General features: G+C 62.8%; 404 protein-coding genes and 5 pseudogenes (2 of these 409 cut by a window edge). 209 read left to right on the top strand and 200 right to left on the bottom strand.

Annotation, left to right across the window (positions count from 1 at the left end; genetic code table 11):
• The 3 genes in view from P0D68_RS02305 to P0D68_RS02295 are tightly spaced (at most 11 nt apart) and all read left to right on the top strand, a layout consistent with a single transcriptional unit that may run on beyond the window.
• Positions 1–1,974 carry the 3' portion of an efflux RND transporter permease subunit gene (locus P0D68_RS02305; protein ID WP_408300099.1) on the top strand. It extends 1,278 nt beyond the left edge of the window, so the window shows 1,974 of its 3,252 coding nt (coding positions 1,279–3,252); its start codon lies beyond the left edge, outside the window; it ends in the stop codon at positions 1,972–1,974.
• A gap of 11 nt (positions 1,975–1,985) precedes the next feature.
• A complete protein-coding gene (irlR, locus tag P0D68_RS02300; RefSeq protein WP_091806989.1) occupies positions 1,986–2,666 on the top strand; it encodes a heavy metal response regulator transcription factor IrlR in 681 nt (226 codons plus the stop codon).
• Positions 2,666–4,096: a heavy metal sensor histidine kinase gene (locus tag P0D68_RS02295; protein ID WP_408300097.1), complete on the top strand. Its 1,431-nt coding sequence runs from the start codon at positions 2,666–2,668 to the stop codon at positions 4,094–4,096. The genes irlR and P0D68_RS02295 overlap by 1 nt, the downstream gene beginning before the upstream one ends.
• A 70-nt stretch (positions 4,097–4,166) precedes the next feature.
• Here the strand turns inward: P0D68_RS02295 and P0D68_RS02290 are convergent, their stop codons facing one another.
• Positions 4,167–4,436 carry a DUF4148 domain-containing protein gene (locus P0D68_RS02290; protein ID WP_408185538.1) on the bottom strand — a complete coding sequence of 90 codons (270 nt, stop codon included), beginning with the start codon at positions 4,434–4,436 and terminating at the stop codon, positions 4,167–4,169.
• Between the two features lie 234 nt (positions 4,437–4,670).
• On the opposite strand from P0D68_RS02290, the gene P0D68_RS02285 reads away from it, so the two are divergent.
• Together P0D68_RS02285 and P0D68_RS02280 are read left to right on the top strand one after the other, a co-directional pair.
• Positions 4,671–4,901 (top strand): hypothetical protein, encoded by a 231-nt coding sequence (locus P0D68_RS02285; protein WP_408300095.1) that lies wholly within the window; start codon positions 4,671–4,673, stop codon positions 4,899–4,901.
• 287 nt (positions 4,902–5,188) lie between these two features.
• Positions 5,189–5,497, top strand: a complete 309-nt coding sequence (locus tag P0D68_RS02280) for a DUF4148 domain-containing protein (protein WP_091806996.1) — start codon at positions 5,189–5,191, stop codon at positions 5,495–5,497.
• 75 nt (positions 5,498–5,572) lie between these two features.
• Here the strand turns inward: P0D68_RS02280 and P0D68_RS02275 are convergent, their stop codons facing one another.
• The 4 genes from P0D68_RS02275 to P0D68_RS02260 all read right to left on the bottom strand — a co-directional run bounded on the left by P0D68_RS02275 (position 5,573) and on the right by P0D68_RS02260 (position 10,012).
• Positions 5,573–6,157, bottom strand: coding sequence for a hypothetical protein (locus P0D68_RS02275; RefSeq protein WP_408300093.1), 585 nt, complete (start codon positions 6,155–6,157; stop codon positions 5,573–5,575).
• 33 nt (positions 6,158–6,190) lie between these two features.
• A complete protein-coding gene (locus P0D68_RS02270) occupies positions 6,191–6,955 on the bottom strand; it encodes a hypothetical protein (RefSeq protein ID WP_408300091.1) in 765 nt (254 codons plus the stop codon).
• Between the two features lie 157 nt (positions 6,956–7,112).
• Positions 7,113–8,480, bottom strand: a complete 1,368-nt coding sequence (locus P0D68_RS02265; RefSeq protein ID WP_408300089.1) for a sigma-54-dependent transcriptional regulator — start codon at positions 8,478–8,480, stop codon at positions 7,113–7,115.
• Positions 8,465–10,012, bottom strand: coding sequence for a sensor histidine kinase (locus P0D68_RS02260; protein WP_408300087.1), 1,548 nt, complete (start codon positions 10,010–10,012; stop codon positions 8,465–8,467). The genes P0D68_RS02265 and P0D68_RS02260 overlap by 16 nt, the downstream gene beginning before the upstream one ends.
• Before the next feature lie 336 nt (positions 10,013–10,348).
• On the opposite strand from P0D68_RS02260, the gene P0D68_RS02255 reads away from it, so the two are divergent.
• Positions 10,349–11,608 (top strand): MFS transporter, encoded by a 1,260-nt coding sequence (locus tag P0D68_RS02255; protein ID WP_408300085.1) that lies wholly within the window; start codon positions 10,349–10,351, stop codon positions 11,606–11,608.
• An 82-nt stretch (positions 11,609–11,690) separates the two neighbouring features.
• Positions 11,691–12,122, top strand: coding sequence for a response regulator (locus tag P0D68_RS02250; protein ID WP_408185546.1), 432 nt, complete (start codon positions 11,691–11,693; stop codon positions 12,120–12,122).
• Positions 12,123–12,279: 157 nt separating this feature from the next.
• Here P0D68_RS02250 and P0D68_RS02245 read toward each other — a convergent pair whose 3' ends face one another.
• Complete coding sequence (locus tag P0D68_RS02245) at positions 12,280–12,609, bottom strand: ArsR/SmtB family transcription factor (RefSeq protein ID WP_091807006.1); 330 nt, start codon at positions 12,607–12,609, stop codon at positions 12,280–12,282.
• An 87-nt stretch (positions 12,610–12,696) separates the two neighbouring features.
• On the opposite strand from P0D68_RS02245, the gene P0D68_RS02240 reads away from it, so the two are divergent.
• The 4 genes from P0D68_RS02240 (at position 12,697) to P0D68_RS02225 (ending at position 16,595) form a co-directional block, all read left to right on the top strand.
• Positions 12,697–13,794: an NADH:flavin oxidoreductase/NADH oxidase gene (locus tag P0D68_RS02240; RefSeq protein ID WP_408300083.1), complete on the top strand. Its 1,098-nt coding sequence runs from the start codon at positions 12,697–12,699 to the stop codon at positions 13,792–13,794.
• A 373-nt stretch (positions 13,795–14,167) separates the two neighbouring features.
• Positions 14,168–15,193, top strand: a complete 1,026-nt coding sequence (locus P0D68_RS02235) for a MerR family transcriptional regulator (RefSeq protein ID WP_408300081.1) — start codon at positions 14,168–14,170, stop codon at positions 15,191–15,193.
• Between the two features lie 29 nt (positions 15,194–15,222).
• Entirely contained in the window at positions 15,223–15,846 is a 624-nt protein-coding gene (locus P0D68_RS02230; RefSeq protein WP_091807013.1) for an RNA polymerase sigma factor, read from the top strand.
• Between the two features lie 71 nt (positions 15,847–15,917).
• A complete protein-coding gene (locus tag P0D68_RS02225) occupies positions 15,918–16,595 on the top strand; it encodes a dihydrofolate reductase family protein (protein WP_408300079.1) in 678 nt (225 codons plus the stop codon).
• 80 nt (positions 16,596–16,675) lie between these two features.
• On the opposite strand, the gene P0D68_RS02220 is transcribed toward P0D68_RS02225, so the two are convergent.
• Positions 16,676–17,443, bottom strand: coding sequence for a DUF4410 domain-containing protein (locus P0D68_RS02220; RefSeq protein WP_408300077.1), 768 nt, complete (start codon positions 17,441–17,443; stop codon positions 16,676–16,678).
• A gap of 911 nt (positions 17,444–18,354) precedes the next feature.
• Between P0D68_RS02220 and P0D68_RS02215 the strand changes: the two genes are divergently transcribed.
• Entirely contained in the window at positions 18,355–18,780 is a 426-nt protein-coding gene (locus tag P0D68_RS02215) for a phasin family protein (RefSeq protein WP_091807016.1), read from the top strand.
• Between the two features lie 222 nt (positions 18,781–19,002).
• Here the strand turns inward: P0D68_RS02215 and P0D68_RS02210 are convergent, their stop codons facing one another.
• Positions 19,003–19,260: a hypothetical protein gene (locus P0D68_RS02210; protein ID WP_408300073.1), complete on the bottom strand. Its 258-nt coding sequence runs from the start codon at positions 19,258–19,260 to the stop codon at positions 19,003–19,005.
• A gap of 134 nt (positions 19,261–19,394) precedes the next feature.
• On the opposite strand from P0D68_RS02210, the gene P0D68_RS02205 reads away from it, so the two are divergent.
• Both P0D68_RS02205 and P0D68_RS02200 read left to right on the top strand, forming a co-directional pair.
• Positions 19,395–19,844, top strand: coding sequence for a DUF2844 domain-containing protein (locus P0D68_RS02205; RefSeq protein WP_408300210.1), 450 nt, complete (start codon positions 19,395–19,397; stop codon positions 19,842–19,844).
• An 11-nt stretch (positions 19,845–19,855) separates the two neighbouring features.
• Positions 19,856–21,118, top strand: a complete 1,263-nt coding sequence (locus P0D68_RS02200) for a DUF3443 domain-containing protein (protein ID WP_408300071.1) — start codon at positions 19,856–19,858, stop codon at positions 21,116–21,118.
• 126 nt (positions 21,119–21,244) lie between these two features.
• On the opposite strand, the gene P0D68_RS02195 is transcribed toward P0D68_RS02200, so the two are convergent.
• Both P0D68_RS02195 and P0D68_RS02190 read right to left on the bottom strand, forming a co-directional pair.
• Positions 21,245–23,107 (bottom strand): adhesin, encoded by a 1,863-nt coding sequence (locus tag P0D68_RS02195; protein ID WP_408300069.1) that lies wholly within the window; start codon positions 23,105–23,107, stop codon positions 21,245–21,247.
• 270 nt (positions 23,108–23,377) lie between these two features.
• Entirely contained in the window at positions 23,378–24,616 is a 1,239-nt protein-coding gene (locus P0D68_RS02190) for a zinc-binding metallopeptidase family protein (RefSeq protein WP_408300067.1), read from the bottom strand.
• 323 nt (positions 24,617–24,939) lie between these two features.
• On the opposite strand from P0D68_RS02190, the gene P0D68_RS02185 reads away from it, so the two are divergent.
• The 19 genes from P0D68_RS02185 to P0D68_RS02095 all read left to right on the top strand — a co-directional run bounded on the left by P0D68_RS02185 (position 24,940) and on the right by P0D68_RS02095 (position 51,484).
• Positions 24,940–28,413 carry a transglutaminase family protein gene (locus P0D68_RS02185; protein ID WP_408300065.1) on the top strand — a complete coding sequence of 1,158 codons (3,474 nt, stop codon included), beginning with the start codon at positions 24,940–24,942 and terminating at the stop codon, positions 28,411–28,413.
• A 29-nt stretch (positions 28,414–28,442) separates the two neighbouring features.
• The gene (locus tag P0D68_RS02180; RefSeq protein WP_408300063.1) at positions 28,443–31,091 is read left to right on the top strand and encodes a circularly permuted type 2 ATP-grasp protein; all 2,649 of its coding nucleotides are present in this window, start codon (positions 28,443–28,445) and stop codon (positions 31,089–31,091) included.
• Entirely contained in the window at positions 31,088–31,978 is an 891-nt protein-coding gene (locus tag P0D68_RS02175) for a transglutaminase family protein (protein ID WP_408300061.1), read from the top strand. Before P0D68_RS02180 ends, P0D68_RS02175 begins: the two co-directional genes overlap by 4 nt.
• 371 nt (positions 31,979–32,349) lie before the next feature.
• A complete protein-coding gene (locus P0D68_RS02170) occupies positions 32,350–34,449 on the top strand; it encodes a fimbria/pilus outer membrane usher protein (RefSeq protein ID WP_408467982.1) in 2,100 nt (699 codons plus the stop codon).
• A 465-nt stretch (positions 34,450–34,914) separates the two neighbouring features.
• Positions 34,915–35,868 carry a lysophospholipid acyltransferase family protein gene (locus tag P0D68_RS02165; protein WP_408300057.1) on the top strand — a complete coding sequence of 318 codons (954 nt, stop codon included), beginning with the start codon at positions 34,915–34,917 and terminating at the stop codon, positions 35,866–35,868.
• 60 nt (positions 35,869–35,928) lie between these two features.
• Positions 35,929–37,134 (top strand): HlyD family secretion protein, encoded by a 1,206-nt coding sequence (locus P0D68_RS02160; RefSeq protein WP_408300055.1) that lies wholly within the window; start codon positions 35,929–35,931, stop codon positions 37,132–37,134.
• Between the two features lie 12 nt (positions 37,135–37,146).
• Positions 37,147–39,264 (top strand): peptidase domain-containing ABC transporter, encoded by a 2,118-nt coding sequence (locus tag P0D68_RS02155; protein ID WP_408300053.1) that lies wholly within the window; start codon positions 37,147–37,149, stop codon positions 39,262–39,264.
• A complete protein-coding gene (locus tag P0D68_RS02150; RefSeq protein ID WP_408300051.1) occupies positions 39,257–40,561 on the top strand; it encodes a TolC family outer membrane protein in 1,305 nt (434 codons plus the stop codon). The genes P0D68_RS02155 and P0D68_RS02150 overlap by 8 nt, the downstream gene beginning before the upstream one ends.
• Positions 40,562–40,746: 185 nt before the next feature.
• Positions 40,747–41,169 (top strand): MarR family winged helix-turn-helix transcriptional regulator, encoded by a 423-nt coding sequence (locus P0D68_RS02145; RefSeq protein ID WP_091807027.1) that lies wholly within the window; start codon positions 40,747–40,749, stop codon positions 41,167–41,169.
• Positions 41,170–41,250: 81 nt separating this feature from the next.
• Positions 41,251–41,667, top strand: coding sequence for a MarR family winged helix-turn-helix transcriptional regulator (locus tag P0D68_RS02140; protein WP_091807029.1), 417 nt, complete (start codon positions 41,251–41,253; stop codon positions 41,665–41,667).
• Between the two features lie 91 nt (positions 41,668–41,758).
• On the top strand, positions 41,759–42,868 hold the full coding sequence (locus P0D68_RS02135) for an HlyD family secretion protein (protein WP_177205157.1): 1,110 nt from the start codon (positions 41,759–41,761) through the stop codon (positions 42,866–42,868).
• 7 nt (positions 42,869–42,875) lie between these two features.
• Entirely contained in the window at positions 42,876–44,447 is a 1,572-nt protein-coding gene (locus tag P0D68_RS02130; RefSeq protein ID WP_091809163.1) for a DHA2 family efflux MFS transporter permease subunit, read from the top strand.
• 10 nt (positions 44,448–44,457) lie between these two features.
• Positions 44,458–45,891 (top strand): efflux transporter outer membrane subunit, encoded by a 1,434-nt coding sequence (locus P0D68_RS02125; protein ID WP_408300048.1) that lies wholly within the window; start codon positions 44,458–44,460, stop codon positions 45,889–45,891.
• 46 nt (positions 45,892–45,937) lie between these two features.
• A complete protein-coding gene (locus P0D68_RS02120) occupies positions 45,938–47,125 on the top strand; it encodes a thiolase family protein (RefSeq protein ID WP_408300046.1) in 1,188 nt (395 codons plus the stop codon).
• Positions 47,126–47,317: 192 nt separating this feature from the next.
• Positions 47,318–48,595 (top strand): NupC/NupG family nucleoside CNT transporter, encoded by a 1,278-nt coding sequence (locus tag P0D68_RS02115; protein WP_408300044.1) that lies wholly within the window; start codon positions 47,318–47,320, stop codon positions 48,593–48,595.
• A gap of 15 nt (positions 48,596–48,610) precedes the next feature.
• On the top strand, positions 48,611–49,000 hold the full coding sequence (locus tag P0D68_RS02110; RefSeq protein ID WP_091807039.1) for a cytidine deaminase: 390 nt from the start codon (positions 48,611–48,613) through the stop codon (positions 48,998–49,000).
• Entirely contained in the window at positions 48,997–49,962 is a 966-nt protein-coding gene (locus tag P0D68_RS02105) for a nucleoside hydrolase (protein WP_408300042.1), read from the top strand. The genes P0D68_RS02110 and P0D68_RS02105 overlap by 4 nt, the downstream gene beginning before the upstream one ends.
• A gap of 223 nt (positions 49,963–50,185) precedes the next feature.
• Positions 50,186–51,121 (top strand): 2-dehydropantoate 2-reductase, encoded by a 936-nt coding sequence (gene panE, locus P0D68_RS02100; protein WP_408300040.1) that lies wholly within the window; start codon positions 50,186–50,188, stop codon positions 51,119–51,121.
• A 63-nt stretch (positions 51,122–51,184) separates the two neighbouring features.
• Entirely contained in the window at positions 51,185–51,484 is a 300-nt protein-coding gene (locus P0D68_RS02095) for a hypothetical protein (protein WP_091807045.1), read from the top strand.
• Positions 51,485–51,569: 85 nt separating this feature from the next.
• On the opposite strand, the gene P0D68_RS02090 is transcribed toward P0D68_RS02095, so the two are convergent.
• From P0D68_RS02090 to P0D68_RS02060, 7 genes are read right to left on the bottom strand one after another with little or no spacing between them, the layout of a single operon-like run.
• Positions 51,570–52,616, bottom strand: a complete 1,047-nt coding sequence (locus tag P0D68_RS02090; protein WP_091807047.1) for an ABC transporter substrate-binding protein — start codon at positions 52,614–52,616, stop codon at positions 51,570–51,572.
• Between the two features lie 20 nt (positions 52,617–52,636).
• The gene (locus tag P0D68_RS02085) at positions 52,637–53,776 is read right to left on the bottom strand and encodes an NAD(P)/FAD-dependent oxidoreductase (RefSeq protein ID WP_408300038.1); all 1,140 of its coding nucleotides are present in this window, start codon (positions 53,774–53,776) and stop codon (positions 52,637–52,639) included.
• Positions 53,769–55,202 (bottom strand): FAD-dependent oxidoreductase, encoded by a 1,434-nt coding sequence (locus P0D68_RS02080; RefSeq protein ID WP_408300036.1) that lies wholly within the window; start codon positions 55,200–55,202, stop codon positions 53,769–53,771. The genes P0D68_RS02085 and P0D68_RS02080 overlap by 8 nt, the downstream gene beginning before the upstream one ends.
• On the bottom strand, positions 55,199–55,591 hold the full coding sequence (locus tag P0D68_RS02075) for a (2Fe-2S)-binding protein (protein WP_408300034.1): 393 nt from the start codon (positions 55,589–55,591) through the stop codon (positions 55,199–55,201). The genes P0D68_RS02080 and P0D68_RS02075 overlap by 4 nt, the downstream gene beginning before the upstream one ends.
• Positions 55,591–56,385 (bottom strand): ABC transporter permease, encoded by a 795-nt coding sequence (locus tag P0D68_RS02070; RefSeq protein WP_091807057.1) that lies wholly within the window; start codon positions 56,383–56,385, stop codon positions 55,591–55,593. Before P0D68_RS02070 ends, P0D68_RS02075 begins: the two co-directional genes overlap by 1 nt.
• Before the next feature lie 39 nt (positions 56,386–56,424).
• Positions 56,425–57,339 carry an ABC transporter permease gene (locus tag P0D68_RS02065; RefSeq protein ID WP_408300031.1) on the bottom strand — a complete coding sequence of 305 codons (915 nt, stop codon included), beginning with the start codon at positions 57,337–57,339 and terminating at the stop codon, positions 56,425–56,427.
• Complete coding sequence (locus tag P0D68_RS02060; RefSeq protein ID WP_091807062.1) at positions 57,332–58,423, bottom strand: ABC transporter ATP-binding protein; 1,092 nt, start codon at positions 58,421–58,423, stop codon at positions 57,332–57,334. The genes P0D68_RS02065 and P0D68_RS02060 overlap by 8 nt, the downstream gene beginning before the upstream one ends.
• Positions 58,424–58,726: 303 nt before the next feature.
• On the opposite strand from P0D68_RS02060, the gene P0D68_RS02055 reads away from it, so the two are divergent.
• On the top strand, positions 58,727–59,602 hold the full coding sequence (locus P0D68_RS02055; protein ID WP_091809165.1) for an IclR family transcriptional regulator: 876 nt from the start codon (positions 58,727–58,729) through the stop codon (positions 59,600–59,602).
• 97 nt (positions 59,603–59,699) lie between these two features.
• Here P0D68_RS02055 and P0D68_RS02050 read toward each other — a convergent pair whose 3' ends face one another.
• The 7 genes from P0D68_RS02050 to P0D68_RS02020 form a co-directional block, all read right to left on the bottom strand.
• Positions 59,700–61,280, bottom strand: coding sequence for an OprD family outer membrane porin (locus P0D68_RS02050; RefSeq protein ID WP_408300029.1), 1,581 nt, complete (start codon positions 61,278–61,280; stop codon positions 59,700–59,702).
• Positions 61,281–61,435: 155 nt separating this feature from the next.
• The gene (locus P0D68_RS02045; protein WP_408300027.1) at positions 61,436–62,482 is read right to left on the bottom strand and encodes an ABC transporter ATP-binding protein; all 1,047 of its coding nucleotides are present in this window, start codon (positions 62,480–62,482) and stop codon (positions 61,436–61,438) included.
• Entirely contained in the window at positions 62,479–63,477 is a 999-nt protein-coding gene (locus P0D68_RS02040) for an ABC transporter ATP-binding protein (protein WP_091807068.1), read from the bottom strand. The genes P0D68_RS02045 and P0D68_RS02040 overlap by 4 nt, the downstream gene beginning before the upstream one ends.
• A gap of 1 nt (position 63,478) precedes the next feature.
• Complete coding sequence (locus P0D68_RS02035) at positions 63,479–64,393, bottom strand: ABC transporter permease (RefSeq protein WP_408185123.1); 915 nt, start codon at positions 64,391–64,393, stop codon at positions 63,479–63,481.
• Between the two features lie 3 nt (positions 64,394–64,396).
• Positions 64,397–65,335 carry an ABC transporter permease subunit gene (locus tag P0D68_RS02030; protein WP_091807070.1) on the bottom strand — a complete coding sequence of 313 codons (939 nt, stop codon included), beginning with the start codon at positions 65,333–65,335 and terminating at the stop codon, positions 64,397–64,399.
• A 16-nt stretch (positions 65,336–65,351) separates the two neighbouring features.
• Entirely contained in the window at positions 65,352–66,968 is a 1,617-nt protein-coding gene (locus tag P0D68_RS02025; protein ID WP_091807072.1) for a peptide ABC transporter substrate-binding protein, read from the bottom strand.
• A gap of 181 nt (positions 66,969–67,149) precedes the next feature.
• On the bottom strand, positions 67,150–67,722 hold the full coding sequence (locus tag P0D68_RS02020; RefSeq protein WP_007177972.1) for a cupin domain-containing protein: 573 nt from the start codon (positions 67,720–67,722) through the stop codon (positions 67,150–67,152).
• 899 nt (positions 67,723–68,621) lie between these two features.
• On the opposite strand from P0D68_RS02020, the gene P0D68_RS02015 reads away from it, so the two are divergent.
• From P0D68_RS02015 to P0D68_RS01975, 9 genes are all read left to right on the top strand, one after another.
• The gene (locus P0D68_RS02015) at positions 68,622–70,163 is read left to right on the top strand and encodes a peptide MFS transporter (protein ID WP_408300024.1); all 1,542 of its coding nucleotides are present in this window, start codon (positions 68,622–68,624) and stop codon (positions 70,161–70,163) included.
• A gap of 213 nt (positions 70,164–70,376) precedes the next feature.
• On the top strand, positions 70,377–71,849 hold the full coding sequence (gene pdxR, locus P0D68_RS02010) for a MocR-like pyridoxine biosynthesis transcription factor PdxR (RefSeq protein WP_408300022.1): 1,473 nt from the start codon (positions 70,377–70,379) through the stop codon (positions 71,847–71,849).
• Between the two features lie 240 nt (positions 71,850–72,089).
• Positions 72,090–74,087 carry a bifunctional 2',3'-cyclic-nucleotide 2'-phosphodiesterase/3'-nucleotidase gene (locus P0D68_RS02005; RefSeq protein ID WP_408300208.1) on the top strand — a complete coding sequence of 666 codons (1,998 nt, stop codon included), beginning with the start codon at positions 72,090–72,092 and terminating at the stop codon, positions 74,085–74,087.
• Positions 74,084–74,839, top strand: coding sequence for a tetratricopeptide repeat protein (locus tag P0D68_RS02000; RefSeq protein WP_408300020.1), 756 nt, complete (start codon positions 74,084–74,086; stop codon positions 74,837–74,839). Before P0D68_RS02005 ends, P0D68_RS02000 begins: the two co-directional genes overlap by 4 nt.
• 430 nt (positions 74,840–75,269) lie before the next feature.
• Entirely contained in the window at positions 75,270–75,722 is a 453-nt protein-coding gene (locus P0D68_RS01995) for an HU family DNA-binding protein (RefSeq protein WP_007177969.1), read from the top strand.
• A gap of 404 nt (positions 75,723–76,126) precedes the next feature.
• Complete coding sequence (locus tag P0D68_RS01990; protein ID WP_091807082.1) at positions 76,127–77,536, top strand: circularly permuted type 2 ATP-grasp protein; 1,410 nt, start codon at positions 76,127–76,129, stop codon at positions 77,534–77,536.
• A gap of 167 nt (positions 77,537–77,703) precedes the next feature.
• Positions 77,704–78,654: an alpha-E domain-containing protein gene (locus P0D68_RS01985; protein ID WP_091807083.1), complete on the top strand. Its 951-nt coding sequence runs from the start codon at positions 77,704–77,706 to the stop codon at positions 78,652–78,654.
• Between the two features lie 13 nt (positions 78,655–78,667).
• Positions 78,668–79,480 carry a transglutaminase family protein gene (locus tag P0D68_RS01980; RefSeq protein WP_408185128.1) on the top strand — a complete coding sequence of 271 codons (813 nt, stop codon included), beginning with the start codon at positions 78,668–78,670 and terminating at the stop codon, positions 79,478–79,480.
• A 167-nt stretch (positions 79,481–79,647) separates the two neighbouring features.
• A complete protein-coding gene (locus tag P0D68_RS01975) occupies positions 79,648–80,520 on the top strand; it encodes a proteasome-type protease (RefSeq protein WP_091807085.1) in 873 nt (290 codons plus the stop codon).
• Positions 80,521–80,797: 277 nt separating this feature from the next.
• Here P0D68_RS01975 and P0D68_RS01970 read toward each other — a convergent pair whose 3' ends face one another.
• Together P0D68_RS01970 and P0D68_RS01965 are read right to left on the bottom strand one after the other, a co-directional pair.
• Positions 80,798–81,979 (bottom strand): porin, encoded by a 1,182-nt coding sequence (locus tag P0D68_RS01970; protein WP_408185129.1) that lies wholly within the window; start codon positions 81,977–81,979, stop codon positions 80,798–80,800.
• Positions 81,980–82,395: 416 nt separating this feature from the next.
• A complete protein-coding gene (locus P0D68_RS01965) occupies positions 82,396–83,724 on the bottom strand; it encodes a YihY/virulence factor BrkB family protein (protein ID WP_091807087.1) in 1,329 nt (442 codons plus the stop codon).
• Between the two features lie 217 nt (positions 83,725–83,941).
• Here P0D68_RS01965 and P0D68_RS01960 point away from each other — a divergent pair, with 217 nt between their 5' ends.
• Entirely contained in the window at positions 83,942–84,481 is a 540-nt protein-coding gene (locus P0D68_RS01960) for a YbaK/EbsC family protein (protein ID WP_408185169.1), read from the top strand.
• Between the two features lie 226 nt (positions 84,482–84,707).
• The gene (locus P0D68_RS01955; RefSeq protein WP_408300016.1) at positions 84,708–86,267 is read left to right on the top strand and encodes a methyl-accepting chemotaxis protein; all 1,560 of its coding nucleotides are present in this window, start codon (positions 84,708–84,710) and stop codon (positions 86,265–86,267) included.
• Positions 86,268–86,302: 35 nt separating this feature from the next.
• Here P0D68_RS01955 and P0D68_RS01950 read toward each other — a convergent pair whose 3' ends face one another.
• The 3 genes from P0D68_RS01950 to P0D68_RS01940 form a co-directional block, all read right to left on the bottom strand.
• Positions 86,303–87,790: a SulP family inorganic anion transporter gene (locus P0D68_RS01950; protein WP_408300014.1), complete on the bottom strand. Its 1,488-nt coding sequence runs from the start codon at positions 87,788–87,790 to the stop codon at positions 86,303–86,305.
• 260 nt (positions 87,791–88,050) lie between these two features.
• Positions 88,051–88,641: a BPSL1445 family SYLF domain-containing lipoprotein gene (locus P0D68_RS01945; RefSeq protein ID WP_091807092.1), complete on the bottom strand. Its 591-nt coding sequence runs from the start codon at positions 88,639–88,641 to the stop codon at positions 88,051–88,053.
• Positions 88,642–88,852: 211 nt separating this feature from the next.
• Complete coding sequence (locus P0D68_RS01940; RefSeq protein WP_408300012.1) at positions 88,853–90,241, bottom strand: FAD-binding oxidoreductase; 1,389 nt, start codon at positions 90,239–90,241, stop codon at positions 88,853–88,855.
• 196 nt (positions 90,242–90,437) lie between these two features.
• On the opposite strand from P0D68_RS01940, the gene P0D68_RS01935 reads away from it, so the two are divergent.
• Positions 90,438–90,620 (top strand): hypothetical protein, encoded by a 183-nt coding sequence (locus tag P0D68_RS01935; protein WP_408300010.1) that lies wholly within the window; start codon positions 90,438–90,440, stop codon positions 90,618–90,620.
• A gap of 889 nt (positions 90,621–91,509) precedes the next feature.
• Here the strand turns inward: P0D68_RS01935 and P0D68_RS01930 are convergent.
• The 3 genes from P0D68_RS01930 to P0D68_RS01920 form a co-directional block, all read right to left on the bottom strand.
• The gene (locus tag P0D68_RS01930; protein WP_408467981.1) at positions 91,510–93,192 is read right to left on the bottom strand and encodes a hypothetical protein; all 1,683 of its coding nucleotides are present in this window, start codon (positions 93,190–93,192) and stop codon (positions 91,510–91,512) included.
• Positions 93,193–93,423: 231 nt separating this feature from the next.
• Positions 93,424–94,086 (bottom strand): ligase-associated DNA damage response endonuclease PdeM, encoded by a 663-nt coding sequence (gene pdeM, locus P0D68_RS01925; RefSeq protein WP_408300006.1) that lies wholly within the window; start codon positions 94,084–94,086, stop codon positions 93,424–93,426.
• A complete protein-coding gene (locus tag P0D68_RS01920) occupies positions 94,083–96,725 on the bottom strand; it encodes a ligase-associated DNA damage response DEXH box helicase (RefSeq protein WP_408300004.1) in 2,643 nt (880 codons plus the stop codon). Before P0D68_RS01920 ends, pdeM begins: the two co-directional genes overlap by 4 nt.
• A gap of 252 nt (positions 96,726–96,977) precedes the next feature.
• Between P0D68_RS01920 and P0D68_RS01915 the strand changes: the two genes are divergently transcribed.
• Together P0D68_RS01915 and P0D68_RS01910 are read left to right on the top strand one after the other, a co-directional pair.
• Entirely contained in the window at positions 96,978–97,379 is a 402-nt protein-coding gene (locus P0D68_RS01915; RefSeq protein WP_091807104.1) for an FKBP-type peptidyl-prolyl cis-trans isomerase, read from the top strand.
• A gap of 112 nt (positions 97,380–97,491) precedes the next feature.
• Positions 97,492–97,953 carry a DUF488 domain-containing protein gene (locus P0D68_RS01910; RefSeq protein ID WP_408300002.1) on the top strand — a complete coding sequence of 154 codons (462 nt, stop codon included), beginning with the start codon at positions 97,492–97,494 and terminating at the stop codon, positions 97,951–97,953.
• A gap of 48 nt (positions 97,954–98,001) precedes the next feature.
• Here P0D68_RS01910 and P0D68_RS01905 read toward each other — a convergent pair whose 3' ends face one another.
• A complete protein-coding gene (locus P0D68_RS01905; protein ID WP_091807109.1) occupies positions 98,002–98,232 on the bottom strand; it encodes a hypothetical protein in 231 nt (76 codons plus the stop codon).
• A gap of 341 nt (positions 98,233–98,573) precedes the next feature.
• Between P0D68_RS01905 and P0D68_RS01900 the strand changes: the two genes are divergently transcribed.
• Positions 98,574–99,647, top strand: coding sequence for a DUF6765 family protein (locus P0D68_RS01900; RefSeq protein ID WP_408467980.1), 1,074 nt, complete (start codon positions 98,574–98,576; stop codon positions 99,645–99,647).
• A gap of 30 nt (positions 99,648–99,677) precedes the next feature.
• Here the strand turns inward: P0D68_RS01900 and P0D68_RS01895 are convergent, their stop codons facing one another.
• Positions 99,678–99,914, bottom strand: a complete 237-nt coding sequence (locus tag P0D68_RS01895) for a hypothetical protein (protein WP_408299998.1) — start codon at positions 99,912–99,914, stop codon at positions 99,678–99,680.
• Positions 99,915–99,969: 55 nt separating this feature from the next.
• Positions 99,970–100,260 (bottom strand): hypothetical protein, encoded by a 291-nt coding sequence (locus tag P0D68_RS01890; protein ID WP_408299996.1) that lies wholly within the window; start codon positions 100,258–100,260, stop codon positions 99,970–99,972.
• Between the two features lie 507 nt (positions 100,261–100,767).
• Here P0D68_RS01890 and P0D68_RS01885 point away from each other — a divergent pair.
• From P0D68_RS01885 to cls, 3 genes are all read left to right on the top strand, one after another.
• A complete protein-coding gene (locus P0D68_RS01885; protein WP_091807117.1) occupies positions 100,768–101,655 on the top strand; it encodes an H-NS family nucleoid-associated regulatory protein in 888 nt (295 codons plus the stop codon).
• Between the two features lie 22 nt (positions 101,656–101,677).
• The gene (locus P0D68_RS01880) at positions 101,678–102,175 is read left to right on the top strand and encodes a hypothetical protein (RefSeq protein WP_091807119.1); all 498 of its coding nucleotides are present in this window, start codon (positions 101,678–101,680) and stop codon (positions 102,173–102,175) included.
• A 148-nt stretch (positions 102,176–102,323) separates the two neighbouring features.
• Entirely contained in the window at positions 102,324–103,586 is a 1,263-nt protein-coding gene (cls, locus tag P0D68_RS01875) for a cardiolipin synthase (protein WP_408299994.1), read from the top strand.
• 12 nt (positions 103,587–103,598) lie between these two features.
• On the opposite strand, the gene P0D68_RS01870 is transcribed toward cls, so the two are convergent.
• From P0D68_RS01870 to P0D68_RS01840, 7 genes are all read right to left on the bottom strand, one after another.
• Positions 103,599–104,516: a hypothetical protein gene (locus tag P0D68_RS01870; RefSeq protein ID WP_408299992.1), complete on the bottom strand. Its 918-nt coding sequence runs from the start codon at positions 104,514–104,516 to the stop codon at positions 103,599–103,601.
• Between the two features lie 56 nt (positions 104,517–104,572).
• Entirely contained in the window at positions 104,573–105,367 is a 795-nt protein-coding gene (locus P0D68_RS01865) for a MetQ/NlpA family lipoprotein (RefSeq protein ID WP_408299990.1), read from the bottom strand.
• Positions 105,364–106,446: a formylglycine-generating enzyme family protein gene (locus tag P0D68_RS01860; RefSeq protein ID WP_408299988.1), complete on the bottom strand. Its 1,083-nt coding sequence runs from the start codon at positions 106,444–106,446 to the stop codon at positions 105,364–105,366. The genes P0D68_RS01865 and P0D68_RS01860 overlap by 4 nt, the downstream gene beginning before the upstream one ends.
• Before the next feature lie 7 nt (positions 106,447–106,453).
• Positions 106,454–108,400 carry an arylsulfatase gene (locus P0D68_RS01855; RefSeq protein ID WP_091807130.1) on the bottom strand — a complete coding sequence of 649 codons (1,947 nt, stop codon included), beginning with the start codon at positions 108,398–108,400 and terminating at the stop codon, positions 106,454–106,456.
• Positions 108,401–108,559: 159 nt separating this feature from the next.
• Entirely contained in the window at positions 108,560–109,102 is a 543-nt protein-coding gene (locus tag P0D68_RS01850) for a hypothetical protein (RefSeq protein WP_408299986.1), read from the bottom strand.
• 114 nt (positions 109,103–109,216) lie between these two features.
• Positions 109,217–109,864: a response regulator gene (locus P0D68_RS01845; RefSeq protein WP_408299984.1), complete on the bottom strand. Its 648-nt coding sequence runs from the start codon at positions 109,862–109,864 to the stop codon at positions 109,217–109,219.
• Between the two features lie 2 nt (positions 109,865–109,866).
• Complete coding sequence (locus P0D68_RS01840; RefSeq protein WP_408299982.1) at positions 109,867–111,276, bottom strand: cache domain-containing protein; 1,410 nt, start codon at positions 111,274–111,276, stop codon at positions 109,867–109,869.
• 259 nt (positions 111,277–111,535) lie between these two features.
• Between P0D68_RS01840 and P0D68_RS01835 the strand changes: the two genes are divergently transcribed.
• Together P0D68_RS01835 and mctP are read left to right on the top strand one after the other, a co-directional pair.
• On the top strand, positions 111,536–111,733 hold the full coding sequence (locus P0D68_RS01835; RefSeq protein ID WP_091807142.1) for a DUF3311 domain-containing protein: 198 nt from the start codon (positions 111,536–111,538) through the stop codon (positions 111,731–111,733).
• Positions 111,730–113,211, top strand: a complete 1,482-nt coding sequence (gene mctP / locus P0D68_RS01830) for a monocarboxylate uptake permease MctP (protein ID WP_408299980.1) — start codon at positions 111,730–111,732, stop codon at positions 113,209–113,211. The genes P0D68_RS01835 and mctP overlap by 4 nt, the downstream gene beginning before the upstream one ends.
• 159 nt (positions 113,212–113,370) lie before the next feature.
• Here mctP and P0D68_RS01825 read toward each other — a convergent pair whose 3' ends face one another.
• Entirely contained in the window at positions 113,371–114,321 is a 951-nt protein-coding gene (locus P0D68_RS01825; RefSeq protein ID WP_408299978.1) for a LysR family transcriptional regulator, read from the bottom strand.
• Between the two features lie 310 nt (positions 114,322–114,631).
• Here P0D68_RS01825 and P0D68_RS01820 point away from each other — a divergent pair, with 310 nt between their 5' ends.
• Positions 114,632–116,077, top strand: coding sequence for a putative bifunctional diguanylate cyclase/phosphodiesterase (locus tag P0D68_RS01820; RefSeq protein ID WP_408299976.1), 1,446 nt, complete (start codon positions 114,632–114,634; stop codon positions 116,075–116,077).
• Positions 116,078–116,132: 55 nt separating this feature from the next.
• Here the strand turns inward: P0D68_RS01820 and P0D68_RS01815 are convergent, their stop codons facing one another.
• Positions 116,133–117,365 (bottom strand): NAD(P)/FAD-dependent oxidoreductase, encoded by a 1,233-nt coding sequence (locus P0D68_RS01815; protein WP_408185153.1) that lies wholly within the window; start codon positions 117,363–117,365, stop codon positions 116,133–116,135.
• A gap of 358 nt (positions 117,366–117,723) precedes the next feature.
• Here P0D68_RS01815 and P0D68_RS01810 point away from each other — a divergent pair, with 358 nt between their 5' ends.
• The 4 genes from P0D68_RS01810 to P0D68_RS01795 are packed head-to-tail and all read left to right on the top strand — an operon-like array spanning position 117,724 to position 122,467.
• Positions 117,724–118,533: a DUF3348 domain-containing protein gene (locus P0D68_RS01810; protein ID WP_408299974.1), complete on the top strand. Its 810-nt coding sequence runs from the start codon at positions 117,724–117,726 to the stop codon at positions 118,531–118,533.
• A gap of 10 nt (positions 118,534–118,543) precedes the next feature.
• The gene (locus P0D68_RS01805) at positions 118,544–121,162 is read left to right on the top strand and encodes a DUF802 domain-containing protein (protein ID WP_408467979.1); all 2,619 of its coding nucleotides are present in this window, start codon (positions 118,544–118,546) and stop codon (positions 121,160–121,162) included.
• Positions 121,159–121,806 carry an OmpA family protein gene (locus tag P0D68_RS01800; protein ID WP_408185156.1) on the top strand — a complete coding sequence of 216 codons (648 nt, stop codon included), beginning with the start codon at positions 121,159–121,161 and terminating at the stop codon, positions 121,804–121,806. Before P0D68_RS01805 ends, P0D68_RS01800 begins: the two co-directional genes overlap by 4 nt.
• The gene (locus P0D68_RS01795) at positions 121,799–122,467 is read left to right on the top strand and encodes a DUF2894 domain-containing protein (protein ID WP_408299970.1); all 669 of its coding nucleotides are present in this window, start codon (positions 121,799–121,801) and stop codon (positions 122,465–122,467) included. Before P0D68_RS01800 ends, P0D68_RS01795 begins: the two co-directional genes overlap by 8 nt.
• A 53-nt stretch (positions 122,468–122,520) precedes the next feature.
• Here P0D68_RS01795 and P0D68_RS01790 read toward each other — a convergent pair whose 3' ends face one another.
• Both P0D68_RS01790 and P0D68_RS01785 read right to left on the bottom strand, forming a co-directional pair.
• Positions 122,521–122,814 (bottom strand): TFIIB-type zinc ribbon-containing protein, encoded by a 294-nt coding sequence (locus tag P0D68_RS01790; RefSeq protein WP_091807162.1) that lies wholly within the window; start codon positions 122,812–122,814, stop codon positions 122,521–122,523.
• Between the two features lie 84 nt (positions 122,815–122,898).
• On the bottom strand, positions 122,899–123,651 hold the full coding sequence (locus P0D68_RS01785; RefSeq protein WP_408185159.1) for a TerC family protein: 753 nt from the start codon (positions 123,649–123,651) through the stop codon (positions 122,899–122,901).
• A gap of 120 nt (positions 123,652–123,771) precedes the next feature.
• Between P0D68_RS01785 and P0D68_RS01780 the strand changes: the two genes are divergently transcribed.
• Positions 123,772–124,653 (top strand): LysR family transcriptional regulator, encoded by an 882-nt coding sequence (locus tag P0D68_RS01780; RefSeq protein ID WP_091807166.1) that lies wholly within the window; start codon positions 123,772–123,774, stop codon positions 124,651–124,653.
• Here P0D68_RS01780 and P0D68_RS01775 read toward each other — a convergent pair.
• From P0D68_RS01775 to P0D68_RS01765, 3 genes are all read right to left on the bottom strand, one after another.
• Positions 124,626–125,087, bottom strand: coding sequence for a TerB family tellurite resistance protein (locus P0D68_RS01775; protein ID WP_091807168.1), 462 nt, complete (start codon positions 125,085–125,087; stop codon positions 124,626–124,628). The genes P0D68_RS01780 and P0D68_RS01775 overlap by 28 nt on opposite strands.
• A 210-nt stretch (positions 125,088–125,297) precedes the next feature.
• The gene (locus tag P0D68_RS01770; protein ID WP_408299967.1) at positions 125,298–125,753 is read right to left on the bottom strand and encodes a hypothetical protein; all 456 of its coding nucleotides are present in this window, start codon (positions 125,751–125,753) and stop codon (positions 125,298–125,300) included.
• 122 nt (positions 125,754–125,875) lie between these two features.
• Positions 125,876–126,196, bottom strand: a complete 321-nt coding sequence (locus P0D68_RS01765) for a DUF4148 domain-containing protein (protein ID WP_408299965.1) — start codon at positions 126,194–126,196, stop codon at positions 125,876–125,878.
• Positions 126,197–126,382: 186 nt separating this feature from the next.
• Between P0D68_RS01765 and P0D68_RS01760 the strand changes: the two genes are divergently transcribed.
• Together P0D68_RS01760 and P0D68_RS01755 are read left to right on the top strand one after the other, a co-directional pair.
• Positions 126,383–126,574, top strand: coding sequence for a hypothetical protein (locus P0D68_RS01760; protein ID WP_408299963.1), 192 nt, complete (start codon positions 126,383–126,385; stop codon positions 126,572–126,574).
• A gap of 133 nt (positions 126,575–126,707) precedes the next feature.
• Complete coding sequence (locus tag P0D68_RS01755) at positions 126,708–127,457, top strand: hypothetical protein (RefSeq protein ID WP_408300206.1); 750 nt, start codon at positions 126,708–126,710, stop codon at positions 127,455–127,457.
• Between the two features lie 93 nt (positions 127,458–127,550).
• Here P0D68_RS01755 and P0D68_RS01750 read toward each other — a convergent pair whose 3' ends face one another.
• Both P0D68_RS01750 and P0D68_RS01745 read right to left on the bottom strand, forming a co-directional pair.
• Entirely contained in the window at positions 127,551–129,047 is a 1,497-nt protein-coding gene (locus tag P0D68_RS01750) for a HAMP domain-containing sensor histidine kinase (RefSeq protein ID WP_408299961.1), read from the bottom strand.
• Positions 129,044–129,790 (bottom strand): response regulator transcription factor, encoded by a 747-nt coding sequence (locus P0D68_RS01745; protein ID WP_408299959.1) that lies wholly within the window; start codon positions 129,788–129,790, stop codon positions 129,044–129,046. Before P0D68_RS01745 ends, P0D68_RS01750 begins: the two co-directional genes overlap by 4 nt.
• A gap of 265 nt (positions 129,791–130,055) precedes the next feature.
• Here P0D68_RS01745 and P0D68_RS01740 point away from each other — a divergent pair, with 265 nt between their 5' ends.
• From P0D68_RS01740 to P0D68_RS01730, 3 genes are all read left to right on the top strand, one after another.
• On the top strand, positions 130,056–131,924 hold the full coding sequence (locus tag P0D68_RS01740) for a cytochrome c biogenesis protein DipZ (RefSeq protein WP_408299957.1): 1,869 nt from the start codon (positions 130,056–130,058) through the stop codon (positions 131,922–131,924).
• A gap of 53 nt (positions 131,925–131,977) precedes the next feature.
• A complete protein-coding gene (gene msrA / locus P0D68_RS01735; RefSeq protein WP_408299955.1) occupies positions 131,978–132,718 on the top strand; it encodes a peptide-methionine (S)-S-oxide reductase MsrA in 741 nt (246 codons plus the stop codon).
• A 1,211-nt stretch (positions 132,719–133,929) separates the two neighbouring features.
• Positions 133,930–136,212 (top strand): hypothetical protein, encoded by a 2,283-nt coding sequence (locus tag P0D68_RS01730; protein WP_408467978.1) that lies wholly within the window; start codon positions 133,930–133,932, stop codon positions 136,210–136,212.
• 196 nt (positions 136,213–136,408) lie between these two features.
• Here P0D68_RS01730 and P0D68_RS01725 read toward each other — a convergent pair whose 3' ends face one another.
• A complete protein-coding gene (locus tag P0D68_RS01725) occupies positions 136,409–137,200 on the bottom strand; it encodes a hypothetical protein (RefSeq protein ID WP_408295880.1) in 792 nt (263 codons plus the stop codon).
• A gap of 127 nt (positions 137,201–137,327) precedes the next feature.
• Positions 137,328–137,597 (bottom strand): annotated as a pseudogene (locus P0D68_RS01720) (MerR family transcriptional regulator); the annotation flags it as partial.
• A gap of 79 nt (positions 137,598–137,676) precedes the next feature.
• Between P0D68_RS01720 and P0D68_RS01715 the strand changes: the two are divergent.
• From P0D68_RS01715 to P0D68_RS01705, 3 genes are all read left to right on the top strand, one after another.
• Positions 137,677–138,351: an HAD family hydrolase gene (locus P0D68_RS01715; protein WP_091807190.1), complete on the top strand. Its 675-nt coding sequence runs from the start codon at positions 137,677–137,679 to the stop codon at positions 138,349–138,351.
• Positions 138,352–138,682: 331 nt separating this feature from the next.
• Positions 138,683–139,645: a response regulator gene (locus P0D68_RS01710; RefSeq protein ID WP_408182924.1), complete on the top strand. Its 963-nt coding sequence runs from the start codon at positions 138,683–138,685 to the stop codon at positions 139,643–139,645.
• Between the two features lie 23 nt (positions 139,646–139,668).
• Positions 139,669–141,105 carry a sensor histidine kinase gene (locus tag P0D68_RS01705; protein WP_408182922.1) on the top strand — a complete coding sequence of 479 codons (1,437 nt, stop codon included), beginning with the start codon at positions 139,669–139,671 and terminating at the stop codon, positions 141,103–141,105.
• On the opposite strand, the gene P0D68_RS01700 is transcribed toward P0D68_RS01705, so the two are convergent.
• The 5 genes from P0D68_RS01700 to P0D68_RS01680 all read right to left on the bottom strand — a co-directional run bounded on the left by P0D68_RS01700 (position 141,096) and on the right by P0D68_RS01680 (position 145,628).
• Positions 141,096–142,061 (bottom strand): alpha/beta hydrolase, encoded by a 966-nt coding sequence (locus P0D68_RS01700; protein ID WP_408295875.1) that lies wholly within the window; start codon positions 142,059–142,061, stop codon positions 141,096–141,098. The genes P0D68_RS01705 and P0D68_RS01700 overlap by 10 nt on opposite strands.
• Positions 142,054–142,563, bottom strand: coding sequence for a thioesterase family protein (locus P0D68_RS01695; protein WP_408295872.1), 510 nt, complete (start codon positions 142,561–142,563; stop codon positions 142,054–142,056). Before P0D68_RS01695 ends, P0D68_RS01700 begins: the two co-directional genes overlap by 8 nt.
• A gap of 95 nt (positions 142,564–142,658) precedes the next feature.
• Positions 142,659–143,624: an L-carnitine dehydrogenase gene (locus P0D68_RS01690; protein ID WP_408182916.1), complete on the bottom strand. Its 966-nt coding sequence runs from the start codon at positions 143,622–143,624 to the stop codon at positions 142,659–142,661.
• A gap of 76 nt (positions 143,625–143,700) precedes the next feature.
• Positions 143,701–144,630: a 3-dehydrocarnitine:acetyl-CoA trimethylamine transferase CdhC gene (gene cdhC, locus P0D68_RS01685; protein WP_408295869.1), complete on the bottom strand. Its 930-nt coding sequence runs from the start codon at positions 144,628–144,630 to the stop codon at positions 143,701–143,703.
• A gap of 41 nt (positions 144,631–144,671) precedes the next feature.
• Positions 144,672–145,628 carry a choline ABC transporter substrate-binding protein gene (locus tag P0D68_RS01680; protein WP_091807205.1) on the bottom strand — a complete coding sequence of 319 codons (957 nt, stop codon included), beginning with the start codon at positions 145,626–145,628 and terminating at the stop codon, positions 144,672–144,674.
• A 358-nt stretch (positions 145,629–145,986) separates the two neighbouring features.
• Here P0D68_RS01680 and P0D68_RS01675 point away from each other — a divergent pair, with 358 nt between their 5' ends.
• A complete protein-coding gene (locus P0D68_RS01675) occupies positions 145,987–146,940 on the top strand; it encodes a GlxA family transcriptional regulator (protein WP_091807207.1) in 954 nt (317 codons plus the stop codon).
• A gap of 240 nt (positions 146,941–147,180) precedes the next feature.
• Positions 147,181–147,510 (top strand): DUF4148 domain-containing protein, encoded by a 330-nt coding sequence (locus P0D68_RS01670; RefSeq protein ID WP_091807209.1) that lies wholly within the window; start codon positions 147,181–147,183, stop codon positions 147,508–147,510.
• Between the two features lie 320 nt (positions 147,511–147,830).
• Here P0D68_RS01670 and P0D68_RS01665 read toward each other — a convergent pair whose 3' ends face one another.
• Positions 147,831–149,069, bottom strand: a complete 1,239-nt coding sequence (locus tag P0D68_RS01665; RefSeq protein ID WP_408295912.1) for a LysR family transcriptional regulator — start codon at positions 149,067–149,069, stop codon at positions 147,831–147,833.
• A 502-nt stretch (positions 149,070–149,571) separates the two neighbouring features.
• On the opposite strand from P0D68_RS01665, the gene P0D68_RS01660 reads away from it, so the two are divergent.
• From P0D68_RS01660 to P0D68_RS01640, 5 genes are all read left to right on the top strand, one after another.
• Complete coding sequence (locus tag P0D68_RS01660; RefSeq protein WP_408295864.1) at positions 149,572–150,867, top strand: gallate dioxygenase; 1,296 nt, start codon at positions 149,572–149,574, stop codon at positions 150,865–150,867.
• 226 nt (positions 150,868–151,093) lie between these two features.
• Positions 151,094–152,443 (top strand): MFS transporter, encoded by a 1,350-nt coding sequence (locus P0D68_RS01655; RefSeq protein WP_408467977.1) that lies wholly within the window; start codon positions 151,094–151,096, stop codon positions 152,441–152,443.
• Between the two features lie 65 nt (positions 152,444–152,508).
• Positions 152,509–153,534, top strand: coding sequence for an amidohydrolase family protein (locus P0D68_RS01650; protein ID WP_091807216.1), 1,026 nt, complete (start codon positions 152,509–152,511; stop codon positions 153,532–153,534).
• A gap of 2 nt (positions 153,535–153,536) precedes the next feature.
• On the top strand, positions 153,537–154,220 hold the full coding sequence (gene ligK / locus P0D68_RS01645) for a 4-carboxy-4-hydroxy-2-oxoadipate aldolase/oxaloacetate decarboxylase (protein ID WP_408295858.1): 684 nt from the start codon (positions 153,537–153,539) through the stop codon (positions 154,218–154,220).
• 31 nt (positions 154,221–154,251) lie between these two features.
• The gene (locus P0D68_RS01640) at positions 154,252–154,941 is read left to right on the top strand and encodes a substrate-binding domain-containing protein (RefSeq protein WP_408295909.1); all 690 of its coding nucleotides are present in this window, start codon (positions 154,252–154,254) and stop codon (positions 154,939–154,941) included.
• Between the two features lie 31 nt (positions 154,942–154,972).
• Here P0D68_RS01640 and P0D68_RS01635 read toward each other — a convergent pair whose 3' ends face one another.
• Positions 154,973–155,593, bottom strand: coding sequence for a transporter substrate-binding domain-containing protein (locus tag P0D68_RS01635; protein ID WP_408467976.1), 621 nt, complete (start codon positions 155,591–155,593; stop codon positions 154,973–154,975).
• 126 nt (positions 155,594–155,719) lie between these two features.
• On the opposite strand from P0D68_RS01635, the gene P0D68_RS01630 reads away from it, so the two are divergent.
• From P0D68_RS01630 to P0D68_RS01610, 5 genes are all read left to right on the top strand, one after another.
• Entirely contained in the window at positions 155,720–156,463 is a 744-nt protein-coding gene (locus P0D68_RS01630) for a hypothetical protein (RefSeq protein WP_408467975.1), read from the top strand.
• A gap of 198 nt (positions 156,464–156,661) precedes the next feature.
• Complete coding sequence (locus tag P0D68_RS01625; RefSeq protein ID WP_408295852.1) at positions 156,662–158,821, top strand: ATP-binding protein; 2,160 nt, start codon at positions 156,662–156,664, stop codon at positions 158,819–158,821.
• Positions 158,818–160,470 (top strand): response regulator, encoded by a 1,653-nt coding sequence (locus P0D68_RS01620; RefSeq protein ID WP_408295849.1) that lies wholly within the window; start codon positions 158,818–158,820, stop codon positions 160,468–160,470. The genes P0D68_RS01625 and P0D68_RS01620 overlap by 4 nt, the downstream gene beginning before the upstream one ends.
• Positions 160,445–161,077, top strand: a complete 633-nt coding sequence (locus P0D68_RS01615) for a response regulator (RefSeq protein ID WP_091807231.1) — start codon at positions 160,445–160,447, stop codon at positions 161,075–161,077. The genes P0D68_RS01620 and P0D68_RS01615 overlap by 26 nt, the downstream gene beginning before the upstream one ends.
• A gap of 416 nt (positions 161,078–161,493) precedes the next feature.
• Positions 161,494–161,703 (top strand): hypothetical protein, encoded by a 210-nt coding sequence (locus tag P0D68_RS01610; RefSeq protein ID WP_408182888.1) that lies wholly within the window; start codon positions 161,494–161,496, stop codon positions 161,701–161,703.
• Positions 161,704–161,745: 42 nt separating this feature from the next.
• On the opposite strand, the gene P0D68_RS01605 is transcribed toward P0D68_RS01610, so the two are convergent.
• The 7 genes from P0D68_RS01605 to P0D68_RS01575 form a co-directional block, all read right to left on the bottom strand.
• Positions 161,746–162,735, bottom strand: coding sequence for a DUF6566 family protein (locus P0D68_RS01605; protein ID WP_408467985.1), 990 nt, complete (start codon positions 162,733–162,735; stop codon positions 161,746–161,748).
• Positions 162,736–163,426: 691 nt separating this feature from the next.
• Positions 163,427–163,726 carry a hypothetical protein gene (locus P0D68_RS01600; protein WP_408467974.1) on the bottom strand — a complete coding sequence of 100 codons (300 nt, stop codon included), beginning with the start codon at positions 163,724–163,726 and terminating at the stop codon, positions 163,427–163,429.
• A 170-nt stretch (positions 163,727–163,896) separates the two neighbouring features.
• Positions 163,897–165,435 carry a methyl-accepting chemotaxis protein gene (locus P0D68_RS01595; RefSeq protein ID WP_408295839.1) on the bottom strand — a complete coding sequence of 513 codons (1,539 nt, stop codon included), beginning with the start codon at positions 165,433–165,435 and terminating at the stop codon, positions 163,897–163,899.
• Positions 165,436–165,634: 199 nt separating this feature from the next.
• The gene (locus tag P0D68_RS01590; protein ID WP_408295836.1) at positions 165,635–166,567 is read right to left on the bottom strand and encodes a hypothetical protein; all 933 of its coding nucleotides are present in this window, start codon (positions 166,565–166,567) and stop codon (positions 165,635–165,637) included.
• Between the two features lie 139 nt (positions 166,568–166,706).
• A complete protein-coding gene (locus P0D68_RS01585) occupies positions 166,707–168,302 on the bottom strand; it encodes a methyl-accepting chemotaxis protein (RefSeq protein ID WP_408295833.1) in 1,596 nt (531 codons plus the stop codon).
• Between the two features lie 419 nt (positions 168,303–168,721).
• Positions 168,722–170,182 carry an NADP-dependent succinate-semialdehyde dehydrogenase gene (gabD, locus tag P0D68_RS01580; protein WP_408295830.1) on the bottom strand — a complete coding sequence of 487 codons (1,461 nt, stop codon included), beginning with the start codon at positions 170,180–170,182 and terminating at the stop codon, positions 168,722–168,724.
• Positions 170,183–170,192: 10 nt separating this feature from the next.
• Positions 170,193–171,476: a 4-aminobutyrate--2-oxoglutarate transaminase gene (locus tag P0D68_RS01575; RefSeq protein WP_408295827.1), complete on the bottom strand. Its 1,284-nt coding sequence runs from the start codon at positions 171,474–171,476 to the stop codon at positions 170,193–170,195.
• A gap of 123 nt (positions 171,477–171,599) precedes the next feature.
• Here P0D68_RS01575 and pdxR (P0D68_RS01570) point away from each other — a divergent pair, with 123 nt between their 5' ends.
• Positions 171,600–173,105, top strand: coding sequence for a MocR-like pyridoxine biosynthesis transcription factor PdxR (gene pdxR, locus P0D68_RS01570; RefSeq protein ID WP_408295824.1), 1,506 nt, complete (start codon positions 171,600–171,602; stop codon positions 173,103–173,105).
• A gap of 15 nt (positions 173,106–173,120) precedes the next feature.
• Here pdxR (P0D68_RS01570) and P0D68_RS01565 read toward each other — a convergent pair whose 3' ends face one another.
• The 4 genes from P0D68_RS01565 to phnC form a co-directional block, all read right to left on the bottom strand.
• The gene (locus tag P0D68_RS01565; protein ID WP_408295821.1) at positions 173,121–173,957 is read right to left on the bottom strand and encodes an EamA family transporter; all 837 of its coding nucleotides are present in this window, start codon (positions 173,955–173,957) and stop codon (positions 173,121–173,123) included.
• 299 nt (positions 173,958–174,256) lie between these two features.
• Positions 174,257–175,099, bottom strand: a complete 843-nt coding sequence (gene phnE / locus P0D68_RS01560) for a phosphonate ABC transporter, permease protein PhnE (RefSeq protein ID WP_408295818.1) — start codon at positions 175,097–175,099, stop codon at positions 174,257–174,259.
• Positions 175,096–176,073: a phosphonate ABC transporter substrate-binding protein gene (gene phnD / locus P0D68_RS01555; RefSeq protein WP_408467973.1), complete on the bottom strand. Its 978-nt coding sequence runs from the start codon at positions 176,071–176,073 to the stop codon at positions 175,096–175,098. The genes phnE and phnD overlap by 4 nt, the downstream gene beginning before the upstream one ends.
• A 41-nt stretch (positions 176,074–176,114) precedes the next feature.
• The gene (phnC, locus tag P0D68_RS01550; RefSeq protein ID WP_408295812.1) at positions 176,115–177,020 is read right to left on the bottom strand and encodes a phosphonate ABC transporter ATP-binding protein; all 906 of its coding nucleotides are present in this window, start codon (positions 177,018–177,020) and stop codon (positions 176,115–176,117) included.
• Positions 177,021–177,311: 291 nt separating this feature from the next.
• On the opposite strand from phnC, the gene P0D68_RS01545 reads away from it, so the two are divergent.
• The 4 genes from P0D68_RS01545 (at position 177,312) to P0D68_RS01530 (ending at position 185,203) form a co-directional block, all read left to right on the top strand.
• Positions 177,312–178,346, top strand: a complete 1,035-nt coding sequence (locus P0D68_RS01545; protein ID WP_408295809.1) for a M14 family zinc carboxypeptidase — start codon at positions 177,312–177,314, stop codon at positions 178,344–178,346.
• Complete coding sequence (locus P0D68_RS01540; RefSeq protein WP_408182863.1) at positions 178,343–179,143, top strand: alpha/beta fold hydrolase; 801 nt, start codon at positions 178,343–178,345, stop codon at positions 179,141–179,143. The genes P0D68_RS01545 and P0D68_RS01540 overlap by 4 nt, the downstream gene beginning before the upstream one ends.
• 156 nt (positions 179,144–179,299) lie before the next feature.
• Positions 179,300–184,141, top strand: a complete 4,842-nt coding sequence (locus P0D68_RS01535; RefSeq protein WP_408295806.1) for an NAD-glutamate dehydrogenase — start codon at positions 179,300–179,302, stop codon at positions 184,139–184,141.
• Between the two features lie 156 nt (positions 184,142–184,297).
• Positions 184,298–185,203 carry a cation diffusion facilitator family transporter gene (locus P0D68_RS01530; protein ID WP_408295803.1) on the top strand — a complete coding sequence of 302 codons (906 nt, stop codon included), beginning with the start codon at positions 184,298–184,300 and terminating at the stop codon, positions 185,201–185,203.
• Positions 185,204–185,219: 16 nt separating this feature from the next.
• Here P0D68_RS01530 and P0D68_RS01525 read toward each other — a convergent pair whose 3' ends face one another.
• Complete coding sequence (locus P0D68_RS01525; RefSeq protein ID WP_408295800.1) at positions 185,220–186,200, bottom strand: aldo/keto reductase; 981 nt, start codon at positions 186,198–186,200, stop codon at positions 185,220–185,222.
• Positions 186,201–186,461: 261 nt separating this feature from the next.
• On the opposite strand from P0D68_RS01525, the gene P0D68_RS01520 reads away from it, so the two are divergent.
• Positions 186,462–187,535 carry a purine-nucleoside phosphorylase gene (locus tag P0D68_RS01520; RefSeq protein ID WP_091807276.1) on the top strand — a complete coding sequence of 358 codons (1,074 nt, stop codon included), beginning with the start codon at positions 186,462–186,464 and terminating at the stop codon, positions 187,533–187,535.
• Positions 187,536–187,756: 221 nt separating this feature from the next.
• Here the strand turns inward: P0D68_RS01520 and P0D68_RS01515 are convergent, their stop codons facing one another.
• Complete coding sequence (locus P0D68_RS01515) at positions 187,757–188,065, bottom strand: DUF4148 domain-containing protein (RefSeq protein WP_408182851.1); 309 nt, start codon at positions 188,063–188,065, stop codon at positions 187,757–187,759.
• A 235-nt stretch (positions 188,066–188,300) separates the two neighbouring features.
• Positions 188,301–189,305, bottom strand: a complete 1,005-nt coding sequence (locus P0D68_RS01510) for a LysR family transcriptional regulator (protein WP_091807280.1) — start codon at positions 189,303–189,305, stop codon at positions 188,301–188,303.
• 183 nt (positions 189,306–189,488) lie between these two features.
• On the opposite strand from P0D68_RS01510, the gene P0D68_RS01505 reads away from it, so the two are divergent.
• The 11 genes from P0D68_RS01505 (at position 189,489) to P0D68_RS01455 (ending at position 203,710) form a co-directional block, all read left to right on the top strand.
• Entirely contained in the window at positions 189,489–190,343 is an 855-nt protein-coding gene (locus P0D68_RS01505) for an alpha/beta hydrolase (protein ID WP_091809182.1), read from the top strand.
• 55 nt (positions 190,344–190,398) lie between these two features.
• A complete protein-coding gene (locus P0D68_RS01500; RefSeq protein WP_091807283.1) occupies positions 190,399–191,649 on the top strand; it encodes an efflux RND transporter periplasmic adaptor subunit in 1,251 nt (416 codons plus the stop codon).
• A 56-nt stretch (positions 191,650–191,705) separates the two neighbouring features.
• The gene (locus tag P0D68_RS01495) at positions 191,706–194,891 is read left to right on the top strand and encodes an efflux RND transporter permease subunit (RefSeq protein WP_408295794.1); all 3,186 of its coding nucleotides are present in this window, start codon (positions 191,706–191,708) and stop codon (positions 194,889–194,891) included.
• 13 nt (positions 194,892–194,904) lie between these two features.
• Positions 194,905–196,503, top strand: a complete 1,599-nt coding sequence (locus P0D68_RS01490) for an efflux transporter outer membrane subunit (RefSeq protein ID WP_408295792.1) — start codon at positions 194,905–194,907, stop codon at positions 196,501–196,503.
• 118 nt (positions 196,504–196,621) lie between these two features.
• Entirely contained in the window at positions 196,622–197,161 is a 540-nt protein-coding gene (locus P0D68_RS01485; protein ID WP_408295789.1) for an excisionase family DNA-binding protein, read from the top strand.
• Complete coding sequence (locus P0D68_RS01480; RefSeq protein ID WP_091807289.1) at positions 197,161–197,763, top strand: PIN domain-containing protein; 603 nt, start codon at positions 197,161–197,163, stop codon at positions 197,761–197,763. The genes P0D68_RS01485 and P0D68_RS01480 overlap by 1 nt, the downstream gene beginning before the upstream one ends.
• 348 nt (positions 197,764–198,111) lie before the next feature.
• A complete protein-coding gene (locus tag P0D68_RS01475; RefSeq protein ID WP_408295785.1) occupies positions 198,112–198,951 on the top strand; it encodes a MetQ/NlpA family ABC transporter substrate-binding protein in 840 nt (279 codons plus the stop codon).
• Between the two features lie 174 nt (positions 198,952–199,125).
• Entirely contained in the window at positions 199,126–200,286 is a 1,161-nt protein-coding gene (locus P0D68_RS01470) for a methionine ABC transporter ATP-binding protein (RefSeq protein ID WP_408295782.1), read from the top strand.
• Positions 200,279–200,935, top strand: a complete 657-nt coding sequence (locus tag P0D68_RS01465; RefSeq protein ID WP_091807296.1) for a methionine ABC transporter permease — start codon at positions 200,279–200,281, stop codon at positions 200,933–200,935. The genes P0D68_RS01470 and P0D68_RS01465 overlap by 8 nt, the downstream gene beginning before the upstream one ends.
• 183 nt (positions 200,936–201,118) lie before the next feature.
• On the top strand, positions 201,119–202,321 hold the full coding sequence (locus P0D68_RS01460; protein WP_408295779.1) for an acyl-CoA dehydrogenase family protein: 1,203 nt from the start codon (positions 201,119–201,121) through the stop codon (positions 202,319–202,321).
• A 60-nt stretch (positions 202,322–202,381) separates the two neighbouring features.
• Positions 202,382–203,710: an Nramp family divalent metal transporter gene (locus P0D68_RS01455; protein WP_408182828.1), complete on the top strand. Its 1,329-nt coding sequence runs from the start codon at positions 202,382–202,384 to the stop codon at positions 203,708–203,710.
• A 126-nt stretch (positions 203,711–203,836) separates the two neighbouring features.
• Here the strand turns inward: P0D68_RS01455 and flhC are convergent, their stop codons facing one another.
• The 6 genes from flhC to P0D68_RS01425 all read right to left on the bottom strand — a co-directional run bounded on the left by flhC (position 203,837) and on the right by P0D68_RS01425 (position 207,713).
• Positions 203,837–204,412 carry a flagellar transcriptional regulator FlhC gene (gene flhC / locus P0D68_RS01450; RefSeq protein WP_091807302.1) on the bottom strand — a complete coding sequence of 192 codons (576 nt, stop codon included), beginning with the start codon at positions 204,410–204,412 and terminating at the stop codon, positions 203,837–203,839.
• Positions 204,413–204,426: 14 nt separating this feature from the next.
• Entirely contained in the window at positions 204,427–204,747 is a 321-nt protein-coding gene (gene flhD / locus P0D68_RS01445) for a flagellar transcriptional regulator FlhD (protein ID WP_028194930.1), read from the bottom strand.
• 641 nt (positions 204,748–205,388) lie between these two features.
• Complete coding sequence (locus P0D68_RS01440; protein WP_408295774.1) at positions 205,389–205,919, bottom strand: GNAT family N-acetyltransferase; 531 nt, start codon at positions 205,917–205,919, stop codon at positions 205,389–205,391.
• A 79-nt stretch (positions 205,920–205,998) separates the two neighbouring features.
• A complete protein-coding gene (locus tag P0D68_RS01435; RefSeq protein WP_408295771.1) occupies positions 205,999–206,865 on the bottom strand; it encodes a helix-turn-helix domain-containing protein in 867 nt (288 codons plus the stop codon).
• 177 nt (positions 206,866–207,042) lie between these two features.
• Complete coding sequence (locus P0D68_RS01430) at positions 207,043–207,345, bottom strand: addiction module antidote protein (protein WP_408295768.1); 303 nt, start codon at positions 207,343–207,345, stop codon at positions 207,043–207,045.
• Complete coding sequence (locus P0D68_RS01425; RefSeq protein ID WP_408295765.1) at positions 207,342–207,713, bottom strand: type II toxin-antitoxin system RelE/ParE family toxin; 372 nt, start codon at positions 207,711–207,713, stop codon at positions 207,342–207,344. Before P0D68_RS01425 ends, P0D68_RS01430 begins: the two co-directional genes overlap by 4 nt.
• Positions 207,714–208,004: 291 nt before the next feature.
• Here P0D68_RS01425 and P0D68_RS01420 point away from each other — a divergent pair, with 291 nt between their 5' ends.
• From P0D68_RS01420 to P0D68_RS01395, 6 genes and pseudogenes are all read left to right on the top strand, one after another.
• Positions 208,005–208,373, top strand: coding sequence for a nuclear transport factor 2 family protein (locus tag P0D68_RS01420; RefSeq protein ID WP_408295762.1), 369 nt, complete (start codon positions 208,005–208,007; stop codon positions 208,371–208,373).
• A gap of 25 nt (positions 208,374–208,398) precedes the next feature.
• Positions 208,399–208,617 (top strand): annotated as a pseudogene (locus P0D68_RS01415) (hypothetical protein); the annotation flags it as partial.
• Positions 208,618–208,921: 304 nt separating this feature from the next.
• Positions 208,922–209,386, top strand: a complete 465-nt coding sequence (locus tag P0D68_RS01410; protein ID WP_091807314.1) for an RbsD/FucU family protein — start codon at positions 208,922–208,924, stop codon at positions 209,384–209,386.
• Between the two features lie 176 nt (positions 209,387–209,562).
• Positions 209,563–209,970, top strand: a complete 408-nt coding sequence (locus tag P0D68_RS01405) for a VOC family protein (RefSeq protein WP_091807316.1) — start codon at positions 209,563–209,565, stop codon at positions 209,968–209,970.
• Positions 209,971–210,192: 222 nt separating this feature from the next.
• Entirely contained in the window at positions 210,193–210,651 is a 459-nt protein-coding gene (locus tag P0D68_RS01400; protein WP_408295758.1) for a DoxX family protein, read from the top strand.
• Between the two features lie 63 nt (positions 210,652–210,714).
• Positions 210,715–210,987: a hypothetical protein gene (locus P0D68_RS01395; protein WP_408182811.1), complete on the top strand. Its 273-nt coding sequence runs from the start codon at positions 210,715–210,717 to the stop codon at positions 210,985–210,987.
• A gap of 149 nt (positions 210,988–211,136) precedes the next feature.
• On the opposite strand, the gene P0D68_RS01390 is transcribed toward P0D68_RS01395, so the two are convergent.
• Both P0D68_RS01390 and P0D68_RS01385 read right to left on the bottom strand, forming a co-directional pair.
• The gene (locus P0D68_RS01390; protein WP_408467972.1) at positions 211,137–212,624 is read right to left on the bottom strand and encodes an MFS transporter; all 1,488 of its coding nucleotides are present in this window, start codon (positions 212,622–212,624) and stop codon (positions 211,137–211,139) included.
• Positions 212,625–212,794: 170 nt separating this feature from the next.
• Positions 212,795–214,096, bottom strand: a complete 1,302-nt coding sequence (locus P0D68_RS01385) for an MFS transporter (protein ID WP_408182806.1) — start codon at positions 214,094–214,096, stop codon at positions 212,795–212,797.
• A gap of 396 nt (positions 214,097–214,492) precedes the next feature.
• Between P0D68_RS01385 and P0D68_RS01380 the strand changes: the two genes are divergently transcribed.
• Positions 214,493–215,263 (top strand): response regulator transcription factor, encoded by a 771-nt coding sequence (locus P0D68_RS01380; RefSeq protein WP_408295752.1) that lies wholly within the window; start codon positions 214,493–214,495, stop codon positions 215,261–215,263.
• 16 nt (positions 215,264–215,279) lie between these two features.
• Here P0D68_RS01380 and P0D68_RS01375 read toward each other — a convergent pair whose 3' ends face one another.
• A complete protein-coding gene (locus tag P0D68_RS01375) occupies positions 215,280–216,185 on the bottom strand; it encodes a dihydrodipicolinate synthase family protein (RefSeq protein WP_408295749.1) in 906 nt (301 codons plus the stop codon).
• A gap of 347 nt (positions 216,186–216,532) precedes the next feature.
• Here P0D68_RS01375 and P0D68_RS01370 point away from each other — a divergent pair, with 347 nt between their 5' ends.
• The 6 genes from P0D68_RS01370 (at position 216,533) to P0D68_RS01345 (ending at position 221,512) form a co-directional block, all read left to right on the top strand.
• Positions 216,533–217,489 (top strand): 4-hydroxyproline epimerase, encoded by a 957-nt coding sequence (locus tag P0D68_RS01370; protein WP_408295746.1) that lies wholly within the window; start codon positions 216,533–216,535, stop codon positions 217,487–217,489.
• Entirely contained in the window at positions 217,486–218,616 is a 1,131-nt protein-coding gene (locus tag P0D68_RS01365; RefSeq protein WP_408295744.1) for an NAD(P)/FAD-dependent oxidoreductase, read from the top strand. Before P0D68_RS01370 ends, P0D68_RS01365 begins: the two co-directional genes overlap by 4 nt.
• Positions 218,606–218,884, top strand: a complete 279-nt coding sequence (locus P0D68_RS01360; protein ID WP_408295741.1) for a (2Fe-2S)-binding protein — start codon at positions 218,606–218,608, stop codon at positions 218,882–218,884. The genes P0D68_RS01365 and P0D68_RS01360 overlap by 11 nt, the downstream gene beginning before the upstream one ends.
• Positions 218,885–218,966: 82 nt before the next feature.
• On the top strand, positions 218,967–220,250 hold the full coding sequence (locus tag P0D68_RS01355) for an FAD-dependent oxidoreductase (RefSeq protein WP_408295738.1): 1,284 nt from the start codon (positions 218,967–218,969) through the stop codon (positions 220,248–220,250).
• Positions 220,251–220,404: 154 nt separating this feature from the next.
• On the top strand, positions 220,405–221,172 hold the full coding sequence (locus P0D68_RS01350; protein ID WP_408295906.1) for an AraC family transcriptional regulator: 768 nt from the start codon (positions 220,405–220,407) through the stop codon (positions 221,170–221,172).
• Between the two features lie 10 nt (positions 221,173–221,182).
• A complete protein-coding gene (locus tag P0D68_RS01345; protein ID WP_007177862.1) occupies positions 221,183–221,512 on the top strand; it encodes a hypothetical protein in 330 nt (109 codons plus the stop codon).
• A gap of 107 nt (positions 221,513–221,619) precedes the next feature.
• Here P0D68_RS01345 and P0D68_RS01340 read toward each other — a convergent pair whose 3' ends face one another.
• From P0D68_RS01340 to P0D68_RS01330, 3 genes are all read right to left on the bottom strand, one after another.
• Positions 221,620–221,880, bottom strand: coding sequence for a hypothetical protein (locus P0D68_RS01340; protein ID WP_091807340.1), 261 nt, complete (start codon positions 221,878–221,880; stop codon positions 221,620–221,622).
• Between the two features lie 156 nt (positions 221,881–222,036).
• Positions 222,037–222,369, bottom strand: coding sequence for a YdgH/BhsA/McbA family protein (locus P0D68_RS01335; protein ID WP_091807342.1), 333 nt, complete (start codon positions 222,367–222,369; stop codon positions 222,037–222,039).
• A gap of 191 nt (positions 222,370–222,560) precedes the next feature.
• Positions 222,561–224,444 (bottom strand): bifunctional sugar phosphate isomerase/epimerase/4-hydroxyphenylpyruvate dioxygenase family protein, encoded by a 1,884-nt coding sequence (locus P0D68_RS01330; protein ID WP_408182779.1) that lies wholly within the window; start codon positions 224,442–224,444, stop codon positions 222,561–222,563.
• Between the two features lie 320 nt (positions 224,445–224,764).
• Here P0D68_RS01330 and aroQ point away from each other — a divergent pair, with 320 nt between their 5' ends.
• Genes aroQ through P0D68_RS01315 form a run of 3 tightly spaced genes read left to right on the top strand, consistent with a single transcriptional unit; the run spans position 224,765 to position 227,517 of the window.
• Complete coding sequence (gene aroQ, locus P0D68_RS01325) at positions 224,765–225,220, top strand: type II 3-dehydroquinate dehydratase (RefSeq protein ID WP_408295734.1); 456 nt, start codon at positions 224,765–224,767, stop codon at positions 225,218–225,220.
• Positions 225,217–226,095 (top strand): shikimate dehydrogenase, encoded by an 879-nt coding sequence (locus P0D68_RS01320; RefSeq protein ID WP_408182773.1) that lies wholly within the window; start codon positions 225,217–225,219, stop codon positions 226,093–226,095. Before aroQ ends, P0D68_RS01320 begins: the two co-directional genes overlap by 4 nt.
• A gap of 45 nt (positions 226,096–226,140) precedes the next feature.
• Positions 226,141–227,517: an MFS transporter gene (locus P0D68_RS01315; protein ID WP_408295731.1), complete on the top strand. Its 1,377-nt coding sequence runs from the start codon at positions 226,141–226,143 to the stop codon at positions 227,515–227,517.
• A 73-nt stretch (positions 227,518–227,590) separates the two neighbouring features.
• Here the strand turns inward: P0D68_RS01315 and P0D68_RS01310 are convergent, their stop codons facing one another.
• The 5 genes from P0D68_RS01310 to P0D68_RS01290 form a co-directional block, all read right to left on the bottom strand.
• On the bottom strand, positions 227,591–228,286 hold the full coding sequence (locus P0D68_RS01310; RefSeq protein ID WP_408295728.1) for a TetR/AcrR family transcriptional regulator: 696 nt from the start codon (positions 228,284–228,286) through the stop codon (positions 227,591–227,593).
• A gap of 94 nt (positions 228,287–228,380) precedes the next feature.
• Entirely contained in the window at positions 228,381–229,661 is a 1,281-nt protein-coding gene (locus tag P0D68_RS01305; protein WP_408295725.1) for an NAD(P)/FAD-dependent oxidoreductase, read from the bottom strand.
• Between the two features lie 142 nt (positions 229,662–229,803).
• On the bottom strand, positions 229,804–230,586 hold the full coding sequence (locus P0D68_RS01300; protein WP_091807356.1) for an anti-sigma factor: 783 nt from the start codon (positions 230,584–230,586) through the stop codon (positions 229,804–229,806).
• Positions 230,586–231,155, bottom strand: coding sequence for an RNA polymerase sigma factor (locus P0D68_RS01295; RefSeq protein ID WP_091807359.1), 570 nt, complete (start codon positions 231,153–231,155; stop codon positions 230,586–230,588). The genes P0D68_RS01300 and P0D68_RS01295 overlap by 1 nt, the downstream gene beginning before the upstream one ends.
• Before the next feature lie 436 nt (positions 231,156–231,591).
• Positions 231,592–232,524, bottom strand: coding sequence for a dihydrodipicolinate synthase family protein (locus P0D68_RS01290; protein WP_408295722.1), 933 nt, complete (start codon positions 232,522–232,524; stop codon positions 231,592–231,594).
• A 159-nt stretch (positions 232,525–232,683) separates the two neighbouring features.
• On the opposite strand from P0D68_RS01290, the gene P0D68_RS01285 reads away from it, so the two are divergent.
• Both P0D68_RS01285 and P0D68_RS01280 read left to right on the top strand, forming a co-directional pair.
• On the top strand, positions 232,684–233,667 hold the full coding sequence (locus P0D68_RS01285) for a LysR family transcriptional regulator (protein ID WP_408295719.1): 984 nt from the start codon (positions 232,684–232,686) through the stop codon (positions 233,665–233,667).
• Between the two features lie 195 nt (positions 233,668–233,862).
• The gene (locus P0D68_RS01280) at positions 233,863–236,943 is read left to right on the top strand and encodes a transglycosylase domain-containing protein (RefSeq protein WP_408295716.1); all 3,081 of its coding nucleotides are present in this window, start codon (positions 233,863–233,865) and stop codon (positions 236,941–236,943) included.
• Between the two features lie 30 nt (positions 236,944–236,973).
• On the opposite strand, the gene P0D68_RS01275 is transcribed toward P0D68_RS01280, so the two are convergent.
• The 6 genes from P0D68_RS01275 to P0D68_RS01250 form a co-directional block, all read right to left on the bottom strand.
• Complete coding sequence (locus P0D68_RS01275) at positions 236,974–238,212, bottom strand: ROK family transcriptional regulator (protein WP_091807367.1); 1,239 nt, start codon at positions 238,210–238,212, stop codon at positions 236,974–236,976.
• Positions 238,213–238,242: 30 nt separating this feature from the next.
• Positions 238,243–239,040, bottom strand: coding sequence for an ATP-binding cassette domain-containing protein (locus P0D68_RS01270; RefSeq protein WP_408295713.1), 798 nt, complete (start codon positions 239,038–239,040; stop codon positions 238,243–238,245).
• An 84-nt stretch (positions 239,041–239,124) separates the two neighbouring features.
• On the bottom strand, positions 239,125–240,111 hold the full coding sequence (locus P0D68_RS01265) for an ABC transporter permease (protein WP_091807372.1): 987 nt from the start codon (positions 240,109–240,111) through the stop codon (positions 239,125–239,127).
• A gap of 97 nt (positions 240,112–240,208) precedes the next feature.
• The gene (locus tag P0D68_RS01260) at positions 240,209–241,213 is read right to left on the bottom strand and encodes a sugar ABC transporter substrate-binding protein (RefSeq protein WP_408295710.1); all 1,005 of its coding nucleotides are present in this window, start codon (positions 241,211–241,213) and stop codon (positions 240,209–240,211) included.
• A 468-nt stretch (positions 241,214–241,681) separates the two neighbouring features.
• Positions 241,682–242,446, bottom strand: coding sequence for a flagellar brake protein (locus P0D68_RS01255; RefSeq protein WP_408295707.1), 765 nt, complete (start codon positions 242,444–242,446; stop codon positions 241,682–241,684).
• Between the two features lie 264 nt (positions 242,447–242,710).
• Complete coding sequence (locus P0D68_RS01250) at positions 242,711–243,742, bottom strand: LacI family DNA-binding transcriptional regulator (protein WP_408295704.1); 1,032 nt, start codon at positions 243,740–243,742, stop codon at positions 242,711–242,713.
• Positions 243,743–243,934: 192 nt separating this feature from the next.
• Between P0D68_RS01250 and P0D68_RS01245 the strand changes: the two genes are divergently transcribed.
• From P0D68_RS01245 to P0D68_RS01225, 5 genes are all read left to right on the top strand, one after another.
• Positions 243,935–245,089, top strand: a complete 1,155-nt coding sequence (locus tag P0D68_RS01245) for an ABC transporter ATP-binding protein (protein WP_408295702.1) — start codon at positions 243,935–243,937, stop codon at positions 245,087–245,089.
• Positions 245,090–245,100: 11 nt separating this feature from the next.
• Positions 245,101–247,086, top strand: a complete 1,986-nt coding sequence (locus tag P0D68_RS01240) for a beta-galactosidase (protein ID WP_091807383.1) — start codon at positions 245,101–245,103, stop codon at positions 247,084–247,086.
• Between the two features lie 88 nt (positions 247,087–247,174).
• Positions 247,175–248,428 (top strand): ABC transporter substrate-binding protein, encoded by a 1,254-nt coding sequence (locus tag P0D68_RS01235; RefSeq protein ID WP_408182746.1) that lies wholly within the window; start codon positions 247,175–247,177, stop codon positions 248,426–248,428.
• 110 nt (positions 248,429–248,538) lie between these two features.
• Positions 248,539–249,519 (top strand): carbohydrate ABC transporter permease, encoded by a 981-nt coding sequence (locus P0D68_RS01230; protein ID WP_408295698.1) that lies wholly within the window; start codon positions 248,539–248,541, stop codon positions 249,517–249,519.
• 10 nt (positions 249,520–249,529) lie between these two features.
• Positions 249,530–250,381, top strand: coding sequence for a carbohydrate ABC transporter permease (locus P0D68_RS01225; RefSeq protein WP_091807391.1), 852 nt, complete (start codon positions 249,530–249,532; stop codon positions 250,379–250,381).
• A gap of 181 nt (positions 250,382–250,562) precedes the next feature.
• Here P0D68_RS01225 and P0D68_RS01220 read toward each other — a convergent pair whose 3' ends face one another.
• Together P0D68_RS01220 and P0D68_RS01215 are read right to left on the bottom strand one after the other, a co-directional pair.
• Positions 250,563–250,913 (bottom strand): DUF4148 domain-containing protein, encoded by a 351-nt coding sequence (locus P0D68_RS01220; protein ID WP_408182743.1) that lies wholly within the window; start codon positions 250,911–250,913, stop codon positions 250,563–250,565.
• A 63-nt stretch (positions 250,914–250,976) separates the two neighbouring features.
• A complete protein-coding gene (locus tag P0D68_RS01215) occupies positions 250,977–251,126 on the bottom strand; it encodes a hypothetical protein (protein WP_177205159.1) in 150 nt (49 codons plus the stop codon).
• A 506-nt stretch (positions 251,127–251,632) separates the two neighbouring features.
• Here P0D68_RS01215 and P0D68_RS01210 point away from each other — a divergent pair.
• The 3 genes from P0D68_RS01210 to P0D68_RS01200 all read left to right on the top strand — a co-directional run bounded on the left by P0D68_RS01210 (position 251,633) and on the right by P0D68_RS01200 (position 254,507).
• Positions 251,633–252,877: a Crp/Fnr family transcriptional regulator gene (locus P0D68_RS01210; RefSeq protein WP_408295693.1), complete on the top strand. Its 1,245-nt coding sequence runs from the start codon at positions 251,633–251,635 to the stop codon at positions 252,875–252,877.
• A 72-nt stretch (positions 252,878–252,949) separates the two neighbouring features.
• Positions 252,950–253,714: a flagellar motor protein gene (locus P0D68_RS01205; RefSeq protein ID WP_091807398.1), complete on the top strand. Its 765-nt coding sequence runs from the start codon at positions 252,950–252,952 to the stop codon at positions 253,712–253,714.
• A 91-nt stretch (positions 253,715–253,805) separates the two neighbouring features.
• On the top strand, positions 253,806–254,507 hold the full coding sequence (locus P0D68_RS01200) for an OmpA family protein (protein WP_408295690.1): 702 nt from the start codon (positions 253,806–253,808) through the stop codon (positions 254,505–254,507).
• 22 nt (positions 254,508–254,529) lie between these two features.
• On the opposite strand, the gene P0D68_RS01195 is transcribed toward P0D68_RS01200, so the two are convergent.
• The 3 genes from P0D68_RS01195 to P0D68_RS01185 form a co-directional block, all read right to left on the bottom strand.
• The gene (locus P0D68_RS01195; protein ID WP_408295688.1) at positions 254,530–255,633 is read right to left on the bottom strand and encodes a linear amide C-N hydrolase; all 1,104 of its coding nucleotides are present in this window, start codon (positions 255,631–255,633) and stop codon (positions 254,530–254,532) included.
• Positions 255,634–255,827: 194 nt separating this feature from the next.
• Positions 255,828–256,079 carry a DUF4148 domain-containing protein gene (locus P0D68_RS01190; RefSeq protein ID WP_408295685.1) on the bottom strand — a complete coding sequence of 84 codons (252 nt, stop codon included), beginning with the start codon at positions 256,077–256,079 and terminating at the stop codon, positions 255,828–255,830.
• Between the two features lie 207 nt (positions 256,080–256,286).
• Positions 256,287–256,826 carry a thioredoxin family protein gene (locus P0D68_RS01185; RefSeq protein ID WP_408295682.1) on the bottom strand — a complete coding sequence of 180 codons (540 nt, stop codon included), beginning with the start codon at positions 256,824–256,826 and terminating at the stop codon, positions 256,287–256,289.
• Positions 256,827–257,035: 209 nt separating this feature from the next.
• On the opposite strand from P0D68_RS01185, the gene P0D68_RS01180 reads away from it, so the two are divergent.
• From P0D68_RS01180 to P0D68_RS01165, 4 genes are read left to right on the top strand one after another with little or no spacing between them, the layout of a single operon-like run.
• Positions 257,036–257,407, top strand: coding sequence for a GFA family protein (locus P0D68_RS01180; RefSeq protein ID WP_091807408.1), 372 nt, complete (start codon positions 257,036–257,038; stop codon positions 257,405–257,407).
• Positions 257,404–257,526 carry a hypothetical protein gene (locus P0D68_RS01175; RefSeq protein ID WP_286162180.1) on the top strand — a complete coding sequence of 41 codons (123 nt, stop codon included), beginning with the start codon at positions 257,404–257,406 and terminating at the stop codon, positions 257,524–257,526. Before P0D68_RS01180 ends, P0D68_RS01175 begins: the two co-directional genes overlap by 4 nt.
• A 7-nt stretch (positions 257,527–257,533) precedes the next feature.
• Positions 257,534–258,274 carry a response regulator gene (locus P0D68_RS01170; RefSeq protein WP_091807411.1) on the top strand — a complete coding sequence of 247 codons (741 nt, stop codon included), beginning with the start codon at positions 257,534–257,536 and terminating at the stop codon, positions 258,272–258,274.
• Entirely contained in the window at positions 258,271–259,590 is a 1,320-nt protein-coding gene (locus P0D68_RS01165; protein ID WP_408295678.1) for a sensor histidine kinase, read from the top strand. The genes P0D68_RS01170 and P0D68_RS01165 overlap by 4 nt, the downstream gene beginning before the upstream one ends.
• A gap of 112 nt (positions 259,591–259,702) precedes the next feature.
• Here the strand turns inward: P0D68_RS01165 and P0D68_RS01160 are convergent, their stop codons facing one another.
• Complete coding sequence (locus P0D68_RS01160) at positions 259,703–261,376, bottom strand: FAD-dependent oxidoreductase (protein WP_408182727.1); 1,674 nt, start codon at positions 261,374–261,376, stop codon at positions 259,703–259,705.
• Between the two features lie 403 nt (positions 261,377–261,779).
• On the opposite strand from P0D68_RS01160, the gene P0D68_RS01155 reads away from it, so the two are divergent.
• The 3 genes from P0D68_RS01155 (at position 261,780) to P0D68_RS01145 (ending at position 264,928) form a co-directional block, all read left to right on the top strand.
• Complete coding sequence (locus P0D68_RS01155; RefSeq protein ID WP_408295675.1) at positions 261,780–263,696, top strand: SMP-30/gluconolactonase/LRE family protein; 1,917 nt, start codon at positions 261,780–261,782, stop codon at positions 263,694–263,696.
• A 101-nt stretch (positions 263,697–263,797) separates the two neighbouring features.
• Positions 263,798–264,130, top strand: a complete 333-nt coding sequence (locus P0D68_RS01150) for a DUF2322 family protein (RefSeq protein ID WP_408295672.1) — start codon at positions 263,798–263,800, stop codon at positions 264,128–264,130.
• Positions 264,131–264,172: 42 nt separating this feature from the next.
• Positions 264,173–264,928, top strand: coding sequence for an IclR family transcriptional regulator (locus P0D68_RS01145; RefSeq protein WP_408295669.1), 756 nt, complete (start codon positions 264,173–264,175; stop codon positions 264,926–264,928).
• Between the two features lie 147 nt (positions 264,929–265,075).
• On the opposite strand, the gene P0D68_RS01140 is transcribed toward P0D68_RS01145, so the two are convergent.
• Complete coding sequence (locus P0D68_RS01140) at positions 265,076–265,642, bottom strand: VOC family protein (protein ID WP_091807425.1); 567 nt, start codon at positions 265,640–265,642, stop codon at positions 265,076–265,078.
• Between the two features lie 145 nt (positions 265,643–265,787).
• Here P0D68_RS01140 and P0D68_RS01135 point away from each other — a divergent pair, with 145 nt between their 5' ends.
• The 3 genes from P0D68_RS01135 to P0D68_RS01125 all read left to right on the top strand — a co-directional run bounded on the left by P0D68_RS01135 (position 265,788) and on the right by P0D68_RS01125 (position 269,643).
• Complete coding sequence (locus tag P0D68_RS01135) at positions 265,788–266,639, top strand: fumarylacetoacetate hydrolase family protein (protein WP_408295903.1); 852 nt, start codon at positions 265,788–265,790, stop codon at positions 266,637–266,639.
• Positions 266,640–266,701: 62 nt separating this feature from the next.
• Positions 266,702–268,231: a bifunctional 3-(3-hydroxy-phenyl)propionate/3-hydroxycinnamic acid hydroxylase MhpA gene (gene mhpA, locus P0D68_RS01130; RefSeq protein WP_408295666.1), complete on the top strand. Its 1,530-nt coding sequence runs from the start codon at positions 266,702–266,704 to the stop codon at positions 268,229–268,231.
• Positions 268,232–268,296: 65 nt separating this feature from the next.
• Entirely contained in the window at positions 268,297–269,643 is a 1,347-nt protein-coding gene (locus P0D68_RS01125; protein ID WP_408182714.1) for an MFS transporter, read from the top strand.
• Positions 269,644–269,722: 79 nt separating this feature from the next.
• Here P0D68_RS01125 and P0D68_RS01120 read toward each other — a convergent pair whose 3' ends face one another.
• The 3 genes from P0D68_RS01120 to P0D68_RS01110 form a co-directional block, all read right to left on the bottom strand.
• Positions 269,723–271,279, bottom strand: coding sequence for a PepSY-associated TM helix domain-containing protein (locus P0D68_RS01120; protein WP_408295663.1), 1,557 nt, complete (start codon positions 271,277–271,279; stop codon positions 269,723–269,725).
• Between the two features lie 74 nt (positions 271,280–271,353).
• Positions 271,354–273,756 carry a TonB-dependent receptor gene (locus P0D68_RS01115; protein ID WP_408295660.1) on the bottom strand — a complete coding sequence of 801 codons (2,403 nt, stop codon included), beginning with the start codon at positions 273,754–273,756 and terminating at the stop codon, positions 271,354–271,356.
• Positions 273,757–273,838: 82 nt separating this feature from the next.
• Entirely contained in the window at positions 273,839–274,240 is a 402-nt protein-coding gene (locus P0D68_RS01110; RefSeq protein WP_091807462.1) for a DUF2946 domain-containing protein, read from the bottom strand.
• A 207-nt stretch (positions 274,241–274,447) separates the two neighbouring features.
• Here P0D68_RS01110 and P0D68_RS01105 point away from each other — a divergent pair, with 207 nt between their 5' ends.
• Positions 274,448–276,592: a tetratricopeptide repeat protein gene (locus tag P0D68_RS01105; RefSeq protein ID WP_408295657.1), complete on the top strand. Its 2,145-nt coding sequence runs from the start codon at positions 274,448–274,450 to the stop codon at positions 276,590–276,592.
• Here the strand turns inward: P0D68_RS01105 and P0D68_RS01100 are convergent.
• Positions 276,585–277,541: a LysR family transcriptional regulator gene (locus P0D68_RS01100; protein WP_408295654.1), complete on the bottom strand. Its 957-nt coding sequence runs from the start codon at positions 277,539–277,541 to the stop codon at positions 276,585–276,587. The genes P0D68_RS01105 and P0D68_RS01100 overlap by 8 nt on opposite strands.
• A gap of 104 nt (positions 277,542–277,645) precedes the next feature.
• Here P0D68_RS01100 and P0D68_RS01095 point away from each other — a divergent pair, with 104 nt between their 5' ends.
• Genes P0D68_RS01095 through P0D68_RS01085 form a run of 3 tightly spaced genes read left to right on the top strand, consistent with a single transcriptional unit; the run spans position 277,646 to position 281,288 of the window.
• Positions 277,646–278,761, top strand: a complete 1,116-nt coding sequence (locus tag P0D68_RS01095; protein ID WP_408295651.1) for an aryl-sulfate sulfotransferase — start codon at positions 277,646–277,648, stop codon at positions 278,759–278,761.
• A gap of 38 nt (positions 278,762–278,799) precedes the next feature.
• Positions 278,800–280,128, top strand: coding sequence for a uracil-xanthine permease family protein (locus tag P0D68_RS01090; protein ID WP_408295648.1), 1,329 nt, complete (start codon positions 278,800–278,802; stop codon positions 280,126–280,128).
• 53 nt (positions 280,129–280,181) lie between these two features.
• Positions 280,182–281,288 carry a porin gene (locus P0D68_RS01085; RefSeq protein WP_408295645.1) on the top strand — a complete coding sequence of 369 codons (1,107 nt, stop codon included), beginning with the start codon at positions 280,182–280,184 and terminating at the stop codon, positions 281,286–281,288.
• An 11-nt stretch (positions 281,289–281,299) separates the two neighbouring features.
• Here P0D68_RS01085 and P0D68_RS01080 read toward each other — a convergent pair whose 3' ends face one another.
• From P0D68_RS01080 to benA, 4 genes are read right to left on the bottom strand one after another with little or no spacing between them, the layout of a single operon-like run.
• Entirely contained in the window at positions 281,300–282,088 is a 789-nt protein-coding gene (locus P0D68_RS01080; protein ID WP_408295642.1) for a 1,6-dihydroxycyclohexa-2,4-diene-1-carboxylate dehydrogenase, read from the bottom strand.
• A 5-nt stretch (positions 282,089–282,093) separates the two neighbouring features.
• On the bottom strand, positions 282,094–283,113 hold the full coding sequence (benC, locus tag P0D68_RS01075) for a benzoate 1,2-dioxygenase electron transfer component BenC (protein ID WP_408182692.1): 1,020 nt from the start codon (positions 283,111–283,113) through the stop codon (positions 282,094–282,096).
• 24 nt (positions 283,114–283,137) lie between these two features.
• Entirely contained in the window at positions 283,138–283,629 is a 492-nt protein-coding gene (gene benB, locus P0D68_RS01070) for a benzoate 1,2-dioxygenase small subunit (RefSeq protein WP_408295639.1), read from the bottom strand.
• Entirely contained in the window at positions 283,626–285,017 is a 1,392-nt protein-coding gene (benA, locus tag P0D68_RS01065) for a benzoate 1,2-dioxygenase large subunit (RefSeq protein WP_408182687.1), read from the bottom strand. The genes benB and benA overlap by 4 nt, the downstream gene beginning before the upstream one ends.
• A 185-nt stretch (positions 285,018–285,202) precedes the next feature.
• On the opposite strand from benA, the gene P0D68_RS01060 reads away from it, so the two are divergent.
• A complete protein-coding gene (locus tag P0D68_RS01060) occupies positions 285,203–286,120 on the top strand; it encodes a LysR family transcriptional regulator (protein ID WP_091809210.1) in 918 nt (305 codons plus the stop codon).
• Between the two features lie 21 nt (positions 286,121–286,141).
• On the opposite strand, the gene P0D68_RS01055 is transcribed toward P0D68_RS01060, so the two are convergent.
• The 5 genes from P0D68_RS01055 to P0D68_RS01035 all read right to left on the bottom strand — a co-directional run bounded on the left by P0D68_RS01055 (position 286,142) and on the right by P0D68_RS01035 (position 290,474).
• Positions 286,142–286,738 (bottom strand): putative pterin-binding protein, encoded by a 597-nt coding sequence (locus tag P0D68_RS01055; protein ID WP_408295635.1) that lies wholly within the window; start codon positions 286,736–286,738, stop codon positions 286,142–286,144.
• Positions 286,739–286,916: 178 nt separating this feature from the next.
• Positions 286,917–287,849: a PLP-dependent cysteine synthase family protein gene (locus tag P0D68_RS01050; RefSeq protein WP_408295632.1), complete on the bottom strand. Its 933-nt coding sequence runs from the start codon at positions 287,847–287,849 to the stop codon at positions 286,917–286,919.
• Positions 287,846–289,072, bottom strand: a complete 1,227-nt coding sequence (locus P0D68_RS01045) for an MFS transporter (protein WP_408295629.1) — start codon at positions 289,070–289,072, stop codon at positions 287,846–287,848. The genes P0D68_RS01050 and P0D68_RS01045 overlap by 4 nt, the downstream gene beginning before the upstream one ends.
• The gene (locus P0D68_RS01040; RefSeq protein WP_408295626.1) at positions 289,069–289,875 is read right to left on the bottom strand and encodes an alanyl-tRNA editing protein; all 807 of its coding nucleotides are present in this window, start codon (positions 289,873–289,875) and stop codon (positions 289,069–289,071) included. Before P0D68_RS01040 ends, P0D68_RS01045 begins: the two co-directional genes overlap by 4 nt.
• Complete coding sequence (locus P0D68_RS01035; RefSeq protein ID WP_408295623.1) at positions 289,872–290,474, bottom strand: serine O-acetyltransferase; 603 nt, start codon at positions 290,472–290,474, stop codon at positions 289,872–289,874. Before P0D68_RS01035 ends, P0D68_RS01040 begins: the two co-directional genes overlap by 4 nt.
• Positions 290,475–290,918: 444 nt before the next feature.
• On the opposite strand from P0D68_RS01035, the gene P0D68_RS01030 reads away from it, so the two are divergent.
• Both P0D68_RS01030 and P0D68_RS01025 read left to right on the top strand, forming a co-directional pair.
• Positions 290,919–291,467 carry a carboxymuconolactone decarboxylase family protein gene (locus P0D68_RS01030; protein WP_408295620.1) on the top strand — a complete coding sequence of 183 codons (549 nt, stop codon included), beginning with the start codon at positions 290,919–290,921 and terminating at the stop codon, positions 291,465–291,467.
• A 136-nt stretch (positions 291,468–291,603) separates the two neighbouring features.
• A complete protein-coding gene (locus tag P0D68_RS01025; RefSeq protein ID WP_408182668.1) occupies positions 291,604–292,464 on the top strand; it encodes a helix-turn-helix domain-containing protein in 861 nt (286 codons plus the stop codon).
• A 70-nt stretch (positions 292,465–292,534) separates the two neighbouring features.
• Here the strand turns inward: P0D68_RS01025 and P0D68_RS01020 are convergent, their stop codons facing one another.
• From P0D68_RS01020 to P0D68_RS01005, 4 genes are all read right to left on the bottom strand, one after another.
• Positions 292,535–293,728 (bottom strand): porin, encoded by a 1,194-nt coding sequence (locus tag P0D68_RS01020; RefSeq protein WP_408295617.1) that lies wholly within the window; start codon positions 293,726–293,728, stop codon positions 292,535–292,537.
• A 205-nt stretch (positions 293,729–293,933) separates the two neighbouring features.
• Positions 293,934–295,304: a c-type cytochrome gene (locus P0D68_RS01015; RefSeq protein WP_408295614.1), complete on the bottom strand. Its 1,371-nt coding sequence runs from the start codon at positions 295,302–295,304 to the stop codon at positions 293,934–293,936.
• Entirely contained in the window at positions 295,301–297,079 is a 1,779-nt protein-coding gene (locus P0D68_RS01010; protein ID WP_408295611.1) for a GMC family oxidoreductase, read from the bottom strand. Before P0D68_RS01010 ends, P0D68_RS01015 begins: the two co-directional genes overlap by 4 nt.
• Complete coding sequence (locus tag P0D68_RS01005) at positions 297,079–297,813, bottom strand: gluconate 2-dehydrogenase subunit 3 family protein (protein ID WP_408295609.1); 735 nt, start codon at positions 297,811–297,813, stop codon at positions 297,079–297,081. Before P0D68_RS01005 ends, P0D68_RS01010 begins: the two co-directional genes overlap by 1 nt.
• Positions 297,814–298,245: 432 nt before the next feature.
• On the opposite strand from P0D68_RS01005, the gene P0D68_RS01000 reads away from it, so the two are divergent.
• From P0D68_RS01000 to P0D68_RS00990, 3 genes are all read left to right on the top strand, one after another.
• The gene (locus P0D68_RS01000; RefSeq protein WP_408295606.1) at positions 298,246–299,148 is read left to right on the top strand and encodes a LysR family transcriptional regulator; all 903 of its coding nucleotides are present in this window, start codon (positions 298,246–298,248) and stop codon (positions 299,146–299,148) included.
• 198 nt (positions 299,149–299,346) lie between these two features.
• Positions 299,347–301,296 carry an aconitase family protein gene (locus tag P0D68_RS00995; protein ID WP_408295604.1) on the top strand — a complete coding sequence of 650 codons (1,950 nt, stop codon included), beginning with the start codon at positions 299,347–299,349 and terminating at the stop codon, positions 301,294–301,296.
• A 125-nt stretch (positions 301,297–301,421) separates the two neighbouring features.
• Positions 301,422–302,891, top strand: coding sequence for an MFS transporter (locus P0D68_RS00990; RefSeq protein WP_408295601.1), 1,470 nt, complete (start codon positions 301,422–301,424; stop codon positions 302,889–302,891).
• A 49-nt stretch (positions 302,892–302,940) separates the two neighbouring features.
• Here P0D68_RS00990 and P0D68_RS00985 read toward each other — a convergent pair whose 3' ends face one another.
• The gene (locus P0D68_RS00985; RefSeq protein WP_091809213.1) at positions 302,941–304,521 is read right to left on the bottom strand and encodes an aldehyde dehydrogenase (NADP(+)); all 1,581 of its coding nucleotides are present in this window, start codon (positions 304,519–304,521) and stop codon (positions 302,941–302,943) included.
• A 612-nt stretch (positions 304,522–305,133) separates the two neighbouring features.
• On the opposite strand from P0D68_RS00985, the gene P0D68_RS00980 reads away from it, so the two are divergent.
• The gene (locus P0D68_RS00980) at positions 305,134–305,493 is read left to right on the top strand and encodes a BON domain-containing protein (RefSeq protein WP_408295599.1); all 360 of its coding nucleotides are present in this window, start codon (positions 305,134–305,136) and stop codon (positions 305,491–305,493) included.
• 157 nt (positions 305,494–305,650) lie between these two features.
• Here P0D68_RS00980 and P0D68_RS00975 read toward each other — a convergent pair whose 3' ends face one another.
• Together P0D68_RS00975 and P0D68_RS00970 are read right to left on the bottom strand one after the other, a co-directional pair.
• A complete protein-coding gene (locus P0D68_RS00975) occupies positions 305,651–306,472 on the bottom strand; it encodes an alpha/beta fold hydrolase (protein ID WP_091807507.1) in 822 nt (273 codons plus the stop codon).
• Between the two features lie 376 nt (positions 306,473–306,848).
• Positions 306,849–307,985, bottom strand: coding sequence for an FAD binding domain-containing protein (locus tag P0D68_RS00970; RefSeq protein ID WP_408295596.1), 1,137 nt, complete (start codon positions 307,983–307,985; stop codon positions 306,849–306,851).
• A 221-nt stretch (positions 307,986–308,206) separates the two neighbouring features.
• Here P0D68_RS00970 and P0D68_RS00965 point away from each other — a divergent pair, with 221 nt between their 5' ends.
• From P0D68_RS00965 to P0D68_RS00945, 5 genes are all read left to right on the top strand, one after another.
• On the top strand, positions 308,207–308,473 hold the full coding sequence (locus tag P0D68_RS00965; RefSeq protein ID WP_091807509.1) for a hypothetical protein: 267 nt from the start codon (positions 308,207–308,209) through the stop codon (positions 308,471–308,473).
• 152 nt (positions 308,474–308,625) lie between these two features.
• A complete protein-coding gene (locus P0D68_RS00960; RefSeq protein WP_408295593.1) occupies positions 308,626–309,315 on the top strand; it encodes a hydrolase in 690 nt (229 codons plus the stop codon).
• A gap of 131 nt (positions 309,316–309,446) precedes the next feature.
• On the top strand, positions 309,447–310,133 hold the full coding sequence (locus P0D68_RS00955; RefSeq protein ID WP_408295591.1) for a YoaK family protein: 687 nt from the start codon (positions 309,447–309,449) through the stop codon (positions 310,131–310,133).
• Position 310,134: 1 nt separating this feature from the next.
• Positions 310,135–310,359, top strand: coding sequence for a hypothetical protein (locus P0D68_RS00950; RefSeq protein ID WP_408295589.1), 225 nt, complete (start codon positions 310,135–310,137; stop codon positions 310,357–310,359).
• Positions 310,349–311,227 carry an alpha/beta fold hydrolase gene (locus P0D68_RS00945; RefSeq protein WP_408295586.1) on the top strand — a complete coding sequence of 293 codons (879 nt, stop codon included), beginning with the start codon at positions 310,349–310,351 and terminating at the stop codon, positions 311,225–311,227. The genes P0D68_RS00950 and P0D68_RS00945 overlap by 11 nt, the downstream gene beginning before the upstream one ends.
• A 142-nt stretch (positions 311,228–311,369) precedes the next feature.
• On the opposite strand, the gene P0D68_RS00940 is transcribed toward P0D68_RS00945, so the two are convergent.
• A complete protein-coding gene (locus P0D68_RS00940) occupies positions 311,370–312,311 on the bottom strand; it encodes an AEC family transporter (protein WP_408295583.1) in 942 nt (313 codons plus the stop codon).
• Between the two features lie 642 nt (positions 312,312–312,953).
• Here P0D68_RS00940 and P0D68_RS00935 point away from each other — a divergent pair.
• The 3 genes from P0D68_RS00935 (at position 312,954) to P0D68_RS00925 (ending at position 316,831) form a co-directional block, all read left to right on the top strand.
• Complete coding sequence (locus P0D68_RS00935; RefSeq protein ID WP_408295580.1) at positions 312,954–313,649, top strand: gluconate 2-dehydrogenase subunit 3 family protein; 696 nt, start codon at positions 312,954–312,956, stop codon at positions 313,647–313,649.
• A gap of 81 nt (positions 313,650–313,730) precedes the next feature.
• Positions 313,731–315,509 carry a GMC family oxidoreductase gene (locus P0D68_RS00930; protein WP_408182632.1) on the top strand — a complete coding sequence of 593 codons (1,779 nt, stop codon included), beginning with the start codon at positions 313,731–313,733 and terminating at the stop codon, positions 315,507–315,509.
• A complete protein-coding gene (locus P0D68_RS00925) occupies positions 315,509–316,831 on the top strand; it encodes a c-type cytochrome (protein ID WP_408295577.1) in 1,323 nt (440 codons plus the stop codon). Before P0D68_RS00930 ends, P0D68_RS00925 begins: the two co-directional genes overlap by 1 nt.
• Before the next feature lie 175 nt (positions 316,832–317,006).
• Here the strand turns inward: P0D68_RS00925 and P0D68_RS00920 are convergent.
• Positions 317,007–317,436, bottom strand: a pseudogene (locus tag P0D68_RS00920) (oxidoreductase); the annotation flags it as partial.
• Between the two features lie 60 nt (positions 317,437–317,496).
• A pseudogene (gene dkgB, locus P0D68_RS35620) lies at positions 317,497–317,616 on the bottom strand (2,5-didehydrogluconate reductase DkgB); the annotation flags it as partial.
• A 26-nt stretch (positions 317,617–317,642) separates the two neighbouring features.
• Between dkgB and P0D68_RS00915 the strand changes: the two are divergent.
• Positions 317,643–317,939, top strand: a pseudogene (locus P0D68_RS00915) (LysR substrate-binding domain-containing protein); the annotation flags it as partial.
• A 50-nt stretch (positions 317,940–317,989) separates the two neighbouring features.
• Here P0D68_RS00915 and P0D68_RS00910 read toward each other — a convergent pair.
• Positions 317,990–320,365: a DNA polymerase II gene (locus tag P0D68_RS00910; RefSeq protein WP_408295574.1), complete on the bottom strand. Its 2,376-nt coding sequence runs from the start codon at positions 320,363–320,365 to the stop codon at positions 317,990–317,992.
• A 239-nt stretch (positions 320,366–320,604) separates the two neighbouring features.
• Between P0D68_RS00910 and P0D68_RS00905 the strand changes: the two genes are divergently transcribed.
• On the top strand, positions 320,605–321,030 hold the full coding sequence (locus P0D68_RS00905; protein WP_091807525.1) for a PRC-barrel domain-containing protein: 426 nt from the start codon (positions 320,605–320,607) through the stop codon (positions 321,028–321,030).
• Between the two features lie 194 nt (positions 321,031–321,224).
• Here P0D68_RS00905 and P0D68_RS00900 read toward each other — a convergent pair whose 3' ends face one another.
• From P0D68_RS00900 to P0D68_RS00835, 14 genes are all read right to left on the bottom strand, one after another.
• Positions 321,225–322,235: a DUF2891 domain-containing protein gene (locus tag P0D68_RS00900; protein WP_408295571.1), complete on the bottom strand. Its 1,011-nt coding sequence runs from the start codon at positions 322,233–322,235 to the stop codon at positions 321,225–321,227.
• Positions 322,236–322,245: 10 nt separating this feature from the next.
• The gene (locus P0D68_RS00895; protein WP_408182942.1) at positions 322,246–323,196 is read right to left on the bottom strand and encodes a DUF979 domain-containing protein; all 951 of its coding nucleotides are present in this window, start codon (positions 323,194–323,196) and stop codon (positions 322,246–322,248) included.
• Positions 323,196–323,885 (bottom strand): DUF969 domain-containing protein, encoded by a 690-nt coding sequence (locus tag P0D68_RS00890; protein ID WP_408295568.1) that lies wholly within the window; start codon positions 323,883–323,885, stop codon positions 323,196–323,198. Before P0D68_RS00890 ends, P0D68_RS00895 begins: the two co-directional genes overlap by 1 nt.
• Positions 323,886–324,238: 353 nt before the next feature.
• Positions 324,239–325,561, bottom strand: coding sequence for an NAD(P)/FAD-dependent oxidoreductase (locus P0D68_RS00885; RefSeq protein ID WP_408467971.1), 1,323 nt, complete (start codon positions 325,559–325,561; stop codon positions 324,239–324,241).
• Positions 325,561–326,853, bottom strand: a complete 1,293-nt coding sequence (locus tag P0D68_RS00880) for an NAD(P)/FAD-dependent oxidoreductase (protein ID WP_408182612.1) — start codon at positions 326,851–326,853, stop codon at positions 325,561–325,563. Before P0D68_RS00880 ends, P0D68_RS00885 begins: the two co-directional genes overlap by 1 nt.
• A 71-nt stretch (positions 326,854–326,924) precedes the next feature.
• On the bottom strand, positions 326,925–328,493 hold the full coding sequence (locus tag P0D68_RS00875) for a DUF3138 family protein (protein WP_091807537.1): 1,569 nt from the start codon (positions 328,491–328,493) through the stop codon (positions 326,925–326,927).
• Between the two features lie 38 nt (positions 328,494–328,531).
• On the bottom strand, positions 328,532–329,443 hold the full coding sequence (locus P0D68_RS00870) for an ABC transporter permease subunit (protein WP_408295561.1): 912 nt from the start codon (positions 329,441–329,443) through the stop codon (positions 328,532–328,534).
• Entirely contained in the window at positions 329,440–330,411 is a 972-nt protein-coding gene (locus P0D68_RS00865) for an ABC transporter permease subunit (RefSeq protein WP_408182607.1), read from the bottom strand. The genes P0D68_RS00870 and P0D68_RS00865 overlap by 4 nt, the downstream gene beginning before the upstream one ends.
• Positions 330,408–331,571 (bottom strand): ABC transporter ATP-binding protein, encoded by a 1,164-nt coding sequence (locus tag P0D68_RS00860; RefSeq protein WP_091807543.1) that lies wholly within the window; start codon positions 331,569–331,571, stop codon positions 330,408–330,410. Before P0D68_RS00860 ends, P0D68_RS00865 begins: the two co-directional genes overlap by 4 nt.
• Before the next feature lie 210 nt (positions 331,572–331,781).
• The gene (locus P0D68_RS00855) at positions 331,782–332,903 is read right to left on the bottom strand and encodes a polyamine ABC transporter substrate-binding protein (RefSeq protein ID WP_408295557.1); all 1,122 of its coding nucleotides are present in this window, start codon (positions 332,901–332,903) and stop codon (positions 331,782–331,784) included.
• Between the two features lie 73 nt (positions 332,904–332,976).
• The gene (locus P0D68_RS00850; protein WP_408295554.1) at positions 332,977–334,416 is read right to left on the bottom strand and encodes an aspartate aminotransferase family protein; all 1,440 of its coding nucleotides are present in this window, start codon (positions 334,414–334,416) and stop codon (positions 332,977–332,979) included.
• Between the two features lie 26 nt (positions 334,417–334,442).
• Positions 334,443–335,777, bottom strand: a complete 1,335-nt coding sequence (locus P0D68_RS00845) for a glutamine synthetase family protein (RefSeq protein WP_408295551.1) — start codon at positions 335,775–335,777, stop codon at positions 334,443–334,445.
• Between the two features lie 32 nt (positions 335,778–335,809).
• Positions 335,810–336,604, bottom strand: coding sequence for a gamma-glutamyl-gamma-aminobutyrate hydrolase family protein (locus P0D68_RS00840; protein WP_408295548.1), 795 nt, complete (start codon positions 336,602–336,604; stop codon positions 335,810–335,812).
• A gap of 304 nt (positions 336,605–336,908) precedes the next feature.
• Positions 336,909–337,130, bottom strand: coding sequence for a hypothetical protein (locus P0D68_RS00835; protein WP_171983793.1), 222 nt, complete (start codon positions 337,128–337,130; stop codon positions 336,909–336,911).
• A 433-nt stretch (positions 337,131–337,563) separates the two neighbouring features.
• Between P0D68_RS00835 and P0D68_RS00830 the strand changes: the two genes are divergently transcribed.
• From P0D68_RS00830 to speB, 3 genes are all read left to right on the top strand, one after another.
• A complete protein-coding gene (locus P0D68_RS00830; RefSeq protein WP_091807554.1) occupies positions 337,564–338,115 on the top strand; it encodes a cupin domain-containing protein in 552 nt (183 codons plus the stop codon).
• 102 nt (positions 338,116–338,217) lie between these two features.
• Positions 338,218–339,711, top strand: coding sequence for an aldehyde dehydrogenase (locus P0D68_RS00825; protein WP_408295545.1), 1,494 nt, complete (start codon positions 338,218–338,220; stop codon positions 339,709–339,711).
• 135 nt (positions 339,712–339,846) lie between these two features.
• On the top strand, positions 339,847–340,815 hold the full coding sequence (speB, locus tag P0D68_RS00820) for an agmatinase (protein ID WP_408295542.1): 969 nt from the start codon (positions 339,847–339,849) through the stop codon (positions 340,813–340,815).
• A gap of 37 nt (positions 340,816–340,852) precedes the next feature.
• Here the strand turns inward: speB and P0D68_RS00815 are convergent, their stop codons facing one another.
• The 4 genes from P0D68_RS00815 to P0D68_RS00800 form a co-directional block, all read right to left on the bottom strand.
• Positions 340,853–342,049 carry an MFS transporter gene (locus tag P0D68_RS00815; protein WP_408295539.1) on the bottom strand — a complete coding sequence of 399 codons (1,197 nt, stop codon included), beginning with the start codon at positions 342,047–342,049 and terminating at the stop codon, positions 340,853–340,855.
• Positions 342,046–342,579 carry a MarR family winged helix-turn-helix transcriptional regulator gene (locus P0D68_RS00810; protein WP_091807562.1) on the bottom strand — a complete coding sequence of 178 codons (534 nt, stop codon included), beginning with the start codon at positions 342,577–342,579 and terminating at the stop codon, positions 342,046–342,048. Before P0D68_RS00810 ends, P0D68_RS00815 begins: the two co-directional genes overlap by 4 nt.
• Positions 342,580–342,689: 110 nt before the next feature.
• Positions 342,690–343,709 carry a VTT domain-containing protein gene (locus P0D68_RS00805; protein ID WP_408295536.1) on the bottom strand — a complete coding sequence of 340 codons (1,020 nt, stop codon included), beginning with the start codon at positions 343,707–343,709 and terminating at the stop codon, positions 342,690–342,692.
• Between the two features lie 289 nt (positions 343,710–343,998).
• Entirely contained in the window at positions 343,999–344,415 is a 417-nt protein-coding gene (locus tag P0D68_RS00800) for a cupin domain-containing protein (protein WP_091807566.1), read from the bottom strand.
• A 180-nt stretch (positions 344,416–344,595) separates the two neighbouring features.
• Between P0D68_RS00800 and P0D68_RS00795 the strand changes: the two genes are divergently transcribed.
• Positions 344,596–345,201, top strand: coding sequence for a peroxidase-related enzyme (locus P0D68_RS00795; protein WP_408295533.1), 606 nt, complete (start codon positions 344,596–344,598; stop codon positions 345,199–345,201).
• Between the two features lie 144 nt (positions 345,202–345,345).
• Here P0D68_RS00795 and P0D68_RS00790 read toward each other — a convergent pair whose 3' ends face one another.
• Together P0D68_RS00790 and P0D68_RS00785 are read right to left on the bottom strand one after the other, a co-directional pair.
• On the bottom strand, positions 345,346–346,599 hold the full coding sequence (locus tag P0D68_RS00790) for an MFS transporter (RefSeq protein WP_408295530.1): 1,254 nt from the start codon (positions 346,597–346,599) through the stop codon (positions 345,346–345,348).
• A gap of 109 nt (positions 346,600–346,708) precedes the next feature.
• The gene (locus P0D68_RS00785; protein WP_408295527.1) at positions 346,709–347,647 is read right to left on the bottom strand and encodes a LysR substrate-binding domain-containing protein; all 939 of its coding nucleotides are present in this window, start codon (positions 347,645–347,647) and stop codon (positions 346,709–346,711) included.
• 228 nt (positions 347,648–347,875) lie between these two features.
• Here P0D68_RS00785 and P0D68_RS00780 point away from each other — a divergent pair, with 228 nt between their 5' ends.
• The gene (locus P0D68_RS00780) at positions 347,876–348,604 is read left to right on the top strand and encodes a DUF899 family protein (RefSeq protein ID WP_408295524.1); all 729 of its coding nucleotides are present in this window, start codon (positions 347,876–347,878) and stop codon (positions 348,602–348,604) included.
• Positions 348,605–348,608: 4 nt separating this feature from the next.
• Here P0D68_RS00780 and P0D68_RS00775 read toward each other — a convergent pair whose 3' ends face one another.
• On the bottom strand, positions 348,609–349,559 hold the full coding sequence (locus P0D68_RS00775) for a LysR family transcriptional regulator (RefSeq protein ID WP_408295521.1): 951 nt from the start codon (positions 349,557–349,559) through the stop codon (positions 348,609–348,611).
• Between the two features lie 66 nt (positions 349,560–349,625).
• Here P0D68_RS00775 and P0D68_RS00770 point away from each other — a divergent pair, with 66 nt between their 5' ends.
• From P0D68_RS00770 to P0D68_RS00750, 5 genes are all read left to right on the top strand, one after another.
• Positions 349,626–350,936 carry a CaiB/BaiF CoA transferase family protein gene (locus tag P0D68_RS00770; RefSeq protein WP_408295518.1) on the top strand — a complete coding sequence of 437 codons (1,311 nt, stop codon included), beginning with the start codon at positions 349,626–349,628 and terminating at the stop codon, positions 350,934–350,936.
• The gene (locus P0D68_RS00765; protein WP_177205162.1) at positions 350,929–352,068 is read left to right on the top strand and encodes an acyl-CoA dehydrogenase family protein; all 1,140 of its coding nucleotides are present in this window, start codon (positions 350,929–350,931) and stop codon (positions 352,066–352,068) included. The genes P0D68_RS00770 and P0D68_RS00765 overlap by 8 nt, the downstream gene beginning before the upstream one ends.
• A 30-nt stretch (positions 352,069–352,098) precedes the next feature.
• The gene (locus P0D68_RS00760) at positions 352,099–352,848 is read left to right on the top strand and encodes an electron transfer flavoprotein subunit beta/FixA family protein (RefSeq protein ID WP_408295515.1); all 750 of its coding nucleotides are present in this window, start codon (positions 352,099–352,101) and stop codon (positions 352,846–352,848) included.
• A 23-nt stretch (positions 352,849–352,871) separates the two neighbouring features.
• Positions 352,872–353,804 (top strand): electron transfer flavoprotein subunit alpha/FixB family protein, encoded by a 933-nt coding sequence (locus P0D68_RS00755; protein ID WP_408295899.1) that lies wholly within the window; start codon positions 352,872–352,874, stop codon positions 353,802–353,804.
• A gap of 124 nt (positions 353,805–353,928) precedes the next feature.
• Positions 353,929–355,371, top strand: coding sequence for a purine-cytosine permease family protein (locus tag P0D68_RS00750; protein WP_408295512.1), 1,443 nt, complete (start codon positions 353,929–353,931; stop codon positions 355,369–355,371).
• Positions 355,372–355,392: 21 nt separating this feature from the next.
• Here the strand turns inward: P0D68_RS00750 and P0D68_RS00745 are convergent, their stop codons facing one another.
• Both P0D68_RS00745 and P0D68_RS00740 read right to left on the bottom strand, forming a co-directional pair.
• Positions 355,393–357,369, bottom strand: coding sequence for a putative bifunctional diguanylate cyclase/phosphodiesterase (locus P0D68_RS00745; RefSeq protein ID WP_408295509.1), 1,977 nt, complete (start codon positions 357,367–357,369; stop codon positions 355,393–355,395).
• A 188-nt stretch (positions 357,370–357,557) separates the two neighbouring features.
• Positions 357,558–357,941: a hypothetical protein gene (locus tag P0D68_RS00740; RefSeq protein WP_408295506.1), complete on the bottom strand. Its 384-nt coding sequence runs from the start codon at positions 357,939–357,941 to the stop codon at positions 357,558–357,560.
• Positions 357,942–358,291: 350 nt separating this feature from the next.
• On the opposite strand from P0D68_RS00740, the gene P0D68_RS00735 reads away from it, so the two are divergent.
• Positions 358,292–358,570: an HU family DNA-binding protein gene (locus P0D68_RS00735; protein WP_006049832.1), complete on the top strand. Its 279-nt coding sequence runs from the start codon at positions 358,292–358,294 to the stop codon at positions 358,568–358,570.
• Between the two features lie 217 nt (positions 358,571–358,787).
• Here the strand turns inward: P0D68_RS00735 and P0D68_RS00730 are convergent, their stop codons facing one another.
• The 3 genes from P0D68_RS00730 to P0D68_RS00720 all read right to left on the bottom strand — a co-directional run bounded on the left by P0D68_RS00730 (position 358,788) and on the right by P0D68_RS00720 (position 361,714).
• Entirely contained in the window at positions 358,788–359,906 is a 1,119-nt protein-coding gene (locus P0D68_RS00730) for a 3-deoxy-7-phosphoheptulonate synthase (protein ID WP_408295503.1), read from the bottom strand.
• A 128-nt stretch (positions 359,907–360,034) separates the two neighbouring features.
• Positions 360,035–360,874 (bottom strand): DUF72 domain-containing protein, encoded by an 840-nt coding sequence (locus tag P0D68_RS00725; RefSeq protein WP_408295500.1) that lies wholly within the window; start codon positions 360,872–360,874, stop codon positions 360,035–360,037.
• 93 nt (positions 360,875–360,967) lie between these two features.
• Complete coding sequence (locus P0D68_RS00720) at positions 360,968–361,714, bottom strand: TetR/AcrR family transcriptional regulator (protein WP_408295497.1); 747 nt, start codon at positions 361,712–361,714, stop codon at positions 360,968–360,970.
• Between the two features lie 294 nt (positions 361,715–362,008).
• On the opposite strand from P0D68_RS00720, the gene P0D68_RS00715 reads away from it, so the two are divergent.
• From P0D68_RS00715 to P0D68_RS00700, 4 genes are all read left to right on the top strand, one after another.
• Positions 362,009–363,190: an isovaleryl-CoA dehydrogenase gene (locus P0D68_RS00715; RefSeq protein WP_408295494.1), complete on the top strand. Its 1,182-nt coding sequence runs from the start codon at positions 362,009–362,011 to the stop codon at positions 363,188–363,190.
• 14 nt (positions 363,191–363,204) lie between these two features.
• Positions 363,205–364,812 (top strand): carboxyl transferase domain-containing protein, encoded by a 1,608-nt coding sequence (locus tag P0D68_RS00710; protein ID WP_091807600.1) that lies wholly within the window; start codon positions 363,205–363,207, stop codon positions 364,810–364,812.
• A 31-nt stretch (positions 364,813–364,843) separates the two neighbouring features.
• A complete protein-coding gene (locus P0D68_RS00705) occupies positions 364,844–365,629 on the top strand; it encodes an enoyl-CoA hydratase/isomerase family protein (RefSeq protein ID WP_408182556.1) in 786 nt (261 codons plus the stop codon).
• An 80-nt stretch (positions 365,630–365,709) separates the two neighbouring features.
• Positions 365,710–367,752 (top strand): acetyl/propionyl/methylcrotonyl-CoA carboxylase subunit alpha, encoded by a 2,043-nt coding sequence (locus P0D68_RS00700; RefSeq protein WP_408467970.1) that lies wholly within the window; start codon positions 365,710–365,712, stop codon positions 367,750–367,752.
• A gap of 9 nt (positions 367,753–367,761) precedes the next feature.
• Here the strand turns inward: P0D68_RS00700 and P0D68_RS00695 are convergent, their stop codons facing one another.
• From P0D68_RS00695 to adh, 4 genes are all read right to left on the bottom strand, one after another.
• Positions 367,762–368,553: a phosphate/phosphite/phosphonate ABC transporter substrate-binding protein gene (locus P0D68_RS00695; protein ID WP_408295486.1), complete on the bottom strand. Its 792-nt coding sequence runs from the start codon at positions 368,551–368,553 to the stop codon at positions 367,762–367,764.
• Positions 368,554–368,578: 25 nt separating this feature from the next.
• Positions 368,579–368,857, bottom strand: a complete 279-nt coding sequence (locus P0D68_RS00690) for a DUF1488 family protein (RefSeq protein WP_091809223.1) — start codon at positions 368,855–368,857, stop codon at positions 368,579–368,581.
• A gap of 189 nt (positions 368,858–369,046) precedes the next feature.
• The gene (locus tag P0D68_RS00685; RefSeq protein WP_408295483.1) at positions 369,047–372,226 is read right to left on the bottom strand and encodes an EAL domain-containing protein; all 3,180 of its coding nucleotides are present in this window, start codon (positions 372,224–372,226) and stop codon (positions 369,047–369,049) included.
• 332 nt (positions 372,227–372,558) lie between these two features.
• Positions 372,559–374,079, bottom strand: coding sequence for an aldehyde dehydrogenase (gene adh / locus P0D68_RS00680; RefSeq protein ID WP_091807645.1), 1,521 nt, complete (start codon positions 374,077–374,079; stop codon positions 372,559–372,561).
• 426 nt (positions 374,080–374,505) lie between these two features.
• On the opposite strand from adh, the gene P0D68_RS00675 reads away from it, so the two are divergent.
• A complete protein-coding gene (locus P0D68_RS00675; protein ID WP_408295480.1) occupies positions 374,506–376,233 on the top strand; it encodes a methanol/ethanol family PQQ-dependent dehydrogenase in 1,728 nt (575 codons plus the stop codon).
• A gap of 90 nt (positions 376,234–376,323) precedes the next feature.
• The gene (locus tag P0D68_RS00670) at positions 376,324–377,556 is read left to right on the top strand and encodes a c-type cytochrome (protein WP_408295477.1); all 1,233 of its coding nucleotides are present in this window, start codon (positions 376,324–376,326) and stop codon (positions 377,554–377,556) included.
• 193 nt (positions 377,557–377,749) lie between these two features.
• On the opposite strand, the gene pqqD is transcribed toward P0D68_RS00670, so the two are convergent.
• The 9 genes from pqqD to P0D68_RS00625 form a co-directional block, all read right to left on the bottom strand.
• The gene (gene pqqD, locus P0D68_RS00665) at positions 377,750–378,031 is read right to left on the bottom strand and encodes a pyrroloquinoline quinone biosynthesis peptide chaperone PqqD (RefSeq protein ID WP_091807652.1); all 282 of its coding nucleotides are present in this window, start codon (positions 378,029–378,031) and stop codon (positions 377,750–377,752) included.
• Positions 378,032–378,161: 130 nt separating this feature from the next.
• The gene (gene pqqA, locus P0D68_RS00660) at positions 378,162–378,236 is read right to left on the bottom strand and encodes a pyrroloquinoline quinone precursor peptide PqqA (RefSeq protein ID WP_007178434.1); all 75 of its coding nucleotides are present in this window, start codon (positions 378,234–378,236) and stop codon (positions 378,162–378,164) included.
• 263 nt (positions 378,237–378,499) lie between these two features.
• On the bottom strand, positions 378,500–380,473 hold the full coding sequence (locus P0D68_RS00655) for a sigma-54-dependent Fis family transcriptional regulator (protein WP_408295474.1): 1,974 nt from the start codon (positions 380,471–380,473) through the stop codon (positions 378,500–378,502).
• A 281-nt stretch (positions 380,474–380,754) separates the two neighbouring features.
• Positions 380,755–381,843, bottom strand: coding sequence for a fatty acid desaturase (locus tag P0D68_RS00650; protein ID WP_408295471.1), 1,089 nt, complete (start codon positions 381,841–381,843; stop codon positions 380,755–380,757).
• Between the two features lie 150 nt (positions 381,844–381,993).
• Positions 381,994–382,782, bottom strand: coding sequence for a CDP-diacylglycerol diphosphatase (locus tag P0D68_RS00645; protein ID WP_408295468.1), 789 nt, complete (start codon positions 382,780–382,782; stop codon positions 381,994–381,996).
• 49 nt (positions 382,783–382,831) lie between these two features.
• Positions 382,832–384,286 (bottom strand): indoleacetamide hydrolase, encoded by a 1,455-nt coding sequence (gene iaaH, locus P0D68_RS00640; RefSeq protein WP_408182533.1) that lies wholly within the window; start codon positions 384,284–384,286, stop codon positions 382,832–382,834.
• Positions 384,287–384,305: 19 nt separating this feature from the next.
• Positions 384,306–385,220, bottom strand: a complete 915-nt coding sequence (locus P0D68_RS00635) for an aminomethyltransferase (RefSeq protein WP_091807662.1) — start codon at positions 385,218–385,220, stop codon at positions 384,306–384,308.
• A gap of 128 nt (positions 385,221–385,348) precedes the next feature.
• Positions 385,349–385,564, bottom strand: coding sequence for a DUF6566 family protein (locus P0D68_RS00630; protein ID WP_091807664.1), 216 nt, complete (start codon positions 385,562–385,564; stop codon positions 385,349–385,351).
• Positions 385,565–385,919: 355 nt separating this feature from the next.
• Positions 385,920–386,579, bottom strand: coding sequence for an NADPH-dependent FMN reductase (locus P0D68_RS00625; RefSeq protein WP_091807666.1), 660 nt, complete (start codon positions 386,577–386,579; stop codon positions 385,920–385,922).
• A 459-nt stretch (positions 386,580–387,038) separates the two neighbouring features.
• On the opposite strand from P0D68_RS00625, the gene P0D68_RS00620 reads away from it, so the two are divergent.
• From P0D68_RS00620 to P0D68_RS00610, 3 genes are all read left to right on the top strand, one after another.
• Positions 387,039–387,731: a J domain-containing protein gene (locus tag P0D68_RS00620; RefSeq protein ID WP_408295463.1), complete on the top strand. Its 693-nt coding sequence runs from the start codon at positions 387,039–387,041 to the stop codon at positions 387,729–387,731.
• 339 nt (positions 387,732–388,070) lie between these two features.
• Entirely contained in the window at positions 388,071–388,271 is a 201-nt protein-coding gene (locus P0D68_RS00615; RefSeq protein ID WP_408295460.1) for a hypothetical protein, read from the top strand.
• Between the two features lie 222 nt (positions 388,272–388,493).
• Entirely contained in the window at positions 388,494–389,018 is a 525-nt protein-coding gene (locus P0D68_RS00610; RefSeq protein WP_408295457.1) for an arsenate reductase/protein-tyrosine-phosphatase family protein, read from the top strand.
• 182 nt (positions 389,019–389,200) lie between these two features.
• On the opposite strand, the gene P0D68_RS00605 is transcribed toward P0D68_RS00610, so the two are convergent.
• Positions 389,201–389,533 (bottom strand): H-NS histone family protein, encoded by a 333-nt coding sequence (locus tag P0D68_RS00605; RefSeq protein ID WP_091807673.1) that lies wholly within the window; start codon positions 389,531–389,533, stop codon positions 389,201–389,203.
• A gap of 174 nt (positions 389,534–389,707) precedes the next feature.
• On the opposite strand from P0D68_RS00605, the gene P0D68_RS00600 reads away from it, so the two are divergent.
• Together P0D68_RS00600 and P0D68_RS00595 are read left to right on the top strand one after the other, a co-directional pair.
• Complete coding sequence (locus P0D68_RS00600) at positions 389,708–389,986, top strand: hypothetical protein (protein ID WP_408295454.1); 279 nt, start codon at positions 389,708–389,710, stop codon at positions 389,984–389,986.
• Positions 389,987–390,295: 309 nt separating this feature from the next.
• Positions 390,296–390,616, top strand: a complete 321-nt coding sequence (locus P0D68_RS00595; protein ID WP_408295451.1) for a hypothetical protein — start codon at positions 390,296–390,298, stop codon at positions 390,614–390,616.
• A gap of 113 nt (positions 390,617–390,729) precedes the next feature.
• Here P0D68_RS00595 and P0D68_RS00590 read toward each other — a convergent pair whose 3' ends face one another.
• Positions 390,730–391,002, bottom strand: coding sequence for a hypothetical protein (locus P0D68_RS00590; protein ID WP_408295448.1), 273 nt, complete (start codon positions 391,000–391,002; stop codon positions 390,730–390,732).
• A gap of 384 nt (positions 391,003–391,386) precedes the next feature.
• Between P0D68_RS00590 and P0D68_RS00585 the strand changes: the two genes are divergently transcribed.
• On the top strand, positions 391,387–392,634 hold the full coding sequence (locus P0D68_RS00585; protein WP_408295445.1) for an MFS transporter: 1,248 nt from the start codon (positions 391,387–391,389) through the stop codon (positions 392,632–392,634).
• 76 nt (positions 392,635–392,710) lie between these two features.
• On the top strand, positions 392,711–393,421 hold the full coding sequence (locus P0D68_RS00580) for a lysophospholipid acyltransferase family protein (RefSeq protein ID WP_408182939.1): 711 nt from the start codon (positions 392,711–392,713) through the stop codon (positions 393,419–393,421).
• Positions 393,422–393,605: 184 nt separating this feature from the next.
• On the opposite strand, the gene P0D68_RS00575 is transcribed toward P0D68_RS00580, so the two are convergent.
• Positions 393,606–393,890: a hypothetical protein gene (locus P0D68_RS00575; protein WP_091807682.1), complete on the bottom strand. Its 285-nt coding sequence runs from the start codon at positions 393,888–393,890 to the stop codon at positions 393,606–393,608.
• 356 nt (positions 393,891–394,246) lie between these two features.
• Between P0D68_RS00575 and P0D68_RS00570 the strand changes: the two genes are divergently transcribed.
• The gene (locus P0D68_RS00570) at positions 394,247–395,368 is read left to right on the top strand and encodes a branched-chain amino acid ABC transporter substrate-binding protein (RefSeq protein ID WP_091807684.1); all 1,122 of its coding nucleotides are present in this window, start codon (positions 394,247–394,249) and stop codon (positions 395,366–395,368) included.
• A gap of 33 nt (positions 395,369–395,401) precedes the next feature.
• Positions 395,402–396,409, top strand: a complete 1,008-nt coding sequence (gene lhpH, locus P0D68_RS00565) for a trans-3-hydroxy-L-proline dehydratase (RefSeq protein ID WP_091807687.1) — start codon at positions 395,402–395,404, stop codon at positions 396,407–396,409.
• A 36-nt stretch (positions 396,410–396,445) separates the two neighbouring features.
• Here the strand turns inward: lhpH and P0D68_RS00560 are convergent, their stop codons facing one another.
• The gene (locus tag P0D68_RS00560; RefSeq protein WP_408295440.1) at positions 396,446–396,655 is read right to left on the bottom strand and encodes a hypothetical protein; all 210 of its coding nucleotides are present in this window, start codon (positions 396,653–396,655) and stop codon (positions 396,446–396,448) included.
• 459 nt (positions 396,656–397,114) lie between these two features.
• Here P0D68_RS00560 and P0D68_RS00555 point away from each other — a divergent pair, with 459 nt between their 5' ends.
• From P0D68_RS00555 to lra1, 4 genes are all read left to right on the top strand, one after another.
• Positions 397,115–397,867 carry an SDR family NAD(P)-dependent oxidoreductase gene (locus P0D68_RS00555; RefSeq protein ID WP_408295437.1) on the top strand — a complete coding sequence of 251 codons (753 nt, stop codon included), beginning with the start codon at positions 397,115–397,117 and terminating at the stop codon, positions 397,865–397,867.
• A 96-nt stretch (positions 397,868–397,963) separates the two neighbouring features.
• On the top strand, positions 397,964–399,292 hold the full coding sequence (locus P0D68_RS00550; RefSeq protein ID WP_408295434.1) for an MFS transporter: 1,329 nt from the start codon (positions 397,964–397,966) through the stop codon (positions 399,290–399,292).
• A 37-nt stretch (positions 399,293–399,329) separates the two neighbouring features.
• The gene (gene rhmD, locus P0D68_RS00545) at positions 399,330–400,508 is read left to right on the top strand and encodes an L-rhamnonate dehydratase (protein WP_091807696.1); all 1,179 of its coding nucleotides are present in this window, start codon (positions 399,330–399,332) and stop codon (positions 400,506–400,508) included.
• A 105-nt stretch (positions 400,509–400,613) separates the two neighbouring features.
• Complete coding sequence (gene lra1, locus P0D68_RS00540; RefSeq protein ID WP_007177649.1) at positions 400,614–401,396, top strand: L-rhamnose 1-dehydrogenase Lra1; 783 nt, start codon at positions 400,614–400,616, stop codon at positions 401,394–401,396.
• A gap of 15 nt (positions 401,397–401,411) precedes the next feature.
• Here lra1 and P0D68_RS00535 read toward each other — a convergent pair whose 3' ends face one another.
• Positions 401,412–402,413, bottom strand: a complete 1,002-nt coding sequence (locus tag P0D68_RS00535) for a LysR family transcriptional regulator (RefSeq protein ID WP_408295430.1) — start codon at positions 402,411–402,413, stop codon at positions 401,412–401,414.
• A 131-nt stretch (positions 402,414–402,544) separates the two neighbouring features.
• On the opposite strand from P0D68_RS00535, the gene rhaM reads away from it, so the two are divergent.
• The 6 genes from rhaM (at position 402,545) to rhaS (ending at position 408,589) form a co-directional block, all read left to right on the top strand.
• The gene (gene rhaM, locus P0D68_RS00530) at positions 402,545–402,868 is read left to right on the top strand and encodes an L-rhamnose mutarotase (protein ID WP_091807700.1); all 324 of its coding nucleotides are present in this window, start codon (positions 402,545–402,547) and stop codon (positions 402,866–402,868) included.
• Positions 402,869–402,946: 78 nt separating this feature from the next.
• Complete coding sequence (locus tag P0D68_RS00525; protein ID WP_408295427.1) at positions 402,947–403,840, top strand: amidohydrolase family protein; 894 nt, start codon at positions 402,947–402,949, stop codon at positions 403,838–403,840.
• A gap of 35 nt (positions 403,841–403,875) precedes the next feature.
• On the top strand, positions 403,876–405,426 hold the full coding sequence (locus tag P0D68_RS00520) for a sugar ABC transporter ATP-binding protein (protein WP_408295424.1): 1,551 nt from the start codon (positions 403,876–403,878) through the stop codon (positions 405,424–405,426).
• Positions 405,423–406,481: an ABC transporter permease gene (locus P0D68_RS00515; RefSeq protein ID WP_408295421.1), complete on the top strand. Its 1,059-nt coding sequence runs from the start codon at positions 405,423–405,425 to the stop codon at positions 406,479–406,481. The genes P0D68_RS00520 and P0D68_RS00515 overlap by 4 nt, the downstream gene beginning before the upstream one ends.
• Positions 406,474–407,490, top strand: coding sequence for an ABC transporter permease (locus P0D68_RS00510; RefSeq protein ID WP_408295418.1), 1,017 nt, complete (start codon positions 406,474–406,476; stop codon positions 407,488–407,490). Before P0D68_RS00515 ends, P0D68_RS00510 begins: the two co-directional genes overlap by 8 nt.
• Before the next feature lie 91 nt (positions 407,491–407,581).
• A complete protein-coding gene (rhaS, locus tag P0D68_RS00505; RefSeq protein ID WP_091807711.1) occupies positions 407,582–408,589 on the top strand; it encodes a rhamnose ABC transporter substrate-binding protein in 1,008 nt (335 codons plus the stop codon).
• A gap of 131 nt (positions 408,590–408,720) precedes the next feature.
• Here rhaS and P0D68_RS00500 read toward each other — a convergent pair whose 3' ends face one another.
• The 4 genes from P0D68_RS00500 to P0D68_RS00485 form a co-directional block, all read right to left on the bottom strand.
• Positions 408,721–409,797, bottom strand: a complete 1,077-nt coding sequence (locus tag P0D68_RS00500; protein ID WP_408295415.1) for a porin — start codon at positions 409,795–409,797, stop codon at positions 408,721–408,723.
• Positions 409,798–409,877: 80 nt separating this feature from the next.
• The gene (locus P0D68_RS00495; RefSeq protein WP_091807716.1) at positions 409,878–410,945 is read right to left on the bottom strand and encodes an ABC transporter ATP-binding protein; all 1,068 of its coding nucleotides are present in this window, start codon (positions 410,943–410,945) and stop codon (positions 409,878–409,880) included.
• Positions 410,938–412,707, bottom strand: coding sequence for an ABC transporter permease (locus P0D68_RS00490; RefSeq protein WP_408295412.1), 1,770 nt, complete (start codon positions 412,705–412,707; stop codon positions 410,938–410,940). The genes P0D68_RS00495 and P0D68_RS00490 overlap by 8 nt, the downstream gene beginning before the upstream one ends.
• A 98-nt stretch (positions 412,708–412,805) precedes the next feature.
• A complete protein-coding gene (locus P0D68_RS00485; protein WP_408295409.1) occupies positions 412,806–413,894 on the bottom strand; it encodes an ABC transporter substrate-binding protein in 1,089 nt (362 codons plus the stop codon).
• Positions 413,895–414,033: 139 nt separating this feature from the next.
• Here P0D68_RS00485 and P0D68_RS00480 point away from each other — a divergent pair, with 139 nt between their 5' ends.
• The gene (locus P0D68_RS00480; protein WP_408295895.1) at positions 414,034–414,705 is read left to right on the top strand and encodes a response regulator; all 672 of its coding nucleotides are present in this window, start codon (positions 414,034–414,036) and stop codon (positions 414,703–414,705) included.
• Positions 414,702–416,120, top strand: coding sequence for a sensor histidine kinase (locus P0D68_RS00475; RefSeq protein ID WP_091807726.1), 1,419 nt, complete (start codon positions 414,702–414,704; stop codon positions 416,118–416,120). Before P0D68_RS00480 ends, P0D68_RS00475 begins: the two co-directional genes overlap by 4 nt.
• 14 nt (positions 416,121–416,134) lie before the next feature.
• Here P0D68_RS00475 and P0D68_RS00470 read toward each other — a convergent pair whose 3' ends face one another.
• The 3 genes from P0D68_RS00470 to P0D68_RS00460 all read right to left on the bottom strand — a co-directional run bounded on the left by P0D68_RS00470 (position 416,135) and on the right by P0D68_RS00460 (position 419,283).
• A complete protein-coding gene (locus P0D68_RS00470; RefSeq protein ID WP_408295406.1) occupies positions 416,135–417,283 on the bottom strand; it encodes a CmpA/NrtA family ABC transporter substrate-binding protein in 1,149 nt (382 codons plus the stop codon).
• 10 nt (positions 417,284–417,293) lie between these two features.
• A complete protein-coding gene (locus P0D68_RS00465; protein ID WP_408184132.1) occupies positions 417,294–417,869 on the bottom strand; it encodes an ANTAR domain-containing response regulator in 576 nt (191 codons plus the stop codon).
• 175 nt (positions 417,870–418,044) lie between these two features.
• A complete protein-coding gene (locus tag P0D68_RS00460) occupies positions 418,045–419,283 on the bottom strand; it encodes a cyanate transporter (protein WP_408295403.1) in 1,239 nt (412 codons plus the stop codon).
• Positions 419,284–419,549: 266 nt separating this feature from the next.
• On the opposite strand from P0D68_RS00460, the gene P0D68_RS00455 reads away from it, so the two are divergent.
• The gene (locus tag P0D68_RS00455; protein ID WP_408184131.1) at positions 419,550–420,293 is read left to right on the top strand and encodes a GntR family transcriptional regulator; all 744 of its coding nucleotides are present in this window, start codon (positions 419,550–419,552) and stop codon (positions 420,291–420,293) included.
• Positions 420,294–420,517: 224 nt separating this feature from the next.
• Here P0D68_RS00455 and infA read toward each other — a convergent pair whose 3' ends face one another.
• From infA to P0D68_RS00440, 3 genes are all read right to left on the bottom strand, one after another.
• Positions 420,518–420,790 carry a translation initiation factor IF-1 gene (infA, locus tag P0D68_RS00450; RefSeq protein ID WP_012427521.1) on the bottom strand — a complete coding sequence of 91 codons (273 nt, stop codon included), beginning with the start codon at positions 420,788–420,790 and terminating at the stop codon, positions 420,518–420,520.
• Between the two features lie 131 nt (positions 420,791–420,921).
• Entirely contained in the window at positions 420,922–421,203 is a 282-nt protein-coding gene (locus P0D68_RS00445; protein ID WP_091807736.1) for a hypothetical protein, read from the bottom strand.
• Between the two features lie 598 nt (positions 421,204–421,801).
• Positions 421,802–422,020, bottom strand: a complete 219-nt coding sequence (locus tag P0D68_RS00440; protein ID WP_091807738.1) for a hypothetical protein — start codon at positions 422,018–422,020, stop codon at positions 421,802–421,804.
• A gap of 210 nt (positions 422,021–422,230) precedes the next feature.
• Here P0D68_RS00440 and P0D68_RS00435 point away from each other — a divergent pair, with 210 nt between their 5' ends.
• The 4 genes from P0D68_RS00435 (at position 422,231) to P0D68_RS00420 (ending at position 424,810) form a co-directional block, all read left to right on the top strand.
• Positions 422,231–422,875, top strand: a complete 645-nt coding sequence (locus P0D68_RS00435; RefSeq protein WP_091807740.1) for a helix-turn-helix transcriptional regulator — start codon at positions 422,231–422,233, stop codon at positions 422,873–422,875.
• Positions 422,876–422,931: 56 nt separating this feature from the next.
• The gene (locus P0D68_RS00430) at positions 422,932–423,132 is read left to right on the top strand and encodes a DUF1653 domain-containing protein (RefSeq protein WP_408295398.1); all 201 of its coding nucleotides are present in this window, start codon (positions 422,932–422,934) and stop codon (positions 423,130–423,132) included.
• Between the two features lie 18 nt (positions 423,133–423,150).
• Positions 423,151–423,345, top strand: a complete 195-nt coding sequence (locus P0D68_RS00425; protein WP_012427516.1) for a YqaE/Pmp3 family membrane protein — start codon at positions 423,151–423,153, stop codon at positions 423,343–423,345.
• Positions 423,346–423,670: 325 nt separating this feature from the next.
• The gene (locus P0D68_RS00420) at positions 423,671–424,810 is read left to right on the top strand and encodes an acyltransferase family protein (RefSeq protein ID WP_408295395.1); all 1,140 of its coding nucleotides are present in this window, start codon (positions 423,671–423,673) and stop codon (positions 424,808–424,810) included.
• A gap of 44 nt (positions 424,811–424,854) precedes the next feature.
• Here P0D68_RS00420 and P0D68_RS00415 read toward each other — a convergent pair whose 3' ends face one another.
• Together P0D68_RS00415 and P0D68_RS00410 are read right to left on the bottom strand one after the other, a co-directional pair.
• Positions 424,855–425,154, bottom strand: a complete 300-nt coding sequence (locus P0D68_RS00415; RefSeq protein WP_408184129.1) for a 2Fe-2S iron-sulfur cluster-binding protein — start codon at positions 425,152–425,154, stop codon at positions 424,855–424,857.
• A 46-nt stretch (positions 425,155–425,200) separates the two neighbouring features.
• Positions 425,201–427,189 (bottom strand): sigma-54-dependent Fis family transcriptional regulator, encoded by a 1,989-nt coding sequence (locus P0D68_RS00410; RefSeq protein ID WP_408295392.1) that lies wholly within the window; start codon positions 427,187–427,189, stop codon positions 425,201–425,203.
• A gap of 401 nt (positions 427,190–427,590) precedes the next feature.
• Between P0D68_RS00410 and P0D68_RS00405 the strand changes: the two genes are divergently transcribed.
• Positions 427,591–427,881 (top strand): DUF1488 family protein, encoded by a 291-nt coding sequence (locus tag P0D68_RS00405; RefSeq protein WP_091807746.1) that lies wholly within the window; start codon positions 427,591–427,593, stop codon positions 427,879–427,881.
• A gap of 215 nt (positions 427,882–428,096) precedes the next feature.
• Here P0D68_RS00405 and P0D68_RS00400 read toward each other — a convergent pair whose 3' ends face one another.
• The 7 genes from P0D68_RS00400 to P0D68_RS00370 form a co-directional block, all read right to left on the bottom strand.
• Positions 428,097–428,627: a cytochrome b gene (locus tag P0D68_RS00400; protein ID WP_408295388.1), complete on the bottom strand. Its 531-nt coding sequence runs from the start codon at positions 428,625–428,627 to the stop codon at positions 428,097–428,099.
• Between the two features lie 124 nt (positions 428,628–428,751).
• On the bottom strand, positions 428,752–430,053 hold the full coding sequence (locus P0D68_RS00395) for an NCS2 family permease (RefSeq protein ID WP_091807750.1): 1,302 nt from the start codon (positions 430,051–430,053) through the stop codon (positions 428,752–428,754).
• A 141-nt stretch (positions 430,054–430,194) separates the two neighbouring features.
• The gene (locus P0D68_RS00390; protein ID WP_091807752.1) at positions 430,195–430,692 is read right to left on the bottom strand and encodes a YaiI/YqxD family protein; all 498 of its coding nucleotides are present in this window, start codon (positions 430,690–430,692) and stop codon (positions 430,195–430,197) included.
• A 325-nt stretch (positions 430,693–431,017) separates the two neighbouring features.
• A complete protein-coding gene (locus P0D68_RS00385) occupies positions 431,018–431,278 on the bottom strand; it encodes a DUF4148 domain-containing protein (protein WP_408184126.1) in 261 nt (86 codons plus the stop codon).
• A 129-nt stretch (positions 431,279–431,407) separates the two neighbouring features.
• Positions 431,408–432,181: a slipin family protein gene (locus P0D68_RS00380; RefSeq protein ID WP_408184125.1), complete on the bottom strand. Its 774-nt coding sequence runs from the start codon at positions 432,179–432,181 to the stop codon at positions 431,408–431,410.
• On the bottom strand, positions 432,178–433,746 hold the full coding sequence (locus P0D68_RS00375; RefSeq protein WP_408295383.1) for an NfeD family protein: 1,569 nt from the start codon (positions 433,744–433,746) through the stop codon (positions 432,178–432,180). Before P0D68_RS00375 ends, P0D68_RS00380 begins: the two co-directional genes overlap by 4 nt.
• Positions 433,747–433,830: 84 nt before the next feature.
• Complete coding sequence (locus tag P0D68_RS00370) at positions 433,831–434,868, bottom strand: AraC family transcriptional regulator (protein ID WP_408467969.1); 1,038 nt, start codon at positions 434,866–434,868, stop codon at positions 433,831–433,833.
• A gap of 250 nt (positions 434,869–435,118) precedes the next feature.
• On the opposite strand from P0D68_RS00370, the gene P0D68_RS00365 reads away from it, so the two are divergent.
• The 6 genes from P0D68_RS00365 (at position 435,119) to P0D68_RS00340 (ending at position 442,538) form a co-directional block, all read left to right on the top strand.
• Complete coding sequence (locus P0D68_RS00365) at positions 435,119–436,252, top strand: acyl-CoA dehydrogenase (RefSeq protein ID WP_408295377.1); 1,134 nt, start codon at positions 435,119–435,121, stop codon at positions 436,250–436,252.
• A 119-nt stretch (positions 436,253–436,371) separates the two neighbouring features.
• The gene (locus P0D68_RS00360) at positions 436,372–438,063 is read left to right on the top strand and encodes an AMP-binding protein (RefSeq protein ID WP_408295374.1); all 1,692 of its coding nucleotides are present in this window, start codon (positions 436,372–436,374) and stop codon (positions 438,061–438,063) included.
• A gap of 59 nt (positions 438,064–438,122) precedes the next feature.
• The gene (locus P0D68_RS00355) at positions 438,123–439,634 is read left to right on the top strand and encodes a CoA-acylating methylmalonate-semialdehyde dehydrogenase (RefSeq protein ID WP_408184121.1); all 1,512 of its coding nucleotides are present in this window, start codon (positions 438,123–438,125) and stop codon (positions 439,632–439,634) included.
• A 38-nt stretch (positions 439,635–439,672) separates the two neighbouring features.
• Positions 439,673–440,578 carry a 3-hydroxyisobutyrate dehydrogenase gene (gene mmsB, locus P0D68_RS00350; protein WP_408295370.1) on the top strand — a complete coding sequence of 302 codons (906 nt, stop codon included), beginning with the start codon at positions 439,673–439,675 and terminating at the stop codon, positions 440,576–440,578.
• Positions 440,575–441,390 carry an enoyl-CoA hydratase gene (locus P0D68_RS00345; protein WP_408295367.1) on the top strand — a complete coding sequence of 272 codons (816 nt, stop codon included), beginning with the start codon at positions 440,575–440,577 and terminating at the stop codon, positions 441,388–441,390. The genes mmsB and P0D68_RS00345 overlap by 4 nt, the downstream gene beginning before the upstream one ends.
• A complete protein-coding gene (locus P0D68_RS00340) occupies positions 441,390–442,538 on the top strand; it encodes an enoyl-CoA hydratase/isomerase family protein (RefSeq protein WP_408295364.1) in 1,149 nt (382 codons plus the stop codon). The genes P0D68_RS00345 and P0D68_RS00340 overlap by 1 nt, the downstream gene beginning before the upstream one ends.
• 52 nt (positions 442,539–442,590) lie before the next feature.
• Here P0D68_RS00340 and P0D68_RS00335 read toward each other — a convergent pair whose 3' ends face one another.
• On the bottom strand, positions 442,591–443,031 hold the full coding sequence (locus P0D68_RS00335) for a DUF3429 domain-containing protein (RefSeq protein WP_091807774.1): 441 nt from the start codon (positions 443,029–443,031) through the stop codon (positions 442,591–442,593).
• Positions 443,032–443,398: 367 nt separating this feature from the next.
• Here P0D68_RS00335 and P0D68_RS00330 point away from each other — a divergent pair, with 367 nt between their 5' ends.
• The 4 genes from P0D68_RS00330 (at position 443,399) to P0D68_RS00315 (ending at position 447,015) form a co-directional block, all read left to right on the top strand.
• Positions 443,399–444,976, top strand: coding sequence for a PAS domain S-box protein (locus P0D68_RS00330; protein WP_408295361.1), 1,578 nt, complete (start codon positions 443,399–443,401; stop codon positions 444,974–444,976).
• Between the two features lie 301 nt (positions 444,977–445,277).
• The gene (locus P0D68_RS00325) at positions 445,278–445,460 is read left to right on the top strand and encodes a CsbD family protein (RefSeq protein WP_091807777.1); all 183 of its coding nucleotides are present in this window, start codon (positions 445,278–445,280) and stop codon (positions 445,458–445,460) included.
• Between the two features lie 76 nt (positions 445,461–445,536).
• Positions 445,537–445,779, top strand: coding sequence for a CsbD family protein (locus tag P0D68_RS00320; protein ID WP_091807780.1), 243 nt, complete (start codon positions 445,537–445,539; stop codon positions 445,777–445,779).
• Between the two features lie 150 nt (positions 445,780–445,929).
• Positions 445,930–447,015 (top strand): AI-2E family transporter, encoded by a 1,086-nt coding sequence (locus P0D68_RS00315; protein WP_408184116.1) that lies wholly within the window; start codon positions 445,930–445,932, stop codon positions 447,013–447,015.
• On the opposite strand, the gene P0D68_RS00310 is transcribed toward P0D68_RS00315, so the two are convergent.
• From P0D68_RS00310 to sapR, 7 genes are all read right to left on the bottom strand, one after another.
• Positions 446,952–447,776: an ABC transporter ATP-binding protein gene (locus P0D68_RS00310; protein ID WP_408295356.1), complete on the bottom strand. Its 825-nt coding sequence runs from the start codon at positions 447,774–447,776 to the stop codon at positions 446,952–446,954. The genes P0D68_RS00315 and P0D68_RS00310 overlap by 64 nt on opposite strands.
• Positions 447,773–448,651, bottom strand: coding sequence for an ABC transporter ATP-binding protein (locus tag P0D68_RS00305; protein ID WP_408295353.1), 879 nt, complete (start codon positions 448,649–448,651; stop codon positions 447,773–447,775). Before P0D68_RS00305 ends, P0D68_RS00310 begins: the two co-directional genes overlap by 4 nt.
• 1 nt (position 448,652) lies before the next feature.
• Positions 448,653–449,567, bottom strand: coding sequence for a nickel transporter permease (gene nikC / locus P0D68_RS00300; protein ID WP_408295350.1), 915 nt, complete (start codon positions 449,565–449,567; stop codon positions 448,653–448,655).
• 64 nt (positions 449,568–449,631) lie between these two features.
• Positions 449,632–450,702 carry an ABC transporter permease gene (locus tag P0D68_RS00295; RefSeq protein ID WP_408295347.1) on the bottom strand — a complete coding sequence of 357 codons (1,071 nt, stop codon included), beginning with the start codon at positions 450,700–450,702 and terminating at the stop codon, positions 449,632–449,634.
• Positions 450,703–450,757: 55 nt separating this feature from the next.
• Entirely contained in the window at positions 450,758–452,365 is a 1,608-nt protein-coding gene (locus P0D68_RS00290) for an ABC transporter substrate-binding protein (protein WP_408184111.1), read from the bottom strand.
• A 62-nt stretch (positions 452,366–452,427) separates the two neighbouring features.
• Positions 452,428–452,991: a D-alanyl-D-alanine dipeptidase gene (gene ddpX, locus P0D68_RS00285; protein ID WP_091807841.1), complete on the bottom strand. Its 564-nt coding sequence runs from the start codon at positions 452,989–452,991 to the stop codon at positions 452,428–452,430.
• A 34-nt stretch (positions 452,992–453,025) separates the two neighbouring features.
• Complete coding sequence (gene sapR, locus P0D68_RS00280) at positions 453,026–453,913, bottom strand: sap1 transcriptional regulator SapR (RefSeq protein WP_408184109.1); 888 nt, start codon at positions 453,911–453,913, stop codon at positions 453,026–453,028.
• Between the two features lie 601 nt (positions 453,914–454,514).
• Here sapR and P0D68_RS00275 point away from each other — a divergent pair.
• Positions 454,515–455,690, top strand: coding sequence for a GGDEF domain-containing protein (locus P0D68_RS00275; RefSeq protein WP_408295342.1), 1,176 nt, complete (start codon positions 454,515–454,517; stop codon positions 455,688–455,690).
• 150 nt (positions 455,691–455,840) lie between these two features.
• On the opposite strand, the gene P0D68_RS00270 is transcribed toward P0D68_RS00275, so the two are convergent.
• Positions 455,841–456,298, bottom strand: partial view of a LysR substrate-binding domain-containing protein gene (locus P0D68_RS00270; RefSeq protein ID WP_091807848.1) — the 3' portion only. It continues 445 nt past the right edge of the window; 458 of the gene's 903 nt are visible here — the last part of the coding sequence; its start codon lies off the right edge, out of view; it ends in the stop codon at positions 455,841–455,843.

Genomic DNA, 456,298 nt, shown 5'->3' with positions numbered 1-456,298 from the left:
CTCGCCGGCCGGCCGCTGACCCGCGAGGAGCGTTTCGCCGAAGTGTTCGGCGCGTCGCAGGAAGCGAGGCGCGCGTTGATATTCGGTCAACTGATCATCATGGTGGTCTACTTGCCGATCTTCGCGCTCACAGGCGTCGAGGCGAAGATGTTTCACCCCATGGCGATCACTGTCGTGATGGCGCTGGCCGCTGCGATGGTGTTGACAGTCACCTTCATTCCTGCTGCTATTGCACTGTTTATCGGCAAACGCGTCGAAGAAAAGGAAAACCGCTTGATGGGCTGGGCGAGGCGGCTCTACGAACCGCTGCTCGCCGCCTTCATGACGCGTCCGAAACGGGTGTTTGTCGGCGCGGTGGTGATCGTCACGTTGAGTACCGGGCTGGCGGTGCGCCTTGGCAGCGAGTTCGTCCCGAGTCTGAACGAGGGCGACCTCGCCGTCGCCGCGCTGCGCATTCCGGGCACGAGTCTCTCCCAGTCGGTCAGCATGCAAAAGGCCATTGAGAAGACGTTGAAGCAACGGTTTGCGGAAATCGAACGCGTGTTTGCCCGCACGGGCACCGCCGAAATCGCAGCGGACCCGATGCCGCCCAACCTGTCGGACGGCTACATCATGCTCAAGCCGACGGACCAGTGGCCGGATCCGAACAAGCCGCGCGAGAAGCTGGTGGAGGAGATCGAAGCGGTGCTCGCAGAGCTGCCAGGGAATGCATATGAATTCTCTCAACCCATTCAGCTTCGCTTTAACGAATTGATCTCGGGGGTGCGTAGCGACGTGGCGGTGAAGCTCTTTGGCGACGACATGGCGGTGCTCAACGGCACGGGCGAGCAGATCGCGGCGGCATTGCAAAAAGTGCCGGGCGCCGCCGAAGTCAGGGTGGAGCAAACCACAGGCTTGCCGGTTCTGACCATCAACGTCGAGCGCGACAAATTGGCGCGCTATGGCGTCACGGTCGGCGACATTCAGGACACGGTCGCGGCGGCGGTGGGCGGCAAGAAGGCCGGCACGCTGTTCCAGGGCGACCGGCGCTTCGATATCGTGGTGCGGTTGCCGGACGAACTGCGTTCGGACATCGAGGCGATCAAGCGGCTGCCGATTGCGTTGCCGTCTGCGTTGCCGTCTGCGTTCCCGTTTGCGCCGTCGTCCGCGTCGGCGGCAGGCGGTGGCGTGCCCGTCGTTCAGGCGCCGTACGTGCCGCTCGCCGAACTGGCCACGGTCGAGCTCGCGCCGGGTCCGAACCAGATCAGCCGGGAAGACGGCAAGCGGCGCGTCGTGGTGAGCGCGAATGTCCGGGGCCGCGATGTCGGCTCGTTCGTGGCGGATGCGCGCGAGCAGATACGGCGGGACGTGCAGGCGCCGGCGGGCTACTGGCTGTCGTGGGGCGGACAGTTCGAGCAGTTGCAAAGCGCGAGCGAGCGCCTGAAGCTGGTCGTGCCGCTGTCGCTCTTCATGGTGTTTGTCCTGCTCTTCATCATGTTTAATAATGTTAAGGATGGCTTGCTGGTCTTCACCGGTATTCCATTTGCATTGAGTGGCGGCGTGCTGTCGCTCTGGTTGAGGGATATTCCGCTTTCCATTACCGCAGCGGTCGGGTTCATTGCGCTATCGGGCGTCGCGGTGCTGAACGGGCTCGTCATGATTGCCTTCATCAGAAATCTGCGGGAGCAGGGCGTGGAACTGGACGCGGCGGTTCGTGAGGGCGCCGTGACGCGTCTGCGGCCCGTCTTGATGACCGCGCTCGTCGCCTCGCTCGGGTTCTTGCCCATGGCCTTCGCAACCGGCACGGGTTCGGAAGTGCAGCGCCCTCTGGCAACGGTGGTGATTGGCGGCATCCTGTCGTCCACGGCGCTGACACTGCTGGTTTTACCCATGCTGTACCGAACCGCTCACGCGTCGTCGTGGCGCGCCGTTGCCGTGAGCCGGCTGGCGCAAGCCGCGCCGGGGCGGATACTGCGCCGGCTTGGCTTTTTCTAGAGGTGGTTCGCATGCGGATTCTGTTAGTGGAAGACGAGCCGAAGACCGGCGCCTATCTTCGCAAAGGCTTGTCGGAGGCGGGATACGTCGTCGATTGGGCCGAAGACGGCGTCACGGGTCAGCACCAGGCGGAGTCGGAAGACTACGACCTGCTGATCCTCGACGTGATGCTGCCGGGACAGGACGGCTGGACGCTACTGAAGAATCTTCGCCGCACACGGTCCACGCCGGTGCTGTTTCTCACCGCACGCGACGACGTGGGAGACCGCGTCAAGGGGCTGGAACTCGGTGCCGACGACTATCTCGCGAAGCCGTTCGACTTCGTCGAACTGGTGGCGCGCGTCAGATCGATCCTCAGGCGCGGAAAGCCACGCGAATCCATGTCGCTGCAGGTCGCCGATCTTGAACTGGACCTGACGCGACGCAAGGCGACCCGTCAGGGCGACGTGATCCTGCTGACCGCGAAGGAGTTCACGCTGCTGTGGCTGCTCATGCGCAAGGAAGGGGAGATCCTGCCCCGCGCGACGATCGCCTCGCAGGTGTGGGACATGAACTTCAACAGCGATACGAACGTGGTGGATTCGGCAATCAGGAGGCTGCGCTCCAAGGTCGACGACGCCTATGAACCCAAGCTCATTCATACGGTGAGAGGGATGGGATACGTGCTGGAAGTCAGAGGCGGTAGCAATTAATGAGAGGCGCGGTGTCAAGAACGCTCCAGTCGCGGCTGACTGTCCTGATCATTCTGTCGACATCGGTCATTCTCGCGTTGAGCGGCCTCGCGCTGTATGGCGCGCTGCGCAGCCGCCTGGAGTCCACCTCGACCGAGCTGATGTCCGGCACGTTGGCGGCGCTGGAGTCGCATCTGGCCGGCAGTCAGAACATCGAGGATATCGTCCGCGACGCACAGACGTGGATCGACTTGCTGCACGGCCACCAGAACATGGCGCTCGCTGTCTACGATACGGCGGGCCAACGCCTCGTCAGCACGCCTGGGTTTCAGTCGTACGCGCCGATTCTCGCAACCCGCGCGAGCGAGGCCAGCACCGAACTGACACGCGCCGACTTGAATCTTCGCTACCTCGTCGCCATGGTGCCGCTCGACGCCGCGACGGGGCGGTGGGTGCGCATCGCCGTTCAGTACGATAGAACCAATGACCGGGCGCTGTTGCGGGCGCACGCCTACACGGCGGTCATCATCGAAGTGTTCGGTGTGATTCTCGCCGCCGCGTTCGCCTACGGGATCGCCACGCTGGGCTTGCTCCCGCTGCGCAGGCTGGCAGCCCAGGCTGAGGCGATGTCGACCAGCCGCCTCGCGCAACCTTTGCCGGAACTCGATGCGTCGGGGGAATTGAAGGAGCTGGAGCAGGCCTTCAACGGCATGCTGGCGCGGCTCGACGAGTCGTTCACCCGGCTCAGTCAGTTCTCCTCCAATCTGGCGCACGATATGCGCACGCCGCTAACCAATCTGCTCGCCGCCGCTCAGGTGGCGCTGTCGCAACCTCGGACCGCGGAGGACTACCGCGACGTGATCGAATCGAGCGTGGATGAGTATCAACGACTGTCGCGCATGATCGAGGACATGCTGTTCCTCGCGCGCTCGGAGCAGGCTGATGCGGCCTTGTCCCTGCGCGCGCTCGACGCAGCCGCGGAAGCCGAACGCGTCGCCGGCTATTACGAGCCGATGGCCGAAGACGCGCAGGTGAGGATCGAGGTGACGGGGCAGGGTACGGTGCATGCCGATCTGCTTCTCTTCCAACGGGCGCTCAGCAATCTGCTGTCGAACGCGCTCGTGCAGGCGCCGAAGGGCAGCACCATTACTATCGACTGCAAGGAAGAGGCGAATTCAACCACGCTGACCGTGTCGGACTCGGGACCTGGTATCGAGGCGCATCATCTCAAGCGCATCTTCGAGCGGTTTTATCGTGTCGACCCTTCGCGGCAAGGCTCGGCCTCGGGTACGGGGCTTGGCCTCGCGATCGTGAAATCGATCATGAACAGTCACGCGGGACACTGCGGGTGCGAGAGCCAGCCCTACGTTCGAACCCGCTTCTGGTTGCGTTTTCCCCGGCGTCACGACCTGAGCATGCCGGTGACCCGCGGCGCCGTGCGCAAGGATTGAGAGAACGCGTTCGGCGGCACACTCGCAATCAGACGCGCCGCCGGGTCACTGCTCCCGGCGGCGCGCGCGGCTATCGGGCCGCGATGCTGTCGTGATGATCCACCGGCGGTGTCGTTTCGCCCGCATGCCAGGTGATGGCGTGCAACTCCTTGTTGCGGGCAATCCTGTCGGCACTGGGCGGATACTGTGTCTTGCTGTTTGGAATCACACCGTCATGCTGAGCCTGAACCAGTTCCTGATTCACCTGAGCGCGGGACTTGCCTTGTGCCTGCGCAACCTGAGAGGCCGCGCCGATCATCGTCATGGCGACAACGCATAGGGTGCAGAGCTTGGCGTTCATATTGAAAACCTCCTTAGTGATGACCGCCGGTCGGCGATCCATGAGCGCAGTATGGATCGCAGGCGGTGTGCCATCGTGACCGCGACATGAGAAAACTGTCACGTCCCGGCGTATCGAAGAAGTGATAACTGGTGCGGCCTGCATGAGATTTTTGTCATGTCGGCGTGAGACTGGCGGCGACCTTCGTGGAGCAGGATGACACGTCTTCTGTCACGAGCGTCCGGGCGGCGAAACATGCGTGCATTCACGTTGAAGTATTCTTTCGCGGCCTTCCTTGCCGCGAGTCTCGCCGGATGTGCGAGTAACAGTGGCAAGTCGCCGGCATCCGCGAGCATATCGACCTCGACACAAACGGCGGAGCCGCCGAATCTCGCGCCGGGCGAGCAGATCGACTATGCGGGCCATCGCTGCGGCAATCCGAATCTGTATGTGAAGACGCATCTGTGTATCTTCCCGCGTCGATAGTGCTCTCGGCGTGACTGGCCTCGTATGGCAGCCGTCGCGTTCACGCACGCCGCCGTTTTCACGCATGCCGCGCGGATCTCGTTGGAGCCCTGCCGATACGGGTCTTCGGCAAATTCGCGGTTCTCGCTGCTAGACACTCGACCCACCGCCGTTTCTCCAGATTCGGAAACAATCCTCCCCACCGGCGGCCCTTACTCTCGATGGCTCACCTTTCTAGACTGTCATCACCGAGTTGCGAACAGGGTTGTTCGTAGCAGGACAAAGCAAAGTCTGGAGGTAGAGTCATCATGAAGTCGCTTATTCAAGCCGTTGTAGTTGCCGCTGCTCTTGCCGCGCCGGTTGCCGTGTTCGCTCAATCGAACCAGCCGCTCACACGTGCGCAAGTGCGCGCCGAACTGATCGAACTGGAGCAGGCGGGTTACAACCCGGCGCGCGGTGAAGATCCGACCTATCCGGCCGATATTCAGGCCGCTGAAGCCAAGGTGGCGGCACGTCATGCCGCGACAGGTTTCGGCGGTGGCACGAGCGGCTCGTCGGACGCGGGACGTCCGGCCGTTTCCAAAGCGGACTGGAATGCGATGTACGACCATCCGTGATCTGCGTGATGCGTGAGACTGCGAGCCCGCGCTGCTAACGGCGGGATCGCAGTCATGCCGAAACGCATGCTGTTTCTAGAGGCCTGCGTGCCCGGCAACCTCGTCGACCAGTTCGGCGATGTCGTGAACGTCCACCGTGCACCCATCCTTGTTTTTCACGCCACGCCCCCACGCCTGTACATGCACGCCCGGCGTCAGATACTCGATGAGTTCGCTGGCGGCATGCGGCGGCATACGCAGCGAGGTGCCGTCTTCCAGCAGCGCGCCGCGCAGTTCGCCCTTCGGCCCATAGAGCGGCATGATGACTTCGCCTTGCACGTCCATCGGTTCGCCGTGGAGTTCGTGGCCGTGTTCATGCTTCGGGCCATGATCGTGCGGCGCGGGGCCTTCGTCGACGATCTCGGCGCCTTGCCGCGTTGTCAGTGAGACCGCGGCGATCAGATCGGCGCCACGCGGTTTCACGCCGCGTACGCGCACCGTTTCGCCCGGCGTTACCTGGCGTGTGATCTGTTTGCCGAGATGCGGCGGGAAATGCACCTGTTGTTGCGCACCGTCCGCAAGTTGAAGAATGAAGCCGTCGGCATCGCCGTGCGGGTTGAGCAGAAACAGCACGACTTTGCCGCGCGTTTCGGGCAGGCAGGCGGGGTCGATCCAATGCATGGTGAAGCTCCTAATTCGAATGATGGATTGGGATTACCTGGGCAGGTCGCCGTAAAGCACCGTGAGATTGCCGGGCGTACCGAACGCGGTCGCCTGCAGCGATTCACCGTAGCGATTACGTGTGCCATAGCCTTGCGCCGCGACCATTGCGCCCGGTTGCATCAGGTTCGTGAATCGCGCGGCCGCGGCCGGCGTGAGCTTGATGACCGTACCGTCGATGAGAAGCACGCCGTCGGGCTCGCCGCGCGGCGCGCTGGTGACGCGCAGCACGCGGCCCGCGGCGTCGAGCTTGACGAGTCCGACACCGGCGAGCGATTTCGGCAGCCGTTGCGCATCGGGCGGCGGCGGTTGATCGACAATGCTGCGGCCGCTTTTCGTGTCGGCGATCTGGCCGGCGCGCAGCGTTCCGCTCGCCTGCGCGAAGCCGTTCACATTGACGCTCGCACCCGGCGCGATCGTGGCGGCCACCTGAGTGCCGAGATGCGGCGGGAACCGGACGAGCGTGTTGTCAGCGAGCAGCATGCCGTCGACATCGCCCTCCGGATTGATCACGAAACGCCGCACTACGCCGCTTACTGTTGTGGGAACGCCATCACGCGGGCCAGCGAGCGGTGGCGGTGGCATGGGTGCGTCGGCGGCAGGCGCGGGTGGCGGCATCGGTGCGGCGGATCTCGGCGCGGGTGGTGCCATCGGCGCACTGTCCAAAGCTCGCGGCACGGGTTGGGCAGCGCAGGCTGCCGTCGCCGCAATGACAGTGAGCGCGGCCGCTGCGCGCGCGATCGGGTTGAGATGGTTCATCGTTGACTCCTTCGACTGCAATGTCGTACAGGAGTATTCGCAACCACTGTGCCATGCCGCTAAGGCTTGTTGCATAAGGCTTTGCGCTGTGCCATGCCAGCGTGGCCGTCGTCTCGCTGGACAGCCGGTGTCAGCCGGCTGGACACCGGCGAGCGCTTCAGCCGAGCTTGTAGGCGGCGATCTTCGTATAGAGCGACTGACGGCTGATACCGAGGCGGCGCGCCGCCTCAGCGCGATTGCCCACGGTCTGCTGCAATGCGCGTTCGATCGCGGCGCGCTCCAGCCATTCGATCGCCTGCGGCAGCGGCAAATCGAGCAGCGCGCTCGGAATCTCGCTCACGCCGGCGCGCGGCGCATTGAGAAAAGCCAGATCGTCCGCGGTGACGAGCGGACCGCGCGCGAGTGCGGCGACTCGCTCCATCGCGTTCTTCAACTCGCGGACGTTGCCGGGCCATGCATAGGCGAGAAGCCGCCGCTCGGCATCGCCGCTCAAGGTCCGCGCCGGACCGGCAAGATGCGCGGCGGCTACGAGAAAATGCGCGGCGAGCGGGAGAATGTCGTCGGGACGATCTCGCAACGGCGGCAGGTGAATTGGAATCACGTTGAGCCGGTAGAACAGGTCCTCGCGAAAGGTGCGCGCCGCCACTTCCGCTGCGAGGTCGCGGTGCGTCGCGGCTACGATCCGCACGTCGATAGCGACGCTTGCGTTGCTGCCGACCGGCGTGAGCGTGCGTTCCTGAATCACGCGCAACAGCTTGGCCTGCATCGGCAACGGCAGGTCGCCGATTTCGTCGAGAAACAGCGTGCCGCCGTTCGCCTCGGCGATGCGGCCGGCTCGCTGCGCCACCGCGCCCGTAAACGCGCCTTTGGCGTGGCCGAATAGTTCGCTCTCCAGAAGTTCGGCGGGAATGGCCGCGCAGTTGATCGCAACGAACGGCGCATGCCGGCGCCGCGACGCATCGTGCAGCACGCGTGCCGCGACCTCCTTGCCGGTGCCGGTTTCGCCCGTGATCAGAACGGTCGACTCCGTGGCGGCCGCGCGGCCGATCTGCTTTTGCGCGTCGCGCAACGCTTCGCTGTTGCCCAGCAGGCGAGGTGTGCCGGCGTCGCCGGTTTCCTCGTGCGACAGCGGCAATGCCGGGCCCGGCGAGCCGCGATTCGACGCTTCGATCTTGCCGAGGAGGGACGCGATGGCGTCGCGCCCCACCGGCTTGGTCAGGTGCTCGAAGGCGCCGAGCCGCATCGCGTGAATGGTGTTGTCGCTGGTGGCGAAGGCGGTCAGCACGACCACCGGCAGTGTCTCGCGCGCCGGCATCGCGCGCAGACGTTCGAGTACTTCGATGCCGCTCAGGTCCGCCATTCTGATGTCGAGAAACATGCAGTCCACGCGCGCGCTGCCGGCTAATACGGCAAGCGCGTCGTGGCCGCTGCCGGCTTGCGCGACGACATGGCCAAGGTCGCCCAGCGTTTCAGCGAGGCTTTCGCGGAAGGCGTCGTCGTCGTCGACGATCAGGATGTGCGCCATGGGATCTCGATCACAAAACAGGCTCCGCGCTCGCGCGCTTCGTAAAAGGCGCTGCCGCCATGCGCGGCAGCGATCTCGCGTACCACCGCGAGGCCGAGCCCCGAGCCGGCGGCGTGGCCGGTCACGAACGGCTCGAAGATGCGCTCGCGCTCGGCGGGAGGCACACCGGGACCGTCGTCGGCGACTTCGATTCGCAGCGTGTCGGCGGCGCGCGCCGCGCTCAGCGTTACATGGCCGCCGGATGGCGTGTGGCGCAGAGCGTTGAGGATCAGATTATCGATCGCGCGCGCCAGTTGATCGGCATCGAAAGTAGCTTGCGCGGGAAGGCCGTCCGCGTAAGCCAGCGCCAGTGCGATGCCGGCCCGCGCCGCCGCGTCATGATGCCATTCCACGCGTTCGGCGAGCCATAGGCGCAAGTCGACACTATGGGCTTCGATCCGCACGGGCTGGGTCAACGCCAGCAGTCCGGAAAGCTGGCGCTCCACGCGCTGAATCTGTTCGAGGATCGTGCCGAGGGCGCGCTGTTTGCGTTCGACGTCGCCGTTCAGCGCGTTTTCCGCCTTGAGCCGCATCGCGCCGATCGGATTGCGGATCTCGTGCGCCATTTGCGCGGAGAAGCGGCCGATCGCCGCGAAGCGTTCCGCGGCCGCGAGCTGCGTATGCAGTTCGCCGGCTTGCTGCTGCAACGACGTGGCACGCGCGCCATAGGCGTTGAACGCCTGGACGATCTTGTCGAGGTCCGGCTCGCCCGTCGGCGCGATCGGCGTGAACAAGTCGGCGGGCCGGCTCAGGCTGGCTTCGATGCGCGCGAGATTGGCGCGCCAGCGACGCAGCAGAACGCCGAGCGCGATCGCAATCCCGACGATCACCGCCAGCAGCACCGCGAGCGTCGTGACAAGCGTTTTGCCGGAGGACCCAAGCGGCGGATGCACGCGCGACAGCGTCCAGGCGAAGAGGCCGTCGCGATGCGGCACCGGACAGGCGGTGACGATCACGGCGTCCTGCTGGCCTTCGACGAAATCGGATGCCGCCGCGCGGCTGGTGGACGCCGCGCGCAGCGTGCGCAGGATCAGCGGCGTCTCGGCATCGGGGATGTCGCGTTTGATGCCGCTGCCCTGGTAGGTCGGAAACGCGTAAGCATCGAAGCTGCCGCGTGCCGCGCCGTCCGGCCGCCAGAAGCCGCCTTCCACGCCCTCCATCTGCGCGAGCACGATGTCGAGGATCGCGTGCATCAGGTCCGTGTTCGGCGTGGCGAGTGGGACGGGCGGCGTGGCGGCGGGCGGAGTCCCGGTTTGAGCGGCGCGCGGCGCGGCGGGAGGCTGGGGTGTGCGGTCGATCGACAGGTCGTAGCGCGACCCGATCGTCTCGCAGCCGGCCAGTCCCTGCTGCCGCGCAAGGCCGATCTGGCGGCCGAGATTGGCCTGTGCCATGAACCAGACGAGCCCGATCAGGACCGCGCACATTATCGCGACCAGCAACCAGAAAACCACCAACTGACTGGCGAACGATAAACGTCGGGGAACTGCGGTCATGAGTGCGCCGGGAAGGATGGGAGCTAAACAGTAGCAAGAATTCAGCCTGTGTTGCGCCTTTCGCGACCGGCGAGTCGAGATTCGCTTGAATGGGGCGGCGGCAGGTCGTCTGTTGCGCTGCTGGACAGCGTTTGTCCACGAAACGGACAGCGCCCGGGCAGCGTCGAGCGGCATGGCCCATTCGCGGCGGCGCACGCACCAATGGCATGTGAGTTGCGTAAGGCTGGCCGCCATCCCGGCATTTCTCGCCAGTGGAGTCGTCCCCATGATCAAGCCGATACGGTCGAGCCGTTCGCCGTGCGCCTCACGCCATGCGTCCACCGCACGAGGTGCGTTGTGAAAGGCCGTCGCGCGCTCGAAGCGCTGAATTTTTTCGTGGCCGACGTGCAGGCCGGTATCGGGCCGTTTCTCGGCGTGTTCCTGCAGGCGCGCGGCTGGGGCGCCGATCAGATCGGCACGGTCATGACCATCGGCGGCATCGCCGGCATGCTCGCCACTTCGCCGGCCGGCGCGCTGGTGGATGCGACGCGCCATAAGCGCAGTCTCGTCGTGATCGCGGGGCTGATGACCATGCTCGCTTCCGGCTTGCTGTGGATCTCACATGGCTACTGGATGGTGGCGGCGTCGCAAGTGGCGACCGCGATCACCGGCGCGGCGATCGGCCCGGCGCTGGCCGGCATGACGCTCGGCATGGTCCGGCAGCACGGTTTCGACCGTCAATTCGGCCGCAACCAGGTGGCCAATCATGGCGGCAATGTCGTCGCGGCAGCGCTGTCCGGCTGGCTGGGCTGGCGTTACGGCTTCGGCGCGGTGTTCGTGCTGAGCGCGCTGTTCGGCCTCCTGTCGATCGTGGCCGTGTCGTCGATTCCGGCGGACGCGATCGATCACGATGTCGCGCGGGGCGCCGGTGCAAAGGCGACTGCCGGCGAGCCTGCCGCTGCCGGCGCTCCGGCGAGCGGCCTGCGGGTTCTGCTGCAATCGCGGCCGTTGTTGCTGCTGGCCGCCGCGCTCGGCCTCTTCCACCTAGGCAACGCGGCCATGTTGCCGCTCTACGGCCTCGCGATCGTCGCCGCCCATCAGGGCGAGCCGAGCGCGTTCACTGCGCAGACCATCGTGATCGCGCAACTCGTGATGGTCGCGGCCGCGATGCTGGCGACCCGGCTGATCCGGTGGCGCGGCTACTGGTGGGTGATCCTGCTGACCTTCCTCGCACTGCCGGTGCGCGGGCTGATCGCCGCGTCGGTGATTCATGCGTGGGGCGTGTGGCCGGTGCAAGCGCTCGACGGCATCGGCGCGGGATTGCAGAGCGTCGCGGTGCCGGCGTTGGTGGTCCGCTTGCTGGAAGGCAGCGGGCGCGTGAACGTCGGGCAGGGCGTCGTGATGACCGTGCAGGCCGCCGGCGCTGCGTTGAGTCCGGCTTTGGGCGGGATTCTCGCGCACCGCTTCGGCTATCCCGCTGCGTTCATCGCGCTCGGCGCGGTGTCGACCGGCTCGCTGGTGTTGTGGCTGAGTTTCGGGGCGACGCTCAGGCACGCCTGCGCGGCCGATGGCGGAGCGGCGCGCAATGTGGTCAAGGCAGCCTCGCCGGCGTCGTGACGCTTACATCCGCGAGTGACTCGCTTCGTCTGATGGTACGGAGCTTGCTGGGCCAGGGTGTTCTTTTCGCAAGCTGCCGCCTATGCCTCGAACCCCCTCTACTTGCCAACGGTGGAGCGCCCGCGAGATCCGGATACTGCACGAAGTGCCGCGCGTCCTGGTCGTGGACGACAACGTCGGCGCCGCCGAAGCGCTCGCCACCTATCTCTCCTACGAAGGCGTCGAAGCCCGCGCCGCCAACGGCTGCGAGCAGGCGTTGCGCTGTGTGCGCGACTGGGTGCCCGACGTCGTGGTGCTCGACATCATGATGCCGGAGCGCGATGGTTATGAAACCGCGAGCGCTCTGCGCAGTTATTTGCCGACGCACAGTCTGGGCATTGTCGCGTTCACTTCCCTCGATGAGGATCACGTCAAGGAAACTGGTAAGGCACGTCACAATTTCGACGGCTATTGTCAAAAAGGCACGCCCCCGAGTGCGCTGCTCGCGCTGATGCGCAAGTTCTGGCGCGAATAGCGGCGGCGGATCGAGACGCGTTAGTTGAGCGATTTCGGGTGGGGCGATGCTGGGCGGGCGCGGTGCGTCGCTTTGGAAACCCGCGGTCAATCTTTGAGGCGGTAACGGCGCGATATGAAGCCCGCCGGCCTCAGCGGCAGGCGTCGACCCGAACCAGTCAAGCCGGCTCGCTCAACGCCGGCTCCGCGACGATTTGCCGGAGAATCGCCTCCATCAAGCCGGGAAACCGGCTGTCCAGTTCCGCGCGCCGCAGCGAATTCTGATGCACGGTGCCGGCCACGCGCGTGCGCACCAGGCCGGCCTCACGCAGGATCCGGAAGTGATGGGACACGCTCGATTTGGGGCGGCCCCCGTCGAGATCGCCGCAGGTAGCTTCTTCGACCGACGACAACCGGCGGACGATCTCCAGGCGAACCGGATCGCTCAAGGCATGAAACAGCCGTCCGAGCGTGAAGTCCTCAGCGGCGGGATGGTTATAAGTGCGCATCCTGCAAATGATAAAGGTTTCTGAGATACTTGGTTATTCGATGTTTATCGAACTACCGTACAAGCAAGTCCAAAGGAGTTTTGCACGATGTCCGCATTGTTTCAGCCGTACAAGCTCAAAGACGTTTCCCTGCGCAACCGGATTGCCATTCCGCCAATGTGCCAGTACACGGCCGAGGACGGCCTGATCAACGACTGGCACCGCGTCCACCTGGCCGGTCTTGCGCGCGGCGGTGCCGGGCTGGTAATCGTCGAGGCGACGGCCGTGTCGCCTGAAGGCCGCATCACGCCGGGCTGCGCCGGTATCTGGACTGACGAGCAGGCGCAGGCTTTCGCGCCGGTGGTCGCGTCGATCAAGGCGGCGGGTTCGGTGCCGGGCATCCAGATCGGCCATGCGGGCCGCAAAGCCAGCGCCAATCGTCCGTGGGAAGGCGACGATCACATCGCCGACGGCGACAGCCGCGGCTGGCAAACCATCGCACCTTCGGCGATCGCGTTCGGCGGCAATTTGCCCAAGGTGCCGAAGGCCATGACGCTCGACGACATTGCGCGCGTTCGCGAGGATTTCGTCGCCGCCGCGAGGCGGGCGCGTGACGCGGGCTTCGAGTGGCTCGAACTGCATTTTGCGCACGGCTATCTCGGCCAGAGCTTCTTCTCGACCCACTCGAATCAGCGTGACGACGCCTACGGCGGCAGTCTCGAAAACCGCAGCCGCTTCCTGCTGGAAACGCTGGCGGCGGTGCGCAAGGTGTGGCCGGAGCATCTGCCGTTGACGGCGCGTTTCGGCGTGATCGAGTACGACGGCCGCGACGAGCAGACTCTCGCCGAGTCAATTGAACTCGCGAAGAATTTCAAGCGCGAAGGGCTGGACATGCTGAGCGTCAGTGTGGGCTTCTCCACGCCGAAAGCGGCGATTCCGTGGGCGCCGGCGTTTCTCGCGCCGATTGCGGAACGCGTGCGCCGCGAGGCCGGCATCCCGGTTTCGTCGGCATGGGGCATCGATACGCCGGAACTGGCGGACCGTTCGGTGAAGAACGGGCAACTGGATCTGGTGATGGTCGGCCGCGCGCATCTGGCCGATCCGCACTGGCCGTACCATGCGGCGAAGAAGCTGGGTATCGAGCGAGCGTCGTGGACGCTGCCGGCGCCTTACGCGCATTGGCTCGAACGCTACGCTGTCGCCTGAGTTTCCGTCTCGCGTCGCGTTGTATCGATGTGCTGTTTGCCCCGGCGGTTCATGTGCCGGGGCAGGCGGGATAACCTATATTCCGCCTTTCCGCCTTTCCGCCTTTCCGCCTTTCCGCCTTTCCGCCTTTCCGCCAGTCCTCCGGTCCTCCGGCCCGCCCGCGCCCCAACTCGGCCGTGCGCCGCACAGACCACCCCCGTCTACTTCACGACCCGCACGGGCCGCCGCACCCGTCTCGCGGCTAATCGAACGACGCCGAAATGACAGTAAGCGCATCAAAAATCCGTTTCAATTACTCATCATGAGTCGATAAATCGTTTCAAGCTGGCTCAAATGCGCGTATGCTTGTTTCAATTTGACCATCAAGGGTGTCATGGTGACTTCATCCGACGAGCAAACCACGGGTCAGCATGGTTACAGAAGCGGCGAAGCGGCGCGTTTGGCAAAAATGCCGGTCACGACGTTGCGGATCTGGGAGCGTCGTTACGGCGTGGTTGGACCGGCCAAAACCGCGTCAGGCCAGCGTCTGTACACGGAAGACGACGTCAGGCGACTCAGCCTGATCAAACTGCTGGTGAGTCGCGGCCACGCGATCGGCGCGATCGCGCGGCTCGATCGCGAGCAACTGCAGTTTCTGGCCGCGCGCAGCGGGCGTGAAAGCGGCGGCGCGACCGACATGCCGTTCGCCGAGTCCGCCGATCTCCGGCTGGCTCTCGTGGGCGGCAACCTCGCGCAGCGACTGGAAGCATCGGGTGTCGATTTGCGGCCTTACGGCGTGAACGATCTCGTCACTTTCGCCGACCTCGATCTCGCCAGCGCCGGTACGACCAGTGAGCGCCGCGAGCCGATCGACGCACTGCTCGTCAGCGTCGATTCATTGCAGGAGGAAGTCGCGTCGCAGATCATCGCGCTCGGCGACGCGGTCCGCGCGAAAGCGATCGCGGTCGTCTACGGCTTCGGCACCGGCCCGGCGGCGGAGATTTTGCGCGTGGCGGGCGTGCGTCTCTATCGCGAGCCCGACAGCCGGACGGAATTCCGTCAGATGCTGGGCGACCTCTGCGAACGAACCCGCATTCAGGAGCGCACCGGCGACGACGCCGTATGGGCGCGCGTGCGCCGTCGCTACGACGACCGCGAACTGGAAGCCATTGCCAGCCGTTCTTCGACGATTTCGTGCGAATGTCCGCGCCACCTTGCAGAACTGGTCATGAAACTGTCGGCGTTCGAGCGCTACAGCGACGCGTGTACGTCGCGCTCGGCGCAGGACGCCGCGTTGCACCGCTATCTGGGCGACGTCAGCAACCGGGCTTGCGCGATGGTTGAAGCGGCGCTCGAGCGAGTGGCGCGGGAAGAAGGCTGGTTTGCCGGCGCGCAGCCGCCGCAAGCCGTTCAGGACTAGCACGCGCACACCGTTTCGGAGGATGTGCCATGTCACATGATGCTTCGACGGACGCGACCTTCAGCGCGCCCGCACTGGACGAAAAGAGCGCGCATCTCGCGGCGCTCCTCGAGCGTGTTTCACGGCGCGACGCGAGAGCGTTCGAGACGCTTTACCGGACGTCCGCGCCGTCGCTTTTCGGCCTCGCCGTGCGCGTGACCCGCACCAGCGAATCCGCGGAAGAAGTGCTGCAGGACGGCTTCATCAAGATCTGGCGCTTCGCAGGCTCATACGATCCCGGCAAGGCCTCGCCGTCTACCTGGATGTCGAGCATCGTGAAGAACCAGGCGCTCGATTACTTGCGGCGCAATCCCTACGGGGGCGTATACGTCGAAGAACTGGACGAACGCATTGCCGCGGGCGAGGCCGAGCCGGACCTCTCGCACGAGTTTTCGCTCGACGCCGAGCGCCTGTCGTCCTACCTGGGCCGATTGACGCCGGTTCAGCGCCAGGCGATTGCGCTCGCCTATTTTCGCGGGCAGTCGCAATCGGAAATCGCGCACACGCTGGACGCGCCGATCGGTACGGTCAAAACCTGGATCAGCCGCGGGCTGGAGTCGCTGCGCAGCATGGCCGAGGCTCGCCACGCGCCGCATCGCGGCGGCATCTACTGATACAGGGCAGGATTTGCGGAACGCCTCTTGCTGCAAGGTCTTCTCATTGACCTGACACGGAGGCTTCACGCATGAAACCCTATATCGTCGCGCACATGATGTCCTCGCTCGACGGCCGCAGTTTGACCGACGGCTGGCACCTCGACTATGCGTCCGACCTGTACGAAAACACCGCCGCCACTTTCGAAGCCGATGGCTGGATCTGCGGGCGAGTGACCATGCAGGAAATTTCGCACGGCGAGGACTATCCAAAGGGGCTCGCCAGGGGCCCGGTGCCGCGTACCGATCACTTCGTCGAGCGTAAAGCGGATCAATACGCGATTTCAATCGATCCGCAGGGGCGCGTGGCGTGGAAGAGCAACACCGCGCTCAAGTCGCACGTGATCGAAGTACTGACCGAGCAGGTCTCCGACGACTACCTCGCTTACCTGCAATCGATCGGCGTCTCATACGTGTTCGGTGGCAAGTCCGAGCTCGATCTCGACGCGGTGGTGCAGACACTGGCGCGCGAACTCGGGGTCAAAAAGCTGATCGTGGAGGGCGGCTCGCACGTGAGCGGGGCGTTCGTGAACGCGGGTCTGGTCGACGAAGTGAGCGTGTTGATTCTGCCGCTGGTGGACGGCCGCAGCGAACATCCTTCTTCGTTCGAAGTGGCGATGCAGAAGTGGCAAGCGCCCGCCTATCTGAAACTCACGTCCGTTGAAAAGACGGAACACGACGCTGTCTGGTTGCGCTATACGAAAGCCTGAAAGCGCGCGGCAGAGTGAAATCGAAGTCACTCTGCCGCCGGCCGCTCGCATTATTTTCAGTGCACAGGGATAAGCGGTTATCAGCCTTGCGCGTGTGCGGTCGAGAGCCAGCCGCCGCTCACGCCAATCTCACCGATCTGTTTGGCGACGGCGTCCGCGAGGCGCTTCGCGTCCGCTGACACACCGGCGCGTTGGGTTTCGGTTACGGCATGCAAGCCGCCACCCGCCGCCGCCGAAGTCGCTACACTGCCGGCCGCCGCACCCACACCCGCCGTCTCCACCATGCCCGGCGCCTTGCCGCTGTCCGCGCTGGCATTGAAGGTTTGCACCAGTCGCGGCGCACCGCCCGCGGGCTTATACAGAATCTGCACCGAACTCGTCACTTCGCTCTTGCCCGCACCGAGGCCGATCAGCATGCGGCGGCGACGGTTGCCCGAGTCGATCGTATCGAAGCTGCCTTGAACGAGCAGCACGTTCTGATCGGCTGGCGCGGGAACGTCGGAGCGGATCGCACGCAGACCCATCGATTGCAATTGATGCACGATTTCGTTGGCGACCTGCTCGCGGACTGCGGCGGCGTCCGCGGCCTGCTTTTGCGCAGCGGACGAACCTTCGAGTTGCGTCTTCACTTTCTGCATCATGCCGCCATCCAGTTTGACCTGGTCGGGGCTGGCGTCGAAAGTGTAGACATAAATGTTGTCCGGCCGCACATGGACCGGCGTGTTCGTCTCGCTTGCATGGTCGATGCTGCCGCTCGCGCAGCCGGTCAGCAGAGCGCCGCAGCAGACCATCGCCATGCAGGCAAAACGGGTGGCATTTCTTTTGAGGAATTTCACTGAAGTCAACATGTTCATCCTGTCGTCGGCACGCGGTGCCGGTATGGTCGAGCCGTTCTTCCGATGATCGGGCAACCGTAGGATCGTTGATCATCGGCGAGTCGTCTCGCACGTGAAGCACCCTTGATCTCATGCGTTCTGTTTCATCCGCACCGGCAGCGAAACGAAGTATGGGTGAGTCACTTCCCGAACTCCATCCAACAATTATTTCGTCCTGTGTCACGGCGGCAAGAGGCGCCGCGCGGGGCTTTCGCGCGTCGCAAGCGTCATTGGACGCGGCAGGAAAAGAGGGGGTGGGGTGAGGATCGACCGCGCCGGTCAGCGCCGTGAAGTCATGCAATGGCGCGTGCGGCGCCGCGAGTATCGGGCGTCAGCTCAAGGCGAGTTTGATGATGCAGCCAAGGACAAAAATCAGCAGGAAGGCGGCGACTGCCATGTTCAGCGGATAGCGCATTCTTCACCAGGACACCAGCGTTTGCAGTGCTCATATCCTAATCACCTGACGGAAGATGAACAGTGGCCAAAGAAGCGGCAATGTGGGAAAGCCAACGCAACATGCTGAATGACTGAGCAGCTTGCTGGCGGGAACGCTTCCAGTCGCGGGCCGGATGCAGGAGTTGCCGCACCGCCGCTGACTGACGGAAAAAATGCCCGCGTGCAAAGCGCCGCTCGGCCGGTTATCGGGCTGGCCGTGCAGCGTGGCCGATGCCCTTCAACTCCCGCCGACGGCGCGCGTCCAGGGTGCGCCCGCTGGCGCATTGTTTCCGGATGGCGCATGATTGAAGCGATGTGCCGTCCGACCCCAGAAGCCGAGTGCCTCTATGGGACGCGCGGCGCACGCGAAGCCGCCGGTGCATGCGTCACGGAAACACAACGCGGCAATGCACCGCCGGCGGGTACTCAACCGTTAAGGAGGATTTCGCATGGACCGACCTGACGCCGCCAATCCGTTTGGCGATTTCACCAAAATGCTGGAGCAGTTCAAGCTCCCCGGCTTCGACGTACCCGCCATCATGGAAGCGCGACGCAAGGACATGGAAGCACTGGTTCAGGCGAATCAGACGGCTTTCCAGGGGATGCAGTCGCTCGCGCAGAAGCAGGCTGATATGTTGCGCACGACCCTGAGCGAATTGCAGTCGCTGACGGGCCAGTTATCGGCCGGCGGCGCCGCGCCTTCGGGCAAGGCGGCCGAGTTGATCCAGCAGAGCCTGCACAAGTCGCTTGCCGATATGCAACAACTGGCGCAAGCGGCCTATCAGACGCAAGCCGAGTCGTATGCGGTGATCGCAAAACGCGTAGAAGAGAATGTCGAGGAGCTTAAGTCGCTCCTGCAGCAGCACAAAAAGTAGCGGGCGCTGCGCGTCGAATCGATCGACTCTGCGGAATCGATCGAGCCAGACGCGTCACGTTCGAACGACCGATGCCGTGGTTGACTTTCGAGTCATCCGCGGCATTTTTTTTGTTCTGCGAAGCGCGATGGCGTTGCCGCTTCGTCCTCACGCGACCGGTGTTTTGACGCGTCCTATCGTCAGAGGAAAACGGGCCTTCCAGGCGATTTTTTCAGCGTTCACTTACATCGATCGCATAATGCTGCGCGCATGAATTTTTTTCTGCGCGCGATGCGGGCAATGTGCACTGTCGTTTGCTTTAAACGAGCCGTGCAACGAAAACATGCGCTCGAGCGCCGCCACTTGGTGATCTGGTCCCGAAATATCAAACAGACTCGAACGTTGCCGCGCGGGAGAAAAGTTTAAATCGTTGCGCAAACGATTGCCGCGCCTCACCTCGATGCCTAAAGTTTCGCGCCACCACTCCGTAGACGCATTCACGCAGCACGCAGCTCAACCAGTGTGAATGCAACACCAGCACCACCGGCGAAGCGTGCGCCCCCTAGTTTCCCGTTCGTGACCGGCTCGACGCGTGGTCGTGAGCGTTTCACCTCGAAGGAATTCTCTTGAAACCGATGCTCTATTCCCGCATTGCTCGCGCAATGCTCGGGGCAAGCTGCGCGCTGTCGTTTGCCGCGCACGCGACGCTCGGCCAGAACGTGAGCACTGTCGACAGCGATCAATCCCGCTTGCGCGCAGTGGCTCACACGGCGACTACGCAAAGCGCGTATTCGGTCCATCTGATGACGCTGCCGTCCGGCACGCTGGTGCGCGAGTACGTCGCGCCCAACGGCATCGTGTTCGGTGTCGCATGGGAAGGCCCCACGTTGCCGGATCTGAAATCCATGCTGGGGACGTCGTTCGACGCCTACGTCTCCGCCGCCGCGACGCGTCGCGGCACGCCGCTCGCGGTCTCCAGCGGCGATCTGGTGGTCTACTCCGGCGGCCATCTTCGCGCGTTCGCCGGCCACGCGTATTTGCCGCCAGCGGTGCCTGCGGGCGTCGATGTCGGCGTCATTCAATAACGGTGCGGATCATGCGTCATATGTCTTCCTTCAGGATCCTGCTGTGCGCGGCGCTGCTTGCACTGCTCGTCAGTGCTTGCGGCGGCGGGGGCGGCGGGTCCAGCAGCACGGCCAGTTCGAGCAGTTCGAACTCGGCCGGTCCCACCGTGATCAACACCGCGCCGTCGTCGCAAGTGCTGGCCGCGAACGCAGTGCGCGTGACGGTCGACTCCGGCGTGAGCGACGTGCCGAACATGCCGTTCGTCAGCATCACGATTTGTGCGCCGGGTACGGCTCAATGCCAAACCATCGACCACATACTGGTCGATACCGGGTCGTGGGGCGTGCGCATCTTTGCTTCCCAGTTGCCCGCGACAATGACCCTGCCGCAACAGAAGGACGCCGCGGGCAATCAGGTCGCCGAATGCATGCAGTTCTTCGACGGTTACACGTGGGGCGCGGTGAAGCTCGCTGATTTGCAGATTGCCGGTGAAAAAGCCGCCTCGCTGCCGATCCAGGTGATCGACCCGAACTACGCTTCACTGCCGGCCGATTGCGCGAGCGTCGGCGCATCGCGCAACACGCCGGCCGCGTTGCAGGCCAACGGCATTCTCGGCATCGGCGTGTTCAAGCACGACTGCGGCGCGAACTGCGTGCAGCAGGCGCTGGCCGGCACGTATTACGGCTGCAACGGCACGACATGCACGTCGATTCCGCTTGCCGAAGAACTCCAGGTCGCCAATCCGATTCCGTACTTCGCCGCCGACAACAACGGTTCGATGCTGAGCCTGCCGACGGTCTCGGGTGCCGCGCAGTCGGTCACGGGGCAACTGGTGTTCGGCATCGGCACGCAGACCAACAATACGCTGGGCGGCGCGCAAGTGATCGGCGTGAGTCCGTCGAACGGCACCTTTACCACCGTGCAGAACGGCACGACCTATTCGCGCAGCATTCTGGACAGCGGTTCGACCGGGCTGTTCTTTCAGACCAGCTCTTTGCCGGTATGCGCGAGCCCGAATAATTCGTACTACTGCCCGGTGTCGACCGCGCAAATGAGCGCGATGATCCAGGGGGTGAACGGGACCACGAGCGCGGTGAATTTCAGCGTCGGCAATGCTACGACGATTGCACAGACCTATAGCGGCGATTCGGCGCTGCCGCTGCTGGCGGGACCGGCGTTCGTTCAGTCCACGATCTTCGATTGGGGTTTGCCGTTCTTCTACGGTCGCAATGTGTATGCCGCCGTCGAGCAGCAGGCGACACCTGGCGGTACGGGGCCTTACGTCGCGTATTGAGTTCGGAAGACAGCTTGTCTGGTCGGCGCTTTTTGGCGAGCGCTTTGGCGAGACTCGCCAGATATGAAAACGGGCCGCGACGGGACATGTTCCGTCGCGGCCCGTCAGTTGATAAGGGATTCGTCGTTACGTCTTGTCGAGACTGTTGAGCACCGCCAACACGGCCTCGCCGAACGCCTCGGGACGCCCCGCGAAGATACGTTCGACGGCTTTCCCGTCGATCAGGCGCCGGCGCAGCGCCTCGCGCTCATCGTGCTGCTCGGCGAGCCGTGCGGCGGCGCGCACGTACTCGTCGGTCGAGTGAGCGGTCAGCCACGACGGCAAGCCGGCGCGCCCGAACAGGCCGCTGTCGATATGCTCGAATACTTCGCGCCCGCACAGATTGACACCGGGCAGGCCCATGGTGAACGAATCGACGATGCCGTTGGTGTTGCCGAACGGGAACGGGCTCACGAACATGTCCATCGTGTTGAGGACTTTCAGATACGTCGGGTAGTCGAGCGAACCGTACACGTCCACGCTCGATTGCGGCAGCGTCGCGTGAATCGATTTTCTGACGTACGCCAGATCGATGCCTTCGCTCCAGCATGTCATGAAATGGAATTTGACCGGCACACGAGCGGTGTGAACGATCGCCTTGCAGGTTTCGAGAAAGTGCGGATTGATCTTCATCGCACTGGCCGTCACCCCGATGTTGACGATGTCGCCTCGCGCCGGAATTGACGGCACGATTTCGGTGAGCAGTTTCGACGGCACGTACGGTTGGCCATCCTTCGGCAAACGCATCATTTTTTCGCTGAAGCACGCCGGGTCGCCGACGAAATCTTCTTCGACGCTCACGTAGTCCATATGCGCCGCGTGCATCGTTGCCGGATGACCGAGACCCGCGATCTGCAGTGGCGCGACGCGCAGGTTTGACAGAAAGATCGTGTGCGAGAACATGCCGACACTCGGCATATAAAGCACATCCGGTTGCTCGCGCGTGGCGAATGCCTGGATCTGGCGGATGCAATCGCCGATGTATTCCGGATGCTCGAATTCGACGAAACGATCGAAAATCGCGCGCCCTGTTTCGTCCACATGCTGCGCCTCGCCGAACGCGACGACTTCGAAATGCTCGCGCGCGGCGAGCATTGTGCGTGAATGGGTGCGGTAGATCGAGTGGCCGCCCGTGAACCATTCGAGAACCACCAGCATCACCGGCTTGCGGTTCTTATCGTGTCGTTTGGCCGGCGTGCGTGGGACGTTGGCTTCATGGTCGAGCAGGCCGAGTGTCTCCAGTTTTTTGCGAACCAGCTTGTTGATGCTGCGCTTGATTGCGTGCCGATCGGGCGAGGTGGAATAGCTGCAATGCATGTAAGCGCCGCACACGGCGGCGGTCGGCAAGTCGTCGAGGTCTTCGATACTCTCCAGCGCGCCCGGCAACCAGCCGAGCAGCCGCTCGCGTTTTTCGTGCGCGGCGGGCGAGATGTGCACGGCCGCGCTGACGATAGAAACGCCGAGGCTGGTCGCGAGCACCGGGTCGCATCGATGAAGATCCGCGAAATCGATATCGTATTGCGAACCCGACGTGTAGAGCACCAGTTGCTTGCGGGTCAATACGTCGCGCGTGGCGTTGTTGTCGTTGTTGTCGTGCGCGGCGTCGAGCAGCGTGCGGACGATGTGATCGGTCGATCCATACGACGACACGGCGAAGATCATGTTGATCCATGGCCGCCCCCAAAACAGGATGTTCATTTTCTCCGCGGCGAGCGTGTACTCGGGCGCCGAAAACAGCGCGGTGAATCCGTCGGCGATGCGCTGCAAGGTGCGCTGCGACGCTTCGTCGCCGGGCGAATTCGGACTGCTGCGGGCAAAGCGTTCGCCGCCGAGCGTGCCGCGCTTTTCGCAGAGCGTTTTGAGCAGCGCGCAGAACTCCTCGTGCGCGGCATCGTAGTCACGGGACTGGATCTGGGATTCGAATCGATCGAGGGAGAATTCTGTGCTCATGGTGACGGTCGAGAGTGAACGGCATGCGGTGTTCCGCATGCGCGTCGTGTTCAATGACAGGAAGGCGGGCGACGGGGCGTGAGACCCACTGCGGATTGCGACGCGTGATGGGACGCGCGCCGCGCCGAGTTCGGGCGATGTCCACTGACTGCGTGTGTCGCCAACGGAATCCGATTGTCAAAGAATTCGACCGGGATGCATCTAGGAAGAGTCTTATTTTGAGAAAGGCTTTTGAAGAGGCCTTTGAGCCGATGCGGTGCGAGAGCGCGCCTAGCGCCGCCGCGTGGCCCGCTTTGCCGGGGTTGTTTGGACGGCGGCGGGCTCCGGCTGCAACGGTGACTCGGATGCCACGGGTTCCAACTGCGGCGGCGGGGCCTCCACCGGTTGTGCCGGCGCTTGCGAAGCTACGGCCTGCCCCGGCGGCGTCGCCGCTTCGCGCGGCACGGATTTGTCGCCGGCCGCCTCGATCACGCGATGCACGAAACGCAGCTTCTCCACCACCGGCGCGGCGAGCGTGAACGGATAACCGTCCGGCATGCCAAGACTCCGGTTCAGGCTGTTCAGCGCATAGGTGAGTGGAAACCAGCGCTTCATCAGATTCTCGAAGCTGGCGTCTTCCACCGGCGTGCGATCGGTCAGCGTCGGCTCGCTCGGATCGTCGGGCAGCAGCGCAACGCCGTACGAGGTCGACGTATCCAGCACGTCGACGATAAGCATGTAGTGCGCCCACGTCTCGGCCCAATCTTCCCAGGGATGCATCGTGGCATACGCGCTGATATACGACGCCTGCCAGTCGGCCGGCGCGCCGTCGCGATAGTAGGCGTTCAACGCCTCGCCATAGTCGATGCTTTCGTCGCCGAACAGTTTGCGGAACGGTTCGAGCCAGCGCGGGTTGTTCTCGACGAGCTGGCTGAAGTAGTAGTGCCCGGTCTCGTGCCGGAAGTGGCCGAGCAAGGTCCGGTACGGCTCGCCCATCGCGGTGCGGACTTTCTCGCGGTACGCGTCGTCGGCTTCGGCGATGTTCAGCGTGATCAGGCCGTTATCATGGCCGGTCATGACGCGCGAACCGTCGCCGCCGTCTTCGAGGAATTCGAAGGCGAGGCCATGTTCCGGGTCGGCCTGGCGCGACTTCACGTCGAGACCGAGTTCGGCCAGTGTGTACAGCAGGCGACGTTTGGCCATTTCAAGCCGATACCAGTAGAGCCGATTGTCCGGCGCGCTCAGATTCGGAATCGTCAAGGTCAACTGGCAGGCGCGGCATAGCACGTCCGGCGAGTCGGCGGGGATCATCCAGTTACAGACGTTTTCGACGGCGTAGTTGTGGCATTGGCGGAACAGCGCACCGTCGGCGCCCGGATGCAGGCTGCGCCAGCGTCCATCGCCGGCGTCTTCGAACGCGCTGATTTCCGCCAGTTCAGGTACATAGCCGAGCAATGACTCGCAACGTTCGCAACGCACGTTTTCATAGAACACGAGGTGCGAGCAGTGATTGCAGTGGAAGGTTTTCATCGGTCGAGCCTGGGAGGTGGAGGGCGGGCATGAGCGAACAGCTGCCGCAATCTTCATGCCGCATTTGCCAGACGTCACTGGTTTAACGCACATTACGTGCATGATCGTGCATGAGCGTTGCGCCGCTTTGGTGCGTGAGCTTGGAAATGGCAGGAGAAGGGTGCTCGGTTCGATCGACCGGACGGTCGGCCAGGCGCGGCAAAGTTCATCGCAGGCGGTGATCCGGGCAGTACGGGCAGTTCAGGCGGTTTTTCGCACTTGTTCAATAAACGGCATGAAGCTTGCTTTTTGGCGGGCTGCCATCCTTCGTCCAGGAGTCCGGTGTGTCCATACGCGTCGCGTTGCATCATGTCACACATTACCGCTACGACAGGCTGGTTTCACTGTCGCCCCAGGTCGTGCGTCTCAGGCCTGCGCCGCATTGCCGGACCCCGATCCTGTCGTATTCGATGCGGGTCGAGCCGGCTGAACATTTCATCAACTGGCAGCAGGACGCGTTCGCCAACTATCAGGCGCGGCTGGTGTTCCCCGAGAAGACGCGCGAATTCAAGGTGACGGTCGATCTGATCGCCGAAATGGCGGTCTACAACCCGTTCGACTTCTTTCTCGAGCCCTCGGCCGAGCGATTCCCGTTCGAATACTCACCCGGCCTCGCGCTGGAACTCGCGCCGTACCTCGTCAAGCGGCCGATGACGCCGCGCTTCGCCGAATTCGTCAAGAGTATCGACCGCACGCCGGCTGCCACCGCCGACTTTCTCGTCGGCCTGAATCAGCGGCTGCAACGCGAGATTCGCTACCTGATCCGGATGGAGCCGGGCGTGCAGACGCCCGAGGAAACGCTCGTGAGCGCGGCGGGCTCGTGCCGCGATTCCGGCTGGCTGCTGGTCGAGACCTTGCGGCAACTGGGGCTGGCGGCGCGCTTCGTGTCCGGCTACCTGCTGCAACTCGCGCCCGACGTCAAATCCATCGACGGCCCCAGCGGCACCGAGGTCGATTTCACCGACCTGCACGCGTGGTGCGAAGTGTATCTGCCGGGTGCGGGCTGGATCGGCCTCGATCCGACCTCCGGGCTGCTGGCGGGCGAAGGGCATATCCCCGTCGCCTGCACGCCCGAGCCGGGCAGCGCGGCGCCGATCTCCGGCGCCGTGGACGAATCCGAGGTGGAGTTCGAACACACCATGTCGATCGAACGGGTGCTGGAGACGCCGCGCGTCACCAAGCCGTTCAGCGAAACCGTGTGGGCCGACGTGCTGAAAATGGGCGCCCACGTGGACCAGCAACTCGCCGGCATGGACGTGCGTCTGACCATGGGCGGCGAGCCGACCTTCGTCTCGGTACGCGATCGCGACGCCGCCGAATGGAACACGGACGCGCTCGGCCCGACCAAGCGCGGCTACGCGGTCGCGCTGATGGAAAAGCTGCGCGCGCGCTACGGCGCGAACGGCTTCCTGCATATCGGCCAGGGCAAGTGGTATCCGGGCGAGCAATTGCCGCGCTGGGCCATGTCGCTGTACTGGCGCGCCGACGGCGAACCCTGCTGGCACAACCCCGCGCTGTTCGCGGACGAGCGCGAGCCCGGCACCTACACGGCTGCCGACGCGCAACGCTTCCTCGCGCATCTGGCGACGAAACTCGCGCTCGACGCGGACTGCATCCAGCCCGGCTTCGAGGACGTCTGGTACTACTTGTGGCGCGAGCGCCGTCTGCCGGTCAACGTCGATCCACTCGACGCGCGCCTCGACGACGAACTGGAGCGCGTGCGTCTGCGCCGCGTATTCGACGCGGGACTGGGCGGCGCGACCGGTTACGTGCTGCCGCTCGCGCGCGAACGCGAGGTGCCGCACGAGGCGCCGAAGTGGGTCAGCGGCCGCTGGTTCTTCCGCGACGAGCGCATGTTCCTGATTCCGGGCGATTCGCCAATGGGCTATCGGCTGCCGCTCGATTCGCTGCCGTGGGTGTCGAAGACCGACTACCCGTATCAGCACGCGCACGACCCGTTCGCGCCGCCGGTGCCGTTGCGTTCGGCCGCGCAATTGCGCATGCAATACGACGGCGAGCAACGCGGCATGAGCCCCGCCGATGCGCGGCGCGCGGCGGCATTGTCGACGTCGGCGGCGGAGCTGCTGAGCGGCATGCCGGGCGGCGGTGTGCTGGCCTATGCGCGTCAGCCCGGCGATGGGCCGATGCCGGCGCGCGGGCAGTCGTCGAAGGAAACGATCCGGACGGCGATTTGCGTCGAAGCGCGCGACCCGAAGCGGGCAGCCGGTCCGAAATCCGAAACGGAAGCGTTCGGCAGCGGGCGGACGCTGCTGCATGTGTTCATGCCGCCGCTCACCGAACTCGACGACTATCTCGACCTGCTCGCCGCCGTCGAAGCGACGGCCGCCGAGTTGCGCATGCAGGTGGTGCTCGAAGGTTATCCGCCGCCGCGTGACGCGCGCCTGAAAGTGCTGCAGGTCACGCCGGACCCCGGCGTGATCGAGGTGAACATTCATCCCGCGGCGAACTGGGATCAACTGGTCGACCACACGGAGTATCTGTATCAGTCCGCGGCGGAGAGCTATCTCAGCAGCGAGAAGTTCATGACCGACGGCCGCCACACCGGAACCGGCGGCGGCAATCACTTCGTGCTCGGCGGCGCGACGCCCGCGGATAGTCCGTTCCTGCGCCGCCCCGACCTGCTGGCGAGCCTGATCGCTTACTGGCACAACCATCCATCGCTGTCGTATCTGTTTTCCGGGCTGTTCATCGGACCGACCAGCCAGGCGCCGCGGGTCGACGAAGCGCGCAACGACCAGGTCTACGAGCTCGAAGTGGCGTTTCGCGAATTGCAGCGGCAGATCGACATGCTCGGCGGCCGCGAAAGCGCGAGCCTGCCGCCGTGGATGATCGACCGGTCGCTGCGCAACATCCTGATCGACGTGACGGGCAACACGCACCGCGCCGAGTTCTGCATCGACAAGCTCTATTCGCCGGACGGCCCGACCGGCCGTCTCGGCCTGCTCGAATTGCGCGGCTTCGAAATGCCGCCGCACGCGCGCATGAGTCTGGTGCAGCAACTGCTGCTGCGCGCGCTGGTGGCGCGCTTCTGGCACACGCCGTACACGCAGCGGCTCACCCGTTGGGGCACGGAGTTGCACGACCGCTTCCTGCTCGGCACCTTTGTGAAGATGGATTTCGACGACGTGCTCGGCGAACTGAACCGCGCGGGCTACGCCTTCGACAGCAGCTGGTTCGCGCCGCACTTCGAATTCCGCTTCCCGCTGGTCGGCGAAACGACGGTGAACGGCGTCTCGCTGACGATTCGCAACGCGCTCGAACCGTGGCATGTGATGGGCGAGGAGGGCTCGGCGGGCGGCACGGTGCGTTACGTGGATTCGTCGGTGGAGCGGCTCGAAGTGCGTGCGCTCGGCCTGAACGACAACCGCCATGTGCTGACCGTCAACGGCGTGCCGGTGCCGTTGCAGCCGACTGGCCGCGTCAGCGAATATGTGGCCGGCGTGCGCTTTCGCGCGTGGTCGCAGCCGTCGGCGCTGCATCCGACCATCGGCGTGGACGCGCCGCTCACTTTCGATCTGGTCGATACATGGAGTGGCCGCTCGGTGGGCGGATGCCAGTATCATGTCGCTCATCCGGGCGGGCGCAATTACCAGACCTTCCCGATCAACGCCTATGAGGCGGAAAGCCGGCGGCGCGCGCGCTTCTTCGCGACGGGACACACGCCGGGGCCGCTCACGGTCGATGCACCTCAGCGCAGTCTGGAGTTTCCTTTCACACTGGATCTGCGCTACTGGTAAAACCAGCACACACTTAAAACGACACGACCTTGGCCTTTCAATCGACTTTTCCCTTCGAAACGTCCGCGGCGCGCGCGGACGCTTCGTCCCTGCTGCGCCTGCTGCCGGCCCACGAGGGACACTGGGACGAGTTGCGCGACGCCTCGGGCGCGTTGCGCGAACCGTGGCGGCAGTTCTTCGAGCGGCTGGGCGAAGTCGGCATCGCGCGGCTCGACGACGATCTCGCCTCGGTCGCGCAGCAGATCCGCGACAACGACATCAGCTACAACGTCTACGCGGATAACGGCGAGCCGCGGCCGTGGGCGCTCGACCTGCTGCCGTTCCTGATCAGCGAAGACGAGTGGGCGCATATCGAGCGCGGCGTGACGCAGCGCGCGCATCTGCTCAACGCGATCGTCGCCGATATTTATGGGCCGCAAACCCTGCTCGAGCGCGGGCAATTGCCGCCCGCGCTGGTGTTCGGTCATCCCGGCTATCTGCGCTCGGTGAAGGGCTTCACGCCGCCGGGCGGCCAGTATCTGCAGGTGGTCGCGGTGGATCTGGCGCGCACGCCCAACGGCGACTGGACCGTGATGGCGCATCGCACCGAGGCGCCGTCCGGGCTCGGTTACGCGCTGGAAAACCGCCTGATCATGTCGACGCTGTTCGCCGATCCGTTTCGCGCCTTGCGTGTAAGCCGGCTCGCGCCGACCTATTCGCAACTGATCGCGACCCTCGTGCAGGCGGCGCAGGCCACCATGCGGGACGACGGCGAAGGCGTCGACCGTTCGCCGCATATCGCCTTCCTCACGCCGGGGCCGTTTAGCGAAACCTACTTCGAGCACGTGTTTCTGGCGCGCTATCTCGGCGTGACGCTGGTCGAAGGCAAAGACCTGACGGTGCGCGATGACAAGCTCTACCTGAAGACGCTCGCCGGTCTCGAACGCGTGCACGTGGTGCTGCGGCGTCTGGACGACGCGTTCTGCGACCCGGTCGAGCTGCGCGCCGATTCGAGCATCGGCGTGCCCGGTTTGCTGCAGGTGATGCGCGCGGGCAACGTGATCGTCTCGAACGTGCCGGGCTCGGGCTTTGTCGAATCGCCGGCCTTGCATGGTTTTCTGCCCGGCATTGCCGAAGTGCTGCTCGGCGAAGACCTCGTGCTGCCGAGTGTGCCGACATGGTGGTGCGGCGAAAAGGCGGCGCGCAATCATGCCTTCGCGCGCCTCGACGAAGCGTTCATCGTGCCGACGTGGCCGGTCGCCGGGCGCGATGCGCCGCCGGGCGTGGAGCAGGGCAGGCAGCGCCTGTCGGCATGGCGCGAGCGTATCGAGGCCATGCCGGACACCTACACGATCCAGCAGGCGCAGCGCTTTTCCTGCACACCGCGTTACGAAGACGGCACCATTGGCCGCCGTCCGTCGGTGCTGCGCGTCTATGCGATCGCGGACGTCAACGGCGGCTGGCATGTAATGCCGGGTGGTTTCACCCGCCTCGCCGCTGAACGCCAGACCACGGTGTCCATGCAGTACGGCGGCAGCAGTGTCGATACGTGGGTGCTATCGAGCCAGCCGACTTCGACCTTCACGCTGCTGCCTTCGCCGATGCAGCCCGCCGACCTCGCGCGCAAACACCGCACCGTGTCGAGCCGCGCGGCGGAAAACCTGTTCTGGGCCGGACGGTACGGCGAGCGCGCCGAAAACAACGTGCGGCTGCTGCGCCTGATTCTCGGCTCGCTGGAAGGCAACGACGCCGACGCAATGTTTCCGACCCTGGTCGAACTCGCCATGCATTGCGGGCTCGTGCAATCCGGCGACATGTTCTCGCCGCATTCGCCGCAAGCTTTCGAGCGCGCTCTCGTTGCCAATCTGAGCGAGAGCACCGGCGCCGCGAGCATCGGCCAGAACCTGAACTGCCAGGCGCGCTCGAACGGGGAAGTGCGCGGGCGTCTGTCGAACGATCACTGGCGCACGATTCTCGCGGCGCGCAACGACTTCCGCGACGCGTTGCAGACACTGATGCCCGCTCCTGGGTACAGCGGTGGGGGATCGCAAGGCAACGGCAATAGCAACGGCAACGGCAACGGCCGTGGCGAGCGCTACGAACGTTACGATCGCGTCACGCTGATGAACGCGCTCGAACGCCTGTCGGTGCAGTTGTCGGCGATCAGCGGCGCACAGGGCGACCGCATGACACGCGACGAAGCGTGGCGTCTCCTGTTCGTGGGCCGTCACATCGAGCGCGTGTCGGCGATGACCTCGTTCCTGCGCGTAGTCGCCGACAAAGGCCAACTCTCCACGCCCGCCGGCTTCGACCTGCTGCTGCAGTTGTTCGACAGCACGCTCACGTATCGCTCGCTCTATCCTGGCCGCTTCGAGGTGCCGGCGCTGCTCGACCTGCTGGTCATCGAGCCGACCAATCCGCGCGGCATCTACGGCGTGTACGAGCGTCTGCGCAAGAAGCTCGACGAGATCGCGGTGGCGGCGGGCAGCACGCGGCATCGTCCGTTCGCGGAATTGATGGCGCCCGCCGCTTCGTTGCCTTCGCTCGAATCGCTGTGTACCGTCGACGAAGACGGCGCCTATGCCAATCTGATTGCGGTATGCGATCAGATCGGCGCTTATGCCGGCGCGGCCGCCCACGAAATCAGCGCGCGCTATTTCAGTCACGCCAGCACCGTCGCTTCGCAGGTGTGGTCATGAAGAACGCGCCGACCGTGCTGTCCGTTTCGCATCGCACGACTTATCGCTATTCCACGTATGTGGAGACCGCGCAGCATCTCGCGACAATCCGGCCGATCGCCTGCGCGTGGCAGCGCGTGGTGTCGCACAGCGAAACGATCGAACCCGAGCCGTCGTATCTGAATAGCCGGATCGACGCATTCGGCAACGACGTCCTGTATTTCGCGCTGGATGCGCCGCACGAGCGCTTGCAACTCGTCAGCGAAACCACGGTGGCGCTCACGCCGCGCTGGACCGACCTCGATCCCGAGGCGACACCCGAATGGGACGACGTGTCCGACGCGCTGCGGTTTCGCGTCGGCGGGCAGTTCCGGCCCGAGGTGGAGTTCTGTTTCGCGTCGCCGAACATCGTGCCGCGGCCGTCGCTGCGCGCCTATGCATTGCCGAGCTTTCCGCCCGGCATGCCGATTGCCGCGGGCGCGATCGATCTGATGCACCGCATTCACGAAGACTTCGCCTACAAACCTTCCGCGACGATGTTCGATACCCCCGCTGAACGCGCCTTCGAACTGAAGAGCGGCGTGTGCCAGGACTTCGCGCAGGTGATGATCGGCTGCTTGCGCTCGCTGGGATTGCCGGCGCGCTACGTGAGCGGTTATCTGCGCAACGATCCGCCGCCTGGGCAGCCGCGTTTGATCGGCGCGGACGCGTCCCATGCGTGGGTGTCGGTGCATTGCCCCGGCAGCGGCTGGATCGATCTCGATCCGACCAACGACGTGCTCGCCGATGTGGATCACGTGACGCTTGCGATCGGCCGCGATTACAGCGACGTGTCCTTGCTGCGCGGGATGATTCTCGGCGGCGGCGCGCACCGGGTGGAAGTGGGTGTGACGGTTCTCGCGCTTTAGCCGCGGGCCGCATGCGGAGGGCCATTTCCAGCGGCTATTCCAGATAGCTTTTTTCTAGCGATCGACAACGTTCCCCAACTTGCGTCGCGACGCATTCGTGTCGCGACTTCGCCGCTCACTTCTGAGCCGCGCTGATCCCACCTCGACAGACGCCTTCGCTCGGTGGATGGCCATTCCTTCCGTCGCCGGTATCGCCCGTAATTCCTACGACATCTTTGGGAAAGTTCCGACTTTTTCTCAGTGAAATCGTATAGCTGACGAGATCGTCAACGCGGATACTTTCACACGTTGCCGCGTGCCTACCGCCGCGCGCAGAACAAACGTTGATAGTTGAAATGGCGGCAAAAAGACATTCCGAATTCACCCGAGGATTGAGCAGACGAGCGCGGCGGCGCACGCATGCGCTGATGTTCGGTGCGCTCGGCGCCTGTGTGTCGGCGCCGGGGCATGCGCAGACCATCACCGGCGCCGGTGCGCAGTTCAACGATCAGCGTGACGATGGCGCGAATGCTTCCGCTATGGAGTCGGGACAGGCGGCGCCCGGGAGTGAATCGCTAGTAACCGCGCATGCGGAAAGTCCGTCGGCGGCGCTTGGTTACGCGCTCAATACGTTTCGCACCTCGGGGCAAGGGGCGGCGGATACACAGCGTTACTTTGGCTTTAACGCAGGCGTCAATATCGGCGGTTGGCAAGTGCACGAGCGCGGTGCGGTCCAGTCCATGACGGGGCGAGGCACGTCATATCAGAACATCGCGACTTATCTGCAGCGAGACATTCCGTCGTTGAAAACCCGGCTTGCTCTTGGCGACCAGTTCACGGACGGCGCTGTGTTCGACAGCATCGGCGTGCGTGGCGTAAAGGTGGAGAGCGTCGATAGCGCGGTGCCCGAGGTCGTGTCCGGCTATGCGCCGATGGTGCGCGGCGTGGCAATGTCGAATGCGCTGGTCACTGTGACGCAGAACGGCAACCGCTTATACGAAACCACGGTTGCGCCGGGGCCGTTTGAAATCAACGACGTCGCGGCAACCGGTTATGGCGGCAATCTGCTTGTCACCGTGACGGAAGCCGACGGCAGTCAGCACAGTTTCACCGTGCCATACCCTTCGGCCGTGCCGCTTTTGCGTCAGGACTCGACGCGATTCAGCGTCGCCGGTGGTGTGGCGCGTGACCCGCAGATCAAGCGCCACGACGCGATGCTGCAGGGCACGATCCAGCACGGCTTCAGCGGTTCGGTAACGGGCTACGGCGGGGCGGTTGCTGCGGACGGTTATCTGTCCGGCTTGATCGGTGCGGCGATCCGCACGCCGATCGGCGCGCTGTCGGCCGACATCTCGGCGGCTCAGGCCGACGCGCCGCAATCGCAAAGCACGCGTGGTGCAAGCCTGCGCATCGGCTATAGCAAGTTCATCGAGCCGACGAATACGAACGTTTCGATCGCCGCGTATGGCTACTCATCAGGCGGCTTCCTCTCGCTGCGCGACGCGCTGCTTACACGTGAGGTGGCGTCGGCGGGTTCCGGCGTAAACGGCGTCGGACATCGGCGCAGCCAGATGCAGATTGCGCTGAACCAGCGCCTCGGCGGCGCTGCCGGTACGCTTTATGTGGTCGGCTCGACGTCGGACTACTGGAACCATTCGGGATCCGAAACGGAGTTTCAGATTGGCTACTCCGGCGCGGTACGCGTGGCCAATGCGAATCTGAATTACACCGTATCGGCTTCGCGGCAGCGCACCGGCTTGACCGGACCCATGAGCAACCAGTTGTTCGCCACCGTCTCCGTGCCGCTTGGCAAGGCGGAGCATGCTCCGCTGCTGTCGGCGGGCTTGATGCATGACAGTCACGCCAACTGGTCCGAGCAGGCAATCCTTGCTGGTTCCGCGGGTGCTGCGGATGAACTGAAGTACGGCATGTACGGGACGCACTCGGAGCGCTCGAGCATCGGTGGCGGCAATGTCCAGTACCACAGTCCCTACGCGACTTTCGGAGCAAGCGCGAGTGGCGGTTCCGGCTATTCGCAGGTGGCGGCGAACATTCGGGGCTCGGTGTTTGCTCGCAGAGAAGGCATCACGATTACCGAAGCACCAGAAGACAAAGCCGACACCCTCCAACCGAAGGGCGGCCTGGACGCCGGCGCGTCGGCGAACCCGGACCTGAGCGCGGGCAGTCCCGGCCATGCGGCCGTGCCGCACCTGCTGCCCGGCAGCGCGGATCCGATTGAAGTCGGTCCTCAGAGCGCTCGGCCCGACAGCAAGGTTGAGCCAACCAGCCTGGAGCCAGCGCCGCCGTTGAATGCGGTAGTCGTGACGCGCCAGTCTGCGAGCGACAACATTGCTTCGAATGTCGCAACGGTTGACCAGACAGAAGGGGCGGAACGGCTGATGTTGTTCATGAATGCGGTGCCCATGAAGGTGTATGCACGCAATGCGGTTGTCTCATGGTCGGATGTCGAGCGTGGGAACGGGCATCACTAGTTTCACCCGGGGCGCGCCTACAGGATTGACCGGGTGGCTGAAGAATTCAAGGATTGGCCGAGCTTCGCAAGAGGCAAAGCCATGTTTTGAAGGGCGTAGTTAGAAGTAGACGTAGAAGTTGTAGTTATCCTAATTTTAAATTTTTTATCTCAAGGCAAGAAAATGCAAAAGATCGATCGTAACGCACTGGCTCAATCGGAAATCGCCGGCGGCTGCTGCAAGTGCTGCTGTGCTCCGGCAAGCTCGGCGTCGAAGTCCGCAGCACCGACCGCGGCGCCGGCAGCAGCTCCGGCAGCCAAGCCGGTCGCGCGCAGCTAAGCAGCGTCGCAATGACGGTGTAAGGACGGGCTGATTGCCCGCTCACCGTCTCGCGAAGCCCGGTCGTTCAAGATCGGGCTTCGCGTCCGGACAACGAATCATGGCGTTCCCGTGGAACGGCTGTATCACCGTGACGAAGGAACGAGCATGCGGTTATTCATAGCGTTGCGTGGGTTGCCTGCCGCTTTCAGGCGCGGCGCGAGACAGAGCCGCGACCGCCTACAAGGCGCTTGCCTTTCGCGCATTCCTTTGCGCGCGATCGAGCCGCTTGCAATGACCGCATGGTATGTGCGGAGTCGCTTCAACGCGAGGCTCCGCTGGAGCGGTATCGAGCGGCGGGAAGTCGGGCGCGACGTATTGAAGCTCGACCATCTCGACAATCGCCGGGTGCTGCCGGGCAGGATGCTCGAGAAACTGATCGATAAACGGCTTCATTTCGGCCGCCAGCGCAATCGCGCGGAAGCGTGGCCGGATTTGCAGCGTGCCGCGACCGTGCTGGCGCAGATCATCAGGAAGGTGAAGGCCGCGACGCCTGATCGGCCAGTCATCGTTTCGCCATTTCACTACGTCTCGCAATACGCCAACATCTACTTGGTCGACGAACTGCGCAAACAGCTCGGACTTGCGTCGATCGGCGTCGTATCGGGTGTGCCGCAGAATATCTACGGAAGCGATGAGGCGATGATTCCGCACATCGACATCCTCCACACCTATAGCGAAACGAATCGCAGCGGATTGGGTTTGCGCGCGGCGCGCTCGCTCAAACGCAACGGTGTCGTCGTGCTGTTTTCGGATGCGCCGCCGTTCACGCTGAGCGGGTATCCCATGGAGACCGTCGGCGTTTCCATTTTCGGCCGTCCGGCGCGGATTCATAACGGCGTATTTCGCATGGGCGCGCCGCTCGACGCGCTGCTGCTGCCGTTCTATCTGCGCTTCGAACATGGGCGTTTTGGCGCTTTCGTATTCGATCCGCTCGAACTGGCGCAACGCGACGCGCCTCAACGTCTCGCCGATTGCATCGAGCAGGCGTTAAGAGACAACTATGCACGTGCGTTGGCCGCCGGACATCCTTCAATGTACGCATTCGCGCCAGTCAGATAACACACGCAGTCACCGCTAGAAAAGACAGCTCGTCTCCAGCAGAGAGGCGGCAGGACAGTCATGGACCCAACCAGTATCCCGCAGTACAAAGACATTTCCTGGCGATGGATCGCCTATGCCGCGTCGGCGATCGTGGTGGTTGCCGTCGGCTTCGGCTTCCTGCATGAAGTGGAACTCAAGCAGGACGTGCAGTGCGAAATCGTGTCGCCATCGGAAGTGAAGGTACGCGGTTTGAGCGGACTCGTGACCTCGGTATACGTGCGCCCGTCGGAGCGCGTGGCAGCCGGTGCGCCCTTGTTCACGCTGCAGCGTGACCTGTCGCTGTCGAGCGACGGCCGTCAGCGCACCGTGTTCGACTCGCAAATGCGCGACGAACAGATTCGCGTCGCAGACGAACAATACGCCCAACGCAAGGCGCAATTGACCGCACAGCGGGATGCTTCGCTGCTGACGGGTTCGAGCCGTAAAGCGGAACTCATTGCGCTGGATGAACAGATTTCCCAGAACCGCCAGCTTTCCGACGAATCGCAGCAGAAACTCTTGCGGCTCAAGTCGGTGTCGGACTACGTCACCGCGGATCGTATCGAGCAGGCGAGTGCCGATGAACACCAGGTCAAGGTTTCCATCGCCCAGGGTCTGGCGCGCCGCGAACAGTTGCGCGGCGAGATGTCGACGCTCAACGGCGCGCTGATCGACCTCAACGCGCAGCTGAAAGAGAACGACGCGCGGCACGAACAAGGCATTCAGGAAATCCGGATGCGCTTCGAACAGTCGCGCCAGGACGCGACGATCTCGGCGCCACAAGCGGGCGTCGTCACGTTTTCGAAACTCGTGACGGGCCACACGCTGGAGGCGTCCGACGTCGCGCTCGTGATTGCGACCGACGACAAGGGCGCATTGCGGGCGGCGCTGCGCATTCCGTCGCGCCGTCGCGGGTTTGTCGAAAAAGGCCAGATCGTGCGGCTCAAATTCGACGCGTTTCCTTACGCGAAATTCGGCAGCTACGAAGCACGCATCGACGCCATATCGGACACGACGATGCAGTCGTCCCCCTTGCTTCCGGGCATGCCCGGCTCGCTCGCCGCTCAAGGCGGCGGAGACGGCGACTACCTGGCGTGGGCGACGCTACGGGGCAAGACCTTCGACTACGGCAAGCAGCATTTCGACATCTTGCCCGGTATGCGGGCTACGGCGAGCATCGTCGTCGAGCGTAGAACGATTGCCGAATGGGTGTTGGCGCCGCTTTTCCGCATGATCAGAGGCTAATCAGGGGGCCCAGTGCGAACGATTTATCAGAACGAAGTCGCGGAATGCGGCTATGCCTGCCTGGCAATGGTGCTCTCGCATCTTGGCCGCGCAACCGAGGTGCGCGAATTGTCCGCCTTCAGGCCGATCTCGGCGAACGGTCTGTCCTTGATGGACCTGTACGACGTGGCGACCGAATTCGGCCTCGCCGTGCAGGCTTACCGGTTCGACGTGGCGGATCTGCCCTCGGTCAAGCGAGGGTCGATTCTTCACTTTGGCGGTGCGCATTTCGTGGTGTTCGAGAAATGCGGGCATGGCTATGTTCAGGTTGTCGATCCAGCCAGCGGCCGGCGGCGCGTCTCCATGGATACTTTCGTGGCGAGTGTGTCGGGCTATCTGCTCGAATGTTCCGCTACGCCTTCCATGCCGCGCATTCGCGCGAAGTCGCAGGTGCCCGGCGCGCTTGCCCGCGTACGGGCGTTGAACCCCGCACTGCGCAAGCAACTGGCGAAAGTGCTGTTCGTCGCACTGGGCAGCCAGTTCGCGATCCTCGCCATGCCCTATCTCGGCAACCTCGTGCTCGATTATGTGGTCTCGGCGGACAACATCAATCTGCTGAGCGTGCTTGTTCTGACGTTTGCCGGCATCTTCGCGGTCGGTGCGCTCAGCCAGTACGTGGAGACTCGTCTCGTCGAATTGCTGCATCAGCTTACGCAAATCAACATGACCGAAGGCTTGCTCGGTCATCTGTTGCGCAATCCGATGTCGTGGTTCGAGAAGCGCCACGTCGGCGACATTTTTGCGCGCATCAAGGCGCAGGACGAGATCAGCGTGCATGCGACCCGAACCGTGACGGCAATGTGCATCGATATCGCTGTGGGGACGCTCGCACTCGCGCTGATGCTCGTGCAAAGCCGGATGCTGACGGCCGTCGCTCTCGGCATGTTCATCGTCTATCTTGCGGTCGCACTGGGCATGTTCGCCCGCATGCGGGACAACCATGCGCTCGTGCTCGAGACGTCGGCACGCTGCGACGATGCGTTGATCGAGACGATCCGGGCAGCGAGCCTGATCAAGCTTGCTCAGGGCGAAACGCGCCGCACGGCGCTCTTCATGATCAAGTACAAGGAATATGTCGCGGCGCTGCTGACGAGTAACCGGCTGACCAGCGCTCGCGACGCCATCCTCAAGTTGGTCCAGTATGCGGACACGATTGCGATCACCTGGTTTGCCGCGCGGCTGATGCTGGCCGGCACGGTATCCGTGGGCGTGTTCTATTCGTTTCTGATCTACAAGTCGCTGATGTCCGAGCGTCTTGCCCACGCCGTCAATGGTGCGTTTGCGTATTTCATGCTGAGTGTGCCGACCGCGCGGGTGGCGGACATCGTCGAGTGTGAAGAAGAGCGCTACACGCCGCTTGCCGACTGCAATCGTGTGACCGAGATACGCATGTTCGAGCGTATTGAAGTGCGCCATGTCACGTTTCGCTACGGCGTGTCCGACCAGCCGGTGCTACGCGATGTGAGTATCGATATCCGGCACGGCGACAAGATTGCCATTACGGGGCCTTCGGGCGCCGGAAAATCGACGTTGTTCAAACTGTTGGCGGCCGCCGAGCCGCTCCAGGAAGGCCAGATCGCGCTCAACGGCATTGCGTGGCCCAATCTGACGGTCGACGAGATTCGGCGGCATGCCGCGCACATGCGTCAGGGGGACCTGATTCTGCACGGCTCGATCGCCGAAAACATCACGTTGTTTGCTGCGAGTATTGACGAAGATCGCGTGCATGCGCTCCTCGAAGACGTCGGCTTGTTGCAGGACGTCATGCGCCTGCCGATGCGCACACGCACGGTGATTAGCGACACGATTGCGAACATTTCGGCGGGCCAGCGGCAACGATTGCTGTTGGCGCGCGCGCTCTATCAGGGCCGCAGTCTGCTGCTGCTCGACGAGCCGACGTCCAATCTCGATCCGGCTTCGGTGCAGCACGTGGCCGCCTTGCTGCGCAGGCTGACCTGCACGGTTGTAGTGATTACACACGACCGGTCCCTCGCCGCCGCGTTCGATGTTCGATATCGGCTGATGGACGGCGCGCTGGTGCCCGAGACACCTGATCACGCGCATCGTTTGCCGGAGCCGACCTATGTTTGAGTTCCGCCTCGCGCGCCTGGCCGTCAGCCTGTCGTGCGCCATTGCGAGCCCCGCGTTCGCAACGGACCTTCTCACGGTCACGCAACAGACGCTAGGCCGCGACTCCACCCTTGCGCAGGCACGCGCCGGCTACGCGGCGGCACAGCAGGCCGTTCCCCAGGCGCGCGCCGGCCTGCTGCCGCAGATTTCGGCGGGTTGGGGACGCACTTATAACAGCATAGCGGCCGATGGTTTTCCGAAGACCACATACTGGCAGTCGGGATGGACCATCAATATTGCGCAGCCATTATTCGACTGGACGAAGTGGAGCACCTACAAGCAGGCGGATTATGTCGAAGCGCGCGGCACGGTCGAATTGAACGCTGCGCAACAGGCCGCGATTCTGCGGGCCGTGCGCGTGTATTTTGAAGCGCTGGTTGCCGAGGACGAACTGCGGCGCGTCAGCGAATACGCAAGCGCGGTCGATCAGCAACTTCAATTGATCAACCGGAGTAAAGCCGGTGGGGAAGCGACGCTGATCGATCTGCGCGACGCCCAGACCGCGCGCGAGAAGGTGGCGCTCGAACAGATGGATGCTGAAAATACGCTGGCAGCCAGGCGCCGGGCGTTCGAGCAAGCCACGGGCGTGCCGTTCGAGACGCTCGCGCGATTGCCTGACTCGTTGCCCATGCCGCGCCTGCAGCCTGAGGACATCGACGCGTGGGCCGGCCAGGCGAAAGATCACGCGTTTGAGGTCCAATTGAAGCAACTGGATTGGCAGATTGCCAGAATGGAGGTGAGCAAGGCCACCTCGGCGCATCTGCCGTCTGTTTACCTGACCGGAAGCTATACCCCGGCGGGCGCGGCATCCGGCTACTCGCGTCCCACGACGACAACCACAGGCATGCTCGCCATCTCGATACCGGTTTTTTCCGGCGGTGAGACGCAGGCAAAGGTAAAGGCGTCATCTGCTCTGGAAGACAAGGCGCAAGAGGGTCTTGCAGGCGCCTCGCGTGACGCCGAGGCGGCGGCGCGTGACGATTACAGCCGCTATCAATATGGGCGCACGCGAATCGATCTGCTCACGCATCTCGTGGCGTCATCGCGAGAGGTGCTGGCGGCGACTCGGGTCGGCTTCCGGGTGGGTAGTCGAACAGCCAGCGACGTCCTCAGAGCGATCGATGCGCAGTATTCCTCGCAACGCGATTTGCTGGCCGCCCGCTATAGCGCCATCGTCGCGTTGATGCAACTCAAGGGCGACACGGCCGCGCTGAGTATCACCGACGTGGTCCAGATCAACGACATGCTGGTGCGCTGAACCCGAACGGCCTCGACACGAGACAAGCCTCACTGCACGAGCGCATGCCATGAGGCTTGCATCGACAATTCAACCCACGCCGGGCAGGCACACGCCTAGGAAGCCGTGGTTGACCGGATTGTGCAACACAGTGTTCAATCCAGCTAAACTTGACTCTGTGCGTATGCACATATAGACTGCCCTTCATGAACCGTCCTCTCTCTTACGACGAATGCAACTGTTTCGCGCTGCGCCAGGCGGCGCGCCACGTCACGCAAATCTATGAGCGGCATCTCGGTGCCGTTGGCCTGACGGCTGCGCAGTTCACGATTCTCGCCAAACTCGCGCGTACGCCGAATCTGCCCATGGTGGATCTGGCGGATGCCATGGTGATGGAACGCACCACGTTGGTCCGCGCCATGAAGCCTTTGCAGCGCGAGGGGCTGGTAGTAGCCGAATCGGCGGAGCATGACGGCCGCACGTTGCTGTTCAGCCTGACGGACAAGGGCGAAGCGACGTTCGACCAGGCCGCCATTGCGTGGCGTGCGGCGCAGGAAGAGTTTGAAACGAAGTTCGGCCATGCGCGTGCCAAAACGTTGCGCGCCGAGTTGTTCAGCATCACAGGATAGTTGAGGCGCACGCGCTCGTTGATACGAGCTTTAGCGCGCCTGCTTATGTGCATACGCACTCACAAACGAGGAAGTGCCGCAATGGAAGGCCTAATCGACGACGACTGCTTTGCCATCCGCCAGGCTGCACGATATGTCTCACAGATCTACGACCGGCACCTGGCGAATGTTGGACTAACCATTACGCAGTTTTCGCTGCTGGGACGGCTCAAACGCACCGGCCCCATGACGATGAGGCAAATGGCCGAGGCCATGCGCATGGAACGTACGACGCTGGTTCGCACGATTCAGCCGCTGCGCCGCAACGGTCTGGTGTCGAGCGAGGCACTCGGCGCCGACGCGCGGGCGCTGACGATCACGCTGACAGCCGCAGGGGAAGAGCGGTTGAAGGCAGGCCGTGAACATTGGTATGCCGCGCAGGCGGAATTCGAGCATCGTTTTGGCGAGCGGCGCGCGGCCGCTCTGCGTAGCGAGCTGTTCGCCATGACTCGGGATTGAATCCAAGGCCGCGAGTGCGGCACCGGCCCACCGGCGCAATCCAAGCGCCGTTTTTTTCACCTTAACGAGTGCATACGCACATATCGACATCATGTCCACTACTCCAGCGACTATCGCCCCGCCGAGCGCGGCGCAGACCGCCAAACCGGCACGGCGTATTCCGTGGATGTTGCTCGCGATTATCACGGTCCTCGTGGTGCTGGCGCTTGCTGCGTCGTATTGGTTCTTCGCCGGCCGCTTCGTCGAAACGACGGACGATGCATACGTGGGCGGAGATGTCACGGTAATGGCGCCGAAGGTGAACGGTTTCGTCACGGACGTGCTCGTGCATGACAACCAGTTCGTCCACGCGAACGACGTGCTGATCCGGCTCGACTCACGCGATTACGACGCGCGGCTCGCGCAGGCCACGGCGGAAGTGCAGAGCGCGCAAGCCGCGGTGACCGAACTGCAGGCGAAGAAATCCTTGCAGCTCGCCACCATCAACGAGCAGGCCGCGGAAGTCCGCGCGTCCGGCGCCGAATTGACCCGCAGCGCCGCGGACCAGACGCGTTACCGCGAACTGGTGAAGGACGAGGCGGTATCGAATCAGGTCGTCGAACGCGCGGATGCCGATCTGACCAAAGCACGCGCCGCGGTCGATCGCAGCGGCGCCGCGCTGATCGCGGCGCAACGCCAGATTGCCGTGCTCGACGCGCAGATCGGCGACGCCGAGGCGCGCATCGCCACGGCGCAGGCGGCCCAGCGTGTGGCGGCCCTGAACGTGGAGTACACGACGATTCGCTCGCCGATCGACGGTTATGTCGGCAATCGCACCGCGCGAGTCGGCCTGCTGGCGAACACCGGCGTGTCGCTGCTGACCGTGGTGCCTTCGAGCGGACTCTGGATCGACGCCAATTTCAAGGAGGACCAGTTGAAGAAAATGCGCGTCGGCGACAGCGTCGACGTCGATCTCGATGCGTCGAGCAAGCGCATTCACGGCGTCGTGGAAAGTCTGGCGCCGGCCACCGGTGCGACCTTCAGCGTACTGCCCGCCGAAAACGCCACGGGCAACTTCACGAAGATCGTGCAGCGTGTGCCGGTGCGCGTGCGGCTCGAAGCGCCGAAGGACATGCAAGGCGTGCTGCGCCCGGGCCTCTCGGCAACCGTGAAAGTGCATGTCGATGCCGCTCCGGTCGGCAATACGCCGGCGCGCGGATGAGCCGATCATGACTCAAGTTCTCGCCAACCCCGCCGACCTGCCGACACGCACCAAAGTGGCGGCGTTCACGTTGATGTGTCTCGGGTTCTTCATGGCGACGCTCGATATTCAGATCGTGGCGTCGTCGCTCAAGGATATCGGCGGCGGTTTGTCCGCGAGCCAGGACGAACTCTCGTGGGTGCAGACGTCGTATCTGATTGCTGAAATTCTCGTTATTCCGATGTCCGGCTGGCTGACCCGCGTGTTCTCGACGCGTTGGGTGTTCGCGTTTTCCGCGCTCGGCTTCACGATCACCAGCATGTTGTGCGGTCTCGCGTGGGACATCAATTCGATGATCCTGTTCCGCGGTTTGCAGGGCGCGCTCGGTGCAGCGATGATCCCGACCGTGTTCACTACGGCGTTCGTGCTGTTTCCCGGCAAGCAGCGACTGATTGCATCCACCACCATTAGCGCGCTCGCCACGCTCGCGCCGACCATCGGCCCGGTGATCGGCGGCTGGATCACGTCGCAATGGTCGTGGCACTGGCTGTTCTATCTGAACCTCGTGCCCGGCGCCGTCGTCACGGTGATGGTGCCGAAATACGTGCACTTCGACGAGGTCGATCTGTCGTTGCTGAAAAAAGGCGACTACCTCGGCATTCTTCTGATGTCCGGGTTTCTCGGTTGCCTTGAATACGTGCTGGAGGAAGGACCGCGCAAAAACTGGTTCGGCGACGACCTGATCCTCACGTGTACATGGGTGGCGGCGATCTGTGGATTCCTGTTCATCGTGCATGCGTTCACCGCGAAAGAGCCGATCGTCGATTTGCGCGCATTGGCGATCCGCAACTTCGGCATAGGCAGTCTGCTGTCGTTCATCACCGGGATCGGGATTTTCTGCGCGGTGTTCCTGACGCCGGTGTTTTTATCGCGTGTACGCGGGTTTGATTCGTTGCAGATCGGCGTGGCGTTGCTGTCGGTAGGCTGTTTCCAATTGGTCGCGATGGTGGCGTACTCGGTGGTCGCGCGCTTTGTCGATATGCGCGTGCTGCTGGTGTTCGGGCTGGTGCTGTTCGGTGTCGGCTGTTATCTGTATGTGCCGCTGACCAATCAGTGGGGCTGGCAGGAGTTGCTGATCCCGCAGGCGTTGCGAGGCATCGGCCAGCAGTTCTGCATTCCGCCCATCGTGACGATGGCGCTGGGTTCATTGCCGATGTCGCGGCTTCGTTCCGCCAGCGGCCTGTTCAATCTGATGCGCAACCTCGGCGGCGCGATCGGCATTGCGGTGAGCAGCACGATGCTCAACGACCGCCTGAACCTGCACTACGAGCGGCTCGACGAGCATCTGAACGTAGGCCGTCCGGTGGTCGAGTCAATCTTGCAGCAGCAGAGCGCGCACTTCGCGGCAGTGGGGGGCAACGTGCTGAATGCGGCAAACGCCGGGCTCGGCGAACTGCACGCGCTGCTGTTGCGCGAAGCACTCGTGCTCACGTTCTCCGACACCTTTTTCGCCCTGTCGCTGTGCTTCCTGGTCGGCCTGCTGAGCGTGCTGTTTTCGCGCCCGTTCGGCAACTCCGCGCCGCCGCCCGACGCTCACTGAGGAATTCACCATGAAACCGATCCTTCTCAAAGTACTGGCGAGCGCCGCAATGCTGACGATTGCAGCGTGCGCGGTGCAACCGGAAACGCACGCGGATTTGCCGCAGACCGTGAAGACCGTTGCGCCCGCTGCGTGGAATGTCGAAGCGCCGCAAGACAGCGTGAGCGCAAACGCGTGGTGGGCGCAATTCGGCGACCCTGTCATGCATCAACTGGTCGAAACCGTGTTGACCGGCAACCTCGACGTGCAGGCGGCAGTGGAGCGCGTCAAGCAGGCGCAGGATCTGGCGACGCAAGACCGCGCGGCCTTGCTGCCCGAGTTGAATGCGAGCGCGACTGCCTCCGACTCGCGTCAGAACACGCCGCCGCCGCTCGGGTACGTGCGTCAGGCCGGTGTCGGCCTGACGGCCAGTTGGACGCCCGACGTATTCGGTGGCGAACGTCTCGCCGTGCTCGCGGCGCAGGCGCAGGTGTCCGGACGCCAGGCGGCTCTGAACGAGGTGCGCCTCGCGCTCGCGGCGAATACCGCCGCAGCGTATATCGACCTGCGCTGGGCACAATCGCAATTGCAGATTCTGAGCGACAACGAGCAGATTCGCGCGCGCGCATTGAAGCTCACACAGCAGCGTCTGCATTACGGGCTGTCGACACAATTGGATGTCGCACGCGCGCAGAACCAGTTGCAAGATTTGCAGGCGCAGATTCCGCGCGTGCAATCGGCGGTGCAGCACGAGTTGAGTCTGATCGCGGTGTATTCGGGGCGCACGCCGGAAAGCGTGGACGGGTTGCTGCTCGCCAATGCACGCGATATTCCGGTGCCCGCGCAAAGCGTGCCGCAGATGCTGCCCTCGCAAGCGCTGTTGCAGCGTCCCGACGTGCGCACCGCTTACGCGACGGTCGAGCAGCGCGCGGCGGAGGTGGGTGTATCGAAAGCGCAGCGCTATCCGCAGTTCAGGATCAATCTCGCCGACGGCCTGCTGGCCTCGTCCTATCTCGGCTTGCCCACGCTGACCGACAACCTTTTTAGCGCCGCCCTGAACGCGACGAGTCCGATCTTCAACGCAGGCCGCATTACCGCGAATATCGACGCGAGCGAAAGCCGCATGCGCGAATCGCAACTCGGTTTGCAGCAAACCATGTTGCAAGCCCTCAAGGAAATCGAGGACAACCGCAGCGATCTGGTGAGCGGCGCAGTGCAGGTTCAACGGCTTGGCGGCGCGCTGGACGCGTCGGACCATGCGCTGCGTCTATCCACCGAACTGTACAAGGGCGGCGCGTCGAGCTTTCTAGATGTGCTCGCGGCGCAGGAAGCCTTTCTGCGCGACGCCGAATCGTTGAACCAGGCCAAGCGCGAGCATGCGCTCTCGGCGGTCGCGTTGTACCGCTCGCTCGGCGGCGGCTGGGATGTGCCTGACGCGGTCACCGCGGTATCGGCGAATAACTGATGCGCGCGTGTGACCAATGAGGTGTTGAACCAACAGGAGAGAAGCAATGGCGAATCAGCGCGAAGTAGTGATCTGCAATCCGGTGAGAACGCCGATCGGCGCATTCGGCGGATCGTTGAAAGAGGTGCCTGCAACCGAACTCGGCGCAATCGCCGTGCGAGAGACCTTGCGGCGCAGTGGGCTCGATGCGGCGACGCTGGCATCGGTCGTGATGGGTAACGTGATTCAGGCGGGCAACAAGATGAATCCGGCGCGCCAGGCGTCGATTGGCGGCGGCGTGCCGGTAAGCGTGCCCGCGTTGACGGTCAATCGTGTGTGCGGCTCGGGTGCTCAGGCGATCGCGTCCGCAGCGCAGGAGATCCTGCTGGGTCTCGGCGATGCCGCCGTGGCCGGTGGCATGGAGAACATGGACCGCGCGCCGTATCTGCTCGACGGCGGCCGCTGGGGCTACCGCATGGGCAACGCGCAAATCCACGACAGCCTGTTGCGCGACGGCCTGAACGACGCGTTCTCGGGCGAGCACTCCGGCTGGCACACCGAAGATCTCGTCGCGCAATTCGATATCACGCGCGAAACCCAGGATCGTTGGGCCGCGCGTTCGCAGCAGCAATTTGCGCAAGGCCAGGCGCGCGGCGATTTCGAGGCCGAACTGGTCGCGGTGGAAATAGCCGGGCGCAAAGGCCCACAACATTTCACGCGCGATGAGCAGCCGCGCCCCGACACCACCGTGGAAACACTGGCGAAGCTGCGTCCGGCATTTCGCCCGGATGGCACGATTACGGCAGGCAACGCGCCCGGCTTGAACAGCGGGGCGGCCGCGATGCTGGTGGCCGAACGCGGCTTCGCGGAAGCACGCGGCATCGAGCCATTCGCGCGACTTGCGGCCTACGGCGTCGCCGCGGTGGAACCCGGCATGTTCGGCCTAGGTCCCGTGCCGGCGGTAGAGATGGCGTTGGCGCGAGCCGGGTGGCAACTGCACGATGTCGAGCGCTTCGAAATCAATGAGGCGTTCGCCGCCGTGCCGATCGCGGTCGCGCGCAGACTCGGCATTGCGGACGAACTGATCAACGTGCAAGGCGGCGCAATTGCGCATGGCCATCCGATCGGCGCGACCGGCGCCGTGCTGACCACGCGCCTGCTCCATTCAATGCGGCGCGACGGCCTCAAACGCGGCATCGTGACGCTGTGTATAGGCGGCGGACAGGGGATCGCGCTGGCATTGGAAATGCTGTGATGCCGAGTCGATAACAGCGGGGTGCATCGGCGTGCGAACGAGTTCGATGCACCTTGCTGACATCGCGCAGATGCGCGGCGCATCAATCTTGACTGATTCTTCGGCAAAGGATGCGGGCCTCTATTTAAAGTTTTTTCTCCGGGTTCAGTTTCGTTTAGCATCGTTGCCACTTTCACAAGAACACGATGAGACATGGCACTGATTGTCCGAAACATCCTTGGTATTGCCGTACTGCTGCTCATTGCCTTTATCTTTTCCACCAACCGGCGTGCTATCCGCTTACGGACCGTAAGCAGCGCACTGCTTGCGCAGATCGGAATCGGCGCGTTCATTCTTTTCGTCCCGGTCGGCAAGTCGATCCTCTCGGGCGCGGCGTCCGCTGTGAATCATGTGCTGGGCTACGGCAACGCGGGAATCGAGTTCCTGTTCGGCGGCCTCGTGCAGTCGAAAATGTTCCAGGTGTTCGGCGACGGCGGCTTCGTGTTCGCCGTGCGCGTGCTGCCGGCCATCATCTTCGTTACCGCGCTGATTTCGGTGCTGTACTACATCGGCGTGATGCGCTGGATCGTGATCGTGCTCGGCACGCTGTTTCAGAAACTGCTCGGCGTGTCGAAGCTCGAATCGTTTTCAGCCGTCACCACCATCTTTCTCGGTCAAAGCGAAATGCCCGCCGTGGTCAAACCGTTTACGCGCGCCATGACCGGCGCCGAATTGTTCGCGGTGATGTCGAGCGGCATGGCGGCCGTGGCCGGGTCGGTGCTGGCGGGGTATGCGGGCCTCGGCGTGCGTATCGAGTATCTGCTGGCCGCCTCATTCATGGCGGTGCCGGGCGGCTTGCTGTTCGCGAAGATCATCCACCCCTCGACCGAAGCGAGCCGGGTTCATCTCGACAACCTCAACTTCGACGAGAAGCGTCCCGCCAATGTGATCGAAGCAGCGAGTTCCGGTGCGACCGTGGGCCTGAAGATCGCGGTAATGGTCGGCGCGATGCTGATCGCGTTCGTCGGGCTGATTGCGTTGCTCAACGGGATCGTGGGCGGCATTGGCGGCTGGTTCGGCCATCCGCAGTTGTCCATGCAATCGGTGCTTGGCATCGTATTCGCGCCGCTCGCCTATCTGATCGGCGTGCCGTGGAACGAGGCCACGATTGCCGGCAATTTCCTCGGGCAGAAGGTCATTCTGAATGAGTTCGTCGCCTATGCTTCGCTGTCGCCGTATCTGAAAGACGCCGCGAGCGTGACCGCGGCCGGTCTGCAGGCGCTCGATCCGCGTACCATTGCTATCCTGTCGTTTGCGTTGTGCGGCTTTGCGAACTTTTCGTCGATCGCGGTGCTGACGGGCGGCTTTAGCGCCGTCGCGCCCGAACGCCGTACCGAAGTCGCGCGTTACGGCCTGCGTGTCGTGCTCGCCGCGACGCTCTCGAACCTGATGAGCGCCACGATAGCGGGCATGTTCATTACGCTGAATTGAATCGAGGATTGCTGGATGAATATGGAACAACTGCTGGAGCGCGCGGGTGCCGCGCGAGAAAAGGCCTATGCGCCTTATTCGAAGTTCAAGGTCGGCGCGGCGCTGCTGACCCAGGACGGCCAGGTGTTCGACGGCTGCAACGTCGAAAACGCCTCGTACGGTTTGTGCAATTGCGCCGAACGTACCGCGTTTTTTAGCGCCATTGCGGCGGGCTATCAGCGCGACCAGTTTGCGGCACTCGCCGTGATCGGCGACACGGACGGCCCGATCGCGCCGTGCGGCGCATGCCGCCAGGTGATTATCGAACTGGGCGGCCCTGAATTGCCGATTCGCCTCGGCAATTTGCATGGCGCGACGCGCGACACGACCGCGCGTGAACAATTGCCGGACGCGTTCTATCTATGAGCCGGCATAAAGTTATCTACGACACCGACCCAGGTGTGGACGACGCCATGGCGCTCGTGTTTCAGGCGCTGCATCCGGATATCGAACTGCTTGGCCTGACGAGTGTATTCGGCAACGCGACGATCGAAACGACCACGCGCAACGCGCGCTTTCTCGCCGGGCGATTCGCCAAGGGCGTGCCGGTCGCGCAGGGCGCGGCAGCGCCGCTCAAGCGCGCCGCGCCCGAACCGCTCGCATGGATTCACGGCGACAACGGGCTCGGCAATATCGCGTTGAATACAGCGGAGCAGGCCGCACTCGACACGCGCCCAGCGCACCGCTTCATCATCGACACGGTGCGCGCGCATCCTGGGGAGGTGACGCTGCTTGCGGTGGGGCCGCTCACCAACCTCGCTCTCGCGCTCGCTGACGATCCGCAGATCGCCTCGCTCGTCAAACAGGTGGTGATCATGGGCGGCGCGTTCGGCACGGACGGCGTGCTCGGCAACGTAACGCCCGCAGCGGAGGCCAACATTCTGGGCGACCCGGATGCCGCCGACATCGTGCTCGGCGCGGCGTGGCCGGTGGCGATCGTCGGTCTCGACGTTACGCAGCGCACCATCATGAGCCACGATTATCTGGCGTCGTTGCGCGTTCGCGGCGGCGCGGCGGGTCAGTTCGTGTGGGACGTGTCGCGGCATTACGAGGCGTTTCACGAGCAGAGCGCCCAGCTTGCGGGCATCTATGTGCACGATTCGTCGGCCGTGGCCTATGTATTGGCGCCGCATCTCTATACGACGCGCAGCGGTCCGGTGCGTGTGCTGACGGACGGTATCGCGGTAGGTCAGTCCATTCAGAAACCGTCGACAACGCCCGTGCCCGCGCCGGCCTGGGATAGCCGGCCCGACTGCAAGGTGTGCATGGATGTGGATGTGCCGGGCATGCTGGCGCTATACGAGCGCACCATTTGCGGCACGTTTTAAGCGGGCGGCTGTCGTACAGTCGACACATCCAGCGCCTGCGCGGCATCGCGTGGATTGATCCGACATAAGCCGCTGTGCAATGCAACACGCTGCGCACCGGCAATCGTGGCCGATGTCGATCTTCAATCTTTGCTACATTTCTGCACACGCGCTGCATAAGCGTCCCTGAAGCCCTCGCTCATCGGCGCGGCGCGCGTGACCGAAATCTATCAAGAGGCCAAAGATGCGAATTCTAGTAGTAGGGGCGGGCGCCGTGGGCGGCTATTTCGGCGGTCGTCTCGCCGCGGCGGGCCAGGACGTGACCTTCCTCGTGCGCCCCGGCCGGGCGGAAAAACTCAAGCGCGATGGACTCGTCATCAGGAGCGTGCGGGGCGATCTCACGCTGCGCGACCCGCAAACCATTCTCGCCGGCGTGAGCGCCGAGCCGTTCGATCTGGTGCTGCTGAGCTGCAAAGCCTACAGTCTGGACGACGCCATCGATTCCTTCGCGCCGCTCGTCGGCGAATCGACGCTGATTCTGCCGATGCTCAACGGCATGCGCCATATCGAAGTGCTCAACGAAAAATTCGGCGCCGCGCGCGTGCTGGGCGGTCAATGCGTGATCGCCGCGACGCTCAATGCCGAGCAGCACATCGTGCATCTGAACGATAGTCATGCGGTCACTTTCGGCGAACAGGGCGGCGGCACGTCGGAACGTGTCGCGGCGATCGCCGAGGCAATGGGCGGCGCGAATTTCGACGCGCTGGTCAGCGACAATATTTTGCTGCGCATGTGGGAGAAGTGGGTGTTCCTCGCCACATTGGCGGCCAGCACGTGCTTGCTGCGCGGATCGGTCGGCGATATTCTGGCTGCGCCGGACGGCAAACGCGTCATCGAAAATCTGCTGGGCGAGGCCCGCGCCGTGGCCGAACACAACGGTTTCACGATGGGCCCCGACTTCGACGCACGCGCCACGCAGACGCTCTTCACGCCTTCGCCGCTCACCGCTTCGATGCTGCGGGATGTGGAAAACCACTCGCACACCGAGGCGGATCACATTCTCGGCGATCTGATTTCGCGCGGCGGCGACGCGCAAAAGGGCGAGCACGGCTTATCGCTGCTGCGCATCGCCTATAGTCATCTGAAGACGTATGAAGCGAGGCAGACCCGCACGTCCTGAATGAAGCCGCAGCGCGGGACCTGGCAGGCACGGCCATAACAGCCTAAATATCTGAGGTGAAGCATGCCGAGTCCAACAGGATCAGTCCCTGCGCTGAGTGCCGCGTCGGCCACGATCTTCTCGATCGGGATCGTGTTTCTCGGTTACTGGGGTATGTACGAGCCGACCGGCTGGCGAGTCGCCGACATCTTCGTGTTCGCGTCCGCGCTAATCGGCTTTGCTTGTCTCGGGCTCGTGCCGTGGGTCGCGACGAGTCCGGTCGAACCCGAAACCAGCGACAGACGGGTGCGCATTGCGCGGCATCTGTTTCTCGCCGGTGTGGTGGCGATCTGGCTGGCGGTGGCGACATCGGTGATTTTCTAACGCCGCACTTGTACGAATCCATAAAGAACGCGCGCCTTGCAGGTCTGCAAGGCGCGCGTTTTCGTTGCAGTTTCAACAGACCGGCTTAGCGCTCGATCTGCCGGTTCCAGCGCGTATCCCACTGTGCGCGGTGCGCGTTGATCGTGTCCCAATCCACCACTGTCACCTTGCGCACCAGATCTTCGACGTTGCCGAGGCTTTGCTGCATGGGCGGCGTCATCTTCGCAAGACGGTTGGTGGGAATCTGACGGCCGGCCTCGGCGGCTTTGGTTTGGGCCGGCGCGGACAGCAGGAATTGCGCGAGCTTCTGCGCCAGTTGCGGGTCCGGGTTGTTGTTGACCACGCACAGGTCGACTAGCAGCAACACCGGACCTTCCTTCGGATTCACATAGCCGACCGGAATGCCCTTGTCGGCCAGATCGCCCACGGCAGTCGGCGTCAGCGGGAACAAGCCCGCTTCACCGGTCTGGACCATTTCGGAGATCTTCGCCGAATTCGGCACGTACTCGACCACGTTCGGTCCCACCGTGCTCGCCCATTTGGTGAAGCCCGGCTCCACGTTCTGCTCGCTGCCGCCCATCAGGCGGTTGATGGCGAGAAAGCCGTGCAGGCCGAAAGTGCTGCTCGACGCCGACTGGAACACGACCTTGCCCTTGTATTTCGGATCGGCGAAATCCATCCACGAGGTCGGCGGCGCCCAGCCTTTTTCCGCAAACAGCTTCTTGTTGTAGGCAATCCCAGTCATGCCGAGCTGCACGCCTGCGCCCATGTCGTCCTTCATGCGCGCGAACGGATAAAGTTCCTTGAGCACTGGCGAGTCATCGAGCTTCTTGCACACGCCCATGCTGACCGCGCGCGCCATCACGCCGTCGTCGAGAAACACCACGTGGATCTGCGGGCTGGCCTTGTTGGCAAGCAGCTTGGCGAGAATGTCCGACGACGTGCCCGGCACCACGACCACCTTCACGTTGTTGGCTTTCTCGAAGTCGGGCAGCACCTGACTCGTATAGGCCTTTTCCATCGGCCCACCGTTCATGCCGATATAGATCGTTTTCGTTTGCGACCACGCCGGCGCGGCCGCGCCGAATGCACACAATGCGGCCAGCGCCGCGAGCGTCTTGAACAGTTTCATTGAGGGGCTCCAGGGGTTCACTAAACGTTGACTTGGGCGACCGCAGAGGTCGCAACAGCAGAAAAGCGGCCAATCGAAAAAGCGTCGAGCGGCGTGGCGGTGGCACCGTCGATGACGAGATCGGCGAGCACTTCGCCGACGCCCGGCGCGAGCAGAAAGCCGCCGCCTGAAAAACCGAACGCATGCAACAGGCGCGGCACGGTGCGGCTCGCACCGATGATCGGATTGCTGTCGGGCGTTTCGCCTTCCACACCGCTCCACGTGCGGATCAGCAACGCCTCGCGCAATGCCGGGAGCAGCGCGCACGCATCACGCATCACGGCGCGCGTGGTTTCCGTCGACGGCTGGCCATACTCGCCGTCGCCATGTCCGCGTCCGCCGCCGATCACGCAATTGCCGCGCGCCACCTGCCGCGCGTAGATGCCGCCGCCATACACGCCCAGGTTGTGCGTGATGAAGAGCGGTAAAGGCTCGGTGACCCACATGTTCGGGTAGATCGGTTTCATCGGCACGGTCTCGCCGAAAAAGCCCGCAACCGTATTCGCCCATGCGCCAGCCGAGTTGATGAGCCAGTCGGCGCTGATGCGCATCTCACCGGCGCGCAATTGAAAGCGCGTGCCGTCGTAATGAATGTCGGTGAGTTCGGTGTGTTCGCGCACGTCCGCGCCCGCGGCCCGCGCGGCCCGCGCGAATGCGGGCGAGACCAGGCGCGGATTCGCGTGACCGTCCGTCGCGCACAGCGAACCGCCAATGGCCGATGCGCCGAGCCATGGATAGCGCTGGCGGAACGCCGCACCGCTGATCAACTGCGCGTGCAGTCCGTAGTCGCGCGCCATCTCGGCCCACGTTTGCAGCGCATCGAGCGCGCTTTCGCTACGGGCGAGCCGCAAATGGCCCGACACCGTGAATTCGCCGTCGATGCCGATCAACTCCGGCAAGCGGTCCCAGATACGCCGCGCGCGGATCGCGAGCGGCATCTGTTCAACCGGGCGGCCCTGGCAGCGTACGCCGCCGTAGTTCACGCCGCTCGCCTGCGCGCCGCAATAGCGCCGCTCGAACAGGCCCACGCGCAGGCCGCGCTGCGCCAGCGCCAAAGCCGCCGATGAACCGACCAGGCCGCCGCCCGCGATCGCGACGTCGTAGTGCAAGGTGTCACTCATCGCGCGCCTCCACGGGAATGTCAGCAACGTCGTCGGCATACATGGCCGGCGAGAGCGGAATGGGTTTGACGGGTGGCTGGCTGCGCAAGCGGCCTACCGCTTCGAGGGGTTTGCCGGTTTCCTCGGAGAGCAGGGTGAGCGCGGCTTCGCCGCACATGCGCCCCTGACAGCGACCCATGCCGACGCGCGTGAGTGCCTTCAGCCGGTTGATCTCATTCGCTTCGCCGCCGCGGATGCAGCGCCGTAAAGTGCCCGCATCGATTTCTTCGCAGCGGCACACGGTCATGTCGTCAGGCCATTGCGACGCGCATTTCGCCGGTGGCGCGAAAGCCGTTTCGATGCCCTCGCGGAATACCGCGATACGTTTCAGACTGCGTTCGATCGATGCGGCGTCGGGCATGCCCGGTCCCCGTGGATGCGCGACGCCGAGATCGTCGAGCAGCGCCAGCGCTGCGCGGCGGCCGGCAAGTTCGGCGGCGTCCGCACCGGCGATGCCCGCGCCGTCGCCGGCGAGATAGAGGCCGCGCACGGAACTGCGTCCCGCCGCGTCCACTTCAGGGAGCCAGCAACGGTTGGTCGCGTCGAAACGGAAGCGGCAGCCCGCGAGATCCGCGAGTTGCGTTTCGGGCTTCAGGCCGAAGCTGACGCCGACCGCATCGCATGCGATTGTCTCGGTTGGCGAACCGTTACGTGCTGCGCGCCATTCGAGCGACTCCACACCGTCCACACCGCGAATGCCGAGCAGTCTCACATCGCGCACGATGCGCACGCCGCGCGTTTTCAGCCAGCCGACGTAGTACAGGCCTTTGGCGAAAGTGGACGGCAGGCGCGCGAGTTTCGGCGCCGCGGCGATCTGCTGCGAAAGCGGACTCGTGTCGAGCACCGCCACGACTTGCGCGCCTGCCTTCACGTACTGGTACGCGACGAGATACAGCAGCGGCCCGGTGCCGGCCAGCACGACGCGTCGGCCGATCGCGCAGCCTTGGGCCTTCAATGCGACCTGGGCCGCGCCGAGCGTATAGACGCCGGGCAGCGTCCAGCCCGGCACCGGCAGCACGCGGTCCGCCGCACCGCTCGCGATGATCAGATGAGAGAACGGCACGCGAAGCTCGCGTCCCGCATGCAGGGTATCGAGGTGGCCCGCTTCGCATGCCCATGCGAGCGTGTCGGGACGATAGTCGAGATGGGGCAGCAGCGCGGCCATGGTCGAATGCAAGGCGTCGGCCTTGTGCGCTTCGAAACCGTAGAGCGTTTTTTTCGAGCGCTCGAATCCGCCGTTGGCGGGCGGCTGCCGGTAGATCTGGCCACCCCAGCGCGCGTTTTCATCGATCACGATCGGCTTCACGCCGGCCGCGACCAGCGTCTCGGCGGCGCGCACGCCCGCCGGCCCGGCGCCGACGATCACGATGCGGCGTTCGTCGTTCATCGGGCGTCTCCGTTCGCGTCCGCAGCGCCGGCCTCGATGACGGCGCTGCGCGTGAGCACCCGCATGCCCTCCGTGACGAGCGTCGAGCACGCGCGCACGCGCTTGCCGTCTTCGGTACGCATCCAGCAGTCCTGACATGCGCCGATCAGACAGAAACCCGCGCGCGGCGCGCCGCTGAATTCGCTTTCGCGCACGCGGCGTTGCTGCATCAGCACGGCCGTCAACAGCGTATCGCCTTGCAGCGCGGTGACTTCGCAGCCGTCGATAAAGAAGTGCAGCGGTTCACGCCGCGTTTCCGCAACGCGGATGAATTGCGGCTCGCCGCGCTCTGCGGCGGCATGAGTGGAGGGCAAGGTGGACGGCATGAGAGCGTGGGCGGAAGAAGACATCAGTGCTGGCCGATCAGAATGCGGTTCAGGCCATACACGCGGTCGAGCAGCAGCATCGCGCCGCCGGTAATGAAGATCACCAGCGCGGAGACGGAGGCCATCATCGGGTCGATGGATTCGGTGGCGTACATGTACATGCGCACCGGCAGCGTGACGGTTTGCGGCGAGGTGACGAAGATCGACATCGTCAATTCGTCGAAGCTGTTGATGAAGGCCAGCAGCCAGCCGCCGGTAATGCCCGGCAGAATCATCGGGAAAGTGATGCGGCGAAACGTGGTCCATGCATCGGCGCCGAGCGAGTGCGCGGCGTGTTCGACGCTGCGGTCCAGTCCGCTCACCGAAGCCAGCACGAGCCGCATGACGAACGGCGTGATGATGATCATGTGCGCGAGCACGAGCCAGGCGAACGAGCCGGTCGCGCCGATCAGCGCGAAAAAGCGCAGCAGGGCGATGCCGAGCACGAGACCGGGAATCACGAGCGGCGACAGCAACAGGCCGTTGAGAAATCCGCGGCCCGGAAAGCGCGCGCGGCCGATGGCGAGCGCGGCGGGCAGCGCCACGATCAGCGACAACGTGGCCGAAGCGAACGCCAGTTTCAGGCTGTTAAAAAAAGCGCCGATGAAATCCGGGTAATTGAGGATCGCGCGAAACCAGCGCAGCGAGACGCCGTGCGTGGGCAGCGTGAGCGTTTCGTCGGGCGTGAAGGCGACCAGCACGACGATCACGAGCGGCGCGAGCACGAACGCAATCACGAGCGTGTGGAAAATCAGCGCAATAGGGCCGTTCTTTCTCATGATGTTTTCACTGAGTGAGCTGATAGGTGCGCTGATGAATTAGCCGAGGCTTCTGGTGTACTTACGTTCGAGAACGCGGTAGTACGTGAGCATCACGATCAGATTCGCGACCAGCAGGAGCAGCGCGATGGTCGCGCCGAGCGGCCAGTTCAGCGAGCCGAGGAATTCGTCGTAGACGGCGGTGGCGGCAACTTTCAGGCGCCGTCCGCCGAGCAGGCCGGGAATCGCGAAGGCGCTCGCCGACAAACCGAACACCATCAGGCTGCCCGACAGAATGCCCGGCGTGAGTTGCGGCAGCACGATACGGCGCAACGTGGTGGCGGGCGACGCCATCAGCGAAAGCGCGGCGTTTTCCGTTTGCGGATCGAGCTTCTGCAACGCTGTCCATACCGGAATCACCATGAAAGGCAGCATGACGTGCACGAGTGCAATGACAATCGCGAAGGTGGTGTATTCGAGCTTGTAGGGCCCGAGTCCGATGAGGCCGAACGCCTGATTCACGAGTCCGTTGGTGTTGAGCAGCATGCTCCAGCCGAAGGCCCGCACCACCACCGATACCAGCAGCGGCGCAAGAATCACCAGCAGGAACATCGAGCGATAAGGATCGCGCATGCGCGACAGAACGTAGGCCTCAGGCGTGCCGATCACGACGCACAGCAGCGTGACCAGAAACGCAATGCCGAGCGTGCGCAGAAAGATGGTGTGGTAATACGACGAGCTCAGTACTTCCGCGTAATTGCCGAACTGAAATGCGGCTATGGGCCCGCTGGCCGGATCGAAGCGATAGAAGGTCAGCACCAGCGTCATCAGCAGCGGCACCAGCACGAGCGCCACGAACAGCAGAAAGGCCGGCGCGCACATCAGCCACAATGGCAAAAAAGCATGCCATGACGCACGGCGTGGTTTAGCGGATTTCACGTCGCGGTTGTCGGTTGCGGGCAGCGTACTAGCCATGATGCGCGTCCCGTTGAACGAAGCGAATCGCGTCGCTGTTCCAATCCACGCCGACCGTCGCACCTTCCGCCAGCGGCTCCGTGCCTTCGTTCTGGCAGCACACCAGCACTTCGCCGAGCCGGCTGTCCAGCCGGTACAACCACTGGCTGCCGAGGAAAAATCGACTCGTCACGGTTGCCGGCACACGTCCCGCGTCCGGCGCGCACAGCCGCAGTTTTTCCGGACGGATGCACAAGGTCACCGCGTCGCCGACACCCACCACGCGCTCGCGCGCCGGCAACTGCGCCATGTGCCCCGTTTCCGCCAGGTCGTGGCCGAGGTCGATGCGGATCGCGTCGCCCTCGCGCGCCACGACCGTGCCCGGCAGCATGTTGGCCTTGCCGATGAACTGCGAGACAAAGCGATTCTCGGGGCGCTCGTACGCTTCGTACGGCGTGTCGATCTGCGTGATGCGGCCGGCTTCCATCACCACGACGCGATCGCTGATCGACAACGCCTCGGATTGGTCGTGCGTCACCATGATGGTGGTCGTGCCGATCTTGCGTTGAATGCCGCGCAATTCGAACTGCATGTCTTCGCGCAACTTGGCGTCGAGATTCGACATCGGTTCGTCGAGCAGCAGCACGGGCGGCGCGATTACGATGGCACGCGCAATCGCCACACGCTGCCGTTGACCGCCGGAGAGTTCGCGCGGAAAGCGATGCGCGAGCGCGTCGAGGCGCACCAGCGCCAGCGCTTCACGGATGCGCTCCTTGCGCTCGGCCTTGTCGATGTTGCGCATTTCCAGCCCAAAGCCGACGTTCTCGGCGACGCTCATGTGCGGAAACAGCGCATAGCTCTGGAACACGATGCCGAGGCCGCGCTTGTTCGGTTTCATGTGCGTGATGTCGCGGCCGTCGAGCGTGATGCGGCCGCGCGTCGTTTCGACGAAGCCCGCGATCATCTGCAACGTGGTGGTCTTGCCGCAGCCGGACGGCCCGAGCAGCGAAACGAACTCGCCTTTTTCCACCGACAGGTTCACGTCCGCGACGGCGTGCAGATCGCCGAACGATTTCGTGACGTCGGTAAGTGTGAGGAACGACATGATCTGACCTTTGGATGGTTCGACACCGGTTCAATCGACTACTGCCTCGATGACGCCGACTCTAGCCAGCCAAATTACGGTCAGTCAATTTCAAATTCCGTTTGGCGGTATAAGATTCATAAAAATTCCATTAGACGGAATGTATTTGTGGGAAGCGGATGGAACTGTTCCGCTCCATGGCGTCCGGAAAATCCCTATGAATCATGTGTGGGCTCGCGTGCGACGGGAAAGCGTGCGGGATTCCACATGCGGGTAAAACGCTTTATAGTGTTCCGGTCAATGAAATAATCGAGAGCCATGAAGATGAATGCTGCCGCCAAACGTGATACCGATACCGCAGCAGAGGCGGGCGCAGCGCCCGGCCCCGGCATGCTGGAACGCGCGTTCGCGGTGATCCGCGCCTTGTCCGAAGCTCAACCCGATGGCGGTCGCGTCACGCGACTGGCGAAAGCGGTCGGTCTGACGCAGGGCACCGTGCACCGCATCCTGCATGCGTTGATCGCGGAGGGCATCGTCGAACAGGACGAAAGCTCCAAGCTGTACCGGCTGAGCGTGGATTTTTTCGCGCTCGCGGCGCAGGCTGGCAATCCGAGCGGCATGCGCACGCTGTGCCGTCCCGCGTTGTTGCGGTTGTGCGCCAGTCTCGGCGACACGATCTTTCTGCTCGTCAAGAGCAGCTTCGACGCGGTGTGTCTCGACATTTGCGAAGGGCCGTTTCCGATCCGTTCGTTCACCGGCGATATTGGCGGGCGTGTGGCGCTAGGTGTCGGGCAGGGCAGTCTGGCGATTCTCGCGTTTTTGCCGGAGGCGGAGCGTGAGGAGATCATCCGCTTCAACGTGCCGCGAATTCGCGGCTACGGTGTGCTCGACGAAGTCTATTTGCGCACCGAGATCGAACGCGTGCGTCAGTTGGGCTACGCGGGGCGCAATAGCGGCGTGCTCGACGGCATGGCGGGCGTGGCGGTGCCGATTCTGGATCGCACCGGCGTGGCGGTGGCGGCGTTGAGCGTCGGCACGCTGGCCGCGCGCCTGGGCGACGACCGCTTGCCGATGGTGGTCGAACTGCTGCGGCGGCAGGCCGATGCGATCGGCCCGCAAACCAATCCGTTCGATGTCGCGTTGCGCAGGCCGATGCATGGCTTGTCGCGCGCCATGACCACCGAACGGATCACGGGATAAGCGCAGGCGAAGCAGCAGGCGTCACGCTCGAGCCACGAGCGTGACGCCCTTTGCGGCAGCGCGAAAACCCGCGCCGCCAGTTGCTGCTGAAAACCGCTTAGAACACCTTCACCGGCACATTCACGACCAGCCGGTATTCCATGTTGTTGCCATCCGAGTAGTGGTGCTGACTGTTGTGCCACATCGCGATGAACGTGACCTTCGTATCCTTGAAGCGCCCGCTTTGCAGCGTATAGCTCGGAATGAAACCGAACTCGTGATGGTGGCCGTGCACCGGCTCGCCGTTCTTCCAGTAGAGATCATGCAGCGGCGCCGACGGCGAAGCATTCTCCGTCGCACCCGCGGATGCGTCCGCGCCCCAGCCGTATTGCCCCCAGAACATCGCCTTGAGTCCCGGCACACCGGCGTACTTGCCGTCGAACGTATAGCGCAATTGCAGCGACTGCTCGTGCGGCGCGTTGTAGTCCACGTCCATCGAGTTGGTCAGGTAAATGCCGTTGGTCTCGTTGACGTAGTCGAAGAACTGGTCGCCGAGCACCTGCTGGTAACCGAGCAGCAGCGCATGCGGGCCGTGCTGTGCGGAAACCGACACGCTGTAGGCGTTGCTGTTGATGTGCCCCTGACGTGACGCGCCGGTGTCGTGCGTCGAGTAGATGTTCGCGAGCCCGCTCCACTTGATGGTGGTCGGATCGCCGAACGACTGCGCGACCGAGCCGTAGTACTGGCGCCAGACGTCGTCGGCCTGATCGACATACAGGGCCATTTCGCCGTTCTTCGCGTAGTGCCAGGTGCCGCCCACATACGTGAGGCGATCGATCCGCGTGCCGCCATACGAGGTGGTGAGATTGGTCAGGTTCGTGTGGCCGCGCGCGTCGACTTTCGTGAAACTGCCGGCCTCGAGCGTGGTGTGCACGAGATCGTTGCTGACCATGGAAACGCCGAGGAAGGTCGGCGGCAGCGCGCGATTGTCGTGTGGTTCGAGGAACGGGTTGGTGACGATCTGCAGACCATACTTCACGACCGTTTCCGAAATGCGCCCCTTGATGTCGTACATGCCGGGGTAGGCCCACGCGAGTTGTTCCGAACCGCCACCGTCCTTTCCCACGTGCACCATGTTGCCCGCGCCGTTGCCGCCGTCGAGCTTGAGCGCGCCGAACAGCGAGGCATCCACACCGAAGCCGACCAGTCCTTGCGTGTAGCCGGATTCATAATTGGCCTGCACGCCCTGAACCCACGCGTGACGGTAGATGGCGTCAGGCGCCTGGAAGTAATCGGCGTAGTTGCGAAACAGCAGATTCAGATGGCTGTCGGCGATAAACCCTTTGCTCGCCGCCTGGCTCGACAGCGGTGCGGGCGGCGTGACCGACTGATTGGCTTCGGCGTTGACGATGGCGTTGGTGGTGTCCGGCTGGTCGTTACGCACCTGGCCGCCCTGGTCCGCGCGGCGCTTGCCGGATGGACTGCTTTGCGCGACCGAAGGTTCCGGTGCATGTTGCGTAGGGGACGACAACGTTTGCGCTAGCGCTTGAGCTTTAGACGTTTCGGAGGTGGGCTCCGAAACACCGTCGTCGGCATACGCGTTCGCGGCGAGGGTCAACGCGGGAAGCGTGAATGCGCAGTAGAAGAAAGTTGCAGCTCCGGTTTTTTTTGACCGGTTTTTTGATCGGGTATCTTTCATGGAATACGTCTCTGATTATTGTGGTGAACCTTTGGCCGGCGCGTAGCCAGTCCAAGCGAATCGCTCAGTCCTGCTGATGACAGGACGAGCGAATCCAACGGCGCGACGGCCCGCCGCGCCGGAGAATACGGTTTTAACTTCTTGGGTTTGCTGCTCTAGCGGTGTTCCAGCGGCGCTTCCTTCGGGACGTCCCCCACGCGAATGCATGCGACGCGTGTCGCTTTGGCGCCGTGCGTGACAGGCTGCGGAATCTCCCGCGCGCAGGCTTCGATCGCATCCGGGCAGCGCGTGCGAAACGCGCAACCGGACGGCGGACTGAGCGGCGAGGCAATCTCGCCGCGTAACAGCAGATGACGGCGCGCGCGCTCCACCACTGGATCGGGGACCGGCACGGCAGAGAGCAATGCCCGCGTGTACGGATGACGTGGCGTGCCGTACACCTCGCGCTTGTCGCCAAACTCCATCACTCGTCCCAGATACATCACCAGCACGCGGTGGCTGATCGCTTTGACGACGGCCAGATCGTGCGCGACGAACAGCAGGGAGAGCGACAGTTCGCGTTGCAGATCACGCAGCAGATTGACGATCTGCGCCTGGATCGACACGTCGAGTGCGGATACGGGCTCGTCGCAGATCACCAGTTGCGGCTCGCCGATCAGCGCGCGCGCAATGCCTACGCGCTGGCACTGGCCGCCGGAGAACTCGTGCGGATAACGGCGCAGATGCTGGGCGTTGAGGCCGACGCGTTCGAGCATGGTCAGCACGCGGCGTTGCACGTCGGCGCGCGCAATGTCCTGGCCGTGCGTCGTCAATGGTTCGGCGACGATCTGTTCGATCGTCATGCGCGGATCGAGCGAAGCGAGCGGGTCCTGGAAAATCATCTGCACGTCGCGGCGCAAACGCGACGTATCGCGTTGCGCGCCGGCCACAACGGTTTCGTCGCCGAGCCAGCGCACGCTGCCGCTCGCCACGGGAGCGAGCCCGATGATCGCGCGCGCAAGCGTGGATTTGCCGCAACCCGATTCGCCGACGAGCCCCACGGTTTCGCCGCGCCGCACGGTAAATGACACGCCATCCACCGCCCGCAGCGTCGCTTTGCCGGACCACGGAAAGCCGCCGCGCGGCACGCCGAATTGCACCTTGAGATTGTCGACGCGCAAGAGCGTTGCCGCGTCCTGGTTTGCAGGAGGAGTGGTGTTCATACGTGTTGGGCCTCGAGAATTTCCGCTACCGGCCGATGGCACGCGCGCAGGGCGTCGGCGTGACCTTCCGCGGAAGTGAGACGCGGGCGCGACTCACGGCAGCGATCGGTGCAATATCCGCAGCGCGGCGCGAATGCGCAGCCCGCGCCGACTTCGCCGGGCAGCGGCGGATTGCCGGGGATGGTTTGCAGGGGGCGCTCGTCATCATCGTCGGTCAGGCGCGGCAGCGCGTTCAGCAGCCCGAGCGTGTACGGATGCGTCGGCGCGGCGAACAGCGCGGCGGCGCTCGCCTGCTCGACGGTCTGGCCGGCGTACATCACCATCACGTCGTCGCACAAACCGGCCACCACGCCCATGTCGTGCGTGATCAGAATGATAGCCGTGCCGCGTTCCTGATTCAGTTCGCGCAACAGTTCGATGATCTGCGCCTGCACGGTCACGTCGAGCGCGGTGGTCGGCTCGTCGGCGATCAGGATTTCGGGCTCGGAGAGCAGCGCCATCGCGATCATCACGCGCTGGCGCATGCCGCCGGAAAACTCGTGCGGATACATGTTGATGCGCCGCGCGGCGTCGGGAATGCGCACCGATTCCAGCGTTTCAATCGCGCGGCGGCGCGCTTCGCGGCGCGACATCTTGCGGTGCAGTTGCAAGGTCTCGGTCATTTGCCGTTCGATCGTCAGGAACGGATTGAGCGAGGTCATCGGGTCCTGAAAGATCATGCCGATGCGGTCGCCGCGAATCCGGTTCAAGGCCGCTTCGTTCATGGTCAGCAGGTTTTCGCCGCGATAGGTCGCGGCGCCCGACACCTTGCCGTTGCCAGCCAGCAGGCCCAGCAGCGCCATCACGGTCTGGCTCTTGCCGGAGCCGGATTCGCCGACGATACCGAGCGTGCGGCCCGCCTCCAGCGAAAACGACACGCCTTGCACCGCGTCGACGGGTGCGCCTTCGCGGCGCGTAAAGCGCACGCTGAGGTCTTTGACTTCGAGTAGCGGCATGTCAACGGTCCTTCGGATCGAATGCGTCGCGCAAACCATCGCCGACGAAATTCACGCAATACAGCGTCACGCACAACATCACGGCGGGGCACAGCAGCAGCCAGGGCATCGATTCGAGCTTCTGCGCGCCGTCCTGAATCAGCACGCCCCAACTCGTCATCGGCTCCTGCACGCCGAGGCCGAGAAACGACAGCACCGATTCCGTCAGCACGATGTTCGGCACCGTCACGCTCGCATACACCACGACCACGCCGAACAGATTCGGCACGATATGGCGCGCGATGATCGAACGCGAACTCACGCCGATCGCCTTCGCGGCGTCGATGAATTCGCGCGAGCGCAGCGACAGCGTCTGGCCGCGCACCACGCGAGCCATGTCGAGCCACGAAAACGCGCTGATGGTGAGCACGACCAGATAGAACGCGCGGCCGAACATGGTCATCATCAGAATCGCGATCAGCATGTAGGGGATCGCGTACATCATGTCGACGATCCGCATCATCACCGCGTCGACGCGTCCGCCCAGATAACCCGCGGTCGCGCCGTACGCGACGCCGATCAGCCCGGACACCAGCGTGCCGAGCAGGCCGACTTCGAGCGACACGCGCCCGCCTTGCAGCGTGCGCGCGAGCAGATCGCGGCCGAGTTCGTCGGTGCCGAACCAGTGCATGTTCTGCAACGTGGGCGCGAGGCTGATCGCGCTCCAGTCGCTATCGATCGGGTTATTCGGCAACAGCCACGGACCGGCCACGCAGGCGATCACGATCAGCATCAGCAGGACGAAACTGGCGAAGGCGGCGCGATTGCGCACGAAGCGCCACGTGGCGGTGGCGAGCGGGCCGCGCGAACGCGGCGCCCTTGCTATGGCCGCGAGCGGATCGAGCGCCGCGGCAGTCGATTGAAGAGAGCGGGGCATGGATCAGTACCGGATGCGCGGATCGAGCCACGCATAGGCGAGGTCGACCAGCAGATTGAACAGCACGGCGATAGCGGTCGTCAGCACGACGAGGCCGAGCACGAGGGTGTAGTCGCGATTGATCGCACCGTTGACGACCAGCTGGCCGAGGCCCGGCAGCGCGAACACCGATTCGGTGACCACGGCCGCGGTGATCGACGAGATGCAGATCGAACCGAGCAGCGAGACGACCGGCATCAGTGCCGGCTTCATCGCGTGGCGCAACACGATCGTGCGGCCCGGCAAACCTTTGGCGCGCGCCGTGCGGATGAAGTTGCCCGACAGCACTTCGATCATGCTGCCGCGCATCACGCGGGCAATCGCGGCGACGTTGATGATGGTGAGCAGCACGATCGGCAGCACGCGATAGCGCCATTCGCCTTCGCCCCAACCGCCGGCCGGCAGCCAGCCGTGCCCTTCGGAGGTCTTCAGCAGGATTGCGAAGATCCACACGAGCACCGGGCCGAGCACGAAAGGCGGCACCACGTTGCCGATATTGCCGAGCACCATCACGAAGTGATCGACGAAGCGGTCGCGCCGCACCGCGGCCACCGTGCCGAGCGCGACGCCGATCACGAGCGCGATCGGCACCGAGACGCCGCCCACGCCGAGGCTCACCGGCAACGCTTTCCACACCAGATCGTTGACGGTCCAGTCGGCATAGCGGAACGACGGCCCGAGATCGCCGTGCAGCAGCGAGCCGAGATAGTGGAGGTACTGCAACCACAACGGTTCGTCGAGGTGGTACTTGGCGTTGAGGTTCGCGAGGACGGCCGCCGAGAGTTGCTTCTCGGTGTCGAACGGTCCGCCCGGGGTGAGATGCAGCAGCAGATAGCACGCGGTGATCACGGCGAGAATCGTCGGGATCGCCCAGAGCGTGCGGCGCAGCGTATAGGCCAGCATGACGGTGCTCCCGCGCTTAGTGCTTGATCAGATACATGTCTTGCGTGGCGCGCTGGTCGACGTAGTTGGTCGACGTGTAGCCGCCCACATACGGTTTCACCAGCCGGTCCGCCGAGTACTGGAAGAGCGGCACCAGCGGATAGTCGTTCATCGCCAGATCGTGCGCCTGCGTGAGCAGAGCGGTGCGCTTCGCGTCGTCGAGCTGCTGGTTGGCCTGATCGACCAGTTTGTCGACTTGCGGGTTGCAGTAGCGCTGATCGTTCTGCACGCTGTTGCAGCGGATCAGATCGAAATACGACATGGCGTCGTTGTAGTCGACGAACCAGCCGTCGCGCGAGGCCTGCACCTTGCCGTCGTGGCGCTGCTTGAGCAGCACCTTGTATTCGACGTTTTCGAGCTTGGCGTTCACGCCGAGCTTGGTGCGCCATTCGGAAGTCGCGAACAGCGCGACTTTCTTGTGCAGGTCGTTGGTGTTGTAGGTGAGCGTGAACGTGAGCGGCTTGGCGTCCGAATAGCCCGCCTGCTTCAGCAGATTGCGGGCATAGTCCACGCGCTTGGGCATCGGCCAGGTGGACCACTCAGGCTTGAAAACGGCCGCGCCTTGCGTGCCCTTGGAAATCAGGCCGTACATGGGCAGTTCGCCGTCCGCGGTGAGGCGCTGGGTCAGCAGGTCGCGATCGAGCACCATCGAGAGGGCCTGGCGTACGCGCTTGTCCTTGAACAGCGGGTCGTCGTTGTTGAGGCTGTAGTAATAGGTGGCGATCTGCAGGCCGGTTTTCAGTTCGGAGCCGAACTGCTTGCTCACCTGCGCATAGATGCCCGAGGGGACTGAATACGTATAGTCGAACTGGCCGGCCTGATACATGCGCATGGCCGTTTCGTCGTTTTCAATCGGCAGGTAGGTCACTTTCGTGATCACGACCTTGCTGGCGTTCCAGTACGTCTTGCTCTTCGTGCCCACCAGGCGGTTGCTCGGCTGCCAGTCGGTCAGCGCATAAGGTCCGTTGCCGACGAAGTTGCCCGGCCGGGTCCAGTCGCCGCCGAACTTCGTCACGACATCACGGTTGACCGGCGCCATGGTCGGCATGGCGGCCAGTTGCGGGAAGAAGGCGGCGGGAACTTCGGTGGTGACTTCGAGCGTGTACGGATCGACGGCGCGCGCGGCGAGGCTCGTGAGCGGCGCCTTGCCGGCGAGAATCGCCTTGGCGTTCTTCACGAATTCGACCAGCACGGTGTACTTCGAGCCGGTTTTCGGATCGAGCACGCGCTGCCATGCGTAGATGAAGTCCGCCGCCGTGACCGGCTGACCGTTGCTCCAGCGCGCATCGTGGCGCAGCTTGAACACCCACGTGTCCGGCCCGGTGCGCGTCCACGATTGCGCGACGCCCGGCACCACCGCGCCGGCTGCGTCGATGCGCGTCAGGCCTTCGAACAGGTCGAGCGCGATCGTATTGCCGGTCCACGATTCGATATGCGCGGGGTCGAGCGATTCGGTTTCAGCCGGCACCTGGCGGGTGATTTCCTGGCTCGCGGCGAGCGTGACGCCGGCAGGTACGTTGACAGCAAAAGCGGACGGGGCAAACGAGAGGACGAGCGCGGTCAGCGCCGTCGCGTAGACGAACGGGGTTTTCATCGATTGAGATCGCAGGAAAGGTCGGGAGAGAAACGCGCTGGCGCCAGGGCGCCCGTTTAGCTGCGTTGCTCGGGCCAGGGCGGCCCTTGTTGCTCGTATTGATAGCGCGACATGCAGGATTCCTTACATTGCGTAATGCAGGCAATCCCTGGCCGGTCCGACCGGATGAGGTGCCTGCTCTTTAGAACAGTCTTGGTGTGCCCACCCAGACGACCACCGACTCGATGCGCGCGGTGTTCACCCAACTGTGCGGCACCGTCGATTCGTAATGCGCGCTGTCTCCCGCGTGCAACACGAACGTCTTGCCTTCCAGTGTCAACGACACTTCGCCGTCGATCACATACATAAACTCTTCTCCGGCATGCGTGGTGACTTCGGAGCGCTTCTGCCCGGGTGGCATTCTCACCAGGATCGCCTCGAGCTGACGGCCGCCCGTCACATTGGTCAGCCGCGCAAACAGATTGGCCGAGTCCGCAAAACCGAAAAACCTCAACTGATCGCCGCGGCTCACGCAGCGTTCTTCGCTGGGTGTGTCGACGAAATACTGCACCGTGACCCCGAGTGCGTTTGCGATCCCCGCCAACGACGTGATGGACGGTGACGCGAGGCCACGTTCCACCTGCGACAAAAACGGCTTGGAAATGCCCGCCGCGGTTGCCGTGTCATCCAGCGTGCGCTTGAGCCGTTGCCGCAGCGCGCGGATCTTGCTGCCGATTTCTAGTGCCGGATTGCTCTTTTGAATTGTCGTGACCATAGCAGGAGGAAATTAGCCCGTCAAAATTTGTTTGATATATGTAAATATGGTTTGATTGCGGTCCGGGCGCGGCATCGGGCCTTGGCGACGCCGGGTGAGGCAAGCGACCACAATCTGAGATAACACTCTATGTTGCCAGAATCGAAACTAAACCCCGCCAAAATGACCGTTTATTTCGGAAAACAGCAAACAAAGGCGGTAATGCCTGGAGTATGCACGCTCGCCGGCGCGTTTATGCAGTTCGAGTATCAGCAGGATTAACGGCATGACATTACAGATTATTTTTGGCCGCGGGTGCGGATGCGGCAAAGACGCAAGGCGCAATCGACCCATGTCATCAACGCGGGATCGGTGAAATCCCTGAGTGACTCAGCATGTTTCTATTTGCAGAATCGGCCCCGCTGTTTCTCATTCCGCGCGCAGCGATCCTGTGCGGCGGAGCACTGTCCGGCCCGTTCCAACCGAACGCCCGCCGGCGTAAGGATATGACCATCACTGCCGATCTTTCCCGCCGCGGGCTCGCCGCCCGTCGCCGACTGGCACCGACGCCATCGGCCGGCCTCAGAATTTCCATTCGCCGCGATGCTTTATCATTCAGCCCGCTCCGCATGCCGGAGCGCGGCCCCGATATGACGTCGCGTGCCCCGGCAACGCGTTGCGCAGGGCGCTCGCCAACGGGACTTGCTTCGGGGCCTATCGCGAGACGGGCCTTCGCCACCCTTCCTGGTTTATCTGCTGGTTTGGCGCATTGGCGCGCGAATGCGCGCGTTCGCGCCAGGGCCCATGCGTCCGCGTGTGCGTGACGGCACAGGCTGCGCCGACTGTCTTTCCAGATTCCGTTTCATGCGCCGCGCGGCCAGTTCGCGCGACGCCGTAACCGTTTGAACAAGAGGTACACGATGAATTCATCCAATCCGCCGGGCGCGCGCGTGTCGCAGACCCGTTCGTTTTCGACGGTCTTTCTGATCGAGATGTGGGAGCGCTTCGGCTACTACGGCATGGCCGCGCTGCTGGTCCTGTTCATGATCGACAAGCTGCAGTTCACCGACAGCCACGCCACCCTCACGTGGGGCGCGTTCACGGCGCTGGTGTATGCGTCGCCCTCGATCGGCGGCTGGATCGGCGACAAGATTCTCGGCGCGCGCCGCACGATGATCTTCGGCGCCGGCGTGCTGTCGGTCGGCTATTTCATGCTGGCGCTGCCCAATGACCAGCTTGCCTATATGTACGCGTCGCTCGGCGTGATCGTGGTGGGCAATGGTCTCTTCAAGGCCAATGCCGCGAATCTCGTGCGCCGTATTTATGAAGGCGACGACGCGCGCATCGACAGTGCGTTCACGATCTATTACATGGCGGTCAACATCGGCTCGACCGTATCGATGCTCGCCACGCCGTGGATCAAGGACCATTGGGGCTGGCGCACGGCGTTCGCCGTCTGCTGCGCGGGGATGCTGTTGTCGGTGCTGAACTATTTCGTCATGTTCCGCACGCTCGCGCATATCGGCTCCGCGCCGGATGCCGAACCGGTGCGCTGGAAGCGTGTCGGCGCGGTCGCGCTGGGCGGCCTCGCGCTCGGCGCGGCGACCATGTTCGTGCTGCAGCACAAGGCGATCGCGGTGGCCTGCGTGTACACGGCGGGCGTCGCGATTCTGGCGATCTTCGGCTACATGCTGATGAAGTGCGAACGCTCGGAGCGCTCGGGTCTGGTGGCCGCGCTGATTCTGACCGCGCAGGTGATCCTGTTCTTCGTGTTTTACGTGCAGATGTCGACCTCGCTCACGCTGTTCGCGCTGCGCAACGTCGATCCGCGTTTCATTCTGTTCGGCCAGACGTGGTTCACGTGGAGCGCCGCGCAGTTCCAGGCGCTCAATCCTATCTGGATCATGTTGCTGAGCCCTGTGCTTGCGCTGCTTTACACCAAGCTCGCGAAAAGCGGCAAGGACGTTCCTGTGGCGGTGAAGTACGCGTTCGGTTTCGCTGTGGTGGCGGCCGGCTTTTTCGTCTATGCGGCGAGTGGCAATTACGCGGTGAACGGACGCGTGTCGTCGTGGTTCATGGTGGGCGGCTACGGGCTGTATTCGCTCGGCGAACTGCTGGTGAGCGGTCTCGGGCTCGCCATGATCGCGCGTTACGTACCGGCACGCATGAGCGGCTTCATGATGGGCGCCTACTTCGTCGCGACCGGTGTGTCGCAATATCTGGGCAGCGTGGTGGCGAATTTCGCGCAGATGCCGGCCGGCGACATGGATCCGCTCGAATCACTGCCGCTCTACACCAAGCTGTTCACCGGCCTCGGCTGGCTCGCGGCGGTGGGCGCGCTGGTGGCGGTTCTGCTGTTGCCGCTGATGCGCAAGCTGTCGCGCGAACATCAGCGCTGCAGCGACGAAGCGCGCGAGAGCGCGCGGCAAAGCGCGGCACTGAACGGCGTGGTGGCGGAGTAATCCGGTGCAACATCGGCAGCGGTGCGAACGCGCCGTTTGCAGGCCGCCTTCACCTTGAGCGCCGCATTGAGTCCAGCACTCAATCCGGCACTTCCCGCATCAGGCCTTCCTGATCGTCAATGTCCGCTCAAATGCCGGCCACGGGGGTAAGCTTAGGACCGACATCGGTCTTTCGACTTAACCCTCTTCCGGATAGTTGAGGTAGCCACCCGGATGGAAATCCATATCGCGGTCCAAGGGCATCACGATCTGTCTGGACAGATCTATCGCCAGTTGCGCGCCGGCATCCTCGAAGGGCGCCTTGCCGGCGGCACGCGCCTGCCGTCCACGCGAGAACTCGCCACGCAACTGGGGGTGTCGCGCAAGACGACGCTCGACGTATTCGAGCGGCTACTTTCCGAGGGTTATCTCAGCGCCCGAGCCGGCTCGGGCACTTTCGTCGCCGACGGCCTGGAGCGTCTGCCGGTGGAGCGTTCCTCGCATGCTAAGGCGGCGGATGTGTCGCGCGAGCGGGCCAAGGCGAAGGCCGCCGCGCGCGCCCAGCCGCTGTGGGAGGAGATGCCCGAGCGCCTCGCGTTGCCGCGTCCTTCGGTAATGTCGCCGCAGGACTTCATAGGCGGCGCGACCGACAAGACGCTGTTCCCCTTCGACGTGTGGCGCCGCTGCGTGAATCGTGCGTTGCGTGCGCAAGCGCGCGGCCCCGGCACGTATCGCGACGCGGCCGGCGAGCAGGAGTTGCGTCTCGCGATCTCGCGCTATCTGGCCTTTAACCGCGCCGTGGCGAGCAACTGGGAAGACGTGATCGTGACGCAAGGCGCACAGCACGCGCTCGATCTGCTGGCTCGCGTCACGTTGCGTGCCGGCGACGTCGCGGCTATCGAAGACCCCGCTTATTCGCCCGCCCATGCCTGTCTGAAGGCCACCGGCGCGCGTGTGGTGCCCGTGCCGGTGGATGCGCAAGGGCTGATCGTGAGCAAGCTGCCGGACAAGGCGCGGCTCGTCTATCTGACGCCTTCGCACCAGTTTCCGCTCGGCATGCCGATGAGTCTCGAGCGCCGCGTCGAGTTGCTCGAATGGGCGCAGAAGCGCGGCGCGGTGATCATCGAGGACGACTACGATTGCGAGTACCGTTTCGAAGGCCGGCCGATGGAGCCGCTCAAAAGCCTCGATCGCGCCGGACTCGTGGCCTACGTGGGCACGTTTTCGAAGACGATCTTTCCGGAGCTGCGGGTCGGCTATGTGGTGCCGCCGGCCTCGCTCTACAGTCCGCTCCTCAAGGCGCGCCAGATCGCCGACTGGCACGGCTGCACGCTCACGCAAACCGCGCTCGCGGCCTTCATGCTCAACGGCGATTTCGCCAAGCACCTGCGGCGCATGCACAAGACCTATGCGGCGCGCCGTGCGGTGCTGCTCGATCATCTGCACGGCGGCCTCGCGCCCTGGTTCGAACCGATCGTGCCCACGGCCGGCATCCACATGGCGGCGCACCTGAAAGCGCCGCTGACGGAGGAGGCCGTGGTTGGCGCGGCGCGTGAAGCCTCGATCGGATTGTATGGACTCGCACCGTTTTATCTGCGTGTGAAGGCGCGGCCCGGTCTGATTTTCGGCTACGGCAATATCGCGGTCGAGCATATCGACGCGGCGCTCACCAAGCTCGCCGACATCCTGCCGCGGCTCGCGCAATAGGCACGCGAACCGCGCATACGGTTTACTCAAACCTATCTAATGCCCTACAAATCAGTGTCATAAACCCACCGTACGCTTGCGCCTCTGTAATTGTTTGTAATGCAAAGCCGGCCAGATGTGCCGGCATGACACGACGACAAACGGAGGGCGGTAAGGATGCGAGTGACGTTCATGGCAGGCAAGCGGCTGCGCGCGCGAGGCGCGTTTGGCGCATGGGGAACCTCGGGGGCGCTGGGCGCAATGGGAATCGCCGCGGGTATCACGGCGTGCAGCAGCAGTGTCGACACGCCCGCGCCGCAAGTGGCGAATGGCACGACCGCGACGCTTGCGTTGCTGGAAACCACCGACATCCATACCAATCTGCTGAGTTACGACTACTACAAGCTGGCGGAAGACAAGTCGCTCGGTCTGGAGCGCACGGCGACGCTGATCGCGGCGGCGCGCAAGGAATTTCCCAATACCATGTTGCTCGACGACGGCGACACGATCCAGGGCACCGCGCTCGCCGACTATCAGGCGCAAGTCGCGCCGATCGATTGCAAGACCACGCTCGGTGTCTACAAGGTCATGAATCTGCTGAAGTACGACGCGGGCACGATCGGTAATCACGAATTCAACTACGGCCTGCCATTTCTCGCGCAAGTGACGGGCAGCGCGTTCGACGTGCCGAACATGAGTCCGGTCGCCGCGCAGCCGGCGTGCGCGGGGCCGAACTTTCCGCTGGTGCTCTCCAACGTGCTCGGCGCGAAATCGCAGCAGCCGATCTTCAAGCCGTACACGATCCTCGAACGCACGATCACGGCCACGACGCCCGACGGCAAGACCGTCAGCGCGCCGGTGAAGATCGGCGTGATCGGCTTCACGCCGCCCGCCATCATGGCGTGGGACAAGCGCTGGCTCGACGGCAACGTCTACACGCAAGGTCTTGTCGAAAGCGCGTCGAAGTACGTGCCGGAAATGAAGGCGAAGGGCGCGCAGATCATCGTGGCGATGTCGCACGGCGGGCTCGACAACTCGACCTATTCGCCTTCGATGGAAAACGGCAGCTACTACCTGTCCAAAGTGCCTGGCATCGACGCCATGTTGATTGGCCATTCGCATCAGGTTTTCCCCGATAAAAACAGCACGGTCACGCAATTCAACCTGCCGGGCGTGGACAAGGTGAAAGGCACCGTCAACGGCGTGCCGACCGTGATGGCGAATTTCTGGGGCAAACATCTCGGCGTGATCAAGCTCGCGCTGAACTTCACGAACGGCACGTGGGCGGTGGACCGAAACGCGAGCACCGCGGAAGCCCGCTCGATCCAGAACGCGGATAAAAGCTACGTCGCCGTCGATCCGGCGGTCTCGCAGGCGATTGCCGCCGAGCACGCCGCGACCATCAACTACGTGAAAACACCGATCGGCACGACCGACTTTCGCATGACCACGTACTTTGCCGATGTGGGCGACGTGTCGGCTATCGAAATCGTCAACCAGGCGCAGGCGGCCTACACGCAGGACTACATCAACGCGAATCTGCCGCAATATGCGGGCATTCCGGTGTTGTCGGTGAGCGCGCCGTTCAAGAGCGGCTTCGGCGGCGGCAACGATTTCACCGACGTCGCGCAAGGCAACGTGGCGATCAACAATGCCGCCGACCTTTATCTGTATCCGAACACGATCTACGCGGTGAAGGTGACGGGCGCCGACCTGAAGGCCTGGCTCGAAACCGCGGCCCAACGCTTCAACAAGATCGATCCGGCCAACACCGCGCCGCAGGCACTCGTCAGCACGTATCCCGGTTATAACTTCGACATGATCACGTCGAAGGATTTCAGCTACGAAATCGACGTGACGCAGGCTGTCGGCAGCCGCATTCGCAACCTGAAATATCAGGGCGCGGCGATCTCGGACACGCAGTCGTTCATCGTCGCGACCAACAACTATCGCGCGAGCGGCGGCGGAAATTTCCCTGGGCTCGACGGCAGCAAGACGATTTATGCGTCGCCGGATGCGAGCCGCGACGTGCTGATCGCCTATATCAAGAAAGTGCAGGCCATCAAGGCGGCCAGCAACGGCAGCGATCGCAGCTGGCGGTTTACGAAGGTGGCAACGGCCGGCCCGGTGACCTTCCTGTCTGCGCCGAACCTGGCGGCGCTCGCGCAGGCCAACGGCATTGCCAACGTCGCCCAGATTCAGGCCGACGACGGCACGGGCAAGGGACTCGCGGTCTACACCGTGAACCTCAACCAATGAACGCGCGGCTTTCTTTGGTGCTGGCGGTGGCCGTCGCCATCACAGGCGGCACGTTCTTCACGGTGGCCACGGTGGCCGCCACGCGCGTGTCCAACGTGCAGATCGACGACTGGCAGATGCAGGGCACGGCGACGCACGCGGCCTGGCCGCTGTGGCAGTTGCGCGTGACCTCGGCATTCGGCAACGCGGCGGCGCGCGAAGCGCTCGCGGACGTGCTCGTGAATTCCACGCGGCCCGACGAGCGCCGCGAAGGCGTCGAGCTTTACCGGCAACTTGCGCTCGACGGCGCGCCGCGCGCACAGGCGACGCTCGGGCATCTGCTATTGCGCGGGCTGCCCGGCATCGCGCCGGACTATGTGGAAAGCCGCCATTGGCTGACGCTGGCGGCATCGCATGATTCGCGCGACGCCCAGGCGGCCTACGATCTTGCAACGCTTTATCGCAATGGTTACGGCATGGTGCGTGACGCAAGCCTGGCGATTCGCTGGCTCGAACGGGCGGCGCAAGCGGGCCTGCCGCTCGCGCAGTTCCAGCTTGCCAACGAGTATCGCTTCGGCACGAGCTTGCCGCACGACGACGCGTTGGCGCTGCAATGGCTCACGCGCGCGGCCAATGCGGAGTTACCCGAAGCCAACCTCGCGCTGGCAATGGCCTATCGCAATGGCGAGCTTGGCCTCGCGCGCGACGAAAGCGAGTACTGGGCTCACGTGAAGGAAAGCGAACACGATCTGAAACACGTCAGCCGGCAGTAACCGTGCGCTGAAACCGGCCCGCGATTTTCTGTCGCAGGGCGAGATTGGTCGCCCCCTGCAATGTTTTTCGCTGCAGGGGGCGCGTTTTTTCCGCCGCGTGAAGGAGCATGGCGTGCGAGCCGCGACGTCTTTTTTGCGATGACCGGACGAGCCACCTTCTACTCTCCGATGCAGAAAGTGCCGTTATTCATGCATCGAAATGACTTGTAACGTACGTTACGTGTTCGTGTTGCTGAGCCCGCCTACGCACGTTTACCCGCTAAAACAAGCATCAAAATGTGTTGCGCAGTCTGCGCCGCGCAACAAACCTTCGCTGTTATACATAAAAGAGTCGCGCAAATCGTATTAGCGCTTGTAGAATCCGGCGTTGAAGCGTGCACATGTCGTGTGCGCTTCGTGCAATTCACTGACCACAACAGGTAGGAGAAACATGCCGACTTCCGCAAAAAAGGTGGCCAAGAAGGCTGCTGCCCCGGTACCGACCAAGAAGGTTGCTGCAAAGAAAGTTCCTGCGAAGAAGGCCGTCGCAGCTAAGAAGGTCGCCGTGAAGGCGTCCAGCGCTCCGTCGCCGATCAAGGACACCTTCACGAAGGCCTCGCTGGCTGCACACGTCGCTGAACGCGCTGCTGTGGAACCGAAGACCGCCAAGGCTGTTCTGGCCGCGCTCGAAGACACGATCCTCGGCGCCGTGCATAAGAAGGGTGCTGGCGAATTCACGCTGTCGGGTCTTCTGAAGATCGTCGTGCAAGCTGTGCCGGCGAAGAAGAAGCGCTTCGGCAAAGACCCGTTCTCGGGCGAAGAGCGTTGGTTCCCGGCCAAGCCGGCTAGCGTGCGCATCAAGGCACGTCCGCTGAAGAAGCTGAAGGACGCTGCTGCAGGCTGATCGCGTTTCACGCGTTGGCGTTGTATTTAACAATGGCTGACGCTTGAGACACCCGGCGGAAATTTCCGTCGGGACGATCCGCAGTGCATGTAGTCTGAAAATCCCCGTGGGTGCGAATCCACGGGGATTTTTTATGCGCGTTCATGGCGTAGGCGAAGCCGGGCGAGAGCCCGAGGACTGTCCAGGGCGCGCACCGCGGTGCTGCGTATGCACCGTACTAGCGCATCATGGGCCGCCGCAGTACGATGACAGCGGAGCCTTGCCGGCCGGGATGCGCTGTTCGCGTGCATGCACCGTGTTTAGTACGCGAAAAGCTCAATGGCATAGCGCTTGCTTGATCGATTGTCGAACACCGAATGCGCAGCGCATTCGCCTTCTATCCGACAACAAGAGCGGGGCGTGACATGCGATGCTATGACGAGATGCGTCATCATGACGATGCCGTGCGACCACACTACGCGCGCTTTGAGCGATGGCTGGTGGAGCAGGGCAACGAGGCGATCGCACGCAAGCGTGCGGAAGCCGATCTGCTATTTCGCCGGGTCGGTATCACCTTCGCGGTGAACGGGGACTTGTCCGGCACCGAGCGGCTGATTCCCTTCGACCTGATTCCGCGCATCATTCCGCGCGGCGAATGGCAGACGTTGGAGGCTGGTTTGCGCCAGCGGGTGCAGGCGCTCAATCTGTTCATCCACGACGTCTATCACGATCGCAACATTGTGCGCGCCGGTATCGTGCCGGCCGAGCAGGTCTATACCAACGCGCAATATCGGCCTGAAATGCAGGGCGTGAATGTGCCGCTCGGTGTTTACGCGCATATCGCCGGTGTCGACGTGGTGCGCGCGGGCGACGAAGGCGAGTTCTACGTACTCGAAGACAACCTGCGAGTCCCGTCGGGCGTGTCCTATATGCTCGAAAACCGCAAGATGATGATGCGGCTTTTCCCTGAGCTCTTCGTGCAGAACCGCATTGCGCCGGTCGCGCATTATCCTGATCTGCTGCTCGATACGCTGCGCTCGGTCGCGCCCGAAGGCGTCGACGATCCGGTCGTGGTGGTGCTCACGCCGGGCATGTACAACTCCGCGTATTTCGAGCACACCTTCCTCGCGCAGCAGATGGGCGTGGAACTGGTGGAAGGCAAGGATCTCTTCGTCGACGATAACTATGTGTTCATGCGAACCACGCAAGGGCCGAAGCGCGTCGATGTGATCTACCGCCGCGTCGACGACGATTTTCTCGACCCGCTCGCTTTCCGCAACGACTCGGCGCTCGGTGTGCCGGGTCTGCTGACCGCGTATCGCGCCGGGCGCGTGGCGCTCGCGAACGCCATGGGCACCGGTATCGCCGACGACAAATCGATCTACCCGTACGTGCCGGAAATGATCGAGTTTTACCTCGGCGAGAAGCCGATCCTCAATAACGTACCCACGTTCCAGTGCCGCAAGCCCGACGATCTGGCCTATACGCTCGCGCATCTGCCGGAACTGGTGGTCAAGGAAGTGCATGGCGCGGGCGGATACGGCATGCTCGTCGGACCGGCTTCGACGAAAGCCGAAATCGAGGCGTTCCGTGAGCGTCTGATTGCGCGTCCGGCCGGCTATATCGCGCAGCCCACGTTGGCGCTTTCCGCGTGTCCGACGTTCGTCGAAAGCGGTATCGCGCCGCGCCATATCGACTTGCGCCCGTTCGTGCTGTCCGGCAAGACCGTCACGATGGTGGCCGGCGGACTCACGCGCGTGGCGTTGCAGGAGGGTTCGCTCGTCGTCAATTCGTCGCAGGGAGGCGGGACCAAAGATACATGGATGGTCGACTGACGCGGTTGCCGCTCGCGGTTGCAGATGTTTTCACGCAACCGCGCCTGCAACCCAGCGCGCCGGGGCGGCACGCAATACGTAATACGCACGCCGCCGGCGCATACGGATAACCAGCGCGAGCCTTTTACTTCGACAAGGTCTCGCGTCATCAGATACGGAACGCCGTCATGCTAAGCCGAACCGCCGATCACCTTTTCTGGATGGCCCGCTACATGGAGCGCGCGGAGAACACCGCCCGCATGCTCGACATCAACCTGAAGGCGCTGCTGTTGCCGCAGACGCCCGAACAGGAGGCGCGCGCGCAACGCTCGGTGCTGCGCATTTCCGAACTCGAAACCGCGTTCGCGCAGCGCTACGACGAACCGACCCGAGAACACGTGCTCGATTTCATGGTGGCGGATTCGACTAATCCGTCGAGCATTCACTCGTGTTTGCAGGCCGCGCGCGAAAACGCCCGCGCGGTGCGCGGCACGTTGACGACCGAGTGGTGGGAAACCATCAACGACACGTGGCTCGAATTCAACGAGCGCATTTCGTCCGGTCAGGCGGCCAACAATCCCGGCGCTTTGTTCGAATGGGTGAAGTTCCGCTCGCACCTCTCGCGTGGCGTGACGATCGGCACCGCGCTACAGGACGACGCGTTCTTCTTCACGCAACTCGGCACTTATCTGGAGCGCGCCGACAACACCGCGCGGATTCTCGACGTGCGCTTTGCCGACGTCGAACCGAATTCACGCGACGCCGCGCGCCAGCTCGAAGATTTCTACTACTGGACGTCGATTCTGAGTTCGGTGTCGGCGCTGGAGATCTATCGCAAGGTGTATCGCGACGTCGTCACGCCGGCACGCGTGGTCGAACTGATGATCCTGAATCAGCAGATGCCGCGTTCGCTGCTGGCGTCGCTCGAAGGCGTCTGTGCGAACCTCGCGATGCTGCGCACCTCGGGTTCGAACCAGTGCGAACGGTTCGCCGGCAAGCTGCGCGCCGAACTCGTGTACTCCGACATCCGGCAGATTTTCGAAGCCGGCCTGCACGCCTATCTGACGCAGTTCCTCGCTCGCGTGTTCGAGCTTGGCAATCTGGTTGCGCGTACCTACCTGATGCTGCCAGTCGCCTGACGGAGTTTTTTTTATGTACCTGACGATCCGCCACGACACGTCCTATCGCTACGAAGCGACTGTCCATTATTCGATCCAGCAACTGCGGCTGACGCCGTCGAGCGGCGCCTCGCAGGTCGTGCGGCGCTGGAGCATCGACGCGCCGGGCAAGCTCGACGCGACCTTCGACGCTTACGGCAACGTGCTGCATACGCTGGTCATCAACAAGCCGCATAGCGAGATCCGTCTGCACGTGGCCGGCGAAGTGGACACGATTCCGCTGGTCGACGGCTATTTGCCCGACGCCGTCGGCCCGATTCCGCTCGAACATTTCACCTGCTCGACGCGGCTGACCGAGGTCGATGCCGCGGTGCGCGAACTGGCCGAGTCGGTGCCGAACCTGGCGAACTCGGCGAACCTGATCGCGCTGTCCGAACAGATCGTGCAGCGCGTGAAGTACAACCCGGGTGTCACCGAAGTCACCAGCACGGCCGCCCAGGCGCTCGCGCTCGGCAATGGCGTGTGCCAGGACCACGCGCATCTGATGCTGGCATGCTGCCGCGCGCGTGGCATTCCCGCGCGCTACGTGAGCGGCTATATCGAGCCGGGTGATGTGGAGCATGCCGCGAGCCACGCGTGGGTCGACGTCTGGCTCGAAGGCAAGGGCTGGATTTCCATCGACGTCACGCATGCCGCGTTCGCCAGCGAAATCTACTGCCGCCTCGCCGTGGCGCGAGACTATGAGTCGGCTGCGCCGGTGCGCGGCCGGCGTATCGGCGGGCTGGAGGAACAGCTCAAAGTGTCCGTCATGGTCAGTGCGCAACAGCCGCAGCAACAGCCGCAATAGCGGGAAGAACAGGGCGACGACCAGAGAGGCCGCTAGAGGCTCTGGTGAGCGCCAGGCCTCATAACCATTCAGATTGGGCCCGCCAGGGCCGTTATACGGAATGGAGGCGCATGCGAGCCGCATTACAATAGCGCCGTTCAGTCGTTTTTTTGCGGGTACCTTTTCTTATGACCTATTGTGTCGCGATGTCCGTCGACGAAGGTCTCGTGTTCCTTTCGGACACGCGCACCAATGCGGGCGTCGATCACATCAGCACCGCGCGCAAGATGTCGGTGTTCGAGCAGCCCGGCGAGCGCATGCTCGTGCTGCTGGGCGCCGGCAATCTGTCGCTCACCCAGGCCGTGTTGCACGAGCTGTCGGAGCCCGCGGATCCGTCGCTGCCCACGCTCTGGAACGCGCCAACCATGGCCGACGCGGCCCGCGTGATCGGCCGCGCGGTGCGGTGCGTGCACCAGCGCGAGGCCGAGGCGCTGCAGGAATTCGGCGTCGACTTCAATTGCAGCTTCATTCTCGGCGGGCAGATCGCGGGCAACCGGCCGCGCCTGTTCATGATCTACGCCGCGGGCAATTTCATCGAAGCGTCGGCGGTGAACCCGTATTTCCAGATTGGCGAGGCCAAGTACGGCAAGCCGATCATCGACCGCGTGCTCACGCCCTCCACGCCGCTCGACGAAGCCGCCAAGTGCGCGCTCGTCTCCATGGACTCGACGCTGCGCTCGAACCTGTCGGTGGGATTGCCGCTAGATCTGCTGGTCTACCAGAAGGACGCGCTGCGCGTCACGCGCTTCGTCTCGATCGATCAGGACAACGCGTACTTCGAGATGATTCACCGCACCTGGGGCGAGCGATTGCGCCAGGTGTTCGGCGAGATTCCCGACCCGGACTGGCAGGATTCGCCGAACGTGCCGCTGCTGCAACGCGAGCGGGCACTGGTGCTGTATCGCGCGCCGGTCGGCGCGGATGGCATAGAGCATGAACTCGACGCGAGGCCCGCGCAGACGTTGGCGCAGGCCGAGAAGGGCAAGTCGCAGCGCAAATAGGCTGCTGGCGTATGACCCGCTTCCGCTGGCTTGGGCGGGGGACGCAACATGGCGAGGCCGCCAGCAGCCCCAACCGGCTGCTGGCGGCCTTTTTTGCTTCAACCTGCGTAATGGCCGCGCATCTGACGAGCGGGGCATCCACGAGTATGTGATCGATCGCGCTGACGCGGCACGCGTGCCGGCGTCACCGGGGCCAGGGCGAAAAAAAACCAGCCACAGGCTTTCGCCTGTGGCTGGTCTTCAACTGCGTGCTGCTTCAGCAGTCCGTCAAGTTCGATTAGAACTTGTGGCGGATGCCCAGGCTGACCAGCTCTTGCGAGCTGGAAGCCGAGTTGTAGCCGTACGAACCGATTGCAGCGCCTGCGTCGACCAGCGTGCCGGCCGAGGTGCGTTGCTGGCCGCTTGCGTGCTGATATGCGCCAACCAGGTAGATGTCCGTGCGCTTCGACAGGTTGTAGTCGCCGCCCAGGGAAACCTGGTGATACGTTGCGCTCGAATCGCCGCTAGCCTTCGTGTAGGTGTAGCCCACGCCAACCAGCATGGCCGGCGTTGCCTGGTAACCCAGGTATGCGCCACCGACGTTGTACTTCTCGGTCGAACCGAAGCCCGAGTTTGCGTCCGGCTTGTACTGTGCGTTGCTGTAACGCAGGTTAGCCGTGAACGGGCCTGCGACGTATTGCACAGCGACCGAAGCGATGCCGATCGACTTGGCTGCCGCGTACGCGCCGTTGACCTGGTTGTCGAACGTGCCGTCCGACGTGCTGCCATTCCAGCCCACCGAGCCTGCCGACGTGCGGCTAGCCAGCGTGTTGCCGTTGTCCATGCGGAAGTAGCCAGCAGCAACGCTGAACGGGCCCGTTGCGTACGTTGCAGCGCCCGACCACGATTGACCCGAACCCGTTGCACCAGCCACGCCGCCCAGAGCGTACATGCCTTCGAACTGGAAGCCGCCCCACACCGGCGAGGTGTACTTGATGGCGCTGCTCGTGCGCGAGGAGTTGTCGTTGTTGTCGACGTCGCCCGGCGTGGTGAAGGTCGAACCGAAGTAGTTGTCAGCCGTCAGCGGCTGAACCAGGTCGACGAGCGGGTCGTATTGACGACCCAGCGTGAACGTACCCCATTGGTCGCCCGTCAGGCCGACGTAGGCTTGACGACCGAACATCTTGCCACCTTGACCCAGCTTGCCGTTGTTGATGTCAAAGCCGTTTTCCAATTGGAAAATCGCCTTCAGACCGCCGCCGAGATCTTCGGTGCCTTTCAAGCCGAAGCGATTGCCTTGCAGGTTGCCGCCAACCAGGCCGACCTGGTTCGAGTTCTTGCCCGAAGCGTCAACCGTGTTGTGTGCGTACTGGATCGATTCATCGATCAAACCGTACAGGGTCACGCTGCTTTGAGCATGAGCGACGCCAGTGACGCTCAGGAGCGCCAGCGAGAGGGTAGACAGCGCGATTCGTTTCATCCATTTCTCCACGCAGATGATTAGTTTGTTGTTGCGGGAAGGAGAATAGCGCAGGAGGTCTACCGGCTAGAACTGGAAAAAAAAGACTGTCTCCAAAAACTGACAACTCGCGCAAAGCCTTGTATTTAAAGCGCGTTAACGATTATTTCCGTTTCAGCAACATTTAATCGTTGACCAAGCATTATTGTTGTTTTGTTGACAGTGACGGCTCTGGCACCTTCACTTTCGACACTTATTTGAAGGTCTGTCGTAAGAAACTCGTCTACTTTTTTGGGGCGCTTTGTAGGAAACACGTAAAAATTTCGATGCATTTCGCTTGACGCACGCGCTGGACAGGTCTCTCCCGCTGTGGTCAGGCGCACCACGCTGGCGCATAGGCGGAGCACGCGGCGCGGGGCGGATTGCAACCGCGTGGCCTAGGGATTCGGGTCGCGTTCGCCGTTGCTGCGCCGCGCGACCGTTGCCGCAGTCAGCCCGGCAGCGGCGGCGAACAGCACCGAAGTCCACGGGTGCCGCCTCACGTAGCGATCCGCCGCAACGGCTTTGCGACCGGCCTCGATCAGCGCGACGGCGGCGATGCGAGTGGCTTGCGCCTCGGCCGATACGACAGTCCTGCCGAGTTTGACCGCCGTCGCGCGTGCCGACTTCTTGTTGCTCGCTCGAGCTCGAAGCGCCGCTGCCGGCGTCGCGCCGGTCAGCGTGCCGGATGTCGCGTCAGACTGGACGCACGCGAGCGCGGCGTCGCTCGAAGCGGTGCGCTCACGCGCGACTTGCGGCGCGGCTTCCGCGGCGACCGTCGATGCCGCCAGCACCGACGCCAGCTTGGCGCGGCTGCCGGGCGGCGTGTCGTCCTGCATGCCCCAGCCTCCGCGCGGATCGAGCATACGCCCGCGCGCCGCAGAAAACTCCGCGCCGAGCAGCAGCACGGCGGCGGAGAAATACAGCCACATCAGCAACACGGCGAGGGAGCCGGCCGCGCCGAACGAACTGGCCATCCCGGCGTGCGCGATATAAAGCGCGAACAGCTTTTTGCCCGCCGAAAACAGCACCGCGGCAACGATCCCGCCCACGAACGCATCGCGCCAGCGCACGCGAGCGTCCGGCAGGAACTTGAGCAGGCCGGCGAACGCAAAGGCCAGCACCAGCAGGCCGACGCCGAGTTGCAGCAGGTTGCCGATCACCACATACGGCGAGTCGCCCCACAGCCACTTGCCGATGAAGGTAATGACCGTGTCGAGCACCAGCGAAACGATCAACAGGAACGCGACGCCGAGCACCAGCCCGAACGAGATCAGGCGCACACGCACCAGCGCGATCACGCTTGATGACCGTGGCCCCGTATACGGCCACACTATATTGAGCGCGCTATTGAGCGACGAAAAGGTGGCCGAAGCGCCGATCGCCAGCATCGTGAACGAAATGATGGCCGCAATGCCGCCGGCGCTGCCGCTGTGATGGGCATTTTCGACGATGGTTTGCACGCCCGCGGCGGCCTGGTCGCCGAGCAATCCGTGAATGTGGTCGAACAATTCGCCGCGCGCGGCTTCCGCGCCGAAGAACCAGCCGGCCACGGCGATCACCATCACAAGCGTCGGCGCAAGCGAAAATGCGGCATAGAAGGCGATGCTTGCCGCCATGGCCGCGCAGCGGTCTTCGGCAAACTGTTTGAAGGCGCCGATGGCCCAGTTGGCCTGCTTGCGGGCCACCAGCTGCAGGTTTTCGGCGGAAAGCGTGTCGATGTCCATGGTCGTGTTTCTCAAAAGGTACAGGCGCCGCGCGCGTCAGGCGATTGGGCGGGGGGCGAACCGTTGAGGCAGCCTTGACGCAGTCTTCGCGTGAAAGCCTTCCGCAAACCTTGTGCCTGTCACTATAACAAGCGGCAGCGGCATGCGCGGACCCCGCGCACCTCGAGCGGGGCGTGCCGTTAGAATGCCGAGGGATCCCCATACACTTTTGCTCGCTATGCACTCGCACGAACTCGTACAGCAGTTGGACATCATTCCCGCCGAACAATTGGGCGCGCATCTACCTGCGCATGTCGTAGAGCAATTGCCGGCCCAAGGCGTGACGGTTTTCTCCGTCACCGACGACGCTTCGGATACCGCCGAATTCAGCGCGCGTTACGGCTTCGGCCTGGAAGACTGCGCGAACACGATCGTGATCCGATACAAGAAAGAGGGCGCCGAGCATTACGCGGCGCTGGTCTCGCTGGGTTCGCTGCGTCTGGACATCAACGGCGCGGTGAAGGCGGCGTTGGGCGCGCAGCGGCTTTCGTTCGCCAAGCGGGAAGCGGCCGTCGAGCATAGCGGCATGGAGTTTGGCGGTATCACGGCCTTCGGCTTGCCGGCCGACTGGCGCGTTCTCGTCGACGCCGCCGTCATGGAGCGAACCCAAGTCGTCATGGGCGCTGGCGTGCGGGCCGCCAAGCTGTTGCTGGCGCCCGATGTATTGCGTCAGTGGCCGCGCTGCGAAGTCGCCGCGCTGACGCTGCCGGCGGAGTAACGCCTCACCCGGCCCGCGTGCACGAAATCGGATCGGCAGACGGCGCCGCCGCGTCGAGCATATCGTGAGCAGCGCCGGCAAAGTGCATGCATTGGCCCGGCGGCTGCCGCCGATTGGCCAAGCCTGAAGTTTTCCCTCGCTCCGCCGTTAATCCTGAAGATGGACATGAATCGCCGGGGCGTCCGCCCTGGCGGCGCGTCGACAAACAAGTACAAGGGATACGGAGATGGAACGGTTTCGCCTGAAGGTGCGGCTTTGGCTCGCACTAGCGGTAATGTGCATGGGTATTCTGGCAATCGGCCTGTGGGGCGCGTTCAAGACACGCGACACGATGATCGCCGACCGCCAGGCCGAACTGAAGAGCGTGGTCAGCGTCGCGTACAGCGTGCTGGACCGCTATAACGGCTTGGTCGCCTCGGGCGCCATGCCGCTCGCCGACGCGCAACGCTCGGCGATGGCCGATCTGCGCGCGATGCGCTACGACGGCGCCGGTGGCTATCTCGTGATCGAGGACGCGCAGGCCCGTGTTCTCATGCACGGCGTGCGTGCCGACCTCGAAGGCAAGGACATGAGCGGCTTCACCGACCCGCAAGGGCGCCACGTGTTCAAGGACGGCTCCGATCTCGCCCAGCGCGAAGGTGAAGGCTTCATCCACCTGCAGTTCCTGAAGCCCGGCTCCAACCAGATGGCGCCGAAGGTCAACTACGTGCGCCTCTACAAACCATGGGCCTGGACGATCGTAACCGGCGTATTCACCGACGATATCGACGCTGCGTTCTACACGACGCTGATCCAGTACGTGGGCGCCGCGCTGATGCTGTGTCTGGTGGTGTCGCTCGTGATCGGCGTGATCCTGCGCAGCATCTTGCGGCAACTCGGCGGCGAACCGGCGTATGCGGCGCAGATCGCCGCGCGCATCGCCGACGGCGAGCTCGACCTGGTCGTCGAAACGAAGGCGGGCGACGAAGCCAGCCTGCTCGCCGCCATGCGGCGCATGCAGCAGCGCCTCGCGCAAGCGATCGCGCAGATTCGCGGCGGCGCGACGCTGATCTCGACGGTGTCCAACGAAATTGCCGCCGGCAACGCGGATCTGTCGCGCCGGACCGAACAGCAGGCCACGGCGCTCGGCGAAACCGCGTCGAGCATGGAGCAGATCACCGCGACCGTGAAGCAGAACGCCGACAACGCGAAGCAAGCGAGCCAGCTCGCGCATAACGCATCGGAGACAGCAGCGCGCGGCGGCGAAGTGGTCGGTCAGGTGGTCGAGACGATGCGCGGCATTTCGCAGTCGTCGCATCGGATTGGCGACATCATCGGCGTGATCGAAGGCATTGCGTTTCAGACCAACATTCTCGCCTTGAACGCGGCCGTCGAGGCGGCGCGCGCCGGTGAGGAAGGCCGCGGCTTCGCGGTGGTGGCGGGCGAAGTGCGCAGCCTCGCGCAACGCAGCGCGGCGGCGGCCAAGGAGATCAAGGCGCTGATCGAAGAGTCGGCCGCGCAGATCGAAGGCGGCTCGCAGTACGTGAGCCGCGCCGGCGAGACCATGCAGGAAGTCGTGCAGGCGGTGCGTCGCGTGACGGACATCATGGGCGAGATCAGCGCGGCTTCGGTGGAGCAAAGCTCGGGCATCGAGCAGGTCAACATCGCGGTGGCGAGCATGGATCAGACGACCCAGCAAAACGCGGCGCTGGTGGAGGAGGCGAGTGCGTCCGCGGATGTGCTCAAAACGCAGACCGGCCAGCTTAGCGCGGCAATCGCCGTATTCACGCTACCGGAAGGCCGCTGACCGGAAGCCCGCCGTTGGGCGAGTCGGGCACGTCGTCACGCCAATGCAATACCGGCGCGGCTCAGCAGACGCTGGTTGCGCTCGGACAGATTCTTCATGCGCAATTGTTTGCCGGCTTTTCGATAGCGCTCGACGAGGCCTTGCAGCGCCGCGAGCGCGGAATGGTCGGCCAGCAGCAGATCGCGGCAGTCCACTGTGACGCGCTCGGGATCTTGTAGCGGGTCGAACAGCTCATGAAAACGGGCGGTCGACGCGAAAAACAGCGTGCCGCGCGGCGCGTAGATCTTGTCGCCGGTGCGATCTTCGACATGCGCATGAATTTCGCGAGCGTGCTGCCACGCGAAATTGAGCGCGGCGATCACGATGCCGCACAGCACGGCGATCGCCAGATCGGAAAACACGGTGATGACGGTGACCGCCACGATCACTAGCGCGTCGTTGCGCGGCACCTTGCCCAGCACCCGCAGCGAGCCCCACGCGAAAGTCTGCTGCGCCACCACGAACATCACGCCGACCAGCGCCGCCAGCGGAATGCGCTCGATCAGCGGCGACAGGAACAGGATGTACATCAGGATCATCACGCCGCTGACGATCCCCGACAGACGCGAACGGCCGCCCGAATTGAGATTGATCATCGTCTGGCCGATCATCGCGCAGCCGCCCATGCCGCCGAACAGACCCGAGGCGATATTCGCCGCGCCGAGCGCCAGGCATTCACGGTTCGGCTGGCCGCGCGTTTCGGTGATCTCGTCGGTCAGATTGAACGTGAGCAGCGTTTCCAGCAGACCGACGATCGCCATCAGCACCGCGTAGGGCAGCACCACATGCAGTGTCTCCAGATTCAGCGGGACCTCCGGCATGCGCAAAAGCGGCAGGCCGCCCGCAATATGCGCCATGTCGCCGAGCGTGCGCGTGGGCAGGTGCAGCAGCTGCGTGAACAGGCCGACGCCGACGATCGCCACCAAAGCAGGCGGCGCCGCACGCGTGAGCCGTGGCAGGAAATAGACGATCGCCATGGTCAGCGCGACGAGTCCGCTCATCATCAGCAACGCGCTGCCGTGCAGCCATTGTTCGCCTTCTGGCGTGCTTTGCCTGAAATGCGCGAGCTGCGCGGTCGCGATGACGATCGCGAGCCCGTTCACGAAACCGAGCATGACCGGATGCGGCACCATACGGATCAGTTTGCCGAGCCGCAGCGCGCCGAACAGCACCATCAGGATGCCGCTGAGGATCACGGTGGCGAGCAGATATTGCGCACCGTGTTGCACGACGAGCGCCACGATCACTACCGCCATCGAACCGGCGGCACCGGAAATCATGCCGGGCCGGCCGCCGAACAGCGCCGTGATGGTGCAGATGAAGAACGCGCCGTACAGACCCATCAAGGGATTGAGGTGGGCGACCAGCGCGAAGGCGATGCATTCCGGCACCAGCGCGAAAGACGAGGTCAGTCCTGCGAGGACATTGCTTTTGATATCGGGCAGCGCGGCCAGCCGGCCGTGAGTGGGACGAGCGGTGTTCATCTTCAGCGGGGAGGGAGTCCGGGCAAACGGCGTGCGTGGACGCGAAACGCGCGAATTCGGACAGGTGAATGTCTCGGCCTGAAGCGCAGCAATGGCCGGGCAAGATGGCGAAAAGGCTGGATTTTACAGCAGGGCAGTCAAACTCACCGGTGAGGGGCGCCGTGAGGTGAGCGGCGGCGCGCAGGGGTGGTCGCGCGTCGAGCCCAAAGAAAAACGCCACGCAGCCGGCGAGATGGCTGTGTGGCGTTTTGGCCGCGCGCTTAAATCATCAGGCGCGAGACTTTAGTGCCTTCGAGCGATACGCCGGCCATCAGACCGCCGTTCGTCAGTACAAAGGCTTCGACCGGGCTGGTGGCGGTCGACGTGTCGACCGCGCCGTTCGCGCCAACCTTCAGCACGGCAACCGTTGCGTCCGCGCCGGCGGCCCAGCCCTGGCTGCCGAGGAATTTGTCGAGCGCCTCTTGCGTCATGAACAGGAACACGAGCGCCTTGGACTGCGCGCCGATCTGCAAACCGAACGAGCCCGCAGCGGTGCTGTAATAGCCGGCCGTGCGGCCTGCCACGCGCAGCGCGCCTTCGCCGTATTGGCCGCCAACCCAGAAGCCCGCCGAGATCACGGACGGGAACACCAGTACGCCGCGCGCTTTCGCGACCAGTTCGCGCGAACCGGTGACGTTCGCGTACAGACGCGAAAGCGTCGAGTCGATCCCCGCGTTGATGGTGTCGCGCTTGCCGGCGTTGGCGGCAGGCGATGCGCTCGAGGACGGCGACGTCGTCGTGCAGCCGGCGAGGCCAAGGCCCGCCGAGGCAAGAGCGGCGCTGGTCGTCATGATGAATTGTCGTCTGCGCATGATTGTTTTCCTTATGCGTTATTTACGTTATGGAGGCTGCGTTCTCGTTTCCAGTCGAGTGGTCGTATCGTGACGCAGGGCGTGCCATACGTCAGTTGCTAACCAGCATTTAGCGTGCCTGCCCCCGTGTTTCAGCAGGCGCGGCGTGCCGGACCCGCACGCACGGGGAAACGGCACGCGATTCGCGCGCCGTTTCCCCGTGCTGCTATGACTACGCCGATGGCCGGATGTTCTGATTGCAGCGGAACAGGTTGCGCGGATCGTAGCGGTTTTTTACAGTCACCAGCCGTTCGTAGTTCGCTCCGTACGCCTCGGCGACGCGGCCGCCTTCTTCCTGCGTCATGAAATTGACGTAGACGCTGCCCAGCGCAAATGGCGCCGCCGCGTCGAAGAACGCGCGAGCCCAGGCGATGCAGCGCTCGTCGTCGCTCGCATCGTCCCAGCGGCCGTGCACGTTCATCGCGTACAGCGTGTCGCGGCTCGAATAGGCGGTGGCTTCGACAGGCACGCGCTGGGTCTGCGCGCCGATCTGTCCGAAGAAAATCTCGCATTGCGGCGACGGCAGGTTGTCGATCGCGCCGAGCAGCGCGTCGATGAGCCCATCCTGGATCTCGCCGAGGTTGTGCGATTTCCAGTAGTTGCGCGCGCCCGGCGTGAGCAGCGGGTCGAACGCCTGTTGCCACGCGACATACGGCATCGGGCCGAGATGTTCGCCGAGCGGCGTTCCGAATGCGCGGACAGATTCCACCGCGGATGGCCCGTTTTCGACAGGGCCGTTGTAGCACATCGCGAACACGATCACCGGCTTGCCGTGAACTTCGGGCGGCAGAAACGGCAGCGGCGGCGCGAGTCGCAGCACTGCCCACACGCTCAGTTCCTCCGGCATGCCGGCATTCGCCGCGCGGTACTTGAGCAGGGCGTCCCGCGCCTGGGCGAGCGGCAGGACGACAAGGCCGCCGTAGACCAGCGGTCCGACCGGATGCAACGCGAACTCGAACCGCGTGACGACGCCGAAATTGCCGCCGCCGCCGCGAATGGCCCAGAACAGATCTTCATGCGAAGCGGCGCTCGCAGTGAGGAATTCGCCCTCCGCGGTCACGACGTCAGCCGAAACCAGATTGTCCACCGTCATGCCATATCTGCGGCTCAGCCAGCCGAAACCGCCGCCGAGCGTCAGGCCCGCGACGCCGGTGGTCGAGTTGATGCCGAGCGGAGTGGCGAGCCCGAACGCCTGCGCTTCATGGTCGAAATCGTGCAGCGTCGCGCCCGGTTCAACAGACGCGCGCCGTGCCGCGGGATCGATGCGCACCGATTTCATCTGCGTCAGGTCGAGCACTACACCGTCGTCGCACAATGCGCTGCCGCCAATGTTGTGGCCGCCGCCGCGAATCGCGAGCGGCAGACCGTTGTCGCGCGCGAAGGCCACGCCCTGGCGAACGTCGGCTACGCCTGCGCAACGCAAGATGATTGCCGGATGCCGGTCGATCATCGCATTCCAGATGCTGCGCGCCTGATCGAAGTTCGGGTCGCCGGGCAGCAGCACCTGGCCCCGGATGGCGGTTTTCAATTCGTCGACGGCGCTGCTGGACACATTAACCATGGCTCATCTCCTGAGATAGTGGAAGACGCTCGCAGAACACTATTCAGCTGCCGAGAGCAAATCGGAAGTGTCCTGAAAGGTTGTTTTGCGTCCAGTAAACGAGCCTGCCCCCTGAAGTCAAACAAAGGTAAACCCGCGTTTCTTACCGATTGTCCGCGAGGGCTCGCGCGACAGGCATCCGCGGGAGCCGCTGGAGATGATGCTCGGTTCGATACCGTGGATGGTGGAAATGCTTCGGAAAAAGATGCTGCCAGGAAGTGTTGGTTATGCGGTGGCGTGGTGGTTGCGCAGCGACACTTTCTGGATTGGCACTCGTCGCGATGAGCTGGCATTTCGTTCTCTTGGCGGTTTGCGACCAGGGGCACGGTTTTTAATCTGATGTTTTTAGTGCCTCGCTGAATCACCAGGGAGCCGTGCCGCCGATTAAAAAACACGAGGTGTGTTGTCTGTGTGATTGCCCTCACACCCACCTCGACAGTCGCTCTTTTATGTTCGGGGAAGTTCGGGGACTCACATAGCATTTCTTCTCGGCGTTCTGAGGGCAACGATCATGTCGGTTTAATTCGTCCTGTGAGTATGTCAACGCTGGTGATAATAATAGTTGGGAGTGCGTATCGGATGGCATGATTTCCCGGGCCTTAATAAATAGCGGTAATTGACGATCTTTGACAATCCGGACACGCAATTAATCGCAAATGCGCCGTGGATGTCGCATTGCGTGGTCTAGCGCACGGTGACTGAACAGTGCTCCGCATAACTTCAACGTCCATCAGACCCAGCTGTGTCATTTGAAAATCAGTGCGTACACAGCCAATCGTTTTTCTCGAAACACGTTGAATCGGACCGGGGTTTTCCGCGAGAGAAATGCCGGACGTCATGCGGTTTCAGCGTGACGCGAGGTAATGGCGAGTGGGTTTTGAAGTTTCATTTTTAACAGTGAACAGAGATTCACTCGTTATCCAGGCCGGTCTTTCAAGAGATATAGTTAGGAGAATGAAATGAAAAAGCAAAACGGGGACGTGCTGGCGTTGGGGACGCGCCGGGCTGTATTTGCAGTTGCCGTGAGTTTGTATGCGGCGATGGCGGGTGCGCAGACGAATCAGGCGGTGACTGCGGCACCGTCGGCCGGGCCGGGGAAGATCATGATTGCGCAAGCGTTGCCGATTGATTGTTCGTCGTTCGACACACTTGGTTGCAAGGAGGAAAGCGCTGACCTCGTAACCTCTGGCGGAATTGGAATCGCCGCAGCTGCGGAAGGGTTCGGATCGCTATCGGCTGCGGGCTTGCAAGGCGGCGGAAATGGGAACTCGTCGGGAGGGGCTGCGGCTGCGGGCAATGGCGGCGGGAATGGTGGCAATGCGGCGAGCGGCGGGAATGGCGGGACTAACTCCGGCGCGGCGGGGCTTGGTGCTGGGAGTACGGGTAGCGGCAGCGGTGGGAAGGGCGGCGCGGGATCGGGAGGCGGGACTAATAGTGGTGGGACGGGTAGCGGTGGCACCGGGAGCGGTGGGACTGGTAGCGGCGGGACGGGTAGCGGCGGAACCGGGAGTGGTGGAACCGGGAGTGGTGGAACCGGGAGTGGTGGAACTGGGAGCGGTGGGACTGGTAGCGGCGGAACCGGGAGTGGTGGAACTGGTAGCGGCGGAACTGGCGGTGGTGGGACCGGTAGTGGCGGAACTGGCAGTGGTGGGACCGGTAGCGGCGGAACTGGCAGTGGTGGGACGGGAAGCGGCGGAACTGGCAGTGGTGGGACCGGTAGTGGCGGAACTGGCAGTGGTGGAACTGGTGGCGGAGGAGCCGGTAGCGGTGGAACGGGAAGCGGCGGAACCGGCACAGGCGGTGACGGCGGAAATGGTGGCGGCACCGGTGGCCATGGTGACGGTGGCCACGGCGATGGCGGCCATGGTGACGCTGGTCATGGCGATGGCGGCCATGGTGACGGTGGTCATGGCGATGGCGGCCATGGTGACGGTGGTCATGGCGATGGCGGCCATGGTGACGGTGGTCATGGCGATGGCGGTCATGGCGATGGCGGCCATGGTGACGGTGGTCATGGCAATGGCGGCCATGGTGATGGTGGCCATGGTGATGGTGGTCACGGCGATAGCGGCCATGGTGACGGTGGTCATGGCGATGGCGGCCATGGAGACGGCGGCCATGGTGACGGCGGCCATGGCGATGGCGGCCATGGAGTCGGCGGCCACGGCGATGGTGGCAAAGGCGGAAGCGGCCCCGGCGCGGGCGGTTCCGGCAACGGTGGCCATGGAGACGGCGGCCACGGCGATGGTGGCAAAGGCGGAAACGGCCCCGGCGCAGGCGGCTCCGGCAATGGTGGTCACGGAGACGGCGGCCACGGTGATGGTGGCAAAGGCGGAAGCGGTCCTGGCGCAGGCGGCTCCGGCAACGGTGGCCACGGAGATGGCGGCCATGGAGACGGCGGCCACGGCGGAAACGGCCCCGGCGCAGGCGGCTCCGGCAACGGCGGCCACGGAGACGGCGGCCACGGAGACGGGGGCAAAGGCGGAAACGGCCCTGGCGCAGGCGGCTCCGGCAACGGTGGTCACGGAGACGGCGGCCACGGCGACGGTGGCAAAGGCGGCAGCGGCCCCGGCGCAGGCGGCTCCGGCAACGGTGGTCACGGAGACGGCGGCCACGGCGACGGTGGCCACGGCGACGGTGGCAAAGGCGGAAGCGGCCCTGGCGCGGGCGGCCCCGGCAACGGTGGTCACGGAGACGGCGGCCACGGCGACGGTGGCAAAGGCGGAAGCGGCCCTGGCGCGGGCGGCCCCGGCAACGGTGGTCACGGAGACGGCGGCCACGGCGACGGTGGCCACGGCGGAAGCGGCCCTGGCGCAGGCGGCTCCGGCAACGGCGGTCACGGAGACGGCGGCCACGGCGACGGTGGCAAAGGCGGAAACGGCCCGGGCTCCGGCAACGGAGGCCAAGGCCACGGCGGCGGCTTCGGCTCAGGCCATGGCGGTGGCTACGGCGGAGGAGGAGGAGGCCACGGCGGCGGCAACGGCGGCAGCCACTAACGGCGCTGCATTCGCTCATCGGATGGGGGCCGGGAGCCCGGCCTCCACCCGACACCACGCGGAGCGAGCGAACGAACAACCCCCGTCCGCTCGCTCCAACCCACACTTTCCACGAGCCACCCGCTCAAGAAAACCGAACCCAAAACCTCATCGCACCACTTCGATCAGCCTCTCCTGCACCACCAGAAAAACCTTCTCCCCGGCCACTCGCCCATCTTCACGCGTTCCGCCCGTAAAGCTCCCGAACGCAGGCAACACACCACACTCCACCCCGAACCGGAAACACGGAACCCGCACTGAATCGCTGCGAGTCGCAATCCTGTACACCGGATGCACATGCCCCGCGAGCGCATACGCACCTTCGACTTTCTGCGGGTGATGACACAACGCCCACGGCCCGATTCGCCAAGGCTCCTGAACATACTCGACGCCGAGCGTCGCCGGCAGCGCACCGGCGTGCCGGTCGTGATTCCCCTCGACCAGCACCACCCTCAGCCCGGCATGCCGCGCGCGCCAGCCGTGCAATGCTTCGAGCGTTTCCCGGGCATGCGCCTCGCGCGCATGCAGCAGATCGCCGAGAAACACGAGCGTGGCCGGCTCGAACTCGGCAATCAGAATATCCAGGCGCATCAGATTGTCGGCGGTCGAACCAATCGGCACAGGAATGCCGCGTGCGCGAAACACGGCGTCCTTGCCGAAATGCGCATCGGCGACGAAGAGACACCGCAGCGCCGGATCAAAAGCCGCGCGCAAGCTCGACAGCACGAGAGAATGCCCGGCGATTTCCACCGCCATTGAAGCCGGCTTCATGTGCGGGCCGCCTTCTCGAGTTCGGCCAGCATCCGCTCCACGCGGTCCGCGAGCTTCTCCGTGCTGACCTTTTCCCGCAAGCGTCCGACAATCAACGGAAATGCAAACGGCGTTGGCTTTTTCGGCCGCGTGATGACCACGCGGCTCGCGTTCATGCGTTCGAGCGCGGTTCGAATGCGCCGGGCGTCGAGTTCCTGCAGGAGCACTTCGTCGTCGGCCTGGTTGAGCAGCAGATTGCCGCGATCGTGACTGCGAAAGATTTCATAGAAGAGCCCACTCGACGCCTGCAACTGCCGCGCGCTTTTCTGCTGCCCGGGGTGGCCCTGAAACACGAGTCCCGACACGCGCGCAATCTCGCGAAAGCGGCGCATGGAGAGTTCCGACGAATTGAGACTCGCAAGAATGTCGTGATCCAGATCATCAGGCGAGAGCAGACCGTTTTCGAGTTTCTCCGCCCAATCGAATGGTTGCGCGGACAACAGCTCGAAGCCGTAGTCGTTCATCGAAATGGAAAACGTACCCGGATTTTCACGAGCAATGCGCCATGCGAGCAATGCGCCCAATCCGATGTGCGCCGTTCGCCCCGCAAACGGATAGCAAAAGAAATGATGTCCTTCGCGCGATTTCACCAACTCCACCACCAGCACACCCGGCTCGGGCAATGCCGACCACTTTTGCTGCAATTCGAGCAGCGGCCGCACGGCGCGCATTTCGGGTTCGTCGTAGATGCCGCCGGCGGCGCGGGCGAGCATCGTGAGCGTGGCGTCGGCGAGTTCGGAGGAAAGCGGCATGCGACTGCCCGCCCATTGCGGCATGGCTCCGCGCGATGACGCGGCGCGCCGCACCCACGCGGTCATATCCTGTACGCGAATCAATTCGAGTGCGCGTCCGCCAAAGGTAAAAATATCGCCGGGCTTAAGCCGTGAAATAAACGATTCCTCGATCGCGCCGATCCGGCCACCCGAGAGATAGGCGACATTCAAGGTGCCATTCGCGACGATCGTGCCGATGTTGTTGCGATGCCTTCGCACCAGATCCTCGCGCGGCACGCGGTACAGCCCATCGCGTTCGCGCACCACGCGATGGTAGTCGGGATAGGCGCGCAACGCCGTGCCACCGCCTTCCACGAAGCCGATAGCCCAGTCGAACTCAGCTTGCGTCAATTGCCGGTAGGCGTAGGTGCTGCGAATTTCGCCGTACAGTTCGCGTGCGTCGAATCCACCGCCGATCGCCACGGTGACCAGGTGCTGCACGAGTACGTCGAACGGTTTCTCAGGCGTCTCGCGACCTTCTATCTGACGCTTCTCGACCGCCTCGCGCGCGGCGGCGGCTTCGACCAGTTCGAGCGCATGCGTCGGCACGATCGTCACCCGCGAAGGACGGCCCGGCGCGTGACCCGACCGGCCCGCACGCTGCATCAAACGCGCGACACCCTTGGGCGAGCCGATCTGGAACACGCGCTCCACCGGCAGAAAATCGACGCCCAGATCGAGGCTCGATGTACACACAACCACTTTTAGCTGACCGCTCTTGAGGCCATGTTCGACCCATTCACGCACTTCCTGATCGAGCGAGCCGTGATGCAGCGCGATCAGGCCTGCCCACTCCGGCCGTGCTTCGAGCAGCGCCTGATACCACACCTCGCATTGCGAGCGTGTGTTGGTGAACACGAGCGAGGTCCGGGCTTCGCCGATCGCCTCGGCAACGGCGCCGACCTGGCGCATGCCCACGTGGCCGCCCCACGGAAAGCGCTCGATGGTCTCGGGAATGACGGTATCGACGATCAGCGCTTTAGGCAGCGCGCCATGCACACTGGCGCGGGGTGTTTTCACGGGCGCGAGCAAGACATCGGCGGCGAAGGGCAGATTGCCGAGCGTCGCCGACAAGCCCCATACCTGCAATTCAGGCCGCCAATGGGCGAGACGCGCAAGCGCAAGTTGCGTCTGCGTGCCGCGCTTGTTGCCGAGCAACTCATGCCATTCGTCGACGATTACCAGCCGCACGTGCGCCAGCACGTCGCGTGCATCGGGGCGCGTGAGAATGAGCGAAAGGCTTTCCGGCGTCGTGACCAGTGCGGACGGCATGCGCCGATTCTGTCGCGCGCGTTCGGCAGACGACGTATCGCCGGTGCGCAGCCCGACGCTCCACGGCACGGCCAGTTCCGCCGCCGAACTTTGCAAGGCGCGCGCGGTGTCCGCGGCGAGCGCGCGCATTGGCGTAATCCATAACACGGTGAGCGGTTCTGGCTGCGTGCGGGGTGCGCGGCTGCGAGTGCTTGGGGACGCGGCGAAGGCGGCCAGCGCGCCGAACCAGACAGCCCAGGTTTTACCTGCACCGGTGGTGGCGTGCAGCAAACCGCTCGCACCGCGGCCGATTTCCTGCCAGACCTCGCGTTGAAACTCGAATGGCTGCCAGCGGCGCGCCTCGAACCAGGCGGTGAGTTTGTCGGCGAAGGGACGGCGCGCGGCGGTTTCGTCGATGACAAAAGGTAACGGCTCGAACACCGGCTCGCGCGCGTCGAGCCGCGCCTGCTGTTCGCGGCTGCGCGGAATCCGGCGCGGCCGGGGAGCGCGGCGCCGCTCAGGTGGAGCGGAAGGCGGCGGGATCGCGCTTTCGTCGGAATCAGCCGGCTCGGTCATCGGAAGCGCTCTTTAGCATTGAATCGCGTGTTGGCAAACGGCTCGAATGGGATTTAGTGTGTGGACCGCCGAACCGGGCTGGTGGTTCACAACAGAATCTTCTCAGTTACGCGCCGTTCCGCCCTTGTGCAAATGGCGAGGCTTTGGCTGATCGATGAAGACGCCTTTCGCCGATCATCCGCGCGGTGGTCGTGCTGGTGCGGCAGATGCGATCCGTTACAATGAGGCGCACTACCCATCTGGAGACTCGCTTTGAAATCTATCGTTGCATTGGTCGCAGCAGCTCTTCTGTCTTCAACGGCGATGGCCGCCGCGCCCACCACCGAAAAATTGCCTTCCGGCGTCGTGGTTGAACATCTGACCCAAGGCACCGGCGCCCAGCCTGCCGCTGAAGATGTCGTCAAGGTCAACTACCGCGGCACGCTGGCCAACGGTACCGAGTTCGATAGCTCGGCGAAACACGGCGGTCCTGCCACGTTCCCGCTGAACCGTGTAATTCCGTGCTGGACGCAGGGCGTGCAGAAAATGAAAGTGGGCGAAAAGGCCAAACTGACCTGCCCGGCAGCGACCGCATACGGCGATCGTGGCGTTGGGGTGATTCCGCCGAACAGCGACCTGACGTTCGAGGTCGAACTGGTCGGTATCGTCAAATAAGCACACGACGTGAACCGAGACTGAGCCCCGCTCCGGATGCCGCAGCGGGGCTTTTTCTTGCTCCGGGCACTGCGTTTGCCAACTGCGTATGCCCACTGCCAGGTGCCTTTTGATGAAACGCGAAAACAATGCGGTGCCCGTGACCACGATCGGTTTCACCGGCAAAACCGCGCAGGAATTTTTCGATTTGCTGAAAAACGCAGACGTGCGCACGGTGCTCGACATCCGCCTGAGCAATACGTCGCAATTGGCCGGCTTCGCAAAGAAACAGGACCTGCCTTTCTTTCTCGACAGACTGTGCGGCGCCGCTTACCGGGAAATGCCAGAGCTGGCTCCAGAGCCCGACTTGTTCAAGCGCTACAAGGCCAAAGAGCTGACGTGGGACGATTTCGCGGCCGCTTACGTGGAGTTGATTGCAAAGCGCCGGGTGGAAAGCAATCTGGATGTCGATCTATTCCGCTCGGCTTGCCTGCTTTGCAGTGAACATTTACCCCACCACTGCCACCGGCGACTGGCGCTTGAGTACTTGAACTCGCGGTGGAATAGCTGCCTGAAAGTCACCCACTTGTCATAACCGGCGAGCAGACGGCCGCACCTGTGCGCGGCAGGAGACGCCTGGATTTCACTCGGACGGCGCGAAAAGCATCGAGATATATACGATCGTGGACACGACGGTAATACCGACTCCGATGAAAACTTTGGTGCGATTGAATTCCAATCCGCCGTTAATGGCCACGCAGATCCCAACCACGGATGCCAATGTGCCGATCGTGGCCAGTAAGACGTGAATCTTGCTGCGTATCAGCTTGCGGCGCTCCGGACTTGCGCCTTCTTTCCAATTCTCGAGTTTCACAGGACTTGTCCTTTGAGTTAACGTGTAGTGGCCCGAAGCTTTGGACCCGAGCGTGATACGGCCCGGCGTGCCTTTCGCATTACGAATGTTCCCAATGGCACAGAGCATAACCGAGCCGCCAGACCCTGCAAATAACAAATACGAGAAAATGCAGCGCCTGATTGTCACAAGTCTATTTAGTGGCACGGCGCTGTCCGGCCATGAGACAGGATTGCGCGAGTTTTTTTAAAGTTTCATTGAGCCCGGTCGTCTACTATCTACTCATGCGCCGCCGCAATGCCCACCTCGCGCGCAGTCAGGAAGATCCCGTTGTCATTCGCCGCGCGTCAGGAGCGCCAGCCATGAATATCGACTTCCACTACGGTGTGGTCTATATCGCCGCCCGCGTGGCCGGAATGCCGCCCGGCGACGCGCTCACCGTAGCGCATGCCTGCCAATACGTCGACGATGCGACCACAGCGGGCATACTGCGTTTCACAGGCGGCGAGACATTTGAACGCTTTGCCACCGCGCACAAGTTATTCGACTATGCGACCACGGAGGACGACAAGAACCGCCTGGTGTGGACGCCTTTTCATTTTCTGCCTGCGGCCGAAGGCTCGACCCTCCACGAAAAGGCCGTGTGCCGGCCGGATAGCCCCGTGGCGCGCGAGGTGGTGCGGCGGGCGATTCTGCGGCGGGACACCGAGACCGGATTGCATCGGCTGGGCGTGACACTTCACACTTACGTCGATACATGGGCGCATCAAGGGTTCGCCGGTATCGAAAGTCCGTGGAATCGCGTTCACCTGCTGGAGGCGCAAGACTGCACGCGCAAAGGCTGGCTCGCCCAGCTCAGACTTGCCAGCGAGCATCTGCTCGAGCACCTGGAGGAGGATATTCTGACTGTCGCGCTACCGGTCGGTCATGGCGCCGCGTTGCACTATCCTGACCAGCCGTGGGCGAAATGGCATTACATCGACGGTAGAAACGAGTTTGTCCAGCGGCACAACTTGCCGGAGTTCGTGCAGGCGGCCGAGATGGCGTGCCGCGCGGTGCGCGCCTATCTGACGGGTCGGCAAGATTTCGAGAACGAGGCCGGGTTGCCGGACAATATCAGGGAAGTGCTCACGAATCTGCTCGATACCAATCGCCACGAGGACGACGACGAGCGCTTGCGGCACATTTGCCGGGTCGTGAAGGCCGGCGGTATTCCGGGTTTGAAAGAGTCGATCCCGGAATATGTGGCCAAAGGACCAGGCTCCTGGAAGTACCTGGCCACCGGTCTAATGTTCGACGACGACACCGGAGACAAACCCGTATGGTCGGATGCCTTCGAGAAAAGTGATTACCAGTTATTTCACGACGCGGTCAAGCAGCACCGCTTCGTGACTACCCAGGAAGTTCTGCCGACGCACGGACTGCGGATCGCCTGACCTGAAAGAGAGCCGTGCGTCGGCCCCGGGTTATTCCGCTCTGGCTTGCTGACGCTGCGCGGCCTGTTCTTCCGCATGTTTTTTGGCCATGTGCCGACCGACCAGACAGCCGCCGACCGCGCCGGCCACCGGATGGTGGCCGGCATAATGTCCCGCAACCCTGCCTACGAGCGCTCCCTTCATGCAGCCGGCCGCATTTGCCGTGCCGACCGCTGCCGAAGTGAGTGCCACCGCCACGAGGGCGAATTTGATGTAACCCGCTTTCATCTGAAAAGTACCGTCCTATTAGAGTGGATATAACCTGGCGCTATTCGGCGTCATTTCAATAGCCGTCCCAGTGGCGTTCACGCCACTCGTGTTCGCGCCAATGCTCACGCCGCCATTCGTGTTCCCGCCATTCACGGCGCTCGCGCCACTCGCGTGCGCGCCAGTCGCCATAACCGCCATAGGCAACCGGAACCGGAGCCGGATCCCGCGCGACATAGACGGGCTGCGCTGCAACCACGCCGACTGGAATGCCGACCCCGACGGCCACATCCACATGTGCCGAGGCCGCCGACGATGCCGCCAGCACTGCCAGACCCAATACCGCGCCCATGATCTTCTTGTTCATCTGCTTTCTCCTTGCGTATCGAAGTGCGATGCATCCGATTGCCTCAGGTCTTGCCCTTACGAATTACCGAGAGCTTTGCTGCTGAGTACGGTTTGGAGTGTAGAAGGGCGGTCCGGACACAGGTGAAACAGCGCTGCGAGATTGGTAACGCGGGATTACGGACGGCAGGTGAGCAAACGGGCTTGAATGACAAAAAAAGTACTGCCGCTCTTTGAATCTTCAAATGCTTGCCTATAGTAGAAGCGCCCAGTGGCGAGATGCACGGCGGGAAATCAACCAGACAGGACGCTTTTGCCGGCCCGGCCGCGATGCAATCGCAATAGAAGAGAAGGGGGGCGGTATACGAAAAGTCAGGAAAAGTATGGCGATGGCGTAATGAACCGAAAAAGTTCGTACTCCACCGCATGCCTGATCGACTCAGGCTCGTGTATATATAGCCACGCCGATCTGCCTTTCTCACGTCATTCGTGGCATAGTTCGATCGATTACCACATAAGGAGCAATCAAATGCCCACGTTAGAGCAAATCCAGGCAAAGCTTAAAAAGCTTCAGGCACAAGCTGACGCCCTTATTGCCAGAAAAGCGCAAGTTGCGGTCGACCAGATTCGCGACCTGATGCTCAAGCATGGCCTGACTACCGAGGATATCGAAGCCCGCGCGAAGGCAAGACGTGCTGCCGGAGGTTTGAACGGTCATGCTGGTAGTGGCAAAGCGAAAGGCGCCAGCGCCGGTAAGGCAATCGCCAAGTATCGGGATCATAAAACCGGTGCGACGTGGACGGGCCATGGCCGCGCGCCGGGCTGGATTGCCAGCGTGAAAGACCGCACTCAGTTCCTGATCGAAGGCGCAAGCGAACTGAAGTCGGCGGCAAAGGCGGCTGTCACCCATGCGAAAGGCAGCAAAGGTCAGCCGAAAGGCGCGCAGCCGCCCAAGTACATCAATCCGAAAACGGGTGCTACCTGGAGCGGCCGTGGCCCGGCTCCGGCATGGCTCGCCACAGTCAAGGACCGTACGAAGTTCCTGATCGATAGCGCCTCGGCGGCAGCGGCTGATGTTGGCCACCAGGCTGCAAAGAAAGCGGGCAAGGTGAAGTCGGCGGCGGCTGGCGGCGTAGTGAGCAAGAAAGCCGCAGCCCGAAAGGTGGTGGCAAAGAAAGCGGCAACGGCCAAAAAGACGGTTGCGAAGAAAGCTACTTCGGCAGCCGGGAAAGTAGCGGCAAAGAAAGTAGCGGCCAAGAAAGGCGCGGCAAAGCCGGCCGCAAAGAAGAGCGCCGCCACCAAGGCCGCAAGGAAAGCACCGGTCCGCAAGGTCGCGGCTAAAAGCAAAGCTGTCGCGACGAGTGCGACGAGTGCCGCTGCGGCACCGCAAGCCTCACCCGCACCAGCCAGCGCATAAGCGCAACGGAGTTGTGAAGTAGATGACCAGTACGCTCGAATCACCCCAGCAGGAAGACCAGGTCGTCCTGCTGGACGGCGTTCCTCATCCGGCGGAAGATGCCGCCGAACCGTTCATTGTCGCCAGTGCCCGCCGGGTTATTCTCTCTTATCCGATTGCGGAATCCGACTTTGAGCGGTTCGGACCATTCGATGCCGACGACGATCCTTTCTGCACGGTGCTCTTTCCTGACACGATATTTCACCGTCTCGGGCCGCCCGGCGACGTCGATCTCGAGATTCATCCGCTCGCCCCGCAAGGTCTGATCGGTTACTCGGTTCACGAAGTCACCAATTCGTCGCTTGTCGCGGAACTTGTCGCCGAGCTTGCTGCGGTGGCATCGACGGGAGCCGCAAAGCGCCATTTCGTCATTACTTTCAATGAGTCCACGTTTGAATGCGTGGCGTCGGACTATACCGTGGTCGGTGTTTATGGCGCAGGCGAAATCGCCAGCCGGGAAGCGTTCTCGCTCGTCAGGTAGCCAGGTCGAGTAGCAAGGCGCGGGCCTGCAACGGGCACGCGCAATGCGTCCTGCGTGTGGCGTAAAGGCCGGGCCGAGGTCCGGTTTTCTGTCAAACCGCAGGACGCGCATGCAACGCGTCCCGCCGATTAGCATCGAGGCCACACGCATGCTGGCAATTCCCATTACCGCGTTAGTCACGCTTCTGATCATATTGGTGATTGCCAATTTATCGAGTGGCGAGAAGAAGATCGAGCATAAGATCGAACGTCTCTATGCGAGCGACGATCCACAGTTTCTGCGTTCAATGGGTTTATTGCTCGGGCCGCCGGTGCTCTCGGGCAATCGCTTCGAGATGCTGCTCAACGGCGATCACATCTTTCCTTCGATGCTGGAAGCCATCCGTTCAGCGCGTCGAACCATCACGTTTGAAACCTTCATTTACTGGTCCGGCGAGATCGGCGAGCAGATTGCGCAGGCGCTCGCGGATAAGGCACGCGACGGCGTCGCGGTGCATGTATTGCTCGACTGGGTTGGGTCATCGAAAATGGACAAGCGCTATCTGAATCTGCTTCGCGATGCCGGCGCGGAGGTGATTCAGTATCACAAGCCCCATTGGACCGGACTTGGCCGCATGAACGATCGCACGCACCGCAAACTGCTGATCATTGACGGGCGTATCGGATTCACGGGTGGGGTGGGTATTGCGTCGGAATGGACCGGCCATGCGCAAGATGAGAAGCATTGGCGCGATACGCATTTTCGCGTAGCGGGTCCGGTGGTCGGCCACATGCAAGCCGTGTTCATGGACAACTGGGTCAAGGCAACCGGCAATGTGCTCCACGGTCCCGCATATTTTCCCGACATCGAGCCAATGGGCGACGGCTTCGCGCATATGTTCAGCAGTTCGCCCTCGGGCGGCAGCGACGATATGCAATTGATGTATCTGATGGCGATCACGGCGGCCACGCACTCCATTCATCTGGCGAGCGCCTATTTCGTGCCCGACAAGCTGACCATCAACGCGATCGTCGAGGCGGCGAAACGCGGCGTGAAAGTGCAGATCATCATGCCCGGAAACCGGATCGATACGCACACGGTGCGTGAAGCGTCGCGTGCATGCTGGGGCGATCTGCTGAAAGCGGGTGTGGAAATGTTCGAGTATCAGCCGACCATGTTTCACTGCAAATTGCTGGTGGTGGACGAATTTTTGGTGTCGGTCGGCTCGACCAATTTCGATAACCGTTCATTCAAGCTCAACGACGAAGCGAATCTGAACATCTATGACCGCGACTTCGCAAAGCAGCAGACGGCCGTTTTTGCCGACGACATCAAGAAGTCGCAGCAGGTCACGCTCGAATCATGGATGCATCGCCCGTTCACTGAAAAGCTGATCGAGAAGTTCGTGCCGCTGCTGGATACGCAGCTCTGACGAATCTTCTGGTCAATGATCCGCGCCAGAGAGATAGGCTTCGGTGTTCGATAGGGAAGAGGGCGTGCCGATCTCCGGCTCGACAGCGGGAAGTGGTATGGGAAGCGGTGTGCGAAGCGGTGCGGCAAGAAGCGCTTTCGCGCGTTGATAGGCCTGAGCGAATCCACGCAATTCCTGCGTCACCGGGCGATCCTCCAGGCGGCGGCGCGAGAGCGCTTGCTCAATACTGCGGTCGATCAGCGCGAGCTGGCTGTCGATATAATCGAGGCATAGCTGTCGGCAACGCGCGGAACTGCTTGCCACGGCCAACAGCGCCGGCACAATGGAGATCGTCAGAAAGCCGCCCGGCGGAATACGCGCCAACGCGGCAGGCGACTCGAACAGGTCTTTACGCAGCGATTCGAATACGGCACGACCCCATACTTCATGTTCTCTTTCGACATCATGGCGGCGGCGTGCCAGAGCGTCTCTCGCCTTTGCGTCTTTTATCTCGCCTTGGGCGATCATCAATGTCACGTCCGCGCGCTCACCCTCCTGAATACAAACGGCGCCAATATACGAGGCGCTCTGATTGCGCCCGGCGAGAACCAGATGTTGGAGCCTGTCCGGCACGAGCGGATCGAGCGGCACCACTTCGCACATGAGCGGCTTGCCATTCAGATGAATGGCGCAGCGTCCGTCGTCTGCGAGCGCGGGGCAACGTGCCAGAGACGGGTAATCGTAGCCCTGCGTCATGATGCTGAACGTGTCGCCAGCGCGATGAAGCAGCGTACCCGCAATTGACTCGAAGGCGGCGCTATCGGCCTCGTCGAGTACGGCTTCGTGCCGGCCGACACGTATGCGTTCACCCATGCGCCTGCGCGGCACACGGCCAATCGCAATGCAGCCGATGAACCGGTCGCGATGCCGGAACAATTCGGGCAACGACATGACCGGCGGACTGTTGCAACATTTGCCGCAAGCCGTGCACGCGAACGAGAAAGCGTTCACCACGGCCGGCGCACCGAATCCTGATAGCGCGTCAGAATGAAATGCGCGACGTCGTCCGAATGGTAAGCAGCCACCAGTTGCGCGACCCAAGGCTGCGCGCGATCGGCTTCGCGAACTGTCAACACGTTGGCGTAGGGCGAGCGGGCATCTTCGAGACCGAGACTGTCGCGCGCCGGGTAAAGGCCCGCGCGAGCCGCGTCATCGCTATCGATTACGGCAAAGGCTACGCTGTTCAATGTGTCGAACAGACGCGCGCGCGGCACCTGGCGGATTCGCAGATTCAGCCGGTTGCTCGTGATGTCGGCGAGCGTCGCGCGCAGACCGGCGTTGTCCCTGAACGTCAGCAGCGTGAAGTTCTGCAGCAGGATCAACGCGCGCGCGGTGCCTTCCCGGTCGTCGGGAATGGCGATCGTCGCACCTCGTTGCAATTGGCCGAGGTTCGTCAGTTTGCGCGAATACAGGGCGACGGGAAACGTCACCGTGGTGGCGACACTGGTCAGCGCATAGTCGTGCTGTTTGCGCTCTGCGTCGAAGCGCGGCTCGTCTTCGAAACTCGCCACATCGATCTTCTTCGCGGCGAGCGCGGCGTCGATGCGCTCGGGCTGGTCGAATACGACCACGTCGAGCGTGAGTCCGCGGCCGGCCGCGACACGGCGCACTTCGTCCATGATCTCAGCGTGCGCACCTCGGCTGACGCCCACTTTGATGACTTGCGACGCGGCAGCCTGTACGTGCTGAACCATCGAAGCAGCCACCAGCAGCATGACCGTTGCAAATAGCCGCGGCCTCATGACGCGTCCCTCAACACCGTGCGAAAACCGATATGCGACGCCGGCAAGTCTGCTTCCTGCTGTTCGCGCGACGCTGCCCGATAACGCACGCAATAGTCGCGCGAGCACAGGAACGAGCCGCCCTTGATGACCATCGGCGTATCGTGTTTGCGGCTGAGCGGCGCGACCGCCGCAGTATCGCCGTTGGTATGGGATTGGTGCGGGCCGCTATAAACGTCCTTGGTCCATTCCCATGCATTGCCGATCATGTCGTAGAGCTTGAAATCGTTGGCGGCATAGCAGCCGACAGGCGCAAGACCGACATGACCGTCCTCGTTTGTATTGAGTACGGGAAATACGCCTTGCCAGTAATTCGCGCTCGGTTTGCCGTGTTCGTCGCGTGGCGCCGTGTCGAGGTCCGCACTTTCGCGGCCCGCTTTGCCCGCGTATTCCCACTCGGCCTCGGTCGGCAGATCGCGGCCGAGCCAGCGTGCGTAGGCCAGCGCGTCGGCTTGCGTGACCATTGTCACCGGCTGGTTCATGCGGCCTGCGAGCGTGCTGCCCGGTCCTGTCGGATGATTCCACGCGGCGCCTTTCACCCACGTCCACCAGGCGAGATCGCGTGCGTTCATTTCGTCGCGAGTGGGAATGTGAAAGACCACGGCGCCGCCTTGACGCTCGGAGTCGCTGACATAGCCCGTGGCTTTGACGAAGGCCGCGAACTGCGCGTTCGTCACGTCGGTCTGGTCGATCCAGAAACCGGCGACACGCGTCCTGCCGTCGCCGGCGGGGCGCTCGTCTTCGTAACCGAGCTTGCTGCCGAATACGAAGTTGCCGCCATGCAGATGCACCATGCCGGCTTTCGGATCGTCGCGCCACCGTGACGGCAGGCCTGCGTAGCGCTTGCATTGCTGCTCGGAGCCGAGCGCGGCAAACGGGCGCGCCGCGTTGAGGTTGTCGAACGCGCTTTGTTTGCCGCCGCTAAAAACCGCCGAAGCGGCCGTCGCGGCGGTGAAAGCGGCGGCGAACGCAACCGTGGCGATCGCCGCGTAGGCGCCATAAAGCGCCGCGGGTCTTTTCAGCTTGAATCGAACGGTCATTGCGCGCTCAGTAGTAACCGCGCGGACGCAAGGGCTCGACGCCGCCGACGCTGCTCATATAGTTGTTCCACTGCTGCACGAGACCGTCGATGACCGAAGGATTCTGCGTCGACACGTCCTGCGTTTCGCCACGGTCGGCGCTCATATCGAACAGTTGCCAGTGGCCGTCCACTGGGCCGAGGGGCGGTTCGGTCCACAACGCTTTCCAACGGCCGTCGGCGCTGCGCAGATAACCGCGGCCATACGCTTCGTCGCCGAACGAAGCGGTGTGCACCGCGCTCGTGGCCTGATCGTTCAGCAGCGGCAGCAGCGATTGCCCGGTCACCGGATACACGTAGCGATTGTTGTAGACCACCTTGCCCTTGTTCTGGTCGACGCCGGTCAGCGTATTGATCAGCGGCGGCGCGGCCTGCGTGGGCGGCGACACTTGTGCTACGGCGAGGAAGGTCGCGGTGTTGTCAGTCACGTGCGTGAAGTCGCGCAGTGTCGGCTTCTGGGCGGTCTGACCCGGCAGATGCACGATCAACGGCGTGGATACGCCGCCTTCGCCCGAATAACCCTTGGTCAGCCGGAACGGCGTGGCGCTCACTTCGGCCCAGCGCAAACCGTATTGCAGACGTTGTGCGTTCTGCTTGCCGTTGTCGGTGCCGAGTGCCGAATAGATCGGGTCGGCGGCGTTGGCGGTGTCGGTCGCGGTCGGGTCGGCGCCGGAGTCGATCGGCCAGCCTTCCGCGCCGTTATCCGACTGGAACATGATGAACGTGTTGTCGTACTCGCCGATATCCTTCAGATGCTGGATCAGCAGGCCGATGTTGTGGTCGAGGTTTTCGACCATGCCCGCGTAAATTTCCATATAACGCGCCTGGGCCTTCTTCTCGGCGGGCGAGAGGCTTGCCCACGTCTTGTTCACGGTGCCCGGGCCGTAGTCGGTATAACCTTGCGCGGCGCTATGCACGGCGCTCACGTATTTCGCGTTGACCGTGCCGTTGTTCGCGGTGGCCGCGGTGGCGACGAGCGTTTCCGATGCGCCGCCATACGGCACGAAGTCGTTCGGAATGATGCCGAGCGCTTTTTGTCGGGCAATGCGTGCATTGCGGATCGCGTCGTAACCGGCGTCGTATTTGCCGGCGTAATTGTGCAGGTAAGGTTCGGGCACCTGCAGCGGCCAGTGCGGCGACGTGTAGGCCGCGTAGGCGAAGAACGGTTTGCCGTCGCCCTTGTTCGAGTCGATGTACGAGATCAGGCGCTGCGTGTAGAAGTCGGTCGAATAGAACACCGCGGGGCTGCCGCCCGTGCCGCCCGGTTGTCCGGGTTGGCCGGGCTGCACGTATTTGCCGTCTTCGGTGTAGTTCTGCGAGTTCGCCGGTTCATGGGCGAAGTGATTGGTCGCGGCGCCGCCGAGCAGCGCGTAGCTGTGTTCGAAGCCCCATTGGTCGGGCGTCTGTCCGCCGCCCGTGGTGCTGCCGACAATGCCCGAACCGATATGCCATTTGCCGGCCATGTACGTGTGATACCCGCCGTCCTTCAGCAATTGCGCAACGGAGAGCGCGCGGTCGTTCAGATAGCCCTCGTAACCCGGCAGCCCTTTGCGCTCATCGGTCGGCACACCCATGGTGCCTTCGCCGACCAGATGGTGATCGGTGCCCGAGATCAGCATGGAACGCGTGATCGCGCAGACGGCGCCCGTATGGTGATTCGTCAGGATGCGGCCCGATTGCACCAACGCGTCGAGGTTGGGCGTGTTGATTTCACCGCCGAACGCGTGGATGTCGGAATAGCCGAGGTCGTCGGCCATGATGTACAGAATGTTCGGTCGTTTCTGCGCGACAACGGGTGCGGGCGTCGGGCCGGGCAGATTGTCGTCGCCGCAGGATGCGAGGACGACGAGGCTGGCCACGGCGGCGCCGATCATGCCGAGACGAAGAGAGGGGCGCTGCGATCGTTGTGTTGTCATTGTTGTGCTGACCGGGTATGTCGGGTCGCCGATGGTAGCAATGACGTCGAAACGGGCAAAGTTTGATTTCTGCGTTGCTATGTTCGATTGTCGATATAGGCGTTGCAGCGTGATACCGGGTATCACGCGCGCGGTGCTATCGGTTGCCGCAGTGTGTGGTTAGTTGCCGGGATCGAGCACGGGTCGGTTTGGATCTGCAAGCGTTTTGTAGGGGAGCTGTGCAGCGTGCGGATCGTTCGTCGTGTCGTCGATCACGCGCTCGACGTCCGCGGTTTTCGCGAGTTCGGAGAGGAAGGCCTGCTTGTCGAAACCCGGCGCGACGCACCCTTGCACGTAGATGAATCGACGTTGCAGCGTTAGCCATAGCGTCGATTGTTCGCGCCAGTGCGTGGCGAAGTTGATGTTGGTGAGGCGCCGCTGCACGGCGTCGGCGATTTCCGCGTCGTACAGGTATGCATTCGACAAACGGCAGCGGCCTTCCACCCAGCAGCTGTTGCCGCGCTCGATCCGGTAATGGCTGTCGTCGAGCCATTCCTGCGCGGTTTCGAGCGGACCCAACGGCACCGGACAGTCGCCGATCGCTTTGGAGATCTGAAAGAACGGGTCGTGACCGCGATTGAGGCGGGCCGCTTCGGCGTACGCATGACTGGTGGCGAAGCAGATCAGCAGGCCCGCCAGCCGCAGTGGGATCGAGCGTTTCATCCTCATCAGCTCCAGGTGTCGGGCGTTGAGTGGATCAGACGGAACGACGGCCGTGCTTCGAGTGGAGGTGGTGCTGATTGTGCGGTGCTTGGCCGGCATGCGCCAGTCAGGACTTTACCGGGTCGTACGCCGGTTCTCGACCGCGAACTTGATCAACTCCGCCTGGCCTTCGATATCGAGTTTGCGTTTCAGGTTCAGCCGATGCGTTTCCACCGTACGCACGGAGAGATCGGTGCGTTGAGCGATCTGCTTACTCGACAAACCTTCCGCAAGCGCATCGAGAATATCGCGCTCGCGCGGCGTGAGCCGTTCGACGGGCGCCTGCATTGCCGAAGCCTGAATCAGGCGCGCGCCCAGTCCCGCACTAAAGAACTGCTTACCTTCGAGCACCGCGCCGATTGCCTGAATGATTTCGGTGGCGGGCGAGTCCTTGAGTACATAGCCACTTGCGCCCGCGCGCACCGCCTGGGTCACGTATTCGAGATTGTCGTGCATGGACAGCATGAGAACGCGAATCGCCGGGAAGCGCTCGTGAAACATACCGGCCAGCACGATGCCGTTCATCCCGTTCATGCCGACATCCATCAGCACGAGATGCGGCTCCGCGCTCGCGGCGAGCGCGAGCGCTTCCTGCGCATTGCCGGCTTCGCCGACGACTTCGAGATTGCGCACCGCTTCGAGCCGCGCGCGCAGACCGTCGCGCACGAGCGGATGGTCGTCGACGAGAATCAGACGGGCGATAGCGGGTGAGGTGTCGTTCATGGTCAGGTTTCCTGCAAGGCCGGCAATGTCGGCTCGGTCGAGCCCAGCGGCACGCGCGCGGTGACGAGGGTGTGGCCGGCTTGTGAGCTGAGCGACAACGTGCCGCCCAGCGCTTCGAGCCGTTCGCGCATATTGCGCAAGCCCACGCCCGAGCGCCGGCCGACGAAGGCGTGTGCCACGTCGAAGCCGCGTCCGTTGTCGGCAATGGTGAGCGTAACGGCGTCGTTCGACACTTCCAAAGCTAACGCCGCGCTCGACGCCTGCGCGTGCCGGACGATGTTGGTCAGCGCTTCCTGCGCGATCCGGAACAGGACGGTATTGACCGTGTCCGGCAAAACCGCGGCATGGGTATGCGAGATCTGCGTGAAGCCGATCTCGATACCGGACTGCTCGCTGAGTTCGCGCGTGAGTTGCTCGAGCGCGGCGGCCGCGCCGAGGTCGTCCAGCATCGACGGACGCAGCGCGTGAGAAATGCGCCGCACTTCGCGCAAGGTGTCGCCGAGGCGCGTGAGGCTGGTCGTGAGCGCGGCCTCGGCCGTGGGCACGCGCACTTCGCTGCGCTCGAAGCGCGCCAGCGCGGATTCGAGCAGCAGCTTGACGGAAACCATCATCTGGCTGATGCCGTCGTGCAGCTCACGCGAGAGCCGCGCCCGTTCGTTTTCCTGCGACTCCACCACCTGCTGCGCCAGCCGCTTCAGCTTGGCGTCCGCGCTGCGATATTCGGTGACGTTGAGCACGAGCGCGCACAGCGCGATCACGGCGAGTCCCGCCACGGCGATCGTGTCGATCCATTTCATCGTACGATCGATGTTGGCAGCCGCGCCTTCGTCGATATGCGCGAGCGTGCTATCCACGTCGTCGAGATAGATACCGGTGCCGATCATCCAGCCCCAGCGCTCCAGCGGCACCACGTAGCCGAGTTTCGACGCCACCTTGCCGGTCGACGGACGATGCCACAGGTAGCGCACGTAGCCGCCGCCGCGCGAAGCCGCGGCGAGCAGTTGCTGGATCGTCAGCGTACCTTGCGGGTCGCGCAGCGCCCACAGGTCGCGCCCCACGAGGTCCGGCTCGCGCGGATGCATCAGCGAGCGGCCATGCATGTCGTACACGAAGAAGTAGCCGTCCTTGCCGAAGTCCATTTTCTCCAGGATCTCCAGCGCGCGCGTGCGCAGCATCGCGTCGTCGCGCGCATTGTCCTGGCCGGCGTTGTAGAGCGGCGCGATCGCGGTGGTGGCGAGCTCGACGTAATGCTTGAGCTCGACTTCCTTGCTCGCCATGTACGCAGCCTGCGTGGTCGCGTGCTGCGTCTCGGCAAGCGCTGTGGCTTCCTGACGCACACCGAGTTCGATGCTGGCGATGGCGGCCAGAAAGGGCACGATCGCCAGCAGGACAATCTTTGCTTTGAGTTTCATCGTTGAAAACACAGCCGACGGGCTACGTATTATTACGTAGCCGGCTTACGTAGTTGCGCGCTTGTGAGGACGCTTACGAAGGCGAATACTACATCCCCGCGGCGTAATGCGCCTTGCGGGCGCTCACGCCTGCCGCCGCGCGCATGGCGCGGCGCAAAGGGCACATCCGGTTTTGCCGTCTACTGTCAGGTAACCGGTTTCCGCGTGCCACACCACGAGCCGTGGCGCGCGGTTTCAATAATAGACTTAGGAGAAGTTTGTGGAGACCTCCCAACCTGCCGGCCGTTCATGGCTATGGCTGATCCTGCTGATCCCGTATATCGCGTTGTTGTGGCTGCCGTTCTATAACGACACGCGTCCGTCGTTCGCGGGCTTTCCGTTCTTCTACTGGTATCAGTTCTTGTGGGTGCCGTTGACCTCGCTACTGATTTACATCGTGTACCGAGGTGTCAAATGAGCGAAGTGAATCCTGTGAATCCGGTTGCGATGACCGTCTTTATCGCGTTCTTTGTTCTCGTCACCGTGATCGGCTTCTTTGCCGCGCGCTGGAAACGGGGCGATCTGACCCAGTTGCACGAATGGGGCCTCGGTGGCCGCCAGTTCGGCACGGTCATTTCGTGGTTTCTCGTGGGTGGTGACTTCTATACCGCTTATACGGTGATCGCCGTGCCCGCGCTGGTCTATTCGGTGGGCGCGTATGGCTTCTTTGCGCTGCCTTACACGATCATCGTCTATCCGTTCGTGTTCGCGGTAATGCCGAAACTGTGGAAGATCGCGCATGCGAAAAACCACATCACGGCAGCGGACTACGTGCAGGGCGAATACGGCGGCAAGTGGTTCCCGGCAGCGGTCGCCTTGACCGGCATTGTCGCGACGATGCCGTATATCGCGTTGCAACTGGTGGGCATGCAGGTCGTGATCAAGGGCCTCGGCGTGACCGGCGAAATGCCGCTGATCGTCGCCTTCGTGATTCTCGCGCTCTACACTTACGCGAGCGGTCTGCGGGCGCCGGCAATGATCGCGTTCGTGAAGGACATCATGATCTACATCGTCGTGATCGCGGCGGTGTGGCTGATTCCGGCCAAGCTCGGTGGCTACGCGCATGTGTTCGACGCGGCCGACACGTATTTCAAGGCCAAGGGCGGCGCGACCGGCATCATTCTGAAGCCGACGCAATTCACCGCGTACGCGTCGCTGGCTTTGGGTTCGGCGTTGGCGGCCTTCATGTATCCGCATACCATGACGGCGGTGCTGTCGTCCTCGTCGGCGAATACGGTGCGCAAGAATGCGATCTTCCTGCCGGCGTACACGCTGCTGCTGGGTCTGATCGCGTTGCTCGGCTATATGGCGATTGCAGCCGGCGTGCATGTGAAGTCCGCTTCGGACATGGTGCCGGCGCTCTTCAACACGCTGTTCCCGTCGTGGTTCGTCGGCTTCGCGGCGGCGGCGATTGCGATCAGCGCGCTGGTGCCCGCGGCCATCATGTCGATCGGCGCGGCCAATCTGTTCACGCGCAATTTGTGGCGTCCACTGGTTTCGCCGAATATCTCGCCTGAAGGCGAGGCTTCCACGGCGAAGATCGTTTCGCTCGTCGTGAAGTTCGGCGCGCTGCTGTTCATCGTGTTCCTGCCGACGCAGTACGCGATCGACCTGCAACTGCTGGGCGGCGTGTGGATTCTGCAGATTTTCCCGGCTATCGTGTTCTCGCTGTACACGCGTCGTTTGAATACGACGGGCCTGTTCCTCGGCTGGCTGGTCGGCATTGTGATCGGCACGAGCCTCGCGATCATTCAAGGGCTCAAGCCGGTGTATGCACTGCATCTCGGTGACGCGGTCTATCCGGTCTATATCGGCCTGATTGCGCTGGTGGCCAATATCGTCGTGAGTTTTGTCGTATCGGTCCTGTCGCCGCGCAGAGTGGTGGCTGCAGCCTAAGCCTGACAGACTCACGGTCTGGTCAATGAACGCCGCGGACTTCACTGTTCGCGGCGTTTTTTTATTGTGGGTTCGATCTGGACACACGAGCTGACCAGGTATATCGCGAGGAGGCCCAGCGCAGCGCCCGGTTCGTATTGAACGGCCGCGCGTTGGCCGCTAAACCAGTATTTCCACCGAATGCGTCGCGCGCAGCGTGTCCGGCGTTCGCGACCACGATTCGTCGCGGATCGTATCGATCAGGCAGTCGATAAAACACAGCGCCGCAGCGTCCGAAGGTTGACCGGCGCGCGTGATGATCCCGACCATAGACTCGTCGAGCTGCTCCCGCACGGGGATCGCGCATAAGCCTTCGCGGGCCGCGCACAATTCGATGAGCGGCCACGGAAAGATGCTGACCATGTCCATGCGCTTGATCAGCGGCAAGGCGACGGTCAACGAGTGAAGGAAGTGAATACTGCGCGGCGCGGGCAAGCCGTGCTGCAGGAACATCCGGTACGGCGCCTGCCCTTCGGTTTCGGGGTCGAGCGCGACGAGCCAGTCGAGATCGAGCAGATCGGTCAGTGACCGGCTGTTCGCGCGCGGATGATCCTGCCGCGCGACGATGGCGAGGCTCGAAGAAAACAGCGGCCGGTAGTTGAACTCGCAGTTAGTCATCCCTGGCGTTTGCCTGCCGACGAAGATGTCGAGGCTGCCGTCGCGCAAACGCGGGTTGGCGATGGCGATCAAGCCTTCGAAGACGTTCAGCTGGATGTCCGGCATTCTTTCGCGAAAACGCGCGACCGCCTCCGGTAGAAACGTCATCGCAACCCATGCCGTCACGGCAATCGAGAGTCGCCCGTTTGGATCGCCGCGCATTGAATCCACGGCCTGATGCGCGCGCGCCATCTGCGCGACGATAAGCCGCGCATGGGCGAGCAGCGTCTGCCCGCATTCGGTCAGTGTGACGCCCGACGAAGTGCGGGCTACGAGCTGCATTCGTACGGCTTCTTCCAGATACTGAAGGCTTTGAGTGACTGCAGCGGGTGACGAATTGAGCAGTCGCGCGGCCCCGCGGACGCTGCCCGCGTCCGCAATGGCGACAAGCGCACGTAGCTGGTGAATTTTCATTTTTGATTGTGTGGTTCGTGCGGCGTGCAGCAAAGTGTTCAGCTTTGCTTTACGCGTTCACTCGGACGACCCGTTTTCGTGCGGGCGATGCCGGGATATCGTGGCGGCACTGTTATGAATGCCACCCCGAGGTGTTCACGCCGCGCAGCTTGTTCAAGTCTCCCTGCTCCGGCTCTGTCTGTCAATTCGTTATGCGCGTTGGCAATGCGTCACTCGTGCACAACGGCCCGAAGGGTCGATGCTGGCGCGATTGGTCCACCCCTTTCCGGCCGTTCTCCCCGGACGAAGTGCAAAGTGCAGGAGTGCAAAGATGACTCACCCAGCGACCAACAGCCGCATGCAAGCGCGTGCAAGCGATTCAATCTCCTGTTTGCCTCGCGACGAAGCCGCACGCCCTATGCGCTGCGGTGCGAGCACTGTTCAGCCGGAGCCTGTTCACCACGCCGGCTATGCGTTGGTACTCGACTCGCTTACCCGTTTGCACAATCGCGTCTACGTTGCTGAGTGCCTTCAGCATTTACTAAAATCGCCGCGCGCGGCACGCATTGCCGTGCTGTTCGTCAATCTCGATGGCTTCAGCAAGATCAACGATCATGGCGGTTACGATGTCGGTGACTACGTTTTGCGCGACGTCGCGGGCCGGCTCAAGGGAGTGATCGGTGAACGTGGTCTGTTGGGGCGCATCGGTGGCGACGGATTTCTCATCGTCGTCGACGACCGCGGCAACCCGCTGACGATCTGCGCCTACGCGCGCCGGATCTTCGAGCTGTTCACCGCACCGATCGAGGTCGGCGACAGTGAATACTACGTGGGCGTGTCGATCGGCATTTCCCGCTCCTGCGGTGAAGCACGCGACGCGGCCGCACTGATTCGCGACGCCGGTCTCGCGATGCGCCGCGCGAAGCAGCACGGCCGAAACCGTGCGCAATATTTCACGGCTGACATGCAATGCGAACTGCAACGCCGCTTCAGGATCGAAGCGTTGTTACGCGGCGCACGGGCGGCCGGTGAACTCAAGCTCGTTTATCAACCGATCGTCGACAGTGCCTCGGGCGAGACGGTCGGCGCGGAAGCCTTGCTGCGCTGGACCCATAGCGAGTTGGGCGAGGTCGCTCCCGCCGAGTTCATTCCGGTTGCCGAAGAAGCCGGTCTGATGGAGAGCATCGGAGACTGGGTGCTGGAACAGGCTTGCGCGCAGGCCGGGCAATGGCGCTGGAGCCTTGCGCCGCAACTCGCTGTCTCCGTCAACATTTCGCCGCTCCAGGTCAACGAACGCTTCGTGCGGCACGTTGCCGCGTGTCTCGAGCGCAATGGGCTCGATCCATCGGCGCTGCAACTGGAGATAACGGAAGGCATGTTGTTGCCGAATGACCCGGTGGTGTCGGCGGCCACGGCGGCGCTAGCGAATCTCGGCGTCAAGCTCGCCATCGACGACTTCGGTACGGGCTATGCGTCGCTGTCCTATCTGAAGCGCTTTGCCTTGCACAATCTGAAGATCGATCGCTCGTTCGTCGCGGGCCTGCCGCACGATCGCGATTCGGTCGCAATCGTGCTTGCGCTCGTGACGATGGCGCACGCATGCGGCATGACGACGACAGCCGAGGGCGTGGAAACACACGAGCAGGCGACGGCTCTGTTCGAGATGGGTTGCGACATGCTGCAGGGTTACTTCTTCAGTCGTCCTGTAAGCGCGGCGCAATTCGGCGGCGCGTTGTCCGCCGCCGATCTCGGCAATAAATGGTGCGCCGTGCGGTAGTAATCGATAACGAACAATGGAGCTGCCGGTATGTTGCCGCCGGCGAGGCTTGCCGTTAGAAGCGCTCCACGCTGAACGGCCGCGGGTCCACGACGGTGGCTTCGCCGGTCATCATTTCGGCGACGAGGCGTCCTGTGATCGGACCTAGCGTGAGCCCATGATGTGCGTGACCGAACGCGAACCATAAACCGTCGTGCTTTTTCGCGGGGCCGATGATCGGCATCATGTCCGGCGTGCAGGGGCGCCGGCCCATCCACGGTTCGGCATCCAGACGTTCGCCCAGCGGAAAAAGCGCGCGGGCGGCCGGTTCGACGGCGGCGAGCTGCGTTGGCGTTTTCGGCGCGTCGAGGTGGGCGATTTCCGCGCCCGTCGTTAAGCGGATGCCGCGTGCCATGGGCGCCAGCACGTAGCCGTTTTCCGCGTCGAGCACCGGCTGATGCAGGCGGGCCGTTCCCTGCGGCGCGTAGTGCATGTGATATCCGCGTTTGACCGCAAGCGGCAAGCGATAACCGAGGCGCGCGCTCGCGCGATCCGACCACGGCCCCAACGCCACGACAGCGGACGCTGCCGAGATCGTGCCTTCCTCCGTATCGACTTGCCAGCCTTCGCGAAGCGTATCCGCATCGCCGATAAAAAACCGTCCGCCCAGCGCTTCGAAATACTTCGCGTACGCGGTGACGAGTGCGTTCGGGTCGCTCACGGAATCGGATTGCGGATAGCGCACGCCACCCACGAGCGTCTTGTCGAGATCGGGCTCGATCTGCTGCAGGCGGGCGGCGTCGAGCGTTTCGAACTGGACCTCGTATTCCCTGTGCCAACGTTCGGCGACAAGCGCTTCCTTCTCGAGAACCGCTTCGGTGCGAAACACCTTCATCCAGCCGATCGGGCGCAGTAGCGCGCTTGCGCCGGCGTCGGCGGCTAGCGCACGGTGCTCGCTCACGCAATGCTCGATCAGTGTCGCATACGACTTCGCAATGGCGGCGTGCCTCGACGGATGAGAGTTGCGCCAGTATCGCCACAGGAAGGGCGTGGTCTTGAGGATGGCGTCGGCATGGTAGCGAACGTCCGGTGATTGATTGCGCGCGTAGCGAAGCAACGTGCCGAGCCCACGAGGAAACGCATAGGGATAGACGCCTTCGCGCTGAATCAGGCCTGCATTGCCGAACGACGTCTCATTGCCTGGCAGTTTGCGATCCACCAGCGCGACCTGGCGGCCGCGTTTCTGCAGATGCACGGCAATGCACACGCCGACAATGCCCGCCCCGAGCACAACCGTATCGAATTTCATTCTATTGACGTGCCTCGCCTGAAGTCACTTTGTTCGAAGATTTCCGCGATCCGATCGTCCGACATTCGGGTCGCGCGGCGCCGAGCGCAGGCGCAATGAAGCGAACGTTTATCTTACATGGAGTCGTCCGGATCTCAGGCCGAACCCGGCATCACGCAGCGCATGCGCAAGAACCTTGCAGCGACCGGGGGAGTCGCGCTTCAGCGCGCTGCGCAAGCGGCTGGAGCAGCAGGCTGGAAGGCCCGTCGGCAGGGCGTTCGGCACGATCCAATGCCTCTTGCGCACGGCCGACGGATCGCACGGCAGCCGCCCCGGTCCCGCCAGCGTGTAAACTGCTGACTTTTTTGACTTCGGTGGTATGTTGCAAGCCCCCCCGCGCACCGCGCTCAGCGGCCCGGCGCTCATTCGCTTACTGGCTCGCCTCGCGGATGCCGACATTCCCGAATCCAGGCAATCGCTCTCGGACCGGCTCAGCCAATGGCTCGGCTGGACCGACGCCATTGCGCTGTCCTCGGCGCTGAACGGCAATCCGCCTGCTGTCGCGGCCGGCGGTCGAGTTTTCGGCAGCGCCGAAGAGGCGGACTATGTGCGCGCGCGCAGTTCGCTGGCGAAGGCGATCACGGGCGACAGCGTATTCGCTGCCGCGCGGCGCCATGGACACGGACACACGCACGGGCATGGACACGGAGCTGCTCACGCGCCGTCGCGGATTGCGCCCACGGAGCCGGCGGCCGACTACGCGGTTTTTCGTCAGCGCTATCTCGCCCTTCAGCAGTCGATGGAAACGGGCATCGGCAATCTGCGCGGCCGTCTGCGAGCCATGCTGGCGGCCAGAACGCCCGCCATGGCGCGGCTCGCGGTGGTGGATGCGGTCATGGAGCGCGCCCTGAGCGAACGTGAGCGCAATCTGCTGGCTGCCGTGCCCGGGCTGCTCGCGGGGCACTTCGAGCGCTTGCGCGCGGCCGAGCAGGCGGTGCTTACCGCCGCCGAGGCCGAGGCTGCGGCCTCGGGTGACTCCGCAGGCGACGCCACCGGCGACGCAACGCCGGTCACGCCCGGCGCATGGCTGAACCTGTTCCGCAAGGATATGCAAAGCGTGTTGCTTGCCGAACTGGATATTCGTTTACAACCGGTCGAAGGGTTGCTCGCCGCCCTTCGCGCCAGCTAACTGGGACCCTATGTCCAGATATCGTATTGATCTCGTTGTGTTTCTGGCTGGTCTGGCCGCTGTGTGCTGGATCGCCGCCGGCTACGCCGTTTCGAACCCGTTGGCGTTGGCCGTCACTCTACTGATCGGCGCTTGCTACGTGGCGGGCGCGCTCGAATTGCACCGCTACCGCGAGGCCACTGGCACGCTGACGCGCGCCGTCGAGGGGCTGTCCGCGCCGCCGCCAAGCCTCGGCGCATGGCTCGAGCCCTTGCATCCCAGCCTGCGCAACGCGGTGCGGCTGCGTGTCGAGGGCGAGCGCGTGGCCTTGCCAGGTCCGGCGCTGACGCCTTATCTGGTCGGCTTGCTAGTGTTGCTCGGCATGCTGGGTACGCTGCTCGGCATGGTGGCCACTTTGCGCGGCACCGGCATGGCGCTGGAGAGCGCAACCGACCTGCAGGCGATCCGCGCCTCGCTGGCCGCGCCGGTCAAGGGTTTGGGCTTTGCGTTCGGCACCTCGATTGCGGGCGTGGCGAGTTCCGCCATGCTGGGGCTGCTGTCCGCGCTGTGCCGGCGCGAGCGCCTGCAGGCCGCGCAGATGCTCGACGTGAAGATCGCGACGACCTTGCGCATCTACTCGCAGACCCATCAGCGTGAAGAAGCCTTCCGGCTCCTGCAACGTCAGGCCGAGGTGATGCCCACGCTGGTCGACCGCTTGCAGACGATGATGGGGGCCATCGAGCAGCAGAGCCTCGCCTTGAATGAGCGGCAGATCGCCAGCCAGGAGGCTTTCCATGGCCGGACCGAGGCCACTTATACGCACCTCGCCAGTTCGGTCGAGCAGTCGTTGAAGGCGAGCGTCGCGGACAGCACGCGTGCCGCCGGCGCGGCGCTGCAGCCGGTCATGGAGGCCACGATGGCCGGTCTCGCGCGCGAAACGGCCGCGTTGCACGAGACCGTCACGCACGCCGTGCAGCGGCAACTGGACGGACTGTCGAGCGGCTTCGAGGCGAGCACCACGACCGTCGCGGACATCTGGAACAAGGCCCTTGAAGGGCATCAGCGTTCGAGTGAGGAACTGGCGCAGCACCTGCGCGACACGCTGGATCGCTTCACCGGCACGTTCGAACAGCGCTCGGCCGGTTTGCTGGACGGCGTCGCCGCACGCCTGGAAAGCGCGGTGGGTGGCGTGTCGCAGGCCTGGAACGAGGCGCTGTCGCGCCAGGAAAGCGTCGGCGAGAAGCTTGCCGCGAGCAACCAGCAAGCCCTGGCGGCGGCTGCCGCGACGTTCGAGCAACACGCGGCGTCCCTGTTGCGCGGCGTGGGACAGTCGCACGCGGACTTGCAGACCGAGTTGGGCTCGAAGGACGAACAGCGGCTCGCCGCCTGGACCGAGGCGCTCGGTGCGATGGCGACGACGCTGAGCAAGGAGTGGGAGCAGTCGGGCGCGCGCACCGCGAGCCGTCAGCAGAAAATCTGCGAGACGCTGGCGCAAACCGCGCGCGACATATCGGTCCAGACGCAGGCTCACGCGAGCAACACGATTGCCGAAATCGACCGGCTGGTCCAGGCCGCGGCGGAAGCGCCGAAGGCCGCGGCGAACCTGCAAGCGGAGTTGGCCGCGCGGGATCAGCAACGGTTGGCAGCGTGGACCGACACGCTTGGCGCGATGGCGGCGACGTTGAGCAAGGAGTGGGAGCAGTCGGGCGCGCGCACCGCGAGCCGTCAGCAGGAAATCTGCGAGACGCTGGCGCAAACCGCACGCGACATTTCGGTCCAGACGCAGGCGCACGCGAGCAATACGATTGCCGAAATCGACCGGCTGGTCCAGGCCGCGGCGGAAGCGCCGAAGGCCGCGGCGAATCTGCAAGCGGAGTTGGCCGCGCGGGATCAGCAGAGGCTGGCCGCCTGGACCGAGGCGCTCGGAGCGATGGCGACGACGTTGAGCCACGAATGGGAACAGGCGGGCGCGCGCACCGCGAGCCGTCAGCAGGAAATCTGCGAGACGTTGGCGCAAACCGCGCGCGACATTTCGGCCCAGACACAGGCACACGCGAGCAGCACGATCGCCGAGATCGGCCAACTCGTGCAAGCGGCTTCGGAAGCACCCAAAGCCGCCGCCGAAGTCGTCGCCGAATTGCGCCAGAAACTCTCCGATAGCATGGTGCGCGACACCGCGATGCTGCAGGAGCGCAGCCGCTTGCTCGAAACGCTGGAAACGCTGCTCGACGCGGTCAATCACGCATCCACCGAGCAGCGCACGGCCGTCGACGCGCTCGTCGCCACTTCGGCGGATTTGCTGGAGCGCGTGGGGACACGCTTCACCGACAGGATCGAACTCGAAACCGGCAAGCTGGGCTCGGTGGCCGCGCAAGTCACCGGCAGCGCTGTCGAAGTGGCGAGCCTCGGCGAAGCCTTCGGCGCCGCCGTGCAAGTGTTCGGCGAGTCGAACGACAAGCTGGTCGCGCACCTGCAGCGTATCGAAACCGCGCTCGACAAATCGCTCGCGCGCAGCGACGAACAGCTTGCGTATTACGTGGCGCAGGCGCGGGAAGTCATCGACCTGAGCGTGATGTCGCAGAAGCAGATCGTCGAAGACCTGCAGCAGCTCGCCGGGCGGCGCGCGGCAGCCGGGGCTGAAGCGGCATGAGCGAGGACATCGACGGCGGCGTGGAGCAGGTCGCGCCGATCTGGCCGGTTTTTGGCGACCTGATGTCGGTGCTGCTCGGCGCCTTCGTACTGATCCTGGTGGGCGTCATTGGCGTGCAACTGGAGCTGTCGAACAAGCTGGAGCAGGAGGTCAAGCAGCGTCAGCTCGAAACGCAGCGCCGCAAGACGCTGGAGCAGGCGCTCGCGGGCCCGCTCGCGGCCGGGCGCGTGACACTCGTGAATGGCCGCATCGGCATTAGCGGCAATGTGCTGTTCGCGCTGAACTCCGATCAATTGCAGCCGCAAGGGCGGGATCTGCTCAAGAGTCTGGCCGGGCCGCTCTCCGCGTATCTCGGCGCCAATGACGAGATCCTGATGGTGAGCGGCTTTACCGACGACCAGCGTTTGCGCGAAGGCAACCGTCGTTTCGCCGATAACTGGGAATTGTCGGCGCAACGCGCGTTGACGGTGACGCGCGCGTTGATCGACGACGGCGTGCCTGCCTCGTCGCTCTTTGCGGCCGCGTTCGGCTCCGGCCAACCCGTGAGTTCGAATGCCGACGAGCAGGGACGCGCCAAAAACCGGCGCGTGGAAATCGCGCCGGTCCCGCGACCGTCGTCTTCCACGGTGAAACCTCGTGAGTAAGCCCGACAGCGATCCGGCAAACGGAGCCCGGGCGACGCTCGACGCGTGGCGCGCGCGCGGCGCCGATCGTCTGGATCCGGTCCGCTTTCATTTCATCGAGGCGCTGGCCCGGCGCGCGGCCGGCCACAGCGGCGAGGCGCGACGGATTCTGGATGACCGGTTAGCCGGTCTGCTGGAAGCGTATGGTGGGCAGATCGAACGTTCAGGAGGCTCGACGGACGATGCCGACGCCTTAAGGCGCGCGGACCGCACGGTGTCGTTGCCAGACGAGCCCGCGCAGGCAACGCTGAAGGGCCTCGTCGACTCCATCGCGAGTCAACATGCGCTGGCGACGAACGGCTCGCCGCGATCCGCCTCGTACCCGGAACTGGCGGAACTGGATTACTTCAGGGAAGTCTGGTCCAAAGTCCGTACCGAGAAGCAGATGCGGCAGTCGCTCGAGCAGGTGCCTGGCAACGCCGGTCCGCTGAACTCGAGCAGCCTCGTGCATCGTGCGCTCTCGCTCATGCGCGAGGTATCGCCCGGTTATCTCAAGCAGTTCCTCTCCTATGTCGACGCCTTGTCGTGGATGGAGCAGATCAACGGCGCCACGGCGCCGGTGGGTAAAGAGGCCCCGCGCGCCGGTACCCCCGGCAAGAGCGCTCGCGGCAAAGCACGCTAACGGTGGCGGCGACGGCATACTGCCGGCGCCTTTTTCATCCTGACTGGCGCTGCTCAGTCGAAATCGAACACGTCGAAAATCGAGCGCTTTTTCTTTTGCGTCCGATAGTCCGTTCGACGATCGTCGTACCCACGGTGGCTGTCGTACGAGTGTTCCCGATCACGGTGGCCCTCACGACTTGCGCGTGTCGCGGGCGCCGTGTCGAGGCTCGCGGCGTCCTGCGCGATCAGCTTGTCGAGTTCACCGCGATCGAGCCACACGCCGCGGCAGTCCGGGCAGTAGTCGATTTCGATCGAGCGGCGCTCGGTCATCAGCAGGTCGGTGGTCTTGCATACAGGGCATTTCATGGTGTCGCTCCTCAAGAGTAGAAAGGCATCGAACGCTCGATCGTGCGAGCCGTCCGATCCGTCAACAACTTCCCGCGCTATCGGTCATTCCCCGGTGCTGGGCACGCGCTTCGACTTCGCGCGGCGCACCAGCATGTTCATCGCCTCGACGAACGCGGAGAACGCCATCGCCACGTAGATGTACGTTTTCGGCACGTGCGAGCCAAAACCTTCAGCAATGAGCGTCATGCCGATCACGAGCAGGAAACTCAGCGCGAGCGTGACGATGGTCGGATTACGATCGATGAAGCGTGACAGCGGACGCGCTGCGAACAGCATGACCAGCACCGCGCTGATCACCGCGATAAACATGATCGGCATATGGTCCGTCATGCCGACCGCCGTGATGATGCTGTCGACCGAGAACACGATATCGAGCAGCAGGATCTGGCCGATCGCGCCTGCCACGGTCAACTGCACGGTGCTGCTCGCGTTGCCGCGTTCTTCTTCGGCATGCACCACGTGATGGTGAATCTCACGCGTCGCCTTCCAGACGAGGAACAGACCACCGCCGAGCAGGATCAGATCGCGCCACGAAAACGCATGGCCGAACAGCGTGACGGCGGGCGCGGTCAACTGCGCGATCCAGGCAACCGTACCGAGCAGGCCCAGTCGCAGCACGAGCGCGAGCATGATGCCCAGACGCTGCGTGCGGGCGCGTTGCGCTTCCGGCAGCTTGTTGCTGAGGATCGAGATGAAAATCAGGTTGTCGATGCCGAGCACGATCTCCATCACGACCAGCGTGAGGAGCGCTGCCCATGCAGCAGGGTCGGAAGCGAGTGTGAGCAGAAAGTCCATGGTGTCCGTAAGCGAATGAATGCAGGTAACGTCGGAATAGCGTCATGATCGCCGCCACCGAATTTCGAATAAATCAGTGATAAGCTGATCGTTATATCGATTTTTTCGAAGTGTCACGCCATGCTCAACTACCGTCATCTGTACTATTTCTGGATCGTCGTGAAGGAAGGCGGCTTCGCGCGCGCGGCCGAGCGGCTCGATATGGCGGTTCAGACCATTAGCGCGCAGGTGCGCGAGCTGGAAAAATCGATCGGCCGCCAGTTGTTGAAACCGGCCGGGCGCGGCGTCACGATGACGGAGGCCGGCGAGACGGCATTCAATCGCGCGGAGCAGATTTTTCAGATTGGCGAGGCGTTGCTCGACGAGATGCGCGAGGCGGGTGGGGAAGGCGTGGCGCGGCTCGCGGTGGGTCTTTCCGACGGCATTTCAAAGCTCGCGGCGCACGCGCTGCTGGCGCCGGTGCTCGGCACGCCGTCGCTCAGGCTCTTGTGCCACGAGGGTGAGCATGCAGAGCTGATGTCTGAGCTTGCGCTGCACAGGCTCGATCTGGTGCTCGCGTGCCAGCCGGCGCCGCACAATGCCGACCTGCGCGTGTTGAGCCAGCGCCTTGCGGGTTCGCCGGTCGATTGGTACGGCCCGGCGGAGATGGTCCGCAAGTCCGCGCGCGCGGGCTTTCCGCAGTGCCTCGCGGAGGTGCCTCTGCTTCTGCCCACCCGGCACGCCGCGTTGCGCGCACGCCTTGACCGGTGGTTCGAGGCGCAAGGCATCCGACCGCGCATCGTCGGCGAGTTCGAGGACAGCGCGTTGATGGCGGTGTTTGCCGCGCGCGGCCTAGGCGTATTCCCGCTCGCGGAACTGGGCGCGGAAGACCTGTCGCTGCTGCGAGGCCTGCGCTGGCTCGGCCGCGCGGACGGCGTGATCGAAGAGATCCACGCCATCCGGTCGCGTCGCGGCCAACATCACGGCCTGGCGTCTCAGGTGGTGGCCGGCGCGCGGTTATAACTACGCAACACGTGCGAGGGGAGGCCCTGACGTCGCGCGGCAGGCGTCAGATTGGGGCCCCACGCATTCAATACGGCGGCAAGCACGGCGATTTCACCGTCCGCCAGAAAGTCGTCGGCGACCGCCACGGCCACGCATAGGCGAATCACCTTGCGACGCAGCGCGGGATCGTCGATCTCGTCGATCAAGGTCGTCAGCATGGCCGGATCGAGATGACCCACCGGCGGCGCAAACGAAGGCTGTGCGACCGAGTGATCCTCGCATAGCGTCTGCACGATCTGCTCGAATTGTGCCGGTGCGAGACCGAGTTCGCCGGCAATATCCAGTCTGTCCAGCACACGCTCTTCCGAGCTGCTAACGTGGCCGTCGGCGGTGAGAGCGAGCGCGACGATGCGTGCCGCGGCTTGCGGGCTGTTACGGGGATAGGTGCGCATGATAGGGTCCTTTCGCGGATATGTCCGTAGTGAAGATGAACCCAGTCTGCGGCATGCTGTGGATCGAATAAACCTGCCAATTACGAACAAATGGTTCGGAAAAAACGAAGCTTTCCGGTTAGCCAATCGTGCCGGATGTGCTCGACAGGTCACCGATGAGAAGTTGAAGTTCCTGCCTTCTCACCGGGGAACCATGCGGCCGTTATCGATTTAAAGCGGATTTAGCTTGCCGTTGAGGTCCATCGACCACTTCGAGCCATCGCCGAATGTGAGGACGCCGTTCATCGCGTCGATATGCGTCGGTTTGCCGACGGGCTCTTTCGTTGTTCCTCCGACAATACGAGCCATGTCGGAAGAGGTCATTTCTTCGTTGCGATGCAACTCGTCGATCTTCAGTTCTTTCATGACGTGCTCCTTGAGAAAGATTATTTGGTTGAGCACGTTGATGAGTGCTCGGCTAGTCATAGCGCACAGGACGTGCCAGTTTCGCTTTTGCACCGCCAAGCCGCTGATAACAAAGGAGATGCCGGCGATTAACCGCATACGGCGAAGGTGCCGGGTGGTGCGGCTAATCCAACAGTCATAGGCTTGGGTGTCGGTTGAACGACAACAGGCTTTACGCGGAGGAGGATCCACGTCGAACAGGGCGCGAATGATCGAATCCACGCTTCGAAGCAGATCGCTCAGCGCTGCGCTTACTGCCTCTACGCCGATCTCTGTTTTTGCCGGAGCGGCGTCAATCGAAGGGCGAGCCCGCTTTCCGCAGGTTCGCCCATCCAGAATTGCCGTTAATGCATCGGCATGGTCTGCATTGCCGGCGGGTTGTCATTGAGCGCATTCTTTTGGGCTGCGTGCATGGCGGCGACTTTTCTTTCCGCTTCCTGAATGTCGGCGGGATAGTCGTTGTCGTCGCCTCGGGACGGGTCATATCCAGCGGCTTCCAGTTCCTCGAGTTCATGGCGCACTTCGGCGCGCGTGACCTGGTGCGTGCCGGGCATGGCAGACGTTTGCGCATAGACCCCGGTCGAACTCACCAGAAGGGCGGCGCTCACGACGAATGCGCCAGACAGGGCCCGCGCGGCGAGCCGGTTCAGCGAGATCAGTTTCATGTCAATACTCCTCAATGTGCGAGCGCAATGTTCGAACTCGACGTGAGCCGGCATCAGCACGCTCTGAACCGGTAAACCGTCGGAATGGATTTCTTATTCCGGGTGACGTGTTTAAAAGGAGAGCGGGAATAACCACGTGAAATGCGGCGTCTTACAGTCGTGAAGACACGAATTGGGGGTGCTCAAATGGACATCATCGACATGGCCCGTCAGTCAGGAATGGCGGTTATTCTCGACGGCCGGATAGGCCGGGAGGAATACCACAGCGTTTGCGGTTCACTGTCGGCACTTCAGAAATTTGCCGACGCTATTCGCCATACGGCGGTGAACCGTAGAACGGACGACAACCGGCAGGAACGGTCTGCGCGTGGGGCCTGACATGTTTCGAACACGTAACCCCGCTGGGACGACACCGTGCCCGGCTGACTATCCGCGAGCCGCCCGACGCGAGACGATATCGGTGCTGCGTCGGCCGCCGGGTTTGTCCGTGCTCAATGTCAGGGAGTCGACCGTGCATACGTTACTGCGCCGTTTTCAGCTCGTGTCCGGCGTGGTTTTGCTGATCTACCTCTTTCTGCATCTGGTCAATCACGCGCTGGGGATCTGGTCGCTGGATCTTGCCGGGCGCGGTCTCGTGCTGGCACTGCGGTTGTGGCGCAGCGTGCCTGGTACCGTGCTTCTGTATGGCGCGGCGTTGCTACATTTTTCGCTGGCGCTGCGAACCATCTATGGGCGCCGCTACTGGACGCTTCCGCTCACTGAATGGGTTCGACTCTGGGCGGGACTGAGTCTGCCTCTGCTGCTCATCCGGCATGCCGTGTCGACCCGTCTTGCGTCATCGCTCTATGGTTTTGAACCGAACTATGAACGCATTCTGATATCGCTCATCACTAGCGGCACGCAAGGCTTGCAGCTCGCATTGCTCGCGCCGGGCTGGTTGCACGGTTGTCTCGGACTGTGGCTGCGCATGCGTCATCATGCTATGGCGCGCCGCGCGAAGCCCGTTCTGGTTGCGCTGCTCGTTCTGTTGCCGCTGTTGTCCGCCGCGGGCTTTATACGAATGAAGCAGGCGGTCATGGCGATCAGTGCCGGGCCGTTGCAGCCCGATTCGAAACTGATCGCACATCAGGGCGCGCTCGATGCATGGCGCCACTACATTCTGCTGCTGTATCTGTCGCTGCTGATAGGCGCGTTCATCGCCGGTCAGCTACGCAACTGGCAGGAGCGTAGGCGACTTGCAAAGACAGCGATTAACGTCTGATTGCCGGGCATCGTGAAAGGCCGCTGCCGCTACGACCATGCCGACGGTCTCAGGTGCGCGCGCGTTGGCGGCAGCGAGTTCTGCTGCGATCCGTCACAGTGGCAGGCCCGCGGTGCTCGCCCTGACGGCAGCCGTAGGCAACTCGAAGCAGAAAGTCGTGCCCGCTCCCCCGGTGTCGACCAGACGTATCTGGCTATGGTGCAGTTGCAGCATGCGCTGGACGATCAGCAACCCGAGCCCGCCGCCACGATGCGCGCCGCCGGCGCTGAATGGCCGTTCGAACAACCCCTCGCGCTGCTCGGCTGGAATGCCGGGCCCCGTGTCGCTGACCGTGACCGACACCTTGCCGTCCTTGTGCGCGAGATCGATTTCAATCGATCCTTGGGCGGGTGTGTGGCGAATCGCGTTATCGAGCAGGTTGGTCAGCACGCGTTCGATCATGCCGAGATCAGCGCAAACACTTGGCAGACGCGGCGGAATAACCGCTCGTAACTGAATGTGCCTCGCCTCGGCCGGCAACTCGAACTTCTGAAAGACGTCCTGCACCAGATCCGTTAGCGAGAATGGCTCGAGGGCCGGTTGCACGTTGCCGTGTTCGAGCCTGGCCAGCTCGAACAGTGCTTGCGCGAGCCGTCCCACCTTGACGCTTTGCGCGAGCGCGATCGCCAGATAGCGTTTGCGCTCCGTTTCGCCGAGCGTGTCGGACTTCAACGACAGTGTCTCGAGGTAGCCGTGCAGGGAAGTCAACGGTGTGCGCAGGTCGTGCGAAATATTGGCGATCAACTCGCGGCGCTGCTGGTCCTGCCGCGTCAGCGCGCGCCATTGTTCGCCGATGCGGTTCGCCATCTGCGCGAAGGTGGTTTCGAGCACCGCGATTTCGTCGCGCGGTCCCGCAGCCGAGGAGCGCGGCACGTTCGGCTGGGTGTCGGGCTCGCCCTCCGCGTCGAAGCGGCGCATGGCGTCGGTGAGCCGGCGCAGCGGCCGCGTGATGAGGCCGAATGCCGTCAAACCGGCGAGCAGTCCCAACAAGGCAACTAGCGCCATCGACCACAACGTGGTCCGCAACACGGAACTGGCCGCCACGCGTGCGGCCAGTGCGTCGTGTTCTTCGCCGAGCAGGACCACGTAGATATACCCGGACGGCGCCTGGCCGCTCAGTTGCAGCGGCGCGGCGCTGAACACTTTCCTGCCGTCGGTGCTGCGCGGGTCGTCGCCGAGAATCGGCAGCGCCTCCCCCGCGATGAATTGCCGTATCGGCTTCAGGTTTACCTGTTCACGCTTGACGTGTCCGACGGGCGCGTCGTCGCCTTTAATGCGCCCTTGATTGTCGAGCAGATACACCTCGACACTCGGATTCACCATCATCAGTTGCCCGAACAGTTGCCGGACCGCGTCGGGCCGCAAGCCGTTCGCGTCCATCAGCGTGGTGCGGTGCGCGATATGGTCGGCGAGATTGCGCGACAGGCTCTGTATGACCTCCTTTTCGTGCAGATCGCTTGAACGGATTTGCAGGAAGGCCGACGCGCCGCAGCATGCCAGCAACAGCACGGAGAAAACGAGCGAGAGCCGCTGGGTCAGCGTCAGATTCACGATGCGTCCTTCTGCGCGCCGACGGGCGCGGGTGTGTCGCCTGGCACGGCGAGCTTGTAGCCGCGACCCCAGACGGTCAGGATGCGCTCGGGTTGGGCCGGATCCGCCTCGATCTTCGCGCGCAGCCGGTTGATATGGGTATTGACAGTGTGCTCGTAGCCTTCGTGCTGATAACCCCACACTGCATTGAGCAGGTCCATGCGCGAAAACACTTTGCCGGGATGCTGCGCGAAGTAATACAGCAGGTCGAATTCACGCGGCGTGAGTTCGATCGGCTTGCCGTCGACGGCCGCTTCGCGCGTCAGCGGATCGATTGCGAGCCCGGCAATCCGCAGGCTGCCGCCTTCGATCCGCGCATCTTTCGCCAGGGCGTCGACGCGGCGCAGCAAGGCCTTGACGCGTGCGACCAGTTCGAGCACCGAGAACGGTTTGGCGAGATAGTCGTCAGCGCCCAGTTCGAGGCCGAGAATCCGGTGCACTTCGCTCGAACGTGCGCTCGTGATGATGATCGGCGTGTAGCGCGTCATTGCGCGGGCGCGCCGGCAGATTTCGAGGCCGTCGACGCCGGGCAGCATCAGATCGAGAATCAGCGCGTCCCAGCCGCCTTGTTCGAGCAGGCGCAGCCCTTCGTTGCCGTCGGCGCTGTGCACCACTTCATAGCGCTCGTCACGCAAATGAAGACTCAGCACGTTGGCGATGTCGACGTCGTCTTCGACGATCAGGATGCGCTTCGGATTGTCCATGGTGGGTTTCAGCGGCGGTTCAGGGCGCGGTTGAGCAGCAGGGCCGGGCACGGCCGCCGGGAAAGGCAGCCATTGCGCCATTGTGCAAAATTTCCGGCCTGCGAGTTATCACATTTAATTTAACTTTTCGTGAGGACTTCGACATCGGTGGCGCTCTAGCATGTGGGCACTTTCCGCAATACCAGGCCCTGAATGAACTGTACGCCGGCTGACGCCCGAGCCCGCGTGCCCACTGTAACCGTCTACACGAACGTTCGGAACTGACATGCTACTCATCGTTCTCGCCTATCTTGGCGGCGCCCTCACCATTCTCAGCCCATGCATTCTGCCTGTGCTGCCGTTTGTTTTCGCGCGCGCCGATCAGCCGTTCGTGCGCAGCGGCTTGCCCTTGCTCGCCGGCATGGCGCTCACGTTCGCGCTCGTCGCGACGCTTGCGGCGGTGGGCGGTGGCTGGGTCACGCAGGCCAACCAGTATGGCCGCTGGCTGGCTATCGCGCTGCTGGCGATCTTCGGGCTGACGTTGCTGTTCCCGCGCTTCGCCGATCATTTGATGCGGCCGCTCGTCAGCGCCGGCAATCGTCTGTCCGATTTCGCGCAGGCGGATGGCCACCAGGTCCGCGCGGGGTCGTCGTTTCTGCTCGGCATTGCCACCGGTCTGCTCTGGGCGCCGTGCGCCGGGCCGATTCTCGGCCTCGTGCTGACTGGCGCGGCACTGCGCGGCGCGAGCGTGGGTACTACGTTGCTGCTGGCGGCTTATGCGGCGGGCGCGGCGACGTCGCTGGCGGTGGCGCTCCTGATCGGCGGCAAGGTGTTCACGGCGATGAAACGGTCATTGGGCGCGGGCGAATGGGTCCGCCGCGGAATTGGTGCTGCGATGTTGTTCGGTGTTGCCGCGATCGCGCTCGGATTCGACACCGGCGTACTCGCTCGCGTTTCGACGGTCGCCACCGGCGGTCTCGAACAGAAGCTCGTCGACACGCTTTCACCCAACGCGGCGCCGGGCAAGTCGCCGGTTGCCGGGAATCCGGCGGAGGTCTCCGCCGGCGGCGCGATGAGGAGCGCCAACCCGGCGACGCAAGGCGGCGCGGTGGTCGAACCGGTCTCCGCCGCGATGTCGGGCGGGGCGATGATGCGCACCGCCGCCGCTTCTGCGCCGCTGCCGGTCGAGGGTGTGCTGCCTCCGCTGAACGGCGCGGTCCAATGGCTCAATTCGCCGCCGCTTACGCTGCAGGACTTGCGCGGCAAGGTCGTGCTGATCGATTTCTGGACATACTCGTGTATCAACTGCCTGCGTTCGCTGCCGTATGTCAAAGCGTGGGCGCAGAAGTACAAGGATCAGGGGCTCGTCGTGATCGGTGTGCATGCGCCGGAATTCGCCTTCGAGCGTAATATCGACAACGTGAAGAAGGCCACGCATGACCTGGGGGTCGACTACCCCGTTGCGATCGACAACAACTATGCGATCTGGCGCGCGCTGAATAATCAGTACTGGCCCGCGCACTATTTCGTCGATGCGAAAGGGCAGATTCGCTATCACCACTTCGGCGAAGGCGATTACGCGGAATCGGAAAAGGTGATCCAGCAACTGCTGGCCGAAGCGGGCCACGCGAATGCGTCGAATATCGCAATCGGTATTGCGAGCGCCGGCGCACAAGGCGTGCAAGCCGCTGCCGACAACGCCGATATGCAATCGCCGGAAACCTATGTCGGTTATCAGCGCGCGGAGAACTTCGCGTCGCCGGGCGGGGAGGTCGAGGACAAGGCGCACACATATGCAGCGCCGTCGCAACCAGCCGTGAATGACTGGGGGCTCGCCGGTTCATGGGACGTGGGTGCGGAGCAAGCCACGCTCGTCGCCGCGTCAGGACGCATCGTGTATCGCTTTCATGCGCGCGACCTTCATCTGGTGCTCGGGCCGGGTAAGGACGGCAAGCCAGTGCGGTTTCGTGTAAGTGTCGACGGTGCCGCGCCTCGCGCCTCGCACGGCACCGATGTCGCCGCCGACGGCAGCGGCATCGTGACCGGGCAACGTCTCTATCAACTGGTGCGGCAAACCGGCCAGGTCGAGGACCACACGTTCTCGATCGAGTTTCTCGATCCGGGTGTGCAGGCATTTGCCTTCACATTCGGTTAAGCCGACGCGAGCGGCCTGACTCAACTTCAAGCTGATCCAAAGGAATGACCATCATGCATACGATATCCACCCGCACCGCGTCGCCGCGGAAACGTTTCTCCGTCACTCGACTCGCAGGTCTCGTCGTGGTTGCTTTGAGCGTTGCGGCCGCGCAGCACGTCGCGCATTCGGCTGAAGCCGCCACGAAGATCCCGGCTCCCGTACAGGACGAGAAGGGCGTTGCAACGCATAGTGAAACGGCGGTGCTGGCGGGAGGCTGTTTCTGGGGCGTGCAAGGCGTGTTCGAACATGTGCGTGGCGTGAAACAGGTCGCGTCCGGTTATAGCGGAGGCGCGGCTTCCACCGCGCAATACGAAACCGTCAGCGACGGCGATACGGGACACGCGGAGTCGGTGCAGATCACCTACGATCCAACGCAGATCACGTATGGGCGATTGCTGCAGATATTCTTCTCGGTCGCGCACAATCCCACTGAGTTGAACTATCAGGGCCCTGACCACGGCACGCAATATCGCTCGGCGATTTTCCCCGTGAATGCCACGCAGCGCGGTATTGCGCAGTCGTATATCGCACAACTGAACAACGCTCATGTGTTTTCTGCGCCGGTCGTGACTCGTGTGGAGGACTTCAAAGGCTTCTATACGGCGGAAAGCTATCACCAGAACTTCCTCGCGCTGCATCCGAATCACCCATACATTGCCATTAACGATTTGCCGAAAGTGGCCGACCTGAAGCGCATGTTCCCGGATCTGTATCGCAACGATCCCGTGTTGCTAGCTACGGCGGCGCAATAACATGCGTGCAGTTGCATGCAGCGCCTGACGAGTAATCGTCTGGTTCTTGTGTCTTGAGGCTCGCGGCGGACGCGAGCCTTTTTGTATTATCAATATAAAAATTGCACAGGTGGAGCGCTGAGGCTGAACGGTGCCTTTAATCAACTGACGAATTAAAGATTTACGTTTTACGCATTGCTGCGAGGTGGAGTTTTTCCATTCGACCTCGTTTCGAAAATCTCTGCCCGGATCGTCTCGTGGTTTCTTGCTCTTATCACTTATCGCCCTCGAACCCCGGCACGTTACGCGGATGAAACGTTTATAATTCGTCTGCCAAAAAGTTCTGTAACTAATACCGGGCATGCGGTCGAGCACCGTTTTTCCTGTAACAGTTACGGTAGTGGTTGCCGCGCGTCGACGGACTGATTTTTGTACGCGAAGCGTGCTGGTGGAACGCTGCGCGCACTTCGATTTCGACAGCACGCTGTCGCTCGCCGACATTGAGGCGAAGGTGGCAGACCCGCACGGATCAATTGTTTTTTGGTTCCGAACCCGACTCGCAAGACGAGGACACACCTCGATCGCTGCCGAGACAACGGGTTCACGTCAATAATGGACAGTCAACGGTATACGAAAAGAAACTGGGTTGATTATTCGTCATCCTAAGGTTTTAAGTTGCGCGTGTTGGTACGAGTTTTGTTTGTCAACCATGAGGTGCGCCGGTCTGTCAGCGCGAGCCTCGGCAGATGTTCCAGTCGCTTCGGCGGCCTGCATGACCCCCTTGTGGCGTTTTCCCGGTCGGGTGACCGGCGTAGCGCTTTACGTCGCTCAGGAAAACGCTTGAGTTTTTCACGCAAGCGGTGCGTGCGGTTTGATTTTGGTGCGTGTCGCGTTCGATCCACTGTGTCGAAAATCCATGCGTAGTAGTGGGTAGCGGCTTATCGAGGGATTACTTCTCGACAGAATAGTAAGCATAACGTAATAAATAGAAGTTGGGCCGACTTTGGTTGCAATGTTGATCGCGCCGCTATTTGGCGCTGGTCAGCCTACGCGCACGGCGAGTAGGTCCGCCATCGAATAGCAGTACATCAAAGCTTTAGCTTCATCAGCAATGAACGCGGTCGGCGCGTTCTCAGGTTCACCTCTCTCTGTACTCAATAACGCCAAAGCGGACGACTGATCGATCTTGCTGAATCCTCGGGGAAAACCTGCTTTTAGCGAACTTACGGACAATGACGAGATACTTGAAACTATTGGGCGTTGCATCGGCATCAGTGTTGGCATCGTTTGCGGCGGAAAGCGCGCAGGCTCAGGCAAGCACCATCACGGTCTCGGGACAGCAATACAAGTTGTGCGCCCAGGAGAATGGCAACTGCTCTTTCCTCGGAACGGCCTCGGTGGTGTTTGGTGCGGTTCCGCCCAACGCGCCGTCGGTGATGTTGACCGCGCCGCATACGTTCAGCAATGGCGTCGGCTGCTATGTGGGCGCAGTGTCGCAGACCGACCCGGCCTATGGCTACGGCAAGTCATGCTGGATTAAGGCGGCCGCTGCAACACCGACGCCGACTCCCACGCCGACCCCGACGCCGACGCCGACCCCGACCCCGACCCCGACGCCTACCCCGGCCCCGACCCCGACGCCGACGGCCACCCCGACGCCGACTCCGACGCCGACGCCCACCCCGACGCCCACCCCGACGCCCACCCCGACGCCCACCCCGACGCCCACCCCGAGCAGTGCGACCATGTCGTGCAGCACGCCGACGCAAACGTCCGGCGGTACCGCGAACGGCGTGATCAGCGCCGATACGCCGACCACCGACGGCCTGCGCGTGTTCCAGAACAACGCATCGTTCAAGCTGGCAATTACGACGAACGCCCCGAGCGCGGACACCGTCGTCTGGTCCGTTGCGGATTCGACCGGCGCGATCAAGACGCAAGGAAGTTTTGCAGTCAAGGCAGGCGTGCAAACCAGTACGATTCCGTGTACGTCGACGTGGTCCGGCTATGCGGCGCTCACCGCGACCTTGCGTTCGAACGGTGGCACGTTGCCGCGAAGCGGTACCCGTCCGGTCGGCATCGCCACGTTCGGTGTGTTGCCGAATCTGAGCTCGGCACTGGGCACCGTGACGTACGCGCATCAGGATCAGCACCGCTTCGGCATGCAGGGCTTTAACGGCAACATCGCCGCGCTGCACGCGCTGGGTATCTCGTGGACGATCGACGACCGTCAGGTATCGGCAATGGAACCCAACGGTCCCAACACGTACACGCCGAACGTGAATGACCTCGATCCGTTCTACAAGGCCAATCCGGATCAGATGCGTATCGTGCGTCTCGATGGCCTGCCGGCATGGGATTCGAAGACCGGCCAGTTCAACGACAGCTACTATGCACCGTCGAACATGGCTGAGTTTCAGACCTACATGGGCAAGGTCGGCACCGACACCAGCCTGATCCGCGCTGCCAATTACCCGAATCAGCAGAAGAACTACTATCAGGTAACGTGGGAGCCGAGCCTCGGTTGGGCCGATAGTGACGCGAATTTCGTTGCCATGTACAAGGCCGCCTACCAGGGCATTCATTCGACCGACCCGAATGCGGTCGTGATGGGCACCGGCAATCCGTTCGCCTCGAATTGCGACACTTGCACAACCGGTTATCTGCAGAAGTTCGGCGCACTCGGCCTGTGGAATTACATCGATGCAGTCGCAACGCATGGCTACTGGAATGCGGGTACGTATCCGTCGCATCCGCCTGAATTGCAGGACTCGGATCCGGATCCGGCGAACCAGGCCAACGCGCTCGACAACCAGATGACGCAGCTGCGCTCGGTCATGCAGGCAGGCAAGCCGAACATGAAGCTCTTCTTCACGGAAGCCGGCGTGAGCTACGATCCGGGCCTCAACTACGGTCCCAACGTTCCTTCGCAGAACCAGCTGTTCGCGCATGCGGCGGTCGGCGTGCGGGCACACATCATCGTGCTGGGCGGCGGCGCGCAGGTCACGACGCTTTTCTACGGTCCTGACTACCCGGGCGAAGTGGGCTACGGCTCGTTCTTCGATCTGAATGACGCACAAGGCGCGTTCGGTGCGACGAACCTGTCGCCGAAGCCTGAAGCGATGGCCTTCGCGACGATGACGCGGGTTCTCGACGGCACGAACACGCTCGGCCGGATCAAGGGCGCACCGTCAGGTGTCTTTGCCTATGCGTTCCAGCAACTGGGGAACGGCAAGGTCGTGACGGCGGCGTGGACGCACAGCAACGCACAATGGCCGGCGAGCAACGGCGCGTATAGCCAGACCTATTCGACCAGCTATACGCTCCAGGTCGACAATGCCGGCACGTCGGGCAACGTGACGAAGATCGATGGTTACGGCAATGTCAGCACGGTCGCCTACACCAACGGTCAGGTCGCGCTGACGCTCACCGAGGTGCCGCAGTACATCGTGTCGAGCAACGCGACGGTTGCCAAGGCCAACTCGACTGTTCCGCTCGGGTACACGGGTCAGTAAATGACCCGATAAGCAGTCGGACAAGCAGTCCGACTAGCAGTCCAATAAGCGCGGAAAACGATCGACGCGCCGCTGATGTGAATGGCGGCGCGTCGATTGCGTTTTGGAACAAGAAAACCCTCACCCTGTGCAGCGCTGACGCATTCGCGGAAGCCGATCACACTCGCAGTACTCCATCCCACTACGCGAGCGGCGCTTACTGCTCCGCGTTCAGAACCTCGACACCCTTATCTGTAAAGAACGCAAGCCCGGCCCCGAGCATTGCGTACTGGCCTTTGATCACCGGCATATCGTGCGGAGCCGCGTCGCGTAACGCCGCAAGATACTTGGGCGTGAATATGCGATGCCAACTGGCGGCGAGCTGATTCGCCGAACCGATCATCTCGTGGTGTGCTGTGCCCCAATTCACCCTCAGCGGAAAGTGAACGAAACGCGCGGCCTGCTTCGGATCACCCTTCAGCGCGGCGAAATAGAAACCTTGAGCGCGCGCCTCGAATGCATGGTCCGATTCGTCGGTGATCATGCCGTACTGGCGACCCGCATTCGTGTTCGCGGATGACATACTTTCTAGGGCGAGCTTGACCGGCAGAGTCTTTCCGCCGCCAGTCCAGGTGCCGGCAAGGCCCACGCTATTGGGAAAATCAAGCGGCTGGCCGCCGTTCGAACCATTGCCCACAAAATGCAGCGTGAACGTGCCGTTCGCTTCCTGTAACGTCAGCGTGCCGCCGGATTGCTGACCGGTCAGCGCAATGTCCTTCAGGTAGCGGTAGTAGAAGTAATGTCCTTCGCCGAGATCTTTTCCATGCAGAGCGAGCGTCATGCCGACCTTCGCTTCGCCGACGGTGCCGGAATACGCAACCCGGGTCATGTCTACAGTCTGCGCGCAGGCGGAGTGATTGATGCTTATCGAAATCGTCAGTAGGGCGGCAAGCATTGCAATCGTGCGCTGCCTGCTCGGGCCATGAAGGCGCAATCGAAGTGTGTTCATGCAACGTCCTGTGAGCAGAAGTCGCGAGGCTAGCATGAACATGAAATGGCCTCGCTGATGGATCGCTTCAGTGTGAAGCACCGAATCTCCCGGTCGGCCAATACCGGCCGGAAGCCGGCACGCAGTATCAAAGCGGCTGCGCGACGTTCGCCATTGGCTCGCGGATGAACGCAAGCAGAGACTCGCCCGCCCATGTGCCGGCCATTAGTGCCGGCTCCGTTTGCAGCGCATGCCGAAACCTCGCCTGGGTGCGCGGATCATCGCCCGCGTAGCTCCTGAAGAGTTCGAGCCAGCGAAGCGCCAGTTCGCGTGCTTGCGATGACCGTGGCCCGACGCCCGCGTCGATCGCATCGCGCACCTCGGCTATGAGTTGCGGCCATTCCATTGCGCGCTTGCCGTTTCAGGCGCGGATTCTTGCGACCTGCCAAACCGGGGCATGGCATATTGGTGGCCGTGGTCACCAACAGGAGCTCACCATGCGAATCCAGACGTCTTTCCTCTTCGATCTCGACGGAACGCTGGTCGACAGCGTCTATCAGCATGTTCTGGCGTGGAAAGAAGCGCTCGACAGCGAAGGGATTCCTTTGTCGGTATGGCGGATTCACCGCAAGATCGGCATGAGCGGCGGCCTCTTCACCCATCAGCTTCTGCGGGAAACCCACGGCGAAATCAGTGCAGAACGGGTAGAGAGCCTGCGTCGTGCGCACGCCGCCGCCTATCAGCGACTGCGGGCGCAGGTGTGCCCGCTGCCGGGCGCGCGGGCGTTGCTCGACGCGCTCACGCAAGCCGGAACGCCGTGGGCCGTGGCGACCAGTGGCCGCATGGAGACGGCGGCGCTCAATCTGGAGGCGCTGGGTGTCGATCCCGCGAAGGCGGTGGTCGTTACGCGCGACGACGTCAAATATGCAAAACCGGATCCGGATCTGTTCATCGCCGCGGCTGAGCGGCTCGGCGTGCCGGTCGAAAACACGGTGGTGGTCGGGGACAGCATCTGGGACATGCTCGCGGCGCGGCGCTGCCGCGCTCTGGGCGTGGGCCTGTTGTCGGGCGGATACGGCACGGAGGAACTCGAACGCGCCGGTGCGCTGCGGGTGTACGACGACCCCGCCGATCTGCTGGAGCATCTGGACGAGGTCGCGTCGCGGCCGTAGCGGCCGGCTCCATCGCGCGGATTTTTCCGGTCACGCGTCGCCGCTGCCGTTGGTACTATATAGTTCAGGGGAATACGAAGTTTGCGGACCAGCATGAGAGAATCCGCCCTATGAGCGGGTAAGAGGCACGCCGGCGTGTTCCACATGCGAACACACGGAAAACCTGTAGCGGCAAAGTGCGGGGCGGGCGTGCAGGCAGTGGTCGAAGCGTCGGCCGCTCTCCAATCTGGGGGCGCCACGCCGCGACATGGCTTACGGACTCGCCTTGTCTTCCGGCGGCTGGCCTGCCGCGGCCATTCTCCGGAGGCGGCGCGACGAACCACGTGAAAATATGAACAACTTTATCCGACCACCTGTTCTGTACCCGTCAACGGTTGTTTTCGTGGATGACAACGACGGCTACCTGGACGCCCTGCGGCGTTTCTTTCCCGATATCACCACGAATCTGTTTTTTACGCGGCCTCAAACCGCGCTCGCCTTCATCCGTCAGCATGCCCGCGAAAATTCGCTGGAGTTTGCGCCGGCGTCGGCCTGTGTGAGCGAGACGGGTTTCGAGCGCTACGTGGAAAGCTCGGCGGAGCGGGACATTCTGGCGCGCGGCGCACGCTTTTCGGAAGTGGCGGCGGTGGTCGTGGATTTCGACATGCCGGGCATGAGCGGCGTCGAATTTCTCTCGGCCATCTCCAATCTGCGCTGCGCGAAAGTGCTGTTGACCGGTGTGGCGGACGAAACCGTCGCGGTCAAGGCCTTTAACGCCGGAATCGTCGATTTATACCTGAGAAAGACGGATATCGATTCCGCAAACCGGCTGGCCAACTTCCTGAAAGATGCAAAAAACAGGCATTGTTCAGAAGGCGGCTGGCTGGCGTTGGGCGATAGCGGCATGACGTACTGCGATCCGCGTACGCGCAAAGTCATCGACGAACTGGTGGCCGCGCATAACATCGTCGAATACTATTGGCGCCCGGAACAGGATGCCATTCTGATGTTCGACCGCGCCGGAAACCCGAGCGTTTTCGTTGCATGGGCCGAGAACGACTGGATCTCACAGGGCGAAATCGTGGCGGACGAGGACGGCCCGGCCGACCTGCTGAAACAGATGGCGGTGCGCGAGGTGATGCCGGTATTCTGGCCGAATCTGGCCTACCGTTCCGGCATGAACTTCAGGACGCTGACGCCGCAGCCCGTGCCGGGCTGGGGTGACGTGTTCTACTGCTGGTCCCCGATCGACGCAGCCGACGTGGGCATGAACCTCGTAACTTTCGCGCAATGGCGGAATGAGCGGAATCGCTAAATTCGGCCGACACGTTGAGCCACATGTACGCAATTCCGACAGCCTTCGTGTCCGCGATGTTCGTGGTGTTCGGCCTGTACGTACTGATCACGCAGGGGGCGACGCGGCTATTCACGCCGTTTATCCTGATGTGCGCGGCGACGTTCGCCTGGCAAGGCACCTGGACACTACTGTTCCAGACCGACAACCCGCAGACCGCGGAAATGCTGGTCCGGTGCGGCTATCTCTTCATTCTCTTTCTACCCACCACGTTCTATCACTTCGTCACGGAGGTGGTGGCGCAGCGCCGTGAGCGGCCAATACTGCTCGCGTCGTACGGCCTGTGCTTCGTCCTCGCGATACTGCTTCCCGGCAACGAAGTGGTGGCCGGCTATCAGCGCTTCTTCTTCGGCTTCTATCCGGTCGCCGGGCCGCTGCATCCGTTGCATGTCGTGCAGACCGTGTTGCTGGCCGTGCGCAGCGGGCAGCTTCTGCTCGCCGCGCGCCGCAAGGCCGAGGGGCACGCGCGCAGACGCCTCGACCTGTGCCTGGCGAGCCTTTGCCTGTACTCGTTTGCGGCGGTGGATTACGCGGTCAACTACGGCTACGGGTTTTACCCACCGGGCGTCCTGTTCATCGGCCTGAGCCTCGCGCTGCTGGCGATCACCATTGTCCGCTATCACCTGATCCACCCGTATGCCGTTGCGGCGACCATCGCGCACGAGATATCGACGCCGCTCGCGACCATCGGCATGCACGCCGACGAGATCGCCAGCGTCTGGTCTCACGTGTTCGACGGCTACCGGATGGCGGTCACGCACGGCATTTACGATGACCATGACCCATCCGGACAAACCGAGCGCATCGGCCAGCTGGCGACGGCAATCCGGCGCGAAGTCTCGGGAACCAGCGCGATGGTTGAGATGGCGCTCGCATCCTACACGCTCGATCGTCTGGACCGTAGCGGTTTCAGCCGGCATTCGGTGCGGCAATGTGTGATGTCGGCGCTGGAACGTTATCCGTTTCACAGCGGCGAGCGAGCGCGCGTCACGGTGACGCCCATCGATCCCGCCATGGCGTTCTCGGGTTCGGATACGGTGGTGGTCTTCGTGCTGTTCAACCTGCTGAAAAACGCGTTGCATGCGATCCGCCTGGGCGGCGATGGTCAGATCACGATCAGCGCCGCTCAGGATCAGGACTTTTGCGTGCTGCAATTCCGTGACACCGGGCCGGGCATTTCGCCCGACGTTCTGCCCTATATCTTCGACGCTTTTTTCACGACCAAACGTCACGGCAGCGGCGCGGGGATGGGGCTCGCGTTCTGCCGTCGCGCAACGGAGCTTCTGGGCGGGAGTATCGAGTGCAGTTCGATAAGCGGCACGCATACCACCTTCACGGTGCGGTTGCCGGCGCCGAATACACCCGCGGACCGTGCGCTGCGCAAGGCGCCGAGCCGCTCGCCGCGCGAACCTCAGCGCTGACCGGCAGAAGACGCCGGTGCCGCATGCGCGCATAGAAAACGGCACACCTCCGCGTGCAAGCTCTGCACGCCTGGGCTGGATTCAATAGCGCGCCAGCATCCGTGGACGAGTCCGGCGCCGATCCACAGCCGCGCTTCTCCACCGGCTACATGGATACGCTCCGCAAACACACGCGCGTCATCTCTCAACGGATCGTGTTCGACGCCGATCGCGAGCGTCGGCGGCAGGCTGTCGAAGCGTGTCGCGTCGAGCGGGATGGTCCACGCGGGGTACGGCGGGTGTGCGCCCCAATAAAAATCGCGAAATGCGTGAACATCCGCCAGCTTGAGCATGGGCGCATGCGCTTCGGTTTCACGCGCGGGCGGCTGAGGGTCGGTGCCGAGCATCGGATAGACCAGCACAAGGCCGCGCAGGCCTTGAATGCCGTCATCGCGCAGGCGCATCGCCACACTGGCCGCAAGCGTGGCGCCGGCGCTGTCGCCGGCCAGTTGCAGCGTGGCGCCGGACTGTAAATCGAACGGTAAGCGTCCTGCCAAAGCGGCGAGCGTGACCTCCAGGCAATCGTCGTGCGCGGCAGGGGCGCGGTGTTCGGGCGCGAGCCGGTAGTCGACCGCGATCACGTCAAGACCGGTGTCCGCGGCGATGCGCGCTGTCATGACCTGATGGCTGTCGAGCGAGCCGAGTACGAAGCCTCCGCCGTGAAAGTACAGCACGGTGCCAGGCGGCGTTTCGTGCCGGCCAGCGCGGTTGCGGTACAGCCGCAGCGCGATCGAATGGCCCGCGGGGGATTGGAACGCGGCGTCCTGGGTCGCGACGTTATCGGGCAGCGCGGGCGTGAACGCCGCCGCGTACCGGTCGTAAATCTGGCGCTGCTCGGACGGCGTCAGCGAAGTCGAATGCCCTGAGTAAATCGCGGCGGTTCTTTCGATAAACGCGGCAATCTCTGGCTCAAGCATGTTCAATCCCGCTGGGTTTCGTGGCGGCGGGCAAGCCGATCACGCGGCCGGCAAACCTGGCCGGTGGTAGCGCGGCATGCGCGTCGGCCAGCCCGCGTACGTGCGCGGCGACATCCGGATCGAACGCGGCGGCGCGCGGCCCGCCGGTATCGACATGCAGCAACATCTGCTCGCCCGCGGCCACCGGGTCGCCGCCGTCGCCGGCAAACATCTCCAGGTAGAGATGCAGGCGCTTGGCATCGTGGCCGAGCACCCGCATGTCGACGCGCACCTGCGCGCCTTCCTTGATCTCATGCAGATAGTTGATGTGGGCCTCGAGCGTGTAGATCGAGCGCCGGCGCGCTTTGCGCACTGCGTCCGGCAAACCGATCAGGTCGATCAGCGCGTCGGTCGCGAAGCTGAAAATCAGCATATAGAACGCGTCGCGCAAATGGCCGTTGTAATCGACCCATTCGGCCCGCACCGTATCGCGATAGCAGGGCAGGGCAGCAGGTTGCGGCATCGGCAGTCCTCTTTGTGTTTTGTATCAAAGGCGTCGGTTGTGGACGAACGTGGTGCTGCTCGCTGCTCGCTGCTCACGCCTCGCATTTCGAGGCATCAATCGGCCGGCAGCAAGCCATGCCGTGCCTTCGCCTCCGCAATCGCCGTCAGCACACTCGTAATGCAATCGTCGCGGTAACGTTCCAGCTGTTTGATCGACCGCGGGCCGACCTGTTCAGCCGTGCCGTCCACGACCCGGTCGATCAGTTCATCCGTCAGCTTCGGCGCGACCAGTTTAGTCCACGGTAGCTCCAGCGCCGGTCCGAACTGCTGCATGAAATGGCGCATGCCCGCATCGCCGCCCGCCAGCGTGTAGGTGAGGAACGTGCCCATGAACGACCAGCGGATGCCCGCGCCGAAGCGGATCGCGTCGTCGATTTCGCCGGTGGTCGCAACGCCTTCGTTGACCAGATGCAAGGCCTCGCGCCACAGCGCTTCGAGCAGGCGGTCAGCGATGAAACCGGGCACTTCCTTGCGGACCCGCAGCGGCCGCATCGAAAGAGCACGATACACCTGTTGCGCGGCGTCGAGGGTTTCCGGAGCGGTGCTTTCGCCGCCCACCACTTCGACGAGCGGCAACAGATACACCGGATTGAACGGATGGCCGACAATGCAACGCTGCGGGTTCACCGCACGCGCGTAAAAGTCGCTCGGCAGAAGACCCGACGTCGACGAAGCGATGATCGCATCCGGCTTTGCCGCACGGCTGATCTGTTCATGCAGCGCGAGCTTCAATGCCTCGCGCTCCGGCGCGCTTTCCTGAATGAAGTCCGCCTGCCCGACGCAGGCTTCGATCGTGTCGACGAAGCGCAGTCGCTCCGGCGACGCGCCCGCTGCCAATCCCACGCGCTGCAGCGCCGGCCAGGCGTTCGCGATGTTCTCGCGCAATTGCTTCTCAGCGCCCGGCGCCGGGTCCCACGCGAGAACATCGAGCCCGTGCGCGAGCGCGCGCGCCACCCAGCCGCTGCCGATCACGCCCACGCCGATTGCCGCGAATGTTTTGATATCGACGATCACTGCCATTGCTGACGTTTCCTTTGCCTGTGTGTTATCTGATTGCGATACGCGCCGCCGTGCCGGCAACGCGCGTGGCGCACGATCACGCGTACTGTCCCGCCGCGCGCCGCTCCAATTGGCGTTCGCCACGCGCGGGCAGGCCCAGCTTGCGGCGCCCTTCGGCGGGCGACAGCGCGCGCGCGCCGAGCCGTTCGATGATTTCCACCGCGCGTTGCACGAGCGTGCCATTCGTTGCGGGCACACCTTTGTCGAGCCAGATGTTGTCTTCGAGGCCGACGCGCACGTGGCCGCCGAGCAGCATGGCCTGCGCGACCATCGGCATCTGCATGCGGCCAATGCCGAAGCCGGCCCATTGCGCGCCGGGCGGCAGGTTATCGGCCATGGCTTTCATGGTCGTGGTGTCGGCGGGCGCGCCCCAGGGAATGCCGAGGCAAATCTGAAACAGCGGCGGCGCGTCGAGCAAGCCTTCCTTGAGTAATTGCTTTGCGAACCACAAATGGCCCGTATCGAAGATCTCCAGTTCCGGCTTCACGCCGAGTTCCTGGATGCGCTGCGCGCCGGCTCGCAATTGCGCGGGTGTGGATACATAGATGTAGTCGCCGTCGCCGAAATTGAGCGTGCCGCAATCGAGCGTGCAGATTTCCGGCAGCAACTCCTCGACATGCGCGAGGCGCGTCAGGCCGCCGACCAGATCGGTGCCCGCGCCAAAGCGCATCGGGTCTTCGCCTGGGCCGATCTCCAGATCGCCGCCCATGCCGGCCGTCAAGTTGATGATCACGTCCGTGCCCGAAGAGCGAATGCGGTCGACCACCTCGCGATACAGCTGCGGATCGCGGCTGCCGCGTCCGGTCTTCGGATCGCGCACGTGGCAGTGTGCGACGGTGGCGCCGGCCTTGGCGGCTTCAATGGCGGCCTCGGCAATCTGTTTCGGCGTGACGGGAATGGCCGGATGCTTGCCGACGGTATCGCCTGCGCCGGTGACCGCGCAGGTCACGATGACTTCATGATTCATGCGTGCTAGTTCCTGTGGATTGAAATGCGCGAGTGTCGAGATCAAAGACCCAGATAAGCCTTGACCGCGGGCAAGCCGTCCTTGCCGTCGTAGGTTTTGACGCCGGCAAGCCATGCGTCGAGTACTTGCGGGTTTTTCTTCAGATAGGCTTTGGCGGCGTCGGCCGGTTTTTCCTTGTTCATGACCGATTGCATGACCACGTTTTCGAGCTGCGTCGAAAAGCGCAGATTGCTCACGAGCTTGCCCGCGTTCGGGCAACGCGTCAGAAAGTCGGGGGACGTCAGCGTATAAACGCGTGCTTCGCCGTCGTTGGGACCGAACACGCCGTCGCTGCCGGTGAGGTATTTCATGTCGATCTGAATGTTCATCGGATGAGGTTCCCAGCCGAGAAAGACCACCCACTTTTTCTCGCGGATCGCACGATCGACGGAAACGAGCATGCCCGCTTCGCTCGATTCGATCAGCTTGAAGCCGCCAAGGCCGAACTGATTGTTGGCGATCATTTTCTGGATCGCCGCATTCGCGCTGCTGCCGGGTTCGATGCCGTAGATCTTGCCGTCGAGCTGCTCACGGTGTTTGGCAATGTCGGCGAAGGTTTTCAGGCCCGCGTCGTATTCGTAGCTCGGCACGGCGAACGTGGCTTTGGCGCCCGTCAGATTGGGCGGTTGCAGCACCTGGATCGATTTCGAATCGACGAACGGCGCGATCGCCTTTTCCTGCACCGGCCACCAGTAGCCGAGCGACACGTCGAGCTGTTTGCTCTTCAGGCCTGCAAACGAGATGGGCACCGAGGCGACGGTCGTCACCGGCTGATAGCCGAGCCCTTCGAACACGGTCGAAGCAAGCGCGGTGGTCGAAGTGATATCGGTCCAGCCGATGTCGGCAAAATGCACCGCGCGGCAGGCAGCCGGATCCTGCGCGAAGGCCGGTAGCGCGGTAACGGCCGCGGCCGCGAGGCATACAAAATGGGCAAGCACGGCTTTGATGCGTAACTTCATGATGTTCCCTCTTCTGACACGTTCAACAGCGTGTTTCGAACCGGGCCGCGCCTGAGCAGATGAAACCTGGCGAAGCGGCCCCCGGACATGCGATACGGCCTGTGTGATGCCTGAACTGCACGATGACGTAACGTTAATGCCCCATATTCCGCACAAAGCGACCGCCAGCGACCGGTTCTTGCTTCCACGCGACTATGAGGGAAAACCAGCGGCGCTTCGTCTTGCAGTGCAACAGCGGGTGCAACAGCGCCGCGGCGGGATTTTTGACGCGCCTTGCCCACTTGCGTGCTGCTTGCTAGGCTCGCCGCAAGCCCGCGTCCGCCCGCGTTTTCGTCTCTCCTGATCGAGTGTTTGCACGATGCCCGAAGATATGTCGTTCCTCTTGTTGCCGGGCTTTTCGGCGATCGGCTTCATGTCGGCGGTGGAACCGTTGAGGGTGGCCAATCGCTTTCAGGGCGATCTGTACCGCTGGCGCATTCTGAGTGTCGACGGCGCGCCGGTGGCCGCCAGCAACGGCATTTCGATCAACGCCGATGCGGCCATCGGCGACGTGGCCGCGGCGCAAACGCTCTTCGTCGTCGCGGGCTTCGAGCCTCTTGCCTGCTATACGCGTGCGCTGGGGGATTGTCTGAAGCGCCTGGACCGCGCGGGGGCAACGCTCGGTGGTATCGACACCGGCAGTTTCGTGCTCGCGGAAGCCGGCCTGCTGGGCAGTGCGGACAACGTGACCGTGCACTGGGAAGCGCTGTCGGCGTTTCGCGAGCGTTATCCGTCGCTGGACGCGAGTCAGGAGCTGTTCGAAATCGGCGCGCGGCGCATTACGTGCGCGGGCGGCACCGCATCGATCGACATGATGCTCGACCTGATCGGCCGCGAGCATGGCGCCGCGCTGGCCTCGGCGGTGTCGGAGCAATTCGTGGTGAGCCGGATCCGCCAGCGCTCGGATCATCAGCGCATGGAGATCGCCGCGCGTTACGGCGTACACAACCGCAAGCTGATTCAGGTGATCGGCGTGATGGAACAGCATATGGAAGAGCCGCTCGCCCCGGATCGGCTCGCGCAGGAGATCGGCGTGACGCGGCGTCAACTCGAGCGGCTCTTTTGCGCCTCGCTGAAAGACACGCCGACGCATTTCTATCTGCAGTTGCGCCTTGCGCGTGCGCGCGAGTTACTGCAACAGACCGACATGTCGATTACTTCGATTTGCGTGGCATGCGGATTCGAGTCGCCCTCGCATTTTTCGCGGACGTATCGCGCGCGCTTCGGCGCGAGCCCGAGAAGCGACCGGCAGCCTTCCATGGGGCCGGCGTAAAGGCGCTGAAGCGCCAACGCGAGGCGAGTGGGGACAGGGGACAGGCGGTACAAAGGCCGGCGAATTGCCGCCGTCGGAGAGGTTAAATCTTGTGCCCTCGACGCAATTATCCCGATTATCGCAACAGTGAATTAGGTGATTGGGGGTTTACCCTAAATAGACTGACTCCTAGACTGTGTTCATCCGCTGCAGACAAACCGATTCGCAGCGTGGCAAAAACAATCTCTGGAGGTAGTTATCATGAAATCCCTGATCGAAGCCGCTGTCATCGCCGCACTCATCACCGCACCGCTCGCCGCTTTTGCTCAATCGAATCAGCCGGTTACGCGCGCGCAAGTGCGCGCCGAGCTGGTTCAGCTGGAAAAGGCCGGCTACAACCCGGCCACCGCGAGCGACCCTCAATACCCGGCTGATATTCAAGCTGCCGAGGCTCGTGTAGCCGCTCAAAACGGCGCCGTCCAAACCAGCGGTTATGGTTCGGCCACGAATGGTTCGTCGCAGGCCGGCAGCCGTTCGGAAACGACCCGCAGCTCGTATTCGGCTCCTGTCGTCAACTACAGCCACAACTGATTTCGACGTGAGTGCGTAATAGCTCGCTCCATCCGCGTGTGCGGCAGCCGACAAGGATCGGCTTCCCGCCCACGGCGATCACGACGACTTTCGTACTGACTGCAGTGGTTCCGGCTACGCCGAAAAGTATCTGATCGATGACTCGCTGATTCCCTGGAGAGTGCTCCAGGGAATCAGCGAGTCTTTCTGTTTCTCCGCGGACTGTTCTCGCCAAATCCTCCCCCCTGAAAGTCCGCGATGCAGCGCGCGAACTTCCATGTTTTTCGGAATTGGCGAATCGCTTTCGCCATGTCCAATGACGCCTGCCGAATTGCCGGACTTCAGCCACTGTGTGTGCGCATCACGTCTACAACGGACACGCGGATCGCATCGATCAAAGCTCGCGCGGCCGGGGACGGGCTGCCGGTCGAGCGCATGGTCAAACCGATGTCGCGTCGCGTGTTGTGTAACTTGACGTCGAGAATCGCCAGTTGTCCGGACTGAATTTCCAGTTGCAATTGGTGGGCCGACAGCGCGGCAATCATGTCCGTGTCGAATAGCAGACCGCGAATCACTGCCAGGTCCGCGGTTTCCACGGTCGGCACAGGCGGTTTGACCTTCATTCGCCTGAACTGTTTTTCGAAGAGCGCAAGAGCCGGTGCGTTGCTGCGCGGGAGGATCCACTGTGCATCGCGCAGGTCCATGATGCTGAGATCGCGCGCGCGAGCGAGCGGGTGATCGCGGCGTACGAGCAGTGCCATGTCGGACGACATCAGTCGCTCGTTCTTCAGGCCACTCGCGGTGTCGTTCTCCCGCAGCGCACCGAGGATAAAGTCGACGTCACCCGCGCGCAGGTCTGCAACGAGCGCCTCGTAGGCACTTTCGTTCGTGATGGTGCGCACACCTGGATTTTCCCTCATCATCCGTGCGATCGCTTTTGGCAGGATCAGCGTGCGTCCGAGCGGCAACGCACCGACTGTCACCGTGCCTTGAATCTGACCGTGCGTTGCCGCAACGTCGTCGGGTAAATGCCTTAGTTCGTTCAACGCGCGACGCACGCGCAGCAGAAACGTTTCGCCTTCTGTCGTGAGAAGGATGCCGCGCGGGCTACGATGAAATAAAGTCAGACCGGAGCCGCTTTCCAGCACGCGAATCGCGGTGCTCACGGCTGGCTGGCTGATGCCGAAGGTCCTCGCTGCACTGGGCATGTGCCGATGGCGGGCGAGCGCCGCAAACAGTTGCAGCCGCCGCGTGTTGAGCAGATAAGCCGGCAGCGCGCCCTCCGCCGCGGCGCGGCGGCGTGCCTGCCGCGCCGAGCACCACTGCGCGAGTTCTTCCAGTTCGGCAAAGATCCGCTCGCAACGTTTGAGAATCGTCCGGCCGACCGGTGTTGGAAGCATGCCCGACGGACTGCGAACAAAGAGCGGCTCGCCGAGTGCCGACTCGAGTTCCTGGACAGACCGTGTGACGGCCGATTGGGCGCGAAACAGGGCGGCGGCGGCACGCGTGGCGCTGCCCGTGTCGGCGACCATTCGGAATGCGCGCAATTGCGAGAGGTTGAGAAGTTCGTGGCTGCTCATGGACGGGGTGGTGTTCTGGAATTCCGAATTGCGATTTGGTTCATAAGGCATCTGTTCTGTTTATCGCACCCGGACGGTCCCAGCGGGATCCATTGTTGAAGCTTTGCCGGTGTGGGATTACAAAAACCCTTGTCGCAGCGCGCTTCGCGGCACTTGCCGCGCAAGCGAAGAGTCGGTAATGGCCATCAATTATCCAACTTTGGTGGTAATGACGGTGGTTTCCGCACCCTTCCTTCGAGCAGGCTTACTCCCTATATTTGTATCCGAAAGCCTGTGCGGAAGATAGCCGCGCCGGTTACCCGACCCATCTGGTTTCGCGGGAGTATGGGCGGCGCAAGGAAAGGGGTGTAAGCGAATCGCGGGATGATGGTTGGCGGTATCCAGGTCGCGACGACTTAGGGTGAGCCCCATCGTTGCCGGACCGCCGCTAGCCGTATTCTCCGCGCTCGCCACCTGAGGCGCCTCGATGGGCGGTCATCTGAGATTTCTGAGGAGTATGGGCATGGCACGGATCATCGGAGGCATCGCGGCCTCGCACACACCAACCATTGGCTTTGCTTTCGACAAGAACAAGCGCGACGATCCGGTGTGGGCTCCGATCTTCGAGAATTTCGCGCCGCTGGCGGACTGGCTCGCGCAGAAGCGTCCTGACGTGCTGCTGGTTATCTATAACGACCATGTCACGTCGTTCTTCTTCGACCACTATTCGGCGTTCGCGCTAGGCGTGGGGCCTGAGTGGAAGGTTGCCGACGAGGGAGGGGGCGCGCGGGATCTGCCGCCTATCAGCGGACATCCGGGCCTGGCCGCGCACATCGGCACGTCGCTCATGACCGACGAGTTCGATATGTCCTTCTTCCAGAACAAGGCGCTCGATCACGGCTGTTTCTCGCCTCTATCGATGCTCTGCCCGCATACCCCCGAATGGCCCGTGAAACTCGTGCCGTTGCAGATGGGTGTGCTGCAAGTGCCAGTGCCGAGCGCGCGGCGTTTTTACAAGCTTGGCCAGGCACTAAGGCGTGCGATCGAGAGTTACCCGGAGGATCTCAAGGTCGCGATCGTCGCGACGGGTGGCCTGTCGCATCAGGTGCATGGGGAGCGCGCTGGCTTCAACAACACGGAATGGGACCAGCGCTTTCTCGATCTTTTCGAACGCGATCCCGAGCAACTTGCTGATATGACGATCGCCGAATATGCGGAACTGGGTGGGTTCGAGGGCGCGGAGGTGATCATGTGGCTCACGATGCGAGGCGCGTTGCCGTCGAGCGTCGTATGCAAGCATCGCAGTTACTACTTGCCGTCGATGGCGGGCATCGCGACCGCCATCTATGAAGGCGAGGAAGGTGAGACGAAGCCCTCCATTCTGGAGCGCCACCGGCAACGGATGGCGACGCAGCTTGCCGATATCGAGAAGCTCGAAGGCACCTATCCGTTCACGATCGAACTCGCCGTGAGGGCGTATCGGATCAACGATTATCTTCACCGGATGGTGGAGCCGGCCCATCGCGAGGCCTTCCTGAGCGATCCCGAGGCAAGTTTCGAAGCGGCCGCGCTGACCGAAGAGGAGCGAGACCTGATCCGTCGCCGGGATTGGCGCGGCATGCTGCACTACGGCGTTATCTTTTTCATGCTGGAGAAGCTGGGCGCCGTGACAGGCGTGTCGAATCTTCACATCTACGCCGCCATGCGTGGGGAAACGCTGGAAGCTTTCCAGCGCACGCGCAATGCGCCCGGCGCGCTGTATTCGGTGGCGGGAAAAACCGCCGGAAAACTTGACTGGGACAGCCCGAAGAAAGAGTGAGCTGAGAACAGGCGCAGTTGACCGGGATCGCATGGCAACCATGCAAGCGGTAATTCCGCGACGCAGACACAGATCAACAGCACAAACAGTTCCGATGGCGTGTTGAGCCGCGCCACTCAGGCCATCGTTCGAGTGGACCTTTAAACCCGCTTTGGCGTTGCCGTTGCGGAACCGTTCGCGATCGTTGCGTCGGGCGAGACATATAGGAAGGAGACAGGAGTCAACAATGACTAACGGAAGAACGATTGATATCAAGGCGTTTATCGACGGGCGATCCATTTCGCCTTACCAGTGGCTACTGGTGGCGCTGTGTTTTCTCGTCGTAACCGCCGATGGCATGGACGTGGCGATCATGGGCTTCGTGGCGCCTTCGATCATTCACGACTGGGGGATTTCGCGACCCGCGTTCGGTCTGGTGATGAGCGCGGCGCCGCTCGGCCTCGTAATCGGTGCTCTCGGGGCCGGGCCTGCTTCAGACCGTGTGGGCCGTAAGTGGGTGTTGATTACTTCTGTTTTCCTTTTCGGGGTGTTCACGATAGCGACCGCCTTCACCCGGTCGCCGGTGGAAATGGCCACGCTGCGTTTGCTGACCGGCATTGGTCTTGGCGCCGCGATGCCCAACTCGACCACGCTGCTTTCGGAGTACGCACCTCAGCGCAAGCGGTCACTGTTGATCACCATCATGTTCACTGGTTTCAATCTGGGTTCGGCCTTGATCGGTTTTGTTGCCGGCTGGCTCATTCCCGACCATGGTTGGCGTTCGGTATTGATCTTTGGTGGCGCTCTGCCGCTCGCCTTGATCCCCTTGCAGGTGTGGCTGCTACCGGAATCGGCCCGTCTCCTGGCGGTGCGCGGCGCGTCGCCCTCGCGTATCGGCGCGACTCTGGGCCGGGTGTGCGGTGAGCGCTTTACAGGCGACGAGGTTTTTGTTTCCAGCGAGCCCCCGTTGCCGACGCGCAAACCGATCGGTGTGCTCTTTTCGCACGGCTACGGCTTCATGACCGTGGCGCTTTGGGCGACCTATTTCATGGGCCTGCTCGTGATCTATCTGTTGACGGGCTGGCTGCCCACGCTCATGAAAGATGCGGGGCTGACCGTCACGTCGGCGGCCAACGTGACGGCGATGTTCCAGATTGGCGGAACGATCGGCGCGGTTCTTGTCGGGTGGATGATGGACAAAGTGCGGCCGGCGCCGGTCATCAGTGCGGCCTATCTCGGCGGCGGTCTGTGTGTTCTTGCGCTTGGATGGATCGGCGCTTTGTCGTCCTCGCTGGCGTGGTTCGTGTTTGCAGCCGGCTTTTGCATGAGCGGCGCGCAGACGGGGCTGAATGCGTTTGCGCCAGGCCGTTACCCGACGCTCGCACGTGCTACCGGCGTGAGCTGGATGTTGGGCATGGGGCGATTCGGCAGCATCTTCGGCTCGGCAATAGGCGGCGCGCTGCTCGGCCTCGGCTTGCAGTTCAGCGCGATTCTCCCGCTGCTTGCGGTGCCCGCAACGCTGGCTGCGGTGGCCATCCTGCTGGCCCAGCGGGTCAGGGTAAGCGAGCCGGCCGCGCAGCCCAACACGGCGCACTGACCAGGTAATCGAGCGATGCTACGTCCGGCATTGCGGCAACAATTCAAACGCTGTTCGGAGTCACGATGATCATCGACATTCACGGCCACTACACAACGGCACCCAAAGCACTGGAAATGTGGCGCAACCGCCAGATTGCGAGCATCAACACTCCTTCGGAAGTGCCCAAAGTTTCCGAATTGCAGATCGGCGACGACGAACTGCGCGAATCGATCGAAAGCAACCAGTTGCGCCTGATGCGCGAACGCGGCCTCGATCTCACGATCTTCAGCCCGCGCGCCAGTTTCATGGCGCATCACATCGGTGATTTTCAGGTCTCCAGCACGTGGGCGGCGATTTGCAACGAGTTGTGCTTCCGTGTGAGCCAGTTGTTTCCCGATCATTTCATTCCGGCTGCAATGCTTCCGCAAAGCCCCGGCGTGGATGTCGCCACCTGCATTCCCGAACTCGTCAAATGCGTGGAGCAGTACGGCAACGTGGCGATCAATCTCAATCCGGACCCGTCGGGCGGTCACTGGACCAGCCCGCCGCTGTCCGATCGCTACTGGTATCCGATCTACGAGAAGATGGTCGAGTACGACATCCCCGCAATGATTCACGTGAGCACGAGTTGCAATGCGTGTTTCCACACAACGGGCGCGCACTACCTGAACGCCGACACCACTGCGTTCATGCAATGCCTCACGTCGGACCTGTTCCGCGATTTTCCAACGCTGCGCTTCGTGATTCCGCACGGCGGCGGTGCGGTGCCGTACCACTGGGGACGCTTTCGCGGACTCGCACAGGAACTGAAGAAGCCGCTCTTGAAGGACCATCTGCTCAACAACGTCTTCTTCGACACCTGCGTCTATCACCAGCCGGGAATCGATCTGCTGACGCGCGTGATTCCCGTGGACAACATTCTGTTTGCAAGCGAGATGATCGGCGCCGTGCGCGGCATCGATCCCGAGACGGGCAATTACTTCGACGACACCCGGCGCTATATCGAGTCCGCGCAGATCGATACGGACGAGCGGTACAAGATTTATGAAGGCAACGCGCGGCGCGTTTATCCGCGCCTCGATGCAGCATTGAAAATGAAGGGGCTTTGATCATGTATGAATTAGGCGTGGTGTATCGCAACATTCAGCGAGCACAGAAGGATGTCGCCGCGAATCTCGGTGCGCTTGGGACCGCGACCGTGCACGAGGCAATGGGTCGCGTCGGCCTGCTCAAGCCATACATGCGGCCGATTTATGCGGGTGCGCGCGCCCATGGCACGGCGGTCACGGTTCTGTTGCAACCCGGCGACAACTGGATGCTGCACGTCGCCGCCGAACAGATCCAGCCGGGCGATATTGTCATTGCCGGTGTCACGGCCGATTGCACGGACGGCTATTTCGGTGATCTGCTGGCAACGAGCTTCATGGCACGCGGCGCGCAGGGGCTCGTCATCGATGCGGGCGTGCGCGACGTAAGCGTGCTGGCCGACATGCAATTCCCGGTCTGGAGCAAAGCGATTTCCGCCAAAGGGACGATCAAGGCCACGCTCGGCTCGGTGAACATTCCGGTGGTGTGCGCCGGAGCGCTGGTGAATCCCGGCGACGTCGTCGTCGCGGATGAAGACGGCGTCGTGGTGGTCCCCGCAGCGTCGGCGCAGAAGGTGCTCGACAAGGCGGCGGCGCGCGAAGCCAATGAGGCCGAGAAGCGCGCGAAGCTCGCTGCCGGCGTGCTCGGTCTGGATATGTATCGCATGCGCGAGCCCTTGCAGGAAGCAGGGCTGCGCTATATCGACTGAAAAGGCGTGTAACTTGGCTATCGATCAAACCATGGGGCAGACGGTCACCGTTATCTCATCAATGGCGACCCGCAATGTGCTCGCCGATCTCGCCGAACGATACGCGCAGGATTCGCGGCGATCGGTGTCGGTCGAATCGGTAGGCGGCGTCGATGCGGCCCGGCGTGTGATGGACGGTGAGCCGTTCGATGTCGTCGTGCTGGCGGCCGACGCAATCGACCGGCTGGCGGCGGCCGGCCGGATCGTGGCGGGCAGTCAGAGGGAGATCGCCCGCTCTCACGTGGCAATCGCCGTGGCGGCGGGCGCGGCGCATCCCGACATCTCGACCGGACCCGCCGTACGCAGTGCGATTCTGGCTGCCCGCAGTATTGGCTATTCCACCGGACCGAGCGGTTCGCATCTGTTGCGGCTTTTCGAGCGCTGGGGCATTGCAGGGGCTATCGCGCCGCGCGTTGTGCAGGCTTCGCCGGGCGTGCCGGTCGGCTCACTCGTCGCGAGCGGTGAGGTGCAACTCGGTTTCCAGCAATTGAGCGAATTGATGCACCTGCCCGGCGTCGATGTGGTCGGGATACTTCCGTCTGATATTCAGGTCGTCACCGCTTTTTCAGCCGCGGTTTGCGTGGCGTCCACGCAAGCTGCGCAGGCACAGGCATTCGTTTCGTTCCTTGCGTCGCCCCTTGCGGCGTCTGTCAAGCTGGTGCACGGCATGGAGCCGGCGTGAACCGACGCCGCGGATATTGAGTCTCTGATCGTCAGCTCATCCAGTACTTGTCTGGAATTCTGCGGTCCGCTTCGGAAAGGAAAGGGTTGTCGAGCGTAAAGGTCAGGCGCGATCCGATCTTTGCGCGTGTCAGCGCATCCTGAATGTAATGATGGGAGTTGAACAGTCTCATGTAGGCGCCATTGCGATACGCAGTGGTAAGCCCGCTTTCGATCGCCTCCGCCAATGCTTCGTGGCCCGAGGCGACATAGAAGATGAAATCCGATCGGTATTTCAACAGGAGCCGGTTCTCGACCACGAGATCGGGCTCCTGGTGCTGACGGCCATCGAGTTCAGTAAATGCTTCAACTAAGCCGCGCGGGAAATAGTCGACCCGGCCACCTTGGGTCATCTCGAACATCGTGTCATAGGTCGAAGTCTGAACGTTCAGGCCGGCTGCCTTCAGGATCTCCGTATCGATCCACCCCAGTCCCTGCCCGCACATGAATGCTTTCAGATCGGAGAAGCGTTCAACCTTGTCGAAATCCGCTTGCCGATCCTTTCGGATGATGAATAGCCGGTGGCCAATCAGTCCACGATGAATCGGAATCCGCACGACATTCCTGCCGCGCTCGGCTTGCGCCTCCATACTCGTCCAGTGCAGATTGATCATGTTGTCGGGGCCAGCCAGTTCGGCTAGCGCCCGACCGCGCTCCATTTCGATGTCGGCTGCCCGCAACGTGTACGAAACGTTTGCTGTCTTCATGGCCAGATCGAGTACGGCGAGCGCAAACGCGGCGTGCACGTCGCGGGCAGGCCGAATGCGGGGATAGACAACGTTGAAGTGGACGGGAGAGTCGGCAGGCGCGGCACGCGCGCGCAGCGTGCTGCCCGCCGCAGCCAGCGCTGCCAGTACAAAGCGCCTGCGATCCATGGATGGTCGGTTTCTCGAAACAGCAGTGGTGCGCTCGGATTGGCGCTTGTCCGCACAGATTCTCGCCTGAGCGGTTTTTCATCCTGCCACGTCCTGCCTTTACTTACAAATCGTGTAATCCCGTTGTTAGGGTGCAGCGGGCATTCAGGATTTCCTGACGGCATCTTCAGCGGATCGGAAGGGCTTTTTTCCGGGCTTCCTGACTGTGTGCCGGTCCCGGCCTCCTTAGGATGGTTTATCGAAATCGTCTATATCAACGGTCCCGTTATGAACGGTCATTCAGAAAGCCGCGAAATCGCGGTTGAATTCCTCGACACCGCGTGCGAGCGGCTGTTCGACATCTGGTGTGAAAGCAGAAGCGTCATACCGCTCAGCTACCTGCTGCACTGCTGGCCATTGCCGGATAGGGGGTACGCGTCCGTGAAGCGGTTGTCCGACGGATTGCGCGAGCTGCGGATGTCGAACCCCCATGCGCTCGGTGGCCGCATCCGGCCGATCCTCGCGGAGGTCACCTCATGCATCGATGAGATCCTGCAGTATCCGCGGATCTGCTTGCCGCGAGCGGTCAACGATTCGCCGGCTGTCGCGACGGACATGTACGTCAACTAGACTTTCGTCAGAATAATCAGGACGCGTTTCACCGGGAACGAGCACCGGGCGGATCGGCAAATGAGAGTGACTGGCTGACTGGGGCAGGCAAACGTTGAAGCGCCACCCTGCGAAAGCGCTGGCCGACCGTTCAGAGCCCGTGTAGCGGCAACGAGTGCAGAATAGACGAAACTAGAACCGTAGCACTCGCGGGGAAGCATGAAGCACAACCTCTTCGACGCATGGTGGAGTTTGATCAGCCGCTTCAGGAGCAGCCTTGTATCACGGCTTCTCGTCACCGTGCTGCTCGTCAGCTGCGCGGTCACGGTGTTGCTGACCGGGCTGCAGCTTTACCGCGACTACGAGCAGGGCGTGAAGCAGATCGACAATCGCCTTGTGGACATTGACCGCAGTAGTCGCGACAGTCTGGCGGAAGCGCTCTGGCGACTCGACGATGCGCAACTGCAACTGGAGTTGAACGGCATTCTGCGTCTCGCGGATATCCGTGCCGTAGAAATTCGCGAGGCGGGGAAAGCCGGTCAATCTGCCTACCTGAGTGCGGGTCAACGCTCCGCCGGTCCCGTCATGGCTCGCGAGTTTCCGCTCTTCTACAGGGTGCAGGGCAAGGAGCGCGAGATCGGCAAGCTCTACGTGGAGGCGACGCTGCTCGATCTCTACCGCCAGTTGAAGCGGACCGCCGCGACGATTCTGATCACGCAGGCCGCCAACACTTTTTTCGTCTCGCTGTTCATCGTCTACATCCTGTCCCGTCTTGTGATGCGGCACGTCGCGGCCATTGCGCGTACGGTGGAGAACTACGATTTTCGTGAACCGCCCAGGCCGTTCAGCCTGCAGCGCCGCAAACGGCGTGAGCCGGACGAACTAGACCGTGTGGCGGCCGCATTCAATGCGATGGGGGCGCGGCTTCACTGCGCGTATCGCGACGAGCAGAATACGGCGGCTGAACGCGAAGCACGCAATCTGGCGGAAGCGGCCAACCGGGCCAAAGGCGAGTTCCTGGCGAACATGAGTCACGAGTTGCGCACACCGCTGAACGGTATTCTCGGCTATGCGCAGATTCTCGAGTGCGATGCCACGTTGAGCGAGCGGCAGCGAGAACGCGTGGCGGTCATCCGCCATAGTGGCGAGCATCTGCTGACGTTGATCGAAGACACGCTTGATTTCGCGAGGATCGAAGCGGGCAAGCTGAGAGTCGAAATAAACGACGTGCCGCTGGCGGGGTTTGTCGATGCCATTCGGGACATCATCGAAGTAAAAGCCGAGCAGAAGCATCTCGACTTCATCTGCGAATTCGCGGACGATGCGCCCGACGGCGTGCGTGCCGATGAGCGACGCTTGCGGCAGGTCATGCTCAATCTGCTTGCCAACGCCGTCAAGTTCACCGACTCCGGTTGCGTGAGCCTCCTTGTCTCCAGATCAGAGGCAAACCGCGTCCGTTTCGAAGTGCGCGACACGGGGGTGGGCATTGGTCACGATCAACTGAATACGATCTTCGAGCCCTTCGAACAACTGGGCGCGGCTGAGCGGCGAGCAGGCGGGACCGGCCTCGGCCTCGCCATCAGCCGTGAGTTCGTGCGTGCAATGGGCGGCGAGATCGAGGTGGAAAGCCGCCTCGGGCAGGGCAGTACTTTCCGCTTCGAACTGCCGCCCGCGAGCGTGACGCCCGTGTTGCGCAAGACAGCGGCCCCAGCGTCGCTCTCGTCCACGGCGACGGGCTATGAGGGGCCGCGCAGGAAGGTGCTGGTCGTCGACGATATCGAGGTCAATCGTGCGATCGTTGTAGACCTGCTAGGCCGTCTCGGCTTCGACACCGTCGAGGCGCAAGACGGTCGCGATGGGTTCGAGACGGCGCAACGCGAACGACCGGCACTCATTCTTACGGACATCGTGATGCCCGAAATGAACGGCCTCGAATTGACGCGCAACCTGCGAAAATCGCAGGGGTTCGCTCATGTTCCGATCATTGCCATGTCCGCCAGCCCTTCCGGGATCAACAAGACGATGAGCATGGAAGCGGGCGTGAACGCGTTCCTGCCAAAGCCGGTCGACCTCGAAGCGCTGCTGGCGCAGATCGCCACGCTACTTGGGCTGAGGTGGATCCATGCGTCGCCGGCCGAGCGTGACGTGACGCCGGAGGTTAGCCTCGCAGCCGTGCCCCGGCGGCAGATGGAAGAATTGCATCATCTTGCGCGCCTTGGCGATATGCATGAAATCATCGCGTGGGCCGAGAACCTGGCGGCGCGCGATTCGCGTTATGGCTCTTTCACGGGGCAACTCTGTGCACTGGCTCGAAACTATCAGTCGAAGTCGATTCTCCATCTGGTCGAACGGTATCTGACTCTCGAGGGCAAGCCATGAACGAGCCCAACGCGGAGGCCCGAGAACGGCCGACGATCCTCATCGCCGACGACACGCCGGCGAATTTCGGCGTGGTCGTCGACAGTTTGACGGACCGCGGCTTTCGGGTGCTCATTGCGCTCGACGGCGAAGAGGCGCTGGAGCGTGCGCTGTTTTCCGCGCCAGACCTGATCCTGCTCGATGTGAAGATGCCGGGAATCGACGGCTTCGAGACTTGCCGGAGGCTCAAGGCGGACCCGCGCACGCGCGATATCGCGGTCATTTTCATGACCTCCTTGACGGGCGCGGAAGACATGGTCGAGGGTTTTTCGGCCGGGGGCGTCGACTACGTGGCGAAGCCAGTCCGTGTCAACGAAATGATGGCGCGCATCGAGACGCATCTCGCGTTGCGCGTGATGCACCGGCAGCTTGTCGTGCAGAACCGCCAGCTCATGAACGAGGTGGCGGTGCGCCACGAGGCCGAGGCCGAATTGTCGCGCGCGCGCGACGCGCTCGAGCAGACGGTCGAGCAGCGCACGAGGCAACTCGCGGAGTCGAATGCGCGGCTGTCCGCTCAGGTGGACGAGCGCCGCCGGGCGGAAGCGAAGTTGCAGGCGAGCGAAGCGCGTTTTCGCACGATTGTCGAAACCAGCCCGATTCCGCTGTGCATCACGTCGATGCCCGACGGCGTCATTCTGTACGCGAATGAACCGTTGCGAAAACTGGTCGGTCTCGATACGGGCATGGGCCCGTTGACCAACATCGTCGATTTCTATATGGATGCCGGCGACCGTGACCGGCTCCTGTCGCATCTGCGCACGGAGGGCAGTTTCAGCAACAGCGAAGTGCATATGCGGCGCGCCGACGGCTCGCCGTTCTGGGCCATGGCGACCGCGCGCGTGGCGACCTTCGGCGATGCCCCGGCGATCTACGTCGGTCTGAACGACATCACGTCGCGCAAGCGTATCGAGCAGGAGTTGTTCGAATCGCGCAATCAGTTGCGCGAGTTGTCCGCGTACATGGAGGCGATTCGCGAGGAAGAGCGCAAGCGCATCGCCATGGAGATTCACGATGAACTCGGCCAATTGCTGACCGCGCTAAAGATGGACGTCTCCCTGCTGAAAATGCGTCTCGGCACCGATCCGGAGGCGATGCGCAAAGCCGACGACATGCGCGAACTCGTCGAAAAGACCATCTGGATGGTCCGCAATGTCGCGAACCATTTGCGGCCGGTGGCGCTCAACTTCGGGGTCGTGTCGGCGCTGGAATGGCTGGTGGAGGATTTCATGCGGCGGCATGGCATTCTTTGCCAGTTGCACATCAACGGGGGGGAACCCGTGCTGCCGGAGGCTTGCGCCACAGCCGTATTCCGGATCGTTCAGGCGTCGCTCACCAACGTCGGTCGCCACGCGCGGGCAACGCGTGCCGACGTGACGCTGACTAGCACGGCGGCGGCGCTCGATCTGCACGTGAGCGACGACGGCTGCGGATTCGATCCATCCATGGCGCGTACGGGTTATTCGTACGGACTGCTGGGTATGCAGGAGCGCGCCCGCCTGATCGGCGGCGCGATGAGTATCGACAGTGCGCAGGGTATGGGCACCGCGATTTCCATTCACATTCCGCTTACAGGCGCAGCAGAAAATGATCGACGTCCTGATTGCCGATGATCACGCCGTGGTGCGTGGCGGCCTGAAACAGATTCTCGCGACGACCACGGATATCGTCGTCGCCGCCGAGGCCGCACAAGGTTCGGAAGTGCTCGATCGGCTGCGTACGCGGCGGTTCGATCTGGTGCTGCTGGACATGACGATGCCCGGCATCAGCGGGGTCGATCTGATTCGGCGAGTGCGTGCCGAGCAGCCGTCCTTGCCGATTCTCGTGCTGAGCATCCACAACGAGGCACAGGTCGTGTCGCGCGCGCTGCGCGCGGGCGCGACGGGCTATGTGACGAAAGACAGCGATCTTGACGTGCTGCTCGCGGCGATCCGCAAGCTGGCGGGAGGCGGGCGTTTCATCGACCCGAAGCTGGTCGACGCGATGGTCTTCGAAACGCATTCCGGCGACGCGCCGCCGCATGAAGTGCTATCCGACCGTGAATTCCAGGTGTTGCAGATGCTGGCGGCCGGCCAGAGCATCAACGAGATTGCCGAGTCGTGTTCGCTCAGCGCCAAGACCATCAGCACTCACAAGATGCGGCTCATGCAGAAACTTGGCCTGAACAACAACGCCGAGCTGATCCGCTATGCGATCAGGCACGGTCTGGTGACAGAGTAACGAAGTGACGGTGCCGGTAGGGAAATCCTGAGGCGCGAAGCAGCGTTTCCCGAATCAACAATCCGGCGCTGCTGACTGAAGAAACCTCGCCGTTGTCCCACGATTGGCAAATGGGAACCTGACGTGCGGGGGCAGATGTGGATGCGACGAAAAGCTCACTACGCGGACTGCGCGAGAAATTACTGGCGACGGCGGGCGCGCTTCCGGTCCGTGTGCTCACGCTGCATGGTTCGGCGGACGGTCTGACTTGCCGCGTATGCGTCGAAATCAGACGACCGGATGGACCGATCCTGCTGTTCTTTTTCCGGCACAGCGACGGTACGTGGCACGTATTTCCGCCGGCAGAGAAACTGTGCAGAATGCGCTTCGAGCCGCTCGTCGGATGACATGAACGAGGCCGGACAAAGGAGTCATCGATGAACGTAGACAAACTGGGGACCTTGTCGGTGCACGAAGCGGCATTGCGCGCGTGGCTGAGCGAATGGTACGACCACGCCTTCGCGACAGGCTTCATCCGGCCGCCTTTCATACTCGACGACGCGACCGCATTGAGGCTCGAAGGTTACTTCGACGTGGGATTGACGCCCGCGGAGGGTGTCAAGGCCATTTTCGGCGTGGTGCATTGATTCGTCAGGGGCGCCGGAGCATCCGGCGCTTTCGGGAGCGGATCACCCCGAGCATTTTCTTTGTTGGCGAACATCGCTGTTCGATTCAGCGGCGTCGTCGCCGCTTTCGCTGATTTCGCCGCATTCCTCGTCGATCCATTGCCGCGCCCATTCGAGCGCGTATTGCTGCGCCGTCTCGCGGTGTTCGAAGCTCGGACCGATCAGCCCGGAGCGTGCGACGCGCTTTTTATCACGCACGATCTCGGCCCATCCGCGGAAATGCGCGTTGGCCAGTCGATCGGCGGAAACGTGGATCACGTAGCCGCGCGGGTCGGATTCGGTCTGGCCTTTGGACGCGAGGGTCGTCCATGGCGAGGCGGGCCGTTGCATGGTGTGTGGGCGAGTCACCGGTGCGCACGATTCGACGCACCCGGGTACGGGATCCCCTGCATTCAGGGAATTCGGGAGTTGCCGCGCAATATGCCTGAACGTATCGGCGGTATGGGACGACTGCCATGCCTCGCGCGGTGTTTGCCAGGACGCCTGCTCCCTCCAGAACACCCGGCGAAAACCATCTTCCCACGTCTCTCGATCGATGCGTCGCGATGGGGCATCGCGGCGCTCCAGTGTGAACTGCGGACCGCACCGGAACTTGCGTCCAGTGCTCGAAAGAATCCGGTACATCTGCGCCAGGGCGCCGCTCGAACGCCATGCCTCGAAGCGGTGCCGGCAGGTCGGCGCCGACGGATAGTGGCTCGGCAACATCGACCAGGATTCGCCGGTCGTCAGCACCCACACCACGGCGTTCGCCACGACGCGAACCTGCGCGCGTGGCCGGCCGCGCTGCCGGTGAGAAATGGGAGGATCCGCGAGGATAGGCGCGAGCAGCAGCCATTCTTCGTCACTGATTTCGTCGAAATGCACGCTGTCCTCCACATACCCATTGCTTTGGGCGAGCCCGGGTGTCGGCGTTGCCGCTACAAACCGCTCGTCAGCCACGTTGGCAGTGACGACAGGATCAGCAGGTCTTCGACACAATCCGATAGTTCGCATACCTCCTGAAACGAGGCGTCGCTGCAGTCGTGCAGATGTTGCCGTCTGAGCTCGCGTAGAGCGTTGCCAAGACGCCGGAGAGCGTCGGGCTCGCTGTTCATCATCGGCCAGCCTTGCAGCAGATACGTCAGCGGCGCGACGCTTCTGGTCTCGCACCACCGGTCGAAGAGGCATAAGCACATTGCGTTGATGTGCTCGATCGAATTTTCTCTCTCTGACAGATACGGAACCATGGCAACACTCGGATGAAGGCAATTGACGTGCATTCATCCTATGCGGCCACTTTTCGCGGTGCAGTCAGGGGATCAAGAAAATGTGGGCGGTAGATGCTGAACTACGGGTCAGGGAATCCTTATTCGCGGGACTTCCCGGCGGGGCGACTTGCTGCATCGGGACGGCTGTTTGACTCAATTCATTGACAGGGAGCTGTATAAACGCAACTGCGGCACGTATTCACTCGCCGGTCGGCCGGAGCGTGCAAACGAAATTAGACGGGGGAAGTGCAGAAGGGCGTCGAGTCGAGACGCCATTGACGAACATAGAGGAACCGGATCGACGCCGCGTTGGCCCCGACGATCAGACGGGGGTTTCCCCGAACGGGATTTCATTGACCGGCCCGCGCGCGGGCTTGCAGCGCGCTTGAGGGTAACGCCGGTTGCGAATGCGTTACCCCTTGGATTTCGGTGGCAGGTCAGGCGCTGGTATTGATCACCGAGCCGGCCGCGCCGTCCTGTGTCGCACCGGCGCCATGCACTGGCGAAGACGAAGAACTGGCCAATGCGCTCACCGTACTGCCTGCGGCAGGTACATGAAGGTGATGCACGCTTTTTCCAGAGCCGCTCTGCGATGTTGTTGCCGACTTCAGATGCGCCGCAAAACTCGACTGGCTGGATTCACCTGTGCTGTTTTTGCCTGTTAGCATCGACAGCCCGGAACTGATGGCGCTGCGTACGCCGCCGAGCAGGGTGGATGCTGCACCGAGTGGAATCATATTCACATCCATCAGAATGGGGTAATCGAAATACCTGCGCTTGCGGACTATACCTTGTTTTCTTTCCGTATGGAGGCGGGCCTTTACTCCATGGAGACGCTTCGCGAAACGGCGCACCGGGTGCGTGGATTGCGGCAAATGCCGCGTTCGCCGGGAACCGCTCCAACGTGCTACTGAATACGGAACGTGCCGACCATCGTCTGCAACCGCGCGGCCTGCTCATCGAGCGATGCCGCGGCCGCTGCCGCCTGTTCGACCAGTGCCGCGTTTTGCTGCGTCACCTCGTCCATCTGCGACACCGCACGATTCACCTGCTCGATACCGGTGCTCTGCTCGATCGACGCAGCGGCGATTTCGCCCATGATGTCGCTCACGCGCCGGATCGACTCTACGATCTCGCTCATCCGTTCGCCCGCGACCGCCACCTGATCCGTGCCGTCGTCAACGCGCGCCACGGACGAATGGATCAGTTCCTTGATATCTTTCGCGGCCGCCGCGCTGCGTTGCGCGAGCGTGCGCACTTCGCCCGCGACCACCGCAAAACCGCGCCCTTCCTCGCCGGCCCGTGCCGCTTCCACCGCTGCATTGAGCGCGAGAATGTTGGTCTGGAACGCGATGCCTTCGATGACCGTAATAATTTGGCCAATTTTGCGCGATTCGTCGGCGATGCTCTGCATCGTGCCGATCACCTCATCGACCGCATTGCCGCCGCGCTGGGTGGCATCCGTCGCGAGCACCGCCAACTGGCTCGCCTGCCGCGCGTTGTCGGCATTCTGCTTCACGGTTGCCGTCAACTGCTCCATGCTCGCCGCCGTCTCCTGCAAGGAAGCAGCCTGCTCTTCGGTGCGTTGCGACAGATCGGTGTTGCCTTGCGCGATTTCACCCGAGCCGGTCGCAATCGAATCGCTCGAATGCTGAATGCCCTTCACCAGTTCACACAACTGCAGCCGCATCTGGCTCAACGCGTACAGCAAACTCGAGCGGTCGCCCGCCTCCAGCTTGATCGCGGCGGCCAGATTGCCCGACGCGATTTGCGCCGCAAACGCCGCGGCATCGGCCGGTTCGCCGCCCAATTCACGCTTCACGCTACGCGTCATGACCCACGCCATGCTGCCAACCGCGGCAAAGATCGCAAGCGAAATCACGATCAGCATTTTCGCGAGTTTCCAGTACGCCGCGCTAATGTCGTCATAGAAGAACCCCGTGCCGATCCACCATTGCCATGCCGGAATGGCGACCACGCCTTGCAGCTTGCCGACGAGCGGGGCGTCCTGAGAGCGCTTGATCAGCACGTCCACCAGTGCAATGTGATTCTTTGCAAGTCCCTGCTGATACGCCTGCGTATCGGTGAGATCGCCAGATGTGGTCTTGTTGCCGCCGGTTTTGGTGCCGACGAGACTCGGGTTCGGGTGGACCAGATTGACGCTGTCGGTATTCGTCACCCAGTAGTAGCTCTGGCTGTTCGCGTTCAACTGACTGAGCGCCGTTTTGGCGGCAGCCTGCGCGTCGTCGCGGCTCATCTTGCCGCTCGCTTCGAGCGACTGGTAATACAGCACGAGGTGTTCCGCTTTGGTCAGCAGCGTTTCAATCTGCGCCTGACGGCTCTCGATCAGGGCATGGTCGAGTTGCGACAGCGCGATCGCAGCGATGCTGACGACACCTGCCAGGGCGGTGCCGACAATCAAAATCAGTTTGGTCGAAATTTTCATAGGGATGTAGCCGGCCGCGGGCATGCAAAATTAACCGTATGGTACATATAACGACCGGCGGCCCTTGAACCTTTAGCTTTTTTTGGGTCGGGCAGGCATGACGACCCATTCCCCGCGCCCGTTGCAACCTGCGGCCGCGATGGGCGGAGTTCGACCGGGGCTGTCCCTCACTGCGGGCGGCAGCGACCTGCCGCGCGACCTACTGCGCGGTCTGCTGACGTTGATACTCGTTGTGCTTCATTTGCAGGTAGTCGGCGCGGCTGACCTCGTGCAATTGCCGCGGATACTGCTCGGTCGCATCGAACCAGTCGGTGAGGCGTTTGTCGAGGCGGGCGTTGGGCGGGCTGGAAAGCGCACCGAGATAGGCGTCGATGGCGAGGTAATAGCGCATGGTATTGCGCTCGACCAGACCGCGTACGCCGCCGATAAATTGCGACTTGCCCGTCGACGGATCGGGCGCGGAAGAAAAACCAACCTTGTCGCTGCCGAGCGTTGCCAGATAGGTTTTCATCGCAATCCGTCCCGCCGTGCCGTAACCGTAGGCGTAGGTCAGATGGATAAAGGTGCGGTTATCGCCCACGGGTATCGCCTCCATCACGATACGGTAGTCTTTCGTGCTCAGCGGCCCCGTGGCGGCGGAGAGTTCCACGCGAAGATAATCCGGGCTGCTCGCGACCGGGTGATAGTTGAATTGCACGCGGTAGGACGAGGAAAGCGATTCCTCGGTTTTCTTGCCGATGTTCACCGCGAGGACCGCGCCGCTCGCGCTCGTCGATGCATGGCAGTATTTGGTGTTCTGGTGCAGGATCAGCACGTCGCACCAGTTGGCCGGCCCCTGAGCCGGGTCGTTGAGCGTAGCGTTGACCGCCTGGAACGGATAGTCGAGCACACCGTAAATATCGCCCTTGAGTGCCGAGGGCAACTCCTGCGATTCGAGGTACAGCGGTCGCTGGAACGGGTTGTGAGCCAGTTGCTGCGTCAGGCTCCGGTATTTGTCACCCAGGCTCGCCGCGTTGTCGGCGGCTTGCGCGAAGGCACTCTGGGTAAGGCAGCAGAACACTGCCAGCGTCGCGGCCATCAGCCACTGTCGCGCGCTCCGGTTGCCGGCTGGGGATTTGACAAGCCTACCCATGGACATGCTCCTTCTCCTCGCTCAGGTTGCGGGGCGCCGTGCATGGATCGGATCGTGGCGCGCCGGTTGCCTCCGCATTCTTGCAGCCGGCGGCGTGGTTTGTACATCCGTAATCGCGGCTGTCTTGCAACCGGCCGGATTAGACGGATAGTACCGGTGCGCCGCCGCTCGTGCCGGCGTCGGCGGCCACATGGAAGGCGCCGGCCGCGCGTTGCAGGCTCGTTGCCTGCTCCTTCAGCGACTGCGCCGCGGCTGCCGCCTGCTCGACGAGTGCCGCGTTCTGCTGCGTCATGCTGTCCATCTGCGTGACCGCGAGGTTCACCTGGTCGATGCCGGCGCTCTGCTCGGCAGCGGCCGCCGCGATCTCCTGCACGACGCCGGTCACGCGCATGATCGCGTCGCGCGCCTGGTCGATCGTCGAACCGGTGTTTTCGACCAGGGTCGCGCCGCTGCCGACGCTGTCCACCGCACGACTGATCAGCTGGCGGATTTCCTTTGCCGCGGTCGCGCTGCGCTGCGCGAGGCTGCGCACCTCGCCCGCGACGACCGCGAAACCGCGGCCCTGTTCGCCCGCGCGCGCCGCTTCGACCGCCGCATTCAATGCGAGGATGTTGGTCTGAAACGCAATGCCTTCGATCGTCGCGATGATCTCGACCATGCGGCCCGATTCGGTCGAGATGGCTTTCATTGCCGAGACGGCTTGCCCGATCGTGTCGCCGCCGCGGTTGGCGATATCCGCCGCGCTGGCCGCAAGCCCGCTCGCGGTACGCGCATGGTCGGCAGTCTGACGGACCATCGCTGCCATCTGCTCCATGCTCGACGCCGTTTCCTGCAACGAGGCCGCCTGATTCTCGGTGCGCGACGACAGATCCGCATTGCCGTTCGCGATCTCGTTCGCGCCGCACGCGACGTTGTCCGAGGCGTGCTTGATCTGCCGGACGGTGCCCGTCAGCGCGTCGCGCATTCGCTGCATGACGTGCAGCAGGCTCGACGTGTCGCCGTCGCGTGTGTGGATCGCCACCGTGAGGTCGCCTGATGCGATCGCATCCGCCACGTTCGCAGCGTAGGCCGGTTCGCCGCCGACCGTGCGCACGATGCTGCGGTTCGTGAGCGCGACGAGTGTCACGAGCACCACCGACACCGCCACGAAGATCGCGCCGATCAGCCACAGCGATTGCATGAACGCAGCGTCGATGTCGTCGACATAGGCGCCGGTCGCGATGATCCAGTCCCACGGCGCATAGCGCACCACGTAGCCGATCTTGCCGACCGCCTGCGCGGCCGCCGCGCCAGGATGCGGGAACACATAGTCGACGAAGCCACCTTCCGGCGCCTGCGCGACCGACGCGAACGTCACGTAATGGTGACGGCCGTCGGCATCGGCGCTGTTCGCGAGATCCTTGCCTTCGAGCGCCGGCTTGATCGGATGCATCACCATCCGCGGCGTCGAGTTGATGACGAGAAAGTAGCCGTCTTCGCCATAGCGGATGCCGCGCAGGCGTTCGAGTGCCTGCTTGCGGGCGTCCGCCTCCGGCAGCGCGCCGCTTTGCGCCAGCGCCCCGTATTCCGCCACGATGCTGAGCCCGACGTGCGCGACGTTGGTGAGGTCGTGCTTACGTTCCTCGATGCGCGTCTCGCGCGACTGCCACGCTGCCGACACCGAAACGGCCAGCAGGGCGCCGAGGCTGATGATCAGCGGCAGCCACAGTTTTTGCGTAAAACTGAGCTTGTGCATCGTGAGTCCTCTCGAAAACGAATGGAAATCGCGCACGGTTGCCGGGCGAAGCGGCGCGTGACTGGGCCCGCCGCGTGGTGCTGGTGGACTGGCCTGCGCCCGGGGCGTTCCTTTTCGAGTTATCGGCGGATGTCAGCGGAAGTTTCGTCCTGTGAAACCCTTGGTTGCGGCGGTTTCCCAGGCGCGTGGCAAGTGGCACGCGGTGCCTGCGCGCACGCCATGCGAGCGTTTTCGTGCAGCCCGGCAGGCTGGCAGGTGGCGTGAGTATCGCTGGCCGGACGGCAGCGCTGAATAGAGAGGTGGAGTTCGCGCGCGAACAGAATCGCGCGCGAGGTGTATTTCACGAAGGCTACGCGCAACAGGATTCGGTCGGCGTAGCTTTCCGCGTCAGTCCAATATTCGAGCCTGGGCGGTAAGGCTCAGATCCCACCGACACACATGTACTTGATGACCACGTAATCGTCGATGCCGTAATGCGACCCTTCGCGGCCCAGGCCCGATTGCTTGACGCCGCCGAACGGCGCGACCTCGTTCGAGATGAGGCCCGTGTTGATGCCGACCATGCCGTATTCGAGCGCTTCGGCGACACGCCAGACGCGGCCGATATCGCGGCTATAGAAATACGACGCGAGGCCGAACTCGGTATCGTTGGCAAGGCCGATCACTTCCTCGTCCGACGAGAAGCGGAACAGCGGCGCGAGCGGCCCGAAGGTTTCGTCGCGCGCGACCTTCATGGCCGGCGTGACGTCCGCGAGCACCGTCGGCTCGAAGAAGCCGTGGCCGAGCGCATGACGCTTGCCACCGGTCAAGATACGCGCGCCTTTGGCGAGCGCGTCTTCGATATGCGACTCGACCTTGAGCACGGCCGCTTCGTTGATCAGCGGGCCTTGCGTGACGCCGTCTTCGGTGCCGCGGCCCACCTTCAACTGTTCGACGGCGACGCGCAGTTTCTCGGCGAACGCGTCGTAGACCTTGTCGTGCACATAGAAACGGTTCGTGCACACGCAGGTCTGGCCGCTATTGCGATACTTCGACGCAATCGCGCCGGCCACCGCGGCATCCAGATCCGCGTCGTCGAACACGATGAACGGCGCGTTGCCGCCGAGTTCGAGCGACACCTTCTTGACCGTCGGCGCGCACTGCGCCATGAGCAGACGGCCGACCGGCGTCGAGCCGGTGAACGACAGCTTGCGCACGATCGGATTGCCCGTCATTTCCGCGCCAATGGCTTTCGGCTCGCCGGTCACGACGTTGAACACACCGCGCGGCACGCCGGCGCGCTCGGCCAGCACGGCGAGCGCGAGCGCGGAGAGCGGCGTGGCTTCAGCCGGTTTGACGATGATCGGGCAGCCCGCCGCGAGCGCCGGACCGACCTTGCGGGTAATCATCGCGGCCGGGAAGTTCCACGGCGTGATAGCCGCGCAAACGCCGATCGGTTCTTTCGTCACGACGATGCGCTTGTCGTTCGCCGGCGTCGGGATCGTGTCGCCGTTCACGCGCTTGCCTTCTTCCGCGAACCATTCCAGGAACGAAGCGGCGTACTGGATTTCGCCCTTGGCTTCGGCGAGCGGCTTGCCTTGTTCCGTGGTGAGGATCGTCGCCAGATCGTCGGCGTTCTCGATCATCAGGTCATGCCATTTGCGCAGGATCACCGCGCGCTGCTTCGCGGTCGTGGCGCGCCATACGGGCCACGCGGCGTTGGCCGTGTCGATCGCGCGGCGGGTTTCCGTCGTGCCCATGCGCGGCACCGTCGCGATGACTTCGCCCGTGGCGGGGTTCTTCACTTCGAAGGTCGCGCCGTCGTCCGCGCCTTGCCATTCGCCTGCGATGTAGGCGTGCGTTTTCAGCAGCGACGGGTCTTTCAGGGTCAACGTGGTCATGTGTCGATCCTCAAGCCGCGATTGCGACGCTGTCCTTGATCACGTCGCCGAGAATTGCCATGGCTTCGTCGAAAACCGCGTCCTGAATCGTGAGCGGGAACAGGAAACGCACCACGTTCGAATAGACGCCGCACACCAGCAACAGCAAGCCGCGTTCGAGCGCGCGAGTCTGCACGCGCTTGGTGAACTCCGCATCCGGCTCCGTGCCGCCTGCCTTGCAGAACTCGACGGCAACCATGCCGCCGGGGCCGCGCACGTCCGCGATCTGGGGCACTTCGCTTTGCAGCGCGATCAGCTTGGCCTTGACGCGGTCACCCAGCACCGTGGCGCGCTCGCACAGCTTCTCTTCGTCGATGATATCGAGCACCGCATGCGCGGCGGCAACGGCCAAAGGATTGCCCGCATACGTGCCGCCGAGGCCGCCAGGCGCGGCAGCATCCATCACGTCCGCGCGGCCGATCACGCCCGACAGCGGCATGCCGCCGGCAAGGCTCTTGGCGACCGTCATCAGATCAGGCACCACGTCGTAGTGATGCATGGCAAACAGCTTGCCGGTGCGTGCGAAACCGGTTTGGACTTCGTCGGCGATCAGCAGAATGCCGTGCTCATTGCACAGCTTGCGCAAGGCGCGCACGAATTCGGCCGGCGCCGGATAGAAACCGCCTTCGCCCTGAACCGGCTCGAAAATGATCGCGGCCACGCGCTTCGGATCGATGTCGGCCTTGAACAGGAATTCGATGGCCTTCAGCGAGTCGGCTGTGGTCACGCCGTGCAGCGGATTCGGGAACGGGGCGTGGAACACGTCCGACGGGAACGGGCCAAAGCCGATCTTGTACGGCGCGACCTTGCCGGTCAGCGCCATGCCCATCAACGTGCGGCCGTGGAAACCGCCGGTGAAGGCGATCACGCCCGGGCGGCCGGTCGCGGCGCGGGCGATCTTGATCGCGTTTTCGACAGCTTCGGCGCCGGTCGTGAAGAATGCAGTTTTCTTCGGATGGTCGCCCGGCGCGCGCTCGTTGAGTTTTTCGGCCAGTTCGACATACGACGCGTACGGCACGATCTGATACGCCGTGTGGGTGAAATGATCGAGCTGATCGCGAATCGCGGCGACGATCTTCGGATGACGGTGGCCCGTGTTGCACACGGCGATACCGGCCGCGAAGTCGATGAAACGGCGGCCCTCGACGTCCCACAATTCCGCGTTTTCAGCGCGCTCGGCGTAGAAATCGCACATCACTCCGACGCCGCGCGGTGTGGCAGCGTCTTTGCGGCTTTTCAGTTCGGCATTCTTCATGGTCATCTCCTTCGCTCCTCGGTTTTGCGGACGCCGCGCCCTCAGCGCAGCACATGCAGCGACTATAATGAGATTTGGCTCTTAACTTCAGAGCCATTTCAATAAAATTATAGGAGCCAATCCATGCGCGCGAGCGTTTTGTCCGACTGGCTGGCCCAGCGCCTTGACCGCGGCAATGGGCAGCCGATCTATCGCCAGCTGCATCGGCTCTTGCAGCAGGCGATCCTGTCGCGCGAACTGCCGCCGGGCAGCAAGGTGCCGTCGTCGCGTTTGCTGGCGCAGGAGTTGGGCATCGGGCGCAATACGGTCACGCAGGTGTACGAGCAACTCGTGCTCGAAGGCTATGTGAGTTCAGCGACCGGGCGTGGCACGTTCGTTGCCGACAGCGCTCCGGACGAGATCGTCGGCATGCCCGATGCCGTGGCGCCCGACGTGCGGCCGGAGCCGCTGCCGCAGCAGGCGAGGCGAGCGCTTTCCACGCGTGGCGCGCGGCTGGTGGCGGGCGCGGGCGTGTCCAAGCGTCAGTGGGGCGCGTTCATGCCTGGCGTGCCGGACGTCACGAAATTTCCGGCGCGGGTGTGGAGCCGCTTGCACAACAAATATTGGCGCCGGCTGCGGCCGGACCTGCTCACGTACGCGCCGGGCGGCGGGCTGGCGTCGCTACGGCACGCGCTGGCCGACTATCTGCGCACCTCGCGCTCGGTGCGCTGTACGCCGGAGCAGATCATCATCACGACCGGGATTCACCAGTCGGTCGACCTCGCCGTGCGCCTGTTGTCCGATCCGGGCGACGTGATCTGGACCGAGGATCCCTGTTATTGGGGCGTGCGTAGCGTGCTCCACGTGTCCGGCCTGCAATCGCGGCCGATCGCCGTCGACGAGGAAGGCATCAATCCGTCCGCCGACGACCTCGCGCAGCCGCCGAAGCTGATGCTCGTCACGCCTTCGCATCAATACCCGCTCGGCATGGTGATGAGTCTCGCGCGGCGCCGCATGCTGCTCGAATATGCGCGGCAGAACCAGTGCTGGATCATCGAGGACGATTACGACAGCGAATTCCGCTATGGCAGCCGGCCGCTGGCATCGTTGCAAGGGTTGGATACGTCGGGGCAGGTGATCTACGTGGGCAGCTTCGGCAAGACGCTGTTTCCGGGTTTGCGCATTGGCTACCTCGTCGTGCCGGAGGCGCTGGCGGAGAGCTTTGCCACCGCGAGCGCCGAGTTGTATCGCGAGGGGCAGCTGTTGCAGCAGGCGATGCTCGCGGAGTTCATTGCCGAAGGGCATTTCACGTCGCATATCCGCAAGATGCGCACGCTGTACGGACAGCGCCGCCAGACGCTGCTCGACGCCGCCGCGCAACGTTACGGCGACGCGTTGCCGGCCGTGGGCGGCGACGCCGGCCTGCATCTGGTGATGCAGTTGCCCGACGGCAGCGACGACCGGCGGGTGGCCGCCGCGGCGCTGGAGCGCAATATCGTCGTGCGGCCTTTGTCGGGATACTACGCGCAGCCGTCGCTGGCGCCGTCGGGTTTGCTGATCGGCTACGCGTGCGTGCCGGATGAGGAGATCGCGCCGGCGTTCAATACGCTGGCCGATGCGATCGATGCGACGTTGCCGGAGTTTGCGTGAGGGAAGAACTCAAACTCAAACCCTGATCAGCACCGCCCCCAACGTCACCAGCGCGCACGCAACGATACGCCGCGTGGTCAGCTTCTCGCGCATGAACAGCCAGCCGATCAGCACCGCGAAGATCGAGCTCATCTCGCGCAGCGCGGAGACCATCGCGATCGGTAGATAGCGGTAAGCCTCGATGATCAGGCAGTAAGCGCTCAACGCGAGCACGCCCGACGCCATGCCCTTGAGCACCACGGCGCGGCCGATGAAAAGCCCTTTTGCGCCGCCGCGCCAATGCCAGGCGAGCAGAAACTGCGGGATATTCCAGATCAGATAGACCCACATGATGTAGCTCAGGCCATTGCCCGCCACGCGCGCGCCGATTCCGTCGACCACCGAATACGCGGAGATGAACAGGCCGGTCAGGAGCGCGAAGGGCACGCTCTCGCCGGAAAAGCGCATGCCGCGCCGAAACGCCAGCGAGACGATGCCGATCGACACCAGCGCCACCCCGATCGCGGCCAACGGCTTGAGCGCTTCATGGGCGAAGACCAGTGCGCCGACGAACACGAGCATTGGCGAAAGGCCGCGCGCAATCGGATAGATCTGCCCGAAGTCGCCGCTTTTATAGGCGCGAATCAGCGCCAGCAGATAACCGAATTCCAGCACGACCGATGCAAAGATGTACGGCCACGCCTGCGGCGCGGGCATGGGCAGTACGACCACGCCGACCGCGCTCACGGCGATATACGGAATCGCCATCATGCCGAGCAGCCAGACGCGATCTTCCGAAAGATGCAGGAACGCGTTCCACGTGGCGTGAAGCAGCGCGGAGAGCAGCACCAGCAAAACGACAAAGGTTTCCATCGAAGACCGGGAAGAGGGGAAGCGAAGGCCCGGGTTGCGGGCCGCAAGCCCGTGATTATTCCAGCAGAACGCCAGGATAAAGGAGTGGACGACTCGATTGGAGGGGTTTTATTTGGGGAAATGCGGCTATTTGTGGCGTCAAAGAGACGCCGCCCGGACGGGCTGGCAGCGCCGTACGCAGGTTGAACTGCAAACTGAAACGCGGCGCGACGCCGGGCAAGAAGTCGACGAAGCGCTGCTTCGTCAGACCCTCCCGCCGGGCCGTCACGCCGGGACAACCTCATGAGACTTCTGTCACCTCAGGTCACGCGTTCACGCAGCCACGCGGACGCGAGGTCGATCACCGTCACGACCACGATCACCATGATCATCACCGCGGCGGTTTGCGCATAGTTGAACGAGCGGATCGCCTCGTACAACACCACGCCGATGCCGCCCGCGCCGACCATGCCGACCACCATCGCCGAGCGCACGTTCGATTCGAAGCGATATAACGCGTACGAGATCCACAACGGCAGCACTTGCGGCAACACGCCGTAGATGATTTCGTCCAGGCCGGTTGCGCCGGTGGCGCGCACGCCTTCGGCCGGGCGCGGATCGATGGCCTCGACGGCTTCGGCGAACAGCTTGGCGAGCACGCCCGTAGTGTGCACCCACAGCGCCAGCACGCCGGCAAATGGACCGAGTCCGACCGCCACGATGAACAGCATGGCGAAGACCATTTCATTGATCGCGCGGCACGCGTCCATCATGCGGCGCATGGGCTGCACGACCCACATCGGCGCGATATTGTGGGCGGACATCAGTCCGCACGGCACCGCGCACACGAGCGAGAGGGCGGTGCCCCACACCGCCACCGAGAGCGTCACATACATCTCGTGCAGATAGCTGCGCCATTCGGTGAAGTCGGGCGGAAAGAAGTCTTTGGCGAACTGGCCCATGTTGCCGGAGTCGCTCAGCAGATCCAGCGGGCGCATATCGGCGCCGTGCCATGCGCCGCCCAACACTGCGAGCACGGCGATCCAGCCGAGCAGCGACAGCCAGCTGCGTTTGCCCGCAACCGGCGCGGAATGACTCGCCGCCGGCGCGGCGAGCGTTTCGCTCGCACGCGGCGGCGACGTGATCAGATCGACCGTGTTCATTGCTTCGATTGCGCGCTGTTCAGCGCGCTCAGCTTTGCGTCGAGCGCGGCCAACTGGGTCTTGCGATCGTCATCGGAGAGATGCGCGTCACTCTCGATCTTCTGCTTCTGCTGGAACAACGCGACCTGGCGGATCGGCACCAACTGCGCATCCGAGGACGCCGCGAAGCCGCCGTAACCGGTAATCGCCGCCATCACCGCTTTTTCGTGCGGATCGGTCTTCGCATAGTTCAGGAAGAAGTTGCGCAGTTTGTCCTTGGTGGCTTGCGGCAGATCCCTGCGCCATACCAGCGGGTCCGACGGAATCAGCGGCGATTTCCACAGCACACGCACCTGCGCGAACTTGTCCGGATGCTTTTTCTTCAACGTGTCGAGCATCTCGGTGTTGTTGGTCGCGATGTCGATCTTGTTGTTCACCACGGCCAGCAGATTCGCTTCGTGGCTCGACGGCAGCACGGTCTTGAATGAAGTGTTGACCGGCGTATTGTGTTTGGCGAACAGGTAATAGCCGGGAATCAGCGTGCCCGAGGTGGAGTTCGGGTCGCCGAAGCCGAGCGTGACGTCCTTCGTATTCTTGAACACGTCGTCGAGCGTCTTGAAGCGGCTGTTCACATTCGTGATCAGCACGGAGTAGTAACCTGCGTCACCGTTCGCGTATTGGACCTTCGCGAATACCTCGCCTTGCGAACGGTCCACCGCCTCGATCGCCGACGCATTGCCGAAATAACCGACCTGTACCTTGTTAAAGCGCATGCCTTCGATAATGCCGGCGTAGTCCGTTGCAAAGAACGCTTTGATGTTCAGGCCGGTTTGCTTGTTCATGTCCTGAATCAGCGGCTCCCAGCGTTGTTTCAGCACCGAGGACGAATCGGTCGAAATGATGCCGAGATTGATGTCCTCGGCGTGCGCGGTGGCGGCACCGGCGAAAGCAGCCGCGCCGACGGCCAGCGTGATCAACGAACGCAGGAATTTCATTGTTTGAGATCCGGTTGAGTTAGCAGAGTGGATGGACGCGCTCAGTTCGAGTGCGCCGGATTGAGAGCGAATGCATAGCGGCCCGAAGCGGGCGCGGCGTCCTGAAGCGGTGTGCTGCCGGCCGCGTGGTTAGTCTCGCTATCGTCCGCGCTGGGGGCGGATTCATCGAGCAGTTCGCTGGCGGCCTCGCCGTAAAGCGTCTTGAGCAAGGTTGGCGTGAGCGCGGCGGAAGGGCCGTCGTAGACCACCTTGCCGCGGCGCAGCGCAACCGTGCGCGGGCAATACTGCATCGCGATATCGACCTGATGCAGCGACACCAGCACCGTGAGTCGATGCTCGATGTTCAGCGTGCGCAGCATCTCCATCACGCGGCGCGACGACTCGGGGTCGAGCGACGCGATGGGTTCATCGGCGAGCACGATGCGCGCGCGTTGCACCAAGGCACGGGCGAGCGCCGCGCGCTGCTGCTGGCCGCCGGAGAGATTGGCGGCGCGTTCGCGCGCATGTTCGCCAATGCCGACTTCGTTGAGCGCGGCCATCGACAACGCCCGCTCGGCGCGCGGAAAACGCCCGCTGAGACGGCGCCACAACGGCAGTCGGGCGAGTGCGCCGATCAGCACGTTGCTTTCCACGGAGAGCCGGTTCACCAGATTGAATTGCTGGAACACGAAGCCGATATCGCGGCGAATGCTGCGCACTTCACGCACAATGCGCCCGTTCTGCTGAATCGGCCGGCCCAGAATCGCGATCTGCGACGGCTGCGCATCCGAAGCCGTGAAGCCCGCGATGTGACGCAGCAGCGTCGATTTGCCCGAGCCCGAGGCGCCGATCAACGCAACCATCTCGCCCGGTTCGACGCGCAGATCGATTTCGTCCAGCGCCTTGCGGCCGTTGCTGAACGTCTTGCTCAACCGTTCGATACGGATTGCTTCCCGAATTGCGTCCATAAGTACCCCTTGATGCATCCGGCCGCTGCCGGCATGTGTGGGACTCATTCTAGGAAGCGTCTGTGACGGTTGAGTGAAGGCATCGCAACGTCTAGACGACTATATCTTCTCGTGTCTTTTTTGCGTCGCCAGAAAGGCAGAACGATGTCATTCGCTCGAGTGAAAAATGTCATGCGTGTGACACGATTCAGTTGTGTTGGCGACGCTTCAGCATGATCGCTCCGCGCCAGGCTATATTTCGTCAATCGGTGTGCCGTCCCCAATAACCTTGCAATCCCTTTCGACGTCCTCATGCAGCCCCTGAGCTTCCTTCCCGACAGTTTTGCGGAGTACGAAGATCTCAGGGCGATCCTCGAGCAGGGCAGCGCGAGCTTCGCGATCCGCACAGTCTGCGAAACAACGGTGCGCGGCCGGCAATTTGCCATCCAGACCGCGAGCATTGGATCCACCGATCCGCAGGCTCCGGCCATCGGGTTTTTTGGCGGCATTCACGGGCTCGAGCGGATCGGCTCGCAACTCGTGCTCGACTACATGCGCGCGCTGCTGGCGCGGCTCGAATGGGACGAACTGCTGGTGCGGCAATTGCAGTCGATTCGTCTGATCTTTATGCCGATCGTCAATCCGGGCGGCATGTGGGCGGCCACGCGTGCGAATCCGAACGGCGTCGATCTGATGCGCAACGCGCCGCAGAATGCGGACGAACGCGTGCCGCTGCTGGCGGGCGGCCAGCGCGTGGGCGCGTGGCTGCCGTGGTATCGCGGCCGCATGGGTGCGCCGATGGAACCCGAGGCTGCCGCGCTGCTGCAGGTGGTGGAAACCGAACTGGCCGCGCGGCCGTTGAGCATTGCGCTCGATTGCCACTCGGGGTACGGCTGGAGCGACAGCATCTGGTTTCCGTACGCACGCACGCGCAAGCTGATGCCGCATTTGCCGGAAATGTACGTGTTGAAAACCATGTTCGAACGCGCGCATCCCCATCATGGCTACGCGTTCGAACCGCAGAGCCATCAATATCTGCTGCACGGCGATCTGTGGGACTTCGCCTACGATCGCGCGCCCGCTCCCAATGTCTTCCTGCCGATGACGCTCGAACTGGGCTCGTGGCTCTGGATCAAGAAAAACCCGCGTCAATTGTTTTCGCGTCAGGGCATGTTCAATCCGGTCAAGGCACATCGAACCGCGCGTGTGCTGCGGCGTCACGCGAACCTGCTCGACTTTCTGGCGCGCGCGGCGTTTTCGTCGCAACGCTGGCTGCCGCAAGGCCCTCGTCGCGAGCAATTGCTGCAAAGCGCGATCGACCATTGGTATCAACCGGAAAGCCTATGAGCACGTGGATTCTGCTGCGCGGACTCACGCGCGAAATCCGCCACTGGGGCCGCTTGCCCGGCTTGCTGCAGGGCGCCGTCAATGACGTGCCCTGGCAAACGGGCGCGCCTGCCCGGCTGCTGCTGCTCGATCTGCCGGGCAACGGCGAGTTCGCGCATTTGCGCGCGCCGTCGACGGTCGCCGAGATGGTCGGCTTCGTGCGAAATGCTGCTTTGCAAAGCGGTTTGCCGGGCCCGTATTGCGTGCTGGCGATGTCGCTCGGCGGCATGGTGGCGACGGACTGGGCGCAGCGGTATCCCTATGAGATCGAACGGCTGGTGCTCATCAATACAAGCATGCGGCCGTTCAGCCAGATGCAGGAGCGGTTGCGTCCTTCTGCGTGGCCGGGCCTGCTGGGCGTGGCCGCGCGCTGGCGCGACGCGCCGCGCGCGGAACACGGTATTCATCGCCTGACGTGCAATAACGTGGAGACGCTGGGCGACGATCTCGACACGTGGAGCCGGATTCGCCGCAGCGCGCCCGTGAGCCGTGGCAATGCGTTGCGGCAACTTTGGGCCGCGACACGTTTTACCGCGGGCACGGCGCGGCCGGAATGCCCTGTGCTGATACTTTCTTCGCGGGCCGACAAACTGGTCGACCCGGTATGCTCGGCGAAGCTCGCGGCAGCGTGGGGCGCTTTGCACTGCGAGCACCCGTGGGCCGGGCACGATCTGCCGCACGACGACCCCGTGTGGACTGGCGAGCAGGTCCGCGCATGGCTCGGCGAAGAGCATGCGGTGCCCAAAGCCGTGCTCTGAGCGGCGCGATCCTACGTTGCGGCGCGGCGAACGTCAGCGGGTATAACCTAAGTGCGGTCATCCTTCGCATCATGGTCGGCAGGTGCATAATTCCCCTTCAGACGATGCATGCGAATCAAGCGATACTCGCCATTGCCTCCAGCCGGGGAGTTGATCATGCAAGCAAAGAACGAAGAAGCTGTCACGCACTTGCTGAACGATGTCGTCGAATTTGCGCGAGGGCGCCTGCCCGAACCCACCTTCAAGGTCGTCGAGCCTTTTCTGCGGCACTACTACGATTTCGTCGACGCCGACGATCTGCAAAGCCGTTCGATCGCCGATCTCTACGGCGCGGCGCTTGCGCACTGGCAAACGGCGCAGCGTTTCGTACCCGGCGCCGAGCGCTTGCGCGTCTATAACCCGATTCTCGAACAGCATGGCTGGCACTCCGATCACACGGTGATCGAGATCGTCAATGACGACATGCCGTTTCTGGTCGATTCGGTGTCGATGGCGGTCAACCGGCATGGCCTCGCGCTGCATTCCGTCGTGCATCCGGTGTTTCGCATCTGGCGTGCGCCCGACGGCAGCATCGCGCGGGTGAGCCAGGGCGCTGAAGAAGCCACTGACACGCGTTCGCAGCTGACCTCGTTCATCCACTTCGAAGTGGACCGTTGCGGCGATGCCGCAAAACTCGACGCGTTGCGCGACGACATCGCGAGGGTATTGCGCGACGTGCGGGCGGCGGTGGAGGACTGGCCAAAAATCGTCGAACTCGCGCGCAGCACGATCAAGGGCATGAAAGCCGGTGAGGCGGGCCCGGAAGGTCTGGAAGCGCGCGCGTTTCTCGAATGGATGGTGGCCGATCATTTCACCTTTCTCGGCCAGCGCGATTACGAACTGGTTCAGCACGATATCGGCTACGGTTTGCTCGCGGTGCCGGGCTCGGGCTTGGGCATTCTGCGCGACGCGCTACGGCCCGTCGCCACCGCCGAAGTCACGCCCTTGCCGCCGGCTGCGGTCGAAATCATTTCCGCCACGTCGCCGATCTTTCTCACGAAGGCCAATTCGCGGGCCACTGTGCACCGGCCGGGCTATCTGGACTATGTCGGCATCAAGCTGACCGATGCCAACGGCAAGGTGACCGGCGAGCGGCGTTTCATCGGTCTCTATACGTCCACCGCGTATTTCGTGTCGGCCTCGGAGATTCCGATCGTGCGGCGCAAATGCGCGAATATTGTGCGGCGTGCCGGTTTCCTGGCAAAAGGTCATCTCGCGAAATCGCTCCTCACGGTGCTCGAAACCTATCCGCGCGACGAGCTTTTTCAGGCCGAAGAGGATCAGCTCTACGACATCGCGCTGGGTGTGCTGCGCTTGCAGGAGCATCAGCGCACGCGTCTGTTCGTGCGGCGAGACCGTTTTGACCGTTTCGTGTCGTGCCTCGTGTTCGTGCCGCGCGACAAGTACAACACCGATCTGCGCCAGCGTATTGCCAATCTGCTGGCCGACGCGTTCAACGGCGAGAGCGTCGAGTTTACGCCGCTGCTTTCGGAGTCGACGCTCGCGCGCATTCACTTCGTCGTGCATGCGAAGCCAGGCGGTATGCCCAATGTCGATACGCGCGAGCTGGAAGCGCGGCTCGTGCAGGTCGCGCGCCGCTGGCAGGACGATCTCGCCGATGCATTGCTCGACGCTTTCGGCGAAGAGCAGGGCAACCGCTTGCTGCAACACTACGGCGATTCGTTTCCAGCCGGCTATCGCGACGATTATCCGGCCCGCACGGCGGTGCGCGATATCGAATTGATCGAACGCGTGCAAGGCAGCGAGCGGCTCGCCATGAACCTGTACCGCCCAATCGAATCGGGTCCGCGTGCATTCCGCTTCAAGGTGTATCGCGCGGGTCTGCCGATCGCCCTGTCACGCAGTTTGCCGATGCTCGAACACCTCGGCGTACGCGTGGATGAAGAGCGGCCCTATCTGATCGAGGCATTGGGCGCGACGCCGGCGTGGATTCACGACTTCGGCCTCGAACTCGCCGACGACGCGGAATTCGATATCGAACGTGTCAAGGATCTCTTTGAAGAAGCGTTCGAGCAGGTATGGACCGGAGCGATCGAGAGCGACGACTTCAATCGCCTCGTCTTGCGGGCGCAACTGAATGCGCGCGAGGTAACGATACTGCGTGCCTACGCCAAATATCTGCGGCAAGTGGGATCGACCTTCAGCGATGCCTATATCGAACGCGCGGTGACCGGCAATCCGGCCATTGCGCGGATGCTGGTCGAGTTGTTCGTGGCCCGCTTCGACCCGGTGTTGGGCGAAACGCGCGAGGCGCGCGTCGACGGCTGGCTGCACACGATCGACAGCGCGCTCGATCAGGTGCCGAATCTCGACGAAGACCGGATACTGCGGCAGTTTCTCGGCGTGATCAAAGCGACACAGCGCACGAACTACTATCGCTTCGACGCGGAAGGTCATCCAAAACCGTATCTGTCCTTCAAGTTCAACCCTGCGCTCGTGCCCGGCTTGCCCGAACCGAAACCGATGTTCGAAATCTGGGTCTACTCGCCGCGCGTGGAAGGCGTGCATTTGCGCGGCGGACGCGTGGCGCGCGGTGGTTTGCGCTGGTCGGACCGGCGCGAGGACTTTCGCACGGAAGTGCTCGGCCTGATGAAGGCGCAGATGGTGAAGAACGTGGTGATCGTGCCGGTGGGTTCCAAAGGCGGCTTCGTGGTGAAGAATCCGCCGCCGCAAACCGAACGCGACGCGTGGATGCGCGAAGGCATCGCGTGCTATCAGACCTTCCTGCGCGGCCTGCTCGATCTGACCGACAACCTCGCGGGCACGGCCGTGGTGCCGCCGCTTGACGTGGTGCGTCACGATCCCGACGATCCCTATCTGGTGGTCGCCGCCGACAAAGGCACGGCCACGTTCTCCGACTACGCGAACGCGATCTCGCAGGAATATGGTTTCTGGCTCGACGACGCGTTCGCATCGGGCGGCTCGGTCGGTTACGACCACAAGAAAATGGCCATCACGGCGCGCGGCGCATGGGAGTCGGTCAAGCGGCACTTCCGCGAAATGAGCGTGGATACCCAGACCATGGACTTCACGGTGGTGGGCGTCGGCGACATGTCGGGCGACGTGTTCGGCAACGGCATGCTGCTGTCGCCGCATATCAAGCTGGTGGCCGCGTTCGATCATCGGCATATCTTTCTCGATCCGAGTCCCGATCCGGCGGTCAGTCTTGCCGAACGGGGGCGATTGTTCATCCTCGATCGTTCGAGTTGGGCCGACTACGATCCCGCGTTGATCTCGGCGGGTGGCGGCGTGTTTCCGCGCAGTGCCAAGACGATTCCGCTCTCGCCGGCCGTGCAGTCGGTGCTCGGCATCAGCGCGCCGGCGCTCGCGCCCGCTGAATTGATGCGCGCGATTCTGCAGGCGCCGGTCGATCTGCTGTACAACGGCGGTATCGGCACCTATGTGAAAGCGAGCCGCGAAACGCATCTGCAGGTCGGCGACCGCGCCAACGACGCGATCCGCGTCAACGGTGCCGACTTGCGTTGCAAGGTCGTGGCCGAAGGCGGGAATCTCGGTCTGACGCAACTCGGGCGCATCGAATTCGCGCAGCGTGGCGGCCGTATCAATACCGATGCGATCGACAATTCCGCGGGCGTCGACTGCTCGGATCACGAGGTCAACATCAAGATTCTGCTGGGACTGGTCGTGACCGACGGCGAGATGACGGAGAAGCAGCGCAACGCGCTGCTCGCTGAAATGACCGACGAGGTCGGCCTGCTCGTATTGCAGGACAACTACTACCAGACGCAGGCGCTGTCGATCGCCGGCCGTTACGGCGTCGAATTGCTCGATGCGGAAGCGCGCCTGATGCGCTACCTCGAACGGACCGGGCGTCTGAATCGCGTCATCGAGTTTCTGCCGACCGATGAGGAAGTCGCCGAGCGGCAGGCCGCGAAACAGGGGCTCACCACGCCGGAGCGCGCGGTGCTGCTCGCGTACAGCAAGATGTGGCTGTACGACGCGTTGCTCGACTCGTCGATGCCGGAAGACCCGCTCGTCGCCGACATGCTGGTGGAGTATTTCCCGAAGCCGCTGCGGCAGCGCTTTAGCGTGCCGATGCAACGCCACCCGCTGCGCCGCGAAATTCTCGCGACGCATTTGACCAATGCGTTGGTGAATCGGGTGGGCTGCGAATTCGTGCACCGGCTGATGGAAGAAACCGACGCCCAGCCGGGTGACATCGTGCGAGCCTGCATCATGGCGCGCGACGTGTTCGATCTCGACCACGTCTGGCGCAGTATCGACGCGCTCGACAACCGCGTTGCCGACGACGTTCAGGCGCGCATGTTCGTCGAAGTCGCGCGCCTGGTGGAGCGTTCCGCATTGTGGTTCCTGCGGCAATTGCAGTCGGGCGCGGTCAACGCAGGCGACGTGGCCGGCCTGCTCGCGCGCTGCCGCGACGCAGCGCAACGCCTCGCGCCGCAATGGCCGGCGCTGTTGCCGGGCGCCGACCTCGAAGCGCTCTCGGAACGGCAGCGCGTGTTCGTGGATGCCGGCGTGGATAGCGAACTGGCGGTGCGGATCGCGAGCGGCGAGATATCCGCCGCGTTGCTCGACATCGCCGAAGTTGCGTCGACCTGCGGGCGCAGCCTCGAACTGGTGGCGGGCGTGTATTTCGCGCTCGGCACGCTGCTCAATTCCAGCTGGATCAGTGAGCGCGCGGCTGCTTTGCCGGTGCCCACGCACTGGGACATGCTGGCGCGCGCGACGGCGCTGGCCGAACTTGCGCGTCTCAAACGCGCGTTGACCACGAGCGCACTGGCCGGCGCCGACGAGGCATCCACACCGGACGCGCTCGTCGAAGCATGGCGTGAGAAGCGCATCGCGCAACTGGAGCGCTACGCACGACTGCTGGCGGATCTGCGGGCCACGGGCGGCGCGAGTCTCTCGATGCTGCTGGTGATCGTGCGCGAAATGGCGGCGCTCGAACGAGTCTGACGCGGCATTCGGCGCGCCAAAGGCGGCGTTCTCGAGTACAGGCAGGGGCACGGTGCAAATCGCACCGGGGTTGGACGCATGGCGCCCGGCATGGCCATAATACGGGCTGTTGCCAACCGAAAGCTCTTTGCAAACTCACGGACGCCCGCCACGACGATGAAAGAAGAATCGCCGAAAGCCATTTTCTATGCGCTCGCCGCCAACCTCGGCATCGCCATCTGTAAGTTCGCTGCTGCCACATTCACCGGTTCCGGCTCGATGTTCGCCGAGGCCATTCACTCGACCGCCGACTGCGGCAATCAGCTGCTGCTGTTATTCGGACTGCGCGAAGCGCGTAAGCCGGCGAGCCCGTTGCATCCCATGGGCAGCGGGCGCGAGATCAACTTCTATTCGCTGCTGGTCGCGCTGCTGTTGTTCTTTGTCGGCGGCGCGTTCTCGGTCTATGAGGGCGTGCATCGTCTGTTCGTGCACGAGCCGTTGCAGTATGCGTATGTGGCGCTGGTAGTGCTCGGCGTGTCCGTGGTCCTCGAGGCGCTTTCCCTGTGGGGCGCGGTGAAGGAAATCCGCAAGACGCATCCCGACAAGAACATGTGGCGCTGGTTCCGCGAGACGCGCGAGTCCGAACTGCTCGTGGTGGCGGGCGAGGACATCGCCGCGCTCGCGGGCCTGGCGATGGCCTTCGCCGCCGTGCTGCTTACGCTCGTGACCGGCAATCCGGTCTATGACGCGCTGGGCTCTATCGGCGTCGGCCTGCTGCTGATGTTGATCGCATGGCTGGTGGCGCGCGAAGTAAAGTCGATGATCGTTGGCGAATCGGCGAGCCCCGAGGTGCGGCGCGCGATCGAGGCGCATCTGCGCGGGCGCACCGAGATTCGCAGCATCATCAATATGATCACGCTGCAATGGGGCCGGCATGTCGTGGTGGCCGTGCAGGCGGAAATGATCGACTACGCAAGCGGGCGCGCGATGATCGATGCGATCAACGTAATCGAAGAGGACTTGCAGACCACGTTTCCACAAGTCCGCTGGGTGTTTTTCGAACCGGACGTGCCGCGCGTTTGAGCGGCACGCGCGCCGCTTACTTGAACCCAGTCACCGCGTGCGGCACGTACAGCTCCTCGAGGCGGCCGTTTTCCTCCGCGCTCAGATTCAACGAGAGCGCGGCCACCGCATCGTCGAGATGATGCAGTTTGGTTGCGCCGACGATCGGCGCGGTGATCGGCTTTTTCTGCAACACCCACGCCAGCGCGACTTGCGCGCGCGGCACGCCGCGCTCGTTGGCGATCTGGCTGACCCGTTCGACAATCCGCCGATCCGCGTCCTCCGTGTGCGCATAGAGCGTACGGCCGAATTCATCTGTCTCGGAGCGGGCGCTTTCCGTGTTCCAGTCACGCGTCAGGCGGCCGCGCGCGAGCGGGCTCCACGGAATCACACCGATCCCCTCGCTTTCGCATAGCGGCAACATTTCGCGCTCTTCCTCGCGATAGAGCAGATTCACGTAGTTCTGCATCGTCACGAAGCGCGTCCAGCCGTTGCGCTCGGCCACATGCAACGCCTTCGCGAACTGCCACGCATACATGGACGATGCGCCGATATAGCGCGCCTTGCCGGCCTTCACGACATCGTGCAGCGCTTCCATGGTTTCTTCGATCGGCGTGCCGTAGTCCCACCGATGGATCTGGTACAGGTCCACGTAATCCGTGCCGAGGCGCCTGAGACTGTTATCGATTTCCGCCATGATGGCCTTGCGCGACAGGCCCGCGCCGTTCGGGCCCGGATGCATGCGGCTATTCACCTTGGTGGCGAGCACGATCTCGTCGCGCTTCGCAAAGTCCTTCAGCGCGCGGCCGACGATTTCCTCGCTCGTGCCGTCGGAATAGACATTCGCGGTATCGAAGAAATTGATGCCGTGATCGAGCGCCTGCTTGATGAAGGGCCGCGCGGCCTCATCGTCGAGCGACCAGGGATGAGTGCCGCGAGACGGCACACCATAGCTCATGCAGCCGAGACAAAGACGCGATACATCGAGGCCGGTACGGCCGAGTTTCACATAGTCCATCGTGGTGCTCCTGCTGTTAACTGCACAAACGCGGTGCGCGCCCGAGTGAGTTGCCCTCGGGCACGCTGCGGACGCCCGATTATAGGAAAACGGCGAAAAGCGCGTGCGGAGCCGATTCCCATAGCTGCCCGGCGGCGTCCGGAAACGTGAACCGATAGTGCATCGTGTAGTGGAAAATAATTTCTTCGCACCTATACTTCTTTCGGCTTGAAAGCAGCACTCTCTCCCAACCTGCATCACAAGCAAAAAAGGAAGATCACGATGCTGACTCGTTCACTCGGCGCTAGTGCCGCCATTACACTCGCGGCATGTGCGGCCTTTTCGTCCGGACCGGCCAGTGCGGACGACAACGACGGTTTCTCGCATGATGACGGCGGCTCGCGAGGGCGGCCCGTCAAGGTGATGATCATTTCAATGTTCGGGCCGGAAGGGCAGGTGTGGCTCGACAACCTCGGGCCCTGGCGCGACATCGCCGTGGACGGTTTGTCGCCCGATTACCCGACGGTCCATTGCAACAAGCAGGACGTGTGCGTGATGACCACCGGCATGGGGCACAGCAACGCTGCTGCGTCGATCATGGCGTTGACGTTCTCGCCGCGTTTCGATTTGCGGCATACCTACTTCATGGTGGCCGGTATTGCGGGGATCGATCCGCAGCAGGGAACGGTCGGGTCCGCAGCATGGGCGAAGTATCTGGTCGACTTCGGGATTCAGTGGGAGATAGACGGGCGTGAAATTCCACCTGGCTGGACGACGGGCTACCTCGGCATCAATACCACGAGTCCTACCGCCAAGCCGCCGCTCGACTACCGCACTGAAGTATTCCAGTTGAACACCCGGCTCGCGGATACGGCGTTCGCCTTGTCCCGTAGCGTGACATTGTCCGATAACGTGCAGGCTCAGGCCGCGCGGGCCAAGTATTCGTATGCGCCCGCCAATCGGCCGCCCACTGTGATTCAGTGCGACACGCTGGCAGGCGATACCTGGTGGTCAGGCACGTTGCTCGGGCAGCGCGCGCGCGACTGGACCAAGATCCTGACCGATGGCAAGGGCGTCTACTGCACGACGCAGCAGGAGGATAACGCCACTTACGAGGCGCTCAAACGCGCGGCCTCGGTCCATAAGGTGGATTTGAATCGCGTCGCCGTGCTGCGGGCCGGCTCCGATTTCGACCGCCCGTACGATGGACAGACGAGCGCGGACAACCTGCTGAACTACGCTGCGCAAGGCGGCTTTACGATCGCTATCCAGAACCTGTTCCTCTCGGGCAATCCGCTCGTGCAGGACATCGCCACCCATTGGGGCGAGTGGCGCGACGGCGTGCCCAAGCGCTAGGCGTCTTCAAATGCGTGTGTACCCGCGGACAGGATCCGCGGGTACGTGCCGCTACTTTCGACATTTAGTGTTGCGGCGCGCGGTACGGCGTCCACACTGGCGTGTCGGTATCCCAATGGTCGAGTTCAGAGGGGGTCATGATGTGCTCCTTTTTGAAGAGTGAATGAAAGCGCCGCAATGACTATTTCTTTTGGAAACCGAATCATTGCAACAGGTTCGTTTTACTGTCCGTTGGCCACGCGTGTGACGTCGCCGCTCCTGCCTTCCTGCAGTGCGATCCGCGCAGCCTGCGTCTGACCGATCAGGCCTTTGTTCGGATACGTCGTGCGATTCAGCGCGGGCAGCGAACCATCGCGATAGGCTGCGACGAGTTCGGCCTTCACTTCTTCACGCGTTTTCGCGCTGGTGGTCGGCGTGGGTTGTGTTTCATAAGTGCCGGCGCGGCCAATGCCGCCGCTGCTGCTTTGGGCAAACACCGGAGCGCTCGCGAGCAGCGAAAGAGCCAGGCCTGCCAAGAGATTGCGTTTCATGATCCACTCCTGTCGATTCGTTTGCAGCACTAGCGGCGCTGCGACAGGGTGAAATGTAGACTTTGAAGCAGGGCGGATAAATCGCACTTTCGCGAAATGAATTGTCGTGTTTCCAGAACAATCGCGAAAACGCTGCGTTAAACCGTAGTAATTACGGTGCTGGATAAGCAAACCGCGGCATTAGAGCCGCGGTTGGAATTCACTGTTTCAGAATCTGTACTTCAAGCCGAGTCGATCACGCGACCCATTCCGTTATCACCGGCGTGTCGAGACTCGGTGCCGACTCGCGTTCTTCGAAAGTGCGCATCGTACAGGTTGCGTCGAGACTGCCGCGTCCGCTCAGCAATGGACAACGGTCGAACAACTCCGCGATCCAGTCTACGAAAACGCGGACTTTAGGCGACAGATGCCGGCTGTGCGGATAGACTGCGGAAATCGGCATCGGCAAAGGTTTCAGCTCCGGCAGGACTTCCACCAGTTGGCCCGAACGCAGATGCGGCAGCACCATGAAGAGCGCCGGCTGAATCAGGCCGAAGCCTTCCAACCCGCACGTCACGTAGGCATCGGCGTCGTTCACCGACACGATGCTCTTCATTTTCACTTCGACTTCTTTGCCGTCAACCATGAAGGCCCAATCGAGCGTGCGCCCCGTGCGGCTCGAAAAGTAATTGACTGCTTTGTGATTCTCCAGGTCTTCGAGCGAAGTGGGCATGCCCGCGCGCCCGATGTAATCGGGGGCCGCGCAGGTCACGCCCTCGAACAAACCGATACGGCGTGCCACTAGCGAGGAATCCTGTAGCGCGCCAACCCGCACCACGCAGTCCACGCCTTCCTGCAATAGATCCACCGGCCGGTCCGTCAGGCCGAGTTGCAGGTCGATGTCCGGATAGCGCGTGTGGAATTCACACAGCGAAGGAATCACCAGCAGGCGGCCAATCGACCCCGGCATGTCGATGCGCAGCTTGCCGTGCGGCTTTTTATTGCCGCTTTGAAAACTGGCCTCGGTTTCTTCAACGTCCGCAAGGATACGCACGCAGCGTTCGTAGTACGCCGCGCCGTCCGGCGTGAGCGACAGGCGCCGCGTGGTCCGATGCATCAGACGCGTGCCGAGGAACGCTTCGAGGTTCTGAATAATCGTGGTAACCGATGCGCGCGGCAGGTCGAGCGTTTCCGCTGCGCGGGTAAAGCTGTTGGTGTCGACGACACGTGTGAACACTTGCATGGCCTGAAGCCGGTCCATTGCAGACCTCCAATAGGGGCGGGCGCACCGAGCAGGAATGGACTCCACCGCGAATCCGCAGACAATCGCATTCGATTGTTCAGGGGCGCCGAATTGTGTTGCCGGATTATAGGCATTTATTTACGAGTCTGCTGAACCCACAATTCGCACCATTGAAGTTCTATGCGCATTGCGCGGCTCGACATGGAAGCATTTAAACCGCCGTACTCCTTCGTGCCCACCGGCAGCGAGCCGGCAGAGGCCGACAGCACGGCACTGGAAGTCACTGACGTGCAGATCGAAGGACACGCGCAGGACATCACGTTACGCCTGTACCGGCAGGCAAAAAAAACCGCATTGCCGGTACTGCTTTATTTCCACGGTGGTGGATTTACGAAGGGATCGATCGAACAGGCCGATTACGCCTCGCGTTATTTCGCAGAACACTTACCGGCTCTCGTCGTGTCGGTGGGCTACTCGCTCGCGCCGCAGTTTCCGTTTCCGGCCGCGCCTGAAGACGCGCACCGCGCGGCGCTGTGGGTGCAAACGCGAGCGCGTGCATTCGGCGGCAACAGCAAGAAGGTGGGTGTGGCCGGTCACGATGCGGGCGGCCAACTGGCCAATTGCCTCGCCTTTATTGCGCGCGATCGTGGCGACGTGCGTATTTCCGCGCAGGCGCTGTTCGGGCCGATGCTCGATCCGAGCCTCACGCGCCTGGGTGACGAAAAGCGCCTCGGTTCGGACATTACCGCGAAAGAGTGCGCGGCGTGTTATCGCGCGTATCTGCCGCAAGCGTCGCAGCGCATGCATCCGTATGCCGCGCCGCTCGAATCGTCGCGCCTCGCGGGGCTGCCCGCCACGCTGATCGCGACGGCGCAAAACGACGTGCTGCACGTGGAAGCGGAGAAATACGCCAGCAGTCTGATCGACGCCGGAGTGCTGACCCAGGTGGTCCGCTATCCGAGTGTGTCGCATGCCGCGTTGGCCGATCATCCGCCCGCCTTGCAGGAAGCGGTGCGATTTTTTCAGTGGCGTTTCGACGCGCGCGCCCATCGATAGAACAGAAACAAGCGGAAATAAGTAGAACTTTGATCAACGATACCGGGAGCTTCACATGACTATCCTTCCTCTTTCCCGTCGCCGTGTGGCGATTGCCGCACTCGTCGTCATCGCCGTGGCCGGGCTGGGCACGTTCGGCGCGATCCGCGTGGATGCGAGCTCGCCCGCCGCGCCGACCATCGTGCCGGAAGTCGATGTCGCCACCGTCGTGCAGAAAACCATCACCGATTGGCAAAGCTATTCGGGCCGTCTCGAAGCCGTCGAGAAAGTGGACGTGCGATCGCAGGTGCCGGGCACCATCGTGTCCGTCAACTTCAAGGACGGCGCGCTCGTGAAGAAAGGCGACACGCTGTTCGTGATCGACCCGCGTCCGTATGCCGCCGAAGTGGATCGCGCCGAAGCGCAGCTTGCCGCCGCGCAGGCACGCACGGGCTACACCCAAAGCGATTGGGAGCGCGCGCAACGCCTGATCGCCGACAACGCGATCGCCAAGCGCGACTACGACGAGAAGCAGAACGCCGCGCGTGAAGCGAGCGCGAACCTGAAGGCCGCGCAAGCCGCGCTCGAAACCGCCCGCATCAATCTCGGCTACACGAAGATCGTCGCGCCGGTGTCGGGCCGCGTCTCGCGTGCGGAAATCACGGTGGGCAACGTGATTTCGGCGGGCGCCAGCGCGGCGCCGCTCACCACGCTGGTGTCGGTTTCGCCGATCTACGCATCGTTCGACGCGGACGAACAGACCTATCTGCAATACCTGAGCCGCGCGAAAGACGGCAGCAAGGTGCCGGTGGAACTCGGTCTCGCGGACGAGAGCGGCTACTCGCGCAGCGGCGTGATCGAGTCGGTGGACAACCGGCTCGACACCTCGTCGGGCACGATCCGCGTGCGCGCGCGTTTCGACAACCAGGATGGTGCGCTGATTCCCGGTCTGTATGCGCGCGTGAAGGTCGGCGGCAGCGAACCGCACCCCGCGCTGTTGATCGACGACGCCGCGGTGGGCACCGATCAGGACAAGAAATTCGTGCTGGTGGTGGACGCGGGCAATCACGTCGTCTATCGCGAGATCGCGGTAGGCGGCATGCAGGGCAATCTGCGTGTGGTCAAGGGCGGCCTGAAAGCCACCGACCGGATCGTCGTGAACGGCATCCAGCGTGTGCGTCCTGGCGATGCGGTGCGCGCCCATATGGTGCCCATGACGACCGATCAGGATCCGAACAGCGCGCCGCTTGCACAGACGCAATCGCAGCCGAAAGCGCAGCCACAGGCGCAAGCGCAGACGCGCACCAAAGCGGACAAGAACTCGTGAGCCTCGCGCGCCGTGGCCTGACTGCGCGGCGCATGCTCCAACGTTAAGAGCTTCCAATGAACATATCCAAATTCTTCATCGATCGGCCGATCTTTGCCGGCGTGCTATCGGTATTGATCCTGCTGGCGGGCGTGATTTCGCTCTTCAAGCTGCCGATCTCGGAGTATCCGGAAGTCGTGCCGCCTTCGGTGGTGGTGCACGCGCAGTATCCGGGTGCGAATCCGAAGGTGATCGCCGAGGCGGTCGCCTCGCCGCTCGAAGAGCAGATCAACGGCGTCGAGAACATGCTGTACATGCAGTCGCAAGCGAATAGCGACGGCAATCTCACGCTCACGGTGACCTTCAAGCTCGGCACCAATCCGGACCTCGCGACGCAACTCGTGCAGAACCGCGTCAACCAGGCGCTGCCGCGCCTGCCGGAAGACGTGCAGCGTCTCGGCGTCACGACGATCAAGAGCTCGCCCACGCTGACCATGGTGGTCCACCTGATCTCGCCGAACAATCGCTATGACATGACGTATCTGCGCAATTACGCGCTGTTGAACGTCAAGGATCGGCTCGCGCGGATTCAGGGTGTCGGCGAAGTGCAGTTGTGGGGTTCGGGCGACTACGCGATGCGGGTCTGGCTCGATCCGCAGAAAGTGGCGCAACGCGGTTTGACGGCGACCGAAGTGGTCAACGCGATCCGTGAGCAGAACATCCAGGTGGCGGCCGGTGTGATCGGCGCATCGCCTTCGGTGCCGGGCACGCAGTTGCAGTTGTCGGTGAATGCGCGCGGCCGTCTGAAGACCGAGGGTGAATTCGGCGACATTATCGTCAAGACCACGCCGGACGGCGGCGTGACCTACCTGAAAGATATCGCGCGAATCGAACTCGCGGCCTCGGAATACGGCCTGCGTTCGCTGCTCGACAACAAGCCGGCGGTGGCGCTCGCCATCAACCAGGCGCCGGGTGCGAACTCGCTCGCGATTTCCGATCAGGTGCGCTCCGCGATGAAGGAACTCGCGGAAGACATGCCGGCGGGCGTCGAATACAAGATCGTCTACGACCCGACGCAATTCGTGCGTTCGAGTATCGAGGCGGTCGTGCATACGCTGCTCGAAGCGATTGCGCTGGTGGTGATCGTCGTGATCGTGTTCCTGCAAACGTGGCGTGCGTCGATCATTCCGTTGATTGCGGTGCCGGTGTCGATCGTGGGGACGTTCTCGCTGCTGCTCGCGTTCGGTTTCTCGATCAACGCGTTGTCATTGTTCGGCATGGTGCTCGCCATCGGGATCGTGGTGGACGATGCGATCGTGGTGGTGGAGAACGTCGAGCGGAACATCGAAAACGGGCTGAGTGCGCGCGACGCGACGTACAAGGCGATGCAGGAAGTGAGCGGGCCGATTATCGCCATTGCGCTCACGCTGGTTGCCGTGTTCGTGCCGCTCGCGTTCATGACCGGTTTGACGGGCCAGTTCTACAAGCAGTTTGCGATGACCATCGCGATCTCGACGGTGATCTCCGCGTTCAACTCGCTGACCCTCTCGCCGGCGCTGTCCGCAATGCTGTTGCGCAGCCACGGCGCGAAGGAAGACTTCCTGACGCGCGTGATGAATCGCCTGCTGGGCGGTTTCTTCAGGCGTTTCAACAAGGTCTTCCATCGCGGTTCGACCGAGTATGGCCGTGGCGTGACTGGCGTGCTGCGCCGTAAGGGTGCGATGCTCGCGGTGTACGCGATCCTGCTGGGCGCGACCGTGCTGATCTCGCGTGTGGTGCCGGGCGGCTTCGTGCCGGCGCAGGACAAGGAATATCTGATTGCCTTCGCGCAATTGCCGAACGGTGCGTCGCTCGATCGCACGGAGAAAGTGATCCGCGACATGAGCGCAATTGCGCTGAAGCAGCCGGGCGTGGAGAGCGCGGTGGCGTTCCCGGGACTCTCGGTGAACGGCTTCACGAATAGCTCCAGCGCGGGCATCGTGTTCGTCACGCTCAAGCCCTTCAAGGATCGTGGCGACAAAAAGCTCTCGGCCGGTGCGATTGCCGGTGCGCTGAACCAGCAATACGGTGCGATCAAGGATTCGTTCGTCGCGGTGTTCCCGCCACCACCCGTGCTCGGTCTCGGCACGCTTGGCGGCTTCAAGATGCAGTTGGAGGATCACGGCGCGCTCGGGTACGCGGAGTTGAACAAGGCAGCGGAGGCATTCGTGAAGAAGGCGGCGCAGACGCCTGAACTTGGCCCGACCTTCTCCAGCTATCAGATCAACGTGCCGCAATTGAACGTGGATCTGGATCGCGTGAAGGCCAAGCAACTCGGCGTGCCGGTCACGGACGTGTTCAACACGATGCAGATCTATCTCGGCTCGCTGTATGTGAACGACTTCAACCGTTTCGGCCGCGTGTATCAGGTGCGGGTGCAGGCAGATGCGCCGTTCCGTCAACGCGCCGACGACATCCTGCAACTGAAGACGCGCAATGCCGCGGGCGACATGGTGCCGTTGTCGTCGCTGGTGACGGTGACGCCGACGTTCGGTCCGGAAATGGTGGTGCGCTACAACGGCTACACGGCTGCCGACATCAACGGTGGACCGGCGCCCGGCTTCTCGTCGGGGCAGGCGCAAGCGGCGGCCGAACGCGTGGCGGCGGAAGTCCTACCGCGCGGTGTGAAGCTCGAATGGACCGACCTGACGTATCAGCAGATTCTGGCCGGCAATGCAGGCTTGTGGGTGTTCCCGATCAGCGTGCTGCTCGTGTTCCTCGTGCTCGCCGCACTGTATGAAAGCCTGACGCTGCCGCTCGCGGTGATCCTGATCGTGCCGATGAGCGTGCTGTCCGCGCTGACCGGCGTGTGGCTCACGGGAGGCGACAACAACATCTTCACGCAGATCGGGTTGATGGTGCTGGTGGGTTTGTCGGCGAAGAACGCGATTCTGATCGTCGAGTTCGCTCGCGAACTGGAGCACGACGGGCATACGCCGCTCTCCGCGGCGATCGAAGCGAGCCGCTTGCGTCTGCGGCCGATTCTGATGACGTCGATCGCTTTCATCATGGGCGTGGTGCCGCTGGTGTTGTCGAGCGGAGCGGGTTCGGAGATGCGTCACGCAATGGGTATCGCGGTGTTCTTCGGCATGCTCGGCGTCACGCTGTTCGGCTTGATGCTGACCCCTGTGTTCTATGTAGTGCTGCGTACGCTGGCGGGTGGAACGATTCACGTCGCGCAGAAGGATTCGCCGCACTACGGCGCGCCGGTGACGGACGCCTGAGGAGAAAACAATAATGAAACGCTTTGAATCTTTGAGTGGGTGGGGCCGGGCGGCTACCAGCGGTTTGCTGGTCGCGTTGCTCGCCGCCTGCTCCGTGGAACCCACGTACAAGCGGCCGGAAGTGGATACGCCGGTGGCGTTCAAGGAAGCGCCGGCTGCTTCGGCGCCGTCGGCTGCAACATCGGGTGCAGCGGCGCAGGAGAACGGCACGTGGAAGCAGGCGCAGCCAGCAGACGACGCGCATCGCGGCGAATGGTGGACGATTTTCGGCGACGCGCAACTCAACGCGCTCGAAGAGCAGGCGGCCGCCGCCAATCAGGATCTGAAGGCGGCCGCGGCGCGCGTGCAGCAGGCGCGGGCGGTGACGCAGGCGGCGAAGTCCGACTGGTTCCCGAAGCTCGACGCGGGCTTCGGCCCGACCCGCGAGCGTGCCTCCGCGGCATCGCAATTCCAGCCGGATAGCGCGGGCGGCACGAACGGTACGATCTGGCGCGCGCAAGTCGGCGCGTCGTACGAAGCGGATCTGTTCGGGCGGGTCGGCTCAAACGTGAACGCGTCGCGTGCGGACGAGCAGCAAAGCGAGGCGCTGTTCCGTTCCGTGCAACTCTCGTTGCAGGCGGACGTCGCGCAGAACTACTTCCAGTTGCGTGAGCTGGATACGGATCAGGATCTGTACCGCCGTACTGTGGCGCTGCGCGAAGACACGCTGAAACTGGTCGAGCGGCGTTTCAGGGAAGGCGATATCGGCGAGCTGGATGTGTCGCGGGCTCGCAATGAACTCGCGAGTGCGCGCGCGGATGCCGTGGGCGTGGCGCGTCAGCGCGCGGCGTCGGAGCACAGCCTTGCGATTCTGCTTGGCAAGCCGCCTGCGGATTTCTCTTTCGCGGAAGCGCCGCTCGTTCCGGTGACGGTGCGTGTGCCGCCGGGTCTGCCCTCGGCATTGCTTGAACGCCGGCCGGATATTTCGGCGGCGGAGCGGGCGATGCAGGCCGCGAATGCGCGAGTCGGCCTGGCGAAATCGGCGTTCTTCCCGAAGCTCGATATCACCGGCGCGGCTGGTTTTGAATCGGCGACGCTCGGCAATCTTTTCATGTGGTCGAGCCGCGCGTTCATTCTCGGGCCGTTTGCGGGCACGGCGTTGACGCTGCCTTTGTTCGACGGCGGCCGCCGCAAGGCGAACCTCGCGCAGGCCCGTTCGAAGTATGACGAGGACGTGGCGCAGTATCGTCAGCAGGTGCTGGTGGCATTCCGTGAGGTCGAAGACAACCTGGCCGATCTGCGCCTGCTCGACGATCAGATGCGCGAGCAGAACGATGCAGTGCAGGCATCGCAACGGGCGGCGCATCTGTCGCGTACGCAGTACACGGAAGGTGCGGTCAGCTACCTGGACGTGATCGACGGCGAACGGCAGGTGCTGATTTCGCAACTGCAGGCGAGCCATTTGTCGGGCACGCAAGCGGTGGCGACGGTTAATCTGATTCGCGCGCTGGGCGGTGGTTGGAGTGGGGACGGGGCGGCCGACACGGCGGTGGGCGCCGTCGCGCCGGCTTCGGCTTCGGTGGTTGCCGCGGCTCCTGTGGCCGCTTCCGTGCAGCAGGTGGCGAAGCGGTAGGGTAGCCGAAGCAGGAGCGGGTGGTAAACGCCGGGTCGCGCGAAAGCGCGGCCCGGCTTTTTTCGTTTCAATGTGCTGGTTGAGAAATCAGGGGGATATCGTGTTGATTTGATTGCGAATGTTTCATATGTTGCGTTTATTGCGTTTGTGGGCTCTGTTGTTTATACTCGACCGTATTCTGGAGTCGAATATGGCCGCCGCTACACCCGATCGCATCATCCTGTCGGACGACGACGCAACCGTGCTGTCCGCTGCGAGCCGCCTGATGGGCGCTGCGCTCGATCACTCACGCGCGCATAGCGTTGCGCTGGTCGAAGAGGGTGCGCATGGAGATATCGCCCGCATCGAGGTTCCGCCCGCCACGTTGCGGGTTCTCTCGCGTGTGCTGGCCATGATGGCCAGTGAGCAGGTGTTCGTTCTTTATCCAACTGACACCGAATTGAGCACCAAGCAGGCGGCAGATTTGCTCGGCGTGTCGCGGCCATTTCTGATCGCTCGCCTTGAGGCCGGTGAGCTGCCCTTCCGAAAGGTCGGGCGGCATCGCCGCATGCGTATGGACGACGTCATGCGCTACAAGGAAACCATGCGTGCAATACGCAAGAGTGCGCTGGACGAGATCGTGGCCACTAGCGAATCGATAGGTGGATACGATCTGTAATGCTTTCGGTTGATCGCTTTACCGTCGTGCTGGATGCATGTTCGCTATTTCCAATGGTGGTGCGCGACGTATTGCTGACTTTCGCCGATCACGAGTTCTATGCGCCGAAGTGGTCCACTCGCATTCACGAAGAGTGGACCCGCAATCTCGCAACCCGTTTCGCGGACAAAAGCGCGGCTAACGACGCCGCGCCGAAGATCGCTGCGATTCGCAGCGCTATGGATCGTACGTTTCCTGATGCGCTGGTAACACAGGTACTTCCGGAGAGTAGCGAAATTGTCGACGTCGATGAGAAAGACCGCCATGTCGTCATGACGGCAGTGGCGGCTCGGGCAGATGCGATTGTCACCTTTAACCTGAAGGACTTCGCGGCTGAACAGTTGGAGTTGAGCCTGCGTATCGAAGTGAAACACCCTGACGTCTTCATTCGTGATCTGATCGATCTCAATGAAAAGCGCGCGTTGGCTGCATTCAGGGATTTGCGAGCACGCAAACGCCGACCGCCCTGGTCGGTGGACGAGTTGCTCGAGCGGCTTATCCGCGCGGGTCTGGTTCAGACCAGCGCGTGGTTGTCCAGCGCAGACGTGCTGCCATTGTTGTAACGTCGGCTCAGGCCACGAGGCGCGGCTATGCCCAAATCATTTTTCCCGCTTTCCTTTCGAAAATCCCTTCGTAGACCGCTGCATTTCCGCCCTCTATGATGAGCCGCACCTCATCTGGAGAGAGGCGATGACCTGTCCGACCTTCCGCTGTCCGCGCTGAGCGAATGCGCGTCCTGTCGCTGCCACGCGAGGGCTGAGCCGCGCGTCGCGGAATTCAGTTGCCTGATAAGTCCGGCGTGCCGGTTCCTGGCCCGAAGCAAGTCCGTAACGCTTTGGCGACCCGGAGGCGTATGCCGGTGGATCGGCTCGCCACGAATCAACACCACGCCCCAATCCCAAGAGTTCACCATGCGCTTTTTTCTATCCAACGTGCGGCACTTTTTCTACACGCCGGCTATCTCGCTGATCAGCGCTTTCGGTCTGACGCTCGCATTGCAAGCCGCGCCTGCTTCAGCGGCCGACACGTCCACGCTGAAAATCGGCACCGCGACCAGTCCGCAAATCGAAGCGCTCAAAATCGCCGCGCACGAAGCCAAAGAGCAGGGACTCGACGTGAAGATCATCGAGTTCACCGACTGGAACACGCCGAATGCGGCGCTCGCCAACAAGGATATCGACGTCAACTACTTCCAGCACATTCCGTTTTTGGAGAATGCGAAGAAGCAGGGCGGTTATAACTTTGTCGCCATCGCGCCCGGCACGATCATGAAAATCGGCCTGTATTCGAAGAAGATCAAACGCTTCGACGAACTGAAAGACGGCGCCACGGTTGCGATTGCCAACGATCCGGTCAACGGTGGCCGCGGTCTGTTGCTGCTGCAACGAGCCGGTCTCATCAAGCTGAAGCCGGGCATCGACTATCGCGCGACGACGCTCGACATTACCGACAACCCGAAGCATCTGAAGATAGTCCAGTTGGAAGCGTCGCAACTGGCGCGCTCGCTCGACGACGTCGATCTCGCACAGGGCTACCCGAGCTTCATCAAGCTCGCGGGCACCACCGATCCGAATAGCGCGCTGCTGTTCGACGGCCTCGAAAACAAGAACTACGCGATCCAATGGGTGGTTCGTCCGGAAAGCGTGAACGACCCGCGTATCCGCAAGTTCATCTCGATCTATCAGCATTCGCCTGCGGTGCGCGCCGCGCTCGACAAGGCCTTCGGCAATCTCTACGCCGTCGCCTGGTAACGCGCACCGTCATGCGTGGACCGTTCGAAGACGACGATCCCGCACCGGCGCCGCGCAAGACGCGGTTCAGGGGCGAACTTGCCCGGCTGTGCGGCGTGCATGCCGGCGCACAGCCTCGGCGCGCGATACAAACCGCTGCGCTGGCCATTGCGAAAGCCTGAAAGGAGCTAAATCATGGGCAATCTTTTCGACGCGCCGCAGTTCATCGAAGACGCGCCGTCTCTCGCTGTGCATGCGGGTTCGCACGCAGCGGCGACGCAATCCGCCGTGATATTCCACAACGTCGGCAAGGTGTTCGCCAACACGCGCGGCGTGCCGACCGCGGCGCTCGCCAACGTCACGTTGAACGTGGCGCGGGGCGAAGTGTTCGGCATTATCGGACGCAGCGGCGCGGGCAAGTCGACGCTGCTGCGACTCGTCAACGGCCTGGAGAAGCCGAGTTCAGGCGCGGTGCGCGTGAACGGCGTCAGTGTCGGCGAACTCGACGAGCGCGGACTGGTCACGTTGCGCCGACGTATCGGCATGGTGTTCCAGCACTTCAATCTGCTTTCCGCAAAGACGGTACGCGAGAACATTGCACTGCCGCTGAAAATCGCCGGTGTGCCGAAGGCGGTCATCGAGAAAAAGGTCGATGCATTGCTGGAACTGGTGGGCCTCTCCGCCAAGCGCGATGCTTATCCTGCGAGCCTGTCGGGTGGTCAGAAGCAGCGAGTCGGCATTGCGCGCGCGCTGGTCACCGACCCGGATATTCTGCTGTGCGATGAAGCCACCTCCGCGCTGGATCCGGAAACGACGCAAGCCATCCTCGCGTTGCTACGCGATATCAATCAGCGCCTGAACCTGACCGTCGTATTGATCACGCATGAAATGCAGGTGATTCGCGAGGTCTGCGATACGGTTGCCGTGATCGAGCGTGGCGAAGTGGTGGAGTCCGGCCCCGTGTGGCGCGTGTTCGGCGATCCGCAACATGACGCGACACGGGCGCTGCTGCGCACCTTGGTGCACGATTTGCCGGCGGATCTCGCCGAACGTGTCAAGCCATTGCACGACATCGCGCAAGCGGATGCGCAGATTCTGCTGGACGTGCGTTTCACCGGCGTCGACGCGCGCGAGCCGGATCTCGGCGGTCTGGCGTCAGCGTTGAGTGCGGACTGCGGGCGTGTGAGTTTCGTGCATGGCGGCATCGACCGGATTCAGGGGCATGCGCAGGGGCGCCTCGTGGTGTCAGCGCAGGTGCGTGCGAATGCGGACACCACGGTGCAACAGCAGATCGCGACGTTGCTCGACCGCGCACGCCGCTATGCGAACCATGTCGAGGTATTGGGCTATGTCTGAGTTGTGGCTTTCCGAACTCGCCGACGCGATTCGCGACACCATCGTCATGGTGGGCGTGTCGGCCTTTATCGCGGCGCTGGTCGGCATTCCGCTGGCGCTGGTGCTGGTCACCACGACACGCGGCGGTATCTTCGAGAAGCGGGCGGTGAATAGCACGCTCGGTGCGCTCGTCAATGCGTTCCGCTCCACGCCGTTCATCATTTTGCTGGTCGCCTTGCTGCCGCTCACGCGTTTGCTGATCGGCACGACGATCGGCGTGTGGGCCGCGATCGTGCCGCTCAGCATCGCGGCGATTCCGTTTTTCGCGCGCGTGGCGGAGGTGAGTTTGCGCGAAGTGGATCGCGGTCTGATCGAAGCCGCGCAGGCCATGGGTGCGCAGCGCCGGCACATCATCTGGCATGTGCTCCTGCCTGAGGCGCTGCCGGGCATCCTGGGCGGCTTCACCATCACCGTGGTGGCGATGATCGGTTCGTCGGCGATGGCGGGCGCGGTCGGCGCCGGCGGTCTTGGCGATCTGGCGATTCGCTATGGCTACCAGCGGTTCGATACGACCGTGATGGTGACGGTGATCGTACTGCTGATCGTGATCGTCACGGCGGTGCAGTTCGTCGGCGATCGATTCGTGCGGCGGCTCGCGCAGCGAGCTTGATCGCACATGATCGGTTGATCCGTTCTGCTCCGTTGTGCCGTCCTGCGGCTATTTGCATGAAGAATAGCCGCGCACGTTTCCGTCATCCGCATCAACAACGCCTATCATGCTAGCTAAAGCATTGAGCGCCGCGGGCGTTCTGCCTATCACCGCTCGCCGAAAAACTTTTCACGTGGAAATTGCATGAACGATCCTCGTCATGCCGACGCGTTACAAACGCCTCAGGCATCCGCTGCGCCGGTGGTGCGCGATCTCGCGAGTTTGCTCGACGCGTTGCACGCCACTGCCGCGCAACGCGATCTCGACGGCGGCCACGCCGCACAGGAAAAACAATGGATCGCCGACGCGGGGCTGCTCACGCTCGCGGTGCCGCGCGAATTCGGCGGCCTCGGCGCGCGTTGGCCCGACATCTACGAGACGGTTCGCAAGATTGCGCGGGTGGACAGCGCGCTCGCGCATCTGCTGGGCTTTACGTGCTTGCAGGTGGTCAGCGTCAATGTATGGGGCAGTCCCGAACAACGTGCCCGCTATCTGGGCGGCACCGTCGAAAACCGATGGTGGTGGGGCAATGCCGTCAATCCGCTCGATACGCGACTCGTTGCGAGCGCAACCAGCGACGGCGGCTATCTGCTCGATGGCCAGAAGGGCTTTTGCTCCGGCACGCGCGGCTCGCAGATGATGACCGTTTCCGCGCATGATCCGGTCACCGGCACCCCGGTGTTCGGCGTCGTGCCGACCACGCGGGAAGGCATCACTGTTCACGAAGACTGGAATCCGATCGGCCAGCGGCAGACCGACAGCGGCAGCGTGTCCTTCGTGCGCGTCAAGGTCGAACCGGACGAAGTGATGGTGCGGCCCGACACGCCGTACGCCAGTTTGCGCACGCTGATCTCGCAGTTGGTGCTGACCAATCTGTTCGTGGGCATCGCACAGGGCGCGCTCGACGAAGCACGGGCCTACGTCACGCGACACGGCAAGGCGTGGATCTATTCGGGCGTCGACAAAGCGACCGACGATCCCTACCTGATCCAGCGTTTCGGCGAGATGCGCCTGCAAGCGGTGAGCGCCGAAGCGCTGACCACGCGCGCCGCATGGCTGCTCGAAGACGCCTGGCAACAAGGTCCGGCGCTTTCCGCGGAAGCTCGCGCGCAGGTTGCGCTCGCCACCTCGGAGGCGAAGATCGTCGCGCACCGCGCCGCGCTCGACGTCAGCGAGCAACTCTTCGACGCCTGTGGCGCCCGCGCCACGCACGCGCCGCTCGCGCTCGACCGTTTCTGGCGCAACGCCCGCGTGCATACGCTGCATGATCCGCTCGACTATCGCGTGCGCGACGTTGGCCGCTACGCGCTCACCGGCGCGTTGCCGGAGGTTTCTTTGTACACTTGAGGCGGTTCGCGGCGGCCTGTACGATGCGCCGTGGTTTATCCCCTTCAAGAGGCTCCCGGATTGCAGTTCAAACTACCGACCACCGCAACGGCGCCGTTTTGCCCATCCGAAGTGCAAGGCTCGGTGGCCGTTTCGCAAGGCGCGCCGTTCTGGAAGAAGATTCTGCAATTCGCGGGCCCTGGCCTGCTGGTGTCGATCGGCTATATGGACCCGGGCAACTGGGCCACCGACATCGAAGCCGGATCGCGCTATGGCTACAGCCTGCTGTTCGTCGTCATGCTGTCGAGTCTCGCGGCGATGGCGCTGCAATGCCTGAGCATGCGTCTTGGCATTGCGACCGGGCGCGACCTCGCCGAGTTGTCGAGAACGCGCTATTCGCCGGCCGTCGCGCGTTTTCAGTGGCTGCTCGCTGAACTGTCGATCGTGGCCTGCGATCTGGCCGAAGTGCTTGGCGGCGCGCTCGCTTTCCATCTGCTCTTTAAATGCTCGTTGACCACCGGCGTGCTGCTGACCGCGTTCGATACGCTGATCGTGCTCGGCCTGAAGGGCAAGAATTTCCGCGATCTCGAAGCGATCATGCTCGGCCTCATCGCGACGATCGGCGTCGGCTACATCATCGAGCTCGCGCTGGTGCAGCCGCACTGGCCGTCGGTCGCGCAGGGACTGGTTCCGTCGTGGCAGGCGTTGAGTTCGCGCGAGCCTATGTATCTGGCGATCGGCATTCTCGGCGCGACGGTCATGCCGCATAACCTTTATCTGCATTCGTCGATCGTGCAGACGCGCGCAGTGAAGCGCGATCCCGCCAGCATCCGGTCGGCCATTGGCATGTCGCGCATCGATACGATCGTCTCGCTGATGCTCGCGTTGCTGATCAACATGGCGATCCTGATTCTGGCTGCCGCTGCGTTCCATGCCACCGGCCACAATCAGGTCACCGAAATCGAAGATGCCTACAAGCTGCTCGCGCCTATCGTCGGCACGGGTTTCGCGGCGGTGCTGTTCGCCGTGACCTTGCTCGCCTCGGGACAAAGCTCGACCTTTACCGGAACGGTGGCGGGGCAGGTCATTATGGAAGGCTTCCTGAAGCTGAAGATTCCCTGCTGGCAACGGCGCTTCATTACGCGCGCACTCGCTCTGATCCCCGCGCTGATCGGCGTGCAGATGATGGGCAACGGCGCCGTCGGCAAGCTGCTGGTCGCAAGCCAGGTCGTGCTGAGCCTGCAATTGCCGTTCGCGCTTTATCCGCTGATTCGCATGACCAACGACCGCTCGCTGATGGGCGAATTCGCCAACACGTTGCTGACCCGCTGCGTCGCGTGGATGCTGTTCGTCGTGATCAGCGCGGCGAACCTTTGGCTGGTGGTGCAGACGGTGGGCCTCGCCGGATGAGCCGGCCTCGCGCCGCCTGAGCGGCGCGATTAGGACGAAAAAAAGTCCGCTCATGCGGACTTTTTCTTTCGGGCTTCGGATCGAGTCGGGCCGGACCAGCCCTCGTCGAGTCAGAGTCGATGCAGCTCAGGCAGCTTGTGCGATCTGCGCTGCATCGAGCGCTTCCTGTTCCTGGCGAGCGGCGGCGGCCTTCTTCGTCTTGCCGGCACGCGACGGCGGCTGGCATGCGCCACACACCACGTTGTGCTGCAGATCGTGTTTGTGCGCCACGAACTTGCCGGTGCAACGGCAGCATTTGGTCAATTGCAGAATGTCGGCGTCGAAGAAACGCACCAGCGTCCACGCACGCGTCAAGTCCAGCACCGGTTCGGTCTCGCTGTGCTTGCAATGTTCCAGATACAGCCGATACCCCTTGGTCAGTGCATCCAGATGCGAGCAGCGGGCTTCGTTCTTCAGGAACAGGTACGTGTTGTAGAACAGCGACGCGTGAATGTTCGCCAGCCACGTCATATACCAGTCCGCCGAAAAGGGCAGCATGCCCTTGGGCGGCGATACGCCCTTGACCTCGCGGTACAGGCGGATCATGCGGTCGCGCGAGAGCGTCAATTCACTCTCGAGCACTTGCATGCGCGCGCCGAGTTCGATCAGTGCGATGGCGCGGAATACTTCTTGTGCGTCTTCCGTCAGGCTACGCTTGAGCATGGCAGTCACCCCGGTCAAGCGAACTGTTCAGCAGGCTGGCCTGCAAGCAGGATCGCCGCGTGAGTCGGTGCAACTGCGGCGTGTTTCGTCGTTTGCGTCAAAGCCGACAACATGGAGTGGTCGTTGAAGCGGAAGAAACACAAAAGCTGATCGGAAGCGGCCAGCTTGACGATCTGCGCGAGCGACAGCCCGGCAAGCAAATCAGCCAGTTCCGACGACAGTCCCAGCCGGAACATGCCGACCGGTTTGTCCTCGCGCAACATACGTTGCGCGAGCATGATGTAAGACAAGTTGATCTCGCGGATTGAATCCAGCGTCTCGCTGCTACGGTCCATTTTCTCTGTTTCCGAAGCCCCGAATTACGATGTCGGCATTTTTTGCCGTTATGTCTTTTGTGCCTCGCCGGAAACGTTGTCCTCCGGCTACTGTCACCACCTGATACAAGCGGCGACCTTTTGATACATGGCGTTACATTTCGTAACAGCTTGGGACGAATTGTATGAAGGGTAAAACAAGAAATCAATCCCTTCTCAAAAAAATGTCTCAAAAAGATACATCAATTTTCGGTAACTCTTTCACAGTCGCGTAATACGCGATGCATAGCGAATTTTCCGCTACCCTGGATTTTTGTCTGATCCATGAAAACCCTTGTGCGACCGGCTTTTCGCTCTTTCGTCTGAGCAAATAGGCTGGACCCATGACGTACCGGTAATTCCCACTCAAGTCAGAAAGGAAATAGAAAGCGAGCCCGATATAAAGTAATAAATGCCGCTCTTTGGCTGCGCTTGGGGGACACAACAGAGGTGTAACAGGTTGGTCGCGCCCCAGTTACAAACGCGGTCGGATTTGTAACTTCTTGTGTAACTTCGATCGGGTGGCGCGGTGGACATGCTCGACTTCGACCCGGAACGCCGGCCGCAGACGTGCTCCTGAACGGCGGGGAAGGTGGCGCGGGCCGCCGCGCCGTTATGGCTTACTAGATAAACAGGGCCATCAGATCGGCGTCGTGGAAGACCCCGTCGACATTCAGCGCTCCGACTTCGCAACCATATTTGCGAAAGCCGAGCGACTCGTAAAGCTTCCTCGCGGCCTCGTTGCGGCTGCCGACTAATAACTGGATTTGCCGCAGGCCGTCCATACTCGAGGCCCGCCTCAGCAACTCCTTCAGCAAAGCGCGCCCGACGCCGCGGCCGGCAGCCTCCGGCGCGACATACATGCCGACCACGGCGGCCTTATGCCGCTGTTTGTCGCTCGGGATCCGGATCAGGCCGACCACGCCGATCAATGGTGTTCCAGCCGATGCGTAAGCGCCGAGCAAGAAGTCACCTTCGGCCGCACGCGAGCCGTCCAGCATTGCATTGTGTTGCGACGGACCTTTGGCAAGTGCTTCTTCGTAACTCTGGCCGAACGAATCCGGATGCGCTTTCAGTCCGCGTAGCCGCAGGTTGAAGTAGTCGTCGCGGTCGTCGGGACCGAGTTGGCGTACGAGTACAGCGTTCTCGCTCAAGTGTCTCTCCGTGTGGGGCCGGTGATTGAAAGGCTGAAAGACTCGATATCGAACTGCGACCTGTCTGTCACGGTCCAGGCTATGGTTGGCGTGCCGCCTCGGCGCACTGGCTCTCGCCGAAATCGCGCAACGCCGTAGCGGTTTGCGGGTCGGCCGGAAAGAATGCCTCGATCGCGAGTTCCGAGAGCGTCACGTCCACCGGCGTGCCGAACACGGTGGTCGTGCTGAAAAACGATAGCACGCCGATCGGCGTGCGCAGCCGCAGCGGTACGGCAATCTGGTTGACGGCGGTGTTGTCGTGCTCGGTCGCATCCGCGCCCGGCGGCGCGGGGTACGCCGCCAATTCGTCGCGCAGCGCGCTCAACGTGTCGTCCCCGCTCACGTCGATTTGCCGCTGAAGTCGCGCGAGTATGTGCTCGCGCCATGCATGCCAATTGATGATGGACGCGGCGATACCCTCCGGATGCAGGCTCAGGCGCAGTGCGTTGACCGGCGGCTTCAGCAGTTCCGGACTTGCGCCGCTCAGCAAAGGCGCAAGCGCACCGTTCGCGGCAACGATGGTCCAGTGCCGGTCGATGGCAAGCGCCGGGTAGGGTTCGTGTCCTTTCAGCACCAACTCGACAGCCTCGCGTGCAGCGGCCAACTGCGGATCCGATAGCGGGCGTTCCCGGAACAGCGGCGCGTAGCCTGCGGCGACCAGCAGTGCATTGCGCGCGCGCAGCGGCACGTCGAGCCGTTCAGCAAGGTGCATGACCATTTCCCGGCTCGGCACTGCGCGGCCTGATTCGACGAAGCTCAGATGCCGGGTCGAAATATCGGCTTCGGCGGCGAGCAGCAGCTGGCTCATTCTTCGACGCTGGCGCCATTCGCGCAGCAGGTCGCCGACCGTGCGGCTGGCCGCCGGCAAGTGTGGCGGGACTGGTTGCGCAAGTGAAAGTGTGTTCATGCCACCGATCATAGCCAAACCGCGCTATCGATCCATTACCTCAGAGGTAATGGAATACCCCGCAACACCGCGGAATGCCATCTGCCACGCCTACGAAACTTCGGAAAGACGCGTGACACCGTAGTAAGCCGCGGCAAATCGACGAAACGGCAAAGCCGACAGAGCGGGACACCCGACTCAGACCGCCGCCATGCCTTCCGGTACCACGTTGAGTTTGACCCCGAGCGCACGCAGCAGTTTGAGCACCGTGTCCATACGCGGTTTGGAGCCGGGTGCGAGCGTTTTGTAGAGGCTTTCGCGGCCAAGTCCGGCATCTGCCGCGACCTTGGTGATGCCGCGCGCTTTGGCGATGTCGGCGATCGCGGCGAGCAGGACGTCGGCGTCGCCTTCTTCGAGTGCTGCGTTGAGATACTCGGCGATCATTTCCTCGCTATCGAGGTAATGCGACGCGTCGAACCGTGCGGTTTTGATTCTGCTCATGACAGTTCCTTTCTGATTGCTGCCCACATTGTTTTGGCATGCTTGATATCGGCCGGCTGGGTGGATTTGTCGCCACCGCATAGCAGCAGATAGATCATGCCTTTTTCACGCGCGAAGTAGACCCGATAGCCGGGGCCACAATCGATGCGCATCTCGGACACACCTTCTTCAAGCAACTTCACGTCGCCGAAATGCCCGCGTTCCGCACGCCGGATACGCACGAGTATTTTCGCCCTGGCTCTTAAATCGGAGAGCCGTGCAAGCCAGGTGTCGAACTCATCGGTGCGGTTGAGCGTGCACTCAGGTGGCGAACCGATCTGCTGAGAATTGTATCCATGTAGATACGATCTTGCAAGTGTAAAAACCATATTGAAAAAGCGTCCCCGTGCCCGTGTTTGTTGAGTGCGTCACAAGCCGCGCGCCGGCGCCGCGCAGCCCCCATTGCCACACGAGATTAGCGGCTGCCGCCGCGGCTGACGACTCGGCCGGATGGCCAATCCGGCGCTCGACGCAATGCGCTCGCGCCGCAGCGCAAGACTGCTTACCTCTCAGGTAATCGACGCACCGCGCCCCGGCCCTCAAGCTTCACTCCGAGCCCGCCGCACACAACCGTGTCTGCTGAGCGTAGTGCTCAGTCATGCCAATGAAGGAGTCTTGAGATGAACGCGCATACCGATCTGATCAACCGTTATTTCGACGCATGGAACGAAACCGATGGCGCGCGCCGTCGCGAGTTGATAGCCGCGGCATGGAGCGCCGACGCCGACTATTGCGATCCGCTGCTGGCGGGCTCGGGCCACGAAGGCATCGACGCGATGATCCGGGCGGTGCATGAGCGCTTCCCGCATCACACGTTTCGGCGTACAGGCCAGGTTGACGGCTTCGCCAACCGGCTGCGCTTTTCCTGGGAGCTGATCACGCCCGCGGGCGAGGCGGTCGTGAAGGGATCGGACTTCGGTGTGGTCGATCCACAAGGACGCTTGCAAACGGTCACCGGCTTCCTCGATCAGGTGCCGGACGGCGCCTGAGCATCGCTTCTTGACGGAGAAGATCATGGACGAGCCCGCCGCCGCCACGGGTCCACAAACGGCCATCGCGTTCGCGCGCCTGACGGGCGCCGTCGACTCGCTGTCCAGCGCAATCGCCGGCTTTGCGCTGCTCGGCGGAGCGCGCGCGTTCATGTTCATCGCGTTGCTGGGCTGGCGCGAGCCGGTGCTCGGCGGCGCGGGTCTCGTGCTGCTGGCGCTGGTCGGCTGGTTGCGTTGGCAATGCGGTGACGGCGCGGCCGCGTCCGCCGTGCAGAACACGCGCCGCTGCAACCACTCAGCGTGCCGTCGCCGCGAGTCGCCTTCAACGGATGCGCGCAACATTGCTTGCTACAATCGTCCGCTCGAATGCGATTCGAAGCGCTGTCCCGTCTTCGTCGAGCCGAGTGGCTGCCGCTTCGGCCCGATTCGAACACGGGCGTGAGGCGAGTGCTTCGCGCATCCGAAAACCAACGTCCAGATCCTGGCGCCCAGCCGGCGATCGGACCTGACCGGACCAACCGGACCTAACCGGAACACAAGGAGACACCGTGCTGAAGAATCTGGACCCGCTGCTCAACGCCGACATACTGCATGCGCTACGCTCGATGGGCCACGGCGACGAACTCGTCATTTGCGACGCCAATTTCCCGGGCGACTCGGTTGCGCGCGAGAGCGTGCTGGGCAAGGTGCTGCGCCTCGACGGCGTGAACGCGCCGCGGGCGATTCGCGCGGTGCTTTCGGTAATGCCGCTGGACACGTTCATCGAGCACCCCGCGTCGCGCATGGAGGTGGTGGGCGAGCCGCACACGATTCCGTCGGTGCAGCGTGAAGCGCAGATTGAGGTCAATGCCGCGGAAGGGCGCGATGTGCCGTTTGCGTCGATCGAGCGGTTTGCGTTTTATGAGCGAGCGCGCAAAGCGTATTGCGTGATCGCCACCGGCGAAGCGCGCGGCTACGGTTGCTTCGTGTTCACGAAGGGCGTTCTGCTCGCCCCGGACGCGCCGCAGTCGTAACTCGGGCCTAAGTGTCGCGGCAAGCGCGGGTGTGAGGTCATGAGTGAGGTCATGAGCGCCATCTGCCGGCAGCCGTACGCGAATGTCGCGCGCGTGCTGATTTTTCGTCTGGCCGCTGTTGGCGGATCGGCCCGATTCGTCAACAGGCATCGGCTCACATCACGGTGACTGAAGCTATGAGCTTTTCTATAGAAAGTCTCGATCATCTCGTTCTGAACGTGGCCGACGTGGAAGTCAGCGCCGCGTGGTACGCGCGCATGCTCGGCATGCGGCGCCACGAGTTCGAATCGCGCACCGGCACGCGGGTCGCGATGACCTACGGCAATCAGAAGATCAACCTGCGTCCCGTGGCGGCCGACACCGTCGCGTGGTTCACCGGCCGCGAGGCGGTGCCCGGCAGCGCCGATCTGTGTTTCGTCACGACCACGAGCCCGGCCGAGGTCAAGGCGCATTGGCTTGCCCAAGGCGTCGAAATCGAGGCCGGACCCGTGGAGCGCGACGGCGCGCGCGGCAAGATGACTTCGGTGTATTGCCGCGATCCCGACGGCAATCTGATCGAAGTTGCGACCTATCCTCGAGCATAAGCGCGTCGGCGATTCCGCCCGCGGCAGGTACCGCCGACGCGAGCCTGCGGCCCTCGCGAGCCCCTTTTTCTCGCCCCGCACGCGGCGCGCCGTGCGCCCGCGCACCTTGGCCCGAGCTTGGGAGCTTGGAAAAGGCGGGCAATGCACATATTCTCAGATGCGATACGGGGAACTGCGGCCTCCCGGCCGGGTCTGCTGCTTATTCATCTACAGGAGCCCCTCATGACGCGTCCCGTCGATTCCGGCGTAATTCTCATCGCGCGTATTGCCCTTGCCGTGCTGTTCCTGTGGGGCGGTGTGATGAAACTGCTGGGCTATGCGGGCTTTGTCGGCTACCTGCATTCGAAGGGTGTGCCGTTCGTGCAGGTCGCCGCGCCGATCGCCGTCGCCGTCGAGGCGCTCGGCGGTCTGTTGCTGATCGTCGGCTTCAAGGTGCGCCCGCTTGCGCTCATCATGGCCGTGTATACGGTGGCGACGGCGGTTCTCGGCCACGATTTCTGGAATGTCACCGACGCTGCCTTGCAACGCGACATGGTGATCCATTTCTGGAAGAACATCGGCATTGCCGGCGGGTTCCTGCTGCTGTTCGTGACTGGCGCGGGTCGCATCAGCATCGACGGCGCGCGTCCCGGAGGCAATTCTCTCGGCGCTCGCTCGCCGCGCGGCGGGCTTGGTCTTTGAAGCAGCAGTAAGGTAGTCTGTGCGAGTCGCTTTCGATTCCAGCTGTAACCAAGGGAGCAAATAATGATTCAAAGTTTTGAGCAAACCATTGGCGGCAAGGCCACGCAATTGTGCGCGAGTCTCGGTGAAGGGCCCACGCCGCATCGTGTGATTATCAGTCTGGCCGATTCGGCGACAACTCTGGTGATTCTGGACGCATCCGGAATCATCAGCACGATCAAGGCCGAGATCGAGGAGCCGGAGAAACTGATCGCCGACGCCATTGCCAAAGCGCAAAACGAAGGCCTGATCGAGCGCGCAATCGACACCGGCACGATCCAGGAAGCGTCGCTTTAAGTCAGGCGGCGCGGCGTCGGCGGGCAGGGCGTCGCGGCTCACAGACGCAGGCATCGCGCTAATCGCCAGTGTGAACCCGGACCAACCCCCGCCATGCACGCGCATGGCGGGGGTTATTTTTTGCGCGCCCAATACAGCAGGCGGTACGCTTAGTTCGATTCGCCGACTCGCTCGCGGCCGGCAACGCGAAGCGCGGAGTCCGACGACTGCGGCTGCGGATGCACGAAGCAGCTCAGCACGCCGCCGAGCACCAGCAGAGCGACTGAGACGGCGGTCGCCGCCTGCATGCCCGAGACGATTTGCGTAGCGGCCGCGCCGCTCGCCAGTGCGCCGAAGGCCGCCACGCCGACCGCGCCGCCGGCTTGCCGCGCTGTGTTCAACACGGCGGAAGCCGTACCGGCGCGTTTCGCGTCGGTCGAGGCCAACACGGCGGTGGTCATTGCGGGAACCGCGAGGCCCATGCCCGACGGAATCAGCAGAAACGGCAGCAGCAAGCCAATGAGCGGCGTGCCGGCGTCGACGAAATGCAGCAGGCCGTAGCCGAGACCGGCGGTGATCGCGCCCGCGATCATCGGCACCCGTACGCCGAAGCGGCCGACCACCCAGCCGCTTGCCACATTCGACAGCAGAAACCCGCCCGTCAATGGGAGAAAGGCCAGGCCGGCCTGCAACGGCGTATAGCCGCGCACGCGCTGCAAATACAGGCTCAGCACTAACACCATGCCGTAGTAGGTCAGGTTCACGCAGATGCCGAACAGCACCGCCACGCTGAAGGAGCGTTTGCGAAAGAGCGAGAGCGGCAGCATCGGCGCCGCGGCGCGCGACTCCACGGCGATGAAGGCGCTTGCAGCGACTAGCGCCAGCACGAAACCGCCGGCGACGAGCGGGTGACCGAGGCCGAGCGGCCGCCATTCGATCACAGCGGCGACGAAGGCGGTCAGCGCGACGACGGCCAGACACTGACCGCTCAGATCGATGCCGCGCGGCCTTGCGTGAGCCGTTGTGCCCGCCGCTAATTGCAGCCCCGGACGGCGCACGGCGGTCTCGGGCCGCGGCACCCATAACAAGGTCGCGAGAAAACCGGCGGCGCAGATCGGCAGATTGACGAGAAAAATGCTGCGCCAGCCGAACGCCGCGATCAGCACGCCGCCGAGCACCGGTCCCGCGGCGATCGAAATCGCCCCCGCGGCTGTCCACAGCCCGACCGCGCGCGCCCGGAGTTTGGGGTCGTGTCCGAACGACTGATTGAGCAGCGCCAGCGAATTCGGCAGCATGGCGGCGGCGCCGACGCCTTGCAGCGCGCGCGCCGCGACCAGCAGGGCCGCGTCGAGCGCAAGGCCGCAGGCGAGCGACGCAAGTGCGAACAGCACGATCCCGGCGGCGTACAGGCGCCGCGCGCCGAAGCGGTCGCCGAGCGCGCCGGCGGACAGCATCAGCACGGCGAACGCGAGCGTATAGGCATCGACGACCCATTGGAGGCCTGCCACATTCGCATGCAGGTCCGCGCCGATTTTCGGCAGCGCGATGTTGACGATAGTGACGTCGAGTTGCGTGACGACGAAGCCGACGCTGACTGTCGCGAGGACACGGCCGAGGGCGGGCGAACGGGGGCGTTTGGGGGAGTTCATGCGATACATCGTAGAGCCGATGCGGCGCATGATGTTTCGCGACGGCGTGAACTGTGGATGTCGTCAGAAGCGCGTGACGCCGACCCCAATGCAAACAAAAACGGCGCGCCGTGTGGCGCGCCGTCATTGCGAAGCAGAAGCGGAAAACAGCAGCGGAAAACAGCAGCAAAAGCCGCCGATCAGCGCGTTTGCGGCGCGTCCTTGATGAACAGCGTGGTCAATGCCCCGAGAATGCAGATTGCGCCGACGTACATCGGTGCGGCCATCGGGTTCGACTTCATCATCAGCGACACGGCGATCGGCGTCAGGCCGCCGAAAATCGCGTAGGCCACGTTGTACGAGAACGAGATGCCCGAGAAGCGCACCACCGGCGGGAACGCCTTGACCATCACGAACGGGATCGCGCCGATCACGCCGACGAACAGGCCAGCCAGCGCGTACAGCGGCAGCAGCGCCGAGCTATCGAGCGCGAGCTGCTGGAACATCACGTAGTACGTCACGGCCAGCGCCAGGCCGCCGATGAAAATGGTGCGCCCCGCGCCAATGCGGCCGGCAATCGAGCCCGCCATCACGCAACCGATCGTCAGGCACAGCGTCGCCACGCAGTTCGCCAGCAACGCAGTGGCCGGCGCGATATGAAACTGCTTTTGCAGCAGCGTCGGCGTCATCAGAATCACCACGACGATCGCGGCCGACAGCATCCACGTGAGCAGCATCGAGACGATCACGGCGCGGCCGTGGTCGCGCAGCACGGCCTTGAGCGGAACTTCGGCGGCAATCGCCTTGCGTTGCTTGAGTTCGGCGAACACCGGCGTTTCATGCAGCCAGCGGCGCAGGTAGACCGAGAACATGCCGAACACGCCGCCAACCAGGAACGGAATACGCCACGCGTAAGCGGAGATTTCCGCCGGCGCGAAGTTGCGGTTCACCGCCGAGGCGATCAGCGAGCCGAGCAGAATGCCCGCCGTGAGGCCGGCCGTCAGCGTGCCGCACGCATAGCCGACGTGCCGCTGCGGCACGTGCTCCGACACGAATACCCAGGCGCCCGGGACTTCGCCGCCGACCGCCGCGCCTTGCATTACGCGGAACAGGAGCAGCAGGACCGGCGCCAGCACGCCGATGCTGGTGTAAGTGGGCAGCAGACCCATCATCAGCGTCGGCACGGACATGAGCAGCACGCTCAGCGTGAACATGCGCTTGCGGCCGAACAGATCGCCGAAATGCGCCATGATGATGCCGCCGAGCGGCCGGGCCAGATAGCCCGCGGCGAAGATGCCGAAGGTTTGCACCTGGCGCAGCCAGTCCGGCATCGCCGCCGGGAAAAACAGCTGGCCGATCGCCGGCGCGAAGAATACGAAGATGATGAAGTCGTAGAACTCCAGAGCCCCGCCGAGGGCGGCGAGGCCGAGCGTCTTGTAATCGCTGCGCCCAAGAGGGCGTGGGGTGACAGCCTGCGCTCCACCCAGATTTGTCGCTTGCATTGCTTGTGTCTTTTCTTGAATTGGGAGCCACACGTAGCGCGTGGAAACACGGCGGTCGTCGGGCGAGAAGTGTGGCAGGCGCTGGGTAGAGCACGGGACACCGGCGCGCCGGCCCGGGTTGGGGCAAGCACGATGACGACTGGGGCCAGGCGGGGATTTTACAGGATGAAAGCGGATCGTTTCTGGAGGTGCTTAATTGGACTGAAAAAGTTCCGCAAAATGCGCTTTTTCGTAGCATTGACGATGGCGCCATCAGAATCGTCGCAACCGAGTATGGGAATACGCGCCAGTGGTGTCGGGGTCGGCGGATTCATATGCAAATTCGGACTGCTCCTATGGGATGGCGCGGGCGTGCCTCTGAGAATCGCGTCCGAGCTATCAGTTAAGAGTTATCCCATGCGCATTGCCATCCTTCAACGTGACCCGGTCATGCGTCAGTCGATCGAAAGGGTCCTGACGTCCGCTGGCCACACCTGCACGGCTTTCGACGACGGCTTGAGCATGTCGAGAATGCTCGCGCGCTCCACCGTGGATCTGCTGGTGCTGGACTGGCAGGGTCTGCGGCTCTCGGGCGGCGAGGTCCTACGGGCGGCGCGTGCGGTGGGCGGCGACCGTCTGCCGGTGATGTTCGCCTCGGCGGACATGGCGGAGGACCATGTTGTGCGCGCCTTCGTTGCCGGCGCGGACGACTATGTCGGGTTGCCGCTGCGCGCTGCCGAGTTTCGCGAGCGGGTTGCTGCGCTGCTGCGGCGAGCGTATCCGGACAGGTTCAGTGCCGCGAGTTTCGACGTGGGCCCGTACCATTTCGACACGCGCCGCCAGCTCGTCATGCTGCGCGGCCAGCCGGTCCAGCTATCCGGCACGCAGTACCGGCTGGCGTCGTTGTTCTTCTCCAATATCGGCCGCGTGCTGTCACGCGATCACATTTTCGCAATGGTATGGGGGCGCGAATTCCGCGAGTTCACCCGCACGATCGACAGTCACGTTTCGCGGCTGCGCCTGCTGCTCGAGATCGAGCCGCAAAACGAATTCCGGTTGCAACCAGTTTATAAAAGCGGCTACAGGCTGCTGCATCTGCGCCGCGGCGAATCAGTCGACGCAGACGCAGACGCAGATGCAGACGTCGATGCCGACGCCGACGCCGACACCGAGAAGCAGGCAGCCTGAAGTCGGTCCGGTCAGATCAGATCTGCGGCAGCGTGGGCCGTGTTTCGATCGACTTGCGAATCAACGCTTCGACCGCTTTGCGTTCGTCGCCCACCAGCGGCAAGCGCGGCGGGCGCACCGGCTCGGTACCCAGTCCGACGATCGTTTCGGCGAGTTTGATGTTCTGCACCAGCTTTGCCGAGACGTCGAGTGCGAGCAGCGGTGCGAACCAGCGGTAGATCGCTCGCGCTTCCTCGAGGCGTCCCGCCTTCAACAACTTGTAGATCACCACCGTCTCACGCGGAAACGCACACACGAGACCGGCCACCCAGCCATGCGCGCCCATCAGGATGGCTTCCATGGCGAGATTGTCGACCCCGCACAGAATCGCGAAGCGGTCGCCGACCACGTTGATCAGGTCGGTCACGCGCCGCACGTCGCCGCATGACTCCTTGATCGCGACGATCTTCTTCTCGTCGGCGATTTCCGCGAACATGTCGGGCGTCATGTCGACGCCATAGGCGAGCGGATTGTTATAGATCATCAATGGCAGTTCGCTCGCGTCGGCGACGCTGCGGAAATGGTGCAGTGTCTCGCGGCGGTCCGACAGATAGCGCAGTCCCGGCAGCACCATGTAACCGGCAGCGCCATGGCGGCTGCCGGCTTCGGCCTGACGGCAGGCGTCGAGCGTGCTGTTTTCAGCGATCGTCAACAGGACCGGCACACGGCCGCGCGAGGCCTCGACGGCGATGTCGAGCACTTGCAGCTTTTCATCCAGCGAGAGTGTCGACGCTTCACCCAGCGATCCGCACACAATGATGCCGTCCACTCCCGCGTCGATCTGCGCTTCGATATTCTTACCGGTCCATGCGCGGTCTATGCTGAAATCCGCGTTGAATTTGGTGGTGACTGCGGGCAATACGCCTTCCCAGATATGCGCCACGACTGCTCTCCTGAGTGTGATGTGTTCCAGCGCAGTGTAAGCAGGGAAAATCCTGCCGTCTTGCGTGAATCGCGCGCGGCGAATGACGATTTCAGCATAACCGCTTTGCCTGAAGCGTCGCCGGGTCAAGGCGTATCCCTTATTTTGGGATAAGACGCGAAGTGAGTCGAAGTGCATGGCCGGCGCGACGCCACCTGCTGCGGGCCGCTCTCCGTGCGCGCCCGGCAGACGCTGCTGGACCGCTATCTATTGAGAGCGCGAGGCCGCCGCACGTTCAGTTGACTATGCCGAAATCGTCACAATCCGCGCTTAAGCACACCAAGACTCGGCTGTCCGCCGTTTCTACCATGACGATCATGAAAACCTTGAACATCATCGACTCGCACACCGGCGGTGAACCGACCCGCCTCGTGGTGTCGGGCGGCCCGGATCTCGGCGGCGGTACGCTGGCGCAACGGCTCGAAGTATTCCGCACGCACTTCGACGACTGGCGCGCGGGCATCGTCACCGAGCCGCGCGGCTCGGATGTGGTGGTGGGCGCGCTGCTCTGCGAGCCCGACGATCCCACGTGCGCGGCCGGCGTGATCTTTTTCAACAACGTCGGCTACCTCGGCATGTGCGGGCACGGCACGATCGGGCTCGTCGTCTCGCTCGCGCACCTGGGACGGATCGGGCCGGGGCGCCATCGGATCGAGACGCCGGTCGGCGTTGTCGAAGCGACGCTCAACGAGGATGGCAGCGTCGCCGTACGCAACGTGCCGGCCTATCGCTATCGCGAGTCCGTGCAGGTGGAGGTGCCGGGCCACGGCGTGCTGACGGGCGACATCGGCTGGGGCGGCAACTGGTTCTTTCTCGTCGCCGATCATGGGCGCGCGTTGGAGGCTTCGCGTATCGGCGAATTGACGGCGTTCAGCGGAGCGATTCGCGACGCGCTGATCGCACAGCGCATCACCGGCGCGGAGGGTGCCTTGATCGACCACATCGAACTCTTTGGCCCCGGTTCGCGCGACGGTATCGACAGCCGCAGCTTCGTGCTCTGTCCCGGCAATGCGTACGACCGCTCGCCATGCGGCACGGGCTCCAGCGCCAAAGTGGCCTGTCTCGCCGCCGACGGCAAGCTGGCCGAAGGGGCCGTGTGGCGGCAGGAAAGCATTATCGGCAGCGTGTTCGAGGCGAGCTATCGCCATGCCGGCGACGCCGTCCACGTGATTCCCACCATTACCGGCCACGCCTACATTACGGCGGAAGCGCGCCTGTGCTTCGACGAGCGTGATCCCTTTGCGTGGGGCATCCGCACGGCATGACGGCAGACGTGTTGATCGTCGGGGCCGGCATTGTCGGCGCGGCGTGCGCGGCGGAACTGGCGGCGCTCGGCATGCGGGTCGACGTGTTCGACGCGCGGGGCATCGGCGGCGGAGCGACGGCGGCGGGCATGGGCCACATCGTCGTGATGAACGACTCGCCGGCGGAATTCGCGCTGAGTCGGTATTCACGAGAATTGTGGCTTGAACTCGCGCCGCAGCTGCGCGCGCGCGACGCGTTCGCGCGCTGCGGCACGCTCTGGGTCGCAGCGGACGAAGAAGAGCAACACGCCGCCCGCGCGATGCATGCCGCGTTCGAGGCTCAAGGCATGACAGCGCAACTGCTCGACGCGGCCGCGTTGCGGGCTTGCGAGCCGGCACTGGCGGCGTCGATGGCGGGCGGTTTGCGCATTGAACACGACAGCATCGTGTATGCGCCGACCGTCGCCGAATGGCTGCTGACGCAATCGCCGGCCGCCACAAATATTCGCGTGCGCCTGGGTGCGGGGGTGACCTCGATCGGCGCGAACGGCCTCACGCTTGCCGACGGCGAACGTGTCGGCGCGGCGCACGTCGTCGTTGCCAATGGTCTGGGTGCGCAGCACCTCGTGCCGTCGCTGCCGCTGCAGCCGAAAAAGGGCCACCTGCTGATCACGGACCGTTATCCTGGCCTGATCCGGCATCAGCTGCTGGAACTCGGCTACATCAAGAGCGCGCATCACGCGGCGGGCACGTCGGTGGCGTTCAATGCGCAACCGCGGCCCACGGGGCAATTGCTGATCGGCTCGTCGCGCCAGTTCGACAGCACCGATCCCGCCGTCGACATGCCCGTGCTCGCGCAGATGCTGCAGCGCGCCGCGCACTACCTGCCTGTGCTGCCGACGCTCAACGGCGTTCGCGCGTGGACCGGATTTCGCGCGGCCACGCCGGACGGCCTGCCGATGATCGGCGCGGCCGGCGATTTCGCGCCCGGCGTATGGCTTGCCGTCGGGCACGAGGGCCTCGGCGTGACGACCTCGCTCGCGAGCGCGAAGCTGCTTGCCGCGCAGATCGTGGCGAGCGTCGCGCCGATTGCGGTCGAGCCTTATCTACCTGAGCGTTTTGCCAGAAAGGTGGCCCATGACTCGTAGCAGCGACGCGGCAAGCATCCACTTGACGATCGACGCCCGGAGCATCGCTGTCGCGCCCGGCACGACGGTGGCCGCTGCGCTCGTGCTGGCGGGTATTCGCAGCACGCGGATGTCGGTGAGCGGCGAGCCTCGCGCCGCGCTGTGCGGCATGGGCGTGTGCCAGGAATGCCGTGTGACGATCGACGGCCGGGCGCATGTGCTGGCGTGCCAGGCCGTGTGCCGGCAGGACCAGGTCGTTCGTACCAACGTTGCGGTGAACATGCCTTGAAACAGCCATTCGACATCGAAGGCGCAGGGCGTTCTCTGGCGCAATCCTGTCTGGGCCGACTCGACGACGCGCCAGCCACACTATGAAACAACACTTCGAGATCGTCATTGTCGGCGCGGGTCCGGCCGGCTTGAACGCCGCGCACGCTGCCGCGCGCACGGGAGCCACGGTCGCTCTGCTGGACGACAATCCACGCGCCGGCGGCCAGATCTGGCGGCAAGGTCCGGGCGATTCGCCGCAAGCGCCGTTGCGTCACCTCCTCGCCGCGCTGAGCGGGCAAGGCAACCTCACGCATTGGCCGTCGACTCGCGTGGTTGCGCCACTGGATTCACGCGGGTTGTTGCTCGAATCCGCGCAGCACGGCGGCACGTGTATCACGTATGAGCGCCTGATTCTTGCGACCGGCGCGCGAGAGCGGCTCTTGCCGTTCCCAGGCTGGACATTGCCGGGCGTGACCGGCGCGGGCGCGCTGCAGGCGCTCATCAAGGGCGGCATGCCGGTGCGTGGCGAGCGGATCGTGATTGCCGGCAGCGGTCCGTTGCTGATCGCCGCGCTCGCCACGGCGCGCGCGGCGGGGGCGCAGGTGGTGGCGGTGGTGGAGCAGGCGTCGGCGTTCGACGTCGCGCGTTTCGGCGTCTCCCTGCTGGCCGAGCCCGCCAAGTTGCGGCAAGCCGTCGGCATGACGCGCGGGTTCGCGGGCCTGAATTACTGGACCAGCAGTATCGTCGAAGCGGCGCATGGGGACGGCCGTGTCGAGCGTGTCACCATCGCGCGCGGGCCGGGGAGGCGCGTCACGCTCGATTGCGACCGCATCGCGTGCGGCTATGGGCTCGTGCCGAACGTCACGCTGGCGCAAGCGCTCGGCTGCGCGATTGGCGAGGCGGGCGAGATTGTCGTCGACGGCGAACAGCGCACATCGGTGGAGAACGTGTTCGCGGCGGGCGAGTGTACCGGGGTCGGCGGCGCCGAGCTGGCCGGTGTGGAGGGCGAGATCGCCGGCCTCGCTGCAAGCGGCGCGGCAGCGGTCCACGCGGCGCTCGACACGCAGCGGGCGCGATGGCGCGGGTTCGGCCGACGCGTCGACGCGGCCTTCGCCCTGCGCGCCGCCGCACGCACGCCGCCCGCTGACGCCACGCTGCTGTGCCGCTGCGAGGACGTGAGCATCGGCGAAGTCCGCGAGTTTGCGAACTCGCGCGACGCCAAGCTGCATACCCGCTGCGGCATGGGCGCCTGTCAGGGAAGGATTTGCGGCGCGGCGGCGAGCCTGTATTTCGGTTGGGAGGCCGCGGCGCCGCGCCCGCCTTTCAGCCCGGCGCAAATCGGCACCTTGATGGCGGCGAATGTGGAGCCGCCGCCAACCGAATAAGCCGTTCGCCCACCGGCCGTGCGGACACAGGCCGGCGGATATTGTTCGGCCGTAGCGCGGACCTATAATCGACCGCACGCGTCGACCGCGAGCCTGCAACGGCGGTCGCGCCCCCCAATGCCCCATCAACGCACGGACCAACGAGACCCGCATGATGAACACGCTGGCTCATCCGCTCGAGACGGACGACGCAACGCTGTCCGGCATGCTGTCGCACTTCAGGCTGCTGGAGCCGGTGTTCGACGCGATGCCGGACGTCGTGTTCTTCGTCAAGGACGCCGAGGCGCGCTATGCGCTGGTGAACCGCACGCTCGCGTCCCGCTGTGGCTTCAAGGAAAAGGCGGCGCTGCTCGGCAAGACCGCCGAGGACGTGTTTCCGCGCCGCTTTGGGCGCATCTATACGGCGCAGGACAAGGCGATCATCAACGTCGGCAATCAGCTGATCGACCAACTGGAACTGCATCTGTATCCCGGCAGGCAGCCGGGATGGTGCCTGACCTGCAAGCAGCCGCTGCGGGATGCGGCGGGCAAGATGGTCGGCCTCGCCGGCATTTCCCGCGACCTGAAAGCGGACGAAAGCAGTCATCCGGCCTACAGCCGACTCGCCGCGGTGGTGCAGTCCATCCAGGCGAACTACGTTCAGCCTTTGAATCTGAAGCAGCTTGCGGCGATGGCCGATATGTCGGTCGCGCAACTGGAGCGCTATTTTCACAAGGTGTTTCATCTGACGCCGCGCCAGGTCTTGCTGAAGGCCCGGCTGGACGCCGCGACGGCGCTGCTGGTCTCGCACGACAAGGTCACCGACGTCGCCGCGCTGTGCGGCTACACCGACCACAGCGCGTTCACGAGACAATTCAAGGCGACCGTCGGCGTGACGCCGACCGAGTACCGCATGCTGCTGCACGGCACTTCGCGGAGCTGAATCGCCGGACATGGCTCGTCGCAAGCATCACTACTATGTCTACGTCGTCGCGCTGGACGACAAGGTGTGGAACGAGGCGCGCTTTCGGCGCGCGAATCCGGACTACCGGTTCGACAAGCCTTGCGTCTATGTGGGTATGACGGGACTGGACCCGGATCTGCGCTTTGACCGGCATAAGGCCGGCATTCAGGCCAATCGCTATGTGCGCGATTACGGGTTGCGGCTCGTGCCTGAGTTATATGAGGTGTTCAATCCCATGCCTTACCGCGGCGCACAGGATATGGAAGTGGAACTGGCGATTGGACTGCGCGAAGCGGGCTACGGCGTGTGGCAGGCGTGAGTTGCGCGATCCGGCCGTGGCGTTTGTCAGCGGGGCTCGTCACCGCTTGACCGCCTAAGGGGCTCAAACCTGGGCGCGCGCCTTGAATGCGGTTATCGCGGCGCGCGTTACTTCACACCGAGGCCACGCAGCACGGCGTTGCCTTCAGGCGTCAAACGGATATGCGAATTGCCGGCGTCGCTGGAAACCGTTTCAATCAGTCCGGCTTCGTGAAGCTGCGGGATCTCGGGTTTGGCGGACGCGTCGATCGGCGCGTGCAGCAACAGCAGCAACGTCGCCAGTTCGTGGTGGCTCAGCAGGCGGCGCAGGATGGTAGGCCGCTTTGCCGGCGCCGCGGCGTCGTTTGTGTTCGAATCGGGCTGGTTCATGGTGCGCACCTTGTGCGGGTTAGTGTCGACTGGATGATGCGGACGAAGTCTTAAACGATTCTTAAGACACCATTATCCTGTAACACCGTGACACGAAGATTGCACCGACCCAAGTTACCGTTTGTCACACTTACACGTGCTTTCGGCCGCAAACCCTTACGGGGCGCAGGTTTTGCCCGCTGTCTCGATCCACAGGTTGTTCACGTGGCGTTTGCCCGCGTAGAAACGGTAAGTCGTGGCGCCATTGTCGCTGCGCACCTTGACGATATTCGAATCGCCGAAGTCGAGCATCTGGCCTTGCGGAATCGCCGTGGATTTGAACGCGGCGTTGTGGCTGGAGGCCACTTGCGTCAGACACGAGACCACGTCGTTGACGGAGCGCTGCGTGGTGGTGTCCGCGACGGGCTCGCCGGCATCCGGATTCTTCTGGAAGTACGCACACGCGCTGAGAAGCAGGGGAACTGACAGGACTACGGCAAACTTCTTCATATCTCTCCTGGCGTTACATTCGGCTGACAGTACGTGCGACGCCCGCACATGGCACAGCCGCGCGGCATGGACCGCGAAATCAGGTGCCATTATATCGGTGCGGCGCGGCTCCACAGTCGATGCCGCACGCGCCGTGCCCGGCTGGCCCCGCCGGACGGACCTTCCTGTGCCTGTGCGACCCGCCGGAAAGCCTATTTGCGGCGCTGCGCTTGCGCGGCAAGCCGCACGGCGGCATTGGCCGCGCCATAGCCGTCGTAACCGCCGCGCCGCTCGACGATTTCCATGAAGAAACGCTGGTCGAGCTGTTCCGTGTAAGCGTGGAAAAATTCGCCACCCCGCTCGTCGCGGTCGTACAGGATGTTATTGGCGCGCAGCGCCTCCAGCGTCTCGTCCGGTAATGCGTAGCGAGCGGCGAGATCCTCGTAGTAATTGCGCGGAATGCGCAACACCGGCAAGCCGTCGGCGACGAACTCGGGCATCGCGCTGAAAATGTCGCCGGTGCTGAAAGCGACGTGGTTCAGGCCGGACCCGTGATACGTGTGCAGCGCCTCGGCTACCGCCGTGTGATGGTCCACGGAGGCATTCAGCACGATGCGCACCGAGCCGTCGCGGCTGCGCAGCGCGCGGCTGCGTACGAGACCGTAGGGATCGGGCACCAGCACGCCTGGTTCGGCGTCGAACCCCAAGGCGGTTCGCAGGAACAGCACCCACGTATCCAGCGAATTCGCCGGCACCGACAGGCAAACATGGTCGATACGGCTGAGCGGCCCGACTTCGGTCGGACCGTTGATGTCGGTGAGAACGAAATCGGCCTCGAACAAGGTGGGCTGATCCGGCGTTTCGTCGACGAAATAATTCAGGCTGCTGTCCGGCGCCTGCACGGCGGGCAGCACGCGTTCGTTCGGCCCGATCTGCCCGGAGAACGGCGCGTAGCCGAAGCCGGCGGCGCGCTCGAACGCCTGATGGGCGTCGTCCACTCGAAACGCCGACGCGCACAGCGACAAACCATGCTGCTGGAAGAACGCATTGGCGAACGAATCAGGCTCGGCGTTCAGCACGATCGAAGCCGCGCCGTGCTGGTAAAGCGTCACCTCTTTCGAACGATGCCGGCCGGCCTCGCGAAAGCGCAGTTTGCCGAGCCAGTCGACGAGTTGCGCGCGCGTGCCGTGGTCGACCGCGAATTCGAGAAACTGGTAGCCGACGTGCGCGGGCGCCGCGGGCGAGCGGTACAGGTCGCCGACCGGCTGCTGCGTGGATTCGAGCAACGCGCGCGTCTGTTCCTCGAGGAACAGCAGCGAACGATGGCCGTCCGCGGCCGTGATGGTGGTGGGCGCGGCGCGAAAGCCGTCGTTGAAGATTTCCAGTGAAAGCGGCCCGCTGTAGCCGGTTTTAACGACCTGCGCGGTGAAATTGGCGAGATCGAAATCGCCCTGGCCCGGGAAGCAGCGATAGTGACGGCTCCATTCGAGCACGTCCATGGCGAGCTTCGGCGCGTCGGCGATCTGCACGAAGGCGATGCGTTCGCCCGGAATATCGGCGATGCCGTCCACCGTGTCGTTCAACGAAAGCGTGTGAAAGCTGTCGAGCACGAGCCCGAGATTGGGATGATTGACGGCATTCACGAGTTTCCACGCGTGCCGGTACGTCTTGACGTGTTTGCCCCACGCGAGCGCTTCGTAGCCCGCGATCACACCGGCAGCCTCGGCGGCGCGGGCCAGCGCGCCGAGCTGGTCGGTCATCAGCGAATCGTCGCCGATGGTGTCGGGCGACACGTTGCTGCACACCAGAATGCGGTCCGTACCCAGTTCATGCATCACGTCGAACTTGCGCTTTGCGCGGTCGAGATTGCGCTCGAGGCGCTCCGGGCTGACACCGTCGAAATCGCGAAACGGCTGAAACAGCATGATCTTCAGCCCGAGATCTTCGGCGATGCGCCGCACGTCGGCGGGCGAACCGTCGAAATACAGCAAGTCGTTCTCGAAGATCTCGACGCCTTCGAAGCCCGCCGCCTGGATCGCGGTCAGCTTCTCGACAAGGGTTCCGCTGATCGACACGGTGGCAATCGAACGTTGCATGGACGGCTCCTGCAAAAACAATCAAACGGCTGTTGGATAAGGCGCGCAACGGCGTCTCGCGCGGCACTGGCAGGCGCCGGCGGCAGGCATGCTGCATTGCGCAAAATGGGCCAGTTCGTTACTTATGTCAGCAAGACACAGGTCACAATGGTCCACGCTAACCGAAGTTTCCGACAGTTTATACAAACTAACTAGATGGTACAAATTCGTAGAAACCCCGAATGACGACGGCGGCCAATGCGCGCACACTTCGGTCACGTTGCCAGAGCACCGCGGTCGCCGTGGTTGGCTTCAGGCCTCACTTTGCAGGAGTGGATCTCATGAGTTTTGCCTCCGTACTGGTCCTCAATGGACCGAATCTCAATCTGCTCGGCACGCGCGAGCCGGCCATCTACGGCTCGGAAACACTCGACGACGTCGCGAAACTCTGCCGCGATGCCGGCGAGCGGCTGGATCTGTCGATCGACTTCTGCCAGTCGAACGCCGAGCATCAACTGATCGACTGGCTGCACGCGTCGCGGACCAAGGTCGATGGCATCGTGATCAATCCGGCGGCTTACACGCATACCTCGGTTGCCATCGCCGACGCGCTTTCCGCGATCGAAAAGCCGGTGATCGAAGTGCATATTTCAAACGTGCATCGCCGCGAGGCGTTCCGGCACCACTCGTACGTGTCGGCGGTGGCGGAGGCGGTCATCATCGGTTGCGGCACGCAAGGCTATGTACTGGCGTTGGAGCGGATGGCCAGCATTCTTAAGCATAGGGCGGCGAAATGAACTCACAAGCGAACTCACAAGCAACACCTCATTCCTATCTGGTCGGTCTGATCGGATCGGGCATTGGCGGATCGCTGACGCCCGCGATGCACGAGGAAGAGGGCAGCAAGCTCGGCCTGCACTACGTGTACCGGCGTATTGACCTGGAAGCGTTGAAGCTCGACATCGCCGCCCTGCCTGATCTGCTCACGGCCGCCGAACGCATGGGCTTCAACGGCCTGAACATCACATATCCGTGCAAGCAGGCCGTAATTCCCCTGCTCGACGAACTGTCCGACGACGCGCGCGCGCTCGGCGCGGTCAACACGGTCCTGTTCAAGGACGGCAAACGTATCGGTCACAACACGGACTGGTCCGGTTTCGCCCGCGCGTTCCAGCGCGGCTTGCCGGACGTGTCGCTGGAGCGCGTCGTGCAACTGGGCGCGGGCGGCGCCGGCGCGGCGGTCGCGCACGCCGCGCTGAACATGGGCGCGAAATCGCTCACGCTGTTCGATGTGGATGCTACGCGCGCCGCCTCGCTCGCTGAAGAATTGCAGACGCGTTTTCCTGCCGCCGCGGTCAGCGCCGGCAGTTCGCTCGCCGAGTCGCTCGCGGCCGCCAATGGCCTGATTCACGCCACCCCCACCGGCATGGCGAAATTGCCCGGCTTGCCGCTGCCGGTCGAATTGCTGCACCGCGATTTGTGGGTGGCGGACATCGTCTATTTTCCGATCCGCACCGCGCTGCTGGAGGCGGCCGAGGCAATCGGCTGCCGCACGCTGAGCGGTGGCGGCATGGCGGTGTATCAGGCGGTCGACGCCATGCGCATCTTCACTGGTCTCGAACCCGACGCCGAGCGGGTGTACAGCCATTTTCAATCGTTGTTGCAACGCTAAGCGGCAGCGCACCAACCGCTAACAAGCAGAGGAGACGATCACCACATGCAGCAACCCATTTCATCCACCCAGGCCGACGCCGCGCCGCCGAAAGGCGCTGCGGTAAGCACCGCGCGCCGCTCGAAAGCCCGCTATCAGATTCTGGCGCTGCTTGCGGTCGGAACGATGATCAATTATCTCGACCGGACGGTGCTCGGCATCGCCGCGCCGCAGTTGACCAAAGAGCTCGGCATCAACGCCGCGCTCATGGGGCTGCTTTTCTCGGTGTTTTCGTGGAGCTATGTGGCCTCGCAGATTCCGGGCGGTCTGTTTCTCGACCGCTTCGGCAGCAAGCTCACTTATTTTCTGTCGATGACCTTCTGGTCGCTGTGCACGCTCGCGCAAGGGCTGGTGCACGGCATCGGCGGGCTGTTCGCGTTCCGGCTTGGCCTCGGCGTCTCGGAGGCGCCGTGTTTTCCGACCAATAGCCGGGTGGTCGCCACGTGGTTCCCGCAGAGCGAACGCGCCATGGCGACGGGCACGTACACGGTCGGCGAATACATCGGCCTGGCTTTTTTCAGCCCGTTCCTGTTCATGCTGATGGGCGCTTTCGGCTGGCGCTCGCTGTTCTACGTGGTGGGCGGCGTCGGACTTGTGTTCGGCGTGATCTGGTGGATGTTCTATCGTGAGCCGCGCGATCACCCGTCGGCGAATCAGGCGGAACTCGACTATATCGAAGCGGGCGGCGGTCTCACGAGCGCGAAGAAGAGCGGCGATGCATCGGACGCCACAGGTGCGGCGGCGAAGGCGAAGAGCGGCTTCGAATGGCGCACCATTGGACGGCTGCTCAAGCATCGTCAGCTGGCCGGCATCTGTCTCGGCCAGTTCGCCGGTAACTCGACGCTGGTGTTCTTCCTGACCTGGTTCCCGACGTATCTCGCCACCGAACGCCACATGGCATGGCTGAAGATCGGCTTCTTCGCGATCATGCCGTTCATTGCCGCGTCGATCGGCGTGATGTTCGGTGGCATTTTCTCCGACTGGCTGCTGCGCCGCGGCAAGTCGGCGAACGTGGCGCGCAAGCTGCCGATCATTGCCGGGCTGCTGCTCGCGTCGACTATCGTTCTCGCCAACTATGTCGAGAGCAACGTGGCGGTGATCGCGATTCTGTCGGTGGCGTTTTTTGCGCAGGGCATGGCGGCGCTGGGTTGGACGCTGGTGTCGGACATCGCGCCGGAAGGCCTGCTCGGCGTGACCGGCGGCATCTTCAACTTCGCCGCCAACCTGGCCGGCATCGTGACGCCGCTGGTGGTGGGTTTCATCGTCGCGGCAACCGGCTCGTTTGTCGGCGCGCTGGTGTTCATCGGCGCGATTGCGCTGGTCGGCGCGCTGTCGTACATCTTTATCGTCGGCGATATCAAGCGGATCGTGCTGGTGGATTGAGCGGTCCGGGACCGGACGAAAAAAAACGGGACGTGGCGCGAGCTACGTCCCGTTTTTTACTTTGAGGCTCCCCTCAGTCGTCCTTGCGCACGAAACGCAGCACGGCGTCGACGATCATGGCGCGATGTCGCGCGCGCAAGCGCGGATGCGACGGATCGCGCCCGAACGCCGCGCCGAAGGTATGGCGATTGCCGACGCGGTGAAAGCACAGCGAGCTGATCAGCAAATGCAGATCGATCGGATCGAGGTCGCTGCGGAACTGCCCGCTCGCGATACCGCGCTTGAGCAGATCTTCGATCGTATGAATCACGGTGACGTTGCGGCCTTTGAAGCTCTTGACCTGCTCGACGTACTTGGCGCCGTGAATATTTTCGATGGTGACGAGCCGCACGAAATCGCGCTGACGGTCGTGATAGTCGAACGTGAACTCGACTAGCGCGCGCATTCCCTCGATCGGGTCGAGTTCGCTGACGTGCAGATCCTGTTCGAGCGCGCGAATGTCTCCGTACACCTTTTCCAGCACCGCCTGGTACAACCCTTCCTTGCTGCCGAAGTAGTAGTACAGCATGCGCTTGGTGGTGTTCGTACGCTCCGCGATCGCGTCGACGCGCGCGCCCGTCAATCCCATCGCGGAGAACTCCTGGGTCGCGACCTCGAGGATGTTGCGCTTCGTCTGTTCGGGATCGTACTTGCGCCGGGTGTCGGTACGCGGACTGTCGGACGGGATGCCGTTGGTATCAGGCTCGGCAGCCTTGCTTCCCTTTTTCATTGTGTATTCGAGCGGCGGTGACGGCGCATTCTAGCATGGCCAAACTGGCGTCCGACGCGGGTCCCGGGCATAAGCGGCCGTGTATTGGCCAACGTCAAACAGTGGGCCTGCGGCGCGCGGCGAGCGCGTCGCGTGTCTGCATCGCGGTGTAGGTGAGTTGCGCCGCGGCGAGACCCAGCGCGCCAAACGTGGGCGTCAAACCGAAAGACGCGAATGCCTCGGGCACCGGACGCTCGCCCGCAATGGCCGCCGCCAGCAGTTCGCCGGACACGGTAGTCGGCGCCATGCCGTGCCCGCCGAAGCCGACCGCATACCAGACGCCGTCGGTGCTGCGGCCGATTTGCGGCATCTTGTGCCGCGCATAGCTCATCAGGCCGCCCCATGCGTGTTCGATACGCACGTCGTGCAGTTGCGGATAAACCTTGAGCAGATCGCGCCGCAAGAGGCGCGCGATCACCTCGGGCGCGCGCTCACGCACCGAAATGCGGCCGCCCCACAGAATGCGCGTGTCGGGCAGCGGCCGGTAATAGTCGAAGGCGAAGCGGGTGTCGTAGACGGCGGCGCGGGTGTCGATCGCATCTTTCAGACGTGCGCCGAGCGGCTCGGTGGCCATCACGTAGGTGGCGATCGGCAGCACCGCGCGTTCGACGCGCGGGTAGACGTGCCGTGCGTAGCCGCCGCCCGCCATCACGACGTGGCGCGCTTCCAGCGCGCCGTGCTCTGTGTGCACCACGAACCCGTCGCCATCGCGCTGCAGACGCACGACCGGCGAGTGCTCATGAATCTGTACGCCGGCATGGGCCGCGGCGCCGGCCACGCCGAGCACGTATTTGAGTGGATGAAAGTGGAACGCGTTGCGCTCGAACAGCCCGCCGTGATAACGGCGCGTCTTGAGCTGCGAAGCCAACTGTTCCGCCGTCACCGGTTCCCACTCGACGCCGAACGAATCGCGCATGAGGCGACGCTGCGACTCGAGCCGCGCCGGTTCGTCGAACCAGTTGGCGAGGATCACGCCGGCGTCGGTCGCGTCGCAGTCGATGCGATAGCGCGCGATGCGCTTTCTCATCAGATCGACGGCGTCGGTGGTCAGCGTGTACAGCTCGCGGGCGCGAGCCGCGCCAAGGGTTTTCAGCAGGTCGGCGCAATCGAGGCTGTAGCCGCCGAACACGAACCCGCCGTTGCGCCCGGAGGCGCCGAAACCGACCTGACGGGCTTCGAGCACGGTGACGTCGGCGACGCCCCGCTCGGCGAGTCCCAATGCCGTGGACAATCCCGCGAGACCGCCGCCGATGATGCAGACATGGGCGCTACGGCGCCCGGCCAGCGGCGCATAGGCGGACGAACGCGTGACAGTGGCTTCGTAAAAGCTTTGCATAGGGCTAGGGTAGCGGCAATCGCGCGCGTGCGTCCAGCCGTTGCGCGATCCGCTTGTCAAACGGTGGATACGAAAGGCCGGCACCCGCGTCGAGCGAATGCCGGCCTGGGCGGACCAGGCGTCGAGGTGAACGTGAGCGGCCTCAGGACACCGGCAGCAGCTTGCCGGTGAACACCACCGGACCGCTCGGCGCGTTGTGATCGGGCGAGCCGCCCGGCGCTTCGATCGAGACGGCCAGCGCCGCGTAACTCTCCGGCTTCTGCTGGCCGGCGGTGACCTTGCCGTTCGCGCTGTCCGGCAGCATGCCGAGCGAAACCGGATGGCCGCTCGCCGGAATGCCCCACAGTTCCATGGCCCGGCCCGCGGGCAGATCGACCTTGCCGAGCGGATGCACGGTCATGGTCGAATGCGCTTCGTCCCACGCGACCAGCATGACCGGATGCGCGTCCTTATTGTTCAGCACGGCCACATGCGACACGGCCGTTTCGGGTTGCTGAGCCACGGTCGGCGCCGTGACAGGCGCGGTGGCGGACGGCAACAGTGAGCGCACGGCGACCACCAGGGCGACTGCCGCGACGCCTGTGACGCCGAGTGCCCAGCCGCGCCAGAACGCCAGGTTCTCGAACAGGCTGCGCGACGGCCGCGCGGGTATTTCCACCACGCTGCGCGGACGTGCCGCTTCCCGCGCCGCCGTGAGGCCGAGACGCCGTTCGATGGCTTCCCACACGGCGGCCGGCGGCATGCGCGGCTCCGCGAGCTCGGCCATTGGCGAGATGCGGCGCTGCCATTCGTCGACGGCCTTGCGGATCGTCGTGTCGTGGTCCGCGTAGCGTTGAAAGCGGCGGCGCGCGCCACCACGCAGCGTGCCGAGCACATATTCGGCGGCCAGCAGATCGACTAGCTGAGGATAGCGATGGAGATTCATCACTCGCCTCCCAGGCAGGTCTTGAGCTTGGCGAGGCCGCGTCTGATCCATGACTTGATGGTGCCGAGCGGCACCGTCAGCACTTCGGCGATCTCGCTATGGCTCTGGTCGCGCAGGTAGGCGAGGGCAACTGCCTGACGCTGCGCCGGCTCCAGTTGCTGCATGCAGCCGGCCAGCAAACGTGCCTGCAGGCTGACCGCCGTCAGCGCTTCGGGATCCGGATCGCCGGTTGCCACAAGATCGTCCAACGCATCGCTCCATTCTGTTTCCTGCGAGTTGACCCGCCGCAGGTGATCGAGAGCACGATTACGGACGATTGCCGACATCCACGTCATCGGGGCGGACAGCGCGCGGCGATAGTCGCCGGCAAAGCGCCAGATATTGACGAAGCTGTCCTGCAAGACTTCTTCGGCCCACTCGTGCTTGCTCAATATACGGAGAGCAAGGCCAAACAGTTTCGGGGCGGCGAGATCATATAGCTCGCGCAATGCCGCGCCGTCCTGTTTGGCGACACGTTCGAGCAGCTCGGCGAGGGTTTCCGGCGTCAGTTCTCGAGGATTGGCGGTCATGGAGAAAGTTAGGGTGAGCTTGCGGGCCTATGTTACTCAATTTCTCCGTCGTCTTATATGCGGTTTTTTTCGTTGGGCGCGCATCCGTTGAGGCGAGGTTCGCGTATGTGGCTGCAGAGCCCGGCGTTGTGTGGGTTGCGTGCGTTCGTTCGCGCGATGCAGGATGCCGGTCAACGAGGACACGGGGTGCGTGTGAGTGAGGGTAGGGCCGTTGCGCCAGCCGATGAACGGCGGGCAACGGAGCCACGCGATGCGGGACGGATAGCGCATGGCGGGTGGTTTGACAAAGCACGGGGGGCACGGCTCATTCCTGATGAGGTCGAGGGCGGTTGTCGATGGATTGGCAACCGCCTTCGACCGGAATGGGTTGGCCGGTTCAGGTCATGCTTGCTGGCGTCCGCATGTGCGTCCTGTCGTTCTTCGACGCGCCTTCGGCTTATCGGCCCCAGCGCAGCACCAGCGGATCGAGCCGTCGCGCGACCTTCAACAGTCCTTCGCGTGTGGCCGGATGCATTGGCGGTAATGGATGGCGTACCGCGTCGGAGCGGATCACGCCGCCTTCCTTCATCAGCGCCTTGCACGACGCGAGGCCGCCCTGGCGGTTTTCGTAGTTGATCAGCGGCAGCCACTGCTGATAGTGGGCGGCGGCCCCCTCGGTGTCGCCGGCCGCATAGGCGTCGACGATCAGACGGATGCCGTCGGCGTAGCCGCCGCCCGTCATCGATCCGGTTGCGCCCGCATCCAGATCGGCCATCAGCGTGATCGCCTCTTCGCCGTCCCATGGACCCACGATTGCGTCGCCGCCGAGCTCGATGAGTTCGCGCAGTTTGTTGGCCGCTTGCGGCACTTCGATCTTGAAGTACGACACGTGGTCGATCTCGCGCGCCATGCGGGCGAGAAACGGCGCGGACAATGGCGTGCCGCTCACCGGCGCGTCCTGAATCATGATCGGAATCCCGATCGCATCGGACACGATCCGGTAGAACTCGTAGATGCCGCGCTCGCCGACGCGGATCGTCGCGCCGTGATACGGCGGCATGATCATGACCATCGCGGCGCCCGCGGCCTGTGCGCTGCGGCTGCGCTCAGCGCACTGGTGCGAACTGAAATGCGTGGTCGTGACGATCACCGGCACGCGGCCCGCGACGTGTTCGAGCGCCACGTGCATGAGTGTCGTGCGCTCGTCGTCGGACAGGGCGAACTGCTCGGAGAAATTCGCCAGAATGCACAGCCCGTTCGAACCCGCGTCGATCATGAAATCGATGCAGCGTTTCTGGCCTTCGAGGTCGAGCCGGCCGGCGTCGTCGAAGATGGTCGGCACGACGGGGAACACGCCGCGCAAGGCGCTAGAAGTGGATGCCTGAGTCATGGTGATAAGCGTTGTCGCAAAGTGTGGGTCGATTCCATGCAGGATGGCTGTCGCCGACTATACGGAGCTGGACCCGGCAGGTATATTGAATTGTTTCCATCTTGTGATCGCTTTTGCGACTCACCTTCGCGACTCACCTTCGCGTTCGCTCGGCAAGCCATGAAAGACACCCTGAACCTCCTGCTCTCGAAACTGCGCATGAAGCAACTCCAATTGCTGATTGCGCTCGACGACCAGAAATCGCTGCACAAAGCCGCCGGTGCGATGTCGCTGACGCAGTCGGCGGCCAGCAAGGCCTTGCAGGAACTGGAGTCGATGCTCGACGCGCCGCTCTTCGAGCGGTCGAAAAGCGGCATGATCCCGAACCAGCTCGGCCATTGCGTGATCCGCTACGCGCGCCTCGTGACGACGGATCTCACCGCGCTCTGCCAGGACGTCGCCGAGATACGTTCCGGGCGCGGCGGGCGTCTCGCGATCGGCGCGATCATGGGCGCGATTCCGGAGTGCGTCGTGCCGGCGCTGAATCAACTGCATGCCGGGCAGCCGAACCTTTCCGTCGAAGTGGTGGAAGACACGAGCGCGCGCATGCTGCAGCAACTCGACGACGGCCGGCTCGATCTGGTAATCGGGCGCGCGGCGGTGGCGGCCGATCCATCGAAGTATCACTATCGTCCGCTAGGCGACGAGCCGCTCTCGGTGGTGGTGGGCTACGGTCATCCGCCGTTGCCGAGGAAAGAGGTGAAACTGCGCGATCTGGCCGGCCATCGCTGGGTGATGTATCCGTCGCACATGCCGCTGCACGCGCTGCTCGAACGTGAAATGGATCTGGCCGGTCTGGACATGCCGGATAACCCGGTGTCGACGGCGTCGACTTTCGTCACGGTCGCTCTGCTGCAAAGCAGTCACGATCTGGTTTCGCTCTTGCCTACCGCGATCGCAGATATGTTCGTGCGGAAAAAGATGCTGCGCCTCGTACCGGTGAAACTCAAATCGCCGTCGCAGACTTTTGGCGTTGTCACGCGCAAGGGTGGGGAGCTGTCGCCGCCAGCGGAACAGTTCGTCGAATTGTTGAGTGCGCAGGCGGCGAAGCCGACGCCAAAACGGTTGCCGGAGCACACGGCACGAAAGCAAAAAAGCGCCTGAAGCAGCGCTTTTTCGACACGCGAAAGACTTTCAATATCTCATGGCGATCGCCACTGCGCCATGCGTCGAAAACAGGTGTTGTAGCCGCGACACTCTCGGGTAAATCCGTACCGATTGCGGCTTCATGTTCCGCGCTACACTCCTTCGAAGGTGCGCCAGGTCAGAAGAGCATGGCGCCCGCTCGGGGAGAGCAGCATGAATCGGCCACTGGTTCGGTTACCGTTTCGCGCAACAGGCACGGCGTCTGTGCGGAAGTGGTTCAAATGGGCGCTGGCGGCGGCGTTACTGCTCCTGCTGGCACTGGCGGCGCGCTTTTGCCAGGTCGAGATCGAAACATCGCGATTGCAGGCACGCTATCTCTCTGAAACGACTCGCGACGTGGGTTTTTCCGTCGCAGACGGTCCCAGTCACTCCATCCGTTTTCCTCAAGCCGACAAAGGTCCCTACGACAGCCGTCTAGGCTATGCGCTGCTGCCGTCGATCCAGCAGCGCCTGCTGCAACGCGGATTCGAAGTGAGCGCTCAGGCGCGCGATTCCGAGCGGATGCTGTCGCTGGCGGATAACGGCCTCTTTCTTCCATACGAAGAAAAGGATCGGGCAGGCTTGCAACTCTTCGATGGCACGGGCGCGCCGCTCTTTTCCGCGCAGTTCCCGGGCCGCGTGTATGACAACTTCGACGCGATTCCGCCGCTCGTCGTGAATTCGCTGCTTTTTATCGAAGACCGTTATCTGCTCGATCCGGATCAGCCGAACCGCAATCCGGCAATCGACTGGGGACGCTTCAGCCGTGCCCTGGCCGATCAGGGCGTGCGCTTGTTCAACCACCATCAGTCGCAGCCCGGCGGCAGCACGCTCGCCACGCAGATCGAAAAATTCCGCCACTCGGCAGACGGGCGCACGGCGAGCCCGCCGGAGAAATTGCGGCAGATCGCGTCGGCCTCGGTGCGCGCCTATCTGAACGGCCCGCAAACCATGCCGGCGCGCCGGCAGATCGTCGTCCACTATCTCAACTCGGTGCCGCTCGCCGCGCAGCCGGGCATAGGCGAAATCAACGGCATTGGCGATGGACTCGCCGCCTGGTACGGGCGCGATTTCAACGACATCAATCGCATTCTGAAAGCGCCTCCGACCGAACAGAATCTGCCGGAGCAGGGCGTGGCGTTTCGCCAGGTGCTCTCGCTGATGATCGCGCAACGCGCGCCGTCGTATTTCCTGCATCACGGCTACAAAGAACTCGAACGGCTGACCGACAGTTATCTGCGGCTGCTCGCGAACGGCGGCATCGTGTCGATCCCGTTGCGCGATGCCGCGCTGTCCGCCGTGGTGGATTTGCACCGCATGCCCGCGAGAACGGCGAGCACGGAGTCCTTCGTGTCGCGCAAGGCGGTCACGTCCATGCGCTCGCATCTGCTAGCCGCGCTCGGCATTCCGAGTTTTTACGAACTCGACCGCCTCGATCTGCAGGCGAAAGGCACGCTCAACAACGCAGTGCAGCAAGCCGTGAGCGAACGCCTCGCCGCTGCCGCTACGCGCGACGGTGCGAAGGCCGCAGGTCTCGTCGGCTTCGAAATGCTGCGCGCGTCGGATGATCCTTCGAAGATCGCTTATAGCTTCACGCTGTTCGAGCGGCGCGACGGCGCTAACCTCGTGCGCGTGCAAACCGATAGCGTCAACCAGCCGTTCGATATCAATTCCGGCGCGCGGCTCAATCTCGGTTCGACGGCGAAACTGCGTACCGTGGTGACGTATTTGCAGATCGTCTCAGACCTGCACAAGCGTTATGCACCGCTGAGCACAGCGGAGCTGAAAGCCGTCAAGTACGATCCGAACGATCAGCTCACGCGCTGGTCGCTCGATTATCTTGCGCACACATCGGACCGCTCGCTGCAAGCCATGCTCGACGCTGCTGTGGAGCGCAAGTACTCGGCCAGTCCTGGCGAAACCTTCTATACGGGCGGCGGCGCGCAGACCTTCAACAATTTCGAATCCGACGACAACAGCCGCATCCTGACCGTACACCGTGCGTTCCAGCATTCGGTGAATCTGGTTTTCGTGCGGCTGATGCGCGACATCGTTCACTACGAAATGGTGCAGACCACCGGGCCGTCGTCGCAATGGCTGGGTGATCCGCAGATCCGCAAGATGTATCTGACGCGCTTCGCCGATCAGGAAAGCCGCGTGTACATGAATCGTTTCTATACGAAGTACCACGGCAAGACGCGCGACCAGGCGTTGGCGCTGCTGCTGCTCGGCGTGCGCAAATCGCCGCCCAAAGTGGCGACGGTGTTACGCAGCGTCGCGCCCGACGAGTCGAATGCATGGTTCAACGCGCAGATGCGCGCGGCGCTGAAAAACACGCCCGCCGCCTCCGTGCTCGACGACGAGGATCTGGGGAATCTGTACACCAAATACGCGATTGACCGCTTCAATCTGAACGACCGCGGCTACATCTCCAGCGTGCATCCGCTCGAATTGTGGACGCTCAACTATCTGCGCGAGCATCCCGACGCCACGCTCGACCAGATTCAGAGCGCGAGCCGCGACGTGCGTCTGTCGACGTATTCATGGCTCTTCAAGACGCGCTATCACGCCACGCAAGACCGCCGCATCAAGCGGATGGTCGAACTGCGCGCGTACGATGCCATCGGCAAATCGTGGCAGGCGCTTGGTTATCCGTTCGCGACGCTCACACCTTCGTATGCGGCTGCAATCGGCGCGTCGGGCGACCGGCCCGCCGCGCTCGCGCAACTGATCGGCGTGATTGCCAACAATGGCAACAAGGTGCCGACCGAAAGCCTCACGCAACTCGACTTCGCGAAAGACACGCCTTACGAAACGCATTTCCAGCGCGCGGCGGTGGCGCCGCAACAGCAGTTGTCGCCGGAAATCGCCGGCGTGGTGAAAGTGCTGTTGCGTGATGTGGTGACGGGCGGCACCGCGAAACGTCTTGCGCAAGGCATGACATTCCCCGATGGCCAGACCCTGGAGGTGTACGGCAAGACCGGCACCGGCGATCAGCGCTTCAATGTGTTCGCCAAAGGCGCTCGTCTGATCGAGTCGCGCAAGGTGAACCGCAGCGCGACCTTTGTGTTCGCGATGGGCGACCGCTTCTACGGCACCTTGACCGCGTGGGTGCATGAACCGTATGCCGCGCATTACGAGTTCACGAGTGCGCTGTCGGTGCAGTTGCTGAAGTCGATGGCGCCGGTGTTGCAGCCGTTGCTGGACAACCCGCCGGCAAAGACGGCTTCGGTCAGGAAGGTTGCGGCGCAATGAGCACGAGTGAAAAGCGCCGGTGCTGATGAATCACGCCGGCGTCTGATAAACCGTCTCCGCTGCCGGTTTGAGGAATAACTCATGCACCGGCGCGAAATGCGCATAGAGCGGCAGAATCGCGCCGCCCATTGCGCGCGCATCGGCTCCGATTGCGCCTTCCAGCAATTGCGGCCGCACCATGCCTTCCCATTCGAAGCGGTCGAGCACGCGCTCGGTGCGTCGAATTATTTCCCGCACCAGTTGCCGGTCGAGTTCGCCATCGATCACGATCGCTTCGAGGTCGAGCAACGCGGCGGCATTGGTCAGCGCGTTGGCGATTGCCGGGCACGCGCTGTCGAGCCATTGTTCGGTGTGCCGCCACATTTCCGGCGACAACGCGCGATGATCGTGCGCGGCCGCGGCCGGTGCGCCCGCATCGTTCAAGAGCTTTTCGAGCACGAAGCCCGAGGCCGCGTGCAGCAACTGGCGCGCGGGTTTGCGCGGGCCGCCTTCGCGCAACGGAATCGAGCCGACCGCGCCCGCGTTATCGTGCGGGCCGCCGTGCAAACGGCCGTCGATCACGAGGCCGCCGCCGATAAACGTGCCGACGAACAGATACAGAAAGTTGTGGATGCCGCGGCCCTGGCCCATCACGAGTTCGGCGGCGCAGGCGGCCGTGGTGTCTTTGGCGAACTCGACGGGCAGGCCCGTCATGGTGGCGATGCGCGAGCGCAGATCGATCTCATGCCACGCCTCCAGCGCGTCCGGCGGCGCGCCTAAAAAATCGCGCCAGCCGCCGAGCCACAAGGGCGCCGCGACGCCTACGCCGACCACCTGGCTGGCCTTCGCGCCGAGCGACTGGTTCACGCGCGCCAGCTTGCTTTCGAGCGCGGGAAACAGCGTGCGCGGATCGGGGTACGCGTATTCGAAGACATCGCGATGCACGACATGGCCGGCAAAATCCATGGCCAGCACGTCGAGACTGCGGCGTCCCACCTTGATGCCGATGGTGTACGCGCCTTGCGCGCGCAACGCGATCGGCACCGACGGCTGGCCGATCCTGCCGCGCACCCGCGCCTGCTTTTCGAGCAGCCCGTCGTCGATGAGGCGCTCGACGATCATCGACACCGTCTGCATGGAAAGACGCGTGAGGCGGCTCACGTCGGCTTTCGGCAGCGGCCCATGCAAGCGGATCGCCTGCAGGACGATGCGCTCGTTGAATTGCCGCATGCCGACCTGATTCGAGCCGACCGTGCGTTTGAGAGGCGAGCGGGTGCCGGTGGTGTCCATGGTGGGAGCCCGCTCAGCAGGGTGCGTAGATCATGCAATCGCCTTGACGTCGGCTTCCTTTGCGCCCGTCATGATTGCCACAGCCTCCGACATATGAATGTCCTTCCGGTTCACGAGCGCCGCGCGCCGGCCGAGTCGCTGGATATGGATACGGTCCGCGATCTCGAACACGTGTGGCATGTTGTGGCTGATGAGGATCACGGGCAAGCCGCGATCGCGCACGCGGCGGATCAGTTCCAGCACCATGTTGCCTTCCTTCACGCCGAGGGCGGCGGTGGGTTCGTCGAGAATCACCACGTGCCGCGCGAACGCCGCGCTGCGCGCCACGGCCACACCCTGGCGCTGGCCGCCCGAGAGCGTTTCGACCGCCTGACGCATCGAGCGGATACCGATCTGCAGGTCCTTCATATGCGCGGTCGCTTCGTCCAGCATGCGGCGTTTGTCGATCATCTTGAAGATGGAGCCGCGCCAGCCGGGTTTGAGCAGTTCGCGGGCGAGAAACAGGTTTTCGGCGATGCTCATGGCCGGCGCCACCGCGAGTTCTTGATACACCGTTTCGATGCCTTGCGCGCGGGCATCCAGCGGGCTGCGGAATTTGACCGGTTTGCCGTCGAGCAGAATCTCGCCTTCGTCCGGCACGGTGGCGCCGGAAAGGGCCTTGATCAACGACGATTTGCCGGCGCCGTTATCGCCGATCACGGCCATGATCTCGCCGGGCAGCACTTCGAAATCGCAACCGTCGAGCGCGGTCACGTTGCCATAGCGTTTGACGAGGCCGCGCGCCTGCAGAACGGGCATTGCGGTTGAAGCGGAAGGGTTTGTCGACATGACGGGCTCCATGTACGTAGTGCGGTCGGCCTGACTCAGCGCTTTAGCGCTTACTCCGGCCCCATGCACGTAGTGCGATTGCGTTCAACCGCGACGATGGGAAAGTTTGTCCGCGGCTACGGCGAGAATCACCAGCATGCCAGTGATCAACACCTGGTAGACCGAAGAAACACCGATCAACGTCAAACCATTGCGGAACACGCCGACAATCAGCGCGCCGAGCAGCGTGCCGACAATCGAGCCGCGTCCACCGAACAGACTCGTGCCCCCAAGCACGACCGCGGTAATACTGTCCAGATTCTCGGTTTGCCCCGCCTGCGGATCGCCCACGCCGGTGCGCGAGACAGACAGCAATGCGGCAATGCCGTAGATCGCGCCGGCCAGCGAATACACGGTCAGCAGGATCTTCTGCGACGACAGGCCCATCAGGCGCGCGGCCTCGGGGTTGTTGCCGAGCGCATAGAGGTGCCGCCCGGGCACCGTATCGCGCAACACGAACCAGGTGGCCAGATACATCAGCAGGGTGAGCACGGTGCCGTACGTGACATCCGCGGGCCCGAGCTTGAACGTATTGCCGAAGAACATGATCGCGTCCGGCAGGTTCGACACGCTCTCGGCGTTCGAATAGATCTGCGTGAGCGCAAAAGCGATATTCAGCGTGCCCAGCGTGACGATGAAAGCGGGCAGTTTGATGCGCGTGATCAGCACGCCGTTGAGCGCGCCGAACAGCGTGCTCGCGCCGATCCCGCACAGGATCGCGAGGACTGGCGGCACGCCGAGCGTGACCGCGAATTTGGTCATGATGATCGAGCCGAACGCCATCACCATGCCGCACGAAAGATCGATGCCGCCGGTCAGCACGATCAGCGTCTGGCCGATGGCGATGACCGCGACCACCATGGTTTGCTGCAGGATCAGCGAGAGGTTCTGGAACGACAGGAAGCGGCTGCTCTGCGAGATGAAGAAGCCGCAAGCCAGGACCAGTGCGATGAGTGGCCCGACCTCGGCAAGCGATGGCATGCGCTCGGCGAACGAGCGGGAATGGCCGGCGGGCGCGGATGGAGTCGACATGATGGATAACCTCGATGCATGAGCGTGGCGCGTCGGCCACGCGGCAATTCCGATGGCGGCCCGCCGAAGCGGGCCGCTCTGTTCAATGCAATGCGCGTTACTTGTTGCCCCAACAGTTGTCGAGGCCGAACCTGGTGTCCTTGCTGTCGATGCCGGACATCGGTTTGTCGGTGATCAGCGTCACGCCGGTGTCCTGATAGCCGGAGACCTTCTTGCCGGTCTTCGCGTATTCGACGCCGGCCGTCACGCCGAGCGAAGCCATCTTGAGCGGATATTGCTGCGAGGTCGCGGCGATGGCGCCCGCCTTGACGTTGCGCACGCCTTCACAGCCTCCGTCGATCGAGACGATCATCACGTCTTTATCCTTGCCCGCCGCCTTGAGCGCGCGGTAGGCGCCCGCTGCGGCCGGTTCGTTGATCGTGTAGACCACGTTGATGTCGGGCGATTTCTGCAGGCAGTTTTCCATCGCCGTCTGGCCCTTGGCCTGATCGCCGCGGGTGTCCTGGCTGCAGACCACCGATGGATCGCCCGGCTTCACGCCGAAGCCTTCCAGGAAGCCGTTATGCCGCAGCACGCCGACCGAGACGCCGGGCGCGAGATCTAGCGTGGCGATCTTCGCGGGCTTGCCGTTCAGCGCCGTTTTCGCGTATTTGCCGATCAGCACGCCGGCCTTGAAGTTGTCGGTGGCGAAGAGGGCGTCCGTGGCGTCTTGCGGATCGGTCGGCGTGTCGAGCGCGACCACCATCACGCCGGCGGCGCGCGCTTTCTTGATGCTCGGCACGATCGCCTTGGTGTCGCTCGGCGTGATCAGAATCGCTTTCGCGCCGGCCGTCATCATGTTTTCGATGGCAGTGACCTGGCTCGCGTTGTCGCCGTCGAACTTGCCCGCGGCGGTGATGAGCTTCGCGCCGTCTTTCGAGGCGGCCGCTTCGGCGCCCTGTTTCATCTTCACGAAGAACGGGTTGGTGTCGGTCTTGGTGATCAGGCCGACGACAGGCTGGTCGGCCGCCTGGCTCGCGCTCGCACACCATACCGCCGATGCCGCGACGCACATCGACACGATTTTCCTGGCGACAGGAAGCCTGCGGGAATTCAGATTCATGGGACGCTCCTCCGGTTCTTGGCAACGACGTTGTGGACTGCTGGCGGCTGCCCGCGCGAACGCTGCGCGCTGACAACCTGGGTTTGCGGCTCGATGCGAGCGAGGCGGGTTGAAAAAACCTGGACCGGCTCGATTCGGACCACCTAAATCACTTTGGTTGATTTAGTACAGCAGGCGCGCCGACTCTCGTCAAGGAAACGATCAGCGGGGACAGTGACGGGGGAAAACCTGCCGGAAGGCCGCGAGCCATGCTCAGCGGGGCTTGCATCGTTTGATGCGATGCAAGATCGAGCCGCCGGGCTTGGGGAAAGTCCTGGCTCGAATGAAAGCTAATTGAAGGCTGAATGCGATTTTATCGGCCGCAAATGACTTTGCGTCGCGAGGGAAATTCAGCGGTTCCCGAGATGCGCGGCTCGCGTGGCGGCGATTGAATGATCGCCTCCAACGCGAGGTCCGCGGCGCATGCGCTTATCGACGCGGCGCGAGCGTTTGCCGCCGGGTTTCCAGTTGCGTGACGACGCGTTGCAAGGTCCGCTCGGCCGGCCCCGGCGTCGCGATGAACTTGCAGCCGATCACAAAGCGCCGGTCGCCCTTCGCCGTGCTCACCTGGCGCGGCGCGACGATTTCCAGATCGAGTCGCAGCGTGCCGAAGCTGCCGAGTTGCAACGCGACGTCGCGCAGAACCGTGCCGCTTTCGAGCGAACCGAAGCGTTCATCAGCCGTCTTTAATGCGATGCCGCCTAGCGACAGGTCCTGCAATTCCAGCCGGAACGAATCACCGTCCGCATACCGGCCGCTTGCGATGTACGGGTCGAGCACGGGCGTTTGCACGCGGAAGAATTCGCGGCGTTGAACGTAGTAGAGCGACGACGGGAATGGCGCTTCGAACGCCGGCAGTCCGTCGAATACGACAGGCGTGGCGTCGACGGTGGTGAACTCGGTGCGAATGCCGCCGGGCAGGCTGCGGAACGTCAGTTGCCGTGCGGCGGGCAGCGCAGTGTTGTCGTCGGCCACGCTGCCGGTATCGAAAACAAAACGCGCATTGCGCGAGTCGACGTCGAGGATTTGCGTGACGATTTGCCGGCCGCCGAATTCGACCGTGACGAAGTCCTGTCCGGCCGCGAGGTTGCGCAGACAAACGGCGATTTGCAAGGGGTGGCGCTGCGCGAAATTCGAGTCGATGTCGTGGGCGTGGTCCGCGACTTCAGCGTCCTGCAAGAGATCGGCAATCATTTGGAATTTCCATGCGTGTGATGGCCTTGGCCTGGCCAGTTGGGGAGCGCGGGCGGCCTCTCGGTCGCGGCGGCGCTCGGCCTTTGCCTGCTTGTTTGCAGGGACCGTGCCAACTGCATGGAAGAGTGGGCGCAACGCGGCGCGCATGGTGTCGAAGCGCTTGCCGTGGGCGTTTGCGGACGTTCGCGGGTGCCGCGTCGGGGCGCCGGTGGTGCGCGTAGGGAGGTTTCGCTACGTAACGTCCGAGATGCTGTTACGGCCACATCACCGCGAACGCGGCACGCCGGTGGATGCGCGCACAACGAGTTCGGGCGGCGAGGAAATCCGCATCGGCACGCTGGTGGCGTCGCGTCCCGCCTGTCCATACGACGACTCGATCAGTTCGCGCAACAGCGAGACCGCAAGTTCGGCGACTTCGGCCGTCGGCACGGCAACCGTCGTCAGCGCGGGGCGCGACTCGCGCGCGAGCTGGATGTCGGTAATGCCGATCACGGAAAGGTCCGCCGGCACGTTCAGGCCGAGGTCGGCGGCGGCGTGCATCGCGCCGAGCGCGGGCAGGTCGTTGGTCACGAAGATCGCGGTGAGCTTCGGATCGCTTTCGAGCAGCGCGCGTGCTGCGGCATAGCCGCCCTGGATCGTATCGGCCGCGTGTTTCACCCGGCTTTTCGGCGCGCCACCCGCGCGCAGCGCGTCGACGAAACCTTCGTAACGCGCCGCGTGAATGCCCGAGGCCTTACTGCCGACAATCGCGCCAATTCGCCGATGACCGAGCTCCAGCAAATGCGTACCGGCCAGTTCGCCCGCACGCCGGAAATCGACCGCGACACACGGCAAACCCGGCGGCTCGTCAGGCCGTTCCCACATGCACAGAACCACGGGTGTGCCGCGTGATTCGGTCGTATGAAGATCGGCGAAGTCGAGGTTCGCATTCGTCACGAGCACGCCCTCGGAGAGCGTGCCGGCAATCTGGTCGAGATATGCGCGGCCGGTCAGCGGATCTTCGTTCGTATTGCAGATGATCACGAAGTGGCCGCTCGTGCGCGCCGCGCGTTCGACGGCGAGCGCGAACTCCGGATAGAACGGGTTGGCGATGCTCGACACCATCAGCGCGAGCGTCGGCGCGCGACCTTCGGCGAGTGCGCGCGCGGCGAGATGCGGGCGGTAGCCGAGCGCGTCGACCGCGTCGAGCACGCGTTGCCGGGTGGTCGCGCCAACCCGGCCGCGATTGCGCAGCACGTTGGATACCGTGGCAGGTGTGACGCCGGCATGGCGGGCGACTTCGCTGAGTGTGGGCATGGGGCTTTCAATATTTGGGATGGCTGCCCGACATTTGCATCGCGGCCAAAGGCGCGGCACCATCTCTCGCACAGACAAAACGATATCGGAGACAGGCAAGGCCCAACGATCGCCAGCGATCGCTTTTTTTGGCCGAGCTGATTAAGCGCTTAATCTCCGACTTCGAGCCGATTAAACCACGGAGTCGATGCAATGGCGAGTATTTCGTTAAGAGGCGTGCAGAAGGCGTATGGCGACGGCGCGCCGGTAATCCGCGACGTCGATCTCGAGATTGGCGAGAACGAGTTTTGCGTGTTTCTCGGCCCTTCCGGCTGCGGCAAATCCACCTTGCTGCGCATGATCGCGGGCCTCGAGGACCTCACCGACGGCGACCTCTCGATTGGCGGCCGACTCGTGAACGACGTGCCGGCCGCGCAACGCGGCGTGGCGATGGTGTTTCAGAGTTACGCGCTGTTTCCGCACATGACCGTGTTCGAGAACATGGCGTTCGGCCTCAAGTTATCCAAAACCCCCAAGGACGAGATTGACCGCAAGGTGCGGGAAGCCGCGCGCATCCTGCAACTGGAGGCGTTGCTCGAGCGTAAGCCGAAGGCGTTGTCCGGCGGTCAGCGCCAGCGTGTGGCGATTGGCCGTGCGATCGTGCGCGAGCCGGGTGTGTTCCTGTTCGACGAACCGCTCTCCAATCTCGATGCCACGTTGCGCGGACAGACCCGTATCGAGATCGCGCGGTTGCATAAACAGTTCGCCAAGGCCAGCGTGGTCTACGTGACGCACGACCAGATCGAAGCGATGACGCTCGCCGACAAGATCGTGCTGCTGCATGCCGGCAAGGATACCGAGCGCTACGGCAGCATCGCACAGGTCGGCGCGCCGCTGGAGTTGTATCACCGTCCGAAGAGCCGTTTTGTCGCGGGTTTCATCGGCTCGCCGCGCATGAATTTTCTGCCGGGCAAGGTGGCCGCGATCGATGCGCAAGGCGTGAGCGTCACGCTCGATCACACGGGTGAAAGCGTGCGCGTGCCGGTGAATGGCACGGGCTTGCAAGTCTCGCAAGCCGTCACGCTCGGCGTGCGCCCTGAGCACCTGGAGTTTGTCGACGTCTCGTCCGTTTCGCCGGACGACGCCGTGCTGACTCGCACGGTCTCGCTCGTCGAACAGCTCGGCGAACACAGCTATGTCCACCTCGATCAGCCCGGCGGCGCCGCGCTGATCGCCAAAGCGCCCGGCGATACGCGCCTCGCGCCCGGCGAGCGCGCCAACCTGCGCGTGCCTCGCCCCGCTTGCCATTTGTTTACCGAAGACGGCTTTGCCGCCGCTTCGCTCGAATCCGTCGAACACTACGCATAAAGGACATTCGCATGCGCCTTGGAGTCTGTTATTACCCGGAACACTGGCCGGAGTCGATGTGGGAAGACGACGCCCGCCGGATGAAAGCCCTCGGCATCGAACAGGTGCGGATCGCCGAGTTTGCCTGGAGCCGGATCGAGCCTACGCCCGGCGAATACGATTGGGGCTGGCTCGACCGTTCGATCGACGTGCTGGGCGCGGCCGGCCTGCAGGTGGTGATGTGCACGCCGACGGCGACGCCGCCCAAGTGGTTGATCGACCGCCATCCCGACATTCTGCCGATCGGCGCGGACGGCCGCCCGCGTGCGTTTGGCTCGCGACGCCATTACGACTTCTCGTCGCCGTCGTATTTCGCCGCCTCGCAGCGGATTTGCACGGCAGTGGCCGAGCGCTATGGCAAGCATCCGGCTGTCGCCTACTGGCAGACCGATAATGAATTCGGCTGCCATCACACGGTGGTCAGTTATTCGCCGGCCGCCGTGGGGCGCTTTCGCGAGTGGCTCAAAGCCCGCTATCAAACTGTCGACGCATTGAACCGTGCGTGGGGCACGGTGTTCTGGAGCATGGAGTACCGCAGCTTCGACGAGATCGACGCGCCGGTGGCGACCGTGACGGAAGCGCATCCTTCGCATCGCCTCGATTACCGGCGTTTCGCCTCCGACGAGGTGGCGCGCTACAACCGCATGCAGGTCGAGATCATCCGCGCGCATTCGCCCGGGCGTCCGGTCGCGCACAACTTCATGCAGCTCTTCACCGAGTTCGATCACTACAAGGTCGCCGCGGATCTCGACATCGCGACGTGGGACAGCTATCCGCTCGGCGCGCTCGAAGAGCAATGGTTCGCGCCGGAGGTGAAGGCGCGCTGGTTGCGCAGTGGGCATCCCGACTTCGCGTCGTTCAATCACGACGTCTATCGTGGCATGTCGAAGCTGCCGTTCTGGGTGATGGAGCAGCAGCCGGGTCCGGTCAACTGGGCGCTGTGGAATCCGGCGCCGCTGCCGGGCATGGTGCGGCTCTGGAGTTGGGAGGCGTTCGCGCACGGCGCGGGCTGCGTGTCGTACTTCCGTTGGCGTCAGGCGCCGTTCGCGCAGGAGCAGATGCATGCAGGACTGAACACGCCCGATAACCGGCTCGATGTGGGCGGCAACGAGGCGGCGCAGGTCGCCGGCGAGATTCACGCGGTGCTCGGCGCGAATGCCGACGCCAACGCCGCAATCCGCTCGAAAGTCGCGCTCGTTTACGACTACGAGGCGAAGTGGCTGTTCGAGATTCATCCGCAGGGTGCGGACTTTCACTATCCGCGCTTCGCCTTCGAGTATTACTCGGCGCTGCGTGCGCTCGGGCTCGACGTGGATATCGTGCCGGCCGACGCCCCGCTGGATGGCTACAGCCTGATCGTCGTGCCGCCGCTGCCGGTGGTGCCGGCCGATTTCGCGCAGCGTCTGGCAAGCTCCGGCGCTCAGGTCGTGCTCGGTCCGCGCACCGGGTCGAAGACGGGCGACCTGCAGATTCCCGCGAACCTGCCGCCCGGCGCGCTGGCTTCGGTGCTGCCGCTGCGCGTATGGCGCGTCGAATCGATGCGGCCGAACGTGACGGAAACGGTGCGACTCGCCGATAACGCGGGTACGAATGGAGACGACGGTTTCGCACGCCACTGGCGCGATTTCATCGACAGCGACGCAGCGGATTCGCTCGACGTGCGCGCGCGTTTCGCGGACGGCCACCCCGCCTATGTGCGAAGCGGCGCGTTTCACTACCTCGCGAGTCTGTTCGATGATTCGCTCACGGTGCGCCTGTTCGATAGGATCGCGCGGGAGGCGGGCCTTGCAACGACGCCGCTCGGCGACAGCGTGCGGGTGAGCCGCCGCGGCGCGCTGACTTACGTGTTCAATTACGGCGACGAACCGCATACGCTCGACGGCGTGGCCGGAGACGCGTTCGTGATCGGTTCGCACACGATCGAACCGCAGGGTGTGGCAGTCTATCGAACGCAATGACGATCCGACTGCACTGAGGCAGTGGCCTACGAAATTCCATGCAGTACCGACAACGACGCAAAATCAAGGAATAAAGGAGACAGGCAGCATGAAACTGAAACCACGCAAGATTCTGTTGGCACTCGCGCTGGCCGCTGCGGCTGCGGGGACGTCCGTCGTCACTAGCGCACAGGCGGGCACGCTCACCGCCAACATCGCGTTCAAGGGCGCGAGCCAGCGCGCGGTGTGGCAGTCGGTTATCGACGAGTTCAAGAAAGCGCATCCCGGTATCGACGTGAAGGTGTCCTTCGTCGATGAAGAAGCGTACAAGGTGCAATTGCCTGGCTGGCTCACGACGGTCGCGCCCGATATCGTCAACTGGCATGACGGCGAGCGCATGGCCTATTACGCGCAGCGCGGCCTGTTCGAAGATCTGAGCGGTGACTGGGCGAAGAACGGCTGGAACGATATGTACGCGTCGACCAAGGAAGCGTCGTCGTATAAAGGCAAGCAGTACGCCGCGCCGACCGTGTATTACTCGTGGGGCATGTTCTATCGGAAGGATCTCTTTCAAAAGGCCGGTATTAGCGGCGAGCCCAAAACCTGGGATCAGTTTCTCGAAGACTGCAAGAAGCTGAAGGCCGCCGGCATCACGCCGATCGCCGTGGCGGGCCGCGACTCATGGACGCTGGCCGGCTGGTTCGACTATCTCGACCTGCGTTTGAACGGCAATGCGTTTCATCAGAAGTTGATGGCGGGCGAGATTCCCTACACCGATCCGCGCGTGAAGAAAGTCTACACGACCTGGAAGCAGTTGATCGACGCGGGCTATTTCATCGACAACGCGCTCTCCTACGATCTCGATTCGGTGCAGCCGTTCCTGTTCCAGGGCAAGGCCGCGATGATGCTGATGGGCACGTTCATCACCGCGGGCTTCCCGCCTAACGTGAAACCGGAGATGGGCTACTTCCAGTTCCCGATCATCGACGCGAAGGTGCCGACCGCCGAAGACGGTCCGGTCGAGTCGCTGCATATTCCGTCGAAGGCGAAGAACAAGGCCGACGCCCACACCTTCCTCGCGTTCGTCGAAACACCGGAAATCGGCGCGAAGCTGGCAACCGGGCTCGGTTCGCTGTCGGCGAACAGCAAGTCGCCGGAGCCGGAAGATCCGATCTCGAAGATCGGCTTCCAGATTCTTGCGAACACCAAGGGCGGCATTGCGCAGTTTTATGATCGCGACATGACCAAGGAAATGGCCGACGAGGGGATGAAGGGGATGCAGCAGTTCATTTCCGATCCTGCGAAGATCGACGACGTGCTTGCGCAACTCGAGCAGACGCGCAAGCGGATCTACAAGAAGTGAGCGGTGGCGGCCGCGAGCCGCCTTTCGTTGCGTCTGGTCGACAGCTTTGCATGGGATCGGAGTAGCGCGCTGAAGCGCTAACTCTGGTCGACAAGAATGTTGGATGGAGAATGATCGTGTCGCATTCCGTTACCCGCCACACTGTCGGCGGTCCCGCTGAACCCGGCGGTCCGGGTTTGCCCACGCCGGGCGGCGCGTTGCGCGGCAAGGCCGACACCGCGCGGCGGCGCCGTCCGTCGCCCACCGCGCGCCGGCAGCGGCGTGCCGCCTTTCTGTTCCTCGCGCCGGCTTGCGTGATGGTGGCCATCTACGTGGTGTGGCCGATCCTGTCGACCATCCGCCTGAGCTTTTTCAACTGGGATGGGATGAGCGAGCCGTCGTTCGTCGGCCTCGCGAACTACGTGGAGTTGTTCCACGCGCAGACCTTTTACACGGCGCTCAAGAACAACGTCATCTGGCTGCTGCTGTTCCTGCTCGCCCCGCCGATGGGACTGGCCGTTGCGTTGTACCTGAATCAGGCAGTCGCCGGCATCCGTATCGTGAAGTCGCTTTTCTTCGCGCCGTTCGTGCTGTCGGGCGTGGTGGTCGGTTTGATCTTCTCGTGGTTTTACGATCCGACCTTCGGCCTGCTCGCGGTGATTCTCGGCCATGGCGTGCCCGTGCTCGGCGACCCGCGTTACGCGACTTTCGGGATCGTGTTCGCGGCACTGTGGCCGCAAACCGCCTATTGCATGATTCTTTATCTCACCGGCCTGACATCGCTGAACGCCGAACAGATCGAAGCCGCGCGCATGGAAGGGGCACGCGGCTGGTCGATGCTGTGGCACGTGATCCTGCCGCAACTGCGGCCGACCACGTTCATGGCGATCGTCGTGACCATCATCGGCGCACTGCGTAGTTTCGATCTGATCTCGGTGATGACGGGCGGCGGCCCATTCGAAAGCTCGACCGTGCTGGCGTATTACATGTACGACCAGGCGATCAAGTACTACCGCATCGGCTATTCGGCGGCGGTGGCGGTCGTGCTGTTCGCCATCATGCTGGTGTACATCGTTTATCACTTGCGGCGGATGCTGCGCGCCGAGCAATAAGGAGCCGACCATGTTTCCGATTCCCATCGACAAATGGAAGCCGGCCACTCGCCGCATGTACAAACTGACGTTGCCCGTCGCACTGCTGATCTGGCTGCTGCCGATGATCGCGGTGCTGGTCACATCGGTGCGCTCCTCGGAGGAGCTGAGCGAGGGCAACTACTGGGGATGGCCGAAGCACTTCGCGATGTTCGATAACTACCGCGAGGCGCTGACCACGTCGCCGATGTTGCACTACTTCTGGAACAGTGTGCTGATTACGGTGCCCGCCGTGGTTGGGTCGATTGCACTTGCCGCGATGGCCGGATTCGCGCTGGCGATCTACCGGTTCCGCGGCAATTCGACCTTGTTCGCCACGTTCGTGGCGGGGAATTTCGTGCCGGTGCAGGTGCTGATGATTCCGGTGCGGGATTTGTCCTTGCAACTCGGCCTGTTCAATACAGTCAGCGCACTGATTCTGTTTCACGTGTCGTTTCAGACGGGATTTTGCGCGCTGTTTCTGCGCAACTTCATCAAGCAGTTGCCGTTTGAACTGGTCGAGGCGGCGCGCATCGAAGGCGCGAATGAGTGGACCGTGTTCTTCAAGATCGTGCTGCCTTTGATCCGACCGGCGCTCGCGGCACTGGCGATTCTCGTGTTCACCTTCGTCTGGAACGATTACTTCTGGGCACTGTGTCTGACGCAAGGCGACGACGCCGCGCCGATCACCGTGGGCGTGGCCGCATTGAAAGGGCAGTGGACCACGGCATGGAATCTTGTTTCGGCGGGATCGATTCTCGCGGCGTTGCCTTCTGTGGCAATGTTCTTTGCAATGCAGAAGCATTTCGTGGCCGGCTTGACGTTCGGCGCCACGAAGGGATGAAGCGGTAACAGGTGGTGCAGGAAAGGTTGCCTGCGGCGTGGGTCCGCCGTGCCAGCCTGTCCTTCACCACCGGGCATTGCATTCGCATTGCCGTCGATGAGAAGCAGCGCATCCATGACAAGAAAAAAAGCAGGAATCCTGTGTGTAGGTGAAGTTCAGCAGGATTCCCGATGCGCGTCATTCAGCTTCCGAAGAAAACATTGCAGAAACTGACCGGACCGACGCAGCTCGAATCGGTCGACATAGCTTTGCGCATGCCTGACGAAGCGGTGCCATTCTGGGCAACGCCACCGTACGACGGTTGGGTGGTCTGTGAAGCGTCTTGCGCCGCGACCTTTGCTTCGGCTGCCTGGATCGAGGCAGGATAGTCAGCGTCGTTCGCGACCGACGGGTTGTAGCCAGCCTGTTCGAGACGCACCAGGTCGGCACGCACTTCGGCGCGCGTGACGGGCGCATTCGATTGCGCGAAGCTCAGAACGGGAGCGGTCAATGCGCCGGCGGCGAGAGCGAGACAAACAAGAGCTTTTTTCATGATAAAAATTCCTTTTTGACGGTGATGAATTGACGGCAACGATTGCCGAGAAATAGTGGGTACTTAGCTGCCGAAGTACGGGGTGCAGAAACTTGCGGGACCGACACACTGCTGCGTGCTCGTGTGAACGTGCTCTTTCGCAGAGGCCTGAGTCACGACACCTGCCGAAGCGAGGACGATCAGCGAGAGAATCATTGCGAGTTTGCTTTTCATTTTGGATGCCTAAATAGAGTGAAATTGGAAATACCTTTCGGTTGGAGTGAAGCTACGTCTTTGCCTGACTACCAACACGTCCTACTTGTAACTGGAGCACCGCTTACGTGGTTGTTTCGTGAGTCGCGTAGCAGTGTTCGTTGCTGTCTACGTAGGGGCAAACACATCGGGTTTCCTCTTATTCCAAATTTTTTTCGCGTTTATGCATCAAGTGTGATTCTTACATTTGCCTGAACGTCGACACATAGCAAGTCCAGCGCTTTTTCGCCGCCAGGCATGCCTTGGAGTGTGTGGCGCAGCCATCCCCGGAAAAAAGCCTACATCGCGCAAAGCCTTGTCCAGAAAGGCTGCCAAACGTTTGCGCAATAAGGTCTGACGATTACGTTTATTAAAGCTTTGCGTTTTGCATGTCGATATCCAGTCAAATAATCTGGACCATCGGCCACGTGCACGCCCTCGGCAGGGCGCGCGCTGACCGAGGAATTAGCTCTTCGGGGGAATGAATCTTGAATCACCAACGATCGCCATGGTCGCGTACAGCGGCTCCGGGCGAAGTCATCTATTCCGAAGGCTTCGCGGGCGACGCTGTCGTCTACGTCATTGCAGATGGCAAAGTCGAAATCTCCACCCAGTGCGACGAGAAGAAAGTGATTCTCGCCACGCTGGGTAAAGGCGAGTTTTTCGGCGAGGCGGCCTTGTTGCCGCCCGAACCACGAGCGCACACCGCTAAAGCACTGAGCTTCTGTCAATTGACCGTCGTTGCGGCGGACGTGGTGGAGGAGGAACTCGCGCGCGTGTCACCGTTGCTGCGCCATATCGTCCGCACGCTGATCCGGCGGGTCAAGAAGAAGGACGATGTCCTCGCCACGAATACGCATGCCGACTTCCTGCCGGGCGTGGTCTCTTACGCGCACGTTCTCTCCCTGATGGCGGGAAGCGAAAACGCCGACCGCTTCGACGGCCGCCTGCGCCGCGCGCAGGGCGAGGAATTTTCGGTGCCGTTGCCCGAAGTGATCAAGAAGTGTCATGCGATTGCCGGCCATTCGCGTCCGCATGTCATGGCCATGCTCAAACGGATGGAGAAACTCAATCTCGTTTCGCTCGAACCCGGCCGGTCCGATCGCGTGAGCAACACGTCGGCGCGCTATTCGGCGCAGGACGGCGCGACGAGCCGGCAACTGGTCACGTTCGATCCGGCGCGAATCGTCGAGCGTGCGCAGCAGGTAGCGGACCACGATCTCGACCTTTCCATCAGCAGCGAGTTGGAGTTGATCGAACTGGACGACCTGGAGGCGTTGATCGGCGTCGAGAAGAAGGTGATTCTCAACAAACTGTCGAACGCGGAAATTGCCGAAGACATCTTCGCGTTTCGCAAGTCCAAAGTCTTGAACTACGTCGAGGAAAAGGGCATCAGCTACTTTTCGCGCCGCAATGCGCGCGCTCTGAGCGACCTGAAGTCACTCGACGATCTGGAGTTTGTCGATCAGCGGACGTTGTTCGAAGCGGTGAGCGCGTTCGATACCTATGACCTCGCGAAACTGCTTTCCGCGGTGACGGGCCAGCCTGTCGCGGAGCGCCTGCTCTCGGTGATGACCGAAGCGAGAAAGAAAGAAGTCTCGTGGGTCATGCGTCGTGAGATCAAGATCGATCCGCTGGAAATTGCGGAAATCGAAGACCGTTTCCTCGACACCGTGCGAGCGATCAAATCGCCGGTCGCCACTGGTGCGCCGCTTTCCAATCTGGATGTCTGACGCGCGGCACACCGGCGGCGGGCATTGTTTACTGAAGGGTTTGATGGCTCGGGTGGCCATTCGAGAGGACGTATGGATCTTTTGACGCTATTTGGCGCCCTGGTCGGCGTGACGGCGATCGTCGCGGGCTTCTCGCTCGAGGGTGGTCACTTTACCTCGCTGTTCCAGTTGGAGGCGTTTGTCATCGTCCTTGGTGGCACGTTCGGCGCGGTGATGATTCAGAACACGTGGGCGCGGTTTTACGACGGCATGAAGCAACTGCGCCTTGCTTTCGTGAAGGCAAGACAGGTCGATCGCGAGAGTCTGGCCGTCCTGCTGGAGTGGGGCGATCAGGCCAAGCTCAACGGCATGCTCGTGTTCGAATCGATCGGGGCAGGCGGCATCAATCCGTTCGCGCAACGAGGCTTGGAGCTGCTGGCAAACGGCGTATCGACAGCGGTGCTCGAAGATGCTCTGCAACGGGAACTGGTTGCTTATGAGCGTAATCACATGGCGGCTGCGCGGATCTGGCAGCAGGCGGGCGGCTACGCGCCGACGTTCGGCATTCTGGGCGCCGTGCTCGGTCTGATTCAGGTGACCGGCCATATGCTCGAACCCGCGCAACTCGGGCAAGGTATCGCGATGGCTTTCGTTGCGACGCTATACGGGCTGGCTTTGGCGAATCTGGTCTTTCTGCCGTTGTACGGGAAGATCAGGGCGCAGGTGGATAGCGAATTGCGCTTCAGGCGTTTATATCTCGACGGCTTGCTCGCGATCTCGCGCAAGGAGTCGCCTCACACAATCGAAACGCGGCTTGCGGGCGACGTGCGGGAAAGATCGGCCGAGTTGCTGGGCTAACCGGTTCGGACCGCGCCGGCTGCTGCCTGCTCGCTGCCGGCGAGCGGCGCGGCGCGAATCACACGTCATTTGAAACGCAGACTTTTCGGTTATGAACATCTCCTCGGGTAACAAGCGCCTCGCTGCGGACAAAACCGGCTATGACGCCGCCGACGAAGGCGAGGAGCAGTCCGGGCGCTGGCTGATTTCCTACGCCGACCTCATCACCACCCTCATGGTGTTGTTCCTTGCGCTCTACGTGCTTCAGCTGGCAAAAACGCGGGAGCTGGAAATCAAGGCGCTGGAGCACCACGCAGTGGCAGAGGTGCCGGCCGCCGGCAACATCCAGCCTTCCCAGGCCGCGGCACCTTCGCCGGATGTCTCGAAGAAGCGCTTGCTCGCTCTACTGGAGCCGCTTCAGGACAACCGTCAGATTACGATTTCAAATGCCGCTCAAGGCGTTGAGATTGCCATCAACGCAAAGATTCTGTTCAACTCGGGCGACGCGCGCCTATTGCCCGAGTCATTCGACGTGTTGAACCAGATTGCCCAGGTGTTGCGTGACCGGTCGAAGAACAACATTCTGGTGGAAGGGCATACGGATAGTGTGCCTATCTCGACGGCGAAGTACGAATCCAATTGGGAGCTGTCTTCCGCGCGGGCAGGCGCGGTGGTGCGCTTCTTCGCGGACAGAGGCATCGAAGCGCACAGAATGGCCGCTATTGGCCGCGCCGACAATTTCCCCCTGATTATCGGCGACGACGCGGCCGCACGCGCCGCGAACCGGCGCGTGACCATTCTCGTCGAGTACTGAGGGGCTTTTCCATTCGCGCTAGTCACGGCGCCTTCGCGGGCATGAACTTGAACGAAGGCGTCGGCACGAAGGAACCCGATACGTCGCCCGACATCACCTGGCCGCCGTCGATGGTCAGCTTCATCACGGGCGCGCCGGGTTTCAGATTCAGTTTGTTAAGCGGCACCCAGAACGTATCGGGCCGCGTCGACGAATCGAAGTAATACACGAGATTCTTCTGGTCGGACACGGTGCGCCAGATCGTCGATGAAATATTCGGCTGACCCGGCGTAGTAATCCCCAGCGGCACACTCACGGCGCGCATCACGCTCATCACGCCGGCCGCGGCCTGAAACGCATACGACTGTTGAGGCACGCCGGCAATATAGTTGGGATCGAGGTGCTTCGGAATGGCATCCATCAGAAACGATGCACGCACGAAGCGATCCGCCGCGCGATTCGTGCCCGGCAGGAAGGTGAGGCCGCCAACGCCTCGCCAATAGGTGTCGAGGGCGAGCTGTTCGCTATAGATAGGCGAATTGGTCATGATCTTGAATGCCTTGCCGTGATGGATCACGAGCTTGCCGTCGAGATATTCGAGAATCGCCGAGTCGCCCTGCGAATCCGAGAGCGCGAGGTGCAACGTCAACGGTTTGCCGTTGGGCAAGGGCGGTGCAATGATCTGAAACGGTTCGCGGCCGAGCGCATCGACTGCCTCGGCCACCGTGGCGAAATTATCGAGTGCATACTGCGCCCAGAGACTGATCGACATGGGCGGGCGCGACGCGTCAGGTTTGCCATAATCGGTTTCGGTCAAATAGAGCACGTTGGTCACGAGGCCGCGTTCGTTCATGCCGTCGACGCTGCCGATTTCATAGCCGGATACGACCACGCTGCCGTATTTCGACGTCCAGTGCGGCGTGCGCGGCCCCGCTGCGCCGTCGCGCTCGATCCCGGCGGGAAAAACCCAGAGGTTCGAGCGCATGTCTTCGGACCAATCCATCGAGCGCCCGGTTATCACCGTGCCGTCTTCGCCCACGTAGAGCGCGCGCGTGCAGCCGTTGGCGAGCGACGAGGCGAATAGGGCAAGCGCAGCGAGGACCGAACCGGCCACGGCATAACGGAGCTTGCGAAGCACACCACACATGACGATCTCCTTGAAACGGGCCCATGGGTATCCATTTCGAATCGGCGGGGCTCGCCGCCACGGAGAGAATAACGGATTCGTCGAGCGATGCTCAACCTGCGGCCAGCACGTTTAGCGCACGGGCGTACCACACGGCACGTGCGTCACGAGGCGCGCTTTCAGAATAGCTGGTGACGTCCATTCGAGGCACCTGCCTAACCGCCCGCATAGAGTGTGCGATTCAGGTTGGCAAGCTGACCGTCGTTCTCCGCCTGCACGAGTTCCTGGCGAACCTGTGCCCGCGTTTTCTGCGCGCTGGCGGTTGCGTTTGCGGACCATTGCGGCTGCTGGGCCGGCGCGATCTGCGAAGCATTCACATTGTCAGCGGGAGCCGGCAGCTTCGCGGCGTGAGCAAGACTTCCGAGCACACTGGCAGCCAGAGTAAAAGCGATCATAGAAACTTTCATATCGTTCTCCTTGAACGGTTGGATATGAGACGCCCGCAGGTCAGAAGCAAGGGCAGAGGTCAGTACTTGCCGGATTGCGATCGCTTCTGTGAAGCGGCGTTGATGTATTGAACCGTGCGGGCGTATCTGGCATGTGTCGGGAAAGCCGCGAATTGCAAGCTTGTGTATCGCCCTAATTCGCGGATACATTTCGACATGAAATCGTGGCTATTCCTTTTGCGCGAGCAATGCCTGAATCTTCGCTTCAGTCTGCGCATAGGCGCCTTCGCCGAAATGGGTGTAGACGATCTGCCCTTTTTTGTCGATCAGATAGAAGGCCGGCCAATACTGGTTCTCGTAGGCGTTCCAGGTCGCGTAACGATTGTCCTGGGCGACCGGATAAGTAATGCCGAAGCGCTTGAGCGCCGACATGACGTTTTCGGTGTCGCGTTCGAACGGATACTCGGGCGTATGCACGCCGATAACCGTCAGCCCCTGGTCTTTGTACTTCTGATGCCAGCTCTTCACATAGGGCAGCGTATTCACGCAGTTGATGCAGGTATAGGTCCAGAAATCGACCAGCACCACCTTGCCGCGCAGTTGCTGCAGCGTCAGTGGACCGCTGTTGAGCCAATTCGAAATACCGGTGAATTCGGGCGCGGGCGCATGGTTTTCGAACGGGTCCGCGGCGAGGGCAATGCTGGCAGCGGTTGCGGCGGCAATCACCGTGACGGCGGCGAGGGTTTTGATGTTGGGTCGGCAGAGCATGTCAGAGTCCTTTCAGGAAGAGGCAAGGAACGGCAATTCGCGCTTCAGCCGCGAATGACCGTATTGGAGCGTGCGCAGGTATCTGGCTTGTGTCGTCCAATCCGCGCGAGTGCAATGTTGTGTAACCGGCCGCCGTCCAGATACACTGCGACACAAATCGCCGTGCGCGCCAGGCTATAAAGCAGGCATTGCCAATCACGGAGAGCATCATGAGCGCCGACTTGCTGCATGGGTCCTGTCACTGCGGGGCCGTCAGATTCGAAGTGCGAACCCCGATCGTCCCCGCCGGGCGCTGCAACTGCAGCCTGTGCCGTCGTAAGGGCGCATTGATGACGCCGCTGTTTCCGGCGAGCCAGTTGAAGATTCTGAGCGGCGAAGACGCGCTGACGCTCTATCAATTCAACACGCGGGTGGCCCGGCATTTTTTCTGCAAGCACTGCGGTATTTATCCGTTTCATCAGACGCGCAAAGACCCGCTGCAGTGGCGCGTCAACATCGGTTGCCTGGAAGGCGTCGATCCGTATAGTCTGGAAGCAGCGGTTGCCGACGGCGCCAGCCTGTCCGTGCTGGAGGACGCATGAAACGCCTGCTCGCCATCCTCGTATTCGTATCCGGCGGTCTTGCCGCGGAACTGGCGCATCCGGTGCACTGTTCGCTGGTGGGTGCGAGCCGGACGCAGGTAAAACGCCAACGGAGATGATCCATTGATGGAAACGATCGACCACGTGCTGATCGTCGACGACGACCGCGGCATCCGCGAACTGCTCGCCGGCTACCTCGAGAAGAACGGCATGCGCGTCTCGCTCGCGGCGAACGGACGCCAGATGCGCGCGGTGCTGGAGCAGGGCGCGCCGGATCTGATCGTGCTCGATCTGATGTTGCCCGGCGAGGACGGTCTCGTGCTGTGCCGCGAGCTGCGGGCGGGCAAATTCCGTGCGGTGCCGGTGTTGATGCTGACTGCCCGAAACGAGGAAGCCGATCGCATTGTGGGCCTGGAGATGGGCGCCGACGACTATCTGCCCAAGCCGTTCGCCGTGCGTGAGCTGCTCGCCCGCATTCGCGCCGTGCTGCGCCGCGCGCGCATGCTGCCGCCCGGCATGCAGGTGACGGAATCCGCACCGATGCTGGCCTTCGGCGACTGGCGGCTCGACACCACCGCGCGCCATCTGCTCGACGCCGAAGGCACCATGGTGGCGTTGAGCGGCGCCGAATACCGCTTGCTGCGCGTGTTTCTCGATCATCCGCAACGCGTGCTGACGCGCGATCAACTGCTCAATCTCACGCAAGGACGCCAGGCCGATCAGTTCGACCGTTCGATCGATCTGATGGTGAGCCGTTTGCGCCAGCGCCTGCGCGACGTCGCGCGCGAGCCGCGTTACATCAAGACGCTGCGCAGCGAGGGCTATGTGTTTTCCGCGGCGGTGACTGCACTCGAGGACCCCCAATGAGCCGTTGGTCATGGTTGCGCTGGCCGCGCACGCTGTTCGCGCGGCTCGCGCTGATTCTTTTCGTCGGCCTCGCGCTCGCGCAGACGCTGTCGTTCTGGCTCACGCTGACCGAACGCGACCAGACCATGACCAACGTGATGATGGGCTACATCGAGCGCGAAGTGAGCAGTTCGGTGGCGCTGCTCGATCATTTGCCGCCCAATGAGCGCGCGCAGTGGCTGCCGCGGCTCGCGCGCCGCAGCTACGAGTTCATCCTCGGACCGGGCGTGCCCGGCGGACCGGTCGATGCGCGTCTGTCCGCACGCGTGGCGCAATCCATTGCGGACGGCATCGGCACCCGCTATCCGCTGACCGTGAATGCAGTGCCCGGTGACAACGAGCGCCTGCAGGTTCATCTGCGACTGAGCGATGGCTCACCGCTAACGATCGATATGCGCCCCATGTCGGGCGCGCCGCTGTCGCGCTGGCTGCTGCTTGTGCTCGCGCTGCAGCTCGCGGTGCTGGTTGCGTGCTGCTGGCTGGCGGTGCGGCTCGCGACGCGTCCGTTGCATCAGTTGGCGGTTGCCGCGGATACGCTCGGCCCCGACCTGAAGGCGGCGCGTCTGCCGGAAGACGGACCATCGGAAGTGTCGCGCGCCGCGCGCGCATTCAACGCGATGCAGGACCGCATCGCTACCTACATGACCGAACGCATGCAGATTCTGGCGGCGATTTCGCACGACCTGCAAACGCCGATCACGCGGATGCGCTTGCGCGTCGATGTCATGGACGACGACGAGCAGGGCGCGAAGCTGCGCCAGGATCTGCATGAGATGGAAAGCCTGGTGAAGGAAGGCGTGACCTACGCGCGCACGCTGCACGGCGCGACTGAAGTTCCATGCCGCGTCGATCCCGACGCGCTTCTCGACAGCCTCGTTTGCGACTACGTGGACGCCGGCCAGGCGGTCAGCCTGGAGGGACGGCTCGGCGTTTCGCTAATGACGCGTCCGCAGGCATTGCGCCGCATACTCGGCAACCTGGTGGACAACGCGCTGAAATTCGGCGGCACGGCCGAGATCACCGCGAGCACCTTGCCCGGCGGGCAGACGCTGATTACCGTGCTCGACCGTGGCCCCGGCATACCGGCGGAGTCGCTGGAGGCGGTGTTCGAGCCGTTCTACCGGCTCGAAGCCTCGCGTAATCGCGACACGGGCGGCACGGGCCTGGGCCTTGCCATCGCACGGCAACTTGCCATGGCGATGGATGCGACGCTCTCGCTGCACAATCGGCCCGGCGGCGGTCTGGAAGCGCGTTTGACGTTGCGGAACGTGCGCTAGACAGGTTCGCGTTCGAGCGTCGCCGCGCCGGCAGGGTGGCGTCAGCAATCGAGTATCAGCACGCCGGCAGCCCGATCTCAGCAATCGAGCATCACCGCGCCGGAGCCCGCCCTCAGCGATCGAGCGCCAGATATTGATGCAGCGACTGGATCGCCGCAGCGCCTTCCCCAACCGCGGCCGCCACACGCTTGACCGAGCCGCTGCGAACGTCGCCCACCGCGAAGATGCCTGGCCGGCTCGTCTCCAGATAATGCGGAGGACGCTCGGAAGGCCACTGGTGGAGCGCATCGGGGCCCGTCAGCACGAAGCCGTGTTTGTCGAGCGCGACGCAATCGCCGAGCCAGGCGGTACTGGGTTGCGCACCGAGAAACAGGAACACGTGACGGATCGGTTTTTCCTCGAGGTATCCCTGAGTGTCCCATTTGATCGACTCGAGCTGTGCCGCACCGTTCAGTTCGACAATCTGCGTGCGCGAATGAACGGTGATATTGGCGGTCGCTTCGATCCGTCTGATCAGATAGTTCGACATGCTCGCCTGGAGTCCGTCGCCGCGAATCGCGATATGAACGTGCCGCGCGAATCCCGAAAGAAACACGGCGGCCTGGCCGGCTGAATTGCCGCCGCCGACGATAACCAGTTCTTCGTTATTGCAGAACGCGGCTTCCATGAACGTCGCGCTGTAGTAGATTCCGCGGCCTTCGAATTGTTCGAGGCGCGGCAGCAGCGGTTTCCGATAGCGTGCGCCGGTTGCGATGACGACCGCGCTGGCATACACGTGCTCGTCGTAATTGAGGCGCAGGTGAAAGGGCGGCGCGCCTTCGCATTCAATGCCGAGCGCCTCGATCGGCACGCCAACTTCGGCGCCGAATTTCCGGCATTGAGACAGGCCACGACCGGCCAGGGCCTGGCCCGAAATGCCGGTCGGGAATCCGAAGTAATTTTCAATCTTCGAGCTGGTGCCGGCCTGGCCGCCCGGCGCCTTCGTGTCGAGCACCGCTACCCTCAATCCTTCGGAGGCCGCGTAGACCGCAGCCGCGAGACCGGCCGGTCCCGCGCCGACCACGACCACGTCGAACCGCTCGCCGTTCAGCCGGTCGGGACTCAGGCCGATCGCGTCGGCCACTGCGCGGTTGGTCGGCTGTTTGAGCACGGCGCCTTGCTGCGTGATGATCACCGGTATGTCGGCTTCGGTCGCGTCATAGCGTTCGAGCAGCGCGCCGGCTTCTTCGTGTTCGACGATATCGAAGTAGGCGAAAGGCTGAGCGTTGCGGCTCAAGAAATGCCGCAGAGCGAGCGTGCCCCACGACGCCGAGCTGCCGATGACCAGAAGCCCCCCATGCTGATCCTGAATGAACGCGACACGCCGCAGGATATAGGCGCGCATGATCGTTTCGCTCAGTTGCGCCTCCGCGACGACGAGCGCGCGCAGTGATTCCTCGTCGATCACGATCACCTCGCAATCGCTGGTGGCGCGTGCGGTCGAGACCGCGCCGCGGCCCGCGAGCGTGCCCACTTCGCCGGTGAAGCTGCCGGGGCCGTGCTCGCCAAGAACATGGCGCTTTTCTCCGGCGCCGCGCGTGACTTCGATCGTTCCGGAGACGATGGTGAACATGGGGATGTGCCGGTCGCCTTCCGAGAACAGCATGTCGCCCGCTTTCAGGCGGCGCCGTTCACCATAGCGCTCCAGCACCGCAAACTGACCTTCATCGAGCCTTGGAAAAATCTGATGATGACGGCTGCCGCCTGCCACCAGGTCTTCGAGTCTGCTTGACGATTTATGACCCATTGCATGTTCCGAATAGAGGACGCGTAGTGCGACCGTACGTGAGCTTGCCGCCAGATATCGCACCGGCGCAAGCATTCTGCATTACCGGAAACGAAGGCGGACCGCAATATCCGCAGAGATTGTGCGCCTGAGTCCGGTGCTCGGTAAAGTGCGGAAAAGAGGGGTATCTTGCTCGCGGCGCGCATCGGCAGAACGATCACCGTGATGATGCTGCTCACACTCTTCACGTTGTCAAGCCGTGTCCCGACGACGAAAAAAATCCTCCGCGAATTTCTTTTCTTTATTTATATCCGCGTTGCATTGATTGTCCCGTCACCTCAGGTATATATCTTCACATCAATTAGCTTCTGTCATATCTGTCGAGGTAGATTGTCCTCGAATGTTTTTCCGGAGAGCATCACATATGGTCAAGCACCGAATCCGTGCTGCCTTCCTATGCGCGGTAATCGCGATGTTTGCGCAGACATGTCGGGCGCAGTACACCACCGACTGGTTGGCGAACACATTCGGCACGCTCGCCGCGCACGTGGGCAACACAGCACGCTCGATGTGGGTCGCGCCTGAAGGCGTGATCTACACGGCTTCACTGTGGGACGAAAACGCGGGCGGCGTCGCGATCTACCGCAACGCTCAGAGCATCGGCTCGATCGGAACGCATGCCGACTTTCAGGGCAGCGCCATTACCGGCAATGCCACGTCGATCTTCGCAGCGTTGCAGTACAACAGGTCGTTCGGCAGCGGGTCGGTGGGACGCTACAACCGGGCCACGCAAACGCGCGACCTCGTCATTCCCGTCAGCGTGTGGACCGGCATACCGCATGCGGATGTCATCACCGGCCTCGCGACGGCGGGCTCGCTGCTGTATGCGAGCGACTTCTTCGGCAATCGCGTGCGGGTCTTCACGACCGACGGCGTCTGGCAGCAGGACATCAAGATAGCGAGTCCCGGCGCACTGGCGCTGGATAGCGCCAGCAATCTCTGGGTCGCGCAGCAGAGCGCGGGCACGATCGTCCAATTCAGTCCGGCTGGCGCGTTGCTGAATACGATTCAGATGCCCGCTGCGTCGCGGCCGTCCGCAGTCTATTTCGATGCGGCGTCCGGGCAACTCATGGTCGGCGACCAGGGGCCGGACATGAACATCAAGCGCTACACCATCGCGGGCACGCCGACGCTCGCCGGCACGTTCGGCATTCAGGGCGGTTATCTCGACACCACCAGCGGTATCAAAGGTCAGGTGGGCGACAAGCGCTTCACACGCGTGGTCGGCATCGGCAGGGACGCCGCCGGCAACCTCTATGTGCTGAACAACCCGTGGGGCGGCGGCTGGGACCTCGGGCGCAACGGCGCCACCGACCTGCACGCATACGACACGGCCGGCAATCTCGAATGGAAGCTGCAGTCCCTCAACTTCGAGTCGATCGCGGCGCCCGATCCGTCGACGGACGGCGCCTACTTCTACAGCGGCATGCACATTTACACCGGCACGGCGGGCGGCACGTTCGTCGCGAACACGGTCGATCCGTTCACGTATCCGTCCGACCCGCGCCTGAACATGAACGACACGCAGCGCGGCCAACACTTCGGCCAACTGGTCACGGTCGGCGGCAACCGGATTCTGGTGGCGTCCGGACAGAACCCCGGCATCTTCAACTTTTTCCATTTCAACCCGGCGAGCGGCTATATCGCGATACCGGACGTGTCGATTCCGGGCACGGCGTTCAATACGGACCGTCAGGTCACGGGCGGGTTTTGCATCGACAGCAGGGGCGACGTGTGGGCCGGTCTCGACCGCACGAATCACATTTATCACTATCCGCTGAGCGGTTTCGACGGTAACGGAAAACCTTCGTGGGGTCCGGCGGTCACGATCTCGATTCCGCAGAGCATCCGGCCGCTCACGCGCATCATTTACCTCGCGGAGAGCGACACCATGATCCTTGCGCAAGGTATAGCCGGAAGCTGGGACTGGACGGCCATGCAATCGAGGATCGAGGTGTATCACGGCTGGAGCGCGGGCAACACCACGCGGCCCGATCCGGTGATCAATCTGACCAGCGCCAATCCCAAGTCGATCACGGCGGCGGGCAATTATCTGTTCGTCGGCTACGTGCATACCGTGCCCAATATCGACGCCTTCAATCTCACTACCGGCCAACTCGTCACCACGCTGGTCAATTCGAGTCCCGCAACCGTGGATGTCGGCAACGACGTCGATTCGATGTACGGCCTGCGCGCGTATCTCAGAGCCGCGGGCGAGTACGTGATCACGAAGGACAACTACAACGGTTCCAGTATCGTGGTGTATCGCTGGACGCCCTGAGGCCGTGCGCTCGTGCGCTCGTGCGCCCGGTGATTGAACGACACCCTATCGGATAAGATACGGCCCGCGCCGCATTTTTCCGAATAGAAGGAGTGTTTTCAATGATCCAACCGAGCAACGTATTCAAGGACAACCTCGCGCAGATGCCCGGCATCGAGGGCATCGCGCGTATCGACCTGGTCGACGGCAAGGGCGCCGTGGTGGCCAGTATCGAGAACAAGCCCGGCAAGCAGGGCTCGCTCGCGGTGTACAACTATCTGCAGCAGACGTTCGGCACGCTCGACGCCAGGGCGGCCGAGCACGGCCTCGTGGTGTTCGCCGAGCACACCGCCGACGCGCGCAATCGTCCGGGCGCGCACCCGAACGTCGACATCCTGCTCGCTATCGCGGCGGGCGGAGAAGCGCTGCGTATCGACGTCGTCGCGGCAGGCTGAAGGCTATAATTTCGCCACCTCACCCGGAAAGCCCTCTCTTCGATGTCGAGCATCGCCAAGCTTCTCTCCATACTCGAACTCTTTTCCGAAGGGCGGCCCTTTCTCTCCGCGGAAGAGGTGGCTGCCGAGCTCGACTGCTCGATTCCCACCGCCTATCGCTATGTGCGTGAACTGGTGGAGTCGGGCATGCTGGTGCGCTTCTCCGGGGGCGAATATGGACTCGGTCCGCGCATCATCAAGCTCGACTACAACCTGCGCATGTCCGATCCGTTGCTGAAGGTGGGGCAACCCATCATGCGCGAACTGAGCGAGCATTCGGGCTTCGATGTGGTGATGTCGCGCTGGTACGGCGACGAACTGGTGGATACGCACCGCGAGAGCCTCGATTCGAAGCTCGATCTGCGCTATGGGCGCGGGCGTCCCCGGCCGTTGTTTCTCGGCGCCGCGCCGAAGGCCATTCTCTCGACCTTCCCGAAGGCGAAGCTCGCGCTGCTGTTCGAGCGGCACGCCACAGACATCGCAACCAGCGGGCTGGGCCCGAGCTTCGAAGACTTTCGTTCCGCCTTGCACAAGATTCGCCGGGCAGGTTTCTATCTGTCGAAGGGCGAACTCGAAGCAGGCGTCTCGGCTATCGCCGCGCCGCTTTTCACCGACGATCAGGGCGAAGCCGTCGGCTCGCTCGCGCTGATCGTGCCCACGCCGCGGCTCGAATTCGTGAACCTGGAGCGGCTTGTCGAATTGATTCGCGAAGCCGCCGCCCGCACGTCGCAGCGCACGCGCGCAGTGATTTCCGGCTGAGCGCGTTGCCGGCGATGTGTCGGTGTCTACGCCGGCAGCGCCACGCTGCCGTGCCGACTCATGCCGCGCCACGCCGGCACTCCGCCACGCACCGCCACGCCGGCTGATCCATCGCGACGTCGCTTCACGCAACGGCATCGCCACGCATCAGGCGATGCCCATTCGCTTTGCCATCTCCGCTTCCCACTCCGCGCGCGGGCGAAAGCCCGGCAACCCGCGCGCATGCCGTTCCACCGATGCCATCAGTTGCGCATCGGGCAGCGAGAAATCCACGGCCACGCGCATCGGCTGATCCACGTACCACGGCGTGTCGATAAACAACTCCAGCCGGTTTCCCTCCGGATCGCGCGCATAGAACGAGATCGCGTTGCCGTGCGTGACCGGCGTGATCTCCTTCGCGTCTTCTTCGATAAAGCGCCGGTAGAAGCGCTTCAGCGACGCCAGGCTGTCCGCCTCGAATGAAATCTGGTTGATCGGATTGAACGCGAGGTGCTCGGGCCTGCCGCTCGCCAGCACGATCTGATGATGCACGGCCGGATCCCGGCTCAGGAATACCAGACGTACGTCGCCACGCGGCGTCGACAGACTGCCGCGGTCGGTCACGGTGAACTCCAGCACGCGTGTGTAGAAGTCTTCGACCCGCGCCATGTCGCTCACGTAAAAGCCCATGTGGCTGAGCGACAGGCCGGGGCGCCTGGTCTTGGTCGATGTCATGTCTTCCTCCTTGGTAGTGATAAACCCTGATGAAAAGTATCTTGTAGATCTCGTTTTTATCAGTGTATTCTCAAATAACGATAAAAACATCAAAAGAAAAGCCAAATTTTTCGAAGCGATCGTTTCTTTTTATCCACGGAGCAACATGAAACTCGTCAGCTTTTCCACCCATGAAGGACCGTCCTTCGGCATCGTCCGGGATCAATCGGTGATCGATCTCGGCAAGCGCCTGAACGGACGCTTTGCAGATCTCAAGGCCCTGATCGCCGCCGATGCGTTCGACGAAGCCCGCCGCCTCGCGACAAGCGGCGCGAGCGACTATCCGTTGAACGAGGTGACACTCCTGCCGGTCATCCCGAACCCCGGGCAGATCTTCTGTGTGGGCCTCAACTATGCGGAGCACGTGAAAGAGACCAACCGTGAGACGACCGAGAACCCGGTGATCTTCATGCGTGTGCCGGCCTCGCAGGTCGGCGCCGGCCAGCCGATGCTGCGGCCGTCCGAGTCGACGCAGTTCGACTACGAAGGCGAGATTGCCGTGATTGTCGGGAAAGGCGGGCGGCGCATTGCCGAGCAGAACGCGTGGGAGCACATAGCGGGCTACGCCTGCTACAACGACGGATCGATCCGCGACTGGCAGCGCCACACCGGGCAGTGGGGGCCGGGCAAGAACTTCTACCGCACCGGCGCATTCGGTCCGTGGATGGTGACGAGCGACGAGATCGAACCCAACGCCACGATGACCCTGAGCACGCGCCTGAACGGACAGGAAGTGCAACGCGCCACGACCGACATGCTGATTCACGGCATCGCCAGACAGATCGCCTATCTGTCGACCTTCACGCCACTCGCACCCGGCGACGTGATCGTGACCGGCACGCCGGGCGGCGTGGGCGCGAAGCGCAATCCGCCGCTCTTCATGAAAGCGGGCGACGTGGTGGAGGTCGAAGTGGACCGCGTCGGCATTCTGTCCAACCCGATCGCCGACGAGGCCTGAGCGCGTTCGGCCGGCGCGCTCGCGGGTTCGCCGCGCCGGCCCATCATTGAAGGCGGAAATCCATGTCACAGCCAATCCCCAACCCCGACGCTTGCGAATACGACGTCGCCGTGATCGGCCTGGGCCCGACCGGCGCCACGCTCGCCAACCTGCTCGCGCTCGACGGTTTGCGCGTGCTGGTGCTCGAACGGGACCAGGACATTTTCGCGCTGCCGCGTGCCGTGCACTTCGACGCGGAATGCATGCGTGTATTCCAGACGATCGGTCTCACCGATACCTTGCTGCCAAACCTGTTCGTCGGACCCGGCATGAAGTTCGTCGACGCGGCCGGCCGCTTGCTGATCGACTGGCAGCGGCCTACCGGCGTAGGTCCGCTCGGCTGGTGCGCGAGCTACAAGTTCCATCAGCCCGATCTCGAACGCGCTCTGCGTGCGCAGCTCGCGAAACAGCCGACCATCGACGTGCGCCTGCGGCACGAAGCCTTCGCGCTTGATCAGACCGCCCACGGCGTTGCGCTTCGCTTCGAAGACACCCGCACGGGCAAGCTCGGACGAGCCACCGCGCGCTACGTGGTGGGCTGCGATGGCGCGCGCTCCATCGTCCGGCGCTTCATGGGCACCGAACTCGACGATCTCAAATCGCACGAGCGCTGGGTCGTCGTGGATGTGTTGCTCGACAAGCCGCGTCCCGACCTCGGCGACTACTCGATCCAGTATTGCGACCCCACGCGGCCGAGCACCTATACACGCGGGCCGAACAATCGTCGCAGGTGGGAACTGATGGTCATGCCAGGCGACGACACGTCGAAGCTTTCATCGCCCGAGTGGCTGTGGGACAGGCTCGCTCGCTGGGTGACGCCGGCCGATGCCACCCTCGAACGTTCAGCGGTGTACACGTTTCACTCGGTGGTGGCGAAGGGCTGGCGCAACCAGCGTCTGCTGCTCGCCGGCGACGCTGCGCATCAGACGCCGCCGTTCATGGGGCAGGGCATGGCGGCCGGCATCCGCGACGCGAGCAACCTTGCGTGGAAACTCGCCGCGGTGATTCATGGCGAAGCGGACGACACGCTGCTCGACACCTACGAATCGGAACGCTCGCCGCATGTGCGCGAGTTCATCGAGACCGCCGTGCAACTCGGCGCGGTAATCCAGACCACGCCTTCGCACCCTGCCGATCCCGATGCCGCCGCCGGCGAAACGAGCCGGGCGATCCGCGCTTTCGTGACTCCGCAGCCGCTGCTGGGCGAGGGCGCGCATCTCGGCCCCGCTCAGCCGCAGGCAGGCAGCATCGCCGCGCAGCCGCGACTGTCCGATGGACGCCTGCTCGATGACGCCATCGGCTACCGCTTTGCGCTCGTGGCGTTACCGAAAATCCTGCATGACCAGCCCGGCCTCGCCGAACTCGCGGCGCTCACGGACATGGCGCTTGTCGCCGATGGCTCCGCGGCGCTCGGCGCGTGGCTCGCTGAGATCGGCGCGAGCGCCGTGCTCATCCGGCCGGATCGCTACATACACGGCGTGGCCCATGACGATGCATCGTTGCAGGCATTGCTGTCGCACGCGTTCGCGGCTTTGCCGACCGAACACGCTTGAAGGTGTTGCCGGCAGTCACATACGTACTGGCCAGTAGAAGCCAGACACTCATATCGGAGGAGTCAATGGAAGCAACCCAACACGAAGTCAGGGCGGCGCAGCGCGCCGCGTCTCGCGGCATTTCCCGCGCGCAGTGGAAGATGATCCTCATCGCGAGTCTCGGCGGCTCGCTGGAGTTTTACGATTTCATCGTCTACGGATTTTTCGCGCATTACATCGCCGCACAGTTCTTTCCCAACGCGTCGTCGGTGATCAGTTTGCTGTTCTCGTTTTCCGTTCTTGCGATCGGCTATGTGATCCGTCCGCTCGGCGGTATCGTCCTGAGCAGTTGGGGCGATCGCTATGGGCGCCGGCCGGTGTTCCTCGTCTCCATCGTCGTCGTGACGGCGGCCACGATTTGCCTGGGGCTGCTGCCCAACTATCAGAGCTGGGGTGTCACGGCGTCGATCCTGCTCATCATGCTGCGCATGTTGCAAGGCTTTTGCGTGGGCGGCGAGATGCCCGGCGCCATCACGTATGCCGTGGAGGCCGCGCCCGAGCGCGCCGGTCTGGCCGCGGGGATCATCATCTGCGCGGTCAACGTGGGTGTGTTGCTGGCGACGCTGGTGAACCTCGCCGTGCAGACGTTTCTCTCCAGCGCCGACGCCGCCGCATACGGCTGGCGCATCGCGTTTCTGTTCGGCGGTGTGTGCGGGATCGTGTCGTACTGGATGCGGCGCAATCTCGACGAGTCGCCCGAATTCGAGCAGATGCAAGGCGCCGTCGCGAAGCAGCCGTTTCGTGAGACGCTGCGCAATCACAGCAGAGCCGTGCTCGCCGGCGTCATGTCGATTGCGGTGATGGCTGGCGTCAATGGCATTCTGTATGGGCACATGCCGGCGTTTCTGGTTCAGCAGCTGCACTATGCGCCGCGCACGGCGGCCATCGCGCAGAACGCGTACCTCGTGGTCAGTTCGTTTGGGCTGCTGTTCGCGGGCTGGCTGGGCGACAGAGTTCCGCGCCGGCATCTGCTGCGCCTGTCCGCGCTGTTGCTGATCGTGCTGAGCTATCCGTTCTATGTCGCGCTCAGCACTCATACGGTCGACCCCGTCGTGCTTTTCGTGCTGGCAGCGCTGGTGTTTTCGCTGGCAAGCGGTACGTGGGCGTCGGTCCTCGCCGATCACTTTCCGGTGCAGATCCGTTTCAGCGGCATTGCGCTGTCGTATAACGTTGCGGTAGTGGCGTTCAGCGGATTTGCGCCGTTGCTCGCGACAGTTCTGATCCGCGAGACCGGGTCGCTTGCGGCGCCCGCGTATTACGTGATCGGCGCCTCGGTGGTCACGTTGCTGGCGTCAGAGCGGCTGCAACAACACCGCCGGCACGATTGCGACCCCGCACAGCGCGGGCACGATGTCGGGACTGTGCAACGGTAATGCCCTCAACCGGAAGCTCGGCTCGCTGTGCCGTCGGTGTTCGGCGCGGACTCGCCAGTGATGTATCACCGGCGCTGGCTCATTGTCCCGCCCGCTCTGTCTGGCCGGCGGGGACGTGTCGCGCAGCACGGCCGAATATCGCGCGATCCGCGAGCCACACGGCGAGCAGCGTGGCGCCCATCAATGGGAAGAGGACGCCGAGCAGAACGAGGCCGGTTTTCCATCCGCGCATGGGCGGTGCGGCCCGTTCGCGCGAGGGCGCGCCGAGCGAGCGTTGCGGCCGGCGCTTCCACCACATCACGCACCCGGTAACGGCCATCGCCGCGAGTCCGAGAGAAATGGCGGCGCACAGCAGTTGATTGGCGAGACCGAAATAACGGCCCATATGCAGCGACGTGCCGTACGAGACCGCCTTCGACACCGCGCCGTAGTCGCTATAGCGAATGTCCTTCAGGATCGCACCGCTGTATTGGTCGATGTACAGCGTGCGCTCATCTTTCGGGTCGCCTGGAAAGTATGAGATGGTGTAGACGCCTGTCACGGCGGCCGGCAGCACGATGTTGTAGCCCTCCGTCAAACCGAGCGATGCGGCAAGCGCGATCACGCGTCCAAGCGGCAGGGGATGGGCCAGGCGAGGATCGGCGGGGACGGAATTGGGCACCGGCGTATCGCCGACGGCCCAGGGCGTGAGCGGCAGAGGCAGGTCGTCCATCACCATGCCGGGCATCGAGTCCATGTCGGCTGCGGCTCCGTGGTGGCCCGTGTGGCCGGTATGCTCGGCATGTTCGTCATGTGCCGCGTTCTGCGCACGTGTCTCCGCTTTGGCGGCTTGCAGGCCGACCGCGCCGGGCAGTGTCGAATGCAACGCGAGGCCACCCCAGGAGCCCGGCGGCGCGCCGAGATTCGCCGCGCTCGCGAGCGCCTTGAATTGCTTGCCCCACGAACCCGTCCAGGGCAGCCCCGTCAACACGAACGCCAGTGCGCCGAGCGCGAGCCAGATGCCCATCACGGCGTGAACGTTCTTCCACAGCGCGCGCCCTTTCAAAGCGAAACGCGGCAACAGCGCTTGGCGAGCCGTGGTTTTCTCACGCGGCCACCACAGTGCGATGCCGGTGCCGATCATCACGAGCGTCCAGCATGCGGCGAGTTCCATGAGCAGTTCGCCGGGTTTGCCGAGCAGCAGCTTGCGGTGAAGCATGCGGTCCACTTGCATGAAGCGCTGTTCGACGCTCAACGTGCCCAGCACCACGCCGGTGTAGGGGTTCACATAGACGCTCTGTTTATCGCCGTCCGCGAGACGGAAGACGAATTCCGCGCTGCGCCGCGGGTCGCTCGCGACGACGGCGCTCACCGCGGTCGCGCTCGGCGGCATGGCCGAACGCGCGTTGGCAAGCAGCGCTTCCGCGGGCAGCCTGGGCACGGCCTGCGGTGCGACGATCAGACGCTCTGGATAAAGCAACGGTTCGATTTGTGGCTGGAAGCAATACAGCGTGCCGGTGATCGCGAGCACGACCAGAAACGGCATCACGAAGAGGCCCGCATAAAAGTGCCAGCGCCAGAGCGTGCGGTAGCCGGGGTTGGCCGCGCCGGCAGCCGGCGTGACACGTGGCCGCTCGGTGGTGATGGTGGTGGACATGAAATCCTCCTGGAGCAAAAAATGAATCGATCGGTTCGAACCGCACGCCTGGGCGCGCGGCGGGTCCAGCGCGCTCACATGCGCAGCTTCGCTTCCACGTAGAAGGTGCGGCCGGGATACGGGTGATAGACGAAGTAGCGGGCGTCGAACAGGTTGTCGACGCCGATGCCGACTTCACTCAGCTTCGTCGGCTTGTAGGTGAATTTCGCATCGGCCACCGTGTACGAACTGGTGCCGCCGAACACATCCGGATTCGTGTCGGTATTGGTGAGCGTGTTGTACTGACGCCCCGAATAGCGCGCGGCAAGTGTGAGCGCCGCACGCTCGTCGAAGTGATACGTCGCGGCGAGATCCACACGCCACAACGGAATCCGGTAGAAATACTTGCCGACCGTAGCGGGGTTCTGCGCGTTGGCGAGAATCTTCGACTGCGTGTAGGCCACGCTCGCAAGCAGGTCGAGGCCGCGCATCAGCACGTCCTCACCCGAATAGCTCGTTTCCACGCCACGTGAACGGACTTTGCCGATGTTCTGGAAGTTGGTGACGTTGGGAATCACGGTCGTATCGGTCTGGCTGAAGATCGTGTTCTTCACGTCGTCCTGAAACAGCGAGAGGCGGAACACGCCGTTCCAGTGCGCCCATTCGGCGGTCAGTTCTTTGGAGAGATCGTCTTCGGGCTGCAGATTCGGATTGTTATTGACGATCGTGGAGCCGTTGATTTTTCCCTGGAACAGTTCGCTCACTGTCGGAAAGCGGTACGCGCGGCCAATGGACGCACGCAAGGTCAGGTCGTCGGTGACGTCGAACGACAAGGAGGCTTTCGGCGAGAAGTGGTGCTGGCTCACGTCGCTGTAGGCGAGCGTAGTGCCGGCCAGCGACTGCGACCCGCCATAGGCCTGCCAGTCTTCGTGACGCACGCCGTAGACGAGCTTCCAGCGCGGCAGAAAGCGCCATGCGTCCTGCACGTAGAGCGCCTGGGTTTGGGTCTTGCCGGCGAACGCATTGGCGAACGACGTAGCCGCGCCGTCGCGCCAGTTCAACGTGTTGTAGCTTTCGTTGTCGAGAAAGTAGTTGTCGTAGTGGTAGCCGAAGCTCAGCGCGTGATTCGCGAGCCCCGCCTGATTCGTCGCGGGCGTATAGGTGCTGCGCAGATCGAGCGTTTTCCAGCCGGTGCCGTCGCCGAAGATCACGGTGCCGGGACCGTTGCCCGGCGCGCCGGAATTCGCGGTGCGCGCCACGCTGTTGCCGATGTCGTAGTACGAAGCGATTGCCTCGCCATTCCAGCCGGTGGCATTGCGCGTTTTCAGCGACACGCCGTACAGCCAGTTCTCGCTATGACCAAGACTCGGAGCCAGTGCGGACGCGGGAATCGTGTATTCATAGCCGTCGATCGCGACTTTGCCGCTGTAGACCGGATTGCCGTTCGCATCGCGCAGAAAGGTCGATGTCTGGCTGTTATAGGTCTGATGCCAGTAGCCGAGCGTGAAGCCGCCTTGCAGTGTCGGCGTGAAGTCGTACTGCATCTTCAGCTTGAACTGGTCCTGCACCGTGTGTTCGATGCCTTCGCCGTTCACGCCGAGCACCGCTGTCGGCGTATTGGTCTGGTTGTTGTAGAAGTACGCGCCGGTAACGGGCGTGTCGCCGGCTTTGGCGGGCGTGCTGGATTTCGCCAGCGTGGCGAATTGCAGCGGCTGGCTGGTGTTCCCCAGGTGATTCACACCCAGCAGATACGAGAACTTGCCGACCCGGTCGCCGATCGTCGCGCTTGCTTCGCTGCCGTTCAAATTCTGATTTACGCCGAACAGGCTGAAGTGCTGGGTGAAGCCTTTGACGTCGGCGGTCGCTTCGAACTGTTTCGGCATGCGTGTGCTGATCAGCACGGTCGCGCCGAGTGAATTGCCCGGATAGAGCGCGGAAAATGGCCCGTAGATCACGTCGACCTGCTGGATCTCGTCGGGAAACACCATCGACCAGCGCGGTGGGAACGAATAACTGCTGCCGAGCAGATTGCTGAGCAGCAGACCGTCCGCGTAGACGAGACCACGCGCGCTTTGCGTGTTGCTGGTGCCGCGCACGGCGATGATCGAATTCAGATCGCCGATAAAACGCTTGCGCACGGCGAGGTTCGGCATGTACTTCAGCACGTCTTCCGTATTGACGACGTTCCAGTTGCCGAACTGCTCGGGGGTGACCGTTTCGACCGAGGCCGGCAGGTTGGGATCGACGACGCGCGGCGCGGCGAGCGCATTCGCACTGACGCTGACCGCGGGCAGCGTGGTTTCGGCGCTCGCGCTCTGCGCATGAGCGGGCGAGGCGAGCAGAGCCGGCACGACCGCTGGAACGATAGCGGGCAAACAGGCTGGGAACAGCGACTGGGGCAGCAATTGAAGCGAGAAGCCAGGCGAAAAGCGCGGTGAAAAGCCGCGCGCGCCGCGGCGGGCGCAAGAGGGCAGCCTTCGCAGGACGAAGTTGAACATGAACGTTTCCTTGATGCATGGAACAGGCGATCGCGCGCCCCCTCGACGGGTGCGGCGAATGCGCGATCAGGACTGACAGCGATCAGGAAACGGCGGGCGGAGCTCTGGGACGGCCGGACGGAAATGCGCCGAGCGGCGTGAAGCGGGTGGAGAGGCTCGGCGGCGCGGTGCCGGCAAGCGTGAGCGCGGGCGGCGGCGCGACTACGGCGACCGCCGGCATGGCGACATGGTGTTGGAGCAGATGACAGTAGCCGCACGCGCCGAACGCGTCGTCATGGCTCAAATGGACCGGCGCCGGAGCGGCCTGGGTCGCCGCGCTCGCCATGCTGAAATCGCGTGGCTGGAGCGCTGAACAGAGTGCGGCGATGGGTTCATGCGCGCGGCTGGACGCCAGCATCTGACTCACGAGCGGCGCGAACACGACGAGGCACATGGCGAACAGGCCAAGCCAGGCAGTCATGCGGTTGCGGGAGCGTAGAGTCATGATGATGGGCGTAAAGACGCGGGCGATTCTAACATCGCCGCGACCGCTTTTATCGCGTGATCCTGGTGTGATCCTGGATATAGCGCGGGATTAGAAGCCCGAAAGTGGTTCATTTCGCGGCGTTACAGGTGTGCCGATTCCCTTAAGCTGTGTGGTACATCTCCCGCTTTTCCGGCCGGATCGCCGCCGATCCCGGTGACACGACTCATGACCGACACGCAGTTCGCTTCCCCGCTCGACGACATCAACCGGCAGGCCGTCGCGCTGTTCTCGGCCGCACGATTCGCCGAGGCATTGTCGATGGTGACGCCGCTGCTCGAAGCGGATGCCGTGCCGGACGACGCGCGGGCCGACGCATTGAACATCGCCGGCGCGTGTTCGTTTGCCTTGCAGCGCCCCGCGGATGCGGAAAACCAGTGGCGCCGCTGTCTGCGCATCAAACCCGGTTATGCCGAGGTGTACGGCACACTCGGCATGCTGCTCAAGTCGCAAGGCCGTTTGTCCGCGGCCAAGGCGATGTACCGCAGACTGGTCGCGTTGCGGCCAGGCCACGCCGACGCCCACAATCATCTCGGCGCGGTGCTCCATGGCCTCGGCTACAGGGATGAGGCGGAGGCATCCTATCGCGAGGCGCTGGCGCTTCGTCCCGACTACGCCGAAGCGCACTATAACTGCGGCATTGTGTTGCACGAACTGGGCCGCCTTCGCGAAGCGGAAGCGGCGTTTCGCCACGCGCTGTCGGGACTGCCGGATCACGCCGAACTCCACAACAACCTCGGCAGCGTGCTGATGGAACTGGGCCGTCTCGCCGAAGCGGACGATGCCTACCGCGAAGCGCTGAGAATCCGGCCGCACTATCCGGAAGCGCTCAACAACCTCGGCGGCGTGCTGAAGGCCACGTTCCGTCTCGCCGAAGCCGAACTGGCTTTTCGCCTTGCACTTGCCATTCGTGCGGATTATGCGCAAGCCCACCTGAATCTCGGCACGGTGCTCGCTGATCTTGAACGCTTGCCCGAAGCCTCGGCCGCTTACCGCGAAGCCATCGCTCAACGCCCCGACTACGCCGAAGCGCACTACAACCTCGGCGCGGCGTTGGCGAGGCAGGAGCAGCTGTTCGAGGCCGAAACGGCTTATCGCGAGGCGATTCGCCTGCGGCCCGATCTCGCTCATGCGCACAACAACCTGGGTTGCGTGCTTCGCCGGCTCGATCGTCTGCCGGCGGCTGTCGAGGCATTCGAGCGAGCGCTCAGCGTGGGTCCGCAGCTGGCGGAGGCGCACTACAACCTCGGCGCGGCGTTGGCCCAGCTCACGCGACTGCCCGAGGCCGAAAACGCGTATCGCCGCGCGCTCGCGATACGTGCCGATTACGGCGATGCGCGGTTCGGCCTGGCTGTCCTGCTGCTCGGCATGGGCCGCTTCGAAGAGGGATGGCGTCTGTACGAGTGCCGCTACGCGCAGCCCGCCTTCGTTCATCACGCGAGCGCGTCGATGCTGGGCTGCCCGCAGTGGCAAGGCGGCCCGCTCGCGGGCAAGTCCTTGCTGGTGTGGCAGGAAGACGGCCTCGGCGACATGATCCAGTTCAGCCGCTATTTCGCTTTGCTGAAAGCACAGGGCGCCTCCCATATCGCCTTTGCCTGCGCGCCGGCGCTGCACAGGTTGATGGCCTGCGTCGATGGTGTGGATGCGGTGTTCGATCACGACACCGCACGCGCGCGAGCGAACGCTTACGATTGCTGGACCAGTCTGCTGAGCGCGCCGCTGCATCTGCGCACGAGCGTGGCTACCATTCCGCGCGCCGTGCGTCTCACGGTCGAGCCGTCGCTGGTCGAACGGTGGCGGCCGATGCTGGATGCGCTGCCGCCCGGCCGCAGGATCGGTCTGGTGTGGAAGGGCAATCCGAACCATCATAACGACGCGAATCGGTCGATCCCGTCGCTCGCCATGCTGGCGCCGCTCTGGGGCGTGCCGGGCGTGAGCTTCGTGAGTCTGCAAAAAGGCCGGGGCGAAGACGAGGCGAAGAATCCTCCCGCCGGTCAGCCGCTCCTCGACCTCGGATCGCTAGTGACCGATTTCGCCGACAGCGCCGCGATCATCGCGCAACTCGATCTGTTGATCGGCGTGGACACTTCCACCGTGCATCTGGCCGCGTCGCTCGGTAAACCGTGCTGGGTGATGTTGCCGGAAAAGGATATCGACTGGCGCTGGATGCACGAGCGCAGCGATTCCCCGTGGTATCCGCACACGCTGCGCCTGTTCCGGCGCGCGCCGGGCGAGGACTGGTCGATGCCGGTCGAGCGGGTGCGGCAGGCGTGCGCGGAACGATTCGCTGCCGTGGGCCGCGCGCTCACGTGACGCGCGCGCTACGCTTGCGAGCCGGTTGCGTTGCCTTATGAAAGCGGTCGTCGACCGTCTCGATGGCCTGGCCGAGAAACTGCAGGAACATGCTCATCGCGACCGTGGTGGTCAGATCCGAGCGCTGATACAGGCAGCTGGACGATTGTGCGCCCGCATCGGCGAGAGGTGTCCACGCCAGCTTACGCTGCGCGATATCTTCGGCGACGTTCTCCGCGATCAGAAAACCGATGCCGACGCCGTCCGCCACGAGCCGGCGCACCATGGATACCGAGCTGGTTTCCACCAGCGGAGGCGCCTTGCGCCGTTCGCGGTGATCGATCTGATCCACCATCGCGCGCAACTCGGTGTCCGGCGTCATCAGGATGAGCGGGTAGTCGAGGCACTCGCGCAGGCGTGGGCGTTTCTGCAGTTTCGTGAGCGGATGCCCCGGTGGCGTGACGAGACCGAGATGTTGCGTGAACGCGCGCACTTCCACTACACCGGGCGGCGGTTTGCGGCGCAGGCCGTAGCCGATGTCCGCTTCGCCGGTTTCCACCCACTTCAGGATGCTTTCGCCGTTGCCCGAGCGCACGCTATAGGTCACGCCCGGATAGCGCTTCATCGCCGCCTGGATCGCATCGGGCACCAGTTGTTCGGCCGACGAGGGCGACACCGCGAGATTCACATGCCCGCGACGCAGCGAGCGCAGATCTTCGACTTGCGTCATGGCGTTGTCGAAATCGCGCTGGCCGCGCCGCACTGCGGCAATGATGATCTCCCCCGCCGTGGTGAGCTGCATGCCGCGCGGCAAGCGGTCGAAGAGCGGTGAGCCGACCTGTTCCTCCAGATTCAGAATCTGCTGGTGCACTGCGGCAGCGGTCAGGTGCAACGCTTCGGCCGCCTTGCGAATCGAACCTCGCCTGACCACCTCGTCGAAACAGCGGAATGTCTGTGATATTGGACGCATGCATGTACCGTATAGTTTTTTCGTACGGCCTGTAAAGAACAATCAGATTTTCCTGACGGCTCGAATAGCCTAGATTTTGCTCCATCATCTTAACGGAGCGAAACGTGACTACCACAGTCGATCAAATCACCCAGCGACGCCGCGGCGTCGGTCTCATCGCTCACGACCCGAAACTGTCTGCCGGCGGCTATACGCTGATCGCGCCGCAGACGGCGGGCGGGCGCGTGTATCTCATCGACATCGGCGGCGAGGTCGTGCACGAATGGCGGATGCCGGTGCGCCCCGGCCGTCATGCGGTGATTCTCCCGAACGGCAATCTCGGCTACAACGGCAGCCATGCGGATTCGGAAGACCGCTACGCACCGTGGTCGATGTGGCATGGCGGCGATTTCTATGAAGTCACGCCACAAGGCGAAGTGGTCTGGCGCTACCAGGACCCCGCACATCACCACGACGCGCAGTGGCTGCCGAACGGCAATCTGCTGTATGCCGCGTGCGCGCCGGTGCCGGCAGCTTTTGCGGAACGCGTGCCAGGCGGCACGGCGCATGGACCCGAAGAGGTGATGTACGGCGACGTGATTCGCGAAGTGAATCGCGCCGGTGAACTGGTGTGGGAGTGGAAGGCCTGGGAGCATCTGAATCCCAAGGACTTTCCGATTGCGCCGGGCTTTGGCCGCTATCACTGGCCGCTCGTGAACGGGCTCGGCGTGAACGCCAAGGGCGAAGTGCTGATGAGTTTGCGCACCACGTCGGGCATTATCGCCGTCGATCGCGAGAGTGGCGGCGTAACGACGTATATCCCGCCGAGCGTGGTCTCGCATCAGCACGCCCCGGTGGCGCTCGCCAACGGCAACGTTCTCACCTTCGACAACGGTAACTTCCGCACCGGCGCGCACGTGGCGTTCTCACGCGTGCTGGAGATCGATCCGTCGAGCCGCGAAGTGGTGTGGTCGTATGCCGACGACATGGTGAACATGTTCTACAGCGCGTTCATGGGCAACGCCCAACGCCTCGCGAACGGCAACACGCATATCACCGAGTCGGCCACCGGGCGTCTGTTCGAAGTGACGCCGGCGGGCAAGGTGGTGTGGGAATACGTGATTCCGTGGTTCGGCGAGTATCCGGACGAAGCGGCGCGTAAAACCGGTCCGGGCCAGTTGAACAGCGTGTTCCAGACTTTCCGCTACAGCCGCGAGCAATTGCCGCGGCTGCGCGCATGACTGCCGCGCTTCATTGCGCTTCGAACTCCGAGGGTAACGTGAATCCAGAACCCGCCATTCATAGCGTCGACGCGCGCTTGCCCGCGTGGCAACTCGTGCTGTTCGGCCTGCAGCATGTGCTGTCCATGGCCGCCTCGCCGGTCACCGCGGTTTTTCTCGTGTCGCGCATGGTGTCGCTGCCGTCGGACATGACGGTGCATCTGATCGGCGCGACCTTTTTCGTGTGCGGCTTGGGCACGCTGCTGCAGTCGCTCGGCGCCGGGCCGATCGGTGCGCGGCTGCCCTTCGTGATGGTGCCAGGCGGCGCGCCCGCCATGCTGTTCGCCGTTATCGCGACGCAAACGGATTTGCGTACGGCGGCAGGCGCCGCGATTCTCACCAGTCTGTTCTACTGGATCGTGCTGCCGGTATTCGCGCGCTGCCTGCGGTTTTTTCCACGCGTGGTGGTGGGCACGATGCTATTGCTCGTGTCGGTGAGCCTCATCAAGATCTACGCCGGCATCATTGTCGGACAGCCGGGTACGCCGGCTTTCGCGCGGCCTCAGTCGCTCGGCCTTGCGCTGGTCACGATCGTGGCCACGCTCGCGGTGGCGCGTCTGTTCAAGGGCACCGTGGGCAGGCTCGCGGTGCTGCTGGGCCTCGCCGTCGGCACATTCGCAGGCTGGGCGACGGGGCAGATGGCCGCGGGCGGACTCTGGAGCGGCCCGCTCGTCACGCTGCCGACGCTGCTGCCATTTGGCATGCCGCGTTTCGACGTGCTGGCCGCGCTGCCCATGCTGATCTTCAGCGTGATCTCGATGGCCGAGGCGACGGGGCAGACGGTAGCCGTCGGCGAAATTACGGGCAGGAAGATCGACATGCGGCGCGACGTGCCGCGCACGATTCGCGGCGATGCGCTCGCGTCATTGATCGGCTCGCTGCTGGGCACGTCGCTCATCATCACCAGCGCGGAGAATATCGGCGTCGTGCAGACCACGGGCGTGCGCTCGCGCTACGTCACCGCAACGGCGGGCGGCATGCTGATGCTGATCGCCCTGTTCGCGCCGCTCGGGCGTTTCGCCTACGCGATTCCGGCGGCGGTGGTCGGCGGCACCGCGCTGATCGTCTTCGCGATGATCGGTGTGATGGGCATCAATCTGCTCGGCAAGGTCGACCTGCATGAGCGAGGCAATCAGTACACGCTGGCGGCGGCGCTCGTCGTGGGGCTGATACCGGTGCTGGTGCCGAACGTCTACGCGTCGTTCCCCGGACCGTTGCAGATCGTGCTGGGCAACGGCATGGCGGCGGGCACGCTCACGGCCATCGTTGTCAATCTGGTGTTCGGCGCGTGGCGCCTCGCACCGGCGGAGAACATCCAGACCACCTGATGTCGGGCTTGCGGGCCCTCGCAGTTTTCCTTCCAACGCTTCACCCACACGCCATGAAAAACAAAATCGCTTTCCACGCGACGCTCGTCGCGGGCTCGCTCGCGCTCGTCGTTTCCTCGACGGCCTACGCGCAGAGCAGTGTCACGCTGTACGGCAGTCTCGATGCAGGTCTGGGTTACGTGAGCAATCTGCACGGCGCGCCGGCTTATATCGCGGAGCAGGGCACCTTGCAGGCCGACCGCTTCGGCTTTCAGGGCGTCGAAGATATCGGCGCGGGCCGCTCGGTGGTGTTCAGGCTCGAAAGTGGTTTCGTCACGACGACGGGCGCGTCCGCGAGCAGCAGCACGTTCTTCAACCGCCAGGCGTACGTGGGCCTGGCCGATCCGATGTTCGGCACAGTGACCCTCGGCCGCCAGACAGACTGGAATTTCGACTGGCTCGGGTCGGTCTCGACAGGGCAGGTGCTCGGCGACTTCTCCGCGTTTCACCCCGGCAATCTGGATGGACTCGGCAGCACCTTGCCCGTGCAGTTGTCGAGCACGGTGAAATGGAAGAGCGCGAGCTATCGCGGCCTGACGCTCGGCGCGCTGTATGGATTTCCGGGCGCGACGGCCAGCAATACCAACGGACGGACTATCAGCTTCGGCGCTAACTATAGCAATGGTCCGCTCAAGCTGGTGGCCGTGTATTCCGAGTATCGCGACCGCTTGCTGCCGCTCTCGAACGGACTCGGCCTGACCTCGTTCGAAGGGCAGACGCTCGCGCCGGGCGCGACCTTCAACGCGAAACAGGTGCGTGACATGGGCATTGGTGGGTCGTATCGTTTCGAGCGGGTGACGCTGCACGCGCTCGCCACCGATGTACGGATCGCCTCGAACGGTGGCAGTGAACACTTTCGGAGCATCGACGGCGGCGCCAATTTGCGTTTGACGCCCGCTGAGGAAGTCGCGGCCGGCGCGTGGACCGCGACGCTCGACGGGCGTCGCTGGACGCAGTTCACGGTGGCCAATGTGTATTCGCTGTCGAAAACCACGCAGCTCTACGCGGATCTGATGTTCGAGACCGCGAGCGGCGGCGCGGTGGCCAATACGCTCGGCATTGGCGCCGCGTCAGGCGGACGGCAGACGGTGTTCCTCAGTGGAATCCATCACCTGTTCTGAGCCAGCCCGTATCAACCGAGGTCGCCGCCGCCCACGGGCAACACGGTGCCGGTGATATACGACGCCTCGTCCGAGGCGAGAAACAGAATCGCGCCGACCTGTTCGTCGATCGTGCCGTAACGGTGCATCAAACTCGACGCGATGGTCTGATCGACAATGCCCTGATACCAGCGTGCCTCCTGCTCGCTCTGCGGCGCCGTATTGCGCGGCACCTTGCGTGGCGGCGCCTCGGTGCCGCCGGTGGCGACGGCGTTCACGCGGATGCCGTCGTCCGCATGTTCAAAAGCGAGACTGGCGGTTAACGCGTTCACGCCACCCTTTGATGCCGCATACGGCACGCGGTAGATACTGCGCGTCGCGATCGACGACACGTTCACGATCGCCCCGCGCCGCTGCGCGATCATGGCGGGCAGCACCGCGCGGCAACTCCATAAAGTGGGGAAGAGCGAGCGGCGCACTTCGGCTTCGATCTGCGCTTCGTCATACTCTTCGTATGGTTTGGCCCAGATCGTGCCGCCCACGTTGTTGACCAGCACGTCGATCTTGCCGAAGGCGTCGAGCGCCGCTCGCATCAGCTTGCACGCACCGGCGTAAGTCTCCAGATCCGCGATCACGGCGAGAGTGGGACTACCGAGGGCGGCGATGTCCGCCTCGACCTCGTGCACGAGTTCCGCGCGGTCGGCGAGCACGACGATAGCGCCTTCGGCGGCGGCGCGCAGCGCCACGCCCCGGCCGATGCCTTGCGCCGCGCCGGTGACGATCACGACTTTTTCATTGAAGCGTTGGTTGGACGAAGTCATGGTCATCACGCGAGATTGCTTGCCGAGAATTTCTCGTAGAAGAAATGCGCCGGCGTGATGCCGCTGGCGCGTAGCCACGTCTGCACGGCCTCGACCATTGCTACGGGGCCGCACAGATAGACGTCGACATCGCCGTCGTTCAGCCACGCGGGGTCCACATGCTCCGTCACATAACCTTTGCGAGCGTGATCGCTGGCGGCGTCGGCCACACACGTGCGGTATTCGAATTGCCCGATCGCGCGTTGTGCCGCATCGAGCTGCTCGGTGCCTACCAGGTCCCTGTCATGCGTGACGCCATAGACCATGCGAACCGGTTGCGTACTGCCGCGTGCGCCAAGCACATGCAGCATCGAGAGAAACGGCGCAATGCCGGTGCCGCCGGCGAGAAACAGCACGGGACGCACCGGCTCGCGCAGATAGAAGCTGCCATAGGGACCGGAAAAGGTAATGCGCTGTCCCGCTTGTGCTTCCTCGCACAGATAGCGGCTCATGCGGCCATCCGGTACGTTGCGCACCACGAAAGCGGCCTGCGTAGCGCCGGGAGCGGAACTGAACGAGTACGAGCGGAAGGTGTCGCTGCCCGGAATGTCGACGTTCACATATTGACCGGGCAGAAAGCCCAATTGCTCCGGCTGGTCTACGTCGATTGAAAAATGGATGGTCGAGTCGGTGAGTTTGTCGATCGCCGCCAGTTTGCCCGCATGCTTCGACACGCCGGTCTTGCACGCGGCCGACGAAGCCGGCACCCGAATCACGCAGTCCGAGCGCGGCCGCGTCTGACAGGCGAGCACGTAGCCTTGAGCGGCTTCGTCCGCGGTGAGCGCGTCTTCGATATAACTCGACGCGGGCAGATCGTACTGGCCGGATTCGCAGAAGCCTCGGCACGTGCCGCATGCGCCGTCGCGGCAGTCCAGCGGAATGTTGACCTTCTGGCGATACGCCGCGTCCGACAACGTTTCGTTGTCGCGGCAGGTGATGAAGCGGGTCACGCCGTCTTCGAATTGAAGTGCAATGCTGTGTTCCATGTGCTGCTCCCGAACCACGTCTGTTCAGATGTGGTAAATGTCGATAACCTGATTGACGTAGTCGTTCTTCAGTACGACATACTTGTTCAGGATCCGCGGCTCATCGCCCGAAAAGTCGATCACGTAGCGCGACATGCCGAAGTAGCTGTAATTCGTCTTGTAGCGGTGGCTCAGCGTGTGCCAGTTGAAGCGCACGGTGCACACGCCGTCCTGCTCGCTCTCCAGTTCCACGTTGCTGATGTTGTGGCTGGTGCGCGTGTCCGGCATCGTCGCGCTCGAGCGCTCGGTCTTGATGCGGAACACACGGTCTTCGAGCCCCTGGCGATTGGGGTAATAGATCAGCGAGATTTCGGTTTGCGGATCGGTGACGAGTTTGTCCTCGTCGTCCCATGAAGGCATCCAGAACACCGCATCGGGGTGGTAGCACTGGAGCCAGTCGTCCCATTGCTCGTCGTCGAGCAGGCGCGCTTCGCGGTAGAGAAACGCTTCGAGGTCGGTGATGACGATCGGCTTCATGCGTCGACTCCTTCGGCGGACCGGGCTGGCGCCGTTGCCGGCTTCAACGCCTGTTTCATCGTCTCGACCCAATAGCGATGCTGCACGGTGTAGAGTCCCTCGTCCTCGGTTTTGACGCCGCTCATCAATGGCTTGAGGCCGATGCGGCTCGCCGCTTCGTCCGGACCTTCGATCCAGTGTTGCGCGCCACGGCACATGTCGTTCCATTCGAGCGCGCTGCCGGCATAGCCTTGCTGACAGGCGCGAAATTCTTCGAGATCGTCGGGCGTGGCCATGCCGCTCACATTGAAGAAGTCTTCGTATTGCCGGATGCGGCGCGCACGCGCTTCGGCCGATTCGCCTTTGGGCGCGATGCAGTAGATCGTCACTTCGGTCTTGTCGACGGAGAGGGGGCGCAGCAGGCGGATCTGCGAACCGAACTGGTCCATCAGATACACGTTCGGATAGAGGCACAGGTTGCGTGAATTCTGGATCATCCAGTCGGCGGTCTCGCTGCCGCAGCGCGCGGCAAAAGCGTCACGCTGGCTGAAATTCGGACGGTCTTCCGGATTGGCCCAACGCGACCACAGCAACATGTGCCCGTGTTCGAACGCATAGAAGCCGCCGCCTTGCCGGCCCCAGTTGCCCGCGTCCATCGCGCGGACCTGATCGACCCGTGCGTTTTCTTCCTTACGGTGGTTGGTCGTCGCCGCATAGTTCCAGTGAACCGCCGAGACGTGATAGCCGTCGGCGCCGTTTTCGGTTTGCAGTTTCCAGTTACCTTCATACGTATAGGTCGATGCGCCGCGCAGCACTTCGAGCCCGTCTTCCGACTGATCGACGATCATGTCGATGATGCGCGCGGCCTCGCCGAGAAACGCTTCCAGCGGCAGCACGTCGGCATTCAGGCTGCCGAACAGAAAGCCACGATAGCTCTGGAAGCGCGCGATCTTCTTCAGGTCGTGCGAGCCTTCCTTGTTGAAGCAGTCGGGATAACCGGCATCTTCCGGATCTTTGACCTTCAGAAGCTTGCCGCTATTGTTGAAAGTCCAGCCATGGAACGGGCAGGTGTAGGTGGCTTTGTTACCGCGCTTGTGGCGGCACAGCATCGCGCCGCGATGCGTGCACGCATTGATGAAGGCATTCAACTCACCTTGCCGGTTGCGGGCGATCACGACCGGCTGGCGTCCCATGTGGGTCGTGTAGTAGTCGTTGTTGTTCGGGATCTGGCTTTCGTGCGCCAGATAAATCCAGTTGCCCTCGAAGATGTGCCGCATTTCGAGTTCGAACAGGGCCGGGTCCGTGAAGGCGCTGCGATGCAGGCGATAGTCGCCGCGCTCGGCGTCTTCGACCAGAAAGTCGTCGATGCCGGTAAGGCGCGGCGCGCGATCGGGGTAAATCGGAATCATGGTTGTCTCCTGACAGAAGTCCGCTTGTCGAACGGCGCCGCGAAACGCTGTCGCTGCCGTCATGCAATGCAATGCCTGAAAGGTATAATCTGTGTGGAATTCAGGTGTAAGTGCAGGATAGTTGGCGTGCGTTTAATGCGTCCAACACCGTTTTAGTATCGGGTTCATATCTAAAAGGTATGGTCATGGAATTGCGCCATTTACGCTATTTCGTTGCGGTTGCCGAGGAGCGCAATTTCACCCGCGCTGCCGAACGTCTGCACATTGCGCAGCCACCGCTCAGCCGGCAGATCCAGCAACTGGAGGAGTCGCTTGGCGTGCTGCTGTTCGAGCGCGGCTCACGTCCGCTCAATCTCAGCGACACCGGGCGCTTCTTTTATTCGCATGCGGTGCAGTTGCTCGCGCAAACCGCCGAACTGGAATCGATGACAAAGCGTGTGGGCAAGATCGAGCGCAGCCTGTCGGTGGGTTTCGTCGGCTCGACGCTGTACGGCATGCTGCCGAAAATCATCCGCCGCTTTCGCGACGAAAACAGCGCGGTGGAGTTGAGCCTCCACGAACTGTCCACCATGGATCAGATCAAGGCGCTCAAAGAAGGGCGTATCGATGTCGGCTTCGGCCGTATTCGTCACGAGGATCCGAGCGTGCGCCGGGTCGTGCTGCGCGAGGAGCGCATGATCGTGGCGCTGCCGGTGGGTCATCCGCTCACGGCGTCGAAGCCCGAGTTGTCGCTGCACGACCTGCTCGGCGAGACGCTGATCATTTTCCCGAAGGCGCCGCGCCCGAGCTTTGCGGATCAGGTGCTCGCGGCGTTCCATGACCGCTCGCTCAAACCGCATCGGCTGTACGAAACGCGTGAATTGCAGATTGCGCTCGGCCTCGTGGCCGCCGGGGAAGGCGTCGCGATCGTGCCGAGCAGCGTGTACGGCCTGAAGCGCGATGACGTGAGCTACATGAATCTGGACGACCCGAACCTCGTTTCGCCCATCATCATGAGTACGCGCATGCTCGACGAATCGGAGGACATCAGCGCGATGCTGAAGCTGATCTACGCGCTGTATGTTGAGGAGCAGATGGAGTTTTTGCCGCCGGGCAAGCGCTGAGTCGCGGACGGCGGCTTGCCGTTACGCCGCTGTGACCTGGAGGTGATAGAGCCCCCAGGGTGACAGCTCGAAGCGGTCCTTGAGCGGTTTGTTCGACAACTCGGGGATATTGTCCGCGTCGTAGGTTGCCCATAGCGGGCCGACGCCGCCAAGCGGCAGCGGCTTGCCGTCCATTTGGGTCGCCACGATGAATTGGTAGGCGCGCACCTTGTCGAGTGTCGTCGCCACTGCGTAGCCATCTACTGCGTGCATGACGATTTGCGTGTTGCCAGCGCTCGGGGCGCCGACATGCTCCAGCACGTGAGTGAGCAATGGGCCGCTCAAGGTGTGCTGGCGGGAATCGTATTCCGTGGTGGGCTTGATCGTCACGGCCGGCATGCTGGCGATCAATGCTGAATCGACGCCATAGGCTTCGGAAAACTTCACCTGATGCTTGGCGAGCAACTGGTCGAACGCGGGATCGAGCGCGCCACGATTGTGACGCCTGATCGCGCCGCTGATCGTGAGAATGACGGGCGATGCCGCGCAGGCTTGCTTGCGGGCAGGCTGGCCGCCGAATGCGGGCGCGGCAGCCGCGCTCAGTAGAGCCGCGCTGCTTAGAAACTGGCGCTTGTTCATTTGCGTGGTCTCCGGACAATGAGTGGGGCGACGTGAGGGGGCAGATCGTCGCGGTCTCTATTGTCAGGCAGATTGCGGCGTAGGGTGTTACGAATACGCACTCCTTATCCACGCGCGGGCGTTGTCGCACCACGGACCCGTCAGTATCGAGTCGGCTCGATACCCTCAAACCGGGAACCTAGCGGACGTACCATAGGCCGTGGTCGTAAAAGACAGACAGGATCTTGTGATCGGCGGTGGCGTCTCGCGCCAGACTGCTCGCTACGGTCAGGCATGCGGCAGCCGTGTTGCCCGCAAGAAAGCCGGACGTGCGTGCAAAGGATTTGCGTGTGTTCAAGACCTCGTCGTGCGAGACGGTCCTGATCTCACTGATCAGATCCCAATCGAGAAAGGGCGGCACGACGCCTACCGACATTCCCTCGAGTTTGTGATCCGAAAATATGCCGTTCCGCGAGTCGCATCCTTTCGGCTCCACCAGGACGACAGTGACGGAATACCCCGCCAGTGTCAGTGCTTTGGCAATTCCGATGAGGCTGGCACCCGTGCCGGCGCACGACACAAAGGTCAGTCTTTCTACCAGAGGCCACGCTTTAAGTTGCGCTGCGATCTCGGGCCCGGTCTCGAATTCGTGGGCGGCGACACTGGCAGGGTTGCGAAATTGGTCGGTATAGAAGTAGCTGCGCTCATTTTCTGCCTCGTGCTCTAAATGCCATTGCACTACCTCACGCGGTGTCGCACCACGTTCGAGCATGTCGAGTCCGATAAGCCGGGCGCCGTACAGTTCGAGACAGCGGCGTTTGACAGCACTGAAGCCCAGCCCAACTGCAAGTTCGACAGGCACGCCATACGCCTGACATGCGAGCGTGAGTCCGAAGCCAAAGTTGCCACCGGTTTTTTCAATCACGGTGGTTTGTCCCGGGACAATGTCGCCGGTTTCGACTGCGCTGCGAACAATATAGCGAGCCGCGCGTACTTTGTGGCTGCCGCCGGGATTGTCGCATTCGAACTTGAGAAGAAGTCCGGGTTGAATCTCGCGAAGCGGTGTGACCCGAACGTCGTTGCTGATGGCAATGTCGGCGTTAGCGCGCGTATGAACCAGGTTGACCGTCATGACGGAAGCGCCTCCGCATTTCGCGCCGGGGCTTCTCGCATGCACACCCACGTAAAGGCGCCGGCAATCGCGCAAAGAGCGAGGCAGAGCAGGTTTGTGTTTCGCCAGCCGATCAATGTTTGCAGTACGGCTGGGAGAAAAGCGCCAGCGGTTGCGCAGATTGCGATGATGGAATCGTTGATGCCCTGCGTCCGGTGTCGGTTGCGGTCAGTCACAGTGCAGGCCAACAGGGCGCCGCCGCCGACGTAGCCGAAATTCCATCCCACGCCGAGTAAGATCAGCCCCGCGACCATCGCCCAAAGACTCACGGCCAAGATACCCAGCGCCGCCGCACACGCCAGCAAAAGGTAGCCGGCGAGAAGACAGTTACGGTGGCCGACCCGGACCAGGATCGCGCCGGTCACGAAAGATGGTGCGAACATTGCGATAACGTGACCCTGAATGGCAAGCGAACTGGCATCGAACGAGACGCACATCGATTCCATGAGAAGCGACGCCTGAACCATCGGCAGATTCATAATCAGGTAGCTCGACGCAGAGGCGACTATCGCGGGTGCAATGCGGGATGTGGCGACATTGGGTGAGTCAACCGATTGAATAGCGGTTGGGGGAGAGTCAATTGGACGCCAGAACACGACTAACGCAATGGTGATGAGCCCCAGCAGAACAAAAGACGCATAGCAGAGAGAGAACGTTGCAAAACCTCCGACATCCTTCAGTCCGATCGACAGAAGAGGGCCACTAATTGCGGCAACGAGGCCACCGGCTACCACTAGCGATACGGCCTTCGGGCGCATGGGTTGTGCAAGCCCGTCAACGGCGGCAAAGCGATAGAAGTTCGCGAAAGCGACATAGATGCCGAGCATTCCGTGCGCGGCGATCAGTTGCAAAAAGCCGTGCCGCGTGGTCGCGTCATAGCCGATAACGCCTGCTGCAATCAGAAACATTGCGCCGAGCAGAAACGCTTTTTTTCGACCATGGCGACGCATGAAACTTGTGGCCGGATAAGTAAAGACAGCGACCGCCGCGAACTGGACGCCATATGGGACCGTAGCCCAAGCGTGATTGGGCGCGAGCATGTCGCCTGCCAGCGCGGCGATGGTGACGGACACCACTGCCGCCGTGAGGTTAATGGCCTGGCACAGCGCGAGAAGATAAGTCATGCCGGGCAGCTTGCCTTGGTTGGCTTGGCTCAACCGCGACGTGGCGTCAATGCCCTTCATGGCAGCATTCCCGCCAAAGTGTTGTGACACTTCCCGTCATGGAACACGGCGGTGTCGAAGCGCGCATTGTCGAATTGGCATGACAGGCGTTCCTTCCCGGATCCCATGCTCTTGCGACGAACACGGATACGCCCTATGGGCGCTGTGCTGCCGATGTGCGTGCCGCCGCAGGGCATGACATTGTCTTCGCATTGCCAATAACGCGCGTCGACATGGTTCGGATGCGCATAGGTGTGAACTGCGCCGCCGCGAGCGACAAAGTCGTTGGCGATGTGCTCGATAGCAAGCACTTCCTCCGGCGTAAAACGGTTGTTGACGGCGAAATCGAAACGCGCTCCGTCAGGCCGGATATGGCATCCCAGCGTCCATGCAACGGCATCGGGTCTAATCCTGCCGACGCCCAGATACACCAGATGCGACGCCGTGTGGCTCAAGGATAGTCGAGCCCTGCGCAGCGTATCGATGCTGACCTGTATTTCGTCGCCCTTCGTCAGCGTCGCGAGATGTTGGACGTCCTCGGGATGAATCACATGTTCGACGACACCTCCTGTCTGGATGTCCGGAAAGTCGGGAATGTTGGCGCGTTGTCCGTACATCTTGCGCGCATGAATGAACCGGATTGCATTGCCATCCAGCAGCGTTAGCGTACCGATATCCGACTCCTGACCGCCTCCTTCGGGATAGGCGACCGTGGCGTCCAGTTCGACATAGTCATTGCCGATCTTTGAAACGATTGCTTTAACTCGAAATAAAGAGTTATCCGAATAGTAGAGCTTGTTGGTGCACCTTGCGATTGAAATCATGAGTGGATTGACCTCGATTCTTGCGATCCGGTGACGCGAGCCGTGGCAGCGCCACCCCGAACGATTTGCGTCTCGGACCGAAGCGTAACAATGGAATTCGATTCGATGTCTTGTGTGACACAGCAATGCGTGCCGATGAATACGTCGTTGCCGATCTGAATGTCGCCGAAGACGCGCGCGAATGCTCCGATCTGTACGCGATCGCCGAGCGTTGGGTGACGCCTGGACGACGGATTGTTTGCGATACCCGCGGCGCCTAACGTGACGCCGCCTAGCAAATAGCAATCGTCTCCGATAACGCAGGTCTCGCCGATGACCGAACCCCAGCCATGATCAAGAACGAAACGCCGGCCGATTTGACATCCGGGATGTATCTCCGCGCCGGACAGAAGCTTGCCGCGAGCCGAGACGAGTGATGCATAGGCTTGCAGTTCGTGGCGCGGAAATTCGCTGGCATCGGCCATAGTCATCAACGCATGCGCGAGACGGTAATGCAGAATCGCTTTGTATGACGTAGACCCCATGAGAGCGGTCGTTGCCGACCCGCGCTGGGCCGGATCTTTCGAGAGAAGGGCGTTGAGGTCTTCATCTGCGGACACGCATGCCTGCGCAAAACAGTGGTGGGAGAAGACTGCTGCGGTCAGTGCCGGCGGAGCGCACTCCATCAGGGCGGCTCGCAGGAGATCTGCAACCGGGAGATAAAGGCAAGGAGTCTGGTTGACGGGCAGTACTACACCGTCGCCGCTCGAATTTAGAAGAAAGGCTGGCGGTGACTCATATGCCGTGGAGTTATTTGAAATGTCTCTCATGATTTTATAATCTGTATAGGAATACATATGGATTAGTGTGCCGCAAAATCTACCTGTCATGGTGTGCGAAATTTCCCAAATTCCAGATATCCACTAACTATGACCGCATAGGCTCACCAAACCACCCCACCATTTCTATTACATACGAGGTAATTGGCGAGTCTCGACCACACGCCTAATCTTCGGTTGTCGCGCGGTTCATCCCGAGCCGCTTGCTCCAATCGAGGACATATCATGTCGACGTTTCAGATTCACACCATCGACTCCGCGCCGGATCACTCCAGGCCCGTATTGCGGCAACTTCAGGAGAATTTCGGCTTCATTCCTAACATCGCGGGGGCGATGGCGGAATCGCCCGTGCTGATCGGCGCCTTCATCAACCTGTTCCAGAGAGTCCACGCAGGCACTTTCACGGAAGCGCAGATCCAGACGCTGCTGTTGACCAACGCCGTGACCAACGCATGTGCGTGGGCGGTGGCGTTTCACACCGCATTGGCGCTGCAGGAGGGGCTCGCCCCCGCCGACGTCGATGCGATTCGCAAAGGCTGCGCGCCCGCGGACGGTCAGCATGCCGCGCTTTCAGCACTGACGAAAACCGCGATCGAGAAGCGCGGACATCTCGACGGGCACGACTTCAGCGCTTTCTTCGAAGCCGGCTTCCGTCGCGATCAGGTGTTCGAAGTGCTCGCGGTCGCGGCGGCGTCGACGATCACGAACTACGTGGGCAGCATCGCGCAGCCACCGCTGGAAGCGCAGTTCCAGATTCACGCCTGGCAGGCTTGAGCGCGCGAGCGACGTAATGTGCCGCGCCAGCGAGTATGCTGACCGGCGAGCCACGCTCGAGTGGCGGGGGCGGCGCGTCATGAAGCGGGACGCTCCCCGCTCGCTCAAGTGTCTGAATCGACTTGCGAGCAAGAGAATGACGAATCCTGCGAATCCATTGAAGAAAGCGGCGCCGAACGATCTCGGCGTGCTGTTGCGTCACTGGCGAGACGTGCGCGGCATCAGCCAGCTCGACCTGTCGTTCAGGGCCGGCGTCTCGCAACGTCATATCAGCTTTATTGAAAGCGGACGCAGTGTGCCGAGCCGTCAGATGCTGATGGATATCGCGCAAACCCTCGACATACCGCTTCGCGACCGCAATACGCTGCTGTTGGCGGCGGGCTATGCGCCGATGTATGCGGACAGCGCGTGGAACGCCCAGGAAATGCAGAGCGTCACGAAGGCGCTCGGCCGCATGTTGCATCAGCATGAGCCGTTTCCGGCGATGGTCATGGACCGCTACTGGAACGTGCTGATGACCAACGACGCGGCGCCGCGCTTTTTCAATTGCTTCATCGATATGGCGGCGCGCAAAGGGCCGCGCAATATGCTGCATCTGATTTTCGATCCGCACGGCATGCGCCCGTTCGTGGCGGACTGGCAAATCGTGGCGGACAGCCTGATCCAACGGGTCTACCGGGAGTCGGTGGGGCGTGTGATCGACGAACGGACGCGGGAGTTGCTGGACGAACTGCGTGCCTATCCGGCCGTGCAAACCAGCTTCGGGCGAGGCCATCCGCCGGCGGCGGATGCTTCGACGGCGGCCATGCCTGTCATACCGATCGGCTTCGTCAGGGACGGCCACGTCCTGAAGTACTTCTCGATCGTCGCGAGCGTGGGCACGCCACAGACAATCGCGGCGCAGGAACTACGCCTCGAATGCATGTTCCCCGCCGATGAAGAAACGGAAGCGCGTCATCTGGAGATGTTCGACGCGGCGCCACAGGCGCCGCGCTAACCCCGTCCGCAAGGGGTTGGCGCAACCGCTGCTGAAAGCTGGCGGCGCTTCCCAACGCCGCACCCGAGCATCAGAATCTGTGCCGCAAGCCGATACTGACGATCGCCTGGGATTGCGCTGACGACGAGTGGCCGTTGCCCTTGTCGCTGACCGACGCGGTGGCCGCGACCGGATTGCCGAGCGCATCCAGCGTGCCGCCCGACGCGTGCTGATAGCCGCCCATCAGATAGGCCGTCGAACGCTTTGAGAGCGCGTATTGCGCACCGAGCGTCACGTTGTGATATTGCGCACGCTCATCCACGCCGTCCACTTCGCCACCGCGCGTGTAGCTGTAGCCCGCGAACAGTTGCACGGCCGGACGGATCGTCCATTGTCCGAATACGCCCGCGACATTGAACGTGGCATGTCCCTTGAACAGCGAGTCGGCGCCGGAGCGGTATTGCACGTTGCTGTAATTCACACCAACAATCGCCGGGCCGAAGTCGTAGGTTGCGCCCGTCGCGATGATCTGCTGCGATTGCGCGCTGGCGTAGCCCTCATTGATCGATGAATTGAACAGGCCGTCGTCCGTGCCGCTCCACTTGCCGTGGGTCGTGTCCAGCGGACCGCTCTTGCTGTTGTCGGATCGCTCGTAGCCGACGCCCACATGCAGCGGTCCGTTGCCGTAAGCAGCGCCCACGCTCCAGGTGTTCTGCTGCTTAAGACTGCCGGGCTGGCCGCCGAAACCGTACAGCGCGCCGAATGTGAAGCCCGAATAGTTCGCGCTCGTGTACTTGATCGAGTTGTTCACGCGCGCGGTCTGATCGAGATCGTCGATGTCGCCCGGATGCGCGCCGTAGCCGCCGACCATCGCGACCGGTGCGACAGGCGCGACGAAATCGTTCAGCGAAGTGTACTGACGGCCCAGCGTGATCGTGCCGTATTGCCGGCTGCCGATGCCCACATAGGCCTGACGGCCGAACAAACCACCGTTCTGCCCGGTCTTGCCGTTCGTGATGTCGAAGCCGTCCTCGAGCTGAAATAGCGCGTTCCAACCGCCGCCGAGGTCCTCCTGCCCCTTGATGCCCCAGCGGCTGCCGGACAGGTTGCCGCTCGTCAGGGCGACGTTCGAGTGGCCGCTATAGTTGCTGGTGGTGCCGGTGCGCTCGTTACTGCGGTACGAGATGCCCGCATCGACGATGCCGTACAGCACGACAGAACTCTGCGCGCACGCAATGCCGGCAAAAGACATCAAGAGGGGTGCGGCAATCCATTGCTTTTTCATCGTTGTTTTCAGTCCTGGTTGGAACGTCTATCTCAAGTCGCCTGAATGGCGATCTCTCTTTTTTCCGCGCACGCCAGAACCCGCTCCTGACCAACGGAGCGGACTGCGTGAAGCGGGGGAAGGGGTAGCAGGAGCGGATACTCACCACCGCGCGCCCCAGGTGGTGCGTCCCAATGCGGGACGCGCCACGCGAGGCAGCCTGTGGTCAGTGGCTCAACGCAGCGCCGGGCGGCAACTCGGGGGCGTGCACAGTCACTGTCTTGCGGACTTTGGCGACGTCCGTCGCGCTGACCGTCTGGCCGGTGTTGCCCCAACTGTTGCGCACGAAGTTGGTCACGTCGGCGACTTCCTGATCGTTCAAGCGCCAGCCGAACGCGGGCATGGTGAACGAGGAGGGCGCAGTCTTCGTGCCTTCGAGCGTACTGCCGGTGAGCAGCACATGAATCAGCGACGTCGCGTCCTTGCCCTGCACGACCGGATTGCCGCTCAGCGCCGGAAACACGCGGTTGTAGCCGCGACCATCGCTGCGATGGCAAGCGGTGCAGTTGTCGCGATAGACGGCAGCGCCCGGCGCGGTGGCGTCGCCCGAGCGCAGCGCGCGCGCGGCCTTGTCGTCGTACACGTACGGCGTTTCCTTCGGATCGCTCGACGGCAGCGTCTTCAGATAACGCGCCATTGCCGTGAGATCGGCGTCGTTCATGTGCTGCATGCTGTGCTGCACGACATCCGTCATGCCGCCGAAGGCCGCGCTGTGCTGCGTGCGTCCGGTCTTCAGGAATTGCACGAGATCGACTTCGCTCCACGCGCCGATGCCGGTGCGCGGATTGCCGCGCAGACTCGACGGAATCCAGCCGTCGATCGTCGCGCCGCCCGCGAGGAACGCTGGACCATCGAGGTCGCTCAACGCACGTTCCTGCATCGTCGCCGCGCGCGGTGTATGACAGGCGCCGCAATGGCCGAGACCTTGCACGAGATAGGCGCCGCGAGCGACGACTGGATCGGCGTAGTGCGTCGCGTCGAATGAAACCGGCTCGGGCGCGAACAGATGGCGCCAGATGCCGAGCGGCCAGCGCATCGACAGCGGCCAGACGATATCGACCGGAAGGTTCTTCTGGTTGACCGGCGCGACGCCTTGGGTGAAGTACGCGTACAGCGCGTGCATGTCGTCTTCGCTCAGGCGCGCATACGAAGGGTACGGCATGGCCGGATACAACGTATCGCCGTTCGGTTTCACGCCGGCGCGCACCGCGCGGTCGAACTGCGCGAACGTCCACGCACCGATGCCGCTGTTGCGGTCCGGCGTGATATTGGTCGAGTAGATCGCGCCGATCGGCGTGTCGAACTTCAGGCCGCCGGCAAATGGCTTGCCCGCGCTCGCCGAGTGACACGCAATGCAATCGCCGGCACGCGCGAGGTACTCGCCATGCGCAATCAACGTCGCGTTGCTCGGGTTCTGAGGCGCTGCCGCGTGCGCGGCGAGCGTCGTTGCGCTCAACGCCGCGGCTGCGAACCACGACGCCGCGCTCACGCGCCGGATTGCCTGCGTGAGGCGTTTGAAATTGTTTTTCTTCGTCATACGCTCACCAGCGGCCCGGGGTTCTTCAGATACTGCGTGCGGATGGCGCGCGCCGACCAGTAAGCGAGCGCCGCGGCAAGACCGGTCGGGTTATAGCCAATACCTTGCGGGAAAGCAGACGCGCCCATCACGAACACGTTATGCACGTCCCAGCTTTGCAGGTAGCGGTTCAGTACGCTCGTCTTCGGATCGGTGCCCATCACCGCGCCGCCCACCAGGTGAGTGGTCTGATAGCGGCGCGAGTCGAAGTGCGCGCCGAATTCGCGCGTGTAGACGTTGATCGATTTCGGACCCATTTGCTGCGCGATCTTCTGCATCTGGCCGGTCACGTAGCGGGCCATTTTGATGTCGTTGTCCTTCCAGTCGAAGGTCATGCGCAACAGCGGCTGGCCGTACGAATCGCGGTAGGTCGGATCGAGATCGAGGAACACGTCGCGGTACGACATGTTGGTGCCGTGCGCGTCCATTGAAATGGTGTGCGCGTAGTGGTCCTTCACCGACTTCTTCCAGTCGACGCCCCAGTTAGGCGTACCCGCTGGCGTCGCGATGCCGCTGATCGGCTTGGTGCCCGCCTGGTTCACCCACAGCGGCGAACCGCCGACAAAACCGAGCGGGCCGTGATCGAAATTGTCGGCGTTGAAGTCGTCGACCGCAATGCCGTTGCCACCCGCGCCGATGAACGGATTGGTGAAGGTGTCCTTGTCGAAGAACGCGGTGATGGTCGAGAGGTTCTGATAGGCGAAGTTGCGGCCGACCACGCCTTCGCCCGAGATCGGGTCATACGGCTTGCCGATGCCTGACAGCAGAAGCAGATGCACGTTGTGATACTGGAACGCCGCGACGATCACCAGATCGGCCGGCTGAAACACTTCGTTGCCCGCCGGATCGACATACGTCACGCCTTTGGCGCGCTTTTTCGTGTCGTCGAGGTCGACCCGCAACACGTGGCAGCGCGAGCGCAACTCGAAGTTCGGCGATTGCTTCAGCGCGGGCAGGATATTCAGGTTCGGCGACGCCTTCGAATACATGTAGCAGGCGTAGCCGCTGCAGAATCCGCAGAAGTTGCAGGGACCCATCTGCACGCCGTACGGGTTCGTGTAGGGCCCCGACGTATTCGCCGAAGGCAAACGATACGGATTCAACCCGAGTTCGCGCGCGGCCTTGCCGAAGCGTTCGGCGGAATAGGTGTTCAGTTGCGCGGCGAGCGGAAAGTTGTCGCTGCGTGGCGCTTCGTAAATGTTGCCGTCGCCGACCACTTTGCCGTTGACCTTGTACGCCTGGCCTGAGGTGCCGAACACTTTTTCGGCGAAGTCGAAATGCGGTTCGAGTTCTTCATAGCTGACGCCGTAATCCTGAATCGTCATGCCTTCGGGAATGAAGCGCTTGCCATAGCGTTCTTCGTAGTGACTCTTCAGACGCAGTTCTTCCGGCGTGATGCGGAAATGCACGCCCGACCAGTGCAGCCCCGCGCCGCCCACGCCTTCTCCCGGCAGAAACGCGGCGAGTTGCCGGTACGGCAGCGCCGTATCGGCGACGTTATGACGGATCGACACGGTGGTCTTCGAGAGGTCGAGGAACAGCTTCTTGCGGACGTTGTAAGTCAGTTCGTCGATCGTGTTCGGATACGCGCCGTCCGGGTAGGTGTCGCGATACTCGCCGCGTTCGAGCGCGAGCACGTTCAGTCCCGCTTCGGTGAGTTCCTTCGCGAGAATCGCGCCGGTCCAGCCGAAGCCGACGATCACTGCGTCGACATGAGGTTTGGTTTGAGTAGACATCAGCTGCGCTTTCCTTCGATCGACACCGGGCCATACGGATAGGCCGCGCCGTTCTGATTGACGAAGTCCATGAAATCGGCGCGCGCGCCGGGGAAGCCGATCATCTTCCAGCCGGCCATGTCGCGATTGCCGCCGTGGATCGGATCGCAGAAGTAGCCTTCGCGCGTGTTCTGCAGGAGTTGGCCGAAGAAAGTGGCGGCCGGCACGTCGGCGAGATCGATCTTGCCTTTCTCGAGCTCGGCGAGCACGGTGTCGCGCGTGGCGGCGTCGAGGGCGTCGAAAGAATGCGCGTGGGTCTTCGCGCAATACGCATTGACCGCCGCAATACCGAGCCGGTAGAGATCGCGCGGCACCAGCTTCAACTGGTAGCCGAGTTCCGGCACGCCTTGCGCGAACGGACCCTGCATGTACCAGAGCGCGCCATGCGCGTACGGCGTATCCATCTGCCGGTCGATGAATTCGGGCACGCCGGCTTCGACGGCGCCGGGGCCTTCGCTATCCGCCGGAATCAGACGGTCGACCGCAGCGTGAATGAACGCCCATTCCTTCGCATCGAAGAACTGCGGCTTGTAGTCGGGGCCGGATGTGGGGTTTGCGGACGCGTTGGCGCTCGAACCGGTCGCGGCGTTGGTCGCGGACGGCTTGACGTCGCAGCCGGCGAGCGTGCCGGCCGGAACGAGGGCAATAGCCGTGCGCAAAAAGCCGCGGCGCGAGCTGAGAGGGGATGAAGGCATGTTGTTTTAGTCACCAGATCGGAGCGCGCCATTGCGCCCCCGGGCAGTCATCGGAATGCCGGCGGTATCTTAAATGGAACCGGTTCCAAAGTCTTTTAACTTTTTTACAATAAGTTGTTTCATGAAGTGATGAAATGCGGGGTTTTTATAAAAATTCCTTTTGAATCAAAGGTATTTTTTGGCGTAAGCCACGGCGGTGGCGAGTGCGGAGCGTGGGTTTCGCGACTCGGTTGCGGCGCGTGCGCAACAGGCGGCGAATGGACGACCGGGAGCGTCTGCTTCGAGGAAGAAGCCGCAGGCGCGGCTCGTGGACGCTGCCGGTGCGCGCATTCGTCTGCGTTACACTTGCCCATCTTGTTTGCCGGGTCCCTTCATCCCGATGCCGGGTTCGCTACCGCGTTTCTCGGCCGCGCCGGAGGTGAAGGAACAACAATGGAAAACCTTCTCAAGAAGCTCGATCTGACTTCGTTGCGCCTGTTCGTCGCTGTCTGCCAGGAGCGCAACATCGCGCGCGCGGCGGAGCGGGAGTTCATTGCGTCGTCGGCCGTGAGCCGGCGCATCGCCGAGATCGAAGCGGTGATCGGCTTGCCCGTGATCCAGCGTCAGTCGCGCGGCATTGCCGTGACGCCGGTCGGCGAGACTGTGTTGCGTTACGCGCTGGCGATCATCGGCAATATCGAACAGATGAGCGCGGAACTGTCGCGCTTCTCGTCGGGCGCAAAGGGGCGCGTGAGGTTGGTGGCGAATCTGTCCTCGATCGTGCAGTTCCTGCCGGAAGACGTGGCCGCGTTCGAACGCGCGTTTCCCGAAGTGTCGATCGAACTGGAAGAGGAGAACAGCATCGACGTGCTGCGCATAGTCGGTGAGCATGGCGCGGACTTCGGCATCTGCAATCCGGTGGCCGGCAGCGAAGCGTTCGAGCAGGTGCCGTACCGGCAAGACCGGCTGGCGGTGCTGGTGCCGGGCGGCCATCGGCTTGCCGGCGCGCTGCGCGTGAGGTTCGACGAACTGCTCGACGACAGTTTCGTCGGCCTGCGCAGCGAGAGCGCGCTGACGCAACTGCTCACGCAGCAGGCGGCCAGTGCGGGGCGGCAACTCGACGTGAAGATCCGCGTGAGCAGCCTCGACGCGCTGTGCCGGATGGTGCACGCCGGGCTCGGCATTGCGATCGTGCCCGAGCAGGTTGGGCTGCTCTATGTGAATGCGCTCGACGTGCGCCTGCTCTCGCTGAGCGATGAGTGGGCAGTGCGGCGCCTCATCATGATCTTCAAGGCGCGCGACCAGTTGAGCGCGAGCGCGGCGGCGCTGGTCGGGTTCCTCGGCAAGGGCGTTTGATCGCTGCGGCGGCCGCGAATCGGCAGAGACATGTCTTTGCCGATATGTCCTCTACGAACGATGCGTCGAAGCCTGGCTCATGCCGGGAATGATCGCGCCAGCCAACGCCGATCATCGCCAAACGAGAGGTCTGCGTTGCCGCACCGGCACTTCGGCATTGCCCGCGCGCGCCGTATAGTGAGCGCAAGGAGAATGCTCATGCGCGATACGATTCGTCTGGACGGCCGCGTGCTGTACCTGTCTCAAGACCCCGCGGTGATCGATGCCCAACTCGCCGGCGAAAATTTCACGCGCGCCACGGCGGGCCCGTTGCGCGACAACGTTTCCACCGACGAGATCACGCCGGTCACCGTCATGCTCACGTATGACGAACGCCTCGGCCAGTATCCGTACGTCGGTTTCAAAGCCGGCGAGCGCATGCCGATCGGCCGCAATGCGGTAAAGAACGGCGGCTTTCAGGTCACGGTGGCGGGCAAGCGCTACGGCAAGGGTTCGTCGCGTGAATCGAGTCCGTTGGCTGAACTCTCGGCCGGTATCCGGCTGATCGTCGCGGAGAGTTTCGAGCGCATCTATCAGCAGAATTGCGACAACATCGGCATTCTCACCACGACCGATTTCTCCGTGCTCGATCGCTTGAGCGCGGGAGAAGCGGTGCCCATCGACGAGTTTCTCAAAGGCCGCGACGCGCTCACGCAGCAGATCATTCGCAGCGGCGGCCTGCTCGCGTACAGCAAGTTCGCCGAGTGGCCCGCGCCGCGCGCAGCCGATGACGCGGAGATTGCGCAGCCAACGGAGCCGAAGACGCTGGTCGAGAAGATCATCGAACGGCATCTGCATCCGGGCAGCTTAGGGGCGCAGCGCGGTGACGGCGTCTTCATTGCGGCGGACTGGCGCTTCAGTCACGATTACTTCACCGGCATGTGCGCGCACCTCATGCACCGCGCGTTCGGCAAGCCGGCGCCGCTGCATGCGCCGGATCACATTATCGCGTTCCAGGATCATCTGGTGCTCGCTTCGCAGAGCATTCCGCACGTGCGTGACGGTTTGCTGCCGGGCGTCGCCAATCTGATGGAAGGCCATACGTCGTTCTCGCGTGATTATCCGGTTCGCTCGCACGGCGCGCTCGATGGCATGCCGGGCTCCGAAGGCATCTGTCATGCGCTGATGGCCGAGCAATACGCATTGCCGGGGCAAGTGGCGTGCGGCACCGATTCGCATACGCCGCATTCGGGCGCGCTCGGCTGCCTCGCATTCGGTGCGGGCGCAACGGAAATCGCCAATAGCTGGGTGACGGGTTACGTGCGCTGCAAAGTGCCGGAGACGTTGCGCATCGAAATCAGCGGGCAATTGCGCGACGGCGTGACCGCGAAAGACGTGGTGCTGCATCTTTTGCAAATGGACGCGATCCGCTCGGGTGGCGCGATCGGCCTGGTGTTCGAATACGGCGGCGCGGCCGTGCGCGCCATGTCGATCGACGAGCGCGCGACCTTGACCAACATGGTCGCGGAACTGGGCGGCTTCACCGGTATCGTCGAACCGGACGAACGCACGGTGGCGTTTCTGAAAGAGCGGCGCGGCGTGGATTTCAGCCTTGAAAGCTGGATGAAAAGCGATGCGGGCGCGATCTATCGCGACACGATTCAGATCGATGCAAGCGCGATCGAGCCCATGCTCGCGCGTCCCGGCGATCCCGGCAACGGGGTGCCGGCGCCGCAACTGGAACAGGACGTCGCTATCGATATCGCTTACGGTGGCTCATGCACCGCAGGCAAGCGCGAGGATTTCGACTTCTATCACGAGGTGTTGCGCTGGGGCGTCGAGCAGGGCCTCCGTGTACCTGAGGGCACGCGTCTATTTCTGCAGTTCGGCACCATGGCGGTGCGCGCGTATTGCGAGGAACAGGGCTATTTGCAGGTCTTCGAGCGCGCGGGTGTGACGCTCGTCATGCCGGGCTGCGGGTCGTGCGCGAATTGCGGGCCGGGCCAATCGGCCGAGGCGAACGAGGTGACGATCAGCGCGATCAACCGCAATTTCCCGGGCCGTTCGGGGCCGGGCAATGTGTGGCTCGCGAGTCCGTATACGGTGGCGGCGAGCGCGTTGGCCGGAAAAATCACCACCTTCGAGCAATTGAAGCGCGTGCACGGCTAGAATGCTGGCCGGACCTCGGGTCCGGCATCTTCATCGCGCGTATGACGCACGAAAGTACGAGAGGCCGGCACGAGACCGGCCCCGTGAGCTATAGACTTTTGCGGTCGACAGAGGAGACAAACAACATGGCATCCCCAGATCATGCCGGTTCCGTCGCGAAGAGCGGCGGCGCGGCGTATTCCGATATCGCGGCGACCCGTGCGGCTGCAGCCGCGGCCACGCCGCTCGACGCCGGCAGCATTTCCGCGCGCCTCGACCGGCTGCCCGCCACACGTTCTGTCTGGAAGCTCGTGGTGCTGCTAAGCCTCGGCTTCTTCTTCGAACTCTACGATCTGTTGTACTCGGGTTATGTCGCGCCGGGTCTCGTCAAAAGCGGCCTGCTGAGCGCGACCACGCATGGCCTGTTCGGCACGACCGGCGTTGCGAGTTTCATTGCCGCGCTGTTCAGCGGCCTTTTTATCGGCACGATCGCGTGCGGCTTTCTGGCGGATCGCTTCGGACGCCGCGCGGTGTTCACCTATTCGCTGCTCTGGTACACGGCGGCCAATGTCGTGATGGCGTTTCAGGAAACGGCTACCGGGCTGAACTTCTGGCGCTTCGTGGCGGGCGTCGGCATCGGCGTCGAACTGGTGACGATCGGCACGTACATTTCCGAACTGGTGCCCAAGCAGATTCGCGGCCGCGCATTCGCGTGCGAGCAGGCAGTCGGTTTTACGGCGGTGCCGGTGGTGGCGTTTCTCTCGTATCTGCTGGTGCCGCGCACACTGCTCGGCCTCGACGGCTGGCGCTGGGTCGTGCTGATTGGCGCACATGGCGCATTGTTCGTGTGGTGGATTCGCCGCGCGTTGCCGGAAAGCCCGCGTTGGCTCGCACAACAAGGACGTCTTGCCGAAGCCGATCGCGTGATGAGCGAGCTCGAAGCGAAAGTGCGCCACGAATACGGTCGTGAGTTGCCGCCGCCCGCAGCGTCGGTGCCGGTGGCGCCGCGCGGCAGCTTCCGCGATATGTGGGTGCCGCCGTATCGCAGCCGCACGCTGATGATGACGATCTTCAACATCTTTCAGACGGTGGGCTTTTACGGCTTTGCGAATTGGGTGCCGACGCTGCTGATCAAGCAGGGCATTACGATTACCACGAGCCTGATGTATTCGAGTGTGATCGCGCTGGCCGCGCCGCTTGGGCCGGTGATTGGGCTCTTCATTGGCGACCGCTTCGAGCGCAAGACAGTGATCGTGGTGATGGCGGGTGTGAACATCGTCTGCGGGCTGTGGTTCAGTCAGGCCTCCGGCGCCGTGCTGCTGGTGACATTAGGAGTCTGTCTGACGCTTGCCGGCAACATCATTTCGTATAGCTATCACGCGTATCAGACTGAGCTTTTTCCGACCAGCATTCGGGCAAGGGCGGTGGGCTTCGTTTATTCGTGGAGCCGGTTTTCGGCTATTTTCACGGCGTTTCTGATCGCGGCGGTGTTGAAGGAGTTTGGCACCACGGGCGTGTTTGTGTTCATCGCCGGGGCGATGCTGATCGTAATGCTGGCGATTGGATTGATCGGGCCGCGCACGAAGGGGCTCGAGCTGGAGAAGATCTCGAAGTAGCGAGCCGCCCGTCTGATGCGGGCGTTTCGTTTTTTTGGTGAATTGAACGCTAACGCCGCTCCAATTCGCCATCGCGCACGCGCCATAGAGACAACGGATTGCTGTCCTGTAGCGCAGGCGGTAGCAATTCCGGCGGTAGATTTTCGTAGCAGATCGGCCGCAAGAAGCGATCGATCGCGGTTGCTCCGACAGACGTAAACCGACTGTCGGAGGTCGCCGGATACGGTCCGCCGTGTACCGTCGCATAACCAATCTCGACCGTATTCGAGAATTTGTTCACGAGGATACGGTTTGTCTTGCTTTCGAGCACGGGGATCAGGTGTCGGGCTAAGTCGAGATCGGTTGATTCCATATGCAAGGCCATGGTCAGTTGGCCGCGCAGACTGGTTGTCAGTTCGATCAACTCATTCTCGCTCTCGCAGCGGATGAGGACGGCCGCTGGGCCGAACATCTCGCCGGCAAGCTGGGGCGCGGCGAGTACTTCAGCGGCGTCAACCTCGAAAATTTCGGACTGCCCTTCTAAACGGCCTTTGGGCGCAGTTCCTTTCGCGATGCTGAGACTCGACCTACCTTCTCGACTACGTTTCGCTTCACGGTTGAAATTGTCGTAGATTCCGGGGCTGAGCATCGGTTCCGCTCGTACCGCCGACAGTGCTTCCGCCAGTGCCACACGCAAGTCCTCGAAGCCCGCGCCATCAATCGCGACGATCATGCCTGGCTTCAGACACATCTGGCCAACACCGGCTGTCATGCGTTCTACGAAGTGCGCAGCAATGTCTGGCGCGCGGGTCCGCAATGCCGCTGGCAGAACGAAGTTGGGATTCACACTTGTCATTTCAGCGAAGACGGGAATCGGCACCGCACGCGCCGCACCTCGGCGAACGAGTGCCATGCCGCCGCCTTCCGAGCCGGTGAAGCCAACGGCCCGAATGGCCGGATGATCCACAAGTGCTTCGCCTACCGCATTGCCGTGTCCGATCAGCAGTGAGAACACGCCTTCGTGCAGCTTGCATTCCTCGACGGCAGCCTGTATCGCCTTGCCGACCAGTTCCGATGTGCCGAGGTGCGAGCCGTGTGCTTTCACAACGACGGGGCAGCCCGCCGCGAGCGCAGAGGCCGTGTCGCCTCCCGCCACCGAATAGAGGATCGGAAAATTGCTCGCACCGAATACGGCGACGGGGCCGATTGGTATCTTCTGCATGCGTAAATCGGCTTTAGGCACCGGTCGACGCGCGGGATCGGCGGAATCGATCGTCGCGTGACGCCAGCGTCCGTGGCGTACCACGTCGGCGAACATTTTCATCTGCGCAGCCGTGCGCGCCGTCTCGCCCTTGATACGCTCAACGGTTAAACCCGTTTCACTTGCTGCACGTTCGTACAGTACATCGCCGAGTGCAAGCAGATTGTCGGCCGCGCGTATCAGGAACGCGCCGCGAGTTTCGGGTGAAGTGTGCCGATATGACTCGAAGGCCTGCAACGCGAGCGTGCAGGCGTCATCTACATCCTTCAGTGTCGCGACGCCGAAGGAGGGTTCAATCTCGGTGCCGAGGCGTGGGTCGAAAGCCTTGATAGTGTCCGCCGTTCCAAAGCGCGATGCGCGGCCGATCGACATTTCACCTGCAACTTTCATCATGAGGTTCTCCAGGTTCTTCAAGCAAACGTGTTATCCGGATATGGCGAATGCATGCGTAGACTGCGATCTGTCGCCTGTGGCAGACGCGCTGTCCGAGAATGGCCAGATCGATGCCCCCGCTGCAATGGCTGCCGGTTCAAAGCGTGTCTTCAAAGGGCCGCAAAAGGAAAAATGCGGCCGTTCCCGGAGGATAGTTAATCGAAGCTCTCCCTCGGCGCATGTCGGTATCGTCACCATGCTAGGTCCGCGTGTTTGGCTCGTCCTTAAGCCTGATTAAAACGTCCTTAATTCGAGTTATGGGTATCAGTGTCGCAAGCGGCCAGCGATACTTGTAGATATGTTTTCGTGGCGATTCGCGATGAAACATCACAGGTTCCATTCATACGGATTCGATAGTTGTCTTGAACTTCAGAATGCGTGACCCCTATCAGGTCGAAACTCATGTGCCGCTTACCCAACCAGTTCGGTTAACGAGTTTTAACAACGTTTCACTGACCCGCTGGAAGCGGAGCTGATTAAGATGAAATCGTTGCATGGGGAGCGAACTCGCCCACGCTGACATGGCCTTTTCGGCCGATCTCAATTCACTCCAATCAACAGGAAAACATCATGCGAATTTCCGCACTCGTCGTGGCTTGCGCTGCCGTCGTCGCGCTCGTCTCAACCGCTGCCATTGCCCAATCGAATAATGACGCCGTGGCATCCCACGCCGGTGCAGGAATGACAAAGGCGTCGATCCGTTTGCAGAACCGGCAATTGTCGAAGGCTGTTCGTCACGCGCTGTATTCGACCAAAGGGTTGAACGCCAGCAACATTGCGGTGCTCGTCAAAAACGGAACCGTTTCTCTGGTGGGTACGGTGCCCGATGCAGCACAGATTCAGGTGGCGGGCAATGTTGCCAAACGTGTTCCGCATGTGGCGGCCGTCGACAACCGTGTGATCGTTGAGGAAGAAGGCGGTGGCCAGTAAATGGTGGGCCGCGGGAAACCAGAAGAAAATCGAACCCGTCCTGCATTGGGAAGCAGGATCGCGCGTTTGCGGGCCCCGGCTGCGCTAAACAGCCAGGGCCCGCGCATCGACAAGGAGCGCTGCGTTTAACGATGCAAGCGCAACACTCGAATGCGCGTTAGCTCTGCAGGAACTCCAGCAGATCGGCGTTCACTTTATCCGCCTCGGTCGTGCACATGCCATGGGGCGCACCTGGATAGACCTTCAGTGTGGCATTTTTCACGATCTTCGCTGACAGGCGACCCGCCTGGTCGATCGGGACGATCTGATCGTCGTCGCCGTGAAGGACCAGCGTCGGCACGTCGATCTTCTTCAGATCTGCCGTGTAGTCGACCTCCGAGAACTGCTTGATACATTCGTACTGGCCTTGGACCGAGCCGAGCATACCTTCGCGCCAGAACTCGTCGATCGTGCCCTGCGAGATTTTCGCGTTGGGCCGATTGAAGCCGAAGAACGGCACAGCGAGATCTTTGTAGAACTGCGAGCGGTTGCTCGCGACACTCGCACGAATGCCGTCGAACACCGACATTGGCAGGCCGTTCGGATTGCTTTCGGTCTTGACCATGATCGGCGGCACTGCGCCGATCAGCACGACCTTGGCGACACGTGAGGTGCCATGGCGGCCGATGTAATGTGCGATCTCGCCGCCGCCAGTCGAATGGCCAACGAGCATGGCGCCCTTCAGGTCGAGCGCGTTGATCACCGCAGCCAGATCGTCTGCGTAGGTGTCCATGTCGTTGCCGTGGGACGGCTGATCGGAGCGGCCATGGCCGCGGCGGTCGTGGGCGATGACCCGGTAGCCTTTCTGCACCAGGAACAGCATTTGTGGATCCCACGCGTCGGCATCGAGCGGCCAGCCGTGCGAGAAGACGACCGGCTTGCCGCTGCCCCAATCCTTGAAGAAGATGCGTGTACCATCTTTAGTCGTTACCGTATTCATCGTATGGCGCTCTCCATGTTGTGGGTGGGATGAATTGCCCGCATGTGCATTTCCGCTGGCGGATGCAGCGGCCATCGCGACGGTCGGTGCGGCCATGGCGGCGATCGCCGCGCCGGCTGCGCCCGCGCTCGCTACAAGCACCTGCCTTCGATTCGCCGATGGAATTCCCGATTGATTAGCCATTTTTCTCCAGTCTTGTGTTGTTGGTGGATGTGTCGTAGTGGTAACGCATGACGAGACATCTCAGGCTCCGATAGTACGGATTCGGTAGTTTGTTTGAACTTCATAATCCTTAATTCTTATTAACTCGAAATGCATGTGGCGGTCACGCGGCCACTTCGGCTAACGAGTTTCAATGACGTTCTGCTGATCGCGATCAGGTTGACGGATAGCCAAGTCCGAACGATTGCGCCAACCGGGGGCCCTTCAGAAGCAACGGGGCGACGGCACCGCGCCGCATGGCGGCCCAACGGTCGAGTACCTGCACGACGTCCTTGCCAGATGTGGTTGCCAGCGCTTCGGCGAGGCTCACGGCGTCGTCGGCGGACTTGGAGGTGCCCGAGCCAGTGTGAGGTCGTAGCGTGCAGGCTGCGTCGCCCACTAGAGCGATACGCCCTTTGGCGAACGAGGGGCTCAGGGCGTCGGAGATGGCTTGCAGGAATGGCGCGTGCGTCGCGGCCACCAGTTGCGATAACGCGCGAGGCAGCCCATCGAGCGCCGCCCGATGCAGATAGGCAAGCGACTGTTCCGACAGCTCGCCAGGCGGGACTGATGCGTGGTGCCGGTGACCGTCGCGTCCGGTCAGGAACGCGCCGATTGATGACTCGTCGGGTTCGTTTCTGTACCAGAGCCAATTGAACCGGCGCATGCCTGTGTCGAGCGAGCCATTCAGCGCGGGAATGAGGAATGTCATGAATAGTTCGGCATCTGAACGGTAGAGCGTCATGTTCTCGATCAGATCCACCACCTCCACGCGGTTGAAAGCGTTTTCACTCACCACCCCGCGCCACGCGATGTAACCTGCGTATGACGAGGCGTTACCGGGAAACAGCGCGGAACGAAGCCGCGAGCCGGTGCCGTCCGCGGCGATCAAAATGTCTGCGCGAACCGGCGCCGCGCCGTCGTCGAAACGGATTTCGACATCGTCCGCGTCTTCGGCAACACTCGCTACATTGCGCCCGTAGTGAAGCGAAGCGGGCGGCAACATGCTGCACAGCGACCGGTAGACGGCGTCCCACGATGAAAACGGGAGCAGCTCGGGATCGTCGCGCGTCACATTGCCGTCGATATCGATCCAGCGCCGTCGGTGCGTCGGCACCGCAAGCATCGCGCGGGTTCGATGGCCGTGCTGTTCGAGAAACCGCAGCATCTGCCGCAGCACCACGACTCCACCACCACGACCCCGCAGCGGTCCTGCAGAGCGCTCGTAGACGTGCACGTCGTGGCCCGTGCATGTCAGCGTCAATGCGCATGCGAGCCCTGCGATTGAACCACCCGCGATTGCAATTTTCATGCTGTTGGCGATGCCATGTCGATCCTCCATACGTCTATTTGCCGGCGCAGACTGTCGCCGCCCAAAGGCATGTCACGCAGATCGGCCAGCGTGACTACGCTTCCCGCTATCAACTGTTCAGGCGTTCGAGTGATTCACCCACCTGTCACAGGCGGCATGCACCTGGCGGCGGGAAGAGGTGACATGGTCGTTCCTTTTGCGAGCGATTGAACATGGTGCGAATGGGTGACAGTACCGAGCAGCGTATCGCCGACGGCAAAGAAAATCCTGATGCCGCGCTGAATTTTTGTGAAACCGGAGAGATTCTGTCCGGTTTCCTGACCGAACTCATTGCACCAGGCCTCAACCGCGGACGCAGAACAGGCATGGTGCGGACCGGATGTTCTGGCGATCGGATCAACTGCAAGCGGGTGCGCGGCGCTTTGACGGTCGAGCAGAAGCTTGTCGAATTCGTGGCGACTGTATTCTGTGTCCCGATCGGTCGCTGATATCTTCCCGTGCGTTCTATTAAGAACTATTAAGGGCTCTGCCAAGGACTGGGTGAAAAGCTCTGGATAGACTGGGCTTCAGTCTTCCTCGCACTTCTCGCGAGTGCGGCCTGTCTTCTCATGTTCACTCAACTTCTAGGACGTACAACGCCATGGTAAATCCGAAACTGGAAGTCCTCACGCCTGCAAACTCGCAGATCATCTTCATCGACCAACAGCCGCAAATGGCTTTTGGGGTCCAGTCTATCGACCGTCAGGTACTCAAGAACAACGTAGTAGGACTTGCGAAGGCAGCGCGGGTGTTTAACATTCCCACCACTATTACGACGGTGGAATCCGAAAGTTTTTCTGGCTATACGTACCCGGAATTGCTGGACGTATTTCCGGAGCACAAAGTGCTCGAACGCTCGTCCATGAATTCGTGGGACGACCAGAAGGTTCGTGACTCGCTTGCTGCGAATGGCCGAAAAAAGGTAGTGGTGGCAGGTTTGTGGACCGAGGTTTGCAACAACACGTTTGCGCTGTGCGCCATGGCCGAAGGTGACTACGAAATCTATATGGTCGCCGACGCGTCGGGCGGCACCTCGAAGGACGCGCATGACTACGCGATGCAGCGGATGATTCAGGCCGGCGTGGTTCCGATGACCTGGCAACAGGTACTGCTCGAGTGGCAGCGCGACTGGGCGCACAAAGAGACTTACAACGAAGTCATGGCGATTGCCAAAGAGCATTCGGGCGCGTACGGGATGGGCGTGGACTATGCCTACACCATGGTGCACAAGGCTGCCCAGCGCGCGGCGGGGACGCACGAGGTTCTGGCGCCGGTGCCGGCAAAGAAATAATAAGTCGCGGCGAGCGCCCGCTTTACACGAATAGCCCCGTGCGTGAAAAGCGGCGCGCCCCCTATCAGGATCGCCATGACTTTCAATACGTCCGCGCCGGAGCCGGCCTTCCGCTTTCCGGGGAATCGTTCATGAATAAACACGAAGACACGATTCTTGCGCTGATAGCGGGCTACGTTGACACCGTCGGGTTCGTTGCGTTGTTCGGACTCTTCACCGCGCATGTCACGGGCAACTTCGTACTGATCGGCGCGGAGTTCGCAGGCGGGGGGCAAGGTGTGCTGCTGAAGCTGCTGGCGTTTCCGTCTTTTATAGTCGGCATTGCGCTGAGCAGCGTTATTTTCAAGTTTCTGGAGCGCAATCATCCGGCGGATGCTGCGAGCGCTTTGTACCTGTTTCAGGCAATGCTGCTCGTTTCATTCCTTGTGACAGGCTTGATCGCGACGCCAATCAAGGCATCGAATGCATCAATGGTGCTGGCGTGCGGCGTACTGGGAACCATGGCGATGGGCGTGCAGAACGCGCGTGGCAGGTTGCTGATGGTCACGGGGCTGCCGAACACGGTGATGACCGGAAACGTGACGCAGATCGTGCTCGACGTGATCGAGTTGATACACCGGGGCGCCGCGGGCGGGCATGGGCAGCAGGTTCGAGGGCGCCTCCAATCGACGTTGGCGGCGATGTGCGGCTTTGCTGTCGGCGCGGTTGGCGGCGCATTGACCTACGTCGAATTTTCCTTTCTCGCGATTACATTCCCAGTGGCCATTTTGTTATTTCTTGCCTGGAAGAGAAGGGCGATGCCGAAGGCAAGCGGTTAGCTTGTCGCGAACCGGCCATCTGGTCACCGATATCGATCAGGCGGTGAAGGGCGGCATGAGCCGCGCGATCTTCAATAAAAATTCGCAACTGCGTCGAACGCGTGGACGCGATGCTTTTTTTGCGTATATGACTGGCTGCCGGTCAATTACGAAGCCGCGCCCGGTCGATGACCCGGGCGCCTACCTTGTCTTTCATCACTTTCGGAAAACGAAAAATGGCAACTGAAGCGACGGCAGTCACTCACCACACGCTGCGTGCGAACGGCATCCGGCAGCATTTCCTCGATGCCGGTAGCGGCCCGGTTGTCGTGCTCCTGCACGGTTTCCCCGAGACGAGCTTTGCGTGGCGTCATCAGATTCCCGTGCTGGCCCAGCACTATCGGGTCATCGCGCCGGACCTGCGGGGCTATGGCGAAACCGACAAACCCGGTTCCGGCTACGACAAGCGGAACATGGCGATGGACATCATTAGTCTGCTCGACGAACTGGGGATCGGCAAGGTCGCGCTCGTCGGGCACGATCGCGGCGCGCGCGTGGCCACTCGGCTGACGAAGGATCATCCTGAACGGGTCGATCGGCTCGTCGTGATGGATAACGTGCCGACGCGGGTAGTCGCACAAAACATGAATCCACAAACAGCGCGTGCGTACTGGTTTTTTCTGTTCCATCTGGTCGCGGACCTTCCGGAAACGCTGATCGCGGGGAAGGAAGACGCGTGGCTGCATCACTTTTTCGCCGACTGGTGCTACAACCCGCACACGATCGAAGGCGCGGACTTCGATACGTACGTGAAAGCGTACAAGCGGCCGGGCGCGGTGCGAGGCGCAATGTCGGACTATCGCGCGAATTCCGAGGACGTCGCTCAGGATCTGGTCGACGCGGACGTGAAAATTGCGTGCCCGACTATGGCGCTGTGGGGTGAAGACTTCTATGCGGTGGGCGGCATGTTCGACATGAAGGCTGTCTGGGAAGGCATGGCAAACAACCTCCGTGCCGAACCGATCTCGCATTGCGGGCATTTGCCCCAGGAGGAACAGCCGGAACGGGTCAACGAATTGCTGGTGGATTTCCTGCGGGGCTGGACTGGGAATTGATTGACCGTCGGACGCTCCGCGGCTACGAGCCGCACGATAGCTGAAGTGCCCGGCCGCGGGACGTAATCCGCGGCCGGTTGACCGGCAGAAGCATGATGCATGGCCAAACCCGACCGCATGCGCAAAACACTCGCGGCGCAAGTCAAAGATAGCCGAGCAGGAAGATTGTTGCGGTCAGGGTGAAAATCGACAAGACGCTCGAGGCGACCAGCGTCGTGCCCGATGGCGTGTCCTGTACGCCGTACGACAAGCCGAACAGAATGCCGAACGAACCACATGGAATCGCCGAGAGCAAAATGGCTTGACCGGCAATCGGCTTCGGCAGCGCGAACACCACGACCAGCAAATAGGCGATTAGCGGTTGGATCACGTTGCTGAGCGCCACGCCAACCCATACTTCCTTATCCAGCCGGAAAGGTTGTGACGCCAGTATCAACCCGGTCGAAAACAACGCCAGGCCCGCTGTCGTGCTGCCGATGATATTGAGTGACTGCACCATGAGCCCCGGCAACTGCCAACCCGCAAGCGAAACCAGCACACCGAAAAGCGGTGCGATCACGATCGGCTTGACGAATGTCGTGATCAACGCCTTTGCCAGCAGATTCGAGTGCGCGCCGTCGTTCTCGCGAGTCTTTGCACGTTCGAGCAGGATCAACCCGGCTGGCGACATCACAACCGAGGCGGTCGTGATCGCAAGCGCGACGGTCAAGTCGCTTGCTTCACCGTAGACGCTATGCAAAAGCGGAAGGCCGACCGCGGCAAAGTTCGGCATACCAATAGTGACCGCGCGGACGGCCGCATTCGACGGCGCCACCTTGAAAAGAAAACGCGACAACGCAAGCGACGCGACGTACGGCACCAGCATTACCGCTATCAGCAGGAGGATCAGCACGAGGTGGCTGTCGAGGCTGGTGCGCTGCATCTTGGCTGTGTACAGGAACAGCGCGAACGGCAGCGCGTAGTCGACCAGCATGGTATTGATCGAAGATAACGGCATGCTGCCCCGAGCGAGCTTGCCCGCCAGATAGCCTGTCGCCATAGAAAAGAAGAACGGCACTAGCGCGTAAGCTATCTCGTGAATCATCTGTCGTTGCCCGTGTGATGGCGTCCACGTCGGGCGCCGTTGAATGTCGTAATCGACGGAGGCCACCTCTATTGCGGCAACGAAGTCTATTGATCGGCGCGCATTAAGTCTTTAGGAAAACATGAAGCATTATTAACGGTGCCGGATGTACGAGATCGATTCAAGCGAACGCGTGATACAGATTTTTTTGAGCTGTACGTTAAGTTTCTTTCACGCACGCCATTTGCCGGCTTTTTGGGGCTCTGTCCTTCCTCGGCGACCACACGCCCCCAGATGTATGACGGTCGCGCGACAGCCGGTTCGATCGATTGCATCGAAAACCTGCAGGACTTCGAAGGATAGGTTTGTGGCGGACAGACGAATCTATCGAGGTTCCAAGCCCAAGAGTTGGCCGGGGAAGATCAGCGTTGACCTTCGGCGTCACGTGGCGCTTCAGACGAGGTGGCGTAATTTTTAATAACTATTCAGTCCGGCCTAATTTCATTAGCAGAATCGCTGGGTAGTATGACTTGCAACTAGCGTCCAGCGCAATATGTTCGCGCCGATTGGATAGAGGACGTGGCTTGCTCGGCCGTATGATCACAATACTGGATTTCAGAATGTCCGCTATGGCCATCCCGCAATCCATATCGGAGCGTTTGTATGAAACGGGTTGGAATTTCTCCGGGGCGCCGCGCGTTTCTGCGTAGTGTCGCGAGCGCGGGACCGGCCGCCGTGGCGATCGGCGCCGGCGTGGCCGGCGTTGCGGCGAGTTCGACAGCAGGCAACACACCGAACTGGACGCCCAGCTACTTTACGCCCGACGAATGGAGCGTGCTTGTCGCGCTGGTCGATCGCCTGATCCCTGCGGACAGCGAAGGGCCAGGTGCGATTGAGGCGGGCGTGCCGGAATTCATCGACAGCCAGATGAACACGCCCTACGGCTATGGCGCCCTTTGGTACATGCACGGGCCCTTCGTTGCAGGGCCCGCGACGCTCGGCTATCAGCTCGAATTCAGCCCCCGGGCGCTGTACCGAAGTGCGTTGGCCGGACTGGACGAACAGGTGCGCAAGCGGTTTTCGAAACGCTTCGATGAGCTCGACGCCAGTACGCGCGACAGCATGATTGGCGAATTGGAATCGGGCAAGCTGGGTATCGGCGACGTGCCCGCAGTGGACTTCTTTGCGCAACTGTTGCAGAACACGCGCGAAGGCTATTTCTGCGATCCGAAGCACGGAGGCAATCGCGATATGGCGGCGTGGAAGATGATCAATTTCCCTGGGGCAAGAGCCGACTATATCGACTGGGTCGAACAGTATGGAAGGCGCTACCCGCTTGCGCCGGTATCCAGCGCCTGAGCGCCTCATCTTCCATGTCGATCAATGCCGTTGCAGGCGCGAGGTGCGCGGGAATCAACGCGTTCCCACCAGGATAATTCAATGACAGACCAAACGATGAAAGGCGTCGACGTGGTGATCGTCGGCTTTGGCTGGGCCGGCGCCATCATGGCGAAGGAGTTGACCGAAGCCGGCTTGCAGGTGCTCGCGCTGGAACGTGGGCAATACCGCGATACGTATCCGGACGGTGCGTATCCGACCACGCTGGACGAACTCACCTATCTGCAGCGTTTCAAGCTGTTTCAGAATATGGCGCGAAGTACGTTCACCTTCCGTCACAACATGAACGACACGGCGTTGCCGTATCGGCAGATAGGCGCATTCAAACCGGGTGAAGGGGTTGGCGGCGCGGGTCTCCATTGGGCAGGCCAGCACTGGCGGATTTATCCGGAGGAGCTCAGGCTGCGCTCGCACTACGTTGAGCGTTACGGTGCAAAGTTCATTCCGAAGAACATGACGCTGCAGGATTTTGGTGTGTCTTATGAAGAGCTGGAACCGCATTTCGACTTCGCCGAAAAAGTATTCGGCACGTCGGGGCAGGCGTACCGAGTGAACGGCCAGGTTGTGGGAGATGGCAATCCGTTCGAAGCAGACCGCTCGGGTGCTTTTCCGCTGCCCGCGCAGAAAGTACCCTATGGTCCTCATATTTTCATGAAAGCGGCGCGCGAATTGGGTTTCCATCCATTTCGCGCGCCGTCGGCCACGGTGTCGGCAGCCTATACGAATCCGTATGGTTGCCAGATGGGACCGTGCAACTTCTGCGGGTATTGTTCGGGCTACGCGTGCTACAACTATTCGAAAGCGTCGCCCAATGTGAATATCCTACCAGCATTGCGCGGTTTGCCGAACTTCGAACTCCGGCCCAACTGCACGGTGTTGCGAATTACGCTCGACAGGACGCGCAAGGTCGCCACCGGTGTCGAGTATGTCGATGCCGCAGGTAAAGTTGTCGCACAACCCGCCAGGATTGTCATAGCGAGCACCTTCGCCTATAACAACGCACATCTTTTCATGCTGTCGGGAATCGGCCAGCAATACGACCCGGTGAGCGGTGAGGGTACTGTCGGCAAGAACGTGTCGTATCAGATGCTTTCGAATATCCAGGTTTTTTTCGAACCGGGGACGAATAGCAATCCATTTATCGGCGCCGGCGGCAACAGCGTCGCGTTCGACGATTTCAACGCAGATAACTTCGACCATGGCCCCCACGGCTTTGTCGGCGGTGCGGCGCTGTGGTGCAACCCGGCGGGAGCCAAGCCGATTTCGGGCATAGCGGTGCCGGCGGGAACCCCTAAATGGGGGAGCACGTGGAAGAAGGCAGTCAAAGATAACTACGTGAACACGGTGTCGATCGACTCGAACGGCACCAACATGGTCTATCGCGATTGTTATCTCGATCTCGATCCGACATATCAGAACAAATACGGGCAACCGCTGTTGCGTTTTACGTTCGACTGGAAAGACAACGACATTCGCATGACCCGTTTCGTGACCGACAAGCTGGTCCAGGTCGCAAAGGCAATGGGGCCGAAGGACTATACGGTCACGCAAAAGAACTTCGGCGATCACTTCGACGTGCGGCCGTATCAGACCACGCATTGGGCCGGCGGCCTGATCATGGGCGAGCATCCGAAGACGAGTGCGTTGAACCGCTATCTGCAAAGCTGGGACGTGCATAACGTCTTTGCGATCGGCTCCAACGTGTTTCCGGTGGGCCTCGGCTATAACCCCACGGGCGCGGTCGCCGCGCTGGCCTACTGGTCGGCGAAAGCGATCAGGACGCAGTACCTGAAAGACCCGCGGCCACTGGTGGATGCGTGATGAAATATATCGATAGCCTGCGCTGCGGCGCGATGGTGGCCATCTGCATGCTGGTGCTTCCCTGGGGCGCGGACGCCGCGCCGGCTGCGGACGCGGCGCAGGTCGAGCGCGGCGCATACCTCGCGCGTGCAGGCGACTGCATTGCCTGTCACACGGCGAAGAACGGCAAACCATTCGCAGGTGGCTATCCGCTCGGCACACCGCTCGGCAAGGTGTACTCGACGAATATCACTCCGGACAAGACAAGCGGCATCGGCGCCTGGACCTACGACGACTTCGCGACGTTGATGCGCCGGGGAAGAACGAAGAGCGGGTATGCGGTTTATCCGGCCATGCCGTATCCATCGTATGCGCATATCGACGATGCGGACATGCATGCGCTCTATGCCTACTTCATGTACGGCGTAGCGCCCGTCAGGCAGGCGAACCGCGATAACGACATTCCATGGCCATTGTCGATGCGCTGGCCGCTGACGGTTTGGGGCTGGGTCTTCGGACCCGGACCGAAACTGTACGTTGCACCGGCGGGCACACCGGTGGAAGTCGCGCGTGGCGCCTATCTGGTGCAGGGCCTCGGACATTGTGGAAGCTGTCATACACCGCGAGGCGTCGGGCTTCAGGAGTTGTCGCTAGGCGACGATACCGATCCGGTCTACCTCGCGGGCGGGGCATCGATAGACGGCTGGATTGCACCGTCGCTGCGCAACGAACATGGAGACGGTCTTGCGGCCATGTCGACTGAGGACATCGTGGCGTTTCTGAAAAGCGGGCGCAACGCACATATCGCCTCATTCGGCGCGATGAACGACGTGGTCGTGAATTCGATGCAGCATCTGAACGAAGCCGACCTGAAGGGCATTGCGGCTTATCTGAAGTCGCTGTCGCCGCACAAGGACGCGGCGCAGCCGTATCGCTACGACGCAACGGTTGCGACCGCGCTTTATCACGGACAGGTGCCCAGTGCCGGCGCGCAGATCTATCTCGACCGTTGCGCCGGTTGTCATCGCTCTGACGGCACGGGGAACGGCAAGGCATTCCCGGCGCTGGCGGGCAATCCGATATTGCAGACCGACGATCCGACGTCGGCGATTCACATCGTTCTGTCGGGCGGCTCGATGCCGGCGACACGCACTGCGCCCTCGGCCATCACGATGGGTCCGTATGCAGCCATTCTGAGCGATCGACAGATAGCGGACGTAGTGACTTTCGTGCAAACCAGTTGGGGCAACCGGGGCGGCACAGCGACCGAGCGCCAGGTGGGCAAAGTGCGCAAGTCGTTGGTGAAGGTGGCTCCGACGGTGTCGGTGGCTGACACGCCGTAACTGACACGCCGTAAGTCTCATGGCGCCTTCAGCGCAGATTCGATCAGTAGTTTTCAGCCGCAATTCAGGACGTTTTTCTGATCCTCCCGGTAGCCCGGCTGCGAATGGACGAGGGCAAAGCGTCGATGATCGTGACGAGTCCACCTGGCCACGCTGCTTCGAAGGTGGCGAGCGCTTCGTCGTCGGCAATCGCGCGCGGCGCGGACGCCTGCACGAATCTGGGTGTGCTGCCGTCGTCGCCGGCAATGAACACGGTCACGCCCTCGGCCTGGATCGGCGACGACGACACGGGCTGCCGGCCGCCGAGCAGGCTCGGGTGGCTCAGCCGTCCAACGTGCCAGAGCTGCGCGAAGATGCGGCTGCACGGCGGCGTGCACGGCGTGGGTCACCTTGCGCCATCCGGCGACCTGCGCGGGCGTGTGAATGCCGGGCGTCCATGCGTAGCCCTTGCCGAGTGGCGAAATATAGGTGCCTTCGCTGACGACGAGGCCCGCGCCCGCGCGTTGCGCATAATAGGCGGCCATCAGGTCGTTGGCTTCGTCGCCGGGTTGGCTGGCGCGCGAGCGCGTCATGGGCGGCATCACGATGCGGTTCGGCAGGGTCATGCTGCGCAGGTATTCGACCAGCTTGCGGCTCTGCAAATACGGGCTCAACTCGATCTGATTGGTCGCGATCGCGTCCTTGCCGACCGCGGCGATCGCCTGCTTCGTCAGTTCGATATTGAAGTTCGAGATACCGATCTGCCGCGTCAGGCCTTTTGCTTGCACGTCGGCAAGAGCTGTCATGAACGTCTCGAGCGGCACCTCGTTATCCGGGGCACATCGAGCCCACGGTGAGTTCGTCGAGCGGCGAGACGCTGAGACAACTCGCGCTCGAAGGCAACGGGATCGTCTGCCTGTCGGATTTCATGACCACGCAGGACCGTGAAGCCGGGCGGCTCATGCAAGTCCTTACGCGCCACACGCAAGACGTGCGGCAGCCGATTCAAACCGTCTATTACCGGAATACGGTGATTTCATCACGGATCGCGTCGGTCGTCGATTATCTGGTCGAGGCGCTCGGCAGTGGAACGCGGGCGCGCAGGCCGGCTGCGTGGGCGGGTCAGTAATGAGCGCCTGAGACGCAATCATCGCCGATTCGCCCGATGCTGGCACCGCCTTAAAACAACGCCCTTTGCCCTGACATCAAGGTGGTGAAATCATCGCGCAGCAGCGGCAGGATCGCGTCGGCTACAGGCTGCAATTGCCGCGTCAGATAGTGTTCGTAATCGATGGCCGAGCGCAGCGTTTCCAGCGGCTCGGGGCCGGCCACCGTCATCACATAGCTGATCCAGCCGCCGTTCTGGTATTGCAGCGGACGCCCTTGCCGCTGATTGAACTCGTCCGCCACCCGCGCCGCCCGCACATGCGGCGGCACATTGCGCTCATATTCGCCGAGCGGCCGGCGCACGCGCTTGCGATACACGAGCTGATCGTCGAGCTTGCCTTCGAGCGTGTCGCGCACATAGTCGCGCACGTAATCCTGATACGGCTGCTGTGTGAAGATGCGGCGGTAGAGTTCCTGCTGAAACTGTTGCGCGAGCGGCGTCCAGTCCGTGCGGACCGTTTCGAGCCCTTTATAGACGATGTCCTCGCTGCCGTCCGGCAACACCGTGAGGCCTGCGTAGCGCTTCTTGCTGCCTTCCTCGGCACCGCGAATGGTCGGCATGAAGAAGCGCCGGTAATGCCGCTCGAATTGCAATTCGAGCGCACTGTCGAGTCCGAAGCGCTGCTGCAGATTCTGCCGCCACCATGCATTGATATGCTCGACTAGCGCGCGGCCGATGCGGCTTGCGTCTTCCTCGCTGTGTGCGTGCTTGAGCCAGACGAAGGTCGAATCCGTGTCGCCGTAAATGACCTCGTAGCCTTCGCCTTGAATCAGTTCGCGCGTGGCATGCATGATTTCGTGGCCGCGCATGGTGATCGACGAGGCGAGACGCGGATCGAAGAAGCGGCAGCCGGTCGATCCCAGTACGCCGTAAAAGGCGTTCATGATGATCTTCAATGCCTGCGAAAGCGGCTTGTTGTTCTCGCGTTTGGCGGTTTCCCGGCCTTGCCAGACCTGCCCGACGATCGACGGCAAGCAATGGCGCGTGCGTGAGAAGCGCGCGCCGAGAAAGCCGGGCACGGATTGATCGTCGGCGGGATTCAGCATGCCTTCCACCAGACCGACCGGGTCGATCAGAAACGTGCGGATAATCGACGGATACAGGCTCTTATAGTCCAGCACCAGCACGGAGTCGTAAAGCCCGGGGCGCGAATCCATCACGAAGCCACCGGGGCTCGCGGCTCCGGCCACGTCGCCGAGATTGGGCGCGACGTAGCCTTGCCGATGCATGCGCGGCATGTACAGATGCGTGAACGCCGCCACCGATCCGCCGCTGCGATCCGCCGGCAGCCCGGTGACGCTCGCGCGCTCCAGCAGGAACGGCAGCAAGTCCGTCTTCGCGAAGATGCGTGTGACGAGCTCGCAGTCCTTGAGGTTGTACTGCGCGAGCGCGGGCTTGTCCTCGTCGAAGCGGCGCTGGATTTCATCCATGCGCTGATACGGATTGTCGATCGACTTGCCTTCGCCCAGCACGGAACGCGCGACATGTTCGAGACTGAACGAAGGGAAACTCCACGTCGCGGAGCGCAGCGCCTCGATGCCGTCGATAATCAGCCGCCCCGCGGCGCCGGCGAAGAAGTGGTTCTGTTTGAGTCCGTGCTCGCGCCATTCCATGACTGCACCACCGCGGCCGAGCCGCAGCGGTATGCGATATTGTTCGGCGTGCTGCTGCAGCACACGCAGGTCGAACTGCACCAGATTCCATCCGATAATCGCATCGGGATCATGCCGTTCCAGCCATGCATTCAGTTTTTCCAGCAACTGTGCGCGGGTTTCGCAGTATTCGAGGTCGAAGTCGAGCGTGCTCGCGTCGCCATTGGACGGCCCCAGCATATACACCTGGCGCTGTCCGCAACCTTCCAGCGCGATCGAATACAACTCGGCGTGGGCGCTGGTTTCGATGTCGAGCGAAACCAGTTTCAGGGGCGGGCGATAACCGGTGGCCGGCTTGAGTTCGCTGTTCAGAAGCGGGCCGTGATGGTCGCTGCTCCGCGCCTCGCCGCCGAACCACACCGGCGCGGTGATGAAGCGCTCCATCATGTAGCGCTCAGGCGGGAATATGTCGGTTTCGTAGACGTCGACGCCGCCTTGCTTCAGGCGTTTTTCGAAACCGGTCAATTGCCGGTACTGCGGACAGTAAAGTCCCATGACCGGCCGATGCTGAAAGTCGCGGAGATCGAGCGGACGCAGATCGAGTGGCGCCTCGCGGCGCAGGATCGTTTCCGCTCGCTCGCGGTGCTCAACGGGAATGAACGCAACCGAAGGTTGAGGACGCAAACGGATGTGACGGGGCCCGCTGTCCGTTGCCAGCCAGAATTCGACTTCCGTGCCGGCGGGCGTATCCCGCCAATGTCGGGTCAAAATGAAACCCTGTTCAAGCTCAGTCAAACTTCCACCTCTAAAGCAGGCGTGATCGCCTTGCACGATTTTACCGCCATGCGCTTCGAGTCGTTGCGTCATTCCCGAGCGTTGCCGGGGAGGCTCGACCTGCCGCCTGATGTTGGCCGTGTGTGGCCTTCCGCCACGCTGGATGCAGCCGCGCGGCGCAATCTGTATGATCGTGCTGCAGCGATTCCTTCTGGCACAGCCCATGTGCCAGTCAAGTCTTTAAATACGGAGTGAACGATATGACTTTGGGTAAACTTGTTGTTGTGGTCGCAGTAGCTGCAACCAGTCTGAGTGCGCACGCGCAAGTCGCCGGCACGCAGCCGCTGAGCATCACCGTCGAGCAGTCGAATGCGCTGCTGAGCGGCTGGAGTGTGAAGAAGAGCATTCTCGGCAAAACGGTGTACAACGACCAGAACGAGAAGATCGGTACGGTTCGTGATCTGGTGGTGGCGCCGGATGGCTCGCTGTCCGCTGCAATCGTCTCCGCCGGCGGGTTCCTCGGCGTGGCGTCGCACGACGTTGCGGTGCCCATCGCGGCGCTCGATATCCGTCAGGGCAATTTCTATCTGGCCGGTGCCACCAAAGACGCGTTGAAGGCAACTCCCGCGTTCCAGTACAACAAGGTTCAAGCGCCGCCGAAGCCGAAAAAGCTGACGGGCCAGTAATGCAGAAAGCCGGCGTGTTCGCCGGCTGAGCCGCAAGAAGCGGCTCGCGTGTACTCGATCATGAAAAAGCGGCGCATGCAGCGCGAAACGGTTGATGAGAGAAACCGTTTCGCGCATGCAGCGCCGCTTTCGTTTTTTCAGCGGACGAGGCCGCTAGTGGCAATTGGATTTGACGCCTTGAATCAGGCCTTAAATCAAGCCTCCAACGCGAGCGTCGCGAACGTGCCGAGCCAATGCTCGCCCATATAGTCGCCGGCCACGTGCGGCAGCGCGCTTTGCAGGTGGCGCTCGGCGGCATCGAACAGGACCGTACGGCGAATATCGCCTGCCGGCAGTGCGCGCGCCAGCGAGCGTTGGCACCATGCGCGGCTCAGATTCAGACCGTCGAGGTGAGCGATCTTGCCGTCGCTGCGATCCGTCACGGAGACGGGCTCGAACAGTGTGGCGGGCTTTTTCACGCCGAGGTTCGGCAGAAAGCGGCCGAACCAGTCGACGAATTGCGCGGGCGGCAACACGCGGCGCATGAGCTCCGCTTCCATGAGCGAAGGCGAGAGGAATTCGTCGCCAGCGGGCTCCCATGCCTGACATGCTACGTCGTCGACAAACCAGCGTTCCGCGGTATTCACGACCAGTGCTTCCAGCGATTCACGCGACGTTTGCCGCGCGAAATCCAGCGTCAACGCCAATGCGAAGGCCATGTTGAAGTGCGTGCCCACGCGCAGCGGGTAGGTCGCTTTCGGCAAAAACTCCTCGAAGCGTTCGACAAACACCCTGGTAAGCGGCGCAAAAGTTTTCGACCAGCGCGCGGCCTCCGAGAGCTTCAGCGATTCGAGCTGCGCGCTGAGCGCGAGCAACCATGCCCAACCATAAGGCCGCTCGAAACCACGGTTGTGCGGCAGATCGAGATAGGCAATTTCACCGGCCACGTTCTCCGCGGTGAAATGTTCGTCGACCACGGCGACGATGCGCGCCGCTTCCGGCAGATCGGGAAAGCGTTCGAGCAGATGCAGAATCAACCAGTAGCCGTGCACGCACGAATGCCAGTCGTAGCTGCCGTAAAAAATCGGATGCAGCGCGCGCGGACCTTGCACGTCCTGCGGTCCGGCGAGGGAGTGCGTCAGCTTGTTCGGGTATTCGCGCGTGAGATGGGCGAGTGCGAGATTGGCGAATTTCGATGCGAATTCGCGAGTGAGTTGGGTAGTCATTGGCGCCTCCTCAAAAGCGGAATACGAACAGATATAACAGTATGGTGTTGACGATCAACAATAGCAAAGCGGTCGGCCACTGCGCCTTGATCACGCCGTTCTGATCTTTCAGCTCCAGCAGCGCTGCTGGCACGATATTGAAGTTGGCCGCCATTGGGGTCATCAAAGTGCCGCAAAAGCCGCACAGCATGCCGATCGCACCCAGAATGGCGGGGTTGCCGTGGAATTGATGCACGATCAGTGGCAAGCCGATACCTGCCGTCATGACGGGAAACGCGGCGAATGCGTTGCCCATGATCATCGTGAAGATCGCCATGCCGAACGTGTAAGCCGCCACCACCGCGAAGGCGGAATCGAGCGGAATCCACGTTTTCACCAGATCCGACACCACGTGGCCCACGCCCGCGACGGCGAACAGTGCGCCGAGGGCCGCCAGCATCTGCGGCAGAATGGCGGCCCAGCCGACGGTATCCATGGTGTGCCGCGCGTCTTTCAAAGCATGCACCGGCGAGTCGCGCAACATGAAGAGCGCCGCGCCGAACGCAACCAGCGTGCCCAATACGAGCGAAATCAACGTGACGTTCTTCGCTTCGACGAACGGCGCGTGTTTCAGCGTCAAGGTGCCGAGCAACGTGATGAACGGAATCAGCAGCGCCGGAATGAACAGCTTGTTGCCGAAGCGTTGCGCATTCGCTTCGCGGCGCGCGGCGGCGGCTTCGGTACTGTTGTCCGTCTTGCCTTTGCCGAGCTTGCCGGAGCCGGCGATCACGGCGAGTGCGATGGCGAGGCAGCCGGTTACGAAGTGCGGCAGTTCTCCGCCGAACATGAAGGTGAGCGCGTAGATTCCCCAGAACAGAAAATTGGCAATGCGGCGCGGATTCGAACGGTCTTGCAGATTGAAGAGGGCGAACGCGGCGAACATCAAACCGGCCAGCACGTAGAGCGATTCGAGTTTGATCATCATCGCGCGATACCTCGGCCGTACGCGGTCATCTTATGCGAGAGATTACTGTCCAGCAGGATCAGGCGCACGACATGAATCACGAGTGCCGCCACGGCCGTGGGAATCGCCCAAACTGACACTTGCAGCGGTTCGACCGAGATGCCGTTCTGTTCGAGGAAGCCCTTGATCAGCAGGATGGACTGGATCGCAATGAAAATGTCTTCGCCGAAAAACACGGCGATGTTGTCCACCGCCGATGCATTCGCGCGGATCTGCTGGCGTACCGCATCGGGTAAGTCGCCGTAGCGGTTCGCGGCGGCGGCCTCGGCCATCGGCGCGATGAGCGGACGCACCATCTGCGCGTGCCCACCCAGTGACGTCAGACCGAGTGCGGCGGTGACCTGGCGGATCACGAAGTACAGCATCAGCACGCGGCCGGTGGTGGCGGCGTGCAGACGTGAAATCAGGTGTTTGGCCTGCTCTTTCAGACCGTTGCGCTCCAATAGTGCGATGACCGGCAGCGTCAGCCAGATCAGACCCATATAGCGGTTATCCGCGAATGCCTTACCGAATGCGCTGACGATCTCGACCGGCTGCAAGCCGCCGGCGACGCCCGTAGCGATCCCCGCGATCGTCACGACCAATAGCGCATTGAAGCGCAATGCGAAGCCGAGTACGACGATCGGCACGCCGATTAAAACCCACATGCTGTTCTCCTTGCTACTTCGCTGGTGTGTCGTTGTTGTGTGCTGCTGGAGGCGTTGCCTGGTGCGGGCGAGGGCGGTTGCACGTAAGCGCTGACAGGTTGCGCCGGGTTGCAATGGCTCGTGGGCGAAGAAATCTAACACGATAATTTATCGATAAATAGTCGACGAATTATGTATTGCGGGTAAACGCCTGGAGGAGGGTGGGTGTTCGGGCAGAGGGAGCGAGAGAGGCGGATCTGGCGTTACGCGCCGCGAACGTGGCGCGCCATGGGTACCGAAAGCGCGAATACCGCAAAGACGGCTAAGACGGCACAGCGGCGCTTGCGCTGTGCCGTTTCAAGAAGTGACGACGACTAGAACAGCTCGAGAATCCGGTGATACATCATCCCGAGTTCGAGCGCCGGCCCGCGCAACGCCGGGCCGCCTGGAAAGCGCGCATGGCGCAACTGCGCGAACAGATCGAAGGCAGCGGTCTCACCCGCCATTGCCTGGGCCACCACGCGCCCGGCAATGCCGGTCAACGCGACGCCGTGCCCGGAAAACCCCTGCACGTAGAAGTAATTCGGATCGATCGAGCCGAAATCGGGCGCGCGATTTCGCGTCACATCGACAAAACCGCCCCACGCATAGTCGATTTTCACATCGGCGAGTTGCGGGAACACGGCGATCATGCGTTGGCGAATCTCTTCACCGAGTTGCACGGGCGACGCTCCGGTCGAACTCGCCCGTCCGCCGAACAGCACGCGATGGTCCGCCGACAAACGGAAATAGTCGAGAAAGAAGTTGTTGTCGCAAATCGCCTCGCGTCCTTTGATCAATGCATCCGCGCGCTCCTTGCCGAGCGATTCGGTGGCGACGATATACGACGCGATCGGTGCGATGCGCGCGGCGATCGGCGCAGGCAGCACGTTGCCGAGCGTGGCGTTGCCGCATGCCGCGACGAAGCGGCAGCGCACTTCGCCGCGAGCGGTGCGCACGACCGGCCGCGCACCGCGCACGACCTCGATGACCGGCGAATGCGCGAACAATTGCGCGCCTTCGCGGCGCGCCGCATCGGCGAGACCGAGACAGTACTTGAGCGGATGCAGATGACCGGAGAACGGATCGTACACACCGGCCAGATAGCGTCGCGACGCGACCCGCGAACGGACTTCGTCGGTATCGAGCCACGAGAGTTTCGTATAACCCCAGCGTTGCGAAGCCGACTCCATCCACGAACGCAGATCGGGCACGCGTTTCGGTTTGGTTGCGACAGTCAGATAGCCGGACGTGAAATCGCAGTCGATGCCGTAGCGCTCGATGCGCTCTCGCACGAGCGCCACGCCTTCCACCGACATCGCCCACGCGGCGCGCGCGCCTTCCAGACCGAGTTGGCGCTCCATGATCTCGTCTTTCGCGAAACCCACCAGCGTCTGCCCGCCATTGCGGCCCGACGCGCCCCAGCCGGGACGGTGCGCATCGAGCACGACCACCGAGAGGCCGCGCGCGCGACACTCCAGTGCTACCGATAAACCGGAGAAGCCCGCGCCGATCACGCACACGTCGGCTTCGAGCGTGCCGTCGAGCGTGGGGTCGTCGGTGAGCGGGCGGGTGGCGCTCGCTTCGTAATAGGAGTTGGCGATCAGCGCGTCGGCGCGCAGGTCGAGTGTGTTGAAGCCGGGCGTGGGGGCATTCATCAAAGCAGGTCCTTCATTCGATACCAGGCCATGGCGAGTACGAGGGCAGGGGTGCGCAGTGTAGCGCCGCCAGGAAAGTCGCGGTGACGAATCTTGCCGAACAGATCGAAGCGCGACGCCTGACCGTCGATCGCTTCGGCGATCAGCTTACCCGCGAGGCCGGTAGTATTCACGCCGTGCCCCGAGAAGCCCTGCGCGAAATAGAGGGTGGGCGAAAGCCGGCCGAAATGCGGCGCGCGATTCATGGTGATGTCGACGAAACCACCCCACGCATAGTCGATTTTGACATCGTCGAGTTGCGGGAAGGTTTTGAGCATATCGCGGCGCATCGCTTCGCCGAGGTTACGCGGCGCGAACGTCGAATAGCTCACCTTGCCACCCCACAGCAAGCGGTTATCGGGCGCGGGCCGAAAGTAGTCGAGTACGAAGCGACTGTCGCATACGGCGGCTTTGGCGGGCATCAGCGCTTCGGCGCGATCGGGATCAAGCGGTTCGGTGGCGATCACGTAAGTGCCGACCGGCATGATCTTGTTGGCCACCTCCGGCGCGAGCTTGCCGAGATAGGTATTGCACGCAAGCACGACGAAGCGCGCCCGCACTTCGCCGCGCTCGGTTTGCGCGACATGTCGGCCGTTTTCTTCACGCAAGGCCGTGACGCAACTGTCTTCATAAATCTGCACGCCGGCCTCGCGTGCCGCGCGCGCCAGACCCAACGTGTAATTCAAAGGATGCAGATGGCCGCTATCCGCGTCGAACAGGCCGCCGAGGTAGCGTTGCGACTGAACATAGTTGCCCACGCCGTCGGCGTCGACATAACTGAAGCGTTCGTAGCCGAAGCGCCGCTGCGCTTCGTCGCGCCATTTCTGCAACGCATCGGTGTCGCGCGGTTTATTGGCGGCGGTCAGATAACCAATGGTCAGATCGCAATCGATCCGATGCTTCGCGACCCGTTCCTTGACGATGTCGAGGGTTTCGATCCCCATGTCCCAAACGCGCTTCACGTCGTCCGCGGGCATGTACTTCGCGAACGTATCGATATCGCACGCAAAGCCGCCGATCAACTGGCCACCATTGCGGCCGCTCGCCGCCCATCCGACTTTCGATGCTTCGAGCACCGCGACCGAATGGCCGCGCTCGGCGAGATTCAACGCGGTGGAGATGCCGGTGAGGCCGGCGCCGATCACGCAAACATCGACGTTGATCGTTTCTTCGAGTGCGGGATGGCGGGTGGTGTCGTTGGCAGTGGCAGCGTAATACGAGGCGACGTGAGGCTGGTTCGAGAATCGGAGCATAGGCAGAGCATGCGCAAAGTGCCTGTGCGCGTGGCCTTTCCTGCAGCAAGGCCACGCGCCGGCGGGTCGGATTAGAACGAGTAGATGAACTGTGTCGCGAGCAGGTCGTTGGACTTGCCATACGAACCGTCGTTCTTCAGGAACACCTGTTTGTTGGCCCAGTCGTGGCGGTATTCCACCTTGACCGTGATCTGCTGGGTCGGATAGAACAGCAGGTCGAGCGAAACGTCCTGGCGGGTCGCGCCCTTGCATTCGAAGCCAAGGCCGCCGTTCGCCTGCGAATTGGCAAGACAGTCCGCGCCGATACCGAAGCCGTTCGCCGTGTCCATGCCGTTGCCGTTCAACGCGATGCCACCGCCGCCGCCGCCGTTCTTGCTGTCGACCAGCAGGTCATAGCGCACGGTCGCGCCCATGCGGCCCACCACCGGCAGATTGAACTTGCGGTGCGCGAGCAGCGAGAGGCCATACCATTGTGCCTGGCCGCCGTTGTACGCAGCGTTTTGCTGCTGACCGTAGTCGATCTCGGCGTTGTACTGCACGTCGGCGAGCGTGTAGGTCAGGTCGGCTTCGGTGAAGAAGAACGTGCCGCCCGAACTCGGCGCCTGGCCGCCTACGCCGTAGTGGACCGCGCCGGTATCGTCGATCGAGCTAGGCAAGGTCTGACGCCCGATATTGAACGAGCCGCCGATATCCAGCGCGCTCGACCATGTGTAGTCGGTGCGTGCGGTGAAAGTCGGGATCTTGTTGCTGGTCGTGATCGGATCGCCCAGCGCGTTGGTGCCGATCTGCGTCGTCGCGCCATACGTGCGGTACTGCTCGTTGCCGAGGAAGAACTTCCATGCCCAGTTGCCCGCCGTGTAGTTCGCGCCGATCCCGACGTAGCTGCCCGGATCCGAGAAGTCGTACAGCAGGTTGTGCGTGAGCGTGAGCATCTGATTCGACTGCTGCACTTCATAGCCGCCGAAGCTCGGAATCAAACCGGCCACGAGTGTCGTGCTCGCCGTCAGCGGTACGTTGACCACTGCGGTATTCAGGATGTTGTTGCCGATATCGCCGTGTGAATTCTGCAGCAGCGTAATGCCGTTGCCGCGATTCGGCATCAACGTGATTTCCGCCGACGGCGCCATCGGGCCGACACCGAAGGTCTTCTTGATGTCGAGGTATAGATCGCCGAACGTGCTGTTGAAGTAGTTGTAGCTGCTTTCGTGGTTGGCGAACAGGAACGCCGAACTGCTCTGCGCACGGTTATAGATATAGGTCGGGTCGATATAGCCCGTCACCGACAGACCGGCGATCGGCCCGGTCTGCGCGGCGTCTTCGAGCGAATCGACCTTCAACTGCTGGTTGGCGATCTGTTGCTTCATCGCCGTCACGTCGTCGTTGGTGAGCGTCGCCTGAGCCTTGCCGTAATCCGGCGACGAGATATCCACCGGCGCGGCCACCACCGCCGGAGCAGGGGCCGCGGTCGCCGCCGTGGCTGCCTTCGGTTTGGTAGCGACTTCAGCGCGCAACTGTTTGACCTCCTTTTGCAGTGCATTCAGTTGGGCCTGCAGCGCCTTGATCTGGTCGCTGGTGGCATCCGCCATGGCAATGCCAGGCAGACTCCCCGCCACCAACAGACAGATGAGTTTCTTTCTCATTCAAATTCTCCTTATTGGTCGTACTGCAAAATCACTGCTTATGCACGTGCCGTATCGAGCGAATTCCGTACGGCGGCTTGTTGTGGAGCGGAGGGCAAGGGATCGGCTGCTTCGGCGAGGGCGAAAGCCATTTGCATGTCGCGGTTGCGTTTGCGCTCGCGCAACTGCATCCAGCGGTTCACGGCAATCACGCCGATTGTCACGGTGGTGATAAAGATCGTGGCGAGCGCATTCATTTCCGGATTCAGGCCGAGGCGCACACGCGAGAACACGACGAGCGGCAGCGTGGTCGAGCCGGGACCGGACAGGAACGCGGAGAGCACGAGGTCGTCGAAAGAAAGCGTGAACGACAGCAGCCAGCCCGACATCAGCGCCTGCGAGATAAGCGGCAGGGTGATCAGGAAGAACACCTTGAAAGGCGTGGCGCCGAGGTCGAGCGCGGCTTCTTCGAGCGACTTGTTGAGCTCTTTCACACGCGATTGCACGATGATCGCCACATACGACACGCACAGCATGACGTGGCCGATCCAGATCGTGAAGAGCCCGCGGCCCTTCGGCCAACCGAGCATCTGTTCGAGCGCGACGAACAGCAGCAGCAGTGAGATACCCTGAATCACTTCAGGAATCACGAGCGGCGCGTTGATCATGCCGGCGAACAGCGTGAAGCCGCGAAAGCGTCCGAAGCGCGCGAGCACGAAACCGGCCCATGTTCCGATCACAACGGAGGCGCACGCGGTCAACAGACCGATCTTCAGCGAAAGCCATGCGGCATTCAGCAGTTCGCCGTCGTGCAACAGCGCGCCGTACCATTTGAGCGAGAAGCCGGACCACACCGTGACGAGCTTCGATTCGTTGAACGAATACACCACCAGGCTGATGATCGGAATGTAGAGAAACAGAAATCCGAAAGTCAGTACGCTATTGGACAGCGTCTTATTAGGCTTGATCATTTCGCGCCCTCCAGTTCCTTGACCTGGTAGTACTGGAACACGGCCATCGGCACGAGCAGCAGTAGAACCATGGCGACGGTGACGGCGGATGCCATCGGCCAGTCCATATCGTTGAAGAATTCATCCCACATCACGCGGCCGATCATCAGCGTGTCGGCGCCGCCGAGCAGTTCCGGAATCACGTATTCGCCGACCGCCGGAATGAACACCAGCAGACTGCCGGCGATAATGCCGTTCTTCGACAGCGGCAAGGTGATGCGCGTGAAGGCCGTCCATGGCTTGCAACCGAGGTCGTAGGCCGCTTCGAGCAGCGTCAGATCCATCTTCACAAGGTGCGCATACAGCGGCATCACCATGAAGGGCAGGTACGAATAGACCATGCCGATATAGACGCCAATATCCGTGTGGTAGAGGCGCAACGGCGAATGAATCATGCCGATCGCCATTAGCGTGTGATTGAGCAGGCCGTCGTCTTTCAGAATGCCGATCCATGCGTAGACGCGAATCAGGAACGAGGTCCAGAAAGGCAGCATCACGCCCATCATCAGCAGGTTGCGCTTGGTCGGTTCAGAGCGGGCGATGTAGTACGCAATCGGATAGCCGATCAGCAGGCAGAAGAAGGTCGAGACCGCGGCCATCTTCAGCGAGCTGATATACGTGGCGACATACAGATCGTCTTGCAGCAGGAACGCGTAGTGACTGAGCTGCATGGCGAAATGCACCATGCCGTCCTTGACCGTCACGAGATCCGTGTAAGGCGGAATGCCCAGACGCAGATCGGCGAAACTGATCTTCAGCACCAGCACGAACGGCAACGCGAAGAACACCGTGAGCCAGAGGAACGGCACGCCGATCACGGTCGTGCGGCCCGACGGCACCAGCGTCGACAGGCGTTTTTTCAGCGAGCCGAGCAAACGGCTGCCGGACGGCGCGCCGAGCGCCGCGGGAGAGGTAGTGGGATTGCTCATTGCGTCAGCACCACGCCGCTAGCCGGCGACCAGTAGACGAACACGTCGTCGTTATAGGAGGGCGCACCTTCGGCCATCAGATGCGAGCTGGAGAGATTCGACACGACGGTCTTGCCGCTCGGCAGACGCACGTGATACAGCGAATAGCTGCCCATGTACGCGACGTCCGAGACTACGCCGCGCGCCCAGTTGTGCGGAGTGGACGGTTTGTCGAGCGAGACCTTGATGCGTTCCGGACGCACGGAGATTCCGACCGGCATGCCGAGCGGCCCGGTAATGCCGTGGCTCACATAAATGCGCGATTCGAGGTCTTCGCTTTCCACAAAGATGTGGTCTGGCTCATCCGCGACCACCGTGCCTTCGAACAGGTTGGTCGAGCCGATGAATTCGGCGGAGAAGCGGCTATTCGGAAACTCGTAAACCTGGCTCGGCGAGCCAATCTGCACGATGCGGCCTTCGCTCATCACGGCGAGGCGTCCGGCCATGGTCATCGCTTCTTCCTGATCGTGCGTGACCATCACGCAGGTCACGTCGACCTTTTCGATAATGTTCACGAGTTCGAGCTGGGTCTTCTGGCGGATCTTTTTATCGAGCGCCGACATCGGCTCGTCGAGCAGCAGCAGCTTGGGGCGCTTCACGAGCGAACGGGCGAGCGCCACACGCTGCTGCTGGCCGCCTGACAGTTGATGCGGCTTGCGTTGCGCGTACTTGCTCATCTGCACGAGATTGAGCGCATCGGCCACGCGTTCCCTGATTTCGTTTTTCGGCGTGCCTTCCTGCTTCAGACCGAAGGCAATGTTCGCCTCGACGCTCATGTGCGGGAAGAGGGCGTACGACTGGAACATCATGTTGACCGGGCGCTTGTACGGCGGCATCGCGGCGAGATCTTCGCCGTCGACGAAAATGCGCCCGGACGTGACCGTCTCGAGCCCCGCGAGCATGCGCAGGAGCGTGGACTTGCCGCAGCCGGAGCTGCCGAGCAGCGCGAACAACTCGTTCTTGGCGATGCTCAGGTTGACATTGTCGACAGCGGTGCTGTCGCCGAATTTCTTCACGACATTTTCGATGCGAACGAATTCGTCCGATTTCGATTTTGCCGTCGCTGCGGGGCGGGCCATCTGGGTGGCGCCGGCGGCGCTATTTAAGGTCGTCGAGTTCATGATGTAACCATTCCTTGCGGATCGCGGGCGCAAGTGTCTCCATACGAGGCGCGGGAAGCGTCTCGCAACGTGCGCTGCGATCGGAAAACATGGGACTGCGCGCAGGTGGGACACTAAAAGCGCGCAGGCTGACTACGGTTACTGCTATTCATGCGCTCAGGGTTCGAGCGATCCCTGAGCGCGGGATCTATGCTTGATATCGTCGCCTGATTAATGTCCGGTTTTGAGCTGTGCCCAAAGACGGTTTTCAAGGCGCAGAATGTCGGTCGGCATCGGCTTCATCAGCGTCATCTTGCTCAACACTTCATCGCCCGGATAAACGGTCTTGTCCTGTGCGACAGCCGGCGTCACGAACTGGCGCGCGGCCTTGTTCGCGGTCGGATAGAACACTTCATTGGTGATCGCGGCGTTGACCTTCGGGTCCGAGATGTAGTTGATCCATTTCAACGCGGCTTCAGGATGCGGCGCGTCTTTCGGGATCACCATCACGTCGAACCACAGCAGACCGCCTTCTTTCACGTTCGAGAACTTGATCTGGTACGAACGCTTGGCTTCTTCGGTACGGCGGCTGGCAATGCCGACGTCACCAGACCAGCCCAGCGCGACGCACACGTCGTTGTTGGCGAGGTCGTTGATGTAGCCCGACGAGTTGAATTGGGTGATATACGGGCGAATCTTCTTCAGCACTTCGAATGCGGCCTGATAGTCGGCGGGATTCGTGCTGTTCGGATCCTTGTGCATGTATTGCAGCGTGGCGGCGAAGACATCGACGGCCTGGTCGAGAATCGACACACCGCAGCCTTTCAGCTTGGAAATATTGGCCGGATCGAACACGAGGGCCCAGCTGTCCACCGGCGCATTGGCGCCGAGCGCTTTCTGCACGGCCTGCACGTTGTAACCGATGCCGTCCGTACCGTATGCCCAAGGCACGCCGTACTGGTTGCCCGGGTCCGCGTCGGCAATCATCTTCATCAGCACGGGGTCGAGATTGGCGAGGTTCGGCAACTTCGACTTGTCGAGCTTCTGGTACACGCCGGCCTGAATCTGCTTGGCCATGTAGTTCGACGTCGGCACCACGATGTCGTAGCCGGAACTGCCCGCGAGCAGCTTGGCCTGCAGGGTGTCGTCGCTATCGTAGTTGTCGTATTTGACCTTGATGCCGTCCTGCTTCTCGAAGTTCGGAATCGTGTCCTTCGCGATGTAGTCCGACCAGTTATACACATTCAGTTCCGTGTCGGCCGCAAGGGCCGGCGTCACCGACAGCGCCGCAAAACCGGTGAAGGCGAGAAGCGCGGCCCCCGCGACCGCATGACGAAGATGACTAACGCTCATGGTTTTTTCCCTTGATGTGAAGAACCGGCATGAGCGTGATGTGTGGGTGTGCCCATGCCGGAACGGACTGCCGTTACGAAATGCCGAGTTGTTGTGCCGTTGCGTCGATGGCTTTTTTGGCCTTCGAGACGATTTCGTCGATTTCGAGCTTGTTGATGACCAGCGGTGGCGACAGCAGCATGCGGTCGCCGGTGGCGCGCATGATCAGATTGCCGTTGAAGCAGAAGTCGCGGCAGATCGTGCCGACATCACCGCCATTGGTGAAACGCTTGCGTGCTTTCGGGTCTTCTGCGAGTTGCAGGCCGGCCACCAGACCCGCACCGGAGATTTCGCCGATGATCGGATGGTTGGCGAAGGTGTCGCGCAGCTTCTGCTGAAAGTACGGACCGGTGTCGGTCTTGACGCGTTCGACGATCTTCTCGTCGCGTAGCAGCTTGAGGTTCGCGACCGCGACGGCGGCGGCGACCGGATGACCCGAGTATGTGAGACCATGGTTGAAGTCGCCGTTTTCGATGATCGCCTTCGCAACGCGGTCATGCAGGCCGACCGCGCCCATCGGCACGTAGCCGCTCGTTAAGCCCTTTGCCATCGTGATCAGATCCGGCTCGAAGCCGAAGTGCTGATGTGCGAACCACTCGCCGGTGCGGCCGAAACCGCCGATCACTTCATCGGCGACGAGCAGAATGTCGTACTTGCGGCAGATGCGCTGGATTTCCGGCCAGTAGGTCGATGCCGGGAAGATCACGCCGCCCGCTCCCTGGAAAGGCTCACCAATGAAAGCGGCTACATTGTCCGCGCCGATTTCGAGAATCTTCGCTTCCAGTTGCTGCGCGCGAGCCAGTGCGAATTCTTCCGTCGTCAGGTTGCCTTCTGCTTCGCCGAAGAAGTACGGCTGGTCGATATGCACGATGTTTTCGACTTTCGAGGCCATCTGTTCGTGCATGTAGCCCATGCCGCCGAGCGTGCCGCCCGCGATCGTCGACCCGTGATAACCGTTCTTGCGCGAGATCACGAATTTCTTCGAATGCTTGCCTTGCGTCGCCCAGTAGTGGTGGACGATACGCAGCACCGTGTCGTTGCCTTCCGAACCGCTGTTGCAGTAGAAGAAGTGATTGAACGGTTCCGGCGCGAGCTCCGCGAGCAGGGCCGACAGTTCGATCACCGGCGGGTGCGTCGTCTTGAAGAAGGTGTTGTAGAAGGGCAACTCCAGCATCTGCTTGTACGCGGCGTCGGCCAGTTCCTTGCGGCCATAACCGACGTTCACGCACCACAGCCCGGCCATGCCGTCGATCACCTTGTTGCCGTCCGAGTCCCACAAGTACACGCCTTGCGCTTTGACGATCACGCGGCTGCCGGTGCGATTGAGCGCACCCATATCCGAAAACGGGTGAATGTGGTGCGCGGCGTCGAGCGCGCGATATTCTGCGGTGGTGCGTTGCTGTTGCGCGGCTTGTGCGTTCGCGGCAGGCTGCGCCGATTGCACGTAAGCGACTTCTTCTGTTCTGTAGCTCATACTGCCTCCAATTTTTTGCGTTTGCCTTACACGTGCAGCAGCAAATGCCGGCGTTCCCACGAACTGATCACGCGGAAGAACGCTTCGTATTCGGTTTCTTTCAGGGCGAGGTACGCTTTGACGAATTTTTCGCCGAGTACTTCGGCGATCGGTTCGCAGGCGCCCATCAACGTCAGACCCTCTTCGAGATTGCGCGGCAACTGGTACGGCAATTCATAACCGTCGCTGAGCAGCGGCTCGGTCGCTTCGAGGTTCTGCGTCATGCCGAGATAGCCGGCGGCGAGCGTCGCTGCAATCGCGAGATAGGGGTTGCAGTCCACGCCCGGAATGCGGTTTTCGATGCGGCGCGCGGCCGGCCCCGAATGCGGAATCCGGAAACCCACTGTGCGATTGTCGTAGCCCCATGCCACGTTGATCGGCGCCGCCATGAAGCGCGACAGACGACGATACGAGTTGATATACGGCGCGAAAATCGGCATCAACGCGGGCGTGTACTTCTGCAAACCGGCGATATAGCTCGTGAACAGCGAGGTCGGCTTGCCGTCCGCACCGGTGAAAAGGTTGTGGCTGGTTTCTTCGTCGACGAGACTTTGATGCATGTGCATTGCCGAGCCCGGTTCGCCTTCCATCGGCTTGGCCATGAACGTCGCGTACATCTTGTGGCGCAGTGCGGCTTCACGCACCGTGCGCTTGAACAGGAATACGCTGTCGGCGAGCTTGAGCGGATCGCCGTGCATGAAGTTGATTTCCATCTGCGCGGCGCCGACTTCGTGAATCAGCGTGTCGACTTCCAGTTCCTGCACCTCGCAGTACTCGTAGATGTCTTCGAAAAGCGGATCGAATTCGTTGACCGCTTCGATCGAATACGCCTGACGGCCGGTTTCCGGGCGCCCGGTACGGCCGATAGGCGGTTGCAGCGGCAGGTCCGGATCCTTGTTCATGTCGACCAGGTAGAACTCCAGCTCGGGCGCGATGACCGGCTTCCAGCCCTTGGCCTTATAGAGTTCGAGCACACGGCGCAGTACGCGGCGCGGCGAGATCGCGACCGGCGTGCCGTCGAAGTGAACGCAATCGTGGATCACCTGGGCAGTCGGATCGACGGCCCACGGAATCATGCGGATGGTGCTGGGGTCGGGCACGCAAACCATATCCGGATCGGTGACGCCGGTGAGCGTGCCGTCTTCCGGATAGTCCCCTGTGACGGTCTGGATCATCACCGCCTGCGGCAAGCGCATGGACTCGCCGGACTCGAACTTGCTGCGCGGAATGATCTTGCCGCGCGCGATCCCGGCCATATCCGGAATGATCGCTTCGATTTCGGTGACACGGTTCTTCTTCAGAAATTCGTCGATGTCATGCATGATTATTCTCTCTGTTTTGGTGCGCGACCGGCTCAGGCGTGCGTGGCAGCGGCGGATGCCGCGCCATAGCCGGCCTTGGTGCGCATTCGATCGCGGCAGGCGTCGCCGAACGCCCGAAAGATCGCGGTGGAAAGCGCGTCGTTGGCATGCTTCCACTCCGGGTGCCACTGCACACCCAGCGCGAAGGCACGCGCATCTTTCACGCTTACCGCTTCAATCAGGCCGTCCGGCGCGGTGGCTTCGGCCGTGAGGCCCACGCCCAGCCGCTCGACGCCCTGGCCGTGCAATGAATTCACACGCGCTTCATCTGTGCCGCCCGCGAGACGCTGCAACAAGCCGCCCTGCGTCAGCGTGATCGAATGCGACGGTGCGTATTGCACGTCGAGGTCGTCTTCCTTGTTCTCGCGATGGTCGTTCAGGCCGTCCACCGCGTGAACGCTTTGATGCAACGTCCCGCCAAAAACCACGTTCATTTCCTGGAAGCCCCGGCATACGGCCAGTACCGGCACACCAGCTTCGATCGCCGCACGCATGAGCGGCAACGTCGTCGCGTCGCGTGCTGCGTCGTGCAGCGTGCCCGGCGTGCTGGGCCGGCCGCCGTAGCGGTGCGGTTCGACATTCGAATAGCTGCCGGTAAACAGCAGGCCGTCGACGGTCGCCAGCACGTCCGCGGCGGACTGACGCTCGCCGAGCGCCGGTAGCAGCATGGCCAGCGCCTGTGAACCGTCCACGATCGCGGCGATATATTTCTCGCCGACCACGTGCGACGGGTGGACTCCCATCATCGTTCTGTCGGCGCTGATGCCGACGAGGGGTTTGTTTCGCATAACGAATAGACGTGTGTGTTCCCCGCGGGACGCGGCATGAACAACGTTAAACACTGCGCGGCACGATTCCGCAGCCGTGCGCCGAGCGCGAGGCCACCGGATGATGCAGGCGGTCGTCGTCAATGGAAACGCGCCGCGCGTGGTTATCAGATGGGCTGTTCGATTCGATCCGCTGCGGTGCGCAACTGAGCCGATGTGCATGAAACGCGCGGGCGGCAGACGGCACCGCACATGCAGGAACGCACGGCTCGAAGGAGCGCGCTCACGCAAACGGATGAATCGAACAGCGAAAAGGAGAGAGGCGCTACGGCAGCAGCGAGGCGACTTCGTCCGTGCGAACGGCAATGAAGGCGCGCGCGGAGATGGAGTTGTGACGTCGAACTGAACGGCGGGACAGGATCGTGAAGACGGACAGAAAGCGGCGGAACGCAAGGCTGCCGTTGCTGCCGTCGGCGATGGCGCCGTCAGCGCGAGGACAACTCGCCTGACTACGATTCCATCTCACCAAAGGGCCTCGGACTCTCACGATTACACTCGACTAGCGACGTTGAAAGTATTGAACGGCCTGCTCGAAATCCGCACGGGGCGTTTAAAGAAACAGGACGCTGGGATGATCGCCTCGAACCGATGCGAACCGGGTTCGCTGCGCCGCGAAAACACACTTTGGTGCTTCCGGACGCCGGTATGACGATCGCCTGTGAATCAGCATATACGAGCCAATAAAGCCGTCAAATGCTTTTTGATAAAACATTTATCAGGGCTTTCCCGAGGGTCCGGCTAGAATCCCGCCGTGTGGGAACGTTCGTTGCAAGAAACACATTTCGGAATCCTTTCAGGGTTTTCCCCAGCGGCGCAACGATTAAAGTGATTAGAATATTCAACACTCGCAGGGCCACTTCGTTGCCCGAGTCATGTCGTCACTCAGTGCCCGATCGTCTTCCATGTCAGAGAACCTAGCGATGTCCATAGAAGTAGCCACCCGTCTGCAATACATCCGCAAGAAGCACGGCTTGTCACAGCGTGAACTGGCGAAACGGGCGGGAGTGACGAACGGCACCATCTCGCTGATCGAACAGAATCGCGTGAGCCCGTCGGTCGGCTCGTTGAAGAAACTGCTCGAATGCATTCCCATGAGCCTCGCCGAATTCTTCACCTTCGAAGTCGAGGTGGAGCGTTCGGTCGTGTCGCGCCGGGCGGATATGCCGAACCTCGGCAATGAGTCGATCGAGTTCTATCTTGCGGGGTCGAGCGTGAAAGACCGCAACATGGGGATTTTGCGCGAGGTCTACCAGCCGCTGTCGGACACCGGTCCGGAAATGCTGGAGCATGAGGGGCACGAGGGCGGGGTGGTGGTCAGCGGTCAGATCGAACTGACGGTGGACGGCATCACATGGCTGCTCGACCCCGGTGACAGCTACTACTTCGAAAGCCGCCTTCCGCACCGTTTTCGCAATCCCAGCGCGGAGCATCTCTGCGAGATCGTGTCGGCCAATTCGCCGCCCACCTTCTGAAGACTCCGCGCCAACGCGCCTCGACACAACTCAGCGCCGCAGTTCAGTGCCGCATGAAGTCGATGCAGCTTTGCGTCGAGCGCATAACATTGAGGCATCCTGATGGACAAGAAATCTCTCGCTTTCTGGCAAGACAAAGCCGCTACGCTGGCTATTGAGGGCCGGGCGTTTATCGACGGCGAATACCGTGACGCCGACGGCGGTCGCACGTTCGATTGCCTGAGCCCGATCGACGGCAAGCTGCTCGCCAAAGTCGCCGACAGTGGCGCGGCAGACGTCGACGCCGCCGTTGCAGCCGCGCGCCGTGCCTTCGATTCCGGTGTGTGGTCGGGCCTCAACCCGCGTCAGCGCAAAGCGGTTCTGTTGCGCTGGGCCGCGTCGATCCGCGAGCACATGGACGAGCTCGCGCTGCTCGAAACGCTCGACGCCGGCAAGCCGATCGCCGACACCACCAGCGTGGACGTGCCGGGCGCGGCATATTGCGTCGAGTGGTTTGCCGAAGCCATCGACAAGGTCGGCGGCGAAGTCGCGCCGGCCGATCATCATCTGGTTGGACTCGTCACGCGCGAGCCGATCGGCGTGGTGGCGGCAGTGGTGCCGTGGAATTTCCCGATCCTGATGGCGTCGTGGAAATTCGGCCCGGCTCTGGCCGCGGGCAATAGCGTCGTGCTCAAGCCTTCGGAAAAGTCGCCGCTCACCGCGATCCGCCTCGCGCAGCTCGCACTGGAGGCCGGCATTCCCGCCGGCGTGTTCAACGTCGTGCCGGGCGCGGGCGAGCCAGGCAAGCTGCTGGCGCTGCATCAGGACGTGGACTGCCTCGCGTTTACCGGCTCGACCAACGTCGGCAAGCTGATCATGCAGTACGCCGGCCAGTCGAACCTGAAACGCGTGTGGCTCGAACTCGGCGGCAAGTCGCCGAACATCGTGATGCCGGATTGCCCCGATATGGACCGCGCGGCGAACGCGGCGGCCGGTGCGATCTTCTACAACATGGGTGAAATGTGCACGGCGGGTTCGCGCCTGCTCGTTCACCGCGACATCAAAGATGCGTTTCTCGACAAGTTGATCGCCGCGGCGCGCAGCTATACGCCGGGCAACCCGCTCGACCCGAAGACGTCGATGGGCGCGATCGTCGACAAGGTGCAGCTCGAACGCGTGCTCGGCTATATCGAGGCAGGCCGTTCAGAAGCAAAGCTGCTGCTGGGCGGCGCGCGCGTGAAAGAAGAAACGGGCGGCTTCTATATCGAGCCGACCATCTTCGAGATTCCGGCTTCAGGTGCGAAGGTTGCGCGCGAGGAGATCTTCGGGCCGGTGTTGTCGGTGATCACGTTCGATACCGTTGATGAGGCGATCAGGATCGCTAACGACAGCGAGTACGGTCTCGCCGCCGCTGTCTGGACCTCGAACCTGACCACCGCGCACGAAGTGTCGCGCAAGCTCCGCGCCGGCACGGTATGGGTCAATTGCTACGACGAAGGCGGGGACATGAACTTCCCGTTCGGCGGCTACAAGCAATCCGGCAACGGCCGCGACAAGTCGCTGCACGCGCTGGAAAAATACACCGAGCTGAAGTCCACGCTGGTGCGGCTGCGCTAAAGGATTCGCGAAGCCAGCGCGGCGGCGTGCATGAGGCGCGCCGTCGCGTTCCCAATGAATCCGGTGCCGGCGTTGCGCGTGCCACCCAGGAACTTCACGCGCAACGCTGGACTGTCTACAGGTATCAGGTCATCCATGACTGAACTCGTCTATGGCGACGGCGCGATCCGCCGCACGTCGCTTTATGGCTCGTCGATCGAAAACACCTATGCGGGCGTGCTGTCGTTCATGCGCCGCAAGTACACGCGTGAACTCGACGGTGTCGACGTGGTTGTTTCCGGCGTGCCGCTCGATCTGGCCACTACGTTCCGTTCGGGCGCGCGTCTCGGCCCCGCCGCGGTGCGCGCGGCCAGTGTGCAGTTGTCGGAGTTGCATCCGTACCCGTGGGGTTTCAATCCGTTCGATGACCTCGCCGTGACCGACTATGGCGATTGCTGGTTCGACGCCCACAATCCGCTCACCATCAAGGCGTCCATCGTCGAGCATGCGCGCACGATTCTGCGCTCGGACGCGAAGATGCTGACGCTCGGCGGCGATCACTACATCACCTATCCGTTGTTGATCGCGCACGCGGAAAAGTACGGCAAGCCGCTTTCGCTGATTCATTTCGACGCCCATTGCGATACCTGGGCCGATGACAGTCTCGACAGCCTGAACCACGGCTCGATGTTCTACAAAGCGGTGAAAGACGGTCTGATCGATCCGAAGACTTCGGTGCAGATCGGCATTCGCACATGGAACGACGATTTTATGGGCATCAATATTCTCGACGCCGCCTGGGTGCACGAGCATGGCACTCGGGCAGCGGTGGAGCGGATCACGTCGATTGTGGGTGAGCGTCCCGCGTATTTGACTTTCGATATCGATTGTCTCGATCCGGCCTTCGCACCCGGCACGGGCACACCCGTGGCGGGTGGCTTGTCGTCGGCGCAGGGGCTGGCGATCGTGCGCGCGTTGGGCGCGTTGAATCTGGTCGGCGCGGATGTCGTGGAAGTCGCGCCCGCATACGACCACGGCGAAATCACGGCGATTGCCGCCGCGCATATCGCCTGCGATCTGTTGTGCCTGTGGCGTCAGCGCAAGGTTGCGCATCGCGAGGCTTAGGCGCGCTCACCATCCGTTTCTATCTGCGCGAACCGGCTCAGCCCAGCGACGACGAGCGCTCGGGCTGGCGCCGGCCCTCGCGCAATCCGAGCGTATAGATCACCAGTGCGCCGCTCATGAGCGCCAGTTGCCACATCAACATGTCGCTGCCACGCGCTTTCATGGCGAAGCCCGCGGCAAGCGGCCCAACGATCGAACTCGCCGTAAAGGTGAGCGACACCAGCCGCATGTTGCGCGTGAGCGCGGCCTTGTCGCTGCAAGCCGCCGCGTACATGCCGAGTGTGATGAACGAACTGTTCATGCCGCCGAGCAACAGTGCGCTCGCGGCCGCGAGCCACGAGGCGGGCGCGTTCAACGCGAATCCGCAGATGGCCAGCGTGCTGAGCGCGGCGCAGACGATTACCGTGGCGGCGAGCCCCACGCGATCGGCCAGCCAGCCGACCGGAAATTGCAGCGCCATGCCGCCCACGCCGAACAGCGTGAGTAACGTGGCGGTTTGCGTGGCGCTGAGGCCGTGCGCGTCGGCGAATAGTGGGAAGAGGCCGTACAGCGCGCCGTCGCCGATACCGCCCGCCGCGACGACCACCATGCCGAGGCTCACGAGCGGGCCGATCGGCAAGCGCCGTTCATCGCTTGTTTTGCGCACGGGCCGCGCGGTGTCCACAGCGGGCCGCTTCTCATCCGATGCGGTCAACCACAGCGGCAGCGCCGCGGCGAACGTGAAGGCCGCACCGGCCGCGAACGTCATGCGCCCATCGACATCGCACCACACCGCAAGCGCGGGGCCGATAACGCCCGCCGTGGCGATCAGCGCTTCATGCACGCCCACCACGCGGCCGCTCGATTGAGCGGGGACCAGACTGTAGAGCCAGGTCTCGTTGGCGATCCAGCGCAAGCCGATGCCCAGTCCCGTGAGCAGTCCGGGAATTAGCCAAAGCGGCCACGACAAAGCGCCCATGGCCGTGAATGCCACGAGCGTGGCCAGCAGGCCCAGCGACACCGTGCTTTTTGCGCCAATGCGCGCCACCAGCCACGGCGCGATCAGCAAGCCGGCCAGCATGCCGGTCCATTGCGCGGCGGAAAAGAGACCGGCGCGCGGCGCATCCAGCCCGCGGTGGGCGAGCCACACTGGCAACACCATGAAGCCGATGCCGAACTGGCCGACCTGCGCCAGGGCCGATACCGCGGTCAATGCCGCGATGGCCGGCCAGCGCACCGGTGCGGCGGCTTTCATGAATGGCCCCGCTCTGGCATAGGCAGGCCCTGTTCGCGGCATTCGACCGGACAGCCGGCTTTCAGGCATGGGCCGTCGTCGCAGAGGCGGCACAACTGCATGGCGTGCGCCGGATCGCGCGTCTCGTGCCACAAGATCTTGATCAGCAGGCTTTCCAGCACTTCGCGCTCGCTGCCGTCGAGCCGTCCGACAACGCGTTGCAGCATCCTGTCGCGCGCCGTTTGCAGACGTTTGGCTTCGCGTTTGCCGGCCACGGTCAAGGCCAGTGCAACAGCGCGTTTGTCCGAGCCCGTTCTTTTCTCGACGAGACCCGCCTCGACCAGTCCCGCCACGGCGCGCACGGCGGCCGGATGCGACAGGTCGACTGCTTCGCGCAGCACTTCAATGGATGAATCGGGATATTGGCCGACCGCGTTGAGCATGGCGCGGGCGGTGGGGCCGGCGAGCGCCTCCACGGCGGGCTGCGCGTTCATTTCGTCGGTGATCAGCAGGGCTAGCACGCCCAGCAGATTTTCTGTGCGCTGCGTCATGGCAACACCTCAATGTGTGCAACGTGCATATATGCATGGTGCACACATTGGGTGTGAAGCGCAAGCGGTTTTTCGACAGACGCGCGCCGCGAGCTTCGCAGTATGGGCTCTTATTTCGCCAGCCGCGCCCGCACCGTGTATTCGCCTTCCTCGCCTTCGTCTTCCAGCATGTGAGCCTTTGCCGTATGGAAGTCGGGCGGCAGCGGCTCGACCGGATAACCGCGTTTCTCCCATGCGTCGAGCCCGCCCTTGAGCGCGCGGATATGGTGAATATTCTTGCGATGCAACTGGTTGACGATCCGCTTTGCCGTTGCTTCGTTCGGACACACGCAGTAGACGACGATCGGCCGCTTCAGCAACTCGGGATCGATCGGTTCGGGTGAATCGAGATCCAGCGGCCGCGCGCCGGCGATCCGGTGCGATTCCTTTTCGCGCACGCTGCGTGGACGCGCGTCGAAAATCAGCGGTGGCTCGTTCGACTTCATCAACTCGTCGAGTTGATCCGGCGAAATGCGCGTATGCGCGAGCCATTGACGAAACTGCCAGCGGCGCACCCAGCGATACAGCAGCACCGCCACGAAGATCACTGCGAACGCGTCGAAAATCGTGCCGCCGTTATGGCGTACGAGGAGCATCAGTTGCACGATCTGGTCATGCAGGGCGCCGCCGCCAATCACCCACACGCCGGACCACAGTACGGCACCGACAAAATCCCACAGCAGAAACACGCCGACGTTGATGGCTGTCGTGCCGAGCAGCGGCGCGGAAATCAGGCCGAGTCCGGGCAGGAACTTCGCGATGGTGAGGATCGGAGCGCCGTAGCGCTCATAGGTGTTGCGCGCGACACGGACCGTGGTGTCGAGCGAGAGGGAGAAGCGCACCAGAGAATTCAGCAGGCGGCGGCCATAAGCCCGGCCGGTGAAGAACCAGAGCGAGTCGGCAATCAGCGTGGCGCCGACCGCGGCGCATACGACGCTCGCATACGAGGTTTGCCCCATGGCGGCCATGGTTCCACCGAGGATCAGCATCGGCGCGGCCGGAATCGGCACGCCGAGTTGCGTGACGAGCACGCTCATGAACACGGCCCACACGCCCAGCGAGGGTGGAATAGCAACCGGAAAATGCCACACAACCGCGCTCCTCAGAATGCGATGAAGGGATTCGAAATGTCCGCGCCCGGGTGGCGCGTTGCGAGCAGGCAGCGCATGTTCCGTTCCCGTACGACAGCGGACGCCATAGTACAAGAAAGGTATGAAAGGCGGATTTAAGCACAAGTGGCAAAAGGGCGCTCTGAAGGCGGCCAGTTGCCCTTGGGCCTTACGCGGAATGACGGGGCCAAAGATATGCGTGACCGACTGCGGCGGCGAGCGCCGGCCGGGTTATATCCGGTACGAGGCTCGCCGCGCGTCGCGCGGCGGTTCAAGCGTCCGAGGCCGGATCGTATGGCACGACCCGTTCGTGCTCGTCCGCATGGTTGCGCGCCACGATCGCTCGCGCTGCGGTATTGGCGTCCAGATTGAACGGCTGATGCGGCACGCCGGGTGGAATGAAGAGGAAATCGCCCGCTTCGGTGATGACGGACTCGCGCAAGCCAGGGCCATAACGCGTTTCGATCTTGCCTTCGAGCATGTAAATCGCGGTTTCGTAGTCGGCGTGGAAGTGGGGTTCGGCGTGGCCGCCGGGCGGCACCACGACCATATACATGGACAAACCCGTGGTGCCCGCGGTGCCGGCCGAGATGCCGACAAAGTAAGGCAGCCGCTGAGTCGTCGCCATTTCCCGGTCGGGGCGCACCTTGACGACGGGCGCTCGCGCGTCGCGCAAAACGTCTGACATGGTCAACTCCTGTTGAAATCCGGCCGCGCGGGGTCGTCGCGGCGTGTCTCGAGCTCCCTTGACTGCAAAGTCTAGACGATATGGGCGTCGATATCGGACCGTGTCGAGCGCGGAGGTGCTGCGGCGGCGCGGCTTGCTAGAATCGTCTTCATACCCATACAGATACGACGGAGACATCGCATGACAAATCCCCGACCGATCAGCCGCTACCCCGTGCCGGAACCGGACGCATGGCCGGACGACATTCGCGCTCGCATTCTCGAAGTGCAGGAGAAAGCCGGTTTCGTGCCGAACGTCTTTCTGACGCTCGCGCACCGTCCGGACGAGTTCCGCGCGTTCTTCGCCTATCACGACGCGCTCATGCTGAAAGAGGGTGGCCTCAGCAAAGGCGAGCGCGAAATGATCGTGGTCGCCACCAGCGCGATCAACGAGTGCCTGTATTGCGTGGTCGCGCACGGTGCGATTCTGCGCATCTACGAGAAGGCGCCGTTGGTGGCGGATCAGGTCGCTGTGAATCATCGCAAGGCGGATATCACGCCGCGGCAGAAGGCGATGCTCGATTTCGCGGTCAAGGTGTGTAGCGAGTCGGGCACGGTCGGCGACGCCGATTTTCAAACGCTGCGCGAGCATGGCTTTTCCGACGAAGACATCTGGGATATCGCCGCGATTACGGCGTTTTTCGGTTTGTCGAATCGTATGGCCAACGTCATTTCCATGCGTCCGAACGACGAGTTCTATCTGATGGGGCGTGTGCCGAAAGCTGCTGCGGATACGCCGCGAAAATAGCGGGGGCGCCTGCTGGTAGCTTTCTTTTTGCTATGTTTCTCGCGGGTCGATGCGAGTGCATGGGAGGCTGCGCTCGTAGCCTCCGCCCGCAAGTGCCGCAAGTGCCGCAAGTGCCGCAAGTGCCGCAAGGCCCCACACGCACGTTCACGCCGCCGCCGGCTGAACGCGCAGCGTATGCGTACTCACCGCGGTGTCGTCGATCGGGAAGTGCAGCATCGCGGCAACGAGGCCGGCTATCACGGTCGCTTCCCACAGCAGGGAATACGAGCCGGTGAGATCGAACACCAGACCGCCCAACCACGCGCCGAGAAACGAGCCGATCTGATGGCTCAGAAAGCAGAACCCGAACAGGCTGCCGAGGTGGCGCGTGCCGAACACTTTGGCGACGAGCCCGCTCGTGAGCGGTACGGTACCGAGCCAGGTCAGCCCCATCACGGCCGCGAAGATCACGACCGAAGCCGGGCTTTTCGGCAACAGAAAGAACGCGCCGATCGTCGCGCTGCGAATCAGGTACAGCCAGCCGAGCACGACATGCTGCCGGAAACGGCCGCCCAGCCAGCCGCAGGCCCAGCTGCCCGCCATATTGAAGAGGCCGATCAGCGCGAGCGCGGTGGCGCCGAGTCCGACCGGCATATGACATAGCGACAGATATTCGGGCAGATGCGTGGCGATGAACGCAAGCTGGAAGCCACACGTAAAGAAGCCGAGCGTCAGCAGCCGGTAGCCGCGATGCCGGGCCGCCTGGGCGAGCACTTTACGAAGCGGCTCAAGCGGCGCTTCCTGAACCGGCGTGCCCACCCGCGCGCGCCGGTCGAGCATCATGCCGAGCGGCGCGATCAACAGCATCAGGAAAGCCAGCACGAAAAGCGATGTGGCGATGCCCGAACTCAGCCGGATATTCTGCACGAGCGGCACCATCAGCACCTGACCCGCGGAACCGCCGGCGCTGACCAGACCCATCGCCATGCTGCGTTTTTCAGGCGAGGCGATGCGGCCGACCGCCGGCAACACCACGCCGAAGGTCGTGCAACTCACGCCGATGCCCACCAGCAATCCCATACCGACGATCAGCATGGCGCCGCCGGGCGCCACGGCCGCGAGACTGAGCCCGGCCGCGAACGTCGTCGCGCCGAACGCGACCACTGGCGCTGAACCGTAACGGTCCGCGGCCGCGCCCGCGAACGGCTGGGCGAAACCCCACACCAGATTGTGCAGCGCGATCGCGAACGCGATCAGCGTGACCGGCAAGCCGCGGTCGAACGAGAACGGCCCGATGAAGAGACCAAAGGTCTGCCGGATGCCCATCGCGGCGCTCAGAATGAGCGCGCCGGCAAGGATCACGAGCGTCGTCTGGTTGAATGCGGGGATGAAGCGTTTGCTGCCGTTGGTGGTCGACATGGTTCTGATCTCCTTTGACACCATGGTCGCAGCGAGCATCAGAAGCGGCAAAAGAAAAGATTTCGACGACAGGTGAGCGTGGCTCACCTGTGCGAATTACGCAGGCGGTTTAGTTGGCGGCGCTGCGCACTGCGTGAGCGGTTGCGTCGGCGTCCGTCGCCAGGTGCTCGGCCTCGCTCACCAGCCAGCGCTTGAAGTCGAAAAGCTCCGGCCGACGATCCACGTTTTCCGCGCTCACCAGCCAGTAGGCCGTGGTCGAGGCGATGGTCGCCGGACTCGCCTCCACCAGCACGCCGCTGACCAGTTCGGAATCCACCAGCGGCTTTCTGCCGAGCGCGACGCCGAGGCCCACGGCGGCGGCTTCGAACGCGAGCTGGATCGTGTCGACATGCAAGCCGCCGGTCGTGTCGATGCCTTCCGTGCCGGTCGCATCCAGCCACACCTGCCAGTCTTCGCTGGCGGCGTTGACGTGAACGAGCGTCGCGCGTCGCAGGTCGGCGTGGCCGTTCTCGTCGCGCAGCGTTTCCAGATACGCGGGGCTGCACACGGGCACGAAGCGCTCGCCGAACAGGCGCGTCCAGGCGGTGCCTGCAACCGGCGCGCGGCTCAAGCGGATCGCGAAGTCGAAACCGTCGACGGGAAAACCGACCTGACGATGCGACGTGTCGACGCTCACGTTCACATTCGGCCAGCGCGCGCGAAAGCCGGCGAGGCGCGGCAACAACCAGCGCGACGCGAAGGTCGGCGCGCAACTCAGCGCGATCGGGCGGTCGGCGCGGTGGTTCGGCAGGCGCTGCGTGCCGATGGCGATCAGCGAAAACGCCTCGGAGACGTAGGACAAATAGTCCGCGCCGGCTGCCGTGAGCGAAATGCCGCGCGGCGCGCGCGCGAACAGTTCGACGCCGAGCGCCTGTTCCAGTCCGACAATGCCGTGGCTCACGGCGCTCGGCGTCACATTCAGTTCCGCGGCGGCGAGTTTGAAACTCTGATGCCTGCCGGCCGCTTCAAAAAAACGAAGCGCCGGCAGCGGTGGCAGACGAAGCGGCATGTTGCATCCCCATGAACGGCGCGCCTGTTGCGCGTGCGGTTTCGCTCAAGGATACCTTGCCGCGCGCTTTCGGTTGCCGCGCTTGGGGCGTGAGCATCGCCAGAATATTTTCACCGATGCTGTCGATTTTTCGCCGCGCGGTTCGTCGTGGCTATATAGAGGACGGGAACGCGTCCGCCATCGCGGCGCTCACGCCCTTTATCCTTGTTCCGTAAGAGGAGATGGCTGATGACCGACGCACACGCATCCACCCAGACCCTGAAGCCGGCCCGGCTGCTGGCCGACGCGCCGAGCCGGTTTCCCGGCGAGAGCGCCGAATATCGTCGCGCGCGCAACGACCTGCTCGCCGAGGAAATCGAATTGCGCCGGCATATCGAGCGCGTCGCCGCACAGCGCCGCGCGCTGCCGCCCGGCGGCGTCGTGCCCGAGGATTATTTGTTCATGGGCGAAGCGGGGCCGGTAACGCTATCGGAGATGTTCGGCGCGCATGAGACGCTCGTCACCTACAACTGGATGTTCGGCCCGCAGCGTGCCCGGCCGTGTCCAATGTGCACGTCGCTCCTGAGCGCATACGACGGCGAAATGCCCGACATCCTGCAGCGCGTGGCGTTCGCCGTGATTGCCCGCTCGCCAATCGGGAAACTGGTTGCGTTCAACAAGGAGCGTGGCTGGCGGCATCTGCGGCTTTATTCGTCAGGCGGCAACACCTTCAATCGCGATTACGCAGCCGAAGATCCGGCCGGCGACGATAATCCCGCGTTCAATGTTTTCTCGCGTTCAGGCGGCACCGTGCGGCACTTCTGGGCCGAGGAGATGGGCCCCTCGACGGCGGACCCCGGCCAGGATCCACGCGGCGCACCCGACGTGATGCCGATCTGGACCGTGCTCGACATGACGCCCGGCGGTCGCGGCACGGATTGGTATCCGAAGCTCGAATACGGCGCTGCGGCGGTTTAGGCCGCTATTCGGCCTGTCCAGAGAGGATTGGCCGGGTCTTTCGGCGATGGCCCGCGCGCGCGGCCATCGCTTCGCGCACGGCGTCGCGGATGCACTGCGCTACTAGCTCCGAGGCTCGGGTGCGCGTCGCTCGCTTCGAGCGCGCGATCACGAGCGGCTGGCGGATGGTTTCCTCGCGGATCGGCCGCTCGGCGACCGCTGTGCTGACCGCAGCCGCCGGGCTCTGCGTGATCAGCAGCGATACCCCCAGGCCGTTGGCCACCATGCTCCGCACCAGTTCGATCGACGTCGCGCGATAACGGACTTCCGGCGTCAGCCCAAATTGCCAGAACGGTGCCATCAAAAACTCACGGCTGTGCGGCAGATCGATGAGAATCAACGGCTCTTTGGCAAGCTCGGAGAGCGAAATGCCGCCGCGCGCTTTGGCGAGCTTCGAGTCGGCGGGTACGAGACCGTATGGACGCAACGATGCCAGCGGCTCGAGTTCGAGTTCGGCGGGCAAGCCTACGTCGTAGGTCAGCGCCAGTTCGATATGGCTGCTGTTCAGCCATTCCTCCAGTTCCACCAGATTGCCTTCCACGAAGCGCACCGTCAGGTTCGGAAAACGTGTTTGCGCAATGCGCAGCAACACTGGCAAATACACCGGCGCCAGCGTGCTGAACACGCCGATATGGACTTCTCCCGACGCCGCGTCGCCGCTGTCGTCGAGTTCGAAGGCGTTGGCGGCGGCGAGCAGTTGACGCGCTTCCGCAAGCTTGCGCACGCCGAAGCGCGTCAACGTCATCTTCGAACCGGCGTCGCGCGCGAACAGGTTTTCTTCGAATAGCGCTTCCAGTTCGCGGATCGCAACCGAGATGGACGGCTGCGAAACGTTGAGCTGACGTGCCGCCGCCGTCGTGCTGCCGGTTTGCGCCGCAGCCGCGAAATAACGCAACAGCCGCAGTGAGATACGCATTAGGAATTCCTATAGCAGCTAATTTATTCCCATATTTTACTTGATAGGTCTGGGTGACGAGAATCGGTGCATCGTCTTCAACAGGAGTTCGCCGTGACGTTGCCCGAGTTACCCGTTTTGCCGCTCACCGGCGTGCGTATCGTCGATTTCTCGCGTGTGCTCGCCGGGCCGTTCTGCACGGCTTTGCTGGGCGATCTGGGCGCGGATGTCATCAAGGTCGAGCCGCCGGGCGGCGACGACTACCGCGCGGTGGGTCCCTTTGCGGATGGCGAGAGCGGCTTGTTCGCCGCGATGAATCGCAACAAGCGCAGCATCGTGATCGATCTGAAAACCGCCGAGGGCCGCGAGCTGGCGCAAACGCTGAGCGCCGGCGCCGACGTGGTGGTCGAAAATTTCCGGCCGGGCGTGGCGGACAAGCTGGGCATCGGCTACGCGCAACTTGCCGCGCGCAACCCGGCGCTCGTCTATGCGAGCGTGTCGGGCTTCGGCCAAACCGGTCCCGAATCGCATCGCCCTGCTTACGACATCATTTTGCAGGCCATGTGCGGCCTGATGGATGCCACCGGCTCTCCCGACGGCTCGCCGACTCTGATCGGCGAATCGGTTTCGGATGTGGTGAGCGGGTTGTTCGCCTCGTGGGGCGTGCTTGCCGCGCTGTTATCGCGCGAGAAGACCGGTCAAGGCACGCACGTCGACGTCTCGATGTTCGACGCGACGCTGAGCCTGAGCGCAACGCTGGTGGCCCGCTTTGCCGCCACCGGGATCGCGCCGCGGCGCGTCGGGAATCGTCACCCGTCGTCGGCGCCGTTCGGTGCTTTCCGCGCGCAAGACGGTTTCTATGTGGTCGCGGTGCTCAACAACAAGCTGTTCGACACCTTCGCTCAGGCCATCGGCGAGCCGCAACTTTCGGGCGACCCGCGCTATGCGAGCGATGCGTCGCGTTGCGAGCACGAAGCGGAGTTGCGCGCGTGTGTCGAAGCGTGGTCGTCACAACGTTCGGTCGCCGAAGTGAACCGGATTCTCGGCGCCGCCGGTATTCCGGTCGCGCCGATCCGCAACGTGCAGCAGGCGCTCGAAAGCGAACAGGCCGCCTTCCGTGGCTTGCTCACCGAGGTGCCTCGCGCCAACGGTCCTGCCGGCCCTATGCTGCGTCTGCCTTCACAGCCCGTCAAATTTTCGGCCTACGGCGGCAACCGTGTCACCGCCGCGCCGCGATTGGGCCAACACACCGCGGAAATACTGCATACGTTCGGCCTCGACGCAGCGCGAATCGCCGAGCTGCGTAGGCTAGGTGTGTTCGGTCGCAACGGCGATGCCGCCAACAGCGCGCAATTCGCGCATTCCGATGAACTCGCCAGGGAGAGCTACCGTGCTTAAACGAATGGGCGTCGAACAGAACGATCTGGAGATCGCCGACGCGATCGAACGCTTTGCGCAAAGCGAACTCGCGCCGCGCGCAGCCGAAGTGGACCGCGACGAAATTCCCACCACGCGTTATGTCGCGCAACTCGCCGAACTCGGTGTGATGGGTATGAACCTGCCCGAGCGGTGGGGCGGCATTGGCGCATCGCCGGTGGCGATCATTCTGTCGCTGGTCGAAATCGCGAAGGCGTGTGCGTCGACGTCGTCGATGATCGGTGCGCACTATCTCGCGACCGACTCGATTCTGATCGGTGGAGACGATAGTCTGCGTGACCGCTATTTGCCCGAAGCCGCCGTGGGCACGAAGCTCGGCGCGTTTGCGCTGACCGAACCGCGCGCCGGTTCGAATCCCGCCGACATGGCGACCCGCGCGACGCGCGAGGGCGACGGTTACCGGATTCGCGGCGTGAAGCATTTCATCTCGAACGCTCAGGCGGCGGACTTCATCGTCGTCTATGCGAAGACGGATCCGGACGCCGGCGCGCGCGGCATCAGCGCGTTCGTGGTTGACCGGTATAGCGCGGGCGTGGACGTGGCGCCGGCCGAAAAGCTGATGGGCATTCGCGGCGCGCCGGCGCACGAGATCGCTTTCGACTGTTTCGTACCGGCCGCGAATCGGCTCGGCGCCGAAGGCACCGGTTTTCGCACGGCGATGAAAGTGCTCGACAACAGCCGGCTCGATGTCGCCGCAACGAGCCTGGGGATTGCCGAGGCCGCGCTCGCGAGCGCGGTGGAGTGGGCGAGGCAGCGCCAGGTTGGCGGGGAGCCGCTGTCGCGCAAGCAAGGTTTGCAATGGATGTTCGCCGACATGAAGACCCGGCTCGAGGCCGCCTGGCTTCTGACCTTGCAGGCGGCCGTGCGGCGCGCGGCGGGCGAGCCGTTCACCGATTACGCGTCGATGGCGAAGCTGTATGCATCGGAGACGGTCGGCTTCGTCACGGATACCGCCTTGCAGATTCACGGCGGTTACGGATTCACCCGCGAGATGCCGCTCGAACGGCTGGTGCGCGACGCGAGAATTCTGCGGATCTACGAGGGATCGTCGGAGATTCAGCGCACCGTGATTGCGCGGATGGTGCTGGCCTGATCGATGGAGCGGTTGCGAGAGGAGAGCGATATGAAGGTGCTGGTGGCTGTGAAGAGGGTGGTCGATTACAACGTGAAGGTTCGGGTCAAATCGGACGGCACGGGCGTCGACATCGCGAACGTGAAGATGTCGATGAATCCGTTCGATGAGATCGCGGTCGAAGAAGCGGTGCGGTTGAAGGAAGCGGGCGTGGTTAGCGAGGTAGTGGCGGTTTCTTGCGGTATCGCGCAAACGCAGGAAACGCTGCGTACAGCGCTGGCGATCGGCGCGGATCGCGCTGTGTTGATCGAATCGTCCACGGAGTTGCAACCGCTTGCGGTGGCCAAGCTGTTGAAGGCGCTGGTCGAGAAGGAACAACCTTCGCTGGTCATTCTTGGCAAGCAGGCTATCGACGACGATTCGAACCAGACCGGCCAGATGCTGGCTGCTTTGGCCGGTTTGCCGCAGGCGACGTTCGCCTCGAAGGTTGTCGTCGCCGACGGAAAGGCTACGGTGTCGCGTGAAGTGGACGGTGGCGCTGAAACGCTGTCTTTAAAGCTGCCCGCAGTCATCACGACCGACCTGCGCCTGAACGAGCCGCGCTATGTGACGCTGCCGAACATCATGAAGGCGAAGAAGAAGCCGCTGGAAACGATCAAGCCGGAAGACCTCGGTGTCGACGTCACGCCGCGCCTGAAGACGCTGAAGGTTGTCGAGCCGCCGAAGCGCTCCGCCGGTGTGAAGGTGCCGGATGTGAAGACGCTGGTCGAGAAGCTGAAGACCGAAGCCAAGGTGCTGTGAGGGAGACAGAGCAAATGACGAATCTGGTTAATCTGGTAATAGCAGAACACGACAACGCGTCGATCAAGGCCGCGACGCTGAACACGATCGCAGCGGCGCAGAAGATTGGCGGGGATATTCACGTGCTGGTGGCAGGGCACAACGCACAAGCCGCAGCGGATGCGGCAGCGAAGATTGCAGGCGTTTCGAAGGTCCTGCTGACTGACGCGCCGCAACTCGAAGCGGGTCTCGCGGAAAACGTCGAAGCGACGGTGCTGAACATCGCAAAGGATTACACGCACATCCTCGCGCCGGCAACGGCGTACGGCAAGAACATCGCGCCGCGTATCGCCGCGAAGCTCGATGTCGCGCAGATCAGCGACATCACCGCAGTGGACAGCGCTGACACGTTCGAGCGCCCGATCTACGCAGGCAACGCGATCGCGACGGTGCAATCGGCTGACCCGATCAAGGTCATCACGGTTCGTTCGACCGGTTTCGACGCTGTGGCGGCGGAAGGCGGAAGCGCAACGGTCGAGAAGATCGAAGCCGCAGCGGACAGCGGCATTTCGCACTTCGTGAGCCGTGAAGTGACGAAGCTGGACCGTCCGGAACTGACGTCGGCGAAGATCATCGTCTCGGGCGGTCGCGGTTTGGGCAACGGCGAGAACTACACGAAGGTCCTCGAACCGTTGGCGGACAAACTTCAAGCCGCCCTCGGCGCATCGCGCGCAGCAGTGGATGCGGGCTTCGTGCCGAACGACTATCAGGTCGGCCAAACCGGCAAGATCGTCGCACCGCAACTGTATGTCGCGGTCGGCATCTCCGGTGCGATCCAGCACCTGGCCGGCATGAAAGACAGCAAAGTGATCGTCGCGATCAACAAGGACGAAGAAGCGCCGATTTTCAGCGTCGCCGATTACGGTCTCGTAAGCGATCTATTCGAAGCAGTGCCGCAATTCACGGCTGCGCTCTAGCGCGCCCCTGCGCGCTGCGCAGTCTGGCGAATCGAATAACAACAACAGACAGCCATCGATCGTCACTCAAACCGCTTTCCCATTGCTGCTGCAAGGCAGCGTAGCGACATGTCAGGAGATACACATGGCAACTTCTATTCCGCGCGCAGCGACGCCTTCGCTGATCGAGCGGCGCTCCATCGACTATATCCCCGAAGCGGAGCGCCACGGCAGTCTCGTTAGCCAGTTCACGCTATGGTTCGGCGCGAACCTGCAGGTTACGGCGGTCGTGACCGGCGCGCTCGCGGTGGTGCTCGGCGGCGACGTCTTCTGGTCGTTGATCGGCTTGCTCGTCGGACAGATGATCGGCGGCACGGTCATGGCGTTGCATGGCGCGCAGGGTCCGCAACTCGGTTTGCCGCAGATGATTTCGAGCCGCGTGCAGTTCGGCGTCTATGGCGCGATCATTCCGCTCACGCTGGTGTGCGTGATGTACGTGGGCTTTTCCGCGGGCGGTACCGTGCTTGCCGGGCAGGCGATCGGGCAGTTGCTGCATGTCGAGAACACCACGGCGATCGTCATCTTCGCCGGGTTGATCGCCTTGCTGACCGCACTCGGCTATCGCACCATTCACGCGATGGGCCGTATGTCGAGCATCGTCGGCGTACTGGCGTTTCTCTATCTGTTCGCTAGTCTGCTGCATGGGCACGATATCGGCGTGCTGTTGAACAACCGGCACTTTACGCTCGGCTCGTTTCTGCTCGCCGTGTCGTTGTCGGCTTCATGGCAGATCGCATACGGTCCATACGTCGCCGATTACTCGCGCTATCTGCCGCGTGCCACTTCGGCACTGAAGACGTTCTGGGCGGTCGGCCTCGGTTCCGTGATCGGCGCGCAGGTCTCGATGGTGTTCGGTGTTTTCGCCGCGGCGCTGGCGGGTAATCGTTTCGCGGGGCACGAGGTGTCGTTCATCGTCGGACTGGGCGCGAGCGGCATGCTCGCAGCCGTGCTGTACTTCACGATCGCATTGGGCAAGCTCACGATCACCACGCTCAATGCGTATGGCAGTGTGATGTCGGTGGCGACCATCATGACCGGCTTCGGCGGCCAACGGTCGATTTCGAGCCGCACGCGCCTTGTCTTCATTTTCCTGATGGTGGGTGCATCGACGGGGCTTGCGCTGGCGGGACATCACGCGTTTCTGAAGGAATTCACTGCATTTCTGCTCTTTCTACTCGCCTTCTTCACGCCGTGGAGCGCCATCAATCTGGTCGACTACTATTTCGTGACCCGGGAGCGCTACGACGTGCCGGCGCTGTTCGATCCGCAAGGCCGCTATGGCCGCTGGAATATGACGGGCATCGCGGTGTACGCATTCGGTGTTCTGATCCAGATGCCGTTCATCGCGACGAGTTTCTATACCGGCGGGTTGGTGGAAGCGCTGGGCGGCGTCGACATTTCGTGGATCGTCGGATTGGCCGCGCCTGCATTGCTGTACTACTTCGCAGCACGAGCCAAAAGGGCTGACATTCCCGAGCAGATGATTCTGCCGCATGAACTCGGCGGCGTGGACGGCGTGGGGCAATAGAGCAGGGCGCCGTGACGTGCTCTATTGCTCCAGCATGTGCGCTGCATGGTCGTGCCCACGCGGCGCCTGCAAATACGCGGCAATGGCGCTCGCCCGCATCGGCCGGCTGAACAGATAACCCTGCACCGCGCGAGCGCCGAGTGCTTTGACGACCTCGACTTGCGACACCGTCTCGAGTCCCTCCACGACGCATTCGAGGCCGAGGTTCCTGCACAGGTCGAGCACCGACTTGACGATCTTTTTCGATGCGCTGTTGGAATCCACGTCCGTCATGAAACTGCGGTCGATCTTGATCGTATCGAAGGGCAGGCGATGCACGTAGCTAAGGCTTGAATAGCCGGTGCCGAAATCGTCGAGCGATACCCGGCAGCCGGCTTTCTTGATCATGGTGAGCGAACAACGGGCCTGTTCGAAATCACGCGTCACCGCGGTTTCGGTGATTTCGAACGACACGCGATGCGGCGGCACGCCGCTTGCCATGACGATATCGATCAGACGGCGGGCGCGTGCCGACGTGCAGATATCGATCGCCGACAGATTGAACGACAGGTAGAGCTCCGACGGCCAGCGCGCCACTTCGTCGAGTGCTTTGTGCAGCAGCACTTCCGTGATGCGTAGAATCAGTTCGGTACGCTCGGCAATCCGAATGAATTCTTCCGGTCTGACGGCGCCGAGCCGTGCGTTATGCCAGCGGCCGAGCGCTTCCATGCCGATGGTGCGCTGCGTGAGCACGTCGTAGATCGGCTGAAACTCCAGGAACAGTTCCGACTCGAGATCCGCATGGCGAAGCTCCTGGGTGACGAGGCTCGAGCGGCGGATGCGCGTTTCATGTTCGGTCGAGAAAATGACCGGGGTGCCGCGCTGGCTTTCCTTGCCCGCGTATAGCGCCGCGTCGGCGCGTTCGAACACTTGCGCGACCGTCGTGCCGGCTTCGGGGAACGCGGCCCAGCCGATGGTACCCGACAGTTCGGCAACGTTGCCGGCGACCCGGTAGGGCTGACTGAGCGCCCCGCAAATACGCTCGCCCAATTCGACGAGCGTCGCGTTCGCCAGTTTGTGCTGTGCGAGCACGCCGAACTCATCGCCGCCGAGGCGCGCGAAGAAAATGCCGGGCTCGGCGAGCGACAACAGGCGTGCGCCGACTTCCTGCAGGACGAGATCGCCGCTGGCGTGGCCGTAGATGTCGTTGACCTGTTTGAAGCCGTCAAGATCGATCAGGCCGACATTGAATCCGCCGCCGCTGCCGAGCGCGTGCTCGGACAACGCGCGCAGCGAGGCGAAGAAGCTGCGCCGGTTGGGCAGGTCGGTCAGGCTGTCGATGCTCGCGAGCCGGAAGTTGTCGTCGCTCAGGCGCTGCGTTTTCTGCTGGCTCGCCTGCAACTCGCGCTGTGCATGCACCACATCGGCGAATGTCCGGCAATACAGTTGAATGATAAAGACGAGCGCGACACCCACCAGTGTCATATCGACAGCCATCGCGATGAAAACGGGATAGCCGGTAAAAACCAGAAAAGTGGAGAAGCTTAGGATGACGATCGACAGCAGCAACATGGCCGCCGCGCGCAGGTGCATCAGGCAGAACACGCAGCCGACTACCGTGGTCGCCATGTAAAACGCGACTTGCGTCTGTTCGTAGGCGGTGCCGTAGGGAAACAGGAGCAACGACCAGCTGCTGAACGCAACGGCGAAGAGGCCGGCCAGCCAGGTGAGCTTGCGCAGTTCGGACACCGCTCTGTCGTCGGTCAGAACGCGGTGCCGGAGTTGCCACCATCGTATGCATCGGACGACGCAGATGGCGCACAGCGCCGCCGGAAAGTAGATCGCCAACCACGCAGGCGCGCAACTTATATGCGTAATGGCGACCGTCGTCGTGTTGACCAGCAGAATGAAGTAGAGAAGCGGGACCTGGTGGCCAAATGCCTCGAGCTGCGAGCGCACGAGTTCGGGGTCGCGTTTAGCGACAGACAGCGCATCCCTGAATTTGGTTAGCAGAACCATTCCCGTCCTTTTTTTTAAACGTTTGCGCTGCACACGCAGCTTTGTATATCGGCAGGGCAGATGGGATCTTAAGGACACCTTGAACGAAATCGAATTCCGGTCCGAACAGGCGGTAAGTACGACCGGAAAACGCTGCACGACCCGTCATTTATGCCGAATCGAGGCGGCGCAAATGACAGGTTCGCGTATCAAAGTGCAGGACATGAAAGTACGCGCTGAGGCTCCAGGGTCGTGCCCGGTTGGCCGTTTTGAGCCTGCGTGCCTTGCGGCGGGGTGGAGACGAGACGCACGGTATTCACGCCGGCATTTGCCAGCACATATTTTTCAGGACTGTTTTCAGGTTGCCAATAAGCCCGGAAAGTGCCGCCATCGCCGAAAACCAGCAGCTTGCCGTGGACGGTTCCGGCATGGCTCACCAGGTCGACGGGTTCGCCGTCACGGACCTGAAAGCTCTGCGGCGACCCGGAATGTGCCGCGCCGACCAGGGTGGCGCAGGCTTTGTCGCCGGCTGCGAAGGCTGCGCACGAGGTCACAGCGAGGAGCGCACATGTTGCAATATGGCGAAATTTCATTTTTTTATTCCTCCCGGATTCTTGATTGCGGACCTCTCGTCCTGACAATTTTAGAAACTCTCTAATCCACCATAACATAGTAAAAAAGGCCGCCGGCCAAGGTTTGCGCAGCGCTAAATCACTGAAATTGCAACGGATTGTGATAGCGGGAGAATACGCATGGAGCGCGATAAATGCCTAAGCGCGCGATTCTTATGGCACTTTGCAGGAAAAAATCGTCAAATTCCCTGTGGGCGGGTGATACAAGCCTTACACCCAAGGTTTGCGCGAACCGGCGCCTATGCGTTAGTGTGTCGGTCCCGGCGCGACAGACGTGGCGCCGGTTCCATGATTACCATACGGGAAGTGCTATGAACAAACAGGAACTGATTGATGCAGTCGCCGCAGCGACGGGCGAAAGCAAAGCGGCCACCGGCCAAACCATCGACGCGATCGTCGAAGCGGTGACCAAGGCCGTGGTGGGTGGCGATACGGTGCAACTGGTCGGTTTCGGTTCTTTCTCGACTGGCGCCCGCGCAGCACGCGTCGGCCGCAATCCGTCGACCGGTGCGGAGATCCAGATCGCGGCTGCCAAGACGGTGAAGTTCACCGCTGGCAAGGCGTTCAAGGAAGCCGTCAACGCGTCGTAATGCAACGCGCTTCACGCCGGAGCATCCACGCGCGCTGCCGTGGCGCGCGGCGGGCGATGCATCGGGTGTGAGGAATCACGCGCTGCCCAACCCCGGTCAGATGGATCAACCGGCGGATGGTGCGGCGCGTGTGTTTTTGAGCCGACCCCCAACGGGACTTTCCGCAGGGGTGTTCGACGCAGGGCGTGCTCGAAGCAGCGCCTGCGCCCCGGCGCACTCAGCCCGCGCGGCGTTTGCGGGTGGCCTCGGCGAGCGTCTCGAGCGCCGGCTCGGTCTGCGCCCAACTGACGCAGGCATCCGTAATGGATACGCCGCGACGCAACGGCACACCGGGCTTCAGATCCTGGCGGCCTTCTTCCAGATGACTTTCCAGCATGACGCCGATAATGCGGCGCTCGCGCAGCGACAATTGCTGCGCGATATCCTGCACGACCTCCAGCTGACGCAAATGCGATTTGCCCGAGTTCGCATGCGAACAGTCGATCATGACCTGCTCGCGCAACCCCGCTGATTTGAGCGCCGCACAGGTGGCTTCCACCGACGCGCTGTCGTAGTTCGGCCCTTTCTTGCCGCCGCGCAGGATCACGTGCGCGTCGTCGTTGCCGCGCGTTTCGAAGATCGCGGCCATGCCCATTTTCGTCATGCCCATGAACGCGTGGCTCGCGCGCGCGGCGACGATCGCGTCCGCGGCGACCTGTACGCCGCCGTCCGTGCCATTCTTGAAGCCGATCGGGCAACTCAGTCCCGAAGCCAGTTGACGATGGCTCTGGCTCTCCGTCGTGCGCGCGCCGATCGCGCCCCAGGCGATGAGATCGGCGATGTATTGCGGGCTGAGCAGGTCGAGAAATTCGGTGGCCGTGGACAAGCCGAGGCCGTTGATGCCGAGCAGCAGTTGCCGTGCAAGACGCAGACCTTCATTGATGCGGAAACTGCCGTCTAGCCGCGGGTCGTTGATATAGCCTTTCCAGCCGACGGTAGTGCGCGGCTTCTCGAAGTAGACCCGCATCACGATCAGCAGATCGTCCTTGTAGTTGTCGGCGGCGGCCTTCAGCTTGCGCGCGTATTCGATCGCCTGGTCGTGGTCGTGAATCGAACACGGTCCGACGATCAGCACGAGCCGGTCGTCACGGCCATGCAGAATGTCGGCGATTTCCGCGCGGGTCTTCTCGACCAGCGTCTGCACCGAAGGCGGCGTGGGCAATTCGTCCTGCAACAGCGCAGGGGAAATCAACGGACGTACCGCGCCGATCCGAACGTCGTCGATGCGCGTGGTGTCCTGGGTGGCGTCGGCCGAGCCGACTTCCTGATCGTGCAAAGGATTGTCGATGGCGCTCAAAATGTTCTCCCGGACCTTGATGATGAAGTGGCCTCGCGGCCTGACTGCGTGAGTGTGGGTGCGTCGATGCTGGCTGTCTTCGCTGCCGGGATTATGACACTCGCGTGCTGCGGCCGGGACGGCACGCGTCAAAGGCGTTTGATCAAGGCCATGGCGGCGGCCGGATTGCGCTCTTTGAAGCCGCTGATCACGTAGAGGTAGACATCGCGTGCGCCTGTTTTTGCGGGTGCTTCCGCTGAGGTTTCCAGATCGTCCGGTGTCGCGCCCGCTGCCAGTTGCCGCGCGCGTTCCGCCCATGCTTCCAACGCTTTGGTCGAATAACCGTTGGCCTGTTTGTCCGTCGTGCCCATGATGCGCGCGTAGACGAAGGGCGCGGTGATGTCGGCGATCTGCGGGTATTCGCTGTCGCCAGCGAGGACGATGGCGACTTTGTGTTTGCGTGCGAGCGCGACGAATTCCGGCGTCTTGAAGGTGTCGTTGCGCACTTCGATCGTATGCCTGAGCTTCTGGCCTTCGATGCTGGCGGGCAGCAACTTCAGAAAGGCTTCGAAGTCTTCGTTGTCGAATTTTTTGGTAGGTGCGAATTGCCAGTTGATCGGGCCGAGTTTCTGTTTGAGCAGCAGCACACCGCTGCCGAAAAAGCGTTCGATGGTTTCGCCCGCGTCCGCGAGGACTTTTCGGTTGGTCGCATAACGCGGCGCTTTCAGTGAAAAGACGAAATCGTCCGGCGTTTCCTGATACCACTTCTCATAGCTCGCCGGTTTCTGCAAACCGTAAAACGTGCCGTTGATTTCAATCGATGTGAGATTCCTGCTCGCGTATTCGAGTTCGCGGCTTTGCGTGAGGTCGGCGGGGTAGAAGGTGCCGCGCCAGGGCGCATAGGTCCAGCCGCCTATGCCGATGCGGATGTTCGTCGTTTTGGCGGCCTTCGCGGTTTTTGTGGTTTTTACGGCGGGTTCTTTCGGCACTTGGGCTCTCCATCTGGCTTCGCAGGGGAAGCAGTAGATTAGCCGCTTTTTCGCCGGATAACGCGTAAGTCCGGAGAACCGGAAGCGCGCCTGCTATTCGCCGCTTCGCGACGCGTCTGCCGCTTGACGCGCAGCCTCTTCGAACCGCCGGTTCGCTTCCGCCACTTCCGCCCTGAACTGCTGCAACGCGCTCACTGCCAGGTCGGGCGGCGTGAGCGCGGCCCACAACACGTCGATGAGCTGGTCCGCGGTCGCATCGATATCGATATGCCGGTTCGCGAGCGTGGCGTCCCACAACACGTGCTCCATCGGCCCGAACACCATCGAGCGCAGCAAGCGCAAGGGCATGTCGGCGCGAATCTGGCCGCTCTCCTGGCCTTGCGCGAGCACGCGCATCAACGGTGCGGTATAGCGGCGTTGCAACTCGGTGAGCGCCTCGCTCAATTCATGGTGGCGGGCCCGTCCTTCGGACAACACCAGCGCGCACAGATCGGTGCCGTTTACGAGCATCAACCGCAAGTGCGTGCGAACAATGAACGCGAACTGCTGGCGCACATTGCCGTCGCGCGGCAAGCCGGATTCGATCGCTTCGATGATCTCGTCGTACCAGTCGCCGATCACCCGGGCGCACAACTCGCGTTTGCCGCGGAAATAGCTGAACACGGTCGCCTCGGAAATGCCCAGGCGCTGCGCGATCTCGGCCGTTGTCGCGCGCTCGTAGCCCTTTTCGGAGAACACGTCGCGCCCCGCCTGAAGGATTTCCTTCACGCGTTGCTGCGACTTGCGCCCGGCCGGCTGGCGGCGCGAGGCGGGTAACTCGGCCTTCGTGGCAACCGTCATATGAGTCCAGTTCAGATTTGCTGGTCGAATTCGGCGTGAAAGCCTGCCGATTGACCCCGTGACGCCGATGCTAACACGCCATTTCAGCCTTGTAGAGGGTTCGGCCGTTTTCTGAGTGATACTCAAAAATATCTATTGACGCTTACGTAAATCTGGCGTGAAATGCGGCTTGAACGTTGCGCTTCGTGCGGGACGATAAAGGCGGGTCCACCGGTCCGCCACCGTCCGCTGAGCCGCATCCGGACCAGCCGCCGCCCCAAGGCCGGCCGCCAACGAACTCCTGGAGACACAGCAATGAGCAACCTGCCCGGTTTGCAATTCCCGCTCGGCGAAGAAATCGAAATGCTGCGCGACAGCATCGCGGGATTCGCTGCCAAAGAAATCGCTCCGCGTGCCGCGGAAATCGATCGCACGGATCAGTTTCCCATGGACCTGTGGCGCAAGTTCGGCGATCTTGGCGTGCTCGGCATGACGGTCTCGGAGGAGTACGGCGGCGCGAACATGGGCTACACGGCGCATATGATCGCCATGGAGGAGATCTCGCGCGCGTCGGCTTCGGTCGGTCTCTCGTACGGCGCGCATTCGAATCTGTGCGTCAACCAGATTCATCGCAACGGCACAGAAGCGCAGAAGCAGAAGTACTTGCCCAAGCTCGTGTCGGGCGAACACATCGGCGCGCTTGCCATGAGCGAGCCGAACGCGGGGTCGGACGTCGTCAGCATGAAGCTGCGCGCCGAAAAGAAGGGCGATCACTACGTGCTCAACGGCACGAAAATGTGGATCACCAACGGCCCGGATTGCGACACGCTGGTCGTCTACGCCAAAACGGATCCCGAAGCGAATTCGCGCGGTATTACCGCGTTTATCGTCGAGAAGGGCATGACGGGTTTCTCGGTTGCGCAGAAACTCGACAAGCTCGGCATGCGCGGCTCGCATACCGGCGAACTGGTGTTCCAGGACGTGGAAGTGCCGGAGGAAAACATTCTCGGCCAGCTAAACGGCGGCGCGAAGGTGCTGATGAGCGGCCTCGACTACGAACGCGCCGTGCTCGCGGGCGGCCCGACGGGCATCATGGTCGCGGTCATGGACGCGGTCGTGCCGTACATTCACGACCGCAAGCAGTTCGGTCAGCCGATCGGCGAATTCCAGCTCATTCAAGGCAAGGTGGCCGATCTCTACACCACGTTGCAGGCATGTCGAGCCTATCTTTACGCAGTGGGCCGCCAGCTCGATACGCTCGGCAAGGAACATGTGCGCCAGGTGCGCAAAGACTGCGCGGGCGTGATCCTCTACACCGCGGAAAAAGCCACTTGGATGGCGGGCGAGGCGATCCAGATTCTCGGCGGTAACGGCTATATCAACGAGTATCCGGTCGGCCGTTTGTGGCGCGACGCGAAGCTCTATGAAATCGGCGCGGGCACGAGCGAAATCCGCCGCATGCTGATCGGCCGCGAACTGTTTGCCGAGACGGTCTGAAGGAGAAGCCCGCCATGCCGATCATCGAATCAAAGCTGAATCCGCGCTCGGATGACTTCCGCGCCAATGCGGCAGCGCTCGAAGCGCTGGTCGCCGACCTTCGCGCGAAAGTCGAAAAACTCGCGCTGGGCGGTGGTCAGGCGGCGCGCGACAAACACACGGGCCGCGGCAAACTGCTGCCGCGCGATCGCATCGCGCAATTGCTCGATCCGGGCACGCCGTTTCTCGAGTTCTCGCAACTTGCGGCTTACGGCATGTATCACAACGATGCGCCCGGCGCGGGTGTCATCACCGGGATTGGCCGGATCGCGGGGCAGGAGTGCGTGATCGTCTGCAACGATGCGACGGTCAAGGGTGGTACCTACTATCCCGTCACCGTCAAAAAGCACGTGCGGGCGCAGGAAATCGCCGCTGAAAATCATTTGCCCTGTGTGTATCTGGTCGACTCGGGCGGCGCCAATCTGCCGAATCAGGACGACGTGTTTCCGGACCGCGACCACTTCGGCCGCATCTTTTACAACCAGGCGAATCTGTCCGCCGCGGGCATTCCGCAGATCGCCGTCGTGATGGGGTCTTGTACCGCGGGCGGTGCGTATGTGCCGGCCATGAGCGACGAGTCGATCATCGTCAAGAATCAGGGGACGATTTTTCTGGGCGGTCCGCCGCTCGTGAAAGCGGCCACCGGCGAAGTGGTCAGCGCGGAAGATCTCGGCGGCGGCGATGTGCATACGCGTCTGTCGGGCGTGGTCGATCATCTCGCGCAAAACGACGCGCATGCGCTCGGGATTGCGCGCAGTATCGTCGGCAATCTGAATCGCAGCAAGCAGGTGCCGGTTGCGTTGCAGGAGCCGAAGCCGCCGCGTTACGACGTAAAGAGCATGTACGGTGTGATTCCCGTGGATACGCGCAAGCCGTTCGACATTCGCGAGGTGATCGCGCGTATCGTCGACGACTCCGCGTTCGACGAATTCAAGGCACGCTACGGCACCACGCTCGTGTGCGGTTTCGCGCATATCTGGGGACATCCGGTCGGCATCATCGCGAATAACGGCATTCTGTTTTCGGAGTCCGCGCTCAAGGGCGCGCACTTCATCGAGTTGTGCTGCCAGCGCAAGATTCCGCTGGTGTTCCTGCAGAACATCACCGGCTTCATGGTGGGCCGCAAATACGAAAACGAAGGCATTGCGCGCAACGGCGCGAAGATGGTGACGGCGGTGGCCACGGCCAAGGTGCCGAAGTTCACGGTGATCATCGGCGGCTCGTTCGGTGCGGGCAATTACGGCATGTGCGGCCGCGCGTATTCGCCGCGCTTTCTGTGGATGTGGCCAAACGCGCGCATCTCGGTGATGGGCGGCGAGCAGGCGGCGTCGGTGCTGGCCACGGTGAAGCGCGACGGCATTGAAGGCAAGGGCGGTGCGTGGAGCGCGGAAGAAGAAGAAGCGTTCAAGCAGCCGATCCGCGATCAATACGAACATCAGGGCCACCCGTACTATGCCAGCGCGCGCCTGTGGGACGACGGCGTGATCGATCCGGCGCAAACGCGCGACGTGCTCGGTCTCGGCCTGTCGGCCGCGATGAACGCGCCGATCGAAGACACGCGTTTCGGCGTGTTCAGAATGTGACGATGCGCGAGAAAGCGCGGGAGCTGCGACGATGCAATACGAAACACTGACGGTCGAATTCGCCGGACAGATCGCCACGGTCACATTGAATCGGCCGGACGTGCGCAACGCGTTCAACGAAACGATGATCGCCGAAGTGACCTCGGCCTTCACGGCGCTCAACGATCGCGACGACGTGCGCGCGGTGGTGCTGGCCGCGAACGGCAAGGCGTTCTGCGCGGGCGCCGATCTGAACTGGATGAAGAAGATGGCCGGTTACTCGGACGACGAGAATCGAGCCGATGCAATGTTGCTGGCGAACATGCTGTCGTCGATCTATCGCTGCAATAAGCCGGTGATCGCGCGCGTGAACGGCGACGCGTACGCGGGCGGCATGGGTTTGATCTCGGCGTGCGACATCGTGGTGGCCGTTGAAAACGCGCGCTTCTGCCTTTCGGAAGCGCGCCTCGGTCTGATTCCGGCCACCATCGCGCCGTACGTGATTCGTGCGCTGGGCGAGCAGGCGTCGCGCCGCTATTTCACCACCGCCGAGCAGTTCGATTGCGCAACGGCGTTGCGCCTCGGACTGGTCAGTGAAGCCGTCAGCGTGGAGCAACTCGACGCCACCGTGCGGCAGATTGCCGAGACGCTCTGCGCCAACGGTCCGCAGGCGGTACGCGCGTGCAAGCAACTCGTGCAGGATATCGCGGGCCACGAGTTGAACGACGCGATGATCGAAGACACGGCGGCGCGCATCGCGCGCACGCGTGCCGGCGCCGAAGGGCGTGAGGGCGTGGCGTCGTTCCTCGAAAAACGCCCGCCCGCCTGGCGTAACTAACGCATCCATTCCAGGGCGCGCGCAGCGCCTTGACCAGAACAACAGCCCCGATAAAACGGCACACTTCATCGAGACACTTCATGTTCAACAAGATCCTGATTGCCAACCGGGGCGAGATTGCGTGCCGCGTCGCCGCGACCTGCAAGCGGCTCGGCATTGCGAGCGTGGCCGTCTATTCCGATGCGGACGCCAACGCGAAGCACGTGGCCGCCTGTAACGAGGCCGTGCATATCGGCGGTTCGACGGCGGCGGAAAGCTATCTGCGCGTCGAACGCATCATCGAAGCCGCGCGCGCCACCGGCGCGCAGGCGGTGCATCCGGGCTACGGTTTCCTGTCGGAGAACGAAGCTTTCGCGCATGCGTGCGAGGCCGCCGGCATCGTCTTCATCGGACCGCCGGTCGAGGCGATTGCGGCGATGGGCTCGAAAGCCGCCGCGAAGGCGCTGATGCACGCGGCCGCCGTGCCGCTCGTGCCGGGCTATCACGGCGACGATCAGGACCCGCAACTGCTGCACCGCGAGGCCGATGCGATCGGTTATCCGGTGCTGCTCAAAGCCAGCGCCGGTGGCGGCGGCAAGGGCATGCGCGTGGTCGAGCGCAGCGAGGATTTCGCGGCGGCGCTGGCTTCGTGCAAGCGGGAAGCCGCGAGCAGCTTCGGCAATGATCGCGTGCTGATCGAAAAGTATCTGACGCGGCCGCGCCATGTGGAAGTGCAGGTGTTCGCGGACCGCCACGGCGGCGCTGTCTATCTGTTCGATCGCGATTGCTCGGTGCAGCGGCGTCACCAGAAAGTGCTGGAAGAAGCGCCCGCGCCCGGCTTGCCCGCTGAAATCAAGCGCGAAATGGGCGAGGCCGCGGTGGCCGCCGCGCGCGCGGTGAATTACGTCGGTGCGGGCACGGTCGAATTCATCATGACCAGCACGGGCGAATTCTATTTCATGGAAATGAATACGCGCCTGCAGGTCGAGCATCCGGTCACGGAAATGGTCACCGGCCAGGACCTCGTGGCATGGCAACTGCGCGTCGCCGCCGGCGAACCGCTGCCGCTCGCGCAGGAACAGTTGAAGATCGACGGCCACGCCATCGAAGCGCGTATCTACGCAGAGCACCCGGCGCGCGGTTTCCTGCCGTCCACAGGCACGCTCAAGCATTTGCGCATGCCGGAAGGCGTGGAGTTCGCGATCGATGCGGCAGGTCTTGGCGAGCCGGGACGCAAGGCGCCGGTACGTATCGACAGCGGCGTGCGTGAGGGCGACACCATCACGCCGTTCTACGATCCGATGATTGCGAAGCTGATCGTGCACGGCGCCACGCGTGAAGAGGCGCTCGCGCGTCTGAGTCGCGCGCTGCATGCGTGCGAGGTGGTCGGCCCGCACACCAACATCGAGTTCCTGCAAAGCATCGTGGCTAGCGAGCCGTTTGCGACCGGCGATCTCGACACGGGCTTGATCGAGCGTCATCACGACGCCTTGTTCGCGCCGCGCAAGAAGCCATACAAGGAAGCGCTGGCGCTCGCTTGCGCGGCGCTGCTCACGCGCGAGGGCGGCACGGCGCACGGCGCGTCGCCGTGGGATGCGTTGTCGCACTGGCGGCTGAATGGCGGCTATACGCAGACGCTCGGCTGGCGCGACATGGACAGCAGCGGCGATCACGCAAGCCTGTTCACGGTCGCGTTCGCGCGCGACGGCAGCACGCAAACGCTCGAACACGACGGCGTGCGCGAGGACTTCAGCTGGTCGAACGGCAGCGGCCCGCATGAATTCCGCGCGACGATCGGCGATGCGCGGGCAACGGGCCGCGTATTCGTCGACGGCGATACGTTCCATGTGTTTTGCATCGGCGAAGCGCTCGCGTTCGAATGGCAAAACCTGCTCGCACACGCTGCGGACGCCGAAGGCGGCGAAGGCCGTCTGACCGCGCCGATGCCGGGCAAGGTGATTGCGGTGCTGGTGGAACCGGGCACGGTGGTAGAGAAGGGCACGCCGCTGATCGTGATGGAAGCGATGAAGATGGAGCACACCATCGGTGCGCCGGCTGCCGGCACGGTTTCAGAGGTGCTGTATTCAGTCGGCGATCAGGTTGCCGACGGCGCGCAGCTTCTGGTGCTGGACGTGCAGCAGTAAGGGCGCAACTCAGGCAAGGCGCGTATAGCCGACGGCGCGCGCCTCGCTTTCAAGCTGCTCGATGCGGTCGTAATCCGAGCGCGGCAGCACGGAAAACCCCTGCAAACGCAGGCGTTTCGCACGCTCGGGTTGGAGCACGAGTACCTCGTTCAACGCTTCACGCAGTGCTTCCACGGTGGCCGTGGGTACCGTGTCGGAAGCGATCAAAGGCAGGCCCGGCGACGGCGCAGTCGTGCCGATCCGGCGCACCTGACGGGCCAGTTCCGGCATTTCGTCGCAGACGAAAGCGAAGGTCACGCAATCGATCGCCGCGACATCCGCGTGATTTTCGGCCACCGCGCGCAACGAGCCGAGATGCGAGCCGGTTCGCAATACCGCGCTGAAAAATAGACCAGCGCGCGCGAGCGGCGCCACGGCGTGGCGAAACACGTTCATGCCGCTATTCGAATCGTCCTGGTTGTACGCCGCACGCGCGCCGCGACACGCCGCTAATGTATCGAACGGCGCATCCGCGCGCGTCACCAGCACGCTTGAATAATGCGCGCCCTCGCAACCCGGCGCGTCAAAGCGCGGCGTCGCGATCAGTTGTACCTGGTCCTGCAAGCCATGCATGAACGGATAGCCGCAGGTTTGCGAGATCAGCAGATTGGGGCGCCGCCAGAAGCCGTGCAATTCTTCGTCCGGTTCGACGATGCGGCACGCCGGCTTGACCATGCGCAGCACGTCGGCGAGCCACTCGCGCCACTCGAAGTCGAGCGCGGGTGTGACGTTATACATTGGCAGGGCGGCGATCCAGGTCATGACGCTATTCTGGCATGCCTGCTATTTAATGTCTGACCATTCGGAATTCGTCGAGTCCGAGACGCACCGGCTCCGACGGTCTGAACGCCCATTTCTGCGCGGCGACCGAAAGGATTTCCAGCTGCGCGTCCTCGAATGCGACGAGCAGGTCCTGCTTGCGCTTGCTCGCCGCGCCGCAATAGGTCACGAGTGCTTCGGCGCTGACCTCGAAGATCTGCGCCCGATCATCGCAGCACACCCGGAACGCGACCGTCGCGCATTCCGTCACACAGGGCCTGAACCCTTCATCCACATACACTGACATGGCCATCTCCCGCCGCACGCCCGAGTCATCAGGATGACAAGTCGTAAGCTCGCGGTATGTGGGAAAACCGGCATTTGCCGTGAAATGGCCGCGACTTTATCCGCTTCGGCGAGCGGCGGCTTCGCCGGTGGCCCTCAAGCGCCCGAGTTACTGCGGGAACACCCGTACGACCGCGACAGGACGCGCCGCTCACGCCACCATGCGCGCATGGGTCCAGGACCACAAATCGGCCGGCGACAACGACTTCGAAAACAGAAAGCCCTGCAGTTCGTCACAACCGATCGTACGAAGAATGCGCGCCTGATGCTCGCTCTCGACACCCTCGGCGACCACCCGCAGACCCAATTCATGGCCGAGTTCGATGATCGTGCGGACGATGGCAAGGTCCGCGCGGGCATCGAGCATGTCGAGCACGAACGCGCGATCGATCTTGAGCCGATCAAGCGGAAAGCGGTTCAGATAGCTGAGGCTCGAATAGCCGATGCCGAAATCGTCGAGCGCGAGTTTGACTCCGAGCGCGCGGATCGCGTTGATCATGGCGAGATAGTTTTCCGCGTTGTCCATCAACACGGTCTCGGTGATCTCGAGTTCTAGCCGCGACGGCTCGACGCCATGCCGCGCGAGACTGTCCGCGAGCGTGCCGATCAGGTCCGAATCGCGCAACTGGATGGCCGACAGGTTGATCGACACGCGTAGCGGCATCAGGCCTTGCGCGTCCCACTCGGCGATCTGCCGGCAGGCTTCGTCGATCACCCACGCGCCGATCGGAATGATGAGCCGCGTGTCTTCCGCGACCGGAATGAATTGCGCGGGCGACACGATGCCGATTTGCGGGCTGTTCCAACGCAGCAGCCCTTCGACTGCTAGCAGTTCGCCCGTGTGCGCATCGACGCACGGCTGGTACTCGAGCCGGAACTCGTGCATCGCAATGGCGGTGCGCAGGCAGGCTTCGAGCGTCAGCCGGTAGCGGGTGCGTTCGGCGATGTCGGGCGCGAAGAACTTCACGAGATTGCGCCCCGCACCCTTCGCCTGGTACATCGCGGCGTCGGCGTTCTGCATCAGCGTCTCGATGTCCTCGCCGTCCTCGGGGAACAGCGCCACGCCGACACTGCACGACACCTGCAGCGTAACGCCGCCGACCTCGTGCGGCTGGCGCACGAGCGGCAGCAGACGATCCTCGATCGTACGCGTCACGTCCGCCGCGTTGCTGACGCCGTTCAGGATCACCGTGAACTCATCGCCGCCGAGCCGGCTCACTGTGTCGTTGCTGCGCACGGCTTGCAACAGGCGTCGCGAGACCGAGCGCAGCAGACTGTCGCCAATGTGATGACCCAGTGAATCGTTAATGTTCTTGAAGCGGTCGAGATCGATGAACAACACCGCGACGCGCTGCCCGGTGCGCCGCGCGTTGCCGAGCACCACGCCGAGGCGTTTCACGAACAGCTCGCGGTTCGGCAGCTCCGTCAGCACGTCGTGCTCAGCGAGGAACTGGATGCGCGCCTCGCTCTTCTTGCGGTCGGTGATATCGATCAGCGTGCAGATGTAGTGCGACAGGTTCGCGCGCCGGTCGCGCACCGCGCTCACCATCAGCCACGCCGGATAGTCACTGCCCGCGCGCCGGCGCACATGTGCTTCACCGTGCCATGCGCTCAGGCGGTCGACGGAATCGATCACGGCCGGGAGAATGTCGTCATGTTCCTGCGAGGCGAAGAGAAACGCGGGCTCCTTGCCTGTCACGTCGTCGGCGCGATATCCCGTTGCTCGATAGAACGACGCGTTGGCGGTCACGAGCCGCCGTTGCGCATCGAGAATAAGGATCGCTTCCGAGGACGCCTCGAACACCTTGCCCCACAATTCCAGGCGCTGCTCCATCAGTTTGATCTGGTTGATCGGCGTGAAGGCGGTCAGCACGGCGTCGCGCCCCTGGAAGTCGAGGCGCCGCGCCGACAGCATGGCCCATGTGGACTCTTTGGCGGCTTTCCAGTGCACCTCGAATTCGTCGACCGCCTCGCGGTCGGAGAGCTGCTGGAAAAAACGCGCGCGCACCTCCGAGTCGAGGCCGACGGCCCACGGGTCGACCGTACAGCCGTTCAGCCAGTAAAGCGCGGGCTTGTTAGCGTGCAACACCTCGTGCCCCGGGATCGACGTGACGACCATCGGCACCGGGGTCGCCTCGACGAGCGCGTACTGGGCGGCCGACGCGCGTGCGGTCGCCGCGAGTTCCTTCTGCACGTCACGCTCGCGATCGAGTTGCGCGAGCATGTCGTTGAAACCGCGCACCAGCTGGCCGATTTCGTCCTGGCTATGCCAGCGGGCGCGCAGCGAATGGTCGCCCGTGCGTCGCACCGTGTCCATCACGCGCGCGAGCTGGCGCAGTGGCCGCGAAATCTGCTGGGCGACGAAATACACCATGCTCAGGATCGCGCACAGCAGGAAAAGCGCTGTGCCGAGATGCAGCCACATGCGCTCAAATAGGCCGCGCACGCGCTCGTGCAGCAGTCGTTCGAGCTGATTGCCGGTCGCGCTCCACGCGTCGCTCACGCTCATCACCACGCGCTGCTGGGCGGCATCGAGCGCGGCGAGTGTGGCGTCATCCGAGCCGGCATCGACGGCGGCGCCGGCCACATGCCGATACGCGTCGATCGCGGCGAGCATGCGCGTGAGGGGCGGGCCGATCGTCGTGGTCAGCGTGCCGTTCGTGGCCGCGGCCTCCGCATAGTCAGAACGCAGTCCCTGCAATACCGCATCGAGCTGGCCTTCCAGTACGAGGTAGCGGGTCCGCATCTCGTCGTGGCTCATCCGTGCAGCGTGAAGACGCGCGCCGGCGTCGTGCAGGTGGCGGCCCATCCGGTTGACGTCGCCGAGCAGCTCCGGATAGCGCAGGATCGACAGCGACATCGAGTAGTAGCTGTCGAGGTCCGGGTCCAGAATCAGGTTCGACTGGTTGCCGACGCGTGTGACCAGCTCGCGTGTCGCTTCGAGGCCGACGTCCACTGTCGCGGCGCCCGCATGCGGCGCGGCGCTGGCCGTCAGCGCCGCGAGCACACGCGCATTGAGTTCCGCGCTTTGCATGTTCGCGCCATAGCGGCGCTCCGCGTCGGCAAGCCCGTCCGCCGTGCGTTTCAACTGGGCCGCCGTTCGCGGCTGCCCGGCCCCCGCGAGCGCGAAGTCGATGAGCGCGTCGTGTACGGCCGCGACGTAGGCGTTGCCGACCAGCTCCTTGTCGGAGAAGTCGATCGCGATGTATTTCTCGTGGATCAGAATGCCGCTGATGTACAGCACCGCGCTCAGGTCGAGCAGATAGATCAGCAGCAGCTTGCGGCCGACGCGAAGGCGCGCGAGAAACCGGAAGAACAGATTGCGTTTCATAGGCGCTGCCGCTCGACCGCGAAGCTTTCACCGCGTGCGCCATAAGCCAGACGTTTCACTGCGTTTCTCCATGCGGGGAGCGCCGGACCCGGGTCAGGTCCGAAGGCGGAAAAACCCCCTGATCATGGTATCGACCGGTTGGAGAACTTCTTTAGTCTTCGCTTAAAACTCACCATTACGGTGCCGGAAACGCTGCATCACGGTGCGGATTTCGAGTTTCGGCGGCACTTGCTCACCGGATTGCTGCATGAGTGGAAGTTAAGCCGGGCAGGTCGAGGCTTACGCTAGCCAGGTTTCTGGAGCGGCTCCACGCCACTCCAGATCTTCGTGCGTTAGAAGAAGCCCAACGGCTTGTCGCTATAGCTCACGAGCAGGTTCTTCGTTTGCTGATAGTGGTCGAGCATCATCTTGTGCGTTTCGCGGCCAATGCCGGACTGCTTGTAGCCGCCAAACGCCGCATGCGCCGGATAGGCGTGGTAGCAGTTGGTCCACACGCGGCCCGCCTGAATCTGCCTGCCGAAGCGGTAGGCACGTGTGCCGTCGCGCGTCCACACGCCGGCGCCGAGGCCGTAGAGCGAGTCGTTGGCAATTTCGAGCGCCTCTTCTTCGTTCCTGAACGTCGTGACCGAGACTACCGGTCCGAAAATCTCTTCCTGGAAGATGCGCATCTTGTTGTGGCCGCGGAACACGGTCGGCTTGACGTAATAGCCTTTGCTCAATTCGCCGCCAAGCGCATTGCGCTCACCGCCGATCAGGCATTCGGCGCCCTCCTGTTTGCCCAGATCGACATACGAAAGAATCTTCTCCAACTGTTCCTGCGAGGCCTGCGCACCGATCATCGTTCTGGTGTCGAGCGGATGCCCTTGCGTGATGGCGGCGACGCGTTTCAGCGCGCGTTCCATGAAGCGGTCGTAAATCTTTTCTTCGATCAATACGCGTGACGGACACGTGCACACTTCACCCTGATTCAGCGCGAACATCGCGAAGCCTTCGAGTGCCTTGTCGAAAAACCCGTCGTCACGATCGATCACGTCGGCGAAGAAAATGTTCGGGCTTTTGCCGCCAAGTTCGAGCGTGACGGGAATGATGTTCTGGCTCGCGTACTGCATGATGAGGCGGCCGGTCGAAGTCTCTCCGGTAAACGCAATCTTGGCGATGCGCTTGCTCGATGCCAGCGGCTTGCCGGCTTCGAGGCCGAAACCGTTGACCACATTCAGCACACCCGGCGGCAGCAAGTCCTGAATCAGTTCGACCAGTACGAGAATGGACGCAGGTGTTTGCTCGGCAGGCTTGAGCACGATGCAGTTCCCCGCGGCGAGCGCCGGCGCGACTTTCCACACGGCCATCAGGATCGGGAAATTCCACGGAATGATCTGACCGACCACACCCAGTGGCTCATGAAAATGATAGGCCACGGTATCCGCGTCGATCTCGGAGAGCGTCCCTTCCTGTGCGCGAATGCAACCGGCGAAATAGCGGAAATGATCGATCGCGAGCGGGATGTCGGCGGCGAGCGTTTCGCGGATTGGTTTGCCGTTGTCGATCGATTCGGCGAATGCGATGCGCGAGAGGTTCTGCTCCATGCGGTCCGCAATGCGGTTCAGGATGTTCGCGCGCAAGGCGGGCGACGTATCGGCCCACGCTTTACGGGCGCGGTGAGCCGCATCCAGAGCGAGTTCGATATCTTCTTCCGTCGAACGGGGAATCGACGTGAAGGGTTCGCCGGTGATCGGCGACACGTTGTCGAAGTACTCGCCACGCACAGGAGGAACCCACTCGCCGCCGATGAAATTGGCGTATTGCCGCGCATACGGAAATTCGACATCGAGAAACTGCATATCTGCGTGATTCATGCCTGACTCCTCCAAATGATTGTCTGAACGCCGACGGAGAAAGCGCGCTTTGGCGTGACGTGTGCGCATCACCGCGGCTCTTCATCGTGAGGAGCATTCAGCGAGAAGCGTGCCATTGGACCTGAGTGTGCGGCATGCATAGCGACGAGCGCGGTTCACTCGCGCGCGCTTTGCTTCATCGGTGGGGCAACTGTCATTTTTAGCAACACATGTGCGTTCGAATGTGCCACGCCGCAACACTGCCGGCACGCATGGAGAGCCGCTCTTTCACGCGATTGCGGCGCGCTTTCATCGACCATCGCGGCCCGAGGCGCACTTGCCGTCAATGGCACGCGACTTGCCTTGAATGGCCCGCAGCCAGTCTGCGTTCACTAGACGATGGCGCCGCCGCACGGCCTCGCGTCGACAACTCAACAGGAGACAAGGATGAAAGCACGTTTAGCTTCGGCGACGCGGCCCACGGCGCTTGCAATGAGCGTGGCGACCGCCGTCAGTCTGTTATTCGGATCGGCGATGGCCGCCGGCGACTACCCGGCCGTCACCTATGAGCGATTGACCGCTGCGCAGAGCGACCCCGGCTGGCTCACGTACTACCGCACCTATAACGGCCAGGCGCACTCGCCGCTCAAACAGATCGACACTGCGAACGTGAAGAACCTCAAACAGGTCTGGAGCTACAAGTTTCCGGCGGACCTGCAGCAGGGATTCGAAGCCACGCCGATCGTCAACGGACGCTTTCTCTTCGTGACCACGCCGAAGGACAACGTCTATGCATTCGACGCGGTAACCGGCAAGCAATTGTGGAAGTTCGAACCGAAGCTCGGTGCGGAGTCGTTCAAGACGGCATGTTGCGACGTGATAAATCGCGGCGTGGCCCTGTATGGCAAGAACGTCTACGTCGCGATGCTGAGCGGTGACGTGGTCGCACTCGACGCGCAGACTGGCGCGGTTGCGTGGCGCAAGCAGATGTTCGAGCCGGGGCTCGGCTATGCATTCTCGCTGGCGCCGCTCGCGCTCGACGGCGCATTGGTGGTGGGCAGCGCCGGCGGCGAATACGGCGCACGCGGCTTTATCGCGGCGTTGAATCCGGACGACGGCAATGTGCTGTGGAAGCGCTTTACGGTGCCCGCGGCTGGCGAGAAGGGTGGAGATACGTGGCCGAACGGCATGCAGGAACATGGCGGCGCGCCGGCCTGGCTGACGGGCACTTACGACGCCGCGTCGAAAACGCTTTACTGGGGCGTGGGCAACCCAGGCCCGTGGCTGGCCGATCTGCGTCCGGGCGACAACCTTTACTCCGATTCGCTCCTCGCACTCGATCCGAAGAACGGCGATCTCAAATGGCATTACCAGTACACCAAGCATGACACATGGGACTACGACGGCGTGAATACGCCGGTGCTGGCGACGATCAAGTATCAGGACAAGGAGTACGACGCGATCATTCACGCGGACCGCAATGGTTTCTTCCATGCGATCGACCGCGGCACAGGCAAGCTGATCTATGCGAAGCCGTTCGTGACGGCGACTTCGGTAACGGGCTATTCGGCGGACGGCGCGCCGATTCAGGACGCGTCGAAGTACCCGAAGGCCGGCACGACGATCGAGACCTGCCCGAGCTTCCTCGGCGGCAAGAACTGGTGGTCGGTTTCGTACGATCCGGACAAGCACATTGCAGTCGTCCCGGCTTTGCACGCATGCATGTCGCTGTCGGGCAAATCGGTGAACTACATGGAAGGCTTGCCGTACCTCGGCGAAGGCTTCGAAATCAAACCGGAGCCCGGCAGTAAGGGTTATGGCGAGCTGCAGGCGATCAATGTCGACACGGGCAAGAAAATCTGGAGCCACTGGAGCAAGATGCCGTGGAACGGCGGCGTGGCGACCACGGCCGGTGGTCTTGCGTTTAGCGGCTCGCTCGACGGCCACCTGTACGCATTCGATGTGACGACCGGCAAGGTGTTGTGGCAGAGCCCGAAGCTGGCAAGCGGAATCGTCGCTCAACCTTCGGTGTTCGAGGCCGACGGCAAGGAGTATGTCGCCATTCTCGCGGGCTACGGGGGCGCGAATCCGATCTGGGGCGGCCCGATGGCGAAGGCGGCGGAGAAGGTTCCACGCGGCGGCACGTTGTATGTGTTTGCGCTCAACCACGGCTGATGTCCACATGGCTGTCGCGACAAGCTGGCCGCGTCCGCATGGACACAGTCACCCGGTCGTGACGGTCTGGCCTTTTCTGGAAACAGGATCATGAAGACTCGACTCAATAGGTTCGCCGTTGCCGGTGTCTTGCTGGCCACCGGCGCACTGGCACCGGGACTCGCCAGCGCAGGTGTGCGCGTGTGCACGTTTCCCGGCAGTCCCTCGACCGCGCTCGACGAAGCGGTCGCGCGTGAAGCGTTTCGCACGGCCGGTATCGCGCTGTCGCTCTCTCCCGGAGGATTCGACAGTGGCGATGACGACGGCGTCTCGCTGAAGGAACTGAACGCGGCACTGGCGAGAAAATGCGATGTGATAGCCGGCTTTCCGCGTTCGACAGTGGCGGATGGTTCCGGCAGCAAACTGACCTTCTCGCGCGGTTATCTGCGCTCCGGCTACGTCAGCATCACCACGCGAGAATCGTCCACGCCCGCCGGCGGAGCCGAGGTGGTTGCGGCAACCTATGCGAGCCCCGCGCAACTGATTGCCGTGCAGCAGCCGAACGTGAAACTCGACCTGGAGAACACAGCGGAGCTGACGGTCGACGCCGTGGCGAGCGGGCATGCGCAGCGCGCGATCGTCTGGTATCCGGCGGTGGTGGCTTACACGATCAAACATCCTGAGCGGCACTTCCGGATTGTCAATGCCGCCTCGCAGTATGCCGACTGGCAGTTGGTGTTCGCGTTCGGCAAGAACGGCGCGGGGTTACAGCCGCGAATCGACGCGGCGCTCGAAAAGATGGCATCGGACGGCCGGCTCGCGGCATTGTCTCGCCACTGGACTCTCCCCGAAGCGGCTCAGGCGAGCAGTTCTGCCGCGCCGGCGTTTGCCTATCGCGATGGCCCAGGCCGTGGCGGCGCGGTGTGGCGTATGACTTTGGCATCCGGGCAAGGTTCGCAGCAAGGTCGGTTTCTCAAGGTCGATGCGAGCGCAGCCGCCGATGCGCCGAGTTTCGACCGTACGCAGGTCGCGCACGGCAAGACGCTTTACTCGAGTTCGTGTGCGAAATGCCACGGTCCCGACCTGCAGGGACTCAATGCACCCGCATTGCGCGGGCCGGCTTTTGCGCCGGCTGCCAATGCGAAGCTGACTATCGGCGGGGTGTACGGATACATGGCGAACAATATGCCGGCTGACCGCCCAGGCAAGATGAAGCCGCAGGATTATGCGGACATCATGGCCTTCCTGCTGTATTCAAATGGCTATAGCGCGAGCAGCACCAAACTCACCGACGATAGCGCCAAGGCATCGACCACGCCGCTCAACGCGCACACATCGCAATAGGCCCGGTATCTTTCTTCACTGAGTTTCTTCAGTGCGTCGTCCGCCATGGAACGACGAAGGCCCGGCAGTCTTCCCGTCATTCACGGGGAGCGCCGGGCCGCCTTCCTTGTAACCGTCACTTTATCCATTACCCCTGCCGCATGACGTGTCCCTGCTGCGAACAGGCAGCGGAGCGTCGATCGGCGCAGCCGTGTCAGTCCAGCCAGCCGCGTTGCCGCGCATGGTCGATGAAACGGTACACGTCGGCGGCGAGGTCGGACGCTCTGAACAGATCTTCCAGTTCACCGATAATGTCGTCCAGTTCGCGTGTCCCGTCGCAGCGCACGAGAATTTCCCCCGCGCTCGGATTGAGATTCACGGTGCCATCTGGAGAGAGCAGCACGTAGGTATCCCGAACGCCTTCCCATTGCAGGCGGAACTTCGTGCGCAAACAGGGCCGAAGGCTGGCGTAATGGTCGTGGTGCGGGGCATTCATACGGGTTACGCCTTTAAGATCTCTTCGAGCATCAGCCCGAGCCGGCAATCCTGGTCTTCATGGGCCATGTTCCGTGCGCCGTCACGCTCGCTCACATAAAGCGAGCGGCGTGCGGCGTTTTATCGTTGCTTTAGCGATTGGCGATATACATCGTGATTTCAAAACCGAAACGCAGATCGGAATAGGCGGGGGTGGTCCATTGCATGACTGTCTCCTTGAATAAAACATGTGATTGAAGAACCGCATAGGTGAAGCGGCCGTGTCGATTAACGCAAAGTCTGTGCCGGGAGAATAGAGCCAAGTTGGAAGCTGTGGAGGACGCGCCGAATGATTAGCATGTCGAATGGATAAAAAAATAATCGATGTGTGCTGTGACGTCGCGTGTTCCGCGCTCGGACCGGGCGCGGAACACCTGTTCATTTCAGTTACAGCACTGTTGCAAATTGGAGCAGTTGTGACACCTACGAGTCAGGCCGCGTTTTCCGAGTCGCTCAAACCCTGCAACGGCAGCTTTCTATAAATCGTGTTGCGCGAGATGCCAAGCGCGCGAGCGGCCGCCGACACATTGCCGCCATGTTGTGCCACGGCTTGGGCAATGACGCTGGTGGCGACGTCTTCGAGACGTCCGCTTGGCAGCGGTAAGGCTTCTGTGCTGGCTGTGCCCGGCGCGGTAGCCGTGCGCAAGCCGTCGAAGAAATCGTCTGGCAAATGCTCGTGGCGAATCTGGCCGTCCGCATCGACCATGGCCGCCGCCGTGCGCAGAAGATTGCCCAACTGCCTGAAATTGCCCGGCCATGCGCATTGCTCGAACAGCGCCATCACGTCCGAGGCAACGCTCAGGCGCTGCCCTTCTGCGCTTTCGGCAGACGCGCATTGCAGCATCTTCTGGATGACGGCGGACAGATCCGTGCGCTCGCGCAGCGGCGGCAGTTTGACCACCATGCCGTTCAGGCGGTAGTACAGATCCTCGCGAAACCGGTTCTGCGCAATCATCTCACGCAGGTCGCGGTGGGTCGCGCAGATGACGGCGATATCGACCGGTATCGACTTCGACGAGCCAAGCGGATTGACAAGCCGTTCCTGCAGCACGCGCAGCAAGCGCACCTGCAACGGATAAGGCATGTCGCCGATTTCGTCGAGGAACAGCGTGCCGCCATTGGCTTGCAGCAGTTTGCCGACGGCGCCTTTGCGCCGCGCGCCTGTGAACGCGCCTTCCTCGTAGCCGAACAACTCGGATTCGATCAGCGTTTCCGGTATCGACGCGCAGTTGACCGCGACGAACGCGCCGGAGCGCCGCGGCGAGTCGTTGTGAATCGCCTGTGCGAGCAGCTCCTTGCCGGTTCCAGTCTCACCGGTGATCAGGATCGGTATGTCCTTGCCGATCACCTTGCGGATTTTGCCGATGACTGCCGTGATCTGCGGGTCGCCCGTGTCGAGGTAGCTGAGTTTCGACAACGCACCCGCGGCTGGCGCCGGCGCTTCCGCGCGCTGGGCCGTGCGTGGTTCGCGGGTTTCCTGCGACAGCGAGCTCGCCTCGGTGCGAGTGGCGCGGCGGAATTCGACGTGTGCGCAGACCACCGCGCCAGTGTGCAGGTTCAGCGATAAATGCCGGTCCCGGCTGACTCGCTGGTGATCGAGTAGTTGCGCGCTCGTGAGACCGAATAACGACGACAGCGTATGCGCGCGCAAGCCCGCGAGCGGCATGCCCAACTGGAATTGCGCACTGCGATTGGCGGACAGGAAACGGCCGTCGCAGGTGAATGCGGCGATGCCTTCCATCAAGGTGCCGAGAAATTCAGGGCGGCCGTGAAAGGCGATTTGCAAGGTTTCGCGAAAGGTGCTCGTAAACAGATGATTCTCGATCATCTGCACGGACATTTTCGCCAGCGCCATGGTGTGCTGGTGATAGCTGCGATAGTCGCCGGTGACATCGAGCACGCCGATCAGATCGCCGTATGGATCGAGGATCGGCACACTGGAGCAGGTGAGAAAGCGATTGGCCGCCAGATAGTGCTGCTCGCCGTGGATGGCGGTTGGGCATCGCTCGGCGAGAGCCGTGCCGATTGCGTTCGTGCCTTGGCGGTCCTCGGCCCAGTTGGCGCCCGGGCGCAGCGCGACTTTCTCGGCGCGCCGCAGAAAGTCGTCGTCGCCGATCGAATGAAGAATCAGGCCTTCGGCGTCGGTCAGCACGATCATGCTCTGCGTGTTGACGATCTGCTCATGCAGCGTTTCCATCACCGGCGTGGCATGTGCGCAGAGCACACGGCTTTGTTCCAGCTTCAACGAAAGCTCGGCCGCGGGCAGGACGTCGTAGTCCGGCCGCATCAGCGCGCTCAAGCCGAAAGTTTCGGAGCGTTCGTGGGATTTCTGAATCGACGGTGTGAGCCAGCCGGGCTCATGGGCCGTCATTGGCGCTACAGCGTGATAGACCTCATCGCGCATTGTCTCCTCCTGCTGGTCAGCCCCGTTCGTTTTGCCGGGGTCGTGCGGGTACTTCAACAAGCAAGTCATATGCCAGTGAAGTGTTTCGCGGAGTCGGCGGTTGTTCCTGCCATCGCCTTGATGGGGCAGCTGAATTGAGCGTCAACGGAACACGTCGTCTGGATACCCGCGGTCAGTGTGTATGTTCGTGCCGAAACCCGTAGCGGGTTTGATCTGACTCAAACCATGTCCTCGGGGAAGCGATCCGGGCGACTCAATACATTGAGCCGCGCTTGCGGCGCTTATAGGGACCGGTGTGTGGCCTGGCGCTTAGCCGTAGCGTGTGCGTGAGTTTCATGGCGTTCCGCGAGGCAGGCAACGGACATGAAATTTTCCCGCAATCGAGCCGCGGAAGGGGTGAAAGCAGGCGGATTGCCATGAACGGGGAGAGACGTGACATCGTGAACAGGATGAGCGATCGGAGCGAATGCATAACGTCTGAACCATTCACCATACCCGCGCACCAGAAAGCCTCCCGAGCGATCAATGTATTGCTGGCGGGACGTTTCATACACTTTCCGAAGCGCAAACCAGGGCACTTGGGGAAGGTCATGGTGTACTGCGTGATAGTTATTGTTCAGAAACAGCAGACGCCAGAACCACGCCGCTTCGTTGACGACGGTGCGATGCTCGTGCGCGTGCGCCGTACGATGTTCCTGGAACGAGCGGACCGAACCCAGCGACAGCGATCCATATCCCACACCGACAATAAAGACCCACGCCGGGACCGCGCAGACATGTTGCAGCCAGGCGGTGAGCGCGGCGAGTGCGGCGAAGTGCGCAAGCCACACCGGCACATCGCGCCATTCACCACGTTTGATCTGACGCAGCGCATCGACACCGGTCGCGGCGATGGCGAACGCGGGCCCGACCAGCAGGCGGCCGATAAACGTATTACGGAAGGTCAGCAGCGCGCGAATCGCCCAACCCGCGCGTCGCCACGCGCTAGCGCTGACGAAGTAACTCTCGGGATCGCGCTCGGGATGCGTGAGATGCGGATCGTCGTGATGTTGAAGATGCGAATCGCGGTAAATGCCATACGGAAAGCACACGGCGAGCGGCGCGAAACCGAGCAGCGCGTTGACGAACGGCGAACGCGTGGGGTGGCCGTGCAGCAGTTCATGCTGCAATGACATGTACCACGTGCCGAGCACAGCCAGCAGGAGCGTAGTAAGCGGTAAGCCGAGGTCGCGCGCATGTGTCGCCACGCTGAACCATCCGCCATAGATCGTCACGATCAGCGCCCAGGTCGGCCATTGCGTGCGCCATGTCCAGCTTGTCGCGAGGCGGGCGAGTGTGTTGCGTTGCGTGTCGTCGAGGTAAATCGCCATGAAAGGGATCGGTCGGAATGCAGGTTCAGACCGATCCTACGGACCCCCGAGCATTGCCAGAACCAATTTGTTCAGCAATGCATCTGCTAAAACGTGCATAGCGGCGCCAGCTTGCGCGCGGCGGGCCGCCTGGCCTCGTTGGTCAGGCGCTTACCGGGCGTCCGCCACGCGGCACGCGTGATCGAGCAGGCCTTCGGCCGAGCCGTTGCCGTTCTCCACGTCGATCCCGCTGTTCACGACCAGCCAGCCGTCTTTTTCCGCGGAAGGCCCCGCACCCGTCACGAGGATGGTTTGCGTGGCCATCGTCCCGGCCCCCTGATTGTCCCGCGCGACGATGTGAAACGGATTGTCAGCGTGCGTGAGCGTGCTCACGCGCATGATGCGGTAACGGTTGCCGTCGAGCGTGTCCCAATGCCATTCGTCAGGCGCATCTTTCGCGTGCCGTGCGAGCGCTTCACTGATATCGCCGCGCATGCAATCGATATGAATATGCAGCTGGTTTTGCGAGCGGCGGTATTGCGAGTTGATCTCGAGGCCGAGTTGATTGTCCGGCAGATCACGCTTGACCGACTTCTCGACGTAGGTCCGCGCGTTCCAGGCGTCGACCCAGTAGTCCTGCGCGTGCGGCGCGAGCACGAGTGGACTTTCAATGCCGGTGATACGGTCGGTTGGAATCAATAGATACTGTGACCGTCCGACAATATCCTTCAGGATAGCGTAGCGTTTGTCGAGGTCGACTGCCGTGCATTGGCCCGGCGTGCCGGTGGCCTGTTGCGACGGCACACAGCGCAGGTCGACAATTTTCCACAGCGCATTCGAGTCGATTGTGGCGAGGCGCGCGCATGCGCTTGCAGCCAGCGCGACGGCTAACGTGGCCACGATTCGCGCACCGTAGCGCAAGCGGGCCCGTCTGCGGTGGGCGGGCGTTGGTGTTTTCATCGGCGGTAGAGTCAAATTTTTTAGAGTTGTCGCGGAGGTTGTTTCGGTATCAGAGCAACGGCGCCGGCAGCGAGCCGAGGATCTGCTCGAAGGCGACGCCGATAGCAAGAAGGCGCCGGTCCTCACCGAGTGGCCCATCCAGTTCCAGTCCAACCGGCAGGCCGCCCGCCGTCATGCCCGCCGGCAGCGAAAGTCCCGGAATGCCCGAGGTGCTGGCCGGATCGGTGTTGCGCAGGAACGCGTCCATTGTGTCGATCGGCGGCGATCCGTCTATGGATACCGTCGACGAGCCGTTCACGTCGTCGATCGGCACGGCGGCGAGGCGCGTGGTCGGAAATAGCAGCGCGTCGAGGCGTTCATCGGCGAAGGTCGCGGCAACGTATTGCTGCAAGCGCGGCCGCCAGTCATTCAGCGCCGCGTCGTAGTGCTCGCCGAGGACATCGGCGAGTACGCCGTCGTAGATCGCGCGCACGTCCGGGCTCGCGATGCGGGCCGCCATGTCGACGACGGTTCTGACCGGCGCATCATTGGCGACGAGCCAGGCGAGCACGTCGTCGCGCGCCTCATGGATCGCAATCGGGCCGCCCACCATGCCATTCAGACCGTTCAACTCGCTCATTGCCACGGGCACGAACACCACGCCCGCCGCTTCGAGCCTCTTCAACGCGGCACGCGCGACGTCCTCCACCTGCCGCTCGAGCCCTTCCCACAGCGGCGCGGGCAAGCCGATGCGCAAGCCGTTCAGCGCGATGACCGGCAACGCGCCGGCGCCGGTGATCACGCCGTCGAGCAGCGCGATATCGGCGACGGTGCGCGCCATCGGCCCCACCGTGTCGCGCGTATGGCTGATCGGCACCACGGCGTCTGGATCGTGATAGCGCCGCTCGGCGCCGCCGTTGCCGACCGACGGACGAAACCCCACGGTGCCCGTCAACGCGGCGGGGATGCGGGTCGAACCGCCCGTGTCGGTGCCGAGGCCCGCCGGCGCGATACGCGCGGCAATCGCCGCCGCCGTGCCGCCGGACGAGCCGCCCGGAATCAGCGTGGGATCGTAGGGATTGCGCACCGGCCCGGCGTGCGAGGCGAGGTTCGTGCTCGTAATGCCGAATGCCAGTTCGTGCATATTGGCTTTGCCTAGTATGATCGCGCCCGCGTCGATGAGCCGCTGCACCGAGGGCGCATTGGACTTCGGCACGAAGCCCGCGAGCGCCGGGGTGCCCGCCGAGGTTTGCAAGCCGGCGGTGTTGATGTTGTCCTTCACGACAATGGCGAGGCCTGCGAGCGGCAAGCGCGCCTTGTCGGCCGCGGGCAGTGCGTCGATACGCCGCGCGGCGGCGAGCGCTCCGTCGAGCTCGAGCGTGGTGAGCGCATTGAGGCTCGAGAGCGCCGCCGCACGCGCGAGCAGGGTGGCCACATAGTCGGCGGCTTTCAGGCGGCCGGACTGGATCGCGGCAACGGCTTGCGTGGCGCTCAGCGCGAGTTGTTCATCAACGGTCCATGTCATGGCCGGTGTCTCCTTCGTCTTATGTCGGTGTCCGGCGCGAGGGTTTCATGAAGCGCAGCGCGAGACGCGCGAGCGTCGGCACCAGCTTGGGACGCAACAGTCTTGCATCGTAGCCGCTCATGCGCCGGTCGTTTTCCGCGAGGCACAACGCGAACAGGTCGCGCGCGTTCATGGCTTCGCCGATCACGCCGCTGCTCGCGGGAAGAAAATTCGAATCGTGCGCCATGCCTTCAGCGTCGATACCTTTCGCGATCGCCACACGCTGCCAGACCAGCACCACCCAGATCGCGGCTACGCGCAACGCGTGCCACGGTCTGCGCCACAGCGGCATGGTGCGGCGATGCCACGCCACCCAGTTGATGAAAAACAGAATGTGGCGCGCCTCTTCCTGAATCACGGGCTCGAAAGTCTCGACCAGCGCCTCGGGAAAAAAGCCTGACTGCTGCGCCGAGCGGAACAGCCCGAACGCAAAGAAACTGTCGATGCACTCGCTATAGCCCGTGCGCATCCATTCCCACTCGGCGTCGCGCGGGACGGGATAGGGTGGCTCGGGTGCGATCTCGATCCCGTAGGCGGCAATCAGCTTCGAGAGCACGTGCTTGTGACGTGCTTCTTCGTCGCCGTCCATGGTGATCGCTTCGCGCAGCAGGGGATCGCTCAATTGCGCGGCATAGGTATGCACGGCGATCGACGCGCGGCCTTCGGTCTGCACCGCGATGTCCCAGATCGGCAGCGCGCACAGCCGTTCGAGCGCGTCCGGCGGCAACGCCGGCCAGTCGATCACGGCCGGCTTATAGGGGTTGTGGGTTTCAAGCAGCATGCGGCAAAACATCTGCTTGTGCGCCTCGGAACCGATCTTCACGCGGGCGGGGCCGTGGAAGGTCCAATGGCGCAGGGTGCGGTCTTCGGCAACATCTGTCAGTGTGTCGGACATGGCAGGCGTACAGAGGGCGAACTCGATGTGTCGCCTATTCTGGCACAACCCTTCAAATTCCGACGTCGAGCGGCGCACGCCTCGCGGCGCCGCTCCCGACGCGCATGATGCGCTTGAAGCGAGTGGCGTTACTGGTGGTTATCGATCCACATGCGTCCCCAGCGGAATGCGTAGGCAAGAGCGTGCTCTTCGTCGAAGAAGTAATCGAGCGCGTCGAATGAATACGCCTGAGCGTGACTCGCGGAAGTTTTCTCGATGGTCAGGTTGGCGGCGAACAGGCCATTGGGAAGCTGTTGTGCGGCCGGTGCAACTTCATAACCCTTGTAGCGAATATGTGCGTTCATGATTTTTGACAGTCAGTGTCCCCGCGTGCGTTGCGAGAAGGCCGGCTCGTCGGACGCAACCCGTAGCGTCACGCGGCCGGTAAATCAGCGGGCAGGTCAAGCGTAGGCCGCGCTGCGCAGCGGGTGAACCAATCAATCGTCGTTAGCAAATCAGCAGGCAGGTTAGGAGTAGCCCCGATCGGATCATATGCGCTGTGTTCGAGCACACTATCCGGCGTTGTGGATCGCGGGTCTGTTATGTGCCGCACGGTTTGCACGAACGACGACGACCGCCGTGGCCGCCCGGGCGGATCCACGGCGTCGTGAGACGGTAGGCAGAGAAGGGAACTAAACCGAGGGAGTTAAACCGAGGGAATCAAACCGCGTGCAGCAGGCGTGCGGACGGCGTGTCCTTGAGCGCGCTGCCGATCGGCGCGGCGTCCGGCGTGCGATGGGCGTTGAACGCCAGCGCGAATTGCGCGGCTTGCTGGCCGACCGTGGCGAGCTGATCGACGACCTTCGCGTCGGAACAGGTGTCGACGGTATCGAAGCGCGTTTCCAGCGTGTTGATGCCGGCGCCGAACGGCGTGGGCCAGCCGCGCAACGCGTGAACGATCGAGCGCAACGACGTCAGCACCGAGCCGGCGGCTTGCCAGCCGTAAGCCGTGACGATACAGCCGACCGCGCGGCCGTCCAGATACGGGCGTTCGTCGGCGCGCAGTTCTTCCAGCGTGTCGAGCGCGTTCTTGACGAGACCGGATACGCCGCCGTGATAGCCGGGCGTGGCGATGATCAGCGCGTCCGCGTGGCGCACGGCCTCGATCAGTTCGAGCTGTTCGTCCGTGCGGTGGGGCTGTTCCGGAGCATAGTGAGGCAGGCTATGCAGGAAGGTGCCGCCGAACAGGCGGGTGTTCGCGCCGGCGGCTTGCGCGCCGCGCAACGCGAAGCCGAGTGCGCGCTCGGTCGACGAAGCGGCGCGCGTCGTGCCGCCAATGCCGACGACGAGCGGCCGGCGAGAATGATCGAAACTGGTCAACGAAATGCTCCTTCGGTAGCGGCTCACGATGCGCCGGCGCGGGGCTGCGCGCAGCGGACCGGGGCGAACCGGACTTTGAAGTGTCATCTTAATGAGCGCGGGGCGCGGCACGAAGCGACTTTTTGTTCTAACGATATAACCGCGCGGCGTGTTGGCGCAGTGGCGGTGCGCCCGCCGCCGGCACGGCGGGGGCATGTAACACGCCCTGCAATGCACTTGAGGCCGCGCCGGATAAGCATATGGCGAAGCATTGGTTGGGCGCGCGACAACGGGCGGCTATGATCGAATCGTCTCCTCCATGACATCTCCTTGACATGGGATTCGGCCTCGCCACGCCAGTGGCGGGGCCTTTTTTTATCCTGCGAGCGAGCAGCGCCCGCGCGGACCGCTTCACGATAAAGCCGTTTTTTGCATGCTACGATGGTCCGCGAAGCGAATCACCGCGAGGTCGAGCAAGCAATGGCAACCCTTTATGACACCCTCGGCGTGCCCACGCACGCCACGGACGAAGAAATCAAGCGGGCCTACCGGAAGGCCGCGATGAAGTGGCATCCCGACCGAAATGGCGGCGCCGAGGAAGTTGCGCGCGCCACCTTCCAGGAAATCAAGGACGCGTATGCGATCCTCTCCGACGCCGCGCAACGCAAGGTGTACGACTCGGTCTACGCCGAGCAGATGCGCGGCTGGGAAGCGCAACGCGCTCGCCAGCAGCAGGCCCGCGCCGAGCGCGAAGCGGCGGCGCGCGCCGCTGAAGAGGCCGCGTATGCGGAGATGGTCTCGCTAGCGATGCGTTTCGCCGATGATGGCCACAACCGCGACGTGCTGTTCGGCGTGCTGCTCGGGCGTCGATGCGAGGCGCGGCGAGCCGCGCAGATCGCGGATAGCGTGTCGGCGCTGCAGATCTCGCGCCGTGAAGCTGCGAAGGCAAAAGCGAACACGGCGGCCGATACGGTCAATGCGCCCGAGGCTGCCGATATTGCCGATGTATCAGCGCAGCCCGAAACCACGTCTGCTAAACAGGACGGCGCGACGCAAGCCGCGCAGGCCAACCGCACCGCTCCTGACAAGCGTGCGGAACCCGCAGCCGAAGCTCATCCGGCGGGTGTCTTCGAAGGCTTGTGGTTTCAGTTTCTCAATGGATTGCGGTTTTAACCTGTCGCGCTGATGGCCCGGCGCGATTGACGTCGGCCGCGCGAGCGGAATGCTCGCGCGTCGGCGGCGACTGTCGCGTTTCGGGCCGAGTTTCGGGCCGATATAGGAGCCCTCGAATCGCAGCCATGTGAGGAATAGCGCCTTGGCCGCTAGACCATAGAGGTAGACCGAATTGATATAGAGAGCGGGCTTTAGCGCCCGAATTTGCGCTTCTAGAATCAAAGACATGGCCGTGGAATGCGAGGTCCGATCACGGCAAGTAAGAGCGATGCCTGCTCATTGCCACGCGAACCGCTTCGCTCGATTTCCACGCAGTCGATCCCTAGAGGCACGACGGCCATGTTCACTTTCATCGTAGTCGTTGCGGTGGCGGCGTTTATTCCCTACGTCGCGGCACCCGGTATTGCGAATGGCGTGAAGGCGATCAGCACGCCGCCCGCGGCGATGTTGTTCGACACTCCGCCCGCACCGGCGGCCGACGGAAGCGATGCAGCCAACCGGATCGTGTCCGGTCAGCGCGAGACCGACGCTTCCGTCTGAAACGTGCGCGTTTCGGTAGCTCTCGAATGAAGGCTCAATGAAAGCTTTGCGCGTGCGCTGGTACACTTCGGGCCGGCGCAGCGCACGGTGTCCGTGAATGAAACTCCCCTGGTACAAATTCTCGTGGCGCAACAAATTTGATCATCGTAGTGTCACGAGGGCGCAAGACTGAGCCGGCAGAATTGCAGATAGAACCAAAAAAATACAGGGTACGGGGTAAGCGTGACCAGAAAATATAAGGTGCTGTTTCTCTGTCGCGAGAATTCGGCACGCAGCATCATCGCCGAAGCTCTATTGAGGGAACTGGCGGGACACCGGTTCGACGCTTTCAGCGCGGGACCGGAGCCGGCCGCCCGGGTTCATCCATTCGCGGTCGCGCAATTGCGGCCAGGCATCTCGGATCTCGGCGTGCTCAGCCCGAAAAGCTGGCTGGAATTCACCGGGGAATGGGCGCCGCGCATGGACCTCGTCATCGCGCTGGACGAATCCGTCGACGCGCGCCATGCGCCCGCGTTTCCGGGTGCACCACCGTCGTGCATCTGGAATTTCGCCGATCCGCTCGCCGTGGATATCTCCGAGTCCGAACGCGCGCGCCTGTTCGACAAGGTTTTCTGGCAAATCGTGCGGCAGGTCAGTGGGTTTATCGAACTGCCGGAATACGCAACGCCGCCCTCGGCCTCGGTCAACGCGGCATCGATTTGCGCGCCCATCGTTTCGGCGCACGGCGCCACCACTTGCGACGCGTAATCGCTAACCGGCGCCGCTGCGGACACGACTGCGCCCAAAGCAAAACGTCACGCAAGGTCACCGCACGAATTGCGCGGAAGTCGGCGGGTCGCCAACGGCTGCATACGGTTAGCGCGCGAAGCCAGGTCTTTCATGGCGTTATGCCGCTCAATCATTAGCATGAGCCCCAACGGTGCGGTGGTTCAGCGATTGTTCGAGCGCGCGAGCGGACTGCCTGCGAACGGGTCGTTTTGCCAGTCCACACGTTTTTTCGGCTGCGGCGCGGGCGCCGGCGCCGGCGCGGCCGACAACTCGAAGTGATCGATAGACTGCCCCGCGCTGATGGCCTGTTTCAGCCACTGGGGCATCTCACCCTGGCCGTCCCAGCTATCTCCGGTCGCGCTACGGTAGCGTTCGCCCTTTTTCGCTGCCGGCTCGGACGCCAGTACTGCAGCAAGGTCTTCTGGTTTGATACCAAACTCTTCCATGCGGTGGCGGAGATACGCAATCATGCTATCTCGCTTCCTTTCGTCCATAAGATATTCGTCCTTCTAAAGCGTCCAGCGTTCTGTCAATTACAGATTGCAAGGGGAAACCGCGACAGCATCGAGCCCATTTAGATGGGGACGGCCCGCAGTGTGGTTATCGATTGAAGGAAATCCAAAGGCAGCGTCAGAAAAAACGTCGTTCCCTATATCGCGGCGCAGCATATGGCCGACCCCGCCGCCTATCAAACCAGGTTATCAGTCAATGGATATTCGAGCAGCTCCGCTGCGCGGCAGATAAGGCTGGATAAGCCTCATGCCCACAAGGGAGGAAACGTTATTGACGATGCATTGATTGCGGATGACCGGTTTCATCTCCACGCTCCGTCTCTCGCCGGTGCCTCGCGCGGGGCCGATTATTTACGTTATGCCAGCATCATAACGCACTGTGTGGCCAAAGCACGTGCAGGGTCGATTGATTTTGTTTCAAATGCACGCTTTTGAACTCGCCCGCCGCGTTGGACCACGCCGGGTGTTCCGCGATTGAATTCCTGAGTGGCCGAGCTATAAAGAAACAGCGGAGCCAAAATCCGCACTTCCAGCCTGCGACGACTGATTCCGGCCAGTGGCGAGAACGCGTCCGACATCGGTTGCAGGTCTGGCAAGGTGTTACCCGTTTAGTTCGATGACTCGCCGCAGCAGTTCGCATCGACATCGACTCGTCCGCCAGCCCTATCGGGCCGCCGGGCGTCTTTTCACGGACCGATTGTCTGGAGGACGAGAACTGCTGCGCCGGATTCAAGGAGTCTGGACATGAAACTACGATTATTGATGGCGGCGGCCAGCGCCGTGCTCGTTCTCGCGCCGCGAACGGCGAGCGCGCAGGAGATGCAAAGCCCGCAGGCGGCCGGACTGTCGAGCAGCGCAATGATGCAACGGAACGCGAACGAATCGGCGCAGGCCACGACCGATATTTCGTTCGGCGAACCGGCAGGGGGCATGGATGCCGGCGCCCAACCGGTGCAGAACGTGTCCTATGGAGGCGTGGCAGCGGGGCAGTCGGAGGCAGGAGGCCGGCAAAGCCAACGATGCGCTTCTTCCGCGCCGCAATGCAGTGTCTATTTTGGTCAATGACAGATTCGTCTTTGGGAATGCGGTGTGCATTGCAGGCATCGCATTCCCGCCACTTCCTTGTCGCTTCCCCGTCACTTCCCATTGCGCTGTGCTTCTTGCTTAAGCGAGCGCTCTTATGCGAGCGACATGCCGTGCAGCGAATGACCGGTGCGTTCGCGTAGACGTCCCATCATCGCGTCGAGATCATGTCCTTGCACCGTGGCGCGTTCGGCGAAACCGCGGAATTCATCCAGCAGTGCGCGCCACGACGCATGCCAGCGCGTTTCCCTGATGCACGTTCCCGCTGAATTGGCGATGCGCAACACGCCGTTGTCCGGATAAAAGGTGACGGTGACCGGCATGCCGTCGATCACGCAAGTGGCGGTGCAGGGGCGGGTGCTAACCATGGGCGATGTCCTCATTGTGATAAGCGGTTGAATGCGCGTTAAACGCTGACGTGGCCTTCAGCAAACGCTGTGCCCAAACGTGCCCATTTGAATTCGCCAGAAATCGAAGCGTCATGCTCGCGCGGGTTGCAGGCGCAAGCGCCGCACGAATAACCCCACGCGTGACCGCAATTTTCCGGAGTCGTCAGCGGGCGATTTAATACGATGTTATGGTGTATTCCATTCGGGTTTTCACCCGCTAATCTTCCAGACTGCACTCGCATCGCTGCCGGCAAGCAGGCCAATATGGCCTGCTTTTTTCATCGTGCCTGCGCTTCGCGAATGGATTAGCGCGGTGTGGCCGCTCCAATCCCATCTGTTGTTTAGAGACTCGCTAACAATACTATGTTGATCGAAGATACTCTCCCGTCCAGCAGTGCTTCGCTGGACGACGGCGCCCCGTCGTCCCTGCGATCGTGGCTTGCCGTGCTCGCCGTCGCGGTCGGCGCTTTTGCTTTCGTCACGACGGAATTTCTACCGGTCGGACTGTTGCCGCGGGTCGCCGCGGAACTCGGCGTACTGCCCGGCACGGCCGGCCTGATGGTCACCGTGCCCGGCGTCATCGCGGCCATCTCAGCACCTGGCTTGATGCTGGTGGCGGGGCGCATGGATCGGCGGCGGGTATTTCTTTTACTGACAGCTTTGCTGCTCGCTTCGAATCTGATTTCGGCGTTTGCGCCGAATTTTCTCGTCATGCTGCTCGGGCGCGCGCTGCTCGGCGCTGCATTGGGCGGTTTCTGGACGCTGGCCACGGCGGCGTCGGTGCGGCTCGTGAAGCCGAGAGATTCGGCGCGAGCCATGGCGACGATCCTCACCGGCGTCACCTGCGCAACCGTGATCGGCGTGCCGCTCGGCACGTTTATCGCGAGCTTTGCGTCGTGGCGCGAATCGTTCATGGCAACCGGCGTGCTGGTCGCTATCGCGCTCGTCGCGCAGTTCTTCTTCGTGCCGTCTTTGCCTTCTGAGGCCGCGTTGCGCCTGCGCGACCTGGTGGCGCTGCTGCGCCGGCCGCATCCGCGCCGAAGCATGTTGATGGTGGCACTCGTGTTCGGTGCGCACTTTTCGTCGTACACGTACATCACGCCTTTCCTGCTGCACAACGCGAATCTGGACATGTCGACGATCACGTGGCTGCTGCTCGGCTTCGGCATGATCGGTTTCTTCTCGAACTTCGCCGTTTCGTCGACGGTGACGCGCAACCTGAAAGTGTCGCTAGCCGTGATGGTTTCGCTGCTGCTGTTCGCGCTGGTATCGCTGCCACTGCTTCAGCATTCGACGATCGGCGTCGTGGCGCTGGTGCTCGCGTGGGGCATTTCGTTCGGCGCGTTGCCGCTGTGCTTCAGCATCTGGATTCAGCGCGCTACGCCCGACTCACCCGAAGCAGGTTCGGCATTGTTCGTGAGCATCATTCAGGTTGCGATCGCGCTGGGGTCGCTGGTGGGCGGCGTGGTGGTGGACCATGTGGGTATTTCCGCCGACTTTCTGCTGGGCAGCGGTCTCGCGTTGCTGGGGCTCGCCGCGCTCGCGAGCTTCGGCCGCAGTGAGCAGACTGTCGCGGCTGAGGCGTCGGCTTGCCCCGCGTGCACGGACTAATGATCGGCGGCTCGGCACAGTCTCAATGCGTTACGGTGATATTCTTGCGCCGCTTACCCACCCGATCCAGGTCCTGATGCGCTCTACTATCACCAAATGGCTGTTTATTATTTACCTGCTCGGTAGCGGGACGCTGTATTCCATTGTCATTCTGCTGCTGTTTCCCTTCGTTGGGCGGGCTGGACGATACTGGCTCGCGAAACAGTGGTGCCGTGCGCTGGTTTTCGTCATGCGCTGGCTGCCCGGCGTGTCATGTTCGATCGAGGGGCTCGAACATCTTCCCGACGGCCCCGCGATCATTCTGTGCCGTCATGAGTCGACTTGGGAAACGCTCGCGTTTCTCGCGCTGATTCCACGCCGCATCAGCTTCGTGTTCAAGGAAGACCTGCTGCGTATCCCGTTCTTTGGCTGGGTGCTGCGCGGTCTCGACATGGTCAGCCTGAACCGCGGCTCGGCCCGGCAGGCTCACCAGGCTGTGACGAAGGAAAGTGCGGAGAGGCTGGCTAAGGGCGATGTCGTCGTCATTTTCCCGGAAGGGACGCGGGTGCTTCACGATGCCCCGTTGAGAATGACTTCGGGCGGCGTTCGACTGGCGTGTGCGACCGGCGTGCCGGCTGTTCCTGTGGTGTTGAACGCGGGTAAGGTCTGGCCGACGAAAGGCTGGCCTGACCGACGCGGGCATATTCGCGTGGTTATCGGGCCAGCGCTCTCGCCTCAGGAGATGACGCAGCAAGAGTTGAGTCATGCCGTTCATGACTGGATGAAAAACGAACTGGAGCGGCTCTGACGATTCTCGGCGCTGACTTGCGGTCGTGATCGTTGGCCTGCAGTTTCGGCGTTGACTCTCAGCCGAGACTCTCAACCCAGACTCTCAACCCAGCCTCTCGACCCGGCCTCGCCCCAGGTCGTCTGGACACTCAGCACCGGACGCGCAAGCCCGCCACGTCCGGCACCAATGTCCCTGTGAATATTTATTGCCCGGTCTTGGTCGACTGGGCGCCGTCGTCCGGCGACATGCCGGGCATGGTGGAGGCGCCGGTGTCGGCATGCTTTGTCATGTCGCCGGGAACCCGGTTCCAGGGGCTCGAGATGGGCTCGCTGTGGTAGGTCATGCCTGATGTGGCGGCGCCGTGAGAGCCGCCGCTGCCGTTTCCGCCATTGCCATTGCCTCCAGCCTGAGCAACCATAGCGGCGCACGCACAGAGCGATGCGACACCAACCCGCGCCAGCAGGACTTTGAGCGTTAACTTTTCCATAATATTTCTCCAGCGATTCCGGCGCATGCTTCAGCACGCCCCGAAGCTTCATCTACCGCTAAAGACTGACTGATTGCGCAGCGGCGAAGCGCAAACAGCTGCTCGGGTCTGAATGACGCGGAAGTACGCCGCGTTCAGCCGCAAGCCACTGGTCAACCATGGGTCAACGCCGGAATTAACAGAGCGGCGCTGGAGCCGGATATCCACCGGCTTGGCTGATATACGCGCGATAGTCGTGGCTGGATTCGAAAATTACTCGCGACGTGATCCGAAAGTGGCCGCCGTTCTGGGCGTTAGATTGAATTGGCGCCGAATTGAGCATATGGTGATTGCTCCCCAGTCCAATCGGAGTTCGTATGCGACGTCTTGCAATGACTGCGGCCGCATTGATGGCCGCTGGTTTCACCCTGTCCGCGACGGCCCAGGTCGTCGTCACCATCGGTCATTCGGCTCCGCTGACGGGCCCGCAAGCGCCGAACGGCAAGGACAACGAGAACGGCGCGCGCCTCGCCATCGACGAACTGAACAAGGCAGGAGTAAGCGTCGCCGGGCAGAAGGTCACCTTCAAGCTGGATTCGCAGGACGACCAGGCCGACCCGAAAATCGGCGTGCAGGTTGCGCAGAAACTGGTAGACAGCGGCGTCGTCGCTGTCGTTGGACCGTACAACTCGGGCGTGGCGATTCCGGCCTCGCGCGTCTACAACGCCGGAAACGTGCCGATACTGCCCGTCGCATCCAACCCGGCGCTGACCAAGCAGGGCTTCAAGAACATCTTCCGTATCGGCGCGAGCGACGAACAACTCGGCGGCACGATGGGGCAATTCGCCGCGAAGACGTTGAAGGCCAAAACGGCCGCCGTGATCGACGACCGCACGGCCTACGGCCAAGGCGTGGCGGAGCAGTTCACGAAGGTTGCCAAGGCGAACGGCATTCAGATCGTGGACCAGGAATTCACCAGTTCGTCGGCCACCGACTTCCTCGGCATTCTGACGAACATCAAGTCCAAAAATCCTGACGTGATCTTCTTTGGCGGATACGCGGCGCAAGGCGCACCGATGGCCAAACAGATGCGCCAGCGCGGGCTCAGGGCGAAGCTGCTGGGCGGCGACGGAATCTGCTCGGCCGACATGGGCAAGGTTGCCGGCGACGCGGCGTCGATCGTCTACTGTGCCCAAGGCGGCATTGCGCTGGAGAAAACACCGGCCGGTCGCGAGTTCCTGCAAAAGTACAAGGCCGCGTACAACATCGATACCCAGGTCTACGCCGTGAGCTACTACGACGGCGTGAAGTTGCTCGCCGACGCCATGGTGAAGGCCGGCACGACCACGGACAAGGCGAAGCTGACCGCGCAACTCGCGAAGGAGAACTATAAGGGCGTAGCGGGCACCTATTCATTCGACGAGTTCGGCGACCTGAAGGGCGCGCCGACCACCGTGTACACGATCAAGAACGGCTTGCCGGTTCCGTACGGTCAGTAACGGCAAGCGACCCAGCCACTTCACGAAGCAAACATGAAAATTTCACGCACGATCCAGACTGTCGAAGTCCACACCGGCGGAGAGGCATTCCGCATTGTCACCAGCGGTTTGCCGCGTCTGCCTGGCGACACGATCGTCAAGCGGCGCGCGTGGCTGAAGGAAAACGCCGACGATATCCGCCGGGCTCTGATGTTCGAGCCGCGTGGGCATGCCGACATGTACGGCGGATATCTGACGGAACCGGTCAGCCCCGGCGCTGATTTCGGCATCATCTTCCTTCATAACGAGGGGTATAGCGACCATTGCGGCCACGGCGTCATCGCGCTGTCGACGGCGGCGGTCGAACTGGGTTGGGTGCAGCGTCAGATACCCGAAACGCGCATCGGCATCGATGCGCCGTGCGGCTTCATCGAAGCCTTTGTGAAGTGGGACGGCGAGCACGCGGGCAACGTTCGCTTCGTCAACGTGCCGTCGTTTATCTGGAAGCAGGACGTGACCGTAGAGACGCCGTCGTTCGGTTCGGTGACCGGCGATATCGCATTCGGCGGCGCGTTCTACTTTTATACCGACGGAGCGCCGCATGGTCTCGAAGTGCGGGAATCGTCGGTGGAAGAACTCGTGCGCTTCGGCGCCGAAGTCAAGGAGGCGGCAAACAGGGCGTTTCCCGTCGAGCACCCGCATATTCCGGAGATCAATCACATCTACGGCACCATCATTGCGAATGCGCCGCGGCACGCGGAGTCGACGCAAGCCAACTGTTGCGTGTTTGCGGACCGCGAGGTGGACCGTTCACCAACCGGTTCCGGGACCGGAGGGCGGGTCGCGCAGCTTTATTTGCGTGGCAAGTTGGGCAAGGACGACACGCTGGTGAACGAGTCCATTATCGGCACGGTATTCAAAGGGCGTGTTCTGAGCGAGACGACCGTGGGTGATTTCAAGGCCGTGATTCCGGAGGTGGAAGGTAATGCTTTTGTCTGTGGCCTGGCAACCTGGCTACTGGATGAGCGAGATCCGCTCACCTATGGGTTCCTTGTTCGCTAGGTCAGGCATCAGGTGGCAGCGGGCGACGGTGACCGCTCAATGGGCTGTTTCGATAACGCTCCAGATTCGTTCGTCGGAATCACCGGCGAATTGTCTGGCGATAATGGCCCGGCATTTGTCGCAGCGGTAGTGCTCGAGAACGAGCGCGCCGTTGCGCTCCGCCACGCCAATCAGGGTGAGGTTTTCCTGCCGTTGAACATCGACGGGCCGGCCGTCGATATCGGAGCATCCATCGCAGACTTCCATGGCGCCTCCTGACGTTCGCATCCATCGTTCAAAAGAAGCCCGCGCGAAGCGGGCGAAGACTGATGCACCCGCTGAGGAGACAACGCGGGCCAAGTCAGTATCCGGCGCGATCGGACGGTTGTGCAAGTGCAAAAAAATAAACTAAAAAGGGGGCGACCACACAGGGTGGACCGTTGCCCGCACGCGATTTCCGCGTGATTCACCTTGCCGCCGACACTGCCTGGTCGGGCAGACCGGCACTTGCGCACCTACTCGCGCAGTCTGCCCGCTCTGCGAAAACTGTGCCGACTGGTTCGCTGCACCGCACACGCCTCCCGATCCACTTTTGTTATCACCTGCTCCAATACTCGGATTGTTAGCACATCGCGCCGCTCGTATATTGGCTGGGCCAGCAGCACAGACAGCCGGATACAACAACACAAAGGCATGCCGTTCAGGCCTGCCAACAGGAGCACAGCGATGAATCGAATCGATCTGGAGGGGCGCGTAGTCGCCATTACCGGCGGCGCGCGTGGTATCGGCTACGCAGTGGCGCAGCGGGCACTCAACTCGGGCGCATCGGTCGCGCTATGGGATGTGGACGCCGAACGTCTTGCCCGCAGTCAGCATGAGCTGAGCGAATTGGGCAAAGTCACCGCGATCTCAGTCGAACTGACACAGGAAGCCGCCGTCGCACAGGCCGTGGCGCAAACCGTTGCCGATCACGGGGCGATCGACGTGTTGATCAATTGTGCCGGCATCACCGGCGGCAATGGCAGTACGTGGGAACTGGAACCCGACATCTGGCGCCGCGTGATCGATGTCAACCTGATCGGCCCATATCTGACCTGCCGCGCGGTCGTGCCGCAAATGCTCAAGCAGGGCTATGGCCGGATCGTCAATATCGCCTCGGTGGCGGGCAAGGAGGGCAACCCTAACGCCTCGCACTACAGCGCCTCCAAGGCCGGACTCATCGGCTTGACCAAATCGCTCGGCAAAGAACTCGCGACGAAGAACATTCTCGTCAATGCGGTCACGCCCGCCGCGGCTAAAACCGAGATCTTCGATTCGATGTCGCAGCAACACATCGACTACATGCTTTCGAAGATTCCCATGAACCGCTTCCTGTTGCCCGAAGAAGCGGCGTCGTTGATTCTGTGGCTCTCGTCCGAGGACTGCGCGTTCAGTACCGCTTCGGTATTCGACCTGTCCGGCGGCCGCGCAACCTACTGAGCCGGCGCGGCGTCGCACCTGCGTTAGCACGGTAGCGCTACACAAGAAAAGAAAACGCAGAGCCGCCACCCGCGCGTGCTCTGCGAAGGAGACGACATGGACCCGCATGCGCCCGTTTCACTCGAGGCGATCAACGGCAAGGTAATGCGCCGGCTACTGCCGTTTCTACTGCTGATGTATGTGTTGGCGTTCCTCGATCGCGCCAACATTGGTTTCGCGCAAAAGGCTTTGCAGCACGACACAGGTTTGTCGAATGCGGCGTTTGCCTTCGGTGCGGGCGTGTTTTTCGTCGGCTATGCATTGTTCGAAGTCCCGAGCAATCTGCTGTTGCATCGGGTTGGCGCGCGCGCCTGGATGTGCCGGATCATGGTGACATGGGGGCTCGTGTCGGCCGCGATGAGCCTCGCGCATACGCCCACGGCGTTCTACACGCTACGTTTTCTGCTCGGCGTCGCCGAGGCGGGTTTCTTTCCGGGCGTGATCTATTACCTCACACACTGGTTTGCGCAGTCGTCCCGGGCGCGTGCGGTGGGCGTGTTTTATTTCGGCGCGCCGCTGGCGTTTATTTTCGGCAGCCCGTTGTCGGGGTCGCTGCTCGAATTGCATGGCGCGCTGGGTCTTGCCGGCTGGCAATGGCTCTTTCTGGTGGAGGGCGTGCTGGCTTCGTTGGTGGGCGTGTGGGCGTTCTGGTATCTCGACAATCGCCCCGAAGACGCGCGTTGGCTCGAACCGCAGGAGCGCGCCACCTTGCGTAGCGCACTCGAGGACGATGCGCGTGTCGCGTCCGCGCACGGCCCGCATAACATTCTGGCCGCCCTGGTGGACCGGCGTGTGTTGCTGCTGTCGGCGATCTATCTGCTGATCCAGATGAGTGTGTATGGCGTGATTTTTTATCTGCCGCAACAGGTGGCGGCGTTCCTTGGAACAACGGTCGGCTTGCGTGTGGGTCTCGTCGCGGCGCTGCCATGGCTGTGTGCGCTGGCTGTGACGTGGTACGTGCCGCGCCGCGCGGATCGCACCGGTGGGCATCGGCGTTGGGCGGTGGCGTTGCTGATCGTCGCCGGGCTCGGCATTGGTGTGTCCGGACTCGCGAGCAGTCCTTCCATCGGCTTACTCGCGCTGTGTTGTGCCGCGAGCGGTTTCATTGCCGCGCAGCCGCTTTTCTGGACGTTTCCCACGCGTCACCTCACAGGCGCGGCCGCGGCGGGCGGTATCGCGTTGATCAATTCGCTCGGCGGGCTCGGCGGTTTCATTGCGCCGAGCTTGCGCACCGCGGCGGAACATGCGTTTTCGTCGAAGTCGGCGGGATTGGTCGTGTTGGGCATGTCGAGTCTGCTCGCCGCGCTCATGATCGGCACGCTATTGCGCCGCGACGCCGCCCATCCGGGCACAACTTTCAAAACCTTACTGCATCGCGCCCGCTAGGCGCTCGCTCGACGCACTCATAACGGAGCCTCCATACATGGCCATGCCTACCATTCGGCACGTGCGTGCCTTCATCGTCCGCGGCGGCGGTGCGGATTATCACGACCAACCCGGCGGACACTGGATCGACGATCACATCTCCACGCCGATGGCGCGTTATCCGGAGTATCGCCAGAGCCGCCAGTCATTCGGTATCAATGTGCTGGGCACGCTCGTGGTGGAGATCGAAGCGAGCGACGGCACCGTGGGTTTTGCGGTGACGACGGGTGGCGAGATCGGCGCGTTCATCGTCGAGAAACATCTCGCGCGTTTTCTCGAAGGGCAACTCGTTACCGACATCGAGAAAATGTGGGATCAGATGTACTTCTCGACTCTGTACTACGGTCGCAAAGGGGTCGTGCTGAATACGATCTCGGGCGTCGATCTCGCGTTGTGGGATCTGCTCGCGAAAGTGCGCAAGGAGCCGGTGTACCAGCTATTGGGCGGTCCGGTGCGCGACGAACTGGTGTTCTATGCGACCGGCGCGCGGCCCGATCTGGCGAAGGAGATGGGATTCATCGGCGGCAAGCTGCCGTTGCAGCACGGTCCCGCCGAAGGCGAAGCGGGCCTCAAAAAGAATCTGGAAAAGCTCGCGGACATGCGCAGCCGGGTGGGCGACGACTTCTGGCTGATGTACGACTGCTGGATGAGCCTCGACGTGCCGTATGCCACGCGGCTCGCGCAAGCGGCGCACGAGTATGGCCTGAAATGGATCGAAGAATGCCTGCCGCCCGACGACTACTGGGGTTACGCCGAACTGCGCCGCAACGTGCCACGCGGCATGATGGTGTCGACCGGCGAACACGAAGCAACGCGCTGGGGCTTTCGCATGTTGCTGGAGATGCAATGCTGCGATCTGATTCAACCGGATGTCGGTTGGTGCGGCGGCATTACCGAGTTGATCAAGATCTCCGCGCTAGCGGATGCCCACAATGTGATGGTCGTGCCGCACGGTTCGTCGGTGTATAGCTATCACTTCGTGGTGACGCGGCACAACTCGCCGTTTGCCGAGTTTCTGATGATGGCGCCCAAAGCCGACGAAGTCGTGCCGATGTTCACGCCACTGTTGCTCGATGAACCCGTGCCCGTGAACGGGCGCATGAAGGTGCCGGACGCGCCGGGCTTTGGCGTGAGGCTGAATCCGGAATGCGCGTTGGTGCGGCCTTACGCGCGTTGAGTTCGCGTTGAGTTCGCGATGAGTGCGTGTTGATTGCTTGTTGTCGGGTCGAGCCGCGCCGTGCGCGTCACCCGTCGCAAATTCGAACCCTGAAAGGAGAATGACGTGCTGCTCAAGGACAAGGTCGTGATCGTCACCGGCGGCTCGCGCGGCATCGGCCGCGCGATAGCCGTTGCGTGCGCAACCGAAGGCGCGGACGTAGCGATCAACTACTGGGGCGACAACGACGCATCGTATGGACGCCGTTCCGCCGTTGCGGAAGTGGTCGGTGAAATCGAGGCGCTGGGGCGGCGCGTGATTGCGATCGAAGGTAACGTCGCTGCGCGCGAAACCGGTCAGCAACTGGTACGCCACACGGTCGAGGCGTTCGGCAAAGTCGACGTGCTGGCCAGCAACGCGGGCATCTGTCCGTTTCATGCTTTTCTCGACATGCCGCCGGAGGTGCTGGAATCGACGGTGGCGGTCAATCTGAACGGCGCGTTCTATGTGACGCAAGCCGCCGCGCAACAGATGAAAGCGCAGGGCACGGGCGGCGCGATCGTGGCGACGAGTTCGATCAGCGCGCTGGTGGGCGGCGGCATGCAGACGCATTACACGCCGACCAAAGCGGGCGTGCATTCGTTGATGCAATCCTGTGCGGTCGCATTGGGACCCTACGGCATTCGCTGCAACTCGGTGATGCCCGGCACCATCGCCACCGATCTGAACGCTGAAGACCTCGCCGACGAAGCCAAAAAAGCCTACTTCGAAAAACGCATCCCGCTCGGCAGACTGGGCCGCCCGGAAGATGTCGCCGATTGCGTGACGTTCCTCGCCTCCGACCGCGCGCGCTATGTGACGGGCGCGGCGCTACTGGTGGACGGCGGCCTTTTCGTCAACCTGCAATAACGCGCGATGCCGATTTCAGTTCACCGGAGCCGAAGCCGCAATCAGGGAGTCAGATGCGGCCGCGGCGGTGTCGTCGCGTTTGAGTTTGTGCGAGAAACCGCGCAACAGGTCGATGAAACGCAGCGCCGGTTCAGCCAGCGGCTCTTCCTTGCGCGTGAGAATGCCGAAGCCCGAAAGACTCTTGCCGATTTCGAGCGGCAACGCAACCAGCAGTTTGCCGCGCAAATGATCGCGCACCACCGACTCGGGCAGCATGGCCACCGCATCGTAATTCTCGAGCAATTGCAGCGTAGCGAAGATCGACGCGCATTCGGTCAGATTCACCGGCGTGGCCAGTCCCGCGCGCGCCAGTTCCTCTTCGAACAGCACGCGCGCCGGACTGGTGACGGGCTGCGCCACCCACGGCCAGTCGATCAGCTCGCGCAAGCTGACGCGCGCGCGCTGCGCGAGCGGATGCACCGCACGCACCACGAGCAGCAGCGTTTCGCGCGCGAGCGGCTCGAAACTGAAATCGTTGTGTTGCAGCGGACTGGTCAGGCGCCCGAGCGCCAGATCGACCTCGCGGCGATGCAGCAATTGCACGACCTGGTCACTGGTCTCGCCGAGAATGCGCACGTTCAGCAGCGGGCTTTCGGTTTTCAGCGCGGCGACCGCCATGGCCAGCAGATCGGGCGCGGCGCCCATGATCGCGCCGACCGTCAGTTGGCCGTGACCGCCGCGGCGTTTGACGTCCAGGTCTTCGGCGAAACGGGTCAGTTCCGCCAGTGCACGCCGGGCATAGGCCAGCGTGACGACGCCAAGCGGCGTGGGCGTCATGCCGCGCGCGTTGCGCTCGAACAGCAGAAAGCCGAATGCTTCTTCGATATCGCCGAGCATGCGGCTCGCGCTCGGCTGGGCCACGTTGACGGCCTCGGCGGCCTGATGGAGATTGCGCGCGTCGTCGAGCGCGACGAGCAGCGCGAGGTGCTTGAATTTGAGCCGATTGACGAGTGCGACAGTTGCTGAGTGTTGGCTCATGGGTCGGGTGCGATTCGGTTTGTGGATCGCCCAATCCCAACAACGGATTGAGATGCTATCGACGCAGGAATTATAGTCGCATCAGGCGCTTCTCCGAGAAAGCGCTCCGATACGACGGGAGACAGGCCGCAATGGAAACAATCGCTTTCCGGATGGTGCTCAACCCCGGCATGCGCGAGGAATACGAACGACGTCACGCGCAAATCTGGCCCGAACTGGTTGATGCATTGCACAATGCCGGTGTTCGCGATTACCGGATTTTCTTCGACCCGGACTCGCACCATCTCTTCGCCGTGCTGACGCGAAACAACCATCACACCATGGACGAACTGCCGCAACTCGAGGTCATGCGCAAATGGTGGGATTACATGGCTGACATCATGCACACGGCGCCGGATCACACGCCGCTTCAGCAGCCGCTCGAACCGGTCTTTCACCTGAACTCGCTGAGCTGAGCCGACTTGATCTGATTGCCGCTCAGCAGACTTACATGATCTGACTCGAAACGATCTTCACCGGACGGAGGATGTCGCATGCAGGTGGTCGATTCGCATATCCATTTGTGGGATCTGAAAACGCATCGCTATCCGTGGCTGGAAAACCCGGGCGTGTCGTTCGTGGGCGATGCGCGTGACTTGAAGCACGACTACCTGCTGGACGATCTGCTGGGCGAGGCGGGCGATATCGAGGTACTGAAACTGGTGCACGTGGAAGCGAATCACGATCCCGCCGATCCGGTCGAAGAAACGCGCTGGCTGCAATCCATTGCGGATCGCAAGGAATCGCGCGGCATGCCGAACGCGATCGTCGCCGCGGTGGATCTGTCCGCGCCGAATGCGCCGGCCGTGCTCGAAGCGCATGCGTCGTTCGCGAATACGCGTGGCATCCGGCAGATTCTGAACGTGCACGAGAACAAGCTGTTCGATTACGTCGGCCGTCATTTCATGCGCGAGCCGCAATGGCGCGAACACTTCGCGTTGCTGCGCCGTTACGACATGTCGTTCGATCTGCAACTGTATCCGTCACAGATGGAAGAAGCGGCGGCGTTGGCGCGCTCGCATGGCGACACGCAATTCGTGATCAACCACGCGGGCATGTTCGTGGACCGTAATAGCGTGGCGGGCTATCGCGCCTGGCGCGACGGCATGCGCCTGCTCGCCGGTTGCCGCAATGTCGCGGTGAAGATCAGTGGACTCGCGATGTTAGACCACCGGTGGAGTGTTGAAAGCCTACGGCCGTATGTGCTCGAAACGATCGATACGTTCGGCGTCGAGCGCGCGATGTTCGCCTCGAATTTTCCCGTCGACCGGCTGTTCGGCTCTTACGCGGATTTGTGGCATGCGTATGCATCGATCGTGGATGGCGCGAGCGTCGCCGAGAAAGAGGCGCTGTTTTGCCGTAATGCGGAACGTTGCTACCGCATCTGAAGGGCATTGGAACGCGAAAAAGAAGGAGACACGCTGTGCAGCAAGCCACATCCTCAGTGCCGCGGCTCGAATTGCGGCACGCGAGTAAATCATTCGGCCGGGTTCGCGCGCTTTCCGACGGCGATCTCGCGCTATGGCCGGGAGAGGTGCATGCGTTGCTCGGCGAGAACGGCGCGGGCAAATCGACGCTCGTGAAGATTCTCGCGGGCGTGCATCAGCCGGATACCGGCGAGTTGCTGGTGGACGGCGTGGCGCGCCGCTTCGCGACACCCGCTGAAGCGCGCGACGCCGGGCTCGCGGTCATCTATCAGGAACCGACGCTGTTCTTCGATCTGTCGATCGCGGAGAACATCTTCATGGGGCGGCAGCCGGTGGACCGGATCGGCCGCATTCAATACGACGCGATGCGCCGCGAGGTGGACGGCTTGCTGGCGTCGCTCGGTGTCGATCTGCGCGCCGATCAGCTGGTGCGCGGTTTGTCGATTGCCGATCAGCAGGTGATCGAAATTGCCAAGGCGTTGTCGCTGAACGCCAACGTGCTCATCATGGACGAACCGACCGCCGCGTTGTCGCTGCCCGAAGTGGAGCGGCTCTTTGCGATCGTGCACAAGCTGCGCGAGCGTGACGTGGCGATTCTGTTCATCACGCACCGGCTCGACGAGGTATTCGCGCTGACACAGCGCGTCACGATCATGCGCGACGGCGCGAAAGTTTTCGACGGCCTGACCGCCGATCTCACCACTGAGTCGATCGTGGCCAAAATGGTCGGGCGCGATCTGGAAACCTTCTATCCGAAAGCCGACCGGCCGCCTGGGGAAGTGCGCCTGTCGGTACGCGGCCTCACGCGCGTGGGCGTCTTCAAGGACATTTCCTTCGACGTGCGCGCGGGCGAGATCGTGGCGCTGGCCGGGCTGGTCGGCGCGGGGCGCAGCGAAGTCGCGCGCGCGATCTTCGGCATCGATCCGCTCGACTCGGGCGAAATCTGGATTGCCGGCAAGCGTCTGACGGCAGGCCGGCCCGCCGCCGCGGTGCGCGCCGGACTTGCGCTCGTGCCGGAGGACCGCCGGCAACAAGGACTCGCGCTGGAATTGAGCATTGCGCGCAATGCCTCGATGACCGTGCTCGGGCGGCTCGTCAAACACGGCCTCATCTCGACGCGCAGCGAGACGCAACTTGCCAACCAATGGGGCACGCGTCTGCGTCTCAAGGCGGGCGACCCGAACGCGCCGGTCGGCACGTTGTCGGGCGGCAATCAGCAGAAAGTCGTGCTCGGTAAATGGCTGGCAACCGGGCCGAAAGTGCTGATCATCGACGAACCCACGCGTGGGATCGACGTCGGCGCGAAGGCCGAGGTGTATAGCGCGCTCGCCGAACTGGTGCGCGACGGCATGGCGGTGCTGATGATCTCGAGCGAATTGCCCGAAGTACTCGGCATGGCCGACCGTGTGCTGGTGATGCACGAGGGACGTATCAGCGCGGATATAGCGCGTGCCGACGCTGACGAGGAACGCATCATGGGCGCCGCACTTGGTCAACCCGTCGGCCATCCAGTCCAACCGATTCCACCGCTGGGACACGCCGCATGATGCGCCATTCTTCCACCCATCCCGCGCCGGTCCATCCGCCGGTCGCGAAGCGCGCGGCGGGCTCGCCGGGCGGCTTTGCCGCAAGCATCGCAAAGAGCCGCGAAACAACGTTGTTCGTCGTGCTGATTCTGCTGATTGTGGGCACTGGGCTCGCGAAACCGCAGTTCCTGAACCTGCAGAACCTGCGCGACGTGCTGCTGAACGTGTCGATCATCAGCTTGCTGACGGCCGGCATGACCGTGGTGATCCTCATGCGGCATATCGATCTGTCGGTCGGCTCGACGGTCGGCATCAGCGCGTATGCGGTCGGCAGCCTGTATGTCGCGTTTCCGCAGATGCCGGTGATCGTCGCGTTGGCTGCGGGGCTTGCCATCGGTCTCGTGGCGGGCGGCATCAATGCGCTGCTCGTCGCGGTGGGACGCGTGCCGTCGCTGGTGGCGACGCTATCCACGCTGTACATTTTTCGCGGTGCGGACTATGCGTGGGTGCATGGCGGGCAGATCAACGCCACCAGCCTGCCCGATGCTTTCTCTCGTCTCGCGACTGGAACGTTGCTCGGCATTCCGACGCTTGCGCTGATCGCGATTGTCGTGCTGGCCGGGCTCGCCGTGTATCTGAAGCAGTTTCGCGGTGGCCGCGAACACTACGCGATCGGCTCGAATCCGGAGGCGGCGCGTCTCGCCGGTGTGAACGTGGAGCGTCGCGTGATGGCGGGATTTCTGCTCTCTGGCGCGGTTGCCGGTTTTGCGGGCGCGTTGTGGCTGGCACGCTTCGGCACCGTGGATGCCAGCACCGCGAAGGGCATCGAATTGCAAGTGGTGGCCGCCGCCGTGGTGGGTAGTGTCGCAATCACTGGCGGCGTCGGCACGATTCTCGGCGCGACGTTGGGCGCGCTCGTGCTCGGCGTGATCAGCATCGCGCTGGTCGTGCTGCACGTGTCGCCATTCTGGGAGCAGGCCATCGAGGGCGCGCTGATTGTCGCCGCGATTACCGCCGATACCTTGCTGGCCCGCTCCGTCGCCAAACGCATGATGAGGAAACGCGATCATGGCTAAACCCGATTCCGCGCTGCTCACGCGCAAACGCGAAACGCCGCTGCAATGGGAAGTGTTGCTGGTGATCGTGCTGATTCTCTCGCTCGCGCTCGGGCGGTTGCTGTCGCCCGTGTTTCTCACCGGCGCGAATCTGAGCAACGTGCTGGCGGATCTGACCGAAATTGCGTTGATGGCGCTGCCGATGACGCTGATCATCGTCGCCGCCGAAATCGATCTGTCGGTGGCCTCGGTGCTCGGCGCGTCCAGCGCGTTGATGGGCGTGCTGTGGCACATGGGCTTGCCGATGCCGGTCGTGATCGTGCTGGTGCTGATCGCGGGAGCCTTGGCCGGTCTGCTCAACGGCCTCGTGATCGTCAAGCTCAATCTGCCTTCGCTCGCGGTCACGATCGGCACGTTGGCGCTGTTTCGCGGCCTCGCCTATGTGCTGCTCGGCGACCAGGCGGTGGCGGATTTTCCCGCGGCTTACACGGCGTTCGGCATGGACACGGTTGGTTCGAGTTTCATACCGCTGCCGTTTGTGATCGTGATCGTCGGCGCGGTGGTGTTCACCGTGCTGCTGCAGTCCACGGCGTTCGGCCGCAGTCTCTACGCGATCGGCGCGAATCCGACCGCCGCGGCGTTCTCCGGTATCGAAGTGGCAAAGATCCGCTTGCGTCTGTTCGTGCTGTCCGGCGCCATGAGCGCGCTGGCGGGCGTGGTCTATACGCTGCGCTTCACGAGCGCGCGGGGCGACAACGGTGAAGGTTTCGAGTTGTCGGTGATCGCGGCGGTGCTGTTCGGCGGTGTGAGCATTTTCGGCGGACGCGGGTCGATGATCGGCGTGCTGCTGTCGCTGCTGATTATCGGCGTGCTGAAAAACGCGCTGACGCTCGACGACGTATCCAGCGAAACGTTGACCATCGTGACCGGCGTGCTGCTGCTGGCCTCGGTGCTGATACCGAATCTGGTGGCGCGCTGGCGCGCGGCGCGCGACAGGCGTTTCATCGCGAAGTCCGCATCTTCAGTCTAAGTTTTTAGCCGTGCCTGCATCTGCGAAGAGAAAGTCTAACAACCGATAACCCGGACAACGTCACGTCCAACAACAAGGCAGGAGACACTTCATGTTCAAACCTCTACGTCACACCGGCACCGCGGCGCTCTGCGTTGCGTTGATCGCGATCAGTTGCGCCGCGTCCGCCGCGGGCCTGAAAAGCGGTCTGAAAATCGCATTCGTGCCGAAGCAGATCAACAACCCCTACGAAGTGATCGCCGACGACGGCGGCATGACCGCGATCAAGGAGTTCGGCGGCGTGGGCAAAGCGGTGGGGCCGTCGGATGCGGGCGCGTCGTCGCAAGTGCAGTACATCAATACGCTGATTACGCAGCGCCAGGACGCGATCGTGATCGCAGCGAACGACGCCAATGCGGTGGTGCCGTATCTGAAGAAGGCGATGTCGCAAGGCATCAAGGTCGTGACCTTCGACTCGGACACGGCGCCCGAGGGCCGGCAACTGTTCGTCAACCAGGCGAACGCGGAAGGCATCGGCCGTGGCCAGGTTCAACTGGTAGCCAAGCTGATGGGCGGCGAGGGCGAGTTCGCCGTGCTGTCGGCCACGCCCAATGCGACCAATCAGAACACGTGGATCAAGTGGATGCAGGAGGAACTGAAAAAGCCCGAGTATTCGAAGATCAAGCTCGTGAAGATCGCCTACGGTAACGACGACGATCAGAAGTCATTCACCGAAACGCAAGGTCTGCTGCAGGCATATCCGAATCTGAAGGCGATCGTCGCGCCGACCACGGTCGGTATTGCAGCCGCCGCGCGTTATATCTCCACTTCGTCGAGCAAGGGCAAAGTGGCGGTGACCGGTCTCGGTACGCCGAACCAGATGCGTGCGTTCGTGAAAAACGGCACCGTGAAGGCGTTCCAGTTGTGGGATCCGGGTCAACTCGGCTACCTGGCTGCTTATGCCGCGGCGGCGCTGTCTTCGGGCACGATCAGCGGTAAGGAAGGCGAGTCGTTCGACGCCGGCAAGCTCGGCAAACGGACCATCGGGCCGCAAGGCGAAATCATTCTTGGACCGCCTACTACGTTCGACTCGAGCAATATCGACAACTTTAACTTCTGAGTGGGCAAGCATCGCCGCGTGGTTTCTCGCGGCGATGCTTTTCACGAGACAAGAAACACGAGGCGCGCCGGCAAACAACAGCCCGCGCGCTTTTTTCTTCCGGAAGCCTGAAGCGCTTAAGCGCAACTGCTTCAGAAGCGATGCTGAATACCCGCCGTCACGCCAGTTTGCGTATCCGCCACACCGATCAAATCGCGTGACAGACTGACAGCGTTGTCATGCCTGGCCATCGCATAACCACCCGCCATATACAGCACCGTTCGCTTGGATAGCGCGTACTGCGCGCGCAGCGAGAACAGCGTCGGATCCGCGTCGCTCGCGTCCTTGATGTCCTGATGATAGACCGCAGCGAACAGCGAGAAGAACGGCGTCACCTCATATTGACCGCCGAGCCAGTACATGTCGCTGCGCAAAGTGGGCGCGGCGGTGTGGAACGTGCGCTGGTAGTTCCGATAACCGGCCATTGCCTTCACGGCGCCGAAGTCGTAGCTCAGGCCTGCGTGAATGCCCTGGATATAGTTGGTGGTATCGGCGGGCGTGACGCTGTCGTTCGCACCGTTCTGCCGGTCGAAGGTCACGACCGCGGCGAACGGACCGGTCTCGTAGCCAAGAGCGAAGTCGTACTTCGAACTCGACTTCATGCTGCCCGGCACATTGCCGAAACCATACATCGCGCCGAACTTGAAGCCGGAGAAGGTGCCGTCATAACGCACCGCGTTGGACGAGCGCGAGAACAGACCGTCCTTGCGGCCGCCCGTCGCCGTGGATGACGTCGCCCACGAGTAGTTCGGCGCATACCCCATTGGGTCGAACTGCAGCATGTAGTCGTACGTGGTCGTGAAATTGCGGCCGAGCGTGATTTGCCCGAAGCGGTTTTTCAGGCCGATGGACGCGCGGCGGTCGAAGATCGCGCCGGAGCTGTCGTCGAACTGGCCGTTGGCGATGTTGATGCCGCTTTCCAGTTGGAACACCGCCTTCAGGCCGCCACCGAGATCCTCGACGCCGCGCAAACCCCAGCGCGAAGTGTTCTTGCCGCCGGACACGAGGCGCGTGGCGCCACCGTCTTTGCTGGCATGGTTCACGTACTCGACACCCGCGTCGACGATGCCGTACAGGGTCACGCTCGATTGCGCGTGCGCGCCGGCTGCAAAACCGGCGAGTCCGGCGCAAGTGACGCCGACGGTCGCCTTCTTCATACTCCACTTCATCAACAGTCTCCTGTGGTTGGTTTTTTACTTCGATTGGGCAGCGCCGAAGGAGAGGTCCTTCGGGGTCTGCATGCCGCGCTTCAGCTCGCCTGAGCGAAGGCCCAGCAGTCGTTGGCGGGGAATTCGATCCAGTGGCGGCCGGCCGCGCGCGGCACGTGGCCAAAGGCGCGCAAGCGCAGGTCGCCGCAATGGAACAGGTATTCCCAGCGGTCGCCGAGATACATCGACGTAACGAGGTCGGCTTCGAGCCGGTTCGCGCCGGGTCCGTCGGCGACCTGCACGCGTTCGAGGCGGATCACGGCCTGCGCGTGCTGTCCGGCCGTGAGTGCTTCGCGTGCTTGCGCCTGCAGTTGCCAGCCGTCGCCGGCAAGCGTCACGCGTTCGCCGTCGACCGCCGCCACGCGTGCCTCGATGCGGTTGTTGCTGCCCATGAACTCGGCGGTGTAGAGCGAGCGGGGCGCGCCGTACAGTTCGGCGGGCGTGCCTTCCTGTTCGATGCGGCCGTTGCGTAGCAACAGAATGCGGTCGGACATCGCCATCGCTTCGGTCTGGTCGTGCGTCACGCACAACGCAGAGAGGCCCAGTGACACGATCAGCTCGCGCAGCCAGGCGCGGGCTTCTTCGCGCAGCTTGGCGTCCAGATTCGAGAGCGGTTCGTCGAGCAGAATCACCGGCGGGTTGTAGACCAGTGCTCGCGCAATCGCGACACGCTGTTGCTGGCCGCCGGATAGCTGATACGGATAACGCGCGGCGAGGTGGCCGAGGCCGAGTTGGTCGAGTGCGGCCTGCACGCGTTTTTTCTGCTCGGCGGGCGAGACGCGCCGCAGTTTCAATCCATAGCCGACGTTATCGGCCACGGTGCGATGCGGCCACAGCGCATACGACTGGAACACGAGTCCCAGCGAGCGCTGCTCGACCGGCAGATCGACATGCGCCGCGCCGTCGAAAAACGCCTGACCGTCCAGTTCGATGCGGCCCGACGACGGCTGTTCGAGTCCGGCCACCGCGCGCAGCAGCGTGGTCTTGCCGCTGCCCGACGCGCCCAGCAGGCAGACCACTTCACCGGGGTTCAGTTCGAACGACACGCCTTTGAGAATCGGGTTGTCGCCATAGCTCAGAAAGAGGTTGTCGACTGAGAGCTTATCCATGCAATTTCACTCCGAAGCGCAGCGCGACACCGAGTCCGGCGCCGACCATCGCGATGTTGATGACAGAAAGCGCCGCGACCTGATCGACCGACCCGGTGGCCCATAGCGACACGAGCAGCGCGCCGATCACTTCCGTGCCGGGCGAGAGCAGATAGACAGCGGTCGAATATTCGCGCTCGAAGATCATGAAAATCAGCAGCCACGCGGCGAGCAGGCCGAAGCGCACGAGTGGCAGCGTCACATCGAGACTGACGCGCGCACGCGTGGCGCCGACGCTGCGTCCCGCTTCCTCCAGCTCAGGCCCGACTTGCAGCAGCGCGCTCTGAATCAGACGCATGCCGTAGGCGAGCCACACGACGGTGTACGCGATCCAGATGCTCCACATCGAGTTCTTCAGTTCCTTGAGGCCGGGCACGAAAAGAAACACCCACAGGAACGCGAGACCGGCGAGCAGGCCCGGCACCGCACGCGGCAGCAGCACGAGGTAATCGAGCAGGCGCGTGGCCCAGTCGTTGCGGCGATGACCGGCGAACGCCACCAGCGAATAGAAGCCGACCGCCAGCGCGCCGCCGAACACGCCGATGCCGAGCGTGTTGAGAATCGCGCGGACCAGGTTGTTCTGCTCGAACAGTTCCGTGAAGTTGGCAAGCGTGAGCGCATCCGCGAGATGCACGCCATGTCCCCAGTGCGTGACGAACGCACGTAACGTAATGCCGGAGATCGGCACGAACACCGTCAAGAATAGCCACAGCGCGACGATGCCGAGCGCGACCCAGCGCCACACGCCGAGCGGCAGCACGGTCTGCCGTCCCGCCTTGCCCTTGACCGTCACGAAGCGGTTCGCGCTCCTTAGCAGCCGGCGTTGCAGCAGCACGAGCGGGAACGTGATCGCGACGATGCACATCGCGACCGCGGCCATCAGGTGATACGAGGGCACGCCCAGCTTGTTGGTGAGCTTGTAGAGATAGGTGGCCAGCACGAGGTGCCCTTCGGGATCGCCGAGTACGAGCGGCAAGCCGAATACTTCGAAGCCGAGGAAGAACACCAGCACGCCGGCGAACAGCAGCGCGGGCAGGGTCATCGGCAGGCTTACGTCGAGCGCGACGCGAAACGGCCGCGCACCGGCCACACGGGCCGCTTCTTCGACATCCGAGCCGAGATTGCGCAGCGCCGCCGACGAATACAGGTACACGTGCGGCACATGCGTGAGGCCGACGATCACCGTGATGGCGAAAACCGAATAGACGGTCCACGGCGCTTGCGCGGTGCCGAACAGTTCCATCCACCAGACCGAGTAAAAACCGACCGGGCCGGCGGCGACCACGTAGCCGAAGGCGAGCACCATCGGCGAGACGAACACGGGCGTGAGCAGCAGCGGTTCGAGCCAGCGGCGGCCAGGCAGGTCGGTGCGTACCATCAGGAACGCGAGAACGCCGCCGAGCGGAATCGAGATGAACAGCATCCCGGCCGCGATGACAAAGGAGTTTTTCAGCGCGGACCAGAAGTCCGGGTCGCTGAAAATAAATTCGAAGCCGGCGAGGCCGAGCGTCCGCTTTGCGTCGAAGAATGGCGCGCTCAGCACGCTTTGCAGCAGGATGAAGCCGAGTGGCAGCGCCACCGCCACGGTCAGCACCGCGATGACGAGCCAGCGCAGCAGTCCCATGAACGGCTGCAGTCCGCCGCTCGGCAGCGCGCCGATGGAGCCGCCGTCTGCCGCGTGCGGTGGTGCCGCGCGGTGTGCGGTTGCGCTAGTGGAAAGCATGAGTGTCCCCCTGCGGCACAAAGCCGCATATCGACAGGTATGGAAGGAAGTGCGGCCGCGCGTGTCAGCGCGCGCGCCGCTGTGTCAAACGCGAAGGGCTAGCGCTTGATCGACTGTTGCCATTGCTTGAAGAATTCGAGGCGCTTGGACTGGTCGAGGTAGACCAGCAAGCCCGAGCCGATCGGGATCGGTTTGAGCGAGTCGCCGAGCTGCTTCGTGAGGCCGGCCATCGACGTTTCACCCTGCACATCCGCGCGAATCGAGAACAGGCCCGCCTGATTCGCCAGCAAGGTCTGGCCGCGTTCCGAGAGCAGATAGTCGACCCACAGCTTCGCGGCGTTCGGGCTGTGTGCTTTCTTCGAGATCGTCACGAGCCGGCTGACAACTAGCGTGTAGTCCTTCGGATAGACGTAGCCGATCGACGGATCTTTCTTTGCTTTGGTCTGCGCGTACGAGCCGAGAATGTTGTAGCCGATCAGGTTCTCGCCCGAGGAAATGCGCTCCATCATCGCGCCGGTGCTCGATTGCAGCTTCGGCCCGGTGGCGCCGATGGCTTTCATCAGATTCCACGTGACCTGCGGATTGACGCGCACGTCCTGGGTCAGATAGTTGAAGCCGACGCCGGACTTTTCGATGTCGTAAGTGGTGACGCGGCCCTTGAACTGATCGGGCCTGGCTTGCAGCAGTTTGATCAGATCGGCGCGCGTTTGCGGCACGTCGCCGGGCGGCAGCAGGCGTTTGTTGTAGACGATCGCGAGCGGCTCGTAGGTGGTGCCGTAAGCCTGCTTCTGGTACTGCGCCCATTGCGGCAACTGATTCGTTTCGGGCGACTCGTAGGTGGCCATCAAGCCGTCGTTGACGAGCTTGACCTGCAGATCCATGGCTGAACTCCACAGCACGTCGGCGCTGATGCTGCTCGCTGCGTTCTCGCTGATATAGCGGTTGTATAGCTCGGTGCTGCTCATGTCGTTGTAGTCGACCTTGACGCCATACATGCTTTCAAAGTCCTTGATGAGCGGACGCACCAGCGCGGTGTCCGTGACCGAGTAGACGATCAGCTTGCCTTCCTTTTTTGCGCCGTCGATAGTGGCCTGGTAATCGCCTGGATAGCCGGCCGGAATGGCTGCCCATGCGGAATTGACGGTGAATGCGACAGCTGCTGCGAGTACTTTCAAAGCGTTTTGCACGTCTTCCTCCAGATAACTTCGTGTTGGTTTTGTGTAGGCGAATGGTAAGAGGTCGATGCTTTCTGAACGCTTTCAATTTTCGAAGGAAATGCGTCACAATGGTCGAATTCGCCTCATGGATTTCCCTGGGATTCTGCTCATGCGTGTGCTGCTCGTCGAAGACAATCCGATCCTTTCCCGCTCGCTCACCGACGCGCTGACCAGCGCGAAACTCACGGTCGACTGCATGCACGACGGTGAATCAGCCGACCACGTGCTTCGTACGCAGGACTACGCATTGGTGATTCTCGATATCGGTTTGCCGAAACTCGACGGCCTCGAAGTGCTGCGCCGTTTGCGCGCACGCCGCAACGCCGTGCCGGTGCTAATGCTGACCGCGCACGGTTCGGTAGAGGAGCGCGTGCGCGGCCTCGATCTCGGCGCCGACGACTATCTCGCCAAGCCTTTCGCCCTCACCGAACTCGAAGCGCGCGCGCGTGCGCTGTTACGCCGCAGCCACGGTCAGGAACCGCTCAACGCACAATGCGGCACGCTGCTTTACGACAGCGTGGACCGGGGCTTCACGCTCGACGGAGAATCGCTTGCGCTGACGCCGCGCGAGCGCTCGGTGCTGGAAGTGCTGATCCTGCGTAACGGCCGCGCGATCAACAAGGACACGCTGTCGGAGAAAATCTTCGGGCTCGACGAATCGGTGAATGCGGACGCGATCGAAATCTATGTGTACCGCTTGCGCAAGAAACTCGAACACAGTTCGGTTGGCATCGTGACGCTGCGCGGACTCGGCTATCTGCTGGAAGCAAGAAGCGCATGACGCAGCCGAATCTGCGCGTACGTGTCGCACTGTGGCTGTTGGTGCCGCTGCTTCTGCTGCTCGCGTTCGACGCGTGGCTCACGTATCAGCGCGCAATGAACGCGGCGCATGCGGCATTCGACCGCACGCTCGAATTTTCGCTGCGCTCGATTCGCGACGGCATCCGCTTGCGCGACGGCGAGATCGAAGTCGATCTTCCGTACCTCGCTCTGGAGATGTTCGAATCGAATGGCGGCGGCAACATCTACTATCAGATTCGCGAGGAAGGTGGGCGCGTGGTGACCGGATATCCTGACTTGCCGGACGCCGGCAACGTGCCAGGTGAGCCCTACCGCGTGCGTTTCTATGACGGCGTGTTTCGCGGCCGTCCGCTGCGTATCGCCATGCTCAGGCTGCCCGTGCACGACGTGCCGAGCGCGCAGACGCGGGTGGTGCTGGTGAGAGTGGGTGAAACGATCGAGCAGCGTCAGGCGTTGGCGCGCGAGATTCTGACCGGCTCGCTGCAACAGGAAGGCTTGCTGGTGGTGCTCGCGCTCGGCATCGTGTGGCTGGGCGTGGCGCGCGGTTTGCGGCCGTTGAACCGTTTGTCGGCGAAAGTGGCCGCGCGCGCGGAGGATGATCCGACGCCGCTCGACACGGTCGGTCTGCCGAGCGAAGTGACGCCGCTAGTCGATTCGATCAATCAGTACATCGGCCGCACGCAGTTGATGCAGTCGTCGCGCAGGCGTTTTTTCAACGACGCCGCGCATCAGTTGAAAACGCCGCTTGCGGTGATTCAGGCGGAGTCCGAACTGGCGCTGCGCGATATCGACGGCGTGGAAGCGGGTTCGACTGGCGATCGTCGGCAAGGGGTGCATTTGCGGCGGCTGAATCGCGCGGTGCAGCACGCGGTGCGCATCGTGCAACAGTTGCTGTCGCTCTCGCGGCTCGAAGCGCACAGCGGCTATACGGTCAGGCACGCGGCGGTGCCGCTGCACAAGGTGGCGCGCAGCGTGACGCTCGACTGGTCGCCGGTGGCCCGCGCACGTGGCATCGATCTCGGTTTCGAGCAGGACGCGCGTGTCGACGTGATGGGGCAAAGCGATCTGCTCGCGGAACTGGTCGGCAATCTGATCGATAACGCGATCCGCTATTCAGGCGATGGTGCGGTGATTACCGTGCGGGTCGCGCGCGAAGGCGAACAGGCGTTGCTGCAGGTGATCGACAATGGGCCGGGCATTGCCATGAGCGAGCGCGAGGCGGTGTTCGAGCGCTTCTATCGCAGCGAAGCGACGCAGGCGGTGGAAGGCAGCGGACTGGGTTTGTCGATCGTGCGGGAAATCGCGCGCGTACACGGCGCGCTGGTTGCGCTCGCCGATGCGCATGGCGGCGGGTTGATCGTCAGCGTGTTGCTTCCGCCGTTGAAGGCGGCGTAACGCCGGCGCGGCATTCAGCGGCGAATCGGAAAGCGCCGCGCATAACCCGTGGGAGAGGTGCCGCTGCTCCACGTTTCGCCATCGATCAATACCTGTGAAGCGCTTTCTTCCGGCACCGCGACGTTTACGCCCGCTGCCGCTTCGCGATACAACTGAGTCTGGTTGATTCGCGCAGCGATGTCCGCATAATCCGCGCGCGCGTCGATCATGCCCCAGCGCTCGAACTGCGTGAGAAACCACGCGCCTTCGAACACTCGCGGATAATTCACCGCGCCGTTGTCGAAGAAGCGCACGGGCAGGCCGCCCGGCGCGGAAGCCGCGATCTCGTTGCTGAGGCGCGCCGCGATCAACGAGGCATCAATGCCAACGTACTCGGGCCGCGCAAGCCAGCGCGCGATGTCCTCGCGATGTCCCGCGCCGTCGAGCCAGCGGCACGCTTCGAGCATGGTCTGCACGAGCGCGCGCGCGGCATGCGGATTCGCGCTGACAAAATCGCGCCGGCACGCCAGCACTTTCTCGGGATGATCGGGCCACACGTCGCTCGTATAAGCGATCGTTCTGCCGACGCCTTGCGCTTCGGCCTGCATATTCCACGGTTCACCAACGCACAGTCCGTCGAGCTTGTCTTCGGCGAGCGCCGCGACCATTTGCGGCGGAGGAATCACCACGCTCTCGATATCGCGCAACGGATCCACGCCTTGTGACGCGAGCCAGTAGTACAGCCACATCGCGTGCGTGCCGGTGGGGAAGGTCTGCGCGAAGACCGGCTTGCGGCCGAGCGCGGCGAGCGCCTTGGGCAGCGTGCCGCGTTCGGCGAGCGCATCGGCGAGACGGTTCGACAGCGTGATGGCCTGGCCGTTGCGGTTGAGCACCATCAGCACGGCCATGTCCGTTTGCGGTCCGCCGAGACCCAGTTGCACGCCGTACACGAGTCCGTAGAGCGCGTGGGCCGCATCCAGATCGCCCGACAGTAGTTTGTCACGCACGGCGGCCCACGACGGCTGACGCGACAACTCCAGCGTCAGGCCGTGCGCGTGGCCGAATTCGAGCAGCTTGGCGGCGACGAGCGGCGCGGCGTCCGAGAGCGCCACGAAGCCGAGCCGCAGATGAGTCTTCTCGAGCGGCCCGGATGGGTTGGTTGCAGTGGTAATGGGAGAGTTCATGGACGGCGCTTCATTTGAGCGAGTCGGCCGACGCGATGATGGCGCGCGCGACTTCGGCGAGTTTGACGCCCTGGTTCATCGCGCGCTTGCGCAGGTTGGCGTAGGCGGCGTGTTCGGTGATCTTCTGTTGATCCATCAGGAGCCGTTTGGCGCGATCGATCAGCTTGCGCTCGGCAAGTTCGCTTTCGACTTGCGCGAGGCGCTCGCGCAATTGCGATTCCTGCGCAAAACGCGCGAGCGCGACTTCGAGGATGGGCGCAAGACGCTCGGTCGCTAGACCTTCGACGAGATAGGCCGTGACGCCCGCGCCGACGGCGTCGCGGATCAATTGCTGGTTGGCGTCGTGGCTGAACATCAGCACCGGGCGCGGCGCGGTGGCGTTCATGACCGCAAGCTGTTCGAGCGTGTCGCGCGACGGCGATTCCGTATCGATGATGATGACATCGGGCCGCTCGCTCTGCACCACGCGATGCAGTGCTTGCGGCGTGGCGGTGCCCGCCAGCATCTCGTAGCCGAGTCGGGCAAGGGCGTCGCGAAGGTCGCCGATGGGCTTATCGGTGTCGGTTACGAGGAGAACGCGCAGCATGGAGTGGGGTTTTATCGACGGCTGACCAGGAATAAAGCAATGGCTATGCCAGTCGATGCGCCCAAGTGTAAAACTCGTGCAGTCACGCACTTGGCGATTGCGTGGGCGCCCGTCGCTGCACCTGCACGGGGCACGTCACGCCGATGCACCGAAGCGGCGCATGCCGCTCCGTTCATCAACGCCATTGGCCGTAACTGCGGGGCGCAAACACCAAACTCAGCGCCATCATCGCGACGACGCAGCAGGCGAGCATGATCCACGCGGCGCCGAAGCTTCCGCTCCAGCCTCGCACGAGACCGGCCACAACCGGCGCGACGGCGGCCACGATGAAGCCCACGCCCTGGGTGAATGCGACGAGTTGGCCGGCCACGCGATGGTCGGCTGAATGATCCATGGCGGTGACGAGCGTCAGCGAAAAGACCCCGCCCAGGCCCGCGCCTGCTACGCCGGCCCACAGCAAGGGCGCGGCATCGGGCCAGACAATCAAGCCAAGCAGTCCGAACAGTTGCGCCGAGAGACCGAGCATCAGCCATGGCCGGCGATCCCGGAACGACGCCGCGGCAAGCGGCAACAGCAGTGCCGCGCTCGCCTGAAACACCGTCATGCCGGCCAGCAGCGATCCGCTCGCCGCCACGCTCACGCCGCGCTGCTGATAAAACGCCGGCAACCACGCGACGAGACTCGTATAGCCGCCGTTGACAATCCCGAAGTAGAGCCCGAGGGTCCACGCGCGCCGCGTACGCCAAAGTGAAAGGGTGTCGGCTTGTGCCGAAGCAGCCGCTGCGGCGCCGCTGCCGGAAGACCGGCGGTTCAATGCCCACCAGCAGGCGAGCGCCGCACAGGCAGGAATCGCCCATGCCGCGAGCCCTGCCTGCCATGACTGCATCGCGTGGCTCACCCAAGGGCTCAAACTCGCGCCCAACCCGCCGCCGCCCATGATGGACGCTGAGAACACGCCCATTGCGAGCGGCACGCGCGCATGAAAGCGCTGCTTCATCACGGCGGGCAGCAGCGCCTGAATTGCGGCGACGCCGGCACCTGCCAGCAACGCGGTGGCGAGCAGCGCCGCGCCGCTCGACGCCGTCCACCGCGCCGCGCACGCCAGCGCGATGGCCAGCAAGCCGAGCGCGACACCGCGTGTTTCGCCGAGCGTGCGGGTCAGCGCGCCCGCCCCGAATGCGCCGATCCCCATTGCTACGACCGGCAGGCTGGTCAGCAGCGACGCACCGTAGAAGCTGAGGCCGGTTGCGTCGCGGATGGTCGTCATCAAAGGGCTGATCGAGGTCAGCAAGGGCCGCAGATTGATGCCGATCGCGACGATCGCACCCAGCCACACGATGTCCCGCCACGTCAGCGCCACAGTGGCGTGGTGAGCGGAAGTGCGGGTCGAACTGGCCTGGGGGTGCGAATTCACAATGGTCCTCGTGGGGAGAGAGAGGGGGCGGCGCGCCGTCTGCTGGCGCGGTGGCGAAGCGGCGAGGTGGGCGTCGTTGGCGAAACCGGTGAGCAGCAGCAGTGTGAAAACCCATGCGCGGCTTATTTTGGTCAACCATAGTAACAAAAAATGGTTAACCATTTTTATGATGTCCGGTATAGCTCGCAGCATAAGCGGATGGCGCCGGCTGCCCGCCGCCGCTAGAATGCCTGGGCGTTTCCGCTCCATTTCCGGTCACTGAAGCCATGCCACCACGTCCCCGGCGCTCGTCGTCTGCTGATACAGACGCGTCCGTTCAACCCGCACGCGACGACGATTCGTCCAGCGTCGAAGAGCGTATTTATGCGTCGATTACCGCGGCGTTGCTGCAGGGACGCCTGCGACCGGGCGCGCAACTGGTCGAGCGGGATCTGGCCGCCGCCTTCGGCTGCACGCGCGGCGCGCTGCGCAAGGTGCTCGCACGGCTAGGCTTCGAAGGCAAGCTCGTGCTGGAGGCGAATCGCGGTGCGTTTGTGCCGTCGCCGTCCGAGGAGGACATTCGCCAGGTGTATCGCGCGCGGCAGATCGTCGAGGCGGGCATCGTCGCCGCGTTGTGCGGGGCATTGAGCGCGCAGCACAAGCGGAGCTTGCGCGCGCACGTTCGCAGCGAAGAGAAGGCGCTACGCGCCGGGGCGCTCGAAGACTCCGTGCGTCTTGCCGGCCAGTTTCACGTGTTGCTGACGGAGTTAGCCGGCGGCGCGGAACTGCTCGGACTGGTCGGGCAACTGGTCGCCAAAACCGAGCTGTATAAAGCGCTGTTCGACCCGTCGAAGGGTTCCACCTGCTCCGCGGACGAACACACGCAAATCATCGACGCGCTCGAATCGGGCAACCTCGCCGCGGCATTGGCGGCAATGCGGGAGCATCTGACTGAACTGGAGGAGCGGGTGGTCGAGCAGGTGCGCAAAAGCGCCGCCGGAGAGGATCTCGGGACGGTGTTCGGCCTTTGAGCGCGTGTGGAGGGAAGCGGGGAAGGCGGTGAAACGCCCGCCGGCAGCAGAAAGCGCCAGGCGATGAGGGAATTTCAGGTTGCAACAAGGCGACGCCGCAGCGCGCCGCTCAGGCTCGAATCAACGAGTCAAGCCGGAGAAGGCGCGCGAATGGCTTCGCGTACAACTCAATCGCAATGGATCACGCCGGGACCGCGCAAAGCGCGCTCAGCGTGCCGCCGGCCTTAACGGCGACGGAATTGCGTGTTGCGAGCACCGCCGCCACCGGTGGCGCGCTCGTCTTTATGACGGAAATTGATCCGGCCTTTGGTCAGATCGTAGACGGACAGCTCAAGCGTCACGCGGTCGCCCGCGAGAATACGGATGTGGTTCTTGCGCATGCGTCCGGACGCGTAAGCGCCAACCACGACGCCGTTGTCGAGCGTCACGCGGTAACGACTGTCCGGAAGTACTTCGTCGACGATACCGTCAAGTTCAAGCAGTTCTTCTTTCGCCATGCATAACTCCTGGTCGATGGGATAAGGGGTGTTGGTCGCCCACGCCGGGCAGCACAACATCAGATTGGGGCGATAGCGGGTTTTTCGAGCCCGCTGTCCTGCGGCATCAGCCTATATGCTGATAGTACCGCTCAAAGATCGGCGACGGACTGGCCGTCTACACGGCCGTCGATCAGTTGCTCGGCATGCGCCATGCACGCAATGCGTGCCTTGCCCGTGCCGTCGAACGGAAACAGGTACTGCAGACGGAACACACGGCCGTCGGCGGCCGCACTGGCGCCCACGCGGCAGATGCGCACCGACGCGTCGTAACCGGCGTCCGGATTGCGGCTCGTCTGACCGTCCGCCGGGCGGCGCGGATAGACGAGCGGGTGAATTTCGTAACCCTTGTACGTCTTGACTGCTGAATTCATGAAGCTTGTGTCCTGTATTACGTGGCCGGCGTGTCACGCGTGTTACGCGCGGCAAGACCGGCCGGGCAGCGCAGCACCTTGAGGCGCGCCGCCATGGAAAAAGTTTGGCACAGGCCCGATGACAAGGGCTTGAGCGCGGCCGCGCAAAATCGCGGATTCGATGGAGAAGAAACACGCTGATGTCGCGCGGACATCGGGCGCGTGAATGAACCCTCAGCTGCACAGCTCGCGACGGCGAATGCATGCGACGCATTGCCGGAGTGACGGGACCGCCAGCAGGCGGCGGTCGAACAGTCGGGGGTGGTGCGGAGATGCCGGTTTGAGCCTGCCCGGTATTGCCTGAGGTTCAACCCGCGATGATGCTGCGATTTTGCCAGGAAACGCCGGAACTACGAATGCGGAATACAGCTATTCCAATATGATGCACTAAATAGGGCTAATTGGATAGCAAAAAGTTCCACGCAGGGGTGAACCGCCCAGCCGGCGGGGCCTCGCGCGCGACGCGGCGCTCGCGCACGGCGTGCCTCGCCATGAGCGGCACGCCGGGTGAAGGGTTGCGCCGTCGTGGCGCGCGCTGAACGATCAACAGGGTCTTGCTTCAGCGGGATGTTTCGGCGACGCGCTTCTGCAGCTCGCGCGTTGCCGCGAGCGGAATGCGCGCGTCATCCCAGCCGGCCAGCCATTCGACTTCCTTCGACGTGAAAATCTGCCCGTGATTGCGCAGCGTGTATTGCAGCGAATCGATGATGTGATTGCGGATGATCTCCGGCGTGCCTTCGTCATCGAGCACGGCGCGAAACGCTTCGAGCGTGGCCATCTGTTGCTCCGTGAAATAGATACGCCTTTTATCGCACGAAAAAAAATCGCTCGCCAAGCGGACAAAATTCGCCGTGCGCGAAAGGGCGGCGTCGAGAGGCCGGCGCCCGCGCCCGTTTTTTGAGGGCGTGATCGCCGCCGCGGTCGCCGCGGCGCGGCGGGGTGGCTACAATGGCGAGTTGCCGCATCCCTTGAACACCGCGATTCCCCAATGCGCAACCCAAACGTGTCTCCTGTGAAAGACCTGCTGCTCGAGCGCTACGCTCCCATTGCCGACGGCATCGCGGCGCTGTTCTATCCGTGCGCCGAAGTGGTGATTCACGACCTGCGCGATCAGACTATCGCATACCTCGTGAACAACCTGTCGAAGCTTGAGGTGGGCGGGCCGTCCGTGCTGGACGAAGTCCATTACGCGGCGCGCGGCCAGACGATCGGGCCGTATGAAAAGCTCAACTGGGACGGCCGGCGCATGCGTTGCGTGAGCAACATTCTGTTCGACGACGACGGCAAACCGGCCGGCATGCTGTGCATCAACTTCAATATCGCCGTGTTCGAAGATGTGCGTTCCACACTCGATCTGTTCATCAAGGGCGGCAACCTGAGCGACGCGCCCGCGGAAGAACTGTTCCGCGACGACTGGCAGGACCGCATCAACACGTACCTGCATACGTGGCTGCGCGAACGGCAGATCGGCATCAATGCGCTCACGCGCGAACACAAGCGGGAAATCGTCGAGGCGCTGCACGCACAAGGCGCGTTTCGCGGCCGCAGTTCCGCGAACTACGTGGCCGCCGTGCTGACGATGGGGCGCGCCACCGTCTACAAGATTCTGAAGCAGATGAAAGAGGGCGGCTGACGGTTCGACCGTTGCCGTGCGAAAGCGCTGCGTTTTTCAATTCAGGGAGGATGCGAATGGTGCGTTACCGGCACTACAAAGGCGGGATTTACGAACTGGTTTGCGAGGCCACGCTCGAGTCGGATCCGACCGTCACGATGATCGTGTACAAAGCCGCCAATGGTACGATCTGGACGCGTCCGGCTTCGGTATTTTTCGAACTGGTCGACGTGGACGGCGCCAAGGTGGCGCGCTTCGCGCCGATCGATCAGGCATAACCAACAACAGGAATCTGAATGCGTTTACTGCTTGCCATCATTCTGCCGTGGTTTCAGTTTTTCACGATCGGCCGTCCGTTCGCGGGCATTATCTGCCTGATCCTGCAGATCACGCTGATCGGCTGGATTCCGGCCGCGATCTGGTCGGTGTATGCGCTGAGCCAGTACAACACCGATAAGAAAATTGCCCGGGCAATGGGCAGCGGGCGTTAAGGCTTGCGAGGAGCGGCATGAGTGTGCTTCCGAGCCACACATGCGCCGCCCTTCAAATAGGCTGAAGCACGCCCGACACGCGCGTTTAGCCCTCGTGCGGAGCGTTTTTGCCGCGCGCAAATGTGTGATGCTCACGGAACGATATTTCAGCAACAGGCGCGCCGGCAGTGATCGGACTCCTCCATGGATGGCAGGTGGCAGGTAGCGGCAAAGCATTCGTTTCGACCGCATGGAAGAACGCAGAACGTTTCCATATCTGACGGATCTTCGATTCTTTCGGGCCTGGTAACTACTGGTAAGATGTTTGCCTACCCTTGGCAAGCAAATGAAACGACTTCCCGTTCTAAACGGGCTGCGCGGAATCGCGATCATTGCAGTGGTATTTCACCACTCATTTTCGGTTTTCTTTAACGCGGCTGGATCCGTCACCCTAACTCCGTCGACCGTGCTCGGATCCAGTGGATGGCTAGGAGTGAACCTCTTTTTCTTTCTCTCCGGCTTCGTTTTGTATCTTCCGTACGCAACCGGCCAACGGTCGTTCGACGGACTTCGATCGCTGTTCGGCTTTTACGGCCATAGAGCGCGGCGGTTGTTACCGCTGTATTACACGGCGTCGTTGTTTCTCCTCCTCTTCACAACGCACTATCAGCTTGACGATTCCTCGCTGTATCGGGCACTGGTTCAGTATGCACTGGCGACATTTATATTCAGCAGGGAGACGTTTTTTCCGTCAATCAATTGGGTACTTTGGTCGCTCGGTGTCGAACTATGGTTTTCGCTGTTGTTTCCTGCTGTTGTGATCGCGATCGACCGCTTCGGCTGGCGCAAGATACTCGTGATCGTCATGATTGCGGCACTCGCCGTTCGTTTTGCAGGTCAGATCGTGGTCCCAACGAATCCGCGACGGGTTCTGAACTTCATATCGGATTCGCTGTTTGGCCGGCTTGATGAATTTATTCTCGGCATGTTGGGCGCATGGGTATTCTCACGGCGCCTGATGCTTTGGCGGCCGACAGTTCAGTTCCTGTGTGGCGTGTGGCTTCTCGTATCGTCGGCAGTACTTTGGTCGCTGTGGTATCGCGGCACATTCGTGGAACCGCTTGCCGCGTTCTTCAACATACCGTTCGACGCCGGCTTGCTGTTGACCGTCAATGCATTGCTCGTTGGCTGCAAACCGGCCGCGCGCCTGGTGAGCATTTGGCCTTTGCAAATGTCTGGGCTGATGTGCTACAGCATCTATCTATGGCACGCACCCATTATTTCTCATTTCCGGGCTTCCGCTTACTCGATCTTCACCTACGTTGCGTACGTGGGTATTACCTATCTGATCGCGTGGATTTCATACCGATATATCGAATTTGGCTCGGTATCGGACTATCGCGAGTTGCTGCCAAAACCCGCAGATGGCGGTGACGATCAGACACCGCTTCAAGATCGTCACCCACGCTCCATCACTAATAGTTGAAGAACGTGAGATTCTGCATATGCATGGAATTGGCGCTTTTGTGCTCAGGCTTCTGATGCGTCCGGCACCTCGATAACAAGATCGGTCTCGGCAATTGCCACACACGGCAGAATAAAACCCTCCGCCTTTTCTTCCCGGCTCAGTCCGGGCCATTCGATCGTGTACGAGACTGTTCCGCTGACCAGACGGCAGATACACGTACGGCACGTCCCATTCCTGCACGAGCGCGGCAAACGCAGATTTGCAAAGCTTGCGGCTTCGAGAATCGTGAGCGAATCGGGCGCTTCAAAGCTTTGACCAATTGGCTCGACGCGAACCAGAGGCGGGCGGATAGAGTCGGACATCGTGTGAGTCTGTGACGGATTGCGCCACACTTTACACGTTGCCGTCTCAATGCGTCGCGCCGCCGCGCCGCAAATACCGGTACACCGTATTGCGCGCCAGCCCTAACTCGCGCGCCGCAGCCGACACATTGCCGTCCAGCCGCTCGAGCGTTTGCGCAATCAACGCAGCCTGCCACGCTTCCATCTTGCCGGACGCCGGCTGCCCCGGAGTTTGCGCCGCGGCAACGGCTTCGTCGTCCGAACTTGACCCTGCAAGCGTTACCGGTGCTTGCACGCTTTGCTCTGCCGTAGCGTCGACGCAATCCTGCAAGAAGTCTTCGGGCAAATCGTCGAGCTCGATCTGTTGCGCGCCTTCGGCCATGATGCTCGCGGTGCGCAACACGTTGGCCAGTTGCCGCAGATTGCCCGGCCAGCGGCATTGCGCAAACCGGTCGAGCACCTCGGCTGAGACGCGGCGCGGCAGGCGTTCGCCATCGGGCTGCAAGGCCAGCATGCGCGTGACGAGCGCGTGAAGATCGGTACGCTCGCGCAGCGCGGGCAAAGTCACCACGAGTCCGTTGATCCGGTAATACAGATCTTCGCGGAAGGTGCCGGCTTCGATCATCGCGCGCAGGTTGCGGTGGGTCGCGCAGACGATGCGCAGATCCACCGGAATCGCCCGTGTTCCGCCGAGCGGCACGACGGTGCGCTCCTGCAGCACGCGCATCAGACGCACTTGCTGGGCGAGCGGCATGTCGCCGATTTCGTCGAGGAATAGCGTGCCGCCATCGGCTTGCACGATCTTGCCGACGCTGCCGCGTTTTTTTGCGCCGGTGAACGCGCCGTCTTCGTAACCGAACAACTCCGCTTCGATCAGGGTCTCAGGCAAAGACGCGCAATTCAGTGCGATGAACGGCGCGGCCCGGCGCGGCGAATCGTGATGGATGGCGCGCGCGAGCCACTCCTTGCCGGTGCCGGTCTTGCCGAGCACGAGAATCGGAATATCGCGGCCACGCAGTTTGGCGACGCGCCGCAGGATCGCGGCGACTTGCGCGTCGCCGGTGTCGAGCGTTTCAAGCGTGGCGAGTGGTGCGGGATCCACCGTGCGCGGCGCATGACGCGCTCCGCCGGCGAGCGGCGCGCGCGACCTATCGAGGTCTTCCGACTGTGCGACATAGCGAGGCGTTGCGTATTCGCCGCGCGCCACCACGCGCACGCCGCTCGGCAGCGTCAGCAGAATGGTCTCGCCGGGTGCGCGCGTAATCTGCTGCAACAGCCGCGCGAACGCGATTCCGAACAGCGCGTCGAAGGGTTGCCGTTGAAGCTCGGCCAGCGGCTGCCCGAATTGAAACAGCGCACTGCGGTTGGCCGACAGAAACGTGCCTTCCGGCGTGAACGCCGCGAGCCCCTCGAACAACGTGCCGATGAATTCCGCGCGCGCGTGAAAGTGAACGCGGATCGCGTCGACGAATTGATTGGAGAACAGATGATTTTCGATCATCTGCGCCGACATCCTGACGAGCGCGAGCGTGTGCTTGTGAAAGCCGCGCGTGTCGCCGCTCACGTCGAGCGCGCCGATGGTGCGCCCGAACGGATCGGCAATCGGTGCGCACGAGCAGGTGAGAATGCGGTTGGCGTGCAGGAAGTGTTCTCCCGCATGCACGACAGTGGGCTGTCCGTCGACTAGCGCGGTGCCGATCGCATTGGTGCCGCGATCCGCCTCAGCCCACGAGACGCCCGGACACAACGCGACGCGATTGGCTTTTTCGACGAAGTCGCTATCGCCGAGGCTGTGAAGGATCACGCCATGATTGTCGGTGAGCAGCACCATGCTTTGCGTATCGACAATCTGCGCATGCAGCGTTTCCATGACGGGAAGCGCATGCGTATAAAGCGATTGATTGCGATCGACGAGCTCACGCAACGCGGGCCGGCGCAGCGGATGAAAGTCCGGCGATTCGGACGCGCGCAGCCCGAGTTCGAGCGAGCGGGCGTGCGCCTGCGCGATGACATCGGGCCGGCCCACGGCGGGCGGCGTGGCAGAACGTTGGGTCAAGGCATGTCTCCGGTGAAACGGACACGGCGGGTACGTTGCCCTCCGCTCGATGCCGCAGCGCAACATCTGCGCAGACGGTCGAACACCGATCTTACAGGACGAAACGCGCAGCGCGCGGCAGGGAAAAAACGGAGGCGGCGCACACGTCTCGCCTCAAAAAAACGCGGAGGGCACCAAAATCAGGCAAACCAAAAGGAAAACTTGCGCCGCGCCCGAACTCGTCTAAAGTGAATCAAATCACCTCCGCGGGCCGCGAACTACAGCGTCGCCGCCGCGAGGTGACGAGCCCGCGTCGTCAGCATTGGACAAGGAGGTTGGCGCTAGAGACGCGACCAGTTGCAACCGGCGTGCGCATTACCCGGCTAGACCATGCGCAGCACCTACCTTCCAGGTGAACTCCCATGCAGATCCTTTTCCCGAAAGAAACCCCTGAATATTCAGGTCGCGAACTCACCTTGGCTTTCCCCGCGATGGTCGATGGGCAGAGGGTGGAATGCATGATCACGGCTGAGGCACTGGAAGACCACTTCGGCGCCGCCTCGCCGCGCCTGGAAGACATGGTCGGCGCATTCGACACGCATCGCGCCCGGATCGAAGCCGCCACGCGGCGTTTGCTCTCGGAAACGAGGGCGCAATGTCTCGTGCTCAGAAGCGGCTATGTGCGCTTCTACGAGGCCAACTGGCGCAATTGATCGAGGGCGTTTCCGGCTGACGTTAGGGCCAACGCCGGAAGCAGATCGAAAGCCGCGCAAGAATCAGAAGGTGTGGAAACCCGCGCGGCATTAATCGATCATTCGAAATCGCCTGCACGCCATGCGTGCCGCCGGTATCGGCACGAAACTCGCAAAGCACGAAACACGCAAAGCTCAGAACGCGCCCACGTTGTAGCGCGAGTGGCTGAGTGCGCTCAAACCATTCGCCGCAGCGTGCGATCCTTGAACACCACGTGATGCCCGAGCGCCGCCAATGTGTGCAGGCCGATCACCCAATAAAATGCGTTGCCGAGCCATTCATGCGCGGTCTTGAGCAATGGCCGCGCGACAGGATCGGCGCCGACCAGCGTGTAATTGATATTGAGCCACGCGAGCGTGACAGGATGTCCGCCGGTGTTGATCATCAGAATGCCGAGCAACGGCTGCGCGAAGAAAAAAATGTATAGCGCGAGATGCGTGGCGCGCGCGAGGAATGCGAGCACGCGGTTGCTATCCACTTCGGCGGGCGCGCCGGCCCACAAGCGCCACAGCAAACGCAGAGCGGCGAGCCCCAGCACGAGCGTGCCGCACCAGAAATGCACGCTACTCCAGAACGCGCGACTGTCGCTGCCCTTGGGTCCGCGAATCTCGATTGCCAGGTAGGCCAGCGCGATCAGCAGAAACATAACCCAGTGAAAGAAAATGGCGGGCGGCGTGTAGCGCTCCGAGGTGCGGCTGTAAGACATGAAGGGGGCTCCCGAGACCTGGTCGATCGTTTTTATGAATCATCAGATGATAAACGGTGCCTGACCGGAATGGCACCATCAATAAAATCGTGATCGATCCAGGCGAGAGCGCGCGGCGCGGAGCTTACTCGCTGCCGAGATAGAAATAGCGGAACAGGAAAATGGCCGCGATGATCCACACCACCAGCTTCACCTTGCGCGCCTGGCCGGTGAGCAGTTTCAGGCCCGCATACGAGATGAAGCCGAACGCGACGCCATTGGCAATCGAATAGGTGAACGGCATCAGAAGCGCGGTGAGCGCGGCCGGCACCACCTCGGTGGCGTCGTCCCACGGCAGGTCGAGCATTTCGCGCAGCATCAGGCACGACACGTAGAGCAGCGCCGGCGCCGTCGCGTAGCCGGGCACCACGCCCGCCAGCGGCGCGAAAAAGAGCGCTGCAAGGAACAGCACGGCCACGGTGATGGCGGTCACGCCCGTGCGTCCGCCTGCCTGCACACCCGAAGCGCTTTCGATGTACGCGGTGGTAGACGAGGTGCCCAGCATCGAGCCTGCCAGAATCGCCGTGCTGTCGGCGAGCAGCGCGCGGTTCAGCCGGTGCATCTTGCCTTCCACCAGCAACCCGGCGCGATTGGCGACGCCCATCAGCGTGCCGGTCGCGTCGAACAATTCGACGAGGAAAAACACGAGGATCACGTTCAGCACGCCGCCCGACAGCGCGCCGCGAATGTCGAGTTGAAACAGTGTCGGCGCGATGGACGGCGGCGCCGAGACGATGCCGTGAAACTGGTTGCCGCCGAAGAAAAAGCTGAGCACCGTCACGCCGACAATGCCGATCAGGATCGCGCCGCGCACCCGCAGGTGGTCCAGCGTGACGATCGCGAAGAAGCCGATCACGGCGAGAATCACGTGCGGATTGTGCAGGTCGCCGAGCGTCACGAGCGTGGCCGGATTGCCGACCACCACGCCGGCCGACTTCAATGAAATGATCGCGAGAAAGAGGCCGATACCGCCGGTAATGGCAATGCGTATCGAATGCGGAATGCCGTTGACGATCACTTCGCGCACGCGGAACAGCGTGACGATCATGAACAGGCAGCCGGAGATGAACACCGCGCCGAGCGCGGCCTGCCAGGTGAAGCCCATGCCCTTGACGACGGTGTACGCGAAGTACGCGTTCAGGCCCATGCCCGGCGCGAGCGCGATCGGATAGTTCGCGTACAGACCCATGATCAGCGAGGCGAGCGCCGCGACGATGCAGGTCGCCACAAACACCGAGTCCTTCGGCATGCCGGCGTCGCCGAGAATCGCCGGATTCACGAAGATGATGTAGGCCATCGTGAGGAAGGTGGTCAGGCCAGCGAGCACTTCGGTGCGCAGGTTGGTGCCGGCGGCTTCGAAGCCGAAGTAGCGTTTTATGGAGTCCATGAGGCGGGTCTCTCGTCGTTCAGAAAGCTTTTTTGTGGTTGGAGCGGTGCTTGCGCGGCGTCGCCGCCGGCGTTACGGGCGGATTGTAGTCAGGATTGGCGGCGGCGTGCCGCTTTGTGTGGGCGAGCCGCCGCGTAAAGCTCATGCGATGGGCGGTTCGCCGGGAGACTGTGGGGCCGGCGCATCAGACTGCGGCCGTTGCCGCGCCAGCCAGCGGTCCAGCTCACCCGCGAAGCTTTTGCTGTCGCGCGCGCTGAAGGCGGCCGGGCCGCCGGTATCGACGCCGCTGCTGCGCAACTGGTCGAGCATGGAGCGCATGCGCAGCCGTTCTTCGATCGTGCCGGGCGTGTACCAGTTGCCGCGCGGATCGAGCGCCTGGGCGTTCTTGGCCAGCACGGCGGCGGCGAGCGGGATGTCGGCGGTGATCACGAGGTCGCCCGCGGCGACGCGTTCGGCGATCAGATCGTCAGCGGCGTCGAAACCGGCCGGCACCTGGATTGCGCGGATCAGCGGCGAGGGCGGCACGCGCAGAAACGAATTGGCGACCAGCGTCAGCGTCATGCCGGTGCGGCGCGCGGCACGGTAGAGCATGTCCTTGATCACGACCGGACAGGCGTCGGCGTCAACCCAGATTGGCATGGTTCGGATTCCGGCAGCGGGGTTGTCGAAGGGGCGAGATGATACCTTGCCAGCGCAAAGGGCGGCGCGGCAAGTGAATTTGCGAGGCGGGGAAAGGGGGCGAGGCGTTGACGCGTTGAAGCGTCGAAGCGTCGAAACGTCGAAACGGTAAAGCGGTAAAGCGGTAAAGCGGTAAAGCGGTAAAGCGGTAAAGCGGTAAAGCGGTAAAGCGGTAAAGCGGTAAAAGCACCACAGAACGCAGCAAATCGGGAAGGCATGCGGAGCCAACCTCGCCCACGACCATTGCAGTCGCAGGCGGCGCCGCATGCCGCGGGGTGGCTCGCGCTTACTGTGTCATCGTCGCGCCGGATTGCTGCGCCCGCCGCGCCGCGACGATGCGGCCCGCGCGTTGAGCATTCTGCGGATAGTCGATCCAGTCGAGCGGATCGTAGCCGGCGGCACGCCAGTCGGCCAGATCGGCCCGCACTTCGGCGCGCGTTTTCGGCGCCGACGGGTCGTAAGGCCGCGCCGAAGTCTGCGCAAACGCGGTGCTCATGCTCACGGCAGCCAACAGCGCGCCGAGTCCAACAGTAGAAACGATTTTCATGACGAGCTCCTATGGAGCGGTTAAAAACGACCTCGAGATTTTAGTTTTCACAGGCATTTCGAGTAAGGCGATTGAAGGCAATGCACCATTTCACCCAGTGAACCAAACCGGACTGGGCAAACCTGAGGTTCAGGGCGCCGACGGCTTGCTAAAGCGCTCCAGCACGGCGCTCAGCAGGTCGATCGGCAGCGGGAAGACGATCGTCGAATTCTTGTCGGCGGCAATCGTCGTCAGGGTTTGCAGGTAGCGCAACTGCATGGCCTGGGGCTGGCGCGACAGCGTTTGCGCCGCTTCCAGCAGGTGCTGCGAGGCCTGCAATTCGCCTTCCGCGTGAATCACCTTGGCGCGCCGCTCGCGCTCGGCTTCGGCCTGGCGGGCAATCGCACGGATCATCGTTTCGTTGATATCCACATGCTTGATTTCCACGATCGATACCTTGATGCCCCACGCGTCGGTCTGAGCGTCGAGCACTTTCTGGATATCGGCGTTCAACTGCTCGCGATCGGCCAGCAGTTCGTCGAGTTCGTGTTTGCCGAGCACCGCGCGCAAAGTGGTTTGCGATAACTGGCTGGTCGCCTCGAAGTAACGCGCCACCTGAATCACCGCTTTCTCTGGATCGACCACGCGGAAATACACCACCGCGTTGACCTTCACCGAGACGTTGTCGCGCGTAATCACGTCCTGCGGCGGCACGTCGAACACAACGGTGCGCAGATCCATGCGCACGACCTGCTGCACGATCGGAATGATCAGCACGAGCCCCGGCCCCTTGACCTTCCAGAAGCGCCCGAGCATGAACACGACGCCGCGTTCATATTCCCGAAAAATCCGTATCGACGAAGCAATCAGCGCGGCCACCAGCAGAATCAGAATGCTGCTGAAGCCGAATGTAAAACCGATCATGAAATTTCTCCTTGTTGTCGCACTTCCGTGGGCACCACGGTCAACGTCAGGCCGCGCCGCGCGGTGACGCGCACCGCGTGCCCTGCCGCAACCGGGGCCATGCTGGACACCCGCCAGCGTTCCCCATGCACGCGCGCCCAGCCGGCCAGCGCGCCACCGGCCGCGGGGTCCGCAGCGGCGGTCTCAGGCAGCAGGCCGCCGTCGAGCACCACGCCGACACTGCCGATCAGCGCTTCCGAGCCCGTCACCACCGGCCGGCGCCGCGCGCGCAGCGCGAGTCTCGACACGCCCAGCACGAACAGCACGCTGAAGACGACCACGGCGGCGATCATCGGCAGCGGGATGCCGTAGCCGGGCACGTCGGTGTCGATCAGCATCAGCGCGCCGATCACGAACGCGACCACGCCGCCGAAGCCGAGCGAGCCGAAAGTGGGTAGAAACGCCTCGCCGATCAGGAACGCGATGCCGAGAAAGATCAGACCGAGGCCGACGTAGTTGATCGGCATCATCTGCATGGCGAAGAGGCCGAGCAGCAGGCTGATTGCGCCGACCACGCCGGGCAGCAGGAAGCCCGGATTGGCGAACTCGAAGAACAGGCCGTACATGCCGATCATGAGCAGAATCAGCGCGACGTTGGGATCGGTGATCACGGCGAGGAATTGGCTGCGCCAGTCGGCTTCGAGCGTGACGACCGGCGCGCTGGCCGTGCCGAGCGTGACATTGCCGGCGCTCGTGACGATCGTGCGGCCGTCCACCTGGCGCAGCAGGTCCGGTACGTCGCGCGCATTCAGATCGACGACGTGCTGCGCGAGCGCGTCCGCCGCCGACAGGCTTACGGCTTCGCGCACCGCGCGCTCGGCCCAGTCGGCGTTGCGCCCGCGCATTTGCGCGAGGCCGCGGATATAGGCGGCGGCGTCGTGAACCTGCTTGCGCACTTCGGTCGATTGGGTGTCGAGCGGCAAGGCGCTGGCCGAACCGGTGGGCGCCGAAGCCGAGGGTTGGGACGACCCGCCGGCACCGCCGCCGACGCCGGGCAAACCCGGCGCTCCACCGCCCGCCGGCGGCTCGGCGCCGCCGATGCCCATCTGGATCGGCGTCGCCGCGCCGAGATTGGTGCCCGGCGCCATCGCCGCGATATGGCTCGCATAGACGATGTAAGTGCCGGCGCTCGCCGCACGCGCGCCGCTCGGCGCGATGAAGGTGGCGACCGGCACCGGCGAGGCGAGGATCGCCTTGATGATCTGCCGCATCGACGTATCGAGGCCGCCCGGCGTATCGAGTTGCAGCACGGCGAGTTGCGCGTGCTCGTCGGCGGCGCGCTGCAGGCTGCGCACGATGAAGTCGGCACTCGCCGGACTGATCGCACCATTGACAGGAATGACCACCACGCCGTTGGGCGCGACGGCGGCGCGAAGCGGCACATTCGATTCGCACGACGCGAACCCGATCGCCAATAGCATGCCTAGCACGGTCATGCCGCGCACCAACCGGCCCACGATATCGCCACGGATAAGCGAGAAGCGCGAGCCAGACTGCCGGAACGGGAGACGCGGATACGTGCTCATCGCTGACGGCTGCCGCGCCCGGTCGAAGCGTATCGACTGGCGCGGGCCGATACCCCACAAGAAGGCTGGCCTGCTCCTTACAGCTTAGTCCGATTCCGCCCGGTGCGTGAAATCCGCGCGCGCCGGCCGGTAATCGGTCGGCCGCATGCCGGTCCATTTGCGGAACGCGCGATGAAACGCGCTCGGTTCGGCAAAGCCCACCGAGGTGGCAATGTCGGCGATGGTGCGGTTGGTGTCCTGCAACTCGCCGATCGCGATGTCGCGCCGCAGGTCGTCCTTGATCGACTGGTACGTGTAGCCTTCCTGTTTCAAACGCCGCCGCATGGTGGCCTCGGCCACATGCAGCCGTTCGGCCATCTGATCGGCGGCGGGCCAGCCGGCCATCGGCATGGCGCGCAGCATCCTGCGCACGCGCGCCGCGAGCGAGCCGGGATTGCGATATTTGACGATGAAGCTGCCCGGCGCATCGCGCAGGAAAGGCTTGACCGACTTGGTGGTCTGGATCACGGGGAGTTCCAGAAACACGGGTGCGAGATCGACGTATGACTCGGCCTGGTCGAAGCTCATGTGATCGCAGAACATCAGGCGGTATTCGTGCGCGGCGGGCGGCTCGGCGCAGCGAAAGCGCGCTTCGAGCAACGGAATGCGCCGCCCGACCAGCCAGCACAGCAGGCCGTACACGAGGATAAAGTAGGTCGCATAGGCGAACATGCCCGGCGCTCGCGCAGCGGGGTTCTCCACGAAGCGCAGCCTCACGCGCTGCGCGTCTGTTTCAATCTGCGTGCCGAGATCGTCCAGCACCAGCCGCATGAAGCCGACCGCGCGCGCCAGCGCCTGCGCGCCGTTGCGCGCGGTCAGCGCGGTTTGCGTCATGGCGATGAAGCTGCCGCTTTTCATGCGATGCGAATCCTGGCCGAAGAACTCGTCGTCCAGCGCGCGGGCAATCGCGGCCCACAGCGCGCCGTATTGCGCCGACGATACGCGGCTTTTCGGCGACGCCAGCATCGGCGCCGCGATGCCGGCGGCTTCGGCAAGCGGCAGCGCGTCGAGGCCGCGCGAGCGCGCCAGCGCGAGGGCTTCCTCGACCATGCTGACGGAAATCGTGCCTTTATCGTTTTTCATGCTTGTCCGGCTGATTGGGTCGATCTGGCAAAAGCGCTCAACATTTTGCTTCTGACGCTTCGCCAAGTCCTTGAAATTGCGGGTGCAGTCAACTTCCCATCGTACCAGTATGGCAAATGCGCTCAGTCAGATTGATCGGGCTGAGCATCGAACCTGCACCGTGGCTTGCCTACACTGGGTCCGAACCGATCGCGCACAGACTGCCTTGGGCAACCACCGCGATCAGACGCACAGCACAGGATCGAGCGCTATGGACAGCTTCTACACCGACGAACAACGCATGATCCGCGACGCGGCGCGCGACTTTGCCACCGAGCGGCTCGCCCCGTACGCGGGTCAATGGGACCGCGACGCGCAACTGCCCGCCGAGGTCGTCACGCAAATGGGCGAACTGGGCTTTCTCGGCATGATCGTGCCGGCGGAGTGGGGCGGCTCCTACACCGACTACGTGGCTTACGCGCTCGCGCTCGAAGAGATCGCCGCGGGCTGTGCCGCCTGCGCCACGCTGATGAGCGTGCATAACTCGGTCGGCTGCGGGCCGATCCTCAACTTCGGCACGGACGCGCAAAAAGACCGCTATCTGCAGGACCTGGCGACCGGCCGCCGCATCGGCGCGTTCTGCCTGACCGAGCCGCAGGCAGGCTCCGAGGCGAACAATCTGCGCACCCGCGCCGTGTTGCGCGACGGCAAGTGGATTCTCAACGGCAGCAAGCAGTTCGTGACCAACGGTTCTCGCGCCGACCTCGCGATCGTGTTCGCCGTCACCGATCCCGAGCGCGGCAAGCGTGGCCTGTCGGCCTTCATCGTGCCGACGGACACGCCGGGATTCAACGTCGGCAAGCCCGAACACAAGCTCGGCATTCGCGCCTCCGACACCTGCCCCATCTCGCTCGACGACTGCGCCGTGCCCGAAGCGAACCTGCTCGGCCAGCCGGGCGAGGGCTTGCGCATCGCGCTGTCGAATCTCGAAGGCGGCCGCATCGGCATTGCCGCGCAGGCGGTCGGCATCGCCCGGGCCGCGTTCGATGCCGCGCGTCTCTATGCAAGCGAACGCATCCAGTTCGGCAAGGCGTTAAAGGAGCATCAGACCATCGCCAATATGCTTGCCGACATGGCCACGCGCCTGAACGCCGCGCGCCTGCTCGTGCATCATGCGGCGCGGTTGCGTACGGCGGGCAAGCCGTGTTTGTCGGAGGCTTCGCAGGCGAAGCTGTTCGCGTCGGAACTGGCGGAGGAAATCTGCTCGAATGCCATCCAGATTCACGGCGGGTACGGTTATCTGGAGGACTATGCGGTGGAGCGCCACTATCGCGATGCGCGTATCACGCAGATTTACGAAGGGACGAGTGAAGTGCAACGCATGGTGATTGCGCGCCATGTGTAATTGCGGCGCGATGCGGACGAGCTTGCGTTTGAGCGCAGAATAGCTTGCCCGTCGAGCAGACAGCAGTGCAGGAACGGGACAAAAAAACGGAGCGCATACCGCGCCATCTGGAGACGACGATGACTGCAGCGAAAGGCTTTTTCGAAGCGCGCGATCTGTTACTGCGCCATCGAACCGACTACGACCGCGCCTACAGCGAATTCGCGTGGCCGGCACTGGGCGAGTTCAACTGGGCGCTCGACTACTTCGACGTGATCGCGCGCAATAACGACAATCCCGCGCTGTGGATCGTCGACGATCCGGCCAGCGACGGTCTGCGCCTGTCGTACGCGCAGATGTCGGAGCGTTCGGCGCGCATGGCGAATTTCCTGCGCGGTGTCGGCGTGGGTCGCGGCGACCGTGTGCTGTTGATGCTGCCGAACCGCGTCGAACTCTGGGACGTGATGCTCGCGGCCATGAAGCTCGGCGCAATCGTGCTGCCCGCCACCACCCAGCTTTCCGCCGACGACGTGCGCGACCGCGTGCAGATCGGCGGCGCGAAGTTCGTGGTGGTCGATAGCGCGGAGCTGGCCAAATTCGATACGCTGGAGACGCCGCTCACGCGCCTGTCCGTTGGCACGCCGCGCGACGGCTGGATCGATCTGGCCGCGGCCTATGACGCATCGCCGCAATTCACGCCGCAAGGCGTGACGCAAGCGACCGACCCGATGCTGCTGTACTTCACGTCGGGGACGACCTCGAAACCCAAGCTCGTCGAACACACGCACCAAAGCTACCCGGTCGGCCACCTGTCGACGATGTACTGGATCGGCCTGCAACCGAACGACATCCATTGGAATATCAGCTCGCCGGGCTGGGCCAAGCACGCGTGGAGCTGCTTCTTCGCGCCGTGGAATGCTCAGGCCTGCGTGTTCGTGTTCAACTTCCCACGCTTCGTGCCGAAAGACACGCTGAACGTGCTGGTGCGTTTCAACGTTACCACGCTGTGCGCACCGCCGACCGTGTGGCGCATGCTCGTGCAGGAGCACCTCACCGAGTATCCGGTCAAGCTGCGCGAAATCGTCGGCGCCGGCGAGCCGTTGAATCCCGAGATCATCGAGCGCGTGAAGCATGCGTGGGGCATTACGATTCGCGATGGCTTCGGCCAGACCGAGACTACCTGCCAGATCGGCAACTCACCGGGCCAGCCGGTCGTGCCCGGTTCGATGGGACGTCCGCTGCCGGGCTACAGGATCGCGCTTCTGGATGCCGACGATCAGCCCGTCACCGAAGGCGAAATCGCGTTGCCGCTGGACGAGCGTCCGCTCGGCTTGATGACCGGCTATGCGAACAATGCCAATGCCACCGCGCAGGCTATGCGCAACGGTTTCTACCGCACGTCCGACGTCGCGCTGCGCCGTGACGACGGCTACTACGTCTACGTCGGCCGCGCCGACGATGTGTTCAAGTCGTCCGATTACCGCCTGAGTCCGTTCGAACTCGAGAGCGTGCTGATCGAGCATGAGGCGATCGGCGAAGCCGCCGTGGTGCCGAGCGCCGACGCGCTGCGTCTGTCGGTGCCCAAGGCGTTCGTCACCGTGCGCCATGGCTTCGAAGCCGGGCCCGAACTCGCGCGCGCCGTGTTCGCGTTTTCGCGCGAAAAGCTCGCACCGTACAAGCGGATTCGCCGCCTGCAATTCAGCGAGCTACCCAAGACCATCTCCGGCAAGATCCGCCGCGTCGAATTGCGGCGCCGCGAAATGGAACGCGCGGCCGAGCCCGCGCGCCTGCCCGGCGAGTATTGGGAAGAGGACTTCCCGGATCTGCGTTGATTCTTTTTATTCCCAGTCACTGCCCGGCCGCCTCGCGGCCACTGCACAGGAGTTTCAGCATGAGCGCAACTGCGGCCATTGCCACCGTCAAACTGTTGATCAACGGCGAGTTCGTCGAATCGAAGACCACCGAATGGCGCGACATCGTCAACCCCGCCACGCAGGAGGTGCTGGCGCGCGTACCGTTCGCCACCGCCGATGAGGTCAACGAAGCGATCCGTTCCGCCCACACCGCCTTCAAGACCTGGAAGAACACGCCGATCGGCGCGCGCATGCGCATCATGCTGAAGTACCAGGCGCTGATACGCGAGCATATGCCGCGTATCGCCAAGACCCTGAGCGCCGAGCAGGGCAAGACGATTCCCGACGCCGAAGGGGATATCTTCCGAGGCCTCGAAGTGGTCGAGCATGCGTGTTCGATCGGCACGCTGCAGCAGGGCGAATTCGCAGAGAACGTGGCGGGCGGCGTGGACACCTACACGTTGCGTCAGCCGATCGGCGTGTGCGCGGGCATTACGCCGTTCAATTTCCCGGCGATGATCCCGCTGTGGATGTTCCCGATGGCGATCGTGTGCGGCAATACGTTCGTGCTGAAGCCCTCGGAGCAGGATCCGCTCTCGACCATGCAACTGGTCGAACTCGCGCTCGAAGCCGGCGTGCCGAAGGGCGTGCTGAACGTGGTGCATGGCGGCAAGGACGTGGTCGACGCGCTCTGCACGCACGAACTCATCAAGGCTATTTCGTTCGTGGGCTCGACGGCCGTGGGCACGCATGTGTACCGCCTCGGCAGCGAGCATGGCAAGCGCGTTCAATCGATGATGGGCGCGAAAAATCACGCGGTCGTGCTGCCCGACGCGAACCGCGAGCAAACGCTGAATGCACTGGCCGGCGCGGGATTCGGCGCAGCCGGACAGCGTTGCATGGCGACCTCGGTGGTCGTGCTGGTCGGCGCCGCGCAGCAATGGCTGCCGGACCTGGTGGCGAAGGCGAAGACGCTGAAGGTCAACGCGGGCAACGAACCGAACACGGACATCGGCCCGGTAGTCTCGCGCGCCGCGAAGCAACGCATTCTCGGCTTGATCGAAACGGGCGTGAAAGAAGGCGCCACGTTGGCGCTGGATGGCCGCGACGTGAAAGTGCCGGGCTACGAGCAAGGCAACTTTATCGGCCCGACGGTCTTCACCGACGTCACGACCGGGATGGAAATTTACCGCCAGGAAATCTTCGGGCCGGTGCTCGTGGTGCTGAACGTCGCGACGCTCGACGACGCGATCGAACTCGTCAATCGCAATCCGTTCGGCAACGGCGTGGGCCTTTTCACGCAGAGCGGCGCGGCGGCGCGCAAGTTCCAGAGCGAGATCGATATCGGCCAGGTCGGCATCAACATTCCGATTCCGGTGCCGGTGCCGTCCTTCAGCTTTACCGGCTCGCGTGGCTCGAAGCTCGGCGATCTCGGCCCCTACGGCAAACAGGTCGTGCAGTTCTACACGCAGACCAAGACCGTCACCGCCCGCTGGTTCGACGACGACACCGTGAACGACGGCGTCAATACGACCATCAGCCTGCGCTAAGCGCGTCCCGAGCGAGCGGACACACGGAGAACGACATCATGAAAATAGGCTTTATCGGACTCGGCAACATGGGCGCGCCGATGGCGTACAACCTGCTCAAGGCGGGCCACGCGGTCAATGTGTTCGACCTCAGCGCGCAAGCCGTGCAGGCACTCGTCGATGCAGGCGCGAAAGCCGCCGCTTCGCCGAAAGCGGCCGTCACCGACGTGGAATGCGTGATCACCATGCTGCCCGCCGCTGCGCACGTGCGCAGCGTGCTGACGGCCGACAACGGCATCTTCGCAGGCATTGCCAGCGGCGTGACCATCATCGATTCGAGCACGATCGACCCCGTGAGCGTCAAGGCGTTCGCCGAACTCGCGCAGCAGCACGGAAACCGCTTTGTCGATGCGCCCGTCTCGGGTGGCACCGGCGGCGCGGCGGCGGGCACGCTGACCTTCATGGTCGGCGGCAGCGCGAGCGCGTTCGAGCAGGTCAAGCCGGTGCTCTCGGCAATGGGCAAGAACATCGTGCATTGCGGCGATACCGGCACCGGCCAGGTCGCGAAGATCTGCAACAACCTGGTGCTCGGCATCACGATGGCGGGCGTGGCCGAGGCCATGTCGCTCGGCGAGGCGCTCGGCATCGACGCGAAAGTGCTGGGCGGCATCATCAATACGTCGACGGGACGCTGCTGGAGTTCGGATACCTACAACCCGATGCCCGGCGTGATCGAGACGGCGCCGTCCACCCGTGGTTATACCGGCGGCTTCGGCACGGATCTGATGCTCAAAGATCTGGGCCTCGCCACCGACGCCGCGAAAGCCGCGCGTCAGCCGGTCTATCTCGGCGCATTGGCGCAACAGCTTTATCAGACGATGAGCACGAAAGGCGCGGGACGCCTCGACTTTTCGGCGGTCATCAAGCTCTATCGTCAGGATGGCAAGGACGGAGGCGCGTCATGATCGAACTGGACTACTTGCACGACGGCGCCGTCGCCCAACTCACGCTCAAGCGGCCGCCCGCCAACGCGTTCACGCCCGAGGGTTTGTTGCAACTGCAACAGACGGTCGAACGCCTGAACGGAGAAGCGCGTGTGCGGGCGATCGTGATTACCGGCGACGGCCCCAAGTTCTTCAGCGCGGGCGCCGATTTGAACACGTTCGCCGACGGCAATCGCGAAGTCGCACGCACGGCGGCGGCGCGCTTTGGCGCGGCGTTCGAAACCTTGCAGAACGCGCGGCCTGTGGTGATCGCGGCGATCAACGGCTATGCGATGGGCGGCGGGCTCGAATGCGCGCTGGCGTGCGATATCCGCATTGCGGAACAGCATGCGTTGCTGGCGTTGCCCGAGACCGCGGTCGGCTTGCTGCCGTGTGGTTGCGGCACGCAGACGCTGCCATGGCTGGTCGGCGAAGGCTGGGCCAAGCGGATGATTCTGACCGGCGAGCGCGTCGACGCAACGACGGCGTTGCGCATCGGTCTCGTCGAAGAGGTGGTGGAGAAGGGCGCGGCGCGCGAGGCCGCGCTGACCATGGCCGCGCGTGTCGCCACGTTGAGCCCGCAGGCGGTCGGCTTCAGCAAGACGCTGATTCATCAGGCCCGCAACGGCGTGCCACGCACGGCGGCGCTGGCGCTGGAGCGCGAGCGCTTCGTCGACCTGTTCGACGGCGCCGATCAGCGCGAAGGCGTCAATGCGTTCCTCGAAAAGCGCGCGCCACGCTGGCAGGTGACGCAGGCCACACAGGCCACGCAGGCCGATCAGGAGACGCGTTGATGAGCGCCTTGCAAAGCGTGGCACCCGATACGAGTCTCGAAGTGGAGCGCGAGATTCTGTTTCGCGTCGTCAACCGTGTGGCGATCGTCACGCTGAACCGGCCGGCCGCGCTCAACGCGCTTTCGCACGCCATGGTGCGCGAGCTCGCCGTGCTGGTCGAACATTGCCGCACCGACGACGGCATCGTCGCGCTCGTGCTGAAAGGCGCGGGCACCAAAGGCTTCTGCGCCGGCGGCGACGTGCGCGAAGTGCAGCGGCTCGCGAAGAACGGCGACAGCCGCTGGCTCGCGTTCTTCGTCGATGAATACCGGCTCGACTACGCGCTGCACACGTTTCCGAAGCCGGTGGTCGCGCTGCTCGATGGCATTGCGATGGGCGGTGGTATGGGGCTCGGGCAGGCGGCGCGGCTGCGCATCGTGACCGAGCGCAGCAAGATCGCCATGCCGGAGACGCGCATCGGCTTTCTGCCGGACGTCGGCGCGACGCGCTTTCTGAGCGTGATGCCGGCGGAACTCGAGTTGTATGTCGGGCTGACTGGCGCGACCTTGTCCGGTGCCGATGCGTTGCGCCTGCAACTGGCGGATCTGTGCGTGCCGGCCGAATGGCTCGCGAGCTTTGAAGAGCGTTTGCAGCGCATGTCGTTGGAAGGCGACCTGATGGCCGCCTTGCGCGGCGTGTTCGAGCCGCCGTGCAACATTGTTCCGCACGCGGCATTGGGGCCGTTTACGCAACTGATCCTGCGGCACTTCGATCGGCGCTCGAGTATCGAACGGATGGTCGCAACGGTGCGCCACGACCTGGAGCGCGAGCCGCCGCGCGAGGTGAAGCAATGGTTGCAGTCCACGTACGACGCACTGACCGGCCATTCGCCCACCATGCTTTACGTTACCCGCGAGGCGCTTTTGCGCGGCCGGCAGATGACTTTGGCGGAGTGCTTCCGCATGGAGTTGGGCATTGTTAAACGCGTGATCGAGGAGGGCGACTTCTGCGAGGGCGTGCGAGCCCAGTTGATCGACAAGGATCGCAAGGCCCGCTGGGCTCCCTCCGCGCTCGCCGAAGTGCGGCCCGAACGCGTCAGGCACTTCCTTGCTTCGCCGTGGAAGCGGGAGTCGCATCCGCTCGCCGCGTTGGGCGGAGAGCAGGGCTGAAGAAAGGCGTGCGCTAGCGCGGCATGCCGTGCCGTGCTGGCGCACCGCCGCGTCACTGCATAGCCGCCAACAGACACAGCGCGCCGATGGTGGTCAGCAACGCGCGCATGCGCAGATACCAGGTCGGCAGCGCATCGATTCGCCAGAGCGCCAGATCGACCAGCAGACAGGTCGCGAGCAGCGCCGCCATGCCAGGAAACGCGTAGCGCGTGCCGATTGCCAGCAGCGCCCATGCGGCGATGGCCGGCAGGACACTCCAACTCAGCGCCATTCCCGAATGCGGTGGCGGATCGGCTGCCGCCAGCCAGATTCCCCAATGCACCGCGCCCACGAACGACACAATGCACGCGCCGTACGCCAGCATGGCGTGGCGCAAAAAGTCCTCGTGCGCGCCGACTGTATTGACCAGCACGGCCAGTGCGACAAAGGGAATCGCGCCTGCCAGGCCGAGCGTGATCGGCAGCGCCGGCGATCTCGTAGCGGATGGCGTCATGCTCCTACCTCTCCACCGATATTGCGTCAGTTTGACTCGTTTGAGTTCTAATAATAGGCCATATCGGATACAAATCGAAACGAAAAAATGAGTCAAAATGATGGTGTGAAACGGTAAATTCACACTATTTGAAACGATAATCGGTTTTGCCCGGGTTTTGCATGTGCTGGCGCTTGCCGCCGGCGCAGTTCGTTTCGACGCGCCCGAAGTCCGGCAATCGAAGCCTCCCGCTGTCGCCTCGCCGCCTGCACCTGGTGCGCATGCACCAGTCCGCCTGGTGCATTGGCGATTGGCGCTCTGCCGCGATTTCGGCGATTCTCCGTGCTGGACAGGCTTTCGCGCGCGCCGCTCGCGCTCATCACCCACAATGACGACAACACACTCCGCTGCACCCTTTACCGTGGTGCAATCCAACGATCCGGACGACGCTCCGCCCGCCGACGACAAGGTGCTGCGTTCGCAGACCGACCGTCGCCAGTTGCAGCAGATCATCACCGGGCTGACCGAGGGCGTGATTCTCGTCGAGCCGGACCAGACGATCGTCTGGGCGAATCAGGCCGCGCTCGACATGCACGGCATCGCCGAAGTCGCGCAACTGGGCGCCGACGTCACCGAATACCGCGAGCGCTTTCGTCTGCGCTATCGCAACAACCATCCGCTGCCGGAAGGCAGTTACCCGATCGAACGCGTGGTCGCGGGCGAGTGCTTCAGCGACGTGGTGGTCGAAGTCTTCCCGGCGCACGACGACGAGGTGAACTGGGTGCATCGCGTGCGCAGCCTCGTGCTGACCAACGCGCGCGGCGAGCCCGACTGTCTCGCGCTGATCCTGCACGACGCCAGCGAATGGGCGAGCGCCGAGAAGCGTTTCGAGAAGACCTTCAACGCCAATCCCGCGCCGGCCGTGATCTGCCGCCTGAGCGACCAGCGTTATATCAAGGTCAATCAGGGCTTTCTCGAGATGACCGGCTATGTGCGCGAGGACGTGATCGGCCGCTCGGTGTACGAGCTCGACGTGTTCGAAGGCGCCGAGCGGCGCGAACTTGCGATCGAACGGCTGAGCGAAGGCGCGACCATTCCGCAGATGGAAGCCTTGCTGCGCTTGCCTGAAGGCGGCACGAAATTCGTGGTGGTGGCCGGTCAGCCGATCGATATCGGTGAAGAGGCCTGCATGCTGTTCACCTTCATGGATCTGGAGCCGCGCAAACGCGCCGAGAGCGCGTTGCGCCAGAGCGAGGAGCGCTTCGAGAAGTCGTTCAGGATGACGCCCGTGTCCACCGCGCTCTTCGCGGCCGACGACTACACCACGCTCGATATCAACGATGCCTTCACCGCGACCACCGGCTTCACACCCGAGGAGTTGCTGGGCAAACCGCTCGATCAGAGCCGCCTGTGGACCGACGACGCCTGCGCGCGGATCCGCGCGGCGCTGGAGGAGAGCGGCAGCCTGCGCAACATGGAGTTTCTCGTGAACAGCCATGCCGGCGAAGCGCTGAATTGCCTCGTTTCCGCCGAGGCGGTCAGCATCCACGGCAAGGACTGCGTGTTGATGACCTTGCTCGACATTACCGATCGCAAGCGCTCCGAAATGGAGCTGGTGACAGCGATCGAAACCGTCATGCAGGACGCCTCGTGGTTCAGCCAGACGCTGATCGAAAAGCTGGTCAACGTGCGGCGCGCAAACGCGCCCGACGCGGGCGGCCATCTCGCCGATCTGACCGCGCGCGAGCGCGACGTGTTCGCCTGCTTGTGCGGCGGCCTCGCCGACAAGGAGATCGCCCGCGAACTCGGGCTGGCGCCAAACACGGTGCGCAATCACGTCGCCACGATCTACGCGAAGCTCGACGTGCACAGTCGTGCCGAGGCAATCGTGTGGGCGCGCGCGCGCGGCCATTTCGGCCTCGAACCCGGCAGCGCGCCGCGCCGCAAAGGACCGAAACCGGCATGAGCGCGAGGTCGTCCTGGGGATCCGCCGACCGGCGAGGGCGGCCGGGAACGAACCGTGCTAATGAAGTCCGGCTGGCCGGAAGCGCGCGACGCGAAGCAAGGCGTCGTTCCGCGAATGGATGCATGCCGGGACGCGTTCAAATGCACCAGGCGATCACGTGCATTCGCGACTGTCGGCAGGCGGGCTGAGCCGGGACAATGCAATCCTGGGTCGAGTGCCAGGTGTAAAAGCGGTCACGCTTTCCCACCTATGGTGAGCTCGGCGTCTTCTGTGCAACTCAACCTTTTTAAAGGAAACCGTCATGGACAAGAATCGTGTGGAAGGTGCAGCGAAACAGGTCAAGGGTTCCGTGAAGGAAGCGATTGGCAAGGTCACCGGCAACCGGACGGCTCAGGCCGAAGGCGCGGCTGAGAAACTGGCCGGCAAGGTGCAGTCGAAGGTCGGTGAAGCGGCGGATGCGGTACGCAACCGCGTGAAGCGGTAACGGTAGCGAAGGCGGTCACGATAGAGCGCCGGCTTCCGCCGGCGACTGCCTGACCCCCTGTTCAAGGAGGATCACCATGAATTCAAACCAGTTCGAAGGTTCTGTGAAAGATGTGGCCGGCAAGGTTCAGGATGCCGTCGGCGGCTTGACGGGCGATGTGGACCTGCAGGCCGAAGGCAAGGTCCGCCAGCTCGCCGGCAAGGCGCAGGCGAAATACGGCGACAGCGTCGATCAGGTCGCCGAAACGGCTCGCAACAATCCGCTCGGCGCGCTGCTGATTGCGCTCGGTGTCGGATTTCTGTTGGGCAAGCTGATGTAAATCTGTCACGCTCGGCGCCGCCCGGTGCATTCGCGGCCCGGGCGCCGGCGCGTGTCGTTGGGCCCGCGGGTGCCTTGGTGATCCGATGTCCGTCCGATGTTCCCGGCGCGTTAGAGGCGCCGGATCTCATCGTCTATTCGAGGAAGGTTCATGCTGGGATTCGACGTAAGCACGGCCAGAAAGGTCTGGACCGCGTTTCTTATCGCGCTGCTGTTCTTCTGCATCTATATGGCGTCATCCACTGTGCTGGTGGTGGTGTTCGCCGTCTTCTTCAGTTATCTCATCTACCCGATGGTCGAGCTGGTCGAACGCATCCGGCCGCGCCGCGTGCCGCGAGTGGCGTCGATTGCGCTGGTGTTCGTGGTGGTGGTCGCGGTGATCGCGGTGGCCGGGTCGCTGTTCGGCGTGCAATTGCAGGATCAGGCGACGCATCTGTTCGCGCAGTTGCCGGCCTTGATGAAGTCCGACGTACCCAATCGCTTTCCCTTGCCGCATTTTCTCGAACCATTGCGCGAGCGGATCGTGGATTTCGTGCGCAGCCAGATTGAAACCGGCTCCGACAAGGCCGTGCCGATGGCGCGCAGCGTCGGCCTCGGCGTGGTGCATGCGGCCAGCAATCTGATCTACCTCGTGCTGATTCCGATCCTGAGCTTCCTGTTGATCAAGGAAGGTCCGCAAATGCGCGACGCGTTTCTGGACCTGCTGACGGATCGGCACCGCACGTTGTGGGCGGAGATCGTGACCGATCTGAACGTGCTGCTGTCGAAATATGTGCGTGCGATGTTGTTTCTGTCGTTGGCCACGCTGATTTGTTACGGCGTGGCGTTCTCGCTGCTCGGCGTGCCGTACGCTTTCCTGCTGGCGGTGAGCGCGGGCTTGCTGGAGTTCGTGCCGTTTGCCGGGCCGCTCGGCGCCGTGGCCATCACGTTGGTGGTGGCCGTGTTCAGCGGCTATGCGCATCTGCTCTGGCTGGTGATCTTTATCGCGCTGTACCGGCTATTCCAGGACTACGTGCTCAATCCTTATCTGATGAGCGAAGGCGTGGAGGTCAGTCCGTTTCTCGTGATTGTCGGATTGCTGGCCGGCGATCAGCTGGGCGGCGTGGCGGGCATCTTTCTGGCGGTGCCGGTGATCGCCATGTTGAAAATCATCATTGGCCGGGCACGCGTGTTTTATTCCGCTTCACGCGATGAAGGGGAAGTCGCGCGCCGCGCGTTGACCGGCAAAACCGACTGATGTTTTCGAACCGACTCGCGCCGGTATCCCGTGGTCGCGAGCAGCAGGCTGCGCGTGTACTCGTGCTCGACCTGCTGCGCGCGAATGGCGGCGATGTCGCGCTGCTCGACGATCTCGCCATTACGCATGACCGCGACGCGCGAGCAGAGAAAGCCGACCACCGCGAGGTTGTGGCTCACGAGAATCATGGTCAGATTGCGTTCGCGATGAAGCCGTCGCAGCAAGTTGAGGATTTCGGCTTGCACGGAAACGTCGAGCGCGGATGTCGGTTCATCGAGCAGCAGCACGCGCGGTTCGACAATCAGCGCCCGCGCAATCGCGACGCGCTGCCGCTGCCCTCCCGACAATTGATGCGGATAGCGGAAACGATACGCCGGACCCAAACCGACTTCGCGCAGCGCATCGACAATGCGCTGTTCCTGCCGGTCGATGCCGTTGATGGTCAGCGGCTCGCGCAAGGTCTGATCGACCGTGAAACGCGGATGCAGTGAGCCGTACGGATCCTGAAAGACCATCTGTACGTCGCGTCGAAAGGAACGGTCGATTTTCTCGCCGAGCACGTGCGTGCCGATCTTCATATGACCGCCGGCGACGGGCGCGAGGCCGGTTAGCGCGCGCAGGATCGTCGACTTGCCGGAACCCGATTCGCCGACCAGCCCGAACACTTCACCTTCGCCGACATGAAAGCTCGCCTCGCGAACTGCGTCGAAATCGCCGGTTTTGGTCCTGAAGCGGACCGTCAGGGCGTTGACATCGATCATGCTGATTCTCCTGCCGGTTGCGTGAGCCATGCCGCGTCCCGCTTCAGCACGGGCAGTTCATCGGGCGGATTGACGAGCGGTGGATTCGCCGCGAGCAGGGCGCGCGTATAGGGATGCTGGGCGTGGATGAGATCGCGCGCCGCGCAGGCTTCCACCACACGCCCCGCAAACATTACGACGACGCGGTCGCAGAACGACATGACGAGGGGCAGGTCGTGGCTGATAAAAATGAGGCCAGTATCGTGCTTATCGATCATCTCGTCGAGAATTCCGAGTACCTGCATCGAGACGAGCACGTCGAGCGCGCTGGTCGGCTCGTCGGCAATGAGCAGACGCGGTCCGGACGACACCATCATGGCGATCATTACACGCTGCCCCATGCCACCCGACAACTCGTGCGGGTAAGAGTCCGCGACACGCTCCGGATGGCGGATATGCACAGCGGCCAGCGCCTCGATGATCTTCTCGCGCATCTCGCGACGGCTGAACTTCGGACCGTGCAGTTCGAACGCTTCGCGCATCTGTTGCGCGACGGTCATCACCGGGTTCAGTGAGAATTTCGGATCTTGCAGGATCATGCCCATCTGCTGGCCGCACAGTTGCCGGCGCTTGCGCATCGACATCGCTAGCAGATCCTGACCGTCGAACTTCATCGCCTTCGCATGGCATTGCGCCGCGGTCGGCAGCAGGCCGAGCAGCGCCCGCCCGGTGAGCGATTTGCCCGAACCGGATTCGCCGACGATGCCAAGGCGCTCGCCGCGCTGCAGCGTGAGCGAAAGGCCTCGCACGGCCTCGGTCAGTTTGCCGTCGTGCCCACGAAAGCCGATTCGCAGGTCGTCGATTTCACACAGGGGTTGGGTCGTCGCGGCCGGCATGTCAGCCTCCATGGCGCGGATCGAAGACGTCTCGCAGACCGTCGCCGAGCAGGTTGAAGGCGAGGCTCACCAGCAGAATGGCAAAGCCTGGAATGGTAGCCACCCACCACGAATCGAGCAGCACGTTGCGGCCCGATGCGACCATGAAACCCCATTCAGGGCTCGGCGGTTGCGCGCCGAGGCCAAGGAAGCCAAGACCCGCGACAGTGAGAATGATGCCGGCCATATCGAGCGTCGCGCGCACGATCACCGACGACGAGCAGAGCGGCATGATATAGCGCAGGAGGATGCGCATGCGCGAGGCGCCCTGCAAGCGCGCGACGTGAATGAAATCGGCCTGCACGAGCCGGAGCGTTTCCGCTCGCGCGAGGCGTGCATAGGCCGGCCAGGCCGTAATCGAAATGGCGATCACCGCGTTGATCACACCGGGTCCCAGCGCGGCCGCGAAAGCGAGCGCGAGCACGATCTTCGGAAACGCTAGCGCTACGTCGGTGATCCGCATCAGCACGTTGTCGACCCAGCCGCCAAAGAAGCCCGCCGTGGTGCCAATCAGCAGACCCACCGGAACCACGATCACCACAACGAGAATCGCAATCGACAGCGTGAGGCGCGAGCCGTACACAAGACGTGAGAGGATGTCGCGGCCAAGCTGGTCGGTGCCGAACCAGTGAGACGGCGAACCGGGCGGCAGCAGGCGGTCGGAGAGCACTTGTTGCAACGGATCGTGCGGCGCGATCAGCGGCCCGATTGCCGCGATGACGATCAGCAAGGCCAGAATCACCAGCCCGAAGACCGACAGCGGATTGCCCGCGAAGCGCCGCCAGCGCCGGTAAGCGAGGCCGAGCGCGGCCTGCTTGCGCGACCCGGGTGTGTCGCTCAGCAGCCAGTCTTTCCATCGTCGGGGCGCGGCATTCATCGGCCAGTCCTGCGGTTGCGTAGATTGATCGGTTGGGGGAAGCACGAAAGAGACCTCCGGAACATCAGCGGGCGCGCGGATCGAACACGCGATACAGCGCGTCGGTCAGCAGGTTGAGCGCGATGAACGTGACGCCGATTACGAGCGTGCTGCCCAGCACCGCGTTCATATCGGCGTTCAGCAGGGCGCCGGTCAGATACGATCCGATTCCCGGCCACGCGAAGACGATTTCGGTGAGCACCGAGCCTTCGAGCAGATAGCTGTATGTGAGGGCGATCACGGTCAGCAGCGGCACGGCGATATTGCCGAACGCGTGGCGCCAGATCACCCGGCGCTCGGGCAAGCCTTTCGCGCGTGCCGTGGTGATGTACTCCTGACTCAGTTGTTCGAGCATGAACGAACGCGTCATGCGGCTCAGATAGGCGACCGAGTAGTAGCCGAGAATGGCAGCAGGCAGCGCGATATGCGAGAACGCATTGAAAAACACGTCCCATTCGCCCGCCATGAGCGAATCGATGAGCAGGCTGCCCGTGTGCGTATCGACCATCCCGTCGAACACTGGATCGACGCGGCCGGGACCCGCTACCCAGTGCAACTTCGCATAGAACAGCAGCAAGCCCATCAGCCCGAGCCAGAACACCGGAACCGAACTGCCGACGAGGCCGACGAAGCGCGCCACGTGATCGATCCAGCGGTTGTGGCGCACGGCGGCGATCACGCCCAGCGGCACGCCGATCAGCACGCCGATGATGGTGGACAGCGTCGCGAGTTCGAGCGTTGCGGGAAACACACGCTGGATGTCTTCGATAACAGGGTGCGCGGTTAGCAGCGACATGCCGAAGTTGCCATGCAGCACATCGCGCACATAGATCAGGAACTGCACGGCGAGCGGCTTGTCGAGCCCGAGTTGCAGACGCGCCGCCGCGTAGGCCGTCGCCGACGCGCGATCGCCGAGAATCGCCAGCACCGGATCGATCGGTATTTTGCGGCCGATCACGAACGTGACCGCCAGCAACCCTGTGAAGGTGATCACGAGCGTGATGATCCAGCGCACGAGGCGCAAGGTCCAGCGCACGCTAGCGCTTTCAGCCGAAAGCGCGCGCATGCGCTCGAAAGTCGTGAGGGGAGTCGACATGATGAGTTCCTGGGTCGAAGGCGAAGCCTGGACAGTATCGCCTTCGCCGCCAACGTTACTGCTTCTTCAGATCACGATACGACACGAGGTCGTTGATCGGACCCACCTCGAGTCCCGTCACACCCGGTCGCGCCGCGACCTGCGAGACCTGCTGGAACATGATCACGAAGGGTGAGTTCGCGAGCACCTGCTTCTGCATGGTCTGGTACAACTCGGCGCGCTTTGCTGTCGACGATTCGGCGAGCGCCGCGTTGGTTTCCTTCGTCAGGCCAGGAATGTCCCACGAGTTGCGCCATGCGAGCATCTTATAGGCCGACTTGTCGGAATTGTCGGGATTCCAGGTAAAGCCCTGGGCATTGCTGTGCGGGTCGATGTAGTCCGCCGACCATTCACCAATGTAGATGTCGTGCGAGCGCGAGCGGTACTTGGCGAGCGTCTGCTTGTTATCGCCGGGGATGATCTGAACCTTGATGCCGCCCTGGGCGAGATTGGCCTGCACGGCTTCGGCGATTTCGCTGTACGGGTAGCCGTTACGCACGTCCATCGTCACGGAAAAGCCATTCGAGAGGCCGGCCTTTGCCAGCAGCGCCTTGGCCTTCGCGACGTTCTGCTGGTACGGGTTGGTGTTCAGCGCGCCGAGAAAGCCTTCCGGGAGGAACGTTTCGTGCACCTTGTAGGTGGTTTTCGCGACGTTGCTCTGAATCCCGTTGTAGTCGATCAGCCACTTCATCGCTTCCTGGACTTCCGGTTTGGCCAGGTTCGGATTCTTGACGTTCAGGCCGAGGTACAGCAACGTGGCTTGCGGCACCGCGCTCACATGCGCCTTGCCGGACTTCGTCAGGGCCACGAGATCGTCCGGACTCAGGTTGCGCGCCACATCGACGTCGCCGTTTTCGATCAGCAGGCGCTGGCTCGATGCTTCCGGCACGTGACGCAACACGATACGCTTCATTGCGAGCGGAACGCGATAGCCGTCGAAGCGCTGCAGGACGATGCTGTCGTTAGCGGTCCATTTGACGAGCTTGTAGGCGCCGGAGCCGGCCTCGTTCGTGCGCAGCCAGTCGTTGCCGAGGTCATTGCCTTTCTGGTGCGTGAGCAGCAACTGCTTGTCCACCACCGATGCGGGCCACGCACCGAGTACGTTCAGCACGAACGTCGGCGCGTATTTCTGGTCCGTCGTCACACTGACGGTTGTATCGTCAACCTTCTTCACGTTGTTGAGCACATTGTCCTTCGTCAGGCCGATGCCTTGCAGCACGGCCGCCGCGCCTTTGTCGAGCAGCACGGTGCGCTGGATCGACCACGCCACGTCGTCGGCACTCAGCGGATTGCCCGAGTGGAACTTGAGACCCGAACGGATCTTGAACGTGAAGGTCAGGCCGTCGGGGCTCACGGTCCATGATTGCGCGACATCGCCGTTGAACTTCGACGGGTCTTTCAGATCGACCCGCACCAGCCGGTCATACGTATTCGCCACATATTCTTCCGGCACCAGCTCGTAGATTTCGCCTGGATCGAGCGTGGTGAATTCGTCGAGGAACGTCGCCATGACGAACATGTCTTTCGGCGTCGCCGCTGTAGCGGGGCTGACCGCTGCGAACGACAAGGTCAAGGCGGAGGCGATCGCTGCCGCCGTCAAAGCATTGCGCAATACCAGTTTCATTGCCGCTCCATAGGAATGGGGTAGAGCCTGTCAGGGAACAACGGATGGAGAAATCGAGGGCACTACATGAGACGCAGCGGACCGCTTTCGCTGTTGTCGATTACCGGCAGCGCACGGGAGCCAGGCAGCTCGTAATGCCACCATTCGCTCTTGATGTGGGCGAAGCCGGCGGCGTGCATGATGCCGAGCAATAAGAGGCGGTTGCGCTGCACGTGCGCGGGCAGGCCGGTATGGAAGTGTTCGGACTCGATCGTCATGGCGTCGAAGCCCGTGCCCATGTCGAGTTCATTGCCGCCGGCATCGAGCAGCGTCAGGTCGATCGCCGTACCGCGGCTATGGTTCGACCCACGGCCAAGCTCGGCGATGTAGGTGGGATCGGGGAGGAAATCCCACAGCACCTGTTGCGCCTGCGGCGGACGGTACGCGTCGAAAATCCGCACGGTCAGGCCGGCGTCGCGGGCAATTTCAACGGCCTTGCGCAAGCCGGCTTCGGCGGGTTCGAGCAGCAGGCAGTGAGCTTCCTTGTAGATCGGCTTGCCGGTCAGGTTGCGCTCGGTGGCATAGACGAGGTCGATGTCCACGCCATGCGTGGCGGCGGTGATTTCGATGAGTCGCGGTTTTGTCATGGAGGGCGCGGTGAGATGCCGGTTGTGAGAGGGTTCAGAGATCGAACTGGTTGAATTCGCCTTGCAACTCGCGATTGCGTGCGACGCGTTCGTCGATGGCGGACCCCAGTTGCGCGACGATCGCGCTAATCAGCAGGTTGAACAGGCAGGTGAGCGGCGCCAGAGAGTCCCAGAACTGGCCGACATCGGTTTTGACCTGCAACAGGTCGCAGGCGAATTCGCGAGCCCAGGGACAATAGATGTCGGTGACCAGCGCGAACGGCACGCCACGACGTGTCGCGGCTTCACAATAGCGGCGCGCGATCATCGAGTAGGCGCGCGTATCGGTAATGACGAGGTACGGTGAGGCAAACTCCGAATTCAGCGAATCGACGTATGAGCCCGACATGCCGTCGGAGTAGAACACACGCGCACGGATATATTCGAGGTAGCTGTAGAACGCGTTACTGATGCCGCGCGTCGACTGGATGCCGAGGATATACACGGCGTCCGCATTGGAAATGCGCTCCGCGATACGGGCGAACATGGGCGAGTGCGCCAACTGGTACACATGCTGGATCGCGTCGATTTCGAGTTCTAATGAGTGGGTCAGGGCCCCGTTTTCTCCGCTCTCGCCGTTATGCGCCGCGTTGCCGAACTGTCCGGACACACGCCGGTATTCGTCGAGCCGGTCGGTAATCATCCACGGGCGCGCTTGTGCGCCGCGCAGCTCGCGCTTGAGGTCGTCGAGATTGCGATAGCCGACGCTGCGCAGAAACCGGCCCACGGAAATACCGGTTGTGGCCGTCTGCTGCGCAATCTGATCAGCCGTTTCCAGTCCGAGTCGTTCGAGATTCGCCAGCATATAGCTGGCAATGCGCTTGGACGTGGGGGTGAGGTCGGCAAAGTGGGCTTCGACGGTTTGTGCGAAAGCGGTCGGCATGTCAGCGCATGGGTTTGGTTAGTTGCTTGTCATTTATTTGATCAGTGACATGTATCTAACAAAGCCAATAAACTCAGCGCCAGCTTAAAAAATCAATTGGATGTGGTTGTCTGATAGTTTTTGACCTGGCGTCCGGTCACGCTTCCGTTCACACTGCTCCGCAAGCTTCATTTAAGGCTTTCAGTTGATGGCTCTAAAGTTCCGTCCACATTTGCCGTTAGATCACACTGCGTCTCCATATTGCGTTTTTCTCCCTCGTCGGGTTGCAGGTGCGTCTTGGTCCCTGCCAGATTAGAGGCGGCTCAGTTCATTCCTCGGTTTCAAATCCAGACTTCCGGGCCTCACCCGCGCGTCAGAATGGAAACGTCGGCGTGCATTGTCTACAACGACAGCGGTCTTGCCAGAGACTCTATCTGTTGCCGCGAGCGGACCGTTCACTTCCTCCTTCGACATAAGTTGAGTGCGACGGTAACGCAGACACGCTTAAAGGCTAGCGGCCTCCGAGTGTATCCGGGACCCCACCTCGACTATCATCCAACTATCGATTTTTTTGCGTAGAATTGCCGCCCCGGTACGGTGGCGCAGGATTCTCTCCTCAACGATGCACGTCGATCTTCTCACCCTTTATTTCCTCATCGTCGGGACGCTGTTCGCGAGTTCCGTGATGACGCTCTGGGAACATCGAACACATCCCAGACGCAGCGGGGAATTGAAAATACTGGCAGCGGGGTACGCCACGCTTGCCATCGGATGTGCGGCGGCAACGGTTCGTCACAAGCTGCCCGGTGCGACGGGCTCCGCCTTGAGCAACCTCGTTATCGTCACTGGCTATCTATTGCTTCTGCACGGCGTCGCGGCCTTGAGCGGCCGGCAATACCGTACCGGCTCTATTGCAATGCTCATCCTGCTGGCGCTCACATGGGCCGTGGCCGGTGCGCGCTGGGAGGATTCGGTGTGGTACTACGCGAGTGCCATTCCGATCGCGTTGGCAAGCGGCGTGACGTCTTTCGAACTGCTGCGATGCGACAGCATGAAAGCGATGCAATCGCGGCGCATCGCGGTATGGGTGACGGGCATTCATGCGCTCCTGTATGCGGCCAGAGCGTCCATCCTGCCTTGGTTGGCGGCACGGTACGGGCAGGACGTGGTGCTGGTCGCCAGCAACATTACGATGTACGAAGGTGTGCTGTACTCGGTCGTTCTGCCGATGACCTTGCTGAGGCTGATCCGCGAGGAGACTCATGGCGAGCTTCTGCGAGACTCGCAAACGGATTACCTGACCCGTCTTGGCAATCGCAGATGGTTTTTTGAAGAGGGCGAACGGGTGGTCCGCGACGCAGAGTCATGCCAGCCGATTTCCCTCCTTGCATTCGATCTCGATCTCTTCAAGGCAATCAATGACCGCTACGGTCATAAAACGGGCGACGAGGTGCTGAAGGCATTTAGCGACATCGCTCGGAGCGGGGTGAGGCCCGATGCGATTCTCGCGCGCATCGGCGGCGAAGAGTTCGCTGCGCTACTTCCCCACCATGACAGCCTTCGTGCCAAAGAAGTGGGCGAATTCATCGCTAAACGTTTCGCCGAGACGATCCCTCACCGCATTGACGGCGTCGCGATACACGCAACGGTCAGCATTGGGCTCGCACAGCTCGGAACCGATGCGCCCACGCTTGCCGATCTGCTGGCGGCGGCCGACGCGGCGTTATACAACGCGAAGTCGCTCGGCGGCAATCGGCTCGTCACGGCGCAGCCTGCCTCGCGCCCCGAGGCTGCCTGACGATCAGCGATGCCGGCAAAGGATTAACGTGGCGTGCCTGGCAAAACGCAGTGCGATTCAAAAGGATTGATTTCACTTAGCCGCCGCTATAAACGCGTGACCGGGTTTGTATTGGTTTGGCCAATCGAATATCGAGACCTGTCCGTCACATTACGCTTTCGAGTGTTTTGCCTGAAGCCTCATTGTCTCGTTGGCGATCTTCAGAAAACTGTCGACGATCGGATTGGTAGATTGAAGCTGGGGGCATACCGTGAACCCACGGAACACGATGTCCGGTGAAAACGGCCGGAACTGGATCTTCGCGGTATTGGCGTCAACCGTTGTAAGCGGATTCACGATGCCGATTCCCAAACCGCGCGACACCATCGCGCAAATCGTCGCACCGTACGGTGTTTCAATGGTTGGCACCTGATTGACTTCCGCCTGACGCAACACACGATCCAGCGACGAACGCGTGTCGTCGGCATACGAAGGCAGGATCAGCTTTTCACCGCGTAGATCCCGCGCGTGGATACGCTTGCGCGCAGCCAGCGGGTGCCCGGCCGGCAGCGCACATACACCCGGCAACCGGTATAACTCGGCGCTCGTCACACCGAACGCATCGGGCG

The organism is Paraburkholderia sp. RL17-380-BIE-A, from assembly GCF_046028085.1.
GTDB lineage: Bacteria > Pseudomonadota > Gammaproteobacteria > Burkholderiales > Burkholderiaceae > Paraburkholderia.
The sequence above is the reverse complement of the archived record's forward strand: the minus strand, read 5'-3'. Positions and strand labels throughout refer to the sequence as shown.

Excerpts from the sequence above, each read along its gene's own strand:
- irlR (WP_091806989.1), top strand. The coding sequence starts at position 1,986 with ATGCGGATTCTGTTAGTGGAAGACGAGCCGAAGACCGGCGCCTATCTT.
- P0D68_RS02295 (WP_408300097.1), top strand. The coding sequence starts at position 2,666 with ATGAGAGGCGCGGTGTCAAGAACGCTCCAGTCGCGGCTGACTGTCCTG.
- P0D68_RS02290 (WP_408185538.1), bottom strand. The coding sequence starts at position 4,436 with ATGAACGCCAAGCTCTGCACCCTATGCGTTGTCGCCATGACGATGATC.
- P0D68_RS02285 (WP_408300095.1), top strand. The coding sequence starts at position 4,671 with ATGCGTGCATTCACGTTGAAGTATTCTTTCGCGGCCTTCCTTGCCGCG.
- P0D68_RS02280 (WP_091806996.1), top strand. The coding sequence starts at position 5,189 with ATGAAGTCGCTTATTCAAGCCGTTGTAGTTGCCGCTGCTCTTGCCGCG.
- P0D68_RS02275 (WP_408300093.1), bottom strand. The coding sequence starts at position 6,157 with ATGCATTGGATCGACCCCGCCTGCCTGCCCGAAACGCGCGGCAAAGTC.
- P0D68_RS02270 (WP_408300091.1), bottom strand. The coding sequence starts at position 6,955 with ATGAACCATCTCAACCCGATCGCGCGCGCAGCGGCCGCGCTCACTGTC.
- P0D68_RS02265 (WP_408300089.1), bottom strand. The coding sequence starts at position 8,480 with ATGGCGCACATCCTGATCGTCGACGACGACGACGCCTTCCGCGAAAGC.
- P0D68_RS02260 (WP_408300087.1), bottom strand. The coding sequence starts at position 10,012 with ATGACCGCAGTTCCCCGACGTTTATCGTTCGCCAGTCAGTTGGTGGTT.
- P0D68_RS02250 (WP_408185546.1), top strand. The coding sequence starts at position 11,691 with ATGCCTCGAACCCCCTCTACTTGCCAACGGTGGAGCGCCCGCGAGATC.
- P0D68_RS02245 (WP_091807006.1), bottom strand. The coding sequence starts at position 12,609 with ATGCGCACTTATAACCATCCCGCCGCTGAGGACTTCACGCTCGGACGG.
- P0D68_RS02240 (WP_408300083.1), top strand. The coding sequence starts at position 12,697 with ATGTCCGCATTGTTTCAGCCGTACAAGCTCAAAGACGTTTCCCTGCGC.
- P0D68_RS02235 (WP_408300081.1), top strand. The coding sequence starts at position 14,168 with ATGGTGACTTCATCCGACGAGCAAACCACGGGTCAGCATGGTTACAGA.
- P0D68_RS02230 (WP_091807013.1), top strand. The coding sequence starts at position 15,223 with ATGTCACATGATGCTTCGACGGACGCGACCTTCAGCGCGCCCGCACTG.
- P0D68_RS02225 (WP_408300079.1), top strand. The coding sequence starts at position 15,918 with ATGAAACCCTATATCGTCGCGCACATGATGTCCTCGCTCGACGGCCGC.
- P0D68_RS02220 (WP_408300077.1), bottom strand. The coding sequence starts at position 17,443 with ATGTTGACTTCAGTGAAATTCCTCAAAAGAAATGCCACCCGTTTTGCC.
- P0D68_RS02215 (WP_091807016.1), top strand. The coding sequence starts at position 18,355 with ATGGACCGACCTGACGCCGCCAATCCGTTTGGCGATTTCACCAAAATG.
- P0D68_RS02205 (WP_408300210.1), top strand. The coding sequence starts at position 19,395 with ATGCTCTATTCCCGCATTGCTCGCGCAATGCTCGGGGCAAGCTGCGCG.
- P0D68_RS02200 (WP_408300071.1), top strand. The coding sequence starts at position 19,856 with ATGCGTCATATGTCTTCCTTCAGGATCCTGCTGTGCGCGGCGCTGCTT.
- P0D68_RS02195 (WP_408300069.1), bottom strand. The coding sequence starts at position 23,107 with ATGAGCACAGAATTCTCCCTCGATCGATTCGAATCCCAGATCCAGTCC.
- P0D68_RS02190 (WP_408300067.1), bottom strand. The coding sequence starts at position 24,616 with ATGAAAACCTTCCACTGCAATCACTGCTCGCACCTCGTGTTCTATGAA.
- P0D68_RS02175 (WP_408300061.1), top strand. The coding sequence starts at position 31,088 with ATGAAGAACGCGCCGACCGTGCTGTCCGTTTCGCATCGCACGACTTAT.
- P0D68_RS02165 (WP_408300057.1), top strand. The coding sequence starts at position 34,915 with ATGCGGTTATTCATAGCGTTGCGTGGGTTGCCTGCCGCTTTCAGGCGC.
- P0D68_RS02160 (WP_408300055.1), top strand. The coding sequence starts at position 35,929 with ATGGACCCAACCAGTATCCCGCAGTACAAAGACATTTCCTGGCGATGG.
- P0D68_RS02150 (WP_408300051.1), top strand. The coding sequence starts at position 39,257 with ATGTTTGAGTTCCGCCTCGCGCGCCTGGCCGTCAGCCTGTCGTGCGCC.
- P0D68_RS02145 (WP_091807027.1), top strand. The coding sequence starts at position 40,747 with ATGAACCGTCCTCTCTCTTACGACGAATGCAACTGTTTCGCGCTGCGC.
- P0D68_RS02140 (WP_091807029.1), top strand. The coding sequence starts at position 41,251 with ATGGAAGGCCTAATCGACGACGACTGCTTTGCCATCCGCCAGGCTGCA.
- P0D68_RS02135 (WP_177205157.1), top strand. The coding sequence starts at position 41,759 with ATGTCCACTACTCCAGCGACTATCGCCCCGCCGAGCGCGGCGCAGACC.
- P0D68_RS02130 (WP_091809163.1), top strand. The coding sequence starts at position 42,876 with ATGACTCAAGTTCTCGCCAACCCCGCCGACCTGCCGACACGCACCAAA.
- P0D68_RS02125 (WP_408300048.1), top strand. The coding sequence starts at position 44,458 with ATGAAACCGATCCTTCTCAAAGTACTGGCGAGCGCCGCAATGCTGACG.
- P0D68_RS02120 (WP_408300046.1), top strand. The coding sequence starts at position 45,938 with ATGGCGAATCAGCGCGAAGTAGTGATCTGCAATCCGGTGAGAACGCCG.
- P0D68_RS02115 (WP_408300044.1), top strand. The coding sequence starts at position 47,318 with ATGGCACTGATTGTCCGAAACATCCTTGGTATTGCCGTACTGCTGCTC.
- P0D68_RS02110 (WP_091807039.1), top strand. The coding sequence starts at position 48,611 with ATGAATATGGAACAACTGCTGGAGCGCGCGGGTGCCGCGCGAGAAAAG.
- P0D68_RS02105 (WP_408300042.1), top strand. The coding sequence starts at position 48,997 with ATGAGCCGGCATAAAGTTATCTACGACACCGACCCAGGTGTGGACGAC.
- panE (WP_408300040.1), top strand. The coding sequence starts at position 50,186 with ATGCGAATTCTAGTAGTAGGGGCGGGCGCCGTGGGCGGCTATTTCGGC.
- P0D68_RS02095 (WP_091807045.1), top strand. The coding sequence starts at position 51,185 with ATGCCGAGTCCAACAGGATCAGTCCCTGCGCTGAGTGCCGCGTCGGCC.
- P0D68_RS02090 (WP_091807047.1), bottom strand. The coding sequence starts at position 52,616 with ATGAAACTGTTCAAGACGCTCGCGGCGCTGGCCGCATTGTGTGCATTC.
- P0D68_RS02085 (WP_408300038.1), bottom strand. The coding sequence starts at position 53,776 with ATGAGTGACACCTTGCACTACGACGTCGCGATCGCGGGCGGCGGCCTG.
- P0D68_RS02080 (WP_408300036.1), bottom strand. The coding sequence starts at position 55,202 with ATGAACGACGAACGCCGCATCGTGATCGTCGGCGCCGGGCCGGCGGGC.
- P0D68_RS02075 (WP_408300034.1), bottom strand. The coding sequence starts at position 55,591 with ATGTCTTCTTCCGCCCACGCTCTCATGCCGTCCACCTTGCCCTCCACT.
- P0D68_RS02070 (WP_091807057.1), bottom strand. The coding sequence starts at position 56,385 with ATGAGAAAGAACGGCCCTATTGCGCTGATTTTCCACACGCTCGTGATT.
- P0D68_RS02065 (WP_408300031.1), bottom strand. The coding sequence starts at position 57,339 with ATGGCTAGTACGCTGCCCGCAACCGACAACCGCGACGTGAAATCCGCT.
- P0D68_RS02060 (WP_091807062.1), bottom strand. The coding sequence starts at position 58,423 with ATGTCGTTCCTCACACTTACCGACGTCACGAAATCGTTCGGCGATCTG.
- P0D68_RS02055 (WP_091809165.1), top strand. The coding sequence starts at position 58,727 with ATGAATGCTGCCGCCAAACGTGATACCGATACCGCAGCAGAGGCGGGC.
- P0D68_RS02050 (WP_408300029.1), bottom strand. The coding sequence starts at position 61,280 with ATGAAAGATACCCGATCAAAAAACCGGTCAAAAAAAACCGGAGCTGCA.
- P0D68_RS02045 (WP_408300027.1), bottom strand. The coding sequence starts at position 62,482 with ATGAACACCACTCCTCCTGCAAACCAGGACGCGGCAACGCTCTTGCGC.
- P0D68_RS02040 (WP_091807068.1), bottom strand. The coding sequence starts at position 63,477 with ATGCCGCTACTCGAAGTCAAAGACCTCAGCGTGCGCTTTACGCGCCGC.
- P0D68_RS02035 (WP_408185123.1), bottom strand. The coding sequence starts at position 64,393 with ATGCCCCGCTCTCTTCAATCGACTGCCGCGGCGCTCGATCCGCTCGCG.
- P0D68_RS02030 (WP_091807070.1), bottom strand. The coding sequence starts at position 65,335 with ATGCTGGCCTATACGCTGCGCCGCACGCTCTGGGCGATCCCGACGATT.
- P0D68_RS02025 (WP_091807072.1), bottom strand. The coding sequence starts at position 66,968 with ATGAAAACCCCGTTCGTCTACGCGACGGCGCTGACCGCGCTCGTCCTC.
- P0D68_RS02020 (WP_007177972.1), bottom strand. The coding sequence starts at position 67,722 with ATGGTCACGACAATTCAAAAGAGCAATCCGGCACTAGAAATCGGCAGC.
- P0D68_RS02015 (WP_408300024.1), top strand. The coding sequence starts at position 68,622 with ATGAATTCATCCAATCCGCCGGGCGCGCGCGTGTCGCAGACCCGTTCG.
- pdxR (WP_408300022.1), top strand. The coding sequence starts at position 70,377 with ATGGAAATCCATATCGCGGTCCAAGGGCATCACGATCTGTCTGGACAG.
- P0D68_RS02005 (WP_408300208.1), top strand. The coding sequence starts at position 72,090 with ATGGGAATCGCCGCGGGTATCACGGCGTGCAGCAGCAGTGTCGACACG.
- P0D68_RS02000 (WP_408300020.1), top strand. The coding sequence starts at position 74,084 with ATGAACGCGCGGCTTTCTTTGGTGCTGGCGGTGGCCGTCGCCATCACA.
- P0D68_RS01995 (WP_007177969.1), top strand. The coding sequence starts at position 75,270 with ATGCCGACTTCCGCAAAAAAGGTGGCCAAGAAGGCTGCTGCCCCGGTA.
- P0D68_RS01990 (WP_091807082.1), top strand. The coding sequence starts at position 76,127 with ATGCGATGCTATGACGAGATGCGTCATCATGACGATGCCGTGCGACCA.
- P0D68_RS01985 (WP_091807083.1), top strand. The coding sequence starts at position 77,704 with ATGCTAAGCCGAACCGCCGATCACCTTTTCTGGATGGCCCGCTACATG.
- P0D68_RS01980 (WP_408185128.1), top strand. The coding sequence starts at position 78,668 with ATGTACCTGACGATCCGCCACGACACGTCCTATCGCTACGAAGCGACT.
- P0D68_RS01975 (WP_091807085.1), top strand. The coding sequence starts at position 79,648 with ATGACCTATTGTGTCGCGATGTCCGTCGACGAAGGTCTCGTGTTCCTT.
- P0D68_RS01970 (WP_408185129.1), bottom strand. The coding sequence starts at position 81,979 with ATGAAACGAATCGCGCTGTCTACCCTCTCGCTGGCGCTCCTGAGCGTC.
- P0D68_RS01965 (WP_091807087.1), bottom strand. The coding sequence starts at position 83,724 with ATGGACATCGACACGCTTTCCGCCGAAAACCTGCAGCTGGTGGCCCGC.
- P0D68_RS01960 (WP_408185169.1), top strand. The coding sequence starts at position 83,942 with ATGCACTCGCACGAACTCGTACAGCAGTTGGACATCATTCCCGCCGAA.
- P0D68_RS01955 (WP_408300016.1), top strand. The coding sequence starts at position 84,708 with ATGGAACGGTTTCGCCTGAAGGTGCGGCTTTGGCTCGCACTAGCGGTA.
- P0D68_RS01950 (WP_408300014.1), bottom strand. The coding sequence starts at position 87,790 with ATGAACACCGCTCGTCCCACTCACGGCCGGCTGGCCGCGCTGCCCGAT.
- P0D68_RS01945 (WP_091807092.1), bottom strand. The coding sequence starts at position 88,641 with ATGCGCAGACGACAATTCATCATGACGACCAGCGCCGCTCTTGCCTCG.
- P0D68_RS01940 (WP_408300012.1), bottom strand. The coding sequence starts at position 90,241 with ATGGTTAATGTGTCCAGCAGCGCCGTCGACGAATTGAAAACCGCCATC.
- P0D68_RS01935 (WP_408300010.1), top strand. The coding sequence starts at position 90,438 with ATGATGCTCGGTTCGATACCGTGGATGGTGGAAATGCTTCGGAAAAAG.
- pdeM (WP_408300006.1), bottom strand. The coding sequence starts at position 94,086 with ATGAAGCCGGCTTCAATGGCGGTGGAAATCGCCGGGCATTCTCTCGTG.
- P0D68_RS01920 (WP_408300004.1), bottom strand. The coding sequence starts at position 96,725 with ATGACCGAGCCGGCTGATTCCGACGAAAGCGCGATCCCGCCGCCTTCC.
- P0D68_RS01910 (WP_408300002.1), top strand. The coding sequence starts at position 97,492 with ATGAAACGCGAAAACAATGCGGTGCCCGTGACCACGATCGGTTTCACC.
- P0D68_RS01900 (WP_408467980.1), top strand. The coding sequence starts at position 98,574 with ATGAATATCGACTTCCACTACGGTGTGGTCTATATCGCCGCCCGCGTG.
- P0D68_RS01895 (WP_408299998.1), bottom strand. The coding sequence starts at position 99,914 with ATGAAAGCGGGTTACATCAAATTCGCCCTCGTGGCGGTGGCACTCACT.
- P0D68_RS01890 (WP_408299996.1), bottom strand. The coding sequence starts at position 100,260 with ATGAACAAGAAGATCATGGGCGCGGTATTGGGTCTGGCAGTGCTGGCG.
- P0D68_RS01885 (WP_091807117.1), top strand. The coding sequence starts at position 100,768 with ATGCCCACGTTAGAGCAAATCCAGGCAAAGCTTAAAAAGCTTCAGGCA.
- P0D68_RS01880 (WP_091807119.1), top strand. The coding sequence starts at position 101,678 with ATGACCAGTACGCTCGAATCACCCCAGCAGGAAGACCAGGTCGTCCTG.
- cls (WP_408299994.1), top strand. The coding sequence starts at position 102,324 with ATGCTGGCAATTCCCATTACCGCGTTAGTCACGCTTCTGATCATATTG.
- P0D68_RS01870 (WP_408299992.1), bottom strand. The coding sequence starts at position 104,516 with ATGTCGTTGCCCGAATTGTTCCGGCATCGCGACCGGTTCATCGGCTGC.
- P0D68_RS01865 (WP_408299990.1), bottom strand. The coding sequence starts at position 105,367 with ATGAGGCCGCGGCTATTTGCAACGGTCATGCTGCTGGTGGCTGCTTCG.
- P0D68_RS01860 (WP_408299988.1), bottom strand. The coding sequence starts at position 106,446 with ATGACCGTTCGATTCAAGCTGAAAAGACCCGCGGCGCTTTATGGCGCC.
- P0D68_RS01855 (WP_091807130.1), bottom strand. The coding sequence starts at position 108,400 with ATGACAACACAACGATCGCAGCGCCCCTCTCTTCGTCTCGGCATGATC.
- P0D68_RS01850 (WP_408299986.1), bottom strand. The coding sequence starts at position 109,102 with ATGAAACGCTCGATCCCACTGCGGCTGGCGGGCCTGCTGATCTGCTTC.
- P0D68_RS01845 (WP_408299984.1), bottom strand. The coding sequence starts at position 109,864 with ATGAACGACACCTCACCCGCTATCGCCCGTCTGATTCTCGTCGACGAC.
- P0D68_RS01840 (WP_408299982.1), bottom strand. The coding sequence starts at position 111,276 with ATGAAACTCAAAGCAAAGATTGTCCTGCTGGCGATCGTGCCCTTTCTG.
- mctP (WP_408299980.1), top strand. The coding sequence starts at position 111,730 with ATGAGCGAAGTGAATCCTGTGAATCCGGTTGCGATGACCGTCTTTATC.
- P0D68_RS01825 (WP_408299978.1), bottom strand. The coding sequence starts at position 114,321 with ATGAAAATTCACCAGCTACGTGCGCTTGTCGCCATTGCGGACGCGGGC.
- P0D68_RS01820 (WP_408299976.1), top strand. The coding sequence starts at position 114,632 with ATGACTCACCCAGCGACCAACAGCCGCATGCAAGCGCGTGCAAGCGAT.
- P0D68_RS01815 (WP_408185153.1), bottom strand. The coding sequence starts at position 117,365 with ATGAAATTCGATACGGTTGTGCTCGGGGCGGGCATTGTCGGCGTGTGC.
- P0D68_RS01810 (WP_408299974.1), top strand. The coding sequence starts at position 117,724 with ATGTTGCAAGCCCCCCCGCGCACCGCGCTCAGCGGCCCGGCGCTCATT.
- P0D68_RS01805 (WP_408467979.1), top strand. The coding sequence starts at position 118,544 with ATGTCCAGATATCGTATTGATCTCGTTGTGTTTCTGGCTGGTCTGGCC.
- P0D68_RS01800 (WP_408185156.1), top strand. The coding sequence starts at position 121,159 with ATGAGCGAGGACATCGACGGCGGCGTGGAGCAGGTCGCGCCGATCTGG.
- P0D68_RS01790 (WP_091807162.1), bottom strand. The coding sequence starts at position 122,814 with ATGAAATGCCCTGTATGCAAGACCACCGACCTGCTGATGACCGAGCGC.
- P0D68_RS01785 (WP_408185159.1), bottom strand. The coding sequence starts at position 123,651 with ATGGACTTTCTGCTCACACTCGCTTCCGACCCTGCTGCATGGGCAGCG.
- P0D68_RS01780 (WP_091807166.1), top strand. The coding sequence starts at position 123,772 with ATGCTCAACTACCGTCATCTGTACTATTTCTGGATCGTCGTGAAGGAA.
- P0D68_RS01775 (WP_091807168.1), bottom strand. The coding sequence starts at position 125,087 with ATGCGCACCTATCCCCGTAACAGCCCGCAAGCCGCGGCACGCATCGTC.
- P0D68_RS01765 (WP_408299965.1), bottom strand. The coding sequence starts at position 126,196 with ATGAAACTGATCTCGCTGAACCGGCTCGCCGCGCGGGCCCTGTCTGGC.
- P0D68_RS01760 (WP_408299963.1), top strand. The coding sequence starts at position 126,383 with ATGGACATCATCGACATGGCCCGTCAGTCAGGAATGGCGGTTATTCTC.
- P0D68_RS01745 (WP_408299959.1), bottom strand. The coding sequence starts at position 129,790 with ATGGACAATCCGAAGCGCATCCTGATCGTCGAAGACGACGTCGACATC.
- P0D68_RS01740 (WP_408299957.1), top strand. The coding sequence starts at position 130,056 with ATGCTACTCATCGTTCTCGCCTATCTTGGCGGCGCCCTCACCATTCTC.
- msrA (WP_408299955.1), top strand. The coding sequence starts at position 131,978 with ATGCATACGATATCCACCCGCACCGCGTCGCCGCGGAAACGTTTCTCC.
- P0D68_RS01730 (WP_408467978.1), top strand. The coding sequence starts at position 133,930 with ATGACGAGATACTTGAAACTATTGGGCGTTGCATCGGCATCAGTGTTG.
- P0D68_RS01725 (WP_408295880.1), bottom strand. The coding sequence starts at position 137,200 with ATGAACACACTTCGATTGCGCCTTCATGGCCCGAGCAGGCAGCGCACG.
- P0D68_RS01715 (WP_091807190.1), top strand. The coding sequence starts at position 137,677 with ATGCGAATCCAGACGTCTTTCCTCTTCGATCTCGACGGAACGCTGGTC.
- P0D68_RS01710 (WP_408182924.1), top strand. The coding sequence starts at position 138,683 with ATGAACAACTTTATCCGACCACCTGTTCTGTACCCGTCAACGGTTGTT.
- P0D68_RS01705 (WP_408182922.1), top strand. The coding sequence starts at position 139,669 with ATGTACGCAATTCCGACAGCCTTCGTGTCCGCGATGTTCGTGGTGTTC.
- P0D68_RS01700 (WP_408295875.1), bottom strand. The coding sequence starts at position 142,061 with ATGCTTGAGCCAGAGATTGCCGCGTTTATCGAAAGAACCGCCGCGATT.
- P0D68_RS01695 (WP_408295872.1), bottom strand. The coding sequence starts at position 142,563 with ATGCCGCAACCTGCTGCCCTGCCCTGCTATCGCGATACGGTGCGGGCC.
- P0D68_RS01690 (WP_408182916.1), bottom strand. The coding sequence starts at position 143,624 with ATGGCAGTGATCGTCGATATCAAAACATTCGCGGCAATCGGCGTGGGC.
- cdhC (WP_408295869.1), bottom strand. The coding sequence starts at position 144,630 with ATGAATCATGAAGTCATCGTGACCTGCGCGGTCACCGGCGCAGGCGAT.
- P0D68_RS01680 (WP_091807205.1), bottom strand. The coding sequence starts at position 145,628 with ATGAAGTTACGCATCAAAGCCGTGCTTGCCCATTTTGTATGCCTCGCG.
- P0D68_RS01675 (WP_091807207.1), top strand. The coding sequence starts at position 145,987 with ATGCCCGAAGATATGTCGTTCCTCTTGTTGCCGGGCTTTTCGGCGATC.
- P0D68_RS01670 (WP_091807209.1), top strand. The coding sequence starts at position 147,181 with ATGAAATCCCTGATCGAAGCCGCTGTCATCGCCGCACTCATCACCGCA.
- P0D68_RS01665 (WP_408295912.1), bottom strand. The coding sequence starts at position 149,069 with ATGAGCAGCCACGAACTTCTCAACCTCTCGCAATTGCGCGCATTCCGA.
- P0D68_RS01660 (WP_408295864.1), top strand. The coding sequence starts at position 149,572 with ATGGCACGGATCATCGGAGGCATCGCGGCCTCGCACACACCAACCATT.
- P0D68_RS01655 (WP_408467977.1), top strand. The coding sequence starts at position 151,094 with ATGACTAACGGAAGAACGATTGATATCAAGGCGTTTATCGACGGGCGA.
- P0D68_RS01650 (WP_091807216.1), top strand. The coding sequence starts at position 152,509 with ATGATCATCGACATTCACGGCCACTACACAACGGCACCCAAAGCACTG.
- ligK (WP_408295858.1), top strand. The coding sequence starts at position 153,537 with ATGTATGAATTAGGCGTGGTGTATCGCAACATTCAGCGAGCACAGAAG.
- P0D68_RS01640 (WP_408295909.1), top strand. The coding sequence starts at position 154,252 with ATGGGGCAGACGGTCACCGTTATCTCATCAATGGCGACCCGCAATGTG.
- P0D68_RS01635 (WP_408467976.1), bottom strand. The coding sequence starts at position 155,593 with ATGATCAATCTGCACTGGACGAGTATGGAGGCGCAAGCCGAGCGCGGC.
- P0D68_RS01625 (WP_408295852.1), top strand. The coding sequence starts at position 156,662 with ATGAAGCACAACCTCTTCGACGCATGGTGGAGTTTGATCAGCCGCTTC.
- P0D68_RS01620 (WP_408295849.1), top strand. The coding sequence starts at position 158,818 with ATGAACGAGCCCAACGCGGAGGCCCGAGAACGGCCGACGATCCTCATC.
- P0D68_RS01615 (WP_091807231.1), top strand. The coding sequence starts at position 160,445 with ATGATCGACGTCCTGATTGCCGATGATCACGCCGTGGTGCGTGGCGGC.
- P0D68_RS01610 (WP_408182888.1), top strand. The coding sequence starts at position 161,494 with ATGAACGTAGACAAACTGGGGACCTTGTCGGTGCACGAAGCGGCATTG.
- P0D68_RS01605 (WP_408467985.1), bottom strand. The coding sequence starts at position 162,735 with ATGCGAACTATCGGATTGTGTCGAAGACCTGCTGATCCTGTCGTCACT.
- P0D68_RS01600 (WP_408467974.1), bottom strand. The coding sequence starts at position 163,726 with ATGATTCCACTCGGTGCAGCATCCACCCTGCTCGGCGGCGTACGCAGC.
- P0D68_RS01595 (WP_408295839.1), bottom strand. The coding sequence starts at position 165,435 with ATGAAAATTTCGACCAAACTGATTTTGATTGTCGGCACCGCCCTGGCA.
- P0D68_RS01590 (WP_408295836.1), bottom strand. The coding sequence starts at position 166,567 with ATGGGTAGGCTTGTCAAATCCCCAGCCGGCAACCGGAGCGCGCGACAG.
- P0D68_RS01585 (WP_408295833.1), bottom strand. The coding sequence starts at position 168,302 with ATGCACAAGCTCAGTTTTACGCAAAAACTGTGGCTGCCGCTGATCATC.
- gabD (WP_408295830.1), bottom strand. The coding sequence starts at position 170,182 with ATGACCACGTTGACCCTGAAAGACCCGTCGCTGCTGAAAACGCACGCC.
- P0D68_RS01575 (WP_408295827.1), bottom strand. The coding sequence starts at position 171,476 with ATGAAGAATGCCGAACTGAAAAGCCGCAAAGACGCTGCCACACCGCGC.
- pdxR (WP_408295824.1), top strand. The coding sequence starts at position 171,600 with ATGCGCGCGAGCGTTTTGTCCGACTGGCTGGCCCAGCGCCTTGACCGC.
- P0D68_RS01565 (WP_408295821.1), bottom strand. The coding sequence starts at position 173,957 with ATGGAAACCTTTGTCGTTTTGCTGGTGCTGCTCTCCGCGCTGCTTCAC.
- phnE (WP_408295818.1), bottom strand. The coding sequence starts at position 175,099 with ATGAACACGGTCGATCTGATCACGTCGCCGCCGCGTGCGAGCGAAACG.
- phnD (WP_408467973.1), bottom strand. The coding sequence starts at position 176,073 with ATGAAATTCCTGCGTTCGTTGATCACGCTGGCCGTCGGCGCGGCTGCT.
- phnC (WP_408295812.1), bottom strand. The coding sequence starts at position 177,020 with ATGGACGCAATTCGGGAAGCAATCCGTATCGAACGGTTGAGCAAGACG.
- P0D68_RS01545 (WP_408295809.1), top strand. The coding sequence starts at position 177,312 with ATGCAGCCCCTGAGCTTCCTTCCCGACAGTTTTGCGGAGTACGAAGAT.
- P0D68_RS01540 (WP_408182863.1), top strand. The coding sequence starts at position 178,343 with ATGAGCACGTGGATTCTGCTGCGCGGACTCACGCGCGAAATCCGCCAC.
- P0D68_RS01535 (WP_408295806.1), top strand. The coding sequence starts at position 179,300 with ATGCAAGCAAAGAACGAAGAAGCTGTCACGCACTTGCTGAACGATGTC.
- P0D68_RS01530 (WP_408295803.1), top strand. The coding sequence starts at position 184,298 with ATGAAAGAAGAATCGCCGAAAGCCATTTTCTATGCGCTCGCCGCCAAC.
- P0D68_RS01525 (WP_408295800.1), bottom strand. The coding sequence starts at position 186,200 with ATGGACTATGTGAAACTCGGCCGTACCGGCCTCGATGTATCGCGTCTT.
- P0D68_RS01520 (WP_091807276.1), top strand. The coding sequence starts at position 186,462 with ATGCTGACTCGTTCACTCGGCGCTAGTGCCGCCATTACACTCGCGGCA.
- P0D68_RS01515 (WP_408182851.1), bottom strand. The coding sequence starts at position 188,065 with ATGAAACGCAATCTCTTGGCAGGCCTGGCTCTTTCGCTGCTCGCGAGC.
- P0D68_RS01510 (WP_091807280.1), bottom strand. The coding sequence starts at position 189,305 with ATGGACCGGCTTCAGGCCATGCAAGTGTTCACACGTGTCGTCGACACC.
- P0D68_RS01505 (WP_091809182.1), top strand. The coding sequence starts at position 189,489 with ATGGAAGCATTTAAACCGCCGTACTCCTTCGTGCCCACCGGCAGCGAG.
- P0D68_RS01500 (WP_091807283.1), top strand. The coding sequence starts at position 190,399 with ATGACTATCCTTCCTCTTTCCCGTCGCCGTGTGGCGATTGCCGCACTC.
- P0D68_RS01495 (WP_408295794.1), top strand. The coding sequence starts at position 191,706 with ATGAACATATCCAAATTCTTCATCGATCGGCCGATCTTTGCCGGCGTG.
- P0D68_RS01490 (WP_408295792.1), top strand. The coding sequence starts at position 194,905 with ATGAAACGCTTTGAATCTTTGAGTGGGTGGGGCCGGGCGGCTACCAGC.
- P0D68_RS01485 (WP_408295789.1), top strand. The coding sequence starts at position 196,622 with ATGTTTCATATGTTGCGTTTATTGCGTTTGTGGGCTCTGTTGTTTATA.
- P0D68_RS01480 (WP_091807289.1), top strand. The coding sequence starts at position 197,161 with ATGCTTTCGGTTGATCGCTTTACCGTCGTGCTGGATGCATGTTCGCTA.
- P0D68_RS01475 (WP_408295785.1), top strand. The coding sequence starts at position 198,112 with ATGCGCTTTTTTCTATCCAACGTGCGGCACTTTTTCTACACGCCGGCT.
- P0D68_RS01470 (WP_408295782.1), top strand. The coding sequence starts at position 199,126 with ATGGGCAATCTTTTCGACGCGCCGCAGTTCATCGAAGACGCGCCGTCT.
- P0D68_RS01465 (WP_091807296.1), top strand. The coding sequence starts at position 200,279 with ATGTCTGAGTTGTGGCTTTCCGAACTCGCCGACGCGATTCGCGACACC.
- P0D68_RS01460 (WP_408295779.1), top strand. The coding sequence starts at position 201,119 with ATGAACGATCCTCGTCATGCCGACGCGTTACAAACGCCTCAGGCATCC.
- flhC (WP_091807302.1), bottom strand. The coding sequence starts at position 204,412 with ATGCTCAAGCGTAGCCTGACGGAAGACGCACAAGAAGTATTCCGCGCC.
- flhD (WP_028194930.1), bottom strand. The coding sequence starts at position 204,747 with ATGGACCGTAGCAGCGAGACGCTGGATTCAATCCGCGAGATCAACTTG.
- P0D68_RS01435 (WP_408295771.1), bottom strand. The coding sequence starts at position 206,865 with ATGAACACACTTTCACTTGCGCAACCAGTCCCGCCACACTTGCCGGCG.
- P0D68_RS01430 (WP_408295768.1), bottom strand. The coding sequence starts at position 207,345 with ATGAGCAGAATCAAAACCGCACGGTTCGACGCGTCGCATTACCTCGAT.
- P0D68_RS01425 (WP_408295765.1), bottom strand. The coding sequence starts at position 207,713 with ATGGTTTTTACACTTGCAAGATCGTATCTACATGGATACAATTCTCAG.
- P0D68_RS01420 (WP_408295762.1), top strand. The coding sequence starts at position 208,005 with ATGAACGCGCATACCGATCTGATCAACCGTTATTTCGACGCATGGAAC.
- P0D68_RS01405 (WP_091807316.1), top strand. The coding sequence starts at position 209,563 with ATGAGCTTTTCTATAGAAAGTCTCGATCATCTCGTTCTGAACGTGGCC.
- P0D68_RS01400 (WP_408295758.1), top strand. The coding sequence starts at position 210,193 with ATGACGCGTCCCGTCGATTCCGGCGTAATTCTCATCGCGCGTATTGCC.
- P0D68_RS01395 (WP_408182811.1), top strand. The coding sequence starts at position 210,715 with ATGATTCAAAGTTTTGAGCAAACCATTGGCGGCAAGGCCACGCAATTG.
- P0D68_RS01390 (WP_408467972.1), bottom strand. The coding sequence starts at position 212,624 with ATGTATCGCATGAACTCCCCCAAACGCCCCCGTTCGCCCGCCCTCGGC.
- P0D68_RS01385 (WP_408182806.1), bottom strand. The coding sequence starts at position 214,096 with ATGCAAGCGACAAATCTGGGTGGAGCGCAGGCTGTCACCCCACGCCCT.
- P0D68_RS01380 (WP_408295752.1), top strand. The coding sequence starts at position 214,493 with ATGCGCATTGCCATCCTTCAACGTGACCCGGTCATGCGTCAGTCGATC.
- P0D68_RS01370 (WP_408295746.1), top strand. The coding sequence starts at position 216,533 with ATGACGATCATGAAAACCTTGAACATCATCGACTCGCACACCGGCGGT.
- P0D68_RS01365 (WP_408295744.1), top strand. The coding sequence starts at position 217,486 with ATGACGGCAGACGTGTTGATCGTCGGGGCCGGCATTGTCGGCGCGGCG.
- P0D68_RS01360 (WP_408295741.1), top strand. The coding sequence starts at position 218,606 with ATGACTCGTAGCAGCGACGCGGCAAGCATCCACTTGACGATCGACGCC.
- P0D68_RS01355 (WP_408295738.1), top strand. The coding sequence starts at position 218,967 with ATGAAACAACACTTCGAGATCGTCATTGTCGGCGCGGGTCCGGCCGGC.
- P0D68_RS01350 (WP_408295906.1), top strand. The coding sequence starts at position 220,405 with ATGAACACGCTGGCTCATCCGCTCGAGACGGACGACGCAACGCTGTCC.
- P0D68_RS01345 (WP_007177862.1), top strand. The coding sequence starts at position 221,183 with ATGGCTCGTCGCAAGCATCACTACTATGTCTACGTCGTCGCGCTGGAC.
- P0D68_RS01340 (WP_091807340.1), bottom strand. The coding sequence starts at position 221,880 with ATGAACCAGCCCGATTCGAACACAAACGACGCCGCGGCGCCGGCAAAG.
- P0D68_RS01335 (WP_091807342.1), bottom strand. The coding sequence starts at position 222,369 with ATGAAGAAGTTTGCCGTAGTCCTGTCAGTTCCCCTGCTTCTCAGCGCG.
- P0D68_RS01330 (WP_408182779.1), bottom strand. The coding sequence starts at position 224,444 with ATGCAACGTTCGATTGCCACCGTGTCGATCAGCGGAACCCTTGTCGAG.
- aroQ (WP_408295734.1), top strand. The coding sequence starts at position 224,765 with ATGAGTTTTGCCTCCGTACTGGTCCTCAATGGACCGAATCTCAATCTG.
- P0D68_RS01320 (WP_408182773.1), top strand. The coding sequence starts at position 225,217 with ATGAACTCACAAGCGAACTCACAAGCAACACCTCATTCCTATCTGGTC.
- P0D68_RS01315 (WP_408295731.1), top strand. The coding sequence starts at position 226,141 with ATGCAGCAACCCATTTCATCCACCCAGGCCGACGCCGCGCCGCCGAAA.
- P0D68_RS01310 (WP_408295728.1), bottom strand. The coding sequence starts at position 228,286 with ATGAAAAAGGGAAGCAAGGCTGCCGAGCCTGATACCAACGGCATCCCG.
- P0D68_RS01305 (WP_408295725.1), bottom strand. The coding sequence starts at position 229,661 with ATGCAAAGCTTTTACGAAGCCACTGTCACGCGTTCGTCCGCCTATGCG.
- P0D68_RS01300 (WP_091807356.1), bottom strand. The coding sequence starts at position 230,586 with ATGAATCTCCATCGCTATCCTCAGCTAGTCGATCTGCTGGCCGCCGAA.
- P0D68_RS01295 (WP_091807359.1), bottom strand. The coding sequence starts at position 231,155 with ATGACCGCCAATCCTCGAGAACTGACGCCGGAAACCCTCGCCGAGCTG.
- P0D68_RS01290 (WP_408295722.1), bottom strand. The coding sequence starts at position 232,524 with ATGACTCAGGCATCCACTTCTAGCGCCTTGCGCGGCGTGTTCCCCGTC.
- P0D68_RS01285 (WP_408295719.1), top strand. The coding sequence starts at position 232,684 with ATGAAAGACACCCTGAACCTCCTGCTCTCGAAACTGCGCATGAAGCAA.
- P0D68_RS01280 (WP_408295716.1), top strand. The coding sequence starts at position 233,863 with ATGAATCGGCCACTGGTTCGGTTACCGTTTCGCGCAACAGGCACGGCG.
- P0D68_RS01275 (WP_091807367.1), bottom strand. The coding sequence starts at position 238,212 with ATGGACACCACCGGCACCCGCTCGCCTCTCAAACGCACGGTCGGCTCG.
- P0D68_RS01270 (WP_408295713.1), bottom strand. The coding sequence starts at position 239,040 with ATGTCGACAAACCCTTCCGCTTCAACCGCAATGCCCGTTCTGCAGGCG.
- P0D68_RS01265 (WP_091807372.1), bottom strand. The coding sequence starts at position 240,111 with ATGTCGACTCCATCCGCGCCCGCCGGCCATTCCCGCTCGTTCGCCGAG.
- P0D68_RS01260 (WP_408295710.1), bottom strand. The coding sequence starts at position 241,213 with ATGAATCTGAATTCCCGCAGGCTTCCTGTCGCCAGGAAAATCGTGTCG.
- P0D68_RS01255 (WP_408295707.1), bottom strand. The coding sequence starts at position 242,446 with ATGATTGCCGATCTCTTGCAGGACGCTGAAGTCGCGGACCACGCCCAC.
- P0D68_RS01250 (WP_408295704.1), bottom strand. The coding sequence starts at position 243,742 with ATGCCCACACTCAGCGAAGTCGCCCGCCATGCCGGCGTCACACCTGCC.
- P0D68_RS01245 (WP_408295702.1), top strand. The coding sequence starts at position 243,935 with ATGGCGAGTATTTCGTTAAGAGGCGTGCAGAAGGCGTATGGCGACGGC.
- P0D68_RS01240 (WP_091807383.1), top strand. The coding sequence starts at position 245,101 with ATGCGCCTTGGAGTCTGTTATTACCCGGAACACTGGCCGGAGTCGATG.
- P0D68_RS01235 (WP_408182746.1), top strand. The coding sequence starts at position 247,175 with ATGAAACTGAAACCACGCAAGATTCTGTTGGCACTCGCGCTGGCCGCT.
- P0D68_RS01230 (WP_408295698.1), top strand. The coding sequence starts at position 248,539 with ATGATCGTGTCGCATTCCGTTACCCGCCACACTGTCGGCGGTCCCGCT.
- P0D68_RS01225 (WP_091807391.1), top strand. The coding sequence starts at position 249,530 with ATGTTTCCGATTCCCATCGACAAATGGAAGCCGGCCACTCGCCGCATG.
- P0D68_RS01220 (WP_408182743.1), bottom strand. The coding sequence starts at position 250,913 with ATGAAAAAAGCTCTTGTTTGTCTCGCTCTCGCCGCCGGCGCATTGACC.
- P0D68_RS01215 (WP_177205159.1), bottom strand. The coding sequence starts at position 251,126 with ATGAAAAGCAAACTCGCAATGATTCTCTCGCTGATCGTCCTCGCTTCG.
- P0D68_RS01205 (WP_091807398.1), top strand. The coding sequence starts at position 252,950 with ATGGATCTTTTGACGCTATTTGGCGCCCTGGTCGGCGTGACGGCGATC.
- P0D68_RS01200 (WP_408295690.1), top strand. The coding sequence starts at position 253,806 with ATGAACATCTCCTCGGGTAACAAGCGCCTCGCTGCGGACAAAACCGGC.
- P0D68_RS01195 (WP_408295688.1), bottom strand. The coding sequence starts at position 255,633 with ATGTGTGGTGTGCTTCGCAAGCTCCGTTATGCCGTGGCCGGTTCGGTC.
- P0D68_RS01190 (WP_408295685.1), bottom strand. The coding sequence starts at position 256,079 with ATGAAAGTTTCTATGATCGCTTTTACTCTGGCTGCCAGTGTGCTCGGA.
- P0D68_RS01185 (WP_408295682.1), bottom strand. The coding sequence starts at position 256,826 with ATGCTCTGCCGACCCAACATCAAAACCCTCGCCGCCGTCACGGTGATT.
- P0D68_RS01180 (WP_091807408.1), top strand. The coding sequence starts at position 257,036 with ATGAGCGCCGACTTGCTGCATGGGTCCTGTCACTGCGGGGCCGTCAGA.
- P0D68_RS01175 (WP_286162180.1), top strand. The coding sequence starts at position 257,404 with ATGAAACGCCTGCTCGCCATCCTCGTATTCGTATCCGGCGGTCTTGCC.
- P0D68_RS01170 (WP_091807411.1), top strand. The coding sequence starts at position 257,534 with ATGGAAACGATCGACCACGTGCTGATCGTCGACGACGACCGCGGCATC.
- P0D68_RS01165 (WP_408295678.1), top strand. The coding sequence starts at position 258,271 with ATGAGCCGTTGGTCATGGTTGCGCTGGCCGCGCACGCTGTTCGCGCGG.
- P0D68_RS01160 (WP_408182727.1), bottom strand. The coding sequence starts at position 261,376 with ATGGGTCATAAATCGTCAAGCAGACTCGAAGACCTGGTGGCAGGCGGC.
- P0D68_RS01155 (WP_408295675.1), top strand. The coding sequence starts at position 261,780 with ATGGTCAAGCACCGAATCCGTGCTGCCTTCCTATGCGCGGTAATCGCG.
- P0D68_RS01150 (WP_408295672.1), top strand. The coding sequence starts at position 263,798 with ATGATCCAACCGAGCAACGTATTCAAGGACAACCTCGCGCAGATGCCC.
- P0D68_RS01145 (WP_408295669.1), top strand. The coding sequence starts at position 264,173 with ATGTCGAGCATCGCCAAGCTTCTCTCCATACTCGAACTCTTTTCCGAA.
- P0D68_RS01140 (WP_091807425.1), bottom strand. The coding sequence starts at position 265,642 with ATGACATCGACCAAGACCAGGCGCCCCGGCCTGTCGCTCAGCCACATG.
- P0D68_RS01135 (WP_408295903.1), top strand. The coding sequence starts at position 265,788 with ATGAAACTCGTCAGCTTTTCCACCCATGAAGGACCGTCCTTCGGCATC.
- mhpA (WP_408295666.1), top strand. The coding sequence starts at position 266,702 with ATGTCACAGCCAATCCCCAACCCCGACGCTTGCGAATACGACGTCGCC.
- P0D68_RS01125 (WP_408182714.1), top strand. The coding sequence starts at position 268,297 with ATGGAAGCAACCCAACACGAAGTCAGGGCGGCGCAGCGCGCCGCGTCT.
- P0D68_RS01120 (WP_408295663.1), bottom strand. The coding sequence starts at position 271,279 with ATGTCCACCACCATCACCACCGAGCGGCCACGTGTCACGCCGGCTGCC.
- P0D68_RS01115 (WP_408295660.1), bottom strand. The coding sequence starts at position 273,756 with ATGTTCAACTTCGTCCTGCGAAGGCTGCCCTCTTGCGCCCGCCGCGGC.
- P0D68_RS01110 (WP_091807462.1), bottom strand. The coding sequence starts at position 274,240 with ATGACTCTACGCTCCCGCAACCGCATGACTGCCTGGCTTGGCCTGTTC.
- P0D68_RS01105 (WP_408295657.1), top strand. The coding sequence starts at position 274,448 with ATGACCGACACGCAGTTCGCTTCCCCGCTCGACGACATCAACCGGCAG.
- P0D68_RS01100 (WP_408295654.1), bottom strand. The coding sequence starts at position 277,541 with ATGCGTCCAATATCACAGACATTCCGCTGTTTCGACGAGGTGGTCAGG.
- P0D68_RS01085 (WP_408295645.1), top strand. The coding sequence starts at position 280,182 with ATGAAAAACAAAATCGCTTTCCACGCGACGCTCGTCGCGGGCTCGCTC.
- P0D68_RS01080 (WP_408295642.1), bottom strand. The coding sequence starts at position 282,088 with ATGACTTCGTCCAACCAACGCTTCAATGAAAAAGTCGTGATCGTCACC.
- benC (WP_408182692.1), bottom strand. The coding sequence starts at position 283,113 with ATGGAACACAGCATTGCACTTCAATTCGAAGACGGCGTGACCCGCTTC.
- benB (WP_408295639.1), bottom strand. The coding sequence starts at position 283,629 with ATGAAGCCGATCGTCATCACCGACCTCGAAGCGTTTCTCTACCGCGAA.
- benA (WP_408182687.1), bottom strand. The coding sequence starts at position 285,017 with ATGATTCCGATTTACCCCGATCGCGCGCCGCGCCTTACCGGCATCGAC.
- P0D68_RS01060 (WP_091809210.1), top strand. The coding sequence starts at position 285,203 with ATGGAATTGCGCCATTTACGCTATTTCGTTGCGGTTGCCGAGGAGCGC.
- P0D68_RS01055 (WP_408295635.1), bottom strand. The coding sequence starts at position 286,738 with ATGAACAAGCGCCAGTTTCTAAGCAGCGCGGCTCTACTGAGCGCGGCT.
- P0D68_RS01050 (WP_408295632.1), bottom strand. The coding sequence starts at position 287,849 with ATGACGGTCAACCTGGTTCATACGCGCGCTAACGCCGACATTGCCATC.
- P0D68_RS01045 (WP_408295629.1), bottom strand. The coding sequence starts at position 289,072 with ATGAAGGGCATTGACGCCACGTCGCGGTTGAGCCAAGCCAACCAAGGC.
- P0D68_RS01040 (WP_408295626.1), bottom strand. The coding sequence starts at position 289,875 with ATGATTTCAATCGCAAGGTGCACCAACAAGCTCTACTATTCGGATAAC.
- P0D68_RS01030 (WP_408295620.1), top strand. The coding sequence starts at position 290,919 with ATGTCGACGTTTCAGATTCACACCATCGACTCCGCGCCGGATCACTCC.
- P0D68_RS01025 (WP_408182668.1), top strand. The coding sequence starts at position 291,604 with ATGACGAATCCTGCGAATCCATTGAAGAAAGCGGCGCCGAACGATCTC.
- P0D68_RS01020 (WP_408295617.1), bottom strand. The coding sequence starts at position 293,728 with ATGAAAAAGCAATGGATTGCCGCACCCCTCTTGATGTCTTTTGCCGGC.
- P0D68_RS01015 (WP_408295614.1), bottom strand. The coding sequence starts at position 295,304 with ATGACGAAGAAAAACAATTTCAAACGCCTCACGCAGGCAATCCGGCGC.
- P0D68_RS01010 (WP_408295611.1), bottom strand. The coding sequence starts at position 297,079 with ATGTCTACTCAAACCAAACCTCATGTCGACGCAGTGATCGTCGGCTTC.
- P0D68_RS01005 (WP_408295609.1), bottom strand. The coding sequence starts at position 297,813 with ATGCCTTCATCCCCTCTCAGCTCGCGCCGCGGCTTTTTGCGCACGGCT.
- P0D68_RS01000 (WP_408295606.1), top strand. The coding sequence starts at position 298,246 with ATGGAAAACCTTCTCAAGAAGCTCGATCTGACTTCGTTGCGCCTGTTC.
- P0D68_RS00995 (WP_408295604.1), top strand. The coding sequence starts at position 299,347 with ATGCGCGATACGATTCGTCTGGACGGCCGCGTGCTGTACCTGTCTCAA.
- P0D68_RS00990 (WP_408295601.1), top strand. The coding sequence starts at position 301,422 with ATGGCATCCCCAGATCATGCCGGTTCCGTCGCGAAGAGCGGCGGCGCG.
- P0D68_RS00985 (WP_091809213.1), bottom strand. The coding sequence starts at position 304,521 with ATGAAAGTTGCAGGTGAAATGTCGATCGGCCGCGCATCGCGCTTTGGA.
- P0D68_RS00980 (WP_408295599.1), top strand. The coding sequence starts at position 305,134 with ATGCGAATTTCCGCACTCGTCGTGGCTTGCGCTGCCGTCGTCGCGCTC.
- P0D68_RS00975 (WP_091807507.1), bottom strand. The coding sequence starts at position 306,472 with ATGAATACGGTAACGACTAAAGATGGTACACGCATCTTCTTCAAGGAT.
- P0D68_RS00970 (WP_408295596.1), bottom strand. The coding sequence starts at position 307,985 with ATGAAAATTGCAATCGCGGGTGGTTCAATCGCAGGGCTCGCATGCGCA.
- P0D68_RS00965 (WP_091807509.1), top strand. The coding sequence starts at position 308,207 with ATGGGTGACAGTACCGAGCAGCGTATCGCCGACGGCAAAGAAAATCCT.
- P0D68_RS00960 (WP_408295593.1), top strand. The coding sequence starts at position 308,626 with ATGGTAAATCCGAAACTGGAAGTCCTCACGCCTGCAAACTCGCAGATC.
- P0D68_RS00955 (WP_408295591.1), top strand. The coding sequence starts at position 309,447 with ATGAATAAACACGAAGACACGATTCTTGCGCTGATAGCGGGCTACGTT.
- P0D68_RS00945 (WP_408295586.1), top strand. The coding sequence starts at position 310,349 with ATGGCAACTGAAGCGACGGCAGTCACTCACCACACGCTGCGTGCGAAC.
- P0D68_RS00940 (WP_408295583.1), bottom strand. The coding sequence starts at position 312,311 with ATGATTCACGAGATAGCTTACGCGCTAGTGCCGTTCTTCTTTTCTATG.
- P0D68_RS00935 (WP_408295580.1), top strand. The coding sequence starts at position 312,954 with ATGAAACGGGTTGGAATTTCTCCGGGGCGCCGCGCGTTTCTGCGTAGT.
- P0D68_RS00930 (WP_408182632.1), top strand. The coding sequence starts at position 313,731 with ATGACAGACCAAACGATGAAAGGCGTCGACGTGGTGATCGTCGGCTTT.
- P0D68_RS00925 (WP_408295577.1), top strand. The coding sequence starts at position 315,509 with ATGAAATATATCGATAGCCTGCGCTGCGGCGCGATGGTGGCCATCTGC.
- P0D68_RS00905 (WP_091807525.1), top strand. The coding sequence starts at position 320,605 with ATGACTTTGGGTAAACTTGTTGTTGTGGTCGCAGTAGCTGCAACCAGT.
- P0D68_RS00900 (WP_408295571.1), bottom strand. The coding sequence starts at position 322,235 with ATGACTACCCAACTCACTCGCGAATTCGCATCGAAATTCGCCAATCTC.
- P0D68_RS00895 (WP_408182942.1), bottom strand. The coding sequence starts at position 323,196 with ATGATCAAACTCGAATCGCTCTACGTGCTGGCCGGTTTGATGTTCGCC.
- P0D68_RS00890 (WP_408295568.1), bottom strand. The coding sequence starts at position 323,885 with ATGTGGGTTTTAATCGGCGTGCCGATCGTCGTACTCGGCTTCGCATTG.
- P0D68_RS00885 (WP_408467971.1), bottom strand. The coding sequence starts at position 325,561 with ATGAATGCCCCCACGCCCGGCTTCAACACACTCGACCTGCGCGCCGAC.
- P0D68_RS00880 (WP_408182612.1), bottom strand. The coding sequence starts at position 326,853 with ATGCTCCGATTCTCGAACCAGCCTCACGTCGCCTCGTATTACGCTGCC.
- P0D68_RS00875 (WP_091807537.1), bottom strand. The coding sequence starts at position 328,493 with ATGAGAAAGAAACTCATCTGTCTGTTGGTGGCGGGGAGTCTGCCTGGC.
- P0D68_RS00870 (WP_408295561.1), bottom strand. The coding sequence starts at position 329,443 with ATGATCAAGCCTAATAAGACGCTGTCCAATAGCGTACTGACTTTCGGA.
- P0D68_RS00865 (WP_408182607.1), bottom strand. The coding sequence starts at position 330,411 with ATGAGCAATCCCACTACCTCTCCCGCGGCGCTCGGCGCGCCGTCCGGC.
- P0D68_RS00860 (WP_091807543.1), bottom strand. The coding sequence starts at position 331,571 with ATGAACTCGACGACCTTAAATAGCGCCGCCGGCGCCACCCAGATGGCC.
- P0D68_RS00855 (WP_408295557.1), bottom strand. The coding sequence starts at position 332,903 with ATGAGCGTTAGTCATCTTCGTCATGCGGTCGCGGGGGCCGCGCTTCTC.
- P0D68_RS00850 (WP_408295554.1), bottom strand. The coding sequence starts at position 334,416 with ATGAGCTACAGAACAGAAGAAGTCGCTTACGTGCAATCGGCGCAGCCT.
- P0D68_RS00845 (WP_408295551.1), bottom strand. The coding sequence starts at position 335,777 with ATGCATGACATCGACGAATTTCTGAAGAAGAACCGTGTCACCGAAATC.
- P0D68_RS00840 (WP_408295548.1), bottom strand. The coding sequence starts at position 336,604 with ATGCGAAACAAACCCCTCGTCGGCATCAGCGCCGACAGAACGATGATG.
- P0D68_RS00830 (WP_091807554.1), top strand. The coding sequence starts at position 337,564 with ATGTCCATAGAAGTAGCCACCCGTCTGCAATACATCCGCAAGAAGCAC.
- P0D68_RS00825 (WP_408295545.1), top strand. The coding sequence starts at position 338,218 with ATGGACAAGAAATCTCTCGCTTTCTGGCAAGACAAAGCCGCTACGCTG.
- speB (WP_408295542.1), top strand. The coding sequence starts at position 339,847 with ATGACTGAACTCGTCTATGGCGACGGCGCGATCCGCCGCACGTCGCTT.
- P0D68_RS00815 (WP_408295539.1), bottom strand. The coding sequence starts at position 342,049 with ATGAAAGCCGCCGCACCGGTGCGCTGGCCGGCCATCGCGGCATTGACC.
- P0D68_RS00810 (WP_091807562.1), bottom strand. The coding sequence starts at position 342,579 with ATGACGCAGCGCACAGAAAATCTGCTGGGCGTGCTAGCCCTGCTGATC.
- P0D68_RS00800 (WP_091807566.1), bottom strand. The coding sequence starts at position 344,415 with ATGTCAGACGTTTTGCGCGACGCGCGAGCGCCCGTCGTCAAGGTGCGC.
- P0D68_RS00795 (WP_408295533.1), top strand. The coding sequence starts at position 344,596 with ATGACAAATCCCCGACCGATCAGCCGCTACCCCGTGCCGGAACCGGAC.
- P0D68_RS00790 (WP_408295530.1), bottom strand. The coding sequence starts at position 346,599 with ATGTCGACCACCAACGGCAGCAAACGCTTCATCCCCGCATTCAACCAG.
- P0D68_RS00785 (WP_408295527.1), bottom strand. The coding sequence starts at position 347,647 with ATGCCGCTTCGTCTGCCACCGCTGCCGGCGCTTCGTTTTTTTGAAGCG.
- P0D68_RS00780 (WP_408295524.1), top strand. The coding sequence starts at position 347,876 with ATGACCGACGCACACGCATCCACCCAGACCCTGAAGCCGGCCCGGCTG.
- P0D68_RS00775 (WP_408295521.1), bottom strand. The coding sequence starts at position 349,559 with ATGCGTATCTCACTGCGGCTGTTGCGTTATTTCGCGGCTGCGGCGCAA.
- P0D68_RS00760 (WP_408295515.1), top strand. The coding sequence starts at position 352,099 with ATGAAGGTGCTGGTGGCTGTGAAGAGGGTGGTCGATTACAACGTGAAG.
- P0D68_RS00750 (WP_408295512.1), top strand. The coding sequence starts at position 353,929 with ATGGCAACTTCTATTCCGCGCGCAGCGACGCCTTCGCTGATCGAGCGG.
- P0D68_RS00745 (WP_408295509.1), bottom strand. The coding sequence starts at position 357,369 with ATGGTTCTGCTAACCAAATTCAGGGATGCGCTGTCTGTCGCTAAACGC.
- P0D68_RS00740 (WP_408295506.1), bottom strand. The coding sequence starts at position 357,941 with ATGAAATTTCGCCATATTGCAACATGTGCGCTCCTCGCTGTGACCTCG.
- P0D68_RS00735 (WP_006049832.1), top strand. The coding sequence starts at position 358,292 with ATGAACAAACAGGAACTGATTGATGCAGTCGCCGCAGCGACGGGCGAA.
- P0D68_RS00720 (WP_408295497.1), bottom strand. The coding sequence starts at position 361,714 with ATGACGGTTGCCACGAAGGCCGAGTTACCCGCCTCGCGCCGCCAGCCG.
- P0D68_RS00715 (WP_408295494.1), top strand. The coding sequence starts at position 362,009 with ATGAGCAACCTGCCCGGTTTGCAATTCCCGCTCGGCGAAGAAATCGAA.
- P0D68_RS00710 (WP_091807600.1), top strand. The coding sequence starts at position 363,205 with ATGCCGATCATCGAATCAAAGCTGAATCCGCGCTCGGATGACTTCCGC.
- P0D68_RS00705 (WP_408182556.1), top strand. The coding sequence starts at position 364,844 with ATGCAATACGAAACACTGACGGTCGAATTCGCCGGACAGATCGCCACG.
- P0D68_RS00700 (WP_408467970.1), top strand. The coding sequence starts at position 365,710 with ATGTTCAACAAGATCCTGATTGCCAACCGGGGCGAGATTGCGTGCCGC.
- P0D68_RS00695 (WP_408295486.1), bottom strand. The coding sequence starts at position 368,553 with ATGACCTGGATCGCCGCCCTGCCAATGTATAACGTCACACCCGCGCTC.
- P0D68_RS00690 (WP_091809223.1), bottom strand. The coding sequence starts at position 368,857 with ATGTCAGTGTATGTGGATGAAGGGTTCAGGCCCTGTGTGACGGAATGC.
- P0D68_RS00685 (WP_408295483.1), bottom strand. The coding sequence starts at position 372,226 with ATGAAACGCAATCTGTTCTTCCGGTTTCTCGCGCGCCTTCGCGTCGGC.
- adh (WP_091807645.1), bottom strand. The coding sequence starts at position 374,079 with ATGAATCACGCAGATATGCAGTTTCTCGATGTCGAATTTCCGTATGCG.
- P0D68_RS00675 (WP_408295480.1), top strand. The coding sequence starts at position 374,506 with ATGAAAGCACGTTTAGCTTCGGCGACGCGGCCCACGGCGCTTGCAATG.
- P0D68_RS00670 (WP_408295477.1), top strand. The coding sequence starts at position 376,324 with ATGAAGACTCGACTCAATAGGTTCGCCGTTGCCGGTGTCTTGCTGGCC.
- pqqD (WP_091807652.1), bottom strand. The coding sequence starts at position 378,031 with ATGAATGCCCCGCACCACGACCATTACGCCAGCCTTCGGCCCTGTTTG.
- P0D68_RS00655 (WP_408295474.1), bottom strand. The coding sequence starts at position 380,473 with ATGCGCGATGAGGTCTATCACGCTGTAGCGCCAATGACGGCCCATGAG.
- P0D68_RS00650 (WP_408295471.1), bottom strand. The coding sequence starts at position 381,843 with ATGGCGATTTACCTCGACGACACGCAACGCAACACACTCGCCCGCCTC.
- P0D68_RS00645 (WP_408295468.1), bottom strand. The coding sequence starts at position 382,782 with ATGAAAACACCAACGCCCGCCCACCGCAGACGGGCCCGCTTGCGCTAC.
- iaaH (WP_408182533.1), bottom strand. The coding sequence starts at position 384,286 with ATGACATGGACCGTTGATGAACAACTCGCGCTGAGCGCCACGCAAGCC.
- P0D68_RS00635 (WP_091807662.1), bottom strand. The coding sequence starts at position 385,220 with ATGTCCGACACACTGACAGATGTTGCCGAAGACCGCACCCTGCGCCAT.
- P0D68_RS00630 (WP_091807664.1), bottom strand. The coding sequence starts at position 385,564 with ATGAACGCACATATTCGCTACAAGGGTTATGAAGTTGCACCGGCCGCA.
- P0D68_RS00620 (WP_408295463.1), top strand. The coding sequence starts at position 387,039 with ATGGCAACCCTTTATGACACCCTCGGCGTGCCCACGCACGCCACGGAC.
- P0D68_RS00615 (WP_408295460.1), top strand. The coding sequence starts at position 388,071 with ATGTTCACTTTCATCGTAGTCGTTGCGGTGGCGGCGTTTATTCCCTAC.
- P0D68_RS00605 (WP_091807673.1), bottom strand. The coding sequence starts at position 389,533 with ATGGACGAAAGGAAGCGAGATAGCATGATTGCGTATCTCCGCCACCGC.
- P0D68_RS00600 (WP_408295454.1), top strand. The coding sequence starts at position 389,708 with ATGGCCGACCCCGCCGCCTATCAAACCAGGTTATCAGTCAATGGATAT.
- P0D68_RS00595 (WP_408295451.1), top strand. The coding sequence starts at position 390,296 with ATGAAACTACGATTATTGATGGCGGCGGCCAGCGCCGTGCTCGTTCTC.
- P0D68_RS00590 (WP_408295448.1), bottom strand. The coding sequence starts at position 391,002 with ATGGTTAGCACCCGCCCCTGCACCGCCACTTGCGTGATCGACGGCATG.
- P0D68_RS00585 (WP_408295445.1), top strand. The coding sequence starts at position 391,387 with ATGTTGATCGAAGATACTCTCCCGTCCAGCAGTGCTTCGCTGGACGAC.
- P0D68_RS00580 (WP_408182939.1), top strand. The coding sequence starts at position 392,711 with ATGCGCTCTACTATCACCAAATGGCTGTTTATTATTTACCTGCTCGGT.
- P0D68_RS00575 (WP_091807682.1), bottom strand. The coding sequence starts at position 393,890 with ATGGAAAAGTTAACGCTCAAAGTCCTGCTGGCGCGGGTTGGTGTCGCA.
- P0D68_RS00570 (WP_091807684.1), top strand. The coding sequence starts at position 394,247 with ATGCGACGTCTTGCAATGACTGCGGCCGCATTGATGGCCGCTGGTTTC.
- lhpH (WP_091807687.1), top strand. The coding sequence starts at position 395,402 with ATGAAAATTTCACGCACGATCCAGACTGTCGAAGTCCACACCGGCGGA.
- P0D68_RS00560 (WP_408295440.1), bottom strand. The coding sequence starts at position 396,655 with ATGGAAGTCTGCGATGGATGCTCCGATATCGACGGCCGGCCCGTCGAT.
- P0D68_RS00555 (WP_408295437.1), top strand. The coding sequence starts at position 397,115 with ATGAATCGAATCGATCTGGAGGGGCGCGTAGTCGCCATTACCGGCGGC.
- P0D68_RS00550 (WP_408295434.1), top strand. The coding sequence starts at position 397,964 with ATGGACCCGCATGCGCCCGTTTCACTCGAGGCGATCAACGGCAAGGTA.
- rhmD (WP_091807696.1), top strand. The coding sequence starts at position 399,330 with ATGGCCATGCCTACCATTCGGCACGTGCGTGCCTTCATCGTCCGCGGC.
- P0D68_RS00535 (WP_408295430.1), bottom strand. The coding sequence starts at position 402,413 with ATGAGCCAACACTCAGCAACTGTCGCACTCGTCAATCGGCTCAAATTC.
- rhaM (WP_091807700.1), top strand. The coding sequence starts at position 402,545 with ATGGAAACAATCGCTTTCCGGATGGTGCTCAACCCCGGCATGCGCGAG.
- P0D68_RS00525 (WP_408295427.1), top strand. The coding sequence starts at position 402,947 with ATGCAGGTGGTCGATTCGCATATCCATTTGTGGGATCTGAAAACGCAT.
- P0D68_RS00515 (WP_408295421.1), top strand. The coding sequence starts at position 405,423 with ATGATGCGCCATTCTTCCACCCATCCCGCGCCGGTCCATCCGCCGGTC.
- P0D68_RS00510 (WP_408295418.1), top strand. The coding sequence starts at position 406,474 with ATGGCTAAACCCGATTCCGCGCTGCTCACGCGCAAACGCGAAACGCCG.
- rhaS (WP_091807711.1), top strand. The coding sequence starts at position 407,582 with ATGTTCAAACCTCTACGTCACACCGGCACCGCGGCGCTCTGCGTTGCG.
- P0D68_RS00500 (WP_408295415.1), bottom strand. The coding sequence starts at position 409,797 with ATGAAGTGGAGTATGAAGAAGGCGACCGTCGGCGTCACTTGCGCCGGA.
- P0D68_RS00495 (WP_091807716.1), bottom strand. The coding sequence starts at position 410,945 with ATGGATAAGCTCTCAGTCGACAACCTCTTTCTGAGCTATGGCGACAAC.
- P0D68_RS00490 (WP_408295412.1), bottom strand. The coding sequence starts at position 412,707 with ATGCTTTCCACTAGCGCAACCGCACACCGCGCGGCACCACCGCACGCG.
- P0D68_RS00480 (WP_408295895.1), top strand. The coding sequence starts at position 414,034 with ATGCGTGTGCTGCTCGTCGAAGACAATCCGATCCTTTCCCGCTCGCTC.
- P0D68_RS00475 (WP_091807726.1), top strand. The coding sequence starts at position 414,702 with ATGACGCAGCCGAATCTGCGCGTACGTGTCGCACTGTGGCTGTTGGTG.
- P0D68_RS00470 (WP_408295406.1), bottom strand. The coding sequence starts at position 417,283 with ATGAACTCTCCCATTACCACTGCAACCAACCCATCCGGGCCGCTCGAG.
- P0D68_RS00465 (WP_408184132.1), bottom strand. The coding sequence starts at position 417,869 with ATGCTGCGCGTTCTCCTCGTAACCGACACCGATAAGCCCATCGGCGAC.
- P0D68_RS00455 (WP_408184131.1), top strand. The coding sequence starts at position 419,550 with ATGCCACCACGTCCCCGGCGCTCGTCGTCTGCTGATACAGACGCGTCC.
- infA (WP_012427521.1), bottom strand. The coding sequence starts at position 420,790 with ATGGCGAAAGAAGAACTGCTTGAACTTGACGGTATCGTCGACGAAGTA.
- P0D68_RS00445 (WP_091807736.1), bottom strand. The coding sequence starts at position 421,203 with ATGAATTCAGCAGTCAAGACGTACAAGGGTTACGAAATTCACCCGCTC.
- P0D68_RS00440 (WP_091807738.1), bottom strand. The coding sequence starts at position 422,020 with ATGGCCACGCTCGAAGCGTTTCGCGCCGTGCTCGATGACGAAGGCACG.
- P0D68_RS00435 (WP_091807740.1), top strand. The coding sequence starts at position 422,231 with ATGCGCAACCCAAACGTGTCTCCTGTGAAAGACCTGCTGCTCGAGCGC.
- P0D68_RS00430 (WP_408295398.1), top strand. The coding sequence starts at position 422,932 with ATGGTGCGTTACCGGCACTACAAAGGCGGGATTTACGAACTGGTTTGC.
- P0D68_RS00425 (WP_012427516.1), top strand. The coding sequence starts at position 423,151 with ATGCGTTTACTGCTTGCCATCATTCTGCCGTGGTTTCAGTTTTTCACG.
- P0D68_RS00420 (WP_408295395.1), top strand. The coding sequence starts at position 423,671 with ATGAAACGACTTCCCGTTCTAAACGGGCTGCGCGGAATCGCGATCATT.
- P0D68_RS00415 (WP_408184129.1), bottom strand. The coding sequence starts at position 425,154 with ATGTCCGACTCTATCCGCCCGCCTCTGGTTCGCGTCGAGCCAATTGGT.
- P0D68_RS00405 (WP_091807746.1), top strand. The coding sequence starts at position 427,591 with ATGCAGATCCTTTTCCCGAAAGAAACCCCTGAATATTCAGGTCGCGAA.
- P0D68_RS00400 (WP_408295388.1), bottom strand. The coding sequence starts at position 428,627 with ATGTCTTACAGCCGCACCTCGGAGCGCTACACGCCGCCCGCCATTTTC.
- P0D68_RS00395 (WP_091807750.1), bottom strand. The coding sequence starts at position 430,053 with ATGGACTCCATAAAACGCTACTTCGGCTTCGAAGCCGCCGGCACCAAC.
- P0D68_RS00390 (WP_091807752.1), bottom strand. The coding sequence starts at position 430,692 with ATGCCAATCTGGGTTGACGCCGACGCCTGTCCGGTCGTGATCAAGGAC.
- P0D68_RS00385 (WP_408184126.1), bottom strand. The coding sequence starts at position 431,278 with ATGAAAATCGTTTCTACTGTTGGACTCGGCGCGCTGTTGGCTGCCGTG.
- P0D68_RS00380 (WP_408184125.1), bottom strand. The coding sequence starts at position 432,181 with ATGATCGGTTTTACATTCGGCTTCAGCAGCATTCTGATTCTGCTGGTG.
- P0D68_RS00375 (WP_408295383.1), bottom strand. The coding sequence starts at position 433,746 with ATGAGCACGTATCCGCGTCTCCCGTTCCGGCAGTCTGGCTCGCGCTTC.
- P0D68_RS00370 (WP_408467969.1), bottom strand. The coding sequence starts at position 434,868 with ATGAAAAACGATAAAGGCACGATTTCCGTCAGCATGGTCGAGGAAGCC.
- P0D68_RS00365 (WP_408295377.1), top strand. The coding sequence starts at position 435,119 with ATGGACAGCTTCTACACCGACGAACAACGCATGATCCGCGACGCGGCG.
- P0D68_RS00360 (WP_408295374.1), top strand. The coding sequence starts at position 436,372 with ATGACTGCAGCGAAAGGCTTTTTCGAAGCGCGCGATCTGTTACTGCGC.
- P0D68_RS00355 (WP_408184121.1), top strand. The coding sequence starts at position 438,123 with ATGAGCGCAACTGCGGCCATTGCCACCGTCAAACTGTTGATCAACGGC.
- mmsB (WP_408295370.1), top strand. The coding sequence starts at position 439,673 with ATGAAAATAGGCTTTATCGGACTCGGCAACATGGGCGCGCCGATGGCG.
- P0D68_RS00345 (WP_408295367.1), top strand. The coding sequence starts at position 440,575 with ATGATCGAACTGGACTACTTGCACGACGGCGCCGTCGCCCAACTCACG.
- P0D68_RS00340 (WP_408295364.1), top strand. The coding sequence starts at position 441,390 with ATGAGCGCCTTGCAAAGCGTGGCACCCGATACGAGTCTCGAAGTGGAG.
- P0D68_RS00335 (WP_091807774.1), bottom strand. The coding sequence starts at position 443,031 with ATGACGCCATCCGCTACGAGATCGCCGGCGCTGCCGATCACGCTCGGC.
- P0D68_RS00330 (WP_408295361.1), top strand. The coding sequence starts at position 443,399 with ATGACGACAACACACTCCGCTGCACCCTTTACCGTGGTGCAATCCAAC.
- P0D68_RS00325 (WP_091807777.1), top strand. The coding sequence starts at position 445,278 with ATGGACAAGAATCGTGTGGAAGGTGCAGCGAAACAGGTCAAGGGTTCC.
- P0D68_RS00320 (WP_091807780.1), top strand. The coding sequence starts at position 445,537 with ATGAATTCAAACCAGTTCGAAGGTTCTGTGAAAGATGTGGCCGGCAAG.
- P0D68_RS00315 (WP_408184116.1), top strand. The coding sequence starts at position 445,930 with ATGCTGGGATTCGACGTAAGCACGGCCAGAAAGGTCTGGACCGCGTTT.
- P0D68_RS00310 (WP_408295356.1), bottom strand. The coding sequence starts at position 447,776 with ATGATCGATGTCAACGCCCTGACGGTCCGCTTCAGGACCAAAACCGGC.
- P0D68_RS00305 (WP_408295353.1), bottom strand. The coding sequence starts at position 448,651 with ATGCCGGCCGCGACGACCCAACCCCTGTGTGAAATCGACGACCTGCGA.
- nikC (WP_408295350.1), bottom strand. The coding sequence starts at position 449,567 with ATGAATGCCGCGCCCCGACGATGGAAAGACTGGCTGCTGAGCGACACA.
- P0D68_RS00295 (WP_408295347.1), bottom strand. The coding sequence starts at position 450,702 with ATGTCGACTCCCCTCACGACTTTCGAGCGCATGCGCGCGCTTTCGGCT.
- P0D68_RS00290 (WP_408184111.1), bottom strand. The coding sequence starts at position 452,365 with ATGAAACTGGTATTGCGCAATGCTTTGACGGCGGCAGCGATCGCCTCC.
- ddpX (WP_091807841.1), bottom strand. The coding sequence starts at position 452,991 with ATGACAAAACCGCGACTCATCGAAATCACCGCCGCCACGCATGGCGTG.
- sapR (WP_408184109.1), bottom strand. The coding sequence starts at position 453,913 with ATGCCGACCGCTTTCGCACAAACCGTCGAAGCCCACTTTGCCGACCTC.
- P0D68_RS00275 (WP_408295342.1), top strand. The coding sequence starts at position 454,515 with ATGCACGTCGATCTTCTCACCCTTTATTTCCTCATCGTCGGGACGCTG.